The following is a 461373-nucleotide window of genomic DNA, read 5'->3' on the forward strand; positions in this document are numbered from 1 at the left end:
TTGTAACCGAATCCAACTCAGTTCGTATAGCTAACTCCAGCCCTGAGCCTATGTGATCTTGTACCTCGGACATCATAGCTTTTACAAAACCTACTGTTGAATGAGATTCATACCAAAACAACGTGATCATCCAATCGCCACTTTCCAATTTTTAACATTACTATACCTAAATAACCATATATTGTCAATAGTAATATTTTTACATTTTGTTGCACTTTCCTCCTCAGCAGGATTTTCACACAAAAAAAACGAGGAAAATGGTATCATTCACCATTTTCCTCGTCACTCTTTAAGTTAGTAGTCTTCAACTATTCCTTTGAACCAATCAACTCAGGCTCAGCCCGCTCTTCCTCTGCGCCTTCTTTCTTTTCCTCTTCCTTACTAGGTGCGCTGACAGCGAGTACAGTCAGGTCTAGATCCGTCAGCAATGTGACTTTTTCCATATTTTCAAAGACGAGATCCGAAACCCGAACGACATCACCAAAAGCCATACCATCAACATCTACATAAACATGCTCAATCAAATCAGACGGCAATGCCTCTATCTCAATTTCAGTCAGATGATCTTCCAAAACTGCACCAATTCTCTCGATGTATTCTCGGTTCTTTACCAGAATAGGGACTGGAATCTTAACAGTTTCGTTCGCTGAAAGTTCTTGGAAATCGACATGGATCAACTGATCCTTTAAACCTCTTCGCTGAAAATCCTTGAGGACTACCATAGCTGCTTTCCCATTGATTTCAACATCAAGAGTCGATCCCTTCGTATGGTACATCAGGAAACGATCCATTTGCTTTCGATCCAGTTTAATAGATCTGGTCTCTTTGTTATGACCATAAATGACTGCGGGTACATAGCCTTGGGTTCGGATATATTTGATTTTATTTTTTCCGACCTCTGTCCTAAGATTTGCTTGTATCAATTCTCTCATGATGCTACCTCCTTATATCATTATGTTCAGAAGTATACATACCCCAAAAACCCGCAATTAACTCGATTTACTCGATCCATTGAAGGATTTCTTTGACATCCGCTACTCGTCCACTTACCCTGAGTTTTTCATCAATCACAAGACCAGGCGTTTTCATGACGCCATACTTCAAAATATCTTTGAACTCAGTCACCTTGATAACCTCAGCCTCAAGGCCTTTCTCAGCCAAGGCCTTCCTGACATTCTCTTCAAGTTTGTAACAGCTGGCACACCCTGAACCCAGAACTTTTACAATCATAATTTTCCCTCCTGGTTTTAAATTAATAACGCGTCGATGGCATTAAATGTATATCCCATGATTATTATGCCGATGGTGACGATCGACACAAACACTACAAGAAGCTTTCTTTGGACCACTTGGCTCAGCATGATCATTGATGGAAGTGACAACGCCGTCACAGCCATCATGAAGGCAAGAACAGTACCTATTCCAACCCCCTTTAAAAATAACGCCTCAGCAATTGGAAGCGTCCCAAAAATATCCGCATACATCGGGATTCCAATACCTGCAGCAAGAATGACTGCAAATGGGTTTTTCTCCCCAATCACTTGCTCGACCACAGTGACAGGAATCCAGTTGTGAATCAAAGCACCTATGCCAACACCTATCAAAACATACTTCCATACCCTGTGAATGATTTCTGACACTTGCTGCTTCGCATACCGCCATCTGTCGGAATTCGTCATTTCCATGACTTCAGAATTGACGTCCGGAAGTTCCCGTACATAAGCCTCAATGTATTGCTCCATTCCCAGCTTGTCGATCAGAGTACCTCCGACAATTGCAATGATTAGACCAACTATGACATAAGCCACGGCGACTTTGACACCAAAAAAACTAACCAGAATCAGGACAGAAGCTAAATCTACCAGTGGTGAGGAGATTAGAAAGGAGAAGGTAACGCCTATGGGGAGTCTGGCTGCAGTAAATCCCATAAAAATCGGTATGCTGGAACAACTGCAAAATGGCGTCAATGTGCCCAGCAGTGCCCCGAGAATATTGCCGCGTATACCTTTGATCCCTCCTAGCAGACGTTTTGTACGTTCTGGTGGGAAATAACTTTGAATATAGGATATGGTGAATATTAAAAAGGACAACAAAATGAAGATCTTGATGGTGTCGTAAAGAAAAAATTGCACACTTCCACCAATTCTATCCGCAGTTTCAAGACCCAGTACATTTTCAACAAAGCTTTGAACCAGGTTGTTCAACCAGACCATTTTTAAAATCTGATCGTTAAACCACACACCTAGCGTCGACATTTCATCCACCTTCTATCTTATAATTTAATAAGGACTGAGCATTGATTCAGAAATTTTTCCGCCATTCCAAGTCTTTCTTGATCCCGAATGAGAATATTGTCATCAGCAGCCTCATGAGACAGAAGTTTCAGAGACTCTATCATGACATGATCTTCCCAGTTCAAGGAGTAATAGATAAACTGATCTTTTCTGTCATCTCTGACAACGCCTAAATCCTTAAGTTTTCTCAAGTGCTTTGAAATCTTGGGCTGTGCTTCTTCCAAGATACCTTGTAGTTGACAGACGCACAACTCTCGCTGTAATAAAACCATACATATTCTAAGCCTTGTTTCATCTGAGAGCGCTTTATAGCGATTGATCATTTGATCCATGACAGCCTCCTAAAGTAAGTCATATATCCACATTTGCATATCCTTTTATTAGCATATGCCACAATCGGCATATTGTCAACTTTATTTCCCGGGAAATATCCGAAAAGTGCCTTCACCTCAAATTTTGGAATAAAAAAACTGCACTTAATGTGCAGTTCAAATTTAATATTTGATATTTTAGTCCAATCTTCTTCTGCCTTCAATAGCCTTCATCAATGTCACTTCGTCTGCAAATTCAAGATCTCCGCCAACTGGTATGCCGTGGGCCAAGCGCGTTATAATGATCCCCGTACCCTTTAGGAGTTTGGAAATATACATTGCAGTCGCTTCACCTTCAATAGTAGGATTTGTGGCGATAATAATCTCGTCTACATCATGTTCTTGCAGCCTTAGAATTAATTCCTTGAGCTTGATGTCTTCTGGTCCAATGCCGTCCATTGGTGAAATCGCACCGTGAAGGACGTGATATAAGCCATGGTATTCTCTCGTCTTTTCAATGGCAATAACATCCTTGGGTGATTCAACAACACAAAGTGTCTTTTGATCTCTCTTAGCAGAAGTACAAATCGGGCATGGATCAACATCCGTCATATTAAAGCAGACTGAGCAAAAAATGATCCTCTGTTTCGCATACAAGATCGCTTCCGCTAAGGAAGCGGCTCGATTTTCTTTTTCATTGACCAGATAAAACGCCAGGCGTTGGGCAGTTTTTCTTCCGACACCAGGAAGTTTTGCCAGTTCGTCAATCAGCACGTTCAGTGGCTGCGGCAAATAGACCATGTCATTTGCCTAAAAAAGGCCGGGGATATTCATACCACCCGTTACTTTTCCCATTTCTTTTGAAACCGCTTCTTCAGCCGTTCTCAACGCCTCGTTTACACAGACCAATATCAGGTCTTGAAGCATTTCAACATCCTCCGGATCGACCACGGAAGGATCAAGTGTTATCGAAAGAATCTCTTTCTTTCCGCTTACTTTGACGACTACTGCACCACCACCGGCACTTGCTTCATAATTTGCTTTCTCAGCTTCTTCCTGTAGTCTCTGCATGTCTGCCTGCATTTTTTGCACTTGTTTCATCATTTGATTCATATTCATGCCACCCGGCATCATTGGACCTTTTCCTTTAGCCATTTTAGTTCCTCCTTTGAAATGTTATTCATTTTATTTTTAGTTAAACCAATAAAACAAATGTCCATTACTTATCCTGAATCTCAAGTAAATCTGCCATATCTCCAAGAAGGGATTTAATTCTGTCTTCAGTTGATGGCCCAGAAATCGATCCTTTGTCTGGAATAACTTCGATTAAAAACCCAACCGGATGACCGACGACACTCCTGAACGCCTCCTCGATGACTATCCGATTCGGCTCCTCACTCAACTTCTTGATATGCAGATCATGTACAGCTTTAAAACCGACGACTAGGCGGCCCTTATCCATTTTTAATGGTGTTCCGTCCACAAGAAACGCGTAAACACGACCATTATTCTTTTGTAAGTATAACAGAATCTCTGGCCACAATCTAAGGACTTTCTCAGGATCAAGTGCTGTACTCGGAGTTGAAATTTCATCCATTTTTTTCTGTTCTGCGTTTTCTGCCTGTATCACCGAATCAAATACAGACTTAGAGTCCCTCTGAATCGGCACATGTCTTGAATCATGATTATGGATCTCCGGCTTTGCAGCCAGATAGGCTGGATGTTCGTCAGCAATAGTGCTGTTTGATCCAGTTATTGATAAACCTTCTCCAGACGCCACCAGCCGCTTTAGAGCAACCAGTTCTGCCTCAAGTTTTTCAAGTCGTTCTATGGCATCAGCAGCTGCGATTGATGCAGGGGTCATTGCCTTCAATAAACCCGTTTCCAAAAAAATCAGCGGGTTTTGCGCATATTTAATCTGATTTTCGATCAATGACAACGCTTCAAGCAACTTTACAGCGCCGTTCAATCCGAACATCTTCGCCTGTGCTTTGACGCGGTCAGGCATTAACCCAGAAAATTTTAACATTTCCGGATGATCCGGCGCTGCTGCCGTCACCATGACATCGCGAAAAGCCAGTGTCATGTCTCTGCAAAATGATTGTAAATTCGCCCCGCTTACCGAAAGCTGGTTAAGGCTGTCCAGTACCAAGTTTCTTTCACGTCTTCCAATTTGATCGATCAAATCCATCATGAAATCAACACCAATCAAGCCGAGGATTCGATCCACATCCTCTGCCCGGAGCAAATCAGCCGTTGACGTGAGGCAACGGTCGAGGAGACTGAGGGCATCTCTGACTGCACCATCCGCCCTATTGATTATTTTGTCTAAAGCTTGCGTTTCATACGCCATACCCTGAGACTCACAGATCAACTGCATTCTCTCCATCAAATCTTCTTTGCCCACTCTTTTGAATTCAAATTGCTGGCATCTGGATTGAATCGTTGCCGGAATCTTATGCGGTTCCGTCGTCGCAAGTATAAAAACGGCATATTCCGGAGGCTCTTCGAGTGTTTTCAGCAAAGCGTTGAAAGCACTAGTTGACAGCATATGAACTTCATCAATTATATAGACTTTATACTTGCTCCTCGATGGCGGATACTTGACATTTTCCCTTAACTCTCGAATATCATCCACACCATTATTTGATGCAGCATCCATCTCAATAACATCCATCAATGTCTCATCTAAAATTGACAAGCAAATCTCGCATTTGTTGCAAGGATTATAATCTGTTCTTTCCGGGCAATTGATAGCCCGTGCCAATATTTTGGCAGTAGAGGTCTTCCCTGTGCCCCGAGTCCCTGAAAAAATATAAGCATGGCCGAATTTGCCGCGTTCAATCTGACTGCGTAGAGTATCTACTATGGCCTTCTGTCCAATCAGATCTTCAAAGACTTTTGGTCTCCACTTCCTGTATAGCGCAGTATAGCTCATGGCAATTCGCCCTTTCTAAAACGATTAAAAATCTGATAATGCTTTCTCTATTATAACAGAAGACTTTGTGAAGTAAAAAAAAAAGAGAGCTTCCGCTCCCATTCTCACTTTTACCTATTAAACGCGCACCCGGCTGTGAAATCAAAATCATATGAATTCCCGCAGCCGCAAATACTATCAGGCACCCTTGCGGCACATAGAACGATCTGCTTACCGCTGCTTTCTTCCGAACCTGACGGGGTTCACAGGGTGCTATTGCGCAAGACCCGACAGTACTAGCGGACTGCGGGAAAAGCATAGTCTTAATTTCTCATCCGGGTTCGGACCCTGCTTGCAGCGGATTGCAGGTTATAGGGTTCCGCCAGGCTCCCAATCCATGCGCGGTTAACGACTTAAATAAAATGGCGGAGAGGGCGGGACTCGAACCCGCGGGGCGGTTAAGCCTTACACGCTTTCCAGGCGTGCCCCTTAGCCAACTCGGACACCTCTCCATTTTATCTGTATTTTGTGCGCAGTTTTTCGAAAAATCTACTCATTATCTGAGCACATTCTTGTTCCAAAACGCCCTTTTGCAGTTGAACCTTGTGATTGATTCTCGGATCCTCAGACAAGTCATACAGCGAGCCAAATGCCCCTGCCTTCCAGTCCTGAGCGCCGTAAACCACTCTTAAAATTCTAGCTTGATAAATTGCGCCTGCACACATCAGACAGGGTTCTATTGTAACATACAACGTGCTGCCTGTCAACCTCCAAGAATTAAGATATTCTGAGGCATTTTTCAAAGCTATCATTTCGGCATGTAATTGAGCATTTTTTCCCAATTCCTTTAAATTGTGCCCTCTCGAAATGATTACACCACGTCTCACGATCACCGCGCCAATGGGAACCTCACCTTTTGCTGCTGCTAGTCGCGCCTCGTAAAGCGCTTCATGCATGTACATTTCATCATGCAGCATACTTACCTCCAGTGTCAGGTTTGTGCCGTACCAAGTTTGAAACTCAACATGGTACGGCACAGCTTTGGCGCACTCGAAAGGAGTCGAACCTTCGACCTACCGCTTAGGAGGCGGTTGCTCTATCCTACTGAGCTACGAGTGCATAATAAGAAAGTATCGGAATAATGGCTGAGCCGACAGCTACTTTACTATGTTAAAGAATTCCACACGATTTGTCAACGTCGAATCCATGAATCCTAGGTAAGTTTACGCCTGTTAGGCATTCGGCGTACAAAGTTCCAGACAAATAACCAAAATATCGATCTCTGGCTTGAATTACCTCAAGGAACCCACTATTTAAATAAGTTCTATTCTCGCTGCCATCACTTCCAAACTGCGATGCATGGCACCGAAGAGCATCCAGCTTTATATCGTAGACATTTGAAATGTCATAAGTTACAGAGACATCGGTGACATCATTGATATAATACATGAAAACCTCTTCAGGACGGTAGGCTTTTAGCCCTTCACAATCGAATTTTACAAGACCTGCAGACCAGCAAGCTTCCCGGATTAGCGAAGCACCATTTCCATGATCTGGATGACGATCATGTATGTAAGGATAAAAGAGCCGCTTAGGTCTTAGTCGTCTAATGAGTGATACAATTTGAGACACACTTTCATGGTCAGTTTTTATGCCACGGTCACTCATTTCAAGATTCAATCGCTCATTTACTCCTATAACATGAGCTGCTTTCATACTTTCATTTCTTCTGCCCTCTGGTGTGCCATTACTGGCCATTTCGCCCAGAGTTAAATCCACCATGACAATGTGCGCACCCCGTTGTGCTTCAGAGATCAGCATCCCGCCAATCCCAATTTCAATGTCATCTGGATGAACCCCAAATGCAAGAATATCGCACTCCATATGATTCCTCCAAGCTATTTAGATCTTCTAATCACAAAACATACGAATTTTTTCATTTGCCAATGTCACTTTAACCGGCGTTGTTCCGACGATATTTCCATCCACATTGAGGAGCAAACTTTTCTCCAAACTTTTTACTGAGACCTCCGAACAATTGTAATATTCTACTTCCTTAATTTTGAGATGCTCACCTTTAAAAATTGACGGAAACATGGCCATAAGCTTGAGTTTGGGAACATGATTGACAATACAAATATCCATTAATCCATCATCAATTTCAGCTTTTGGAGTGATTTTCATTCCGCCGCCAAAATATCTGCCATTTCCTATCGCAACAATTAAGGTTCTCCTTTGTATCTTCGTTTGATCTATTTGAATCTCTACTTTTCTGGCTTTGTAGGTCATCAGTGATTTTAATGTGCTTAGAAGATATGAAACAGGTCCTGGAAATACTTTCTTTATTTTTTCTGTATCAATAACAATTTGACCGTCTATGCCCATTGCGCAGACATTTACGCATTTAATACCATTGCAGTCGAAAAGATCTGCATTCTTAGTATTCCCCAGAATTATTGACTCTAAAATTATTAAAGGATCTTGTGAATTATAAAGCACTTTTGAGAAGTCATTACCTGTACCACATGGTAATATTCCCGCTTTAATATTTTGGGCACCGGACTGACAAATTCCTTGAATCATCTCAGTTAAAGTGCCGTCACCACCAATGGCAACAACCTCATTATAACCATCACGAATGGCCTGCATTGTCAGTGTAGTAATTTGTCCTTTTGACTGAGATATGATCATTTTATACTCGATCTCAGTATTTTCAAATCGTTTATGAATGGGCTCCAGTAATGTTTTCGCAGAACCCTTCCCAGCTGCAGGATTAACTATAAACATCAGCTTTCTCATTCTTCACCCCGCAATGTTTCACGTGAAACATTAATCTCCTTGTAATAAACTATACAGTCTATCAAGATCCTCATCATTGTAGAATTCAATTTCAATCTTACCCTTTAGGCGACCTCGCTTAATTTCTACCTTAGTTCCAAAATATTCTCTTAGTTGTGTCTCCATCATTTTAACCTCAAGATCAGGTTTAGTTTTTCTCTTCTTTGGTTTTACCTTTTTCTCTGGTTTTGATAAAGCATCTTCAATTTCACGCACACTCAATGCACCATCAATAATTTTCACAGCCCAGGCATGTTGGTGTTCAGGATCTTCAATGCGCAGAAGTGCTCTGCCATGTCCACCCGTGATCTGCCCAACCGCAATCATATCCTTGACACGATCATCTAGTTTTGTCAACCGCATAGTATTCGCAATATGCGACCGGCTTTTACCGACAGCTTTTGACAAATCCTCCTGAGTTAAACCATAATGTGCCATTAAATGCTCATATGCAATAGCTTCTTCGATGTCATTTAAATCTTCTCTCTGAATATTTTCAATTAACGAAAGTTGGGCAACACTTATTTCATCCACCTCACGAATAATTACAGGTACACGCTTTAATCCGGCCATACGCGCAGCACGCCAACGTCGCTCACCCGCAATAATTATATAACCTGTACCATCGTGGCGAACCAAAATTGGTTGTACAATGCCGTGAGCTTCAATCGAATCCTTTAGGGATAAAAGTGCATCCTCATCGAAATGACGGCGTGGCTGTCCTGGATTTGGCATAACTCTGTCTAATTCAACTTCAATAACCTCAGCAGATCTAAATTCACCCATTGAAGCTAATTCTGCTTCAGGAATTAATGCACCCAAACCTTTACCAAGCCCTCGTTTAAACTTTCCTGTACTCAAATTCATTTCCCCCTCACCGTTTAACGAATTCTTTTGCCAGCTTTAAATAGGCCTTGGCACCTTTCGAATGCTTATCATAGGCTACAACAGGCATTCCAAAGCTCGGTGCTTCTGCAACACGGACATTCTTTGGTATCACAGTCTTATAGACCTTGTCTTTGAAATATTTATTTACTTCTTCAACAACTTGAGAGGAAAGATTTGTTCTGCTGTCAAACATTGTTAGGAGCACACCTTCAATCTCAAGGCTTGAGTTTAGATTTTTCTTAATTCGGTGGTAGGTATCAACAAGTTGACTCACGCCCTCCAAAGCATAATATTCACATTGTATAGGAATCAAAATGCTGTCAGCCGCCACCAATGCGTTAATCGTAAGAAGCCCTAATGACGGAGGACAATCAATTAAAATATAATCATAATCGTCCTTAACTGCATGGATGACCTTTCTAAGTCTATGCTCACGCTCTGACAAATCAATCATCTCTATTTCAGCACCTGCTAAAGCAACATCTGATGGCATAATAAAAAGATTCTTGTAAATTGTCTCATGAATGCAGGCCTTGGAATCCATGTCGCCTAATAAAGCATTATAAACATTGCTGTCTACTTCATGTTTATCGATTCCAAGTCCACTTGTAGAGTTCCCCTGAGGATCATTGTCAATCACCAGAACTTTTTTCTTCATTGCAGCAAGAGCTGCACTTAAATTCACGTTGGTAGTCGTTTTCCCGACACCACCTTTTTGATTGAACACAGCGATTGCTTTACCCAAGAAAACCACTCCTCGAACGAATATTACTCTCATTATACTAGAAATAGACGCAAAAAAAATGAAAGAACACAATTAAACTGTGCTCTTTCTTAAAAATTACATTGTTTCACGTGAAACATTCACTTTTTAATGTTAATTCTCACTTCAATGCCGTCATTTGATATGATTTCCTCATAAGTTATATTGCCGCCAGCAGCACGAATAGTCTCAACGCTCTGCTTTAATGTATTTAAGTATATTTTAAAACTGGCGATTCCTCGAATCTTCTTCTTCGATGTCAATTTTTCATCCAAAGCTTCCGGTTGCTGTATCAGTTGCGCGATCAGTCTCTCCGTATCCTTTACATTCAATTGCTCTTTAACAATTCGACTGGCTACTTTTCTCAAATCCGCAGTTCTGTCTAATTTTAACAAAGCACGCGCATGTCGCTCTGTCAACTGATGATGGATCAGAACATCTCTTACAGGCTGAGGAATTGCAAGAAGTCTTATCTTATTGGAAATCGTTGATTGCTTTTTCCCTAACATTTCAGCAATTTCCTTCTGTGTCCATTGCTGGTCCTTCATCAATCTTTCAAAAGCACTGGCTTCCTCAAAGTAATTTAAATCATCTCTTTGAATATTCTCAATCAAAGCTACGGTGGCAGATTCCTGATCATTCATATTCACCAGCATAACGGGAATTTCTTTCAAACCAGCCATAGAAGCGGCTCGCAGCCTTCTTTCTCCTACAACCAATTCATAGCCGTCCTTGATAACTCTGACTGTGATCGGCTGAATCAGCCCTACGCTCTTTATTGAATCAGAGAGTTCCTTTAAGTCATCCTCCGAAAAATGTCGTCTGGGCTGATAAGGATTGGGCCGGATATATTCTATAGGAAGATGAATCAAGTGTTCGCTTCGATTCAAAGCTTAACCCTCCCTAAACAATTGGTTTCTTTGCCGGCGTACCAGCTTTTCGCGGATATAATCCTGGCGTAGACTTCACTTTTCGAATCACGACCAAATTATGAGCAAAGTCCGTGCCTGGCACACTTGTAGGTATGATCTCCGGACTGGAACCGCCAAGAACTTTGATCGCTCTTTCTGCAGCTTTAATCTCTTCAAAAGCCTCATTTGTCTTTTGTGCTATGAAATAACCACCTATCTTCACGAAGGGGAGACAATACTCAGACAAAGTACTCATATTGGCAACCGCTCTGGAAACGACTATATCATATTTCTCGCGATGAGCTGTTTGTCTCGCTGCTTCTTCAGCTCTGGCATGCAAACATGTGACGTGCTTAAAATCCAAAACTCTGCAAACCTCTGTTAAATACTGAATCCGTTTGTTCAAAGAGTCCATAAGCGTCATATCAAGTTCTGGAAGCGCAATTTTTAAAGGTACACCCGGAAACCCTGCGCCTGTGCCAAGATCCAGCACCTTCTTGCCATTAAAATCTACAGGCGCTTGAAGACAGGTTAGAGAATCTAGAAAATGTTTGTAAACAATCCCATGATCATCTGTTATTGTCGTCAGATTAATCTTCTCATTCCATTCCAACAGCAAAGCTTTATAGGTCATAAATTGCTCAAGCATCTCGTCTGGATTTTCATAACCCAGAGCCAGTAATCCCTCTTTCAATGCGCTTCTAACGTCCATTGTCGACACCTCGTCTTCTGTTTCGCTGTTCCAGATAAATCAATAATACAGAAACATCAGCCGGTGAAACCCCGGAAATTCTGGATGCTTGTCCCACTGATTCTGGCTTTATTTTTGACAGTTTCTGACGAGCTTCAAGCCGTAATCCTTCAATGTCATGATAATCGAGGTCTTCCGGAAGCCGTTTGTTTTCCAGCTGTTTGAATCGCTCAACTTGTTGCAGCTGCTTCTGTATATAACCTTGATATTTTAGCTGGATCTCACATTGAACAAAGACGTCCTCTCTCAGCGAAGGTCTATCAAAATCGATTTCCGCCAGAGATCCATAATCAACTTCAGGCCGTCTAAGCAGCTCCATCAGAGACATACCTTGTTTTATTGGTGAGCTGCCCAGTCTTTCAAGCAAACTATTGACCAGTTCAGGACGAACAATTACGCTCTCCAGACGCTTTAATTCTAACTCTATTTTATTCAGCTTATCCATCAGCTTCTCATAACGTTCTTGGGTTGCCAATCCAATGGAGTAACTTCTTTCAGTCAAACGCATATCAGCATTGTCCTGCCTCAATAGCAAACGATACTCTGCTCTTGAAGTCATCATACGGTACGGCTCGTTCGTTCCTTTTGTCACCAAATCGTCAATCAGCACCCCAATGTAAGCCTCAGAACGATCCAAAGTAAAAGGAGGCTCTCCCTTGAGCTTAAGAGCAGCATTTATGCCAGCAATGATGCCCTGAGCTGCTGCTTCCTCGTAACCTGAAGAACCATTAAATTGACCTGCAGAAAACAGATTCTCAATGGATTTCAATTCAAGCGTGTTCTTAAGTTGAGACGGATCCAAACAATCATACTCTATTGCATAAGCCGGACGCATGACCTCGACATTTTCAAGACCAGGAATTGTCCTCATAAAAGCTGTTTGAACATCCTCAGGAAGGCTCGTCGACATCCCTTGTACATACATTTCGCTCGTTTCATAACCCTCAGGTTCAACAAACAACTGATGGCGTTCTTTGTCTGCAAATCTCGTGATTTTGTCCTCAATAGACGGACAATAACGTGTTCCAGTCCCTTCAATTTGACCGCCATACATTGCTGATCTCAATATATTTTTCTGAATGACGGCATGCGTCTCGGCATTGGTATAGGTCAACCAGCAAGGTAACTCTTCAAAGGAGATGCTGTCATTCAAGAATGAAAAGGGAACGGGTTTTGGATCACCGAACTGCGCTTCCATCTTTGAATAGTCAAGCGAACGTTTATTCACGCGCGCCGGTGTGCCGGTTTTGAACCGCCAGATCTCCAACCCGTGAGATTTCAGATTCTCCGAGAGCTTTAAAGAGGGTGCCAAACCGTTTGGACCACTTTGAAAGACTGAACTTCCAATGAAAATTTTTCCGCCCAAGTAGGTTCCAGTCGCCAATATAATTGCCCTGGCTACATAGCGTGCCCCTGTACTGGTTAAGAGGCTTTTCACACGACCATCGGCAACCTCAATCTCTACGATTTCACCTTGCTTTAAATCTAAGCCAACTGTATTTTCTATGACCTTTTTCATTTCCACATGATATCTCGTCTTATCTGCCTGAGCTCGAAGCGAATGAACTGCAGGTCCTTTTCTGGTATTGAGCATTTTGCTCTGCACCATGGCTAGGTCAGTGATCAGGCCCATCTGTCCTCCCAGCGCGTCCACTTCCCGAACCAAGTGTCCTTTTCCAGTTCCGCCGATGGATGGATTACAAGGCAACATAGCCAATGAATCCAGGTTAATCGAGAACATGACGGTTTTCATGCCCAACCTGGCACTGGCCAGAGCCGCTTCACAGCCGGCATGACCGGCACCGATTACGGCAACATCATAGGTGCCGCTGTAAAATTCTTCTGGCAAGATTAACACCTCTCTATTTGCCTAAGCAAAACTGACTGAAAATCTTCGTGATCAAATCGTTTTCAACCGTTTCACCTGTTATTTCGCCGAGTGCATCGTACGCGTTCCTGACATCTACCTGTAAAAAATCGTACGGCATTCCCTTTTTACAAGAGTCGAGTGCATCGCCAAGGGATTTCGCGGACCTTCTCAATGCATCCTGATGTCTGAGATTTGTCACCACAGAACGCTCTGTGAGTGAAATTTGCCCCCCGTAAACCATTTTGGCGATTTCTTCTTCAAGTTCCTGGATGCCTTCTTCTTGAATGAGAGATGTTTTGATGACCGGGATCTCGCTGCCAAGACGATCACGCAACGTCATTTCATCAAGAACCGGGTCAAGATCGCTCTTGTTTAACAGTACAATAGCACGCCGATTCTTTAGATATTTCATAATGTCCTCATCTTCAGGGGACAGCGGTTCAGCTGCATTCAGAACGAAAACGACAAGATCTGCACGGTTAAAGAAAGCCTTGCTTCTTTCAACGCCAAGCTTTTCAACAAGATCCTCCGTCTCACGGATCCCTGCAGTGTCCACGAGCTTCACCGGTACACCACGCACGTTGAGGGTTTCCTCAATGACATCACGCGTCGTTCCCGGGATATCGGTGACAATAGCTCTGGATTCCCGCAGCAGAGTATTCAAAAGCGAGGATTTTCCAACATTTGGCTTACCTACGATAACTGTGCTGAGACCATCCCTCAAAATACGTCCTGTCTCGCTGTTTTCAAGCAGTACAGACACGGATTTCTCAGCTGCTTTAAACCGGTCTGTCATCTCCGAATAAGTCATTTCTTCAATATCCTCTTCCGGATAATCTATACAGACTTCAAGCTGGGCCATTGCAGAAAGGAGTTCTGCTCTTACAGCGTCAACCTTCCCCGACAAATGACCTTCCAACTGATTGTAAGCTACCTCAAAACCCTGTGGTGTCTTGGCCTGAATGAGGTCCATCACCGATTCGGCCTGAGCCAGGTCGAGACGTCCGTTTAAAAACGCACGCTTTGTAAACTCACCAGGTTCCGCCATGCTAGCACCATTTTCCAAAATCAATTTCACAATCTCCGTTAACGGTACCATACCGCCGTGACAATGGATTTCGACGAGATCTTCACGCGTATAAGTTGCCGGTGAAAACATGGGCACAAGCAGCACCTCATCAACAACGGAGTCATTTTTGTAAATATGTCCGTAAAGCATCCTTCGATGATCACTTACTACTAGATCTCTATTCTTTTTCTGTCTAAAAATCTTGTTGGCTATTTCAATGCTGAGCTCACCGCTCATTCTAACTATGCCGATGGCACCTTCACCTGGAGGTGTTGAAATAGCGACAATTGTATCCTCTCTGAACAATGTCTGTCCTCCTTTCGGATACAAAAAACCCAGTAGCTTGACTGGGTTTTTCAAGGTTACTTATTCAAGAAAATTACGACTTTGCGATTTGGCTCCTCGCCCTCACTTTTAGTGCTGACGTAAGGATGTCCCTGCAACGTCGCGTGTATGATTCTTCTCTCGTATGGATTCATAGGTTCAAGTACAATATCTTTGCGCATCTTCTTTGCCTTCGCGGCGAGTCTGTGCGCCAATTTCTCGAGTGTTTCCTTTCGCTTTGCGCGATAACTTTCAGTATCCAGAGTTACTCTGAGATAGTCTGCTCTTTCTTTATTGACTACCAGACTCACCAAGTATTGAAGTGCATCCAGTGTTTGGCCTCTGCGTCCAATCAGGATCGCCATATCATTGCCAAGAATGTCAAGATTCAAAGCATCTCCATCCAGTTTAGCGACAACCGTACCGTCAATGCCCATCTTATCAAGAATTTTTTCCAGGAACTCCACCGCGATTCGATCGCTTTTTTCCTTGAGCTCTACACGAACTTTTGCCTCTTTTGCGCCAAAGAGTCCAAACAAACCCTTCGAGGACTCTTCTATGACGTCTACTTTAACCTGATCTTCAGTTGCTGACAATTCAATCAGCGCTAATTTAAGCGCTTCATCTACAGTTCTCGCGGTTTTTTCGACAACATACATGAACGTGTTAAGCCTCCTTCTTTTTCAGGTGACCAGTAAGCTTTTGCTGAACAAGCTGGAACAAACTGCTTATGATCCAGTAAATCAGAACGCCGGCAGAGAGTGTTCGACCGGTAAACAAGATCACGAACGGTAAAATTTTATTCATAGTCTTCATTTGCTCATTGACCTGTTGGCCATCATACATTGAATTCATCTGCCAGTAAGTGATTGCTGCTGCAAGAATAGGCATGATGCCCGGGAGTGCTCCGATAAATCCAGTTGCCGATGGTATCAATAAGCTAAGCGTATCAGGTGCAGCAAGGTCTTTAATCCATAAAAAGCCTTTGCTTAGAGCCTCATTCGCCAGTGCAGCATCATTGTTGAATACATATTGAATAGGATCTCTAAGCGTACCGAACAACGCAAAGATAATTGGCAACTGAATCAAAAGGGGAAGACAGCCTGCCATTGGGTTGATATGATGCTGTTTATATAGATCCATTTGCTTAGCAGCAAGTGTCTCTTTATCATTCTTGTATTTTTCCTGCAGCTCTTTAAGCTTTGGCTGAATTTCATTAATAGCTTTTGAAGAACGAATTTGCTGCAAATTCAGCGGATACAGCAATAATTTGACCAAGATTGTAAAAACTATGATGGATAATGCGTAATCATTGACAAGGTTATAGATCAAACCTAATGTTTTACCAAAAATTGCATACAAAAAACTCAATTTTTTTTCCTCCCGACCAGCATTAACACAATTTTATTTTAGTGGATCATATCCCCCCGGATGTAAGGGATGGCATTTTAAAATACGTTTGATGCTAAGCCAAGAACCTTTTAAAGCACCGTACTTGGACACAGCGTCAAATGCATAATGACTGCAAGTGGGATGAAACCTGCATCTCGGACCGAGAAGCGGTGATATGTACCCTTGATAAAAGCGGATCAGCGCAAGAAGCAATTTTTTCATCTCTGACGAAGCTCCTTCAACAACCGGCGCACACTTTTTTCAATATCCTGATAAGTTGCGTCAACGATTCTGACACGCGCTATAAATACCAGATCATATCCCACTGGCACCCGGTCCGAATTTAATCTGTATGCTTCTCTGATCAAGCGTTTTGCCCGGTTTCTCACAACACTCTTCCCAACTTTTTTGCTGACTGAAAAACCAACTCGGTTCACTGTCAGACCATTGGGTTTATGATACATCACGACAAATCGTGTTGCTGTCGACTTGGAATGTTTGTATACCTCAGCAAATTGACCGCTTTTTTTAAGCCCTTCAATCTTCACAATGAACCTCCAAGGCCTATAATTGCAAAAAAAGACCACTAGTCGCGGTCTTAAGCAGTCAAACTCTTTCTTCCTTTTCTTCTACGAGCTCTCAATACGTTTCTTCCGGATTTAGTTTTCATTCTCTTTCTAAAGCCGTGTTCGACTGATCTTTGTCTCTTTTTAGGTTGATAAGTTCTTTTCACTTGAAACACCTCCTTGAAATTAGATATCTATTAAACCAATGGGTTCACAAAACAAAAAGTCTGCTATGTCATTATAATTTCTAAGACAGACCTTGTCAATACCGATTTGTGCCTTTGAATGCTTCATTCACGCACCTCATTCACGCCAATTCCAAAAGTTGTCGACTTGATAAGAGATTTTGACAAAAGGCTTCATCCACAATGTTACCCACATAGGACCAAACTCACAGGCTGTGGATATTTTCTTTATTTGAATTGAAATGGACGTCATAATTTGATATTATTATCTCACTGTTGATAAGTGAATTTTTTAATCCAAAACATTCACATTTATCCACGAATTGTGGATAACACTGTGAATATTTTTCATTTAATTGCGCAAAATCGCGTTTGAATGTGCGTCGGGCCATATTGATATGTGGATAAACCCTGCGCAGTCACATGTGGATAAACGATCAATGCGCATTTTTTTATGCACCTTTATCCACATAACGCACACAAAACTGTTGATAGCTTAAACACAGGTGGACTCAGGAAGTTATCCTATCTTACCTGTTGATGATTTGTGAATAAAGTTTTTGGAGGTAAAAAAATGAGTTTGAATGTCCGGGAGTTATGGGAAGCGACTATGGCATTAATCAAAAAAGAATTGACAGAAGTGAGCTACAATACATGGTTAAAGTCGATCTCTCCCATTGCGGTCCGAGGCAATCGATTAATTTTGGCTGTGCCTAACGATTTTAACAAGGAAATCCTAGAAAATCGTTATTTGTCTCTCATCACTAATGCTGTACATGAAGCTGCAAATAGGGAATTTTTAATTGAATTCGTCTTGATCAGCGAATCGGCAAAATATGAAAAAGAAACTCAATCTTCTTCAAGAGAAGATGACGCATTTAATGATGATATCAATCAGATCAGGCTTAATCCAAAGTACGTTTTTGACGAGTTTGTCATCGGAAACAGCAATCGTTTTGCTCATGCTGCGTCACTTGCTGTCGCCGAATCACCTGCGAAAGCTTATAATCCGTTGTTTATTTATGGCGGTGTAGGCCTTGGAAAGACACACCTTATGCACGCCATCGGCCACTATATTCTTGATCAGAATAAGAAAGCCAAAGTTGCCTATGTCACTTCAGAGAAATTTACCAATGAATTAATCAATTCCATAAAAGATGACAAAAATGCCGAATTCAGAAACAGATACAGAAATGTCGATGTTCTGTTAGTGGATGATATTCAGTTCATCGCGGGCAAAGAAAGAACTCAGGAAGAATTTTTCCATACCTTTAATGCTTTGTATGAAGCAAACAAGCAAATTATTGTCTCAAGTGACCGCCCACCAAAGGAAATTCCTACTTTGGAAGATCGCCTTCGGTCACGTTTTGAATGGGGATTGATCACGGATATCCAGGCACCGGATTTTGAGACAAGAATAGCTATTTTAAGGAAAAAAGCGGAACTCGACAGCATCATAATTCCAAATGAAGTCTTTGAATTTATCGCCCGCAAAATCAAATCGAACATCAGAGAACTTGAGGGTGCTCTCACTAGGATCATCGCTTATGCTTCTCTCGCGAACGTCGAAATTTCAGTGGACATAGCTGCGGAAGCCTTAAAAGATATAATTGCCTCCTCAAAACCAAAGCAAATCAATGTTGAACTGATAAAATCGATTGTTGCCCAACATTTCAATGTCAAAGCTGATGATTTTGATACTAAACGGCGTACACGCTCAATATCATATCCTCGTCAAATTGCCATGTATCTATGCCGTGAACTAACTGATATGTCTTTGCCCAAAATAGGTGAAGAGTTCGGTGGCAGAGATCATACCACTGTTATCCACGCCTATGATAAAATCTCAAAAGAAATTCAAGAGAGCGCTTCCTTTAAATCAAGACTCGATAAAATAACAAAGGAAATCCAAGGCGAATAAACTTTGAAGAAAATTACTCACAAAATCCTGTGAAAAACTTTAGGTGCGCCTGTGGATAAAAACGGGCGCCTGTTTTTATCTTTTTCTGTGGATAAAACAGCAGCTTTCAGGTACTTTATCCACAGTGTACAAATTTATTTAACGACCTGAAATCAACACTTTCGTGAGTTTTCAACATACTAACAGCCCCTACTACTATGACTAATAATATTACTTAGTTAATTTTAAACTCAAAATTGATCGCAAATGAGGAGGTTTTCCACATTGAAGTTCACTTGCCCGCAATCCGTACTCTCTGAAGCCATCTTAACCGTCTCAAAAGCTGTCTCTTCAAAATCGACTCATCCTGTATTGAATGGTATATTAGTTGAAGCCAGTGGTAGTGAAGTTACTCTTACTGGAAATGATCTCAGCCTGGGTATAGAGACAAAGTTCATCGCTGAAGTTGACCAAGAGGGCAGTGTCGTTCTCCCAGCTAGACTCTTTGGAGAAATTGTAAGAAAATTAGCGCCATTAAACGTTATGATTGAGTCTAGTGACAATTATGAAACCAGAATAACCTGTGACCGGTCAGATTTCAAAATTATGGGTATGTCAGATGCAGAATTCTCTGAGATTCCTGAAGTGGATGCAGCTTCAGGCGTTCAAATAGAATGCGGGCTGTTGAAGGGCATGATCCGCCAAACTTTGTTTGCTACTTCTTTGGATGAGTCACGACCTATTTTGACTGGTGCACTCTTTGAATTTGAGCCAGATCGTTTGTCAGTTGTGGCAATAGATGGTTACAGACTGGCTCTAAGACAGGCGATGCTTCATTCTGAATTGACAGGAAAGGTTGTCGTTCCGGCAAAAACACTTAACGAAGTGGCTAAGATCCTGACAGGTGTTCCTGATGCTGAGACTTTACAGGTTTTATTCACTGATCGCCATATCCTCTTTGAGTTCAATCAGATAAGGATAGTAAGCAGATTGCTTGAGGGTGAATTTATTAAATACACTCAAATTCTTCCAAAAGATAACAAAACAATCGCAAAGGTGAAAACAGATGAATTGCTGAGCGGTCTTGAGCGAGCTTCACTAATGGCAAAAGAAAGTAAAAACAGTTCAATTAAGTTATCGTTAAAACCACAAAGAATGAATATTCTTTCCAATGTCGAAATAGGCAGTGTCAATGAGGAAGTTTCAATTGACTTAAGCGGACCTGAACTTGATATTGGTTTTAATCCTAAATATCTGATTGATGCATTGAAAGTGATGGAAAGCGAATGGGTTGTCCTTGAATTTTCAACCAACGTAAGCCCTTGCATCATGAAACCTGTCGACCACGGATTCTATACTTATCTTGTCCTGCCAGTCAGAATGGCATAAAGGAGACGCTTATGCAAGTCATGATAAACACAGAATTCATTAAACTGGATCAATTGATAAAATTGTCAGGTATGGTTCAAACCGGGGGCTATGCAAAGCAAATTATTGCCGATGGTATGGTTAAGGTAAATGGTAACCATGAGTTTCAACGAGGTAAAAAAATCAGGCCTGGAGATCTCGTTGAAATTGAAATAAGAGATGAGTCGGACAAGATCGTTGAAACTCATACCATTGAGGTCGTATTTGGCCAGGAGGAATAATTTGTGTATGTTCGAAAGCTAAAGCTCGAAAATTTCAGAAATTATGATGAGCTTGAGCTCGAATTTGATCGATATTTGAATTTAATTATCGGTGATAATGGGCAGGGAAAGACAAATCTGATTGAAGCACTTTTTGTGGGTGGATTTGGAAGATCATTCAGAACATCCAGAGAAAGAGATATGGTTCGATTCAATATCAACACAGCGTATCTCGGCATTCATTTCCAACAACATGGGATTGAAAGCCATCTTGAGATGCGCTTTTTAGAGGATAAGAAAAAATCCTTAAAGTATAACGAATCCCCCATTCAAAGATTAAGCGAATGGGTCGGCAGACTTAATATTGTCGCCTTTACGCCTGAAGACCTTAAATTGGTTAAAGAGTCTCCCGTAGAAAGAAGGCGCTTCATCGACCGGGAAATCTCTCAAATGAGTACCAGATATCTTATGGCTTTCGTTCATTACAATAGAGCACTGGATCAAAGAAATGCCCTGCTTAGAGCAAAATCAACCCAATGGCCTCTTTATGAGATATGGGAAGAAAAAATGGCCCAGTACGGCGCTCAAGTGATCCTGAAACGGCTTGAATTTATAAGCAAGCTGGACAGGATCAGTCAGCGTATCCATTTTCAAATGACGAACGGTAAAGAAAAATTTAGTGTAGAATATTTGTCTTTTATCACAAATGAAATTGGCCAGGATTATGATACAATAGTGTCAGCGATTATTAGAAAACTGGAAGAATATAGGGAAAATGATATAGAAAGAGGCTTTACATGGTACGGGCCTCATCGTGATGACCTGAAACTGACTATAAATGGGCATGATGCCAGAGTATTTGGTTCACAGGGACAACAGAGAACCGCAGCATTATCTCTCAAGTTGTCAGAAATTGAAATCATTTTCGAGGAAACCGGTGAATATCCAGTTTTGATTCTGGATGATGTCATGTCAGAACTGGACCAGCACCGTCAAAACCTATTGATAAAAACTTTTGAGAATGTACAGACATTTATAACGACGACAGAGCTAAGTACTATCAAAAATGATCACCTTTCAAGAGGCAAGATCTTGAAAGTAGTTGATGGTACTGTTATTGAATTTGAAACATCAGGAGGTAACTGAGTTGATAACGCCAGTCCAGAATGAATACAATGCGGAACAGATCCAGGTCCTGGAGGGGTTGGAGCCAGTTCGGAAACGTCCTGGCATGTACATTGGAACTACGAGTCTCAGAGGGCTTCACCATTTAGTTTACGAAATTGTTGACAACAGTATAGATGAAGCACTAGCGGGGTATTGCACTCAAATTGATATAGTTATAGGTGAGGATAATACGATCATGGTATCTGACAATGGTCGTGGTATGCCTGTTGACATGCATAGCAAGTCAAATAAGCCAGCTGTAGAGATCATCCATACAGTTTTGCACGCTGGTGGTAAGTTCGGTGGCGGGGGATACAAAGTATCAGGTGGTCTTCATGGCGTTGGTGCTTCTGTTGTCAATGCGCTGTCAGAATGGATGATCGTTGAGGTCAAAAGAAATGGCAAGATCTATAAAATTGAATTTTCAAGAGGTAAAACTACATCTGAACTAAGCGTCATTGGCGAAACTGATGAAAATGGTTCAAAAACCACATTTAAACCGGATGCGCAAATATTTGACGAGACAGTTTTTGATTTTCAAACACTGGAATATAGACTTCGAGAGATGGCTTTCTTAAATAAAGGCATAAAAATTTCTCTGACTGATGAACGTAGTGAAACCACAAGAAAATCAATTTTCTTTTACGAAGGCGGAATTAAGGAATTTGTCACTTATCTGAATAAAAATAGAACATCTATACATGACAATGTCATCTACAGAGAATCTCAAGTTGAAGGCAATACAGTCGAGATCGCGGTCCAATATACAGATGGCTATACTGAAAATATTTATACTTTTGCAAATAATATCAATACTCATGAAGGCGGCACTCATTTGAGCGGCTTTAAAAGTGCGCTTACGAAAGCTATTAATGATTACGCCAGAAAGAAAGGCTTTCTGAAAGAAAAAGAAGAAAATTTGACAGGTGAAGATATCCGAGAAGGTATTACAGCTATCATTTCTGTTAAATTGCCAGAGCCGCAATTTGAAGGCCAGACAAAGACTAAGCTCGGAAACAATGATATTCGGGGCGTTGTCGAATCTGTTGCTTCTGAAATGTTCAGTGAATTCCTTGAGGAAAATCCAAACGAAGGAAAGATCATCAGCGAAAAGTGTATTCGCGCCTCAAAAGCAAGAGAAGCTGCGCGCAAAGCGCGGGAACTTACCAGAAGAAAAGGTCTTCTTGATGGGATGACATTGCCCGGGAAATTAGCCGATTGTTCCGAACGCGACCCATCAAAAACAGAAGTCTATATTGTCGAAGGAGATTCCGCGGGCGGCAGTGCAAAACAGGGAAGAGACAGAGCTACCCAAGCGATTTTACCGCTTCGCGGAAAGATACTGAACGTTGAGAAGGCAAATTTTTCTAGAATATTCAATTCAGCTGAAATCAGAGCTATGATTACAGCATTTGGCTGTGGAATTGGTGATGAATTTGATGTCGAAAAGCTCAGATATCATAAAATTATGATTATGACTGACGCGGATGTTGACGGCGCTCATATCAGGACTCTTCTTCTAACCTTCTTTTTCAGGTATATGAGACCGTTGATTGAGGAGGGCTATATTTATATTGCCCAACCGCCGCTTTATAAAATTAGCAAAGGTAAATCTATGCAGTATGCCTATTCAGATCAAGAGCTGCAAAAGATCCTTGAGGAAAGTGGAAGAAATGTCGATATTCAAAGATATAAGGGTTTGGGTGAGATGAATCCTGAGCAGCTTTGGGAGACTACCATGGATCCTGAAAACAGAATTATACTCAGAGTGGGCATTGATGATGCTGTTGAAGCGGATATGATTTTTTCAACCCTAATGGGAGAAAAAGTAGATCCAAGGAGAGAATTCATTGAGGAAAATGCCAGATATGTCACTAATCTGGATGTTTAAATTAATCTGATGATTTTTATTAAATAATGCAGAAGTAATTTCGGGAGTAATCCCGAAGAGAGGTGTGCTCAAGTGGAGAATGAGATACAAAGAGTAGTGAATATGGACATCAGCAAAGAAATGAAAAAATCGTACATTGACTATGCCATGAGTGTCATTGTCAGTCGAGCATTGCCTGATGTCAGAGACGGATTGAAACCGGTTCATAGACGAATATTATTTGATATGCACGAGTTGAGTTTTGGTCCTGATAAACCATATAGAAAATCAGCAAGAATCGTCGGTGACGTTCTGGGTAAATTTCATCCCCATGGCGATTCCTCTGTTTATAATGCAATGGTACGGATGGCTCAAGAATTTTCTATCCGTTATCAGCTGATTGATGGACATGGAAACTTTGGATCTATAGACGGAGATTCCGCGGCAGCTATGCGTTACACAGAAGCGCGTATGTCTAAAATTGCCACTGAATTGTTGAAAGACATAGATAAGGAAACAATCGATTATAGACCAAACTTTGATGAAACTCTCCAAGAGCCTGTAGTTCTGCCATCGAGATTTCCAAATCTGTTGGTCAATGGTTCAAATGGTATAGCTGTCGGTATGGCAACAGCTATACCTCCTCATAATTTATCTGAGATTATTGATGCAACCCTTGCAATGATTGACGATCCGGACATAGATATCGAGGATTTGATTGACTTGGTAAATGGTCCTGACTTTCCTACAGGTGCTCAAATCATGGGGTCTGAGGGCATAAAAAGAGGCTATAGAACAGGTCGAGGAAAAGTCATTGTCCGTGCAAAGGCTAGTATTGAAGAAATTAGAAAAGATAAAACAGCCATTTTGATCTCAGAGATTCCTTATCAAGTCAATAAGTCCAAAATGCTGGAAGACATTGCCGGACTCGTTAGGGATAAAAAAATTGACGGCATCACAGATTTGAGGGATGAGAGTAATAGGGAAGGGATCAGAGTTGTTGTTGAGCTTCGCCGCGACGCGAATGCCAATGTTGTTCTGAACCAGCTTTATAAGCATACTCAATTACAATCGACTTTTGGCATCAATATGATTGCGCTGGTAGAAGGAGAACCAAAACTTTTAAATTTAAAGCAAGTCCTTTATTATTACATCCTTCACCAAAAAGACGTCGAAACGAGACGTGTTCAATTCGATTTGAGAAAGGCCGAAGAGCGGGCACATGTACTCGAAGGTCTTATGATAGCGTTGAATAATATTGACGATATGATCGATTTAATTAAAGCAGCACCGAATCCGCCGCAAGCTAAAATAAGTTTAATAGAAAAATATGCATTGAGTGAAATTCAGGCACAAGCTATTTTGGATATGCGCCTTCAGAGACTGACCGGACTCGAGCGCGATAAAATAGAAAATGAATACAATGAAATCTTAGGCTTAATAAAATCTCTCAAAGAGATTTTATCGGATGAAGCGTTGTTATTCGACATCATTCGAACGGATCTTGTCAGAATCAAAGATAAATATGGTGATCCAAGAAGGACTGAAATCACCATTAATTATGATGAAATTGACATTGAGGATATGATCGAAGACGAGGATGTAGTCATTACTTTGACACATAGCAATTACATCAAGCGAACTCCGGTCGATACCTATGCAGCACAGAAACGTGGCGGTAGAGGAAAAACAGGTGTTACAACAAAAGAAGAAGATTTTGTAGAGAATATTTATACAACTAGAACGCATGATTATCTTTTGTTCTTTACAAACTTCGGAAAAGTTTACCGCCTTAAAGCCTATCAGATTCCTGAGAGTGGTCGTGTAGCCAGAGGTACTGCTGTAGTTAATTTAATACAGTTGGAACCTGAGGAGACTGTAACAGCTGTTATACCAATTAAATCATTTGAGTCTGGCTTCTTAATGCTCATGACGAAGAAGGGTATCGTCAAAAGAACTGCCTTGAATAAATTTGACAGCTCAAGAAAGAATGGTCTAATTGCAATCCATCTTAATCCAGATGATGAGTTGATCAGCGTTCGTGAAACTTCTGGCTTGGATGAGGCCATAGTCATCACGAGTCATGGTATGTCTGTGCGATTTAATGAGAATGATGTTCGTGAAATGGGACGTGTTGCTACAGGTGTCAGAGGTATACGTCTCAGTGACAATGATGAAGTGGTGTGTATGGAGATCCTTAGATCGGACAGCAAACTCTTGATCGTCAGCGAGAACGGCTATGGAAAGAGAACTGAGCTGGATGAATACAGAATACAAACCAGAGGCGGCAAGGGTATTAAGACTTACAATATGAATTCCAAAACAGGAAAAGTTGTAAGCGCCAGAGTGGTCAAAGATGATGAAGAAATTATGTTGATCAATAGTCAGGGCGTTTTGATCCGATTACGTGTTGATGAGATTTCAGTGCTTGGAAGGTCAACAAGCGGAGTCCGCCTTATGCGGACAGATGAAACTTGCTGTGTCGTTTCAACTGCAAGGATTATGGATAAGCCTACAGAGGAAGAAGAGTAAATAGTAAAAACTGAAAAATTGTTTTATTTTCAAATAATGGGATATTAATTGAGTAACAGCCCCCTTATATTGATTCATTTATGGAGCCGCCACTGTGTGGCTCTTTTTTTCGTCAAAAATTAAGGCATGCCATAGGAATATGATCCTATGACATGCCAGAAGAGTATCCTTTGAAATTATGACAAAAACAGATAAGGCGTATACAACATGATAAAGAAGATAAGATCAATAATATTAAAAAAGATATAGGATTTCATATAGTGGGTGCCTTTATTTCTCTTACTGAAATCCATGAAACAATAGAGCGCAATAGCGGTTAAAGCTATCCCCCATCCAAATACCTCTGCAGGTGTATCTATAAAAAATGGAAAGTTTTCAAATTTCTCTGTCTGACCAATAATTTTTGAGTTAACGAATATAAACTTTGCAATAATATGAAGCAGGATTGAAACCTTCAACAATTTATCGCCATTGCGTTCTGCCCAGTTGATATAAAACATAGAGGCAATCAACACGAGGATCAGGATTGGCATTAAAATATAGACCTCAAGAATTAATCCTAAGTAAGAAAGCGGCATAAAGGTTGTTAGCGTTGTCAGTAAAAGGTTTATAATTTCTTTGCTTTTGATATTTAAACTTTTTTCAATAAGTTCAGGATGGTTAGAACTTAAGTATAATGTTGACTGACCTTTTGAAATTTCAGAGAAAACTAAATATTGGTTTTTATTTGAAGATGGCTCAGTTCTCAATTCGAAAAAAAATGGTTTAATTGAAGGATGTATGCTGTTTGTTAGAGTATTAAAACTCATTTCGTTTACTTCACTTGTAACAAGATTTGTAAATTGTCCTCCTGAAGTCTGAATATCTACTCTTCCAATTGAAGTATTGAAAGAGAATGCAATCATAACCCGATTGTTCTTCAAGTAATAGGTTGGGAAGAGTGAATAATTTTTGGAGGTAAATTTTGTCGTATCAAACTGCTCTGATGAATCAATCGGTCCATCGAACATATGAACATAATTTGTTCCGCTTTTTTGATCTTTAAGTACAGTGGTTGAGAAATAGTGGTTTTGATGTATAAAAAGTGCTATTTCTGAAGGGATCATGGAATTGCTGCCGACATATTTCTGAAGTTCAACCTCTTTCAAGGGTTCCATGAATTCATTCATAACAACAAGTTTTTGTCGATAGGCAGTCTGATCATAATAGGTAAATGTAATATACCATCGGTTGCCTGTATGATTTGAAGTCAGGGTTTCAATATAATTTGCTTCTGAAATCTTGTAGTGCTCTCCTTCATAATATAAATATATGGCATGGTCATTGGCATAAAGCAAATGGTCTGAGCCAAGGTGAGCTCTGCGGGGATTGTTGACGATCAACACCGCATCTCTTAACGGTTCACCGGTCTTCAAAGAAAAAGACTGTTCAAAAAAAAGCTGATTTCTATCTTTATAAAAAAGATTTAGACTATCTTCATTCACAGATCTTTGCCCATTTATGTTTTGCACAGAAGCTGATGTATTTAGTTTTAAAGCATTCAACGGTTCCCCTGAAGCATCGAACTTCATTGTGGTTACAGAGGATGAATCTGCATAAGTTAAAAGAAATGAGTCAGCCTCCGGAACTATAAAGGTATTTTTGGCATAATAATCTTCATAGTCGCCAGTTATATCAAATTGAATGAGTTCGATTCCTCTACTCAATCCACTATCAGGAAGTTTCATCAAATCGATATAGAGGACCATAAAGAGTACAGAAAAAAGTAACAAAGTTGTAAGAGAAAAAATTATCTTCCAGTGGATCCTTCGTTTCAATGTAAGCGCCCCCAAAGATTTGAATCTGATTGGTGCAAAACGTTTGTTCTAACTAATTCTACTATTTCGCATCATAGACTTCAAGATATTCAAAATTGGTTTCATGTTATTAAATTAGTTAACCGTGATACACGGACAGTATTAAAATAAAAATCAAGTTGTACGTTTGTAGAAATTAGTCGTATAATAGTGGCATGCTTTTGTTGAAGGTTTAAATTTATCATCGAATTTCTAGGTTTAGTGAAGCTTTTTCGAGGGTACAATAGATTTGGCTGATTCTATTAAGGGGGGCGTACGGTGTCACTTCAGATTATAAAGCAATTTAATGAACATACAATTCAATGGGAGGTTGAACTGGTCGGTGACGCAGATATCCAAACAAGCGGAAGGCTAAAAGACGAGCTTAATGCAATGTTGGATGAAAATGAGTCAAACATGCAATTGAACTGTGAGCGTTTGACTTACATCGACAGCACCGGTTTAGGTGTCTTGATTGGCATTTTAAAAAGGGTAAAAACAAAAGAAAAGAACATTTATATTATGAATGCTCAGTCTAATATGAAGAAATTATTAAGCATCACTGGCCTCGATAAAATATTTGTCATTGTATGACATCTAGAACAGAATGAAGGTGGAGAATCAATGGTAGATAATGTAACAATTACTTTGCCAAGCAAAGCTGAATTTGTAAGTGTTGCGAGGCTCACTGCATCTGTAATTGCAAATACAATGGGATTTGATTTTGAAGAAGTGGAAGATATTAAAGTTGCGGTGGGAGAAGCTTGCAATAACGCCGTGATTCATAGTCGTTCAGACGAATATTTTGGTATTAATTTTACTGTGAGCAATGGCACTTTTGTTGCTGAAATTGAAGATAAAGGTTATGGTTTTAGCCTGGATCATTACGAAACACCTGATTTAAACAATCACAAAGAAAATGGATTGGGTCTTTTTATCATGAAGTCTTTGATGGATGATGTACAAGTTTTCACTGAAATTGGAAATGGAACCAGAATCGTATTGACAAAGTACCTAGAATAATGATTAGATAATTAAAAGTAACTATTGTTCCTAGAGATATAGAGAGAGATAGGAGCCAGATGCAAACATGAGGTTTGCATCAGCATTCTATTGAAAACAGGGGCTGATTAGATGGGCAATACGTTGGACTCGAAGGCGCTTGATTTTGAAAAAATCAAGGACCTGTCGCAAGTTGACAGCAAAGTGCTCTTCAGGCTTTACAAAGAAACGAAGGATCTTGAAATTAGAAATGAACTCATAACGCGTTATATTTACATCACGGAGATTCTTTCAAAGAAGTATATCAATAAAGGGATTGATTATGAGGATATTTATCAGGTTGCAGCGCTGGGATTGATATATGCCATTGAGCGTTTCGACATCGATCGAGGATTTGAGTTCTCTAGCTTTGCTACGCCAACAATTATTGGCGAAATTAAGAAGTATTTTAGAGATAAAGGCTGGTCGGTCAGAGTTCCTCGTCGTATCCAGGAGTTGTCAAAGAAAATTAATGTAGCAAAAGTTAAATTGCAGCAAGACCTACAGCGCGTTCCTAAAATTGAGGATTTGGCGCTCTATTTGAATTGCACTGAAGAACAGATCATTGAAGCAATGGAAGCTTCCCAGGTATATACACCAAAATCATTGGATATTAGTTTTGATTCAAATGGTGACGATAAGGATATTCAATTGATAGACATAGTTGGTGAGGACGACAAATATTTTGATCTTGTTGAAAATCGCGATTTTATTGATAAATGTATGGAAAAGCTAAATGAAGTAGAAATCAAAATAATTAAAGATCGATTTTTCGAGAATAAAACTCAAATTCAGGTAGCTAATGAATTGTGCGTTTCACAAATGACTGTTTCTCGAATGGAGAAAAAAATCCTTAGAAAATTCAAAAAAGAATATAAGAAACTGACAGAAATTTAGAAGTAAATTTAAAACATAAAACGAAAGCCCGAGAAAATTGTGAATTTTCTCGGGCTTTTATCATTCAGTTACTAAAATCTTACAAAACCTACTTTATCCTTGACCCTATCAAGGACGTGATTGGCGGTCAGATCAGCATGTTGAGCACCAGCTTTTAAAATCTCAATTATCTCTCCGGAAGATAACACTTCATGATATCGATCTTGAATTGGTTTCAATTGGTTATTTACAATTTCAACCAGATCTTTCTTGAACTGTCCATAACCTTGCCCGGCATACCTTTTCTCGATATCTTTGAGTGCAGTTCCATCAATTAACGAATAAATGGACATAAGATTGCTAATGCCAGGCTTTTGTATAAGATCATATCTCACTTCACTTTCGCTGTCAGTGGTAGCTCTCATGATTGATTTTTTGATCCGGTCAGGAGAATCCAAAATTGTGATTTTACTAAATTCATTCGGATTACTTTTACTCATCTTGGAAGACGGATCATCCAACGCCATAATTCTGGCGCCGACTTCCTGAATCATTGGCTCAGGAACTACAAAGGTGTCACCATATCTATTGTTGAATCTAATCGCGACATCTCGAGTCAATTCAATATGCTGCTTTTGGTCTTCACCAACCGGCACGTAGTGTGTATCATATAGCAATATATCAGCTGCCATCAGTGCAGGATAGGTAAATAATCCTGTGGAAAAGACCTCTTTTCCCTTGCTTTTATCTTTGAACTGCGTCATTCTGCTAAGCTCTCCCATATAAATATGGCACTGTAAAATCCATGCCAATTCAGCGTGGGCGGAAACAGTAGATTGCAGGAATAGAGTCACTTTCTTTGGATCCAGTCCAATTGCTATGTACAAAGCAGCTAAATCAACGGAATTCTTTTTTAATGTTTCAGGATCTTGAGGTACAGTTATAGAGTGCATGTCAACGACGCAGTAAAAACAATCATTGTCGTCTTGTAGTTTGACAAAATTCTTCATGGTGATATAATTTCCAAGATGTATCTGACCGGTAGGTTGTACGCCGGAAAATATTCGTTTCATTGATGTTACCTCCCTGTGGATGAATTATTCACATTATAATATACTTCATTCATTGTTTCAATTTTTTCCGATGGTTGTAGAAAGGGTGTCTCATTTGCGGCGGACATTGAAGTTCAATATAATGATAGTTTTGTTTCTGGTATGCTTTTTGGCAGTGGGATGCAATTCTTCGACCACTGAAGAGGAGTTTGATAACCCAACAGTACATCGCCCTGAAGTTGTTAAGATTGGAGTTTTCGAACCCATCTCTGGTCTTTATAAATACGCGGGTAATCTGGAACTTGAAGGGATCAAACTAGCTAATCAGCTTTATCCTGAAGTGGATGGCATTAAAATTGAATTGGTGATCATGGACAATCAATCTGATAAGTTAACATCGGCCGCAGTAGTAAGTAATTTAATTCAAAATGAAGGTGTAAGTGCTCTGATTGGAAGCTGGAGTTCTACATTATCTCTTTCCGCCGGCCCTATATTGAGCGATTTAAAAGTGCCTGCAGTCGCTCCTACCAGTACGAATCAAGATCTGACAGTTGGAAACGATTATTATTTTAGAGCATGTTTTTCAGATTCTTTTCAAGGTAATGAGTTAGCCAATTATGCCTATTATGATTTGGGTTTTCGCAAAGTAGCGTTGGTCACAGAGCAAGGCAATGATTATTCCAATGGTTTGGGCCGTTTTTTCGTCGAAAGATTTATTGAATTAAATGATTCTGATTCTGATTCTGTGATATTTAAATTAGAGTATAACCCCAATCGTTCAATTGATGTAAATGAAGTCGACAAGATCATATCACTGGATCCAGAAGCAATTTTTATTCCGGGTGGGTATGATCAGTCTGCCCAGTGGATTCAGACAGCAATAGGACGAGGCTATAATGGGATTTTTATTGGTGGGGATACTTGGGATAATGACGTCTTTATAACTTATGGAGGAAAAGCCGTCGAAGGTGTCATTTTTTCATCCTTTTATTCGAGTGAGATTGCATTGACGCAGGAATCCACAGTTTTTGCTGAAAATTATAGGAATAAATACGGAAAAGAACCTACTTCAATTGCCGCTCTCGGCTATGATGGTTATTTGATGATAAAAGATGCCATTCAAAGATCCCAGTCATCAAATCCAGAAGAAATACGAAATGCACTTGAGGAAACTTCAAATTTGGCTGGCGCAGCTGGTCTTATCACAATGAATGAGTTCGGTGAGCCCGAGCGGAATTTAATTATTAAAACCATTGAAAATGGGGTTATCAGATCCCTAAAAACTATAGACAACTAAACAATGTCCCTTTATTTCTGCATGCGTTTTGCATTGCTTATAATGAAGGGATTTTTTAATAACATTTATTATTAAAAACAACTAAAAACTGATAATTCAAACTTTATAAATTGAGGTTGACGTGGCCTATACTGCGTGTTAAGATAGGCAAGTCGTCTGTTGACAGAGAATATCTGAAACACTTTGAAATCAAGTAAATCAAAAAAAATGAAAAAGTGTTTGACAAATGATGATTAAATAGATATAATAATTAAGCACTCTGAAATTGAGAGCGACACATTCGATCCTTGAAAACTAAACAGTGTACAACCCAAAATTCTGAAATAAAAAGTCGGTTCTGCTTGGAACCGGCAAAGTGATTTCTGATTATGGAAATAACGGAAGTCAGTGTTACAACTGCAGTTTAAGGATTATGATTAAGAGTTTGATCCTGGCTCAGGATGAACGCTGGCGGCGTGCCTAACACATGCAAGTCGAGCGCGATTAGTTGGACTGGAGGCTTCGGCCAAAGGGAAGACTATGAAAGCGGCGGACGGGTGAGTAACGCGTGAGCAACCTGCCCTGTACAGGGGGATAGCCACTGGAAACGGTGATTAATACCCCATAACCCCAAAGGACCGCATGGTCCAATGGGCAAAGCCACAAGCGGTACAGGATGGGCTCGCGTCTGATTAGCTAGTTGGTGAGGTAACGGCTCACCAAGGCGACGATCAGTAGCCGACCTGAGAGGGTGAACGGCCACACTGGAACTGAGACACGGTCCAGACTCCTACGGGAGGCAGCAGTGGGGAATATTGCACAATGGGCGCAAGCCTGATGCAGCAACGCCGCGTGAGTGAAGAAGGCCTTCGGGTCGTAAAACTCTGTCCTAAGGGAAGAAGAAGTGACGGTACCTTAGGAGGAAGCCCCGGCTAACTACGTGCCAGCAGCCGCGGTAATACGTAGGGGGCAAGCGTTATCCGGAATCACTGGGCGTAAAGGGTGCGTAGGCGGCTGATCAAGCCAGGGGTGAAAGGCAATAGCTTAACTATTGTAAGCCTTTGGAACTGGTCAGCTTGAGTGCAGGAGAGGAAAGCGGAATTCCTAGTGTAGCGGTGAAATGCGTAGATATTAGGAGGAACACCCGTGGCGAAGGCGGCTTTCTGGACTGTAACTGACGCTGAGGCACGAAAGCGTGGGGAGCAAACAGGATTAGATACCCTGGTAGTCCACGCTGTAAACGATGAATACTAGGTGTCGGGGGTCAAAGCCCGGTGCCGCAGCTAACGCATTAAGTATTCCGCCTGGGGAGTACGGTCGCAAGACTGAAACTCAAAGGAATTGACGGGGACCCGCACAAGCAGCGGAGCATGTGGTTTAATTCGAAGCAACGCGAAGAACCTTACCAGGTCTTGACATCCCTCTGAATGGCGCTTAGCAGCGCAGGTCTTTCGGGACAGAGGAGACAGGTGGTGCATGGTTGTCGTCAGCTCGTGTCGTGAGATGTTGGGTTAAGTCCCGCAACGAGCGCAACCCTTGCCTTTAGTTGCCAGCACATTATGGTGGGCACTCTAGAGGGACTGCCGGTGACAAACCGGAGGAAGGTGGGGATGACGTCAAATCATCATGCCCCTTATGATCTGGGCTACACACGTGCTACAATGGCCGGTACAACGAGAAGCGAAACCGCGAGGTGAAGCAAATCTTTTAAAGCCGGTCCCAGTTCGGATTGCAGGCTGAAACTCGCCTGCATGAAGTTGGAGTTGCTAGTAATCGCGGATCAGCATGCCGTGGTGAATGCGTTCCCGGGTCTTGTACACACCGCCCGTCACACCATGGAAGTTGGGGGGACCCGAAGCCAGTGATCCAACCGTAAGGAGGAAGCTGTCGAAGGTAAAACCAATGACTGGGGTGAAGTCGTAACAAGGTAGCCGTATCGGAAGGTGCGGCTGGATCACCTCCTTTCTAAGGAGAAAATTGGGGTACACTGTTTAGTTTTGAGGGATTGATGAAAATCAATTTCTTAAAAACATCATATTGAGTTGTTGGCGTAAGGTTACTTGGTAACTTTGCATCATCAACAGAGCAAAAGTCGAAAGGAGAGCGCCGTAAGGTCGGCGATCGACTTGCGAGCTTTTGCGCCTCGCACCTTGAAAACTGCATATGGAAGAAAACGAAGAAATGTCGAGGATAAACCCATGACGAGAGATCGTCATATGATCAAGCAATAAAGAGCATAGGGTGGATGCCTTGGCACCAGACGCCGATGAAGGACGTGGTAAGCTGCGAAAAGCTGCGGGGAGTTGCAAGCAAACCTTGATCCGCAGATGTCCGAATGGGGAAACCCATCTGCCGTAGTGGGCAGATATCCGTACATGAATACATAGTGTGCGGAAGGGAGACTCGGGGAACTGAAACATCTAAGTACCCGAAGGAAGAGAAAGAAAGTATCGATTTTCTGAGTAGCGGCGAGCGAAAGGGAAACAGCCCAAACCGAGGCCTACGGGCGTCGGGGTTGCGGACGAGCCATAGAGTAAGAGGTAACCTAGTCAAAGAGTGCTGGAAAGCGCTGCCGTAGAGGGTGATAGCCCCGTAGACGAAAGGTGAAGACTGAAAGAGCTCGATCCAGAGTACCACGGGACACGTGAAATCCTGTGGGAAGCAGGGAGGACCATCTCCCAAGGCTAAATACGATCTGGTGACCGATAGCGCATAGTACCGTGAGGGAAAGGTGAAAAGAACCCCGGGAGGGGAGTGAAATAGAACCTGAAACCCTATGTTTACAAGCAGTGGAAGCGCCTGAAGATGCGCGACCACGTACTTTTTGTAGAACGGGCCAACGAGTTACGTTACGCAGCAAGGTTAAGTGCTTAAGGTACGGAGCCGAAGCGAAAGCGAGTCTGAATAGGGCGAAAGTTGTGTGACGTAGACCCGAAACCGGGTGACCTATCCATGAGCAGAGTGAAGCAAAAGTAAAATTTTGTGGAGGCTCGAACCCATGTCTGTTGAAAAAGGCTGGGATGACTTGTGGATAGCGGAGAAATTCCAATCGAACTCGGAGATAGCTGGTTCTCCCCGAAATAGCTTTAGGGCTAGCCTTAAAGAATGAGACACGGAGGTAGAGCACTGAATGGCCTAGGGGCTTTCACCGGCTACCGAAGCTTATCAAACTCCGAATGCCGTGATCTTAACTTTAGGAGTCAGACCATGTGTGATAAGATTCATGGTCGAAAGGGAAACAGCCCAGACCGTCAGCTAAGGTCCCAAAATGCAGGTTAAGTGGAAAAGGATGTGGAATTGCACAGACAACTAGGATGTTGGCTTAGAAGCAGCCATACATTTAAAGAGTGCGTAATAGCTCACTAGTCGAGTGGTTCTGCGCCGAAAATGTCCGGGGCTAAAACCTGCTACCGAAGCTACGGCTTGATGCTATGCATCAGGGGTAGGGGAGCATTGTGTAAGGGCAGAAGGTATACCGAAAGGCGTGCTGGACATTACACAAGAGAGAATGTTGGCATGAGTAGCGAGAGGCAGGTGAGAATCCTGCCCGCCGAAAATCTAAGGTTTCCTGGGGAAGGTTCGTCCGCCCAGGGTAAGTCAGGACCTAAGCTGAGGACGAAAGTCGTAGGCGATGGACAACAGGTGAAGAGTCCTGTACCGCCAAATAGCGTTTGAGAGATGGAGTGACGCAGGAGGATAGGCAGAGCGCACGGTTGGAAGAGTGCGTCCAAGGGCGAAGTCTGTACGGGGAGGCAAATCCCCCTGTATAAGGATGACGCTTGATGGGGAGTGAAACTAAGTAACGAAGCTGCTGATTTCAGACTGACAAGAAAAGCTTCTATCGAGTTATAAGGCGCCTGTACCGCAATCCGACACAGGTAGATGAGTAGAGAATACTAAGGCGAGCGAGAGAACCATTGTTAAGGAACTCGGCAAAATAACCCCGTAACTTCGGGAGAAGGGGTGCCCCAGACGGTGTCAAAGCCGACTGGGGCCGCAGAAAACAGGCCCAAGCGACTGTTTAACAAAAACACAGGTCTCTGCTAAATCGAAAGATGATGTATAGGGGCTGACGCCTGCCCGGTGCTGGAAGGTTAAGAGGAAGTGTCAGAGCGATCGAAGCACTGAATTGAAGCCCCAGTAAACGGCGGCCGTAACTATAACGGTCCTAAGGTAGCGAAATTCCTTGTCGGGTAAGTTCCGACCCGCACGAAAGGCGTAACGATTTGGGCACTGTCTCAACAATGGACTCGGTGAAATTGTAGTATGGGTAAAGATGCCCATTACCCGCAGCAGGACGGAAAGACCCCGTGGAGCTTTACTGTAGCTTGGCACTGAACATTGGTATTGGATGTACAGGATAGGTGGGAGACTAAGAGGCATGGACGCCAGTCTGTGCGGAGTCGACGTTGGGATACCACCCTTTCAATATCGCTGTTCTAACCCGAAGCCGTGATCCGGCTTGGGGACACTGCCAGGTGGGCAGTTTGACTGGGGCGGTCGCCTCCCAAAATGTAACGGAGGCGCTCAAAGGTTCCCTCAGTGCGGTTGGAAATCGCGCGAAGAGTGCAAAGGCAAAAGGGAGCTTGATTGCGAGACAGACAAGTCGAGCAAGTACGAAAGTAGGACTTAGTGATCCGGCGGTACCGAATGGAAGGGCCGTCGCTCAACGGATAAAAGCTACCCCGGGGATAACAGGCTTATCTCCCCCAAGAGTCCACATCGACGGGGAGGTTTGGCACCTCGATGTCGGCTCGTCTCATCCTGGGGCTGAAGTAGGTCCCAAGGGTTGGGCTGTTCGCCCATTAAAGAGGCACGCGAGCTGGGTTCAGAACGTCGTGAGACAGTTCGGTCCCTATCCGCTGTGGGCGCAGGAAATTTGAGAGGCGCTGTCCTTAGTACGAGAGGACCGGGATGGACGCACCGCTGGTGTATCGGTTGTTCCGCCAGGAGCACGGCCGAGTAGCTATGTGCGGCAGGGATAAGCGCTGAAGGCATCTAAGCGCGAAGCCCCCCTCAAGATGAGATTTCCCATTCGAAAGAAGTAAGACCCCTGATAGACTAACAGGTTGATAGGTCTGAGGTGTAAGAGCGGTAACGCTTTCAGCTGACAGATACTAATAGGTCGAGGGCTTGATCAAGGTTTACAAATCGATATTAGAGTAATCTTCCGTATGCGGTTTTGAAGGTGTGAAAAATACTTTCAATGTGAGACAAGAGATCAAGGAAGTTTTTTTCACCTTTGGTGAAAAACCGCTCCTCGAACGCGCAGCAGAGCTGTGCTGCCTCTCGTCGCTAACCTGGTGACTATAGAGAAAGGGCCACACCTGTTCCCATCTCGAACACAGAAGTTAAGCCTTTCATCGCTGATGGTACTTGGGGGGCAGCCCCCTGGGAGAGTAAGTCGTCGCCGGGTAACAAAAAACGGACATTTGCATTACGCAGATGTCCGTTTTTTATTGCATAACAGGACGAAACTCGGTGTCAAACACCCAGTTTCTTGTAGAGGGTAGTATGTAAAAAAAATGCGTTCACAGTCAACTAAAGTTGCTTAGGTTTCAAACAAATGTTAGAATTAAGACAAATGTACATACAATTAACGGGGGACCTTTTATGGATATATTTGATCAGAAAAAAGAGAACAAATCATTGACGACGATTATCTTTGATAGAGTCAGGGATGATATTTTGAGCGGCAAATATGTAACAGGTGAAAAAATTGTTGAGGCTAAGCTGGCTGATGAACTTGGGGTTAGCAGAACACCTGTTAGAGAGGCACTGAAACAACTGGAACTGGATGGTTTGGTAGAAAACCTTCCTAATCGAGGCGTCATTGTTAAAGGAATTACAGATCAGGATATCAGCGATATTTATACAATCAGATTGGCTATTGAAGCGATTGCTGCCAAATGGTCTATTCATCGAATGGAGAAAGCAGAATTAGATCAATTGAGAGAAATCTTTGAACTAATGGAATTTTATGCAGCTAAACAAGATGTTGATAAATTTTTCGAGTTGAATACCATTTTTCATGAAACCATTTATCATGCGACAAAAAGTAGATATTTGGAGCATTTATTAAAGGATTTTCAGCTCTTTATCAAGTCTACCAGGAATGCGTCTCTTCGAATGGAAGGTAGAATGGATAAGGCCCTTACGGAACACAGAACCATTCTTGAGGCGTTTATAAGCAGAGATGAGGAACGGGCTGTTGAATCGATTACCAAGCACATATCAAATTCTCGGGCAAATGTGGATCGAATCAGAACTATATCTGAAGATCAGAAATAATGCAATATCCTGATAATTTTTATGTTATGACCTCTGCAGCTGACTCTAGTTTAGCTGCAGATTTTTTTAGTATTGAGGAAATTTATAGCAATCAGGTACAGAGATATCCCCCTAAACCACTTAAATCACATTTGATTTATTATTAACGATTAAATAGATGAGATTATTAATGCTGTTTTTGATATAATGATCTAAGTATGCAGATGTAGTGAGGTGTTGTGATTGACAGAAGAAAGACGCAATAAAATTGCTGCCATACTTCATGAAAGTGAGGAGGCTGTCACAGGGTCTAGTCTTGCGAAGCGATTTAATGTAAGTCGACAGGTGATTGTTCAGGATATTGCAGTTCTTCGGGCTTCAGGGCTTCAAATCGTTTCGACTTCCAACGGTTATTTAATCCCAAAGCCCAGGATCAGATCCCATATAAGAACCCTGCAGTCGATCCACAGCGGCTTGGAGTCATTGGAAGAGGAATTGTCTATCATTGTGGATCTTGGAGGCAGGATTATAGATGTGATGGTAGAGCATCCTGTCTACGGAGAGATCGTTGTAACGCTGATGATCAACAGCCGTGCGGATCTTGAAGCATTTATCAGGAAGGTTCGGAATTCTGATGCCATGCCATTGGCTTCTCTGACGGACGGGAAACACTATCACACTATTGAAGTTCCGAATAGCGGTGTATTTGAAAAGATTGAAGCAAAGTTGAAAGAGCGTGGATTTATTCCTTTATAAAAACGGGAAAGTCCGCACATTTTTTTACCAAAGGGTGACAAGACACCTGATTATACAAGTAAAGGATGTGTACATAAAGTGTCATTAAACTTAATTGAAAGAATTAAGAACCTTAAAGAGGAAAAAAACGCACTGATTATGGCGCACAATTACCAAATCTCAGAGGTTCAGGAAATAGCAGATATTGTCGGCGACTCCTATATGTTGGCTAAGTATGCCCAAAGTACGGATAAGGATTGTATAATTTTTTGTGGTGTACATTTTATGGCAGAAAGTGCCAAAATTCTTAATCCTTCCAAGAAGGTGATCCTTGCCAATCCTGATGCGGGATGCCCTATGGCGGACATGGTAGAACCAGCGGCATTGAGTGAGTTTAAGAAAAAGTATCCAGGAGTCCCTGTGGTAGCTTATGTCAACACATCGGCAGAAGTAAAGGCTTTGAGCGATTTGTGCTGTACGTCTTCCAACGCCGTATCGTTGATCAAAGCAATGAAGGAAGATAAGATTATCTTCCTTCCGGACAGAAACCTGGGGCGATTTGTGGCCCAGCAGATCCCAGACAAGGAGGTAATTCTCTGGGATGGCTTCTGCATCACTCATGAGCGTGTAGAAGAGGAGGATGTGGTCAAAGCTATTGAGGCACATCCGGAATCCAAGGTGTTAATGCACCCGGAATGCAACCCCAGCGTGTGGAAGTTTGCTGACTTCATGGGGAGTACGGCGCAAATTATTGATCATGCAGTGAAGTCAGAGGACAATAGTTTTATTATTGGAACGGAGGCGGGCATTTTGCATTCCTTGAAAAAGGTTGCACCGGAAAAGACATTCCATTTGCTGTCAGGCTGCCTGGTATGCCAGAACATGAAAAAGACGACCCTGGCAGACGTGGAAAAAGCGCTTAATGGCGGCGTTCCTGAGATTGTAATGGATGAGGACTTGAGGCAGCGCGCGGAAGGTGCACTTTTAAGGATGTTGAATCCCAATGGCTAGACGGTATTTAACGGAGGTTTGTCTGAATGCAGAAACTCCATATTATGATGTAGTGATTGTTGGTGCCGGTGTCAGCGGTTTATATTTGGCTGCGGCTCTGCCGACGCATTTCAAAGCCCTGGTTCTGTCAAAGGACAGTTTATCCGTTTGCAACAGCCAATTGGCGCAGGGCGGGGTTGCTCTTACATTGAACGGGGAGTTAAACAGCCACATTGAGGATACCTTGGCAGCTGGCGCTTATATGAATGACTTGCGTGTGGTCAAAGCCATGGTCAGTGAGAGTGAAAAGGTCCTTGGCCGGTTGCTTGACTATGGCGTGGAATTTGATAAAGACGAGGGAAATAAGTTAAACATGACCATGGAGGGTGGCCATAGAAAACGTAGAATTGTGCATTCGAGGGACACAACGGGGATGGCATTAATGGAGGCGCTGATCCGTCGGGTACGAGGCTGTCCGAACATCGATGTACTGGAGTATGCCTTCGCCATAGATGTGATTTCAGATCACAATGGTACTCTTGGTGTCTCTTACAATATGAACGGCCTCAACCAATGTGTGGCTTCAAATGCTGTTGTATTAGCAACAGGAGGCATAGGCGGATGGTTTTCTAGAACGACCAACGCACCGGTTGTCACCGGAGATGGATTGGCTATGGCCTTGAGAGCGGGGATTCCGCTAAGAGACGCGGCTTACATTCAGTATCACCCGACAGCTTTTAAACTTAAAGCGGGTGGCTATTTTCTAATTTCTGAGGCCGTCAGGGGAGAAGGCGGTCACCTGATCAACAGCGCCGGCGTGAGGTTTATGAAGGAACTTCATCCTTTAATGGAACTGGCGCCTCGAGACGTGGTCTCCAAGGCGATTCATGACCAATTTAATACTGGGTCTGAAGTTTTTGTAGATGTGAGACACTTGGAACCGGCTTTCTTCCAGTCAAGATTCCCGAATATTTATAAGGTTTGTGTGGAGAATGGCATTCATCCTGAAACTATGCCAATTCCGATCGAGCCTGTCGAACACTATCATATGGGTGGTGTTATGGCGGACAGCACCGGCGCTACACCGGTCAAAGGTCTTTATGTTACCGGGGAGGCGGCTGGTACAGGCTTTCATGGGGCAAACAGATTGGCGAGCAACTCGCTTTTGGAATGCATGGCACTGAGTGAGCGTATTGTAAGAGTTTTGGAAACAAAGAAGCCGCAAATGACATTGGTCAAGGCGTACAAAGCGACCCCACAATTGGTCCTGGAATCTGACAAACCTAATATCTCTAAATATGCGCTCCGCGAGATTTTTGATACTGCACTTCCTCTGGTCAAGCATAATGATATTCTTGAAAATGCACTTGAACAAATCAAGATAGCATTTCAGGACATTGAAAACACAGAACTGACAACAACAGAGGAATTTGAAGTCTTCAATGGCCTTCAGGTCGCGAAGGCGCTGATTCTGGATGCGCTTTCAATCAAAAAATCTGTTGGGAGCTTCGTGATTGAATAATTCTGCTGGCATGAAGGGAGAGTATCCATTGATCAATCTGATTTTAAAAGACATTGTCAATCAAGGAATGAAAGAAGATCTTCATTACATTGATTTGACAACGGATTTGCTTATTTCACCAGGAGCTGTCAGCAAAGCCAGAATTGTTTTCAAAGAAGACGGTGTTCTTTGTGGGACGCCAGTAATTGAAGCCGTTTTCGAAGCGCTGGCACCTGGACAGATGCAGTACACCTATTACAAGAGTGAGGGTGAGAGGTTGTCAAAAGGTGATTTGGTTGCCGAAATCGAAGGACCAACCCACGCTCTCCTCAAGGGTGAGCGCCTTTGTTTGAACCTCATGCAACGCATGTCAGGGATTGCGACGCTATCCAGACAATATGCAGAAACGGTCAGCCATACGGGCGTAAAAATTGTTGATACGCGAAAGACGACACCTGGACTCAGAGCACTGGAGAAGTACGCCGTCAGATGCGGTGGGTGCTTCAACCACAGGTTTAACCTCTCAGAAGGGGTTCTGATCAAGGATAACCACATTCAAGCGTGTGGCGGCATCAGAGAGGCCCTTGAAGCCATCAAAGGCAAAGTTGGCCATACGGTAAAACTTGAGATCGAAGTTCAGGATTTAAATGGTATGGAAGTGGCCATCAAGGCAGGTGCAGATATTGTTATGCTGGACAACATGAGTGTCGCACAAGTACGAGAAGCGGTGGTGCTTAATGATCATCGTGTCGTACTTGAGGCTTCGGGCGGCGTGACCCTTGAAACGCTTAAAGCGCTCTCAGAGACTGGGGTGGACGTGATTTCCTCTGGTGCTTTGACACATTCTGCACGTGCACTTGACATCCACATGAAATTTATAGACTGAGGGACGAAAAATGGGGAAAAAAATTAGAGATTACTTGATCAAAACTTTAAATGGCATGGCGCTTGGTCTATTTGGTTCATTGATTATTGGACTGATTCTGAAGCAAATTGGTGATTACGGCGGTATTGCAGCACTGACGACCTTTGGCAGAGTTGCGCAGTTTATGATGGGACCTGCTATAGGTGGTGCTGTAGCATATAGTGTCGGCGCCAAGCCTTTGGGGATTTTCGCGTCGATGGTTGCGGGTGCGGTCGGCGCCGGGACTGTGGGTCAAAATGCGGCTGGAGATTTTATCGTCAAGATTGGAGAGCCCATGGGCGCTTTTGTTTCAGCTTTAGCAGCGGCGGAATTTTCCAAACTGATCAGCGGAAAAACGAAGGTTGACATTGTCCTTGTGCCTGCATCGACCATTATTGTCGGCGGTATGGTAGGACTCTTTGTGAGCCCGGTGATTGCGGCGCTTATGAAGTCCATCGGCCAGGTTATTAACCTTGCAACGGAGCTCCATCCGGTCCCAATGGGCGTTCTGGTTGCGGTTATAATGGGGATTGTTCTAACGCTACCAATCAGCAGCGCAGCCCTCGCTATTTCTCTGGGGCTGAGCGGGCTGGCGGGCGGGGCCTCACTAGTGGGCTGCTGTTCGCAAATGGTGGGCTTCGCTTTTGCGAGTTACAGGGAAAATGGATTTGGGGGACTGATCGCTCAAGGCCTCGGTACGAGTATGATTCAGATTCCAAACATCATACGAAATCCAAAGATATGGATTCCGCCCATCCTGACCAGTGCGCTATTGGGACCTGTTGCTACAGTTGTGTTCAAAATGGAAAGCAACTCAGTGGGTGCCGGCATGGGGACGAGCGGTCTGGTCGGGCAGTTTGGCACGGTGGCGGCTATGTCTGAAACAACAGTGTTCACAACTATTTTGATTAAAATGATCGTGCTGCATTTTCTGCTGCCAGCAGGATTGACCCTCATTTTTTCTGAATATATGAGAAAAAAGGGATGGATCAAGAGCGGGGATATGAAGTTGTAATTTGTTCATTGAGGAAGATTGAGCAAGGAAGCAGGTGTCAGACACCCTCATCCGAAGCCTCTGTGGCGTAATGAGAAATTAAGAACGTCGGCGCCATCGACATTTGTTTTTGGCACCGACGTTCTTATTATTTTTGTTCTCCCCTACATCTAGTGGTTGGTATCTCAAAAATTGTGTCAAGAATATGTAAATAAAAATTCCCTTTTCGTTAAATTTTCATGAATCTCATCGATATTATGACAACTACGAGGAGGTTATCAACAAGCAAACTGTTGATAAGTTGATAAGAAGTTACAAATTTTGAGTTTTAGCAGTAAAGATTGCATTTTTTTTGGCATGTATTATAATAACTGTGGACAACAATGAGGGAGGAGGGAAATTCCAATGTCATTGTCTATGCTGGACAATCGCCCCATTGGAATCTTTGATTCCGGGATGGGGGGCATTTCCGTCCTTGGTGAAGCCATCCGACAAATGCCAAATGAAAAGTTTATCTACTACGGAGACTCCGCCAATGCGCCTTATGGGGAGAAGACGACAGCGCAGATCATCGACTTATCAGATCGTGTTTGTGAGAAATTGATGGCTCACGACGTCAAAGCCATTGTGATAGCCTGTAACACAGCAACTTCAGCGGCAGCGGTCTATCTCAGGGAGAAATTCTACCAGATTCCAATCCTGGGTATGGAACCCGCATTAAAACCTGCAGTCCAAGACCACCCCCATGGTACCATTGTAGTCATGGCGACTGAGGTGACGCTGCGTGAAAAGAAATTCGCGGCGTTGATGCAAAAAACAGCTGCGCAAGCCAAAGTCATCAAACTGCCTTGCCCAAGCCTCGTACGAATGGTCGAACGCAGCGTCGTGACCAGTCCCGAAGCTGAACTTGAGATCAAAAACTGCTTTCAGGGAATGGATACAGGCAGCATAAACGCCGTAGTACTTGGGTGCACACATTTCATTTTTCTGCGCAAAGCCATGAGGATTCTGTTTGGCAACAGTTTTCAGATCTATGACGGCAATGCAGGCACAATCAATAATCTCAAGATGATTCTGGAGCAGAAGGGTATGCTGGCATACCCGGAAAATGAGGGCGGATTCACGCTTCTTAATTCAAAGAATGACGCATACAATCTTCAGATGCAGCAGCTCCTGGAGCTTTACGAGCAGGTCGTCATCTGACTATAAGTAAATAGAAATTCAGGTAAGGTAGGTTGTGAAAAATTATGAAACAATGGATTAAATGGCTTTCCAAACTGATCTGGATCCAGGAGGAACCAACACCGCCTCTTGAAAAAATGCTGATTGGCGGACACATTCATCAAACGACAATGAAATCCAAATTTCAGAGGTAGTGGCCCTTGGAGACTGAAAACAAGATGCAAACCCCTGAGGCATTGGAATCGAGAATACAAGTCTTATTGGACAGGCAGCTCTTTGATGACACGGAGTCCAATCTGATCCGCCTTCGTTATGGGATAGGGATAGAGCAGCCTCTGCCGCCTTCAGAAATTTCCAGAGTCATGAAGATCAAGGCGAAGGCGCTGGAAGCTCTGGTGGACCAAGTTGACAGAAAGATCTTCAATCATCTTAAAAATGAACTTTAAGCCTAAAGGCAATTTGGGTGGGATGTGGGGTTACCATGACCATCGGCAAAATCAGGAAGCATTAAGCTTTGAATTTTGAGTTCTGTCTTGCAGAATCTGGCGTCTTGTGCTATGATATCTGCAATCAAAGCAGTGATGGGGAATAGTAAGCAGAGCATCCGTCAAAGAGAGCCGGTGGTGGTGGAAACCGGTACGAGATGAACGCTGAATCCGCCTCGGAGCTTCCGGGTAATGCCGGACGCGTGGCACACGTTACAGTGCTGTTGAGAGGACGTCGCAAAAACAAGCGGCGTCAATCAGGGTGGCAACGCGGAGAGCAGGCTCTTCGTCCCTAGGATCGGGACGAGGGGCTTTTTTATTTGCATCATTTTTATCCCGGTCGAATCAAATCTATCATGAAAAACAAACAGTTGAGGAGGTTTTATTATGTTGGATATTCGAAGAATCAGAGAAGATTTTGAAAACGTCAAGGCCAAAGTCGCATCCAGGGGGAACGGCGACTATGAGATCGACCAGGTGATCGTGCTCGACAACGAGCGCAGAGAGATTCTGGCCAAAGTGGAGAAATTGAAAAACGAGCAAAAGACGGATTCCAAGCAGATTCCTATTCTCAAAAAGAACGGCGGCAACGTGGACGCCCTCATGGAAGAGATGAAACAGCTCGCGGACCAAATCAAAATAATGGACGAGCGGGTTTCCGTCATTGAAGCTGAATTGAAAGACAGACTTCTCAACATTCCAAATGCGCCGCACGAGAGTAACCCGGTCGGCACGAGCGACGCCGACAACGCCGTCTACAGAGTGTGGGGAGAGCCAACCGCGTTTGATTTTGAAGCCAAAGCCCATTGGGACGTCGGCATGGACCTCGGCATTCTTGATTTTGAACGTGCGACCAAAATTGCCGGCACAAGATTTACGATCTACAAAGGACTTGGCGCAAAGCTGGAGCGGGCGCTGATCAACTTCATGCTTGACCTGCACACCGAGCAGCACGGCTACACGGAAATCCTTCCGCCGTTTATGGTCAACCGCGCGGCTATGACGGGCACCGGTCAGCTGCCTAAATTTGAGGACGACATGTTCCATGTGCCGGCCAAGGACTTTTTCCTGATCCCAACAGCAGAGGTGCCAGTGACCAATATGTATCTCGATGAAATACTGGAAGAAAGCATGCTGCCGCTTTATCACACGGCTTACACGCCTTGCTTTCGCAAAGAGGCAGGCTCAGCCGGCAGAGACACCCGGGGCCTGATTCGTCAGCATCAGTTCAACAAAGTCGAGCTCGTCAAATTCGTCAAGCCTGAAACTTCTTATGATGAGCTTGAAAAGCTCCTCGGTGAAGCTCAGGAAGTCCTCAAGCTGCTCAAAATTCCTCATCGCGTCGTCCAGCTGTGCACAGGTGACCTCGGCTTCAGCTCTGCGAAAACCTACGACATTGAAGTCTGGATGCCAAGCTACGGCCGCTATGTAGAAATCAGCTCATGCTCCAACTTCGAGGATTACCAGGCACGCCGCGCCAACATCAGATATAGGGACAAGGACACCAAAAAGGTCAATTTCGTCCACACACTGAACGGCTCAGGCCTTGCCATTGGAAGAACAAACGCAGCAATTCTCGAGAATTACCAGCAGGCGGACGGCAGTGTCGTCATTCCTGAAGCGCTCCGTCCTTACATGAGAGGCGTCGAAGTTATCAAGTAGGCTTTGACCTGCTGCAAAGATTTAAAAAGCGGCCGATGGCAGCATTCGCCTGACCTCACCTCCCGCTAAAAAAAGAAGACGGTGCCAATGGACCAGTTTACACAACCTGGCCATAGGTGCCGTCTTTATGTGTTATGGGAAATTTCTCTTTGAGAGCGCTGAATGCTTGTTTCCCAAAGCTCTATTTAAGAGACGCCGCAAAAGCCGCCAGCTTCGCCATGCCTTCTCTCAAGGTTTCTTCGCTGGCAGCCGTAGACGCCCGGACGTAATTGTCCAGACCAAAGGCAATCCCGGGAACCAAAGCGAGCTGGAACTTTTCAAGCAGAAGGTCACAGACCTGGATGGACAGACTTTCCGCTTCCGGCAGTTTGGACTTAAACGTGCTGACATCAATGAACACGTAGAATGCGCCCTGCGGGCGGACAAAGTCGATGCCCTCAATCTCTGACAGAAGCCCGCTGACGAGGTCTCTTCTCTTGGCGTAGGCGTTCTTCATGACGACCATATCCTCTTTACAGCTCAGGGATTCAAGGGCCGCGTACTGTGAAATGGTCGCCGGGTGAGACACCAGGTGTCCCTGAATGGTCGCCATGGCTTTGGCAATTTCACGCGTGCTCGCAGTGTAGCCAATTCTCCAGCCAGTCATGGACGTCGACTTTGACATGCCGTTGATGGTGATGGTCATAGCCTTGATGTCGCTGGACAAAGAGGCGACGGAAGTGAATTCCTGATCAAAGACTATTTTTTCGTAAATTTCATCCGCAATGATGTAGACGCCTTTGCTGACGAGGTATTCCGCTATTGGCAGAAGCTCTTCACGGCAGTAAACAGCGCCGGTTGGGTTGGATGGATTGGTGATGAAGACGGCCTTGGTGCGGTCGGTGATACATCCGGCAAGGTCTTCCACAGTGACCTTAAAATCGTTGGATCTTTGGGTTTCCACAAAAACCGGTACGCCGCCAGTCAATTTAACCATCTCCGGATAGCTGACCCAGTAAGGTTTTGGTATGAGCACTTCATCTCCCGGATCCAGCAGCGCCATCAGCGCGTTGGTGATGGAATGCTTCGCGCCGCTGGAAACGACTATTTCATCAGCTTTGTATTCAATTTTATTTTCTTCTTTGAGTTTGAGGCAGATCGCTTCCCTGAAGTCGCGAACCCCTTCTGCCGCGTCATATTTGGTCTTGTTCATCTCAATGGCCTTGATTCCGGCAGCTTTCGCGCGGTCTGGCGTAAAGAAGTCAGGCTCCCCAATGCTGAGATTGGTGATGGCAATTCCGTTTTTCTTCATTTCATTGACCTTAGTGCTGATGCCGATGGTAAAGGAAGGCGTAATGGCAGCAAGTTTTTTAGACAGCAATATGGTTCCTCCAATCATGTTTTATGGATATGTTCATCATACCTACTCAATTTGTGATAAAATAGTACCGTTGATGAGCATTCATTATGGATGTCATTATATCAGAAAAATTCATCTGGGGGGAGTCTTCAATGTCGCCAGTTCAAATAGTCACGCTTGTCATCGTGTGCGCCATAGTTTTGAGCAGCCTGCTGGTTTTTCTGATAGATCTGTGGAAAGTGAGAAAGGCGCTGGACCGTGCTCAACCGGTTGAGCCAAAACCGCATCCGAGCAGTACATTGCGTGGACGTCCCCGTGACGGTCGAAGTCCAGGTGCAAACAGAGGCAGAAAAAAAGATCGTTTCAAGGTCATCAAATAACAGGGGGCACCATGGGCACATTCGAAAGAGAAACAGTCAGAAGAAAACCGGTGGGAACGTTGAAATTATTAATTGCCATTGGTCTGATAATGTTAGCGGTCAACGTATTGGTTCAATTATTAAACATGTTGCCATCGGGTTTAAACAGAGCAGTTTCTGTCTTAATTATCATTGTTAGTTTCGCCATCATATGGAAGATTATCGCGCATAATGGAGAATCATTTACTTACAAGATTTCTGAAGAACAAGGACTTTTCGTGATTGAGAGACTTATGGGCCGTTCGAGCGCTTCCTTTTTCAGTTTAAATCTAAGGGATGTCCTTGAAATAAGGGCTTATGATCCCGATCAAGACAGAAAGATTTCTGCCAAAAGGCGCTTTACGGTATCTCGTCATAAGTCGTCCTGGCAGGTAATCTCCTTCAAGGCAGCAGATCCTGAAAAACTTCTTTTTGAACCCTCTGAGACTTTTCTTGATAGTTTAAGTACGCATATTGCCCGGGAAAAGGTGAAGTCGTGATATGAAATTCACACAGAATTTATTTGAGAAACTTTCTGATCTGAGGCACCAAAACCAAGTCTCATTTCATGTTCCCGGACACAAGTTTGGAAGAGGTTTATCTGAACCGCTGACACAACAGGCACTCAGTCTGGAATCCCTCGATTACACTGAAATTCCCGGCACAGACAACTTACACGCGCCGGAAGGCGTTATTCTATCAGCGCAAAAAGAGGCAGCCAGAATTTTTGGCGCTTTGGAAACTCAGTTTCTGGTAGGGGGCACAACGTCAGGCCTTTTAGGGGCAATTCTCGGTACCGTTCCACGAGGTGGCAAGCTCATTTTGCCCAGAGACGCCCACAAAAGTGTCTTGTCCGCGGTACTGATGGGCGGCATTGAACCGGTGTTTGTGATGCCTGAGATTGACAGCACTGTGGGGATTTCAACTGGTATGTCCGCTGCTGAAATTCTTGGCGCTGTCAGTCACCATCCGGAAGCGGCTGCGATACTTGTGACCTATCCAAATTATGAAGGTGTGGCTTGTGATCTGAGATTCATAATTGATGTGGCACATCAGCATGGGCTGACCGTCATTGTTGATGAAGCCCACGGGTCGCATTTTGGCTTGTCCTGCGAACTTCCTGCGACGGCATTGTCGCTGGGCGCGGATCTCGCAGTTCAGAGCACTCATAAGACCCTCACCGCTTTGACCCAGAGCTCAATGCTCCACTACGGGACGGAGCAGGGGCTCCGCCTTAAACCGAGAATTTCTGCCTATCTCTCCATGCTCCAGAGCTCCAGCCCGTCCTATCCCCTGATGCTGTCCCTGGAACTCGCGGCCAGGCATTATGAGTCTAAAGGGATGGAAGAAATGCAGCGGCTGTTGATGTTGATTGACGATTTTAATAATGCCGCCGTTTCAATGGGTTATAAGTTCATACACGGCCAGATGTCCCTGCCGGTGGGCTTCTGCTTTGACCGAACGCGGCTTGTCATCAGCGGGTGTGACCTTGGCATGGATGGGTATCAGCTTTACGAGGCGCTGGAGAAGGATGGCGTGATTGGCGAATACGCCACACCTCATTACGTTGTTTTAATCCCAAGCATTGTCAGTGAGGCTTCGGATTTTGAACGGTTGACTTCAAGTCTGACCCGAATCGCAGAAAAAGCGTCTCCGACCTCTAAGGCGGTTAATTCTTTAGAATTTAACGTTCCAGTTCTGAAAGTGACCGAGCTGCCAATACGAGGTGTCTCAGCAGAGCAAGCCCTCTGGGCAGAGCAGGAGAGGATTCCGCTTTCAGAAGCCAAAGGGCGGATAGCCGCAGATTTCTTGATCCCATATCCCCCTGGCATTCCACTGCTGTTACCAGGTGAGATTGTCTCTGAGGAAGTCCTCAGAATAGTTCTGTCAGAACTGGGTATTCAACATAAAGTAAATGGATTGACTGAAGGGCGTTTTGCAGTTCTGAAAGAGCTTGGGTAAATAATGTTCGGTCAAAACTTGAGTCGGTCAATGAAGGAATGGTTAACAACGCGAAGCCGCAGAGGGCTTTGAACTTAATTTGACAGCAGTGCTGTCCTCAGGGAGAGATTCACAATGAAAAACGAAATTTTTGAATGGCTGAAGTCGTTTGCCATAGCCATAATTATTGTTCTGATCTTCAATATTTTCTTCGCGACAACAGTGGTCTACAGTACCTCCATGTACCCAACGCTCATTGAAAAGGACATCTTGCTTCTGAAACGCACACAAGCGGTTGAGAGCGGAGACATTGTCTCTTTCAGAACGGATTTGATGCTTTCGGAGAATGACATTCAGTCTCTGAATCCTATTCAAAAGCTTTTCGCGAGTGTCAATCCGAGTAAAAACCTGATCAAGCGCGTCATAGGGCTTCCGGGGGACTCGGTGGATATTGTCAATGGAGATGTTTTTATCAACGGAGAGAAGCTCCAGGAGATCTATGTCAGTTCGAATACCAATGGGGACGTCCATATTGAGTCGATCCCGGATGGAAAATATTTTTTGATGGGCGACAACAGGGCTGTAAGCCTGGACAGCAGAGACAGCCAGGTGGGGCTGATTGATGGTGAAAAAATCATCGGCAGAGCAATCTTTAGACTCTATCCGTTGACGAGATTTGGGACAATGTAGCGCTGTTATTCCAGGACCCAGACCGCAAAGTGAAAAAAAGGAGGCCGAAATCTATGAAATTAGTGATCGCGATCATTCATGACGAGGACGCCCAGGAACTCATTGGAAAACTGAATGAGTCAGGATTTGGCGTTACGAAACTGGCTTCAACAGGCGGCTTCCTGAAGGCGGGCAATACAACCGTGCTGATTGGCGTCAGCAAGGAGCATATCGATTCAGTTTTGACGCTGATTGGGGACACGTGCAAGACGCGCAAAGAGGTGACGACGACGACGTCGATCATCAGCGAGGCAGGCGGGTTTATGACGATGCCAATCGAGGTAACGGTAGGCGGGGCAACGGTTTTTGTCGTGGATGTTGAAAGCCATGTTAAGTTCTGATGAGGTGAACTATGGGGTATAATCAGATTGCAGGCCATGAAGATGTGATCGGTCTGCTGAGATTGGCCATGAACCGGCAGAGACTGGCGCATGGCTATATTTTTGAGGGCGTGCCCGGCTGCGGCAAACGGCTGGTCGCGCGGGAGCTCGCAAAGGCGCTGCTCTGTGAGACCGGACTGGATGAGGGCTGTGGGCACTGCCAGTCGTGTCTGAAATTCGAGACACAGAACCACCCGGACTATCTGGAGGTTGAACCGGACGGGAAGTCCGTCAAGGTTGAGCAGATTGAGGCACTTCAGTCTTTCGTTATGGTCAAGCCTTACAGCGGGGCTCGAAAGGTCATCGTCGTTGACGAAGCTCAGACCATGACCCCTTCTGCCCAGAACCGGCTGCTGAAGATGATTGAAGAACCGCCGTCCTATGCGACGCTTATTTTTGTGACTGCCCAGGCGGATGCACTTCTGCCCACAATTTTGTCGAGGTGCCAGATCGTCTCTTTTTCGAGGCTCAAGCCTGAGGTGATCGAGTCATGGCTTATTCAAAACCATGGTGTGGAGACGGGGATTGCCCGCATTGCGTCCAATTTTGCCGATGGTTCCATCAGCAGAGCCCTGATGCTGGCGACTTCCGAGGTTTTTACCCAGACCAGGCAGGATGCTCTCGACATCATAGGCGCCCTGATGCGGCGGGATCCCTTGGACGGTCTCCTGAAGCTTCAAAAATACGGCTCAGACAAAGTTTTGGCTACCTCTTTGATCGAATTGATGATAATATGGTATCGAGATCTTTCTGCCCTTTGGGTAGATCCGAACAGCATGAAGATCTTTAGTCAGGACAAGCGTTCAGAGCTCGTCGATCTTTTGGGTCGAACCCAGAAGTCGCCTTGGCTGGACTGCCTTGAGATCCTTGAGCAAACGGCGCGCGCATTGGACGGAAATGCGAACACGTCTCTCGCCATGCACGCCATGGCTTTAAAAATACAGGAGGTTATGCATGATAACAGTCGTAGGGGTCCGGTTTAAGAAGGCCGGCAAAATCTACTATTTTGATCCGGATGGACTTGACATAAAGCGGGGAGAAGACGTCGTCGTAGAGACAGCACGCGGTATTGAGTATGGTTCGGCTGTCCTTGGACTGCGCGAAGTCGAAGAAACCGAAATTGTTTCACCGCTGAAAAAGGTGATCCGCATTGCTACGGAAGAGGACCAGGCGATTCAAAGGGAAAACCAGGAAAAGGCCAAGGAAGCCTTTGCTGCCTGCCAGGCAAAAATTATCGAGCACGAGCTCGAAATGAAGCTGGTGGAAGTGGAATATACCTTTGACAGCAATAAAGTCATCTTTTATTTTACTGCGGACGGCAGAATTGATTTTCGCGAGTTGGTCAAGGACCTCGCGTCCGTGTTCAGAACCCGCATCGAGCTTCGCCAGATTGGCGTACGCGACGAGGCAAAGATTGTAAACGGCATTGGGCCTTGCGGTGTTGGCCTCTGCTGTGCCAACTGGCTGGGGGATTTTGCCCCTGTGTCAATCAAAATGGCGAAGGATCAGAATCTCTCTCTCAATCCAACCAAAATTTCCGGTATTTGCGGCCGCCTGATGTGCTGCCTCAAATACGAGCACGACACCTATCTTGATATTCGACGTGAGCTGCCCAACAAGGGCGAGAAGATCAAAACGCCGGATGGCATGGGGATTGTATTGGACGCGGTTATTCTGACGGAATCCGTGAAAGTACGCCATATCCTGGGTGAAAATGAAGGACGCCTTGAGCTCAGCGAAGACATTGTTACCTATAAAAAGGATCAATTGGGCGACAATCCTGTTCGTCCTAAGCAAGTCGAGGAAGAGCCTGTGGATGATATGCGCTTTGACGGGCTGGATGACTATGCCTCAGGAGACCGGGCAGCAAGGCGTGAGGCGGCTGCGACGGCGTCTCAGGATCGCGAACGCTCGGCAGATCGCAGAGATAAAGGCAAAGGCGGAGCGAAACCGCAAGGCCAAGGTCAGCCTGCAGATCGCGACCAGCGTCGGCCGCAAAAAGACCGGCCAGAGCGACAGGAACGTTCAGAGCGACCGCAAAGACAAGACCGGGGTCAGGGTAAACCCGGCGCTGGCGCCGCGAGTGCAGTACCGGGCTCGACTGCAGTTTCCGGTCCGGGGACCGGCAGCAGCGCAGGGCAGGAACGACCTTGGCGTTCGGAAAAAGGGCAGCAAACGCCGCCTCCCAAAAAGCTGGAGCCTGCGCAATCCAGTGATGAACTGCCTGAGGTCGAGGCGGAGGGTCCGGACGAAGACGGTCAAAAGCCGCGCAGACGGCGTCCAAGAAGACGTAAGAAAAAATAGTTCAACATTTAATTCAGAGTCCTAAAGCCGCCTCCGGACCAGACCTTGCTCTGGCGGGCGGCTTTTTTACAAGGCGTATTTATTGGAGGCTGTCATGGAAAGAGAAAAACTCATATTGCCGGGGGAGCGGGTCGATGACCTGCAGCTTGAGGGTCTCAGCATCATTCAGAATCCCAGCGGGTTTTGTTTTGGAGTCGATGCAGTGCTGCTCAGCGATTTTGCAAAAGCAAAGCATGGCGCGCATATCGTGGATCTCGGCACAGGCAACGGGATACTGCCGCTGCTGCTCAGCGCCAAGACCAAAGCAACCCGGATCACAGCCTTTGAAATTCAGGATGAGGTTGCGGACATGGCACGTCGAAGTGTTGTTTATAATGCGCTTGAAGATCGCATTCAAATTATTGCGGATGATCTTCGTAATGCCTTCAGTCACTTGAATAAATCCTCTGTGGATGTCGTCGTCACCAATCCGCCCTATGTATCAGGCGGAGGTGGTCTCGTGAATCCTAAAGACGCGAAAGCCATAGCCCGTCATGAGATTCATTGTACCCTCGAAGATGTTATTCGTACGGCCGCACAGCTGCTTAAGCCGGGGGGCGCTTTTTATATGGTCCACAGACCCTCCAGACTTCCGGATATGATTGAGCTGATGCGGCGCTTCAAGTTGGAGCCAAAAACTCTCAGGTTTGTACATCCAAGACGGGGACAAGCTCCCAATATCCTGCTGATCAAGGGCGTTCGGGGTGGCGGGGCTGAGATGCGTGTTGAGCCGCCGCTATATGTCTATGGGTCGGAAGGCGGTTACGATCCGGAAATCCTGGAGATTTACCGGCGGGCAGGTGTCGACCCGACGCCAAGGGACCTGGAGAAGAAGGGAGAGGACGAGTGATGTCTGGAACGTTATTTGTTTGTGGGACGCCCATCGGCAATCTCGGGGATATCTCCAGGCGGCTTGAAGAAGTCTTGGGACAGGTGGATCTTGTGGCGGCTGAAGACACGAGGCGCTCTTCTCAGCTGCTCAACCATTTGGAGATCCGAAAGCCTTTGGTCAGTTATCATGAGCACAATCTGAGGAAGTCAGGGGAGGCGCTGCTCGAGAAACTGAAAAGCGGATTCAGTGTGGCACTGGTATCCGACGCGGGCATGCCGGGGATCTCTGATCCCGGAGAGGTGCTGATTCAAAGCTGCATTCAGGAAGGGATTCGAGTGGAGCTGGTCGCGGGGCCGGTCGCTGGCATTCATGCCCTGATTCTTTCCGGGCTTCCAACGGAGCGCTTCGCGTTTGAGGGCTTTCCGGACCGAAACAAAAAGACGCGCAGGGCTCAGTTTGAGGCACTGGCCAAGGATGAGCGGACGCTGATCTTTTATGAGGCGCCCCACCGGCTGGAGGCGACACTGAAGGATTTGCTGGAATGCTTTGGGGACCGACGGATTGCAGTGGCACGGGAGCTGACCAAGCGCTACGAGGAATTTGTCAGAGGCACTATTTCGGAAGCAATCCGGCATTTTGAGGCGGAGTCCCCAAAAGGCGAGTTTGTCATTGTGTTGGCGGGTCTTGATCCAGCTGAAGCTGCGGCGGCAAGTGCTGCTTTGGCGCTGGCTGAAACACCTGATGAGGAGACGATTCTTTTGGAAATCAGAAATCGAGTGAATGAGGGCATGAGCCGGAAAGACGCTGCTGCTGAGGTCGCAGGACTGTATAAACTTTCTAAAAAAGAAGTCTACAGGCTGTCGACGTTGGTTTAGCCAGGGACTAGGCGAAGTGATATGGATATTAAGATCTATAGTGATATGGATATTAAGATCCATAGTGATAGCGGTAGTGAAACAGGGAATAAAAAGAAAGAAGGCTGAGCCAGATTACAGGCACAGCCTTCTTATTAGTTTGTAAGAAGTTTTCAAACTTACAGTTTAGAAATTTCAGAGATACAATCCGGACAGATGTTCTTGCCTTTGACGTTCTTGACGCCTTTTGCCTGACCGCAAAATACACAAGCTGGCTCGTATTTCTTAAGGATGATTGTGTCTGCCTCTGTGAAAATTTCGAGCGCGTCTTTCTCCCCGATGCTGAGCGTTCTTCTAAGTTCAATCGGAATAACTACGCGTCCGAGTTCATCTACTTTTCTTACAATTCCTGTTGATTTCATATAAAAACCTCCTTTTTATAATACAAATTTCGACAAAATTCGCTTAAGTTAAGAATACCAGCATTTACATTAATAGTCAACTGGAAAAATTATATCCAACAAAAAATAAAGTCTAAGCCGTTTTAATCTGCCCAGACTTAGATGATATATTCATTTATACCACTAATTGGATTAAAAGTAAATAAAAAAACGGATTTTTATCCGTTTTTTAGCAATTTGTAAGATGTTGGTAGATTTTATTTTTTGGGGGGATTAACCTTTCTTTTCTGAACTGTCTGAAGTCTGCTTGCCTTTTTCCTGGTGCTGTTCTGTGCCGGCCTCCGATTCAGTTTCTGTTTTAAAGATCCTGTCGTAGGAGCCTTTGACAATCCTCGCGGTATTGAAAACTGACGACACATTGGCGACGATGTCTTTATTGTCCTTGATGGTCGTAGTCACGCTTTCAGTGGTTTCAGCGACATTCTGAATAGTCCCGTGAAAGGCTTTCAGCGTGGAATTGACTTCATCAGAAATCTGATTGACATTTTTAGTAATCCCTGGTGCTTCTTCAAGGACTTTATCAATATTGGCTCTGTGATCATCAACAATTTTCATGATGTCTTTGAACGAGCGGTAGAAACGGATCAGGACCAATAAGATAAAAATAAGTATGGCGACGAGCAATGCCCAGAGTACTAGCATGCCAACGTCTTTGAGTGTGAAGACCAATTGTGAATTCAAAAAGATACCCCCTCATATTTTCTGCTGCCTAATTGTCCGTGATGAGTACTGAGAACTGATTATCTTATTTGTACCCTATTTTCATATTTTACACGAAATTGTTGCAAAGGGCTAAAATAAAAAAAGCCGCAGAAATTTGCGGCGTTTTCTCAGCTCTTTTTCGTCAAGGTGTAACGGAGATCGTTGATGGTGATGCCTTCTGCTTCAATAAACAGCGTGGCATCATCAAACTCGATGTTGAAGTTGGGGACTGAAATGGAGGATTCGAGATTATAAAATTCAATCTCTTCATCCTGATTCTGGACCACAGCGAACTCACCGAAGCCGTCGTGGAGATAAGAGACCGTTTTCATAGTGGACCGCTTGCCTGGGATGGTGGTGTCGGGTTGTCCTGGATCACTGTAAAAAAACGCGTTGACGCCTTCAAAGACAAGATCGAACCGCTTTTCCCGGTCGCCCGCTTCTGAGCCCTGGATTCGAATACATTCTTCCTTAAAATCAATGTTCATAAGATCCAGCTCGATTTGCCGGATTTGATTGAGTTGGTCATTCAAATACTTGCTCATATCTATGCACCTCTTTAATGATTCCTTACGTCTGGGTATGCTGAGAGTTCTCTATGGTTTTATCATATTACGCAAAGGGAAGCAACTTGTTTTTATGGCCAAGTTTGAACTTTGTTTAATACCGCATAGTTTGGTGACGCGGACAAAAACAAAGTTGGGGACTGTCACCAACTCAAATTTGGTGCCAGAGCTCCAAACAATTCTCGCGCAATTTCATTTGAAAGTACAAAACTTGCACCCCACTACACGTTGTGCTATAATGTGGTACAATTGATATGAAAAGGTTATGACGGGAAGAGTAACACCTTGTAATTTGCCTTCAGAGAGCCGGGATTTGGTGCGAACCGGCGGCAGGCGGAGTGTGAAGATGGCCCCTGAACCGCGCAGCTGAAACGACAAACCTATGTCGGTTAGGCAGCGCCGTCTGGCAGACGTTAGAAAGCCTGCTACAGACCTGAAAGCATCAGGCCTGCAGCGCTGAGGCGCGATTCGTCGCGTGAAGCAAGGTGGTACCGCGAACAGAACCTTCGTCCTTGAGGAATCAGGACGGAGGTTTATCTTTTTTTAGGCAGCCCGAATCAAAAATTTTGAAAGGAAGTGCGATATGACTTCAAAAGGCTCATTCTACATCACTACCCCCATCTACTACCCAAGCTCGAAACTCCACATAGGCCACACCTATACCACGGTCGCCGCAGACGTCATGGCCAGGTACAAGCGTGCCCAGGGCTTCGACGTCATGTTCCTGACTGGCACGGACGAGCACGGACAAAAGATTGAAAACGTCGCGAAGGCCCAGGGAAAAGCACCAAAGGAATTCCTCGACAAAGTCGTCGCGGAAATCAAAGACCTCTGGAAAGTCATGGAGATCTCCTACGACAAATTCATCCGTACCACGGACGACTACCATGAGCGCCGCGTGCAGATGATGTTTGAGAAGCTCTACGAAAAGGGCGATATCTACAAAGGCACTTATGAGGGCATGTACTGCACCCCTTGCGAGTCCTTCTGGACGGAATCCCAGCTCGTGGACCACAAATGCCCGGACTGCGGCCGCGACGTCACCAAGACCAGCGAAGAAGCTTACTTCTTTAAAATGTCCAAGTACCAGGACCGTCTCCTGGACCTCTTTGAAAACGTCGAAGGCTTCGCGGAGCCCAAGTCCCGCGTCAACGAAATGGTCAACAACTTCATCAAGCCAGGCCTTGAAGATCTCTGCGTCACCCGGACCTCCTTTGACTGGGGTATCCCGGTGCCGTTTGATCCCAAGCACGTCATCTACGTCTGGCTGGACGCCCTAAGCAACTACGTCACCGCCCTGGGCTACCCTGAAGAAGTGGACGGCGACTTCGCGAAATTCTGGCCGGCGGACGTTCACCTCGTCGGCAAGGAAATTGTCCGCTTCCACACCATCATCTGGCCGGCCATGTTGATGGCCCTGGACGTGCCGGTGCCTAAGAAGGTCTTCGGCCACGGCTGGATCCTCCTCGAAGGCGGCAAAATGTCAAAATCCAAGGGCAACATTGTCGACCCGGTTGTCCTGATCGACCGCTACGGCGTCGACGCCCTCAAATACTTCCTCCTGCGCGAGTACTCCTTTGGCCAGGACGGCATCTTCACCAACGAAGTCCTGCTTAACCGTCTGAACTCCGACCTGGCGAACGACCTGGGCAACCTGGTTTCCCGCACCATCGCCATGATCGAGAAATATAACGACGGTCTCATCAGAAAAAGCAGTGCGACCACGGCATTTGACGCCTCCTTGTCAGAGCTCGCTGAGGAGACCATCGGCAAAGTGGAGGAGAAGCTTGACAAGCTGGACTTCTCAAACGCCCTGGACGAGATCTGGAAGCTGGTCCGCCGTACCAACAAATACATTGACGAGACAGCGCCGTGGGTCCTCGCCAAGGACGAGCAGCAGAAGGATGTCCTCGACACGGTGCTCTACAACCTGGCGGAGGCCATCCGCATAGTGTCCGCGCTCATCCAGCCGTTCATGGTTCACACCTCCCGCAAAATCTGGGATCAGCTCGGCCTCGAAGAGGGCAGCTTGACCCATTGGGACAGCGCCCGAAGTTTTGGTCTGCTCCCAGAAGGCCTGAAAGTGCAGAAGGCGGACGCGCTCTTCCCGCGCATCGACATCCCTAAGGAGCTCGAGGCCCTGGCCGCACTGGGCGCGCCTGCAGAGGAGCCTGGCGCTACGGAGAAAAAGGAAGAGGCACCAACCAAGGAAGCTAAGGAAGCCCCTAAAGACAAGGTTTCTGCCGATGGTCACACCACCCCAGAATCCTCCGAAATCACCATTGACGAGTTCGCCAAGGTTCAGCTCAAGGTCGCGGAAATCGTGGCCTGCGAGCGTCATCCTAACGCGGACAAACTCCTGGTGCTCCAGCTCAAAGTAGGCGAAGAGTCACGCCAGGTCGTCAGCGGCATCTCCAAGTTCTTCGAACCAGAGGCGCTGGTGGGCCGTAAAGTCATCCTCGTCGCTAACCTGAAAGCAGTCAAGCTCCGCGGCGTCGAGTCCCACGGTATGATCCTGGCCGCCGCTGACGGAGAGGCGCTGGATCTCCTGACGGTGGATATGCCATCCGGCACGACTGTCTCATAACCTCATTTAAGCGAGAATAAGAACGATGTGATCCGGAGATCAAGAGACTTAGTCCCTTGATTTTCGGACACCGCGACCACACTTTACAGCGAACACGAACAAAGAAAAGAGGTAAGAAATGCTCTTTGATTCCCATACCCACTTGGATTCAAAAAAATTTGAGAACGACCGCGAGTTTGTCATCAACCGCGCGAAGAACAACGGCGTCTCGCTGATGGTCAATCCCGGCGCGAGCCTGGAGAGTTCCATGGACGCCGTCAAGCTGAGCGAGACCTATGACTTCATCTATGCAGCGGTCGGGATTCACCCCCATGACGCGAAGACCATGGACGAGGCCATGCTGACCATGATCGAAAGTTTGGCGAAAAAGGAAAAAGTCGTGGCCATCGGAGAAATTGGCCTCGATTTTCACTATAATTTCTCCGAGCCGGAGGTGCAGCGCAAGTGGTTTATCGAACAGCTCCACTTGGCGCGGCGTCTGGGCATGCCCGTCATCATCCACGACAGGGAAGCTCACGAGGAGATTTTCAAGACGCTGAAGGCTGAGAAAGCCTTTGATCACGGTGTCCTGATGCACTGCTATTCCTCCAGCGCGGAGCTGGCGAAGGAATATGTGAAGCTGGGCGCTTATATCTCCATTGCCGGACCGGTGACCTACAAGAATAATCACAAGACCATAAGTGTGGTGGAACAGGTGCCCCTGGACCGCCTGCTGATCGAAACCGACGCCCCATACCTGACGCCTGAGCCCCACCGGGGCAAGCGCAACGAGCCCATGTACGTCAGGCACACCTGCGACATGGTGGCCAAAATCAGGGGCATCACCCTGGAAGAGGCCGCAGAGGCCACTTATCAGAATGGTCTGCGCTTCTTTGGCATCCGGGACCCGAGGTCTGTCAAATGATGCGGGTCAAGGAAGTCATAGTCGTCGAGGGCCGCAGTGACGAACGGGCGGTGAAGCGCGCTGTGGACGCCCAAATCATTGTCACCAGCGGTTACGGCATCAAGGAAGCCACCTTTCGCGCCATTGAAGAGGCGGACCGCCGCTGCGGCGTCATCATCTTCACAGACCCCGACTTCATGGGTGAAAGGATCCGAGAACGCCTGAAGCTGCGGGTGCCGGGCGCGAAGCACGCCTACCTGTCACGGGCGGATGCCACTTCAGAAGGGGATATTGGCATTGAGAACGCCAATCCCCAGGCAATCCTGGCTGCTCTTGAGAAAGTCAGAACCTGGGTGGAGAATCCCGTGGATGTTTTTACGAAGTCAGATTTAATTAAGAACGGCCTGGAGGGGGGGCCCGGCGCCCTCGAGCGCAGGGATAAAATGGGGAAACTCCTCGGCATTGGCTATGGAAACGGCAAGCAATTCCTGCTCAGGCTCAACCGCTTTGGGGTTTCCCGGGAGGAGTTCGAAAAGGCGCTGAACGCAATTGATCTTGAAAATGGAGGCCCACAGACATGCTGAAGCTCACTTCACCATCCACCATACGCTATATTATGGACAAATACGGCTTCCGCTTTTCGAAAAGCCTGGGACAGAACTTTCTGATCGATGAGGGAACCGTCAACCGGATCGTCGCCAATGCGGAGGTCGGGCCGGAGGACATGGTCCTGGAAATTGGGCCTGGAATTGGCGTCATGACTCAGGTTCTGGCAGCCCATGCTGAAAAGGTCGTGGCAGTGGAGATCGACTCCAGTCTCCTGCCCGTCCTGAATGAAACGCTGGAGGGACTCGACAATGTCGAGGTCGTTCATGGGGACATTCTGGAGGTCGATGTCAAAGCGCTCTTAAAGGAGCATTTTGGAGATAGAAAGCCCAAGGTCGTCGCTAATCTGCCCTATTATGTCACAACGCCTATCCTTATGCGGTTCCTTGAAGAGCGGCTGCCGGTATCTGAAATTGTAGTTATGATTCAGAAGGAAGTGGCTGAGCGGATGACGGCATCCCCGTCCACAAAGGCTTACGGGTCGCTGTCCATAGCAGTGCAGTATTATTGCGAAGCCAGCGTAGTCCAAAAAGTGCCGCCGACGGTCTTCATGCCCCAGCCCAGTGTCGAGAGTCTGGTGATTCGCTTAAAGCTTCGCGAAAAGCCCTGTGTTGAGCTGCTCAATCCGGACTTTTTCTTCAAGGTCGTCAAAGCGGCCTTCGGCCAGCGGCGCAAGACTTTGCTCAATGCCCTCAGCGCCGGGCTGTCCATGCCAAAGGACAAGATTCTGGAGGCGCTTGAAGCGGTCGAGATCGCCCCGAACCTTCGCGGTGAGGCTCTGACCATTGAGGCCTTTGCAAGGCTCGCGAATGCGTTTGAGGAACTAAAATAAGATGACTGAACATATGAAGAGGTGCCGGACCCCCGTTTCAAAGAACTGGGGACCCGGCACCTCATTTTATTTTTGTTTTTCCTTCATCTTTTCTCTCACATAGTTATTGAGGGCCGGAAGATAGTTCAGCACCCCCATGGCAGACAGCTCAATCTTGTACTGCTCACTCATGGCGCTGTAGGGGATGGATTTGCGCGCCTTTCCATAATAGTAATGCCGCACGACCTCGTACGGTATGAGGAAGTAGGTATCGTTGAATTTGAAATGCACAATGATAAAGGTCAGCCCGCCCTGGAGGTCAATGTCCCGCATGAACTCGACCTGATGCTCGTGAATATTGTAAAGAGGCAGATTCTTCTGGTGGGTTTCCTTGGCTTCGAACGCCACACCCACCCCCTGGATCACGCCCTGAAAGTCTATGGTGGACTTCTTCTCAAAATAGGCCTTGGTGATCATGCCGCGCTCGTCCAGCTCCACCACCTTGACGGGCACGTGAATTTTGTCGATCCGCGCCAGCTGCTTGGAGCGGTAGTAGTCGTGGGTCTTCAGGAGCAGCGATTCGAGGGCATCGCCGCGCAGACCGTGGGATTTCCAGACCGTCATGGTGTCACTTCCTTTCCGTTATCAGTATACACTATCCCGTGATGCTCTTAAATACATTAGCCGATGGTCACCTAACCCACCCATCCACTAATTCTTCCAAGTTCTTGCCTTCGATTCACGTAGTGATCTGAGAATGATAATCAGGAAAGTTCACACTTTTTGTGGACAAGGTTGTGGAAAACTGTGGATAACCTGTGGATCATGTGCATAAACGAACGTATTGATCCCTGGGCATCCCAATATAACCCTGTTTTTGGGGGATACGTGAAGTTTGAAGCGAATGAAAACAAAGTATTAAAGTATAAAGTTCGCTTGTGTTTAACTTTAATCCATTCAGGGAATAAAGAAAACGAGGTCGGTTTTAATGATTCATTGCGAAGAAGAAAGCCAAAGCGGAAGCGGTGTCTGCTTAAAATTTTGTGTTGACAAAATACCCCCCCATGGTTTATTATGAAGACAACCCCCCACCCAGGGGGACTTAAGGAGGGTATATCATGGTTTTTAAAGTGACTGAAGAAGCTAAGAAAGAACTCATAAATACGCTTGAAACCCGAAAGAACACCGCTATGAACTTCCGCGTCTTTGTCCGCGGCATTGGCTGAGGTGGTCCCGTTTTCGGCATTGCTCTGGATGAGCAAAAGGAGAATGACTACACAGAAGATTTTGCTGGCGGAAAACTCATGGTCGAAAAAGACCTCAAAGACCAGTTCAAGACTTTTGAAATCGACTTCATGAAAAACTTTTTCTCAAAAGGCTTTGTGGTTCGCTCGCAATACGGCGGATCCCGCTGCTAATCTGAAATTGGAGGTATATGGCATGAGCAAAAAAGTAGTGGTTTACACGAGCTCCACCTGCAGTTACTGCCACCTTGCTAAGAATTATCTGAAGGAAAACAATGTTGAGTTCGAAGAGAAGAATGTCTCAACAGATACGGTTGCTAGAAAAGAACTGATGTCCAAGGGCTTTATGGGCGTACCGGTCATTTATGTGGATGACGAAGTGGTTCAAGGCTTTGACAAAACAAGATTGGATGAGCTTCTTAAAGCCTAGGCACTACAAGTGAATCATGATTATGCGCCCTTTTTCCGGCTTGGAGAAAGGGTTTTTTTTATGGGGAAAGGACAAGGATAGGAAACTGGGTGTCTGACACCCAGTTTCCTCACCAAAAAAAAAGCCACACCTGGGAGGGGTGTGGCTAAGGTGACCATCGGCAAAACAAAGGGTTTATAAGATTTCGAGTTCAATACCTTCCAAATCCAGGATTTCTATTGTGTGCTTGTCGAAGTCTATCAAACCCTCCTCGCGCATGTTGATCAACTCACGAGACAGTGAGGGGCGCTGAAGTGACATGAGCTCGGCCATTTCCTTCCGAGAAAAAGGGATATCAAGTTTCATTTTTTTCTGTTTTTTGTACTCCTTCAGGATAAAGTCGCAGATCTTCTGACGGATAGTTTCCAGAGCCAGAACTTTGACTTTCTTATTCATCAGAAAGAGCTTGTCTGAAAGGAGTCCCAGAAAATTTTCCAGGAGGACGGGATGGTGGGTAAGAAGAAAGACAACTTCCTTCTTTTCAATAAACATAATGGTTGAAGCGGTGGCGCTGAGGATAGTGACGGGGTATTCTGTCTGTTTTGAGAAAATCAGTGCTTCACCGAAGACTTCCCCAGGTCCGAACTGGATCAGCGTGACGACTTTGCCGGAGGGCAGGATATTCTGGAGGTCGATCTTGCCGTCCAGGACAATCCCAAGGCGGTCGCACTTGTCGCCTTCAATGGCAATGGTGGCGTCCCGCTTATAGGTGATGGTCTTGGCGCCGAGGACATTGAGCAGGTGGGCAATCTGCCCCTCGTGGAGATTGGCGAAGAGGCGGCAGCTTTTTAATATTGTTAAGTTATTGCTCATTTTTATCACCTTTTCTCATTTTGTAACGTGGGTTACATACATATTAGTTTAAGATTAATATAATCTAAGCATAAGTTCAAGGCATAAGGCCTGTTTGTAGAAACCCCTAATTTGAATGAATTACAAAGTGTTGAGAAGTTAACTGACGTGAAATTTACATAACAGACTTGGATAGAACGGAGAGATTAAGAATGAAAAGAAAAATCGTCGAAATCAACGAGGCGCTTTGCAACGGCTGTAGATTGTGCGTGGATGCCTGCCATGAAGGCGCCATTGAAATGGTGAACGGCAAGGCGAGATTGGTGAGCGACATGTACTGTGATGGTTTGGGGGACTGTCTCCCGGCTTGTCCGACAGACGCGATCAAGATCATCGAACGGGAAGCGGATGAATATTCTCAGGAAGCAGTGGACGCAAGACTCGCGGCTGCCAAGGCACCATTTGGATTTACACCTCCGCCGGCGGGCTTCCACAGTGCGCCAAAGGCAAGCGCACCAGCAAAAGCGGAAGAGGATTGCGGTTGCGACTGCGGCTGCCCGAGCTCGAAGCCAATGACCATCGAACGAAAAGCGATGGATCAGGTGATGAAACCATCGGCGCCTGCACCTGCTCAAGGGTCTTCAGAAGGGGTTAGACCTTCTGAGCTGACGACCTGGCCGGTTCAGATCAATCTGGTCAACACGCGCGCTGAGTTCCTGCAGAACGCAGACCTGCTGATCGCAGCGGACTGCACAGCCTTTGCCTACGGGGACTTCCACAAGGATTTCGTCAAGGGCAGAGTGGTGCTGATCGGTTGTCCTAAGCTGGACGACAACCAGCACTACATCAACAAGCTGGCGGAGCTGTTCACCGTGAACGATTTGAAGTCTGTCACCGTGGTGCGCATGCAGGTGCCTTGCTGCTCCGGGATCACCCACGCGGTCAAGAGCGCCATGCTTCAGTCCGGAAGAATTTTCCCTTACAATGAAGTGACCATTAAGCAAAATGGTGAGATTTTATAGATTGACCCCAAGGGTTGGCCCCCATTATAAGGGCCAACCCTTTGCTTTACGGAATCAAAGGGTGTGGGATTGGGTGACCATCGGCAAAAAAATTACAAGAGAATACCAAAGAAATTGATGATCTTATCAAGATGTGTAACATGTGTTACCGCTAAGTTGGATATAAAGGGTTATAGTGGGCTTAAGAAGTTCACATCAAACCCTTAATAACAATTTGAAAGGAGATTGATTTATGTCCATGTTTTGTTATCAGTGCCAGGAAGCTTCCAAAGGCGTAGGCTGCACCGTCCGTGGTGTCTGCGGCAAGCCGGAGGACGTCGCTAACCTTCAGGACCTTCTCGTTTTCGTGCTTAAAGGCATTTCAAAATTCGATCTGATCGCTCGTGAAAAGGGCCTCTCTCCAAAGAGAACAGACCGTTTTATTGTTGAAGGCCTCTTTACAACCATTACTAACGCTAACTTTGACAAAGCCGCTTTCGTTAAGCGCATTCAGGACGCACTTGCGCTCCGTGAGGAAATCAAAGCCGCTCTCGTAGCTAACGGCGTTGAAATTCCTGCTGATTTACATGAGTCTGCAACTTGGACAGCATCTACAGAAGCTGAGTTTGACGCGAAGGCGACAAGCGTTGGTGTCCTCGCGACGGAAAATGAAGATGTCCGCTCCCTTCGCGAGCTGATCATCTACGGCCTCAAAGGCATGGCGGCTTATGCTGAGCACGCTATGAACCTCGGCTACGAAGATTTGACGATTGCTGCTTTCGCTGAAGAAGCCCTCGTTGCAACGACGAACGACGCGCTTTCTGCAGACGAGCTCGTGGCGTTAGTCCTCAAGACCGGCGAATACGGTGTCAACGTTATGGCGCTCCTCGACAAAGCCAACACGTCCACTTACGGCAATCCGGAGATCACAAAAGTCAACATTGGTGTTGGCAAGAACCCAGGGATCCTGATTTCAGGCCACGACCTCCGCGATATGGAAGAGCTCCTCAAGCAAACAGAAGGCACTGGTGTTGACGTCTATACACACAGCGAAATGCTTCCTGCGAACTACTATCCTAAATTCAAAGCTTACAAACACTTTGTCGGCAACTACGGCAACGCTTGGTGGAAGCAAAATGAGGAGTTCGAGTCCTTCAACGGCCCAATCCTCATGACGACCAACTGTATCGTGCCTCCTAAGGACAGCTACAAGAGCAAGCTGTTCACAACAGGCGCAGCTGGCTTCCCGGGCTGCCCTCACATTGCGGATCGTCCTGAAGGCGGCGCTAAGGACTTCAGCGCAGTCATCGAAATGGCTAAAACTTGCGCAGCTCCGGTTGAGATCGAGACTGGCGAGATCGTTGGTGGCTTTGCCCACGCTCAGGTCTTTGAACTTGCAGGTGCAGTGGTTGACGCGGTTAAATCCGGCGCAATCAAGAAGTTCTTCGTCATGGCAGGCTGCGACGGCCGCATGAAAGATCGTGACTATTATACAGAATTCGCTAAGGCGCTTCCAAATGACACGGTCATTTTGACAGCCGGCTGTGCGAAATACCGTTACAACAAGCTTCCGCTCGGGGACATCGGCGGTATTCCTAGAGTCCTCGACGCTGGTCAGTGCAACGACTCTTACTCCCTCGCCGTCATAGCTCTCAAGCTTAAAGAAGTTTTCGAGCTCAATGACGTCAACGATCTTCCAATCGCTTACAACATCGCATGGTATGAGCAAAAGGCTGTCATCGTCCTTCTCGCCCTTCTGTATCTCGGCGTCAAGAACATCCACCTTGGACCAACGCTCCCTGCGTTCCTGTCTCCTAACGTTGCAAACGTACTCGTGAATACGTTCGGCATCGCAGGCATCGGCTCCGTTGAGGATGACATCAAGCTGTTCATGGCTTAGTCTGAAGCTGATACTGATATCCACGCTGATTAAAGCACTTTGAGATTTCAATACTCCAATGAAACATAAGTCACCCCGCCGGGAATCCCTCCTGGCGGGGTGATTAGTTTTTTATGGCATTCGTGCTGATAATCTATTGACAAACGAGTTGGGTAAGCGTATATTAAAACCATAGTCGCCCCCGCAGGGGTGGGGGTAAATGGAAAATCTAAACATCACAACTAACTTAAACCTAATTGGAGGGTTCAAAGTGGGAAAAAAAGTATTGATTGTCGGCGGTGTCGCCGGTGGCGCAAGTGCAGCAGCACGACTCAGACGTGTGGATGAAACAGCGGAAATTATTTTGTTTGAGAAAGGCGAGTACATTTCATTTGCGAACTGCGGCCTGCCGTATTATATCGGCGAGACTATTGAAGAGCGATCGGCACTGCTTGTACAGACACCGGAAGCTATGAAGGCGCGTTTCAAAATTGACGTCCGCGTTCAAAACGAAGTCCTCAGCATCAACCGTGAGAAGAAGTCCATTGAAGTTATCAACCTGGCCAGCGGGCAAAAGTACGAGGAGAGCTACGACGTCCTGGTCCTGTCACCAGGTTCGACGCCACTTAAGCCACCAATTCCGGGCATCAACAACCCGAACATATTCACCCTTTGGAACATTCCTGATACAGATGCGATCAAAGGCTTTGTCGACAACCTCAAGCCAAAGCGCGCGGCAGTGATCGGCGGCGGTTTTATAGGTCTCGAGATGGCGGAGAACCTTTGGGACCGCGGTATTCAGGTCAGCGTTATCGAGATGCTGGACCAGGTTATGGCACCAATCGATTTCGAGATGGCACAGCAAGTTCATGCGCACCTGAGAAATAAAGGCGTCGATCTGAGACTCGGCGACGGCGTCAAGGAATTCAACTACAACAACGGCATTACCACGGTGACATTGGCCAGCGGTGCTAAAGTGGACGCGGAAATTGTGCTCCTTTCCATTGGCGTCCGGCCTCAGACACAGCTCGCAAAGGAAGCCGGCCTCGAACTCAACGAGCGCGGCGGCATTGTGGTCGACGGCATGCTGAAGACCAGTGACCCGAACATCTACGCGATTGGCGACGCCATTGAAGTCACGGACTTCGTCCAAGGCATCAAAGCTATGGTGCCACTCGCGGGTCCTGCCAACAAACAAGGCCGAATCGCAGCCAATAACATTGCCGGCGCAAGCGAAGTCTACAAGGGCACCCAGGGTACTTCCATCGCCAAGGTCTTCGACCTCACTGTTGCCAGCACAGGCGTCAACGAGAAATCCCTGAAGCGCTCAGGCAAAGTCTACGGCGTTGACTTCTGGACCTCCATAATTCACTCAAAGTCCCATGCCGGCTACTACCCAGGTGCTCTGCCGATGGCGCTCAAGCTCATCTTCGACGTCAAGGGCAAAGTGCTGGGTTCCCAAATAGTAGGTTACGAGGGCGTCGACAAACGCATTGACGTCATTGCAACCGCCATCCGCTTTGGCGGAACTATAGAAGATCTCAAAGAGCTCGAGCTGGCTTACGCGCCGCCGTACTCTTCCGCCAAGGATCCGGTCAACATGGCTGGCTTCACCGCAGAAAATATCCTGAGAGGCGATCTCAAAGTCATCCAGTGGCATGAGCTGGATGCCCTCGATGCTGAAAAGAGTGTCATTGTCGACGTTCGCGACGCAGTAGAGCGCGAGCTCGGCTATGTAGGCGGCTCGGTCAACATTCCTGTGGATGAGCTCAGAGCGCGTCATGGCGAACTCGACAAGAGCAAAACCATCGTGGTATACTGTGCTGTAGGCCTTCGCGGCTACATTGCGGCCCGCATTTTGAAGCAGCTCGGCTTTGAGGATGTTCGCAACCTCAGCGGCGGCTATACGACTTTCCAAAATGTCTTCTGCCAAGACCCGGCCAACATCGACAAGTGCGGCGGTTCCCTCTGCGGCGGCGCGGATGGCGGCAGCTGCGGCATGCCGGCTGAGTCTGAGCTCACCGATTCCGGCGAGGTCATCTCAAAGGCTGTCAAACAAACAGGCAATGTCGTGAAGCTCAACGCCTGCGGACTTCAGTGCCCTGGCCCGATTCTTCAAGTGTACAAGCGCATGGAAGAAATGGCGCCTGGAGATGTCCTGGAAGTCACTGCAACTGATCCCGGCTTCGTCAATGATATTGCGACTTGGGCAAAGAAGACAGGCAATACGCTTCTTGCATCCGGCAAAGGCGACAAGAAAAACGTTTTCGCCAACGTCATGAAAGGCACCAGTGAGCACAAACCGGCGCACAACCTGTCTGAGATTCCTAATGACAAGACCCTCGTCGTCTTCAGCGGCGACCTGGATAAGGCCATGGCATCCCTGATCATTGCCAATGGCGCGGCGGCAATGGGCAGAAAAGTTACCATGTTCTACACCTTCTGGGGTCTCAATATCCTGAAGAAGGCGAACCCGCCATCAGTACCAAAGGGTTTCATGGCCAGAATGTTCAGCATCATGCTGCCAAAGGGCACCACTAAGCTTGGACTGTCTAAAATGCATATGTTTGGCATTGGACCTGTGATGATGAAAAACATCATGAAGAGCAAGAATGTTGACACCCTCGAAACCTTGCTCCATCAAGCGCTTGAGAATGGTGTACGCATGATCGCCTGCACCATGTCCATGGACGTGCTCGGCGTTGAAAAAGAAGAGCTGATCGACGGCATTGAATACTCCGGTGTCGCAACTTACCTTGGCGCTGCTGAAGAGGCTGACGTGAACCTCTTTATCTAAAGGAGGCAGTTTTATGGAGCTGTATAACGAAAAATCCATGGAAAAAAACCGCAAAGACATCATCAACCGACTGAGAACAGTCAAGGGCCATATTGCCGGCATCGAAAAGATGGTGGATGAAGGCAAAGGCTGTGAAGATGTCCTGACACAGATCCTCGCTATTAAGTCTTCGGTGCACAAGATTGGTCTCATGGTCATGGAAAGCCATGCCTTGGAGTGCCTTTTGGATCCGGATGAGGACGGCAAGGTCGAAGCAGAGCGGATGGAGCACATCATTCACATGATTCTGCAGTTTTCTAAATAGCAATATTAAAGGGACAGTCTGACAAACCCACAGGCGCCGCGGTTTACCTCTGCGCGCGCCGGATCATGGGGGCGCCGGTCTGTCCCTTTTTCTTTTGTTTGACTTGTGAATCAACGGATATTTATAGTGATAATTCAGTTGCTGTGCACTTTACGCGAGGAGGCGTTATAACTATGAAGAACATCTCAACTTTTTCCATTGTCGCCCGGGATCCGGTCACCCAGGAGCTGGGTGTTGCTGTCCAGTCCAAGTTTTTGGCTGTTGGTGCCGTGGTACCCTGGGCTAAAGCCAATGTGGGCGCTATTGCAACACAAGCCTACGCCAATTTGGATTACGGCGAACTTGGCCTGGCGCTTCTTAAGAAGGGCTACACTGCGGAGGAGACACTGAAGGCCTTGCTGGCGCTGGATGAAGGCAGGGGAGACCGACAGGTCGGCATAGTGGATGCTCAGGGCAATGCCGTTTCCTATACGGGGGAGCGCTGCCATCTATGGGCAGGCGGACTCTATGGTGACAATTATGCCTGCCAGGGCAATATTCTTGTCAGTGGTGACACAGTGACCGCCCTGGCAGATACCTTCGAAAGCACGGAGGGCACCCTGGCCAGACGGCTGCTGGAAGCTTTGAAGGCAGCGCAGAGCGCCGGGGGCGACAGCCGCGGCAGACAGTCTGCCGCACTGCTGATCGTCCGTGAGAACGGCAGCTACGGCGGCTATAATGACCGCGCGATCGACCTCAGGGTGGATGATGATCCGCAGCCTATAGAAAAACTCGAGCATCTGCTGACCCTTCACGAAATGTACTTTGAAGCGCCTGCCAAGAAGGACCACCTCGATGTGACACCTGAGATCGCAGGGAAGCTCCGAAAGGCCTTGGAGAAACTGGGTTATGCAGTGGACAGCCATGCTGCAGCCCCATATTTTGAAGGGCCGCTGAAAGCCGCCTATGAGGCCTTTGCCGGCAACGAAAACTATGAAGTGAGACTGCTTCAAGGGGAGGTCATTGACCGTAGAACCTATCAGCATTTGCTGATGAAGGCGGGATTGTCGGAGTAAGACATGAGGAAAAAAGGAAGACACTTGGGGTCCCAAAGAGAACCTGGGGGTCGATAGGCGCCAGCCGCAGCGGCCGACGTCTATTGACACCGAGCTTTGAAACTCAGTGTCTGACACCGAGTTTCATCTTCCGCAAAAAAGTGAGAGACGAGAGAGGGCATCAGAGTGATCCAATGCCCTCTCTCGTCTCTTATTTTTCTATGACATCCTCTACCATCTGCGACACGCTGACGCCTTTACCAATGGACTTCTGCATCACGCCCGACTTATTCAGGCTGCCCATCTGGATCCCGCCGACGTAGACGCCGTCTTCAAAGTAAAGCTTTTTATAGACGCCGCTGTGCCTGTCGTAATCCGTGATACTCCGGAGGCCTTTGGATTCAAAGGTCATGATGTCTCCGACTGAAAACACCTGCATGTTCATGCTCTTGAAAATGCTGGACGGCACGGTCATTTTCCAGGCCGCCTCTGTTCCCGCAGCACCTGTGCCAGCCACTTTGCCCATCTCCAGGGACATAGGCCACAGCCCAAAGACAAAGCCGCCCACTTCCGCAACGTCTCCGGCCGCGTAGATGCCTTCAACGCTGGTTCTCATGGCCTCATCCACAATAACCCCGCGGCTGCAGGCGATGCCGGCTGCTTCTGCCAGCTCCTTGTTGGGTTTGACGCCTGCAGAGACGAGGACCATCTGGGCGTTGATGATTTCTCCAGCGCCTTCTCCGACCAGCACGCCCTCAACGGCATCTTTGCCAATCAGCTCCTGGATTTTAACTTCCTTTCGGACTTTGATGCCGGTCTTCAAGACACCTTCCTCAAACAACCTGGAACCTTCATGGTCCAGCTGGCGAGGCAGCAGACGATCTGCAATTTCCAGGACGGTGACGTCCAGGCCCAGGTTTTTCAGTCCCCAGGCAAATTCAAGTCCGAGAAGCCCGCCGCCAATAACCACGGCTTCCTGAACGTTCTTCGCGTACGCCTTGATGTCGTCCGCGTCCTGTTTGGTCCGCACCGTAAACACCCCGGCCTTGTCGATATTGCGAATAGGCGGCACGTTATTTCTGCTGCCGTTGGCCAAGATCAACCGGTCGTAACTGTACCGAGTCCCATCCTCAGTCTTCAGGCACTTTTCGGCCGGAAGGAGCTCAGTGACCGTGGTTCCAAGACACAGGTCAATGCGGTTATCCTCGTACCATTCCCGGGGGTGGAGGTAGAAGTAGTTTGGCTTGTGGGCGTCATAGAGGTAATAACTGACCATCGGTCGAAAATAGCCGAGTTCAGGCTCGGAAGTGATCATGAGCACCGTCGCGTCGGGGCTGAGACTGCGGATGCTTTCCACAGCGCCTGTCCCGGCAGCGGCATTGCCAATAATGACAATATCATACGATTTTCTTTCCATGAGGGGTGCCTCCTTCAAGTTCTCTGATAAAAAGTGCGGTACGACGTACTATTACCCATTACTGAGGTCTAAAATCGCAATAAAGGGGTATGGCTTCGCACAAAAAAACAGATTTAAGTTTAGGCAACCTGTTTTTAGGTATAATAATAAAGCATTATGCCGCTTAGCCGATGGTCATAACTATTCTAACCATCAGAAAAAGGTTGACGGCGCAGAAATTAATATGTTAGTATAAAAATGTAATCATTACATTTTGAAAAGGAGGCTTGTTGAGATTGGATCTTAAACAAGAGGTTTTAAAAGCATTTGAGGACGCGGGCGACGCTGTCCGTCCCGGAGATATTGTCGAAAAGACAGGCGCTGACAAGAAAGATGTTGATAAGGCTATTAAACAGCTTAAAGATGAGGGCAAAATCTACTCACCAAAGCGCTGTTTTTATGAAATAGTGAAATAAAGCGAAGTTTGGGCTGCTGGAACCATCGGCAAAAACGTCTTACTTTTTTTAGATAGCAGTTCGGTTTGAAACCGGTGAAATTCCGGTTCAACAATAAAACAAACAGGGAGGATTACACATGAAATACGTTTGCACAGCTTGCGGCTATGAGTACGATCCAGCAATTGGCGACCCTGACAGTGGCGTAGCGCCGGGCACTTCCTTCGAAGACATTCCAGATGATTGGGTCTGTCCTCTTTGCGGCGTTGGCAAGGATATGTTTGAGCCGGTCTAAACCGGTCACATTTGATGTTGAAGGGCCAGTGGCAAAGCTTTAAGAGCCTTAGCCAATGGTGACCGAACCCCATTTTGAAAGGAGACTGTTTATGGAAAAATATGTTTGCACTGCATGCGGTTATGTTTATGATCCTGAGCTCGGAGATCCAGATGGCGGCGTAGCGCCAGGCACTGCTTTCGCTGATATTCCGGATGATTGGGTTTGCCCGCTTTGCGGCGTTGGCAAGGATATGTTCGAACCGGAATAGACCGTTAGTTATAAGCATCATCGAAGGGAGTCAGGGCAACATGCTCAGGAAGATCGAGAACATCAGCGAGTATTTGAAAGAAAGCGGTATCAAGCCCTCCTATCAGAGGATCCGGATTTTTGAGTATCTGATGCATACGAAGGAGCATCCTACCGTGGATACAATTTACCGCGCGCTTGTTCCCGAAATACCGACACTCTCCAAGACGACGGTCTACAACACCTTGAACCTCTTTGTTGAAAACCGGATCGCATACCTGATTTCCATTGAGGAAAATGAAGCCCGCTATGACGCGGATACTTCATTGCACGGGCACTTCAAATGTGTTTCCTGCCAGAAGGTATTCGATTTTGACGTTGAAGCGGATCAATTGCGTTACGGCGGTCCAGAGGGATCGGAAGTTCGAGAGAAGCATGTGTATTACAAAGGACTATGCTCTGGGTGCAATCAGATCCAGTAGTATGACTAGTAGGAGGGAAACAATTTGGCTAAGTATCTTGGCGTATTTAAATGTGAACTTTGCGGAAACATAGTAGAGGTCTATAACGAGGGCGGCGGCGAGCTCGTCTGCTGTGGTCAGCCTATGACGTTTATGGAAGAGAAAAAAGCGGACTCCTCTACTGAGAAGCACGTTCCGGTCATTGAAAAAGTCGAAGGCGGCTACAAGGTCACCGTCGGTTCCACACTTCACCCTATGACGGACGCTCACTACATTCAGTGGATTGAGCTTCTGACGGGCAAAGAAGTGTTGACGGCATTCCTCAAGCCAGGCGATGAGCCGGTTGCTTATTTCTGCACAAACGCTGAGACGGTTTCAGCCCGCGAGTACTGCAATCTTCACGGACACTGGAGCTCAGAAGCGTAATAGTTACTTACCGCACTTGAATAACACTAAAACACAGCGACTTTCAGAGGTAAGTCTGAAGGCAGTACAGGAGTGACGGAGCATGATTAACAAAAGAGTAGAAGAAGCTTTCAACATTCAAATCAACGCAGAGTTGTACTCAGCGTATCTGTATCTTTCCATGGCAGCGTATTTCGAAGCGCAAAACCTCCCTGGCTTCGCGAACTGGATGCGCGTTCAGTTTCAGGAAGAGCAGTTCCATGCAATGAAAATGTTTGATTTTGTCAATGAGCGCGGCGGTCGTGTCATTTTGACAAAAATTGACGGTCCAAAAGTCGAGTGGGAAAACGTCGTGGATGTGTATGAAGAAGTGCTTGCTCACGAGCAGCACGTCACCAGCCTGATCAACAACATCATGGACATCGCCATTGACGAGAGAGACCATGCGACTAAGAGCTTCCTGAACTGGTTCATTGATGAGCAGGTGGAAGAAGAGTCAAATGCAGAAGCAATTATTTCTGAACTCAAGCTTATTGACGGCAAGGGCAATGGCATTTTAATGATGGACCGCGAGTTCAGAGCGCGCGTGTTCAATCCGGCTGCTGAGTAAGGTTGCCAAGCAAAAAGAGATTTGATGGCCGGCCGGACAATTTTGTCCGGCCGGAAGAATTTACATAATCAGGAGGGACATAATGTCAGCCATTAAGGGAACACAAACAGAAAAGAACCTTTTGAAATCCTTCGCTGGTGAATCACAAGCGAGAAATCGCTACCAAATGTTCGCAAAGAAGGCTATTGAAGAGGGTTACGAGCAAATCGCCGGCCTGTTCAACGAAACGGCCGACAACGAGCGCGTTCACGCAGAAATTTTCTTCAACTTCCTGACAGCCGGTGAAGCCCTTGAAATCACCGCGGCTTACCCTGCAGGCACAGTGGGCTCAACTTATGAGAACCTTCTTGCGTCAGCGCATGGCGAAAACGAGGAGCACACCGTGCTGTATCCTATGTTCGCCAAAGTCGCTGAAGAAGAGGGCTTTAAGGATGTCGCCACGGCTTACCGCATGATCTCGAAAGTTGAGTATGAGCACGAAATGCGCTATCTCAAACTGGCAGAAAACTGCGCTAACGAGGAAGTCTTTGCCAAAAAGGAAAAGACGCGCTGGAAATGCCGCGAGTGCGGTTATGTCCACGAAGGCGAAAAAGCGCCTGGCGTTTGCCCGACTTGCAAGAAGCCTCAGGGCTATTTTGAAGTCAAGGAATCGAATTACTAATCCATTTGTGGATGTTTAAAAGTTGAGGAAAGCGGCGCGAAGGCGCCGCTTTTTGTGTGTCCGGAAACTCGATTTGAAAGAGCGGAAAGTGGTATAAAGAAGTTAGAGAGTGAGTTTGAATTAAGGAGGTTTTAACCAATGATGGTCACCAGAGATCAAGCCTGGGTGCTTCTTAAAGAGTTTGTAGAGACGGAAAGCCTTAGGAAGCATGCCCTCGCCGTTGAGGCCGCCATGCGCGGCTACGCAAAACGCCTGGGAGAGAACGTTGAAGTTTGGTCAGCGCTCGGACTGCTTCACGACCTGGATTACGAAAAATTTCCGGATAGGCATCCTTATGTCGCTGTAGACCTGCTCGAGCACAGGAATTTTCCGGATGAGTTTGTGCTGGCCGTAAAAGGCCATGCAGATTATACGGAGACGCCAAGGGAGACGCTGATGGCGAAAATGCTTTACGCCTGCGACGAGCTTGCCAGCTTTGTAGTTGCGGTGGCACTGGTGCGGCCTGACGGCTTTGAAGGCCTTGAAGCTAAATCCGTCAGGAAAAAACTGAAGGATAAAGCGTTTGCACGGGCGGTGAACCGGGAGGAAATTGAAAAAGGCGCTGAAGCGCTTGGTTTTGAGTTAATGGAACACATTCAGACGGTCGTCGACGCCCTTAAGGAAAGAGAAGCCGAGCTTCAGGCTGAGGGACTCAGCTTATTGTAGCGGCGTTTGCTGGCTGTGAGAACAACATGAAACCTAAAAAAACCGCAGTCATCTGACGGCGGTTTTGGTGTGTGGCGTATAATGAGCGCAAAGTCTACATAGGCTGGCTCTTTAATTTCATCTCATCAATACCTTGGTTGGCAAGGGCGTCAACCTTGGCATTCATTTCGAGCAGATGCTTGAAGGTGTCCTCAGAATAGGTGCGTCCATTGTAGCGCTCAATCTTTTCCTTCCACTGGCGGACTTCTGTCGTTTTTTTCAGATTGAGATGACCTTTGATTTTTAAGAATTCTATTTTGCTGAAGCTTTCGACCAAGGGCAGCAGTGCTTCCCATAGGTCTCTGTTTTCGACCGGCTGCCGGGAAGAATTGATCCAGCCGTTCAAACGCCATTTATCATACCAGCGCTCTCGAAAGCAGTTGACCAGATAGGCGCTGTCTGAATAGATTTCAACAGACAGATCCTTGGATTTAAGGACTTTAAGGGCTTCCAGCACGGCAGTCATCTCCATGCGGTTGTTGGTGGTGTCAATCTCTCCGCCGTAGAGGGTTTTGACGTTGTCGTTGTATTCGAGGAGCGCTCCCCAACCGCCAAAGTTTTGATCCGATTGATTGCCGGCGCAGCCGCCGTCTGTATGTATGGTCACGAGTTTCACGCACGGAAGCCTCCTGTCTTTCAAGTGATTTTTAAATCTCATTGCATGATTTTCAGTTAAATTTAAGGGTTTATTGACTATTATTGCACAAAAGCAAAAAAAAGGCTATAATCGTTTCAATGAGACCACAGCCAATGTGGCGCGAGTAGCCAAATGACGCGAGTAGCCGTCAGGCGCAATAGCCGCAAGGCGCGATCGGGGGAGGAAAGTAAATCATGGACGCAACAGATAAGGAAATCCTAAGAATCCTTCAGGACGACGCCAAGCTGTCCATTTCTGAATTGGGACGAACCATTGGTCTGTCAACCACGGCGACCAAGGAGCGCGTGAAAAAGCTTGAGCAGGAAGGTGTCATCAAAGGGTATACAGCTGTCTTGAATGCCTATGAGGTTGATGCCGGCTTACTGTCCTTTATAAGTATTCCACTTGGGGATGTCAGCATAGCGGAGATGGGCGAGAAGCTGGTCGCTATGCCGGAAGTCCTGGAATGCCACAAAGTCACTGGAAATACCACCTTTTTAATCAAAGTCAGAACCTCTACGACCACGGAGCTCGAGAACGTCATTGAGAGAATCAACGACTTTGCCCGAAATACCTACACTTACGTCGCACTCTCTACTTTAAAAGAGACTTCCAAACTCAAGATTGACTAAACCTCTGCGCGAGGCCGTCACCTTGGTTAATGGAAGCTCATTGAATCACAAATAATCGTACTTCAGTACAACAATCCACTAAAAAGGCTGCTCCGGCGGCATGGTGAGCATACCGTGTCCCGAAGCAGCCTTTATGCTTAAAGCCTTAGGTGGATCCCTACTCGTAGAGGGCAGTTTTGATCCCGTGCTCCGCGAGGGCGCTGCTTAAAATGGTCATGGCTTCCCGTACATTAGGCGTTCTGCCCTGATGCAGGAGTTTGCCCTCAAGTGCCATTGCCGGCATCATTTCAACTCCGGCTGCCTTGATGAGCCGGATATCAGCTATGATTTCAACCTCCAGTGAAACTTTCAATTGTCGTATGGCCTCATCCACGATGGGCGCAATTTTCGAGTACCCTCAGCACACTTGATCATAAATAATCAATTTCATGGGCGTGACTCCTTTCAAAGTTCCCGGGGGTCTATTTCTTTTCCTGAAGTAAAAGGGCTTCGAGGCTGCTGCGCCCCGGAACCGCGTTCGCGGCGTAAACCACTTTGCCATCAATGCTCATGGCCGGTGTGGTCATGACACCCGCCTTGTAGATCTCCATTAGGGATTCTACTTTTTCAACCTCGGCTTGAAGGTCGTATTCAGCCAAAATCTCAAGGACCAGTGCGTACATTTTTTCACATTTATCACAGCCGTGGCCGTAAATTTTTATGTTCACAAGTTATCCCTCCCGGATGACGCGCTTTCATGTTGTCTACATTGTACACCCGAAGGACTTTTAGAGCAAGACTGGGGGCGGATGCGCGGTGGGATGCAGCGGACTGGCGGTAAAATTATGGGGTTTTCCACAGGAAAAGCCCTAAGTCTGTGAATCCCTTGTGTAAAATCTGTGTAAAACGGTGGATAACCTGTGGACTATGTGTATAACCGAATCTGTGTTCGCATCGAAATTTGTCGAATAAACACCCTTAATACGACTTATCCACAGAAACTGTGGATGAACTGTGTAAAAGTTCAGTTTTCTTGGGGATGGGATGTGTAAAAGCCCGCTGAAGGTGGGGAAAACAAAAACCACTCATCCAGAGGGTAAACTGTGGATTTAATGGTGAATCTGAAGGCGATCCATTTAAGCCGATAGTCTTTAGAACGGAACTTATGCAAGCGGGGTTGCATTTTTTTCTGTGATCAGGTATGATAGGTCTGAAATTAACATAAATCCTTGGTGTCTACGGACTTAATTGGGAAGCCGGTTTGAAGCCGGCACAGTCCCGCTACTGTGAGCGCAGCAATTGGAAACGCGCGAGTCAGGAACCAGCCGAAGGATTTCTGGTACATCAACTCACGAGGATGAGGTTGACCGGCTACATAGGCGAACCCTATATATAATAGGGTTTCCAGCTTATCCGTATCGGTCCTCACCTAAAAAAGGGAGGATTTTTTTAATGTTCAAAAAGAAGTTTTGGTCACTGCTCTTAATGCTCACGTTGGTTTTAACACTGGCGGCATGCCAGTCCCCTGCCCCGGAGACGCCTGCCGAAGCACCTGCTGAAACGCCTGCAGAGGCACCTGCAGAAGCAGCCGTAACCGTGTATCCGCTCACAGTGACGGATGCCTCGGGTAAAACAGTTGTCATTGAACAGGAGCCTATGAAGGTCGTTTCTTTGTCACCGGCTGCGACTGAGATTGTCTATGCCATAGGCGCAGGCGAAAAATTGGTAGGCCGAACCGATTACTGCAAATATCCTGCTGAGGTGGCGGATGTCCTCTCCGTCGGCACAATCACGGAGCCCAACATTGAAACCATAGCCTCTGTCGAGCCGGACCTGATTCTCGTGTCCAACATGTTTAACGATGATGTCCGCATCAAGCTTGAATCACTGGGCTACAAGGTACTCGACCTTTCTTCCCATGACACTTTTGAAGGCGTCTACAACGCCATTTCACAGACCGGCAGTGTCCTCAACAAACAAGACCAGGCAACTATCATTGTCGAAGACATGAAGACAACTGTTGCTCAGGTCGAAGAAAAAGTAGCCGGTGTCGAACCAAAGACCGTTTATTATGTTGTAGGGTATGGCGAGAGCGGCGATTACACTGCCGGCGCAGGTACGTTTATTGACCAGATGCTGACCATGGCAGGCGGCGCTAATGTCGCCAATGACACGGAGGGCTGGAAATACAGCATTGAGAAGCTCGTGGAGAAAGATCCGGAGTTCGTGATCTGCTCACTGTACAATGACGATAAAGCAGGCATTGAAGCCACGAATGGCTACAAAGAGCTGACGGCGGTCAAAGAAGGCCGTCTTGTGGAAGTCGACAACAACCTCATTGATCTTCAGGGACCCAGACTTGCACAGGGACTGCTTGAACTCGCGAAAATAATGCATCCGGAGTTGTTCTAATTCAAAACGGATGTTTCCCGTTACTAAAAAAGGATGTGTGGCACGCATGAAAAAGCGAAATAAAAAGCTGATTCAAGGCCTTGTGGCGCTTGCTGCAGGACTCGTGCTCGCCGTTGTCGCCGCAAGCGCAATTGGCTCTGCAGATATTTCATTCATGGACAGCGCCAGGATTCTGTTATCCAGAATTCCGTTGTTTGACACCATGATTCAACTGGATGAAATAAAACCCACACACGAGGCGATTCTATTGAAGATCCGCCTGCCACGCATCTTTCTTGCCGCTTTGGTTGGCAGCGCCCTGTCTGTATCCGGGGTAGCCTATCAGGGCATCTTCAAAAATCCAATGGCAGATCCTTTCGTCCTTGGGATCTCCTCTGGCGCGGCTTTAGGCGCCACCTTAGTCATTGTGACAGGCTTCAATGCAGGTATCGCCGGACTCAGCTCTGTTTCGGTGGGCGCATTCACCGGTGCGATTATGGCAGCTTACATTGTTTACAACGTCGGCAGAGTCGGCAACAGGACGCCGGTGGTGACGCTGCTGCTTGCGGGGATCGCGGTCAACTATCTGCTGTCCTCCATGATTTCCCTGATTATGTCGCTCAACCGCGATGAAATGGAGCACATCATTTTCTGGACTATGGGAAGCTTTGCGACGGCAAACTGGATGCAGATTCTGGTGGCTGCGGTGCCAATCACCATCGGCACAGGGTACTTGCTGATGTATGCCAGGGATCTCAATGCCCTTGCCATAGGCGAGGAGAGCGCAAAGGGTGTCGGTGTGGACACTGAAAAGGTGAAGAAGAGTATTCTGGTGGTGGCCTCCATTGTCACAGCGGCGGCGGTTTCGGTCAGCGGCATCATAGGCTTTGTGGGGCTCGTCATCCCCCATGTGGTTCGGATTATTTCGGGCCCGGATCACAGGACTCTGCTGCCGTTTTCGATCTTAGGGGGCGCGACGTTCCTGGTGATTTCAGACACACTGGCCAGAACCCTGATCATGCCCGGAGAGCTGCCTATTGGCATCATAACGTCAGTTTTTGGCGCGCCGTATTTCCTGTATCTGTTGTACCGCAATAAAACGCGGTCGAGTGTGAGGTGAGTGTAATGGAATTTCCAATTCTCGTCGAAGGTCTACACTTCGCGTATTCCAAAACGCCGGTGTTGAATGGCGTGGACATGCGCATCCGTAAAGGCTCGTTCACGACTATAGTCGGACCAAACGGTTCCGGGAAGTCCACGTTTGTCAAGAACCTGACCAGGATGGTGCATTCGGGCAAAGGGATCGTCACGGTGAACGGCCGGGACCTCGCGTCTTACTCCCACAAGGAGCTCAGCAAGGTCATAGCTTCAGTGCCCCAGGTCACCGCGACTGAGTTCGACTTTTCCTCTCACGAGATGGTCATGATGGGTCGTTATCCGCATCTGAGACGATTTCAGCCGGAGTCGGACCTGGACCACAAAATTGTCGAGGACGCCATGAGGGCAACAGGTGTCTGGGAAATGCGGGATTTTCCCATCAACAGCCTCAGCGGCGGCGAACAGCAGCGCGTGATCATTGCCCGGGCCATTGCCCAAGAGCCTGAGATTCTGGTGCTGGACGAGCCCATTGCCCATCTTGATCTGCATCATCAGATCGAACTGATGCGTCTCACGCGAAAGCTAACCAAGGAGCGCGGCATCACTGTGGTGGCGATTCTCCATGACCTCAATTTTGCCATTGAGTTCAGCGACTATGTCTTCATGATGAAGGATGGCCGCGTTTACAAAGAGGGGCCGCCTGCCAATGTTATAAAAGAGGAATACATCAAGGATGTCTACGCGGTGGATGTGACACTGATTGTCAATCCGGTGACGGGCAATCCTCATGTGATTCCGAGGTGAAGTGATAAAAAAGAGAGTCTGCCGATGGTTGATAATACAAAACCATCGGCAGACTATTTTTATGCCTTATTTTTCGCCAGAGTCTTGAACCTGCGGATATCCCCCAAAATAACCTCCAGGGACTTCAGCCAGAAATCTTTTGTGGTGACGTCAATGCCCACAGAGGCACAGACCGATTCTACAGAAGCCTTTCCGGATTCGGACAGGAGCTGGTCGTACCGAGGCAGGAAGGACGTCCCTTCTTCTCTGTAGAGTTGATACAGGCCCTTGGCGAACAACAGCCCAAAGGCATAAGGGAAGTTGTAGAAATTGACTGAAGCGCTGTAATAATGACCTTTGACCAGCCACATGTAAGGGTGGCGGACATCAGGATCCATGGCATCACCATAGGCAGCTTCCTGGGCCTTCAGCATTTCTTCCTTCAGCTCATTCACCGACAGGGCGTGGTCCGTTCTAAGCTCAAAGAGGCGGGATTCAAAGAGATAGCGGGAATAAATGTCGACAATAGCCTGCCCGGCATCCTGAAGGCTGCTTTCCAGGACCGTCATGGCTTCGGTGTCGGAGAGGGTCGCAAGCGCCGCGTCGGCAATGACTGTCTCACAGAAGGTCGACGCGGTTTCTGCGAGGGTCATTGGCACTTCAATATTGAAGAGTTTTTGGGATTCCAGCCTGTAATCGTGGTAACCGTGGCCGAGCTCGTGGGCGAGGGTCAGGACATCGCCCAGACTGCCCTGGAAATTTGTCAGGATGCGGCACTGGCGAACCGGGTAGAGGCTGGAGCAGAAGGCGCCGCCGACTTTGCCTGCTCGAGGCTCAACATCGATCCACTGTTCGTCTCTGGCATGGGCCGCAAAGGCGCCCAGCTCCGGATTATACGTGCTGAAATGCCGAATGACAAAGTCCATGGCAGACTCATAAGTGTAGGCTTCGGACAGAGTTCCGACAGGCGCGAAGAGGTTGTGGAATTTAAGGCCGTTTTCATCCCCAAGCAAGGCTGCTTTTGCCTTGTAATAGCTTCTAAGCTCCGGAAGCTTTTGCTCGATGGCACTGATCAGCGCATCCAGCGTCTTCCTGGACATTCGGGCTTCTTTAAGTGTCGCTTCGAGGGGAGAGCTGTACCGGCGCTGCTCCGTCAGTGTCAGCACCTCGCCTTTGATTGAGTTCAGCGAAGCGGCTATGCTGTCTTCAATTTTTGGCAGCGCTGTGAGCTCTGCCAAATAGGCCTGGCGCCGGACTTCGGGATCAGGATCGTGGGCCAGTGCCCTGACCGCAGACAGTGGCAACTCGGTCATTTGGCCTTGAGCGTCAGGGACGGCTGCCATCAGCGTTGAAGTCAGTTTTGCATGCAGGGTCTCCCAGGCATCCGATCCCGTAATGCGGAGCTTGGCGATCAGAATTTCCTCCTCGTCGCTGAGAAGGTGATGGGCTGCTTCAGCCCGCTCCTCCAGGGCGAATTCAAGGTCTTTGAGATAGTCGGAGCCTGAGTCTTGGAGCCATTGGTCCAGGTCCTCTATGCGACCGACAGCGCGCTTGAGTCTGACGTCGAACACGGTCAGCTCTGCCTGAAGCTTGCGGAGCCTTTCTTCCAGCGCCAGCGCAGGTTCGCAGGACGTATCTGCTGACAAGGTGAGGGCGGCAAAGGCGGAAAGCTTCCAGAGTCTGAGGTAGAGTGATTCTGCGGCTCTCAGCAGTGCTTCGAGGTTTTTAGGCTCGAGTCGGCCGTCTATGAGGGTCTGGCTTTCCTGGATGAGTGTTTGGACCTCTGTCAGGCATGCCTGATAGTCAGTTTGGAGATTTGGGTCGTCAAAGCTGAGATAAAGGGCGTCGAGACTCCAGTTATGGGACATTTTATTTTCCTCCGTTCTGGATCTGTGAGGCGGTTAAGCCTGTTGGGTTTAAAGAAAACGATGTCATTCATCATACGGAAAAATTTATATGGCTTTTTTACAGCGTACCACAACCTGAGGAAAAATTAAATGGGGAAATACCAAGCCTTTTTTAATGCTATTTTAATAAATGTTGGGTAATATAGAGAGGAAGTGCACAAAAGTTTGAACCAAGAGGAGTTGACCCGCTATGAGTTTCCTAACCAGCCTGAGCCCATCTGTCATCTGGATCGCGCTCATCATCATTTTTGCAGTTCTAGAGGCAATGACCATGGGTCTTACCACCATCTGGTTTGCTGGCGCCGCGCTAATAGCACTTCTGGCGGCCATGATTGGATTGTCTGTGCCGGTTCAGATTGGCGTCTTTTTAGTATCGGCCGCAGTTCTGATCTACTTCACCAAGCCCCTGGCCAAGAATTTTCTTCACATTGGGAGCGAAAAAACCAATGTGGAAGCAGTCATTGGACAGAGCGGACCTGTGTTGAAAGACATAGAGCGCTATGCCACTGGTCAGGTCAAAATCAATGGTCAGATTTGGAGTGCCTTGTCTGAAGACGGAGAGCCCATTGAAGTTGGGGCGAGGGTCCAGGTCATTGCGGTGGAGGGTGTCAAGCTCATAGTCAAGAAAGCATGACCTGACGGCCATTCAGGCAGGTCGAAATCAGCATTTGCAACAAACTATAAGGGAGGCTTACATTTATGGACATTTTAAAGCTCATCATTCCAGCATTACTCATTCTCATGGCGATTTTGTTGATCATTACCAACATCAGAGTCGTACCACAGGCTCAGGCTTATGTCATTGAGCGCCTTGGCGCTTTTCTGACAACCTGGAGCGTGGGTCTCCATTTTAAGATTCCGTTCATTGACCGTGTAGCAAACCGCGTTTCGTTGAAGGAAAATGTCGTCGATTTTCCTCCGCAGCCGGTCATCACCAAGGACAATGTCACCATGAAGATCGACACAGTCATTTACTATTCCGTAACTGATCCAAAGCTTTACACCTATGGGGTTGCTCGCCCTATTGTCGCCCTTGAGAATCTTGCAGCAACGACGCTGAGAAACATTATTGGTCAACTGGAGCTGGACGAAACGCTGACTTCCAGAGACCTGATCAACACTCAGATGCGCGCGATTCTGGATGAAGCGACGGATCCTTGGGGCATCAAGGTCAACCGCGTTGAAGTCAAGAACATCATACCGCCTGAAGACATTCAGAATGCTATGGAAAAACAGATGCGCGCTGAGCGTGAACGACGTGAGTCCATTATTCGTGCGGAAGGTGAAAAGAATTCCAAGATTCTCGTGGCACAAGGCACAAAGGAATCTATGATTCTTGAGGCAGAAGGCGAAAAGCAGTCCTCGATTCTTCGTGCTGAAGCTAAGAAGGAAGTTCAGATTCGCGAAGCTGAAGGTGAAGCGGAAGCGATTATTAAAGTCCAGGGCGCTAAAGCCAAGGGCATTGAAATGATTCGTGAAGCGGGCGCAGACCCTGCAGTTATTGCCATCAAGAGCTTTGAGGCGCTTGAAAAAATGGCGGACGGCCAGGCGACGAAAATTATTGTGCCTTCAGATCTTCAGGGCTTTGCCGGCACGGTTGCCGCTTTGAATGAGATTATTAAGAAATAGGTTGGTTGAGTAAATCGTTTATGAGCTAAGTGGATTTTTCTTTCAACAGGCTCTAGCTGAAAGGATCGATAGCTATAAAGGTTAAACGCCGCTTAATTCGGGATTCCGAGTTCAGCGGCGTTTTTGCTTTGTATTGGGTTTTTATTGGTGTGGTTTTGTTTTCGCTTTCGTTTCGAATTAATCTGCAACAGGTCGAATGATCCAGTGCGCCCTCAGGCGCACACTTCAAAGAGAAGGGGGACGCGGCGCCGGGGTGGGTTTGTTGGTGACGCGGGCAGGGGGTTGGGTGACTGGAGAGAATGTGGTTGGGGCGGGGGAGCGTGCTGGAGTATCATTTTGAGAAGGCGAGTGTTTACAATGCTTTTGAGGTTCAGCTCTGGTACAAAAATTGAGTTGGTGACAGTCACCAACTCAAAAGCTGTCCGCGTCACCAACTCAAAACTTGTCCGCGCGGCCTGAAGCCTATTGCCCCCAACCAGGTATTTAAGATTCTTTTAATACTTGCTACCTTGCAATATAAGGTACCCTGTGATATGCTGTAACCATGAAAAAGTAGAAAAGAGGCGATCCTCTGTGAACATACAATTCAAGAAAGGTGTTCTGGAGCTGTGCGTACTATCGATTCTTAGCCACAGGGACTGCTATGGCTATGAACTGGTTCAGGAGATTTCGAAAAATATCACTATATCAGAGGGCACTATTTATCCTTTACTGCGAAGGCTGATGGATGACGGCATGTTCACGACTTATCTGAAGGAATCTTCAGAGGGGCCGCCGCGCAAATACTATACGCTGACGGAGCGGGGGCGTCTGGAGCAGGGCGCCTTGGCAGCGGAATGGCGACGGTTTGTGACGGGCGTCAACTTAATTGTGGAAGGAGAGCACGGTGAATGAACAAGCAGACTTATCTGACTCAGCTCAAAAGCGCGCTTTCCGGCATGCCGGAGGCGGAACTCAATGACATACTGTACGATTATGAGGAGCACTTTGACGCCGCCCTCGAGAGTGGTGAGACAGAAGAAGCCATCCTTGAGCAGCTGGGCAGGCCGGAGGTGGTCGCGAAACAATTCAGACTGAGCAAAGTCATCCAGCGAGCGGAGGAAAAGCCAAGCTCTGTGAATCTGTTTAGGGCGGTACTGGCATCCATAGGCCTCGGACTTTTTAATATCATCTTTATTCTTGGCCCTTACCTGGCACTGGTGGGCATTCTGATCGCGGTCTATGCAGTGGCGGTGTCGCTGATTGTAGCGGGTATTGGCCTGGTGTTCGGCGGGATAGTCGCGGCGGTGACGGGTTCGGTGGCGTTTGCGCCTGCTTTGATTCCTGCCGGGATTGTTGGAGGCACTCTGATTGTCGCCATTTTAGGCGCAGGGGTCGCCCTTGCGGCACTTGGCGGATTGATCTTCCTCGCTGCCATCAAACTGACCCAGCTGTTCTACCAAGTGACTCTGAAGTATCTGAAGCTCAACGTCAAGATCATCAAGCAAAACTGATAAGTTTTTACCTTGGAAATTCTAAAACGATAACCTACTTACAGCGATGAAATTTCGAAAGACAAGGCGAATAACGCCCTGTTCCTCCCTAAAATTATTTAAGAAAGAAGGTAATCCAAGTGAAAAAAATTACGCTTTGGTTGATTGCAGCGCTTTTGATTGGCGGCGGCATTGCCATGCTGGCACTGCGCGAGGCCGGACCGGCCCTGTTCGACAGACTGAAGGGCGAGGATTTAGCACCCCTTGCTGGGAGCCAGCGTTTTGAGCTGGATGAGACCAGGACGGTGGAGGTCAGCAGCGAGAACGCGACTGAAGGACTGGCCATAGAGACCGTGTTTGAGTCGGTGGAGGTGACCCGCGAAGCCAGGGAGGATATTGAAATCAAACTGACTGGGACTTACATTGCACCGCTGGATACAGAGATGCCCAAAATACGAATCTACAAGTTGGAGGGTGGTCGGCTTGAGATCGATATAGACCGTGGGCTGACGCTCCCGCACTCCTTTACATCCACGAACCTGAGATTAATGGTCAAAATACCAGAGTCACTGTCCGGTGATCTTGAGCTTCAAAGCGTTTCAGGGGCGGTCAAACTGCGTTCACCAGGGGCAGCACCTTTTGAGGGCAATGTCTCTGCCGGGTCGGTTTCAGGAAGAGTCTACGTGGAAGGGCTGGAGGCGCGGAACATTGAACTGGGTGCCGTCAGCGGCGACGTGGAATTCCTTGGCAGCGCTGATCAGCTTGACGTGAAGACGGTGTCCGGCGTAATGATGCTGAAGCTTAATGAACTCAGGGGAAACGGACGCTTGGAGACGACTTCGGGCAACCTTGAGGTGACTTGCGAGGCGCCCCTCAACCATGAGATTGAACTCACTTCCACCTCGGGGACCCTTGAACTCGAACGCCCTGAGGCAAATGTTAAAGTCATTGAGGACCGCCGCATTGAAGCGACGGCCGGCAGCGGCCAGTTTACACTGGAGCTGTCCACGGTCAGCGGCAATATAAGCGTTAAGTGACCCAGTAACCCAGGCGAGCATACGCAGAAAGAGAAGACTCCCTTTGGGGTGTAGACCAACAGGTCTGGGCTCCAGGGGGATTTTTGTATGATGCAATCACTTCAAAATTAGAAGAAAAATACTTAAGATCTGTCAATTGCGATACCAAACTGGGTAACTATACTCCCGAGGAGGGATCGCAAATGACCGCCAATTCAATCAACGGAAGACATGTGTATTATGCCATCTTGGCTGGAGCCAATGAGGTGATTCAAAATAAGAGCGAGCTCGACCGCATCAATGTATTTCCCGTTCCGGACGGGGACACGGGGGCCAATCTGACCTCGACCATGAAGGCGGTTATGGAGACTATCCGCCTTGAGAACGAGGTGGACCTGGTGCTTTCCAGTGCAGCGGATGGGGCGCTGATGGGCGCCAGGGGCAATTCCGGGCTCATTTTTGCCCAACTGATCTACGGCTGGTACATGGAGGTCAAGAGCAAGGAGACGCTGACCCAGGAGGAGCTGATTCACAGCCTCCAGGGGGCACTGAAGCGGCTTTATGGTGTCATGCTCAATCCTGTGGAGGGCACTATTTTAACAGTTGTCCGGGAGTGGATCCATTCTTTGGAACGGCACAAGGATAAAGCGGCCACATTGTTGGAGTACGCCGAGCGTACGCTGTCAGACAGCAGCGTTGCGTTGAAGAAGACGACGGAAATGCTGGAACATCTCCGAAAAAGCAACGTGGTGGATGCCGGAGCCAAGGGCTTTTACCACTTCCTTGAGGGCATCAAGCGCTATATTGAACATGGGGAGGCGGGGATTGAGAGAATTTCGGTCATTCCAGCTGAGGCCCATCCAAGGAGCGCTGAAGCTCATGAGACCCTCGGCGAGTTCCGCTACTGCTGTGAGACTTTGCTGACGAGCCGTGAGAAGGGGAGAGACAAAGGTAAGGGTAAAAGCCTTAGCGTTGAAGAGATCCGGGAGATCGCAGCGCGCTATGGGGATTCCCTGGTTATTGCCGGTGGGGAGGATAAGCTCAGAGTGCACCTGCACACCAACAACCCGGAGCCTATGTTTGACGCTCTCAGCCGCGTGGGCCAGCTGGACGCCATCAAAGTCGACGATATGAAGATTCAGGTGGATATCCGCAACCACAGGAAATACCCGTTTGCCATTGTGACAGATACTATTGCAGACCTGCCGCAGTCCTTCATTGACGAGCATCAGATCTCGGTGATTCCGCTGCAGCTGGAAATTGGGGGCGTGGTGCACCTGGACCGCGTGACCTTGTCCGTGGGCCACTTCTACGAGTTGAACAAGACGCTCAAGGATCAGCCTCAGAGCTCGCTGCCGGCCATCAAGAACGTCGAGAACCTCCTGATGTTTTTGAGCGATTACTACGAAGCCATTCTGGTTCTCGCGGTGTCGGACAAGCTCAGCGGCACCTATGGCATGATCAAGGGCCTTGAACCCGTGGTCGAAAAGCGCGGCCGAAAGATCGAAGTCCTGAACACCCTTAAAAATTCCGGCGGCCAGGGCCTCATGGTCAAGAAAGCGGTGGATCTGGCTAAGGAAGGCCGCAGCTTTGAAGAGGTCGTCGAGATCATGCGGGCTATGCGGGACCGGGTCAAGATCCTGGTATCTGTAGATACAGTCAAATACCTGGAGCGCAGCGGCCGGGTGAGTCGAAGCGTCGGAAAAGTAGCAAAAGTGATTGGACTCAAGCCGCTGATGACTATGGACCGGGAAGGCCATGGCAAGGCCTACGGCGGCAAGCTGACCTTCAACGCGGTTATGAAAAAGCTGGTGAAGTCTGTCAGCGAGGACATTGAGAAATATGGCCTGGAGGAATATGTCATTGTCCATGCTGCGTGCCTGGACCGGGCGATGGAACTGGCCAGAGTCTTTGAAGAACTCACCGGCAAGCCGCCAGAATTTATCGCGGAAATCTCACCGGTAGTCGGTGCAACGGCCGGCGAGGGCGCGACGGCGATTGCCTACCTACAAGAGAAAGCAGGCTGGTAATATGTCAGGGTTGTTATGGTTTTCTTGGCTCGTGATTTTTCTCTATTTCATGGGATTCTTTATTCTGGGGACCGCAGTGAAAAATAACGCCGTGGTGGACTTTGGCTGGGGCCTGGGTTTTGTGGTCGTAGGCTGGGCATCGCTGTTTTATTACGGCAACCTGGACGCGGTGTCCCTGCTGCTCGTGGCACTGGTCACTGTCTGGGGCGTCAGGCTGTTTTACCACCTGTACCGCCGTAACTGGGGCAAACCCGAGGACTTCAGATATGCCAACTGGCGCCGCGAATGGGGCAAGTGGGTCATCCCGAGGGCGTTCCTGCAGGTCTACGTCCTCCAGGCGGTCTTTATGGCGGTGGTGTCCTATGCGTATCTCTATGCGGTGACGGTGGCAGACAAGTCTGTCAATGTCTGGGTCGTTCTGGGCACGTTGGTCTGGCTCACCGGCTTTTATTTCGAGTCCGTGGGGGACAAGCAGCTGGAGGTCTTCAAGAAAGATCCCGCTAATAAGGGTCACATCATCAAGACGGGACTTTGGCAGTACACCCGTCACCCGAACTACTTCGGCGAAGCCACCATGTGGTGGGGGATCTTCCTCATTGTTATTGGAACGACTGGTTTTTGGCCGACCATCATCAGCTCTGCGGTGATCACGTATTTGTTGATGTTCGTCTCCGGGGTGCCAATGCTCGAGAAAAAATATGAAAATAATCCCGAATTTCAGGCTTACGCGGCGGTCACGAGCAAGTTCTTTCCGTGGTTTCCGAAGAAGTCCTGAGGCGCGTTGAAGGGGGAGGGTGACCATCGGCAGGGGTCTTAAGCTTTTAAAAGCTTAAAGATCATGTTGCCGATGGTCTCATTTTTTTACACCCAAAGCTGAGGGCCGACGTGGGCAGAAAACCTCAAATGTGATACACTGATAACGTCGGCGGCTCGGCTGAATAGCGCGGCGAGCATGGGGCACGGACTGCCTCTGACCGACCACGACGAACAGCGTACCGGGGGGAAGTGCCATGGGCAAGACTGAACAACCTGAACTTCAGAAGAATCAAGAGGCACTTGCCGGTAAAGGACACACTCATGAGCTGCGGGGCAGTACCGGCTCAGAGGGTCGTGAGCCGCTCAAGCTTGGCCGCAGTCTGGGCTCCAACACAAACAATGTGGATGTAGCGACTCTCGCGAACCTCGGTTTTACCCGAATTGAAGTGTGCCTTGGGCGCCACAGGCCCTACCACGACATGCTGGAGCGCATTTTTTCCGATCTGGATGCGGCAAAGGCACTGGGGATGGCGTATACCATTCACTTGCCGCTGTGTCTCTACGACTGGTTCCCCTTCGACTATCTGGACGGCTATTATCTGGATCCGGATCCCGAGAAGCGGGCACTGGCCTTTCGATTTTTGGAAGAGAACCTTCATCAGCTTACCGGCCGCTATCAGCCGGATTATTTTGTGATTCACTTTCCGGGGATTTACCGGAATGCCTATTTTGGCCTGGATTTCCAGGCGATTCTCCACGAGTCCCTGGGACGCCTTCAGTTGATCGCTGAAGCATTTGGCATCACCCTGGCCCTCGAGTACTTTGGCGCCAACCGGGACTTCAACCGTCCGGAGCAGTGGATCGAAGCCCTGTCGGGGTATTCGAGACTGGCGCCGCTGCTGGATACAGGGCACCTGTATTTTTCCTGTCTGATGAACGGGTATGATTTTGATGAGGTCTTTGAGCTGATGGCACCCCATTGTGTGGGGTTTCACGTCTGGACGGTGCAGGGCAAGGACTATTATGGCAACTCACCGTTTTACAGGCAGTATCACCATGTCGTTCCCCATCCCGGCCAGTTGAGGTCGGAAGGCTGGGCGTTTGAGCCGGGGATGGTGTACCATCGGCTTAGAGCTTTTGAGGCGCCGGTGGTGGTGGAGGCGACCAGCCTCTATGGCGGAAGCGATTACTATTTTGAAGGGCTCCGCTACGCCGCTGACTGTTATTTGGGAGGGGACTGCGAATGAGGGAGAGAAGTGAGCCCGTGACTGCGACTGCGACTGAGGCGGGGAAAGGGTCGGGGTCGGCGATGTTCAGGGACCCGGGTCTCGACGTCCAGTGGCAGGCGGCGTTTGATCAAGCCCGGGAAAAAGGTTTATTTGAGCGTCTTTCAGAGGTCTATGCCAGGGTGCCCGGGGGGCGCTGCAGCGGCTGTACCGCGTGCTGCGCCGAATCCGTCAGCACCTTTTTTGTGGAGTGGCTGCAGATCCGGTCGTTCTTGCAATCTGCCGGCCGGTGGTCTGAAGCCCTTGAGCGGGCCGAAGACTACGCCCGCTTTGAACTCGCCCGCCCCATGAAATGCCCCATGCTGGAGACGGACGGACGCTGCATGATCTATGAGGTGCGGCCACTGACCTGCCGGATCTTCGGGCATCTGAGGGCTGCAGATTACGGCAGGAATCTCAAGGCAGTGCTGAAATCCAACCGCAGGGCGGCGGAGGACATTTTCAAGCATTATGGGGTGCGGCTTCCGACTGCGGTCGTGGAGCGGTCTATACCCTTTTGCGACTCTTTTATATCTGAAGCGCCTATGACTTCTGCGGATCGGGATGCGTTGTTTGATGACTTGTTTTCGATTGATTCTCGTTTTTTGATGACGGGGCTTTTGGAGCCGGATCAGATTCAGCTGGGCTTGGTGGATTGGTTCGCCATGGTCAGGCTGGAGGGTGACGCATTGTCTGAGGAGCGACTGAAGCATGCGGCTGAGGCCGGGGAGCAAGACGGAGAAACAGAGTGATTTGAACCAAAAGTGTAACGTGAAAAGAAAAATAGAAGTTATAATAATCAAGAAAAAGAGAAGACAAAGTCAAAAGGTTAAATTTTGGTTAATTTATGTTAATAATGAGGATTCAGAGGTTAGATCAGAGGTAAAATATGCGGATCAGTTGGCAAAAGATGCATTGGGATTGCGTGTGAAAATTCGCTTAAATCCAGCAATTTGAAGCTTTTGAGGTCGATTTAGTCTTGACATAAAACTAACAGACATTTTTCGACAAAACTTAGTTGACAGATTAAATACTCGTATTGTATAATATTTGACTTTTCTCTGACTGTATGGTAATATTTATACAGTGTGATAGAGAATGGGATGGTGGTCAACTTGGCGACAAAAGCGACACTTGCAGAGATTCGAAAGTCGGTCGAAGGTCTGATTGGGGAACGCGTAATTCTCAAGACGAATAAGGGCAAGCGCAAAGCGAATGTCCGTGAGGGCATTCTCGAAGTAGCTTATCCAAGTGTTTTCACCGTACGCATCAACGCCGGCCTTGATACTGAGCGCCGTGTATCGTTCAGTTATTCAGACATTTTGACGGACACAGTAGAAGTGACGCTGTGCCAAAGGGTTAATGTTTCATAGAGACTGATTTGTTCTGTATTTATTTATGCCAGTGACTTGCCGTGATCGCGGTGGGGTCGCTGGCTTTGTTCTTTTTTGGGGGGTTAGCCGGGGGTCAGGCACTGTAACAGAGTTGGGGTCAGGCACAGTAACATATCAGTAACATTCCGACTGTGTAAGGTACACAGTTCGCTGTGAGACGTGCACCTCGCGCAGCCTCTCGCCTCGCTGTGCTCGGTGTTAGGCTGCTCGTTGGTCTACGGCGTCTCCTCAGCCGAGGGCTGCGCCCTATATTAAGCGAAGAAGCACTGCCACTCCGTGAGCAAGCTCCCGCAGGGTAGTGCTTCTTCGCTTTATGCATGTCCCTAGCTTTCGTAAGAAAACCTTAAGAATTATCCCAGGTTTTTCGACGTTTTTTTCTGTTATGATGAAGTTGCTTGAGCGAAGTTCAAATCACCATCGGCAAAAACCCATCACATCACCACAGGAGCTAACTTATGAAAATCTTAGTCTGCGATGACGATCGCGCTATAACCGATGCCATTGAAATCTATCTGAATCATGAAGGCTACCAAGTCGTCAAGGCCTACAACGGCCTCGAAGCCTTGGAAGCCCTCAAGAACCACGACATCCAGCTCATCCTCCTCGACATCATGATGCCCGAGCTGGACGGCCTGCGGGCGACTCTCCAGATCCGCGAACACTCTAACCTGCCCATCATCCTCCTGTCCGCCAAAACCGAGGATACCGACAAAATCCTGGGCCTCAACCTGGGTGCGGACGACTACATAGCTAAACCCTTTAACCCCCTGGAGCTCCTGGCGCGGGTTAAATCGCAGCTTCGCCGCTATACCAGCCTGGGCGCGTACACCGAGAAGCCGTCCACCTTCCGCAGCGGCGGACTGGTCCTCGACGACGAGACCAAAGAGGTATTTGCCGACGGTGACCCAATCAAACTCACCCGCTACGAATATCACATCGTGCGACTCCTGCTCTCTAATGCCGGCAAAGTCTTTTCCTCCGACCAGATCTACGAGCAGGTCTGGTCTGAAACGCCCATCAACTCGGAAAATACAGTCTCGGTCCACATCCGGCGGATTCGTGAAAAAATTGAAATCAACCCTAAAGACCCAAAATACTTAAAGGTGGTGTGGGGCATTGGATACAAAATCGAAAAACTGGACTAACCTCTTCAGACACTGGCTGACGAAAGTCGTTGTTATTCTATTGATCCTGGCAGCAGGCCTGGTCTTCTCAAATACCCTCTACGACGAAGCTGAGGGCACCCTGTTCGACTTTGACTACCGCAGCAGTCAGGCTTATGAGGCGCTTCAGGACCCTAACGACTGGCACGAAGCCTGGCTCGCCGACAATAGCCAGACCCTGGTCCTGCTTGCCGTCTGCGCCATGATCATGCTGACCGGTCTCATATTCCTGGCTGCGGTGTCCGGCCGCCGGCCTGACTCCGACGACGTCCACTTCCTAAAAGCAGACCGGATCTTCACCGACCTGGGCCTCGCCCTCTGGATTGGGATTCAGGTCGCGCTGGTTGGCCTCACAGGCGAACTTCTTCGCTTCGCCGACAGCCAGTGGCAGCTCCTGATGAAACCCGTCGCAGCCCTTTTTCTCGTCCTCAGCGGGTCACTCGCCCTCTACGCCTGGACTCTGACCTGGAAGCGAATTAAAACCGGCACGCTGCTTCGCCACACCTTTGTGGTCTGGTGCGCTTCAAAGTGCTTTGGCGCCGTTTCAAAGCCCGTTCGCAAGGCGCTGCGCAGACTCAGGAGCGGTCCGGTAGACCGCATGCCTCTTCTCATTGCGACAGGTTTCCTCGCTCTCAACGCCTTCACCATAATCTTCGGCGGCCTTCTGACCGCGACCATGGGCGTCTTTGGCTTTATAATCGGTGGTGTGATTTACCTTTCCGGCATTGCGCTTCTTGCACTTTATCTGATCCGTCAGGACCAGGTCCTGGCGCGGATTGAGACCAGCCTGACCGCGATTGAAGCCGGAAACTTAAGTTTGCCAATGGTCCCGGAAGGCCCCGCCCGACTCAAAAGCATCTCCTCCAAAGTCAATGGGATCGCCGTGGGCTACCAAACCGCACTGGAAACTGCCCTCAAATCCGAGCGCATGAAAACCGAGCTCATCACCAACGTCTCCCACGACCTGAAGACCCCGCTGACCTCCATCCTCAACTACATTGATCTCCTCAAACGCGTCGGCCTGAGCGCCCCCGAGGCAGCTGACTACCTGGCCGTTCTGGACCAGAAGTCCCAGCGCCTGAAGACCCTGACCGAGGACCTCTTCGAGGCCGCCAAGGCCTCCTCCGGCAATCTCAGCGTCCAGGCCGAGCCCCTCAGGCTCCAGGAATTCCTCCATCAGTCCGCCGGTGAGGTCCGCGACCGCATGACCCAGGCCAACCTTGAGCTCAAATTGACGACGCCCCTTCCGGACCAGCCCCTCACCGTCCACGCCGATGGCCGCCACCTCTGGCGCATCATGGAGAACCTGTTCCTCAACGTCCTGAAGTATGCCATGCCCGGCTCCAGAGTCTACCTCGATCTCCAGCGCAGCGAGCAAAATGCTGTCATCACCCTGAAAAACATTTCCGCCCTGCCGCTGGTTGACGTGGATGACACCCTGACCGAACGCTTTGTCCGAGGCGACGCCGCCCGCACCACCGACGGCTCTGGCCTGGGCCTTGCTATCGCCAAAAGCCTCGCTGAACTCCAAAAGGGCCACTTCAAAATCGAAACCGACGGCGACCTCTTTAAAGCCATCCTGACCTTGCCGCTTATAGAGGCTTAATTGACATTTCCAAAAGAAAGTTGTCCGCGTCACCCACCTTTAAATTACGACAAGAAAAACCGCCAAGCGTCAGCCGTGGCGGTTTTCTCCTTTTCATTCACTAAATTTTCAAATCATTTTCCTACAGCAGCCAGCCACCAAGCAGGGAATCCATCAAAGCGACGGCGGTTTCTGCAGTTTCATTCTTGTTGTCGATCAGCGGATTGACCTCGACGAACTCGGCGCTGGTCATGATGCCTGCCTGCGCGATCAGCTCGAGGGCGAGGTGGGACTCGCGGTATGAGAGGCCACCGGCGACGCGGGTACCGGTGCCTGTAGCGTAGAACGGATCCATCGCGTCCATGTCGAAGCTGACGTGAACGCCGTCGGTGCCGTCTGACGCGACGCGGATGGCTTCTTCCATGACCTTTGGCATTCCAAGGAGATCAACCTCATGCATGGTGAAGACCGTGACGCCCAGCTCCTTGAGCAGCTTGCGCTCGCCCGCGTCGAGGTCGCGGGAGCCAATCAGGACAATATTCTTGGGATTCAGCTTATTCTCAGCGCCGCCAATCCCTATGAGGCGCTCATGGCCAAGGCCGAGTGCCACCGCAACCGGCATGCCGTGAATGTTCCCGGAAGGCGAAGTCTCCGCCGTATTGATGTCGCCATGGGCGTCGAACCAGATCACACCGAGGTTCTTCTTGTGCTGCAGGACACCGGCAATAGTGCCGATGGCGATACTATGGTCACCGCCCAGAACCAGCGGAAATCTCCCTTCCGCCATAATGTCCGCAACCGAATTGCAAAGCTCTGTATTGACGCGGACAACTTCGTCCAGATACTTCAAATTGCTCTTTTCATCTCTCGCGTTTTCAGGCCGGACCACCTGGATGTCGCCGCGGTCCTCGAAATCGTAGCCAAGTCGCTCAAGGCGGCCTTTGACGCCCGCATAACGGATCGCGACAGGGCCGAGGTCGACGCCTAAGCGGTCCGCGCCGAGGTTCATAGGGACACCAACTATAGAAATGCGTTTTTCTTTAAGTGCTGTCATAAAAAAAATCTCCTCTCATGCGTGCGGGATCCAGTCTGCTGCCCAATAACAGGGCCATCCGGGATCCAAATCGTTGCCGGTTGACTGTGTGCTACCATCATACTCGATCCATGCTGAACCTGTCAATCTGTAGTCAAATCGCCTTAAAGTACCCCTAAATGGGGTAAATATCGCTTAAAAATAACTTGTGATTAATCAATATTCATGCGCGCGGAAGTGGAACAGACGCGGCGTTATGTCAACTGGAAGAGGCGTGACCATCGGCAGAGAGGTTTAGGACTTGATGGGAACATTAAAAAGCATAGACTGCCATAAGAACCAAATCCCCTCAGCTTAGGACCTGAAGCCAACTATAAAAATGCGCAAAAATTCAGAAAAATCTTTATGATCTTTTTTTAATGATTATACAGATTTTCACTGGGCACGATTTGTTCATAAAGTTCAGAGACAAGTTATAGCAAACGGTGACGCAAACGAATACCATAAAATAACAAATTATACACCCGATGAATATCCACAGTCCGACAATTTCTTCAAAAAATTTTTTATTATCCCGTAAACCTTAAAATTACTAAACTTGAATAAAATATTTCTGGAGTGGTATACTAAAATCAAAGGAGAAACGGATGAATAAATTGCCATTTAAAACCAATTATCGTAAACATAGATGTGTATTGGAGAGGTGGAGCCCATGTTGATCACACCGGCAATTAACGTTTACTCGGAAATCGGACGGCTTAAAAAGGTGCTGCTGCACAGACCCGGCAGCGAAATTGAGAACATTACACCCGAGCTCATGGACAGGCTGCTCTTTGACGACATCCCTTATTTGGATGTGGCCAGGCAGGAACATGACGCTTTCGCTGAAATCTTCAGGGGCAATGACATAGAAGTGGTCTATCTCGAGGATTTGGCGGCACAGAGCATACAAACGGAGGAAATACGGGAGCGTTTTATGGAGGAATTCATCCAGGAAGCGGGGCTTCAGGGGGATATGAAGCAGGAGGCCGTTCGGGAGTACTTCCGGTCCTTCAAAGACACCCGGGCCCTCATCGACAAAATGATGGCGGGGATTCGCAAGGAAGAGGTCTACATTGCCAACCCCAAAACCCTGTCGGACATCCTGGACAGCGACTATCCGTTCCTGATCGATCCCATGCCTAACCTCTACTTTACGCGGGATCCCTTCGCGGCGGTGGGCACGGGCGTTTCCCTCCATCACATGCGAACGATCACCCGTCAGCGGGAGACCCTCTTCAGCAAATACATCTTCCAGCATCATCTAGACTTTAAGGACGCGGGGATCAAACTGTGGTACGACCGCCAGGAGCCTTACTGCATCGAGGGCGGGGACATTCTGGTGCTGTCGGACAAGGTCATAGCCATCGGAATTTCCCAGCGGACGGACGCCTCCGCCATTGACCTCTTTGCCCGGCGGCTGTTTGACGACGGCCAGAGCTTCGAGGTTATCCTGGCTTTCGACATTCCAAAATCAAGGGCATACATGCACCTGGACACGGTGTTCACCATGGTGGACCACGCGACCTTTACCATCCACCCGGAAATCGAGGGCCCGCTGACGGTCTATTCCATCCAGCCGCCCGCCGGGAAGAGCCGCGACCTCCGGATTGAGAAGGAGACCATGGATCTGAAGCGCATTCTGGAACGGTACCTGGACCTCGACCACGTGTCCCTGATCCGCTGCGGCGGCAAGCGGGGCATTGACGCGGGCAGGGAGCAGTGGAATGACGGGTCGAACACGCTGGCCATAGCGCCGGGCGAGGTGATCGTGTACGCCAGAAACCACATCACCAACCACCTCCTTGAGGAGCAGGGCATCCGGCTTCACGTCATGCCGTCCAGCGAGCTGTCCAGGGGCCGGGGCGGGCCGCGGTGCATGTCCATGCCGCTGATCCGGGACCCTCTGTAAGACGCGCAGCTCTAAAGACAAGTGCGTTTTGCCGATGGTGACCTCAAGGGCCACACTCCTCCCCAGCTGCATCTGAGGTCGTCGAACTGAATAAATTCAAAAAAATAAGCATAAATAATCAAAAAAGTATTGATTTCTGGCGCAAATGTGAGAAAATTAAATTCAGAATCGTGAAAATCAAGGTTTGGCGCAGGAGCGGCGAAGTGGGACTGGAGGCGACCATCGGCAGGATGGAGACTGTGGGACTGAAGACTTGCCCCCCGGGCCAGCAGAATGTATAAGGGGGTTTATCCATGCCAGTCAATCTCAAAGGTAGGCACTTTCTCACACTGAAACACTTCACTCCACAGGAAATCCGTTATTTGCTCGATCTGTCCAGAGAACTTAAGTGCAAAAAGCGAGCTGGCATCCGGACCAATCTTCTGGACGGCAAAAACATTGTCCTGCTCTTCGAAAAGACCTCCACGCGCACCCGCTGCGCTTTTGAAGTCGCCGCAAATGATGAGGGCGCTCATGTAACCTTCCTCACCAACAGCCAGATGGGCAAGAAAGAATCCATTGAAGACACCGCCAAGGTCCTGGGCCGTTTCTATGACGGCATTGAGTTCAGGGGCTATGAGCAGTCCACCGTGGAAGCTCTTGCACAGCACGCCGGCGTGCCGGTCTGGAACGGCCTCACGGACATGTACCACCCAACCCAGATTTTGGCAGATTTCCTGACCATCACGGAGCACGTCGACAAGCCGCTGAACAAAATCAAATTTGTCTATGCCGGTGACGCCCGCAACAACATGTGCAACTCGTTGATGATTGGCGCGGCCAAGATGGGCATGCATTTCGTCGCCTTCGCCCCTAAGGAGCTTTGGCCGGCGGAGGACCTAGTGGCTGAGATGCAGGAGGTCGCGAAGGAGACCAGGGCGGTCCTGGAGTTCTCCGAGGATCCGGACTGCGTCAAAGGCGCGGACGTCATTTACACGGACGTCTGGGTATCTATGGGCGAGGAGCATCTCTTTGAGGAGCGCATCGCGCAGCTGTCCAAATATCAGGTCAATATGGAGCTGATCAACCGCACGGAAAATCCGGATATGATCTTTATGCACTGTCTGCCGGCGTACCACGACCTGGAAACGCAGGTGGGCAAAGAAGTTTTTGAGAAATTTGGCATCACCGCCATGGAAGTCACGGATGAGGTGTTCAGAAGCCGCCATTCTGTGGTCTTCGACGAGGCGGAGAACCGCATGCACACCATCAAGGCGATCATGGTCGCGACGATTGGGAACGTGTAGAGCGGGCGCTGAGTGAAAAATGCTGAAGCACTGGGCGATGGGGTGTGGGTTGGCTGACCAACGGCAGAAGTTTTAGGGTTTTAATTGCATAGGTATAGCATAATATGCTGCTTAGTGGGCCGGGGATCAGGTTGAGATCTCCGGTCCCTTTTTGTCTTTGGAAGGCGGTGAGGGCCTCAGATGCCCAGAGTGCCTCATTTTTCGCAATTCAAAGCCGCGGCGAACTTCCCCTTTTAAGTGCGTCTTTTTTGGATATAATAGAGAGATGACGTTTGTGATGCAACCGGACGGAAGCAGGAGGAATAACAATGACTATAACTAAGACGGACGACCTTGAAAATAGAGTTTATGATTACGACGTGCTGGTGATCGGCGGCGGTCCAAGCGGTCTCAGCGCGGCCTTTTATCTGGATCAGATGGGGATGGACTACTGCGTCATTGAACGCGGGACCCTCCTGAGGACCTGGCGTAACGAGCGCTGGGACTCCTTCACGCTGGTCACCCCGAACTGGATGACCCGCCTGCCGGGCATGGAAGGCATGGCGCCTTACGACAACCGGTTCATGACCCTTGAGGAGATCAACCAACACCTGACAGACTGGGTCAACCATTTCAAGCCCAAGGTCATGGAGGGCGTGGAGGCGACACGCCTCCGGCAGCTGACCCCGGAGGAGATCGACGCCATCCCGGTAGCGCCTTACGACCGACCGCTGAGATATCTCATCGAAACCACAGCGGGCATTTTCAGAGCCCATGATGTTGTGGTGGCGACCGGACAGTATAACCAGCCGTTCATTCCGGCGGCGTCTCAGGAAATTCCGGCAGAGGTTCAGCAGCTGCACTCGGTGACCTACAAAAATCCATGCCAATTGCCGCCCGGCGGCGTCCTCGTGGTGGGCGGCGGCCGCTCCGGCATCCAGATTGCCCTGGAGCTGCGCCGGGAAGGCCGGGACGTGTGGCTGTCCCTGGGCACCCAGCGCCCCATCCCGGACGCCTATGACAACATCAACGGCGTCTACTGGCTCAACCGCCTCTCCGGCTTCGCGAAGCTGGACCGGGGCGTGGAATATGTGCCGGATGACCTGGAGCGACTCGAAATTGTGGAGAAGCTCCGCCAGAACCTCGCCACCTGCCAACAGGAGGGCGTGACGCTGGTCGGCCGTCTCAGCGGCTTTGAGGGCGGCGCCCTGACCGTCCGGCCAAACCTGATCGAGACCCTGAAGGATGCCGAGACCTACCTTCAGCGCTTTATGGATGAGATTGAGTCCCATATTGGAAAAGAGGGACTTGGAAAGCCTAAGTCCAAGCTGGATCTGAAGCTGCCGCGGCTGAGCTGGGGTGCCCTCCAGGAGACGGAGCGTCTGGACCTGTCCGAGACCGGGATCACCAGCGTCATCTGGGCCACGGGCTTCCGTCCAAATTACCGCTGGATTGACGTTCCGGTGTTCTCTTCTGAAGGCCAATTGATCCACGAGGCAGGAAAAACTTCCGCCGATGGTCTCTATTTCACCGGAGTCGAGCTGAACCCGGGCTTCGGCGGGCCATCCCCTTATGGCATTGGTTTCTACAGTTTCGGGGAGGACGCCCGCAGGGTCGTCGACCAAATCTGTGAGGACTCCGGCTCAATGTTCTGGGCGGATTCCATAATTGAGGAGCTGGATTAATGAGTGTGCTGCATGTGGTGAAAAAGACGGCGCCCGGAGAACGGGAGCACTCTCTCGCCCTCGACCTGCTGAAAATTGTGGCCTGCGTGCTCGTGGTGGTCATCCACGTCACGGCTTCAGGCGTCACGGGTTACCTGCCGGGTTCTCTGCTGCAGCGGCTGACCGTGGGGATCAACAGCTTCAGTCAATTCGCGGTGCCAGCCTTCATCTTTGCCAGCGGCTTTGGCCTGGCGGCGCGGTTTCGCAGTGATGACCACGTGGTGGGGCTCCTCCGTTTTTGGGGCCGCCGGCTGGAAACGGTGGTCCTGCCCTACCTGATCTGGTCCTTGATTTATCTGATTCTGCAGCAGCGCTTCATGGGTATTTGCTATGGCGCTTCTGGGATGCTGAAGCTGCTGCTGACCGGCGGGGCCTTCTACCATCTCTATTTCATGGTCATCCTGATTCAGCTCTACCTGGTGTTTCCGCTGCTGCTTGTTTTCAGGCGGCGCTTTTCCAAGCTGGGTGTGGATCTTGTGGTCGTGACCATTCTCTACCTGGTTTACGCCCTGTGGCTGAAACGGTATGTGCCGCTTTCAGACCGGTTCTTTATGAGTTATCTGCCGTTCTTCTACGCTGGCATTGTGGTGTATGAGCGGCCGCCAAAGGCGACGCTGCTGACGGCGTTTGGCATTGTAGGCGCGGTTGCCTTCGCGGATTATCTGGTTTCCCGCCTCGCCGGCTTTGGGGCGATCACGCCAATCAGCATGCTCTCTCTGCCGTTTGCCTGGGAGCTGTACACGCTGTCCATAGTCATCCTGCTTCTTTCCTGGTTCAAGTTGGTCAACATTGACGAGAAGCCGGGCGACTGGGTGAGGCGTCTGTCCGGCGTGACCTTTGATGTTTATCTGGCGCATCCGCTGGTGCTCGTCATTGTTGACTGGGGGCTCCGGACAGTCGGGGTGCAGTCGCTCAGCCTGAAGATTTTGGTGGGATTCATACTGGGCGTGTCGCTGCCGGCATTGGTGCGGCTGGGGTACAATAAGGCGGAGTCTGGGTTTAAGGAAAGGCAAAGGGCGAAGAAAAGGGACGAAGTGAATGGTAAGGACAAGGAAGAATAGGCTTAAGAGGTAAGGAAAAGAAAAAGAGTTGAAGAAAGACAAGGACAACGCCTCCCCGGCCGCCAAGTGCGCGGCTGAGGAGGCGTTTTTGCCTGGTAGTAAAGGTGGCCGGCTCGGGCCGTCCCGGCTTCGCCGCCCTCTGTTTGGAAGTGTCATTGAAAATAGGGTGATGGGATGGTGTGCGGTGTGGGTTGGGGGCAATAGGCGCAGGCCGCGCGGACGGGTTTTGAATGAGTGACGCGGACGGGTTTGGTTTTGGTGACGCGGACGGTCTCAACTTTGGTGACGCGGACAAGTTTGAAACTGGGGACGGAGACTATAATACGTATTGTAATGGTTTCTTGTGCTCTGAGAAGGTCTTTACAAAAGGAACCTGTTAATTATTTTTAAATTGTTCTGATTCTTGTGCAAGATGACACTAGTATCTTGCAAGATTTTTAGGTATAATACTTTTAATGTATTTTGTATAATGTATGTAAATAGCATAATCTGGATTTTCGGTTTGGGGTGACGCCATGGAGCACAATAGAATCATAGAATTTGCTACAGCCAAAGTCAATTTGTCCTTAGACGTTCTGGGTGTACTCGATAATGGCTACCACGAAGTTGAAATGATTTTGCAGGAAATTGATCTTGCAGATGACATCATCCTGGAGCCCCTCGAGTCAGGCATTGAACTGCATTGTGATGTGGACTATCTGCCTCAGGACGCCTCCAACCTGGCTTGGCGAGCAGCAGACCTGGTATTGAAGGAAGCGGGACTCAACAAGGGCGTCAGGATCTCGATGGTCAAGCGAATTCCCGTGGCAGCCGGCCTGGCCGGCGGCAGCGCGGATGCCGCTGCTGTGATTAGGGGACTAAACCGCTTGTATGAGCTCAACCTGGATCTTGAGACTCAGCAGCGCATTGGACTGTCTCTTGGTGCGGACGTTCCGTTTTGCATTACGGGCGGCTGTGCAGTTGCAAGGGGCATTGGCGAGAAGCTTGAGCCTCTTGAGGGCTTTGGCTCGCACTGGGTGGTGCTGGCCAAACCCAATATAGGCGTTTCCACCCCAGCGGTGTACCAGCGTTATGATCAAACCGTGATTGAGCAGAGGCCGGATACGCCGGCACTGATTCAGGCCATTCGGACGGATCAGATGCGCTATGTCGCAGAGCATATGGTCAATGTCCTTGAGCCCGTCACGACGCAGATGCATCCCATTGTGGGGAAAATACGCAGTCAACTGATTCAGTACGGCTCAGACGGCGCCATGATGAGCGGCAGCGGACCAACCGTCTTTGGCTTTTTCAGACAGTATGAGCGCGCCATGAAGGCTTGCAAAAATCTTAAGAAGACCTATGCGCAGGTCTACCTCGCACGAACGACAAATAGGAGATCAGAGGAATAAACGTACATATTATGGGGCGAAGAAGGATTGAATGTACATATTATAGGAGGTTGGAGCGTTGAACAATACAAAGTTAGGAACGTTGGAAATCAGGAACTATAAACCTCTTGGGGAAGTGGTCTTTGAATATCTCAGAGAGTCGATATTGAATGGTACCCTTAAGCCGGGCGAGCGGCTCATGGAAATCGCCCTCGCAGACCAGCTAGGCGTCAGCCGCACCCCTGTGCGCGAGGCGATCAGAAAGCTCGAAAAAGAGAGCTTTGTCGAAATGATCCCCCGAAAAGGTGCTTATGTTGCAGACTTGACCGCTAAAGATATTATTGATGTTCTCGAAATCAGAATTTTGCTGGAAGGCTTCGCGTCTTCCCTGGCGGCACAGCGCATGTCAGAAGAAGAACTGATGAGCCTGCGCGAAACCCTGGAAGCATTCAATGATGCCGTCAGCCGTCAGGACCGCCAAGCCATGATAGACCTGGACAACACCTTTCATGACAAGATTTTTGATGCCACCAAGAACAATAAACTGATCGAAATTGTCAAGGACCTCCACGATCAGTTCCAGCGTTTCCGCTTGACTTATTTTACTGAGTTTGACAACTATCCGGAGATCCAGAAGTGGCACCAGAAGATTTATGATGCGATTCGCTCAAGTGATGTGAACACCGCCAAGGAAGCCGCGGAGCAGCACGTGCAGCTGATTATGGATCTGGTCATGAACTGGAAGGAAAAGCGCAACGAGTAGGGCGGGCTTGAAGAAAGGTACACAGGTGGTCTAATGACGACAAAAGGAACTGAAGTGTTTCTTCAGCTGACAACAGAAATCGAATCTGAGGGTGAAAGCGCCCAGCGCATCGAATTCGCCACAGCGGGGAAATACTATCTCAAAGATGAGACGCACTATTACATCTACTCGGAATCAGAGCTGTCCGGCATGGAAGGCGGCAAGACGACCCTGAAAATCAAAGACGATACGGTCACCATGCATCGCTATGGCGTCAATGTCGTTGAACTCGTCTTCATTGCAGGCGAAATCAGAGAGTCTATCTACGAAACACCTTATGGTGTCTTTGATGTGGAGATGAAGACCATCACCCTGGCCTCGACAATTGACGAGCGCGGCGCAGGACACATTGAAATCAGCTATGATATTGAGGTTAAAGGTTTGTCGAAGACGCGGAATCATTTGAGGATTAAGGTGTCATAGGATCCGCGTAAGGCTAACAGACGTGCATAAACAGAAGTGATCCCCCACAGAAGAGAGTCAGCTCTCTTCTGTGGGGGATCACTTCTGTTTATATAGGGCGCAGCCCTCGGCTGAGAAGACGCCGTAGACCAAAGCGCAGCCTGTCACCGAGCGCAGCGAGGCGAAAGGCGGAGCAAGGTGCACGTCTGGAAGCGAAAGTGAAGCTTGCGCTGAAAGGCGGAGCGAGGTGCACGTCTATTGGCGTGAGGTGTGACTTGCGCTTCCCCAAGAACAATGATGTTAGGGCTAGATCGCTAACCAAGTCTGAAAATCACTTCACCTGCTGACCGGATGATGCTTCTCCCTCCAGTTCCTATAATAGAGGAACCCTATCAGAAAGGCAGGACCCGCCAGAGTCAGACTCCAGGTCAAATTCATTGGAAATGGAACGCCGTTATAGATGGTAAAGCCAATGTAAGCCAAACCTGCCAGAACAAAGACGATGGCACCGACCAATTCGTGTCTCCAGGCGACGAGGGTCAGCCCGAGCAGGATCAAGGCAGGGATGTTGTGCATAAACAGCCCAATCAGGATTTCTTTAAGCGTCGCTTCCGGCGTGATGACATCCAGTGAGAACAGCATAAGAAACGCGATAAACGCGAGAGAGAGAAGCCGTGGTGTCCAGTACTCAAATTTGCTTATAGGTTGTGACATTTGAATGACCTCCTTGGGTCTTAAACTAACAATATAGCGTTAGACTCAAACCAAAAATAGGGAATGAAGACGGGTGCTTCCTGAGTGACTCGTATTTTGAACAATTGGTACACTGTATATATACCCAGAATCCACTGGGTTTTGCGTGAATTCAACGTAAAGGCGGCTTGTAGCCGTTGAAAAATGGGATCCATCTCCCGATTGTTACAGAACTATTACAAAGCTCTGGCCCCGTTTCAACTTTAGTGACAGGCACTAAGTTGAAACTCGTCCGCGTCACCTATAAAAACTCCTACACAATTTCATTAGGGGAATCCTTTAAGTTGTGCTACACTACAAAGAGAGCCTGCCGAAAATCCGGCGGCTACGCGCCGGATTTTCGGCAGGCTTCCATCCGCGCAGCGGCCATCTCTCCAACCCGCCAATAAGACGATCCTGTGACCATCGGCAGGGTCTTTGTATTTACCATTCCCCACCACCGAAAGGAGCGCGCCATGTTCAGTCTGATCGACGAAAAAAACTTCAGCATCATCCTGGATCATGTGTCTGACGGCATTCAGATCATTGACATCGAGGGGCGCCTGGTCTTCTGCAACCGGCTGGCGGCCATGCTTGACGACATTAACATCGAAAATTCCCTGGGCAAGCATCTCTTCGAAATCTATCCCTCGCTGGACGAGGAGAACAGCACCCTTTACAAGGTTCTGAGGACTGGCATCCCCATCTACAACCACGAGCAGACCTTCACCACCTATAAGGGCAAGAAGGTCGCCACCGTTAACACCACCCTGCCCGTCCGGAGAAGCGGCCACTTGGTGGGCGCCATGGAGATCTCCCACGACGTGTCCGCCGTCATGGCCCTCAGCGAAAAGGTCGTCACCCTCCAGAATAAGATGTACGGGTCCACGGACACCACCGCCTCGGACGACGCCCATTTCACCTTTGACGACATTGTCACCCGCAACGCCCGTATGCTCACCGCTAAGTCCATGGCCATGAGGGCGGCCCGCATCGATTCTCCCGTCATGATTTGGGGCGACACCGGCACCGGCAAGGAGCTCTTTGTCCAGGCCATTCACAACGCCGGCGGCAGGAAAAAGCGGCCGTTCATAGCACAAAACTGCGCCGCGCTGCCCGCCTCACTTCTGGAAGGCATCCTCTTTGGCACCACCAAGGGCGGCTTCACCGGCTCCACCGACCGCCCCGGTCTGTTCGAGACCGCGGACGGCGGCACGCTCTTTCTTGACGAAATCAACTCCATGCCCCTGGAGCTCCAGGGCAAACTCCTGCGCGTTCTCCAGGACGGCACCTTCCGCCGCGTGGGCGACACCCGCACCCGCCACGTGGACGTCAAACTTTTGACCGCCACCAACATTGAGCCCCTGGAAGCCGTCCAGCTCGGCATGCTCCGCAGCGACCTCTACTACCGCCTCAACACCATCACCCTGCACCTGCCAAAGCTTGTCGACCGCCGGGATGACATCCCCCTCCTCGTCGAGCACTTCATCAAAAAGTTCAACGACCGCCTCTACCTCAACGTCATGGGCCTCGACGAAGCCGCCTTCTCCGCCCTCATGCGCTATGACTGGCCCGGCAATGTCCGCGAGCTCGAGCACGTCATCGAGGGCGCCATGGGCATGATGGAAGGGCGAGAAATCACCCTGGACGATCTGCCCCAGTCCCTTCAGCGCGCTGCCCGGGAGAGCCACAGAAGCACACCTTCAGAGACCAAGACCAGATTGCCGATGGTCGAGGCCCTCGCCAACCTCGAAGCGGAGTACATCGCGGAGGCCCTGGCTGTGACGGGGGGAAATGTCACCCGTGCCGCGGAGCTGCTGGAACTGCCCCGTCAGACCCTGCAGTCAAAGCTGAAAAAGATGAAGGAAACCGAGGACGCCGAAAATTCGGCGCTTGGAGGCGTGAAATAGGTAAAATATCGCAGGTTAGTGGGGTAAGGTGACCATCGGCAGAAGGGTTTTTGGTCATTGGAAAAGAAATTTCAAATGAAGAAACGTTGAAAATTAAAGCTTCGAAGGGAATCCCGAGTCCTAGATTCGGGATTTCGTTATTTTTTTGGCATGCCGATTGCAATATAGAACCGCGATATACACAAACCGGGTGTTCGCACCTAATACCATAAGCGGGGGTACATAAAATGAAAACAGGCTGCAAATTTGGTACACACAGAGTCCTCGAACCGGTCGGCACACTGCCGCAGCCGGCACTCAAAATCGATAACACCATGGAGATCTACGACAACGAGATTTTGATCGACGTTCAGACCCTCAACATTGACTCTGCCAGCTTTACGCAGATCAAGGAGCAGGCGGGCGGCGACCTTGCGAAAATTGAAGAAATCATGATGGGCATTGTCGCGGCGCGCGGCAAGCACCACAACCCGGTTACCGGCAGCGGCGGCATGCTGATTGGCACCGTTAAGGAAATTGGCCCTAAGCTTGCTGGCAAGATTGACCTGAAGGTCGGCGACAAGCTGGCGACGCTGGTTTCCCTGTCCCTTACCCCGCTGAAGATCAACAAGATTAAGGAGATCCGCAAGGACATTGACCAGGTGGATATCGATGGTCAGGCGATCCTCTTCGAGAGCGGCATCTACGCGAAGCTGCCTGAAGATATGCCGCAAAACCTTGCCCTTTCTGTCCTCGACGTCGCTGGCGCCCCTGCGCAAACCGCGAAGCTCGTCAAGGAAGGCGACACGGTCCTCGTTCTGGGCGGCGCTGGCAAGTCCGGCATGCTGTGCCTCTACGAAGCGAAGAAAAAGTGCGGCCCAACCGGCAAAGTCATCTGCTATGGCCGCAGTGAGAAGTCCATGGAGCGCGTGAAGCGCGCAGGCCTTGCCGATATTCTCATCACCGGCGACGCAACCAAACCAGTCGAGATCCTCGAAAAAGTCCGCGAAGCCACTAACGGCGAAATGTGCGACGTCACCATCAACTGCGTCAACATCACTGGCACAGAGATGTCCAGCATCCTGGCAACAAAAGACACTGGCGTCATCTACTTCTTCTCCATGGCGACCAGCTTCACGGCTGCTGCTCTCGGCGCAGAGGGTGTGGGCATGGATACGACGATGATCATCGGCAACGGTTACACGAAAGGCCATGCCGAGTGCGCGCTCAACTGCATGAGGGAGAGCGAAGTGTTGAGGGAGATCTACACGGAACTGTATGCTTAATATTTTCTGCGGAGGCAGAAAATATTAAGCATGCTGGTAATAGATTTGCGGAGCGGGCTGCGCAGCGAATCTATTACAATGGTGTAAATCCCGTGAGGTGATGGAAGGGCAAGGAAGGAAAATGGTGCCAGGCACCATTTTCCTGGTGTGAGCCGCTTCTTTTAAGTACATTAGGGCGTAACTTACATCTTCTTCATTTCCGTACCTGTCACCGTTTTTGAAGTTAATGAAGTTGTTTTTGCTGAAAGCAAGTAATTTCAATCTTTTCAAGTTTGTTTAACGTCGCTGTTCCGAAAACTGTGCCAGGGAAACCTCCGAAAAAGTCATCATTTTTTGAAATAGGCAATTTTAGCAAATTTAGAACAAAGCATTTCCAACGCTTATAGCGATCTAAATTTTGCCTTTTCGATCAAAAATTTAGTTTTTCGGAGCTTTCCCAGGTATGGTTCGGAAGTTGTCGGCGACCGAAGCATTTATTTCAAATGAAATTTTGTCAAATCAGAGACTTGGGAATGCGGATGTGGGATGCAAGAAAGGAAAATGGCGCTGGGCGCCATTTTCCTTCAGCTGAATCAAGCGGAAGGCAATCAGCGCGGAGCGCCGATTGACCTCCATGGTTGTTTAGGACGGAGGTTGCCTGCTGGATGGCAAGGGTATACATGGTGTAAATGCTTCAAATTGTAATCTAGGCAAAAGTGCAACTATTATGCAGCAGCAGGGAATGTACGTGTAGGCGAAAAACCCAACCCGACCCTGCCGTGCTTTACCCGAAGCAGCACGTCTTAATCTGCTGCAGCATAATAGTGACAACCGAGAACACCGAAGCAAGCAGCACCCGTCAGGCTGTAACCGTGTTTGACATAAATGATACCCGAAGCAGAATGTTCCACCCCCCTCACCAGGCCACCTCCGAATCATACATAAGTGGCATCCGCGAATCGCAGTTCAAAGCGCTCCACCCAAGCGCTGCGAGCGATCTTACAGAAGCTTTCCCGAGCTCATTTGAACCATACCTATGTTCATACAACAGCATTTACCTTTGGGGTCTAAGTGGGCTTGAGTGACCATCGGCGACCCCTATAGTCATTTGGAGCTGTCTGAGGTGAAACCGCCAAAGGCGGGCTCTATCAAAGTGAAAACACGTCTTATCAATAGCTTTAAGCATTACCAACACTTACACGATCCCCACCCATCAGAAGGAGGCCATTCCAAGTGAAGTATTACAACGAGATCGAGCTCTGGAAAGACGTCACCGAAGAGCAATGGAACGACTGGCATTGGCAGGTCCGCAACCGGATTACGACGCTGGAGGACCTGAAGAAGGTCATCAACCTGACTCAGGAAGAGGAAGAGGGAATCACGAAATCCCTGGAGATCCTGCGCATGGGGATCACGCCTTACTACGCGTCGCTCATGGACAAGAACGATCCTGGCTGTCCGGTGCGCATGCAGGCCGTACCGACCATTCATGAGACCCACAAAAGCGCCGCGGACATGGACGACCCGCTTCACGAGGATGCGGACTCTCCGGCGCCGGGGCTGACGCACCGTTACCCGGACCGCGTGCTTTTCCTGATTACGGACATGTGCTCCATGTACTGCCGTCACTGTACGCGCCGCCGTTTCGCGGGGTCCCAGGACCAGCAGTCGCCTATGGACAATATAAATAAAGCCATCGAATACATCAGAAACACGCCGGTGATCCGCGACGTGCTCCTTTCCGGGGGCGACGCGCTGCTCGTGTCGGACGAGACGCTGGAATACATCATCAAGAAGCTTAGGGAGATCCCTCACGTTGAGATCATTCGAATTGGTTCCCGCGTGCCTGTGGTTATGCCGCAGCGCATTACGGACGATCTGGTCAACATGCTGAAGAAGTATCATCCGGTTTGGCTGAACACCCACTTCAACCACTCCAAAGAGGTGACGCCGGAGTCGAAGGAAGCCTGCCGCAAGCTGGCGGACGCCGGCGTGCCGCTGGGCAACCAGTCCGTGCTCCTTCGCGGGGTCAACGACTGCGTGCACGTCATGAGAGACCTGGTGCACAACATGGTCAAGATGCGCGTGAGACCATACTACATCTATCAATGCGACCTTTCTGTGGGCATCGAGCACTTCCGTACGCCGGTGTCCAAGGGGATTGAGATTATTGAAGGCCTGCGCGGCCATACCTCCGGCTATGCGGTTCCGACTTTTGTCGTCGACGCGCCGGGCGGTGGCGGCAAGATTCCGGTCATGCCGCAGTATCTGATCTCCATGTCGCCTGAGCGCGTGGTTCTCAGAAACTACGAGGGCGTTGTAACCACTTACACCGAGCCGTCCCCTTATCAGGAAGTCTGCCACTGCGACGTGTGCCAGGGCAAGCGCGCCCATAAGGTCACCGGCGTGGGCGGCCTCCTTCAGGGCAACCAGGTCAGCTTGGAGCTCAAGGAGCTGGACCGTTACAAGCGTACTCATCACGAGTAATCCGTTAAAAAGCGCTGGGGGGGACGATGGCAGCGGAAATCCCCCCATTCGCGGCAACTCAGATTTGATTGCCGCGGGGGACCATTGCCACTGTGGTCGGCTTCCCAGCGTTTTAATGATTTACTCTAAACAATATTGACTATAAACATACACTTTTGTGCACAGGAGGTGACACGCATGTCCATTCTGGATCTGATCCGAGGCAACTACCGCGTTGTGTCGGTGGTTGGCATGGCCAAGAATGCCGGGAAGACGTCTGCTCTCAATGATATTTTATACAGTGCGTTTGACGAAGGTGTTAGGCTGGGGCTCACGTCCATCGGCAGAGACGGGGAACGGGTGGATGTGGTCACGTGCACGGAGAAACCCATGATTTACATAGAACGGGGCACGCTGATCGCCACGGCGGAGAGTCTGTTTCACTGCTCGGAGGCGAAGCTGGAGGTCCTGGAGATGACGGATTACCAGTCGTCCCTGGGGCGGATTGTCATTGCACGGGCGGTGAGCAGCGGCAATGTCGAGATTGGCGGGCCTGTGACGAATTTAGAGATTCGGGCGGTGTCGGAGCGGATGCTGGCATTCGGCGCGGAGCTGGTGCTGGTGGACGGGGCTCTGGACCGGGTGTCCAGCGCGTCGCCGGCGATTACGGACGCGACGATTCTCTCGACCGGCGCGGTACTGAGCCGGGACATGAACAAGGTGATCGAGCAGTCGATTCACCGGGTGCACCTCCTGCAGCTGGAGACGCTTCAGGATCCGGTGGTCCGGATGCTGGCGGAGGAGTGTCTGGCAGAGCGCCAGATCGCGGTGATTGATGACGCGTTTGAAGTCAGAACCGTGGAAGCCAAGACGGCGCTGGGGGCGGGCATCAAGATTGCCGAGGTGCTGGATGAGCACGCGCGGTATATTGTGCTGCCGGGGTCCCTGGTGACGAAGACCATGCGGGATCTGCTGGCGGCCAGCAGTCATTTTAAGGGCGTGACGCTGATTGTGCGGGATGCCACTAAGATTTTTGTCGACTCGCGGGACTGGCAGCTGTTTAAGCGAGCCGGGCTCAGCGTCAAGGTCCTGGACCCCATCCGGGTGCTGGCGGTGACCATCAACCCCTACGCGCCACAGGGGTACTACTTTGATCCCAAGACCTTCAGGCGGCGCATGTCAGAGGATCTGCTGCCTATTCCGGTTTTCGATGTCATGGAAGGGGAGTCTGACCTATGAAGCCCTTCAGTCCTGAAGTGATTAAAAATTTGGATCTGGATGATATTTTTGGCCGCATTGTGGTGCATACGCCGTATGGGGAGTCGGAAAAGAAGGCTATGACGCCTTTTGGTCCGGAGGATACTACAAGGCTAATCGCAGAGCTTGATAATGTCGAACGGATCACGGAGCTTATTCGTGCCAACCGCTATGCTTTTGTGGACATGCGGGGCACGTTTTCGCGCGTCAAGGATCTGCGGGGGACTTTCCTTCGGCTGAAGGCGGGGGAAGTCCTGGTGGTGACGGAGCTCTTCGAAGTGAAGATGCTGTCGCTGGCTATGAAGAAGCTGTCGGAAACGGCGGTGCTGCTTAAGGGGCGTCTGCCTCTTGAAGCCACGGTACAGGCGCTTCCGGAAGTGGACCAGCTGCTGGATCCTGCGGGGGTTGGAACGCCGACCTTTTATATTTATGATGATTACGCTGAGGAACTGAGGGGCGTTCGGGCGCGGATGAGAGAGCTCGAGGACCAGATCATGCTGGAGCGAAAGCGCATCCGGGCGGGTCTGGAGGAGCGGCTGGGGGTCAAAGTCCGGCCGAGCGGCGAGCTGGCCGTGGGCAAGGATGACCGGGCGCTGATCGAGCGGCTGAACGCGGAGCCCGACCTGGTTTACAGCGCTGAGACTTATGTGAATATTACTTACAGGTTGAGAGGCAATGATGTCATTGACCACATGTGCTCCCTGGTGGAGGATCTGCGTGCCGAGGAGGAATCTGAGGAGTTTGAGGTTCGAAAGACTCTGTCTCAGGCACTCCGGGCGCTGCTGCCTTATCTGGAGGAGAATGTTAAGGCGATTGGGCGGCTGGATTTGCTGGCTGCCAAGGGCTATTTCGCTATAGGCTTTGACTGCGTCCGGCCGGATATTATCCCGCCAAAGACGGGGGCGGCCGAAGGGTTGGCGTCCGGGGTTCTCGAAATCACTGAAGGCCGTCACCTCAAGGTCGAGCAGCAGATCAAGAAGGCCAAGGACAGCGGTTCTGAAGGCGGAAGATACACCGCGGTGAGCCTGGGTCTGACCCCGGGTGTCACTTGTATCACCGGTGCCAACATGGGCGGCAAGACGGTGACCCTGAAGATGGTGGGCATGCTGACGGCCGTGGCCCAGTATGGACTGTTTGTGCCGGCCAAGGCCATGCGGCTGACGCCGAGGGCGTTTATTTATACCTCCATAGGAGATCTGCAGGACGTGGATCAGGGGCTCAGCACCTTTGGCGCGGAAATCCTGAAGGTATCCGAGGCGGTTAAGCTGTCTGCCGGACCGGGACTGATCCTGATTGACGAGCTGGCCCGGGGGACGAACCCCAAAGAGGGCTTTGCTATTTCCATGGCCATTGTGAATCATCTAAAGCGAGCGTCCGCCATGACGCTGATTACGACCCACTTTGACGGCCTGGCGGATGCCAGGGATGTCAGGCATCTGCAGGTGCTGGGGCTGAGCTTTGTAGATTTTAAGTCCGTGATGCTGGAGATGGAAAACGATCCCGGGAAGGGGATCGAGCTGCTCAAGCGCTCCATGGACTACCGGCTGAAGGAAATCCATTCGCCGGAAGAGGTGCCAAAGGACGCGATTCAGATCGCCGCCCTGATGGGCCTGGATGAAAGGATTTTGGCGGAAGCACGGAAGGTCCTCGTGACGCCAAGGAACTGAGTGGTGGGTTTGGTGTAAATTTACACTAAGCTCTGGCACCGAAATGAAGTTGGTGACAGGCACTAACTCAGAACTTGTCCGCGCGGCTAACGCCTATTGCCCCTAACTCAGAACTTGTCCGCACGGCTTGCGCCTATTGCGGCTTGCGCCTATTGCGGCTTGCGCCTATTGACCCCAACACCACCCAACCCCACACCCGTTCCAATCACCCATAACCCTAACGCAACCACCCGAAAAAACCAAACGGACCAAAGAGGAGTGAACATCCATGCAGAAAAACAAGCTGAACCTGGACTTTGGCCTGGTGGCAGAAGCCCGGCAGTCCGCAGCCCGAATCGCGGCGGACATCCAGCCGTTTATAGATCAGCATTCCAGCGTCACCGTCGAGCGCACCGTCGCGAGACTTCTCGGCATCGATGGCATCGATGAGCTGGAGCGCCCGCTGCCGAACGTCATGATCGAAGCCATCAAAAAGGAAGGCGGCCTCCCACTGGGCGCTGCCTACTGGATTGGCCGCGCCATGCTGGCCACCGGCAAGACCCCTCAGGAAATCGCAGAAGGCGTTGCCGCCGGTGAGATCGAGCTCGCCAAGCTCCCTGAGAAATCCCTCGAGGACATCCAGGCGGCAGTGAATAAAGTCGCTGTCAAAACCGTCGAGCGCATCCGCGCCAACCGGGCGCACCGCGAAGACTTCATCAAAAACGTCGGCGAAGGCCCTAAGCCCTACCTCTACGTCATCGTCGCTACGGGCAACATCTACGAGGATGTCCTCCAGGCCCAGGCGGCCGCCAGACAAGGCGCCGACGTCATCGCCGTCATCCGCACCACCGCTCAGTCCCTCCTGGACTACGTGCCTTACGGCCCAACCACCGAAGGCTTCGGCGGCACCTATGCCACCCAGGAAAACTTCCGCATCATGCGCCGCGCCCTGGACGAAGTGGGCAATGAAGTCGGCCGCTACATCCGCCTCTGCAACTACTGCTCGGGCCTGTGCATGCCGGAAATCGCCGCCATGGGCGCCCTCGAGCGCTTGGACGTCATGCTCAACGACGCCCTCTACGGCATCCTGTTCCGCGACATCAACATGCAGCGCACCCTGGTCGACCAGTACTTCTCCAGGATCATCAACGGCTTTGCCGGCATCATTATCAACACCGGCGAGGACAACTACCTGACCACAGCCGATGCCGTCGAAGAAGCCCACACCGTCCTGGCCAGCCAGTTCATCAACGAGCAGTTCGCCCTCCGCGCAGGACTGCCGGAAGAGCAAATGGGCCTCGGCCACGCCTTCGAGATGAATCCAAACCTCAAGGATGGCTTCCTCCTCGAACTCTCCCAGGCCCAAATGGCCCGGGACATCTTCCCTAAAGCGCCGCTGAAGTACATGCCGCCGACCAAATTCATGAACGGCAACATCTTCAAAGGCCACGTCCAGGACGCCCTCTTCAACATGGTCTCCATCATGACCAACCAGGGCATCCAGCTCCTCGGCATGCTGACCGAAGCCATCCATACCCCGCTGCTGCAGGACCGCGCCCTTTCCATCGAAAACGCCCGCTACATCTTCAACAATATGCGCAGCATCAGCGACGAAATCGAGTTCAAAGAAGGCGGCATGATCCAGAGCCGCGCTCAGGCAGTACTCGCGGACGCGGCGTCAATGCTGAAAGACATCGAGCAGGAAGGCATTATGTCTACCATTGAAAAAGGCAAGTTCGCCGGCGTCAAGCGCCCTATGAACGGCGGCAAAGGCCTGGACGGCGTCGTCGTCAAAGACGCCCTGTACTTCAATCCGTTTATTGAACTCATGCTTGGAAAGGAGGGTGAAAAATAATGTCTGCCGATGATCGTTCAACCGCATCCACCACAGCACATTCCACCATCGACCTGACTAAAATCAAGCCTTATGGCGATACCCTCAACGATGGCATGATGCAGTTCAGCTTCACGCTCCCGGTGCCTTACTCTGACGAAGCCCGCGAAGCCGCCCGCCTCTATCTCCTCAAGATGGGCGTCGATGAGCCTCAGATCAGCCACTACGAAGACCTGAGCGTGGGCTACACCTTCTTCGTCTGCTACGGCAAGGGCACCCACACCGTGGACTTCACCAAAATCGAAGTGCCAAAAGTTGACGTCGAAGTCATGGATAAGTATGGCGTCGAGGATTACATCAAGGAAAATATCAAGCGCCCGGTCGTCATTGTAGGTGCCTGCACCGGTACGGATGCCCACACCGTCGGCATTGACGCCATCATGAACATGAAAGGCTACGATGGTCACTACGGCCTCGAGCGCTATGAAGGCATTGAAGCCTACAACCTGGGCTCTCAGATGCCAAACGAGGAATTCCTGGCTAAGGCGATCGAACTGAACGCCGACGCCGTGATCGTTTCCCAGGTCGTCACCCAGAAGGACGTTCACATCCCGAACCTGACCAACCTGATCGAGCTCATCGAGGCAGAAGGCCTCAGAGACAAGCTGGTGGTCGTCGCCGGCGGTCCGCGCATCAGCCACGAGCTGGCCAAGGAAATTGGCTATGATGCCGGCTTCTCCACTGGCACTTACGCGGAGCATGTGGCAACCTTCATTGTCACACAGATGGTTCAGCGGGGTTTGGTATAATTTAAACAATATTACATTCCGCGTCCCCGACCTGAAGTTGGGGACGCGGAATGTAATGTTTTTGTAACATTGGAATGTGCGAGAAACCCGGGGTTGATAGGCGCTGGCCGCAGACACCCCGTTTACCTCAACTGAAACTCGGGGGTCGATAGACGCCAGTTGCAGACACCCAGTTTTTTTCTCACCGGCCCCCGCCCTCCACTTCCCTAAATTTTCTAAAATTCCATGAACAAAATCGAAATTACACTTTCCAATCAATGGTAAATACGGTATCATAATAAGCAAAAGAGAATAGATTAACATAACCCGCAGCGCGGTGCCCGTAACGGTCATCCAGGCCAACCCCAGGCAAAAGGCACTGAACACCCTCAACCACACCATTTGGCCCGACAGAATGTTGTCCAATCCATCAACCCAACGAGGTGATCCACCCATGCAGCAGGAAACGACGCGCCCAAGACGAGGACTGTCACTGTACATGTCCATCCTCTCCGCGTTAGCCATCGAAGTATTGACGTTTTTGGAATTTAGACACACGGCACTGTTTTTTGCGGTCTGGACAGTGGTTTTTGCCTTGCTGACAGTTTGGGAGATCACCCACGAAACCAAGCGCTCAAGAAAGCCAGAGGAAAACCGAAGCGACAGCCCGCTGACAAACGGACAGAAGCCTCTTTCCATCATAGATCTTGATAATGAGAATGAGACAGAGCGTGATCCTGAGCGGTCTGCAGAAGCGTCCGCAAAAGGCTTCCGCCTCAGAAACCGGCTCTCACACCTCGCTGAGTTGGAGGAAAGTCTCCTGGTGATCTCTTTCGGGATTATTGCCATCCTCAATCTGATCCTCATGATTGGCGTCGGAGTCTTTGGACTTTCGCTTTAGGAACGTAATTCCTTGAACCCTGAAAATGTCAACGCGCCTGATCTAACTAGACCATGCGCGGTATTAAATCAAAATAAAAGCCTGAGTGGGCTTTTTCTTTTTTTTGAGCATTCCCCCAATTTCAGATATAATGAATGGGATAGCATAACGGGGATATTATAAATCCGACCTCATAAATCCATTCAAGTCACCTCAAGTTAAAAACTCTGTGAAAGGCGGCGGGGATCCATGTACAGACCAATCAAATGCCTCATCTTCCTTCTGTTCCTAACCGCTCTCCTGATTCCTCAAGTCACACCAGCCTTCGCAGCGAATGAAGAAAAACTCGACAAAGTCGTCCTCCAACTCAGGTGGGATCCTCAATTTCAGTTTTCAGGCTACTATCAAGCCCTCTGGCAGGGCTATTACGAGGAAGAAGGCCTGGCGGTCGAGATCCGCCACGGCTTCGATGAGCGAAGACAGGTGCTGCGCCCCACGGAAGAGGTCATCAGCGGCCGCGCGGACTTTGGCATAGGTACCTCGGACATCCTGCTGGACATGGGCAACAATCAGCTTAAGATCGTCGCCTCCTTCTTCCAGAAGAGCCCGACGGAATTTTACATGCTCGAGGACACTCCCTTCAATGGCATCGAGGACTTCAATACCCTGAATGTCGCCCGCAGACTCGACGACACCCTGGACCTGGAGCTCCAGGCCATGATGATCTCCCGGGGCATTGTGCCGGACGACGCCAAGCTGCGCAGCGCTTCCATGAGCATAGCCTTTGAAGACCTCCTGACCGGCCGGTTTGACGTGATTCCCAGCTATTTGGGCACCATGGGCTACTACGCCGCCAGGGAAGGCGTCAATGTGCGCGCCATACGTCCCATCGACTACGGCATAGATTTTTACGGGGACTCCCTGTTTACCTCGACCCGTCTCGTGGTCTCCAACCCGGAGTTGGTGGAGCGTTTTCGAAGAGCCACCATCAAGGGCTGGGAATACGCCCTGAAAAATCCTGGTGAAACGTCCATAGCCATAAGCCGGGAACACCCCCGACAGGACATGGGCCAAGCGGAGCACACCCTGTACAACCGCTTTCAGGCCGAAGTCGTCCAGGACCTGATGCTGTACCCGGTCGTGGCCATAGGCAACATGAACCCTCTGCGCTGGGATCATATGCAGCAATCCCTCAAAGAACTGGGCTTCATGACGGACACGTATCCCATCGATACCATTCTGTTTGATTATAAGACCATTCTGGAAGCGAACCGGATCGCGGACACGGAAAAGCGCCAGGGCCAAATCGTTGCTTTTGTCATTCTTCTGGTGGTGCTCATGGTGCTGTTTCTCTTCGTACGCAACCGGGAGCTCAATGACGAGATCGCCGAGCGCCTCAAGGCGGAAGCGACCCTGTCCCGCTCCTACGCCCGCCACCAGTCCATCTTTGACAACGCCGTCCTGTCCATCACTATGGCGGACGTGAATGGCAAAATCCTTCAGGCCAACGGCACCTGGGCCCGGCAGATTGGCTATCCCCTGGAAGAGCTGATTGGCATGAACATTCTGGATCTGGTGGATCCTAACTCCAGGGACCAGGGCTCAGAAGAGCTTTCAGCCCTTGCCGATGGTCGTCTGAACGAAATCGAAATCGAACGCACCTACGTCCGTAAAGACGGCAGCCTGCTTCACGCACGGGTCTTCATGACGCGGATCAAGGACCCTGAAACAGACGAAATGGTCAACCTGGCCATGATCGAGGACATCACCTGGGATCTCTTTGAGGAAGAGGCAGTCCGCCGGAGCGAAGCCCGCTTTCGAGCCATAGTTGACGACATTGCTGCCGAAATTGGACCGGACGCCGCAGGCGTAGACACCATCCAGCCTTTGGATTCCCTGGGCGTCATGGATGTCCCAGGCAGAGAGCGTCTCAGCCTCAAGCTGGAGCAGATCAATCTGGAGCTCGAGCGGCTCTTCAAAAAAGAGCTGGATGAAAACCGCCAGAAAGAAGCGCTCATTGCCCATCAAGGCAGACTTGCCGCCACCGGCGAAATGGTGGCCAACATTGCCCACCAGTGGCGCCAGCCCCTGAACAATCTGTCCCTGATCCTCAGCAACCTGGAGGACGGCTTCCATTACGGGGACCTCCAGCCGGATGAGCTCACCAAAGCCATTGAGAAATCAAAGCGTCTCATCAAAAAAATGTCTGAAACCATAGATGACTTCAGGGACTTTTTAAAGCCGGACAGTACACCTGTGGTCTTCTCGCCTCAAGATGAAATTGAAACGGTCCTGGATCTGCTGGAAGAAAACCTCCGCTTCAATAAAGTGAAGGCCGGCATCCACGCCCGGGCCGCCTTCGAACTGGCGGGCTCCAGACAGGGCTTCTCCCAGGTGCTCTTCAACCTGGTCACCAATGCCATTGACGCCATGGCTATGGCGGGTACCCCAGTGGATCAAAGGTTTATCGACATTGAGCTCACCGCCCCTGAGGACTGCGGCTGTCTCAGCGGCCAAGGGGCTGCGGTCGCCTCACTTGAACTCACCGCCCCGAACCTGCCAACACCGGATGCCTGCTGCGAGATCATAGTCCGCGACTCCGGCCCCGGCGTGCCTGAAGCCCTGAAGGACGACATTTTCAATGTCTATTTCACCACCAAGACCGGCGGCAAAGGCACCGGCCTGGGTCTGTATATCGCGAAATCCATTATAGAAAATCAGTTTGGCGGCCAGCTGGTATTGCAAGAGAGTAGTTCTGCCGGCGCCAGCTTTGTCATCCGAATCCCGGCCAAGGCTGTGGTCCTGGCAAACGCAGAAAACAGCCAGGCAGCAGATCTAACTAAGTTTGAGAAAGTTGAAAGACACTGACGATTATTAAAGTGCTGAGTTTGATTATATAGATTACCGATTGTAACATAACAGTACAAAATATAATAAAGTTGATATTAAATAGATTTTGGTGTAATGTTATATTACAAAATTAATTAATTAGAGGGTGCTTATATGATCACTTTTAAAATAATTGGCGACAGAATCAAAGACAGACGTGAAGCAATTAATCTAAGCCAAAAAAACCTTGCGGAGATCTTAGAAGAAAAGGGCCTTAAAATGAGTCGTGAAACAATAAGTAAAATTGAAAACGGATCTAGGGCAACAAATGCAATTGAGATAAAAGCACTCTGCGAAGCGCTCAAAGTCTCAGCGGAAGAAATAATGAAGGAAGATGAAGAACAAGATTTGGCAAGCTTATTTAGAAGCAGAGGAATTATTTCTGTTGAAGCAATGGCTGAAATCAACGATATACAGATTTTTATAAAGGATTTAATTGCTCAAAAGAATATTAGAAGTGGTTTAATTTCATTAAGAAAAATAACGCCATCGTGGAGAAGTTAGATGAAAAAAATTGATATCCGGAATAGTGAGTCTATCTCTGAGAAAATAGAACGGATCAGAATACAAGAAATTGCTGAAGAAGTAAGGGTCAAATGGGCAAGGAAGGGAATTTCTGATGTGTTTGAAATTCTGGAAAACCAATGCATCCTCATTCGAAAACCACTTGTTACAACAGAAATATCTGCCTTTACCACATATTTTAGCGATAATTTCATTGTGTTCTTGAATTCAAGTTTCACATTGGGTCACGAACGATTTTCTGCAGCTCATGAACTCGGTCATCTTGTACTTCATGATGAACAATTGATAAAAGAAAATGTATTAAGTATGGAGGAAGTAACAGAAAGAGAAGCTACAGTATTTGCTGTTGAATTCTTAATGCCGGAAACTGGTGTTAAAGAAATATTTTATAAAATTGTTGCGATTGAGCCTGGTAAAGTTAACTATCGACATGTGATTCGCATGCACCATTATTTTAAGGTAAGTTATAAAGCAATGCTTAAACGCCTCATTTATCTTGATCTTTGTGATGCGGACCTATATGACTCACTTCTGGACTATTGTTCACTGGATAACAAAGATCTACTGTTGGAACTAACAAAAAAAGAAGGTTATGATTGTTCCTTGATTCTGCCTTCAAATGCGCAATATGTTTCCAAAGAATACGAAGAAATCATTCGAAGCAACTATGAAACAGGGAAAATTTCATATGGAAAATTGGAATCTTTATTAATGTTTATTGGTAAAGCGCCTGAAGAATTTGGATATGTGGTCTCCGAAGATGAGGATTGAGGATAAATTTGATGCTGCGATCTCTGACACTGACATTCTCATCGATTTATATAAGAGCGGTTGTATGGAATTATTCAGTTTGCTTTTTAATAGAATTTTTATAACCGAGTATATTTTCGAAAAAGAGTTGAAACGGGTAGCGGGCAAGGATTTTGCTTCAATCAATTCAATTATTTCTGATGAAAGAAGCCCATTCGAAGTCATATGGGAAAAGGATTTAGACATCGCTACTAAAAACTCAAAGAGAGCATTTAAACAATCGCGTGAGAATCTTGTAGGTCCTGGAGAGCTGGACTGTGCATGTCACGCACATGCAACGGGAATTAATTTTGTCGTTTCGAATAACCACACAGAGTTTAAATATCTCGACGACATTGCAATTATGTTATGCCATTATCACATTTTGGCAATATGTGTATTTCATAATAAGATTTCTGAAGAAAAGGCTGAACGCTATTACAATTCAATTAATAAGATTAAATCGAAGCCATCAAGTCATACTTTCTCAAAAAAGTTGAATTTATCATGGGACTATTTTAATGAAAATGGGCTTGTCGACATACTTAAGTTGACGCATTGTGTTGAATAGAGCCCCAATAAGTCCTTAAGGAGTGAGACCCCATGACCCAAGGCACCCCATCCCTGCTTTCCCACATCCGGCTTCTTTACGTGGAAGACGAGGTGGACACCCGGGAGGAGTTTTCGAAATTTCTGAAACGACGGGTCGGCAAGCTGATCACTGGCGAGAACGGCCAGGATGGCCTGAAGCGCTTTGAGGAGCAGCCGCCGGATATCATCCTGACAGATCTGCGCATGCCGGGCATGACGGGGCTTGAGATGGTACGGGCGCTGCGGGAGAAGGGCTTCAGGACGCCGGTCATCATCCTGAGCGCGTTGTCTGACAGCGACACAATTCTGGAAGCGGTAGACCTGGGCATTGTCAAATATCACGTAAAGCCGGTGGACACCACGGTCCTTGTGACGCAGCTCGAAGCCCTGGCGGAGCAGGTGCTGAAGGCCTCGGTGCGCACGACGCTGATTGCCAATCAGCTGGTGGATCTGGAACAAAAGCAGGTCCTGGAAAAATCCCTGCGCGGCGAGATCTCTGCGTTAATTAAGGAGCGCAGCGGCAAGGGCCCGAGGGACCTTCAGGCCTTTATCCATGGAAGCACCGTTGAAATCACCGCCCGGGGCACTTTGACCGCCCTCGAAAAAACCATTCTGAACAATCGCCAGAATACAAAGCTCGTCGAGTACAGCCGCCGGGTCTTTTACCTGGAGTCCAGCCACGAGCTCGAAGCTGCAGTCACCGGTATTCTGGGCGTCCCCTGCGCGCTGGAGGACATTGTGATTGACAGCGTCCATGAGGTGGATCAGCTGACATTTAAGTTTTAGGGCGTTTGGGCCGATGGTTGATTATCCGCCACCGGCTTCACCCCCCTGACTTTTCAGTCAATTCCGGCAATCGTTGTCGACGCCTTTGTGTCTTTTTCACAACGAAAAATGACGAACCCTCCTCAATAGGCCTTCAATTGTATTGACAATTTGTAGTCCCGGACGTATAATTATCCCGTAGTTCGGGGAAACGCCATGTTCACCGAAAAACATCCAACTTCAACAGCATTGCTGGATCGTGCTTGAGAATCTTTAGGTCTTAAACAAGTCAGCCAGGGTATATATACCTTGTGCTGACTTTTATTTTTGAGTCTTTCGCCGGCCGGACAGGTCGCGGGCGCTAAGCCGAGCGCCGCTGACTGAAAAGCCGCTTAAAAGAATGATGTCATGCCCCCCATGACGCACTCGCGGACGGAGCTGGGATATCACCAGTCCGTCCGGCGAAGGATTCAACTCAAACGGCTTATAAGCGGCACGCTGCTTCTAACCCGTTTCACTTACATCATTGCAGTTGATAAATTTATTCCCACGCAACTTCATTTAGAGGAGGATTTGTTCATGCTCACGATTCGCGAATACGCCCGTCCCCAAACCATGGACGAGGCCATGACACTTCTGAAATCCAACAAGAAGTCTCAGGTCCTCGGCGGTGGCATGCTGATGCTGAAGCTTGGCGACAAAACGATTGACCTCGCAGTGGACCTTGTTGACCTCGGCCTCGACTACATAAAACCTATCGAGAATGCCGTGGAAATTGGCGCTATGGCGACCTTCCACAGCATCGAAACAGATCCTTACTTAAAGAACTGCTTCACCGGCATGTGGACTGACGCAATGAAGTATATTGTCGGTGTCCAGTTCCGAAACCTCGCTACCCTGGGAGCGACTGCCTACAGCAAGTACGCGTTCTCCGACCCGAACACGGCTCTTCTCGCCCTCGACGCGGAGCTCGTGATGTACGGCGACCGCCGCATGGCTTTCGACGAATTCCTCGCGAAGCGCAAGCGCCGCTTTGATATTCTTGAAAAAATCGTCATCAAGAATCCGGAGACCACGAAGGCTGCCTTCGACTCCATCCGCCGCTCCAAGGGCGATTTCGCTGTCCTGAATGCCGCTGCCTCGGTCTGTAATAGCCAATACCGCATCTCCGTCGGCATCCGCCCGCGTGTGGCTAAGCTCGCTACTGGCGCCATGGCTTACCTAAATGAAAATGGCCTTACCGCAGAAACCGCTAAAGCCGCTGCCAAAATAGCTGCGGATGAACTCGATTTCGCCACCAACCTCCGCGCATCCGGAGAATACCGCAAAGCCGTCGCCCCAGCGCTGATCGAGCGCGTGCTGCTCAAACTGCTTTAGGCCTAAGGAGGATCCGTTCTTATGAATATAACGTTGACTGTAAACGGCAAGAAACGTACCGCTGAAATCAGCCCGGATGATTTTCTTCTCGAAACCCTCCGCAGCCTCGGCTTCAAAAGCGTCAAGCGCGGCTGCGACACCGGCTCCTGCGGCCTTTGCACCGTTCTGGTGGAAGGCAAACCTGTCCTGTCCTGCTCCTATCTAAGTGCCCGTGCCGATGGTCACGAGGTCACCACCATCGAAGGCGCCGGCGAAGAAGCGAAAAAAGTCGCCTCAGCCCTTGTAGGTGAAGGTGTCGAGCAATGCGGATTCTGCAGCCCGGGCCTCGTCCTCTCCATCCTTGGCATGAAAAAAGAACTCGGAAGTGGCGCCACAGACGACCAGATCAAAAACTATCTCAACGGCAATCTCTGCCGCTGCACAGGCTACGAAGGCCAGCTCCGCGGCATTCGCCAGTATTTGGAGGTATAGTGTATGAAGGTGATCGGTAAATCTTATGATAAAAAAGACGGTATCCGCCTCGCAATGGGCGCACCGGCTTACACAGAAGACCTCTACGATACCAAGAGTTATTTGACGGTGAAACTGCTCCGCAGCCCACATCCTTTCGCGCGGATCGTGAACATTGATACTTCTGCGGCACTGGCTCTCGAAGGGGTTGTCGCCGTTTATACACACCATGACGTACCGAAGACCCAATACACCCGGGCCGGCCAGAACTTCCCTGAGCCTTCCAACTATGACAAGCGCATGCTGGACGAATACGTCCGTTATGTAGGGGATGAAGTGGCCATCATTGCCGCGGAGACGGAGCGCATAGCTGAAGAGGCCATGAAGCTCATCAAAGTGGATTATGAAGTCTTTGAGCCGGTGATTGATGCCGAGAAGGCGATTGGCCATCCGTCTGTCATTCACCCGGAAGGTGTCGTCGAGAAGATCCCTTCAGGGGTGGATGTTGAGAACAATATTGCAGCCACTTATGTTCTTGCTTACGGCAATCTGGAAGAGGCCTTCAGCAAGTGTACCCATGTGGTGGAGCATAAGTATTACACTCAAGCTCAGGCTCACGTCATGATGGAAACCCACCGTTCCAACGCCCACCTGGACCACAATGACCGTCTGGTTGTTACAACTTCCACACAGGTGCCATTCCACGCACGCCGCATTTTGGCCCATGCCCTCGACCTTCCGGTGTCCAAGATCCGGGTCATCAAGCCACGCATAGGCGGCGGCTTTGGCGGCAAGCAGGCCCTTCATACAGAGTTTTACACGGCCTTCGTCACTCTGAAGACCGGCCGTCCATCCATGCTGACTTACACCCGCAAGGAAGCTTTCGAATCCACCTATACCCGCCATCCAATGGTCTTTACTTATAAGGTAGGCGCAGATGACGCCGGCATCATTCGCGCCATCAAAGTCAACGGCATTTCTGATACCGGCGCTTATGGCGAGCACGCCCGAACCGTCTTCAGCGCGGCGTGCCTCAAAGTCCTTTCCATGTACAACAAAATGGAAGCCTTCGACTTCGAGGGCAACGTGGTCTACACCAACCGTACACCGGGCGGCGCACTTCGCGGCTACGGCACCACACAGGGTGTCTTCGCGATTGAGTCAGCCATCAACGAGTTGGCCCATGAAATGGGCATGGATCCATGTTTGATTCGTGAACTCAACCATACCGCTGAAGGGGAAACCCATCTGGTCTATAGAGCCTTTGGCTCAGACGGCATTAAAAAGCCGCTCAAACTCATTGAAAACAACAAAATGTCCACCTGTATAGAGCATGGCAAGAAGCTCATTGGTTGGGATGAGAAATATGGCAAGACGATTGTTAACGGCAATAAAGCCAGAGGTGTCGGTATGGCGCTGTCCATGCAGGGCTCCGGCATTCCGAGCATTGACATGGGCGCGGCCATCATTAAGCTCAACGAAGACGGCAGCTTCAACCTCATGATGGGTGCGACAGATCTGGGCACAGGCTCAGACACCGTATTGGCGCAGATCGCCGCTGAGGTGCTCAGTGTCCCTCTTGAGAAGATCAGCGTTCACTCCTCGGATACAGACGTGACGCCGTTTGACGTTGGCGCTTACGCCTCCAGTACGACTTACATCACAGGTACCGCCGTCATCAATGCGGCTGAGGACATCAGATCTCAGATCCTGAATGAGGGCGCAGCTATGCTTGAAGAGGCACCAGAACAGTGTGAATACGACGGCGAGCGCGTCTTCTGCGGCGAAAAGTCCATCAATCTCGCAGATCTGGCTATGAAGCTCCTCTATGTGAAGAACCAGAAGCAGCTGGTCGGTCACGGCTCCCATGTCACGGAGAAATCTCCGCCGCCGTTTCTTGCGGGCTTTGCTGAAGTCGAAGTCGATCTCGACACCGGAGAATTTGAAATCATTGATTATGTTGCAGCTGTCGATGGCGGCGCCATCCTCAACCCTAAGCTGGCACTCATTCAGATGGAGGGCGGCCTCGTTCAAGGCATGGGCATGGCAGTCTTTGAAGACGTCAAGTTTATTGACGGCAAGCTGAAAACCAACTCACTCCTGGAGTACAAGATCCCTACCCGCAGCGATGTGCCTAAGATCACCGTAGACTTTGTTGAAAGCTACGAGCCGTCTGGACCATTTGGCGGTAAGTCTGTTGGCGAGGTCTGCATCAATACCCCGAGCCCGGCCATTGCGGATGCGATCTTCAACGCGACGGGTGTTCGGATCAGAAAACTGCCGGTGACACCTGAGAAGATTATTTTGGGTAAGCTGGGGCATGAGGTTTAGGTTAGAATTGAATCAAATTATTGTTATGAGCGGGTCGGAGCAATTGCTTCGGCCCGTTTTTACGTTCCAGACTTTTTATCGAACAAAGTATTAAATTCCTCTGAAACGTTTGCGCGGACTAGGATTAAGGGCTATAATAAAAAAGACGGACTGTGTGAGGAGGTCATAGCTATGAAGAGTACCTACCGCGTTTTGATTCTGCTTTTACTTATGTTAACCATTGTGATTCCTGATGGATTTGCTGCAGAGGCAGAACCCATTGATGCTGAGCTGCTGGAGTGGATGCGGGACTATGTCAAGGAGAACTATTACTTAGAAGTCAATGACGCCCAGTTGACCGAAGGTATGCTGAAGGGCATGCTGGAGACCCTGGATCCTTACAGTACCTACCTTACAAAGGATGAGATGACCGAGCTTTTTCAGAGTCTCAACAACAGCGTTGAAGGCGTTGGCATGTATCTGATCGAAGAAAAACCTTACATAAGAGTCCACAAAGTCATTCCCAGATCACCTGCGGAAAAGGCGGGTATCCTGGCAGATGATCTAATCGTTTCAGTTGATGATGAGAGCATTCATGGCCAGTCCTTGGAAGTGGTTGTCGCCAAGATCAAAGGTCTGGCGGGAACTCAAGTTAAACTGGGGATACAGAGACCGGGCAAGACCAGTGAACTTTCCTTTATGCTGACCCGTGAAAAAATCACTATAGAGAGTGTGTCTTCAAAAGTTATAGAAGGCTCCATAGGTTACATCAAGCTAGAGGACTTTGGCTTTGGTGTGGAAGATAAATTCAGGCAGGCTGTTTCTGGGTTTAAGAACAAGGGTATTAAAAAGATTGTCGTGGATTTAAGAGGCAATCCAGGGGGGTATCTGGATGCGGCAATAGATATTGCAGATACCTTGCTTCCACTGGGATCAAAAATCGTAACCGTAGATTACAGGCGCGAAGCAGATGATATAGAATACGCTAAACGCGCCGGTTTTGATGGTGAGATTGCTGTTTTGATTGACGGAAAATCAGCCAGCGCCTCTGAAGTTCTGACAGCGGCCTTAATAGGAAGAGAGAATATTAAAGTTTTTGGTGAGACAAGTTATGGTAAAGGTCTGGTTCAGGAAGTCAGGCGGCTCTCGACAGGGGATGGCGTCAAGCTGACCATAGCGGAGTACTATGGTCCTAGCGGTCTGAAGATCCAAGGTGTTGGGATAACGCCGGATGTTGAAGTCATAGATCAAGGTTCGGATCTTTCCGCTTTTAAAGCTTTGGCGCCATTTTATTATTCCGGTCCTTTAAAACTTGGTGAAACCTCCGTTTCAGCGCTTGCCCTGCAGCAAAGACTGAATTTATTAGGCTATGATCTGCAGCTCAGCGGCGTATTCGATCAAGAGACACAACTTGCTTTAAAAGGCTACGAGCAGAAAAATAATATCCTTATGGATGGACTTTTGGATGAAGTTGTAAAAAAATCAGTTGATAGAGCCATTTTCGAACGCTATAATCAAGTTGTGGCCGACGAGCCTCTTGAAGAAAGTCTGAAATGGTTGAAAACACAGTAATCCACATTATGCACAGAATACACAAATAAATTTATATGGAACTTGTGGGTTATCCACAAAATCCACAAACTCAATTGTTGCACAAATTTTACAACTTATTCTACACCCGTTGGCATTTGCGGCTTTGGCCGATTTGCAAGATGTAATATAACTGTAACGGTCGTTTTACTTGAACTAGGGTATAATGAATCGTGTAGAGCATTGTAACTGCTCATTTTACAGTTGTATTACAAAACATTTGGCAGGTTGCTCCACTTCCTTCCAAATGGTATAATCTGTTGCAGAAGGTGGAGTTTCAATTAGAACTCTGCACCAGATGACCTAGTCGACAGCCTCTGAGAAGGGTAAGGCTGAAGACGCAGTACAATACCCTTCACACACTCATTAAAAGGGAGGAATTTGCAGATGAAGAGAGTACTTTCTCTCGTCCTGGCACTCGTGTTAGTGCTTGGGATGATCCCAATGGGCTTTGCGGCTGATGCTACAGCTGGCCAAACGCTCAAGGGATACGGCATCATTGCAGGTGACGAAAACGGTAACCTCAATGAAGATCAAAACCTGAACCGCGCAGAAATGATGGTAGTATTAGCTAGACTGATGGGTAAAGGCGCTGAAGCTCAAGCTTTCGCACTTCCATCAACTTTCACTGATCTCGCTGGTTTCGCTTGGGCATCCCCATGGATCGCTTACGCTGAAATGAACGAGTGGACTGCAGGCGTTGGCGCTAACATGTTCAACCCAGCAGGCAACGTTACTGCTCAAGAAGCTGCAGTTTTCATGCTTAAAGCTCTCGGCTATGAAGCTGACGTAGACTTCACATGGGCAAACGCAGTTGAGTTCGCAACAGCTAAAGGTCTCTTTGCTGGCGTAGACACTGCTGCAACAAGCCCGATCCTTCGTGGTGATCTCTTCACTATGATGATCACAACTCTTAACACTGAAGTTAAGGCTGGTACTGGCAAACTTGGTATCGTTCTTGGCTACATGGAAGAGGAAGTTTTGAAAGTAACTTCTGTTAAGGCGTTGAACCTTACACAAATCGAAGTTAAGTTTAATATGGCTGTTGATTCTGACACTGCTACGGATGACGGCAACTATGTATTGACTGATGAAGATGGCGATGATCTTTTCTCCTCTGCTGAATGGGCAAGAGTATCATTTGATCTTCAAGCTGACGACAAGACAGTCATCATTTCTCTCTTTGATAAAGAAGGCGCTATTGGTGGCGTTTTAGATCAACAGACAGAAGCTATTCTCGAAATCGATGGCGTAGAAGCAGCTGATGATGAAGAAATGTTCATTGATGAATTTGTCAGCGAAATCTTCGAATTCAATGACGTCACAATTCCTAAAGCTCTCAAGGCTGAAGTAGTTGGAAACGACACAATCAAAGTAACTTTCAGTGAGCCAATTAAGAGCGAAAGTTCTGATGTTGATGGCGCATATGTTGATGTTGATTACTTTGAAGTTGATGGCGGAGATTATATTGTTAAAGAAGCAAAACTTCTTAAAAACAATACTGAAATCAACGTAGAACTTTATTCAAAACTTGATGAAGGTAAACTTACTGTTGAAGTTGGCGGCATGGACGATTTCGCTGGATTCAACGTTGTAAAAACTACATTTGAACTGAATGTCGTTGAAGACACAGAAGCTCCTACTGTAGTTGGTTACAAAGATGCTGACAGAAATGAAGTTACTCTCATTTTCAATGAAGACATTGAAGTGCTTTTCGACAATAGCGATACAACTCTTGCAGATAATGAATATTTCTATCATACAAATGCATCTAACGTTGTTAAAGCAACTGATGGTTTTGTAATCGATGGAAATGAGTTAACTCTTAATTTTGACAACGATACACTTCTTCCTGAAGGTACAGCATATGTTTATGTAGTATCTGATGCTGTTCAAGATCTTTGGGAGAATGCAAACAACAAGATCGTTACAAAAGTTGAAATTACTGTTGACAGAACTGCTCCTGCTGTCAAAGATATTGACGTTGACCTTGTTGGTAACTACGTAGAAGTTGAGATTGAATTCACTGAGAAAATCAATTCTGAGTCTGATTTTGATGATGCATTCTTGATCGTTGACAAAGACGGCGATGAAGTTGATTTCGATCTTGTCGGCGATGCTGATAATGATGAATTCATCACTCTCAAGCTTGATGGAGATACTGAAGGTGAGTTCAAATTAACAATTCAAGATCTTGAAGATATGGCTGGCAACGAAATTGTGAAAGTTACTCAAGATTTGACAATTGATGATTTAACCGCTCCAGAATTCGGTACATTTGATGCAGTTCTTTACAAAGCAGCTGCAAAAGATCAGTTACTCAAAATCAATTTTGACGAGAAAATGGCCACAACTGGTGCATATTCCGTTCTTGACCTTTCAAAGTACATGGTATACGTAGATAAGGATAAAGACGGTAATGTAGACGCGTATGTTTCACTTGAAGATCTTGACATTACTCCTACAATCAAACTTGTTGATGATGGAGAAGCTGTAGAGATCAGAATTAAATCATTAGTTGAAGATAACGATGGCGCTGACTTAGCTGTTGGCACTGGCATCGTTGTTAAAATGGGCCGTGTAGCTGACGCTGCAGGCAACAAAACTACAACTTTAGCTGGTGATGTTACACTCTTAGGCCAAGGTTTTGTCTATGTAAGTAAAGTTGAAGTCAAAGATGAAAACAAAATCGTTATCACATTTGACGACAAATTAACTACTTTCAAAGCAACAGACCTTAAGTTCTATGAAGGTTCAACAACTGCTACTGTTCTTGAATACAGCCGTATCAGCACATCAGTAAATGATGATAATGAAACTGTTGTCACTATTACGACTGTTAAAGATTTTGATTTCGATGGTACAGTTTTAACTAAAGTTGGCGACAATGTTGTTGACTCTAACGTTTTAGCATCAGTCCGTATCGCAGGTCAAGATTCCAAAAATATCTATGGCGAAACAATCGCTCTTAAAAATTCTGCAGTTTCCAAAGATGCTGTAGATAAGTATGCTCCTGCGATTGCTAAGTATCCAGCTGATGATACTTCATCTGCAAATCTTTATGACAAAGATGATCTTATGGTTGAGCGTACAACTGATAATGCCATTAAGATTACTTTCACTGAAAGATTAGAGCGTGAGTCAGTATCTAGACTTTCATTCTCAATTGAAGGTGAAACTGTAAGTTCTTATGCTTTTGAGAATTCACCGTTTGGTACAGATTCAGTTATCGTCCTCTACTTTACTCCAGATGCCGATACTAAGGATGAGCCAAAAGTAACTCAAAACTTTGAGATTGCAGACTACAATAAGAATAAGTTCAAATCAGCGACAACTCTTTACAGCATTGATATGAGATAGTAATTAGAAGTTCATGAATAGAGCCTTCTTGGATTAGACAAGAAGGCTCTATCTTTTGGTGCGCCCGGCACGGGCAGATCTACCTGAAACGGTTTTTCGCGTAAGCGGTCAATAATTGCGACCTACCCGTACCTGTCAGTGCGCCAATATAAGGGCGCGTCAAATAGTGGGTGGAAACCCCACCGAGTAAGGCTTAGCAAGACACTTTCAGTGAGTCTTGAGAGCCTGATGGCAACTGATGGTTCTAAGCGTAGACAGCTAGGTAGTAGGCGGTAATCGTAAGATGAATGGGATTGAGACTCGAAATACATATCGGGAAGGTTCATGCTGTTGATAGAGCAGAAAACAAAACTTGCTTGTTCGCTACGCGAGAACAAGCGGCTTCCCCTGGGTCGGAGACCGGCGCATGCTAGACATTGATTTGACCTACCCGTACCTGTCACCATCAGTGAAGTTGATGAAGTTGTTTACAGTCTGATCTAGGTATTGAAAGATCGATAGAGAATGACATGAGCAAATAACGGTTTTCGGTGCCAGGTATAAATAGTGAAGTTCGTGAAATTGATTTACAATTCAATCTGTTTTTACGGCAACCTCTCAACAGTTCTGTTTGATAGGTTGCTTTTCTTTTTCGTCAACTATTCCCTAAATCACTATTTATAGATCAGTTGCAGTCCATTTGGAAGTTATACATCAGTCTTAACTTTACGTGGTAAGACGCAGTACTTCTCACAATTGACTCATTCGGTTCAAGGAAACCTCCCTAACACACATAAAACCTATGTGTTGGGGAGGATTTTGTTTAAAGTATATAAGTCAATCATGTTGTTGAATTAGTGATTAAATGTATAACAGAATTATTAAATAAGGATCAAATGGGTGTTTTCAACTGTTAAACTATGGTAAACTATAGAAGTGCCTGTAAAATAGTTGGAAAAAGGCGCTGAAGTTCAAAATCAATGAGATCTTTGGAGGATAACATGCAGAATTCTGATGAACGACATGAAGTAAATCACTATGACTATGATGAAATTAGTCTCAAAGAATTGATTATGTCCATATGGAATGAGCGTAAGCTTATAGCACTTATTATGGCGGTAACAATAGTTTTAACCGGACTATATACCTTTTTTATTGCAAGTCCGCAGTATGAAACTACAAGTGCGCTGATCATCAAAAAACCAGGGGAAGTATCAACACCTTATGGGACCTATACATTTCCTTCTGAGAATATCAACGACTACATACAGTTTATTTACAGCAATGAAGTTGCTGAACGCATTATAAAAAAACATGACCTTCAAATGTCCAATAAGACTTTCAAGACTATGGTCAGTATCGCTCAGGATAAGGACGCCAACCGATTCCAAGTTGTTGTGAAGAATGAAGATCCTGCTAAGGCTTACGCAATCAATAATGATTTGATTCATCAGTACATAGACAGTCTTAGAATAACCTATAAAAAACAAGCGTTAGATAATTTCATTTTGACTTATCAAAGTGAGTTGGATGGGCTTAAAAACTCCGTGATTTATAAAGAATCAATTTTAGCAGATACGAGAACACTTTTAAGTAATATGGAGCCTGTGATAACCCTTCAGAAACTTTTGTCATCTGATCCAATAGCCGCTGCTGCCTATGCCGAAAGGCGAAATTTAAATTTGGCTAATCTGTCAAAAGAGGTTATGACAGAGGAAATTGCGAACGAAAACTACTTCCTGGTGGAAGCTCAAGTCCTTAATTCGGAAATTGAACTCATTACCTTAAAGCAAGACCTCGAGAATAAAAATCGATTGCTTAATGAATTAAAATCTGAACTTGAGAATTTCAAGACTTTAATCACTACAGAAAATGAATCACAAATATTGAATGGTAAGCTGGATGTTATGGCTCAAAATGTATTTATTACCTCTTCCCCATACCAGCCAGAAAATCCGGTCGCACCTAGAAAAGCCTTGAATATGGCCATAGGAGTGGTCTTAGGTATGATGCTGGGTGTATTTCTAGGACTGTTTAAAGCGTATTGGAAAAACAGTTAGAGCTGGTAAGTCTGTTAATCAACAAAAAGGGTTAGTTATCCTAAGTAGTATTAAGAGAAGGTGGTTCAATGAAACGCAGAATAAGAACAGCCTATTTAGTTGCGGTAGATGTTGGGCTGCTGGTTCTATCGCTTTTCCTTTCATTTCTAATACGTTTTGAAGGCAAGTTTCCTGCTGAGTATTTTGATTTAGCAGACCGTTTTCTGGTCAGTGTCATTCTAATCAAGATTGCGGTACTGTTCCTGTTTGGCCTTTACAATAGTCTATGGGAATATGCTTCCATTGAAGAGCTTCTGAAGATCTCAGCCGCTTCTATAGTGGCCAATACAGTTATGCTGTCCTTCCTATTCTTGTTTGAAACAAGGATACCACGCAGCATCTATATCATTGTCTCCATCTTGGACGTCATGTTTATAGGTGGCGTCAGATTAAGCTATAGAATGCTCAGGAGACTGAAAAATCAAGGCAGTCTCTTCAGCCGTTCCGTCAAGAAACGGGTCATGATTGTAGGTGCCGGTGATGCTGGTGCCATGGTCATTAAAGAGCTGAAACGCCATGGTGATCTCCATATGAAGCCCATAGTGGCTATGGATGATGATGCAATGAAATGGGGAAAAAGCATCCAAGGCATTACGGTAAGAGCGGGAACTAAAGAGATTTCCCGAATAGCTAAAGCAAAACGCATTGATGAAATCATCATTGCCATACCTTCGGCAACGAAAAAAGAAATTGCTTCCATTGTTCATGAATGTAAAAAAACAGACTGCAACCTCAAAATCCTACCGGGTGTCTATGAACTCATCAATGGTCAGGTCAGCATTTCTGAGATCCGCAATATTGAAATTGAAGACTTATTAGGCCGTGATGAAGTCAAATTGGATATTGGTGATTTAAAAGCACTGCTTACCAATAAGATTGTCATGGTCACCGGTGGTGCCGGTTCAATAGGCTCTGAGTTGGCGAGGCAAATAGTGAAATACAACCCTCAGAAACTCATCCTGCTAGACATAAATGAAAACGGTTTGTTCCAGATTCAGCATGAGTTAAAGCGAAGTATGGCAAAAAAGAAAGGCATTGTCCCAATAGAAGTATTGATTGCGTCCATCCGTGATCGAAAGCGGATCGAGAGAATTTTTAATGACTATCGGCCACAAGTCATCTTTCATGCTGCGGCGCATAAGCATGTGCCGCTTATGGAAGATAGTCCTTATGAAGCTATCAAGAACAATGTCTTTGGCACGCTAAACCTGGTAGAACTGTCTGACCGATACCACGTTGAAACCTTTGTTCAAATATCGACAGATAAAGCAGTCAACCCTACCAATGTCATGGGCGCGACAAAGCGAATCTGTGAAATGATCGTTCAAACCCATAATCACATCAGTCAGACAGAATACGTAGCTGTAAGGTTTGGCAATGTCCTTGGCAGCAATGGAAGCGTTATTCCTCTTTTCAAACAGCAGATAGAAGAAGGGGGACCGGTTACGGTGACCCATCCGGAAATTACCCGATACTTCATGACGATCCCCGAAGCAGCTCAACTGGTCCTTCAGGCAGGCGCCATGGCGCAAGGCGGAGAGATCTTCATACTGGATATGGGCGAGCCGGTTAAGATTTTGACTCTTGCAGAGGATTTAATCCGGCTATCTGGCTTCATTCCCTATGAAGATATGGAGATTGAAATTACAGGTCTCAGACCTGGAGAAAAACTTTATGAAGAGTTGCTTCTCAAAGAAGAGGGGATCCTCGAGACACAGCATGAGAAGATCTTTATTGGTCGGCCGCTGAATGTTGATTCAGGCTATCTGATGACCCAGTTGAATCAGCTTGAAGCCATAATAGATGAGGAAAGTGATCAGGTCTTGAAGGGCGTTTTGAAGCAGATTGTACCAACCTATCAGGAACAATCTGTAAATTAATAAAAGCTTTGAGTATTAAACTTTTCTTAATCTTGTCTTACATTTCGATATCATTTGGCAAAATGACGTAAAAATTAATCTTTTCAGGGTATAATGTAATGGTACGAGTCTTCTCTTTACACAAACATCTAATTTGAATGAACTCAAATTAAGAGGAGGAATTTTGATTATGAAAAGATTTATTGCACTTATCATGGTCGTGATGCTTTTAGTCGGGATCATGCCAGCCACCATGGCAGCAGAAAAAACCGCGGGAGAGCAGCTCCGTGATTTAGGACTGCTGAAAGGTGACGACTATGGTAACCTCATGGAAGATAAATACCTTACCCGTTCAGAAATGATGGTCATACTCGCCAGAATGCTCGGCGAATATGACGAAGCGGAAGCTTACAAATTAAAGTCATCCTTTACAGATGGCAACAATCACTGGGCTGAGCGTTATGTCGCATATGCTCAAATGCGCGGATGGACCAGCGGAATAGGCAACAATGAATTCGGCTATGAGATGAAGCACACTGCTCAGCAGGCTGCGGTGTTCATGTTGAAAACTTTGGGTTATGTTGCGGACACAGACTTTACTTGGACAAACGCCTTCCAAAAAGCTACTCAGCTTGGGTTGTTCACGGGCGTTGGCATTGAACCTGGTCAAGATATTCTGCGAGGCAGTTTATTCCAGGTTATGATGCGCACCTTGAATACAAACATGAAGGGCTCAACACAAACCTTGGGTGAAAATCTGGGCATCATGGGTTCTGTACCGCTTGCAGTATCCTCTGTAAAAGCAAATGGGCTTTTACAAGTCCTTGTCGAGTTTAACTCAGACAGCTGGACGGATGATGAAGAACTCGTCAATGCTGACAACTATATTTTTGAGGACCAGGATGGCGACGAACTCCTCGACGTTAATGATGATCCAGTAGTCATTGATGATATTTCCGTAAATGGAAAAGTCGTTACTATTACGTTTGAAGAGCCAATGGAACAACAAACGGAAGCAAACCTCACAATAACAGATGAAGTCTTGCCTTCAGAGGACGATTTTGACTTCAACTTCTTTGATACTAATCCTCCAGTCGCTACAGCAGCCACTGTCGTAGGCAAAGAAACTGTTAAAGTGAAGTTCAGTGAACCTGTTGATCCTGCTACAGTAAGCGCAAGTGACTTCACTGTTGAAGATGGGGATATGTTTATCAGAGGTGTCACACTGATGAACAACAACACAGAAGTTAACGTAGAACTTTACGCAGAACTTGAAGCGGGAACTATCAAAGTAGGTGTAGGAAGCGGCATTGAAGATTATGCAGGATTCAAAACAGTTGCGAAGACCTTTGATGTTCGAGTGGTTGTCGATACTGCGGCACCTTCTGTTGTTGGTTACAAAGATGCTTCCATGACTGGGGTAACTTTGATCTTTAACGAAGATATTGTGCTGACAGATGACTATGTCGCAAGCAAAAGTATCTATCACACTAATGGCAGCAACCTTGCAGCACCGATTTCTTCAGATGATATTGATGGCAAAGAACTCAAACTTGATTTCTCAGCCAATGAAATGCCGGAAGGCAATGCTTATGTCTATATCTTAGCTGATACCTTCATGGATCTTTGGGATAATGAAAACAGCAAACAAACTATACTAGTCAAAATTGAAGCTGATGAAGTGAGACCAACACTGACTGGCATCAGCGTAATTGATGAAGAAGAGATCGAACTGATCTTCAGTGAAGCTGTTGAAGAAGATTCTGCAGAGGACATTGAAAATTACGTCCTTCAGAACAGTGCCGGAACAGTACAGGATGACATGATTGACAGCGCAGTCAGAGGCACAGGCGATGAAACGGATACGGTCACAATTCGATTTGAAGAGCCGCTTTTAGGTGGTTATAAGCTCGTCATTGAGAACGTAGAAGATTTATCCGGCAATGAAATCGCTAAGGTTACCAGATCCTTTACTGTGACGGACATGACGGATCCTGTTGTTTCAGATTTTAGCGCGAAACTCTATAATCCAGATGCTGATACTCAAATGATTGTAGTTCGATTTGGCGAAGCAATGGCAACTTCAGGTAAGTACGCTGTCAATGATCTTGAGAAATACGTGCTTGAAGATAACAAGTTCCTTGCAGATCTGGACGATGTCACCATTACAATGATCGAAAGCAATAAGGCTGTTGAGATAAAAATTCCGGAAGACAGTCTTGACCTGAATGATGGAGAAAGCTATAAGCTTGAAATTGGAAGAGTTGCAGACGCTGCAGGCAACTACACGGTAGCAATGGTCAATGAATTGACAATTCAGGATGCTGGACTTGTCCGCGTTGAATCTGCAGAATTGGTATCTTCTACAAAAGTTGAAGTCACTTTTGAAGATCGACTTGTAACGGTCGACAATTCTGATTTTGTCATCTATGCGGATGAAAACAGCGACAACGGCTATGACGCAGATGAAAAACTCACTGTTACAAGAGTCGCATCAGCGGTTAACAGTGATGGCAATACGGTTTTGACGTTTACTTTAGCTAATAAGGTGGATACAGACGCGAAATCCTCGGATGATCGAGATGATATCGCATTTGCGATCATTGATCAGACTTCAAAGAATCAATATAACGAAGTTGTAGAAGAATATGACAATGAACTCGTTGACGCAGCATCCCCAGAAGTTAAAGAGGTCGTCTTCATAGACTCTGAAGAAATCATGGTCGTATTGACTGAAGCTCTCGAAGCCGGAACTTTTGCACCAACCGGCAAGAATGGTTTTACGACTACAAGCGGCACGCTGTCAAAGGCTGAGATCTATGCAAACCGCAATATCGTTCTCACTTCAACAGAAGGCGATTTTACGATCAATACCAATGTCTATTACAATGAAGCCGCTGGCATTGCTGATCTTGAAGGCTTTGTACTCAAGAGCTTTTCCAAGACAGATGCTTTAACTCAAAACTAATATTATACTTTAATTGGAAGGGTGGAAACTTGGAGGACATTGTTCTCCCAGATTCCACCCTTTTTTTCCGACTTTTACATACAAAACACTTCCGTTCTTGATTTAGTCTGGTAAGATATTAATGGAACATTTTTTACAGTTGAACAGCAGGAGGGAACACCCATTGAAAAAAACTCAATCCAAAAAACAAGTAAGCCCAAAAGAAAAATTTAAGAAGCCCTTGGTACCTAAGGTGACTAAAGGCATTCTCATCGCATTATTTTTGATTCTCGCTTTAATACCGATCATCGTGCGCTTAAAGGTCGTTGATCTTAGCGTCTTCGCAGAAAGTCCATGGGTCAGTGACGTGGACTATGACTTTTTCTCATATTATAAATCCCGCATCCTATTTATGGTCAGCTCTGTCATACTGGGTGCCTTCATTTGGGATCGACTATCTTTGGGTAACCCACTTGAGAAAAAACCCCTTGATCTCTCCATTCTTTTGTTTTCAAGTGCAGTCGTACTTTCAACCGTCTTATCAGAGTACATAAGCCTGTCAGTCTGGGGTTTTAGGGGAAGGTATGAAGGCGCTCTCGTCTTATTGGCATATATGTTGATACTGTTTGTGAGCTCAAAGTATACTTATGACGAAAAACAGCTGAAATTCCTCCTTAAAGGGCTCTATGTGTCCGTGGCTGTCATTGGAACCATTGGTATATTTCAGTTCTTTAAGATGGATTTATTCAAGTCTGAAATTGGAAAGAGTCTCATAGTCCCCATGCAATATCTGAAATCCGGCGCCGAGATCACCATCCGCATGGCAGAAACTCAAATTTACAGTACCCTTCAAAACTCCAACTATGTGGGGAGTTTTATCGCGCTGACGGCGCCGCTTCTTTTAACACTGGTATTTTTCGTCCACGACTTGAAGCACAAACTTCTGGTTATAGCACTCTTTGTGCTAAGCATGGCCAATCTTTTGGGATCAAGATCCAGAGCCGGTATTGTTGGCGTGTCTGTTGCAGCCATCTTAATGCTCATTCTATTCCGAAAAGAGTTAGTCAAGCGCTGGAAGGTCACCATTGTAGCACTGTTCATTACGGTTGGACTGGTCACGGCTATGAACACAGCTACAGATGGTCAAATCTTCAATAGAATTAAAGCGACCATTGCCAGCCTCGCACCGGCAGAAAATCTCTATGGCGCTCAGCAAGCGACTTCCGAAGACAATCTTCTAAAGCTCGAGCTCCAGGAGGAGCCGCTTTTCATCAAATACGAAAATGAGCAGCTCTATTTCATGGACGTTCAGGATCAGGTCATGGAAGCGGTCAAAGGCGAGGCGGATTATACTCTGAGTGATTCTCGCTTTGAGAATTTCAAGTTTGACATCACTATGGCAGAGGAGGATATGCCGATGGTCACGGTCAAATACCGCAGCTTAGTCCTCAAATATCTATTCCTCGAGGACGAAGTCAGATACGTGAACCACGCAGATGTTGCGGTAAAACTTAATCCAGTCGAAAAATGGGGCTTTGAAGGCCGAGAGCGCCTGGGTTCATCCCGCGGCTATATTTGGTCGAGAACCCTTCCAATGCTGAAGGACACACTTTTAATTGGCCATGGGCCGGACACTTATATGTTCTACTTCCCGCAGGATGACTATATTGGTAAGCAGTTGGCCTACAGCACCACAGGCATGGTCACTGACAAACCACACAACATGTACCTGCACACCGCCGTTAACACAGGTGTGGTTTCATTGTTGGCCCAACTCGTGATCTTTGGTCTTTATATCCTTCAAAGTCTCAAACTCTACTTTAGAAATCCGTTCGAGGATTTCAGGGCACAGCTTGGCGTGGGTATCTTCCTGGGTGCGGTCGGATATCTAGGCGCTGGGATGTTCAATGATGCTATTGTTTCTATTGCCCCGGTCTTTTGGGCGCTGCTCGGGATAGGGTTTAGCTTGAATCAAAGTTTGCTGCTTGAGCGAAAAGAAGCGCAGGGTTAATGTTCGACAAAGCAAAATATTGAGGCGTGGTGGCTGGAGGGGTGACCATCGGCTAAAACCTATTTGTTTTAAGGTTAACAAACGTGGTATTAATGATTATAGAAGGTAATTTCATACGACATTCAAACTAGACGCAAAAAGACGAAGCGGAACCAACCTTCTGATTTTTGCGTCTAATGTTTTGCAATGGACGTAAAACTTGTTTAGTTAAACCCAAGGAGGGTCTGATATGAAACGCCTAATGTCAATCTTATTAGCACTTATTATGGCAATCGGGATTATACCTGCCGGTTATGCTGCGGAACTGACCGCCGGCGAGACGCTGCGGTCATTGGGACTAATCGTCGGGTATGAGGACGGCGATCTCGCAGAAAACCAATACCTGACCCGCACGGAAATGATGGTCATTCTGGCGAGAATGCTCGGTGAGTATGACGAGGCTTTCCGCTGGTCGCGTCAGTCCACCTTTTCCGACCGCAATAACCACTGGGGTGAGCGGTATGTCGCGTATGCCCAGTACAGGGGCTGGACGGTCGGTATAGGGGACAACAAGTTTGGATATGAGCAAAAGCACACTGTCCAGGAAGCCAGCGTCTTTATGCTGAAAGCCTTGGGCTATACGGCACCGGCTGATTTCACCTGGGACACCGCGTTCTCCAAAGCGAAGTCCCTTGGCTTATTTGACGAGTTATCTCTGAGAGAGACCAGCAACATCTACCGTGGTGAATTGTTTCAAACTATGCTGAATACGCTTTTGACGGATATGAAAGGCCAGAATTATATGCTTGGCCAGAAACTGGACGTTTTGACGCCGGACATGATTCCATTTGAAGTGGAATCCGTCTCATCAGATAACCTCAAAGAGATTGAGGTTGTTTTCTCCAAAGAAGTGGATGAAGATACGCTTTCCAGCTCTGATTTTTCAATCTCTGGCCGCACCGCAACTCCAGAGCTTCAAAATGATGGCGAGACCGTGATTCTCACACTTTCGAATGTCTTGTCCAATGACACCAGGTACAGCCTGACCATCAGCGGCATTCGTGCGGAAGATGGCACATCGCTGGCGCGTGTAACCAAAACCTTCACGACGGATGATGACATTGATCCTGAGGTGGAAGATGTGCAGCTTTTGGGACCATCCTATGTGGAGATCACGTTCTCTGAACCAATCAAGACTGCCGGAACTGTTCAGGTTTATGACGGCAGGACGTCTTATACGGCTGCAGCTTCCTTTGCAGAGCTTGGCAGTGAAACTATTGTGGTTCGGCTCAGTAAAGCCTTATTGAATAATGACACCTATGAGTTCAGGATCAGAAACTTCAGGGACTATGCAGGGAACTACAGTGAGGATTACGATGAGGATCTCACCTTTAAGGTGTCAGCTTCTGACCCAACCGCTAAGATTTTAAAAGCCACGCAGACTTACGTCCATGTTGAATTCAGCGAACTGGTCAGCGGGATCACTAAGGAGCACTTCTATCATACTTCGACTGCTAAAGTAGCGCTTGGAGTATACTCTAATGCAGCCATGACGACTGCTGTTTCCACGACGACAAAAGTCGATGAAGTCTATGTGAAGTTTGCAGATGCATCCGGCGGAACTATAGTGGGTAATCCGCTGCCATCAGGGACTGCAACGATCTATATCAAGGAACTTGGCGCTTCGAGTGCCAAGATTGTGGATGAATACGGGAACTATTATATTGGCAGCAGTTATTCCGTCTCCGTTACGGCAGATACAACGAAGCCTGCCGTGACGAAGCTATCTGTGTCCTCATCCAGTTCGACCTCTACTAAATTGGCAATTGAATTTAGCGAGAGTGTAAAATTCAATGGCACTAACATTGAAGTCCGCAATACGGATGATTCGGTCATCACAGGGCTTTCTGTTGCGGTTACGGGATCCGGCAATGTTTATACAGCTAACTTGACAGGGGTCAACTTGACGGGCAGATCCATTAAGGTTTTGATCAAGAACGTGGAAGACCTTGCGATTGTGCCTAACGTCTTGACTTCATACAGCAAGACACTTTCTGTAGCGGATTCTACAGCGCCAACGGTGACTAAGGTGACGCAGGACACTTCTAAGCGCGAAGTCTATGTGACCTTTAGTGAGCCTGTGACCGAGGCAACAGCTGAAGTTGAGACAAATTATGCCGTTCTTGATGGCGGTACGACAGATCGACTCAGCACCAACCCGGTGTTGAATTCAGCGGGTACTGAGGTTAAATTGATTTTGACATCTACCGAATTTAACCTTTCACAAGAACCGGGTGCTGAGCTCAGAATTACTGGCATTAAGGACTATGCTGGCAATACCATGAGCACGTATACCATTGAATTTGATGATATTCAGGATTTGATGGGGCCTGCGCCACTGGTAGAAGATGTTGAAGCTGTGGATCTCAGGACGATAAGAGTCACGTTCGATCAATTTCTTGAAGTCACAGATCTTGAAGCTTTCACGATTCTGATTGGCACAACAGAGTATGACCCAACAAATCTTCAAAGGTCCACTAATAGCGCTGGCGATACTATTTTGATTCTCACCTCCCCAGTAGATTTACCGTATGATGCAACTGGGTTAAAACTCGTCATCGACACCAACTCGAGCGACCGTGTTCTTGAAAACGAAAATGGACAATCAGTTGCTGATATCACATTGAATATTGAGGACAAAATTGCACCTGCAATCGCAAAATATACTTCTGGTGACAATGACGGGAAATATAAAGTCACGATTGTTGGGAATAAAATCTCTATAGAGTTTACGGAAAGTATTCTCGGCAGTTCAGTCAGTACAACCACTTTTAATGTCTCTTCAGGGACTATTACTGAAGTCGGCACTAATGGCAGTGTTGTCAATCTGACGCTTAACAACACCCCACAGACCATTCCAACAGTCACTCAAAATTCAAATGTGTTGGACGGGAATAACAATACTTTTAAAACCACAGAAACGCTGACGCCTATTCAGGGATGATGGGTGATCGAAAATTAAAAAAGCTCCGGCGAGAGCCGGGGCTTTTCAACCTTTTTTCAAGAGTGTGCCCCACGTCACACTCTTTTCCTTTTTGTCAGAATAAGATAGTAGGAGCAAGGACGCTGAGTGAAGGTTAATCAAGATGGCGTGGTAGTCACCCGTACATTGCCGGTTAAACTCAAGCGTCCTTCACTAAAATTCTGATGGGGTGAGAGTCATGAAACGCATGAAGAAGGTAGTGCTGATGGCGGGGTTGGTCATTATTTTGTCAGTGATAGCAGGATCCAGGATAATGAAAGTGGTTTTGGCGGAGGATACCACCACTGATAAAGAAGCGAATCGGGGGATCGTCACGGAGTTGATGACGGTGAAGGCTTCGACCTTATCCAAGGATCTGTTTTTCTTGGGAACTTTGGAGAGTGAAGCAACTTCAACTCTTAGCCCCAAAATTACAGCAGCTGTGCTTTCAACCCATGTGACAGAAGGGCAGACGGTGAAACAAGGAGACCTATTGGTAACCTTGGATCAGGAAGCCCTTGCGGCCAAAAAATCCATTATGCTGGCGCAGCGGCAGACACTGTCGAATCTGATTTCCTATCTTTCAAGTGAGGTCGGATCTTTTTATTCGGACAGTCCAATGATCTATAAGCTGTCCTCACTTCAGGACAGCCATGAATTTCAAAAGCAGGAATATGAAAGCGCGCAAATCTTATATGAGGCAGGTGCTATTTCTGAACTCGCCCTGGATCAGGCCGCCCTTCAGGTTGATACCATGGCTTATCAGGCTCAGGAGCTGGAAGCTTCTATGAACAGCACTTATGATCAACTGAAAAATGAGCAGCAATCGGCCCTTGGCAAGAGAAATGAAATTGATGCGGCTATCATAGAACTGGAATTGACTTTATCCGAAGCTGAAATCAGAGCCCCATATGACGGCACGGTCAGACAGCTTCATATCGCTGCCGGAGATCTTGCCGCGCCAGGTAAGCCGGTGGTGACACTCGACAAAGGCGGCGTCAGCAAGGTGGTGCTGCAAGTCGGTGAAATGGATCTCATTCAGTTAAAATCTGGCATGAGCGCAGAACTTACGTTCTCGGGCAGTGAAGTCATTCAATATGGAATTGTGACCTCGGTCAGCCCAAGTATTCATCCGGTCACTCGAATAGGCCAGGTCGAGATCTCGGTGGACGGGATGACACTGGAAGCGCCGGTGGGCGCCAGTGTCCAGGTGCGAGTTGTTCTTGAAGAGGAAGAGAATCAGGTGATGATTCCGCTGGAGGCCGTCAAGTCATTGAACTATAAAGATGTCGTTTATGTCAGTGAAGATGGCCGGCGTGTGGTGGAGAGGGAAGTGACCATCGGCAAAAAAGAGAATGAGAGGTATCAGATTCTGGAGGGGCTGGAGCCGGGCGACGTGATTGCCGTTGACAACCTGGACGCCCTGTATGACGGCGCAGCGATTTACAATTTCAGCGGTTCGACTGATGTGGATTTGGAGGTGAGACCGTGAGTTTTGGGAGATTTTCTGTAGGGAAACGCCATGTTGTCCTGTCGCTGATGATCGGGCTTATCCTCTTTGGGATTTACAGCTATTTGACTATGAATACTCAGCTGTCGCCGGATACGAATGCGCCTACGGCCACGGTCATGACGGCGTATCCGGGGGCATCGGCGGCAGATGTCGTCACGGAGTTGGCAGAGCCCTTGGAGCAGGCATTTGCGAAGCTGGAGGGGATTACGGCCATTGAGTCCACGAGTCAGGACAATATGGCTTTGTTGCGGCTGACCTTTGACTACTCGACGGATATTGACGAGGCGACCATTGCTATTCAGAACGCGCTCAGCAGAGTGAGGGAGAGCTTGCCGGAGGGGATTAAGGAGCCTCAGGTGTTGAAATTCAGTGCGTCGGATATGCCTATCATGACGATTGGGCTCAGCAGTGAGGCCCTGGACATGGCGGCGCTGAGGCGTGTGGCGGAAGAGGCGTTGCTGTCGCGGTTTCAGCTGACGGAAGGGGTGGCATCCGCGGATCTGCTGGGTGGCTATGAGCCGCAGGTGCGTGTGTCATTGAATGAGGAACGACTTAGGGCATATAGAGTGACGGCGGGCCAGGTGGTGGAGGCGATTTCCAGGGCTTATCTGAAGGCGCCTGGTGGGAGTATCCTTCACGAGGGGGCTGAGCTGCTGGTGCGTGTGGATGCCAACGTTAGCTCGGCGGAGGCGCTGAGGCAGTTGGAGGTGCCTTTGGCGGACGGCAATGCCATTCGCCTGGGGGATGTGGCTTCGGTGTCTCTGACAGCGGGGGTGCGGGAAAGCGGTTACAGGCTGAACGGCGAGGAAATGCTGGCAGTGACTATCACCAAGAAAACCGGGGAGAATACCATTAAGGTCATTGAACGGCTCAAGGATGAGATGGCGCGGATGCAGTCGGACTATCCCAACGTTGAGCTTAGCGTTGCATATGACGATTCCGAGTTTACGGAGCAAATGGTGGACAACATGACCAGCAGTATTGCTCTGGCGATTCTGTTTACGGTCGTGGTCATTGTCTTGTTTATTGTCAATATCGCCAGGTCTCTGGTCATAGCCGTGTCTATGCCGCTGGTTTTCTTGATTACTCTGGGGATGATGCGGATTTTTGGGATGGATCTCGACCTGGTAACGCTCTCAGCTTTGATTTTGAGCATTGGCTTTGTGGTGGACGGTGCCATTGTCGTGGTGGAGAATATCAGCAGCCATGCGGCTTCCGGGAAGAGTATTGAAAGGGCGGCCATGGACGGGACAGATGAAATTGCCATGCCCAGCATTGCCGGGGCAACGACGACTTTGATTGTGCTGGTGCCCCTGCTCTTTATTGAGGGCTTTGTTGGGGAGATGTTCCGGCCTTTGTCTATGACGTTGATTTTTGCGATCAGCGCGTCGCTGTTTGTGGCGCTGGTGATGATCCCGCAGTTGTCGGTGCTGATGGCACCTTTTGAGTTTAAGGGTCTTGAGGGCTGGGTCAGGCGGATGGCAGATCCCTTCAACCGGTGGATGAACAAGCTGCTTGAGTGTTATATTCACGTGTTCAAGAAAGCCCTCTATCATAGGGGTCGCACTTATTTGATGCTGGTGGTTGGGCTGGTGCTCAGCGCCGGATTTCTTAGGCTCAACGGCATGGAGATGCTGCCTAAGTTTGACAGCGGCGTCAGCTATATCACGGTGGAAATGGAACCGGGGACGACCCTTGAGGAGACGGAGGCGACCCTTGGGCAGATTGAAGATTACCTGGCGTCAGAACCCAGCGTGGTGACGTTTGATACGCGCCTGGGTTACGAAGCGGGCAGTGCCCAAATGGGAGATTTTGGAAGGATGGGGACAGATCAGGGGATGATTACCGTCACTTTGTCCTCGCGGCTGGAGCGGGAGGAAAGCATCTGGGATTTTCAGGGGCGGCTCAGGGAGGAAATTGAGACGCTGCCTGGGATTAACCGCTATGTGGTCAAGGAAAAGGGCGGTACGGCGGTCAGCGGTGCTTCTGCGCCGGTGGCGGTGAAGCTCAGCGGGGACGACTTGGAGGTACTGTATCATTTAGCTTCTCAAATGGAAGAAAAGTTGGCTGGAGTTCCAGGCATTACGAATTTGTACAAGAGCTACAACGATGGCTACAGTCAGATGAGCGTCCGGTTTGACCAGACGAAGCTGCAAGCCCTCAGGCTGACTAGCCAGAGCGTCTCCTCACAGCTTTATCTCGCTCTGGAGGGCATGGAGGCCAATACCATGACTTTGGAAACGGGTCAGACACTTGCTGTTCAGGTGGAGAACCGGTATGCCGGGGAACAGTCCCTTGAGCAGCTGATGAATACGGAAATTATGACGCCTCTGGGAGCGAGCATCCGACTTAAGGAAATTGCGGAGGTGACCCGGGAGCCAAGGTCCAACCTCATTGAGAGTGAGAACATGAGGTATACGGTGGAAGTGCGGGGCTATATTGAGGGCCGGACCTTCAGCCACGTCATGTCGGAGGTGGAGAAGCAGATTGGTGCCTTGGTGCTGCCGATGGGGTATGACATTGAGCTTGCAGGCGAGCAGCAGACGCTGACAGAATCCATGGGGGATATGGTGTTCCTCATTTCTTTGGCCATTTTCTTCGTCTATCTGCTGCTGGTGCCGCAGTTTAAGTCCTTCCTGCACCCGCTGACCATAATGATGGCGATTCCCATGGTGGCTATTGGTGTCGCACCGGCGCTTGGGCTGACCGGACGGGTGATATCCATGCCGGTGCTGCTCGGGATTATCCTCCTCGCGGGGACGGTGGTCAACAACTCTATTTTGCTGGTGGATGCGATCAATGACCATCGGCAGAAAGGGTTTGAAATCAGGGAAGCGATTGAGCTGGCTATTCGGGCGAGGTTCAGGCCAATTATGATGACAGCGCTGTCAGACGTGGTGGGGATGCTGCCGCTGGCCATGCAGCTGGCGCTGGGGTCCGAGCGGTTCTCGCCGCTGGCGATGACGGTCATAGGGGGCATCACGGCGGCGACGGGGTTGACGATTATTGTCATACCACTCATCTATGTGACCTTGGAGAATGTGGTGATCCGGGAGGACCGGTTTATTGTGGAGATTTTGCCTGAGGCGGGGGAAGCGTAGGGGTGCAGGATTGGGAAGTGAGGGTGGGAAGTGCGGGTTGGAAGAAGGTGTGGAACAAGGTGTGGAACAAGGTGTCAGACACCTTCTTCTTTTGTGGTGAATCTGGGTGTCTGACACCGAGATTCATTAAATCTTGTTAACAAGCAAAAAAATTGAACAGCCCTTGACAGAATGCGGGTATAATATAATAGACACTTGTTCACGAATGAAGATTGAGGGTGATGGATTGAAAAAACTCATTGCAATAGCATTATGCCTGGTACTGACGCCCTTTGGAGCCTTTGCCGCAGAAGGGGAGACGCTGGAAACGCTGAAACAAAAGGCCGTCACTTCGAGTGTGGATTTGCTGGCTATGGAACAGGGTATGGAAACGCTGATGGAGAATTTGGACTCTATCCAGGACAGGGAAGAGGAAATTGTGGCAGCTTATGAAGCGTATCAGACCTACGAGAGGCTGCACAGAGCCGGCGCCGGACTGATCCCGGATCCAAATCCACTTGACCCGCTGGATCCTATGAATCCAACGCCTGAGCAAATTGCCATGAAGCAGGCTTATCTGCAGTTACAGGCCATGTTTTTAAATCTCTTTGGCATTCAGACGCCGTCCTTAAACGACGAAGAAATCTATGATAATTTCATCTATCCGGTAGAGGTTCTTCCTACCAAATTGATGGATCAATACGCCTCACTGCGAATTGACAAAGAACGCGTCACCTCTATGCTGGAAGGCGGCGTTGAAGCTCTTTGGTGGAACATGGGCTCTCTGGGCACCCAGAAAAGGCTCATTGAGGAATATGTGTCTCTGCTGCAGGTCCAGCTGGGGGCGGAGACGGCCCGTTATCAGGTGGGCAAGATCTCTGAGCTTCAGCTTGAAACCAAGCGGCTGGACCTGGACATTGCCATGAGAGATCAGGTCAGGCTGGACAGGGAAAGCGAGAACCTGGATTACAGAATGCGGTCATTGGCAGGCCTAGAGTTTAAAGAGCCGTTTTCCGCGAAGCTGCTGCCTATCACAGAGACGAGCGGTGGGCTGAAAACTTATGAGGCTTATCTGACGGAGTCCCTGAGAACCAGGGCAGACGCCATTCGCGCCCTTCGACAGGTCTATTCCATTCGCCAGGAAATTGATGTAATGGAAGATATCATTGAGGATGATGATCATCCGCGCCGCAAAGCGATTCGTATGGATCTGCTCAGGGCAGAAGAAGCCTATGACGCGGCGGTCCGCTCCGTGGACGCGGAGCTCTACGCCGCTTATGATGTGACGCTGACGAAACAGGAAGCGCTCCTGAACGCCAGAAGCAGCTATGATATCTCTGTACTGGATCTGAACCGCGTCAAGGCACTGCACAGTGTCGGTTATGTTGCCGATGTTGACCTGATCGGTGCCGAAATGGGGCAGAAGCAGGCATTGTTGGCACTGGAAAGCAGCATTTATCAATACAATCTCGCATATCAGACATTGATCCGGACGGTGCGTTACGGCTCAGGAACAGGGGGAATGGCACAATGATCAAGCGGATATTACCGCTCACTTTATTAATACTGCTGCTTTCAGTATCGGGGGCATTCGCTCTGGAGACCATGACGCTGGATCAGGTCATCGAACGCGTTCAGACGCAAAACTCCCAATTGGCCCTCCTCGAGGAAGAGCTCAGGTATACCGCATGGCTTGAGGATGAAGCCAAAGACACGGCTGAAGATCTCGAAGATCTGGTGGATTCCAATTACGGTGACGAGTGGCTGCCGCAGGCAAGACTGGTCTATGTAGAGCCGCTGAAGATGGAATTTGAGCTCAATTCTCTTGAGCGCCAGAAAGTGACTCTCAAAAAAACTTTGGAAAGTGATGCGGTCAACGCCTATCTTGGACTGATCAACGCAAAGGAAGCGCTGCTGCAAGCCAAATATGACCTGCGTGTGGCTGAAAAGGATGAATTGGCTAAGAAGCTGATGCTGGACATGGGGCGAATCGCGAAAATCGATTACGACAAGGCTTTTATTTCGCTTGAGCAGCAAAGACGTGTAGTCGCCGCCTATGAGCGGACCATTGAGCTGAACTATATCAAGCTAAACGCATTGATGGAGCGGACGGCCAGTGACCGTTACGAGGTGGTAAAACCTATTCTGAATGTGTCACTTCCTAAGATTGAAAGCTTTGACATGGCCGTCGTCAACTACAAGGAGAAATCTGACAAGATCCTGGATCAGGTGGAAGCCCTCAGAGTAGCGGAGGAAAACTACGATATTGTCGAGGAAATTGCCGACAATGACACGACTATTATTCAAGCAGAAAGGGCTATGAATCTGGAGTCCTTCCGGACTATTGCCATGCTCCGCAGTGCGGATTATGACTTCAGAATCGCTTACAACGATCTGGTGAGCAAGTACGACGCTGTGTTGACAACCTTTGGACGCCACGGGCTCTCTGTAAAGGGGTATGAGATTGCCAAGATCAAATATGAGCGCGGCATGAGTACGCCTGTGGAGTTTTTGAATGCGGCTTCTGACACCGAAAGTGCCAGAAGAGCTTGGCAGACGGCACTGAACGATTTTTATTCGGCGCGGACGGCGTTTATAGTGAATTTTTCCATTGAGGAAGCGACGGACGACGTGATTAAGCTGTAGGTTTGATCCGCTCTTTTTTGTGAGTTGAAGAACTTTGATTTCCGTTGATTTTTTGTCCGAATTTACGTCTTGACGTTATAAGCTCCCGTGCCCTTAGCGCAATCCTGATGGATGCGCAGGGGGTGACGGGAGCTTTCCGTTTGTATGTTTCACTAGTTTTACAGTTGTGTTTCATTTTGGGGATTGTTAACCATCGGCAGGGTATTTGGGGTAAAATTTCAGTGTGGGAAGGTTTGATTTTTTGAGCTTGTCCCGGCTGAAGGGAGCACTGGCTGATGAGGAAATGGATCGTTTTGCTGGTGGCCATGGCGCTGTTCGTGGGCACGGCAATTTCAGGATATACAGCCCCGCAGACCTCGGGGGAAATTTTGAAATCCTATGGGTTGGTGACGGGGGATTACAATGGCGACCTAACGGAGGGCGCTTACTTGTCGCGTGCGGAAATGATGGTACTGCTGGCCAGGATGATGGGGGAGTTTGACCAGGCGTCCGGTTATGGAGGGCGGTCCACGTTTGTCGACAGCAGCTCGGGGCACTGGGCGGAGCGCTATGTGGCCTACGCGCAGTCTCGGGACTGGACGGAAGGGATCGGCGGGAACCGGTTTGGGTATAATGAGCGTCACACCGTGCGGGAAGCCTGCGTGTTCATGCTGAAGGCGCTGGGTTACCGGGCAGGGGTGGATTTTACTTTTGAGACGGCCTATGATTTCGCCGTTCGATTGGGCTTGGTGCCCGGACAGGGCGAGGGGCAGCTGGGTCTTGGGGGTTCGTTGTCCGGCGTGGACGCAGATGCAGATATCCTTAGAGGACAGGTTTTTGACATGATGCTGCAGACGCTGAACACCAAGGTAAAGGGGCTGGATCTGGCGCTGATTCACTTTGTTTCCACCAGTACGGAGGCGCTGCATGTGGTGTCTGTGAAGCCGGTGAATGTGACATCGGTTGAGTTGATTTTCAGTGAGGCAATTACCGGTCTCGGGACTGTGACGGTGGAAGCGCCGGACGGGCCTATGGCGGTAGTGGGGCTTCGCTCCAGCGGAAGTCACAGCGTGATTGCGACTGTGGGTTCGCAAATGGGATTTGGCGCTATGTATGACATCACTGCGCGGGATTTTGTCAGCGAGGATGGCGATGTCAGCGTGTACTATTTTGGCTCGATGCTGCTTGAACCGGATGTGGCGCCTGTAGTGGCCAAGGTGCTTTCGGCATCGCATACTTCTATAGCGCTGGGATTTTCGAAGCCGGTTTTGGGACTGACGGCGGGGCATATCTTCTATGGGGAGGATGGGAATTCACCCCTCGGGATTTACAAGGACGCTGCCATGACGCAGCCGGTGGCCGCGGATGAGGCAGTGTCGGAGGTCTACGTTTGGCTGGCATATAAGTCAAATGGTGTGATGAATGGCACGCCGCTGAAAGTGGGGTCGTCTGAGGTTTTCATTGCTGAGAAAAACAGCGAAGGTTTAGCGCTGACGGATACCTGGGGTGAGGCTTATTTGGGCGGATCTCTGCAGGCGGTGGTGACGGGGGATACCTCAGCACCGAGTGTTGTGAAGCTGGAGATGAGCAGTCCGAATGTTTTCAAAGTTGAGTTCAGTGAGAATGTCAGCTTTGCTGCTTCTAATCTGGATGTGAAGTATACGACTGGGGCGCTGATTCCGAATCTGTGGGTATCGGTTTCCGGTTCGGGCAAGTCTTACACGGTTCAGTTGAACGACGCCAATCTGACGGGGAAGAGTATTCGCATAAATCTTAGGAATGTCGCGGATCAGGCGTTTATTCCCAATATCATGTCGGTGCATACGGCAACGCTTACCATTCCGGATGTGGACAGGCCCGAAGTGACTTCCGTGGTCAAGGATACGGTGTCGAAATATGTCTATGTGACTTTCAGTAAGCCCGTTGAGGTGGCCAGTGCGACGACGCGGAGCCGTTATGTGGTTAACCTGTCGAACAGTTCACTGGTAGTGTCCAAGGCGCCGGTACAAGTCAATGGCGGCAGGACCTTCCGGCTCAGCCTGACAAATACAGAATATACTCTGGCTCAATCATCCGGAGCGCAGCTGACAGTGACCGGGGTTAAAGACCTCAGCGGCAACGTGATGACAACTCAAAGCTTTGGTTTTGGGGGTATGACAGATGTGGCGCAGAATCCGCCGAAGTTGGTGAGTGTTTATGCTGTCGACAGCCGAAATGTGACGGCGGTGTTTGACCAGGCCCTCAGCCGGGTGGATGCCGGGGCATTTAAGCTGAATTACAATGGAGTGTCCAACTTGAGCTACACGGTTTCAGGGGGACAGACGATTGTGAAATTCCAGTCGTTAGCGGCGCTTCCGGGGAGTTTGGCTGGGGTTAAGCTGTTTGTGGACACCACAGGGGTGTCGAAAGTGCAGAATGTGTACGGGATTAACGTGAAGAATACCTCGCTGGCGGTGGCGGATCGGCGGTAGGGGTAGGGTGGATATAAGGAGTTCGGAAAAAATAAAAAAGCTTTGCGGATGGTGACGTGGGATTGTGTGACCATCGGCAAAGCTTTTTTCATTTTAGTAAAAAAATGGGTTGTTCGCATTTTTTCCAACGAATAAATGTTGGTTGAGTGCACTTTTTCAAACGAAAAAATGACTTAGTTTGTTAAAAGATACTTCGCCACTGGAACAAGAAGTTCATAGAATGAAAAATAAGCTTTGTGGATGAGGGTGTGGGTGATGAAGTTTTAGAGATGAATATGAGAATCTTTGTCTTAAGCTCTGGCACCGAAATTGTTTTGGGGACGCGGACAGAAATTATTTCTGTCCGCGTCCCCAAGTTCAAATTGCGGGCTGCGCCTTTTGCTTAATATTCACCTCACGCTAAAAGCCGTGCAACCTCGCGCAGTCCTGAACCACGCTGCGCGTGATTATGCACTGCTGTTAGCTATTTCGCAACATTCATAAAAAACGTAATTATTGCCGCATTCGTAAAGTTGCTGAAAAGGCCACCTATAATTGGGACTACGAAGAAGGCCAGCTTAGAGTAGGCAAACTTTTCACTAACGGTATTCATATTGGCCATGGAGACTGGGACGGCACCTAAGCCAAAGCCTATATGGCCTGCGGTAATAACGGCGGAATCGAAATTCTTGCCCATGAGTGGGAAGGTGACATAGACAGCGAAGAGGTACATGAGGACGACTTGAGCGAAGAGGAGGATCAGGAGTGGTACTGCCAAGCCAGTCAGTTCCCAAAGCTTCATAGTGTAGACGGCCATGGAGACGAAGACGCCCAGGCAGACATCTCCAATTGCATCGATTTCTTTTTCAGGGACGGTGAGTTTTTTCCAGTCCATCAGGATCCGGATGATGACGCCGCCCAGCATGCCCATAACGTGAATTGGCAGTGTGACGCCAGGCATAAGTTGTTTGAAGATGATATGTAAGACGGAGCCCAGGCCGAGGCCTATGAAAATGAGATAAAAGCTTCTGGATATGACTTTGGCGTTGAAAGGGTGAACCTCTGAGTGAGAGGGCTTCTTTGCTTCGGCTGATTTAGTAGTGGTTTTGGAAGTAGTGACATTGCCGCCTACAGCAACGTCGTACTCGACTTCTTCCTCAACTTCAACGCCCAACTCCTGCTGGACTTTTTTAGTGAACAGGCCTTTCTTGAGGATTAGACTGTTCGCGACCGGGCCGCCCATGATGGAGCCTGAGACCAGTCCAAAGGTTGCGGCGGCGACAGCGACGGTCATTGCGCCAGCGAAGCCCAGCTCTTCAGCGATTGGGGCAAAGGCGGCTGCGTTGCCATGGCCGCCGGTCATTGGAATGGAGCCGGTCATCAGAGCGATCATGGGTTCAACGTTCAGGATGCCCGCAAGGCTGATGGCAAGAACGTTTTGGAGGGCTGCCAGTACCGCGGCCAGTCCAAGGAAAATGACAATCAGCTTGCCGCCTCTTTTCAGCAAAACCATGCTGGCACCATAACCGCTGGCGGTGAAGAAGAGGTTCATGAAAAACTGCTGGAGGGAGGTGTTGAACTCAAACTCGACTATGCCTGTCTGCCTGAGCGCCAGCGCCAGGCCGGAGAAGAGAAGACCTCCAACGACTGGACCTGGAATGCAGTATTTAGTGAAAAATTTTGTCTTACTTTTGATATAGGTGCCTAATAACAAGAGCAGGACGGCAATGAACAGGGTTTGAGTCGAGTCAACAGGAATTTTTAACATGGACGTCACCTCGCAAGTTTTTTGATGGTGCACGTGAGGCAGCAAAGGGAGGAATTAATGGAATCAGGACAGTTGATCTGCGGATTCTTCAATCAGCAGTCCATTCTCCGGCCGAGCTTCCAGCTTCGCGATCATGTGTTTGAGGATTTCGACACAATCGGCGACGACTTTGTAGTGGGCGACGCTGAAAATGGGCGCTTCCGGATCGGTGTTGACGGCAATGATGGTCTTCGCGCCGCCAATGCCAGCCAGGTGCTGAATGGCGCCGGAGATGCCAAAGGTGATGAGGAGCTTCGGTGACACGGTGGAGCCGGTTTGGCCGACCTGGGTCTGATACTCGCTCCAGCCTATGTCCACGAGGGGGCGGGAGACGCCTACGACGCCGCCCATGAGCTCAGCGAGCCGCTTGACGAGCTCCATATTCTTCTGGGATCCTATGCCTTTGCCGGCGGAGATAATGATGTCCGCGTCTGCGATGGTGTTGACGTGAGCGGCAATGACCTGTTCCAGGAGCTCAACGGAGGCGGCTCTAGACGCATCTGGATCAGGATAGTCGACCCTGATGATCTCGCCGGTGTGGGTCGCGCCGCAAGGCTGAACCTGCATAATCCCAGGGCGAACGGTGGCCATTTGAGGTCGGTGGTTCGGGCAGATGATGGTGGCCATGAGGTTGCCGCCAAAGGCAGGTCGTGTCTGGTTGAGGAGGCCTTTCTCGGGATCTATTTCAAGGATGGTGCAGTCGGCGGTGAGGCCGGTTTGGCGTCTGGCCGCGATCCGTGGGGCTATGGATCGGCCAAAGCCTGTGGCGCCAAAGAGGAGGATTTCGGGTTTGCGTTCCTGGATCAGTCGGTCGAAGAGGTCTATGTAGTGTTCGTCAATTTGGGTATCCAGGAGAGGGTGCTCGCAGAGGAGGACTTCATCGGCACCATAAGCGATTAGTGATTGGGCTTCATTGGCAACGTCGTTTCCAAAGAGCAGGGCGGTCAGCTTGCAGCCTTTCTGCTTGGCCAGCTCTTGGCCCTTGCCCAGGAGCTCATAGGCAACTGGGAGGATTTTACCCTGCTGCTGCTCGGCGTAGATCCAGATGCCATGGTAGGCTGAGAGGTCCTCTTTTGGGGCCGCTTGCTTTTCAATGGAGATCGCCTTGAACGGGCAGCTGTCGAGGCACATGCCGCACAGGATGCAGGCATCGCTTACGACGGCTTTCTTATTCTGAACAGCGAGGGCGTCTGCGGCGCAGGTCTTGACGCAAAGGCCGCAGCCTACGCATTTGTCCTGATGGATTACTAAGCCAGTCATCTTAAATCACCTCGCTGTAGATGTTGAGAAGATCTTCTGCCAGTTGGCCGTCATCCCCTTCGAGGACAATGGCTTCCCGGATCCGCTGCGGGACATAGGTTCTGACGACCTGAGTCGGTGAACCGTTTAAGCCGATTCGGGCGGGATCTGCGGAAAGATCCGCGGCGGTCCTGGACTCAAAAGGGGAGTCCAGGCTGTAGAGAATGCCCGGCAGTGAGGACATGCGCGGCATGTTGAGATCCTTGACTACGGTCAGCAGGGCAGGGAGGTTGACTTTTAGCCGCTGATAGCCGTTGTCCGTGGCTTTTCGGCAGAGGACGGTCTGTTCGTCAACGGCGTCGATTGCTAAAACATCCGTGACATGGGGCAGGCCAAGCTGCTCCGCCAGTTCGGGACCTATTTGGGCGGTGTCGCCATCCACAGCCATCTTGCCGCAGAGGATGAGATCCACGCCGCCGAGCTCGCGTATGCCCAGGGACAGCGTGTAGGAGGTGGCCAGGGTATCCGCGCCGGCAAAGCTGCGGTCCGAAAGGAGCAGGGAGCGGTCGGCACCCCGGCTGGTGGCGTCCCTGAGGAGCCTCTCTGTGGCGGGAATGCCCATACTGAGGGCTATGACCTCGCCGCCGAGCTGGTCCTTGATCTGTACCGCCTGTTCAAGGGCGTAAGTGTCAAAGGGGTTGGTGACGGACTGCTTGCCGTCCCGGATGATGGTGTTGGTGACCGGGTCCATGTGGACTTCGTTGGTGGAGGGCACTTGCTTGATGCAGACTGCGATTTTCACTCTGACACCTCTCCTTTCACGGGCTCGAATAGATTGCCGGCACCCAGCAGGCCCTTCGGATCGAAGTACTGCTTCAGCCTGGCCATTTCCTCAATGGCCTCCCGGCCGTACATGACCTCCAGGTATTTTGCCTTCAGCTTGCCGACCCCGTGCTCAGCGGAAACCGCGCCGCCCAGCCGGGTCACTTCAGCTGCCCACTCGTCGTAGAGGGCTTTACCTTTCTTGTAGTCCTCGTCGTCCCGCGGTAGGATGTTGACGTGGAGATGGTTGTTGCCCACGTGGCCCCAGATGGCCGACTCCAGGTTTCGTTCCGCCAGCATGCGGTGGTACATGGCCATGATCTGCTTCAGATGCTGATCCGGCACCGACATGTCCGTCCCCAGCTTCGTGATCACAGGGTTGGTCTTCTTTCGCTGGTCAATCAGCATGTTGACGCTTTCCGGCACCGCGTGCCTGAAAAACAGAAGGCGGTCCCGGTCCGACTCGTTCCTGGCGACCCAGGTGTCCTTTGAGTCTGCCCCTGCTTTTTCAAGGAGTTGGCCGATGGTCTTTAGACCCTCCAATGCGTCGATCTCCTCCTGACAGTGGAGCTCAACGTAGATGGCGGTATTGACGTGATCCGGCAGGATTGGAAGCTTCGAGAAGCCGGGATTGTGCTTTTTCTGATATCTTAAAATATCCAGGGCGTGACCGTCGAAGTATTCCATGGACGCCAGCTGGTTCATGGTGTCTCTGGCGGAGATGACGAAATCCAGGGCTGCGGCTTCTTCACTGAAGAAGCAGGTGATGCCCCAAATGGTCTGAGGCAGGGACTGCAGCCTGAGCTCCGCTTCGGTGACGATGCCCAGGGTACCGTCTGAGCCAATGAAGAGGTCGACGGCGTCCAGCTGGTCTTCTATGTAATAGCCGGAAGCGTTTTTGGTCCTCGGCATGGTATAGGTTGGGAGGTCGACTGTGATCTGATTGCCCTGAAGGGTTGGAAAGCGGAGGGTTCTGCCGCTGGCTTTGTAATCGCCCCGCTTCAGTGCGGCGATTTGACCGTCGTGGAGGACGACTCTGAGGCCGCTGATGTGATCCCGGGTTGGGCCGTAGAGGTAGCTTCTGGCACCGGATGCGTTGCAGGCCACCATGCCGCCTATGGTCGCGGAGCTTTCTGTGGGATCAGGGCTGAAGAAGAGGGCCGGTTCGTCCTTAAAGGCTTCGAGGGATTGTTGGGACTCTGGGGTCCAGTCTGCGGTGTCGAACTTTTTCTGCTCAATCCGTTTGCGGAGCTGGGAGAGGATGGTGCCGGCTTCGACGGTGATGTGGAAGTGACCATCGGCAGACTGTCTTATGCCTTTGATTTGATCCATTTTGGAGAGGTTCAGGATATGGCCGCCCCGTGGGACGGCGCCGGCTGCGAGACCGGTCCTGGCGCCCTGGACAGTGATGGGCGTGCCTTGGGCGTACAGCGTTTTGAGAATGGATGCAACCTCGTTTTCGTTTTTAGGAAAGGAGATGCTGTCCGCCTGGCCGATGGCGCGGGACTCATCCCTGAGATAATCCGTATAATCGTCTCGCATGGGTTTGATGAGATTCAGGTCCATGATGTGCCTCCTTGTCTTTGGCGCTTTATGTGTGCAGGTGGGCCTGTACAATTCGAATTGTCAGAAAGTTTGAACTATTTCTGATAGGCTTAGTATATGCTCAAAGAAAAGCGGTTTCTATCGATATTTTGACTTATAGTTTGCGTATCTTGCTATTTGTATGCCATTATGATAGTTTATGGTATGAAGATTGTATGAGAATTGTATGAGGTGACGTGCATGAATATAGATTTTGAACTGAGACTGAATCATGACCGGGAGTGGCAGATGCATTCCCACCACTTCCATGAGGGCTATGAGATCCTGCTGTCGTTGTCGGACGCGGGTAGTATTTTTATTGAAAATACTTTGTACCCTTTGAATAGAGGGACGCTGATTTTGATACGGGACACGGCGCTGCACAGGACGATTGCCGCTGGGTGCGCCTCTTATAGCCGTTATGTGCTGCATTTTGACAGGGCAGTGTTGGAGCAGATCTCGACGCAGCAGACGGATTTTTTGTCGCGGTTTGTTCTTGAGAATAGGTGCATTCAGTTGGATTCTGCGGAGCTTGATGGGCTGCTGCCGTATTATGAGGCGTGCATGAAGGCGCAGTCGGGGGATTTTGGGGAGGATCTTGAGAGGATGATGGCTTTTGTGGGGCTGTTGATTCGGGCGCATAAGCTGTTTTTGACGAAGTCTCCTTCTGAGCATTCACGGAATACGGACTTTGGAAAGGTCGCGCCGATTATTCAATACATCCAGCGCAATTTGGGGGAGTCGCTGAAGCTGGAGGAGATCGCGGATCACTTTTTTATCAATAAGTACCACCTGTGTCATAGCTTCAAAGCGGTGACGGGGTTTTCGGTGGGAGAATACATCATTCACAACCGGGTGATGAAGGCGCGGGCCCTGCTGAGGGGCGGGCATAGTGTCCAGGCGGCGGGCGAATTGTCGGGCTTTCAGAATAATGCGCATTTCATCCGGACTTTTGGGAAGCTGTCCGGGATGTCGCCGGGGAAGTACAGGAAGGCGTTTGTGGGACGGGGGAAAGAGGCGTAGCGGCAGTAGGGGTGGTGACGCGGACGGTTTTCAACTTGGTGACGCGGACAAGTTTTGAGTTGGGGACGGGGGTGATTTTGTAATATATTAGGTTGACAGCCGTGCAACCTCGCTTCGTTCTTGCGCAATTTACTTTATTCGCTATCAGCCATGCACCAGAGCTTCGCTGTGCTACGCTCTGGTCACGGGCTGCGCCCTATATAAATAAAGATGACGCCGCACTTCAGAGAGCAAGCTCTCTTACGCACGGCGTCATCTTCATTTATGCACGTCTGTTAGCCTTCGCGGATGCACGTCTGTTAGCCTTCGCGACCATCGGCAAATCTTCTATTTTGTCTTTTGTCTTTCTTAAATTTCTGAGGCTACACTACTATATTCCTCACCTGCGGCTCCCCCGTACAGCAATTAAGCAACTCTTCCTCCGAATCCCCAGTCAGCATCAACACATCCCCCGGCCTGACCACCGTAGCGCCGCGGGGAGTGATTACCTCCTCGCCGCGCTTCACCATGACAATCAGGATGGACATGGGGATGCCCAGATCCATGATGGGCTTGTTGGCGAAGGCGCTGTCCGCGGTGATGGGCAGCTCCAGGATCTTGTTGTGGATCTCGCCGGCGTAGTCGGTGAAGGTCTTGAGGACGGAGTCGTTGGGGGCGATCAGGTCCAGTTTCACCGCCATCTGGCTCATGAAGCTGCCCTGGACGAGGACGGACAGCATGGCCACGAAGAAGACCGTATGAAAGATGAGGTAAGCCGATGGCAGCCCAAGTGACAGCGGATACGTGGCGAACACGATGGACGCCGCGCCCCTCAGACCCGCCCAGGAGACGAAGGCTTGATGCCGCAGGGAGTAGCCGAACGGCGTCAGAATGGCGGCGACGGCGATTGGACGCGCCACCAGAATCAGAAAGACCGCGACCGCGAGGCCGACCAGCGCCACCTGTGGGAACGTGGACGGGTTGACCAGCAGTCCCAGGGTGAAGAACAGGACGATTTGCATGAGCCAGGAGATGCCATCGAAGAAGCGCACCAGGCTGATTTTATGGACAATGGGGCTGTTCCCCACAATCAGGCCCATGAGGTAGACGGACAGGAAGCCATTGCCACCCGTGGATTCAGAAGCGGCGAAGGTGGCGATCACGAAGCCAAAGGTCAGGATGGGGTAGAGGCCGTCGATGTCCAGGTGGATTTTGCGCAGGGAGAGAGCGGCGAGTTTGCCTAAGACGGCGCCTATGAGAACACCATAAATGACCTGCTTTATGAGCATGGCAGCCGGAAAGCCGCTGCCGGTGGACATGATGACGCTGAGGGTCAGGAGGGTCAGCATGTAGGCGAAGGGGTCGTTGCTGCCGCTCTCGATCTCGAGCATGGGGGCCAGCCGGTCTTTGAGGTTGAGCTTTTTGGAGCGCAGGATGGAGAAGACGGAGGCCGCGTCGGTGGAAGCTATGACCGATCCCAAGAGGAAGCCCTCAATGAGGGAGAGGTTGGTGATGTAATAGACGAAGACGCCAACGAGTCCCGCGGTGATGACTACCCCGAGGGTGGAGAGGAGCAAGGCTTTGACCGCGACGGGTTTGGCGGTGCTCCAGTTGGTGTCGAAGCCACCGGTGAACATAATCATTATGAGGCCGAGGACGGATATGTTGCGGGCAAGTGTGGCGTCGTTGAATTGGATGTTCCCGGGACCATCGGCGCCAAAAAACATGCCAATGGAGAGGAAGATCAGCAGGGTTGGGATCCCGAAGCGGTAGAGGATCTTACTGGAAAAGGCGCTGGCGAGAAGGACGAAGGCGGCGAGGAGCAGGAGCTGGTTTAAATTCAGGGCTTGGAATTGGGGCAAAGGCAGGACCTCCTTTTTAGTGTGAGGTTGGTTTGGGTCTCGGACTTATGATTTGATCATCATTAAGATGTATATAAGTCAAGCGTGTAGAGTAAGGTGAATTTCTGATTACATTGTTTATACCCAATGTTTTGGGGTGTCATTAATGGAGTTTTGTGACAATCTTATTACAATTCCGAGTAAATTGGTTGGAAATGGTTTGGACTCGACGCAGAGGGGGTATCATCAAAACAGACTATTAAAGGAGGTACTGGAAATGCTGAGATATGCGCTGATTTTTCTCGTTGTCGCGCTGATCGCTGGATTCCTGGGGTTTGGTGGAATAGCCGGTACAGCCACCAGTATTGCGAAGATCTTGTTTTTTGTTTTTCTGGTGCTGTTCGTGATTTCGCTGATTACCGGGAAGAAGCGGTTTTGAGGTGGAATGCCGGAGGCGTTCATACGGTTGACTTGACAATGAAATAGAAGTGAATAGAAGTGCAAATGAGGCGCCCTGAAATTTGGGGCGCTTTTTAAGTTGTGTTGGAGATGCAATATTACAAAAACATTACCGTCCCCAACTCAGAAGTTGTCCGTGCGGCCTGAAGCCTATTGTCCCCAACCTGCAACTGACTCATAAATCTCAATTCCTCCTTGCCAAGGGCGGTTTAATTTCCTACAATTGAAGTTAGAGTAGTCCAACCATTTTCGAGGATCATTTTCAGAGGAAGGGAGCGCCTTAAAACCTATGAGTGAATCCAAAAAAGTCAGACTCTGGACCCGTCAGGACATCAAAAGCCTCGAGGAACTGAAAAAGCACGGCGTGATCCGCATCAAGCGCGACCACCTCGAGGAAAAGTTTGATGCCATTTCGGGCTATATCATCAAGCTCTATAAATGGTTTGTCAACGCCGCTGATCAGCGCAACCCCAAGCCGGCGGACGTAGAGTTCCCGGTCTGGTGCTCCATCAGCGAGGAAAATATGCTACGCCCCACTGAGGATACCGTGGTCTATGTCCTGGAGGTTGATCCTTCAGAAATCATCTATTTTGACGGGGTGAAGTGGGACCACGTCCTCAATCACCTGTACATTCCCAAGGACCAGGCGGACGAAGAGGCATACAAAAAAGAAATGGCAAGTCGCGGCCACACCAACCTGTTCGTCTTTCTGGATGAGGCGACGACCCATTTCTATCCGAGAGAGCGAAAGCAAGTCATGGACAGCTGGCCCCGCATTTTCGACATTGATGAGTGGAACATCTTCAGGGTCCAGGCGAACCTCTGGGAAATCCGGGAGGATATGATCGTCGACATCCTTTACGCAGAATAACGGCAGCAAAGCACCCAGATTACAGTCAGCACCAGGAGGTAAGTCGTGAAACCAGTTCAATTGAATCACCAAAAAATAAAAAGGGCCGCTGTGGCCCTTACCCTCACCCTGGGACTTTTTCTGCCGATGGTCACCCTTCCAGCCCTCAGTTTCAGCCAGGCAGTTTCGGCGGAAGTCTCAGAAGGCGCGTCAACAGCGACAATTCCGGCCTTTGAGCTCATCACCCGGGTGGAGGCGGACTACCTCCGTTTAGAGGATCTCGCCCGCATCCCGGGGCTGACCCTGACGTCCCATGCCAGCCGGGATCTGAAGACGCTGAGAATCGGGACTCAGCAGTTCTTCATCATGCCTTCCGCAGACGGCCGGCTCAACGTGCTGGACGCGGCCGGTCGGGAGACCTGGCACAGTGCCTTCCGGGAGAACGGCGTCGATTATGTGGAGCGGGACTTTTTGGTGACCATCGGCCAAAAAGGGCTTTTAGAAGAGGCGGCAAACGAGGCGCCGGAAACCGCGGAGCCTGCTGATACCGCAAACAGCGAACCGGAACTCGCCGCGCCGCTGCTCGTCAGTGCTGAAGGCAATTTGCCGATGGGTCCTTCAGTCAACCCAGTTGCCGGCACTAACGTCCCAGCCGAAATTACAACCGATGCGGCGCAAACCGTCACCGCACCTGCGAACATTCCGGTGCTATGCTACCATCACCTCCTCCTCGAAACGGAAATGTCACCCCTTCAGAAGCTCAACGGGGCCATTGTCTCCGTGGAGAAGTTCGAGCGCGACATGGCCTACCTGAAGTCGAAGGGCGTCACAACCCTGACCATGGCCCAGCTGCAGGCGCACCTCAAGGGCACCTGGACTGCTCCGGAAAACAGCGTGGTCATCACGTTTGACGACGGCTATCAAAGCGTCTACCGCTACGCGTACCCTATTTTGAAGAAGTATGGGTTCACGGCGTCCATGTTTGTGGTCACTGGAACGGTGGAGGCGGCGCCCGTGGCGTGGGATCCATCCAAAACGGTGAAGATTTCCTGGGCAGAGATGAACAAGGCGAAGAACGTCTTCGAGTATCACCCTCACAGCCATGCCCTCCACGGCCTGAGCAGCAGCGGGGTGCCGCTGGCCCTGGCCCTTGACGAGATCTCGCTGAAGGCAGATCTTCAAATGGCGACAGTACTGCTGACGGACAAGGGTTTCAACAAAACGAGGGTTTACGCGCATCCGTACGGCGTCCATGATGCCAGAGCAGACCAGGTGCTGAACGGCTTTGGCTATGTCATGGCCTTCGCCCTTGGCGACGCCCCGGCCAGCGCCTCAGATGTGCCTTTTGCCCTGAAGCGTTATGGAGTTTTTCCATATACGGGCGCGGGGAGTTTTGATAGGATGTTGGAGAGATAGGACGGAAAAGAGAAGAAGAGGTGAGTGACAGGTCCGAACTGAGGCGGGTACTTTCGGTGTGGCGCCTGTCACTTTTTGGAAGGAAGAAGGTGTCTGACACCTTCTTCCAACACTGTCTTACACAAAAGGGGGGAGAAACTCGTTGATCAGGAAACTACAGTTAACGAAGGCCTTCCTTGTTTTATTTTTTGCCTTTTCCATTTTTTCATCTGCTGTGATCAGCCTCACCTTTAACCAACCTTCCTACGCTGTGGAAGGGCGTGCCAATGACGTCATTCGGGTCGCAGGCGATATCAATTACCCGCCCTACGAATTTCTCGATCAGAATGGGGTCTACCGCGGGTTTAACGTGGATATGCTCAACGCCGTGTTTTTGGAGCTGGAGATGGACTACGAGCTGATCCCCATGAAGTGGGAAGAAGCCCAACAGGCCCTGCGCAGGGGCGAGGTGGACATGATCCAAGGCATGATCCGCACACCCGAGCGGGAAGGCTATTATCTGTTTGCCGAGCCGCTGGTTACCAATTCCCAGGCTATTTTTGTACGCAAGGACAATCAGTTTATCGCAGCCCTCGGGGATCTGAAGGGCAGAGCCGTCACCTTTCAATTGGGGGACGTCGCCGAAGAGATTTTAAGTTGGGAACCCGGGGTAGAAGCGCTGGGCTTCTCGGACCAGGAAAGAGCTCTCGCGGACGTCTTGGCTGGACATGCTGACGCTTTTGTGGGCAACCGGCTGACAGCAATCTATTATTTACAAAAGATGCGGCGCCTAGAGGACATGAAAATTGTGGGGGAACCCATGGCGGTGACGGACTATGGCATGGCCGTGAATCCGGATCATCCGGAGTTGCTGGAAATGCTTAATGGCGCCATCAAACGCGTTAAAACAGACGGAACCTATGACCGAATCTATAAAAAGTGGTTTGGGGAACAGTTGGTGGACTATGGGATCACCCTGGATCAGGCTAAGCGCATTTTTTATGTGCTCCTGGGGCTTATGACCCTATCCATTTTTGCCGCTTTAGTCGTGCGCCAGTGGAATGCGAAGCTGACCAAGGAGGTTCTCCTCCAGACGGAGAAAATCAGGACTCAGGAAGCTGCGATCCGCCAGTATGATAAGATGCAGACCGTCGGTAACCTGGCGGCGGGGATTGCCCATGAACTCAGAAATCCCCTGACCTCCATCAAGACGCTGTCCGAGCTCGTGCCGCTGAAGCGCGACAACGACCGTTTTATTGAGGAGTTCAAGGAAATTGTACCTTCGGAGATCGCGCGGATGGACCAGCTTATTACGGATCTGCTGGATTACGCGCGGCCAAAGGTGCCGGAACCTCGGGAGATCGACCTGGTCAGCCTGGTGGAGAACCTTGAACGGCTTGTAAGGCCGCGGAGTGAGGGTGGGCAGGTGACCATCGGCCACCGTCTTGAGGCTCTATGGGTGTACGCGGACCCCAACCAGCTCAAGCAGATTCTGCTGAACCTGATGCTGAACAGCCTGGACGCGATTATAGGCATGGGCGAGATTGCGAGCGCGGACGAGGGCGGTGAACGGCAGGGGCGGATTGACATTACCAGCGCGCTGATGGGCGAACGTGGCGTGGTGGAGCTGGTGGTTGCAGACAACGGCCCGGGCATGACCGGGGACGAGGCGGCGCGGGCGTTCGAGCCCTTTGTGACCTCCAAGCGCGGCGGGTACGGCTTAGGTCTGCCGATGGTCGAGCAGCTCATCCGCGAGAACAACGGGACCATTTCGGTGGACAGCACGCCTGGGGTTGGAACGCGCATTGTGATGGAGCTGCCGGCGTTTGAGGAGAGGGGGAGTCGGATTTGAAGCGCATATTGATCGTGGACGACGAGCGGACGATTCTGACAGCGCTCCGCTACGCGCTGGAGGATCTTTACGAGATTGACGTAGCGGACAACGCGGAAACGGCGTTTGAGATTTTGGAGGCGCACTCGGTGGATTTGGTGCTGCTGGATCAGCGGCTGGGGGACGTGGACGGGCTGGACGTGATCCGGTCGCTGCACGCCAGGAAGCCGGAGGTCATGATCATTGCTATGACGGCTTACGGCAGCATTGAGGCATCGATTAAGGCCATGCAGAGCGGGGCGTATCACTATGTGACGAAGCCCTTGGACATTCAGAGTTTGACAGTAATGATCAATAAGGCGCTGGAATTCAGGAGCGGTGGGGCTGGCGCTGGGAGTGGCGGCACGGGAAGCGGGGGTGCCGGTCAAAGAGGACTGGGCGGCCCTGGCGGGCCGGAGGACGCCCGGATGCTCATTGCGGACAGCGCGGCTATGCGGTATGTGTTTGATGTGATTGACCGGGTGAAGGATCTGGACATCAATGTCTTGATCACCGGGGAAAGCGGCACGGGCAAAGAGCTGATTGCCCAGGCGATTCATGAGCGGAGCAACCGGGCCAAGCATAGCTTTCAGGCGCTGAACTGCGCGGCGATTCCGCTGAACCTGCTGGAAAGCGAGCTCTTTGGCTATGAGAAGGGTGCTTTTACGGGGGCGCACCAGAAGGTCAAGGGCAAGTTTGAGCTGGCCCACCAGGGGTCTATTTTTCTGGATGAGATTGGAGACCTGGATTTGTCTCTGCAGGCCAAGCTTTTACGGGTCATTCAAGAGAAGAAGGTGACGCCGCTGGGCAGTGAGAAGTCCATCGATGTGAATTTTCGATTGATTACGGCCACAAACCGGAATTTGGCAGAGTCGGTGCGCAAGGGGCTGTTCAGGGAGGATCTTTTTTTCCGGCTGAACGTGGTGGCCATTGAGGTGCCGCCCCTTCGGAAACGGAAAGAGGATATTCCGCTGCTGTGCCAGCACTTTCTGGAGCTGTATTCGAAGCGGTTTGGCAAGGTGGTTTCTGGAATTTCTGCGACGGCCATTGAGGCGCTGGAAGCCTATGATTTTCCGGGAAATGTCCGGGAGCTGCAGAACATCATTGAGCGGGCCGTGGCGCTGTCCATAGATTCCATTATTCAGCTGGCGGATCTGCCGGGGGATATCACGGGGATTTCGGTGTATAAGTCCTCCCGGGAGCTGGTACCGGTGTATGTGGGCGAGCGCTTGGACGAGGTGGAGCGGCGGCTCATAGAGGCAACGCTTTTGTATTGTGAGGGGAATCGCCGCAGGACAGCGAACCTCTTGGGGCTTAGCGAGAGGCATCTCTACAACAAGATCAAGGAGTTTGGGCTTGGGGAAGGGTAGGGGGAAGACAATTTTGTGATTTGGCTTCAACGATTAGGGCATTTTTAAATTAAATTCAATACAAAAGAGCAGGGTGATTAACTCTGCTCTTTTGTATCTCTAATTGAGTAATTTACTTGAGCTCTTCAAGAAGTTTTCTTATTGAATCAATAACCAAATTGAAATTGATTCCGTTCGCGTAAGGATATTTCTTACAATATGAATTCCAAATATGTCTAAGATCTGTGTTTTCCTCAATATCATTCAAATATTTTTTCCAATTGTTCAGATATACTTCAGTGCCACGCTCTTTTGCTTTCTTCCTTATAGCATCTTGCACATCAAGCTGTTTGTAATCCTTATTTCTTAGTATTGACAGTATATAAACATCATAATAATCTCTGGCTCTTGTATTTGCGACATTTCGGGCCAATATTGATTCAATTTTTTCTGACAGAATAGTTTCGATATTATAGGCTTTAATATTTATTGAGCGATCTTCGAACATTAGTTTGAAGCCATATTCTATCTCTCTTGGAATTATTTCATCACCTGTAGTAATGTCTAACTTCATATTGACTGACATATTAAAAAAATGAGCAGTCAACAATGCTCGAAAATCTTCATATTCACCTGTGTTGCGGATATTCTTGATTTCATTTAATTGGAAACTCACATTATCATCGATGTCAATTAATAAAATTGCTTGAACAATTTTTTCTATTTTTTCTCGTGTAACTGGGAATCCTTTTATGGTTGTATCAATGTCTAACGTGCTTCTAAGATTACTCCCTACCAAAGAAGTAATCAAGAAACCACCTTTTAGAATAAAATTATCATGGTAAGGTGATAGAGATATTCGTTCAAGAAGTCTCTCCATCATGTAGTTCTGTAATATTGTATTGGATATCACATTATTTTTCTTTGAGTAATTGTTTATCCAGTCCTTTAATTGCCTTGGACTACTAAACTTCATGCTAGAACCTCCAAGTATTGTCTTACAATATCTTTTACTTTAAATAGATCCGCGTAAGTCAATAATTTAGAAAAATCATTACCAGGTTCTTTCATATATTGTTTGATTGCAGATAAAACTAGATCTGTGTCTAATTGGTCTTTCTTCTTCAATACATCACAGATCGTTCGTTCTTTATCATAGACACGGATAGGATTGCCAAACGGTGAGTTCATCCTGATTTTACCAATTTCAAAAATGTCTCTCTTTACGTAATAAAACCTGAATTTTTCCTTATCTTTAATAAGTCTTGTGTTATAACCAGATGGAATTGTCAGTTGAAGTTGAAAAGGTGTTCGATTTGTTAATTCATGAAAGTACAATGCCGTTTCATGGGAGTAAACACATTGTTTGCATCTCAATTGAGTAATATAATATACATCTTCAATATAATTTGGATCAATATATATTCCGTGTTCAATTCTTTCAAGATCTCCAGATTGATGGAGTCGCTGCAGGGTCTTGTTATTGATACCTGCTTCAGATGCTTGGCGTGCTTCAATTATGCCGTTGTTAGACCGTAATATTAAATGAATTAAATCTTTGTCATTCATGACTACACACCCTTTTGATATGTCTTTATTGTTAGCATATAAATTAATATATACTAACAATAAAGACTATACAAGGTTGTAATAGAATTAAATATCTTTAGAAGATTAGCCGTTAATCCTTTTCAAATTCAATAAATCCTCGCAGAATGTCAAGCACCTCAGCCAGAATATCATCCGGAACGCATTCAAAAAAAGTCGCGTTTCTGGCGTTCAAATCCAATGATTTCACTTGTTCACACATTATGACGCCAGTTGTTTTTGTCCGTGAATCCAGTGTTACGTGAAGTGGATAATTCCTCTGCGTATTGGTAATGGGGCAAACCATGGTGAGTTTAGTAAATTGGTTGAAGGTTTTATTGCTGACGACAAGCGCGGGACGTTTTCCCATTTGCTCGTGCCCGGCCTGAGGATCAAACTCGACAAGGACTAGATCGCCATGATCAGGAATATAAGCCATCACAACACCTCTTTGCCTTTCGGTTTTCCGGTATCCCATTCCTCAGAGGGCGCTTCTGCTTCCCCATAGGCAGCAATTCGTTCTTTTAGGGTCATATGCTTATAGAGTGGAATAATGATCAGGTTGCCGTCTTCCACTTTCAATTCGACAGGATCGTTTTCTTTCAAATTAGCTTTTTCCAGGATGGACTTAGGAATTCTAATGGCTTGGCTGTTGCCCCACTTTTGGAGGGTTGTATACATGGTCATCACCTCTAATATTAGTATATACCGCGTATCTACATTTTGCAAGATCCGCCTTTGAATGCGTTCGTCATGCGTGCGCCTAAATGAGAACGGTTATCCCAAGCTCTGGCACCAAATTTGTTTTTGTCCGCGTCACCAAAGTAAAACCTGTCCGCGTCCCCAACCTTGTAAGATAGAGATAGGTTAGATAAGCACTTGATGACCGAACGTTCCTTGAAAACTAAGTATATATTGTTCAGATGAATCAGAGGCTCAATTGTTGATGAAAGCCAGTCTACATGATGTTATAATCTCACTTGTCAGAGAGATAGACATGCTCCCCAACTGGATCCCTCATCTCGAGGCTTTATCCGCGATTAAGAGTGTCACTCCACAAGAACGATTCGATGTTTAGCTGGTTGGGCCACCTTCGTGTGTTACCCGTTTCAAACGCAAGTTTGTTAGACGTTCTTCATACAGTGGAAGCTCTGATTCATTCTGTACGAAAGGTTGTGCTAGTTTTGTCCCGATTTATTGATGATTTTGTAGTGGGCTTCGATGTCTCTTCAGAGTTTTCTTTTGTTGCCATGTTAGAGCCGTCGGGTGCTCTGATTCGAAAACCTTTTCGAATTGATCACAACCCCTCTGGATTCCAAAAACTATTAGAGATTCTCAAAAACGAAGAAGAGCGGTTACAACGAAAGCCCATCTACTTCGTAGAATCTACGGGTATCTTTCATTTACCACTCTTCTTCTTTCTGAGATCGAATGACCTCAAAGGATTTGTCCTCAACCCTTTGTCTGTACATTCTATCAAAAATCTTGACATAAGAAAAGTGAAAAACGATTCAAAAGATGCTGAAAAGATTGCAAAACTTGCGAAGTATCAAAACGTTAAGTTTTCAATTATTCCTGAGCCCCAAGTCCTCGCACTTCGTATGATGGTAAGAGAGTACTATTCACTCTCTGATACTATCACTGAAATGAAAAACCGGCTTAGCACAGATCTTTATCTACTGTTCCCTGGATATAGAAAAGTCTTCTCAGAGCCTTATGGCAAAGCCTCTTTGGCGCTTCTAAAGGACTTTTCAACCCCTATGGATATCTTATCTGCGGAGCGCTCTATACTCATAGAATTGATTGCTAAACATGGTCGTAAAGGTGCGTCTTGGGCTTCGAAGAAAGTGGATGGACTACTTGAGTATGCTTCCAATGCTGCTTCTATGCCCATGGAATTCTCAATGCTGGGGATTAAGATAAAAATCTGTGTGGATAATATCATAAGTCTTCAAAAGAATTTGGAAAGCATCGTTAACAAGATCCGTGAAATTGTTAATTCTATGGACTTTCCGGCAACAGTTAAACGTCAAATCGAGCTGATAGACCAACTCCCTGGAATAGGCTACATTTCCGCTGTAACACTGATCGCCGAGATCGGTGATTTTAGGATGTTCAAGTCCCCAAAGGCATTTGTTGCATACTTTGGCATTGATCCAAGTGTTAACGAATCAGGGAAGTTTAAAGGGGATCAAAATAAGATCTCCAAACGAGGCACTCGAATTGGGCGAAGAGTCCTGTTTACGGTTGCATTAACCGCAATAAGTACTAAGAGCAATGGCGAGGAAGTCAACCCAATCCTGAGGGACTATTATCAGAAAAAATGTGGAAGCAAGAAGAAAAAAGTTGCACTCGTTGCAGTTATGCATAAGCTATTACACTATATTTTTGCAGTATTGCGAGATGATAAGCCATTTGAAGTCAGACAGCCAGAAGAACACCAATCCTGGAGAGCGGCAAAACTACAACTTATAGCTGCCTGATTCAATGGAATTGAAAAATAGCCATTGTTCGTACTTTTCAATGGCTTAGTTTGTTGTACCCATTTTTTAAACTCAATTTTTTATCTTTCTTAAAGAAAAGAATTGACTTTCCTTAGCTGGTCTTAAAATCATGCAGTTTTTGCATGTCATGAAATTATTGCATACTTTTTGTCGAAAAATGACGAATGATCAAAACAGTAAGTCCGCCTGCTTCAATCAGAAAAAGACCCTCGGCGAGGGTCTTTTTACCTTTTCAGGGGGTGTAGTTTCAACTCTACTTAAATTATCGCAATATTTTTATTATTTCGTGAAAATCTAATTCAAAATCCTAACTTGGCATCCTTCCTGCTATATAACTAAGTGCAGCGATGGGTGACCATCGGCAAACAGCACTGGAAAAAACGAACATAGAAGCTAAGGGGGAAACAATGAACATGAAAAAAATGCTGGCATTATTAATGATCCTTCTCCTCGCAGTCACAGCCCTCGCCGGATGCTCCGGCGGCGCAAAAGAAGAAAGCACGGAACTTTACATCGCGAGCGCCAACCCTATGACGGGTGACTCCGCTCAGTTCGGCGACATGAAAGTCAAAGCCATCGAGCTGGCCCTCGAGCAAGTCAACGCGGCTGGCGGCATCGACGGCAAGCAAGTCAAGCTCCTGGTCGGCGACGACACAGGCAACCCTAAAGAAGCACCAAACGTCGCGCAGAAATTCGCGGCGGACGACAGCGTTCTTGCGGTCATAGGCCACTGGAACAGCTCTTGTACGCTGGCAGCCCGCGGCATCTATGAAGCAGCCGGCATCCCGGTCATCACAGACTCTGTCAACAAGGCCATCACAGACGGCTCCACACCGCACGTCTTCAGAATTTCCCTGACGGACACAGATCAGGCTTACAGACTCGCTGAGTACGCCTACAACCAAATGGGCAAGAAAAACGCAGCCATCATGTTCACCGCCAACGACTTTGGCGTCGGCCTGAAGGACGACTTCACGAAGCGCTTCACCGAGCTTGGTGGCACCATCACCGCAACTGAGACTTACTTCGAAGGCCAGTCCAAAGACTTCAGCCCGCAGCTCACCAACATCAAAAATACCAACCCGGACCTCCTGTTCGTCGCTGGCTACTATGTTGAAACCGCACTGATCGCTCAGCAAGCCAAGGATTCAGGCTTTGCCATCGACATGCTCGGCACGGAAGGCATCAGCTCAGAAGAGCTCGTCAAGCTTGGCGGCGACGCGGTTGAAGGCATCAAGTTCACAGGCTTCTTCCACCCGGACATCGAGTTTGCCGGTACTAAAGAATTCACAGAAGCTTTCGTCGCGAAGTACAGCAAGGAGCCTGACACCTACGCCGCTCTCGCTTATGACTCCGCACTCGTCCTTCTCGAGGCAATGCAAACCAAAGGCGCGGACCGCGAGTCCATTACGGCGTTCCTCAACGAGACACAGGAATTCCCTGGCGTCGCCGGCCCAATCACGTTCGTCGACAACGCTGTCACACGCAACATCATTATCCTCACCGTTAAAGACGGCAAGATCGTTCCTGCCGATGTTCAGCCGTAGGACTTCCGGGACCATCGGCAAAAAGATTTTTTCAGTAGTTCTGACCCGAAAGCACTGACATTTCTATGAAAGCCTCACTCTGCCACGCCCCCTGTCACAAGGGGGCCTCGCCCCTGTCAACAAGGGGAAGGGCTTCCTGTCACTAGGGGGCGTGCATTTCAAAAGGTGGTGTCTACGCATGTTTATGGAGCATCTCAGCAACGGGATCGCCCTCGGTTCGATTTACGCCCTGACAGCGATTGGCTATACCATGGTCTACGGCATAATCCGCCTGATCAACTTCGCGCACGGCGATTTGTATATGGTGGGCGCGTTTCTGACGCTGACGGCCATTACGATCCTCAACCTGCCCATTGCCGCGGCAATGCTGTTTGGCATGGCCGGCGCGGCGCTGTTCGGGATCGCGATTGCCAAGTTTGCCTACAGTCCGGTTTTTAAAGCGCCGCGGATCAGCCTCTTCCTTTCGGCGATTGGTGTCGCCATCTTTCTGGAAAACTTCGCCATGCTGGTCTGGGGTCCGGAGACGCAGTCGTTCCCGGAGGTCATGACCAACAAAATTTACAACTTCGCCGGTTTTAGAATGTCGACGATTCAAATCATTATCATTGTAGTCACTATCATTCTCGTTTCGGTCTTATCCTACATTGTCAAATATACCAAAATGGGCAAAGCCATGCGCTGCGTGTCCCAGGACATGGACACGGCAAGACTGATGGGCATCAACACGAACCGCGTGGTCTACTTTACTTTTGCCTTGGGCTCCGCCCTTGGCGCCACTGCGGGTGCTCTGGTCGGCATGTATTATAAAGCAGTTTTCCCGATGATGGGTTTCGTGCCAGGTCTCAAAGCGTTCATCTCCGCAGTTATTGGCGGTATTGGCAGCATTCCGGGCGCCATGATTGGCGGCATGCTCATGGGCGTGTCGGAGAGTCTCGGGGCAGCTTATGTCTCTTCCGGCTACCGTGACGCCATTGCGTTCATCATCCTGATCATAGTCCTGCTGTTCAAGCCTACGGGCATCCTCGGCAAGACCATGAAAGAGAAAGTGTAGGGGGGCGCGGGTAAATGACAAATCTAATGACTGTGCTCCGAAATCTCTTATTGTACTCCGCAATTTTGTTCTTAGGGATCCAGATCCTGGCCCGGTTCTTTGACTTTGCCAGCAAGAAGCTGATCAAGGTGGGCGGCGGCAAGAAGAAGGCTTTGCTTGGCGCCGTTGGTGTGTTTGCTTTGGTTTTACCGTTCCTGTTGGCGGGAGAACCTTATATCCTTCGAACAAGCGTTATGGTGCTGCTCTATATTGTGCTGGCGCTGAGCCTCAATATTGTCTTGGGCCAGGCAGGGCAGCTGTCCCTGGGCCACTCGGCGTTTTATGCCCTGGGCGCTTACACCATGGCTATTCTGACGGTGTCCTTTGGCGTGAACTTCTGGATCGCATTAGTGGCGGGCGGTGTCGTGGCCGGGATCTTTGGCTTTATTCTGGGGATTCCGACCCTACGCCTGAAGGGCGACTATCTGGCTATAGTCACCGTAGGCTTTGGTGAAATTCTCAGACTGATCCTGATCAACTGGGGCACCTTTACCCGGGGCCCTGCAGGGATTCCGGGCATTCCATCCCCGTCTTTCTTTGGCATGGCGGTCAAGGGCAACACCGGTTATTACTACATCATTTTGGTGATGGTTGTGATCACTATTATCATCAGCAAGCGTCTGGAAGACTCCAGATTGGGCCGCGGTCTCGCGGCGGTCAAGGATGACGAGATCGCGGCGGAGTCCATGGGCGTCAATCCGGCCAACATGAAGATCCTGGCCTTCGTCCTTGGCGCTGTCATTGCAGGCTTTGCAGGCGGCTTCTTCGCTTCCTTCGTCCACTACGTCAACCCGGACAACTTCACGTACATGGAGTCCGTCACCATTCTGACCATGGTGGTTCTGGGCGGTCTGGGCAGCATTCCGGGCGTCATTGTTGGCGCCGTGATCCTGGCCATCCTGCCGGAAGCCCTTCGCGACATCTCCACTTACAGATACGCCATTTACGGCATCCTGCTGGCTATGATGATGATCATTCGCCCGCAGGGCATGATCAGTCTCGACAGTTTGAAAAGGAGGGGAGCGGCCGATGAAAATCCTAGAGGCATCTGGAATTTCAAAAGTCTTCGGCGGTCTAACGGCCGTTAGCAAGGTCGATTTCCATATCGATGAGCACGAAATTGTCAGCCTGATTGGCCCCAACGGCGCCGGAAAGACGACATTCTTTAACCTGCTGACAGGCATCTACGAGCCGACGGAAGGCCGCGTGGACTTTCTGGGGGCAGAGCTTAAAAAATCCAAGCCCTATGAAATCACTAAGCTGGGCATGGCCAGAACCTTTCAAAATATTCGTCTATTTTCCAGCATGACAGTCCTTGAGAATGTCATGGTGGGCCAGCACTGCAGGACATCTTCCAGCATCTTTGACGCATTGTTGCACCTGAAGCGCCACAAGCTGGAGGAGGTCAGGATCCGTTCCGTCTGTGAAGAGATTTTGGAATTCCTGGATCTGACACAGTATAAAGACGAAATCGCCGTCAGTCTGCCATACGGCATTCAGCGACACGTGGAAATTGCGCGGGCTATGGCATCCTCGCCGCGCCTCATTCTCCTGGACGAGCCTGCAGCCGGTCTGAACACCAATGAAAAAGTGGAAATGACTACGCTGATTCGCAAGATCAGGGACAGGGGCTTCACCGTATTGTTGATCGAGCACGACATGAAACTGGTCATGGGCATCTCTGACCGGGTTGCCGTTCTCGACTATGGCAATAAGATCGCCGAGGGCAAGCCTGAGGAGATCATGAAAAACGAGCGCGTCATAGCGGCGTATCTTGGAAAGGGGGCGGAGCAGAATGCTTAAGGTTCAAGGCATTGACGTGTTTTACGGCGGTATTCACGCCCTCCGCGACCTGTCTTTTGAGATCCCTGCGGGGAAGATTGTCACTTTGATTGGCTCAAACGGCGCTGGCAAGTCCACGACATTGAAAGCCATTTCAAATCTGGTAAAGTGCAAGGGTCAGATCCTCTTTGAGGAAGAGAACCTGTTGGCGCTGCCATCGGAAAAAATCGTGGGTAAGGGCGTCATTCACGTGCCGGAGGGCCGGCGGATCTTTACGGCTCTGACCGTGGAAGAGAATCTGGATATGGGGTCTTATCTGCGTAAGGATAAGGATGGCGTGGCAAGGGATAAGGAATTTGTGTTTAAGCTTTTTCCACGCTTGAAGGAACGTTCTAAGCAAATGGGTGGAACGCTTTCCGGTGGCGAGCAGCAGATGCTGGCTATTGGCCGCGCTCTTATGTCGAAGCCCCGCCTGCTGATGCTGGACGAGCCTTCCATGGGCCTGGCGCCGATTGTCGTCCAAGAAATCTTCAGCGCCATAGCGGACCTGAACAAGACGACGGGCCTGACAGTGCTTCTGGTTGAGCAGAACGCCAATATTGCCCTCCAACTGGCAGACTACGCCTACGTCCTCGAGACCGGCAGCATCACCATTGAGGGTGAAGCGAAAGCCCTGCTGACCGATGACCGGGTGAGGAAGGCGTATTTAGGCGAAGCTTAAGAGGTGCACAAATAAAGAAAACACCATGGTTCAGAGAGCAAGCTCTCTGAACCATGGTGTTTTCTTTATTTGTATTGGGCTTGGCCCAATACCGAAGCGCAGCGCAGCGGAGCGAGGTGCACGTCTGTATGGTGAGGTGTGCTTTGCGCTGGGGCGTGGCCCTATACCGAAGTGCAGCAATCCTCCGAACGCAGTGAGGGGGATTGCGGAGCAATAGGCGCCAGCCGCGAGGTGCACGTCTGTAAGGTGAGGTGTAACTTTCTCAAAAGGGCGTGGCCCTATACCGAAGCGCAGCCCTTAATCACACGCAGCGTGGTTAGGGGCGGAGCAATAGGCGCCAGCCGCGAGGTGCATGTTTGAATCGAAAGTTGTCTGCGTCACCAACTTCGGGTTGGGGTCAGTCACCAAGTTGAAGTGAGTGCCTGTCACCGAGTTTGTTTTGGTGCTAGAGCTTGCGGGATGTATGTCCTCCAAGCCCTGCGATGACAGCGGCTCATAATGATTGCCGCGCTGGTGGTGTCATTTGGCTAACGCATTAAAAAAGGAAATTGGGGCAGCCGCACCAATTTCCTTCCATCAACTCAGTTAAGAGGAAAACAGCGCACGCGCCGTTTTCCTTTCCTTTTTATTTGTTCAACCCTTACAAAAATCCCCTACACCCATTCCCAACTTTTAATCATTAAGTCGCAATGCCTTTCCAGCGTCTCCTCATCCACATGCCCATGATCCTCTACCCCAACGGTCACATACCCCGCTGCCCGGGCCGTTTCCAGCGCGAACAGCGCGTCCTCGAAGACGACGCAGTCCTCCACACCAAGCCCTAACTGCCTTGCCGCTTCGTGATAGATGTCCGGCTTATTCTTGCCCGCCCCGACATCCGAAATTGTCAGGATCACCTCAAAATAGTCGCGGAGCCCAAAGCGCTCAAACAGCACGTCCACATAAACCCGGTCCGTCGTCGTCACCAGCGCAAGCCGCCGCCCATGAGCCCTCAGATACTGCAAATACTCCAGCGCGAAGGGTTTAAACACCACCTGCTCGTTGTAAGCCTGCTTCAACCGCCAGTCGTAATACTCGAACATCTTCTGCTCATCCAGATGCTCGTGATAAAGCTCAGCGACCGCCTCAATCACCTGATCCAGCGTGTACCCCTGCATGGCCTTGTGGACCTCCCGGGGCAGCTCAATCCCGTGGGTCCGCAGATAATCAGGCATCAGGTGCCGCCACATCGTCATCGAGTCAAACAGCGTGCCGTCCATGTCAAAAAGAAACCCTTTGAACTGGCGCGGCAGCGAGGCGAGGGTCAGTTGACTATCAGTAAATTTATTTTTTTGAGGCTCTAAACTCATTTGTTCCATCTCAAAACGCTCCTTAACCTTCAATTCGAAAAGTTGGTTTTAGCCGATGGTCAGCCACCAGCCCCATCAGCCCCTCCAACTCTATGTTCCATCGTCACTTCATTTTAGCATAATTTCCCCACAAGAAAGCACAGAAAAGAATTTGAAATCTTTTCAAAAATAATATAAAATCTCCTGGTAAGATTTCAAAAAGCACCCAATTAGAAGCTTGGGAAAAACCACATATGAAAAGGAGACATAGAAAAATGGCAAGCAAAGGGATCATCTGCACGACAAACAATGTAGAGTATCTGGCATTCAGAAAGGCGCAAATCGGTGGCGCGCGCTCACTTGAGGAGCTGAGGGCGGTCACCGGCGCCTGCGGCGCCTGCGAAGGCTGCAGCGAAAACCTGGATCACATCATGTCCATGCTGTGCGGCTGCAAAAACGTCACATTCCAGGACGTCTTGACCGCGATCTCAAACGGCGCTTTCACAGCGGATCAGGTGGCTGAAGTGACCGGCGCAGGGTCTGACTGCGGCAAGTGCAAGGCACTGGTCGCTAATGTTATTGAGCTTGGCAGATAGTCACAGTTCCGCCAAAATTGCAGCATTATCCTAAGCAGAACCTAGTGTATCGTTCTGTAAATATCAAAACTAACATTTGTTTAACCTGCTGGCAAAAACCAGGCTTAAAATCCAGTTTATTCAGCATACTTAGTTATGGAATATAATACCAGGAGGAGAGTCTCATGTACGTCTTTTCGATAGTCATGATCGTCGCGTCCAATATCCTGTACCACATCGCTCAAAAATCCACGCCGGATAAGATCAATCCTTTCGTGAGTTTAACGGTGACCTACTTGGTTGCAGCAGCACTCTCCGTGGTTGCTCTTCTCTTTTACAAGACAGACAAGGGCATCGTTGAGTCCTTGCAGTCACTCAACTGGACGGCTTTTCTCCTGGGCATTTCGATTCTGGGCCTGGAGTTCGGCTTCCTGGCCGCTTACAGGGCTGGCTGGAATATCAGCGTGGGGAGCCTGGTGGCGAATATTGCCCTGGCCATAGCGCTGATCCCGGTGGGAATCATGATCTACAAGGAAGCCTTTGAGGTCAGCAAGATCTTTGGGGCGGTGCTGTGCATTGTGGGACTGATATTGATTAACAGATAGCTGAAGAAGTGATATAATTAAGGCATAATTATGATTCGAAAAGAGGTAGAATTATGCCAATGATTTATCCGATCAAAGAGTTGAGAAACACAACTGAAATCTCTGAAATGTGCCATGAGAGTCAGGAACCAATTTACATCACCAAGAATGGTTACGGAGATCTGGTGGTTATGAGTATTGAAGCTTACGAGAAGGTTTTAGCTAAGCTTGAGTTGTATGAAAAGCTCGCTGAAGGTGAAGGGCAGCTGAGAGAACGTGAAAAAATGATTCCTGTGAAAGAAGCGTTCTCAAGGATTCGGAGCAAATATGGGGAAAAGTAGGTACATCTTACGGCTAACACCCATTGCGGAACAGGATATTCAAGAGATCAGTGATTACATTGCATATGAGTTGAAAAATGAAATGGCAGCAATCGATTTTCTTGAAAAGCTCGAGTATCAAATTCTGAGACTGGAAGAGTTTCCGTTATCGTGTGAGATCGTCAATGATAAATTATTACGACTTAAGAAATACAGGAAGCTGCTTGTTAACAATTATATTGTTTTTTACGTTGTGGACGAGCTAAAATTCGAAGTTGATATTGTACGCGTGTTATATTCTATGCGATCGTATAGAGATTTGCTCTAAAAAATGCCCCAGCCTGTATCAATAACCAGGCCGGGGCATTTTCTATATTCAATTTAGTCGTCGTCACGCTCACTGTCATCGTTGTCGTCATCATCGTTGTCGTCATCGTTAATGTGATCATCGTCAGCGTCATCATCGTCATGATCATCGTCCTCATCACGATCATCACTATCATCTAATACAGCATCATCATCATCGTTGGGTTCGTTCCTGTCATCATCATTTAAAACAGATTCGGATTCAACTTTTAAAATTTGGCCAGTGACAGCGTCAATTTCGATTTCGTATTTCAAGTTGCCGGAAAGGATTTCGACATCGTATTCCGGACGGTCATCGTCATCAGCATCAAGTGACAGCTTGATAATGTCGCCGCTGACTCTATTCAGCGCGATGATTCTGGCTCTGTCCGCTGAAATGACATTTTCAGACACTGTGACGTTGACTGAGGCTGAAGCTGAGGAAACGCTGTCTGAACTGCTGGAATCAGAATTTCGGTCGTCGTCGCGGCCGTCATCTTTCCAGTCGTCATCAAGGTTTGAATCGTCATCAGAGTCGTCATCTCGGTCGTCTTCAAGATCAGAATCTTTGTCGTCATTAAAATCGTCATTCAAATCAGAGTTATCGTCCAGATTAAAATCGTCGTCCAGATCAAAGTCGTCACCATCAAAGTCGTCATCATCCAAAACTACGTCAAATAGTGTGGATGGCTTAAGATCAAGCGCTTTCGCGACGGCTACCAGCTCTGAGACTTTCATTTCTGAGAGCTCTTCTCTCGAAAGTCGGTCGTCATCCGCCATCAACGCTTCAATGACAGCCAGCTTGCCGGAGGAAATGCCATCCTTGTTGAGCGCTTCCCGAGCCACATCCAGCCGCTTGTTGACGATCGTCGCCTCAATTTGTTTGTTCTCCAGGAACGCGGCGATCATCTTGTTCACTCGGTCCACCAGCGCCTCATTGGCCTGGTTGTCTTGAACGGTAATCATGACAAGGTTGTCCTGTCCGCCGCTGATGTACCCCGTCAGGATCATGCGGTCCACGAGGTCGTTGACCACGTCTTCAAGATCCCTGTCGCTTGGGCTGTAATCCTTCAGCAGCGCCTCGGCGTCGTCATTCAGCGGATTGATCTCAATGACATCGTCTAGTCGGTTGGTGACGAGCTCGATGCTCGGATTCACATCAAAAGTAAGGGTATTGGCAGGGGCGTTCACAAAGGCAAAGGTGAAGGCGGCAGCGACCAGCAGGCCAGGCACCGCAAGCAGGGCGATCTTTTTACGTATTGTCATTTTAAGTCACTCCTTTTTTAGCAGGTCAGGTGCGTTATATCTGATTAACGCGCCAGGCGTGACTTTTATTGCATGACTTTTAAAAGATTTTTTTAGCCGATGGTCACCAGACCACACCCTCAGTCATCCAGTTCAGTCTCTTCATCTTCGTCATCGCTGTCATCAGAAACATCTGAATCGTCCAAGTCATCATGATCGTCAAGATCTTCGACGTCAAAATCTTCAATGTCGTCTAGATCTTCTGGGTCGTCATCCACATCCAATTCGTCGCTATCTTCTGTGGCATCGTCATCCTCTGAATCATCAGCTGAGTCGACATTTGAATCCTCAGAGTCATCCTGTTCATCCGAATCCTCAGAGTCGTCAGAGTCGTCTTTGTCGTCATTTGACTCGTCGTCGAATTCGTCTCCATCGTCCTCATTGTCCTCGTCATCCTTGTCATCCTCGTCGTCATCATGGTCATCCAACGTCTTGATCCTATCCAGATCCGAACTTTGAATAATTTTATCCAGATCCAGCGTGACCTTTGAGGAGACTTTAATCAGCTGCTCCAGGGTCAATTTGGCGAGGTCCTCCATCTTAAGTTCCGGATCGAGGAGAATCATATTGCGGATCAGGGTCATTTTGCTGACGGAAATCTGGTTCGCCTCTGCATAGTTTGTAAGGGTTTGGGTTGGGTCGAGGGTCTGGGTCAAGACTATCGGCTGAATCTCTAAGCTCTGGAGGTAGGCGTGAATGGCTTGGTCAAGCTCGCTGAGCTGGCGGTCGCGCTTCTCGGGGTCCTCGTTGTAAACGGAAAGGAGAATAGCCGGTTCGCTGCTGCTGACGTAATCCCCAAGGACGAGCCGGTCCAGGAGCTCTGCCGCGACCGCTTCAAGATCTTTGCCCTTGTAGTCGAGGTCTTTGATCAGGGCCTCACTTTCCTCATCCATACCACTGAGGCGGATGACTTGGTCCTTGCGGTTGGTTTCAATTTGCAGGCTCGGATTGACGTCCAGATAAACCATGCTGTCGACCCACCGCGTATTCATCTGCCAGTTGAGGAAGGCGAAGAGGAACACGGCAGCTGCGGAAAAGAGCGCCAGCGCGGGCTTCAGACGGTTTGACCGGTGCACAAATGACTTCTTTTCAGTCTGGCTTGTAATCTCGTCATGGGCACTCATTTTTTCGTAGGGCTGTTGTTTTATTGTCTCGAGAAGATTGATCGGGGCCTGGTCCACAGCCCGTTTCAAGCAACCTTTGAGTTGGTCGTCATTCATGAGTTCAGCCCCCTTTCTTCAAGATAGCTGCGCAGCTTTTTCAGCGCGCGGTTGTATTTGGATAAAGTCGTGGAAAGCCCCAGGCTCATCAGTTCTGCGATCTCTTTATGTTTCATGCCGGTGACGGCATGGAGCAGGACGATTTGTTGTTCCTCCGTATTCAGGATGGTGAGCGCAGCTTCGAGGACCATGCGGTCTTCCGGATCCTCCACGTAAGAAAAACGCAAGTTATTTTCAATGTCAGCGGCGTCCAGAGGCGTGATCCTGCTGGATTTTCTGAGTTTTGAGAGGTGCAGATTTTTTTGGATAGTGAACATCCAGGCCAGGGGCTTGCCCATAGGTTGGTAGAGGTGCGCGGCCGATAGGACTTTGATATAGGCCTCCTGCATTAGGTCCAGTGCCTCGTCATGCTGCCGCGTCAGCGTCAGGGCATAGGTGTACATGGCGCGCTCGGTCTTCTGGTACATCTGATCAAAGGCAGCCATGTCGCCCGAGCCGATTCGCCCAAACAAGCCCTCGTCCAAACTGCCCGAACTGCCTTTGGACTGCGGTTCTATGGAATTGTCGATGACAAAGGTGAACAGGATCATAGACAGGGCTCCTTCTATTTGAGTAACGCGTGAGCGTGGTGTTTTATTGCATGATGGCTGTAAATTCTTTTCTTATTTATACCATTTGGGATGCTAAATGAATCGGTTTTAGGCTCGGGAGGTTGGGTAAAAGGTGAAGGCTGGTGTTTGGACGGGTTGTGGGTTGAAGTGACCATCGGCAGAAAAATTATTTGGAGGCTGGAAAATGAACGCATTCTGGAGCTTGTTTGGACTTTTTAACGTTGTGGTTGTGATTGGATTTTTGGTGCTGACGGTTTACCTTTACTATCTGATGTTCAAGCTGGCCCACCGGGGGATTCGGGCGCTGGACCTGTATATCAGGGAGAAGGAGCGCGGCGGGAATTCAATGTAGGCGAAGACCTGCACAGTTGGCGAAAACAATTTTATGTCAACCTGGTGGCGGCCTTGACCTCAACCCTGATCTCGACATATAATGGTTGAGGTGAGGGGGGATGCCCGCGTGAAGCGCGTATTGACGCTGCTGTTGGTAATTGTCTGGGTTGCGGTGATTTACTGGTTCTCGAGTCAGGCCATGCAGGAGACGACACAGCAGACCTATGAGGTGCTGGTCCGGCTTGGGCTGGCGACGAAAGCGGAATTGATACGGTCGACGGATCCGTCGGTTGTTTTGTTGAAATATTTGGCGCGAAAGGGCGCGCACTTGCTTCTGTTTACGGTGCTGGGCGGGTTTGTGACGGTGGCGTTTTTTACTTTGACGCGCCGCAAAGGGCTGCGGCTGGTGCTGCCGGCCTGGCTGATTGCGAGTTTGCTTGGGGTCGCGGACGAGGTGCACCAGCATTTTGTGCCGGGGCGGACCATGCAGGTATCTGACATGGCGCTGGACGCGGTTGGGGCGCTGCTGGGTGTGCTGGTTGCGTGGATGGCGATCTCGGTGATGCTGGCGGTCGGGCGGTTTATCAGGAAAGATCGAAAGAAATTGAAAGAGTTCCGTCGAGGGTAATGGCGCTGTGGAGATGGCGGCGTGACCATCGGCGGAATTTTTTTGGGAGGAGGCGGGAGTTAGGGAGACCCTTCCGCATTTAAGAGCTTTTCCGATGGTCATAAAAGGGCATTTTCTTCCTGAAGTGAAAAAGGTGTCAAAACACTTTCTTGCAGAATGCGGAAAATATTTTTTTGGCACATTTTGTGTCAAAATCAAAATTGTTTAGAAATAGATACAACATCTTGAAGTGGGTATTCTCAAACCCCTGAAAGCGGGTTTACATAAGGCTTTCGGCCGAAAAATACACCTTGACAAGGTTGTTTTATCTCATTATTCTGAAAGTAGATTACTGTGTGTTTTTTCAAAAAGCTGTAGAGGAGGATCGTTGATACGAAAAAGGCAAACCAGCTGAAAGGCTGGGACGCAAAACCATGGAGCCTAAGACCTTATTATTTGGGTTATGGCAGTCCAGTTGCCGTGTCAAGTAATCATAGATAAATAACCTACTTGACAGGGGGAAATACCATGAAACGCAATTCAAAATCATGGGCACAATCCCTTATTTTTGTGCTCATAATCACGCTCGCGGTCCCGTTTGGGATGATGGGATTTGCGGAAGATACAACAACTTATTCAGGTAATGGAACCTTCGGAACTTACACACTGGATACTTCAGTAATAGGTAAAACGTCAATCAACGTGGCGTTGATTGAGGGTTTAAGATTTGACGGTATAGATGTCTCTATTAATGGCGGAGCTGAGAGTACTTTCAATGCCACAGCGTTTGAGATCGATGCCAGCTCTGTAGAAACACTGAATGTGGTTGTTAGGGTTCGCTATGCTGCGTTTGAAGTGGTTGATTATAAGATCGACACCCAGCAAGGCAATAATTCGAACACGAAGCCAGGCAACCATTCTTTTACTTTGACAGATGGATTTACAAGTATCTCAATAGATAGAAATAACCATCTCGTCACGCCGACCGTGAACTATATGTTAGGCAGCACTGAAAAAATGGAACTTAACACCAAATACATTGGCTTGGTTAACATGATGGAGACGGTCGGTATCCAAGCTGCAGATCGCATAAACTACTTGCTAAACAAGTACCAGAATTATGACACTAATCTCCATGCGGCAATCCGTGCACTGGCTTTGGGAAACTCTTTGGACAATAATCACTACTTTTTAGAAGCAATTGATAATGGTGAAGGATATCTTCCTTTAGGTGAAAACGCGAGGCTTGGGCTCCTAATGACTGCCGGTAGTGGAAATGCAAGTATCAAGGATTTTGAAAGTATGATTTTCAGTCTACCTATCAATGGGGGACAGTCTCTGGTGACGGAGGTAAAGGACTGGGTGGATAAATCCGATAGTTTTAGTTTCGATGTGAAAACGGTAGTAACTGAGGTTGACCCAGTTGACCCAGTCGACCCAGTTGACCCAGTTGACCCAGTTGACCCAGTTGACCCAGTCGACCCAGTTGACCCAGTTGACCCAGTTGACCCAGTCGATCCAGTCGACCCAGTTGACCCAGTCGATCCAGTTGACCCAGTCGATCCAGTCGACCCAGTTGACCCAGTTGACCCAGTCGACCCAGTTGACCCAGTCGACCCAGTCGACCCAGTTGACCCAGTCGACCCAGTCGACCCAGTCGACCCAGTCGACCCAGTCGATCCAGTCGATCCAGTCGACCCAGTCGACCCAGTCGATCCAGTCGACCCAGTCGATCCAGTCGACCCAGTCGATCCAGTCGACCCAGTCGACCCAGTCGACCCAGTCGATCCAGTCGACCCAGTCGACCCAGTCGACCCAGTCGACCCAGTCGACCCAGTCGATCCAGTCGACCCAGTCGATCCAGTCGATCCAGTCGTGGAATCACCTAATGACAACAACTCAAATAATGACAATGAAACAGAACAAAAAGATAAACCAAAACAAAATGATAAACCAAAACAAAATGATGAAATAACCGAGTCGGTCGTAGTCGTTGTTGAGGCTCCGACTCCAATGGGATCATCAGCTTCGGTCGAAACGCCTGTCAATGTTCCGGTTGAGACTGAAGAATTGGAGGACCTTGAGGAAGTTACTGAACCAGAAACGCCTCGTGGAAATCCTGCTTTGGATAAACTCCCAAAAACAGGTGAAATTCCGCCATATGCCTATTACGCTGCCGGTACACTTTTGCTGGGCCTGGGAGTTGGGCTGAGAAAAAAGTTCTAAACGTTATGAAACGAACTGATTCTACAGTATTATGAAGCACACACAGCAAGGCGTCTCTGTTGATGGAGGCGCTTTTTTTTGTGCTGAATGGCGAAGTCAAAGACCGTTAAAGAAATAATTATGATCCAAAGTTTTCAGAATTCATGCTATATTATACAGAATACATAATACAAGACATTTGGATTCAAGAACTATTGATTCTGAAGGCTGGAGGTAGTTATAGATGGGACTGCATGTCATAGATGAGGCAAAACGCTGCTTAAAGTGCAAGAATCCGAGGTGCGTCAAGGGGTGTCCGGTGGGAACGGCAATTCCGGAGATGATTGGGATGCTGCTGGAGGGTCGGATTGGCGATGCCGGCAAGATGCTGTTCGATAATAATCCGTTGTCACTGGTGTGTTCACTGGTCTGCCCCCATGAAGCTCAGTGCGAAGGGCACTGTGTGCTTGCGCCCAAGGGGACTCCGGTTCACATCAGCAGTATAGAGAATTACATCTCCAATTATAGTTTGGATATGCTGCCTTTGGCTGCGGGGGTGGGGGACTGTGGGACCATCGGCATAGTGGGCTCTGGGCCGGCGGGGATCACGCTGGCGTTCATCATGGCGCTAAAAGGGTATAAGGTCACCATTTTTGACATGAACGACAAGATTGGGGGCATTCTGCACTATGGGATTCCTGAGTTCAGGCTGCCCAAGGAGATCATCGCGCGGCTGGAGCGGAAGCTGATCGAGCTGGGAGTGGTGGTGCGGCCGAACGTGCTGATTGGGCCGGTGCTGACGGTGGACGACCTGTTTCGGGACGGGTACGACGCGCTGTTCATTGGGACGGGGGTCTGGAATCCGCGGAAGCTGGGCATCAAGGGCGAGACTCTGGGGCATGTGCACTTTGGGATCGATTATCTGAGGAATCCGGGCGCCTACAGGCTTGGGGACCGGGTCGTCGTGATTGGGGCCGGCAATGTGGCCATGGATGTGGCGCGTACCATTTTGAGGCATGGTGTGCGGGATGTGACGATTATGGCGCGGTCGGGGCGGGAACGACTATCGGCGAGGAAACATGAAATTGACTACGCGGAGATCGATGGGGTCAAGTTCGAGTACTACAAGTCGCCGGTTGAGATTAACGCGGGTGGCGTGGTTTATAACGAGACAGCCCTGACGCCTGATGGGATCGTTTTAGTTGAGGGGCACCGCGGGCTGCTTGAGGCAAGTGCTGTGATCATTGCGGTGAGCCAAGGGCCGAAGTCGAATATTGTCAATTACACGGAGGGGATTCGGATTGATCACCGTGGGCTGATAGTGACGGATGAGGAAGGACGGACGACACGGCCGGGGGTTTTCGCATCCGGGGATGTGGTAACCGGGGCCCGCACGGTGGTTGAGGCGGTGAAATACACAAAGCAGGTGGCGGAGATGATGGATGCCTATGTTCAGGGGGCGAGGCGTGGCGCAGAAACTGAGGCTGAGGTATAGGCGCGCTGAAAGGTGAGTGCTGTGGTTGGTTGCGGGCTGCTGCAGTGGTTGAGAACCGTTATCGCAAGCTCTGACACCAAAACGGAGTTGGGGACGCGGACTGTAATATTTCTTTGGGGATACAATGAAACTGGGGATAGTTATAAAATTTCCATTAAAATACCATTAAACGTCTCGATTCAGGTTTATAACTCACAAATATGGGCATACTGGAAATGTGTGGCTGCGACAAGTCGCCCCATTCGAGTTCTATTCATGTCCTAGTCATAAACAGGAGGTCGCTGGATGTTTGACATTTTTGTTGTGTTAGTCGCCTGGGGGGTAATTGGGAGCACTTTTGGTGCCGCATGCAAATCAATGGCACTTCGCAGTGGCCGAGGCTTTGAGGCTGAAAGATGGTTCTGGATTGGCTTCTTTTTCGGCCTCAACGCGCTGCTTATTTTATGGATCTTGGGCTGGAATCAGCCCATCTCAAGCGGCGGCAGCGACCAGCCATCAGCAAAACAACTCAGTACCTCCAGCTTCCCGTATGATCAGTTCCGTCTATAGGGGGATCGTCAGATGAAGAAAAATTTGAAAAAAGCCATCCGGTTCCTGATGGTGTTTACTGCCGTCGAGGCAGGCACGTATCTGTTCTTGTCACGCAGAACTATGGACAGCTTCAATTTTGAATTCTTTTTCTTCGTTTGGGCGTTTCTGGCCTTGATAACGCCGCTGGTGCTGTTCTTTGGGGTTGAGAGCCGCGGCAATCTTCTTGCCATGGGGCGGGTTTATGATCATAACAACGTCAACACTATGGATCAGATGGCGCCTAAGTCGGCTCTTTCGCAGTCGGCACCGCTTTTAGTGCTTCTGGGTGCTTACGCCGCGCCGTTTGTGGTGAATCTGGTGCTTTACATTATCATCATGTCGTGAATTTACTGGAGGTGAGGTTGGTGGTTGAATGACCATCGGCAGCATCTCTGTTTTCTTTTTTTGTGCCCCTGGACGTCTGCAGAACGCCCATAGCCATTGGTGTCCAGTCCCTCAAATGTTATACTGTAAAAAAGGTTTACTGGAGGTCAACATGGAGCTGCGCGTGCTGGGGCCGGGTGAGACCGGCGACTATATCAAGTTTGTGAAGCAGCTGAATAAAATGGACCCGCTGAGAAGGGACATCATGAGCACGACCCTGGAGACGATCCTGTCCGGCAAGGGCGTCATGGCGAAGTCGGCGTTTCTTGAACCGGTGCTGGTCGTGGATGGGGGGAGGCCTGTGGCAGCTTGCGTTTTTGCCCAGGTGGACCGCATGGCCGAAGTCCTTCAGCTGGCGTGCTTTGAGGCGCTGGAGGGCCAAGAAGAGGCTGTCGCTCTGCTGGTGGCCCGCGGGCGAACACTTGCCCGGGAACGGGGCGCGGAACAGCTCTTGGTTGGGCTTAACTTTCACGTGAACTACGGTCTTGGGATTCTGGCGGATCACTTTGATGAGGTGCCGACTTTTGGCAGCGCCTATCACCCGGCTTACATAAAAGATTATTTTGAGGGGATCGCTACTGAGACAGTCTCCATGCTGACTTATGAGGTGAATCTTGAATCCTTTGAGGTGCCGGTGTCAGACCGCCTGATGCGCAGGATTTCAAAGGGTTATAAGGTTGAGCCTGCGGATTTCAGGCATCTGGAACGAACCGCGCGGATTTATACGGAAATCAATAATACGGCTTTTGGGGCGCATCGGTTTTATTACCAGCGGCGCATTGATGAGGATTTGGAGCTGTTCAGGGAGTTCAAGGCTTTTCTGAAGCCTGAGAATCTTCTGTTTTTGTATTTTGGGGAAGAGCCGGTGGGCTTTATGCTCTGGTATCCTGACTTTAATCAGCTGATGAGGCCGGGAGAGACTATTGGTCTCAAAACCTGGTTGAGGTGGAAGCTTTGGCCGGGGCGGATCAACACCATGAAGATCGTGGAGCTGGGCGTGATCCCGGAGCACCAGAGCCGGGGCGGCGTGGTCCGGCTCTTCGAGGCGTGTCGGGAGCGGGTTCGCGGCCGGTTCAAGCGGTGCGAGGCGGGCTGGATCCTGAGCGAAAACACGGCCTCCCGGGGCTTCGGCGAGCGCTGGGCAGACCGGGAGGGGCATCATTACAAGGTGTTTCTGATTGAGGTGGAGGTGGACAGTGAGGGCGGTGGGCTATGACAGGACCGGGAAAATCAAAGACCCCCAGAGCGGAAGCTGCAGCCAACCTCCCATTGATTGAGTTCCAATGCTTTGAGCGGGCATCAGAGCTGCCGGCTGCATGGGACGCCTGCCTGGCCGTCTGGCGCGCTAGTACACCCGGTGGCGGGGCGATTTATCTGGAAAAGGCATTTCTTGAGTTTCTGGAGGCTGTCAATCCCTGCGGCCAGCGCTACTGGTTTGCGGAAGACGCTGGGGTTTTGTTTGTGACTTATGCATTGAAGCTTAATCTGTTGAACTTTGCCAGGTTTGGGCGTTTGGCTGTTCCGGCGACCATAGTAGGCGTGCCACTGTCCGTGGCGGCGCCGGGTTTCGCGACTCGGGAGTCTGAGGGACGGTTGATTATGGCGCGTTGGATCCGGCGTCATTTGAAGGGTTTGACGGTGATCCTGAATGTGCCTGAAGGCGAAGGTTTTGAGCTGCCTGAGGGGCTGACCCTCTCCAGTTATGTGCTGCCGCTGAAATATAAGGATTTTGATGCTTATGTCTCTGCGCTGAGAAGCCCTTACCGGCGCCAGGTCAAACGGGCCCTTGAGGCTTTCGATGGGGTGGAGACTGTTGGTTTGGGTTTGGTGACAGGCACCGGACTTGGGTTGGTGACTGACACCAACTTCAACTCAGTGCCTGTCACCAACTTCAACTCGGTGACTGACACCGACTTGAATCCGGTGCCAGAGCTGAACGTTGTTAATCAGTCTCAATCGCAGTCGCTGCAAGCCTTTGAGCCGGAGCTCTATCCGCTCTATGTGGACGTCTTCAACCATTCCAAAGACCAGCTTGAAAAGCTGGTACCTCTCTATTTTGAACAGTTTCCGGGACGCACGTTTAAATTCACATACAACAACCGTCCCCTGGCTTTCGTTCAAATCCTGGATGAGCCTATGCCTGCGGGCATCCTCAGACACTTTGTCCTGGGCGGCTTTGACCGGTCTCAGCTCCAGAAATTTGATCTTTACCGCAATCTCCTTCTCCAGCTCATCCGAGAAGCTATTGATGATGGCTGCACGGCCATAAACCTTGGCCAGACCGCCGCGGAGAGCAAGTCGAAGACCGGAGCGGAGGAGCAGCTGAAGTACCTCTACGTCGCCCACTCCAATCCGGCCTTGCATAAGCTGCTGGGAACCTTAGTTAAACATTTTTCGTATCAGCGTTACTGGACGAAGCATCACGTTTTTAAGTGAGGCGGGCTTCATACCAGGTTTGGGGGTGTCACATGCGAATCCTACTCATAAAGTGCCATGGCAGGTCGCTGATGACGCGCCTCAGGCCCATCGTCACAGAGCCGCTGGAGCTGGAGATGATCGCGGCGGTGCTGAGCGGCTTCTCCGAAAGCGGTCTGACCTGCAGAATTTACGATCCCTGGCTCGAGGGCGGCAGCGCGAAGCGGATAATCGAAAGGGAATCCCCGGACGTCCTGATCCTCAGCGGCTATGTGACGGCGGTTGATGAGATCATTGATTTGGCAAACTATGCAAAAGCACGGAAAGAAAACTTGGCCGTCTGGGTCGGCGGTGTTCACGCAGAAGGGTGCCCGGAGGACTTTTATGTACCTGCCGTTGACGCCGTGTTTTACGCGAATGCCCTATGGGGACTGACTTCCCTTCTGAAGGCGCGTTTTGAGCAGGGGGCGGATTTCCCTTCTCTCTGCGAAACGACGCCGGGACTGGCCTTTAAGAACCTCCGTGGAGAGTGGGGGAGGACGGAACCATCGGCAGATGGAAAGGCTTTTGAGATGCCGAAGCCGGACCGCAGGTATTTCGAGGCGCACAAGCACAAGATCCGATACGTGGCGCAGCGGGAAGTCGCGCTGATAAAGACGGCGCAGTCTTGTCCGCACCAGTGCGAGTTTTGCTATTGCCGGCTGCTGAACGGTGGCGAGTACCAGGAGCGTCCCATGGAAGACGTCATTCAAGAGCTTCGCGGCATCAACGCCGACACCCTCTGGATCGTGGACGACTGCTTTCTGACGACAGCCGACCGGGCGAAAGTCTGGATCGAGGCGCTGGAAGGCTTGGCGGCGGAGGGCATCAGGAAGAAATTCATCGCCTACGCCAGGGCAGACGCAGTGGTGCGGCTCAAGCGCTACCTGCACAGGCTGAGGGCTCTGGGATTCGAGGAGTGGATCGTAGGCCTGGAGGCAGTGGAAGATTCACAGCTGAGGCAGCTGGGAAAGGGCCTTGAAGCTGAAGATAACGCCGGAGCTGTGGAGATAATCCGGGCCGCTGGGGCTAAATTGACGGCGCTCTTTTTGGTGTCACCGGATGACAGCGCTGAGGATTTCCGACGACTCGCGGCATGGATAAAAACCCATGGGGTGCGGCGCTACACGGTGTCGATCCTGACGCCGCTGAAGGGGACGACAGTTTACAATCAGTACGCGGAGCGTATGAAGGATTCGCGGCTGGCGCGGCCAGTCCGGTTTGATTTTCTGCATTTGGTCATGCTGCCGACCCGCATGCCGGTCTGGCTGTTTTATCTGAGGTTTTGGCGGTTGTCTTTGGGTGCACGGTTGAAGTGAGGAAATCTGCAATGTCTGAAATATGAAACTTGGTGTCTGACACCGAGTTTCTGACACCGAGTTTCCCGTTTGGAGGTGGCGTTCATGAGTGTGGTTTGGGATTTTTGGTCGAAGTTTTATGAGCGCCTGTGGGTTCAAAAGGTGTCGTTGGGTCCGACCCGTCGGGCGGTGGCGGCGAAGCTGGCGGGTCGGCTGAGTCCGGAGTCGAGAGTGCTGGATGTGGGGTGCGGCATTGGCGAGCTGCTTGGCGAGCTGGCGCTGGAAGCTGGAGAGGCCCAAAAGACAAGTGCTGCTGCCGATGGTCGTGAGGCCACCATCGGCCAATTCACTGGTATTGATGCCTCACCGGGCATGATCGCGAAGGCGCGGCGCCGGCACCCCGAGCTGACCTTCGAGGTCCGGGACGCGTCGGCGCTACGGGGGCTGGTGTTAAGCGGCCACGAGCGCGAAAAGTTCGATGTGGTCCTGTGCACCCATTCGCTGCCCTACTACGCGGATCCGGATCAGGTGCTGGCGGACATGGCGGCGATCATGGCGCCCGACGGCGTGCTTGTACTGGCGCAGGCGTCGGCGAACTCTTTGTACGACGCGGCGGCGCTGTCCCTGGTGAAGCTGACGACCGGGACGGCGAGCTACTATAGTGTGGATGCCCTGAAGCGGATGGCGGCGGGGCTTTTTGTCGTGGAGTCGGTGGAGAAGGTGAAGACGGCGTGGTTCATGCCGTCAATCATCTTGATGGTGCTGCGTTTGAAGGGTGGGGCAGCGGTGGAATTGGGAAATATTCCGGGAAATGCTCTGGCACCAAATCAACTTTGGGGACGCGGACAAAAACAAAACCGGGGACGCGGACAGGATCTGAACCAGGGACGCGGACGGAATAGTCATCCCCCCACACCGCTCAAAATCCTGCTGCTGCGGGTGATGCCGGATCCGGAAACCATTGGCCTCCAGCACGTTATGGTCTGTGAACCCCTGGAGCTGGAATACCTGGCCTCAAACCTGGGCGCGGACGACCACGAAACCTTAATCATAGACATGATCCTGGAGCGCCGCCCGCTGGAAGCCTTCCTGGACGAGTTCCAGCCGGAGGTCGTCCTCATGAGCGGCTACATTACCCACGTGGGCACCTTAAAGGATACCGCCAGAGCCATCAAAGCCTGGAACCCCGAGATACTAATTGGTGTTGGCGGCGTCCATGCGGAGGTTGTGCCGGAGGACTTCCAGACAGAGCGAAGTGAGACACCTGTCTTCGACCGCGTCTTCACAAAAAAGAAGAAACTGTGTGTCAGACACCCAGTTTCATCCTTAGATACCGTTCAGGAAGCGCGAGTCTGGCTGGGCGCGGCGCAGGAAACCGTGGCAAGCCAAGGGCTCCTGCCTCCGGACCGCAGCAGCACCGCCCGTTACCGGGACAGATACTACTACATGTTCCATAATCCCTGCGCCCTCATCAAAACCTCCTACGGCTGCCCCTACGACTGCAGCTTCTGCTTCTGTCGGGAGATCACCGGCGGGGTCTACAGCGAGCGTCCCATCTACGACGTGATTGAGGAACTGAAAACCATCCCGGAGGAAGAGGTCTACATTGTGGACGACGACTTCCTGGTGTCAGCGCAGCGGGTTCAAACCTTCTGCGACGCTCTGGACGCCGCCAGCCTCAACAAAAAATTCCTGATCTATGGCCGGGCGGATTTCGTCGCCCGCCATGAGCACATTATAGAGCGCTTCAAAAAATCCGGCCTGAGGGCCGTGATCATAGGCCTCGAATCCGTGCGGGCCCAGGATCTGACCACCTACAGCAAGCGCACCAGCCTCGAGGAAAACGAAAAAGCCGCTGCCATCCTGAGGCGCCACGGCATCGAGCTCTACGGCACGCTGATCCTGGGCATGGACTTCGACAAAGAGGACTTCAACACCCTGAACCGCTGGCTGAAAGCCAACCGCGTCCACTTTGTCAACCTCCAGCCCCTGACGCCCCTGCCGGGCACCGGGATCTTCGACGATTACAAGGAGCGGCTCATGATCCCACGGGAGGACTACCCTAAATGGGATCTGGCCCACTTGGTTCTAAAGCCAGAAAAACTCAGCGTCCGCGGCTTCTATTGGGAGATGCTGAAGCTCTATCATAAGCGTGTGGCCAGTCCCGCCCATGTGGTCGAGCTGATCCGGCGCTATGGTCTGAGGCCGGTGCTGAGGCTGTCCGCAGGCTCGGCGCGGGTGAGCCTTCAATATCTGAAGAAAATTCGTCAGGGCTAGAGAGTTGTAACGTTTGGCAGATCAGACGCTTAGCAGGCCTGACTGAGAATGAGCCCGAAAGGAGCATAGCCCACATGAAGAAGTGGATGGCGGATGGGGGACCATCGGCAGAATCACTGGAATCACTGGAATCACCGGAGTCACGGAAGCCGCTGCAATCACCGGAATCACCGAAAAAGAAGAAGGTTCTGCTGATCCAGTCGTCACCCTACGCGGGCAGCGGGCAACAAAAAAAGCCCATCAAGAAGGGCCGGCTCTACTTCGTGGGCCTGGGGCTGCCGCTGCTGGCGGCGCTGACGCCGCCCGACTGGGAGGTGGAGATCATCCTGGAGACGATCGAGGAGATCCCCTGGGACACGGACGCAGCGCTGGTCGGGATTGGCAGCATGGGCCACGCGGTGGTGCGGACGCTGGACATTGCGCGGGAATTCCGGGTCCGGGGCAAGACCGTGGTCCTGGGCGGCTACATGGTGAGCTTGATGCCAGAGGAGGCCGGCAGGCACGCGGACGCGGTGGTGGTGGGGGACGCGGAGGACGTGTGGCCCCAGGTCATCCGGGATTTTGAGGCGGGCGAGCTGAAGCCGCTTTACAGGGCGGCGGATCCGGGGGCCAGTTCAAAGACAGTTTTAGCCGATGGTCCCTCCACCGCCCCCCACGCCAATCCGGAGAAGGCGGGGGAAACGGGACCAACACCGCCCGACAACCTCTACCACACGCCGCTCCCGAGGTTCGACCTGATCGTGAATAAGCGCATTGGCGACTTCCTGCCGGTCCAGGCCGGACGGGGCTGCCCCAACACCTGCAGTTTCTGTTCAGTCTACTGCCTATACCGGGGGCGCTACCTCAAGCGGCCGCTGGAGGAGGTGCTCCGGGACGTGGCCCAGGTGCGGGAGCTTGGTTTTAAGAAGTTCCTGCTGCTGGACGACAACATAGGCGCGGACCGCAGGTATCTGCTGGCGCTGTGCGAGGGGCTCAGGCCCCTCGGGATGCAGTGGCTGTCTCAGTGCGACATTTCCGTGGGGCGGGATCCGGCGCTGCTGGCGGCCATGGCCGGGGCGGGGTGCATTGCCCTGAGCTTTGGGCTGGAAAGCCTCTCAGAGCTGAGCCTTCAGGGCATGGACAAGGCTTGGGCGGTGCCGGCGGATTATCCGGCGCTGCTGGCGGCGGTGCGCCGGGCGGGGATCGACCTGTCCACGGAGATGGTGGTGGGCGGCGAGGGCGACACCCTGGAGTCCATCCGGGCGACGGCGCGGTTCATTGAGGAGAACCGGATTGTGGTACCGCGGTTCTACATTTTGACGCCGATCCCAGGTACGGATTATTTTGAGGCCATGCAGCGCGAGGGCCGGATTGTGAACCCGGATATTTATGCCTATAACGGCAGCGAGGCCGTGCATCAGCCCCGGCACATGAGCCCGGAGGCGCTGACGGCGGCGTACTGGTCGCTGTATGAAGAGGTGTTTTCCCTCCGGAGCATCGTGCGGCGCTCCCTGCTGCGGCGGGAGGTGCTGGGGTCGCCGGGGGCGCTTGGCCGGGCGCTGTTTTATCTGGGTGTGAATCTGTATTACCGCCGGCAAATCCGTCAGCGGATTACGCCGAATATTATTTGATTTTCTGCCGATGGTCCCTTAAACCACCATCGGCAGAAGCACTGGGTTTTGTATTTGATTAAATAAGCCGATGAGGGAGGGACTGTGATGCGCGTTTTACTTGTGAGGCCGGCTCGGACACCGCAGTCCGTGACCCTGGGGGAGATCATGTTTTCTGAGCCCCTGGGCCTGGAGATGGTCGCGGCGGCGCTGAAAGCGTCCTATGAGATCGAGATTATGGATTTGATGGCTGTGGAAGCGGCTGGGAAAAAGGGCGCGGCGGACCGGGCGCTGGCGCAGAAGCTGGAAGGGTTTAAGCCTCATGTGGTGGGGCTGACCTCGTTATGTGTGGATGTGCCGGCCGTGCTGCGTCTGGCGGCGATGGTCAAGGCCTGGGCGCCCGAGACCGCGGTAGTCGTGGGCGGGACCCAGGCGTTTCTGAATCCGGAGGCGTTTTCGGTCCCTGAGGTGGATGCAGTTTTTCAGATTTCAACCCAGGAGCGGCTGAAGGGGCTGTTTGGAGAGATTGAGAAGGCGTTAGGCGAAGGAGATGGATTTGGAGACAGAGATAGAGATGGAGATGGAAGGTGTAAATTTACACTAAGCTCTGGCACTGAATTTAAGTTGGTGACAGGCACTAACTCCAACTTGGTGACAGGCACCAGACTTGAAACGGTGTCAGACACTGACTCCAAGTTGGGGACTGTCACCGACCTCCAAATTCCCACCAACCCCCGCACCAACGAATACTGGCTGCCCGACCGGACCGCCACCCAACCCTGGCGACACCAATACGCCTACTTTGGCTTCCGCCCCTGCGCCATTATGCAAACCTCCCAGGGCTGCTCCGCCCACTGTGATTTCTGCCTCAGATGGCGCATGGAAGGCCCCTGTGAGCGGGACTTCCCCATGGACTTTGTCATGGCAGACCTGAAGGCCATTGAAGAGCCCTCAGTCATGATCTTCGACAACGATTTTCTGAATAGTGGCGAGCGGCTGCATGAATTCTGCAAAGCCCTCGATAAAGAAGCAATAACCAAAGACTTCATTTGCTACGCCAGCGTCCACAGCATTCTTGAAAATCCGCAGGCCATTCTCAACTTCCGGGATCACGGCCTGAAAGCCGTCCTCGTCGGTTACGAGTCCTTCAGCGACGCGGAACTTGCGGCCTACAAAAAGCCCTCCCGCGCCCAGGACGCTGTCAATGCCGCCCAGTGGCTCAAAGAAGCCGGCATTGACGTCTGGGCCTCCTTCATGCTCCATCCGGACTGGACCCCCGCGGACTTCAAGGCCCTACGCGGACACATCAAAAGGCTGGCCCCCGAGATCGCGACTTTCTCACCGCTCACGCCGTTCCCGGGACTCCCCCTTTACAAGCACTATCAAAAAGAGGGCCGCCTCCTGTTCGAAAAAGAGGATTACAGCGCCTGGAGCTTTGGCCAGGTCATCGTCCGCCCGGTGAATATGTCCCTGCGGGCCTACTACTTCGAAGTCCTGAAAACTATCCTCTACCTCAATTTCATCTCCAACCACATGCGCTACATCACGAAAAAATTTGGCGCAGCCACTCTCCTCAGAATGTCGAAGGGCGCCGTTAAAGTCTTCTTCCGCTATGTAGGCCTGATGCTTGGGGCGGGAAAGCGAATATAGCCAGAATCGCAGAATGAGTGACGAAAATGACCATCGGCAGGGTTTTTTAGGCTTTAAAAGCCCTAAGACATTTGCCGATGGTCATTCAACTCCAACCCCCGCCCCAAGCGAGGCGTAGCCAGTGGACGCGTTGATAATCATTCTCGCAAGCTCTGTCCCCGTTTTGAAACCCGTCCGCGTCACTCACTTGAAACCCGTCCGCGTCCCCAAACCCAAACACGTCCGCGCGGCCTGTTGCCTATTGTCCCCACCCTTCAAACTTGCCATGTTCCCCATTTTCCTGTAAACTATTTGTACTGAGAAACGGTCTCAAATAGAACTTGAATTGCCCCCAAATCCACCTGCACAAGGAGTGATCGGTTGAGTGATTGAAAACGTCGAGAAGCGGTGGGCCATCCACCACAAAGTCATCTCTGAAGACACCAAATACAAGGTCATAGCTCTGTACGCGCTGGCGGTTCTGCTGCTCGGCTTTTTCTTCAACTCCCCCCTCGAGATCGCCGGAGGCATGTGGCAGATCCTGACCTCCTCGAGCATCTTGCTGACGGACTACATGGAGATCGCCAACATTGGCAGCGCCTTCTTCAACAGCGGCCTGATGATGCTCATCGCCATCCTGCTGGCCAGGAAGGCCCGCGCCCACATGAACGGCTACATCATTGCGGCGGTGTTTATCATCGGCGGATTTTCCATGTTTGGGAAGAATCTGTATAATGTCATCAGCATCGTCCTCGGCGTCTACTTATACGCCAGGATCCAGAAGGAAAAATTCGGGAAATTTATCCTGATCGCCCTATTCGGTACAGCCCTTGGGCCCATGGTCAGCCAAATCACCTTCGGCTTCGAGCTGCCGCTGTGGACGGGGGTCATCATAGGCAACGCGGCGGGCGTGCTCACGGGGATCATCCTGCCGCCCCTGGCCTCGAGCTTCGTCAAATTCCACCAAGGCTACAACCTATACAATATTGGATTCACCGCGGGCATCATAGGCACCATTTTCATGTCCTTGTTCAGGTCCTTTGGCCTTGAGACCCCGGATATTTATGAGGTCTCCCAAGGGAACAACCTGGTTTTCGCCATCATTATGACGGCTTTTTTCGGCTCCATGCTTCTGGTGGGCTACACCATGAACGACAAGAGCTTCAAGCACCTCAGAGAACTCATGCGCCAGCCCGGGCGCCTGGTTTCCGACTTCGTCACCACTGAGGGCTTCGGCGTCACCCTGATTAATATGGGTCTCCTCGGGTTTGTCGGTGTCGGCTACGTCTTTCTGGTCAAAGGGGAGCTCAGTGGGCCGACCATCGGCGGAATCATCACCATGATGGGATTTGGAGCCTTCGGTAAGCACCCGCGAAACGCGATTCCGGTCATGATCGGGGTCCTGCTCGCCACCCAGCTCAAGGTGTGGGACGGCAGCTCCACCGGGGCCATCATGGCGGCGCTGTTCGGAACGACTCTGGCGCCCATCTCGGGGCAGTTTGGGTGGAAGGCGGGGATTCTCGCCGGATTCCTGCATATGTCCATTGTCATGAATGTGGGGTATCTCCACGGCGGGCTAAATCTCTACAACAATGGTTTGTCCGGGGGCATTGTCGCGGCGACGCTGGTGCCAATTCTGGACGCGTTTAGGGAGGAAGATAGCTTTGAGTAAGGAACAGGCGAAAGTCATCAGAATCATGAGCGAGCTGGTGCGCGTGTTTTTCAAGCTGGGCATCACGGACATCCGGGTGGAGGTCACGAACAACGCCCTCGAATCCACGGTGGCGCTGACGGGAGATGTCAAGCTGATCCCGATTGCGAAGATCGTGCACCTCAAGGAAGCGATCCACGGCGCGCGGCAGCTGGAGTTGGAGGAGTACTGGAACCTGGCGGGGAGCAATCGGCACTCCGAGCTGGATTTGGTCGGTGCCCTGGTGGATGAGGCTGAGGTCGAGCACGTCGGGGACACTTTGCGTGTGAAGGTGACTCGGAAGGCGTAGTAGGGCTGGTAGAATGTGAAATGACCATCGGCAGGATCTTGAGGCTTTTAAAGCCCCAAAACCATGCCGATGGTCATTCTTTTTTCTCCACTCGGAAGCGTCTTATTGATAATTGTTATCGTAAGCTCTGGCACCGTTTTGAAACCTGTCCGCGTCCCCAAAATGGTTTTTGTCCGCGTCACTCACATGATTTAGCGCGCATCTCATAAATCAGCATTTCCACGGTTTCGCCGGTCAGGGTGGTATCCTCGAATGTGCCCACCAGGGTGAAGCCGGCGCGATTCAGCACTTTGACGGAGGCGGCATTTTCCGGGTGGACGGCCGCTTCAACAGCACTGAGGCCGATGGTCCCAAAACCATACGCCAGAACCGCGTTCACAGCTTCGCTCATCAGTCCCAGACCTTGGCGCGCGACACTGAGCTCATAGCCAAGCTCGGCTTTGTCGTCGGTGGGCACAAAGTTCCACAGGCAGATCGTCCCGATCAAATGGTCATAATTGAGCTCTTGGTCCTTTAAGACCTCTTGGCCCTCGTGACCTTCATGGCTTTTATCCTCTTTTGAAGTCGCCTCCGTAATCGCCCAATACAGCCAGTGGTTATCCCGGATCCCCTTGTCAATTTTTTCGATAAAGCGCAGGGCATCCTCGAGCTCAGTCGTGGGCAGTCGGTCGATGTAGCGATTGATGACGGGGTCAGTACGAAGTTCGAACAGCGCGGGCGCGTCCTCAGTTGACATGGGACGGAGGACCAGCCGCTCGGTCTTCAGAATGGGAAAGTTAGAGAAATCAAGGGTTAGCAATGCAGCGATGCCTCCTTGTGGATTGGCGATTTGAGTTTCGGCGTGCTGAGTTACTTCTTTCCGCTGAAGCTGGCGCTGGCCAAAATGTTGATGTCATGGGTGAAGGTCAGCTTGTTGCGGCGGCGCTTCTTGCGCAGGCCCAGCTCCACCAGGTCGTCCAGAAGCTCAGGGAATGGCTTGCCGGTGGCTTCCCAAAGGTAGAAGCTCAGCGAGCCCGGAATGGTGTTGAACTCGTTGACATAAATCTGCTTGCATTTGAAAGTTTCCGGGGTGCTGTTTGGATCCTCAGGCTCCAGGATGAAGTCGATCCGGGTGACGCCGGAGCAGTCCAGGGTTGCGAAGGCTCTGCGGGCGTAGTCCTCGATGGTCTCCCTGACTTCGGTTGGCAGCTCGGCAGGGATGCGGCGCTTGGCGCTCTGCATGCCGGCGTTCGAAGCGCCTGTGCTATTACTGTTGCCGGTTGCGGCGCTGGATTTGGAGCCGGAACCATCGGCAGAAGCTCCGCCTGCGTACTTGTCCTGGTAGGTCAGGAATTCGCTGGCGGTGATAGGCTCCTCGCAGACGGACAGTTTCAGCCCTTCCGCGTCGCCAAGGACACTGATGTTGATCTCTTTAAGGCCCTTGATATACCGCTCGACCAGGACGCGCTCGGAATAGCGGCGCACAGTGGAAACCGCCTGCTCAAATTCGTCGCGGTCGTGGGCAATAGAAACGCCAACGCTGCTGCCAATATCCGCCGGTTTGACGACGACGGGATAGCCAAAGCGCTGCTCGCTCTCTTTGATGTAGTCCTCATCCTTGGCAAACCAGGTCTCCGTGTGGAACCAGAAATAGTCCACGACAGGGATGCCGGCTGCGCTGAGGACCTGTTTGGTGGCGATTTTGTCCATGGTCAGGGCTGCGCTGAGGACGCTGCAGCCGGTGTAAGGCAGCTGAAGCTGCTCCAGCATGCCCTGGAGGGTACCGTCTTCGCCGTAGGAGCCGTGAAGGATGGGGAAGGCGAGGTCGATTTCCGAGATGACGTTATTTTTGAACTTGGACAGCGGCGACTTCAGGAGGGCGACCCGGCCGTTCTGACGGATGGGCGTGACCTTCTGGGCGCCCTGCATGGCGCTGCTGAGGTTCTTGTAAGTCTCGATCTGGTCCAGGGCGCCGCCGGTGTACCAGTCTCCCTCTTTGGAGATGTAAATAGGGATGACGTTATATTTGCCTGAGGACTTCAGGTGTTGAATGGCCTGCAGTGCGGTGATGATTGAGATTTCATGCTCAACCGAACGGCTGCCGAAGAGGACGCCGACTTGGATCATAGGGAGCACTTCCTTCCGTGTATAATAGGTGCCCAGTGGGCGTCAGTTGAATTACAGTTAAAGTGTAAAATTACACTAAGCTCTGGTACAAAGTTGAGATTGGTGACAGGCACCAAAAATATTTCTGTCCGCGTCACCAAGTTAAAAAAATATCAATTTATTCATTGTAGCTGTCCGGCAGGTCGTTTTCAATCAGAAGGACGTCGTTAGGACCCGCAAGCTGCTGAACCCTTTCAAAGCCTTCCTTGAGGTTTTTGACAATGTGGAGCCGCTCCTCCGGAAAACCTTGACGTCGAATGCCTTCCGCGATTGGAACGGTCCGCTTAGGGCCTACCAGAATGACCTCGTCACACGCTTGAGCGATTTTTTCACCAAAGAGGCCATTGAGCCGCTCTTGTTCCTCGCCAAGCTCAATCATCCCCGGCGTCATGATGAGCTTCTTGCCGCCCTTCATGGCCTTCAGCACCTCCAGGGCGTTGGATGCACCTGTAGGATTCGAGTTGAAGGCGTCGTCCAGGACGAGCCAGCCGCCGCCGGCTCTATAGCTCGATAAGCGGTGCTGGACAGGCTTCATATCTTTCAGCGCCCGTTGGATGTCCTTTGCCGTGACGCCTAAATCCAGAGCAATGGCAATGGCTCCAAGCATGTTGTCAATATTATGGGCGCCCAGAAGCTGGGTGGAAAAAGTTTCGATCAGCTGCCCCCTTCGGGTAGTTGCCGTTAAAGTAAACGTCGTTCCCGAACCGGTAATCTCAACATCAGACACGACGCAATCTGCCCCGGGCGCGCCATAAGTCAGATAGCGCACATCCGAGCGGCGGGGAAGTCCGGCAATCAGTGGATCTCCCAAGTTAAGCGCAATGACGCCGCCGGGCTTGACGCCCCGGAAGAGCTCGCCCTTCGTCGAAGCGACATTTTCAATGGAGCCAAAGGTCTCCAGGTGCTGAGGGCCAATGGAAGTAATGATGCCATAGTCCACCGGGACAATATCACAGATTTCCTGGATGTCGCCCATTTCCTTGGCGCCCATTTCAACAATAAACAAGTCGTGAGTCGAATTCAGCTGCTCATTGATGGTCCGGACGACGCCCAGTGTGGTGTTGAAGCTCCCCGGTGTCATCAGCACATTGAAGCGCCGGGAAGTCAGCTCCGTCAGGATATGCTTGACGCTGGTCTTGCCGTAGCTGCCCGTAATGCCCACCAGAATCCGGTCTGGCCGCTGTTTCAGACGGTCCTTGGCGCTCTGAATAAATTTGTTTCGAATATGACCCTCCACTGGCGCGTTCACAATATTCGCCGCGAGTACAAACAAAGAAGAATAAGTAATCATGAAGGCCATCAGCACCAGGGAGAAGAGCGCCTTTTGTGCCCACAGCCCAAGCCCGAAGGTTAGAAGCCCCAAAACAACGGCGCTCACAAACAGGCGCTTCACCCGGGCAGTCCAGGCCAATTTTTTCTTGGCAGGCTGATAGGTGATGCTCACAAAAAACATGTAAACGGACAGCGCCATAAAAGGCAGTCCCAGTACAAACAGCGGCCCCTTCACCCAGTGGGACAGACCCGGGAAGAAGGATGGCAGCAGTGCCGGAACAAGTCCGATCAGATACATAATATCGCTTTTTTGGATGATTCTGTTTTGGTCGTCATTCAGCCAGCGCATGTACCGATCATTTCGGTAGCTGTTCTGCTGCAGCATATGCAGGTCGTGAGGAAGCTTATATATAAAGTAGGCCGCCGTCAGCAGTGTGCTGATCAATAAATAGGGATTCATGCGTGGGTCACCTCCTGGCCAAGAAAATGCCGAATGGCTTTCAGGGTTTCAGGCGCCTTCTGCAGGAACGCATAGTGCCCGAGGCCCTCATAAACCACAAGACCGCCGCCCGGTGCTTTGGCGCCGGGGATCAAAGAGGCCATCAGCCGGCCGTGTTCCATCGGTGTCGCCGTATCCTTGTCGCCCCAAATCAGCAGCGTGGGTGCCTTAATCCCGCTCATGACCCCGGTCAGATCCTCGTTGACCACGCTGGACAAAGTCTTCCGCATAACGTCAGAGGCCTTCTTGTAATCCGAAGAGCCGTATTTCATCCGGTACTGCTCAATAAAGTCAGACAACAGCCAAGAGAAGCCCGGCACCTTGGCCAGCACACGGATGGCTTTATAGCTGTACAGTTTCAGATTATACTTGCCGGAACGCTTCGGCCGAACGCCGGCGCTCCCCATGAGGACCAGCCCGCCGATCAAATCAGGTCTTCGCGCAGCCAGGTCCAGCGCCACGCGCCCTCCAAAGGAGTGGCAGACCAGAACGGGCTTCTCAAGCTTCTCAGCCGCAATAAAGTCCTCCACAAGCTCCGAAAACCGCCGGTTGTTCCAGGGTTCAGCTGGCTCCGGACTTTCACCAAAACCAGGGAAGTCCAGTGCCGCGACCTTATGGTCTTTCGACAACTCCGCCGAAATAAATTCAAGTGTCGTGTGATCCACGCCCCAGCCATGCAGCAGGAGCAGATCCGGCCGGCTCGGCTTGTTGGTGCCGCCCGGCCCCGCGACAGTATAGGCCAGCGTGACGCCGCCATACGTTTTGGTTTGCATAAAAGTATCCCACCATCTCTATAAGTTTCGCGGCCTGTAGTCCGCAAGTTGGTTTCTTTTTCGACATAATCTGTCTCAGAATCACCCATAATCATACCATAGGTTAACCTAAAGGTAAATTAATCTCCTCCGCCGAACCGAATCGCCGAACTGAAACCTCCCCAGTGCACAAACCCCTCCATCCCCCTGAATTCTATGCTATAATCATTTCGAGAAGAAAATGCAGGAATACATTCAGGAGGAATTACCATGTCCGCTTCAGAAAACCGGATCAATCTCGACAACCCCCAAAACAAAGGAAGTGGGTGTCAGACACCGACTTCCGTTGTCGGCATCGCCCCGGTGTCCCTACATAGCAGCATCGCCCTCAGTGTCGTGGTTCCCGCTTATAACGAGGAAGCCAACATCCTGGCCCTCTACGAGCGCCTGAACCCGGTCCTTGAGTCCATCACCCCTGATCACGAAATTATTTTCGTCGACGATGGCAGCCACGACAAAACCGTGGAAAAGGTTCTGCTTCTCCGGGGACTCCCTTCAAAGACGGTTTCTGCCGATGGTCCCGGTACCCCACCCGCCGCCGGATTTGGCGACTCGCGGGTCAAACTTGTCAGCTTTTCCCGCAACTTCGGCCACGAAATGGCCAACACCGCGGGCTTCAGACACGCCTCAGGGGAAGCCGTCGTCATCATTGACGCGGACCTCCAGGATCCGCCTGAGCTGATCGCCGACATGTACCATAAGTTCAAAGAAGGCTTCGACGTGGTCTATGCCAAGCGCATCTCGAGACGTCGGGAATCCTTCCTTAAAAAGACGACCTCCAAGCTCTTCTACCGCGTGATGAACGCCCTGAGCGACCTGGAAGTTCCGCTGGACACAGGCGACTTCAGGCTTCTCAGCCGACGGGTCGTCGACGAGCTCAACAAGCTGGAGGAGCACAACCGCTACTTCAGGGGCCTGACCCACTGGGTTGGCTTCAACGTGGGCTACGTAGAGTTTCACCGGGACGAGCGCCACGCCGGCGAGACGAAATACAACTACATCAAGCTCTTCCGACTGGCCTTTGACGCCATCATTTCCTTTTCCTACAAGCCCCTCAAGATTTTCAGCCTGGTGGGCTTCATAGTCTCCGGCCTCAGCTTCCTCATGATGATCTACTGGATCCTGGATAAGCTGCTGCTGAACAACGCCATTGAAGGCTGGACCTCCCTGGCGGCCATTATGCTGTTTTCCTTCGGTATCCTGATGATCCAGATCAGCATTGTGGGCGAGTATGTGGGCAGAATTCACGACGAGGTCAAGCGCCGGCCGCTCTTTATCGTGCAGAGAAAAGAGGGGTTTGACAGTAAACCGGCCGGGCAGGGGGATGACCATGCCCGAGGTTAAAGACAAAGAGAGCCATGAGACTCAAGTGACCATTGGCAAAATACAGGAGCCACAGGACCGGCAAGAGCCTCAAGACCGTCAAGAAAAGCATGAGAAGCCTCCAAACGCCCACTTCGCCAAAGAGGTGTCCATGTACCTGGTCTTCGGGGTGTTGACCACGCTGATCAACCTGGCGACCTACTCGGTGCTGGTGATGCTGGGAATCCACTACGGGATCGCCACCACCGCAGCCTTCGTGCTGGCTGTGTTCTTCGCCTACGAGACCAACAAACGCTTCGTCTTTGACAGCCTCAAGACCACCCGCCGTGAAGAATCCCGGCAGATCGCCGCCTTTTTCAGCGCGCGAATCGCGACCTTTGGCGCGGAAACCGCGGGGTTGGTGCTGTTGATCGAGGTTTTCGGCGCGGGCGAGCAGCTCTCAAAATACCTCATGACCGCCGTGGTGGTCATCCTGAACTATGTGCTCAGCAAACACCTCGTCTTCAAAAAATAAATGGGGCTCCACCTTTTGAGAAAAGGATGCGTTCAAAGCATGATAAAACGAGTTTTAAATCACCTGAAAACTACATTTCGCAATAACCCCGCAGACCTTATTCTGCTGGCCGTGGTCCTGCCCGCGGCCTGGATGCTGCGCCAGTGGTGGATCACGACCATTCCCACGGAGCAGCTCTACGACTTTTCCACCTATTATGAGGTTGCGGTCAATATCTCCCAGGGCATGGGCTATACCTTCCTGGGGCAGCCCATTGCGTTCCAGGGCATGGGATTCTCCATCCTCCTGGGCTATTTCATGAAGTTCATGGGCGACACCTCCGAGCTGACCGCGAAACAGTTCAACGTCTTGCTTTCCATGTGGTCCATCCTCATGACCTACCTGATCGCGTGGCGCCTGAGCCCGAAACGCGTCGTCCGCTGGGGCGCTCTGCTGTTCATGGCGTTTATGCCTCAGCAAATTGCTTATACCAATGCCATCGGCACAGAAATTCTTTCTGCGGCGCTGCTTTCGACCCTGATGCTGGTTCAGTGCTCGGGGGACCTTTTAAAGGGCAGGATCCAGTGGCCGATGGTCGGGGCGCTCACCGCCGCGCTGGCACTGACAAAGCCATTCTACCTGGCCTATCCGGTGGCAGTTCTGTTTTACGAGTGGCTGAGCCGGAAGGACCTGAAGCGCGGCGTGGCGGGCATGCTCGTGGCGGCGGCGGTGATGGCGCTGATCGTGGCGCCTTGGACCTACAGGAATTACAGACACTTCGGGCGGTTCATACCAGTGTCCTACAACTCCGGCCTGGTGCTCTATCTCAACAACAACGCGGACAACACCCACGGTGGATTTATGCCTATTGACCAGATCAAGGCGACGCCGGAGCTTGAGGCAAAGATCAATGCGCATCTCGAAAACGGCGCGAAAAGCATCAAGCTGGCCAGCGACCTGGAGCTGGATCTGAAGCCGGCGGCACAGGCCTGGATCAGGGAAAATCCGCTAGAATTCGCGAAGCTGGCGATCATCCGGGTGCATTCGACGTTCTTCAACGGGTCCTGGGACATTGACGCCTGGACCATGAATAAGTACAAGACCCTCGAAACCGGGCGGACCGAGGTGGAGACGCTGAGGTATCTCGCGTATTTCAGAAGCGTCAGCGATATTGTGCTTACGCTGCTCAGCGGGACGGCGTTCCTTTATTTTCTCGTGAATCTGCCGAGATTTTTCCAGGCGCTGTTTTCACTGAAGCGCGTTATCAGCTGGCAGACCGCGCTGCTGATGCTGCCGGTGGGCTATAACGGCCTGGTAATTCTGATCTATGAAGGACAGCCCCGTTACAATTTTAATCTGTTGTTTGTCTTTGTGCTGGTGGTCATGCTGGTGGTTCAGAAACTCCTTGAGGCAGCGGGACGTGAAACCGCGTATGCCGGGGATTTGCCGGAGAAGGGGATCAAGTCCAGAACCGTCCAGCCGGGGAAAAGACGATGAGAAAAGACAATGGGCACAAAGCGGCACCTGCTGCGAAGTTCGCCATGAAGACCAAGCTGCGCCTGCTGTTCACAGAAGGTCCGCCGACCTTGCCCATGACGGGTTTGACAGCGCTGACCCTCGTGATTGGGCTGACCATTTTGGAAATTGTGCTGATGCTGCCGGTGCTGGAGCTTTCGGACAGGCTGAAGGCGTGGCCGGCGCGGGCGTCCATGGTCTATGTGGGCGGCTATTTGTTGTTTCGTCTGATTATTATGCTCAGTGTCATGGCCGGCGACCGCTATCTGCCGGAGCGGCCCGGAGCAGCGAAGGCAAAGCGGTTGCGTGAGAGCGGGATTGAGGCTGAGGGTGAAGGTCAGGCTGAAGGTCTGGTTGGGTCAGAAGTGATGTCAACAAAGCCAAAGCCCCTTTCCCGATGGTTAACCGAAGCCATCCTGGCAATCGCCATTGTCGCCGGTTTCAGATTTCTCTATGACTTGACCCTGGGGGCCTGGCTCCTTTCCATTTTTCCGGAAAATGAGGCAATGATTGAGGCGTTTGAGTTCTTGATGCAGTCGCCGCTCGCAGCGGGATTTTACGTGCTGATCCTGGCACCGGTGTTTGAGGAGTTCCTGTTCAGGGGCGTCCTGCTCAGGGGGATTCTCTTTAAGGGATTTTCCCCGGCGTACGCGGTCGTTATTTCATCAGCGCTGTTCGCGCTGGTGCATTTGAACATGCTGCAGGGTGTTCACGCTTTTTTGCTGGGTACGCTCCTGGGGGGCATCTATTTAAAAACGGGTAACTTTACCATTGTGGTGCTGGGGCACATGGCCAGCAATTTGATTGTGTGGCTGCAGGGGTGAGTTACAGAAAAACTGGGATGAAGTCAGTAAAAACAGGGATGAAATTGGTTGAAAGAATACCAATTGCATCCCTGTTTTTGTTAGTGAAACTGGGTGTCTGACACCCAGTTTCAACTTTGCAGAAGGCGGTGGAAGAAGGTGTTGATAGGCGCTAGCCGCTGACACCTTCTTCCTTCCATTTCACTTAAAAATCCAGTCTAAACACCCGCGTCCCTTCCACCAGGCCAAGATCCCTATAGCCAAGCTCAAGGTACATATTCAGGGTTCCGCGGTAATTTTTCATGGGCTCCGCCTCTGACTTGACCGGAAAGGCAAGCATGCCGCTAAAGCCGGCGTTCTTAAAACCTTCAACCGCCATGCTCAGCATTTTTCTGGCGAGCCCTTTGCCCCGGTAATCCGGGTGGATGACAAAGCATAGGGTAGCGCCAAGCTTCTCCGGATCTTCATGTTCTGGCCACAAAGACGTCATTCGCTTATAGGCGGACAAGGCGTTGGCATTGCACCAGCCCACACACTTGTCGCCGTCAAAGGCCAGATAGCCCTTCATGTCGCCGGCTTGGATGGCGGCCAGCGAATCGGTCCTGTTCATTTCGGGTGCTCTCGCAATCCAGGTGTCCATATCAAAGTCGGTGTGGTAGAAGCGGCAGAAGCAGCCCGACCAGTTAGGGCTGTGGGCGAACATGTCGCCGCTCATGAAGTCGACAAAGGTTTGGGCAAGCTCGGGCTTAAGTGGGCGAATTTCAATGGACATGATAAGACCTCCATTCTTTTGTCAGTGCTGAGTTGATGATTATCCGGATCAACAGGTCAAAGGCCGCAGAAAATATTTTCACGATTTTGACGTGTTTTTGACGCCGGCGCTTTACAGTCGTTTATAACCGGTTGGCCGCGGTCAGCCGACGGATCAGGGTCAAGGTATCACTAAAGATCCCGTAAGCCGTTTGCTGGATTTCAGGATGCCGTTCCACCATGCAGATTTCCCCCATGAGATCGGTGTGCAGGCATAAAACGGACGTCGTGGCGTCTATGGTGCTGAACAGATCTTGGCTGCTGACGAAGACAGGTTCAACACGGCCTTTTGCGATCCCATCTTCCAGAAATCCTTCGCAGATCAGCTTGAGCTTTCCGCCCTGGTCCCGCGCTGCTGAAATGTCTTCTGTTGTGATAGCCGCAATACCTGTTCTGTCAATGGTCAGAGGCGTTGAGTCGCCTTGCATCAGGACGTTGATCAGCGCGCTGGTTTTGGCGGCGGCGTCCCATCCGTCGATGTCCAGTGATGGATCAGCCTCAGCAAAGCCTTGGCGCTGAGCTTCTCGCAGGGCTTCGTCATAGTCATCTCCTGCCTCCATGCGCTCCAGTACAAAGTTGGTGGTGGAGTTCAGAATGCCTTTGAAGCCGAGAATTTTGCAGCCCGGCAGCGTTTCTTTTGCCAGGTTGAACACCGGTGCGCCGTCCATGACCGTGGTTTCGTGCAGAAATTCCAGTCCCTTTGAGTCTGCGGCTGCTTTGAGTCTTGCATAGGCCCAGGCGAGTGGACCCTTGTTGCCGGTGATGACATGCATCCCGCTGTCAAAGGCGGCCTCGATGTGGGAGATGGCCGGCTGCCCGTCTTCAATGGACAGCGTGCTGAGCTCGATCATAACCTTTGCGCCACACTGGCGGATCAGAGTTAATGGATCGACGTCTGAAAGAGCGGTTTGCCGATGGGAAAGGCGTTTGGACTCGAAACCATCGGCTAAAACTTCTTTCAAATTTAAGCCAGACGGGTCGAAGAGTGTGCCTTTAGACCGGGTCGCAATGGCAACCACCTGAAGGTCAACGCCGCAGGCAGACATTACGTGATCGCGCTGCTCAAGCAGCATACGGCAGAAGGCCTGGCCGGCACTGCCGAAACCAATCAGGCAGAGGGGAAGCATCAAAGTCGTGTCCGTGGTCGCATTTATTTGAGTCATGGGAACACCTCGCTGTAATTTTTCAGATTGCTGCCAGCCCCGGAGGAGAAGTCGGCGGATTGAAACTAAACCAGCCTGTTTGTTTTCCTTAATAATATCAGATTTGCTGAGGGATGTTTCGGGAGATTTCGAAAAGCGCGTGCTATTTTGAGGGGCTTTTGGGGTATGAATCCATAGCGGGAGAATCCGCGCAAAATAGGAAGGGGAGATGCGAACTTGGAAGAGGCGCAAAAGGTGCTGCTATTTTTGCCTAACGGCTTCGAAGCCCTTGAGGCCAGCGCGTTTACAGACGTCTTCGGATGGAACCAGGTGGTGGGTGATAAACGGACGCCGCTGATTACGGCCGGGATCAGGCCGCTGTTGCGGTGCACCTGGAATTTCACAGTTCAGCCTGAGACGCAGCTGGAAGACCTGAATTTGTCCGAATTCGCCGCGCTGGCCATGCCGGGAGGATTTCAGCGGGCCGGTTTTTATGAGGACGGTTATGACGAGCGGACGCTCTCGATGATTCGTCACTTCGCTAGCCAGGGCAAGTGGATTGCGTCTGTGTGCGTGGGTGCGCTTCCCATAGCGAAGAGCGGTGTGCTCAGCGGTTTGAAATCGACGACCTATCATTTGGAGGGCGGTCGCTGGCAGGCGCAGCTGGAAGCTATGGGGACCAAAGTTGAGCGCGATCTCAGGCTGGTGGAGGATGGCAAGGTGATTACTTCTTCTTGTCCATCAACGGCGGTTGAGGTGGCGTTTCGATTGCTTGAGCGGTTGACCTCGACAGAAAACGCCCGAAAGGTACGAGTTGAAATGGGTTATTCTGAGTTCTCTATATTTTAGTTAGTATTGTTCAAATTTTACCTATTGTTCAACGAATCTAAATTATTTTAATAAATGTAAAAATATATTTGAAAACTTTATGATCCTGTGATATATTGATAAAAACAAACAGAGTATAAGACAACCTTAGTGAATAGATCTCACAGTACAGCAATTTGTTTTGGTTTTACGCAGTGAAAGGTCAAGGATTTTAGGTCAGGTATCTACTTGGAACTCAATCTGAAAACATTTTAAGGAGGCCATCTGCAACATGAAAACAGACGTTCAAATTGCACAGGAAGCACAAATGATTCACATCAAGGAAGTTGCCGCCAAAGTCGGACTTTCTGAGAACGACCTCGAGCTCTACGGCAACTACAAAGCGAAGATCCACCTGGATGTCATGGACCGTATGGCTGACAAGCCGGACGGCAAACTGATCCTGGTCACTGCAATCAACCCGACTGCAGCAGGCGAAGGCAAAACGACAACCAACGTTGGTCTGAGCATGGGTCTTAACAAAATTGGAAAGAAGACGTTTACGGCACTCCGTGAGCCATCCCTTGGTCCATGCTTCGGCGTCAAAGGCGGCGCGGCTGGCGGCGGTTACGCTCAGGTCGTTCCTATGGAAGACATCAACCTTCACTTTACAGGTGACATTCACGCGGTGACCACAGCAAACAACCTGCTGGCGGCACTGATTGACAACCATCTCCACCAGGGCAATGCACTCAACATTGATGAGAAGCGCATCCTCTGGAGACGCGCTATCGACATGAACGACCGCGCGCTGAGAAATACAATTGTAGGCCTTGGCAACACAGGTGACGGCGTGGTCCGTCAGGACGGCTTTGACATCGCGGTTGCTTCAGAGATCATGGCGATCCTTTGCCTCTCTACGAGCATGAAAGACCTCAAAGAAAGACTCGCCAAAATGATCGTGGCTTACTCCAAAGACAATAAGCCTGTCACAGCGGCTCAGCTTGAAGCGACGGGTTCCATGGCGCTCCTTCTTAAGGATGCCCTCATGCCAAACCTGGTCCAAACCCTTGAGAACACCCCTGCGCTGATCCACGGCGGACCGTTCGCGAACATCGCACACGGCTGTAACTCAGTTGTGGCAACGAAGATGGCGCTCAAGCTCGGGGATTATGTAGTGACGGAAGCAGGCTTCGGCGCAGACCTTGGCGCAGAGAAGTTCTTCAACATCAAGTGCCGTCAGGCGGGTCTGAAGCCAGCTGCAGCAGTTATTGTTGCAACGGTGCGCGCGCTGAAGAACCACGGTGGCGTGAAGAAGGCAGACCTGAACGTTGAGAACCTTGAGGCCCTTGCAAAAGGCTTCGCGAACCTCGAGAAGCAGATCGAGAACGTCCAGAAGCACGGCGTCCCTGCCGTCGTCGCAATCAACGCGTTCCCGCTGGATACACCGGCAGAGCTGAAATTCGTCGAAGATCGCTGCAATGAGCTCGGCGTCAATGTCGTTCTGTCCGAAGTTTGGGCAAAAGGCGGAGACGGCGGCGTAGAGCTGGCGAAGAAAGTCGTCGAAGTGGCAGAGAGCGGCAAATCCGCTTATGCACCGCTGTATGACCTTGAACTGACTGCTGTTCAAAAGATCGAAAAGATCGCCAAGGAAATCTACGGGGCAGACGGTGTAGAGTTTACATCGAAAGCGCTTAAGGATATCAAGAAGTTTGAAGAGGACGGCGTTGGCCATCTCCCAATCTGTATGGCTAAAACCCAGTACTCACTGACAGATGACCCAACAAAGCTTGGAAGACCAAGCGGCTTCAAGATCACAGTGCGCGAAGTCAAGGCGTCCGTCGGCGCGGGCTTCCTGGTAGCCCTTGCGGGGGAGATCATGAGAATGCCTGGTCTGCCTAAAGTTCCATCCGCGAACCACATCGACATCCTCGAAAGCGGAGAAATTGTAGGCTTGTTCTAAATCCCGAGTGGTGAAGGCGTCTTTTGAGACTGCCCACCAAGTGAAACAACCATAGTGTTATCAACCGCTGCAGACTGGCTTCCCCTGGTTTGCGGCGGTTTTTTTAATTGTCTTACAAATAATAATTTAAATTACATATATTGACAATTTAAAACGTTCATGAGACAATGCCTCTAGATGTAAAAAATAACCAATTCTATGGAGGTCGGTTTCATGCACAAATCTCTCATCGCACTCGTCGCTGCCGCGACATTGCTGCTCACCCAGAATCCAACTCTGTCACTGGGGGCAGAGACCACAGGGGTACAAACCGTATCGCTGGAAGAAAGTGCTTCGGTGTCGACCCCATGGGCGCCATCGGTATGGCCATCCACCCATTGGTCGCTGCCTTATGTCCGTGTTCTGGTGGAGGCTCAGATTCTATCACTCTATGAAGTGGAAATGCTGAACCGCAGATTTGGACCGGATGGTATAATCAGCAGCGCCTACTTTGAAACTTATGCCTCCAGAACCTTGAAAACGATTCTTCCCGGAACAGTGCTAAGCTCCAATTCAATGACGCGGGAGCGGATGGCGGATATCTTGTACCGTATGATCACCTACAGCGGCTATGAAACCATGCCGACACCGGAACAGCTGGATCACGACCAGCTGATTTGGAAGGACGCGGAGCTCTTCAGCGGATTTGGCTATCAAGCGTCCCTTGCCCTGAGGTGGACAGGCATTGCTTCCGGAAATGACGGGTATTACCATCCCCAGCGTCTGGTCACCGCGGCAGAGGCGTTGACAACCCTGGCAAAGACGAAAAGCAATCCGCTGAGGACACCCCTTCAGCCTGCGCCTGAAGAGGCTGTCGCACAGACGACAGAATCTTGTACTGAAACGGCGACTTCCGAAAAGACGTCGTCCGGTGCCCATAAAACCTCTTCGGGCCTCTGAGGCGACGCCCTGGCTCCCGAGGTTCGGGAAGGCACCCAAAAGTCCCTCAAGGGCGGTAAAAAATAATGCAGTGTTCGAAGCCGTTTGGCAACTTTACTGAGAAACTGAACAGCCTGGCTGCGTGTGAGTCATCCCGTCGCCGGATCAAAGCGGTTCAGTCGCGACATCACCTCAAGGGAGCAGCCGCTATTTTAGGGCTGCTCTTTTTCATAATCTCCTGCCTGGGGGTCGTCCCAAGTTTTGCTGTAAGCCTCCAGGGCGGGCAGCTGCCCTATTCAATTCCCAGGAACGTCGACAACACCTGTTACGAAGGCTATGAAGCCACCTTCGAAAGCATCGCGCCCAAACTCCCCGCTGGCACGCCTGGGGTGATCAATCTGTCTTCAACCGGCGCAAGCGGCCGACTTGAACTGAATCCGGAGTTGTACAATGACCTGGGGCTCCTGGTTTATGGAAGCCCTTTTGACCTTCAGAAGAACGACTTTAAGGCGGTCGAGGGCGGGTATTACCGCCATGGCAATATCCCCGGGGAATACCGCTATCATGGCTACTCGGTGGATGGCAACGTCTTTACCAATCAGCGCTTCCCCAATGATGCCGAAAGCGGCACACCCATGAGTTTCAAAAAATGGATTCATCTGCCCTGGCAGTCTCTGTCCGGCGTCTATGCCAGCGCGCTGAATAACGCGGCGCTATCAGGTGATCCGGTGGTACAAAGCTGGTTTGACCGGGTCTTGCCATTCCCACTCCTGAACTCCTCAAATCCTGAAGCGCCCATGCGCGGCGGAAGCTATTTACCGGAAGCGCATCTCGTGGTCCTGTCGACGCCGAGCGCCGGCATGCCCGGTGAAGGCCGACTGTGGCACTATGTGGACGACCGACGCTGGTATCAGACCGTCTCCCTGCCGGATGTCGTCCAGAACCGCCAGCAGACACCGCTGACGCTCAAAGTGGAGATTCTGAATAAAGGGACCCACCGCTTTGGGCCACGGGACACAGTGTCCGTCAAAGTCAGACTGACAGCGACGCTCATGGATGCGGCAGCCATGTCAAATCTCACCGGCAAGTCGCTCTATCAAACCCGAAATGAGATCCAGTCCTGGCGCTTCAGCGAACCAGCACAAGTCCCCAGAGGCCTGATGAGTTCGCAAGTCTTTCAGACCTACAACGGTATAGACTCAGCTCAAAACGCGACTTTGACTTCTGAGACCACGCTCCAGGTGCGAAGGTCGGACCTCGACAGCCATGGCAACTTTACTTTTTCGGCTGAAACGGCCATCACATATCTCACTGGTTCGAAGTCCCCGGCTATAGTAGCGTCGGATACCTGTCAGATTGGCTCGGAAGCCGTACCCCAGGCGGCCTTGCAATCGGCTTTTTCTGTGGCGGACTTTCACGTAACTTCCAGAGCAGACTTGGACCAGGCGTCTGTAAGCTACGCCAATCAAAGCTGTGGGCCTGTGACGCGTTACCATTTCACTTTCAAAGCGCCAGAAACAGGACAAACCGACACCTTTCAACTGGATGCCATGTCAATGAAGGATCAGGCTGTTTCGGTCAGGCTGACGAACTTTGTAAAAAGCGTCATGCCGGAGGGGATCATTCTCAGGCAGATCCAAGTGACTCAGCGTGTGGTGGATGGCAGCGGAGGAAGTCACGAGATTACGAAAGCCTTCAATGCCGTCATAGGGGGTGAGTCCAGGGCGGTAGACCTAGAACTTTCTCTGCCGGAATGGTCCTTTGACATGCTGCCCTATGGGGCGGAGGATCACTCCAGTCATGACCTGACCGCCGAACTCACAGTCACTGTGGACGGACAGACGGTTGACAGCGGACACTTCTTTTCCGGTCAATTCAAATTTTCTGAGATCACGGGCCTTCTGGGAGCGGCCAATGACCACGTCAAAGTCGTAGTGGAAGCCGCTACCGCCGACGGCGTAATCAGCTTCGAAGAGCACTGGATTGAAGTGGTCAGTACCCAGCCCAAAGCACAACTCAGCTTATCCGGCCATCAAAAGGTCAACCGGAAGCTTTCAATAATCAACGACGCTCCAGCTGCCGAGGATCCCAGGCTGGCAGCGGCTTACCCCGCGACCTATACATTTTCCTATAAAGCAGTAACAGGCTCAGATACTGCCAGACGGCTCCTCGATTTATCACCCGTCGAGAAGCATTTGATGTACAAGAGTCCGGGACACCACCGGGTGAAGCTGACTGCCGTCAACAGCCTGGGACGTCAAGCCGTGCCTGCAGTCCTTGACTTGGTGATTATCCAGGATCAACGGCCTGCTGTCATTTTCAATTTTTTGAAGGGTGTCGTAATCCGCGGAGAGCCGGTGGGCGCTCTTCTTGACGTGTCTTCCACAGACGGCGATCTGGTCGGAGAACCCGTCATTAAAATCTATTATGACCCGGAAGCGGATGGCACCTATGAGGCCTTTGTGGGCCAATATACTAAGGAGACCATTGGGGATTTCGCGCCTCAGGAGCTGGGTGCTTACAGGGCGATTCTTGAGGTGGCGGAAAGCTATGGACAGCCGACTCTTGAAAGCTATATTACGCCCTCCGACACCCGGAAGATCACTGTACTCAGGGAAGTGTTGTGCCAAAATCTCAGGCCGGTTCAAACCGTTGACCTCGAGACCCCGAGAACACCTGAAAAGGTTGATGTTCTTCTGATGCTGTCGCCAAAGCTGCCGGAAGCTGAGCGTATACAAGCGGGAAAAGACCGAATCCAGCAGGCCAATACCTTGAGGCTTTCAGGGCTGGACGCGCTGGTTCACGTCTGGGACCTGGGTGAAATCACAGAGCGCATGCCGGCTTCAACCACGCAGCTCTTTGGCACCCAGTACCCGCCGCCGACCCTCCAATATACGGAAGGGGGTTACAGCGGAGTGCTTCAGCGCGTCAGTGTCCAGGACAATGGGCGTTATGTGGATTATGGCGGCTACGACACGGTTGAAACGTGTGAAACAGAGCAGGTTCTGGTGGGGCGGTACTGCCCGGCCGCAGATCCGTTTATCTGCTATGTGAATGGCGGTTATGTCGACGTCTATGAGACCCGGGAAGTGTGTACCACCAAGCAAGTCTGGGATTCGGACCTCCGCTGGCGATCCAGTTACTATGGCACCTATGAAGGCGACATTTCCAGGACTATTGAGCAGACTTTTGACCCTGAGTGGCTGCGCCTGGGCGCCAGCCGCTATGTGGTTTATTCTGCCCTGCCGGGGGAAATCCTCCCAGAGCCTGAGGCCATGGCGCTGAAGAAGACCGCAGATGCTCAGTGGCTTATGGCCGGCGGTTCTGCTCAGCTTTCAACTGGTCTGGGCTCCGAGATCCTAACAGCGGACGGTCCGGCTCAGGCCATGGCGGCAGCTATAGAACTGATCTCAGCGCGCCATGAAGTCAAGCCGTATAAGCTGATGCTTCTAAATGAGTCGCTGACCTATCATACAATCGAAGTGGAAACTGAAGGCGACGGCCTTGAAGGAGAGGTATGGGGGTTGAGGCAGGATCCTGCCTTTGACAATCCTTTGTCGTCCCAGACATTTATTTATTTGGATGAAAACGGCGTTAGTCAAGCCGCGCAGGCTGCGCCACCAAGCCAGGAAACCCCATTCTACTCCATGACACCGCCTCAGACCATGAGCTCTGTAGGTCACTTTGTCGTGCTCAGAAAGCTGAAGGATGTAACGCCGAAGCCAGACTTCGATTTGGAGTCCAATATTGCCAGCTCGGCGTTCACGGTGCATCGCAAACCCATTGCCAGTCTCACCCTCAAAGCCCGCTTTGACGTTCTGCTGAACCAGTACCGCCTCTACTGGACGGATACTTCTTACGACCCGGACCACGCGGTGAGCGACCCGAACCGCGGCATTGTCAAACATGATTTTCGAATCCGGGCGACCGGTGGAAATTGGAGCTATGGCTGGCCGGATCTCCTTCCGAGAGGCACTTATGAAGCGGATTACGTCGTTTGGGATCTCGAGGGCCAGCTCAGCGATTCGGTCCACTATCTTTTCACTGTGGACAACTCCGCGCCTGAAGTCCAGTTTGTCTCTGTTCTTCCCGACCCCGCTCTGACAGGACAGCGGCCGATGGTCACGGTCCTCCCCAAAGATCACGAAGGCAGCGCTCTATCGCTCAAAGTCACCGCTGACCACAAAGAATCCGCACATACGTTCACGCAGCACTTCGCTGGCTTGGTTTCGGGAAAAGCCTTCGAGTTTCAACTCAATGAACCCCTCAAAAACGGAACTTACACCTTGCGCGCCGAAGTAACTGACGATAAAGGAGTGTCAGAAGAAGCCCTGAGAAACTTAACCGTCAGGCCGCCGGTGATCCTGGGCGCTTCACTGCTGGGTTCCTGGAACCATTGGCGCGGGCAGATCGACCGCCAGGGCAGGCCTATGGCGCTGAATCCCAACCGGTTTTTGTCCTACGAAATGCTGAAGCTGGAGATCGAGGCTGAGGGTGAGCCACTCAGCGTCACCTGCAGGATGTCACCGGAGCTGGAAGCCATGGTGTATGAGGATCCCAATGGACGCGTGTATCGCTATGAGGAGGCCTTTGGGGAAGAGGTGGCATTTCCGCTTCCTCTCAGTGCGGCCGGGAATGGCATCTGGCGGGCGGATTACAAGCTGCCGCTGGCGCCGAGTACTTTGGGGTGGACTGACCATCGGCTAAAAGCGCCGTACTGGATTGAGTTTACGGTCACCTGGCCGGACCTCGTGCGGCAATATCGATTTGACACAATCGAGATCACAGGGAATGTTTATGATTTGATCTTTTGAGGATTGCAGTTCAGCGGGATGGGAAATTGGGCAAAAAGAAAGGAAACCGGCGCGGTGGAAGTCAAATAACGGACTTTCCGCCGCCGCCAATTTCCCTGGCAAAAGGGTTTAGCTGTTGAATTACGACTTGGAGGCGTTCTCCGCCGTGGGCTCTGACTCTCGCTCAGACCCAGGCTCAGTTTCAAGGCTGTGGCTGGCTGCCGGAACCGGATTCGCTTTCAGAATGGGCAGTTTGACCTTGAAGGTCGTCCCTGTGCCGAGCTGGCTGCGGACACTGATGGTGCCGCCGTGGGCTTCGACGATCTGCTTGCAGATGGCTAGCCCGAGCCCTGTACCCCGACTGGAGTAGGTCCGGGATTTGTCCACTTTGTAAAAGTGCTCAAAGATTCGGCTGAGGTCTTCCTGAGGAATGCCTATGCCGTCATCTTCGACGAACCATTCAAAAAAGTCCGGTGTTCTGCGGGTGTAGATGTGAATGTAAGAATTTGTAAACTTCTCCGCGTTGCTGATCAAATTGTCGAGGACCTGGTGAAGCCTTGGGGCGTCCGCTTCAATGGGAACGCTTGGGATAGGCCGGTCGACCCTTAGTTCGACTGTGCGCTCCTGGAAGTCCATTTCCTTTTCGGACAGCATAAAGTCGAACAGTTCACGGGAATCCATAGGTGTCAGCTCAATGACGAACTCGTCGAGATTCATTTTGGTAAAGGTGAAGAGGTCGTCGATCAAGTGGTTCAGTTGAGCGCTTTTGGAGCGAATGATGTCGAGATATTGTTTTTGGGTTTCCGGATCCTCCACAATGTCGTCACCGAGCAGCTCCACATAGCCTTGAATGGAGGTCAGCGGCGTTTTCAGATCGTGGGAGACGCTGGCGATCAGCTGCTGCCTGGAGTGCTCGAATTCCACCTGCTTGGCGAGGGAGTCCTTGAGCCGCAGCCGCATTCGGTCAAACTCGTTGCAGAACTTGCCAATTTCGTCGTCCTTTTTGTACTTCATCTCGTATTCCAGATCCCCGGAGGCAATCATTTCAGCGGCGTGGTTGAGTTCCTTGAGAGGATTTAGAATGCCGTCCGACAGGATTTTGGACAGGATCAGGATCATGGTGACGACTGAGATGACAAAGATGGCCATAATGGCAAACGGCAGGTAGCTGAAAAACGTATAAGCGTCCTTGATGTCGATGTCAGGCAGGAACACCAGACGTCCGTAGGTAATCCCGCCTTTGACGACGTTTCGCTCCATCATGCTCAGGCTGGTTGAATCAATGCTGACGGTGACATTACCCTCTGAATTCGTCTCAAAGAAGGAGACCTTGTCGAAGGCGACCCCGATCAGTTTACGCTCGCTGTCAAACTGGATGATGTTTTCCTGGTCGACAAACAGCAGGCGCCTGAAGTAAGTCGTGTAGTAGGGCCTGAGCAGTCCGTCCATATACGGATAATTGTCAATCCGGTCCAGATTGCCGACAAACTCTTCTGTTACCCGGTCCATGGATGAGGAGATGGACACAAATTTGTCCACTGCAGGGATGTTGAAAAAGTTGGTGGTCAGCACGAGGAATGACAGCACGACGATCATCAGTGGCACGACCAGCAGGGAAAGAAAAGAGAGAATAATTTTTGAACGAATGTTCAAAGGTTATTTTCCCCCTTTAAACTTGTACCCGATCCCCCAGACGGTCTCGATATATTTCGGATTCGAAGGGTCTTCCTCGATTTTTTCCCGGATCTTGCGGACGTGAACCGTCACGGTGTTGATGTCGCCATACTCATTGAAGCCCCACACGTGGTCGAAGATCTTCTCTCTGGCCAGCGCCTGATTGAGGTTGCTGGCGAGGTAATAGAGAATCTCGAACTCCTTGACGGAAAACGGAACGTACTCGCCGCGCACTTTAACGGTATAGGCACTTGGATCGATCTCCAGCTCGCCAATAATCAGGGCGCTGGATGACGTCTGCGTCGTTGAGAGCTCCTTGTAGCGCCTCAGCTGGGACTGTACGCGGGCCAACAGCTCTCGAGGGCTGAAAGGCTTGGTGACATAGTCATCCGCACCGAGACCCAGACCTAGAATCTTATCCATGTCTTCCTTTCGTGCGCTGAGCATCAGAATTGGCACCGGCGACTTTGTGCGGAGGGTTCTGCAGATTTCGAAGCCGTCAATTTTGGGAAGCATAATGTCGAGAATCACCAGATCCGGATTCTCTCTGTAAAAGGTGTTCAGCGCCTCTTCGCCGTCATGGGCGAGGATGACGTCATAATTTGATGCTTTCAGATAATCCCGAATCATCTGGGCGATTTCTTTTTCGTCTTCGACGACGAGAATTTTTTCGTTGGACATGAAGGTGACCCCCATAGTTTGATATGAATGGGCGATAATACTGGTTCGGCTATCGCCATCTCTCTCCATTAATATACTTTTTTAAGGTGGGCGAATCAAATTTTCGCCTTATATTTAATCCTTAATTAATGTTTTGCCGATGGTCACGGAATTTACACCCTCGATACCATATTTCATTCCTGTAAATATAATGTTGAGTTGAAACGATTCTCGTAAAAAGAACCGTGAATATTTATGAATTTTTTAACAATGGCTGAACAGGAATTAAATTTTATAAAATTGAAGATGTTCGGCTCGCAATTGCGTGAAAATTGTAACGATTTCGACTAAAAATATTAAAAGTGTTGGAAATGCTGGATTCTTAAATTATTTGTTAAATAATCTTCAATTTCTGTTATTTATTATTCACAAAACCAGAGGGTCAGTGATATAATGATTTTGTTCATTTATTCTATTAGAGTTCGAAATGTTGAAAGGAAGGTGCAATAATGGCGAAGGCATTGGCACAGATTCCAACTGTGAGTGTTAAAGATTTGCCAAAGGAATTATTCGATCAACTTGACAGTTACATCCAGACACTCGAAGACAAGAAAGGCTCTTTGATTCACGTACTTCACCGGGCGCAGCATCTCTTCGGTTATCTGCCTAAGGAAGTCATGTTGTTCGTCGCAAGGCGGCTTGACATTCCTGCGGCCAACGTCTTTGGCGTCGTCAGCTTCTACTCGTTCTTCACGACCAATCCGGTCGGGGAACACGTCGTTTCAGTTTGTATGGGAACGGCATGCTTCGTTCGCGGCGCTGACAAAATCCTCGACGAATTCAAATCCAAGCTCGGGATCACTACTGGCGAAACAACTCCGGATATGCTCTTTACCTTAAAAGACGTCCGTTGTGTCGGCGCTTGCGGTCTCGCGCCTATTGTCCTGGTCGGCGACAAGGTTTATGGCCGTGTCAAGCTTGACGAGGTCGATGGCATCATTAACGCTTACGTGGTTAAGAACTTCGGAAAGGAGCAATAACATGGCGATTAAATCTCTTGAAGATCTCAAACGCATCCGTGAGGAGTCTCAGAAAAAAGTTAACCTTCGCGAAACCGGCGAATCCACTGAAGATATCGTAGAGCTTATGGTTGGCATGGCGACTTGCGGCATCGCTGCGGGCGCACGTGAAACCCTCAGCGCGCTTTTGGATGAAACTGAAAAGCAAGAGCTCACCAATATTCGTATTGTTCAGGTCGGCTGCCTCGGCTACTGCCACAGCGAACCTACCGTACAGGTTAACCTTCCTGGTCATGAACCAATCATCTTCGGCAAAGTGGACGACAAGCGCGCCAGAGAAATCATCACGCGTTATGTCTTGCACAAAGAAATGCTCGAAGACAGCGTAGTCATCAACACATTCGTGAAAGCATAAATTAAAGGAACAGCGAAGGAGGGTAATTTGTGGCTAAGATCAGAACTCATCTCATGGTCTGCGGCGGAACGGGGTGTATTTCATCCGGAGCGGACACGCTGATCACTGAGCTTGAAAACATCCTTGTCCAAAAGGGATATGATAAAGAAGTCAAGGTTGTCAAAACCGGCTGTTTCGGTTTCTGCGGCCAGGGTCCAATCGTCAAAGTCCACCCGGATAACGTTTTCTATGTTCAGGTTCAGGCATCAGACGCGAAAGACATCATCGAGGAGCACGTCATCAAAGGTCGTCACGTTGATCGTTTGCTCTACGTCGAGCCAATCGAGAATCAAAAAATGGACCTTCACAGAGACATGCCGTTTTATAAAAAGCAGCTGCGCATAGCGCTCAGAAACTGCGGTATGATCGATCCTGAAAACATTACCGAATACATAGCGTTCAGAGGGTATGAAGCCCTTGCAAACGTCCTTGGCATGACCCGCGAAGACGCGGCGAAAGTCGTCAAGGACTCTGGTCTTCGTGGCCGTGGCGGCGGCGGCTTCTCCACAGGTATGAAGTGGGAGCTCACCATGAGATCCCCTGGTGACCAGAAATACATTATTTGTAACGCGGACGAGGGAGATCCAGGTGCCTTCATGGACCGTTCCATTCTCGAGGGCGACCCGCACTCAGTGCTGGAGGCCATGGCTATTGGCGGTTATATCATTGGCGCTACTAAGGGTATTATTTATATCCGCGCTGAGTATCCGCTGGCAATCCACCGTCTGGAAGTTGCCATTGCTCAAGCGAGAGAGTTTGGACTCCTCGGCAAAGACCTCTTTGGCAGCGGCTTTGACTTTGACATTGAGATCAAGCTCGGCGCCGGCGCATTCGTGTGCGGCGAAGAGACTGCGCTCATCCACTCTGTCGAAGGCAAGCGCGGCGAGCCTACCAAGAAGCCTCCGTTCCCATCAGAGGCAGGCTATTTGAATAAGCCAACTTGCGTGAATAACGTTGAAACTTACGCGAACATCCCGCCAATCTTCCTGAACGGCGCTGAGTGGTTCTCGAGCATTGGCACTGAGAAGTCCAAGGGTACGAAGGTCTTCGCGCTCGCGGGCAAAGTCAATAACGTTGGCCTCGTCGAAGTTCCAATGGGCACCACGCTTCGCGAAATCATCTATGAAATCGGCGGCGGCATCCAGAATGATAAAGCCTTCAAGGCAGTTCAAACCGGCGGTCCTTCCGGCGGCGTTATTACTTCCGCAGACCTCGATACACCAATCGACTATGACAGTCTCAAAGCCATCGGCTCCATGATGGGCTCTGGCGGTATGATCGTTATGGACGAAGACAACTGTATGGTCGATATCGCGAAATTCTACCTCGACTTTACAAAGGATGAGTCTTGCGGCAAGTGTACGCCATGCCGTGTCGGCACGAAGCGTATGCTGGAGATCCTCGAGAGAATCACTGAGGGTCACGGCACTGCTGAAGACCTCGACAACCTCCAGGCTCTTGCTTACATGATCAAGGACTCAGCGCTCTGCGGCCTCGGTCAGACAGCTCCGAACCCGGTTCTGAGCACCATGAAATACTTCCGTGAAGAATACGAGAACCACGTCTTCAACAAGCGCTGCGCGACAGGTTCTTGTAAAGCGCTCGCGAAATATTCGATCATCGCTGATAAGTGTATTGGCTGTACAGCTTGCGCTCGCGTTTGCCCGGTCAACTGCATCAGCGGCAAGGTCAAAGAGGTTCATGTCATTGATCAGGACAAGTGTATCGGTTGCGGCGCATGCTTCAATGCATGTAAGTTCAGCGCTGTCCTTAAGCCATAGTTTGGAGGTGGAATGTAGATGATTAAACTGACGATTAACGATACCCCAATCGCGGTGCCAAAAGGAACGACCATCCTTGAAGCCGCTCGCACTCTGGGGATTCACATACCTACGCTCTGCCATATGGACCTTCATATGGATCAGTTCGGTGTTGTCAACCAGGCGTCTTCCTGCCGTGTGTGTACGGTAGAGGTACAGGGCCGTCCTGCGCTCGTCACTGCCTGCTCTGAAAAAGTCACTGACGGTATGCATGTCTCGACACATACACCGCGCGCCATTACTGCTCGCCGTATGTCGGTGGAGCTCTTGCTCTCCAACCACCCTAAAGATTGCCTCATGTGCCCTAAAAACCTGGAGTGCGATCTCCAGAAGCTTGCTGCGGATCTTGGCGTTCGCGACATTAAATGGGGCGGCGAGCGCATCGACTTTGAAAAAGACGAGTCTTCCGGCGCAATCGTGAAGGACCCTAACAAGTGCGTCATGTGCCGCCGCTGCGAAACGATGTGCAACGAAGTTCAGACTTGCGGCATTCTGTCTGCGGTCAACCGTGGGTTCAATACTTTCGTAGGTCCTGCGTTCAACCTCGATATGAAAGAAACTTCGTGTACGTACTGCGGTCAGTGCGTCGCGGTCTGTCCGACAGCTGCGCTCACTGAAAACAACGACATCCATAAGGTGTGGCGCGAGATCAACAACCCTAACAAGCACGTCATCGTTCAGGTTGCGCCTGCGATCCGCGTTGCTGTAGGCGAGCTCTTCGATATGCCTCCAGGATCCATCTCAACCGGCAAACTTGCGACGTCCCTCAGACGTCTTGGCTTTGACGCGGTCTATGATACGGACTTCGCTGCGGACCTTACGATCCTCGAAGAGGCTTCCGAACTCGTTCACCGTATTCAGCACGGCGGCGTTCTTCCAATTCTCACAAGCTGCTGCCCGGCTTGGGTTCAATTCTTTGAGCATCAATATCCTGATATGCTGGACATTCCTTCTACATGTAAATCCCCGCAGATCATGTTTGGCGCTCTTGCAAAGACTTACTACGCTGAGAAAAAGGGCATTGACCCTAAAGACATCGTGGTCGTTTCTGTCATGCCTTGTATCGCTAAGAAAGCAGAAGCGAAGCGTACGGAGCTTTCCCACCAGGATCTCCAGAACGTCGACTATGTTCTCACAACTCGTGAGTATGGCCTCATGCTGAAAGAAGCATGCATTGACTTCGCCAACCTTCCAGAGGGTGACTTCGACCATATGCTCGGTGAATCTACCGGCGCGTCTGTCATCTTTGGTACTACCGGCGGCGTTATTGAAGCTGCTGCGCGTACGGCTTACGAGTGGCTTACCGGCGAAACCCTTGAGCAAGTGGAGCTGACCCAGCTTCGCGGCCTCGACGGCATCCGTTCCGGCAAAGTTCAAATTGGCGACCTCGAGCTCAATATCGGTATCGCTCATGGTCTCGGCAATGCCAGAAAGCTTCTTGACTGCATCAAAGCAGGCGAGTGCAACTTCCAGGCAATCGAAATTATGGCTTGCCCAGGCGGCTGTATTGGCGGCGGCGGACAGCCGTATCACCATGGTGATATGGAAATCATCCGCAAGCGTCAGATCGCGATCTACCAGGAAGACCGCAACAAGACCAAGCGTAAATCCCATGAGAATCAGGAAGTTCTTGATCTCTATGAGAAATACCTTGGCAAGCCTTACGGCGAAAAAGCGCACGAGCTGCTCCATACGCACTACGTGCCAAAAGAGAAAATCTAATTTTGCGGCCTGAGGGCTGTGTTATAGTGACCGTGCTTCGAGTGATCGAAGCACGGTTTTTTCTTTTGTAAACGCGGATAGGAAATTTGAATTGTAGTGAATTGTGTGAAGCTCTGGCACCAATCTGAATTTGGGGACGCGGACAAAAACAAACTCTGTCCGCGTCCCCTGAATTAAAATGAAAATTGATTTGAAGGGGCATGAATAAGCCGCCCTCAATTTATGCAATTTTCATTCAATTTGCAGTCGAAATTGTAAATTTTTCGTGTTTTTGAATTGAATGCGGCAATTTTACTGGATGGAACCCTTAAGTTTCACCGCAGTTGAGCAGAATAACCATATTTTATAATCTTGCACATTGATTTCGCCTGAAATTTGAACGTGAAATGGAGCTATCATGATTGAATCGTTGGATTTTGCAAGCCTTCTGGCTTTTTATACTCAGAGGACTATAATAGAGGTTATAGTATTTCTCAGGATCCCCAAGGAAAGTTCTCAGGTATTCGAATACCTGGCTTTGGGCGTCTTGAGAAATAAAGTTGAATCGGGAAAGGTGGCGCATCGAGTTGAAATCCAAAGCCATCGAAAGGACCCTGGCGAGAATTTTGGAAATCGATTACCAGGGCGTGCGGCTTGAGAAACAAAAAGAGGAACAACGCGAAGAAAAAGAACGTGACTTGAAAAAGCTTCAGCGGGACATGGAAGCAGATTACATGCATGAAGCCAGAAAAGAAGCCAAGAAGCTCTATGACGAGATCGTTGGACAAGCAGATGCAGAGGTCCACCGAATCAGAGAAGACGGTGTCCGCGAGAATCAGAGAATCAGAGCCTTGGTGGACCAAAACAGGGAAACTTTGCTTAGAAAAGCGTTTGAAATGACCATCATCAGTACCAAAGAATGACGCTAGGGGGACTGGAGCAATGAGCAATGTGCGCAAATTTGCTGCCGTCAACGCGAAGGTGCGTGCCCTTGAAGGTCAGCTTCTGAAGGATCAGGACTACTATAGGCTGCTGCTGCTGGACCACGTGGACGAGGTAGTGGACTACCTGCGGCAGGAAACCTGGTATGCCGCTATTTTGCCGGAAGCCAGGAAAGTGGACATCATCGAGCTCGAAGGCCGCTTTGAACGCAATGCTTTCGAAAAGCACGAAAAGCTGTACCACTATTTCACGGACGCCTACAGAGAGTACTTCAAAGTCCTGTTGATGCGGTATGAAATTGAGAACCTGAAATTGTTTCTCCGCATGGTGATCCGCCGCGAAAGTCTCATCAGCATCACGGATCACTTAATCATCCCGCACATTTACTCAGAATTGGACTATGGGAAAATCAGCCAGGCAACTTCTCTGGACGAACTGTCCGCTGCGCTGGCCGGGACGGAATACCAGCAGTTGATTGAGTATTATAAAGATGAAGAGCCCACCAGAATGATGTTCTATGTGGAAATGAACCTGGACCGCCTCTATTTCAAAAAACTGTCCCAACGCACTGAAAAGCTCGATGCAGCGGATCAGCAGGCCATTGGAGAAGTGCTGCAGCGGAATATTGACATGCTCAACATCCAGTGGGTATACAGAGGCAGGCGGTATTACCAGCTGCTGCCGGAGGAGATCCTGAACTACACGCTGCTAAACGGCAAATACTTTACTTACAAGCGGCTCAAAGAGCTGTGTTACCTGCCTTCCCTGGAGGATATCAGCCGGGTGCTGCGGGCATCGCCCTACGGCTTCATGTTTGAACAAACAGAGCACTTTGAATTGAACTTGGAAATCCTGATGGACCGGTATCTCTACAAGCTGTTCGACAAATTGCGCATGGAGTATCCCATGACCATTACAGAGCCTATGGTGTACCTTCACAGACTCGAGTATGAAATGCGCGACCTGTTCACTATTGTCGAATCCAAACGCTACAACATCAGCAGCGAGGCCTGCCGGAAATTCTTAATAAGGGAACTGAGGGGGTGAAGCTGAATGTCCATTGAAAAAATGAGCATGGTGAATCTGGTGGCGGATTTGGCGCTGCTTGACGACGTGCTTAAAGAGATTGCTCTGTTTGAGCGCATTCAGCTCGTCAACGCGTATCACGAGATAGAAGAAAGCAACTTCAGGCTCAGCATGGTGGATGAGAACCGCGACGAAATATTGAACATGTGCCGTATTGAGCCCTACAAAACTCAAGTGGACCCCAAAGCGCTGATGGAAAAAGCTGAAAAGCTCCTTATGATGCTGGACCTTGAGAAGAAAATTGACAGCGCCTATCTTGAAGATCCTGTGTGGGACTGGACACTGGAGCGGGTAGAGACACAGATTGATCTCTTTACTGACGAGGTCAGCGGCGCCTACAGCGTCTTATCAGCACTTCGTGAAGAACGCGTTCATCTCAAAGAATTGGAATGTCTTGGAAAACTTCAGGACACAGAGGTCGACCTCGAAGAGGTCACCACTATGGAGCATTTCTCTGCCAGACTGGGGGTGCTCTCAAAGGAAAACAGATATAAGCTGTCGCTGAACTATGAGAATATCACCGCGGTGGTCATGCATCTGGACACCATCGAACGCGGAGAGGCTGAGCTGATTATTTCGCCAAAAGAGCTTGACGCCGAAACGGATCGCATACTAAGGTCGGTCTATTTTGAGGAAATCCCCATTCCGGATGCCTATAAAGTCAAAGCACCGGAAGCAATGCGCAGGATTCGTGCGCGTCAGGAAGCAATTGAAGTGGAAATAGCCGAAAAACTCAAGGAACTGGAGGTTTTCAAACGCTCCTACGAGACGGAGATTCAAGCAAGCGTCAATGCGTTGGCTCTGGAACGGATTAAGGTAAAAATGCGGCGCAGCATTGCCACGACTCGAAATTTCTTTTATCTGGCAGGTTGGATCCCCGTACGGGATGAAGTCGATTTTGAGGAACGGGTCAAAAAGCTCGGTCCGGGTACAATAGTTTTGTTCAATGATACAAGCAACGCAATCGAGAAGCATACACCGCCAACACTGCTGAAAAACCGATGGCTGGTGAGGCCCTTCGAGATGCTGGTCAATATGTACGGCACACCCGCGTATAACGAAACGGACCCCACAGTCTTTTTTGGACTCACCTACATGACCTTATTCGGCGCCATGTTTGGCGACCTCGGTCAAGGCATAGTGCTCTTTCTGGCGGGGATGGTGCTGACAAAGAAAACGCCAGACAATTTGTACTTCCATATTTTGGCCAGACTTGGCATCAGCTCGGCCTTTTTCGGTTTCTTTTATGACAGCTTTTTCGGTTATGAACACCTGATTTCAAAATTATTTCCATTCATGCCATTCCTAAGACCGATAGAGAACATCAACACCATATTGGGTGTATCGGTAGGTGTCGGGGTCTTTTTATTGCTTATCAGTTTTGCTTACAGCATCCTCAACAAGCTGCGGCTTGGAGATGTGAAAGAAGGCTGGCTGGGCCGCAATGGCGTTGCCGGACTCATCCTGTATCTCACGCTGATTCAGGCGGTGATGAAGATCGCCCTCGATCTGCCGGGACTGCCGACGCTCATAACGGTCATCCTCGTTCTGGCCAGTGTAGGCGCCATCATTGGGCGAGAGCCCTTGTCCAATCTGATTAAGGGCGCGCGTCCGCTCTATCACGAAAAAGTTTCGGAATACTACGTGGAAAGCGGCTTTGATATCCTGGAGACTTTTCTGAGCTTCCTGTCCAACAGCATTTCCTTTATTCGTGTAGGCGCTTTCGCCCTCAACCACGTCGGATTGTTTGTCGCTTTTCACACCATGGGCGCTCTGATCGGGAACCTGGGTGGAGAAATTTTGATGTTTTTCCTGGGCAATCTTATAGTCATTTTCCTTGAGGGGCTGATCGTCATGATCCAGGGACTTCGACTAATGTATTACGAGCTGTTCAGCAAATATTATTCCGGAGATGGCGAAGCCTTTGATCCGGTGAGATTTCAAGAGGTTTAAGGCGTAGTTTCTTTTCCCTTTCGGAAAAGACCGTTTTTTTTGCTCGGCGGCTAATGCCCCGCATTCGCATAAAAAAACCAACTAGGAGGAGACTAGCATGCAAATTTTGCTTGGATTAAATGTATTACTGGTGATTGGAACGGTATTGGCAGGCGTGTATCATTATTTTGGTGAAGGCTTAAAGGAAAAGAAACAGTTGAAGCGCATTATGCGCTGGAATATAGCGATCTTTGCACCTGTCATGATGATCGCTATAGGGCTTGTAGTACCGGATATCGCCTACGCGGCAGAAACCGGTACCGCGTCCTCTGCCAGCGGCCTGGGGTTTATTGCGGCGGCGCTGTGCACGGGTCTTGCGACCATCGGCGCGGGTTATGCTGTTGGTGCGGTTGGATCCTCAGCCCTCGGCGCGGTCTCCGAAGATTCAAAAATCCTTGGCAAAACCCTGATCTTCGTCGGCCTTGCGGAGGGGATCGCCATTTACGGTCTGATCATTTCCATTCTGATCCTTGGCCGATTGTAGTCCGAACCACAGCGCCATCAGAAGGGAGCGGTTCGTATGAAGTCATTTCTGATCAGCGATGATCTGGATACACTGATGGGCCTCAGGCTGTCCGGCATTGCCGGCGAGCTCGTCCAGGACAAGGATAAGGCACTTGAGCTGCTGGAGAGAAAACTGGCAGATCCCGAAATTGGGATCGTCGTCTTGTCCAGCGGGGTGCTTCACAAGATTGAAAAGGAAGTCATGGCAATCAAGCTCAAGGAAAAGAAAAAAATGATTGTTGAAGTGCCGGCGGTAGGAGGCAAATATGACAGCGGGTACATCACGCGCTACATACGCGACTCGATCGGCATTAAACTGTAACAGAGAGTTGGTGACCAATGATTACAGTAGATGAAAAAATAGATGTGTTCACGAAAATAGTTCTCGATCGCCTAGAGGAGTCCTATAGCGAGAAGATTTCAGAGCTTGATGAGGAAACCATCGAAGCGGTCAAAGAATACGAAGAGAAACTGAAGGAAAAGTCCAGAAAGTTTATTGAGGTAAATGAAGAGAATGCCCGGGGTGACGCGAGGAAAAAGATCTCCAAAGTGCTCAGCGGCGTCAGAACACAGATGCTGAGACTGAAGCACGATATTGTCCTGGAACTTTGCGATGCCCTGAAGGCGCGGGTGAACGAGTTCAGGAAAACGCCGGAGTATCTTGAATTTCTGAAGCAGCGCATTCAAAAGTCTGTCGATGAACTGAATCAGTTTAAGAGCATTGAAATTGAAATTCTGGAGGAGGATGCTTCGCGTTTCGGGGGAATCCTAACCAGCGAAATGGAAGCGCAAGGGTTTGATCCGACTAAGGTAAAATGGGCGCCCGTTAAAAAGGGCATCATGGGGGGTCTCATTTTTTATAACGGCGAGCGGACACTGAAACTGGACGGGTCCTTTGACATCCTGCTGGAAGACGCTGAAGTCGTGATGGGGCAGCTGGTTGCAGAGCTTCTGGAGGAACGGGGTGAGGCAGATGCATGATCGAGGCCGAATTAAAATGGTCAATGGCCCGGTTGTCGGCGCCACAGACATGACGGGCTATAAAATGCGTGAGATGGTCATGGTGGGACATCTCAAGCTGATAGGGGAGATCATCGCCATAGAGGGCAATGACGCCACCATTCAGGTCTATGAGGAAACCGAAGGCTTGAAAATTGGCGAACCGGTGACATCCACCGGAAAGCCGCTGTCTCTCAAGCTTGGGCCTGGGCTGCTGGGCAATATCTTCGACGGCATAGAACGGCCGCTGCTGGAGATCGAAAAGAATAATCCGGGCTTTATCAATGAAGGAATCGGTATGATTGCTATTGATGAGACCAAACTCTGGAAAGTGGAGATGGATGTCACGCTGGGACAGCACCTCCTGCAGGGGATGTGTATGGCGAGCTTCCAGGAAACCCCGCTGGTTGAATTTCGCTGGATTGTACCGCCGGGTGTCGAGGGCGAAGTGACTTGGTGCGCACCCTCCGGGGAATATAACATCACAGAGCCTCTCGTCAAAATCAGGAACAGAGAAGGTGATGAGACGTCGCTCTGCCTTCTGCAGGAATGGCCTGTCAGATCGCCAAGGCCGGTTTCCGAGCGCCTTGCGCTGTCAAAACCTCTGCTGACGGGGCAGAGGGTGCTGGATATCTTTTTCCCTATAGCCAAGGGCGGCACCGCGGCCATACCTGGCGGATTCGGTACCGGTAAAACCATGACCCAGCACCAGCTCGCCAAGTGGAGCGATGCGGATATCATTGTTTATATTGGCTGCGGCGAGCGTGGCAATGAAATGACGGACGTTCTGGAGCAGTTTCCAAGACTGATCGACCCGGCATCCGGCCGCCCAATCATGGACCGGACAGTTCTGATCGCCAATACCTCCAATATGCCGGTCGCGGCCCGCGAGGCCAGTATTTATACAGGGATTACCATTGCGGAGTACTACAGGGACATGGGGTATGATGTCGCCATTATGGCCGACTCCACCTCCCGCTGGGCAGAGGCGCTGAGGGAGATCTCCGGCCGCCTGGAAGAAATGCCGGCGGAAGATGGCTACCCGGCTTACCTGCCGTCCAGACTTGCGGAATTTTACGAGCGGGCAGGCTACGTCCGGACCATGGAAGGCCGGGACGCCTCTGTCACAATCATAGGTGCCGTTTCCCCGGCTGGCGGAGATTTCTCTGAGCCTGTGACGGAAAACACCAAACGCTTTGTCAACGCCTTTCTGGCCCTCGACAAAAAGCTCGCCTATGCCCGCCACTACCCATCGATTCACTGGCTGAACAGCTACAGCGGCTATATCAAAATCCTCGCACCGTGGTACGCGACGCATGTCAGCGCGGACCTTATTGAGCTGCGGGCGGAAATGATCCGGCTTCTGTTTGAGGAAAACAAGTTGGCGGATATTGTTCAGCTCGTGGGTGAAGATGTCCTTCCGGATGATCAGCGCTTGATTCTGGAAGTGTCTAAAGTCCTTAAAATTGGATTTTTACAGCAGAACGCCTTTCATAAGGACGACACCTATGTGCCGATTCAGAAGCAGTACCGCATGCTGACGGTCATAGCCCACCTCTATGAGCGCGGTCTGGAAGCGGTCAGGAAAGGGATTCCTATATCAGTGGTGCGTAACGAGCCGCTCTTCGAACGGGTCATCAAAATGAAGTACGATATCCCCAATGATGACTTGAGCGGCCTGGATGATCTCGCGGAGCAGATCGATGATTACTTTGACTCGCTGATTAAAAAATATGCCTAAGGGGGGACCAGCGTGGAAATCGCAAAAGAGTATCTGAAAATAGACATGCTCGAAGGTCCGCTGATGGTCCTTTCGGGCGTTGAAAATGCTTCTTACGGTGAGATAATCAAGATTCGCGTTACGGGCGACAAGGACAGGCTGGGCAAGGTGATCCGCCTTGAGGATAAGACCGTAGTCGCTCAGGTGTTTGAAGGCACCTCTGGTCTCTCCGCCACCAATGCCTCGGTGCGCTTTACCGGCAGACCTTTTGAGCTGGTCATGTCACCGGATATTTTGGGGCGCTCCTTTGACGGCATAGGGCGGCCGATTGACGGCGGAGGTCCAATTTACGGCAATCTGCGCTACAACATCAACGGCAGACCGATCAATCCCGTAGCCAGAAAATATCCAAGAGACTACATTGAAACCGGCGTTTCCTCCATTGATACGCTGATCACGCTGATCCGCGGGCAAAAGCTGCCTATCTTTTCAGGCAACGGTCTGCCTCATAATGAACTCGCCGCCCAGATTGTCCGACAGGCTAAGCTTAGCGGCACATCGAGTGACAAGTTCGCTGTGGTGTTCACAGCCATCGGTGTCAAGCACGATGACGCGGATTACTTCAGGCGAAGCTTCGAGGACTCGGGCGCTATTGATAAGGTCGTCATGTTTGTCAACCTGGCGGATGACCCAATAGTCGAACGTGTCAGCACGCCAAGGTGTGCCTTGACGACAGCGGAATACCTGGCCTTTGAGCTGGGCTATCATGTCCTGGTCGTTATGACCGACCTGACCTCCTACTGCGAAGCCCTCCGTGAGGTGTCTTCGGCCCGGGAGGAAGTGCCTTCAAGAAAAGGCTACCCCGGCTATCTCTACTCTGACCTTGCTTCACTGTACGAGCGGGCGGGCATGCTCCACAGCCGGGAAGGCTCCATTACCTTCCTGCCTATTCTGACAATGCCAAATGATGACATCAGCCATCCTATTCCGGACCTGACGGGCTATATCACAGAAGGCCAGATTGTTCTCAGCCGTGAGCTGCACCAAGACAATGTCTATCCGCCTATCAACGTCCTGCCGAGTCTGTCGCGCCTCATGAAAGACGGCATTGGCGAGGGCTACACGACGAAAGAGCATCCGGATGTTGCCAACCAGCTGTTTTCTTGCTACTCAAAGGTACAGGACATCCGCTCACTGGCTCAGATTATAGGTGAAAGCGACCTTACGGAGACAGATCAGCGCTATATGGCCTTTGGCCGCGCCTTTGAGAGTCAGTTTGTGCGGCAGCATCTCGACGAAAGCCGCGACATCAACAAGAGCCTGGACATTGCCTGGGAAGTGCTCAGTATCCTTCCTAGGACTGAACTCGACCGCCTCAGTACAGATATTATCGACGCGTTCTACAGAGGTTAGGAGGGGTGCGGGATGTATAGCAACATAGCGCCGACCAAAGCCAATCTGATCCGAGCAAAAAGCATGCTCGCCTTTTCTATCCGGGGCTACGAGCTTTTGGACCGGAAGCGGAACGTTCTGATCCGGGATATGATGGGGATGATGAACCGGGCCAACCAGGTTCAGATTGAGATCCAGAATCGATTTGAGGAAGCTTCCGAAGCGCTTAAAATTTCTAATATGCTGCTGGGGACCCAGACCATAGAAGAGATTTCCATTTCCATTCCCAAGGATGAGGAATTTGAGCTGCTCAGCCGCAGCGTCATGGGCGTGGAGCTGCCGATGGTCCGCAACGTACCCCAGCCCATTGACCCCAGCTATGGCGTCTTCAGGACGAACTCTGCCCTGGACAACGCCGTAGAGGCTTATAACGATCTGCGCCGAAAGCTGTACGAGCTGGCGGAGATCGAAACCTCCATTTATAAGCTGGCCATGGAAATCAAGAAGACACAAAAGCGAACCAACGCTCTGGACCGCATTCAAATACCGAGGTACAGGGCCTTGGTCAAGGCTATTTCGGAGACCCTCGAAGAGAAAGAGCGGGAGGATTTTTTCCGGCTCAAGAAGGTTAAGAAAAACGCTTCGAAAAAAATGTAAATCAGCGGGCGGAGGGTAACGCATAGTTACTACCGCCCGCTTTGCATTTGTATTTCCCAAAGAGTTTTGCATTCCCTCATTTTCTTTTTGCCACTGAAAGGATATAATAGCCTTGGGTGCAAGAACAGGGTCGGGTTAACCTTTGGAGGTTATCACATGTCAAAAGCAATGATCAGAATCAGAATGAGCATGCACGACGCACATTACGGCGGCAACTTGGTTGACGGCGCAAAAATGCTCAATTTATTTGGGGATGTCGCTACCGAGCTTCTCATCCGTCAAGACGGGGACGAAGGACTTTTTGCGGGCTATGAGTCTGTAGAATTTCTGGCGCCTGTCTATGCAGGGGATTACATAGAAGCCGTCGGCGAGATCGTCAAAGTCGGCAACTCCTCCAGGAAAATGGTCTTCGAGGCCAGAAAAGTTATCATTCCAAGACCGGACATCAACGATTCTGCCTGTGACGTTCTTGAAGAACCGGTTGTGGTCTGTCGTGCGACAGGCACCTGCGTGGTTCCAAAAGACAAGCAGCGCAAATAGGAGGTGGCCTGAATGGAAAAATTGATCATTACCGCTGCGCTGACCGGTGCAGAGGTAACCAAGGAAATTCAGCCATCTCTTCCTGTGACGCCGGATGAAATCGCTGAAGCGGCCTATGAGTGCTGGAAAGTCGGCGCGTCCATAGTCCACGTGCACGCGCGGGACGCAGAGGGCAATCCGACGCAGTCCGGAGACGTTTACAAAGAAATCATAGAAAAAATCAGCGCCAAGTGTAACATTATTGTCCAGCCTTCTACAGGCGGTGCGACCTGGCATACGCCTGAACAGAGGCTGCAGCCGGTCGAGCTGGCGCCCGAAATGGCGACCCTCAGCTGCGGTACCTGCAACTTTGGGGATGAAGTATTCATGAATACCCAGGAGAATATCGAGATTTTCGCGAGACGTATGCAGGAAATGGGTGTCAAGCCTGAAATTGAAGTGTTCGAGCGCGGTATGATCGACACGGCAAAGGGCCTCGTCAAGAAAGGTCTAATCAGCGCGCCGCTGCATTTTGACTTTGTCCTGGGTGTACCGGGCGCTTGTCCGGGGAATCCGGAGGACCTTATGTACATGGTGCATCAGATCCCGTCAGATGCGACCTGGACCGTTGCAGGCATAGGCCGCTTTGAGACACCGCTCGCTGCCATGGCCATCATTATGGGCGGCCACGTCCGCGTTGGCTTTGAAGACAACGTTTACTACAGCAAGGGTGTCAAAGCGGATTCCAACGCCCAGCTCGTCGCAAGGGTCGCCAGACTGGCCGCGGAGCTTGGCAGGGAAGTCGCGACGCCGGATGAAGCCAGACGCATCCTCGGTATTGCGAAATAGTTTTCACGAAAACCAAGAAGCAGCCCGGCGCATTGACGGGCTGCTTTTATCACGACTGAAACCCTTGAGGACTATGCCCCAAGGAAAGGAGGCTTATGCCGATGGTCACCAGCATCCACTTTCATCACAATGGCAAACCTTATGAGATTGCCGTCAAGCGCGAACGCCGCAAGGATTACCGACTCAAGATCCGAAAATCAGGCGAATTGGTCGCCTCTATCCCGCAGAAAGCCTCTCTGAAGACGCTTGAGGAATTCCTTGAGCGGCGGAGAGTGGAAATCGGGCACTATCTTGACAGGGTGGTCTCCTATACGGCGCGGATGCCGAGATACCAATTTTCTGAGGGCGAGCTCATAACGTTCGCAGAATTGCCCTTTAGAGTGGAAAAGAACGCGATCAAGTCGGGGCACAATCTGAAGGCGGTCGTGGATGAGCAGAGGCTGGTAATCCGCATTTATTCAGTGCCAAATTTGAATGAAACACCATCTGCGACCTACGAACAGCAAGCCGCTAAGGCGGTGGAAGAGGCGTTGATAGCATTTTCCAGGACCTGGTTCGCGAAGCGCGTTCATCATTACGGGCAACGTATGTCCCTTTGGCCGAGTGCTGTCAAAATCAGTCGCGCCAAGACCCGTTACGGAAGCTGCAGCAGCAGGGGGAGCCTCAATTTCTGTTGGCGCATCCTTTTGGCGCCTCAATTTATCGCGGATTATATCGTCGTTCACGAGCTGGCGCATCTGGCTCATCTCAATCATTCAAAGGCGTTCTATTCAGTCGTGGAAAACGCGATGCCGGAGTACAGGGACGCGCAAACCTGGTTGAAAAAGAATTCAGCTCTTTTGGAATGGCCGGTTTAATGGAAACAAAAAGAGGAAGCAGCGCGGAAAGTCAATGTTCTGACTTTTATTGCGCTGCTTCCTCAATTATCTAATTATTTTTATTCATTTAAAGAAGTGATATTTTTATAATCTGCATAGTAGGTGGCTCGATCCAGCCAGAAATATGTTAGTGGGAGGCTTGAGGATGTGACGGCATACTCATGGCCAATATCCATCACACGCCATTCGCCGTTGATGAAAACCTCCACCCAGAGGTGTCGATGAGTCGAGCTCTCGCCGGTCGCCATTCTGGCAGGGATTCCTATAGCCCTTAAAAAGGAGGCGTAAAGAAGTCCAATCTCCTCTTCGGTGCCAATTTCATTGTCAAATACCTCTAGCGCAGATCTTTTGTATGGCTCATTTGAGTCATCCAGCTCAATGGTTTCGATGATCCAAAGGTACAAAGCCCTGGCTTTTCCGTACTGTGTGACTTCCTTATAACTCAGCAAATTGGAGACGCTTGAAATTTGCTCGTCATCAGCAGGGATTCTGACAGTAGGTACCAAATAGCGGATCTTATCACTGCTTGTGTTGATCAGGCTGAACTGCATGACATTATTGCGGTGGTAATTGATTCGCGGCTCAAAGTTGAGATCCCGTTTTGCGTCAAAAATTAATCCATTTTTATCCAGTGTCTCAATCAGAACATTGTGTTTGCCAAGACCAAACGGCAGGTAAATCCTGGTGCTGAATTTTCCGCCTTGAACAGGTACGACAAATTCGAGTTTGTCGGTTCCCCTTGATACGGTGATCAGAAATTGCTCAACCCCGTCAGGGTTAAGAAGTGTACCTTCAAAGCGCTGTGAGTTAAAAGCGAGTTGGTTTGAAAAGAGCTCGTGATCCAGTGTGATGCCGTACTCAAAGAAATTCTTGTATTCGACATAATGCTCCTCAGACTCCCGAATGGTCAGCATATCGACCTGAAAGCTTTCAGCGACATTTCGAATAATGCTTTTGGCGTAGACCGGATCAATGTAATCATTATAGGCGAAATGAAGATTATAGCCAATATTCTCCTGCAAGAAGACATAGTTGACGTTGTGAAGGATTTCGGGCCCTTGACGGACGTTATATTCAAGAGAATGTGAGTCGATCCTCGTGGTGGTCATAGTATCGATTCCTATGGTGCCCGCGAGACTCGACCGGTTTTCTTCGACATCCTCAAGGACCTTTTCCTGCCAGTCTTCAAGGCTGGCGCCCGGCCCTTGCCGTTCCGCCATGATTTCGACGCTGAACTGCTCATAACTGTCGATAAAACCAAAGCTTTGGCGCTCTGTTGTGAGGCGTTCCCAGTGAAGCGGGACCGAGATGTTGACACCGTGGGCATCTACAAAAATTTTCTTATAAAAGGAATCTTTGAAGAAGGTGAATTTGTATCCTGCCTCGCCGGACAACATAGTATAAGTGCCGGTCGACGGATCCCAGCTGTCCTGGAAGTCCAGTGCAGCGGCGATCAGACTCACAGGGAGGTACAACCGATTGTCTTCTTCAAAGACAGCCCCTTGTAAAGAGATTGGAGCGCCATTGATGTAGGCGGTCTCGCTGTCTTTGACAATTTTAATGAACAGGTTATTCTTATAGAGGACAGCATCCTGTTCGTCATGACGCTGATAATACAGCCTAAGCTCAGAGGCGAGCTCAATGACCGGCACGTAGACGATCCCACCCCGGACAACAGGCATGGTTTTAAATTCGAGTTTTCTTTCATTCAGATAGATTGAGATCTCCCTGATTGCGCTGTTTCCGAAAGAAAAGCTGCCTGCGGCTTCGGCCAGTGGCGCCAAGGCAATCACTGAAATCAACAATGCGCATAGCAGTTTTTTCATAGCTTGAATGTGCTGAATCGCAGGCACCCCCCAAGTGTTCAATTTGAAAATTCAATACAGGATAACTATATCACGCGGACTTGCATCAGGAAAGACCTTGTGCTATAATTTAATGGCTTGACAGAACGCTACCAATCTCATATTATTTATAAAGTGAACTCAGTACTAATCGGAAAGAGGTGAACGTAGGTGAAAGAGGGCATTCATCCTAACTACAATGAAGTTGAAGTGAAGTGCGCATGCGGAAACACTTTCAAGACAAAGTCGACTAACAAGGCAATCCATGTCGAAGTTTGTTCAGAGTGTCATCCTTATTATACCGGTACGCAGAAGCAAGTTGAGCGCGGCGGTAGAGCAGACAAATTCAAGCAGAAATATGGCTTATAGAATCACTTCAGTAATTGGGTTAGAGATGGAAATCTCTAACCTGTTTTACTATTCGGGAGGTTTCTAACAGAGCATGAGCAAACTGTATTTCAGATACGGCGCCATGAACTGCGGCAAGTCCACCAACTTGCTTCAGGTCGCCTACAACTACGAAGAACGTGGCATGAGGGTCATGATCCTTAAGCCAAGGACAGATATAAAAGGCGCGAATACTGTTGTGTCAAGGCTTGGATTTTCGAGAGAAGTCGATCTTTGGATCCCGCCGGAAGCTTCCGTGTTAAACGAAGTCGAAGGCTGGATGGAACATCACGGCAGAGTCGACTGCATCCTGGCGGATGAAGTTCAGTTTTTCAAAAAAGCGCAGGTGGATGATCTCTTTGAAATAGCGGTCAAAGGTGAAATTCCCGTGATCTGCTATGGCCTAAGAACCGACTTCAGAATGGAGGGGTTTGAAGGCAGCGGGCGACTGCTGCTCCTGGCTCACAGCATCGAAGAACTCAAGACCATTTGTACCTGTGGGAAAAAAGCGTTATTAAATGGAAGAAAAATTAATGGCAGATTTGTTTTCGAAGGTGAACAGGTCGCCATTGACGGCTTGGATCAAGTCGAGTATCAGTCACTTTGTCCAAAATGCTATTTTGGACTTCGGGATGCCTATGAGCATCAAAGAAGTGAGGCGTCATTATGAAAAAGAACTACACGGCAATTGGCGGCCAAGCCTTGATTGAAGGCGTTATGATGAGAGGCCGCAAAACAATTGCCATTGCTGTTCGGAGACCGGATGGCCAAATAGATGTGAAAGTTGAAGCTCTAAAAACAAGACCGTGGATGCAAAAAATTGGAAAGATACCAGTTCTAAGGGGATTTTTTGGCTTGATTTCTTCAATGGTTGTCGGCGTGAAAGCGTTGACCTATTCTGCTGAGGTTTTTTCTGAAGCGGATGAAAGCTATGAGCCGAGTAAATTTGACCGCTGGATTATGGATAAATTTGGAGACAAAGCAGACAACATCATTGTCGGGATCTCCATGATTTTCGCTTTTGTCATGGCTTTTGTTCTGTTTGCCGCCATTCCAACGCTGACGGCAAGGTTCTTGGGGGGCTTTCTTGAGAGCACCACAGTTATGACGGTTGCGGAAGGCCTCATCAAGATTGGCGTGTTTATTGCCTATCTTTCGTTGATTTCACAGATGCGCGACATCAAGCGGGTATTCCAGTACCACGGTGCGGAGCATAAATCGATCAGCTGCCTGGAAAGCGGTCAGCCACTGGACGTGGAACATGCAAGAATGTTTACGACCTTGCACCCGCGCTGCGGCACCAGTTTTCTATTTATCGTGCTCGTCGTCAGTATTATTGTCTTTTCGTTCATCAGCTGGTCGAACCTCCTCATGCGCATTGTGCTTAAGGTACTTTTACTGCCTGTCATCGCGGGGATTTCCTATGAAATTATAAAATGGGCGGGCAAGAGTGACAGCGTTCTGGTGAGGGCAGTCAGCTATCCGGGTCTTATGATGCAAAAACTGACTACCAAAGAGCCGGATGACCGTCAGCTTGAGGTCGCGCTTGCGGCACTCCACAAAGTGCTTGAAATAGAAGGAGCTGAGGCGAATGTCCTCAGTTCATAGCGTCCTTGAAAATGCAAGATCAGCACTTTCATCCGTAACAGACAATGGCATTCGGGAAGCGGAAGACCTGCTGTGTCATCTGCTGGGCTGGGATCGTTTAAAACTGTTCATGGAGAGTCAAACGACTCTTGAAGAGCCATTGTTTCGGGCGTTTGAGGCTTTGGTCGCCAGAAGAACAGCAGGTGAGCCACTTCAATATTTGCTTGGTCATGCGGGGTTTATGGGGCTCGATTTTCTGGTGAGACCTGGGGTGCTGATTCCGCGGCCGGATACAGAGCTGCTGGTTGAAACGGCGTTGTCGCATTTGAAGGGGTTGGGCCTGGCGCGACCATCGGCAGACTTCTTTAAGGTGGCGGATCTCGGAACCGGCAGTGGCGCTATAGCGCTGTCCATTGCGCATTACAATGAAGCGTCGCTAGTGACGGCGGTCGACCTTTCGCCCCAGGCACTTGCCGTGGCGGAGGAAAATGTGAGACGGCTGGGTCTTGATCAGCGCGTCAGGCTGATTGAGGCGGATATGTTTGACTTTCTTGCGGGTGAAGAGGCGGCGTCTTATGAGCTGATTGTCTCCAATCCCCCCTATATCCCGACCCAGGTCATAGAAACGCTGCAAGTGGAGGTCAGAGTCCACGAGCCGCGGCTGGCACTGGACGGCGGACCGGACGGACTCGGGCCGTATCGGCGTCTTGCGGTCACGGCGCATGGGCCCCTGGTCTGTGGTGGTCGATTGGTGATGGAGATTGGACATGACCAGGCGGCGTCGGTTAAACAATTTTTGCTTGACGCAGGGGTCTGGGAAAAGGTAGAATGCTTACGGGATTTGCAGGGGAATGACCGCGTTGTGACAGCGGTTAAGCGCCTGGAAGCCGTTTAAATCGACTTTGGATCTCTGAATTATCAGTGATCCGCGCCTTGTAAGGGGCGCCTACTCAATGAAAATATCCGGTGACATCCAATGATCCGGTATTGGAAAGTTTTACAAAGTTCATAGAAACTTTGGGAGAGGGTTTTTGAAACATGTTTGATAAACTCGAATTTTTGGAAGAAAAATATGAAGATTTGTCGGCCAAGGTGGCTGACCCGGAGGTCATCAACGATCAGAGGCTCTGGCAGCGGTACATGAAAGAGCACGCGGAGATTACACCTATCGTCGAAAAATACAGAGCTTACAAAACAGCTAAGAATAGTATGGCGGAAGCCAAAACCATCCTCATGGAAGAGAATGATGAGGATTTGAGGGAGCTCGCCAAAATGGAGATTTCAGAGCTGGAAGTTGAGCTGGGCGAGATTGAAGCCGAGATGCGAAAGCTCTTGATTCCGAAGGATCCCAATGATGAGAAGAATGTCATTCTGGAGGTGCGCGCGGGTGCAGGCGGAGATGAAGCGGGCCTTTTTGCAGCAGAGCTTTTAAGGCTGTACATTCGCTTCGCGGAGAAGAAGCGCTGGAAAGTCGAAATGATGAACACCTCTGAAAGCGGCGTTGGCGGCATTCGGGAAGCGTCTGTCATGATCAAGGGCAAAGGTGCGTACTCGCAGCTCAAATACGAAAGCGGCGTCCACAGGGTCCAGCGCGTGCCTGCGACGGAGTCCGCCGGCCGTATTCATACCTCTACGGCAACAGTTGCTGTACTGCCTGAGGTAGATGACGTCGAAGTGGATCTCAACCCGAATGACCTCAGGATTGACGTTTTCCGGTCTTCGGGCAACGGCGGCCAGAGCGTCAATACGACTGATTCGGCGGTCAGGGTGACGCATTTGCCGACCGGTATGGTCGTCTCCTGCCAGGACGGCAAGTCCCAGCTCTCCAATAAGGAAAAGGCGCTTCAGATCTTGAAGGCGCGACTTTACGAAGCGGAGCTATCCAAGCAGAACGCTGAAATTGCCGAGGAGCGCAAAAGTCAGGTTGGCACGGGTGACCGAAGCGGGAAAATCAGGACTTATAATTTCCCTCAGGGGCGGATTACGGATCATCGCATAGGCATGACCGTTTATAAAATCGACGCCTATATGGCAGGGGAAATAGAGGAAATGGTGGATGCGCTGATTACCCATTATCAGGCTGAAGCAATGAAAACTATGGAAGAATAAATTGAAACTGCGACAGCCGGGTGGTGGCGACTTAAGCAAAGCCATGACCCGCCTGTCGCATTTTTGCGGTAAGTCATGAAAGCGGGTGAAAAAATGAGAGAAATGTGGATTCCTTATGACCAGATTGAGGGTCGGGATCACGCCCTGGACCAGTGGCAGCTGATTGACGTCAGATCGCCCGGTGAGTACCGGGAAGGCACTATAGGAGAGGCCATCAACCTCCCTATTTTCGGAGACGAGCTGAGGGCTGAGGTAGGAACGGCGTACAAAAAGCAGAGTGTGCTGGAAGCCAAACGTCGCGCCATAAAAGCGGTATCTGCTCAGCTTCCGGAGCTTTACGAGCATTTTCTGTCCATTGAAGCGACTGGTCGTCCTATCGCCATGTTCTGTGCCCGGGGCGGCATGCGCTCCCAAAGTTTTGCCAGTTTGCTGAGGGCTATTGGACATAATGTCTGTGTTATTGAAGGCGGTTATAAAGCGTATCGGCAATATATGCTTCAGGCACTTCATGAACTGAGTCAAACGCGGCGGTTTATCGTGCTTCACGGAAATACAGGCGTAGGCAAGACGCTGATCCTCAACCGCCTGGAGGCCCAGGGGCTGGATGTCATTGACATAGAAGCACTCGCCCATCACAGAGGTTCGATGCTCGGCCGCGTCGGGCTGGAGCCCCAGCCGACTCAGAAGACCTTCGAAGATCGTCTGTACCGGGCTCTGAAGGGATCGAGGAGCGGTGACGTATTCGTCGAGGCAGAGAGCAAGCGTCTGGGCCGTGTCAACATAGACGACGCAGTGCTGGCCGGCATGCGCGGCGGCAGACACATCTTTGTGGATGCCCCCATGTGGTTCAGAGAGCGGGAAATTGTCAGTGAGTACACGCGCCACGAGAGTTCCAAGGCGGAGCTTCTGACGGTCATGGACAACTTCAGAAAGCACCTCGGCAATGAAGCCGTGGACCAATTTGAGGCCTTGATTCGGGCAGATGATTACGGTCCGGTAGCCAGAGTACTGATGGAGCGTTATTATGATCCCAAATATGAATACACGTCAGTTCAGTATGACTATGATCTTAAAGTCTGGGTTGAATCCGTTGAGGACGCCGTGCAGGAAATCCGCCGGTGGTATGAGCATCAGGCGGTGACGGACAAGTGAGGCAACCGGATAAAAGCGTTCAGGACCCATTGTTTGCCGATGGTACCACAACTTCCAACACTCTGATCCTGGGTTTGGAGACAGCGGTCATTTCTGACGCAGAGCTCCTTGTCGCAGCGAAGCTCCTTCAAGATGGAGAAACAGTGGCCTTTCCCACAGAAACTGTGTATGGGCTGGGAGGGAATGCGCTGCAACCATCGGCTATCCGTAAAATTTTTGAGGCGAAAGGACGACCGTCTGACAACCCTTTGATTGTTCACATTGCAGACCTTGACGCTCTGAACGGGCTGGTGGCCGAGGTGTCGCCCCTGGCGGAGACGCTGATGACAGCCTTTTGGCCGGGGCCGCTGACACTGGTGATGAAGAAGCGTCCAGAGGTGCCGTCAGAGGTTACCGGCGGACTGGACACAGTCGCGGTGCGGATGCCGGTCCACGATCTTGCGAGGCGTCTGATCCGGCTCAGCGGGGTTCCCGTGGCGGCGCCCAGTGCGAATCTGTCCGGAAAGCCAAGTCCGACTCGGTGTGAAGATGTCATCAGGGACTTGTCAGGCAGAGTGGCGTGCATCCTGTGCGGCGAGCTCAGTGAAATAGGTCTTGAGTCCACGGTGGTGGACGTCACGGGGGAAGAGCCGGTCATACTCAGGCCGGGCGGGATCACCCTTGAAATGATCCGCAGCGCTGCGGGCAGTGGAAAGTATGACGAGGCGGTAGACAGGAAAATCCTTGAGGGAGAGAGGGCGCGGTCCCCTGGCATGAAATATGCGCATTATTCACCTGACGCAGAAGTTATTCTGTTTGAGGGCGCCCCGGAAGCCGTTGCAGCGGAGATTCTGAGGCAGGCTTTAGCCTATACCCAGGCAGGCAGACGGGTTGGGATCATGACTTTTGATGAGCGCGCCGAAATCTATTCAGGCAGCGGCGAAGTCCTGTCTCTTGGCAGCCTGGACCGGCTGGATCAGGTGGCGCAGAATTTGTTTCAGACACTGAGAGCGTTTGATTCTGAAAAAATCGATGTGGTGCTCTCCGAAACCGTTGAAGACAGGGGACTTGGGAAGGCCATCATGAACAGGCTGATTAAGGCAGCAGCATATCGCGTGGTCCATGTCTAAAAGTCATAGAAAAATTGTCCTAAAATAGTGTATGATAGAATCGAAGTGTTGTCATAAAAGTGATGAAAGGCTCAGGGGAGGCAAACATGAACATAGCTGTTGGCAGTGACCATGGCGGGTTTGAATTAAAAGAGGAAATTGTGAATTACCTGAAAGAAAAAGGCGTAAACGTGACGGATTTTGGTACCCACTCCACAGAGTCGGTTGATTATCCGTTTTATGGGGAGAAGGTTGCGGAAGCGGTCGTTTCCGGTGCGGCAGATCTTGGTATAGTCGTCTGCGGAACGGGCCAGGGTATTGCCATGGCAGCCAACAAAGTCAAGGGCATTCGTGCGGCGGTGGTTGCAGACACCTACAGCGCTGAAATGACGAGACGCCACAACAACGCGAATATCCTCAGTCTTGGCGGCCGCGTCGTGGGCGCAGGCCTGGCGCTTAAGATTGTTGAGACATTTATTTCGACGCCTTTTGAAGGTGGTCGGCACGAGCGCAGAGTGGATCTGCTGACCTCTATTGAGGCGAAATATTCCAAATAAGCGGCACTGCGCTTTTAATTTGTAAATAAGGCAGCAAGTGGCTGCGTCAATGTATAGCGAAATTGCCCAATTTGAGAGGAGCGTTTTAATGAATAAGGTATTTGAACTAAACCATCCGCTGATTCAGCACAAGTTGACTTTGATCCGGGATAAAAACACAGGTGCCAAGGAGTTCAGGGAACTGGTCAAAGAAGTGTCTATGCTCATGGCTTATGAAGTCACCAGAGAGCTTCCTCTTGAAGACGTTGAGGTGGAAACCCCAATTTGTGTCATGAAAGGCAAAGCGATCGCAGGAAGAAAGCTTGCAATTGTCCCTATACTCAGAGCGGGTCTTGGCATGGTGGATGGCTTCCTGTCGCTGCTGCCTGCGGCAAAGGTAGGTCATGTCGGACTTTACAGAGATCCTGAAACTCTGAATCCGGTTGAGTATTACTGCAAACTGCCTTCAGATGTGCCGGAGCGCGATCTTCTGGTTCTGGATCCTATGCTGGCAACAGGCGGCTCCGCGCGTGCAGCCATTCGCTTCATCAAGAATCGCGGCGCGAGAAATATCAAGCTGATCTCAATTATTTCCTGCCCGGAAGGCATTGCGGCTGTTCATAGCGAGCATCCGGATGTCGATATTTATGTCGCAGCTATCGACGAAAAACTCAACGACCATGCTTACATTGTTCCAGGTCTTGGTGATGCCGGCGACCGTCTCTTCGGCACTAAATAATTAAAGCTTATTGAAAATTAGATTTTCAAGCAGGACAGTCCGTTGCATAAATCCAACTGCTGTCCTTTTTTTCCATTGCAGTCAGGCAAAGTTTGGGACCGGGAAACTCCCGAGCTGGAAATCAGCGCCCAAAATGCTTGTTCACCTGGAGATGGATTTATAGGAGGAACTCCTGATGGCGACAAGACGAGACAAGACTAATTATTATTTGGATATTGCCGAGACTGTCCTCGCCAGAGGAACGTGTCTGAGGCGAAATTACGGTGCAATTCTTGTCAAGAATGATGAGATTATTGCGACGGGTTATACAGGTGCGCCGCGAGGAAGATCCAACTGCACGGAGCTCGGGTATTGCGAACGCATCAGGCTGGGCATTCCAAGCGGACAGATGTATGAAAAATGCCGTTCTGTCCATGCGGAGGCGAATGCGATCATATCCGCGGCAAGGCGGGATATGATCGGGGCTGACCTCTACCTCGTGGGCATTGAAATGAATGGCGGCGGTTATGTGGCGAATGCGACATCCTGCAGCATGTGCAAGCGCCTGGTCATCAATGCCGGGATCGCCCGCGTCTTGATCCGTGATGACCGTGACCGGTTCAGGGTAGTGGACGTAGAGCGCGAATGGGTGGAAAAGGATGACTCCCTGGAAAGCGGCGCGTGAACAGTCGCAGATTTTAAAGCGTTCGGAAAGAGTATGGTGACTTAGTCACAATAGATTTACAAATGTAAAGGATCTCATTGCAAGTCAGTCATTTCATGTTAAAATGAGACTGAATTTGAATGCCTGCCCTGCAGCATCCTACGGCGTTCCCTTAAGAGGTGTTTTTATTGACTATGTTGTTTCTGCCATTTGTTATGTCGGTCATGATCAGTTATCTGATGACCCCTGTTGCAATCCGGGTTGCCCATGCAGTCGGGGCTATTGATGTACCCAAAGATGAACGCAGGGTGCATTCAAAGCCTATTCCCAGATTAGGCGGCCTGGCTATTTTTATTGCGTTTATGGCAACCTACCTGGCGTTCAATTCCATGTCCGGCATAAAAGAAATGGGACTGGTGGCTGGATCGCTCATAATTGTCGTGACAGGTGTGTTCGACGATATGAGGCCAATTTCTGCCAAGCTCAAACTGGCGGCCCAGATTGCAGCTGCTCTGATCCTGTTCTTCAGTGGTACGAGAATTGACTTCCTGACGAATTATTTTGGTGCGTCGGAGATGATTTATGTTGGGATGCTCAGCCTGCCAATCACGATCTTCTGGATAGTGGGTATAACCAATACGGTCAACCTGATCGACGGCCTGGATGGCCTTGCCGCAGGCATCTCAATTATTGCGGCTTCTTCACTGGCGTACGTCGCCATTGTCAACGGCCGTGTTGAGACAGCTCTGGTCACGGTGCTCATAGTCGGAAGCTGTCTTGGATTTTTGCCCTACAATTTCAATCCTGCCAAGATTTTCATGGGGGACACGGGCTCTCTGTTTCTGGGCTTTATGCTGGCGGCCACCTCTATTGACGGTTCGATCAAAGGCGCTACTTTTCTTGTCTTCGCAGCGCCAATTCTTGCGCTGGGCTTACCAATTTTTGATACGACCTTCGCAATACTCAGGAGATTTTTGAGCGGCAGGCCAATCATGGAGGCGGACAAAGGTCACTTGCACCATAGACTTCTGTCGCTCGGATACCATCAGAGGACGGTTGTCCTCGCCATGTACTTTATCAGTGTGCTGCTTGGTTTATCCGGCATCTTTCTGATTCAGGGCGCCATAGGTTCCATGACAGTAGCGCTCGCTGCGGCAGTGCTGCTCATTCTCATCCCAATCAGGCGGTCGATCAGCAGGGAAAGGCTATCTGTCGAAGAAAGCGAGGAAAATGTGTGGAAAGAATAAGAATATTATCAGTCTTTGGGACGCGTCCGGAGGCTGTCAAAATGGCACCGGTGGTCAAAGCACTGGCTCAGGATGGCGCTTTTGATGCCCGCGTCTGTGTCACAGCACAGCATCGGGAGATGCTTGATCAGGTGCTGGAATTGTTTCAGATAGTGCCGGATTATGATCTGGACATCATGCAGGCAGGCCAGGGACTGTCTGACATAACCTGTCGCGTCTTGAAGGGCCTGGAGCCTGTGATAAAGGCGTTTAACCCGGAAATGATCCTGGTGCACGGCGATACGACAACGACGTTTTCGGCGGCTTTGGCGGCGTATTATCAGGGTGTGCGCGTTGGGCACGTCGAGGCGGGGCTCCGGTCATTCGACAAATTTTCGCCTTTTCCGGAAGAAATGAACCGCTGTTTGACGGGACGTCTGGCGGATCTGCATTTCTCACCGACCGTGCAAAATGTCCAAAACCTTATAAATGAAGGGATTGACGAGAAGGCTATATTGAAAACAGGCAATACGGTGATCGATGCCTTGCTCAGCGTTATCCGACCGGATTACGCATTTGATGTCCCGGAACTTCAAGGGATTGATTATGAGAACAAAAAAGTGATTCTGTTGACCGCTCACAGACGTGAAAACCTGGGAGCGCCAATGCATGCCATTTTCAGTGCCGTCCGTCAGGTCGTGGATCGTTTCCCGGAAGTGGAACTGATTTTTCCAATGCACAAAAACCCTGCGGTAAGAGAGATTGCCGCCGAGCATTTTGAAGGCAGCAGCCGCATTCACAGAATTGAACCGTTGGATTACGAACCCTTCGCGCATCTAATGTCTAAATCCTGGCTGATCCTGACTGACTCCGGCGGCATACAAGAAGAAGCGCCTGCGCTTGGCAAGCCCGTATTGGTGCTCAGGCGAGAAACTGAAAGACCGGAAGCGGTTGAGGCTGGCACGGTTAAACTCGCAGGTGTCGAGGCGGAAGAGATCATAGCCATGTGTGAAGCACTGCTGACTCAGCCGGAGGCCTATCAGGCCATGGCGAACGCGGTCAATCCCTATGGGGACGGTCAGGCTTCCAAGCGCATTGTAAACCGAATCAAAGCGGCACTGAGACCCGAAATGAGCGGAATTTAGAAAATTTGTGAGTTATTAATATAAAAACAGGCCAAGGTGATGGTCTGTTTTTTTATTGACAATATCATTTTTAAAAATATTTAAATAATTTCATATTGGTCACAAACCTCATGGTATAATAACTGTATGCTTGTATTCGAGTACAATCGATTGACTAAATATTAAACTCGGGTTTATAAACGTGTTAAATCATTAACAAAATTTGTTGTGAAAGCATTGTAAAATATAAACGAAAATATTAATAAAAATCGGTTTTTTGTAAATAAAAAAACATTTATACGGATGGATTATGACATATATTGGTAAAAGGACAATTACTTTTCTATCCACATCCAGTGAAAAATATGGTATTCTTAGGATGGCCTTACTTGCACCTAAATGAAGATTGAGAGCGGATTTAAGATGTCAAAGCCAAGTTATAAAATGTATGAGAACCTCGCGTTGTTGTCCCAGATCGCACTCATGATGATCACACCGATCTTTGGCGGCGTCTTGTTGGGACGTTACGTGGATGACAAGGTGGGGACCAACGGTATTTTTTTGCTTGTTTTCACATTGATTGGTACAATGACGGCGTTTATGGAGCTGTTCAAGCTGGCCATGAGGAAGACAAAAGACCATCCCCCTAACAAAAGGAAGTGACGCCAGTGCAAAATCACCAGGCCTTGCTGAAAGCAGTGACACTGAGATCTTTGATGCTTTCAGCAGTGTTTGCCATCATTTTTTTGATTCTTTTTCGAAGCGGCGCTCCACCCTATCTTTTGGGACTTCTCTTCGGCACGGCGCTGGGGATACTGAACTTCAGACAACTTGGCACGACTATTGGGAAAGCCATAGCCATGGCACCTGCCAAGGCGCAGTCTTATGCCACAATTCACTATTTCATCCGTTTTTCACTGGTTGCGGTCGCCATATTGGTTTCCATCCTCTCTGAGCAGATTCAGGTTCTGGGTACGGTGGCAGGCCTTTTGACCGTAAAACTGGTCATTTATATGACTCAGTTGTTATCAGCAAGTTCAAAATCAATGAACATTTCGAAAAGAAAGGAGGAATAGAAGTGGGTACTGAAGGATTTGGACCACGGATTGTAGAATTGCCCTTTGGCATTCAAGTCACAGAAACAGTGACGGTAACCTGGTGGATCATGGCAGGAATTATTTTGTTGGCGTGGCTGGGAACCAGAAATTTACAGATGGTGCCAGGAAAACGTCAGATCGTCGTCGAAACCATTGTGAAGCTGATCAACAATCTGACCAAACAGACCATGGGGGAAAAGAACATTAAGTTCGCTCCGTATATTGGTACGCTGATGATCTTTCTGGCTGTGGCAAACTTGGCTGGATTGCTTGGACTAAGGCCGCCAACAGCGGATATCAATACCACATTGGCGCTGGCACTGATTACATTTTTCATGATCCACAGCTTCGGCATCAGGTCAAAAGGCATCGGGAAGTATGTCAAAGGATTTTTTGAACCGTTTTTCCTGTTGTTCCCAATCAACATGCTGGGTGAAATGGCAACGCCAATCTCATTGTCATTCCGTCTCTTCGGAAACATCGTCGGCGGTTTGATAATCATGAGTCTTCTCTACGGCGCATTGGGCGGTTTTTCATCTGCATTGCTCAGCCTGAACATTCCGGTTCTGGCAGTTGGCGTCCCCGCAGTGTTTCACATTTATTTTGACCTCTTCTCGGGGCTGCTGCAGTCGTTCATTTTCACCATGCTGACTATGGTTTATGTCTCCATGGCTATGGATTAAATCAATTGAACCAGTTCAAGAAATGAGGTGAAAAAGTGGAACTACCCAATCTGTTATATGATTTCATAAACTGGCTGCTGACTTTTGAGCGAGACGCACTGATCCTGAGCGCCTCGGCTATAGGTATAGGCTTTGCCATGATCGCCGGCATTGGTCCGGGGGTCGGTCAGGGCTATGCAGCGGGTAAAGCCGCAGAAGCGGTCGGGGATAACCTCAAGAACAGCAAGCAGATCACCATGATCATGCTTCTGGGTGCGGCAGTCGCTGAAACCAGTGGTATCCTCGCGCTCGTCATCGGTTTGATTATGTTGTTTGGCAATCCTTTTATTACAATGCAGGGTGACACGTTCATAATTATGGGCTCTGCCATTGGCGCCGGACTAACCATGATCGCGGGCATAGGTCCCGGTATCGGTCAGGGTATGGCAGCCGGCAAAGCGGCTGAGGCCGTCGGCAGAAGTCCGAGAAACAACCGGCACATCACCATGGTCATGCTGCTGGGTCAAGCGGTTGCGCAGACCTCCGGCATCCTGGCACTGGTCATTGCGCTGATTCTGATGTACGGCAATCCTATGGTCACTATGGAAGGCAGCATTTATGTTCTGACAGCCTCAGCCATTGGCGCAGGCATCTCCATGATCACCGGCATTGGACCTGGCATTGGACAAGGCTATGCAGCCGGCAAGGGCGCGGAAGCGGTTGGAAAACGACCAAAGCACAAAGCGCTCATCATCAGAACTATGCTGCTGGGACAAGCTGTTGCACAAACAACAGGCATCTATGCACTGATCATATCGCTTGTCCTGATGTTCGCAAATCCATTACTTGCATTAGTGTAAGACTGAGACATTATAAAATCATAATTGAGGACTAGAGGAGGAAAAAACACATGATTACAGGTAAAGAACTTATCTTGGCATGTTCTGCAATTGGTGCGGGTCTCGCAATGATCGCAGGTATCGGACCTGGTATCGGCCAGGGCTACGCAGCAGGTAAAGGCGCAGAGAGCGTCGGTCGTCAGCCGGAAGCACAGGGTGACATTACGAGAACCATGCTCCTTGGCGCAGCTGTCGCAGAGACAACAGGTATCTATGGTCTCATTATCGCTCTGATTCTTCTCTTTGCGAATCCGCTCATCAAACTGATCTAGTAAAAACAGGGCCAGTTGTGAAAATCCGCAAAAAGGAGGCAGAATAAATGAATGTGTATGTACTCGCTTCCGAATTGAGAATGGGTCTTGTCGCAATTGACTGGATGTTGGCAGTTCAGATTGCCAACACTCTGATTTTGTTCCTGGTGCTTCGCAAAATCCTCTTCAAGCCGGTAACGGCATTTATGGAGAAACGCGAAAACGAGGTCAAGAGCCAGTTTGATGCAGCAGCACTCAAAAAGAAGGAAGCAGATCAACTGATTTCGGAGTATTCTCACAAAATCAGAAATGCTGAGGATGAAGGCAAGGAAATTGTCAGATCAGCGGTTCAACGCGCTGACAAGCGTACTGCCGAGATCCTCAAGGAAGCTGAACACAAAGCTACAGAGATAAAAGAATCCACCCAGAAAGAAATCGAGCAGGAAAAGGTCAAAGCGATCAATACACTCAAGAATGATATTGCAGATATGGCGATCCTTGCCGCTTCCAGAGTCATTCACAAAGACATTGACGGCGACCAGCACAAAGTTCTGATCGATCAGTTCATTCAGGAGGTAGGGGATACAGCATGGCACAACTAGTCGCGAAAGCCTATGCGGAAGCGCTGATGGAAGCCGCGGCAGAACTTGGCCAGATGGACGAAGTCAGACGCGATCTCGGGTTGATCGCCGACACGTTGGCTGAAAACCCAGACTTCAAAGTACTGTTTGAATCGCCATCTCTTGGCGAGATGCAGAAGAAGTCTGCCATGGAGGCAGTATTCGCGGGGAACGTCTCCAAGGATGTGTTGAATTTCATCAAGGTCCTGATCGACAAGGGTCGGGAAAGTGAGCTCAAAGACATCCGTAAGCTGTTTGACACCATGGTGGATGAACGCGAAGGTCTTGTAAAAGGCCGGGTCAGAACTTCGGTCAAAATGACGCAGCAGCAGATGCAAATCCTTGAAGAGAAATTGTCTAAATTGGCCGGAATGAAAGTATCTCTGGTCAATATTGTGGATGACACTATCATCGGCGGCGTTGTCCTTGAAATTGGAGACAAAATGATTGATGGTTCCGTACGCAAAAAATTGGCTCAAATCAAGGAAGATCTGCGGCAAGTAGTCGTTTAGAGCTTTCTAAATGAGAATTGGGAGTGATAAGGAAGATGAATCTGAGACCTGAAGAAATCAGTTCTGTGATAAAATCACAGATATTAAAATATGAATCCAAACTTCAAGTCGAAGATACCGGTACCGTATTACAGGTCGGCGACGGCATCGCCAGAGTCCATGGACTTGAAAAGTGCATGGCAGGCGAGCTCCTCGAGTTCCCCGGCGACGTATACGGCATGGTATTGAACCTTGAGGAAGACAGTGTTGGTGCGGTTTTGTTCGGCTCCGACACCTTTATCCGAGAGGGCGACTTGGTAAAAAGAACTGAGCGCATTGTTGAAGTCCCAACAGGTGACAGTCTGCTTGGCCGCGTAGTCAACGCTCTCGGTCAGCCTATTGATGGCAAAGGACCAATCATTTCTGAGAAGTTCCGTCCTATCGAAAGTCCTGCACCTGGCGTTATCGCAAGAAAATCAGTCCATCAGCCGCTCCAGACGGGCATTAAGGCGATTGACTCCATGATTCCAATTGGCAGAGGCCAGCGTGAGCTGATCATCGGAGACCGTCAGACAGGCAAAACGACTATTGCTATCGATACAATCATCAACCAAAAGAAGGAAAATGTCATCTGTATCTACGTTGCCATAGGCCAGAAGAACTCCACCGTTGCACAGTTGGTTAAGACCCTCGAGGACAATGATGCCATGAAGTATACCATCATCGTCGCGGCGTCCGCGTCTGAGCCGGCACCGCTCCAGTACATCGCGCCATATGCGGGATGCGCTATGGGTGAGACGTTCATGCACGAGGGCAAAGACGTTCTGATCATTTATGATGACCTTTCCAAGCACGCGGTTGCCTACCGCGCCATGTCCCTGCTGCTCCGCAGACCGCCAGGACGCGAAGCTTACCCGGGCGACGTTTTTTACATCCACTCAAGACTTCTCGAGCGCGCAGCAAAGCTCAACGATTCTCTGGGCGGCGGCTCTTTGACAGCGCTTCCTATTATTGAAACCCAGGCAGGCGACGTTTCGGCGTATATTCCTACCAACGTTATTTCAATCACGGATGGTCAGATCTTCCTCGAGTCAGAGCTCTTCTTCTCCGGTCAGCGACCTGCGGTTAATGCCGGCATCTCGGTATCCCGCGTTGGCGGCGACGCTCAGATCAAGGCTATGAAAAAGGTCGCTTCCAAGATCAAGCTCGAACTCGCTCAGTATCGTGAACTTGCGGCGTTTGCACAGTTTGGTTCTGAGCTCGACAAAGAAACCAAGGCAACCCTGGATCACGGCGTCCGTCTCATGGAGATTCTCAAACAGAAGCAAAATGATACCATGTCCGTTGAAGACCAGATCATGATTATTTACGCCGTCACCAATAAGCACCTCATGGAGGTTCCTGTCGAGGCTGTCAAAAAGTTCGAGAAAGAATTCCTTGAGTACATGAGAGATCACCGTCCTGAAATCGGTGCGGCCATCCGCTCGACAAAAGAGCTGAAAGATGACGTCGTCGCAGGGCTCGAAGAAGCCATCAAGAACTTCAAGGCAGGATTTTCCTTCGAGGATCTCGATCAGGCTATCTGATCTGAAGACGTCACCTTAGGAGGGATCGATAGTGGCAGGAATGGGAACGCGCGACATAAAGCGCAAAATTAAAAGCGTCAACTCCACCATGCAGATCACGAAGGCCATGGAGCTGGTTTCCACTGCGAAACTCAAACGCTCCAGGGACCGGATGGATATTACGCGGCCCTACTTTGAAACCGTTCTTGAAACTGTCCAGGACCTCATGAAGACACAAAAGAAGATCAAGCATGAGTTTCTGGATTACAGAGAAGTCAAGAACAGCATCTATGTTATAGTCACAGCGGACCGCGGACTGTGCGGAGGTTACAACAACAACGCCATGAAGCTGGTATTTGAGGATATCAAAGACAAATCCAGCGCGAAAATTATCACCATCGGCAAAAAATCCAGAGACAGCTTTACAAAGCGCGACTATAATGTAGTCCGCGAGTACGTCTATATTTCAGAAAATCCGCAATATTCGGATGCCCAGGAAATGGCCAAATATCTTTTGAAGCTGTATTCCCAGGAAGAAGTCGATGAAATCAAGCTCGTCTACACGCGTTTCATCAGTACGATTTCCCAGCAAGCGACCATGCTGAAGCTTTTACCGATGGTCATGGAAGCCAAAGTTGAGGAAGAAAAGGTCGAGGAAGAGGGCGACGACGAGAGCTACATGGTCTACGAGCCATCGCCGGAAACGGTACTGAGCTATGTGATTCCAAAGTACATTGAGAGCACCATCTATGGCGCACTTGTCGAGTCAGCAGCAGCGGAACAGGCTGCGCGCCGCCTTGCAATGGAAAATGCGAATGACAACGCTGAGGATATCATCGACAGTTTGACGCTGTCGTTCAACCAGGCGCGTCAGGCATCCATCACGCAGGAAATTTCTGAAATTGTCGGTGGTGCGGAAGCGCTCAAATAGGGCTTGTCCCTTAGGAACCAACTGATTGGAAGGGTGTGAAAGCTATATGGAGGGTAAAGTGGTACAGATCATCGGCCCGGTTCTCGATATTCAATTCGAGACGGAAAATCTGCCGAAGATCTATGACGCGATTCGCGTCGAGTATAAAGATATCAAGCTGACGGCTGAGGTCGCCCAGCATATCGGTAACAACATAGCGCGCTGTGTCTCCATGTCCTCAACGGACGGATTGGTACGCGGCGTCAAAGCAGTCAACACAGGTGCGCCTATTACGGTGCCGGTTGGCAAAGTGACACTTGGACGTTTGCTGAACGTCCTCGGTGAAACGATTGACGAAAAAGGTGACATCGAAGGATCTCCTGTGCTTCCAATTCACCGTGAAGCGCCGCCGTTCGAAGAGCAAGTCACAAAGACTGAAATTCTCGAGACGGGCATCAAAGTCGTCGACCTCATCGCACCGTACGCCAAGGGCGGAAAAATCGGCCTCTTTGGTGGCGCCGGCGTCGGCAAGACGGTTCTGATTCAGGAGCTCATCAACAACATCGCTAAAGAGCACGGCGGACTTTCGGTTTTTGCCGGCGTTGGCGAGCGTACCCGTGAAGGAAATGACCTCTATCACGAGATGATCGAATCCGGCGTTATCGACAAGACGACCATGGTCTTCGGTCAGATGAACGAGCCGCCTGGAGCGCGTATGCGCGTCGGTCTTACCGGTCTGACAATGGCGGAGTACTTCCGGGATACAGAAGGTAAGGACGTTCTGCTGTTTATCGACAACATTTTCCGCTTTACACAAGCGGGTTCTGAGGTTTCTGCGCTCCTCGGCCGCATGCCGAGCGCCGTTGGTTACCAGCCAACCCTCGCAACGGACATGGGTGCCCTTCAGGAGCGCATCACGTCCACTAAAAAAGGCTCCATCACTTCGGTTCAGGCTGTCTATGTACCGGCGGACGACTTGACTGACCCGGCGCCTGCAACGACCTTTACGCACCTTGACGCAACGACGGTTCTCTCCAGAAAGATTTCTGAGCTCGGCATCTACCCTGCGGTGGATCCGCTTGACTCGGTTTCCAGAATTCTGGCGCCGGAAGTTGTCGGCGACGAGCACTATGACGTCGCGCGTCGCGTTCAGGCGATTCTTCAACGTTACAAAGAGCTTCAGGACATCATCGCCATCCTCGGTATGGATGAACTTTCTGACGAGGACAAAACGGTAGTTGCGCGCGCGCGCCGCATTCAGCGCTTCCTCTCTCAGCCGTTCCACGTCGCTGAGCAGTTTACCGGCTTCGCTGGAAAATATGTTCCGGTCAAAGAAACGGTCAGAGGCTTCAAGGAAATCCTCGACGGTTTTCACGACGGACTTCCTGAGCAAGCGTTCCTGTATGTTGGTTCGATCGATGAGGCCGTTGAGAAGGCAAAAAGCCTTAAATAACGCTAAAAATCGATCTTCAGGAGGTGAGCCCAGGTGGCAACGAAATTTTTGCTGGAAATAGTGACGCCCGACAGAACGTTTTTCAACGGAGAAGTCGATATGGTGATCCTCAGGACCACTGAAGGCGACATTGCGATTATGTACGACCATGAGCAAATGGTAGCTCCGGTCGCCATTGGTTCTATCCGCTTGCGGCTGCAAGGTGAAGAAAAGTATAGAGACGCAGCCTGCAGCGGCGGCTTTATGACGGTAACCTACGACAAAACAACGGTGGTCACGGATTCTGCTGAGTGGGCTGATGAAATTGATCTGAACAGAGCTAAAGCGGCTCAGCAGCGTGCTCAGAACCGTCTTGAAAGGCGAGACAGCGAACTCGATTACGCGAGAGCAATTGATTCGCTGTCTCGAGCGATTAACCGGATCAGAGTGGCAGAGAAAAACTAATCTGAATAGAGAGCATTCACGCACTAAGGAACGATTCGCCAAAACTGGGGTCAACCGCGTAAAAGCGCTGACCCCGGCTATGGCTCCGAGGTGCGGGGGTGCTTTTTAATTTGGCCTGATATTATATCTGTGAGACATTATAATCGTCCACTAATCTGGTATTTTGGAATATAAATAGTCCCGCGGTACTAAATAATCCCCTCGTGAACCTTTTATCTTTTTGCTTGACGATTTTTGCGTTATAATGAAAGAGGTTGAACTTTCTTTCATAATTGTATATAATGCAAGCGGTGAATTATGTCTGGGGCGACCTAATAAAAGCTTCAAGTCATGTTGCGGATATTTGGCGATCGCGAGAGGAGGCCAATTTTGGCAAATATATTAGTGAATAAAAGCGGTCCTTTGAAAGGACGCGTCAAAATAAGTGGTGCAAAAAATGCAGTGCTGCCTATCATGGCGGCTACGCTGCTGGCAGACACACCCTGTGTACTTGAGGATGTGCCGCCGCTTAAAGATGTTGAAGTTATGAGTGAGGTACTCAGAGCCTTCGGCGCTGACGTCAGCGGCATTCAGGACGGCATTTTGGAAGTGAATACACCGGTCATTACACAGACGGAGGCTCCGTTTGATTTGGTTCAGAAAATGCGGGCGTCTTTTTTTGTCATGGGACCATTACTGGCCAGATGCGGCATTGCCCGCATACCAATGCCAGGTGGCTGTGCAATTGGCGCCAGGCCCGTGGATCTCCATCTGAAAGGCTTTGCGGCTCTCGGTGCCCATGTGGAACACGGCGAAGGGTTTATTGAAGTTCGGGCGGAGAAATTGGTCGGTAATAGTGTTTATCTGGATTTTCCGAGTGTGGGAGCGACAGAAAATATCATAATGGCAGCGAGTATGGCAGAAGGTACCACAATTATTGAGAATGCTGCTGAAGAGCCTGAGATTATTGATCTGGCTAACTTTTTGAATAAAATGGGTGCAAAAGTCAAAGGTGCCGGTACGGACACTATTCGCATACAAGGCGTAGAGAGACTATCAGGGGCGCGGCATCAGGTAATTCCGGATCGCATTGAGGCGGGGACTTACATGGTCGCAGCTGCAATTACAAATGGAGATGTTATAGTTGAAAATGTCGTGCCAAGCCATCTCAAACCAATAATCGCCAAGCTGAAGGAAGCCGGCGTTGTCATTGAGGAGTTTGAAGACTCACTGAGAGTTATTGGTCAGGGTAAAATCAATTCAGTTGATGTCACGACTCTGCCATATCCTGGTTTTCCCACAGATATGCAGGCTCAGTTTATGGCATTGATGGCTGCGGCATCAGAATCCTCTGTCATTATTGAAACCGTTTTCGAAAATCGATTTATGCATGTGGCAGAGTTGAACCGAATGGGCGCGGACATCAAGATTGAAGGTCACAGCGCTGTCGTTACAGGTGTCAGAGCGCTCCACGGCACGAAAGTCATGGCAACAGATCTCAGAGCGGGTGCAGCCCTAATATTGGCCGGTTTGATCTCAGATGGAACCACCGAGATTGGAAATACTTATCATATTGACCGTGGCTACGTGGAGATTGAAAACAAACTCCGACAGCTGGGTGCCAATATTTCGCGCACAGAAAGCTGACAAACAGATTTGGATTGGATTATTCTGGCAGTCTATTGCTGCCACCCCTTGAAACGCATAAGACATTAGGAGGTCAGCTATGTTTGGATTAGGCACTGAAATTGGGATCGATCTGGGTACTGCCAGCGTTCTCGTTTTCATAAAAGGCAAAGGCATTGTACTTCAGGAGCCCTCTGTGGTCGCAATTGACCGGGATACAGGCCGCGTACTTTCCGTAGGCTCAGAAGCGAGAAAGATGCTTGGCAGAACGCCGGGCAATATCGTAGCAATTCGTCCTCTGAAGGACGGCGTCATTTCGGATTACGAAGTAACCGAAAAAATGCTGCGTCACTTTATCAACAAAACCTGTGGTCCACGCAGGTTTATCAAACCTAAGATCATAATCTGCGTGCCAAGCGGCGTTACAGAAGTCGAAAAGCGCGCTGTTATCGATGCGACTATTGAAGCAGGCGGCGGAAAAACCTTTCTGATTGAGGAGCCCATAGCGGCAGCAGTCGGCGCGGGTCTTGACATCACAAAGCCGGATGGTAATATGATTATTGATATTGGCGGAGGAACTGCGGACATAGCGGTTATTTCTCTTGGCGGAATCGTTGTCAGCAAATCCATAAAAGTTGCCGGTGACAAGTTTGATGAAGCGATTATCAAATACATGAGAAAAGCCCATAATCTGTTGATTGGAGAGCGCACTGCCGAGGAGCTTAAAATGGAAATCGGCACGGCTTCGCCGCGTCCTAAACCCGTCACTATGGATTGCCGGGGCAGAGACTTGATTACGGGTCTTCCAAAAAATATTACAGTCAGCAGTGAAGAGATGCTCGAAGCGCTTAGAGAGCCAGTCAATGCAATCAGTGATGCTGTCCACTCCGTACTTGAGAAGACACCGCCAGAACTGGCATCTGATATCAGCGCGAGAGGCATTGTCATGACGGGCGGCGGCTCATTGCTGCATGGACTAAACCGTATGCTCGAAAAGAGAACGGGTATTCCAACTTATGTTGCTGAGGATGCCATATCCTGTGTCGCCAAGGGAACCGGCATGTCTCTTGAACATATTGACGTGCTTGAGAAGAGCATGATGACGCATCGCCGGCGTTAGAGAATAACGGTCGACAATAAAAGAATGGATGACGGCGCGTTGGAAAATTTCCCACGCGCCGTATTTTTAAAGTTGAAATCAAAGCGGCTTTAGCGGGGGGCATTGATAATGAAGGTTCACGTGTATGAGATCCATGCCTTTACCGAGGGCGTAAGCGGTGGCAACGCGGCGGGGGTCGTGATTCAGCCTGGAGTTTCCTTGCTGTCAGAGACTCAGATGCTCGACATTTCAGCCCGAATGGGTTTTTCCGAAACGGCGTTTGTCATGGAGAGCGATCTGGCGGACTATAAGGTGCGCTTTTTTACCCCTACAGAAGAAGTTGAACTATGCGGACACGCGACCATAGGTACCTTTTGGCTGCTTGAGCATCTTGGACACTTAAAGGGAAGACAGACACTGGTTCAGGAAACAAAAGCAGGCTTGCTTAAAATCAAAGTTTCACCGGAAGAGATTCTGATGGAGCAGACAACACCTGTCTTTGGACCTATTCTTGAGCCAGAGGAGATCTTCTGGTCGCTGGGGTTGTCAGAGGACAATCAAGCGCCGGGCCTTCCGGTTCAAATTGTCTCCACCGGACTAAAGGATATTCTGGTGCCGGTGAACAGTATAGAAGCCTTGCGATCAATCCAGCCTGACCTGGAGGAGATCATCAAAATCAGTGAAGTTAACGGCGTCACAGGCTACCATTGCTTCGCGCTGGCATCAGGACAGGATTTGACCCAAGAGACAAGTCGTCCGGTGTTCACTGCGTGGTGCCGCAACTTCGCGCCATTGTTTGGTATTGCAGAGGAGTCGGCAACCGGAACCTCAAATGGCGCCCTGGCTGCGTATTTGAGTGCCTACGGAGCGGTTGGTAACGGTTTTGGTGTGTCCTTCGGAGCTTCCGGCGCGGATGAACCTGATGCCCATTCAGACGCTTCAAGGCCTGTTATGGAAGAGGTCATGAGCTTTGCACAGGGCATGTGGATGGATCAGCCTTCAAAAATAAACGCCAGGGTGCTTTGGAGCGAGAATACCGGCGAATTGGTGGACACAGGCCTGATTCCTGACGAGGAGAATCCACAGGGAGAAATCCCAAAACAAACATGGATTCAGTCCGTCTGGGTTGGAGGTTCAGCAAGATTGTCAGGGGAAACAACACTTGAAATTTAGCCGGATTGGATTAGGAGGGCAAACATGTTAAACAGTATTGAAATTCAAAAAATCATTCCTCACCGTTATCCGTTTTTGCTTGTGGATCGAATAGAAAATTTTGAGCCCGGAAAAAGTGCGGTGGGTATAAAATCAGTATCAGTTAATGAGCCCTTTTTTCAAGGACATTTTCCGGGCAACCCTATCATGCCGGGCGTATTGATTGTTGAAGCCCTGGCTCAGGTCGGTGCGGTCGCGTTAATGAGTTTGGAAGAAAATAAAGGAAAACTTGCTGTTTTTGCGGGTATAGATGAGGTAAGGTTTAAACGCCAGGTTGTGCCTGGAGATCAGCTCAGAATGGAAGTCGTCCTTCACGCATTCCGTCGCGGCATTGGAAAAGGTGAGGCTATTGCCTATGTAGATGGCGAAATTGCCTGCAAGGGTGTACTTATGTTTGCGGTCATCGAGAATAAAGGGCTTTAACAAGAGTTTATACTTTAATTGAGCGCGGCTGAGCAACCAAGGCAGCTGCCTTAAAATCCCAGCACTGGAGGGATAGCTTTGGCGGGTTTGGTACTTGAAGGCGGCGGCGCCAAAGGCGCCTATCATATGGGCACCTGGAAGGCGCTCAGGGAGCTAGGCATTGAAATTGACGGTGTTGCAGGCACTTCTATAGGCGCGATCAATGGTGCCTACATTATTCAGGATGACTTTGAGCTGGCATGGGAAATATGGTACAACATGAAGCCGTCACTTGTTTTTAATGGTGACGAGAAGCTCATGAACAAGATTATTCGCATGGATCTTGAAACTGAAGATTTAAATAAACTCAGAGCTTCGTTTAAGCGGTTCATCGCTGAAGGCGGGCTGGATATCACCCCCCTCAGGGGGCTTTTAAAGCGTACGGTGCGGGAGGAGGCCATTCGAAGATCCAATAAGGTCTTTGGCTTTGTGACTGTCTCTCTGTCTGATTTCAGGCCTCTGGATGTCTATCTTTCGGAAGTTCCGGACGGTATGCTCACAGAGTATTTGATGGCCTCGGCCAACCTGCCGGTTTTCAAACTGGAACGCATCGACGGTAAACTATACATAGACGGTGGCTTTTACGACAATTTGCCGGTAAGACTTCTTAAGCAGAAAGGTTTCAAAGAGATCATCTGCGTAGAGTCTCAAGGAATGGGAATTAAGCAGAAGTTTGACAGTACCGGTCTTGAGATCACGCGCCTGTATCCTTCCGGTGACTTGGGAAGAACACTTGAAGTTATTCCTGAAACCCTTCACCGCAATATGAAAATGGGGTATTATGATACGCTCAAGCATTATAAAAAATTTAAGGGCAATCAATATTACGTTGATCAATTGCGGGAAAATGCTTATTACATACAGCGATTTTCTCAGATGGATGAAACCGTCATTGCCAAACTTGCAGCGCTGCTAGGAATCAAAGATAAAAGCCCTCAGCGGCTTTTATTTGAGGATCTCATTCCTAAGCTCTGTGAATTGCTAAAGCTTGATGCAACGGCCTCCTATGCTGAGATTGCCCTGGCTTTAATGGAGTATGGCGCCGAGAAAGTCGGGATTGACCGCTTCCGGATCATCAGTGATGTTGCGTTGTCTGATGAGGTCCTTACCAGTGAACCTCTGATTCAGGTGGAGGAACGAAAAAAAATTCCGGGTTGGCTGCCTGACGTTTTGAAGAGCAACGGATTATATTTAAATACCATCAGGGACCAACTGCTCGCTGCGGTTCTTGAGGAACTGCTGAAAAAAATATGACACTTTGGAGGGGAGCATCATGGACGTTCAAAAAATGTATCAGCATTGGTTAGAGAGCCCTTATGTGGATGAGGATACTCGTCATGAACTTCTGGCTATTAAAGAAAATGCCAAGGAGATTGAAGAACGCTTTTATAAAGACCTGGAATTTGGTACAGGCGGCATGCGAGGCATCATAGGCGCAGGGACCAACCGAATGAATCGTTATGTGATTCGAAAAGCCTCCCAGGGATTTGCAAAATATATACTCGATCGGGGCGCAAGAATAGAGCCCGCTATAGTTATAGCCTATGACACGCGCAGATTTTCCAAAGTGTTTGCTTTGGAGGCTGCTTTGGTTATGGCCGCCAACGGCATTAAAGCCTATGTTTATGAAGGTGTTCGAACGACGCCTGAGCTTTCTTTTGCTGTTCGCTATCTCAACGCCTCCGCAGGCATTGTCATCACCGCGAGCCACAATCCTCCTGAGTACAATGGCTACAAAGTATACGGGGAAGATGGCTGCCAGCTCGTGCCTGAAGAGGCGGACAAAGTCATTGAGGCTGTTCTGGCGGTCAAATCCTTTGAAGATGTCTCTTACATGGATGAGGCTGCTGCCAAGTCAAAAGGACTGCTTGAAATTGTGTCGGAATCTGTTGATCAGGCTTACATCGAAGGTGTTGTAACAAAAACCTGTACGCCTTCAATGTTCAATAGCCCACCTGAGGGCTTTAAAGTGGTGTTCACACCGCTTCACGGCACTGGCGGACGGCCGGTAGTGAAAGCGCTGGAGGCACTCAATTTCAAAGGGTTGATCCCTGTCCTGGAGCAAATGGAAGAAGACAGTGATTTTACCACCATCAAGCTGCCAAATCCAGAAGAAATGGAAGCCTATGAGCGTGCTGTGGCTTATGCTGAACTGTATGGCGCTTCTGCGGCTATTGCCACGGACCCGGACTGCGACCGCGTGGGTGTTGTTGTCAGAGATGATCTGGGACGTTACATTAAACTGACGGGCAATCAGACGGGTGGGTTGCTGCTGGACTACATGATCTCTCAACTGCGGGAACTTCCAAAGAATCCGGTGGTCTTGGATACAATCGTCACCTCGGACTTTGGCGCAGCCATAGCGAAGAAAAATGGCATTGAAGTGGTCAGCACCTTGACGGGCTTCAAATTTATTGGAGAAAAAATCCGTCAGTATGAAGATGGTTCCAAAACTTTCCTCTTTGGCTATGAAGAAAGCTATGGCTATCTGATCGGAACAGATGTCAGAGATAAGGACGCCGTCATTTCTACAGTCTGGATTATTGAAATGCTGATGCACTATTATAAGCGAAAGGCAACTTTGCTGGATCGCCTCGACGCGCTCTACAGAGAGTACGGATACCACTATGAGACACTGGTCAATCTCAAGCGAGAGGGCAAGGACGGCATGGCGCAAATTGGCCAGATAATGGCAAACGCCAGAAATGACCGCATGGATGTCGTTGCGGGCCTCAAAACTGTTAAAATAACAGATTTTGAAAATGATCCTACCGGCCTTCCAAAGTCAGATGTTGTCAAGTATGAGCTCGAAGGCGGCACTTGGTTCGCCATTCGACCATCGGGCACAGAGCCAAAACTCAAAATCTATGTCTCTTCCGTGGCAGCCTCCGGTGAAGAGGCGAAAACCAGGGCAGACGCAGTTGCAAAAGAGGTACAGAGCCGGTTGGTGCCTGTTGTCTAACCGCATGAAAGGAAACGATATGGGAAAAGTAATCGAAGGGCGGTTTTCCCGCCCTTTTTCACAGCGCGCGGAGCTGATAGACGCACAGGCTACGGCGACGAGGCTGATGGGTGTTGTTGGCGTCGTCGCCCGCTGGCGGATAGACGGATCAAGAACCATGTATCAGCTTTTGCATTTGGACTATGAAGACTACGGCATTGACGCCTATGATGAGTTTGACGCCATGGAAAAAGATCGCATTGAGCAGCGTGTCCTGGAGATGACCGGCGGCCTGGGCGGTGCCTTCAAATCCATTACCTATGCCGAGTTCGCGTATCTCGTCGCTACGGCTCATGCGGTGGATCCGGAGTCGCCTAATGCCATCTATGATTTTCTGCCCCAGTACAGTTTCATCTTGCAGGACTATGAGAAGAACGGTCTGGGAAGAGAAGCTGCCTTACAGCTTTTTGACCGCCTTGGCCCGTCCCCAGCCTCAGAATGTGAGCATCTTCATTACTATCTTATGAGGCTGCATGGCCAGGATGCCGAGGGCATTCTGTACCTTGGGGATCTCGTCCTGGACGAGCGCTTGGACGGTCCAAAGTCGACGCTGCTCAAAAATATTGTCAAAGAAGGGACTGAAGCCGGGCATTTTCGCTGTGAAGCTTTGATAGAAAACGAAAATGGCTATTTTGTTCGCATCTTTGATCTTGTCTTTCACAACGATCTGCCGGATCATCCGCAGCGCTGGATTGGCAGCTGTGAACTCAAGCACCAGCTGGCAGTGTCGCCGGTAGAAGCGTCCTTCATGCTTCGCAAGTCGGAGTACATCACCCTCTACAGCATACTTGACCCTGCGTTTGTCACTGAGTTTGAGTCATCCATGCCAGAGCTTATGCCCAACAGTTATCTGGCTGGGGAGCTTTTTACAGAGTTTAATCAAGACAATGCTCATGTGTCGGAATGGATCTACTATTTGAATGGCGACGTTTTTGCCAATTATTTTGTGACGGAGTCCCACCAATTGCTGGTTGCGGCTTTTGACCAAGAAACGCTGAAAACCATTGAAAAGCGTTTTGCCGATGGTCACCTGAACCAATATTTGTCCAAAGTGGGCGACTTTTCGGCGGATCAGCCTTTATTGTACGATTTTATCAATAGCGGCCTTTCAGATTTCTTCGAATACCTGTAAATCCCCAAAATGAGAGGGGGACGGAGGCGTCACCTGATTACAGGTTTGCAGTAAGGAGCGGTGCCAATGGTACTTCAGCAAGTCTTTGTCATATTTTTGCTCATAGTGATTGGCGCACTCGTCAAGCGGCTTAAAGTCGTCACGGATGGCGTGATCCGGGAAGTGGGAAGCCTGGTGCTCAATGTCACACTGCCGGCGTTTTTGATCACTTCCATGAACATGGAATTTTCTCCCTCTGTCCTGAAGAGCAGTGCGATCTTTATTGTCATCTCACTCTCGGTTTATGTGTTTGGCATTCTCATGGTCAAACCGGCGACTTGGCTTCTGAAAGTGGACGGAAAAGCCATGGACGTCTATGAGTATATAATTTTATTTTCAAATTTTGGTTACATGGGATACCCGGTCATCAATCTGATTTATGGCGCCCAAGGCGTCTTTTACGCGGCGATCTACAATCTGCCGTTTTCTTTTCTGGTGTGGACGCATGGCGTTCACGTACTGAAGCGCCACACGGATTCGGCAGGCGTAAGCTCGAAGAAGGTTCATATCAATGCCAGTTTGGTTGCAATTGTGACAGGCTTTACCCTGTTCCTGCTTTCAGTCGAGCTGCCGGCTCCAATATTTGATGCGCTGACTTTGGTCGGCTCCATGACAACACCGCTGTCTATGATGTTTATTGGGTTTATTTTGGCGGACAGTGATTTCAAACAACTGACCATGGATTGGAAGGTTTACGCCTTTTCTATCCTGCGACTGCTGATCATGCCCATCTGCGTCTATTTGGTACTTAAGACAATGGGTTTTGGGGGGCTGCTGCTCGGTGTGCCGGTGGTCATATCGGCCATGCCCGCTGCGGCCAATTCAGCCGTCATAGCGGCCCAATACGGGAGTGACTACCAGCTCGCCAGCCGTGCCATCTTCATCTCGACACTTCTGTCAATCGCGACCATTCCGTTGTTTGTGGCACTGCTTGCAGCATAAGCTGTGCGCTTACAAAAAAATAGTGCCGTGAAATTGGTTGATTTCCAATTTCACGGCTTTGTTTTTTGGGATAAGCTATTTCTTTAATGACAGAGTCCTGAGCTGATACGTGATGCTGCCGTCCTTCAGGTTGACAGCAACTGCCTTGGCCCCTGTTTTCAGGTCAAAGGTACTGGAAGGTGTCAATGACTGAACGTCGACGACGCTGGCGTAGCGTGTCAGTCGCAGGTCAGGATCCTTGGAAGTGCCGCCGCTGAAAATCGTCGTGCGGATTCCCTTGTTGTAGAGCTGCTCGAGCTTTTCGTAAAAGAGATTTTCTTCAAGCTTATCTGAGAACTCGAGGGTGGAGTTGGTGACGATCATAAGTGACTTTTCACCGCTGCCGGCGATCATGGCGTTAGTGCGTGCCAGGAAGGACTGCCACTGCTTGGCGTTCGACTTGATGATCGACTTGTTCTTGACATTCAGAGTGACTACGGCGACTTGATCTGAAATAAATTCACTGTAGCCGGAAGCGACGACTTCAGTGCCCATGAGGTTGCCAAGCATAGCATCGACATTACCTGCAAAATAGGTCTTTGAGGATTTGTTAAGCTGTGTAGCAGCGTTGACGTAGTTGAGATAGGTGGTATCCGTCTTAGATCCGGGAGTGCCGTTCAGACGAGTACCGGCTTCAAATCCACCATAGACCAAAAGCGTGGTGCCGCCGTTTGTATTGACCTTTTGAGATTCAAGTTTAGGCAGTTTATTCACATCATCCGGAAGGTTGACCTCCAGAGCGTTCTTCTTGATTGAAACCAGTTGGTCGATGACGATGACGCCGCGGTCTTTTCTGGCCGGATTATCTTCAGCCACGTAAATGCGCTCCACTTTGACGGGCGCTTTCATGTCGTTGGGATAAACCGCTTCTACAAATTTCCATCCTTCCCAGTTGATGCTTGGTGCCAATTCAAGGTTGACCACCTTGCCGTCTGCGTCCACTAACTTAACTTTCAGCATGTGCTCATAGCCGTAGTTGCCGAAGACCCACAAGCCCAGCTTGTCAGGGACGTCAGGAAGGGTGACGCCTGTTTCGCCCAGCATGACATAAGCAGCTCTTGTCGCTTCTGTCTTCGAGAAGTCGAAGATCAGACGCCCGCCCGTGGAACCGTTCGGGCTGAACTTAAGCGGTACAAAGCTCCCTGTCACCTCTTGAGGATACCCCAGGAAAGTTGCCGATGGCTGCTCAAAGTCAAATAGAACGGTATGTGACTCGCCGACGGCTATTGGCAAATGTTTTTTAATGCCATTGTATTCAACTGTGATCACGCCCTTGCCGGGATTGACTCCCGCTGTGAAAGTACCGTCAGGATTTAATGCGATCAATTGATCCGGAATGGTCCATGTCGCGAAATCCGTAGGCAGCTCAGCCTGATGCCCGGTCGCATCGAGGGCGAACAACTTGAAGTTTCCAGTTTCGCCAAGCTTCAATTGGAGCGAAGATGGCTTGATGATCAGATCCACCGCGTCTTTATAGACCTCGATGGTCTTTGAAGCGGTCAAGCCGCCATAACTTGCAGTGATGACACCTTTGCCTGCAGAGGAAGGTACAAAGCCTTCTTCGGTAAAGCTGCCTCCAACGCCTGTCACTGACCAGCTGATCAGAGCCGGATCGATCTCAACCGGGCTGCGGTTGGCATCAATGCCTTTCAGAGACAGCTCAAGCGGTGCATTGACAAAGATTCCGGACTGAGCGGCTTCCAACAGAATCAGATCCAATGTGCCGCCTTCCGCAGTGCTGATCACGCCAATGCCGTTGTGCACCCTTCGCTCCGGGCCGTCAGAGGGGGTATTGACCACGTCGAGGTCAGTGGAGCCAACCGGCCGGACGACCATGGTAGTTGAACCGCCTCCGTCGAGGTTTATAGCATCATAGGCGCCAAGCTCAATTAGAAGCTGAGAGAGCTCAGGCTGATTCAAGCCTCTGAAATTATTGGTTCGGCCGTCAACCGTCAGCAGGATCAATTGTTGTTTGTCCTTTGTGATCCCGGCTGCCGTTCTTGGATGTTGACCGGCTATATTCAACGTGTAGGTGCTGACAGGCTTTCCGTCCTTTACCATGACGGAGCCGCCGCCTATGGTGAAGTCAATATTTTTCAGCGAGTCGCTGTAATCGATCTCCACGGTGTCGCCGACGCGGAAGTTGTCCCGCAGCTCCTTGATTTTAGTGCCTACAGCCGCGACAACAAAGGTGTTGTCAGTGAGCGGATAGGGGTTGCCATTTTCCTGGAAGCCTCTGACAACGCCATTTTCGACATACATTTCAAGAATCGCGACATTGGCTGTTTTACCGAAGGATTTTGCTGCCCATTTTGAATCGAAGACAATGGCGCGGTCGTAATTCAGATAAGGTTTGTTGATGTAATTCAATGACATTGTGTAACTGCCATTGGATAAGGTCATTTCATAGTTTGCCCAATGATCAATGAATGGAACACCGTAGTTAGTAATATTGAGTGAGGCAAATCTAGTGTCTCCATTTGGGGTCGTAATCAAAGCACCTTCGTCCACAATAGGGCCAAGGGTCGAGCTTGTCGCCGGATCAAAAAAGTCAGCGTTGACAGAGCCGATGAGATTGTCATAGGATTTTGAAATGTTTGATAAACTGGCCTTAGCTGACAAAAGGCTTGGATAGATGGGTTTGACCTTGAGATTTGGGTTTTTCAGATCAACTTTCAGGACGTTGACGTTGACCCAGCCTCCGTCCGTCAGGCGAAGCAGTTTTTCGTACTGCACACCATTTGTAATGGTTTCGGTTGTTTTATTCTGATAATAAAGCTGATAGTCAGCAAAAGCCGACGAGGTGATAAGTGACAGAGCAAGGGCGGCTGTAGCAAATTTTCGCCCAATGCGGATAAATTGTGGTTGCATAAAATCACCTTCCCAACCCAATTATACTAAATTTCCCGGAGTGGCCTATTACAGTGACCTTACGAAATGGTTACAAAGATAGGGGTTGAAAAAATAGGTTGCTATCCTATATCTCCTGTGCTATAATTTCAATGGTCAAAAACAAATAATTGAATCCTTATTGAGAGTGGTGGAGGGAATAGGCCCAATGAAACCCGGCAACCGGTACGAACGGTGAGAGGCCGCATTTTATATGCAGACCTTGAGTTTGTTCAGTAAAAAGGTGCTAAATCCTACAGTCGCTTTTTGGACGACTGAGAGATGAGGTGTGCTTAAGTAATCTGAAGTGCCTCTTCTTTTCTGAAGGGGCTTTTTTTATTTGCGCGGCACGGTTCTGGATTAGTTGTCGGAGCCGGGACCATCGGCAGGGTCTTTAAAGGGTCCTGCATGAGACACTAACACAAATTGATGAAATTCAGGAGGCATGAAAAAGTGAAAAAAAGACTCTTTACTTCTGAGAGTGTTACAGAGGGACATCCGGATAAGATCTGCGACCAGATTTCTGACGGCATTCTTGACGCCATTCTCGCCAATGACCCAAAAGCACGCGTCGCATGTGAAACTGCGGTAACAACAGGTCTCGTGCTCGTTATGGGCGAAATAACGACGAGCTGTTATGTTGACATTCCGAAGACAGTTCGGGACATAATCAAGGACATTGGTTATACACGCGCGAAATACGGTTTTGACGCGGATACTTGCGCGGTGATCACTTCTATTGACGAGCAGTCCGCGGACATAGCCATGGGCGTGGATGACGCGTTGGAACATCGCAGCGGCCAAATGACGGATGAGATCGAAGCGATTGGCGCAGGGGACCAGGGCCTGATGTTCGGTTACGCCTGCAACGAAACGCCAGAGCTGATGCCGCTGCCTATCTCGCTGGCGCATAAACTGGCGCGGCGTTTGACAGAGGTCCGTAAAAAAGGTGTTCTCGACTATCTCCGCCCGGATGGAAAAACCCAGGTGACAGTAGAGTATCATGGGGATACGCCGGTTCGAATTGATACGATTGTCATTTCGACGCAGCACAGCCCGGAGGTTACCAGAGAACAGATCGAGAAAGACCTGAAGCAGTATGTCATTGGTCATATAGTGCCTGAAGCGCTTTTGGATGAAGAAACCAAATACTACATCAATCCAACCGGACGCTTCGTCGTTGGGGGACCTCAGGGTGACTCCGGTCTGACTGGAAGAAAGATCATTGTCGACACCTATGGCGGCTATTCACGTCATGGCGGCGGCGCGTTCTCCGGCAAGGATCCTACAAAGGTGGACCGCTCCGCGACCTATGCTGCACGCTATGTTGCCAAGAACATTGTAGCGGCAGGCCTTGCGGACAAGTGTGAAATTGAGCTCGCTTATGCTATAGGCGTCGCAAGACCGGTCTCTGTACTGGTTGAGACCTTTGGAACCGGTAAAGTGTCTGAGGAGAGGATTCTTGAACTGGTCAACAAGCACTTTGACTTGCGTCCGGCGGCCATCATTCGGGACCTCGAGCTGAGACGTCCTATTTTCCGACAAGTTGCAGCCTATGGACACTTTGGCCGCACGGATCTCGATGTCCCTTGGGAGCGTACGGATAAAGCAGCCATTCTTAAAGAAGAGGCTTTCAAATAATTAAAGGTCACAGGGTCCTGAATCTCTTATGATTTAGGACTCTTTTTTTGAAAAATATCTAAATTATGCTATAATGCATTTTAGTAACTACATTAATTTTGGAGCGTGATTGATTTGGAACCAAGTGACTTATGGCAAAGTATTTTACTGATTTCGCTTTTAATGATGTCAGCATTTTTCTCAGCCTCAGAAACAGCGCTGATGTCACTCAGCAAAATCAGACTCAGACACATGGTGGAAGAAAATGTTAAGGGCGCTGAACGGGTATCCCGCCTTTTAAAATCTCCAAGCCGTCTGTTGGGTGCCATACTGGTCGGCAATAATATTGTTAATATAGCGGCCTCTGCGCTTGCAACATCTATAGCCATTGCAATGTTTGGTCCTGTTCAAGGCGTTGGTATTTCGACGGTTGCCATGACATTACTCGTACTGATCTTCGGTGAGATTACACCTAAATCTTATGCCTCTGAACATTCGGAGAAACTTGCGCTTAAAGTAGCCGCGCCAATCTCATTGATCATGGTGTTAATGACACCTGTGCTTTCAGCCGTCATGTTCATTACCGGACTTCTAATCCGTTTGTTGGGCGGAAGTCCTAACAAAGATCAGCCATTCATCACTGAGGAAGAGCTGAAGACTATGGTGACGGTCAGCCACGAGGAAGGTGTCCTCGAAGGCGATGAAAAGAAGATGATTTACAACGTATTTGAATTTGGAGACTCACAGGTTGGAGATGTCATGACACCTAGAACGGATATGGTCATGATTGAGAAAAATATGGAATTTCAGGAAATTGTGGATATTTTCAAGAGCGAAAGGTTTTCGAGAATTCCTGTATATGACGAGACGCCGGATAATATCATTGGTCTTTTAAATGTCAAGGATCTGATTTTTTATGAGCCGCTCCATAACACTTTCAATATTGAGGACTTTATAAGGGAACCTTATTTTACTTACGAATTCAAAATGACCAGCGAGCTTTTTTCGGAGATGAGATCGAAACGCGCTGCTATAGCTATAGTTTTGGATGAATACGGCGGGACTGCGGGCATGGTCACCCTTGAGGATCTTGTTGAAGAAATCGTGGGCGATATTCAAGACGAATATGATGACCACGAGGTTTCAATAGAAGTGATCCAGGAAGACGAGTATGTTGTGGACGGATCAACTAAGATTGATGTGGTCAATGAAATGCTGGGGCTTCGTATTGAAACCGAGGATTTTGACTCCATAGGCGGGTTTATCATTGGTGAATTCGGAAGATTGCCAGAAGTTGGTGAGCGAATTGAACACGGCAATGTTGAGTTTGTCGTTGAGAGTATCGAGAAAAACAGGATAGAGAAGCTCAGGATTTTGACCTGATTAATCAAATAATGCAATTGACATGAAATCGAAAGAGCGCAGCCTTATGTGATATGGCTGCGCTCTTTGACTGTTTAACTACCTACTTGCGTTGGTTTATATATCAACAGGTCTTCTTGGTTCATGATAATGACCTGACATGCTGGTGCGATAATGCCCATTTCAGCTTGAAAGTTTAATGGATCGCCGCCATGCTCAATAAATGTGCCATAATGGCATGGAATGGCGATTTTCGTTTTAAGATCACTTGCGAGACGTGCGCCCTCAGCAGCGTTTAAATTTCCGAAATTCCCGTTAATGGACAGAAATGAAAGATCTGGAGTGCTTTCAGCAAGCCAGGTTAATTTTTCGGGCCTGTAAGCTGTATCTCCTGAAAAATAAAGCACGGTTCCGTTGATCCTCATTAGTATTCCAACCGCGTCTGGCGATAATGTGCCATGATCTGCGAAGACTGCTTTAATTTTTGTGTTTTTAAAATCAATTTCTTTATCTAGACGTAAGGGTACTATACGGGCAGGCTCTAATCCGATTTCTAAAAGCTTCAAGCAGCAGGATTCGGGTCCCAGGAAGATGGCATTGCTTTGGTTGGCGACTATTGGAATGGCGTCATAGTCAAAATGATCAAAGTGCAAATGTGTCGTAATATATAAATCGGGCTTCAATTCTTCGGCGCTGACGGACTTTGGGGATTGTCTGACAAATCCTCTGATCCGTTCTCCGCAGTCAGAAAGATAAGGATCTATTGAGATAATCATGCCGTCGCTTGACTTAATTAAAAACCCTGCCTGTCCTAACCATAGTATTGCAATTTCATGATTATTCAGCTTACAATTCACTATTTTCTCATAGGACTCGCTCATGCTGATCACTCCAGTAATTTATAGATACTTCATGCTGTCTCAGAAGGAATCAGCAATACTTTTATTCTGAGATCTTTCTTTGATCTCATCATTTGTATTGCATCATTTGCCTGTTCTAATGGAAAACGGTGCGTAATCAAGGGCTGAACGTCGATTTTTCCAGCTGACAGCAATTCGATTGTAGGCTTGAAAGAGTTGCAGCTTGCCAATACGCCTATGACTTCCGCGTCTTTCGAGACAATGCTGTTTATTTCTGCCATAAATTCAGCGCTGGTATAGATGCTCAACAAGACGATTTTCCCACCGGGCTTCAAAAGTCTCAAGGATTGATTGAAAGCTTTTGTGCTGCCTGAGGTTTCGATCACGACATCAACGCCTTTAAATTGAGTTTTTTCTTGAATGACCTCAACAATGTCACCGTTTCGATAATTCAATGCAATGCTTGCCCCCATATCAATTCCCAATTTCAGTTTCTCCTCCCAACTGCCAATTAGAAAAACTTTGCTTGTGCCGGACAAAACGGCGGTCTGCACTGAGAGCAGTCCAATGGGGCCGTCTCCAATGACCAGGACGGTTTCTCCCAAACCAATTCCAGCTTTCATGACGCCGTAGGCCGCCGTTGCTGCGGGTTCAATCAGAGCGGCTTCTTCGTAACTAAGGTCATTAGGCAATGGGTAAACGTGCCTGTAAGGCAGTTTAAGATACTCTGCGAATGCGCCGTTGTAATTTCTATACGAGCCGACGACTCTTCTGTTGGGGCAAAGGTTAAATCGTCCGGTCATACACATACTGCAGTTCCCGCAGCCGATGCTGACGTCTCCTGTTACGCGGTCTCCAACCTTGAATCCTGTGACCTTGCTTCCAATTTCAACAATTTGACCTGACCATTCATGGCCAGGGATCAGCGGGTAAGTAGTCAGTCCATTTCTTATGTAAGGCATATCTCCGCTGAAAAGCTCTAAATCTGTCCCGCAGATGCCAACTGCCATAATTTTGATGAGCACTTCATCGTCTTCAATGACTGGTTTTGGTACATCCACATATTCCATAGTCTCTGGACCTGTGAATCTAATTGCCTTCATATTGATTCCTCCATTCGTCTAATAATTTTCAGGGATACCTTAGGGTGATAAATCTGTAAATATTGGATTTTCTGGAAAAATATCTGAATCCACCTCATAAAAAATGGTGCCCAGAAAGCTGAGCACCAAAAAAACCATATCTTCAAGTCTTCCCACGCGAGAAACTTCAAAGAATTTGATCTGATCGACAGGCTCTTATCTTTCCAAAAATGGGAGGCTCGTGGATTTCTCCAATAAGCCCAGGTTGCTGGCCATAGTACAAAGGGTCACCTTAGGTCATGCAACTCGAAAAAAGCTGAGGTATTCAATTCTCAAATTGACCGAGCGTTTGGAGTCTTGAAAAATGGAGAGGCAGGATTGGGGATGAGGCTTTGCAGCACTCCTTAATTGGCAATATTTTATACTGCAAAATGCATGCCAGTGATTAGGCAGCTTCGCTACTTTTTGATTGCAGTTGTGAACTTCTTTATCGAACACATGAAAAGGTTTTTATTCCCTGAGTGGATCACTTAGAAATCAGAAGTCGCATAAAAAAGACACCCCATGTTGGAAACGCTTGTCTGAGTGCTTCAAGCGCTTCCAACATGGGGTGTCTTTTTTCGAAAAATACGGGTGGAGTTATCAAACATATGTTGAGAAAAGGTATGTAAAATTTTACATTCTAAAGTAGTAATTTGTCGGTTAAATCATTCGGCTTGTAAAAACGATGCACCAACGCATCGGGCGTGTGGCGAAAATACATCAGACTACTTTAGGCGTGGAATACATCACTTAAAATCGAATCGCTGGTATTTCTGGAAGTCACTGCATGTCAGATTTAGCGTCTTGTAAATCAGTCAATTTTATAGTCGTCAGCGGCTTTGAACATTGCTTTGAGATTCTCTATTGGTACCTGATTGATGGAACCTCCGGCTGCCAGTACACAGCGATTATTGCCGCCGAAGGATTTAAGCGTTTCAATACATTTGTCATAGGTTTCCTCTGCTGTCCATTTTTGAAGATCTAATGGACTCAGTCCGCCCAACAGTGTAACTTCTCCTCTGGTCAGCTCGAGTGCATCCTGTGGTGCGATATCCGGAAGGTACTGCCAGGCAACCATGCCCGAATCAGCGATGGCTGTCGCAACGTGGCGCGCAGTTGAGTCATTGTGAAGCCATCTTTGTGTATTGGGAAACTCTTTAAATATTTGTTCGTATCTTGGTAAAATAATTTCCCTGAAGGATTGTTCATTCAGAAATGCAGAAAGGTCATCAGCGACTAGAACATGGTGAAGTTTTCCAAGAATCTTTTCCTGTGCTTTTAAGAATCTGATTTGTGTCTCAACAACGACATCAAGTATTTTGTTAACTAATTCAGGCTCTGAAATCGTATCCGCGCAAAAGTCGCTGATTCCTCTTAACATTGCACCAACAGTAAATGGTCCCATGAGCGGATGGGGATTCACTCGATAGCCTTCCGGACAGTGATCCACCATGTATTGAAGTGTTGTCAGCGCTTTGGCCATGTAATTGTCGCCATATGGATCTGCGGGTTCCAACCAATCCAAGTCACTTGCATCAAATGCCTCTGCAATTTTAGGGTTAGGATGCGCAGAAATAAAGCCCTTTTTATCAAAGAGAACTTTGCTTCCCAAACCGCTGGCTTCTGCGACAGAGCCCATGTCTGGCACCAGGTTTCCAATTCCGTCCAACAACTCCAAGGCCTCGTATTGGCACTTTAGTGTCACTTCCGGTTTGTGAAAATAGTCATCAAGATTAACGCCTGTCACGGATTGAAAGAATGGAAAAGTATAAAAATGAAAAACTGCATGACCGTCTGATTTCTTGCCCGCAATGCTTTCTTCAAGTCGTCTCAAATTTCGTTCTCTTAAAGTTGACACCGTACGACCACCTTTGCACAGAGTTATAGTTTGAATATTACAAATATTCTAACACGCATTTTTTATCAAATCTATAATCAAAAAATGCCTAGATGCATAAATATTGCTCTTTTTAATTTTTTGAATTCATATTTTAACTTGCGTGAATACGAAATCATGAAGTGTTTAGGACAACAAAAATTAAATTTCAATCAGATTTTACTTTTCTATTCATGTATCTTGCTATATAATGACGTCAAGACAATGAGGAAATCGGAGGTCTTATGGAGAAAAATATTTCAACCAAAGTATTTTCGTTTAATTCCTCTTCTTTTGCTAAAGAAAACCTTTATTATGTCGAACTGGCTGGAGAGTATTTCGGGATCAGCGATTATGAAGTCGAGCGTGACTACTTTGATAGTTTGCTGATGATGTTTATTGAAAAAGGTGAATTGAGCATTGAAGTAGGGGATAAGTCCGTTGTTGTTGGAAAAGATGAATTCATTTTAATGGACTGCAGAAGTCCTCATAGATATTATTCGAAAGAACCCATTAGTTTTAAATGGCTGCATATTCGGGGCAATTCAGTATTTTCCTATAGTGAACTACTGGCAAGGAAATTTGGAGAGCCAGTGGTAATCAAAACACCTACTCTGATAGAACAGGACTTCAAGTTGTTAATGGGTTTGATCAGAGGTGAAAACGCTTTGGAACACTCGATTTCTGCTTCTATTCATAAGTTGCTTGCCATATTGTCAGAGAGCGGTTCATACCAGACAAAATCTATAGATCTGGCAATCACTTCAGCGGAAGCCTATATAAGGCAGAACTTCAATAAACAGATTTCCGTATCTGAGGTTGCTGCGAGTGTCGGTTTAAGCGTCTATTATTTTACGCGCCAGTTTCAAAAGCATTTTGGAGTTTCACCCTATGAATATCTGACAACTCAACGAATGGTCAATGCCAAACGTTTGCTGCTAAATTCTGAGATGAATATAAAATGGATCTCCGCGGCGTGTGGCTATAACAATCCCTCGATATTTATTGCAGCTTTTAAAGTAAGAGTCGGCATGACGCCTACGCAATTCAGAGAAAATATCATTGGGCGGATGGGGTCATAGAACTAATCGGTCATGTGTATTAAAGGCAAACAAAGTTCATCTCAAAAAAAACACCTCATTGACGGGGAGGTCTATAAATGAGGTGACAACAAAAAGTGTTGTAAAATTGAAATTGCCAAAGGGAAGGGATTTGTTTCAATTAAATTAATGGCATTTGGACGGTTGCTTTGACAACGATTACATAAAGAGTGAGCAGCTAAATTTCTGCAAGTTGCGGTGCAGCGTCTTCTTATTAAACGGAGCGGGACTTGCCGAGAGCTGTAGTTTGTATTTGAGATGAATGAAGCTCAGTGATGAGTTCGGGGATTATTTCAAAAATATCTCCTACCACTGCAATATCGGCCATCTGCATCATATGAGTATTTGGATTTTTGTCAATTGCAATAATTAAGTCGCATGACTGCATGCCGACAAGATGCTGTATTTGTCCTGATATACCGCATGCGATATAGACGCTGGTTTGGACAGTCTGACCGGTCTGGCCAACTTGGTGAGAATATGGAATCCAGCCTGCATCAACGGCTGCGCGACTGGCGCCAACTGCTCCGCCTAAATACTCATTCAATTGCTTTAAGAGCTCAAAACCTTCAGCGCCTTTCATGCCTCTTCCGCCTGCAATAATAATATTTGCATCTGCCAAGTTCACTGAATACTCAACGTCCTGTACAACTTCGATAACTTGTTTGATCTTGTGCAGATCCGACGCTTGAAGCTCCTCATGGATGACCATGCCTGTTCTGCTAGAGTCGGGATCAGGGGCAGTCATGACACGAGGCCGAACGCTTGCCATTTGTGGCCGATGGTTGGAACTGCGAATAGTTGCCAGGATATTGCCTCCAAAAGCTGGGCGCGTCTGTAGCAAATCGCCATTTTCTGGATCGATGCTCAATTCTGTGCAATCTGCCGTTAAACCACAATCGGTCATAACTGAAACCCGAGGGATCAGTGCTCGACCTCTGGCGGTAGCAGCGCATAAAACAATTTCGGGTTTGTATTTGTGGATTAGTCGCGTCAGAAGGCTGGCCTCCAATTCGTCGACAAAGTTTATCAAGAGCGGATCTTCCGTTACAATCACCTTGTCCGCGCCATAAGCGAACAAAGCTGTGGACTCAGAAGACACTTCTTTACCCATGACAATAACCCACACTTCAGATTTGCGCTGATCCGCCAAGCTTCTGGCGGTTCCAATTAACTCATGAGTAACAGGTTGAACTTTTCCTGCCAACAAGTCGGCTACTACCCAGATATTAGTGAAGTTGGATTTTTCTATTTCATTAATCCTCATTCTGAGATCCTCCAATCACAATAAATTGCGAAGGCGTAATTCCTTAATAAGTGACTGTGCACACGTTTGAGGGGTACCTTCAATTAATTTTGTTTCAGTGTCTCGAGGTGCCGGGGGTTGTGTTTTGACAACTCGTGTAGGCGAGCCGTTTAAACCCAGGTGCTCGATGTCAGCACCCAAATCTGCAGGTCTCCAAATTGGAATTTCATAGCGATCAGACGCAATTCTGCCTTTTAGTGTCGGAACGCGCGGCACGTTGATGCCTTTGACAACTGATACAACCGCAGGGGTTTCAAGAAGACAGATATCATAGCCCATTTCGTTCATCCGTTTGACCTTCAGCTGATGAGCATTCAAGACATTAATTTCCATGACATAGGTTGCTTGAATCCAGTCCAGATGAGCGGCAATGCCGGGACCGACCTGGGCAGTATCACCGTCAATGGCTTGTTTTCCGCAAAGAACCAAATCAACTTCGCCTATTTTTTTGATGGCTTTCGCGAGTGCATAACTGGTAGCCCAGGTATCTGATCCGCTAAAAGCTTTATCATTTAGCAGGACTGCGTGATCCGCGCCCATTGAAATAGCTTCTCGAAGAACGCGAACCGCTTTGTCAGGCCCCATTGAAAGGACGGTGACTTCTCCGCCGTGCTTATTTCTCAAACGAATGGCTTCTTCAATAGCATAATGATCGAATGGATTTAGTATGGCTTTGATATCTTCGCGTAAAATTCGTTTAGTTTCTGGATCAATTTTGGCTTCGTTGGTCGCTGGTACCTGTTTAACGCAAACCACAATTTTCATTGGTTTTCCTCCCCGTACATCAGATCCATGTTTCGTTGAGCAGATCGAACTGAGTTTTAAAGCTTAGAAGGGAAAGATAGACACCACAGTTCGGATAAATTTTATGAAGCGTTTTTAAAGTCTCAACCGGATCAAATTCCGTTGTTTCTGGGATTTCATACCCGACAGCTTCTGAGAGAAGATGTAGTTTCTTGCTCATCCAAGCTTCAATGATAACCGGAACTGATGGATAGAGTTTCAACATTTGACCGACGATTTCATTCTTCTCAATGACAGGTTGAGTCACTATAAAGGATGCCCCCGCCTTCATTTTCCTGTCCAACTTATGAAATTCATGTTCTGGGGGTTCGTAAGGATTGAAGGCAACGCCCAGAATAAAATCATTTGGATATTCATGATGAATATAGTGCAGAAGTTCCACAGAAGTGACTGTAACAGCATTTGATAAATTCAGATCGGTTGACTGGAGTTTTGGCAGTCTGTCCGAACCATCACCACTGATGATCAACAGATACTTGATGCCTATTTTTTTACATGTGTCCAATATGGTTCTTAAGTCTTCCAATGTGTGAAATGTATTCAAATGGATCATTATTTGTTCCGAATGGACGGGCAGATTAAGTTCTTCAATGACTTCGGTGCCTTGAAAGGCCAAATTACCCATAGCGTTGTCCGTCAGGCAGATGCATGAACCTATTTCCAACGCTTTGTTGTATTTGTCCGCGAATAGAGCAAGATCTGCAGATAGTTTTTCGGTATCCTGTTTAGGCGGAAGAATTTCAACGTGATAGATTTTATTTTCAATATGATGCAGCATTTCGAATATCAGTCCTTTCGACCTAAAAAGTAAAGATCACTTGGGATAACTTGGTCGGGAAGTGTAAACGATTTTTTCATAGTCCTTGTGAAAGGCGGCTAGAACTCGAGTTCACCCTGGCGGAATTTATCAAGATAATTTAGACAATACTCATCTCTGCCGAGAAGTGCTTCAGTTGCGTAAAGATATGCCATGAGTTTTTTGTCCAGAGGGTCCAAAATAGCGCCATCCATACCGGCTGCCATAGCAGCAACCAAAAAGGTTTGATTCATTATTTTCCTAGCTGGAATACCAAAGGAAACATTGCTTAAACCACAGGCAATATGTACTTCAGGATAGGCGTTCTTCACATTTCGGATGGTTTCAATAGCAAGCATCCCATAATGAGAACCGGTTCCAATTGGTCTGACAAGTGGATCAATGTAGATATCATTCAGTGGAATGCCTTCCTTGGTCAAATTTTTAATCAAAGTTTCTGCAACCTCGAATCGTTCATGTACAGTTTCCGGCATACCTCGATCGTCCATGCACAATGCCACAACACCTGTTTTATATTCAGCTACGAGCGGCAATATGGTATTAAATCTGTCCTTTTCACCAGTGATTGAATTTATAATAGGTTTTGAATTTCGATTTGCTTTCAGACCTGATAAAATACCGTTCGCACTTGGAGAATCAATTGAAAATGGGGTGTCACAGACTTCCTGTATTGTATGAATCAGCCATTCCAGAACCTCGGATTCATTGCTGTGGAACATGCCGGCGTTAACATCAATATAGGCGGCACCTGCATCTCTTTGGCGTATGGCAAGATCCTGAATTGATGAATGGTCCCGAGCTTCCATGGCGGGGCGTATGGCTTTCAAAGTACTATTAATTTTTTCACCGATAATAATCATGTCAGATCCCCCTTGTTTTTCTAAAAGCAGTCTGTTATGTTATGGCAATGACTAAAAGTGATGACATTCTGAATGGCTGTAAACGGTATAACAGGTTAAGCCTATTTTACAGATGCACCGGCAATTCATCTTTTAAAAAGCAATAAATAATGTTAAAAATTTTCGGAATACATCAATAATTCAAAATAATGATAAACGGAACTCGCTTTAAATAGTTCGCCAGGAGGAAGACTATGGGAAGTTCGTTAGCTGCACTTAAGTGTAAACAGATCTTGACTGAGAAAACCAGACAATTTTCAATGGCGACAGGTGTTGGGTGTCGTGCGATTTTCTTGGATGAACCAGAGCAGTCAATAAATCCTGCGTGTCATCTGTGTGAGATTTTGTCTGAAATCACTCAGATTAATGTTGAATGCGGAAAGTCGCTGCTTTACAGTGGGCGGCAGTCTGAAAGGTTTGACGGCGAATATGTTTTTTACTGTCCGGTAGGATTGGTCAATTTTGCTTCACCTGTTTATAGTGAAGGAGGACTGTTCGCGGTGGCCGTCGGAGGACCGGTTTTGCTGAACAGCCATGAGGAATTTGTGTTCGAGGAATTAATTGATAAATTTCCAATAAAGAGCAAACAAATCCCATTGATAAATAATGGGATTCAACGAATTCCTCAGATTCCAGCTGAACGTGTCACAGCGCTCAGTCACATGTTGTCCGCCGTCTGCGTTTCAATTAACGGTATGGATCAGGTCCATTACGTAAAAGACGAAACCGCACTTGGCCGAGATATTTCGAAGTACTTGAAATATCTCAACACAATGGGCGGGGGAGAAGAAGCGGAAGCTTATCCTATTGAAAAAGAACGACAACTTCTCAATTTCATCTCATCGGGCAATAAAGTTCAGGCGCAGCATCTTCTGGATGAGATTCTGTTGTACATTGCGTCCTATTCAAATCATGATTTTGAAATCGCTAAAGGCCGAGTGCTTGAATTGGTAGTCTTATTATCCAGGGCGGCTTTGGAAGGCGGCGCCGGACTCGAAAAAATATTCGGTTTAAAATATAAATATCTGAGTCAAATAAATGATTTCAAGACAGTCGCCGAGTTATCTGCCTGGTTATTTCATATTATGCTTCATTTTATTGAACAAGTTTTTGAGCAGAATGATCTTAAGCACCCTCAAGTCATTCTGAAAGCAGTTGATTTTTTACAAAAGAACTTTCAAAAGAAAATCACGCTTGAAGAGGTTGCCGCCTATGTTAACCATAGTCCGTCTTACTTTTCAACTATTTTCAAATCGGAATTAAAGGTGAGTTTCAATGCTTACCTTAATCACCTGAGAATTGAGCAGGCGAAAAAACTGCTTTTGGAGAATGAATTTACTATTGTTGAAATAAGTGAGCTGGTGGGGTATGAAGATCAAAGTTATTTTTCGAGGGTGTTCAAAAAAAATACCGGGACGTCTCCCGGAAAATATCGCTTGAGGCATGGAAAAATAATATAAGCATTTAAAAACTTCAAATATTATTGTGATAAATTAAAAAATAATGCAAAACAGAATGGATGAGATTTGATACAGTGTGAACAAATAGATGAAAATTCAGACAATTTGATTAGTTGACAGCAATCAAGAAAGGGCCTTGATGAAAAGCAGTTCGGTTCAGGCTTGATCATGTCACTGAGACCAGGTGTGCTGAAATTAAAAGACTTAAAGGAGTGAAGGGCATGTTCTTGTTAGAAAATATTTCTGAAATGGTACAAAAGGGAAATGCTAAAAAGGTTCAGGAACTGGTTTCTCAAGCTATAGCTGAGAAATTAACTGCAAGTGAAATTTTGAATGATGGATTATTGGCCGGTATGAACATTATAGGCGTCAAATTTAAAAACAATGATGTCTATGTGCCTGAAGTACTTGTCGCAGCAAGAGCCATGAATGTGGGGATGAAGGTACTTGAACCATTGCTTGCGGAATCGGGTGTAAAGCCAATAGGCAAAGTGGTGGTGGGCACAGTTCAGGGGGACTTGCATGACATTGGAAAGAACCTGGTCATTATGATGATGAAAGGCGCGGGCCTGGAGGTTATCGATATTGGAATAGACGTTTCACCTGAAGTGTTTGGAGACAAAGCCGAAGAGCATGGTGCAGATGTCATTGCGATGTCAGCATTATTGACATCAACTATGGGCAATATGAAAGATGTGCTCAGCGACCTGGAAAATAGAAATTTAAGAAGCAAATACATAGTAATGGTGGGAGGTGCGCCACTTAACAATAATTTTGCCAAAGAGATTGGTGCCGATTGCTATGCGCCAGATGCTTCAACTGCCGCAGAAGCTGCGAGGAAATTGATTCTCGAAAAAATCAGTTAAAAAGTAGATTCTCCAGTAATTTGGCAATGAACATCCATGTGGCTCTTAGGATCGAAGCTGCGTGGATGTTCGCGTTTAATTTTAAGATAACGTTGTTTATCAAATATGAATACGGGATTGGATAAACGAAAAGCCTTTTCAGTCCGCAATCGGAATTAACAAAAGACGTATTTTAGTCATTATGATGCGATAATAAAAAAAGGATCGTGATCATTAAAATGATAAATTATGTAAATGACTTCAATATAGAGCTTGATCGAGAAAAAATTTTTAAATTAATGAAATGTCATGTCGGCAGCGGTGCTTATATTGAAGCCTGCAAAGTATTCAATAAACTACAAAGTGAATTCAGCGGACTAATTGACCCTAAAGGGATTTTTTCATTAACGGAACGTTCAGACCCATTTGGTTCAATAGAACCGGTAAACAGGTCGAAAAAAATAGTTTTGGCTGCAGTTACCTTGGGGGCGTCTTTAGAAGACAGGATCCAGGGTTTATTTGCTGAAGGGGAATACCTGGAAGGCATGATGCTGGATGTCATAGCGGATGAGTATTTATTCAATATGAGCAATTTGATGTATGAAGAGATCGTTCGCGTGTGTCAGCCATTTGGTTTAAAATTAAGCTGCAGAGTGACACCTGGAGACGCTGCCATGCCAATGGCGTTCCAACGAGTGATTTTTGATGCAATTAGAGCAGATTTGAACTTAGCGCTGGACATCACGAATTATTATATGCTTAAGCCTGTAAAATCAATGATGTATTTGTACGGGGCAGACGAAGAATTTTCAAATATCCAAAGAAACCAAAGCTGCGAAAACTGTGAAAATTCAGCTTGTACCTATAGAGAAGAACCAATAATAGTCATTGTGGAAGAGGGCAGCCGCTCGTTTGAAGTGGTGTATAATCCCAAAGAAAGTCTGCTGCATACTTTAGTGAAAAAAGCAGACCTTGTATCACCCTGTGGTGGACATGGAACTTGTGGAAAATGTAAAATATTACTCCTTGAGGGAGAAATAGAAATAACAGAATCTGATTATAAAAAACTTTCAGATGAAGAAATTCTTGCTGGGTACCGGCTAGCTTGCAGTGCGTTTCCAAGTCAGAATTGTAAAATCAGAATTTTGAGTGAGGCGGATCGAAAGAGTTTAATTATCACAGACTTTATTGAAAAAAGAAATGAGCTTCATCCGTGGATAGAAACCATATCCATCGTACTGCCTGAAAACCGGAGATCGGGAACCAGTGCAGTGCAATGGGTAAAGGATGTCACTAGTGAACGCAAGTTTTCTTTGAAGTCATTATGGTCTCTTTCGGAAATTCTTGAAGCCAACAATCCTCCTGAGACACTTTTCTTGTCGATGAGTGAAGAGGAAGTATTCGATATATCAGACCGATTTAAGGATAAATTTGGAATTGTTGTGGATATTGGAACCACGACCGTAGTAGTCGGTCTTGTGAACTTGCAGACTGGTGAATTGTGTGATCGGCACCCTGTATTGAACAGTCAAAAAAAATACGGTGCTGATGTCATTACCCGCATTCAATATGCTTCTCAAAAACTTCCGAATTTATTGGAACTAAATGCTGCTATTTTAAACGACATATTGGACGGAATCGAATATTTGTGTCAAACCTGTAACATTGATCCAAGCAGTATTCATGATATTGTCGTAGCAGGAAATACAACGATGCTGCATCTATTTATGGGAATCCATTGCAAAACTATTGGTGTTTCACCATTTCTGTCTGTCTCCTTATATAAACATGTATTTAATTTTGGGGAGGTTTTTAAGCGGGACCTTATTCAGTCACGGGTCAGCATTATGCCGGGGATAGCCGCTTATGTAGGTTCTGATATAGTGATGGGTGTTTTGAATTGCAACATGGATTTAAAAGACGAAATTGCTCTGCTTATTGATATTGGCACAAATGGTGAAATGGTGATCGGAAACAAGAGCAGATTGATGTGTTTGGCTACAGCTGCGGGGCCTGCATTTGAAGGGGCCAATATATCTTGCGGGACAGGATGTGTGGATGGAGCGATCAACGCCATTTATATAGAAGGGGATACATTCAAGTTCACTACGATAGGAAATAATTCGCCTGTTGGAATTTGTGGATCGGGTGTAATTGACATGGTTTATTCGTCGCTCAGCTATGGTATTATAGACGAGACTGGCCATATAGAAAACGCTGAGTTAAAGGAAGGAATCATGATTTCAGACAGCCCGGAATCGACGAAAATTTCATTCAGTCAAAAGGACTTCAGAGAAGTACAACTTGCGAAATCTGCAATTCGTACTGGTATAGACATTTTAATTTCGAGATTTGGCTGTAGTTATGGAGATATAAAGCGAGTCTATATTGCTGGTGGATTTGGCAGTAAAATGGACATTAAGAGTGCGGTAGGAATAGGTATGATCCCTCAAGCGTTGGAAGGTATAGTCGTTTCTATTGGCAATAGTGCTTTAGGTGGTGCAATAGATTATATACTTGATAAAAACAATGATGATCGTGTCAATCGAATTCTTCATATAACAGAGTATGTGGATATATCAAAAGACAAAAATTTCAATGACTTATTTATTGATAACCTTACCTTTGGCAGCAAATAAAATATAGGACTGACACCAAAAGCCTTCGGAGCATTTATTTGAGTTTAAGATTATAAAAGTCGGCTATCCCCTAGAAGTAAATTGCAAACAGTGCTTAAAAAAGGGGGCATGTGGTGTGGGATTTAAGTATCTTGCGGATTGCAGAAGTATGGTTGATGTGATCAATACATTGCTGGAAGAACATCAGCTCAATGTAAAATTTAGATTTCAGAGATCATTAGAAGATCCAAAGACTCAGACCAGCAACAATTCGAAAAAAAATACAAAAGCGACGTTCAAGAAAAAGGGTGATTTGGACAGGCTGTCTGAGTCGGAGGATTGCGTACTCGTTTCGCATAAGATCGACTCGAAGGAGAAGCTGGATATCTACAATCCAGATGGTTTTCTGATTGGAGCATTATTGATTGAGTCTGATAGTGTGATGCCGTCCGCTAATGAATTTACTCTGACAGATGAAATAATAAGGATTTTGGAATCGTCCTATGATGGATTGTGGATCACGGATGGAAAAGGTAAGGTTTTGTATACCAATTTGGCAAATGAAAGATTGACTGGAATCAAGAGAGAAGATGTTGTGGGTAAAATGACCCATGAATTAATTAATCAAAAGCTTTTTTCGGTTTCTGCGACATTAGCTGTTATGAATGAACATAAAAGAGTTACTATAATGGGCTATAATTATAAGACAAATAAGCAGGTCCTGATCACAGGAAACCCCATCTTTAACAATGATGGTGAGCTAGCCTTTATTGTAAATAACGTACGAGACATTACAGAGTTCGATAACTTACGAAAAGAATTAAATGATAAAGACAAGATTATTGATCAGCAAAAAATTGAAATTGAAAAATTGAAGAACAGTAAAAAATCAATGAATCGTGGTTATATTTTTCGCAGCGGGATTATGAGCGAAATATTTGAATTAACCCAGCGTGTTGGACGATTTGATCTTAATGTTCTGATTTTAGGCGAATCCGGATCGGGAAAAGAAGTCGTTGCGGATAGTATTGTAGATGCAAGTGATCGACGTGACAAACCGTTCATTAAAGTTAACTGTGGTGCGATTCCTGAGTCTTTACTTGAGTCTGAGCTGTTTGGTTATGAAAAGGGCGCTTTTACGGGTGCGCACCAAAAGGGAAAAATAGGGATGTTCGAACTTGCAAATGGCGGTACGATTTTATTGGATGAAGTGGCAGATATCCCTCTCAATTTACAGGTGAAATTGCTCCGGGCAATCCAAGGCAAGGAAATCATGAGGCTTGGCGGATCAAAAACGATAAAATTGGACGTTAGAATCATAGCGGCGACTAATAAAAATCTTGAGGAAATGGCTCGCGAAGGATTATTTCGAGAAGATTTATTTTACAGGCTGAATGTTGTTGGAATCACCGTACCCCCGTTACGTGAACGCAGAGAAGATATCCCTGTGCTGATTCATCACTTTTTAAAAAAATTCGCTGATAAGCATAAGGTTGAGAAATCTATTGAAACTGATTTAACGGATTTCTTGTGCAATTATTCATGGCCTGGAAATGTACGCGAGCTTGAAAATCTTATTGAGAATCTTGTTGTTTTAACACGTGAGCCGGTGATTAGAAAAATGCATCTGCCGGAGAGAATGCTTAGAAATACCAGCGAAGGATATCCGATTATTGATCTGCACGGCATCATGCCATTAAAAGAGGCCGTGGGGATCCTGGAGGATAAGCTGATTGAAATGGCAATGCATGAATACGGAACAACGCGAAAGGCAGCACAGGCACTTGGCGTTGATCAGTCCACCATTGTAAGGAAGCTGAATAAGCAGACCTAAGTTCAAGTCCGTTAAAGTGAGGAGACGAAAGCTTAGCAGTGCTTAGTCGGGGGTGAATTTTCAAATGATTTGAAACTTAAAATGTCCTCGCTGTCAGATTGATGGAAGGACATTTTTTTAAATAAAAATCGTCCTAAGTGCATTCCCCTCCGACCTTGTCAATCGATGAATCAATGAATTAATAAGTCGATAGGAAATAAAAATTCGCAAAGCGTGGTGTGGTTTATGACAATAACAATTAGGAATGCTTCCTATATCAACTTAAAATCAAATCAAGTTTTATCGACAACAAATAATGGTGCTACAATCCTCGGACTATTGACTGAATATAAGGTTGAAGAAAGTGTGATTAGAACAGTAACATTTTTGGTAAATGGGATCCCTGCCAAATATCATGACATATTGAAGGATGGAGATGAAGTTGTCGTGATCCCGGTAATTGTGGGCGGATGATGTGTTGATGCAGAACCGCATTTTTTCGATGCGCCATTACATCAATTTTTCTTATGGTTTCTTATTGATATGATAATTTTATATTTGATTCATTTAACCTTTCTGTTTTTATTTTTAGAATAACCAGAATATTGAAATATTACGCCCGGAGAGGTCGAATTGGTCTTTTTCGATTTAAATTTGCAAGATTTAATTAAGAAAATTGCATTTATTTAAACAAACTCTGCAAATATTCTCAAAATTGACTGGATTGGCACAAACCTTGCTTTTATATTCATTGAATAGATAAGGGGGTTAAACATGGTGCAGATGAACTCCAGGGACCGCGTAAAAAGAGCTTTAAATCATCTGGAGTCAGACCGTGTGCCAATCGATATCGGGGGCATATCGACGCTGACAACATTCCATCGGGATGCCTATAAAAAGCTGCAGACACATCTTGGTATGGACAATCCTATCAGCTTGACATCCATGCCATCACAGTCTGTTTTTCCTGATGAATCTATGAGACGGCGATTTAAAGCGGACTGTTATCCGCTGACGATTATGGCGCCGTACGGCTCTCAATTAAGTCCAAAGATTGAAAGCGATGGTGCGACGACCTATGTGGATGAATGGGGTGTTAAATGGAGGTCACCCAAAAATGGATTATATTATGATGCCATCGGCCACCCGCTTTTGGATTGCACACTTGACGACATTGAAAAATTCAATTGGCCAGACCCTAGAGACGGCAGCAGGATCGCTGGACTTGGGAAGCTGGCGAAAGAGCTTTACGAAGGTACGGATTATGCTCTGATCATGAATGGCCCACTTTATGGAGGTGTTTACGTTCCGTGTCAGTGGCTCATGGGCTTTGAAGAATTCTTCTTAAAAATGATTTTGGAACCTAGAGTAGTTGAGGCTCTTCTAGATAGAATTGTTGCTTATCACATAGGGCAATGGAATCTGATCTTGGATGAAGCCGGAAAGTATCTCGAAGCAGTCGTCATTTGTGATGACCTGGGCACGCAAAGCAGCCCAATTATGAAGCCTTCCATTTACAGAGAGCTGATCAAGCCAGCGCATAAGAAAATCGTTTCTTTCATCAAGTCCAAAGCGGATATCAAAGTCATCTATCATAGTGATGGTGCGATTTCCGAATTTTTGCCCGATATTGTTGATGTTGGCTTTGATGTTCTAAATCCTTTACAGATTTCTGCTGTAGGCATGAATGACACAGCGCAGCTAAAGAGAGACTTTGGAAAGAAATTATCATTTTGGGGTGCGGGATGTGAAAGTCAAAGCACCTTGACACATGGAACGGTTGCGGAAATTCGAGCGGAAGTTGAGCAGCGCGTGCGGGATTTGGCACCGGGTGGTGGTCTGATTCTTGGTTCAGTGCACAACATTCAAAGAGATGCACCTGTAGAAAATGTTGTCGCATTTTATGATGCACTATACGAATTTGGCACTAAGTTTTACAAATAATAAAAACAATCAGGGAGGAAATTTAATGAAAAAATTAGTTGCTCTACTGCTTTCGCTCGTCCTGGTATTCTCACTCGCTGCCTGCGGCAGCAACAGCGCTCCGGCTGTGGCAGAACCAGCGGCTGCTCCTGAACCTGCAACTGAAAAAGTAACCATCAAGATCGCAACTGTTATCTCCGGTGACAGCAGCCCTACGCTTCAGGCCTTGAACATGTTCAAGGAAAATATAGAAGCAAAGTCACAAGGACATATAGAAGTTCAGCTCTTCCCGGGCGGTCAGCTTGGAACAGCTATTGAGTTGATGGATCAAGCCAGAAACGGCGATATTCAGATGACAACCTCTAATCCTTTGACGGTGAATACAACCATTACCGAACTCGCGACGCTTGACCAATATTTTCTCTTTGATGATTCTGCCCATGCCTACCGTTTCTTTGACAGCGAAGGCGGTCAATATCTGCTTGACACCTATCAACAAATGGGCCTTCAGGGGTTAGGTTATTTCCCTCTTGGATTCCGCCAGATGACTAACAGCAAAAAACCGATCAATACGATGGAAGACTTTAAGGGTCTTAAAATTCGTGGCTATAACCCAGTGCAGATCGCAGTTTGGGAATCTGTAGGGTGTAACCTTAGCAGCGTGGCTTGGGGCGAGCTGTTCAGCGCGCTGCAGCAGAACCTGATCGACGGTCAGGAAGGCGCGATTACAAGCTTTTCTGAAGCAAGATTCTATGAAGTCCAGAAATATGTCACACTCACGAACCATATGTTCTCAACGGATGTCTTAGTCGCAAATCAGGAATTCATGGCCTCCTTGAGCGATGAAGACCGCGCGATGGTCGAAAGCGAATTGGCAACTGTATTCGCATGGCAGCAAGATAAAGTTGTGACTTCAACCCAGGGACTCATTGACTCTATTGCAGCTGACTATGGCGTCGAATTTAATGAGATCCCTGCAGAGACGCTCGCAAAAATGAAGGAAATTATGGCGCCGATCACAGAAGAAAATATTGTTAAGATTTCGGGACGGGAAGTCTTTGATAAGGTCATGGCTTACGTCGAAGAAGTCAGATAAGTTATTACCATACTGTCGGTGAATTCGGGCTCTGTTAAGAGTTGGAGCCCGAATTTATTATACATAGTGTTGCCGGGTAAAGTCGGCATAATGACATCTCGCAGATATTTTCGCTATAGATAATGGGGGTTCGATATGTCATCTTTAAAAAGAATACTTAAATGGCTCGATATCAATTTGGAACCGCTGTTTATCATGGTAATATTTATAGTCATGACTTGTCTGATTACTATCCAGGTTATTAAGCGTTTCATTTACGGTTCGGGTTTTGCCTGGGGAGAAGAGTTTTCGGTATTTATGTTTGTTTGGATTGTTTTCTTGGGAATTTCCTATGCGTTCCGAAATAATCGACAAATCGGTGTCGACTTCCTTCGCGATAGTCTCCCTGAAAAACTTAGAAAAATTTTAGTGGTTGCGGTTGAAATTTCAATGCTGGTTTTGATGTGCGTTTTCCTGTCCGGAGCAATAGCCAATGTGCAAGCGGTAGCAAAATTTGGAGATAAGGTTCAGTCTGTTCCGATCAGCCTCAACGTCTTATACTTTGCAGCGGTCACAGGGTATACCTTATCCCTCGTTCGGCTGATTCAATCAATTATATGGAAGATCAAGCGGTTTAACGCTTCTTATGAATTGTTTTTGAATCGAGGAGGACTGTATTCCGGGGCGAGTGATATATTTTTTATGCCACTCGAATACAAAGAAGCTATGGATTCGAAACTTATCTCAGAGCTGGTCGAAGAAGAAGCTATGGGATTGTATAAAAAGAAAAGGGGAGGTGCATCACTTTGATCGCAACCTTATTTGTCACCTTTCTGACCCTCCTCGTCCTCTCTTTTCCAATTGCGGCAGCGCAATCCATTGCATCGGTACTGCTTATTTTCAGCGATGATCCACTCTCCATAGAGAGCTATACAAAAGCAATTGTTTCCGGATTCAACTCGTTTCCATTGGTTGCCATTCCGCTGTTCACTTTCGCCGGCGACATAATGGGCAAAGGCGGTATTTCAAAACGGTTGATCAATACATCGAAAATATTTTTAGGAAATGTAACGGGTGGACTTGGCATTGTATCCGTCGTCGCCTGCATGATATTCGCAGCGATCTCCGGCACCGGTTCTGCAACAGTGGCTGCTATAGGACTGATAATGGTGCCCGAAATGGTAAAAGCCGGGTATGATCGAGCCTACAGCGCGTCCTTGGTAGCAACGGCAGGGACTATTGGAACAATTATTCCTCCGAGTATTTGTATGGTCGTTTATGCCATAGCAGCCGGAACGTCAGTTACTGCAATGTTTACAGCCGGTTTCCCGGTGGGAATTATTGTTGGAACAGCACTATGCATTTACACTTACATATCCAGCAAAAAGAATGGCTACAAGCCAGTGATCATTCGTTATACTTTTAAGGAGATCATTGGGATCTTTATAGATGCCATTCCTTCTTTTGCTGTTCCACTCATTGTACTTGGCGGAATCTATGGCGGCGTGTTTACACCAACGGAAGCGGCCGCGGCAGGATGCTTCCTGGGCGTTCTGATCAGTGTCTTAATCTATAAGGAAGTCAAGATTTCCGAGATTCCTTATCTTGCTTTTCGTTCGGTTTACATCAGTTCGCCGGTCATGTTTATCATTGGTGTCTCCACCGGATTTGGCAGACTTCTTGCTATTACGCAAATGCCTATCAAAATAGCGGATTTGATCCTGAGCATTACTTCAAGTACAATTTTGCTGATGTTATTGATTAACGTGCTGCTCCTGATCGTTGGAACCTTCATGGAAACCAATGCAGCCATCATTATTTTAACGCCGATTCTTTTGCCGATGGTTACCGCAATTGGCATCAACCCTGTTCACTTTGGCATGGTGATGATTTTAAACCTCGCGATTGGCTTTGTCACTCCTCCGGTAGGTGCGAACTTGTTCATGGCAAGCGAAATCTCGCGGGTTCGGTTTGACATACTGGCAAAAACCATTTGGCCTTGGGTATTTGTAATGGTATGTGTCTTAATGCTGATCACTTATGTACCTGAAATTTCACTCTTCTTACCAAGAATGCTGGGCATCAGAATTTAATACGACGTGATCAGGCAGTGCGTTAAATGAAAAAAGACTGGAAGTGCGACCAGTCTTTTTTTTATACAGCAGGATTTCAATGCATCTGCGATGCACCAGCAAATCAATTAGATGCAAATATGCATCAAATGAGTTGAACTATTTATAAAACAAAGCGGTATGACGGGATTTACTGAACCGGACTTCTAAATATTGGTGCAATATTGGATAAATTTTCAAATGATTGTTCGATAATGGCTGAAAATTGCAATATTTTTAGTAATTTTCATCATAATTGCGAGTTGGCATTAAAGTTGCTATTTATATAGTTAGTCAGAAAGTTGTGGTTTATCAAAAAACGAAAATTGAAAGGTGGAACTAATATGCCAGGACAAAACTCTCATTGGTGGCAATACAAAAGTTGGAACGAAATAGTTGATCATGCCAAAGAATGCGATATCGCAATTATTCCTCTAGGATCTATTGAACAACACGGGCATCACTTGCCAACCGGACATGACACACTTCAATTGTTCCCAATGCTTGAAAGAATCGCCGAGCAAACCGGTGCTATTCTGATGCCTTGCCCGTGGTATGGCGCTCATCCGCATCATCACTGGAATTTTCCTGGAACAGTACCACTTTCAAATGATACTTGTAAAGCGATGATCAAAGACATTGTCAGAGGTGCTGCTGTAGCGGGCTTCAATAAATTTATTTTATTCTTTGGACATGGCCAGGCATTTGTAACCAATTATACAGTTCAGGATCTTGGTCAGGAAGGCTTTTATGTGTTGTCAGTCATGTTTCAGAACTCTGTCAGAGATGTGCATGATGAGATTTTCGAGACGCCATTCTGGCATGCGGATGAAGCCGAAACCTCCATTGCACTTTCGCTGTTCCCGGAATACACAGATATGAGCAAAGCCGTTGTAGAATATGCGACGCCGCTTCTTAGCAGAGAATTCCTTACGGGGCCAACTCAAATGACGTCTTCAAAACCTCTTAGATTTGATGAAGGCACAGTCAGCGCTCCTGAATACAAGGATCTAAAAATTGGCGTTGTTGGGGATCCTACTCTAGCTACAAAAGAAAAAGGAGATAAATACGTCGATGCCATTGTTGAGAGAATGGTCAACCTGGTAAACAGTATTAAAAAAGACTACCCTGCTGGTGTCAAGATTGAAACCAACTAGTGTTTACAGAACGCCGGTATCACTTAGGGAAATAAGGGGTAATGTGCATGATTAGGAAAAATAAGCTAAAGCAGCTGATCAAGGATGGCGGCTTTGCCATCGGAACCTTTGTTAAGTCAAATGATCCTGCGGTTGCGGAGATTCTGGGTTTTTCCGGGCTGGATTTCATAGTTCTGGACAATGAGCACGTTGCAATGAGTCGAGACAGCATGATTAATATGATTCGCAGCGCGGATTCAACAGGCATTGTTCCAATAGTAAGAGTCAGAGAAAACAGGCCTGTAGAAATATTACAGGCCTTGGATTCCGGGGCATTGGGAGTTCAGGTTCCAAATGTGGATACAAAAGAAGAAGCCGCTGCTTTGATTGAGAGTGTCAAATATAATCCCATCGGCAAAAGAGGCTTTTCTCCAACTACTCGCGCAGCTGCCTACGGTTTGATGGACAAGAAAGAGTATGTGGCATTGTCCAATCAAGAAACGCTTGTAGTCGCGCACTGTGAAACGACAACTTGTATGGAGAACCTGGATGAAATTTTAACGCTGGACTACCTGGATGTCATCTTCATTGGTCCAATGGATTTATCTCAGTCTCTTGGTGTCATGGGTGAGGCCAACCATCCAAAAGTTATTGAAAGTATTGAGATGATCATTAAGAAAGTTCTTGGTGCGGGCAAAGCGGTGGGCATTGTTTCAAGCCCGGCACAGGCTAATGATTATATTGCAAAAGGCGTCCAATATTTACTGATCAGCACGGATCAAGGCATGATTGCTTCAGCGGCTCAAAAGATCGCGGCAGATCTCAAGAAATAATTGGATGGCGTTAAACAACGCGAAAAGGGGCGAAGCCTTTGTATAAGGTATTCCTGACAGAACCGATTCATCCGGACGGCATTGAGCTTTTGGAAACTGTAGCAGAAGTTGTCCGTGGAACGTCAGTGGAAGCGCAGACTATTGTGAAGGAAGCTCAGGACTGCGACGCCATGCTTGTACGTTCGGCTTATGTAACCAGCGAGATGATGGCGGCACTTCCAAAACTCAAAATTGTCGCAAAACACGGTATTGGTGTAGACAACATTGATGTTGAGGCGGCGACGCAAAGCGGGATTATGGTTGTGAATGCACCGGAGGCAAATATTAATGCGGTCGCAGAGCATGCCTTTGCACTGATTATGGCACTTTCAAAGAACTTATTGTTTTTAGACCGTAATTTGCGAAACGGCGACTTCAAAGCAAGAAACAAGTACCCTTGCACTGAAATCAAAGGCAAAGTTATAGGCTTGATTGGTCTGGGGCGCATATCAAAGTTGCTGGCTATGAAGATTAAATCCCTGGATGTTCGAGTGATCGCCTATGATCCGTTTGTTTCAGAAGACAGCAGAGCCTTTGCATCCTCTGAGGGGATTGATCTCGTTGAAACCTTGGATGAAATTTTAACCCTCTCAGATCTTGTTTCGATTCATGTTCCGCTGACGAATGACACCAGAGGGATGTTTGACAAAGCGGCATTGTCGAAAATGAAGTCCGAATCTTATCTGATCAATGTAGCTCGCGGTCATATAGTGGATGAGGACGCATTATATGAGGCGCTAAAGAATCAAAAGATTAAAGGTGCGGCACTGGACGTATTCGCTGAAGAGCCGCCGGCAAAAGATCACCCGTTGTTTCAGCTTGATAATATCATTGTTTCCCCGCATAACGCAGCATTGACCCACGAGGCACTCTGTGCTATGGCAACTCACTCTGCTCAAGGTATTGTTGAGTTTCTGTCAAATAGGGAACCAAGGAATATAGTAAATCGAAATGTTTTAAAAACTCCTTAATATACTTGTTGGAAAGCGAGGCTTAGTTAATGGAAAACATGATAATTCCTCCATTGAAGGATGGCAGAAAGCTATTAAGAGTTAATCTGACTACTGGTGAAGTCAAGACTGAAATGATAGCAGAAAGAATTCTCAGACGCTATTATGGCGGCGGTGCACTGGCGACTTACTTCTTGCTCAATGAACTGAAACCGGGCATCGATCCGCTGGGTGAAGAAAATCTATTGGTTATTACCTGCAGCGTTTTGACTGGAACTTTAATCCCGGGCGCATCCAGATATACTATAGCCTCCAAATCACCATTGACGAATGGGTTTGCGGAATCAGAGGCGGGCGGATTTTGGGGTCCTCAACTCGCAAAAGCCGGATACATTGGGATCATCATTTCAGGTGTTTCTGAAAAACCTGTTTACTTATGGATTCACAACGAAAAGGTCGAGATTAGAGACGCATCCCATCTGACGGGGAAATCCACAGGTGAAGTAGAAGGGCTGATTCGCGAAGAGCTGGGTGACAACAAAATTGTCATAGCCCAGACCGGCCCGGCAGGTGAAAAGCTGGTCAAATATGCTTGTGTGTTAAACAATCTAAAACATGCCAACGGAAGAACGGGCATGGGCGCAGTCTTTGGCTCAAAGAAGCTCAGAGGGATCGCGGTGCGTGGAACTTTGGATATGCCGGTCGCAAATCCTGATGCAGTGAAGGAACACGTCAAATGGTTCGGCGAAAACTGGAAAAACAACACTAGTAATGTTCGCTTGAATAAATATGGAACGGCGCATTCCATCTCGGGCCTTCAAAACACAGGGACACTCCCTAGCTATAACTGGAGAGACGGTGAATTTAAAGACGCAGAAAAGTTCTATGGTGAAACCATGACGGACACCATTTTGCTTAAAAATGAAGGCTGCTATGCTTGTCCTGTCAGATGCAAACGGGTCGTCAGCGGTACGGAATATAACGTGGACCCAATTTATGGCGGACCTGAATATGAGACGATTGGTGGATTTGGTTCAATTTGCGGCATCTCCGATCTCCCGGCAATATCAAAGGCTCATGAAATGTGCAATGCAGTCGGTTTGGATACGGTATCTACCTCGGTTGCAATTGGCTTTGCAATGGAATGCTATGAAAAGGGCATCATAACCGACAAAGATACAAATGGCGTAAAGCTCGACTGGGGCAATATAGAGTCTATGCTGAAGATGATCGACATGATCGCCAACGGCGAAGCAATAGGCAAACTTCTGGGAGAAGGCGTTGCAAAAGCTGCGAAAGTACTGGGACATGACAGTGATAAATTCGCTATGGAAGTAAAAGGACAAGAATTCGCGGCTCATGATCCGAGAGGTAAAACAGGCGTTGGTTTAGGCTTCGCCATTTCTCCAACAGGTGCGGATCATCTTGAAATCGCTCATGACGGTGGATTTGCGGACTACACGATTGCGCTCGAAAACGTTGCGCCAATTGGAATTCACGAGCCTGTAGACATGGTTGCGCTGACAAATGAGAAATTGAGGCTGTTTTACAAACTTCAACAGGTCTGCAGTCTAAATAACAGCACTGGGATGTGTAATCTTGTCATGGCACCCGCATTTACCTTCCCGTTTGATAAATTTATTGAGGTCGTCGGAGCTGTTACCGGCTGGAGAATTAGCATGTATGAGCTTATGATGCTTGGTGAAAGAGCCAACAACATGGCAAGGTGCTTCAATGTCAGAGAAGGCTTTACCGCTGCGGATGACCGACTCCCTGAACGCTGCTTTGAGCCACTTGGAAACGGTGCAAGAAAAGGACAGTTTCTTGATAAGCAAGAATTCAGAAGCTTTATTGATAACTATTACAGCATTTGTGGCTGGGACACAGAAGGTGTTCCAACACCTGCAAAACTTATCGAACTTGAACTGGAATGGATTAAGTTGTCATAATAACAGGCGGTTTTAGACTCAGACTATTTGAAAAGAGGTCGATTGTTGTGAATGAGCATACCAGCTTGCATAGGTTTAAAGGCGAGGCGCAGTATGAACGCGTTATTACTTCAGAAAACTCAAAGTTAAAATTCATGGGCTTTGACAGGGTTCTTCTCAAAGCAGGCGAAGCAATGGAACGAGACATTGTCGGTGAAGAAATCGTACTTGTTTTAATCGAAGGCGACATGACGATCTCTGTAGAGTGGAACGGCGAAACTCACATCAACAATCGGCAGGGCGTTCGTAAAAGTGTTTACAAAGAGCGGCCTTATGCGGTTTATATGCCGCCAGGAAGCAAAATGACCCTGAGTACGGAAGGGGGCGTGGAGGCCAGAATCTTCTGCGCACCATGTGAAGAAGGCAATCCTCCTTATTTCTGTACCCCTGACAATGTGGATGAAGGCACGCCGGGCGCCATGAATATGAAGAGGAAGTACCGATTTGTCTTTGGACCTCCGGGACAAAACAATGACACAGTTACCAAGAAACTGATTGTTGGAGAGTCCGTATCGGTCCCGGGCGGGTGGATTGGATTCCCAGCCCACAGACATGATTATGACACAAAGGATGAAACGGAACTTGAGGAAGTATTTTCCTTCAAAGTTTATGGTCCAAGGGGCGGTTATGTCATTCAGCATTCCTATGAGCTTGAGCCTAGATGGGATGAATTCAATGTTATTGAAGATGATCTTTGTGCAGTAGCACTGCCAAAAGGCTATCATACTTCCATGGCTGTTCCGGGATGTGTTGAATACCTGCTCTGGGGTTTGGCTGGTGACAAAGGCAAAGACTATGTGCTCAAGTTTGACCATAGACTTGAGTGGATCAGAGAAGCCGAAAACCTCTTTCCAACGTTTTAATAAGTGAGAACATCGTCAATTAGTGATTTGGAAACGATTTCGAATACAAGATGTACACTAGAAGGTCGGATTTTTCATTCCAAGTTGGAGGTCATAGTATGGTTAGAGTTGGTGTAGCAGGTTATGGTGTTATTGGACAGAGATTGGCTGACGGTATAGCGCTTCAAAAAGATATGGAGCTTGTGGGCGTTGTTGACGTTGCGCCGACCCTGTCAGTAAAGGCGTTGAAAGAGAAAGGCATGCCTTATGCCTTTTACGCAGCGACTGAGGAAAGTATTCCAAACCTTGAGAAGCACGGCATTCCTGTCTCCGGAACTATGGAGGACATGCTCAAAAAGGTAGATATCATGCTGGACGCTACTGGAGCGGGCATCGGTGCAAAGAATAAGGTTCTCTATGAAAAGTATGGCGTTAAGGCAGTATTTCAAGGCGGAGAAAGCAATAACGTCGCGGATGTCTTTTTTCACGGTTATGCGAACTATGAAGAAGGATTGGGCAAAAATTTCCTCAAACTGACTTCCTGCAATACAACTGGACTCATCAGAGCCATTGATTGTCTGGACAGAAAAGTCGGCATAGAAAAAGTGGCGATTACAATAGTCAGACGCGTCGCTGATCCTGGCGATTACCACAGAGGTCTCACCAATGCGCTGCAAGTAGATAAGGCGCCAAACCACCAGGCTATTGATTTGATGACGATCATGCCGCATATTGACGCTACCGGTCTGCTGATTCATACACCTGTAACACACGGCCATTTCATTTCAGTTGTAGCAACTCCAAAAGCTGATATGGAGATAGATGAGGTCATTGCAGCATTTTCTGAGCATGATCGCATCAGAGTCGTCAGCATTGACGAGGGTTTTCTCGGAAACGCGTCTCTTTTCAGATATGCCAGAGATCTTGGAAATCCAAGAGGTGACATGTATGAAATTGCGGTCTGGAGAGATACTGTCGTAAAATCCGGAAAAGATATAATGTTTGGCATTCATATCCCTCAAGAGTCGGTCACCATTCCTGAGACGATTGACGCTGTCAGAGCTGCGCTTGGAATGGAAACGGACAGATTGAAAGCAGTCGGTGAGACGAACAAATATCTGGGGATGGGAGCATGGAAGTAAACGATACCTTCAGAATTCAGAGCGTGGACGAATTCGATTATGATGGCAAGTTTGTACTGCTTAGAGTGGATATCAACTCGCCTATTGATCCGGTGACAAAAAAAATAGTCAGCGATAATCGAATCAAAAAGAGCATCCCGACGATTAAAAAAATTCTTTCGAAAAACGCTAAACTGGCAATTATCGCCCACCAAGGTGACACTTTGGATTATCAGAATCTAATCCCGTTAAACGAGCATGCAGAAAAGCTTTCAGCACTGCTTGGCGTAGAAGTCAAATATATTGATGATGTTGCGGGCCCGGCTGCACAAGCGGCCGTAAAAAATGTGCAGCCTGGCGAAGTGATTCTCCTTGGAAATCTCAGATATTATACAGAGGAAATTTCCACATTTGAAAACTCTGTGAAGCTAAAACCGGAAGAAATGCTCCAAACTTATCTGGTTAGAAATTTGGCGCCGTTATTTGATTTTTATGTCAATGATGCTTTCGCTGCGGCTCACAGAAATGCGCCATCTATGGTTGCCTTTCAGGAATTGCTGCCTACAGCAGGTGGGGAATTGATGGTGCAGGAAGTAAGCGCGCTTCAGAAGTTGATGGAGAAACCTGATAAGCCTTGTATTTTTGTACTTGGAGGAGCGAAAATATCGGATGCTTTTGGCATGATGAAACAAGTCTTGTCGAATGGTACGGCGGATAAAATTCTCACCTCTGGCATTACGGGTGAAATATTTCTGCTTGCTCAAGGCATTCGCCTGGGGACGGCAAAAGAAACTTTCATTCGCAAGAGAAATCTGGATGTTTTTATCGAGGACGCAAAGAGATATCTGGAGGAGTTTCCAGGGAAAATTGAAAGCCCGCGTGACTTATCCTATGAGGTGGATGGACAAAGAGTGACCGTTTCAACAGAGAATCTGCCGATTGATGATGCACTTTACATGGACATTGGTGAAGCAACGATTTCGAAATATTCCGAAATAATTGACCAAGCCGCAACCATTTTCGTTAATGGTCCTGCGGGTGTGTACGAGAACGCCATGTTCGAAACCGGCACCAAGGAGATTTGGAAGGCAATTGCGTCCTCAAAAGGGTATTCCGTCATAGGTGGCGGAGATACTGTCAGTGCCGCACAGAAATTTATTGACTTAAAGGATATTAATTATGTGTGCACAGCCGGGGGAGCCATGGTGCAGTTTCTATCCGGGGATGAACTTCCTTTAATTGAAGCAATGAAAAAAGCTTATGCGAAGAGTCAGAAAACTACGTTATGAATGGAGGCTATATCTTGAAAAAAAAGGTCGCGGTGATTCATACATTCCTATATTCAGTTGAAGACCTAAAAAAACTGTTCAAAGAAAAGCTGCCGGAAGTCGAAATGATCAATATCATTGATGACAGTTTGCTTCAAGAAGCACTTTCCAACAAGGGCATTACACCGGGGATCATTAAGAGAATTTCCAGATATGCCGTTGAAGCTGAAGCCCTGGGGGTGGACGCGATCTTGAATCAGTGTTCCTCAGTGGGTGAAGCTGCAGACATTGCTCAAAAAATGATCAATATTCCCTATGTAAAAATTGATCAGCCAATGGCCGAAGAAGCTGTTCGCCTCGGTTCGAAAGTAGCAGTCATAGCGACGGCTGTTTCTACCATTGAGCCATCATCGCGCCTAGTCGAAAGTATGGCGTTGAAAGCTGGAAAAGAAGTAAAAGTAAGCCGCTGCTTCTGCGAAGGTGCCTATGAAGCGCTGCTGATTGAAAACAACAGGGAAAAACACAATCAAATTGTCATAGAAACTATTAAAAAGGCAAGTGAAGAAAATGATGTCATCGTCTTGGCTCAAGGCAGCATGTATCATTTGCTTCCACTGCTTCAAGATATCAAAGTACCTGTTTTGACAAGCCTTGAAACTGGGGTAGAGCAACTGCGCGGCGTTTTGGGCCTGTAAAATCTGGTTTAAGTGTGAATAGAGCGGATAAGGCGGATACGGTTTGTGGTTTCACATAATTGTATCCGCTTTATTTAAAAATTTTTTTATACAACATTGTTACAAAATTAATTATCAAAATTTTAATTTGAAGGTGAGAAAGCATGGATTTTAAATCAGAAGCTGTTCGATTACATAAAGAGTGGAAAGGGAAAATCGAAGTTATAAGTACGGTTGAAGTGAAAACGAAAGAAGACCTTTCGGTTGCCTATACGCCGGGTGTTGCAGAACCTTGTTTGGAAATTCAAAAAGACGTCGATTTATCCTATGAATTGACCCGCCGTTGGAATTTGGTCGCGGTCGTCACAGACGGAACAGCTGTCCTCGGACTGGGTGATATTGGACCTGAAGCGGCTATGCCAGTCATGGAAGGCAAATGCGTCTTATTCAAAACTTTTGGAGATGTTGACGCATTTCCATTATGTATTAGGTCGAAAAGTGTTGACGATATTGTCAATACCATCCGCTTGCTCTCTGGCAGCTTTGGCGGAATTAATATTGAAGATATTAGTGCTCCGAGATGTTTTGAGATCGAAAAGAGGCTCAAGGAAGTATGTGATATACCGATATTCCACGACGATCAACATGGAACCGCAGTCGTCACAGTGGCGGGCCTGTTAAATGCGCTAAAAATTGTCGGTAAGAAAATCGAAGACATCAAGGTTGTGGTTAATGGCGCAGGTTCTGCCGGGATTGCGGTGACGAAGCTGATGATAAGCCTGGGTTTAAAACATGTGATACTTTGCGATAGGAAAGGCGCCATAAGCAGGGATCGCGCTGATCTTGACGCAACTAAGCAGGAAATTGCCAATTTAACCAACGAAGAAATGAAAAAAGGATTATTGGATGAGGTCATAGCGGGCGCAGATGTATTTGTTGGAGTATCTGCACCGGGTGTTGTTACGCAAGAGATGATCAAATCCATGGCGAAGGACGCCATTGTTTTTGCAATGTCGAATCCGGTGCCGGAGATTATGCCTAATTTAGCAATAGAGGCAGGCGCTCGTATTGTTGGGACGGGGCGATCTGACTTCCCGAATCAAATCAATAATGTGCTTGCTTTTCCGGGGATTTTCAGAGGCGCTTTGGATGTAAGAGCATCAGATATCAACGATGAGATGAAGATCGCTGCGGCTATGGCATTGGCCAATCTGGTTGATCCTGCAGACTTAAATGAAGATTATATAATTCCACTTCCATTTGATTCGCGCGTAGGAGCAGCGGTAGCTGAGGCGGTGTCTGAGGCAGCAAGAACTTCTGGCGTGGCGCGACTTTAGCTATCATAAACTATTCGGAGGATAACTATGGAAATATCTGTTGGCTATGGTAAGGGTGATCTCAAATTTACTATTGAGGACCAAAATCTATTGGCTAATTTAATTCCCAATAAAATCGAGATTGGCATAAGCGGCGAGGACGAAGTGAGACGCGCGCTCAAGGAACCTATTTCATCAAAACCGCTTAGAGAAATTGTAACGGCAGGCGATAAAATCGCAATTGTTACAAGTGATATTACACGACCCATGCCAAGTAAAATTGTGTTGCCGGTTATTATTGAGGAGTTGAATGCAGCAGGTGTTCAAGACTGCGACATTACCATTGTTTTTGCACTGGGAAGCCACAGAAAACACACACAAAATGAAATGATTTATTTGGTGGGTGAATCAGTTTATAATAGGATAAAATGCCTTGATCTTGATGTGAAAGACTGTGTCCATCTGGGCAATACGAACCACGGAACCCCTGTCAGCATATACAGACCCGTCGTTGAAGCAGATAAAAGAATTTGCCTGGGCAATATTGAATTCCACTATTTTGCGGGTTACAGCGGAGGTGCCAAGGCATTGATGCCTGGCGTTGCGACAAGAGACGCAATTCAAGTCAATCATAGTATGATGGTACTGGATGAGGCTAAAGCAGGTGCGCTGAATTCGAATCCGTTAAGACGTGACATTGACGAAGTCACCAGCTTTATTTCGATTGATTTTCTGCTCAATGTTGTTCTAAGTGAAAAAAAAGAGATTATCAAGGCTTTTGCTGGTCACCATAAGCTTGCCCATGAGGAAGGCTGCCGTTTCCTTGACCGTCTCTATAAGGTGGATATCCCAAGACAGGCGGACATTGTTGTCGTCTCAGCGGGTGGTTACCCAAAAGACATCAACGTCTATCAAGCTCAAAAGGCGCTGGATAATGCTAAACACGCCGTTAAGCCGGGTGGGATCATAATACTTGCCGCTTCTTGCAAAGAAGGATTGGGAGAAGGCGTATTTGAAAAGTGGATGATCCACTCAGAAACATCAAAGGAAATGATTTTTAGAATCCGCGAAAAATTTGAGTTGGGTGGTCATAAAGCTGCAGCAATAGCGATGATCCTGGAAAAAGCCAGAATCTTCCTGGTATCTGATCTTGAGGATGATTTTGTCAGGAGTATTTTTCTAGAGCCTTTTTCAAGTATCGATGATGCGCTCAGCGCTGCTTATGAGTCATTAGGACGAAATGTCGATATTGTCATTATGCCCTATGGCGGGTCAACTTTACCCGCCGTTTCAGAAGTGATCTAAGCGATTAGGAGAGAAGTGGAGTATGGGTAAGTATGAGGCTTCAAAAAAATGTGTTTTGAATTATTTTAGCGCACTTGAGAATGCAGATTCCAAAAGTATTAAAGACGTTCTAGGGTCGTTCATGTGTGAGGATTATAGTTGGAAAGGCGTTTATCCGTTTCGTGAGCAGCAAGGCATTTCTGACGTCGCTGAGGTGTTCTGGATTCCGCTTACTAAAGCACTGAAGCATATGCAAAGACGCCAGGATATCTTCATTGGAGGTACCAGTGAAATTGACGGTGAAGAATGGGTCATGAGCATGGGGCATTTTATGGGGTTGTTTGATTCGGAGTGGCTTGGCATAAGACCGACAGGCAAAATGATCAACCTTAGATATGCGGAGTTCAATTGTGTTGAAAACGGTTTGATTACTAAAACCGGGATTTTTGTGGACATTATTGGATTTATGCTGCAGGCCGGGATTAATCCGCTTCCGCCGCAAACCGGAAGCTACTTTGTATATCCTGGTCCAAGAAACCATGATGGTCTGCTGTTTGAAGATGCCCCAGAAGAAGAAGGAATAAAAACACTTGAACTTGTAAATCGAATGGTAGATGATTTAACAGAGCTAAATAAAAGCGGCGCTATGGGTTGCCCGCCGGAGATCCTAGAAAAAACTTGGTCAAAAAATATGATTTGGTATGGTCCTGCAGGGATTGGCGCCTCCTATACAATTCCTAGATATCAAATACAGCATCAATTGCCATTCAGAAACAATTTGAAAGATAAAACCTTTAATGGTCATGTCTGTCGATTTGCGGAAGGAAAATTTTCTTGTTTCTTTGGTTGGCCAAACTTATCCAATACACCAACAGGCGGTTTTTTGGGATTGCCTGGAGGCAATGTAAGGGCTGACATGCAAGTGGTGGATGTTTATTGCCGGGAAGGTGATAAGTTGTCGGAAAACTGGGTTCTGATTGATCTTCCTTACTGGTTGAGCCAGCAAGGTCTCGATATTATCAAGCGAACGACACAAATTTTCAATCCGGAAGTTTTTTAAATTCAAAGGCATAATCACTAGAGCAGAGTGCGGTGAGTCCAAAAAGAAAAAGACTCTGGTCGTATTCAAGGTGAACGACCAGAGTCTTATAGCTATGCATGAGATTACTGCATATTTCGTAAGTTTTCAGAAATAATTAAATCCGCTTCTGTGGCAGCAATAACCTGCTCCACTGTATACTCCGGATTGATTTCTGTTAGAACAAGCCCTTTGTCAGTCACGTTCATGACACCCATTTCTGTAACAATAACGTCAACCTCATTTGCCGCTGTTAATGGAAGTGTGCATTGCTTAAGTATTTTAGGCTTTCCTTTTGCAGTGTGTTCCATAGCGATGACAACTTTTTTTGCGCCGCAGACAAGATCCATTGCGCCGCCCATACCGGGGACGAGTTTACCGGGGATCATCCAGTTTGCCAAGTTTCCATATTGATCCACTTGAAGCGCACCTAAGACAGTAGCGTCAATATGGCCGCCGCGAATAATCGCAAATGACATGGCACTGTCAAAAAACGCAGCACCATCCAGAATCGTGGCTGGGACAGCCCCGGCATTTACGAGATCTTTTATTTCTTCACCTGGCTTTGGCTCTGGTCCCATTCTTATGTAACCATTCTCGCACTGGAAAGATATATCGATACCTTCGGGAATATAGTTTGCGACCAATATTGGAAGACCTATTCCCAGATTGACTATATCACCGTCCTTGAACTCTTTCGCAACGCGTTTTGCTATAATTGCGCGGATATCACTCATTGATTTGACCTCCGTTCACTATGTAATCTACAAATAATCCTGGCGTGACGATGTGGTTAGGATCAATTGAACCAACCTCAACAATGTGATCTGCTTCAGCGATGACTAAGTCTGCGGCAGTTGCCATAAGCGGATTCATGTTTCTAGCGCTGTTGTTATAGAGTATATTTCCCATATGATCTATTTTGTATCCCTTAATAATAGCAACGTCCGCTTTAATAGGAAGCTCGATCAGATACTCTTTATCATTGAGAAAGATTTTTTGCTTGCCGTTTTCAACAAGTGTACCAAGCCCAACGGGTGTAAGAACGCCGCCCAACCCTGCTCCGGCAGCCCGTATTTGTTCAGCGAGCGTACCTTGTGGAACCAAAACAACCTCGAGTTCTTCAGCATTCATTTGTAATCCGGACTGAGGATTTGTTCCAATGTGAGAAGTAATTACTTTTTTGACAAGTTTGTGATTAATTAACTTTCCGCCTCCGATATTGATAAAACTTGTATCATTGATTATGAGTGTCAAATCTTTGATGTCCTGACGAATGATTTCATCAATGATCGCTTCAGGTGCACCGGTTCCAAGGAATCCTCCACACATAACACTCATGCCGTCTTTGATTTTGGAGACCGCATCTTCTAATGAAATGACTTTTTTCATTTTAAACCTCCAGTGTATTTTCTAATGATTAAATACTGAATAGTGATGAACCTATCGATAATCAACGAATGCGCTTGTTACTCTATGTTAAATAATATGCAAAAATGATGCCAACAACGAATTGTTTCATACAGACATTTTCTCGAAAACGTAGCAAAAAACGATTTAAAATCAAGCAATACAGGTTGAATGTAGTGATAATAACTATCGATTGCCTGGGAAAATAGTTTTGCAGCAAAGGCTGAGGAATGAATGCCGAAAAATCGGCGAATTTTGATGGTGAATGGATCCTGAATGTCTAAACAGTTAAGCGTTACACAACCAGATCAAGGACGAGCAATAAACTGTTGGGATTTGAAATGTCCCGGACTTCTATTGCGAAATGCAATCGATAAAAAGAAGGCTCAAACACAAAATAATACATTGTCACTTTCCCTTCAATAAATTATATAATGCATTATAATAGTTAAACATTTATGAAATGGTAACTGCCGAAATTTGGGCGACGACCGCCGAAAAATCGGCCTACATTTCTAGTTTTTGCGCATAATTCAATTCCTGAAATTGAATGCTCAATTATGGAGGTGATTATATGAGGAAATATAAAAAAAGTGATATTGTCATTAAGTCACCTGGACAGCAGATCCGAGAAAAAATAATTGAAAAATACGGAAGCATAAAAAACTTTGCTGATCAAATTGGAATGTATGATTCGTCAGTGGAACAATATCTTACGACAAGAAGTCTGGGATCAACCACTTTTAAAATACGCTTAACAAATGAATTTCAAAAAAGCTTATCGGAGTTATACCTGACGGATGAGGCTCAGATTAGAATGATGACTTTATCAATCTCAGAAAATATAAGTACATATAATCAGCATAAAGATATTGAGGTGCTTGAGAAGATAAAGGATATTTGCATCAAGAGGGAGTTGCTCGAGGATTATGCAATAGTGTGCAGATCGTATGCAATCTTTTTCTATAATCAATTGAAAATAGATCGCGCGTTGGCCTATATGCAACTTGCCGTCAATTATCTGAGGGGTAAAGAATCCGGCGATCGATTTGCAATATATTTATCTGAACTGATTAAGATTGAAGCTGAAATCAGTCTGCGCTCCAGAATTAATAAGCTTACCACAGAATGTTTATTGCTGATCGATCAAACTGACAATATTGATGTCATTTGCAAGGTATTTACCAATATTGGACTTTCTATGTTTAAAATGGGTGATTATGATGATGCTGAAAGATATTTTCTGAAAGTTATTGATCTACAAGAGTCAGATCATAATGTGGCATTCGTTCTCCAGATGATAGGGGATATCAATATAATAAGGGGAAACTTTAGCAAAGCATTTAATAATTACTCCGAGGCTGAGAAGTTCTTAAGTCAGAGTGATGAATTAATGCCACCTTTAAATCACAGATTTGCGGTTTATTACAATCTCATAGAAGAATACCAGCTTGCTGAAAAATATATTGATTATGTTTTTAGTAAAACAAAGCTTAAACTCTCCGCTACTGACAATAAATATCTGGTTACAATGGCGGAAATTAAAATGCATTTTGGCAAGAATCATGAGGTTTTAATTGAAATTAAAAACCTGCTGGAAGAGTTGAAAAAAAATTCTATTTATGCGGAGCGTCATATTAAACAACTCGAAAAAATCGTTGAGCTTTACCGAACTGACTTGGTTTTTCTAAATAAGATCATTGATTTATTAATTAGTTTTTATAATGAAAGTGAACTTGAGCAGGAATTTATTGATGCCATTAAGATTGTTATTGGAAGAACCGTTTTAGAAACCTATCGTGTCAACAGCACAAAAAGAAGAATGTAAAAAGCCCGAAACTTTGAAGTTTCGGGCTTTAATATTATAGCATTGGTTCAATCAGGCCATACTTACCATCTTTTCTGAGGTAGACAACGTTGACTTCATCTGTTTCCCCATTTCGGAAAACAAAGAAGTTGTGACCCAGTAATTCCATTTGAAGGATGGCCTCCTCGGCATCCATTGGTTTAACAGGAAATCGCTTAGTTTTAACGATACCCTGCTCCACAGGAGCAGCGTAAGCGCTCTCAGGGATATATTCAAATCGAATAGTGTCATGGCTCTTATAGCGCTTTTCCAGTTTCGTCTTATGTTTGGAAATTTGCTTCTGGAGCTTCTCCACGGCCATGTCAATTGACGCATACATGTCAGGTGAAGATTCCTCAACTCGGAAGATGGCACCATTTTTAAGAGGGATCGTAATCTCGACGATCTGACGATTTTTCTGGACACTAAAGGTGGCAGTCGCCTCCACATCAGTTTTAAAATACTTTTGGAATTTGTCCAGTTTCTCCTCGACCATCTTTTTCAGGGATTCCGTAATCTCCACATTTCTACCTGCTACGATCACATTCATAACAACAACTCCTTCCGGGATTTCTTTATGTCACTTCCAGACAAATGGGTCTTAAATATGCGCTCCTCCCATCCTGATGAAGTTGTTATGATTTTACCCCTAACCTGCGCGGTCAAACAATTTTCAATTAACATGATTTTAACAATTAATAATGTTGGAAGATTCTCTTTAAAAAACGCTTTTTAGCCGATGGTTGATTATCATACACCGATGCAAATGTCATAGTCCAAACTTCCGCAGCGCCAGCCTCAAGCAACGCTCGAGAGCATACTTCGAGAGTCGATCCCGTCGTCATGATATCATCAATGAGCAAAACAGAGCGCCCGTAGATATATTCGGGTGTCCGTACCTCAAAACATCCCTTCAAAGCCTGACTTCTGGCGTCCCGATTCAATTTTTTCATCCTTGGTGTGTCCTGTGTTCGAATCAGGATGCGGTTAAGATGGCAAAGACCAGTCATTTCGCTTAAATGCTCAGCTAACAGCTCCATTTGGCAGTAACCGCGATGTCTGATCCTTTTCTTTGAAGAAGGCACGCCCACGATGCAGTCTACATCACTGATCCAGGTAGTTTTAAGGAGTTCTGCCATCATTTCGGCCATATGGTAACCAATATAGCGGTGGTCTTTGTATTTATACTTGAAGATCAGCTGTTGAGCCAGGTCGGAGTAAGCTGCAAAAGCAACATTGCCTTTAAATGAAGTCAGTTTGCCAAAGCAGGCATAACAAAGCGTGGTGGACATCTCAGGCAAAGGTCTTCCACAGCGCCTGCAGATTCTGCCGTAAATGATCCCCAAATCTTTAAGGCAGCTGGGACATAACCCATAACGTTCATCAAAAATGTCCTCGCCGCAGCCAATGCAGGTAATGCCTCTTGGAAACCAAAAATCGGCTGTTTTTCTGATCAAGTGCTTGAGGTCAAGGACCACAAAATCCCTCCGTGCGCTTCCGTCATCTCAAAAGGTGAGCGGGGTGTGCGCATGATTTTGTAAAAAAATTGGATGAGAATCAGGTTTTGAACTATTCTCCCATAATATCAATGAACTCAGCCTGCCGGACAATTTTCCAGTTCAGTGCTGTATTGCGTTGACTGACATCTGTCCGGTCCACCATCATCTTCATATATTTTTCATCCCCAACCAGCACGACAATTTTTTTGGCGCGTGTTACTGCAGTATAGAGGATATTCCTGCTCATCAACATAGGCGGAAACCAGGTAACTGGCATCACTACTATAGGATATTCCGAGCCCTGACTTTTGTGAATAGTGACGGCGTAGGCGTGTACCACCTCTTCGAGCTGGTTGTAATCGTAATGCGCAATCTTGTCATCATCAAAGCGAATGACCATTTTACGCTCTGATTCCAAGATGGATTCTATGAATCCCATATCGCCGTTGAAGACGCCATCACCTTCCATAGCGTCATCTGTCACCCATTTCATGTTGTAATTGTTTTTTATTTGCATGACTTTGTCGCCAACTTTGAAAATGCGGTCACCTATTTTCTTATGGGGCTTGTCTTCATCTCCATTGAGGGCTTGCTGTAAAAGCTCATTCAGCGCTTTCGTACCAACTCTGGAATTTTTTACTGGGGTCAGGATCTGAATATCCTTAATAGGGTCCACCCCATAATACTCAGGAAGACGCCGCTTCACAAGATCAATAACAAGGGAACAAATGTCGTCCTGGTGTCTGGCGCTCACAAGAAAAAAATCCTTGTCCCGATCATTCAGCAAAGGATACTCCCCGTGGTTGATTCTATGCGCGTTGATGGCGATCATACTGCGCTCGCTCTGTCTGAAAATTTCAGTCAGCCGAATCACCGGAACTCTGCCGGAATCGATAATATCCCGAAGCACATTCCCAGGGCCGACTGAGGGCAGCTGGTCTGCGTCACCAACAAGGATAAGTCTCGTTTCAGGCTTGATTGCCTTTGCCAAATGCTGCATCAGGATGATGTCTATCATAGAGACTTCATCAAGGATCAAGACATCCGCTTCAAGCGGTGACTCCTCATTTCTCTGAAAACTTAGAAATTCTTTATCTTCACTATAGTTATACTCAAGCAATCTGTGAATGGTCTTAGCTTCCCTTTTCGTCGCTTCCGTCATGCGCTTGGCGGCGCGACCCGTGGGAGCAGCGAGTGCTATGCTCAAGCCCGAACTCTCAAAAATCCGTATCAGACCATTGATAATTGTGGTTTTTCCGGTCCCCGGTCCACCTGTGATGACAGCGAGTTTTTCATTGACTCCGGCTTTGACTGCCTGCCTCTGAAGTTCAGAAAATGCAATGCCTAAACGCATCTCGATTTTGTCGATCTCATTGTCCAGATCGACTTTGATATTACCTACAGGGGTTCCAATCATTTCTGCAATAAAGCGGGCGACGCGGGACTCCGCCGTGTAAAGCGACGGCAAATAGACGGAGTCCTTCATCTCCTCGAGATCCTCTGAGTCGGATTCGAGATAGAGCTCCCCTTTAAGGATCATTTCTCCGAGCACTTTCAGCACCGTTTCGACAGGTACATTTAAGAGCGATGCAGCCTGTGCAGCGAGTCCTTTGCTGTGTATGAAGGTATGTCCCTGAGCCGAACTGTCAACCAATACATAATGCAGTCCGCCCCTGACTCGCTCCGGAGAACCCGGATCCAGTCCCATGCGCCTTGCCAGCGCATCTGCGTGTCTGAATCCAAAGCCGTCAACAAGCTCTGCCAATTGATAGGGGTTTCTGTGTACCAGACCGACCGCATCAGCACCAAGAATTTGATACACCTTGAGAGACATTTGCGCTGTCAGCCCCAGCTTCTGCAGCTGTAAAATCACATCTCTGGATTCAAATTGTTCCCGGTAGGACAAGATGATCTCTTCAAGTTTTTTTCGGCCAATCCCGGGTACCGCCAACAATCTGTCGGGATTATAGGACATGATGTCAAAAATTTCCTCACCAAAAGCCTCAATCAGTTTTGCTGCCATTGAGGGACCAATCCCTCTGATCATACCCGAACCTAAATAACGCAGCAAATCCGTTTCGGTCGCTGGCAGAGTTGCCTCGCATTGCTTTGCATCAAATTGCATACCGTAGGTTGGATGGTCGACAAACCTGCCAGTCAGAATGACTTGCTCGCCCTCTCTGACGTAGGGCATGATCCCCTTGGCATGCCAATAAATACCCTCACAGTCCACGACCATGACGGTAAAGCCGTTTTCATCATTTCTGTATACGATCTCTTCGACAAAACCACTCAAGGTGTTTAAATTTCGAGTATCATCATGCATTAAACTACATCCTTTGCAGATAAGAAAAATCGGATTTTGACTAAGAGAAATTCAATATTTTAACAATGCTTATTTAAAAATATGACCGGCTTTTATCAACGATTTAAGGCCGATAGTGGTCACAAGGTGTTTTATCAAAAATTTTGTTGCATCATGGCTTTGAGAATTGTATGACATAGCGCGTTGAAATCAGAGCGTTGCCTTTGAATATTCAGAAAATAAAGAAAATAATAAAAATCAACTAATGAAATTGACATAAAAAGGAAAAAGCGTTCGTTGTAACAGAAATGGTCAAGCTGTATGATTGTCGTGAGAAGAGCGTTTGTTAGTGTTGTGAACAGGAGCAAAGTTTTGAAATTACCGTAATGGAGTCGCTACTCAAATCATAAGCGTTCAGGATGATTCTGTAAAGTTGAAAAAAATTCAATTGAAAATATGGAGTGGTGAATGATGGGATATTGTATGAATAATGATTTTGCAAAGAAGTTTGATGAAAATGATGAGGATCAAACCATAACAGAGCGGGATCAAATAATCTATTGCGGAGAACCTGAGACTGTCAAACAAATTGTCAGGACAGATTATAATGACTTTTCGAAGCAGGCGAAAAAGAGTCAGAATTTGAAAAACTTCGATGAGCAATATACAGATATTGTCGATTATATTGTTAAAATCACCCATAAAATATGGGAAGAAAAGAGCATTGGACTAATTTACAACACTTATCACAATGATGTTAAGATGCATTTCGGATCACAGTCCGCATACGGTGTCCAAGCGGTTGTCTCGGGGACCTTGCAGACGCTTTATTCATTTCCGGACCGAAAATTGGTTACGCAAAACGTGATTTGGTCAGAAAATGGAAATGGCTATTTATCTTCTCACAGAATACAATCCATAGCGACGAATTTGAACGACTCAAGTTTTGGACCTGTTACTAATAAAAAAATTGAGTTCAGAACTACCGTTGAATGTGCCGTTGAGAATAATAGAATTTATGAAGAATGGCTAGTCAGAGATAATCTCTCTATTTGTGAGCAATTGGGTTTTGATCCGCATGTGATAGCTAAAAGCATGGCAGCGAATTCTCCAAATAGAGGTTTGAAAAAAGTTAAGTGCTTTGGCTTGGATGAGAATATGAACGGGCAAATGGTACCAGAGATTTATTCAGCTAAAGATGACAGTATTGGTGAATACGTTCTGGAGATGTTAAGCAAAATCTACAATTATCGTCTTTTTGATCAGGTGAAAGAATTCTATACTGAACAAGCAGTCATTCATTACATATGCGACCAGGATCTTGTGGGGTACACACAAATACAAGGCATGTTGGTCAACCTTTTTGCGTCGTTCCCAAGTGCTGATTACATTGTTGAAAGAGTTATTTGCAATGAAAATCAAGAGTCAGCCGAAACCTCGGTCGCCGTCAGATGGATATTGACTGGGCTGCACGAGGGATTGGGATATTTCGGAAAACCGAGTTTCAAACCAGTTGAAATTCATGGGATAACGCATTACACATTTTCTGGCAAGAAAATTGTTGAAGAATGGATCACCTTTGACGGGTTGGATGTTTTAAAACAAATCTATGAAGCGGACGGGTGTTGTGCGGCAGAAGAAGTGAATCAGTGAAATCGGGCAGCTGTTAAATTTGATCAAAGACAGAATGTTTTGCTAAGTTCGCGCGGCAGGCGAAATAATCTGTTTTGATATATTGAAAGTTCTGAGGCCAGTCTTATCTTCAGTTTAAACCTTAATTAAGGGGGAAAAAAAGTGATTTCAACAATTGATAGTATTATCATCATAGTTTATATTTTAAGCATGCTTGGGATTGGTTACTATGTAGGTAAAGACAACGAATCACAGGAAGATTACTTTTTAGCCAATCGGTCGATGCCATGGTTTGCAATAGCGCTTTCTGTTGCAGCAACCATGATAAGTGCGAATGCATTTATTGGCGGTCCGGGTTGGGCATATGGATCAGGTATGGCACCGTTTATGGTCAACATTACAGTTCCGTTCGCAATTTTTTTTGCCATGTATGTTACCGCACCAGTGTTTTACCAGCTCAAAGTGACCTCTGTCTATCAGTATATGGAGTACAGACTTGGACCGATCAGTCGTATGCTTACTGTCATTCAGTTTTTTGTCAATTCATTGATTCAAATCAGTTCAATGGTCTTTATACCTTCGCTGATCCTTCAAGCGATGACGGGGTGGCCATTACAGGTTATCGTACCTCTAGTCGTTTTGGCAGCAATTATTTACACAATATTAGGTGGGATCAAAGCGGTAATCTGGACAGATGTTGCACAAACCTTTGTCATATGGGGCGGTCTATTCTTCGCGATTTTTGTAGCTTTAGACAAACTGGATATGGGTTTCTTCGAAACTCTTGGCGCTGCTAAAGAAGCTGGAAAATTTGCGATGTTGGATTTCGAACTCAGCATTACAAAAACCAATGCATTTTGGGCTTCACTGTTAGGTGGCGCAGTAATGTGGACTCGCTATTTTTGTTTCGACCAAGCACAAATGCAGCGAGTGCTTACAGCTAAGTCAATGAAAGGCGTGAAGAGTTCTTACCTCAGCAGCGCGGTCATTATGAATGTCATGTATTTCCTGATGCTTGGGGTAGGACTTATCCTGTTTGTATTCTATGAAGGCAAAGAGTTTGAAACTTCCAATCAAATCATGATTGGCTTTATTCTTGAGAATCTGCCTGTCGGAATTATTGGTCTTGTTGTATCTGGTGCGTTTGCGGCCGCTATGTCCAGTGTGGATTCCCTGATCAACTCAATGACAACAGTTTTTGTTAAAGATGTCTATGAAAGATATTTCTTCAAAGGTGAGGGTGAAACATCTTTAAAGTTGACATTAAAGATTTCTGCTGCGATTGGATTACTGGTCATAGTCGTTGTACTCTTTGGATTCAGCGGAACTGTTAAATCGGTTCTTGATGTCGTAGGTAAATACATATCGTACTTCTCTGGACCTGCATTTGCCTCATTCGTTCTTGCAATGTTTACTGCTAAGGCGAACGATAAAGGTGTCGCAACAGGCTTTATAATAGGTGTTCCTGCGGTATTCTGGATTGCAAAAATTTTGGGAACAAGCTGGTTGTGGAACCCGCTCATAGGTTTCTTGATTGCCTTTGTAGTTGGTTATCTTGCGAGTTCTGTATTTAAGAGCGCTAAAAATGTCGAAGAGTATAAAGAGTTCACTGCCAAAGGTATGCGGGAGAAGATGCTGTCTAATGGCATGCCAACAAAAGAGGAGGGCGTTTCAGTTCTGCCTTTCTCGCTTGATAAATATGCTATTGCTGCGTTGGTTTTCTTCTTGGCTCAGTATATATTCATAGCGATTATTCAGTACTCTTGAATAGGTTATTATTCAATTATCAATGAAGTTTAGTGGGGCGCCTTTAAGGTGCCTCACTTTCTTGTTGGACCAATAAACGATTTCATCATATTGGTTGACATATACTGCGATGTGTATTTTACAATTACATTACAATTGAATTAAACCTCTGTAATATTAGAAATTATTCGACAATTCGCCTGAAATCAGTGATTGACGCTATTTGCAAGACTTCATTTTTTTTGTATAATGACTTTAACATGGTACTCAGAATGGGGGAATTACGCATGGAAGAAAAAGTACTTAAGTATGAAGACGTCATAAATAAATTGTCGGGCGTCATCGCTTCCAAAGTCGTACTGGATGGACAGGAAATTCGCGAAATTCACGTATTGACTAATCGGACCAGAGCCCCAAAACAGATTTCCAGAGACATCCAATCCTCACTGACGGCGTATTATGGCATGCCTATTGATCATAGAATGATCAGCATCGCACAAATAGAAGACGGATCCAGAGACAAGCGTCTTGAGCGCATCCTTTTGTCAAAGGTTACATACGAGGTTGAAGAAGATAATATTGCGACAGCTACTGTCAAGCTGAGAATGTTTGACGAAGAATTTATTGGAACTTGCAAAGGCGTGAACTCACTGCGCAATGCCATGAGACTGGTTGTAACAGCGACGCTGAACTGTGTGCTCAATATGCTGGAGTCAGACCGTCAGCTCGTAGTGGAAGACGTTGAAATCAATCTGCTGGCGAAAACCAGAGTGGCCATGGTGGCGATTTCCCTTGCTGACAGCCATGATGAGCAGTTGCTGGTCGGCGCGGCAGTGGTCAGAAAATCTGAGAACGAAGCGGTTGTCAGAGCAACGCTTGACGCAGTGAATCGCAAGATGTATCAATTGTAATACGGCACCAAATCCTCATTGGCAAAAAATTCGGTCGGTGTACTAAAGCGCAAATCAGGAATGCCCTTAGCGAAGAGTAAGACAACCTGCAGCCCATAGCGAAGCAGCAGAGTCAGCTCACAAGGGGGTTCTTTTCAATGAAAAAGAGATTATCCGTAGTTGTTATGTCGTTCCTGTCTCTTTTACTGGCTGGTGGAGCTTATATAGGCTGGAAATAGCCTAAGCCACCGATCGACCGACCGAATTTTTTATTTAGTACGAATTAATATGGGAGATCCTATATGAAACAAAACGTAGGCTTGAGAATTTTCACATCACTGATTATTTTATTTGGATTTTTTATTATTTTTGAAGCGATACAAATGATTAGCGCTGAAACAAAAGTGACTTCAGTGCTTTTTTTTGCTTTGCTTTCCTTTGTTGCAGATTCGATGATTGTTCAAGTCACTGAAAAAAAATATGTCTCATTAGGATTTGCCATTGGATTAGCAGCAATACTTTTGTTTGATCCATTTACTGCTGCGGCAATCAATTTTCTGGGTACTTTTTTCAGTGTGTTTTATTCGGATGGTAAATACCAACACATCTTTAACAGTTCTTTATACAAGAGGTTATTCAATGGCAGTGCTTATGCCATTGGTTCTTTAGTTGCCGGCAATGCCTACTTACTAAGTCATACAGTTTTGCCATCTTTGACAGTTTCCTCATTTGGTATTATCGGGATCATCGTTGCAGTAATAGTGAATATTATAGTCAACATAATAATATTTAGTATACTTTATACCTTGTTGGATCAATTAGAACCTAAAGAAGTAATGCATGAGTTTGTGTGGATTGGGCAGAACTTCATTGGAATTTCGCCAATCGGCGTCTTTATGGCGATTTTGTATAAAAATAGCGGATGGTTTATGGTGTTGTTGGTTCTCGGCCCTCTCCTCGTAGCCCGCTACAGCTTCAAACTCTACCTAGACATGAAAAACCAGTATTTTGAGACTATAAAAACCCTCTCCAATGCGCTGGACGCCAAGGACGAATACACCAACGGCCACTCACACCGCGTCGCGCTGATTTCAACTATTATTGCTAAGGAAATGAAAATACCGGTCCTGTTGATTGATGAAATCAAAACGGCCGCTATTCTCCACGACATTGGAAAGATAGGCATCAGTGATGCCATTATCAATAAGCCCGGAAGGCTTGAGGAAAACGAGATGGCTATCATCCAGAAGCATCCGGAGATTGGCGCCAATATTGTCAAAGATGTCAAATCCCTTGAGGATCTATCCAATTATATCCGGTACCACCATGAACGTTACGATGGAAAAGGCTATCCAGAGGGGATCTCCGGCGCGGATATTCCCATTGAGGCAGCTATCATTGCAGTGTCGGACTGTTTTGATGCCATGACTTCAGACAGGGTATACAGAAAAGCCATGTCCTTTGAGATCGCGCTGTCCATTATCAAGGAGGAACGGGGTAAACAATTCCATCCGGCGGTTGTAGACGCTTTTGTCCGTTGCGCAGAAAATGGACAAATTCCTAAAACCCATGAAATGATGTGAAGCCTATGCTGATAGAAACTACAATTTTAGGCCTGTTGATCGCAGTGGTCAGCAATCGGTGGCACTTTTTGGTCGAGAACATCAAGATCAAGGGTGTCTGGCTCCCTTTTTTGGCGGTTGTCATTGAAGCTGGAATCCAGTTCATTTTGAATCGAGGCACCTCAGAGATGCGAGGGATCGTCTTTGACTATGAACTGACGCTGATGGTGCTCGTCTATTCGTTATTGGTTGCCTTTTTCGCGCTCAATCTCAAGACACCCGGCGTGGCTGTTCTTCTGGTTGGCGTCGCCCTCAACATGATTGTGATTTTCTCTAACAATGGAAAAATGCCAGTGGATATTGATATGGCCATCAGCTATGGTTTCACTCAGACGGCTGAGCAGCTAAAATCAGGGCTGGTATTTGGACACTCAGCCCTTAATTCTGAAACGACAAAACTACCGTTTCTCGCGGATATACTGCATTTGAGACCGCCATACCCAATGCCCAAGAGCGTCAGTCTTGGAGATCTGGTCTTGGATTTAGGCGTTTTAATGGTCTTCATACTAAATCTGCGAGAAAATCCAAATGCATTGGAAGAGGAGGAAACCCATGTTTATTGAAGCTTTAGCCCTTGGCCTGATCGCCGGAATAGTACGCGGCGGCAGGGTCAGAAATCTGCTTGAGCTGGAGATCGCGGGTGTCAGCCTGATTTTAACAGCTGTGGTTCTGCAAATACTGCCTATAGTCCTTGAACCTTTTATTAAGTCTGAAAACTGGCTCTCTTTTCTGCCGTTCGCCGGGATCTTGGTCATGGTCTCAGCCATAATTATGAATAGAAAAAAGAAGGGCTTTTACATTATATTAATTGGCGCTATTTTGAATCTGTTGGCCATGGCTGGCGCCGGCTTCAGGATGCCGGTCACAGAAGCCGCATTGTTGAGAGCGGGGATGCAGTCCCTTCTTGAGACCATTCAGGATGGCTCGGTGATCAATTATATTCTGATCACAAGCGCAGATGGCTTAAGTTACTATCTGGGCAAAGTCATTGCGCTGCCTGAAATCTATCCGCTGTCTAAATTGTTCAGTGTGGGTGATCTTTTCATAAGTGGCGGACTCGCCTATTTCATTCAGGACTCAATGCTGACTCAGTGGTTCAGAAAAAGCGGCAGTATGATCAATTACAGATTTTAACTCGTGATAAAAGGGCTGCTGGTTAAAGGCAGTCTTTTTTAATAGTGGATTTTGCCTGTCGGATGTCTGGTTTTTTGTGTTTACATGACCCCAGATTTAATCAAACGTTAAGATAAATGTGATAAAGTCGTCTAAGTGTTGTGATATAATGTATGAGGTATCTTTTAAAGTAGGAAAGGATTGAAAAGCATGGCTTTGTTGGATAAATTGTTTGGTAACTTCAATGATAGGGAGATTAAGCGTCTCTCGAAAATGGTGGATCAAATCGAGGCGTTTGAGCCTCAAATGCAGAAGCTGAGCGACTCCCAACTGGCGGGAAAAACAGTTGAGTTTAAAGAGCGGCTGGCAGCCGGGGCAGAGCTTGCGGATCTTTTGCCGGAAGCGTTTGCTGTGGTGAGAGAGGCGAGCGTCAGAACCATCGGCCTAAGGCATTATCCTGTCCAGCTGCTTGGCGGTATTGTGCTTCATCAGGGCCGTATATCCGAGATGAAAACCGGTGAAGGCAAAACGCTGGTTGCCACGCTGCCGGTTTACCTGAACGCACTGGAAGGGAAAGGCGTTCACGTGGTCACGGTCAACGACTATCTCGCAAAGCGGGACAAGGAATGGATGAGCAAGGTTTATGGATTCCTGGGCCTCACCGTGGGCTGTATTGTGCACGGGATCGGCACCCAGGAGCGCCGCGCGGCTTATAATGCGGACATCACTTACGGCACGAACAACGAGTTCGGCTTTGATTATCTCAAAGACAACATGGTGGTTTTCAAGGAACAGATGGTGCAGCGGGAACTCAACTACGCCATTGTGGACGAAGTGGATTCTATTCTCGTGGACGAGGCGCGCACGCCGCTGATCATATCCGGGGAAGGCGCCAAGTCCACGGATCTTTACAGGGTCGCGGACATGTTCGTGTCAACTTTGAGACACGAAATCGACTACGTTGTAGACGAAAAGCAGAAATCGGTTGTATTGACGGATGACGGCGGCGTTGAAAAGGCGGAGCGTTTCTTTAGCCTGGAAAACTTAAGCGATCCTGAAAATATGGAAATTTCTCACCACATCAATCAAGCGCTGAAGGCGCGGCTGATCATGAAGAGGGATGTGGACTACGTCATCAAGGACGGCGAAATTGTCATTGTAGACGAATTCACCGGCCGTCTCATGTTTGGCCGACGCTATTCCAATGGCCTTCACCAAGCCATAGAGTCAAAAGAGAATCTGGAAGTCAGAAAAGAGTCTCAAACGCTTGCGACAATAACTCTTCAGAACTACTTCCGCATGTACAAAAAGCTGGCAGGTATGACTGGTACAGCCAAGACGGAGGAAGAGGAGTTCAAGCACATCTATAATATGGACGTACTTCAGATTCCAACGAACCGTCCTATTCAAAGAAAAGACCTTGCGGATTCGATCTATAAGACAACCAAAGGCAAATTCAATGCCGTCATAGAGGATATCATCAGTCGTCACAAAAATGGTCAGCCTGTTCTGGTGGGCACTATTTCCATCGAAACCTCTGAATATCTCAGTGAGCTGCTTCGTAAGCGCGGCGTCCGTCATGAGGTCCTGAACGCCAAGCAGCATGAGCGCGAGGCTGAAATTGTCGCCCAGGCGGGCAGAAAGAATCAGGTGACCATCGCCACGAACATGGCGGGCCGCGGTACGGACATAGTCCTTGGCGGCAATCCTGAGTTTATGTCCAAGCGTGATATGCTAAAGCACGGTTATACGGATGAGATGATTTACGAAGTGCTCAGGCCAAAGACACCGGACATCCCGGAGGTCATCGAGGCTAAGGCGTTTTATGAGCAGATTTTTGCTGAGCATAAAAAAGTGACGGATCTTGAAGCGGAGGATGTCAGAAGCGTTGGCGGCCTTCACATCATAGGCACTGAGCGTCATGAGTCGAGGCGTATTGACAACCAGCTCCGCGGCCGCGCAGGTCGCCAGGGTGACCCGGGATCCTCGCAGTTCTATCTCTCCTTTGAGGATGAGCTCATGCGCCTGTTCGTCTCCGACCGAGTCAAGGACATGGTTGAGAAACTGGGCATGGACGAGGACACGCCTCTGGAAGCCAGCGTGCTGTCAAAATCTATCGAAACCGCGCAAAAGCGCGTTGAGGGCCGCAACTTTGGCATTCGTAAGCACGTTCTTCAATATGACGACGTCATGAACCGCCAGCGTACCATCATTTATTCGGAGCGCTCCAAGGTTCTCCATGGCGAAAATATGAAGGATCACGTGCTGGGCATGATCGACGAGGTTATCAAAACGTCAGTTGAGGCGTATACCGCCGGAGCGGATTTCCCTGAAGAATGGGATTTGAAGGGACTTGAGGAGCATCTGCACCAGATTTACCTGCCAAAGGGCGCAATCGTGGAAGAGATGAACATTCCTTCTCTGACTCGTGAATCCTTGGAAGAGGCACTGACTCAAAAAGCTTTGGCGCTCTATGAAGAGAAGGAACAAGCCTTCACGCCTGAGAGGATGAGAGAGCTCGAGCGCTTCCTGGTGCTCCGCGTGGTCGACGACAAGTGGATCGATCACATTGACGCCATGGAACAGTTGAAGCAGGGGATTTCCCTGAGGGCCGTCGGAAACGAGGATCCAGTCAGAGCTTATCAGATTGAGGGCTTTGATATGTTTGGCGAGATGATCCGCAATATTCAGGAAGATACGCTTAAGTATCTCTTCCATGCGACTGTAGAGACGCGCACGGAGCGCACGAGCTCTGTCAAGGTGACGGCGGAATCAGGCGGTGGCGATACGGTGTCGGCGTCGAAACCATCGGCAAAAAAAGAGGTCAAAGTGGGACGCAACGATCCGTGTCCTTGCGGCAGCGGCAAAAAATATAAGAAGTGCTGCGGTGCCAACGAAGGGAATTAAGTTCCCGTAGACTTAAGCAGATAAATTGAGGGCGCAGTTTGAAGCCCTCCTTGAGAAGGTGATTGGATGCTGGCTATTGAACAAAGAATAAAAACGCTGCGGGAACTGTCGGAGCGTCTGAAAGAACTGAGGGGTTCACTTTGACATTGACCGTTTGAAAACGGAGCATCAGGATCTGGAAGAGAAGACGGTTCAGGAGGCATTCTGGAATGATCCGGACGCGGCTCAGAAGGTCTTGAAGCAGGCAAAGCACCTAAAAGATAAAATTGATTTATTCGATTCACTCGTGGAATCCCACCAGGATCTGGAGATGCTGGCGGAGATGGCGATGGCGGAATCGGATGACAGCGTTGAGCAGGACATTGTCACGGGTGTGGAACAGCTCGCTCAGAAAATTGAAGCGCTCGAGCTGGAGACTCTTCTCAGCGGGGAATTTGACCACAACAGCTGCATTTTGTCCATCCATGCCGGGACCGGCGGTACGGATGCTCAGGACTGGGCATCCATGCTGATGCGGATGTTTACGCGCTGGGCAGAAAACAATGGTTATTCAGTCAGAATCCTGGATTTGCTGAGAGATGATGAGGCGGGAATTAAAAGCACCGCTCTTGAAATTGAAGGCGAAAACGCCTATGGTTTCTTAAAGTCTGAAAAGGGTGTTCACCGTCTGGTTAGAATATCGCCTTTCGATTCTTCGGGTAAGCGGCACACCTCTTTTGCTTCGGTGGATGTCATGCCTGAACTGGACGAGGAGATCACCGTGGAGATTGATCCGGGGGACCTCAGAATTGACACTTATCGGGCTTCGGGCGCAGGGGGACAGCATGTCAACATGACGGACAGCGCTGTGAGGATCACTCATCTTCCAACCGGTATTGTGGTGCAGTGTCAGAACGAGCGCTCACAGCACTCCAACCGGGCAACGGCCATGCGGATGCTGACCGGGAAACTCCTCGAGCTTAAGGAGCGTGAGCACAAGGAGCGCATTGAAGACCTTGCGGGGGACTATTCCCAGATCGCCTGGGGAAGTCAGATCAGGTCCTACGTCTTCAATCCATACAACCTGGTCAAGGATCACAGAACTGGCGCTGAAGTCGGCAATGTCTATGGTGTCATGGATGGCGAACTGGATGTTTTTATACAAGCCTATTTAAAAGAAAACTCCAGAAAATCCTGATAGGCACATCAGACTAAAAACCGGTTCGAATATCGCAGCGAACCGGTTTTTCTATCTTGAGACGGCCGGTAGGCCAGGCTGAGAGGCAGCGCAGAGAAGCAACGCAGAGAAGCAACGCAGAGAAGCAACGCAGAGTAGCGACGCGGAGGATTGATGACTCGCTGACGAAGTGCTTCAGCTCTGACGTGCCATGACGACACTGATTAAAGGGGCAATGGATATGAATATATTGGAACATTTATCCAAGGAGATGGGTCTCGCGGCCCAACAAACCGAGGCTATAGTACGCTTGATTGACGAAGGCAACACCATTCCGTTTATCGCGCGCTATAGAAAGGAAATGACGGGCGGGACGGATGATGAAACCCTCCGCGCCTTTGATGAACGCTTAAAATACCTTCGCGGCCTGGAGGCGAGAAAGGAAGAGGTCATAGCCTCCATTGAGAGCCAGGGGGCGTTGACGGAAGAGTTGAAAACCGCGATCCTCGAGGCGGTTGTGCTCCAGCGCGTGGAGGATTTGTACCGGCCTTACAAGCAAAAACGAAGAACCAGAGCCACCATGGCCAAGGAGCGGGGCCTTGAACCGCTTGCAGACTGGCTGGCGGACGAAAGTAACCGAAAGTCCGACGAAGCGGCTATGATGGCGTTTGCCGAGACCTTCATAGATGAAGAAAAGGAAGTGGCTGATATTGAAAGCGCTTTGGCTGGCGCCAGAGACATTCTGGCAGAACGGCTGTCGGATAACCCGGATCTCAGGCAGGCTATCCGAGCGTTTTATCAGAAGCAGGGCAAGCTGCAGTCCAAAGCGGCTGATCCGGATAAAACCTCCGTCTATGAAACCTATTACATTTTTGAAGAGGCCATCAGAACCCTGCCGTCCCATAGAATCCTCGCCATTGACAGGGGTGAAAAGGAAGAGTTTCTGAAAGTCTGTCTTCTCATTGACGAGGACCACCTGACAAAGATGGCGGAAAAACAGTTCATCAAAAATTTATCCGAGGCTCAGCGGGTTCAGCTCACCCTGGCAGTCGAAGACGGCTTGAAGCGACTGATGCTTCCTTCCATTGAACGTGAAATTCGAAGTGAGCTTACTGAAAAAGCCCAGGAGGAAGCCATCCGCGTTTTCGCCATGAATACGAAGCCTCTGCTGATGCAGGCGCCTGTCAAGGGAAAAACCGTGCTGGCTATTGACCCCGCCTACAGAACCGGCTGCAAAGTCGCTGTACTGGATGAAACCGGACGTCTGCTCGACAAGACGACCATCTATCCAACGAAGCCCCACAACGACATCGAAGGCGCGAAAAAAGTGCTGCTGGGCATGATTAAGAAACACGGTGTGGATCTGATCTCCATCGGCAACGGCACTGGCTCCAGGGAGACGGAGCAGTTTGTCGGGGAGATGCTGAGGGAAGCGGACCGGCCGGTGCACTACACCATTGTCAGCGAGGCGGGGGCGTCAGTGTACAGCGCTTCGAAGCTGGCCAGCGAGGAATATCCGGACCTGGACGTCACGACAAGGGGGGCCATTTCAATTGGTCGCCGTCTCCAGGACCCTATGGCGGAGCTGGTCAAAATTGACCCCAAGAGCATTGGCGTCGGGCAATATCAGCACGACCTGAATCCGGCGAAGCTGGACGACTCCCTGAAGGGCGTCGTTGAAGCCTGCGTCAACGCGGTCGGCGTCGACCTCAATGTCGCCACGCCATCGCTGCTGCAATATGTGTCGGGGATTGGCGCCACACTGGCGAAGTCCATTGTATCTCACAGAGAAGAGAACGGTAAATTCCATAGCCGAAAAGAGCTCCTCAAAGTCAAGCGCCTGGGGCCTAAAGCCTACGAGCAGTGCGCGGGCTTCCTTCGCATAGCGGACGGCACGGAGCCCCTGGACGGCACTTCTGTCCACCCGGAATCCTACGCGGCCTGCAGGGCGCTGCTCAAGACCCTCAAGCTGAGTCTGGACGAAACGCGAAAAATGGACAGAACCCATTTGTTCGCTCGCATGCAGGAATCCACGGGGAAAAAGTCACCTGAGGAAGCTTTTAAGGCCTTGTCTGAGCTGACCGGCGCGGGCATCCTCACGCTGAAGGATATTGTGGAGGAGCTGCTCAAGCCGGGCCGCGACCCGCGCGAGGATATGCCGGGACCGGTCTTCAGAAGCGACGTTCTGAGCATGGAAGACCTCGAAATAGGCATGGTCATGATGGGCACGGTGCGAAACGTGGTCAACTTTGGCGCCTTTGTCGACATTGGGGTCAAGAACGACGGCCTCGTCCACGTTTCCCAGCTCTCCGACAAATTCGTCAAGGATCCTATGGACGTGGTCCGCGTCGGAGATCCGGTTGAGGTTCGGGTTATTGGAATCGACAAGGAGCGCGGCAAAATTTCCCTTTCCATGAAGAAAGCATAATGGCAAGCCTGTAAGGAGCTGATAATACTTGAACCTGATCATAAATTCTGTCGAGGCTATGCAACGCTTCGGACATTTTCTTGCAGGCTGGCTCGAGCCCGGCGCTGTCGTGGCCCTTACGGGAGACCTCGGCGCAGGCAAAACCACCCTGTCACAAAGTATTGCCGCCGGCCTGGGCGTCAAAGAGGACGTGACCAGTCCGACCTTTGCCCTGATGAACGTCTATAGCACAACGGGCGGCATGGAAGTGTATCACTTTGACGTCTACCGCATCCTCGACCCCTCAGAAATGGAGGAGATTGGCTTTGATGACTTTGTCTACGGCAAGGGCGTCAGCCTGATTGAGTGGGCAGGGATGATTGAGCCGATGGTTCCTGAGACGGCCCTCTGGATCGAAATAGGCTACGGTTTTGAAGCGGAGGAGCGGTGTCTCAGACTCTCCTCGCCGACGCCTGAAACCCGGGCAAAAATCAAAGCGCTTATTGAAGCTTACAAAGAGGAGGCGGCCCGCTCATGAGAATGCTAGCTATAGAGACTTCTTCCCTGGTGGCGTCGGTCGCGGTGGTGGAGGACGATTTGCTTCTGGCAGATTTTGTCCTGCAGCATCCCATGACCCATTCCCAGAAGCTGATGCCCATGCTCGAAAACGCGCTCACCTACCTGGGACTGACCATTCCTGACTTTGATGCGATTGCCGTCACCATCGGACCAGGGTCCTTTACGGGGCTCCGGATTGGGGTGTCAGCGGCCAAAGGCCTGGCCCAGCCCTTCGGGATTGGCATCATCCCGGTGTCGAGCCTGAGGGCAACGGCATACAACGCCTATGACGCACGGCGGATCGTTGCGGTCATGATGGATGCACGGCGAAATGAATACTATGCGGGGGCCTGGAAATTCGATGCGGATGGCCTGGCGACCGTAGTGGAAGAGGCTGCCTGGCCGGTGGACGACTTCGCTGCCAGACTTCTGGAGGCCGCTGAGCGGTCGGGGACGGAGGTGCTTCTTATGGGCGAAGGCGCGTCCAAGGCCTATGAGCGCGTCCATGCCCAATTAGGCGACCGGGTTGCTCTGGCGCCCCAGGAAATGCGCTGTCAGAGAGCGGCGTCCGTGGCCATGTGCGCCCGGTTGGAAGGCATACCGGCCGTCGATTACGACAAGGTGCCCATGAATTATCTGCGCCGGCCCGAGGCAGAAGTGACCCGCGAACAGCGGCTGAAGGGGTGAAGGGATGACAGGTTCTGATCACCAGATGCAGGCAAAGGGTATCGCCGGCAGCGTCCTCAGACCCATGGTCCTTGCTGATGTCGACCGCGTGGCGGAGCTGGAAGTGCTCTGCTTTACCACGCCCTGGCCGCGCAGTGCCATTGAGGAAGAGCTGACGTCCAATCCCCGCGCCCACTATTTTGTCTATGAGGTCGGGGGAAAACTCGTGGGCTACTGCGGGTTCTGGCTGATCCTGGACGAGGGCCACATCACCAATCTGGCCATTGATCCGGAGGAGCGGTCGAGAGGGTACGCCCAGGACATGATCGCTCAATTTGTGCGGGAGGCAGAGTCCCTTGGGGCGGCGTCCCTGACGCTGGAAGTCAGGAGCGGCAATAACTCGGCCATTCATGTTTACGAAAAAGCAGGCTTTGTCTCCATGGGCGTGCGTAAGGGCTATTACCTGGACAGCGGGGAAGATGCGCTGATCATGTGGAAGACCATTTGATGAGGTGAGCAAAGTGAAACGTAAATCTGCGCTTTGGGTGCTGCTGGTTCTGGCACTCGTGATCGCTGCCATAGGGTTTGTCATTTGGCGAGCAACCCGGATGGAGGACGGCGTTCTTGTCTACACGGAACAGGTTATTTCCAGTGAGGCTGCCGCTTATGTCTACGCCAGCGGCAAGGTCATTGCCGCCGAGGACCGGGAGGTTTATGCCGAAACGCCGGGCATGGTCAAGGAGGTCATGGTCGAACTTGGCCAACAGGTCAGGAAAGGCGATGTGCTGGCGACCCTGGACTCTGAAGCTCTTGACCAGCAGCTGGCGGCTGCGCACCTTCAGCTCAGCATTGCTCAAGAGACTCTGAAACAAGCCCAAAGTGCCGGAAAGCTTAATTATGATCTGCCGCTGAAGACTGCCTCTGCCGCCTATGAGGACGCGCTTAAGCTGGTCGCGGACCAGCAGGCGCTGTTCGACGTGGGCGCCATCAGTCAGTCCGAGCTTGATCAGGCCAAGCGCCAGCTCGAGCGCGCCGAAACGGAAAAGCTTTCCGCAGAGCGCGGCTACAGCAGTTATGGCCAGGAAAGCGCCCTGCGGATTCAGGCTCTGTCCGTCTCCTCCGCGCGCCTCTCCCTGGAACAGCTGCAGGTGCAAAAAGACAAGCTGGCGCTCAAAGCCCCTGCCGATGGTGTCGTGTACGCCATTCACGCCAAACCGGGAGAACTGGCTGCCCAAACCCTGCCTTTGTTTTCCATAGCTTCTTCGGATCGGTTGAAGGTCTCAGCGTCCATCAGCGAGTACGACATTGATTCAGTAGCGGTGGGACAGCCGGTCGTCATACGCAGTGATGGCTTTGCGGATCAGTATGAAGGTCAGGTGACTTATATTTCAGACGTGGCCGAAAGTCTCGTCAGCGGCCAGTCCTCAGAAACGGTCGTCAAAATTGAAGTCTCCTTCCTGGCACAAGAGACGAAATTTCGACCGAACTATTCTGCCGCTATTGAGATCCTGACAGCCGAGAAGCCGGCGGCGCTGATGGTGCCTTATGAGGCGGTCTATACGGACGCGGCGGGTGTCAGAAGACTCTTTGTCATTGAGGAAGGTGTTGCCAAAGAGCGTTTGGTGACACTCGGCATAGAAGGGGATCTGAACGTCGAGGTTATAGGCGAGGGGCTGGCAGAAGGGGACATCGTCATCCTCAATCCTACAGAAACCCTGAAAGATGGAGATTCGGTCAAAGTGATCGAGGTGGACTAGATGATTGACATTCAGGGACTGACTAAAATCTACGATACGGGCAGTATTCAGGTCGAAGCGCTGAGGTCAGTAGACTTTCATGTGGAGGAAGGGGATTTCGTAGCCATTATTGGGGCCTCGGGCTCGGGAAAGTCGACTTTGATGAATATTTTGGGCTGCCTCGACAGACCGACCCGGGGACGCTATGTTCTGGACGGCGTTGACGTCAGCAGCCTGAGTGATCCGCAGCTGGCGGTCATCCGGAATCAGAAGATAGGGTTCGTGTTTCAATCCTTCAATCTGCTGGCCCGCGTCAATGCCATCAAAAATGTTGAACTGCCCCTGATCTACGGCCGCGTCCATAAAGCCGAGCGCCGCCAAAGAGCTATGGAGGCTCTGGAGCGGGTAGGTCTGGCGGACCGCATCGATCATAAACCCAACGAGCTCAGCGGCGGTCAAAAGCAGCGGGTTGCCATAGCCAGGGCACTTGTGACCCGGCCGGCGATCATACTGGCAGACGAGCCTACGGGCAATCTGGACTCCCACTCAACTGAGGAAATCATGCAGATCTTCAAGCGCCTGAATGACGAGGGCGTCACGCTGATCATTGTCACCCATGAGCATGAAATTGCGGACAATGCCAAGAGAATCGTCACCTTTAAGGATGGCGCCATAGTCACGGATGACCGGAAAAAGGTCATCAATGAAAGGTATTGGCCAGAGTTGGCGGCATATGTCGCAGACTATGAGGCAGCGGGCTTATCCGCAGAAGAGGCTTCGTCGGATAAGTGTTCAGAGCCTGTAGTGCCCTCTGGGGAGGTGACACAGTGAACTTTGCAGAGAGCTTCAAAATTGCCCTGGACGCCATTTGGGTCAATAAGATGCGGTCGCTGCTCACTATGCTGGGCATTATTATTGGTATTTCCTCCGTCATTGCGGTGGTGGCGCTGGGCAGCGGCAGTGAAGCAGTCATAGGCCAGGAATTTGAATCCTTTGGCGTGAACCGCCTCTTTGTGACGACGAGTTATTCGGAAGAGATTACTTCGCGAGACCGTCTCAACCACGCGGATGTGGACGCTATTGAACGCAGCTTTTCGGAGGTCATCAAAGCTATGACCATTTCCGTATCCGGAAGCGGTCAAATTAAGGGAAGACAAAATCAGGATCCCATCTCAGTCAGTTTGAACGGCGTCAACGAACGGTATAATGGCATAGAGGATATAAAACTTCTGCACGGCAGATTCCTTGTCGAATCTGATGTCAAAGCCAAGCGTGCGGCAGCAGTCGTCGATTCCGGTCTTGCGACAGAACTCTTTGGAAGAACGGATGTCGTAGGGGAGCGCCTGACCATAGCCTCCAGGACAAGTATGTCCTATATCATCGTAGGGGTCTATGAGGCGCCTATGACCTCGTTTTCAAATATTCCCGGCTTCGAAATGCCAAAGACAGTCCATGTGCCCTATACGCTGCTCGAACGACTATACGGTATTGGAGACGGGGTGAATGGCATCGAAATCAACCTGGTTATGGACGCGGACCAAAAGGCAGTCGTCGAGGATCTTAAGGCACTGCTTGAGCGTCGCCATGATAATATTGGCCAGGAGAAATACATGGTTTTCAGCGCGGAGGAGCAGCTGGAAACTGTGAATCGAGTCTTGGGGCTTCTGACTACAGTCATAGGCGCCATAGCGGCGATCTCACTGATCGTGGGTGGAATAGGCGTCATGAACATCATGCTGGTCTCTGTCACGGAACGCACGCGTGAGATTGGGATTCGAAAGGCACTGGGCGCAAAACGCAAAGACATTTTGATGCAGTTTTTGGTCGAAGCGGTGATTGTGGCACTGATAGGCGGTGTGATTGGCACGGTGTTGGGAATCGCATTTTCCTACGGGATTGCCTGGGTCATTAAAATTCCACCATCCACAAGCCTGGGCACTATTCTTCTGGCTTGGCTGTTTTCAGCGGGTGTTGGCGTCTTTTTCGGGATCTATCCCGCGAACAAGGCCGCGAAGCTGGATCCAATTGAAGCACTGAGGTATGAATGAGGTCGACTTTGTTGACAGTCTCTGTCATTCTGTGCAATAACCCGTGCCGCTGATGCAGTGGGTTTGAAAGTCGATTGGTTTTACAAATTTGCAAAGGAGGGCGTCTATGGAACCTCGAAATCCAAATCAAGATCTATATGGGCTGGAGCCCGTTGAGCAGCAGGAAAGCACACTGTCATTTATCCAAAAAGCTGTGTCGATATTTATCAATCCCGTTCGCACCTTTGAAGCTATCCGTCAAAAACCGGATGTCTTTCTCCCCTACTGTGCCAGTATGCTGGTGGCAGCCCTGTTTTCGTTTGTCACAATGGGACTCATGCAGGACTACACCCTGGAGACCATGGCTGCTTCCTATAAGCAAATGGGTATGGAATTACCGGCAGATCAGCTCCAGAGCTTTGCCAGAGTCACCATGGTCTCCACAATTGTTGCCATGATTGCGGTCAGCGTTATTGCGCCCTTTGTCAAAGGCGCGTTTGCTCATCTGCTCAGCCTTGCATTTGATGCCAAGACAACTTTTAAACGGAGTCTGTCCGTGGTAGCCTACGCTTATCTGATCGTGATGCTTGGCACTTTGATTCGAATCCCGCTGGCGCTGACGACGAAAAATTACCTCTTCACCTTTTCGCCTGCCATGTTCTTAGGTGATGCAGCACCGACGGATCCCTTGTTCTCATTCCTTTCTGCCTTTGATCTTTTCACAATTTGGTATCTTGTGGTGTCCGTCATAGGCTTTAAAACCGTTCACAAACTCAAGACCTGGCAAGCTGCCGTCGTTGTGCTTCTGCCGTTTGTGATGTCCCTTGTTTCGGCATTAATCCCATTCTTAACTGGTACAGCGGTGTAAATCAACGCTGCAGACCGCAGACAGATCCTCTGAAGGCTGCTCCTAGCGCGGCAGGTTAGAAAGTTAAAGTAAACCTTTCAGAGGCTTCAGGAGGCATAATCATGAAATCTATTTTAACGCTGGCTATTGAAACCAGCTGCGATGAAACCTCTGCCGCCGTTGTCCGAAACGGCAGAGAGGTTTTGTCCAATGTCATCTATTCCCAAATTGATCTGCACAAGCTCTACGGGGGCGTCGTCCCGGAAATCGCGTCCCGCAATCATGTTGAAAAAATCAGCGGAATCATTGATGAAGCCCTTCGGGAAGCGGATTGTACCTTTCGGGACCTGGACCTGATCGCGACAACGTACGGCCCCGGCCTCGTTGGAGCGCTCCTCGTCGGTCTCTCCACTGCCAAAGCATTGGCGTTCTCCCTGAACAAGCCTTTAATTCCCGTCAATCACATTGAAGGTCATGTGGCAGCCAACTACATTGCTCACCCGGATCTAGAGCCGCCTTTTGCGGCGCTGATCGTCTCCGGTGGGCACACCCATCTGGTCAAAGTAGTGGATTATGGCCATTACCAAATCCTTGGGAAAACTCGGGATGACGCAGCCGGAGAAGCCTATGATAAAGTAGCCAGAGCCCTTGGGATAGGTTATCCCGGTGGTCCGCAGATCGACCGTCTCGCCAGGCTTGGCAACGGCGCAGCCATTCCCTTTACCAGAACGTATCTGGAGCAGGACAGTCTCGACTTCAGCTTCAGCGGTTTGAAATCCGCTGTACTCAGTTATCTGAACCAGATGAAGATGAAAGGTGAGCCTATTGTGGTGGAAGATGTAGCCGCCTCCTTCCAGGAAGCGGTAGTCGATGTTTTGACAGACAAAGCGGTCGCTGCAGCGCTGGCTTCAGACGTTGGGACCCTCGTACTGGCAGGCGGCGTCGCGGCAAATTCCCGGCTCAGGGAAGTCCTGGACCAAAAAACCAAAGCAAAGGGCATCCGGATGCTTTATCCGCCCATTGAACTGTGTACAGACAATGCAGCCATGATAGGCTGCGCCGGTCACTATGCCTATTTAAATGGACACATTGCGGACATGGCATTGAATGCCGTTCCTAATTTGACGCTGGATACGCCATCATTCTGAATAACACAACAATTGAAGCGCGGCACGTCTTTTGACGGCCGCGTTTTGTTGTGGAAGGAAGTCGGTGTCAGACACCCTCTTCCTCACGAAACTCGGTGTCAGACACCGACTTTCATTGTTATGTTAATGCAATATAAATAACAGAAAATTCTGAATACCACATTTTTTCTGTGGATGACTTTGTGGATAATGTGGAAAACTGTTAGAAACCCCTGTGAACATAGTCGTTTAACAAGGATAACCTGTGGATAGACTGTGTATGGTGTTGATATGAATATTGGAGCGGTGCATATACATGAATAAAGTTGCGCGCCTCTATGCACCATCAGACTTTAGTTTGCCGGAACTCTTTTTCTCTGAATAAGAGGAATTTACAGACTTTTAACACGAAGTTCATCTGATCCTTGCACTTCAGATGTAAGATCATGCTGTAGAGAAGAGTGAAAACAAAGGGCAGAACACATGACTGTGAGGAGAATCCACATGATCAATACACTTATTTTTGATTTTGACGGCACTATAATAGACACAAACCTGATTATTGCGAAAGGCCTTAATCTTTTTTCAAAAGCCTACAGAGGCAGCCGATTGTCACAGCACGAGCTGGAGCAGCTGACAGGCAAACCGCTGCACGACCAGATGGCAGCCCTCAATCCTGAGCGTGCAGATGAGATGACAGCGCGCTTCAGGAAGTGGTACACCCAGCGGCACGACGCCCTGACCAAGGCATTCCAAGGGATGGATGAGCTCTTTGACGACCTGCGTCAATGCAGCTTCAACATGGCTATAGTGACCAACAATAGCAGGGAAGGTGTCCAAATGGGACTCAGGCACCTGGGGTTGCACCATTTATTTCAAACGGTCATTACATGCGATGACGTAAAGGAAAAGAAGCCGTCACCGGAGGGTGTCCATTTAGCCTTGGAACGAATGAATGTCAGACCTGAGGAAGCCCTCTTCATTGGAGATAGTTCCGGAGATCTGATTGCGAGCCGCCGAGCGGGCGTCGCAAATGTCCTGGTTGGCTGGACCTCGGTTAGGAGAGAAACTCTGATGGCCCATCAGCCGGACTTTGTGATTGAGCATCCCCTCGAGCTGCTGCAGGTTGTCAGTCTGGCTGAGGAACAGATCGCGTAGTTTTTCGAGTTCGCAACCTACAAAGCATAAAGAAAAGCCTGGCTTTGGTGATCTGCCAGGCTTTTCTTTATGTTTTAATATAATTATCTAATGTTCTCCAGGTACTCCACAATTTGACCCACGGTTTGAAAACGCTCAGCGATATCATCCGGGATTTCAATGTCGAGCTCATCCTCAACCGCCATGATGATTTCCACTGCGTCAAGAGAATCTGCGTCCAGATCGTCTCTAAGGTTTGTGTTCAGGGTGATTCTGTCTGGATCTGAAATAGCCAGCTGATCTTCAATGATACTTTTTATCATTTCAAACATTCGGGTGCCTCCTCATACGATGGTTGGCGGTCAAACCGCCCACAGATCACTATTCTATTATAGCCCACAGCCTCAATTTGTCCAGACTGGGGATGGGTCAATTATGAATCATTTCTAAACTCATTTCTGAACTCATTTTCACACTCATGAAAATGAGAAAATCAAACTACTCTTCCAGATGCTCTGTCCAGCGCCCGTAGAGAACTTCAATCTCCGCCTTCAGCTGTTCACTGGTCTCTGTCAGATTGAGAAGCGCTTGATGATCCTGGGAAATGCTGATGTCACACATTTTCTGTTCAATCTCGTGCAGCTCGTTCTCCAGCTCGTGAAGCCTCGCTTCGAGATTTTGAAGGTCGCGTTTCTTCGAGCGTTCCTCAGAGAGCTTCTCTTTTTCCTTGCGCCGCTCTTCCTTCTGGCGCGTCTTATTGACCGTTGTCTGATCAGGCTCGTTTTCCAGCTTTTGATTGGTGGCGAGCTTTTCCTTGTAATCATCATAATTGCCCAGATACAGTGTCGTGCCGTCCGCCTTCAGCTCCACCAGTCTGTTGCAGAGCCGGTTCAGGAAGTAGCGGTCGTGGGAAATGGTGATGATGGTACCTTCGTAATTCTCCAGCGCCGACTCCAGTGCTTCCTTTGACTGGATGTCCAAGTGATTGGTAGGCTCGTCCAGAAGCAGGAGATTAGCTTCTGAGAGCATGAGCTTCAACAGAGACAATCGGCCGCGCTCCCCGCCGCTGAGCTGTGAGACGAGTTTGTAGACGTCATCCCCAAAGAAGAGGAACGCGCCCAGTAAAGTGCGAATCTCTGTCAGGTCCAGCTTGGGGTCGGCGTCAGAGATTTCTTCCAACAGACTGTTCCCCGGATTCAAATTGGACTGCTCCTGGTCATAAAGCCCGACCTCGACTTTGTGCCCCAGCTTGAAATAGCCTTCATCCGGCTCCACTTTACCACAGAGAATATTGAAAAGCGTCGTCTTGCCTATGCCGTTCGCGCCAATCAGCCCTACCCGGTCCCCGCGGTAAACAAAGAGCTCGGCGTTGTTGAAAATTCTTCTGCCGCCATAGGACTTCGCAAGCCCTTCAGCAGCCAAGACGTCTTCGCCGCTCTGAGTCCGCTGAGTCAGATTGAGCCGGGATCTGCGGTGGTCCTCAGTGGGCTTTTCAATCCGATCCACCTTTTCAAGGCGCTTTTCCCGGCTTCGCGCCCGCTTCGCCAGCTTTTCCGTGCCGTGCTGCTTAAAGCGCCGGATCATCTCCTCTTGACGCTCGATTTCGCGCTGCTGCTTTTCAAACGCCTTCATTTCGACTTCAAACCGCTTGCGCTTTTCCCGGGCATAGTCGCTGTAAAGCCCAGGATATTCCGTGAGCTTGCCGTTTTCGATCTCATAAATTTTGTTGACCAGCTGGTCGAGAAAATAGCGGTCATGGGAAATAATCATCATGGTGCCAGGGTAACTTTTGAGATAGTTCTCCAGCCACGCGCAGGCATCTATGTCCAGGTGGTTCGTCGGTTCGTCCAGCAAGAGCAGTTCAGGCTTTTTCAAAAGAAGTCTGCCGATGCTCAGCCGTGACTTCTGCCCGCCCGAAAGCTCATTCAGATCTCTTCCGAACTCCGATTCTTCAAAACCAAGGCCTCTCAAAACACCCTTGACTTCGCTCCTAAACGTATAGCCGCCGTCTTTTTCGAAAGACTCAAGCTTATGTGAATACGCCTCCAACCGTTTTTCGTTGACGCTCACGTCCCTTGGGTCGGCGTCCGCAATGTCATGCTCAAGGGCGCGCAGCTCCTCCTCGCGGTCGAGCAGCTCAGAAAATATGGACATGGCAAACTCCAGGAGGGTCTGTGAACTGGAGGAGGGCACGATCTGTTCCAGATAGCCAATCTCAGTCTCTTTAGCACGGTAGAGCGTGCCGCTGTCGCTGGTGATCTGCCCTGTCAGAATTTTAAACAGTGTCGTCTTGCCGGCGCCATTCCTGCCGATCAAGCCCACTCGATCACCCTGAGACATTGTAAAGGAGATGTCCTCGATGATTCGGTCAACGCCGTAATATTTTGTCAAACCGTTGCATGATAAAGCTATCAAACTAACCGCTCCATTCTGGTGTATCGTTCTTGAAATTCATTTTAACATATTCGACAGCAGCGTAGCTTTGAAGGATCGAAAAAAGCACAGAAAAAGATAGTGCCGCCGATGGAGAAGCGTTCATGATCAAAAAGAACATATTTAGGCAGCATACGACTTGAATTGTTATTAAATTGACATATAGAACTTTTGAATGGTATAATTTTTCATAAGAGTTAAAAGGATGTGAGGATAGAGTTATGACATCAAATCAGAACATTTCAATGGCTGTTATAAGAAGACTGCCTAAATACCACCGTTACCTAAGAGAATTGCTCGACAAAGATGTCAAGAGGATCTCTTCGAAAGAGCTTAGTGAGATCATTGGATTCACTGCATCCCAAATCCGTCAGGACCTTAATAATTTTGGCGGCTTCGGACAACAAGGTTATGGCTACAACGTTGAGGATCTTTACAGTGAGATCGGAAAGATTCTGGGTCTTACCAAAACCTATAACACCATAATCATTGGTGCCGGCAACCTTGGCCAAGCACTTGCAAACTATGCCAGTTTCGCAAGATTTGGCTTTAATCTCGTTGGGATTTTTGACGTCAATCCTAAGGTGATCGGATTAAAAATCAATGATGTTGAAGTTCGTGACATGGATGATCTTAAAGCCTTCGCCAGTGAAACGCCTATTGATATCGCCTACATATGCACCAGCCGTGCGGGTGCGCAGGATGTCGCAGACGCTTTGATGGCGTGCAAGATCAAGGCGGTTTGGAACTTTGCGCCGGTTGACCTCAGAGTGGATGACGACGTCGTCGTGGAAAACGTCCACCTCATCGACAATCTGCTGACCCTGACTTATTTTGTGAAAGAGCAGTAATTAAGACGTATAAGATAGCCCGGCGACCGCCGGGCTTTTTTATGTTGAAAAGTCCCTCTAAAGAAATGGAAACAGGTGTCTGACACCGTCTTCCATACGCGATGGCAACATTTGAGTCTTGGTTTTGTTAATTAAATAACGAATCGTTAACATTCCAACAAATAAGTGTATAATGTGATTGGGTAAACATGGGGTCGATTTACAAGGAGGATTCTTATGAAAGAAGTTGTCATTGTCAGTGCGGTACGTACACCGGTAGGGTCATTCGGGGGCTCTTTAAAAGACGTTACACCTATGGATCTGGGCGCGCTCGTCATCCGTGAAGCGATCGCCAGAGCGGGCGTAAACGTTGAAGCCGTGGACGAGGTGCTCTTTGGCTGTGTACTTCAAGCCGGTTACGGGCAGGGTGTCGCCAGACAGGCGGCTCTCAAGGCAGGTCTACCGGACAGTGTTCCTGCTTCAACGATCAATATGATTTGCGGCTCGGGGCTTAAAACCGTTTCCATGGCTGCACTCAGCATCATGGCAGGCCAAAATGACATCGTCATTGCCGGTGGAACAGAAAATATGAGTATGGCACCTTATCTGCTGCCGTCCGGACGCTGGGGGCAGCGCATGGGCGACGGCAAAACTTATGACGTCATGGTCAATGATGGACTTTGGTGTGCATTTAACGATTATCACATGGGGATCACTGCTGAAAATTTAGCATCTCAGTATGAGATTTCCAAAGAAGCACAGGATGTTTTCGCTGCAGAAAGTCAGCGGCGCGCTTTCGAAGCCCGCGAAAGCGGACGTTTTGACGAAGAAATCATTCCTGTTCCAATTCCGCAGAAAAAAGGCGATCCTGTTTTGTTCTCAAGAGATGAATACATTCGGGAAGGTGCCACCTTTGAAAGCATGTCCAAATTGCGTCCGGCATTCAAAAAAGATGGCACCGTGACAGCGGGCAACGCGTCAGGCATCAACGACGGTGCGGCAGCTTTGGTGCTGATGAGCAAAGACAAGGCGGACGAGCTTGGACTTTCACCTATGGCAGTTATCAGATCATTTGCCTCAGCGGGTGTTGATCCGTCGGTCATGGGCATAGGACCGGTCCCGGCTGTGCGCAAAGCACTTCAAAAAGCACAGCTGACAGTTGAACAGCTGGATGTGATCGAGGCAAATGAAGCCTTCGCTTCTCAGGCGCTATCTGTCATGAAAGAGCTTCAGCTGCCGGCAGATAAAACCAATGTCAATGGCGGTGCAATTGCTATTGGCCATCCAATTGGGGCCAGCGGCGCCCGAATTCTCGTCACGCTTCTTCATGAAATGAAGCGAAGAGATGCGAAATTAGGCCTTGCTACGCTTTGTATCGGCGGCGGTATGGGTGAAGCGCTGATCGTAGGGCGTTAGGACCAGGCTATGAATTCTTATAGACTCTCAATAGAGCGCATGATTGAGAAAATCATGTCCAAAGTTCTGCGCTACGACCGCATGTCATTTCCTCTGGATGACCAACAGCATAAAGTGACATTGATTGAGCTGTGGCTTTTGAAGGAGCTTCAGCGTCAGGCGCTCTCCATCCAGGAAATTGCGGAGCGATTTGATCTGAACCGCGACTTGGTCTCCAGGAGCGTGGAGCGTCTGGAAAGGCTCGGATTGGTCGACAAGGTCGTATCCCGTGAGGACAAGCGGATTCGCCGCATTTGGCTCAGCGACATTGGAATACGGGCACTTGAACGCTGGCAGAGTCATGAGAAGGAATATCTGGATTATGTTCTTGGAGAAATGACAGTGAACGAACAGAAAGCGGTTCTGAAGTTCCTCAGCCGAATGAATCAGCTGACTGTAGGGAAGTATGATCTGCACGATTAAATGAAAAAGCAGCGGGAAGAGGCAGCAATGTGGAAGTCGGAGAACGACTTCCACAGCACCAATTTCCCACTGCTTTACTTTTTTTCTTTTGCTCTGAGTCTTACTCAGGCTTTGGAGCGTCAACTGGGCAAACGTTTGCGCAAGCGCCGCAATCGATGCAAGCTGAACCGTCGATGACGTAGATGGAATCACCTGCAGTAATGCAGCTGACTGGGCACTCAGGCTCGCAAGCGCCGCAAGAAATGCAGGAATCGTTAATTACATATGCCATTGGAGATCCTCCTCAAATATGTAGTTGCCGGTTCTTTGACCGGCGATATCGAAATTATATCTAGTTCAGGAGGATCATAGCAATGAAAAAAGGCAAAAAATAAAGAAAACTAGCTAATCAAAAATGATTATCATTATATTATGGCTGATTCACATCTTATCCATTGGTAAACATAAAAATGAAGTGTTACATAAACAATGCCATGACTTTCTGATATAATGAAGATGAGATTCTGGTTCAAGCAGTGCTTTGACCAGGCAGCGCAGTTATACTGGAGCCAAGTGACGCTGGTTCTACAGGAGTGGTGAAAATGAAAGTTTATGCACTCGTTGGCAGCAGTGGAACAGGTAAAAGCCACCAGGCCATGCACGTAGCTCATGATTATGGGATTCAATATATTATCGACGACGGTCTATTGATTGGCGATTCAAAACGTCTCGCAGGAAAATCCGCCAAACGGGAGGATACCAAAATGGCGGCAGTGAAGCGGGCGATCTTTTTTCACCGCGACCATCGGCAAGAAGTCAGGGAAGCTCTTGAGCGATTGAAGCCGAGCACCTTAATGATTTTGGGAACTTCTGACAGAATGGTGGAGAATATCGCGGAAAATCTGGGCTTGCACGGGATCGACGAATGGATTCGAATTGAGGATGTATCGACACCGGACGACATTCAAATGGCGAAAAGTCAGAGGGAAAAGTTCGGGAAGCACATCATACCGCTGCCCTCAGTCGAGGTGAAGCGGGACTTCAGCGGCTATTTCCTGGATGCAGTCAAAACTATTATTCGCCGGCGGGATCATTCGACAGTTGTCGGTGAGAAGACAGTAGTCAGACCAACTTTCAGTTATTTGGGCAAATTCAGTGTGTCCAACAAAGTACTCGCGCAAATCGCTGAATATGCCTCAGAAGAGATTCCGCTGGTGCACACTGCAGATAAAACCAGAGTCATTGAACTGGGCGACGGACTCGAGATTCATGTGGAATTGGAGCTGAAACCGCCATACCGGATGATGGAGACTGCGACAGCGGTGCAGAGGCATGTCGCCGAGGCAGTGGAAGAGATGACGCGAATACAAGTCATCAAAGTCTTGGTCTATATAAAAAGTTTGAAAATTCAGACCGAAACCTTGTATTGACACTGTCTGCGGATGTGTTAAAATGGCAGTGTGAGAATGTTTAAATTATAACAATAAATGAATTTTAATAATTAATGATTCAATTTCGCTACAAAAAATCAAAATCACGTGACGATTCAACAATTTTATAATATGGTGGGAACTGCTATACTCAAACATAATCTGGGTAGTCAAGCAAGCCAGTCTTCTGAAGGCGCAAGTCCAGGGGAAGGTCAGCGCGTGTCACTAGCAAGAATCTGGCGAGCTTCACAATAACAAGATTTAAGGAGGCCAATAAAGTGGCAGAAAAAACGTTAAATCCATTTGAAATCGCCCAGCAACAAGTCAAGGCAGCATGTGAAGTCCTCGGTGCAGAACCAGCAGTTTTCGAACTCTTAAAGCAGCCGCTCAGAGTACTTGAAGTTAACTTCCCAGTTAAGATGGACGACGGCACAGTCCGTATGTTCCAGGGTTTCAGATCCCAACATAATGATGCAGTTGGTCCTGCCAAGGGCGGCATCCGTTTCCACCAAGGTGTTACTTATGATGAAGTCAAAGCGCTTTCCATGTGGATGTCCTTCAAATGCGGCGTCGTAGGCATTCCTTACGGCGGCGGCAAGGGCGGCATTACAGTTGACCCAGCTACACTTTCACAAGGCGAACTCGAGAGAATGTCCCGTGCTTATATCACGGCGATTTCTCCAATCATCGGCGAAAAGAAAGACATTCCTGCGCCGGACGTCAACACTAACGGCCAGATTATGTCTTGGATGGTTGACGAATACAGCAAGCTCAGAGGCGAAAACGTTCCAGGTGTCATCACTGGCAAGCCTGTCAACTTTGGCGGTTCCCTCGCTAGAAACGAAGCAACAGGTTACGGCGTCGCTCTCATGATGAGAGAATCCGCTAAATACCTCGGCATGAACCTGAGCGACCTTAAAGTTGCGATCCAGGGCTTCGGCAACGTTGGAAGCTTCGCAGCGCTCTTCGCTCACCAGCTAGGCATTAAAGTTGTCGCAGTTTCCGACTTCTCTTGCACGCTCTTCAAAGAAGACGGCATTGATGTTGAGGCACTCATGGAGTACTCACTCAACGCGCCTAACAGATTCATCACTGGCTTCGGACATGGCACAACTGAACTCGACAGAAACGAAGTCTTCGGCGTTCAATGTGACATCTTCGCGCCTTGTGCCCTTGAGAACTCCATCACTATGGACAATGTCGGCAAGCTCACAGCTCGCGTTGTCGTAGAAGGCGCTAACGGCCCTACTACACCTGAAGCAGACAAAGCCCTCTACGAAAGAGGCGTTCTCCTGATTCCTGACATCCTTGCAAATGCAGGCGGCGTAACGGTTTCTTACTTCGAGTGGGTTCAGAACCTCATGAACTACTACTGGTCTTTCGCAGAAGTTCAAGAGAAGCAAGAAGCACTTATGGTTAAAGCGTTCAATGACATCATCGTCATCAAAGAGAAATACAATATCGACGTCAGAAAAGCAGCTTATGTTATGTCCATCAAGCGTATTGCTGACGCAATGAAAGTTCGCGGCTGGTACTAATATTAGCAGCTTCATCTGGTAACGGATTTAAACGGTTCATGTTTTGCGCGCTGCGCAAAACATGAACCGTTTTTTTATGTCGTATATTTATAGGAAACCTATAAATGCGCCCGGATAAACGGTACGGAAATTTTGTTTTTTTGAAGAATACAGTTGGTATTATTTTTGCGCTGTTTATAAGAAAACAACAAGATCATCAGTTGTTAATGCGGTCCATTTGTGATATTCTTATTCCAAGTACATAAACGAATTTGCTTTCCATGGCAGCTGTAATTTCTTAAGAGAATATGCTGGTGATGTGAAACAATACCATAGTGTCAAAGTCGCAGGGGTGGATTAAAGTGATAGATGAAACGGGCGTTTCTATAAAAGATATCCTTAAAATGAAAGTACTTGAGAATTGCAAAATTGTCGCAGGTGAAGAAGGTGTCAATAATGTTGTGACACGCGTCAATGTCATGGCAGATCCTGACATACTCAGCTGGGTAAACGAAGGTGAATTTCTCCTCACCACAGGGTATTTCTTCAAATCCACTTCAATGGAAGACCAGCTGAATCTGATTGAGGTTTCGGCGTCCAAAAAACTCAGTGGGATCGGGATCAAAGTATATCCTTATCTGGAGAGCCTGCCTGTTGAAATCGTCGAGCTGGCGGATCGGCTTAAGTTTCCAATCGTCGAAATCCACCATGATATTCCTTTCGCGGAGATCATGTCACCTGTCTTTCAGGAAATCTTCGAACGTCAGACCAATATCCTCAGAAAAGTCGAAACCCTTCACCATGACACCATGAACGTCGTTCTCAAAGGCGGCGGCGTTAAAGATATCCTCAAAAGCCTGGTAAAATCCATTGAGAATCCAATCCTTGTAAAGGACTATCATTTTGAGGAGTTTATTCATGATGGTGAGCGGGATCCGGAGTTATGCGGACAGTTTGAAGAAAATGTAAAGCATTTTATGCGTTCCAGCACCTCAGGAACCAAGCAGACCAAGACTATGACAGACCGGGTTGTGATCAATGGCAAGGAAATGGATCGCGTCATGGTCCCGGTTATGATAAAGAATGCGGTTTATGGTCATTTGGTAGCCTTTGGCTATGAGCGTGAGCTGACGAATTTTGACGCCCTATACATGGAATCCACGGCGAATGTCGTTGCGCTGGAGTTTTTGAAAAGACTCTCTGTGCAGGAAGTGGAGAACAAGTACAAGACGGAGTTCTTTGAGGATTTGGTCTCTCTGGACGAGAAGAGAAAACTGAAAGCCCTTGAAAGATCAAATTACTATAGATTTGATAAAGATTCTTTCTACAATATCATGAACATCAGAGTAAGCAAGGGGGAGTCCAACCTTGCCTCGGATGAAGAGTACAACCAGCATCTGACCAAGGTTATGTATTTGATCGATATAATTTGCCGGAAAGAAGGCAGAACGTATCTGATCGCGAATAAAGGCAAGAAAATCAATGTCATGACCATGTGGAAGAGTCCGGAGGAATATACCAGGGAGTTCAAGAAGCTGGCAGAAGAAACAGAGGCGGTTCTCGACAGCAAAATGGGTCACATAAGCTATAAAGTGGGCATAGGAAGACTCTACAAGGGTCTGGGTGATGCGTACAGAAGCCTCTATGACGCGGATAAGGCAGTCGAAGCGTCGAAAACTTACATCAACGAACGCGTCATTGATTTTGACGCCCTTGGCATCTACAAGATTTTCTGTCAGGATCACTTGAAAAATGAACTGATCAGTTTTTATGAAACCACGCTCGAACCACTGGTAGCTTACGACAGGAAAAGAGACACCGAACTGGTCAAATCCCTGATCGTCTATTTTGAGACCAACGGCAATTTGAAGAAGATGTCAGAACTTTTATTCACCCACTATAATACAGTCCTTTACCGAATCAATCGAATCCAGGAGATCACAGGGAAAAATCTGGAGAACGAAGGCGACAGATATGGACTGCAAACGGCACTTAAAATAATGAAGATTCTTGACTTATAAGTCACGTCTTGACGTTCATACTATGATTTTTACGAAAAATAAGTCGGAATTTGTTTTAATCTCTTGAATATTCAAAATAATTTCGTTAAAAACCTACAATGAAAAACCGGACAGATCTCGATCTGTCCGGTTTAATTTTTGCATAGTTTAAGTTAAGTGGGACTATTTCGATATAGGGTTGCCTGTCGGCTCAAGATCCAGCCAGTTAGATTACTCCTCAACCAGCGCAACTGCCCTGATTGGTGAGCCTGAGCCGCCTCGAATCCTGAGAGGAAGACCGAAATAGAGGAATCTCTTGTTGACGATCTTATCGAGGTTACAGAGGTTTTCCGTGTTGGTCATGTCATACTCGCCGCAGATCAGATGACCTGAGAAGTTGATATCACTTGGATGGTCTATGGCTGGCGCGTCTACGCCAATGTTTACGACACCCCGCTCTGCAAGCCACTTTGCGGCTTCGTAGCTGAGTCCGGTGTACTCTGTCTGCCATTTATCCGTGCCAAAATTGCGGTCAAAATGTCCGGTGTACATCAAGACAATGTCGCCCTTCAGGATTTCCTGCCCTGACTTTTTGACAGCGAGTTCAAGGTCTCTTGGCTCAATGTAGCGGTCAAAGCGGATATGGGACAGGTCTATACAGATCGCGCTGCCCCAGAAGTGACTCATAGGCATGTGGTCGATTGTGGCGCCGCTTGGCTTGTACTCCCAGACTGCGTCGCAGTGCGTGCCGCCATGCTCGCTGATCAGAAGGTTTCTGGCTGAAAATCCAAGCGCTTTGCTGCCGGTTTGATTCATGTTTTCTTCATGGGTCATATTGGTCATGATGAAGGTTGGCTGATGCATTGGAAATACTGACATCCCCTGAAAAATCTCCTGGGAAAGATCAATGAGTTTCAGTTGTTTCATTCTTCTACCCCCTGATAGTTGAGAAACTTAGTGGTTTAACTGTCCCCATTATATCAAGAATCTGAACATTGAAAAAAATATTTTAGCGACAGCTGGTTTCGGGTATAACTTTAGTGCTGTGAAAAATGTAAAAACTCCATAAGGTAATTGCGGCTGACTTCTGTTATAAATGATTGTATACGAGTAACCTTTATGGACTATCAACATTACGACAGGTTTTCCATGGACGCTTTATTTTAACTGTAAAATGAAGGAGGCTACATAAGAGCTATGAAAACAGACGTTCAAATTGCACAGGAAGCACAAATGATTCACATCAAGGAAGTTGCCGCCAAAGTCGGACTTTCCGAGAACGATCTCGAACTCTACGGCAACTACAAAGCGAAGATCCACCTGGATGTCATGGACCGTATGGCTGACAAGCCGGACGGCAAACTGATCCTGGTCACTGCAATCAACCCGACTGCAGCAGGCGAAGGCAAAACGACAACCAACGTTGGCCTCAGCATGGGTCTTAACAAAATTGGCAAGAAGACGTTTACGGCACTCCGCGAGCCATCCCTCGGTCCATGCTTCGGCGTCAAGGGCGGCGCGGCTGGCGGCGGTTACGCTCAGGTCGTTCCTATGGAAGACATCAACCTTCACTTTACAGGCGACATTCACGCGGTGACCACAGCGAACAACCTGCTGGCGGCACTGATTGACAACCATCTCCACCAGGGCAATGCGCTGGGCATTGATGAGAAGCGCATCCTCTGGAGACGCGCTATCGACATGAACGACCGCGCGCTGAGAAATACAATTGTAGGCCTTGGCAACACAGGTGACGGCGTGGTCCGTCAGGACGGCTTTGACATCGCGGTTGCTTCAGAGATCATGGCGATCCTTTGCCTCTCTACGAGCATGAAAGACCTCAAAGAAAGACTCGCCAAAATGATCGTGGCTTACTCCAAAGACAATAAGCCTGTCACAGCGGCTCAGCTTGAAGCGACGGGTTCCATGGCGCTCCTTCTTAAGGATGCCCTCATGCCAAACCTGGTCCAAACCCTTGAGAACACCCCTGCGCTGATCCACGGCGGACCGTTCGCGAACATCGCACACGGCTGTAACTCAGTTGTGGCAACGAAGATGGCGCTCAAGCTCGGGGATTATGTAGTGACGGAAGCAGGCTTCGGCGCAGACCTTGGCGCAGAGAAGTTCTTCAACATCAAGTGCCGTCAGGCGGGTCTGAAGCCAGCTGCAGCAGTTATTGTTGCAACGGTGCGCGCGCTGAAGAACCACGGTGGCGTGAAGAAGGCAGACCTGAACGTTGAGAACCTTGAGGCCCTTGCAAAAGGCTTCGCGAACCTCGAGAAGCAGATCGAGAACGTCCAGAAGCACGGCGTCCCTGCCGTCGTCGCAATCAACGCGTTCCCGCTGGATACACCGGCAGAGCTGAAATTCGTCGAAGATCGCTGCAATGAGCTCGGCGTCAATGTCGTTCTGTCCGAAGTTTGGGCAAAAGGCGGAGACGGCGGCGTAGAGCTGGCGAAGAAAGTCGTCGAAGTGGCAGAGAGCGGCAAATCCGCTTATGCACCGCTGTATGACCTTGAACTGACTGCCGTTCAAAAGATCGAAAAGATCGCCAAGGAAATCTACGGGGCAGACGGTGTGGAGTTTACATCGAAAGCGCTTAAGGATATCAAGAAGTTTGAAGAAGACGGCGTAGGCCATCTCCCAATCTGTATGGCTAAAACCCAGTACTCACTGACAGATGACCCAACAAAGCTTGGAAGACCAAGCGGCTTCAAGATCACAGTGCGCGAAGTCAAGGCGTCCGTTGGCGCGGGCTTCCTGGTAGCCCTTGCGGGGGAGATCATGAGAATGCCTGGTCTGCCTAAGGTTCCATCCGCAAACCACATCGACATCCTCGAAAGCGGAGAAATTGTAGGTCTCTTCTAACAACACTTGTCCAACCATTTAAAAGGAGGCGTCAAATTAACATGAAGTATGATTTGATTGTAAAAAACGCGCTTGTTCCAGCAATGAATGGAAACGACACCCTGATGACCAATATTTTGGTCAAGAACGAAAAAATCGCAGGTTTCCTTGAGTCCGTTGAAGGTCTCGAAGCTGACCGTTATGTGGATGCAGGCGGCAAGCTTGTACTTCCGGGCTGTATCGACTCTCATACGCACTACATGGACCCGGGCTTCACACACCGTGAAACCTTCCTGACCGGCACCAGTCAGGCAGCTGCCGGCGGCCTGACGACAATCATCGATATGCCGTGCTGCTCGTTCCCTAGATCCGTTCTCGACGTGGATTCCATGAATGAAAAGCTCGACGCTATCAAGCCGCAGGCTATTGTTGACTTTGGCCTCTGGGGCGGCGCGACAGGCGACATGGTTCGCGACGGCAAGCTCGCAGACGTCCAGGCTCAGGCAGACGCAGGTGTTCTGGCGTTCAAAGTCTACATGACGCCATCCGTTCCAACGTTCAACCGCGTTACGGACCCTGAAATGCATGAAGTTTTCAAAGCGGTTGAGAAAACCGGCCTCGCAGTGGGCGTTCACGCAGAAAACTTTGCTATGTGCGACTACTACGTCAGAAAGTATCAGGCTGAAGGCCGCCTCGACGGACCGGCTTGGTCTGAAGCAAGACTCGAGCTCGCTGAAAAAGCTGCGATCCAGCTCGGCATTGCATTCTCGGAAGAAACCGGCGCGCGCTACCACGTCGTCCACATGTCCACAGGCATTGGCGCAAGACTGATTGGCGAAGCCAAGAAACGTGGACTCAAAGTCACTTCGGAGGTTTGCCCGCACTATCTTGTACTCAATGCGCCTGAAGCTATGTCCGAATACGGCGCATACGCTAAGATCGCGCCGCCGCTCAGAACAACCCAAGACAACATTGAGCTCTGGGAAGGTCTTGCAAATGGCAGCGTCGACTTCGTCGCTACAGATCATGCGCCATACAAGATTCAAGAGAACAAAGACAATGATGATGCTGCTGTTGAGAAAGACGCGCCAGGTATGAACATCTGGACGGCATTCCCGGGGATCTCAGGCTCTGAGACTATGGTCAACATCATCGTCAGCGAAGGCTACAACAAAGGCAGACTCACGCTCGAGAGACTGGTTGAGGTTTTAAGCAAGAACGCTGCGATCCACTATGGTCTCTTCCCTAAGAAGGGCTCCATGAACATTGGTTCTGATGCTGACTTGACTATTATCGACCTCGACAAAGAGTGGACTATCGACAAAAACGTTTCCTTCATGAAGAACAAGTACACACCGCTTCACGGCTTGAAACTGAAGGGCAAAGTTGCTCATACCATTCTTCGCGGCACTTCAATCTACCACGAAGAGCCAAATGAAGTTCAGGGCAAGATTCTCGTTGAGCCAGGCTTCGGACAGTTCGTCAAACGCCAGAGCATTCAAGTGCTCCCTAATAAGATTCAGTTTGACAATTACAAAGCTATTGGCGCGGACTTCTTCAACAACTATCACAGACGCAACATCAACAACGTGATCGACTAATTTAAAAATGCACACAAAAGTTTGATAAGTTGGAAAGAGCGGCGGCGCCAATTTTGGATCCGCCCCTCTCGACAACTCACATAATTTAACCACAGAAGAAAAGGAGACTGACAAAATGCCTAGACATGGTATCGTCGTTATCGACATGCTCAACGATTTCATTGGTGAAAAAGCTGCACTTCGCTGCCCAGGTGGAGACGACATTATAGCACCGCTTCAGAAACTGTTTGCCTGGGTACGTGAGCGCAACGCCCGTGGCCTTGACGACATCCAGCTCATCCACATTCAAGAAGCGCACAGAAAAAATGACGCTGACTTCCGCGTCAGACCTGTTCACGCTATTGCCGGCACATGGGGTTCAGACTTCATACCTGAGCTTTATCCGGAAGGCGAAGAGTACAGAATTCCGAAGCGCAGACACTCCGCGTTCCAGCACACTGACCTCGACCTTTATCTGAAGGAAGAAAGCCTCGATACAGTTGTCGTCACTGGCGTTTGGACGAACGTCTGTGTCCGTTCCACAGCTGCTGACGCTCTGGCGAACGCATACAAAGTCATCACCCTCAGCGACTGCGTTGCTTCAAAAACTGAAGAAATGCACCAGCATGGCCTGGTCGACCTTTCCATCTTTACAAAAGTTATGACTCTTGACGAGTACATTGCAGCTTGGGAAAAAGGCGAAGATCCATGGCTCGGCGGCGGCGACGCTGAGAACAAAGTCGAGTAATACACTTTGACTAAAAAGCTCGTCATTGGCATTACAGGAGGCAGCTGCATGATCTATGCAGTTGCCCTCCTTAAAGCTTTGGAGCAAATGGGCGTTGAAACCCATGTCGTCGTCTCGAAAATGGGCGCCTACAACCTGAAGCACGAATGTGACTTCAGTCTGGAGGAAGTAAAATCCCTCGCGGCCTATTATTATCAGAATGACGATTTGGCGGCCGCCATCGCCAGCGGTTCGTTCAAAACTGACGGGATGATCATTGTGCCTTGCTCCATGAACACTTTGGCTGCTGTGGCAAACGGCATCAGCAGCAACTTGATTCACAGAGCCGCAGACGTTACTATTAAAGAAGGGCGAAAACTGGTGCTCGTCGCACGGGAGACGCCGCTCAGCGCAGTTCATCTCGAAAATATGCTTAAGCTTGCCAGACTGGGCGTGACCATTATGCCGGCAGCTCCGGGCTTCTACCATTTGCCCGAAACTTTGGCAGACATTGTGGACATCATGGTCGGAAGAATTTTGGATCAGCTTGGGATTGATTCGAAGCTGTATGAGCGCTGGCATTAAACCTATCCCCTCACAAGGAGGTGCTGCATTTGGAAAAACAAATGCTCAGAGCGTGCCTCGGCAACCTTCGGGACCGTTACGGACTCCTGGAGTGCAATGTTGAGGCGGACCCGAAATTTGAAATTGGCGGTATTCTCGAAAAACTGGGCAATACGACGCCGGTACTTTTCAATCGTGTCAAAGGCCACAAGATGCCCATAATTGGCGGCATGTTTGGCGACCGTGAAATGTTTTACGAGTTCACGGGCACGACACGTGAGGAGCGCCTTTTCAAATACATGAACGCAGTCAACCGGACGATACCTCCAAGGCTGCTTTCCGACGGTCCGGTCAAAGAAAACATAATAACGAGAAATATTGACCTTGGCAAGATCTTCCCGCTTCCGACGTTTCACGAGCTAGACTCATCCAGTTTTATAACCGCTGGTGTTATGGTTGTTCGTGACCCGGATGATGGCAAGATCTATACGTCTATCAGGCGTTTTCAGTTTAATGGCGGCAATAATATCAGCGCTTTGGTGACGTCGCCCTTTTTAAGTGATAAAATAAAGCAAGCGCGTGCGCAGAAGAAGAACCTGGAAGTTGCAGTCGTGCTTGGCTATGATTACTATTTCTGCCTGGCTTCCCAGCTTGGCAGCGATCTTTACGGCGTTGACAAGTATGAGTATGACGGCGGGTTGAGAGGGGAACCTCTGGAAGTGGTCAAATGCCAAACCATTGATCTTGAAGTACCGGCGTATGCTGAAATCGTCATCGAAGGCGTTATCCCGTACAACGAGGAAGTCACGGAAGGGCCGTTCGGCGAACTTATGGGGTATTATGGCGCTGTCGCCAAGCACCCAGTCATCCGCGTCAGCGCGGTCATGCACCGAAATCAGCCTATTTTCCAGATTTCCGCACCTTGTAAAGAGGAGCACCTAAGCAACGGTCTGATCCGTGACATGGAGGTATTTGCCCACGTCTCAAGGATTGTCAAAGTTAAGGATGTCAACGTAACTATTGGCGCAGGCTGCAGATTTCACGCGGTGGTGTCCATCAGCAAAAAAAGCCCTGGTGACGGAAAAGCGGCAGCGATCGCGGCGCTGGGCAGCAGCAAAGATATCAAGCATGTGGTCATCGTGGATGATGACATTGACGTCTTTGACGCAGGGGACGTGGAAGGCGCTTTAGCGGCCAGGGTACAGGCGTCCAAGGACGTTTTCATAATCCCGGGCGCGAACGGAACGGGCCTCGATCCTTCCCACCTGCTTGAAATGACGTCAGACAAAGTCGGCATCGATGCGACGAAGCCACTTGGCGAGGCGGGCAAAGGCTTTGAAAAAGCCCGCATCCCTGGATATGAAGCTATCGATCTGAAGAAATTTTTCCCCAATCTATAAGCGTTGGAGGAGGCATAACATATGAAGAAAGCACTCGGATTTTTTGAAGTCCGGAGCCTGGTCGCCGCCATCTACGCTGCGGATGTCATGGTCAAAGCAGCCAACGTCGTAGTCAAAGACTTCAATATTGTGGGTTCGGGCGTCGTCGCGGTGATCATCGAGGGCGATGTCGCGGCTGTCAAGGCAGCTGTCGAAGCCGCCAGAGAAGAAGCCGGCAGCAAAGGGCAAGTCATTGGCATCAATGTAATTCCGCGGCCTGAAGAAGGCATGGACATGCTCTTCAACTGAGGTGAGGTGTTGAAATGGCAAATATTTTGACGAAACAAATCATGGACCACATAGTTCAAAAGTGTGCCAAAGACCTTGCGGAATCTTCCCCGGGCGTTAAGTCGCCTGCGAAAGCCTCAAGCGGCTCACATCTGACAGAACGCCACGCGGCTATGCTGTCTGAGCTTTTGAATAAAAAAGGAAGTGCTGCCGATGGTGGCGGTGACAGAAACGGCAGACGCACGAACCTCGAGAGTTTAACGTCTCAATCCCGGGTCGCAGCGCCATCGAAGACAGTCGAACCTGCAAGCGCAATAAACGCAAACGTCGTCCATGGTCGGGCAGTGTCGCTGGACGAGCTGCTTGGTCGTCTTAAGTAACCGAATTCGTTCCATGGAGGTGTTAATGTGAGATCCGGAGGAGCACTTGGCTTAATTGAATCTGTAGGTCTGACGCCTGCGGCGGCGGCACTCGACGCGGCGCTTAAGGCGGCGGATGTCCAGTGCGTCGGTGTCGAGAAAGTCATTGGCGTCGACAAGATCATCAGCGTGACGGTCAGTATCGCAGGCGAAGTCGCAGCGGTGCAGGCGGCAGTGGACGCAGGGGTCATGGCTGCCAGCGCGGTTGGCAAAGTCGTATCATCCCACGTTATTCCGCGTCCGCATTCTGATGTGGATAAACTGATAGAAATGTTCAGAAAAAACAAAACGGAAACGTCTCAAGAGGGTGCTCAGCAGGAACCATCGGCAGAAACTGAAGTACCTGAGGACGAAAATGCCCAGGACGCTTCATCTGAAGCATCAAACCCGCAGTTGAGCGCCCGTCGCGCTTAGGCAACTTAATAACACACATTTGAGGAGGAAAAAAACATGAGTCAGGCATTGGGATTAATCGAAACTAAAGGTCTCGTAGGCGCAATTGAAGCAGCAGACGCCATGGTTAAAGCAGCAAATGTCACGATCGTCGGTTATGAAAAGATCGGGTTTGGTCTCGTTACAGTTATGGTCAGAGGTGACGTCGGCGCTGTTAAAGCTGCTACGGACGCCGGTGCTGACGCTGCTGCACGCGTTGGCGAACTGTTCTCCGTTCACGTCATTCCTAGACCGCACTCTGAAGTTGAGCGCGTCATTCTCGGCAACGCATAGAACTAACGCAGCGGCTGACAAATCAGCCCTGATAGGGAGGTATCACATTGTCCAATAAAGAGCTTATGAAAAAAGTCTTTCAGGACATGGCGCTCCCGGTGTTTGAAGGTTCGACCGTTAAACCGATCGATCTCGAAGCTTCGGATCTGAAGGACAGAAAAATTACTGTCCTGCTCTTAGGCAGCGATATTTCAATGGACAGTGCCTTTAACAGCCTGGTCAAATTGAGAGAAAGCGGTTACCTGCTCACGGTGGTCATGTCGAAAGCGGCAGAGCATCTGGTAGGCAGGGCGCGCGTTGAGGAAACGCTTCAGCCGTATCGTCTGATCACCGGAGATTGTTACGAAGGTGTGCAGGGCCTGGTAAGAGGGACAGATGTGGTCATAGTCCCGAACCTGACGCAGAATACCTTGGCGAAAGTTGCAGTGGGCATTCAGGACGATTTTCCTTCCATGCTGCTGTGGCAGTTCCTGCTGCAGAATGTTCGGGTTATTGCCAACACAGATTCGATTCGGCATGCCTGGTTCTCCATAGATGGCAATCCAAAGATGAAGAAGGTCATGGAAAGCCATATCAAAACCCTTGCTGACTATGGCGCTGCCATGATTGAACACCACGATTACGACACTGTTCTGATGAGGGATCCGCTGATGTCCATGAGAAACAGCAGAGCCGGTGCGGAGAGGCAAAGACCAGAGCGTCAGCATCAAAATGCTGTTCGGTCTGCAGCTGTCCAAACAGCGCCAGCTTCGACGGGAAGACCCTCTGCGACCGACCGCCCGGCTTTGAACGGCCAAACGCGCGTGGTCACAGAATCCTGGCTCAGAGCGCTTCCTGCCTCAAGCCGGCAAATTGTGCTTGAAAAGGGTATGATTATCACACCTCTCGCAAAGGATCTGGCAAAGTCAATGGGTGTTGAGATCGTAGACAAAAGGTAGTACGCCAAGCGTTAGGGGAGATTACAGGTGAGAACAGCCATTGTCATAGGTACCATAGTCGCAACTCGAAAAGAGGAAGGTCTTGTCGGGAGCAAGCTTCTTCTGACTCAGCCTGTCAACATTGACAAAGAACCCGTCGGTGAACCGTTTATTGCTGTAGATACAGTAGGCGCGGGCATTGGGGAGTTTGTCATGTATTCCACAGGCACAGCTTCAAGAAATGCCGCCAATAAACCAAAGTCCTCCATTGATGCCGCAATCGTCGGAATTATTGACGGTGTGGACATCCGGACGGATTTGTTCGACCATAAAAAATAAGGTGGTGACACAGCCGACATGATGGATCCAAAGCTGATCAAACAAGCAATGGAGTACCGCCAGATGATCGACGCCCTGATGGGTGATTTCGAATTCGCTGACGTCGTCCTTCTGAACGGTAATATTGTCAACGTCATCACGAGAGAAATTTATAAATCCGACCTTGCCATCAAGGGAAAATACATTCTCGGCGTCTGTGACTCAGACAAGCTGATCGGACCCAAGACACTCGTGATAGACGTTTCCGGCCGTTATCTCGCGCCGGGATTTATTGATTCACATATGCACTTTGAGAGCTCCATGCTGACCATTTCGGAGTTTTCAAGGCTTTCAATTCCTTCCGGCACAACGACTCTGGTCGCTGACCCCCACGAGATTGGAAATGCTCTTGGCGGCGTCGGCATGAAAGCCATGGCGGATGAAGCGGGCGTCGTTCCGAACCACGTCAGCCTGGTTGTGCCATCTCTTGTACCAGATTGTCCGTCGCTGGAAACTGCGGGCGTGGACATCACGTCCAAAGATATGGCGGATCTCCTGAACTATCCTAACATCATTGGTATAGGGGAGCTTCAGGGCTTCAGCAACGCGAAGCACGTTTACAACAACACGCCTGAGATCATAACAGATCTCGTCGCTTCCACGACTTATGCCAGAAGCATTGGCAAAGTGGTGGACGGCAACGCGCCTGAGCTGTTCGGCCGTGAGCTTGCAGCCCATATAATCGCCGCTGGCGGTACGTGCTCCTGCCACGAGACGACGACCAAAGCTGAATCTGTTGAAAAGCTTCGCCAGGGTGTCTACGTCTTCATGCGCGAAGGTTCAACGCAAAAGAACATGGCGGAATGTATCCGTGCCATTACTGAAGAAAAAATGGATTCGAGACGAGCGGTGCTCGCGACGGATGACATGGTCGCGGAAGACCTCGAAAAGCTCGGCCATATGAATGAAATCGTAAAAAGAACAATCGCTCAGGGCGTGAACCCGGTGGAAGCCATCCAGATGGTCACCATCAACCCGGCGACTTACTTCAAGCTCGAAGACCGGGGCGCGCTGCTTCCTGGCAAGCTGGCGGATATCGCGGTCATCAGCGACCTTCAGAACATGGTTGTCGACGCGGTGTTTATCGATGGAAAATTGGTTGCGGCCAATGGTCAAATGCTGATCGACATTCCTAAATACACCTATCCGGAGAGCGTCAAGAACTCCGTTAAGTTCAAGACCCTGTCGGCTGCAGATCTTGAAATCAAGGCGGAAGGTTCCAAAGCGACGGTCAACGTCATTGGTCTCATTCCGGATCAGAACTTGTCAGATGCCCTTGAAGCGGAGCTTCCAGTGAAAAATGGCGTCGTTCAGGCGGATGTGAAGCAGGACGTCGTACCGCTCATTTGTGTTGAGCGCTATGGACGCAACGGAAATATAGGCAAAGGCTTTGTGAAGGGCTTTGGCATCGAGAACGGCGCCATGGCGGAATCCATTGCCCACGATACCCACAACCTCCTCGTCATGGGGACAAACTACAACGACATGGCAATCGCAGCGAACAGAGTCAAGGAAATTGGCGGCGGTATCGCGTTGGTCAGTAATGGCCGAGTGATCGATGAGCTCAGACTTCCTGTCGGCGGTCTGATCACAGACGAACTGACGGGACATGAGGTCAGTGTCAAGATCCGCGAACTCGAAGACAATGCGAGAGCGAAGCTGGGTTGCAAGGTCCACGCGCCATTTATGCACCTTTCCTTCCTGGGACTTTCCACAAGTCCGAAATGGAAGATCACAGATATGGGTATTGTCGATGTTGAGAATTTTGAAATCCTCAGCGCAGTAAAGTAAGCGGCTGGCCGAAAGGTGAATTCATCTTGAATTCACCTTGTGTTTGCCGGGTCAAGCAGTGAAGCACACGTTATAAATTCATACAGCACCGCCGCAATTCTGCTTTTTATGGTTCTTCATTTTTCACATCATACAATTCCGGAGGTAAGGAGGGTAGGCAAAGAGGACTCTTTTTTACAAATCATGGGGGGTAACGAAAAATGACCAATAATACAGGATTTTTCGAGAAGGTTTTTAAACTCTCGGAGCACGGCACCAACGCAAGAACTGAAGTTTTAGCTGGCTTCACCACATTCATGACCATGGCCTATATCTTGATTGTCAACCCGTTGATTCTGGCTGACGCAGGCATGGACTTCGGCGCTGTCTTCACAGCGACCGCGCTTTCTTCCCTTGTAGCAACGCTGATCATGGCGTTCTACGCTAACCTGCCGTTCGTACTCGCGCCAGGCATGGGCCTCAACGCCTTCTTTGCCTATACGGTCGTTTTGACCATGGGCTACTCCTGGCAGTTCGCACTCACCGCAGTATTCATCGAAGGTATTATCTTCCTGATTTTAACATTCTTCAACATACGTGAAGCCATCATTGACAGTATTCCACAAAACATTAAAAAAGCGGTTTCCGTTGGTATTGGTCTCTTCATTGCCTTTATTGGACTTTACAACTCAGGCATCGTCGTTCAAGGTCAGGGCGTTCCTCTGATGCTGGGTGACTTTGTCAGCAACGCGAATGCTCAGGTTGCGCTGGCAGGTCTTGTCATCACCGGCGTTTTGCTGGCACTCAGAGTCAAAGGCGCTATTCTTCTCGGTATCGTCATTTCTACTATTCTCGCGCTTCCGCTCGGTGTTGCGCAGCTTCCTACGTCTGTTTTCAGCACACCACCGCCAATGGCCCTCTTCGCGTTTGAGTTCGACAAGATTTTGACCGCGGACATGTGGATCGTTCTCGGTACATTCCTGTTTGTTGACATGTTTGACACCATCGGCACACTGATTGGTGTCTCAACTAAAGCCAACATGTTGGATGAAAACGGCAAACTCCCTGGGGTCAGAAAAGCACTCTTCGCGGATGCTGTAGGTACGACTTTTGGCGCTATCGTTGGTACATCAACGGTTACTACCTATGTTGAATCTGCTTCCGGCGTCGCTGAAGGCGGAAGAACCGGTATGACGGCCCTCGTCTCAGCAGGTCTCTTCTTTATTGCACTCTTTATTTCACCGCTCTTCATCATGATTCCGAGCGCTGCCACTGCGCCGGCGCTGATCATAGTTGGTCTCTTCATGATGTCGCCTATCAAGGAAATTGATCTCGAGGATTTCACTGAAGCGGTTCCTGCGTTTCTGACCATCATCATGATGCCGCTCGCTTACTCTATCGCAGAAGGTATTGTCTTTGGTATCGTGTCCTATGCGCTTATCAAAACGCTTGCAGGCAAAACCAAAGATGTGCCTGTTGTGACCTATATACTCGCTGTGCTGTTTATCCTTAAGGAAATCTTCGCATAGAGCGTGTATCCGGAAAATGCCCCCGCGCGCTGCTAGGGGGCATTTTCTTTTCTAAAAGAAAGAGGTGTCATTGCGAATGAAAGTGGAAAAAGTCATTAAGGCCTTTTCTCTGAAGGACGCGCTGGACGCGTTGAAGGCGAATGAAGGCAGGGCAGAGCTCATTGCCGGCGGTACGGACCTGCTGGTCAAAATCAGGGAGAAGCACAATAAGAAGCCAGTGATCATTGACATTTCTGATGTGCCGGAGTGCCGTGGAATCCGCTTTGAAGCGGACTACATTGCTATCGGAGCGTGTGCCAAGTACAGTGAGCTGGTAGCCTCTGACAGAGTCAGAACGCAGATGCCGGGCCTTTGGGAAGCATCGAGATCAGTGGGAGCGCCTCAAATCCGAAATCTGGGGACCGTAGGCGGCAATATTGCCAACGCTTCGCCGGCGGCTGACGCGGTACCGCCGCTTCTGGCCATGGAAGCAGTTCTGGAAATTGTATCACCGGAGGGCTGCAGGACGGTAGCACTGAAGGACTTCTTCAAAGGCAAAGGTCAGGCAGATCTCAGTGAGTCAGAAATCATCACCCAGATCGTGATCCCGCGTCCGGGGTCGGCGCAGATCAATGTTCAGTTTGAAAAGCTGGGACTGCGCAACGCACTCGCTATTTCGAGGCTCAGCGCGGCTGCCGCTTTGGAGTTGAGTGAGAGCGGTATCATTGAAAAGGCGTGTGTCGCGTCCGGATCCATAGGTCTGACGGGCATGCGGGAACCTGAACTGGAAGCCTTCCTCGAAGGCAGGACGCTGGATGAAGCCACTATTGAGGCTGCCTGCGACCTGTTCTCCGAAGTCGTGGCCAAACGACTCAGCGGAAGGGGCACTATGCCGTTCAAACGTGAGGCAGTGCGTGGCGTCTTTGGTGCCGCGCTGAGAAAAGCGCTTCGCGCGTCTCTATAAGCAACAGGGGGGTAGCATCATGATTACGCTGAATTTGAATGTGAACGGAAAAGACCACAGGCTTGAAATAGAGGATCATATGAGGCTGTTAGACGTCATCCGAGGTCCGCTGGGACTGACGGGGACGAAGGAAGGCTGCGGGGAAGGCGAATGCGGTGCCTGCACTGTCATATTGGATGGCAATGCGGTAGATTCATGTCTGGTGCTCGCGGCACAATGTGAAGGGAAAAAGATCGTCACGATTGAAGGGCTTGAGACTGCCGATGGTCTCGATCCCGTTCAACAGGCGTTTCTCGATAACGGCGCGGTTCAATGCGGTTATTGCATTCCGGGGATGGTGCTTTCGGCAAAAGCCCTCCTCGACAAGAACGTCGCGCCGGATGACAACGAAATTAAAGAGGCCATCAGCGGCAATCTCTGCCGCTGCACGGGTTACGATAAGATGGTGAAAGCCATCAAAACCGCTTCCGAGGTCATGCAGGAACGGGGTGAGCAGAAATGAGCACATTGAAATCTGTGGGCCAGCGGATTCAGCGCAAAGATGCGCGGGCGAAGCTGACGGGAACGGCGCTGTATCCTCAGGACATTGAAATGGAAAACTGCGTTTATGGGGCAACGGTCCGGTCTGAGATCCCTCACGGGTATTTTACGCTGGATCTGATGGAGGCTGAAAAAGCACCGGGCGTCATTCGGATTTTTACCGCTGCGGATGTCACCGGCCATAACGTCCATGGCGTTTTATTCAAGGACCATGAGGTGCTGTGCGCCCGTAAGGTTCGCAGAGTCGGTGATCCCATTGCGTTTGTGGTGGCGGAGACTCAGGCTCAGGCGGACGAGGCCTGTGCTTTGGTCAAGGTAACGTACGAAGCACTTCCGGCAGTCTTTGACCCAAAAGAGGCAATGAAAGAGGGCGCACCTCAGGTTCATGACGGCAAAAACAACCTGATTTATCACTATAAATGCAGACGCGGGGATGTGGCAAAGGGCTTTGCGGACTCGGCCGTGGTCATTGAGCGGGAGTACATCTCACCTTTTGTGGACCATGTCTTTTTGCAGCCGGAGAGCGGACTGGCCTATATGGAAGAGGGCAAGGTCATTGTGGTGGCTTCGACTCAGTATCCGCACTTTGATCAGATTGAAGTAGCGGAGGCCATAGGCTGGGAGCTCGATCAGGTGGTCATTCTGAATCCTGTGGTCGGCGGTGCCTTTGGCGGACGCGAGGATATCAGCATGCAGATTCACTTGGCGCTGGCGACGATTGCCCTTGGCCGTCCGGTCAAGACGACTATGGCGCGGGAGGAGTCCTTCTATGCGCACTCCAAACGCCATCCGGTCTTTATGCGCCTCAAAGTGGGCGCGGCGGCGGACGGCAAGCTGCTGGCGCTGGAAGCTGAGCTTCACGGGGATACCGGGGCTTATGCGTCCTGGGCGATCAACGTTATGCGAAAAGCCGGCGTGCATATTACCGGCCCTTATGAAATTGAAAACGTTTATGTTGACAGTTATTCGGTTTACACCAACAATCCATATGCCGGCGCTATGCGGGGCTTTGGGGCGACTCAGGTACCGGTGGCCTATGAGCAGCATATGGACATTTTGGCGGAGGCCCTTGGCATGACGCCTTATGAGATCCGTATGAAGAATCTCTTCAGAAAAGGCTCTGTGACGGCGAACGGTCAAGTGCTGACAGATTCGGTACCGCTGGAGACTTGCCTTGAGATTTTGAATCAGGCTATGAATGGTGGCAATGAAGCGGCGGACCTCGGCGCGGCGTCTTCAGGGACCACGGCGGCGACAGGCGCTGGCTCTGCAGCGGTTCAAGAAAGGGCGGTGACACAGCATGCTTAAACGCGGAAGAGGCATAGCACTCAGCTGGTATGGCACAGGCTACGGTAACGGTTTTCCGGACTACTCCGTGGCCACGATTGAGCTCGCTGAAAACGGGGAGATTTTGCTTCGCGTCGGTGCCACCGAGGTAGGACAGGGCTCAAAGACCATTATGCCCCAGGTATGTGCTGAGGTTTTAGGCATCCATTCCGACCAGGTCCATATGATCTGCGAAGATACCAGAGAATTTCTGGATTCAGGCACGGCGGCGGCCAGCCGTCAGACTTATAATACAGGCAATGCGGTGCTGAAGGCCTCAGAGTCCTTTAAAAAAGCTTTGCTGGAAGAGGCTCGGCTGTATTTGAAGCTCAACTCCACGGCCGGTCTCGAAATGGTGGATCAAAAGATCTGGCTCCCAATCTTCCCTAGCCGCCATACGACGTTCGCGGAACTCGCCTCCCATCTGAAGTCTGAGGGTCGTGTTTTGGCGGTGACGGATTCGTTTACGGCACAGACCATCGGCATGAACCCAGAGACGGGCGAAGGGGTGCCTTACTGGCCGTACACCTTCAACGCTTACGGCACAGAGGTTGAGGTGGATACCGAGACCGGCCGGGTGCAGGTGCTGCAGGCCTGGTGCGTCCAGGACGTGGGCCGTGCCATCAACCCGGATCTGGTCGAAGGCCAGATTGACGGCGGTTTCGTCATGGGCCTTGGGTATGCGCTGTACGAGGACCTGGGGGTCAAGGACGGCGTCATCAAGAACAACAAGTTTGCGAAATATATTATTCCTACGGCTATGGATATTCCGACCATTCACAAGTATATTGTGGAAGATCCGGAAAATACAGCGCCTTACGGAGCAAAGGGCATAGGCGAGCCGACCATGGTGCCGGTGGCCCCTGCCATCCTCAACGCCATTTATGATGCTATAGGGATCCGGATTTTCGAGCTGCCGGCGACGCCAGACGTGGTACTGAAGGCCATAGTGGCGGACCGGGAGGCGAAAGCGAAAGCTGCTGCAGCGGAGGGAGCTGACGCCAATGGCTAGTCCTGGCCTTGCGGTTGACCGAACGGCTTTGATAGCGAAGATCAAAAGCCGCATAGACGTGGCCAGCGGCCGTGTCAAAGCGGATCTGGTTCTGAAGAATGCCAAAATTGTCAGCGTCTTTGCAGAAGAAATTCTGGAAGGGGATGTGGCCATTGTCGGCGGCGAGATCGCCGGCATTGGCCAGTATGAAGGGCTGGAAGAGATCGATCTGGAGGGCCGCTATGTGGCGCCGGGGCTGATCGACGGCCATGTGCACATTGAGTCCTCTATGGTGACACCGGCGCAGTTCGCGAAGACGATCCTGCCCCGGGGCACCACCACGATTATTGCGGATCCCCACGAAATTGCCAACGTCTGCGGGCTTGGGGGGATTCAGTATATACTGGACAACAGCGAGGTTTTGCCGCTGGATGTTTATGTCATGCTGCCGTCCTGTGTGCCTTCCACGTCCTTTGAAAATGCCGGGGCGAAGCTGCTGGCGGCGGACCTGGAAACGCTGATCGACCATCCCCGTGTCCTGGGACTTGGGGAAGTGATGGACTATCCTGCCGTGGAGAGCGCTTCGCCTGAAGTCCTTGATAAGCTGGCTGTTGCCGATGGAAAGCTCATCGACGGCCACGGTCCTGTCATAAAGGACAAGGGTCTCAACGCCTATGTGGCGGGTGGCGTCCGAACCGAGCACGAATGCACCACGGTGGAGGAGATGATCGACCGCCTTCGCCTGGGGATGTATATCCAAATTCGGGAGGGCTCTGCGGCCCGGAACCTGGCGGAGTTAGTGGCCGGGGTCAATAAGGACAACGTGCGGCGCATTTTCTTCTGCACGGATGACCGCCACCCGGGGGACATCCTGGTGGAAGGCCATATTGACAACAACGTCAGGCTGGCGATCTCCCGAGGCCTGGCACCTATTACCGCTATTAAAATGGCATCTCTGAACGCGGCGGAGGCTTACAGGCTTTACGACCGGGGCGCTGTAGCGCCAGGTTATCAGGCGGACCTGATCGTCTTTGACGATCTCAAAGCCTTCAATGTAGAAATGGTGTTTAAAGGCGGCCGTTTGGTCGCGAAGCAGGGTAAAGCGCTGTTTGAGGTGTCAGAAATTGCCTCGGAGGCAGTCGTCAATACGGTCAACTTCAAACCTGTTGCTGCCGATGATCTAAGAATCGCCATGTCCTCTGACTTTGCCAGGGTCATCCGGCTGCTGCCGCATTCTCTGGTGACGGAGAGCGCGGTCCGCAAAGTCGTGACCGAGGAGGGCTTCTTCAAGTATGACGAGCGTCTGGACATCCTGAAGCTCCTGGTTATTGAGCGCCACCACGCCACAGGCAATATTGGCAAGGGCCTGGTGGAAGGTTTTGGCCTCAAGAATGGTGCCATTGCCACAACTATAGCCCACGACAGCCACAATCTGATTGTGATTGGGGACACCAATGAGAACTTGTTGGCAGCAATTGACGAAATTGAGCGCATAGGCGGAGGGATCGCCATGGTCAAGGGTGGCGAGGTAGTAGCCTCCATGCCGCTGCCAATTGGCGGCCTAATGTCCGACGAGCCTATTGAGCTGGTGGATGATCGTCTGAAGGCGCTCTTGGAGGTGGGCTACAGCCTGGGTGTCAAGCGGGTTTACGATCCGGTGATGACCTTGGCGTTCCTTGCCCTGCCGGTAATACCAGAGATTAAGCTGACGGATGTGGGCTTGTTTGATGTGACTAAGTTTGAGTTTGTAGGGCTAAGTGTAGAAGACTAGAAAGCAGGGCGCCTCGGCGCCCTGCTTTTTCGCGCCCCAGGGGTGCGAAACCAACAGGCTCCGCCTGTTGGCTAGTCGATACGAGGAGGCCGCGAAGCAGTCTCCGAGGGATTGTACGTAGAACGAGGGGGCGGGTTGGGCGGCGCCCTGCTTTTTCGCGCCCCAGGGGCGCGAAACCAACAGGCTCCGCCTGTTGGCTAGTCGATACGAGGAGGCCGCGCAGCAGCCTGCGAGGGATTGTACGTAGAACGAGGGGGCGGGTTGGGCGGCGCCTCAGCGCCCTGCTTTTTCGCGCCCCAGGGGGCGCGAAACCAACAGGCTCCGCCTGTTGGCTAGTCGATACGAGGAGGCCGCGAAGCAGTCTCCGAGGGATAGTACGTAGAACGAGGGGGCGGGTTGGGCGGCGCCCTGCTTTTTCGCGCCCTAAGGGCGCGATGTGGAAGGCGGTGTCAGACACCTACTTCCCAAAGAGATGGAACAAGGTGTCTGACACCGCCTTCCACCTTCACCATTTTCCTTCCATTTTTCTCTCAAAACAATTTGCAAATTCTCCCTGAAAACGTTACAATTTCTTAAGATATGTGAGGTGGAACGGATGGCAGCCTTGGAAATCGTCAAAGAAGATGCAACTACCTCTGGGGTCATCAGCCTGCCGAGTGCCTATTTCGATCTGATCAAAACCTTCGAATGCGGTCAGGCATTCCGGTGGCGAAAGCTTGACAGCGTCCTACGGTCAGACACTGAAGTTGTCTATGAAGGTGTGGCGTTGGGGCGGTTTTTGAGGCTGCGACAATCGGCGGGGGAGGTTGTTTTGGAGTCTTCGCCTGAAGTCTTCGAGAGTTTCTGGAAAAATTATTTCGATCTGGACACGGACTACGCTGCAATCGAAGAGACCTTGCTGAGGCGGGATCCCAGCGCCGCCATGGCGGAGGCGGCACGATTTGGCCGCGGGATCCGCATTCTCAGGCAGGATCCCTGGGAAATGCTCGTGACGTTCATCCTGTCTGGCAACAACAATATTCCCAGAATCAAAGGCAGTATTGAAGCTCTGTCTGAGCGATATGGGGAGACCGTGCCGCAGTCAGCCTCGAAGGCGTTCCCAACCCCTGAAGTGCTGGCTGGGCTGGGGCTGGATGACTATCGGCAGGTTGGAGCGGGTTATAGAGACCAATATTTGCTGGCAGCGGCGCAGAAGGTCGCCGGCGGGGAAGCGGACCTGGAGGCTTGGCGGGGGCTGGATGACGACCAGCTGAGAAAAGCCCTGCTGACGCTTCCGGGGGTCGGTGACAAAGTCGCGTCATGCATCATGCTGTTCGGGTATGGGCGGAGGGCGTCTTTTCCGGTGGACACCTGGATTGCGAAGATGATGCGGCGGCTGTATTTCACCCAGGAGGCCAGCGCAAAAGAAATCAAGGCCTTTGCGGAGGCCCGTTTTGGGGATCAGGCAGGGTATGCACAACAATTATTGTTTCATTGGGGCAGAAATTCAGAAATGGAGGCGTAAGCAGCATGATTTTATCAGGCACTATTGCAAATGCAGTTGCGGTATTGATTGGAGGGATTCTCGGCCTTCTGATCGGGAAGAGAATGCCGGAGAAGTTCGGGCAAGCTATCATTAAGACGTTGTCCCTGGGCGTTATCATCATAGGCGTTTCAAGCGCTTTAACGGAGTCGAACATTTTAGTGGTGCTCCTGAGCCTGGCGCTGGGCACGGCGATTGGCGAGGGCATCAACATTGAGCAGAAGCTGGAGAACATGACCCACGCGGTGGAGCGCAGGTTTATCAAAGGATCCGGCGGGTTCACGAAGGGCTTCGTCACGGCGACGCTGCTGTTTTGCGTGGGTTCCATGGCCATCATGGGTGCCCTTGAGGGCGGTCTCAGCAACAATCACCAGACCCTATACGCCAAGTCGGTCATCGACGGCATTGTGTCGGTGATTTTCGCGGCGACGCTGGGCATAGGCGTGGCGTTTTCCAGCATCAGCGTGCTGGTGTATCAGGGGCTGATCGCGCTGACTGCGGGTTCCGTGAAGGATTTGCTGAGTCCGGAGGTCATTGGGGCTATGACGTCGGCCGGCGGGATGCTGATCATGGCGCTGGGCTTCAAAATGCTGGTGGATGCGGATCTTAAAGTGGGCAACATGCTCCCGGCGGTGTTTTTGCCAGTGGCTTTGGTGCCGTTTTACAACTGGGTTGCGGGTATGATCGCGGTGCTTTAGGTTTTGTTGGAAATCCTGCCGGCTTAAGTGGCGGTTAGCGCTTGTGATAGTGTGGAAAGTTGGTGACCATCGGCATCAGCTTTCTTTTTTTGGAAGGAAAGTGATCCCTTTTGCCGATGGTCGTAAAAATGTTAAACTATTTTTACCGGACTAGGTGGGGTTGCCCTGCGGGGGAAGCGTTTCGAAAGCGGACTCACGGGGCGTCAAACCCGCTGTGGAAGGGCGCCGCCGGCCTTTTGAGCGAAAGTTGTCAAGGGTGGCTGGATATTGGCGTCGAATTTGCATGTTTATAATTGTGGGACTTCAAACCTATCAGAAGGGGTGTTTTGCAATGCTCGACCGGATCTTTTACAACGGCGTGATCCAAACCATGGATGCCGATGCAGCAATTTATGAGGCCATTGGCCTCAAAGACGGGAAAATTGCCTTTTTGGGCAGCAATCAGGAGGCTTTGGAGCTTGAGGCGCTGGCGCGCTATGACCTGAGCGGCAAGCTGATGCTGCCGGGATTTACAGACACCCACCTGCACATCCTGGAGTACGCGGCTTCCAAGATTACCGCGCCGTTTTTTGACTGCGCTTCACCAGAAGAGGTTGTGGAGCGGGGGCGGGCATTTGCCCAAGAGAAGGGACCTTACCGGGGCTGGCTGCTGGGCAGGGGCTGGAACCAGAACCATTTTGCGGGGGAACAACGGTTCATCACGCGGACTGAGCTGGATTTGGTATCAAATGAGCTTCCGGTGGTCTACACCAGGGTCTGCGGACACATTGCCGTCGCCAACAGCGTGGCTATGGAGCGGATTCTTAAGATGGAAGAGGCGAAAAAATTTGCTGCTTACATTAACGCTGAAACGGGGGTGCTGCAGGAAAGCGCGGCAGGCCTCCATCATTTGCTCATGGAGCCGCTGACAGAAGAGGCGGTAATCCAGCTGATGGCCAAGGGGCAGGCGGACCTGAACCGGGAGGGCATTACGTCGATTCACTCCACGGATTTTATGGGGATGCCAGACGGTGCGTGGCGCCAGGTGGTCGGAGCCTTTGAGGCCATGGAGAGGGCGCGGGCGTTGACGGTTCGGGTCTATGAGCAGTGTCTGTTCAATACCCCGGAGGAATTAGAGGGGTTCCTGGCGGCGGGTTATACGACGGGCGTTGGTGCAAGCGTTGGCGATGGCGATGGGTTTTTCCGAATTGGCCCTCTCAAGCTCTTTTCGGATGGCTCCTTGGGAGCTCGGACTGCGCTGTTGTCTTCAAACTATAGTGATGATCCTGGGACCACGGGCATTCAAAGCTTTGAAAGGTCGGAGCTGAAGGCGTTTATGGCCTTGGCGGAAGAGCATGACATGCAGATCGCTGTGCACGCGATTGGGGATGGGGCGATTGACTTGACAGCGGAGCTTCTTAGGGAGCTGGTGGAAGCCCGTGGTTCTGCCGATGGTCACCTCAACCCCCTGAGGCACGGCATCATACACGCCCAGCTGACGACACCGGCGCTTCTGGAAAAGATGCGGCAGGCGGAGCTGCTTGCCTATATTCAGCCGGTGTTTGTACCATCGGATATGGGGATCGTGGAGGCCAGGATTGGCCGCGAGCGCATGGACAAGGTCTACGCTTGGAAAACCATGCGGGACATGAGGATTAGAACGGCGGGCAGTTCCGACGCGCCGGTGGAGAACTTCAGTGTTGTTGAGAATATTTATGCGGCTGTTGAGCGCTGCGATCTTTCGGGGTCGCCTGCTGGCGGGTGGCTGCCGGAGGAGAAGCTCAGCGTGATGGAGGCAGTCCGACTCTTCACCTCCGACGCCGCCTATGTGTCCTTTGATGAGGGGCGCCTTGGGACTTTGGAGGTTGGAAAGCTTGCGGACTTGGTCGTTCTGGATCGCAATCTATTCGAGCTGACAGGCAGGGCGCTGCTTGAGACGAAAGTCGCTATGACCCTGGTTAACGGTCGGGTTGTTTATGAGGCGGGCGAGGTGTAGCGGATGCTCGTTGAGATGGAAGAGGAATGAAAAGGAAGCCGGAGCCCCTGGTAGTGCGGGGCTCCGGCTTTTTTTGAAGAGTGGCTGAATATTACAGAAATATGACCGTCCCCGGGTCAAAACCTGTCCGCGTCCCCAACTTGTAAGATAGAGATAGGTTAGATAAGCACTTGATGACCGAACGTTCCTTGAAAACTAAGTATATATTGTTCAGATGAATCAGAGGCTCAATTGTTGATGAAAGCCAGTCTACATGATGTTATAATCTCACTTGTCAGAGAGATAGACATGCTCCCCAACTGGATCCCTCATCTCGAGGCTTTATCCGCGATTAAGAGTGTCACTCCACAAGAACGATTCGATGTTTAGCTGGTTGGGCCACCTTCGTGTGTTACCCGTTTCAAACGCAAGTTTGTTAGACGTTCTTCATACAGTGGAAGCTCTGATTCATTCTGTACGAAAGGTTGTGCTAGTTTTGTCCCGATTTATTGATGATTTTGTAGTGGGCTTCGATGTCTCTTCAGAGTTTTCTTTTGTTGCCATGTTAGAGCCGTCGGGTGCTCTGATTCGAAAACCTTTTCGAATTGATCACAACCCCTCTGGATTCCAAAAACTATTAGAGATTCTCAAAAACGAAGAAGAGCGGTTACAACGAAAGCCCATCTACTTCGTAGAATCTACGGGTATCTTTCATTTACCACTCTTCTTCTTTCTGAGATCGAATGACCTCAAAGGATTTGTCCTCAACCCTTTGTCTGTACATTCTATCAAAAATCTTGACATAAGAAAAGTGAAAAACGATTCAAAAGATGCTGAAAAGATTGCAAAACTTGCGAAGTATCAAAACGTTAAGTTTTCAATTATTCCTGAGCCCCAAGTCCTCGCACTTCGTATGATGGTAAGAGAGTACTATTCACTCTCTGATACTATCACTGAAATGAAAAACCGGCTTAGCACAGATCTTTATCTACTGTTCCCTGGATATAGAAAAGTCTTCTCAGAGCCTTATGGCAAAGCCTCTTTGGCGCTTCTAAAGGACTTTTCAACCCCTATGGATATCTTATCTGCGGAGCGCTCTATACTCATAGAATTGATTGCTAAACATGGTCGTAAAGGTGCGTCTTGGGCTTCGAAGAAAGTGGATGGACTACTTGAGTATGCTTCCAATGCTGCTTCTATGCCCATGGAATTCTCAATGCTGGGGATTAAGATAAAAATCTGTGTGGATAATATCATAAGTCTTCAAAAGAATTTGGAAAGCATCGTTAACAAGATCCGTGAAATTGTTAATTCTATGGACTTTCCGGCAACAGTTAAACGTCAAATCGAGCTGATAGACCAACTCCCTGGAATAGGCTACATTTCCGCTGTAACACTGATCGCCGAGATCGGTGATTTTAGGATGTTCAAGTCCCCAAAGGCATTTGTTGCATACTTTGGCATTGATCCAAGTGTTAACGAATCAGGGAAGTTTAAAGGGGATCAAAATAAGATCTCCAAACGAGGCACTCGAATTGGGCGAAGAGTCCTGTTTACGGTTGCATTAACCGCAATAAGTACTAAGAGCAATGGCGAGGAAGTCAACCCAATCCTGAGGGACTATTATCAGAAAAAATGTGGAAGCAAGAAGAAAAAAGTTGCACTCGTTGCAGTTATGCATAAGCTATTACACTATATTTTTGCAGTATTGCGAGATGATAAGCCATTTGAAGTCAGACAGCCAGAAGAACACCAATCCTGGAGAGCGGCAAAACTACAACTTATAGCTGCCTGATTCAATGGAATTGAAAAATAGCCATTGTTCGTACTTTTCAATGGCTTAGTTTGTTGTACCCATTTTTTAAACTCAATTTTTTTATCTTTCTTAAAGAAAAGAATTGACTTTCCTTAGCTGGTCTCAGAAGTTGTCCGCGTCCCCGTGTTTTTATCTTGACGGGGTGGTCCCTTAGGCATATAATTTAATTGAACACATGAACAGATATGCATATGTTCAATCGAAAAGGAGACCAAATTATGAATCTCGAGGTACAAAATGAGTATAAATGCGACTGCGCCATCATCCACGAAGACGTGGTGGAAAAAGTTAAAGCGGAGCAGCATCCTGAGGAAAGCCTTATCGACCTGGCGGACTTCTTTAAAGTGCTGGGGGACTCGACGCGGATCCGTATTTTAAGCGCACTGGCCCATTCGGAGCTCTGCGTGTGCGACATCGCCCACGTCCTCAACATGACCCAGTCGTCCATCAGCCATCAGCTCCGCATTCTGAAGCAGGCGCGGCTGGTCAGAAACCGCCGGGACGGCAAGGTGATCTATTACAGGCTGGACGACGAGCACGTCGCTGCCATCATGAACGCCGGCCTGGTTCACTTGAGCCACGAGTAATATCGCAATAATAATCGACTTCATCATAAGCGCAAGTGAGCACCCCGCGCTGCCCGAATTGGCAAGCGTACTGACAGGAGAGGATCCCATGAACACAACCCAAGCTGCTACAGACAGCAAGCCCCAAAAATTTCAGTACGAACTGACCGGGCTCAACTGCGCCAGCTGCGCGGCCAAGATTGAGACGGCCGTCAACGCCCTGCCGGAGGTGGAAATAGCTACCCTGCGGTTCGCGTCCAAAAAACTGATCGTGAAGACCGCGGAAGGTGATTCATCGCCGACGCCGGAGCTTTTGGAAAATAAAATCACCGAAGTCGTTCACCGCTTCGAGCCTCACGTTGGCGTCAAGGATCTGGCTCAAACTCAGCGCCATAACCTTGATCACAGCAATGACCACGACCACGGACATACTCATGGTCACGCATCGGAAAAACGAGATAAAACAGAGCTCCTCATAGGCGCAGGTTTATACTTTGGCGCCATGCTGGGCAGTGCCCTGGGGATCCTGCCAGATCCAGTCAGAATAGGCATCTACGTGGTCGCCTACCTGCTGGCGGGCCGAGGTGTCCTCCTTGGCGCCTTCAACAACCTCAGGCAGGGCAACTGGTTTGAGGAAAAATTCCTCATGTCCATAGCCACCTTCAGCGCCTGGGTCATAGGCGAATATCCGGAGGCCGTGGCCGTCATGCTGTTTTACAGGGTCGGTGAGCTGTTCGAAGATTATGCCGTTAACAAATCCAGAAAATCCATCGCCTCCCTCATCGACATCAAGGTCGAGAAGACCCACTTAATCCTGGAGGCGAAGGTGCAGGAGGAGGGACCATCGGCTGCACGTTTGGCACAGCCTCTCAGCAAGACGTTTTTGCCGATGGTGACAGCTCAAGCCGACTCGACGCAGCTGAAGCCGCAGTCTGAGACACAAGCTGCGCCTGAAGACATCCGCGATATCGACACCGAATTCGTCAAAAGCGGCAGCCTCATCCTGGTCAAGCCCGGCGAGCGCATTCCGCTGGACGGCATAGTCGAAAGCGGCATGGCCGTCCTGGACACCTCCGCCATCACCGGCGAATCCCTTCCTTTGGAAGTCGCACCGGGGTCGACGGTCTTCGGCGGCAGCATCAACAAGACCGGCGTGCTCAGGATTCGGACGAGTGCGGATTATGAATCCTCGACCATCGGCAGAATTCTTGAGCTGATCGAATCTGCGGCGGACAAGAAAGCCAGCACGGAGCGGTTCATCACGCGCTTCGCGAAGGTTTACACACCTGCGGTTGTGCTGATCGCTGCCCTGATCGCTGCTGTGCCACCGCTGGTCACCGGGGACAGCTGGACGACGTGGCTGTACCGGGCGTCGATCTTCCTGGTAGTGTCCTGCCCATGCGCACTGGTGATTTCAGTACCGCTGGGCTTCTTTGGGGGCATTGGACGGGCGTCGTCGAGAGGTATTCTCATCAAGGGCGGCAACTACCTGGAGGCGCTGGTGGGCGCTGACACGGTCTTCCTGGACAAGACGGGCACTATCACCGAGGGCAAGTTTAAGGTGGCGCAGATCCACGGACACACCCGCGAGGCGGCACTCCTGGAAGGAGCCGCGGCGCTGGAGCATCTCTCCAATCACCCCATTGCCAAAGCGATCACCGAAGAGGCCAAAGCCCGGGGGATTGTCTTTGGAATGATTGAGGGTTACGAGGAACTGGCAGGCCGCGGCGTTCGGGCAACCTACGATGGCCGCCTCTGGCACGTGGGCAGCGCCAGGCTGCTGGAGGAGCTGGGCATTGAGCCGGGCGTCAGCGGCGGCCAGCTGACCCGGGTTCACGTGGTGGTCGACGGCGCGTGGCTTGGGGCCATTGACGTCAGCGATCAGATCAAGGCGACCTCTGCGGCGGCGGTGGCGGCAATGCGCCGGGAAGGCGTGGGCCAAGTGGTTATGCTGACCGGCGACCGAAAAGAGATCGCAGAGGCCATAGGCGCCGATGCCGGGCTGGACCTGGTTCTCAGCGAGCTGCTGCCGGACGGTAAAGTTAAAGCTATTGAGGAAGCCCGACGCCGCGGACGAAAGGTCGTCTTTGTGGGCGACGGCCTCAACGACGCGCCGGCTCTGGCCATTGCCGATGTAGGCATTGCCATGGGCGGCCTCGGAGCGGATCTCTCCATTGAGGCCGCGGACATTGTCATCATGAATGACGACCTGGATAAGGTGGCCGAAGCCATTCAGATCAGCAAGAAGACGAATACTGTGGTGCGCCAGAACATTGCTCTGGCTCTTGGGATCAAGGCGCTGGTGCTGGGTCTGGGCACCCTTGGCCTCGCGTCCATGTGGCAAGCGGTTTTTGCCGATGTAGGCGTCGCCCTCCTGGCCATTTTGAATTCGATGCGGGTGCATAAGTAGATATTTAAGGTAGTTAAGGTAGGTGACGCGGACAGCTTTTAAATTGGTGACGCGGACAGAAATGGTTTTTGTACCAGAGCATGCGAGAATTATTCTCACTCTCAATCGAACCAAGGCACTGAGTCGTATCCAAACTTCCATTTCTGCCCTTGTCCGCGTCCCCCACAAGTCACCTATCCGCGTCACCTTCGTTTGGAAGAGGCCGTGCCCAGCTCAGCTGGGCACGGCCTTTTTCAGCTTCCGTCGACCTTGCTCATCATCAGAACAGAGGGTCGAAATGTCTTAAGCGGAATGAAGTGACAAATTCTGAAGAGGGTCAAAACAGGGGATCGGGAGAATGGTATTCGGAACAAACAAAGAATAAGCGTTTTGAAAGTGACTTATTGACGGAAATAATAAATGATGGACAAATAGAATAATAAACAAAATTGAGTTTGACTATTGCACAACCATTACCGTCCGCGTCCCCAACTCAAAACTTGTCCGCGTCCCCAACCTTCAAAAACTTGTTAGCACTCCGATCAATTGAGTGCCAAAAAACTATTGATAATTATCAGAAATTATATTATGATAGTTCCAGAGCGTTAGGTTTATGGCTCTCGGCGCTCTTCTCAAGCAGGAAGTGCCGGGAGTTTTTCATCTCAATTATATGAACAGGAGGATTCAACATGAACATCAGACCTTTAGGCGAGCGCGTGGTCATCCGCAAGCTCGAAGCCGAAGAAAAAACAAAAAGCGGGATCGTGCTTCCTGGTCAGGCTCAAGAGAAGCCTCAGATCGCGGAAGTCGTCGCTGTCGGTCCGGGCGGCGTCATTGACGGAAAAGAAATCGTCATGGAAGTCAAAATTGGCGACAAAGTCATTTTCCCAAAATATGCCGGTACAGAAGTTAAGATCGACAACGAAGAGTTCACCATTATTGAGCAGTCCAAGCTTTTGGGAATCGTTGAATAAATAGAAGCGCTTTAGCAATCACCAATCACCAATCACCAATCAAAGAAAACGGCACATCAGTGCTTAAATACTGATAATCCAACATTCACTACAGGAGGTTAACCCTACATGGCTAAAGAAATCATGTATTCAGAAGAAGTGAGACGCAAGCTCGAAGCCGGCGTCAACAAACTTGCAGATACGGTCAAAGTCACCCTCGGCCCTAAAGGCCGCAACGTCATTCTCGACAAGAAGTTCGGCGCGCCGCTGATCACGAATGACGGCGTCACCATTGCCAGAGAAATCGAACTCGAAGATGCCTACGAGAACATGGGCGCCCAGCTCGTCAAAGAAGTCGCGACCAAAACCAACGACGTCGCCGGCGACGGCACCACGACCGCAACCCTCCTCGCTCAAGCGATCATCCGCGAAGGCGTGAAGAACGTCGCGGCTGGCGCGAACCCAATGATCCTCAAGCAGGGCATTGAGAAAGCAGTCAAACTTGCCGTAGAAGGCCTCAAGGACATGAGCGTCAACATCGAAACGCAGAACGATATTGCGGACGTTGCGTCAATCTCCGCAGGCGACGAAACGATTGGCGACCTCATTGCAGAAGCAATGGAAAAGGTCGGCAAGGACGGCGTCATCACGGTTGAAGAGTCCAAGACCATGAGCACTCAGCTCGAAGTGGTTGAAGGCATGCAGTTCGACCGCGGCTACATCTCCGCATACATGATCACTGATCCGGACAAGATGGAAGCGGTCCTCGAAAACCCGTACATCCTGATCACGGACAAGAAGATCTCCAATATCCAGGAAGTGCTCCCAATCCTCGAGCAAATCGTTCAGCAAGGCAGAAAGCTCCTGATCATTGCTGAAGATGTCGAAGGCGAAGCCCTCTCCACGCTGGTCGTCAATAAGCTCCGCGGCACTTTCGAGTGCGTGGCGGTCAAAGCCCCTGGCTTTGGCGACAGAAGAAAAGCTATGCTCGCAGACATCGCGGCTGTCACAGGCGGCACGGTCATTTCCGAGGAACTCGGCTACGAGCTCAAGACCGCTGACGTGTCCCTCCTTGGCCGCGCCAAGTCCGTCAAAGTCAGCAAGGACAACACGACCATCATCGATGGCGAAGGCGATCACGGCAACATCCAGGAACGCATCCGCCAGATCCGCGTCCAAATTGAAGAAACCACTTCCGACTTCGACAAAGAGAAGCTCCAGGAGCGCCTGGCGAAACTCGCCGGCGGCGTAGCGGTCATCCAGGTTGGCGCCGCGACGGAAGTCGAAATGAAAGAGAAGAAGCTCCGCCTCGAGGACGCTCTTAACGCGACTCGCGCAGCGGTTGAAGAAGGTATTGTCCCAGGCGGCGGCACAGCGCTGATTGGTGTGCTTCCTGAAATCTACAAGCTGATCGAAAGCCTCGAAGGCGACCAGAAGACAGGTGCGAAGATCATCGCCCGCGCGCTCGAAGAGCCGGTTCGCCAAATCGCCATCAATGCTGGCCAGGAAGGCTCCGTCATCGTTGAGCACGTGAAGAACGCAGACAAAGGCGTCGGCTTCAACGCACTCACCGGCGAGTACGTCAATATGCTTCAAGCGGGCATTGTTGACCCGACAAAGGTCACGCGATCCGCAGTTCAGAACGCATCTTCCATTTCCGCTATGTTCCTCACCACTGAGGCAGCAGTTGTCGACATTCCTTCCAAGGATGCGGCCCCTGCAATGGGCGGCGGCATGCCGGGCATGATGTAGGCCGGGAAACCCTTCCGTCTTGCGATGAAGTAATATCGGACCACTAGGTCTATGTTGACTGCACACAGTCACACACTGAAGTCATGCGAAAATTGAATCCGTACACTAGGGGAGCAAATGCTGAGAACGGCTTTAAGCCGTGACCCTTCGAACCTGATCCGGGTAGTGCCGGCGTAGGGAAGTGTGTTTAGAGTCTTCTGAAGATCCTGTACACGCCCTGTACAGGATCTTTTTCTCGCTTTGACATAAAAACCGAGAGGAGACTCATCCATGAATAACAAGCTCACTGTCAAAATGCTGGTCGAAGGCGGCGTCATGCTGGCCCTCGCCTATGTCCTCAGTCTGGTCGTCATCTTTCAGATGCCCAGCGGCGGCTCCATCACAGCCGTCAGCATGCTGCCCATCCTGATCTACGCGGTTCGCTATGGTGCCGGCCCCGGCCTCTTTGTCGCCATAGTGTACGGAATCCTTCAGTTCATCCTGGGACCAAAATGGTCTTTCCACCCGGTCTCGATCCTGTTTGACTACGTTCTGGGCTTTGGATTTCTGGGACTGGCAGGCTTATTCGGGAAGAAGCTGGTGAACGCGACCTTTGGCATCATTCTGGGCGTCTTTCTGCGCTATGTGTCCAGCGTCATTTCAGGCGTCGTCGTCTTTGCTTCCTATGCGCCGGAGGGCCAGAATCCGCTGATCTACTCGCTGATCTACAACGGCTCCTACATGCTGCCAGAGATGCTGCTCACCATTGCGGCATTCGCGTTTGTGTATAAGCGTCTGGTGGCGCCGGCAGGGGCTTTGGCTGCTGAAAATTGAATAGGTTGTAGAAGAGGGTGAAGTGGGTGTCTGAGGCTCCTTACGCTTATTAATCTCAGGTTCTTCAACCCTTTTCAAGCGGAAAGAAAAAACGACTATCGGCTGAGTTCTTGAGCTTTTTAAAGCTTCAAAGACTCTGCCGATAGTCGTTGTTTTTTACACATATATTAAACGATACCACGGATCGATAACAGATTTATAGCACGGTTATAACACGTGGTGCTATAGGATAAAAATCGAAATAGCACGATGTGATATGATGATGTTATCACTTGCTAAAATAAATCACTATGGCTTCCGGTTCTGGTGAGATACAAAATCAAATCGCGTTCTGTAATTTCATAAATCAGCAGCCAATCCGGAGTGATGTGACATTCTCTACAATTTGAATTATTACCGCTTAGATTGTGGTCTCTATACTTTGCAGGAAGAATTTCTCCGTTTGCCAGTGTTTTTATGACATCTGTGAGCAATGCGATATTATAGCCACGCTTAACGGCGCGTTTTAAATCCTTCTGAAACTTGGTTGAAGGTTTCACAGTATACTTCATTTTAAAAGTTCCTTCATCATTTCATCGACGTCATCATAACCCTTATAGGCTTGAGGATCAGCTTTCATCTTTTCAACTTCCTGAATAGCAGCGATGGTTTCAGCATTAGGTACATTTCTGGATATATTAAAAGGGATCCTCTGTTCTCTGACAGCTTGCCTTGTGAACGCAATAAAAGCTGTTGTCATAGTTAACCCTAAGTCGTAAAACAATTCTTCAGCCTGTTTCTTTAATTCTTCATCCATGCGAATTGTGACATTGGTGGTAGCCATTATAAAAACTCCTTTCTTTGTCGTTACTTTTACCGTTCTCTTAAATCGGTTCTATGATTCTATAACAATTATACTTCTAAAAGTGTGTTTTATCAATACAAATGCAACTTATACGTGTGCGTTGCACTTGTATTTGCGAAAGTATAACATAAGGCGCCATGGCATGCTTTTCGCCATGGCGCCTTATGCTAAAACCCCACCAACACCACTTCCCGCGGATTGAACAGCCGCGGAAACGGAACCTTGTTCCCCAGCCCCCGGCTGATCACGTGGGTCGTGTCTCCGGTGATATGGACGCCTTCCGCCAGCTTCGGAAAGAACCCCTGGTGCGGCGCCAAGAGAGGCCCAATCCAAGGCAGACGCACCTGACCGCCGTGGGCATGGCCGCTGACGACCAGGTCGAAGCCCGCCGCTGCGTAGTCCTGCGCATATTCCGGCCGGTGGCTGAGGAGAATCTGATAGCTGCCCGCATTCCGCAGCCGGTTCATAGCCAGAATGTAGCTCCGCTCAGAGGCAAACCCAATCCGGTCGTCCAGACCGCTGAGGGTCACCGTTACGCCCCCTGCTTCAAGGGCCAGGATCGCGCTTTCATTTCTCAGAACCGTAATGCCAAGCTCCTCAAGCCAGCCCAGGGCCCTGCCCCGCTCAATGTTCGCTATTTCATGATTGCCGTAGCTGTAATAGACCGGGGCAATGTCAGGCAGTGCCTCCATCAGCGCCCGGGCCTCTGGCCAATCGGCCTCCCGGCTGTCCACCATGTCCCCCGCCAGCAGAATGGCTGCGGGATCAGCTTCCCTCAGACCCTCCAGCAGCAGCGCCGCGTTCTCCTCAGTGATGTGCCCGTGCAGATCGCTGAGCACCGCAATAGTCCTGCCCTTCAAAGCCTCAGGGACATTAGCCGATGGTACCGTAACCCGCTCAATCACCAGCCGCTCACCCTGAATAGCGCCGACAATGAAAGCGCTGACCAGACCCACCAGGATCAGGATTATCAGCGCCAGCCGCCAGCCGCTTTTATATTTTATGTCAAATGCATGCATGATCATTCACCACCTGCACCTATTGTACGTCTTTTTAAGGAAATAATAGTCAAAAAATCATGACAATTCTTTTATATTTATAAAAACACGAACATTAAAAATGATATTTCGATAAAATTTCGCAAAAAGTACGAAATAATCCCTCGATGTTGTTGACATTGTCCTCAAATTTTGTTACCTTAGAGAAAATCATTAACTTAATGCGGACACTCATATATCGGCGGTAATATGGACTGCCAGTTTCTACGGGAAAACCTTAAATTTTCCTGCTATGAGTGAAATCTGAAGGCGGCTTTCGTCTTTGAAAGTCATGTCATTCATCTCGATTTCACTCAGGGAAATCGGGATTTTTTGTTGCCTTCAGTACCAGCGACTAATTCGTTGTTTACTTACTCTTCATTCTATTCACGGCAGGCGGGTCTTGGTCGGCCCGCCTTGCCACCCCCCCCTCAACTGCAGAATTTTATTTCAGATAGTCACGTTTCCTGTTCCAAAGGAACTACTGCGACTTCCGTCCATCCATCACTCCTGGGGCAAGCCGACCATCGGCAAAACAATCTCCAGGCAAATTAGCGAAAGGGGACCCACTTAAGCATGTCCACGTTTACAATTAAAGAAGGTTTGACCTATGATGACGTCCTGCTGATGCCACAGCGCTCAGAGGTACTCCCAAGCGACGTCTCCGTCAAGACACGACTCACCAACAAGATCTCGCTCAATATCCCCATCATGAGCGCCGGCATGGATACCGTCACGGAAGCCAACATGGCCATTGCCATTGCCCGGGAAGGCGGCATAGGCATCATCCACAAGAACATGACCATTGAGCAGCAAGCCCTGGAGGTCGACAAGGTCAAGCGCAGCGAGCACGGCGTCATTGTTGATCCCTTTTATCTGTCCCCATCACACCACGTCAGCGACGCCCTCATGCTCATGGAGCGCTACAGGATTTCTGGCGTACCAATAGTCGACGAAGCCCACAAGCTCGTCGGGATCATCACCAACCGGGACATCCGCTTTGAAACCGACAACTCCAAGCCTATCGATGAGGTCATGACCAAAGAAAACCTCATCACCGCAAGAGAAGGTATCTCCATGGTGGAAGCGGAGAAGATCCTGCGCAAGTGGAAGATCGAAAAGCTCCCACTGACGGACGAAGAGGGCCACCTGAAGGGTCTCATCACCATCAAGGACATCCAGAAGGTCGTCATCTTCCCGAACCGCGCTACGGACGACAAGGCGAGACTCCTTTGCGGCGCGGCCATTGGCCTGGGCAGCGACATGATGGACCGTGCGGCGGCTATGCTGAAGGCAGGCGTCGACGTCCTGACCCTGGACTCTGCACACGGTCACAGCAAGAACGTCATTGACGCCGTCGCCAAGCTCCGCGCGACTTTCCCTGAGGCGCAGATCATTGCCGGCAACGTCGCGACGGCAGAAGCCACACTTGACCTGATCAATGCAGGTGCTGACGCCATCAAGGTCGGCATAGGCCCTGGCTCCATCTGCACCACCCGCGTCGTCGCAGGCATAGGCGTGCCGCAATTCACCGCCGTCATGGACTGCGCTGAGGTCGCCCGCCGCTACAATATCCCAATTATTGCCGATGGTGGCATCAAGTACTCCGGCGACATTGTCAAGGCTATCGCAGCCGGCGCGGACACCGTCATGCTGGGCTCGCTCTTCGCAGGCACTGAGGAAAGCCCGGGCGAAATTGTCATGTACCAGGGCAGAAGCTACAAGACTTACCGCGGCATGGGCTCCGAAGGCGCCATGAACGCGGGCAGCAAGGACCGCTACTTCCAGACGGATTCGAAGAAATTCGTACCGGAAGGTGTGGAAGGCCGCGTCCCTTACCGCGGCGTCCTGAAGGATATGATCTACCAGCTCGTCGGCGGCCTCAAGTCCGGCATGGGCTACTGCGGTACCAAGGACCTTCCGACTTTACAGAAGGAAGCCAAGTTTATCCGCATCACGAACGCAGGCCTCATTGAGAGCCATCCGCACGACATTCAGATCACAAAGGAATCGTCCAACTATACGCCGAGCAGGCATGAATAGCTTTGGCGATTGAAAACCATCGGCGGCCTATGTACAAGGTCGCCGAATTTATCTAAACTGTAAGTGACAATGACAAATTTCCAAGTGGAGGAATCTGTACATGATGCAAGTCGAAAACGAAAAGATCGTCATTATAGACTTTGGCGGTCAATACAACCAGCTGATCGCGCGCCGCGTTCGTGAAGCCGGCGTCTACAGCGAGGTCGTCTCCTACAAGACACCGCTGAGCACCATCAAGGAAAAAAATCCGAGCGGCATCATCTTTACCGGCGGCCCGAACTCCGTCTACCTGGAGGGCGCACCGACTGTAGATCCTGGCATCTTCGAGCTGGGTGTCCCGGTTCTGGGCATCTGCTACGGCATGCAGCTCATGGCCCATCTCCTGGGTGGCAAGGTCAGAAAGGCAGACCAGCGCGAATATGGCAAGATCAGCCTGAATTTGGGCAGTGACAGCGCCCTGTTCGCTGGCGTCGAGTCCGGCTCCACCTGCTGGATGAGCCACTTTGACTATGTTGAGCAAGCACCGGCGGACTTCACTATCACTGCGACCACCGACAACTGCCCGGTTGGCGCAATGGAATCCGTGGAGAAAAAGCTCTACGCTGTCCAGTTCCACGCCGAAGTAGAGCACACCCCGTTTGGCCGCACCCTGATTCAGAACTTCCTTTATGAGATTTGCGGCTGCGAGGGCCGTTGGAATATGGGCTCTTTCGCGGAAGAAAAGATTGCGCAGATTAAACAGATTGCCGGCAATGATAAGGTCCTCTGCGGCCTCTCAGGCGGCGTCGATTCCTCTGTTGCTGCCCTCATGGTCCACAAGGCTATTGGCAACAACCTGACCTGCATCTTCGTCGATCATGGCCTCCTCAGAAAGAATGAAGGTGACGAGGTCGAAAAGGTCTTTATGGAAGACTTCCACATGAACTTTATCCGCGTCAATGCACAGGAGCGCTTCCTTGGCAAGCTTGCCGGCGTCTCCGACCCAGAGACCAAGCGCAAGATCATAGGCGAAGAGTTTATCCGCGTCTTTGAAGAAGAGGCCAACAAACTTCAGGGCATCAAGTGGCTGGTTCAGGGCACTGTTTACCCAGACGTTATAGAAAGCGGCACCGACACCGCTCAAGTCATTAAGAGTCACCACAATGTTGGCGGCCTTCCGGAAGATATGGATTTCGAGCTTATTGAGCCCCTCCGCGACCTCTTTAAGGATGAAGTCCGTAAGGTGGGCTTGGAGATTGGCCTGGACGAGAATATCGTCTGGCGCCAGCCGTTCCCGGGTCCGGGTCTTGCCATCCGCGTCATGGGCGAGCTGACAGAAGAGAAGCTGAAGATTGTCCGCGAGTCAGATGCAATCCTGCGCGAGGAAATTAAGAAAGCCGGCCTTCACCGAGACGTCTGGCAGTACTTCACCGTCCTCCCGAATGTCAAATCTGTTGGTGTTATGGGCGATGAAAGAACTTACAGCCATTTGGTAGGGATTCGTGCCGTCACGTCCATTGATGGTATGACCTCCGATTGGGCGAGAATACCTTATGAAGTGCTGGATAAGATCAGCTCAAGGATTGTCAATGAAGTCGATCACGTGAATAGGATTGTGTATGACATTACGTCGAAGCCACCTAGTACGATAGAGTGGGAATAAGATGAGAAAACCCTGCGAGTCTTGAAATAACAAGATTCGCAGGGTTATTTTATTGCTCGTGATACGAATATGATACGAACTTTATTTTTCAGTGGTGTCAATCGTGTTTTTCTGTGTCATTTCTTGTAATTTTAAGCGTACTTCGCCATGCTTATTTGGATAAAGATGCGAATAGGTTTGGAGTGTAGTTTCGATGTTTTCGTGTCCTAGTCTCTCAGAAATAAGCAATGGGGAGACACCCATTTCGATCAGCAGAGAAGCATGTGAATGCCGAAGATCATGTATCCGGATTCTCTTCACACCAGATTTCTTTACTATACGCACTATGTGTCCGTTCATCGTGGTTCTTGGAAATGGAAATAAACGATCTGTCGGATCGTAGTCATACAATTTTGAAGCATAGTCTCGTACTATATCCGAAAGATAGTCAGGTATGGTAATAATTCTTTTTGACTTAGGCGTCTTCGGTTCGAGGATCAGGTCGGTTTTTTGATGCCTCGCATAGTTTTTATTGATGCTCACTGAATGTTCTACTAGATCAAAATCATTTAAAGTCAAAGCCAGGCATTCGCCAATTCGAATCCCTGTCCAGAATAGAATCTGATAAATCGTTGTATACGTGGGATTATCAGAATACTTGATAAATCTATTGAATTCATCCAAGGTCCAGAAATTCATCTCGTCAGCATTCTTTTTTCCCATGGATCCGCAAATCCTTGCCGGATTAGATGGGAGTTTGTAGTACTTCATCGCGAAGTTGAAAATGGCTGATAACTGGTTGTTTATAGTCTTTAGATATGTCTGTGAATAGTTGTTCTCATGGGTTAGCAACTCGTTTTGCCACTTACGTATGGTAGATGCTTCAATTGAATTGAGAGGCATGTCTCTGAAGTACGGTAGAATCTTTGTATTCACGGCAAATTCTTTGTTTTCATATGTTGTTGGTTTTAAGCGTGATTTACAGTCTTCCATGTAGAGTTCTACGAAATGACCAAAGGCCATGTTAGGACTCGCGTTCGATTTACTAAGGAACTCGCGTTCAAAAGCCTTGGCTTCCTTTTGAGTCTTAAATCCACGCTGCATCTTTTGTTTTGTAGTACCTGTCCAATCAGTGTAGTTGAATTTGGCGTACCATGTTCCGCGCTTTTCGTCTTTGTAAGCGGGCATAATATTTTCCTTTCATTCTTATTGCCTAGAAATGCAATAGATATTATGTGATTATGAGTTGAAGATTCAAAAGTTAATAATCAATCAAATAATAATCCGATTAGTATTGAAGCAATTACAGCACATAGTGAAAAGAAATTAGCTTGTCGTGATAAACGGATAGCTTGGTCATCTTTAGTTAGCCAGTTTGTCAGGAGTATCCGCTTACACCTATCATTAAGATTACGTGATATCTCTAATGTAGCTGTATCCAATTTTGGAAATTTAATAATGTCTTCGTTATCATAAATGTCGGAATTGTTTGCCGCTATTTGAGACTTCAATGCGTTTACTAATGGTTCAATTTTGCTTTCGATCAGGTTTTCAATAAATAACATTTCCTTTTTCGTATATGTGTGTCTAAATTCTGACTGCAGATCTTCTATCCAATTCATATGATTATTAATGTAGTTTGTTATCATATTCAAAGCTTGGATATCCTGAAATTCAAACGTTCCTTCGCTCGAAAGACCCTTTGATTCATTATAAGCTTTAAGCAGATTGATCATTTTATTTGATTCAAATTGATGTTGTGAATTTACTTTTTCAACAATATAGTTTATCAATTCTTTTGTGTATTTGAAACGCTTCACACAATCACTCCTTTAGAGTTGATGCAATCTCAGTATAAAAGCCAAGTATTCAGAAATTTCTCCTCCCCGAATACAAAACTGTATGGTATAATCATACCAGAAATAGAACACGCGTTCTACAAGAGGGGATTAAATGCAGATAAAATTCGTGTCTCTTGGCGTCTCGACAATCGATCACGTAAGAATAAACGGAGTTACTTATGTTAATCTTGATTTTATACCAAAAAAATAGAAAGAGCAGCCATATTTTCAGCTGCTCGATTTATTTTGTTTTTCGAATCGTCTTCACGAGTTCAAGGACAGCTTTGATTTCATCTGCGTCCATTCCTGATTCTTTTAACTCTTTAAGAATCTGAATACTTTCAATGTCAAGATTTTTCAATTCGTTTGGAACTTCAACACCAGATAAGGTTGTGGTTTCTGTGTTATCTAAGCATAATATTTCTGCTATAGGTACATTTAGTTTATCGGCGATAATTTCTAATGTTTGGATATCAGGTGATCTGTGTCCTGTTTCATAACTACTTATTGTAGTCGGAGCCAATCCGACATAATCAGCAAAGTCTTTTTGTGTCATACCAATTTGCTCGCGTAATGATTTGATTTTACTTGCAATAAGATGCCGTCTAGTTTGAGAACTCATTTTGATCACCTTCCTTAATAATAATACTACACGCACCGTGTAATTTCAAAATAAAACAAACTTAATATACATGATGTATTGACAACCACGCGCAACGCGTGGTACTTTGTTTTTGAGGACATTATTTTAGGGGGTGAAAAAATGAATACAGCTAACATAAAATTGCGAAGAGAAAGGAAATATCAAAACGTTTCAGCTTTGGAAATGGCCAAGTGCATTGGTATAGCTGAATCTTCATACTGGTCAAAGGAAAGCGGAAATCGTCCATTTAGGCAATCTGAGATAACCGTAATTTTAAAAAAATTGAAAAAGCCTTATGAAGATGTATTTGGTGAAGATTAGTTTATTTTTTTGTCTCTTTGTACGCGAAACGCGTGTGCCTAAATAGTTCCAACTATATGGAGGTGAACAAATGCGAAACGACATTCAAATAATCGAAACTAAATTTGTAAACGCTCGCGAAGTAGCAAACGTCCTAGGCGTTTCAGAAAGTACCGGTTATCGACTTATCAGAGAAATGAACCTGGAACTTAAGAAACAAGGCAAGATCACCATCGCCGGCAAGATCAGTAGGCGCTATTTTGAAGAGAAAGTTTACCTGTAGGGGAGGTTTCATTGATGACTAAATCAGAGAGATTGAAATCGTTATACAAGCAACTTGAAAGCATGGACAACAATAATGATTTTTCACTTCAATGGGTTGATGACCGGAGAGAGTTATTGATGCAGATTGATGAGCTTGAGTGGGAAACGGAGGAATTATATGAATGAATTAATCTCAATTCAAACCAATGATCAGCTGGAACAGATCATAAGTGCCAGGGATCTTCATTCAGCACTTGGGATCTCAAAGGACTTCACAGACTGGTTCAAAATGCAAATTCACAGATTGTGTCTAAAAGACGGAATAGACTTTACCCCTTTTTGGGGGAAAACTACAGAGCGCATTGGCAGACCTAGTGTTGACTATCACATTTCTATTGATATCGCCAAGCATCTTGCAATGGTTAGTGGAGGCGAAAAAGCTCATGAGATCCGAGAGTATTTTATACAGGTCGAGCGGGCTTGGAATGAACCATCACTGGTCATGGCCAGAGGTCTAAAGATTGCAGAAAGACAAATGATCGGAATGAATGCAAGGATAAAGGAACTTGAAACTCAGGCTGAACTGGAGCGCCCAAAAGTCCTGTTTGCAGAGGCTGTCGAGGCATCTGTAGATTCAATCCTGATCCGAGATTTTTCAAAGTTGTTGGCCCAAAATGGTGTGGCCATAGGTGAAAAGAGACTCTTTGAATGGCTCAGGAAATATGGATATCTTCAGAAATATGAAAACAAACCAACCCAGAAGTCTGTCGAACTTGGCGTTCTTGAAATGAAAGAAGGTGTGAGATTCGGCAGCAACAACACCCTCAAGCCTTACTTTACAACAAAGGTAACAGGTAAAGGTCAGATCTATTTTATGAAAAAGCTGGTCATATCTCCGGAGAACAAACAGATCAGCGTGAATGCTTAGAGTTAGGTTCTTATGTAAGGGATGGATAAAAAAAGAAGTCTATTGATCCAATTATAACACGTTGCGCGTAGGATTTCACATTTCGCGTAGTTCGAAGGAGGAAAAATATGACCAGAGAACAGCTCAAAAATGACCTTATTAGATACCGATGCACTACTCCACAAGATGCTTGCGAAATGCTAGATCAGATTGACGAAGAACTTAACTGGAGACTAGAAGACGCAAGTTACAGCAGAAGAACATTCATGCTTTTGCCGCCTGGGGATTTGATTTTAGAACGTTTCCGGCAAAACGGCGAATGGAAATATGAATTAAGGAGGATGTGAAGGTGAACCACATTGAATTCATGTCAAGACTTATCAGTATTGGTTATACTCACCCGATGGCGGCGGTAAAGACTTTCAGCGATCTGACAGATAACTTTGATCGATCTGAGCATAGTACAAATGGACATTTGGAATCTCGGTTAATTCTACAAATGAAACCAAAGCAACAGGCAATCCGGATCCGGGAAGGTGGAAGAAAAGAATACAAAATTGAACCCTTGGAATGATGGAAAACAAAGCGGAAGGAGAAGATTTATGGATAGTTACGGGATGATTTTTCTGGTGGTATTTATGGTCGCATTACTATGGATGGGAAATTCGATAGGTTACAGGGAAGGTTTTAAAAGCGGCAGAGAACAAGGGATTCAGGAAGGAATAACAAAAGAGAAAAACAATATCAACAGAACACTTGCGGTTATGAGAACAAGCACCAATCGACTCAATGTCATAGACGCGTGCAGGCTTTATGACAATGAAAAAAGAGCCTAGGATGTGCAGATCCAAAGGCTCCCAAGAAAAAAACTACACAATGATTATACCACAAGAGGTGAGTTAATGCAGTATGTTGGTGACTCAGGCGTTTTGGCCTGTTACTATTCAGCCCTCACCGGTTGTCTGCCGGAGATAGCCTTCATGGCAATAGAAACAAAAAATATTCCTAAGGAAATTAGAGTAATGGTTATGAAAGATGTTCTAAAATGCCTGCCTGAAACTGAAATTTTGGAACAGGCAAGACTATGCGGATTAAGAGGATCGACATTCAGAGAATATCGAAGCAGATTTTTGAAGGAGGAAGAGCTATGAAACTCATATCAATCGAACTGATCAATTTCAAAGGTTTGAAACAAAAGAAGATAAATGCCGATGGTCATAACGTTACAATCAGGGGAGCAAATGGAGCGGGTAAAACAACTATATTTGACGCTTGGCTGTGGTTGCTCTTTGGAAAGGATTCAACAGGCAGGTCAAGTTTCGAGGTTAAAACCGTAGATTCATTTGGCAGGCCGATTCATGGCCTTGACCACATCGTTGAAGCGGTTATCGAACATGAGGAAAATCAAATAACTCTCAGGAAGGAATACCGTGAGAAGTGGACAAAGAAGCGCGGTGATTCAGAGGCCCAGCTTTCTGGACATGAGACAAACTGTTTCATCGATAGTTTGCCTGTCAAAATAAGTGACTACACAGCCAAAATCAACGAGATGATGAATGAAGAACTCTTCAAACTTCTAAGTGATCCTACCCAATTCCAGCGTCTTGATTGGAAGAAGCGTCGGGATCTAATGATGAGTCTGATTAAGTACAGCGACGACAGTCTGCTTGATGATCCTCAATTTGAGCCGGTTAGAGAACTAATTAAGAAGTTTGGATCTGAAGATGCCATGACACTTCTGAAAGATCGCAGAAAGAAACTGAATGAACAGATTAAACAAATCCCAATCAGAATTGATGAAGTATCGCGCACAACATACGAGTCACCCCAGACGACAAATTTTGAGACTGTTGAAGCGAAATTAACCGAACTGCTTCAAACTCGTAATGACGTTGAAAAACGAGCCAGAGAAGACGCCAGGAAACGCATAGATGAGCAGGCAAAGGTACTGGACGCAATCAGCCACAATAAAAATCAAATCAAGGAATTTGAAAGAATTCGAACTGATGCTGAAAAAGAAAAGAACTTGGCCAGAAGTGAACTTGAAAGAGTGAGTGCTGAAATTCAGTCAAAGAAAGATTACATCGCAAACTTCGCGGTAAGTCAGCAGTCAATCAAAAATCAAATCGTGCAGTACGAAAATGAACGCTTGCAGCTCGTTAAGGAATACAAGGCAAGTAAGGCTGAAGTACTGAATTTCAATGAAATTGATACGATGTGCCCGACTTGCGGACAGGATCTGCCGCCGAGCAAATCTGCGGAGCTGATAGAAATTGCGCGAGTAAAATTTGATAATGCAAAGCAAAAGGATCTTGCAGATATCACCCAAAGGGGCGCAACGCTTAAAACCAGAATTGAAGACCTTACTGCCGATATCGCTTCAGGAGAAGCCAAACTCGATAATGCCAGAATCAGTTTAATGGAACTTAACGTAAGAAAAGCAGAACTCGAGAAGCTTATCAATCACCCAGTTCCAGACTTTGCGGATAAGGTCAGTCAAATGACTGAGCATATCCAATCACTCAATGAGAAACTGCAGATCCGGATCGAAATTAACATGATTGATACGTCGAAACTGGATGCTGAAATTGCTTCGCTTCAAAAGATCATCGCCCAGAAAGACGCTTTTGAAACTTCGAGAGGACGGATCGGCGAGCTCGAGGCTGAAGGGAAGAAACTGGCCAATGAGCTTGTCATCGCTGAAGGACAGATTATTGCGCTTGAGAACTATATTAAAGCCAAAGTTGAGATGATCGAAACTGAGTTAAACAGTCTTTTCCGATCCGTCACCTTTAAACTCTTTGATACACAACTTAACGGAGGTCTGGCAGACACCTTTGTTACTCTGATCAATGGTGTTCCATATCAGGATGCCAATACTGCCAGTCAGATCAATGCAGGGCTTGAGATCATAGAACACCTTTCTCGGTATTATAACTTCCGAGCACCGGTATTCGTTGACCACAGGGAGTCTGTAAGCGCACTGGCTACAATCAACAGTCAGATCATCAATCTGCTCGTGGATGAGAAACACATTGATCTTAAAACAGAGAGGGAGGCAGTCTAATGTCAAACGAACTCATGCAAACGGAGAATAAGAGTCTTTCTGTATTCAGCAGTATTGAGAACTTCGAGGCGGCAAAGCAAATGGCCGTTGCACTGGCGAAGAGCACCATTGTGCCGAGAGAATATCAGAATAATCCAGCCAACTGCCTGATCGCGCTTGAGATGAGCGACAGGGTCAAGATGCCAGTTTTCATGATAATGCAGAACACTTATATCGTAAATGGTAAGCCAGGCTGGAGCAGTTCGATGATAACAGGCCTCATCAATGGATCAAGACGGTATAAAGGACCGCTCAAATTTGAAATTGGAGGCAAAGGGGATACGCTTTCCTGCTATGCCTATGCGACCGACATGGATGGAAATACGATAACAGGCCCTACGATCACCATGGCCATGGCCAAAGCGGAAGGATGGATCGACAAGAACGGTTCCAAGTGGAAGACTATGCCTGAAGTCATGATCCGTTACCGTGCAGCAAGCTTCTTCGGACGCCTCTATTGCTCAGATATTCTGTATGGTCTCTATTCGAGTGATGAACTTATCGAAATGCCTTCAGACAGTTATCAGGTAGTCGACAGCGAGAAGGAACAGGCAAACACTATATCACTAGATTTCGAAGAGTTCAGCGCGCCTGAACCAATTATAGAAGCTCATGAGGCAGAACAGATGCCAGTGATTGATGAGGATGATGACATCCCACCGGAACTGAGATGAGAATCAATGTCATCGCAAGCGGTTCAAAAGGAAACTGCTACATTTTAAGTGGAGCCAGGGACGTCCTGCTGATCGAGGCAGGCGTCCCTAAGAAACAAATTCTCGAAGGACTCAAACACAATATTACTAATGTTGCAGGAGTACTTGTAAGTCATGAACATATGGATCATGCAGTTGCTGTAGAGGATCTTCTGAAGCTCAGAATGGACATCTTTGCAAGCAGGGGAACGTTTGATGCGCTTGGGACAGATCAACAGTACAGACGCATTCTGGAGCCTAATAAACCAGTTTCTATTGGTGAGTTTAATGTGCTTCCGTTTCTGGTTCAGCACGATGCAAGTGAGCCGCTTGGTTTTCTGATTGAGTCGGTGGATCTCAGGCAAAGAATAGTCTTTGCTACTGATACTTACTTTCTCAAATACCGGTTTCGATCGATAGACTGCTTCATGATTGAAGCAAATTATGATGTAGAAATATTGGATCGCAACCTGAGGGATGGAAGGATCCATCCAAGCATAGCGAAACGGGCAAAGCATTCGCATTTTGAGATAAGTGACGTCGAAACCTTTTTGATGGCTTCCGAGCTAGGAAGAACCAGAAAGATCATGCTGCTTCATACTTCAGAGAATAATTCAGAGCCTGAAGTCTTCAGGGACAGGATCAGCAGAAGAACCGGTATTGAGACCGTAGTTGCAGAAACGGGATTACAAATGGAGTTTTAGGGGTGTGAATGGACGATGGCAGAAAAGCTGAATGGATGGATAAAAATCCATAGAAAAATGCTGGATTGGGAATGGTATGACGAGAAAAACGTCCTCATTCTGTTCATTCACATCCTTCTAAAAGCGAACTTTAAGGAAAATATTTGGAAGGGACATAAAATATGCAGGGGTGAATTTATAACATCGGTTGCTAATTTGTCCAAAGAGACAGGTCTTACCACAAAGCAAGTGAGGCTCGCACTCGATAAACTCAAATCGACAAACGAGGTGGCAATCAGAACGACAAACAAATTTACTGTCATAACCGTTGAAAAATACACATTATATCAAGGAACAGAAACAGAAGAGGGCAAACAAAACGGCAAGCAAGAGGACAATCAAAGGGCAACAACTAAAGAAGGAAAAGAATCTTTAAGAAATATATATAGCGAAAAACCAAAATCGAAGTCAAAAAATGGTTTTCATAATTTCGAACCATCAAGGAGCAATGTCGAGGACTTCGAAATGAGATTACGAGAAAAGCGAGGTAGAAATGATAAAGATCGTATTGCCGTTTATTCCACGAACCAAGAAGAATTCGATGCAGATAAGGAGAAATAGCCGGACAGGTAAACCATTTGTATCACCTTCAGAAGCCTATGCAGAGTATCTGAATAACTGCCAGGTCTTTCTGACATCATCTACCTTGCCGAAAGGAATCAACAGCCGAGTAAATGTTAAGTGCCTGTTCTATATGCCAACAAAGAGAAGGGTAGATCTTCCCAATCTCTTGAATGCGGTTGACGATGCCATGGTCTATCATGGACTGTTTGAAGATGATAACTCAGAGATTATTGCCGGGCATGATGGCAGCCGAGTTATTTATGATAAGGAATTTCCGAGGACCGAGATCGTAATTGAAATATTGACTGAATGAGAGGGTCAAACGGATGACAAAATTCACACACTTAAGCCTATTTACTGGTGTTGGTGGTATAGACATAGCTGCAGAATGGGCAGGATTTGATACCGTTGGCCAGTGCGAGTGGGCTGATTATCCAACAAAGGTGCTTGAGAAGCATTGGCCACATGTACCTAGATGGAGGGATATAAGGAGTGTTACAGCAGACGATTTCAAAGCAAAAACAGGAAGAACAACAGTTGACCTTATATCTGGAGGATTTCCCTGTCAACCGTTCAGTGTCGCCGGGAAGCGAAGCGGCAAAGATGATGACCGTTATCTCTGGCCAGAAATGCTTAGAGTTATACAAGAACTCAAGCCCGCTTGGATTATTGGTGAAAATGTGCCTGGAATCATCAATATGGCACTCGACACGGTGTTATCTGACTTGGAAGGTCAAGGTTACGAAGTCCAAGCGTTGCTTGTTCCAGCTTGCGGTGTCGACGCCCCGCACAAAAGAGAAAGATTGTTTATTTTGGCTCACTCCAAATACAATGGACGCTTTGAAGCCGAGAGAACCGGAGGCACTAATGAGACAAATGGAGAAGAACAGACCAGGAAGAACAACTCTATCAACATTGCGGGAGCAAGTAGCTTACGAAGGATTGTGGCCAACGCCAACGACGAGAGATTCACAGCCGGGAGATACAATGAATCGGCAGGGGGGGAAGTCGTTGGAAGATCCAGTTTTTTTGCCGACACCGACGGCTCAGGATGCCAAGAATTCGACGCTTCCACCGAGTCAGCGGGAACGAGATTCAATACCGGGATTTGTGTTGAGGACAATGTTTCCAACGCCAACGACAGGTGCAGGGCTATGTGGCGGAACAGGCAATTTTCAACAACTTCAGAAATTGAAAAACTTGGGCTTGATTACGGAAGAAGAGCGAAAGAGCATGAGCCAGGGCAATGGTGGGCAGTTGAACCCAGCGTGGGTAGAGTGGCTAATGGGATTTCCTCACGGGTGGACAGACTTAAATGTTTAGGAAACGCAGTGGTACCGCAACAAGTGTACCCAATTCTTAAAGCTATAGCGGACATTGAAAATGCAAATTATGAATGTAGGGAGGATTATTAGTGAATTATGTAATCTTAATAGGGCGACTCACCAAAGATCCGGAACTTCGACACATCGCAAGTACGGGCAGAGCCGTCACAAGTTTTACGCTGGCAGTTGACAAAAATTTGAGCAAAGAGAAGAAGACCGAGATGCAGCAGAAAGGCATCCCAACTGCTGACTTCATCAAAATTAATGCATGGGGTAAACTTGCTGAGACTGCCGCTCAATATCTCTCAAAAGGCAAAAGGGTAGCGATCGAAGGGTCGATCACAACCGGATCATTTAAAACTCCAGCCGGAGAGACAAGATACACGACGGAGATCACCGCGCATAATTTGGAGTTTCTTGATAAAGCAGAGAAGTCAGAAAGACAGGACAGTCTGCCAATACCTGATCAATACGAGGACGATTTTGCCGCCGCAAATTTCGGTGACGACGAGGTACCGTTTTAGTAAAAGAGAGTGAGGTATTGTTGGATGAGTAATCACTTGTCGCCAGGGCAACTCTGGTGGAGGCATAAGCAGGGATCCACACTAAATGATCTTGCTGAACAAACTGGATTCTCCAGATATCAAATTCATCGGATGATCATGGCTGAAAGATGGAGAAGCGGAGAAGTAGTCATCACTGAAAAACTGCTCAGGCGAATGATTGCTCAGGGTCTTACAGTCAGACAGATGGCAGAACGATGTTTCTGTTCTGTTGGCTGCATCAGTAAGAAGTTGAAGAAGTACAAATTGAAAACTCGCCCCGCTGGAAACCCTAAATGGGTACGGTAGGAGTGTGAACATAGTTGAAAATGCCGAGGTTGACGCTTCGGCATTAATTTTTTTTAAAAATTATTCATGACTCTGATTTTCATGATTTGGCCGTTGCAGGGCAATAATGCCTTTCAAACTATAATTTGTGTTGAAGGGAGGATGACGTAAATGGATGAAAAAAAGCGAGAAAACCCCGGGAATTTCGGAAAATATAAGCTGAAGAATGCGAAATCACTCAAAAAGAAAGTGGACGCATATTTTAATGCGCAGGACAGCCACGTCACCACCGCGCTGGTTGGAACTGGCCCGAACGCCGTTGTTCGAACCTTTCCGGATCCGCAACCGTATACATGGACTGGTCTTGCCAGAGCGATAGGTCTGAGCGGCAGGCAGGCGATCCTTAACTATATGGACCGAGATGAGTTCGCGCCTATTCTCAAAGATGCAAGGATGCGGATCGAGGAGCAGTGGGAAGCAAAACTTCACAGGCTCGGAAATAACAACGGTGTGATGTTCGCGCTGATGAATAACACCTCCCCAGAGAATGGCCAGTGGGACAACAAAGTGACTCAGAACGTTAATATGGGCGGTCAGCCGGGCAATCCTCTTGAGATTAAGCACAGCATCGATGAATTGTCGGAGGATCAGCTGAAGGCTATTGAGGCCATCCTGATGAAAAAATGAAAATACCAAGCTTAGACGATGTTCGGATGCGGCTGGCGCAGATCAGGTACTGGGAATATGTAAAGTATGTCCACAGAGGCAGATGGATCGAAGCGCCCTATCTGATTTACATCTGTGACATGGTACAAAGCTTCTTAGAAGGCAATTTGAAAAGCGAAGACGGCACAGAAATCATGATCCTTTGCATTTCCCTTCCGCCTCAGCATGGAAAATCAATGTCCATTACTGAGACTTTGCCGTCCTGGGTTCTTGGAAAATACAAGACTTGGCGAGTGATAGAAGTCAGTTATAACGAGGATTTTGCACGGAAATTCGGAAGAAGGAACAAAGAGAAAATCAATGAGTTTGGTGAGAAGATCTTTGGAGTTCGCGTTTCCAAAGTAACCAGTGCGCAGGATGAATGGGAGCTTGATAACGGCATCGGATCCATGCTGTCTAGAGGCGTAGGAGGATCTATCACTGGTAACCCTGGCGACCTGATCTTGATTGATGACCCAGTTAAAAATCGTCAGGAAGCAGAATCTGAAGTCTATAGAGAACGTGTATGGGATGAGTGGCTGAATTCCATCCGGACGCGATTGTCTGCAAAAGGGAAGACGATCATCATCATGACCAGATGGCACGAGGATGATCTTGTTGCGAGGATCCTCAAGAATGAGGGCAAGCGTGCCATGTATATCAATTTACCATGTGAGGCAGAGGAAAACGATCCACTTATGCGAGAGCCGGGTGAAGCTCTTGGTTCGGTTCTAGGCAAGGACAATGCATGGCTGGCTGAATTCAAACCGGTCTATCTCACGAAAGAGGGATCCAGGGTATGGCAGTCACTTTTTCAGGGCAGGCCTACTGCAGCAGAGGGCAATCTCTTTAAGCGTTCGTGGTTTAGGTTCTACGCGAAGAGACCTGAATACTTCGACGAGATTATTCAAAGCTGGGATTGTGCGTTCAAGGACTCTGACGGATCTGACTTCGTGTCAGGTCAAGTTTGGGGGCGTATCGGTGCAGAATACTATCTGCTGGACTGTGTAACAGAGCGATTGGACTTGCCGGATACTTGCAGTGCTATAATGCAGATGACTGCTAAATGGCCTAAGAGTTTGATAAAACTCGTAGAGGATAAGGCAAACGGGCCAGCAGTAATACAACTCCTCCAGACTCGTATACCTGGACTCATCCCTATCAATCCGGAGGGAGGCAAGATAGCGCGTGCTAACGCTGTGAGCCCTGCTTTTGAGAGTGGCAACGTCTTTCTTCCGGATGCAGACATAGCTCCATGGGTCGTCGAGTACATGGATGAATTATGCGCGTTTCCATCCGGTGCTCATGATGACCGGGTCGATAGCACAACACAGGCACTTAACCGCTTGATCTACTATACGGATCACAGAGATCCGCCTTTGCCGCCGCCAAAGGATGCAGAGGAAGCACTTGCGCGGAGGGTGGATGAACACCTTGATAGTCTAATCAGACATAAACAACGAAAAAAAGGAGGATTCCGCCAAGTATGAGTCCAGAGTTCATTGTAATAACAATCCTGTATCTTGCCCTTATGGCGATGTTTGCCTATTCGGATCTGCGCTGGCAGAAAGAAAGAGATGCTTTGCTTAAGATGGCTGAGATCGAACGACAGAGATTGCTTGATCGGATCCAAGCCAAAGATTTGCCTGAGTTTAAAGCTGTTCAGGACAATACTGCGAGACGGAAAGAACCCAGTGAACCTAAAGAAGAGTTGATTCAACTATAGGAGGTTGTTTGTATGACACCAAGAAAGAAAGCAGAAGATACCGAAAGCACTGAAGACTACACATTTGTTCCAGTGTGGGAAGGAGGATTTGGCGAGCTTAAATACCGAACAGTTGCCCGAAACGAAGCGGAGGCGCTCAACAACATTTGCGAAAAGAATCCAACACTACTGGCTATTGGCTGTTACGCTGAACGCATGGCAGATGTGGACGGATGTGAGGTTGTAGCAGTTGTGCCGCCTGATTATCAGTATGGAGACGACAGAAGAAGCAGGGTAATCGAAGGGTAGGAGGTCTCAAATGGCCAAAAGTGTGGAACATATCAAACCGGATAAGGACGCCCAAACCCAGGCGCAGATCGAGCGGTGTAAACTGGTTGATGAGCGGTCTGAGGATGGGGCACATTCTGATGAGGACCTGCAGAGCTATGTTCAACTGGCGTACTACGCGGGTCATCAGCATATTGCAATGAGCCCGACCACGAAGCAGATCGTACCTCTCCCGAAGGAAGACTGGCAGGTCCAGTATACAGCCAACCGCATCCTGCCAGCCGTGAGAAATGAGCTCTCAAAGGTTCTCAGACACAAGTTAAGTAAGGCAGTCGTTCCGGCGACGACAGAAGAAGCTGACATCCGTTCAGCCCGCATCGCGGACAAGGTCGTCGAGTGGCTGGAATATGATTTGAAACTACAAGAGATCGACGAAGAAGCTGTCATGTGGGCACTTGCAACCCGCATAGGATTCGTAAAGCCAGTATGGAATCCCGCCAAGGGTCTCACAATTGCCACTGAAGATGGTCGACCCGTTAAACAGGGCGACGTAGACATCGAGGTGCTCAATCTTTTTGAGGTCAAATGGGATCCGTCAGCCTCCAGATGGAGCGATGTGCGCTGGATCATTCACGAGCGACAACGAACCATTGAGTACATCAAGGCTGTCTATGGCAAGGACGTACCTACGGATGACTCTCTCACTGCCGCGAGCATCTATGAGGGCAAACTCAAGACACTGACATCGGGTTCCAACATCTTCGGATCAAAGTCTGTGAAGGCTAAGAACTGTGCTGTCGTCAAGGAGTACTGGGAGGCACCGAGCCATGAGTATCCAAAAGGCCGCAGGATCACTGTGGCTGGCGGGGTTGAGCTATGGTATGAAGAAGATATCGGCTTCGGCGAGAAAGATAACACAGATCGCGAGATCCCGATCTTCCCTCTGATCCATATCCCGGTTCCTGGTAAGGTCATTGGCACCAGCATCGTCGAGCAGCTGATTCCAGTTCAGCGAGAGTACAACAAATCGAGGGGCCAGATCATCGAGAACAAGAACCTTATGGCCAACCCAAAATGGGCTGCGGAGGATGGAGCGATTATAGACGACGAGATCGACTCAGCGCCAGGAACGGTCATTTGGTACCGCAAAGGCTTCAATCCACCCATCATGCTTCAGCCAGCCTCTCTGGGCGCAGATGTCTACAAAAACGTCGAGCAGTGCATAGAGGAGTTCATGTATATCAGTTCCCAGCAGGAGGTCAGCCACGGATCCACGCCGACAGGCGTCAACTCAGGCGTGGCTATTCAACTCCTTCAGGAGCAGGACGACACTAAGCTGGCTCCAACAGTGGCCAAGTATGGCCGCTTTAAGCAGAAGTACATGAGTTATCTGCTCAAGATCATCCGCTTCAAATATGATGAGGCAAGGACAGTCCAACTTGTCGGCCAGAACAAGCGCATGGAGTCGCTGGAGTTTCGTGGATCGGATCTCACCTCTACGGATATCCGCTTTGAGGACATGAGCCTCACTCAACTCTCAAACGCCGCCCGCAAACAGTACGTCCTAGAACTAATCAACATGCAGGTACTCAATCCGAAGATGGACCGCGATCTGATCATCCGTATGCTCGAGCTTGGCATCACCGATGACCTGTATGATGGTCTCGAAATTGACGTTCAGCAAGCACTCAATGAAAATGCCGCATGGGCAAAGCTGGACTTCAGTCCGATCACGAGAGACTTCTTCCATCACGAAGTACACGTCGCCCAGCACAACAAGTTCAGGAAGGGCGCAGAGTATGAGGGAATGGATCCGGAAGCGCAGTCGATCATCGACGCTCACATTCAGGAGCACATGACCTACATTATGCAGGCTATGATGCAGGCCTCACCAGCCCAAGTAGAAGCGGATGACACCGGCGATCTCGACATGGGGCGTGTGATCGGTGCATTATCATCTGAGGAGCAGGCCGCTATCAAGCAAGATCCAACTATTCTTGACGCCATCTAAATCCCCCTTTTATTGGCACCCATTGCGGGTGCCTTTTTTATGCTGTTGTATTATCAAATCAAAGACGGGCGTTAAGATCTCATGGACGCCGCATGGGAGGAACCATCATGGTAAGACCATATAAATTCAATCTTCAACTCTTTGCTGAAGAAGTCGAAACGGGCGCAGATGATACTGGTGCCGCCGACCAGCAGACTACGGAAAGCACTGAGATGTCCGACTCCACAAAGGAGAAGGATCCGGCAAAAGCCTTTGCAGCAAGACTCGGTCACGAGCGCAAGAAGATGGAGGCCGAATTCACTCCATACAAAAGTGTGATCGAACGACAAGCTAAAGCTGCTGGCATGGAACCGGGAGAGTACCTTCAGTACCTTCAGCATCAACAGGAGCAGGAGGAGCTTGAAGCCGAGGCAGAGAAGACCGGAAAGGATCCTGAAGTGATCAAAGCTGAACGCGAAGCCAAGGAAGCAAAAGCAAGACTGGCCGAAGTGGAACGAAAAGACCGTCTCACTGCCGAAGAAAAAGACCTCGTCAGCGATCCTAAGATTGGAAAGTTCGTCTCAGACAACCTTGAACAGATCAGACAGATCGCTGAGGCTACAGGAACAGATATGAAGACGGGACTAGCCATCGTTGTAACGGAGAAACTTCCAGAATTGCTGGAACAAACTAATCCCCAGCTTCATGTCATGAATTATCTGGAGTCGCTTAAGAAGGGCGGCAAACCCATTGAAATAGGTGGGGGCGCCTCTGCACCGAGTGCGACTCAACCTAAAACATTCGAGGAGGCTAGACAAGCCGCTATCGAACAACTCAAACGCTCATAATGAAAGGATGTGTAGCCCATGCCAGGAGCAACACTTAGCACATTAGACAGCATACTCAAGACCCAGTATCTTGGCCCGATCCGAGAGCAGCTCAACAACGACAATGAACTTCTGAAGCGAATCGACACGGACTTCGACTCTGTTGTCGGTAAGAACTTCACGATCCCTATGCACTATGGTCGAAACGAAGGCATCGGCGCTCGCGCTGAAGGCGCTACGTTGATGGATGCTGGTCAGCAGGCATACAAAGAGTCCATCGTCCCGATGAGATATCTTTATGGCCGCATTCAGCTTACGGGTCAGTCCATAAAGGCCGCAAAGAACGACGCAGGCGCTTTCATCAGAGCCGTCGATTCGGAGATCAAGGGTGTTACCCGAGACCTAAAGCACGCTGTCAACCGAATGCTGGCCGGTGATGGTACTGGAAGACTGACGACCTGCGGCACGACTGCAGGCTCAACTACAGTTGTCGTTGCTTCTACTGCATTCCTGAGAGCAGGCATGACCATCGATGTCCTTGTTGCTGCTGACGGTACAACCGGCACAGGTGCAGTGGGCAGAACGGTCGTTTCCATCACATCTGCAACTCAGTTCGTGATCAGCGGTGCGGCCATAACGACAGACAGTAACTATGCAGTCTATGTCGGCGGATCCAGAAACCTTGAGGTTATGGGCATACAGGGCATCGTCTCCAACGCAGACATCGCAGGTGGCTATGGGGCTCTCCAAGGTCTAGCTGTCGCGTCATACCCTTGGCACAAGGCAACGATCCTAGCCAATGGCGGAACACCGAGAGCGATCTCTGATACGCTTCTTCAGACACTGGTTGACACGGTCGAGCAGGCAGGCGCAGGCGATGTCAGTGCACTCTACACGACTTACGGTGTCAGACGTGCTTATCAGGCAGTCCTCGACGCGAAAAAGCAGATCGTCAACAAGACAGAGCTCAAGGGCGGCTACACAACGATCGCCTTCAACAACCTGCCGATCATCGTTGATAAGTTCCTCCCAACCGGCAAAGTTTTCGGCGTAGACGAAAGCATGCTGAAGATGTACAAACTCGCCGACTACGATTGGATGGATATGGACGGCGCAATCCTCTCCAGAGTCTCTGGTAAGGACGCTTACGAAGCCATCCTCTATTGCTACATGGAGCTTGGCATGTTTGCCCGTAACGCCTTCGGTAGACTGGACGACATCACTGAGGCATAAGAACAATGATTGAGGGAGGGAGCCTGAAGACTCCTTCCCTTTTTTCACTTTGAGGAGGATATTCATGCTTGATCAGAATGGCGCGAAGTGCCATCACTTAAGGAATGAACTACGCGACATCGATGAACGCTTCGATATCGCCTTCGATTACGAGAAAGAAGAGTATCACGTCACCTTCAATGGCGGCCCTTTCACCAAGGTGAAATACGGAGAAGTAGACAGGGAACTCATTGCCGACTGGCGCCACACAGTGTGGTTGAATAAACGTGGAGAGATCCTCGACTACGTTGACCGGCAGAACGAGAAGGCTGAGGCGGAAGAGGACAGAAAGCTTTCAAATATGGCCGAGGCTCTGGCGAGTGACATCCGTCGGCCGCTGATCAACAACTACCTGTACGGGGAGTGATGTAAATGCCTTGGACACTGGGCGATGCACTCAACGAATGCGCCCGCAACACCTATAATACGAAGACTATGTCCGCGGTCAGTGGAAACTACACCAGTAAGGGTCTTGAGTACGCGACGCGGTTCCTGTCAGGACTTAACTACGCAGTAAGAAAGATCGCCCGCGAGAAGCTCGGGCCGCTTTTCTCAGAGGAGATTGCGCTGGACGAGTGCGGGCGATTCAACATCACGGATCTAACATATGACTGCATCCGGATCAGGTCCGTCTTGCTCGACGGTTCGCAGTACGATTACAGAGTCAGCCACATCGAGTCTGTTGAAGTGGATGGACTTTCCAGTGTGACCGTGATCGTAGCCTATGAGTACCTGCCCGCCGAGATGGTCATCTCATCTCTGTCTACGGCGCTCCCAATTGATGAGCGCTATGTGGATCCGAGGGTTCTATGCCAGTACGCGAACTATCAATTCCTATCAGAAGAGGGAACGGAGTATGATTCTGCGAGAGCCCAGGTGTGGCTCGGTCTCTTCAATGATTCCTTCGAGAATATCAGGGCAGGAAACCGCTTGCCGCGGAGAGTGAGGTATAACGGATGATCAGACCTGTGACGCGGAGTCCGAGACAGCGGGCGCCTCTTTCAATCCGGCAGTTTCTAGGCGTAGACGTCACAGGAACACGGGACGTCCGCAGATCCCCGGACATGATGAACTGCATTCTGGACGACGAGGGTACACCTGAGATGCGTCCGGGCTACGCGAAGCTCTACGCAGACACAATAGGCACGGGTGCGGTCTATGGGATCCACAAGTACGGGTCGACCCGGATCATTCATCACGGCACAAAACTTTACACACAGAGCGGGTCCGCCGCGCCGGTGGAAGCCTACTCCAGCATGGCCGCCCATAGATCAATCAGCTTCACCCTTGGAACGAAGCTCTGCATCCTCGACGGCACGAACTTCATTGTCCACAATGGAACGACCTTTGTGACCGCGGAGTCCATCGCCTACATCCCGACCTTCCTGATCGGGACACCTCCAACAGGCGGAGGAACCCGAGTGGAGGATCTGAACCTCCTCCAGCCGCGGTTCAAACAGAAATTCTCCACCGTGGCAGGGACACTGACCTATCAGATGCACGGCGCTCCGCTGGATGATCTTGAGTACGTCTGGATCGGCGGCGTGCTGAAGACCCTGACTACGGACTACACTGTCAACCTGACGACTGGTGTGCTGACACTAGTGGCAGATCCGGGTGCCGGAACGAATAACCTTGAGGTGCAGGTCAAGAAGAACAGCTACGCCGCCGCAACGCGGATCACAAAGTGTACGGTGGCTCACACCTACGGCGGGCAGAACGACTCACGGGTCTTCGTCGCCGGCAACACAGACTACCCACACATTGACTGGTGGACGGGCCTTCCACTCTCAGGGGCGTATGACCCAACCTACTGGCCGGACACGAACTATGACCGAGTCGGAGGGGACAACGACCCCGTAGTCGGATACGCGGTGCAATACGACCGTATGATCGTCTTCAAACGGCATTCGGTTTACCTGAGAAGCTGGGCCATCGAAGAGGACGCTTTCGGGCGCACCGTGATGCGGTTCCCATCCGTGCCCCTCAGCACAGAACGCGGTGCGTACTGCGCGGCTTCAATTCGGATTCTAAACAACAACCCGGTATTCCTATCAGATGATGGCGTTTACGAGGTCTCTGGAACCAATGTCAGGGACGAGCGAAACGTTTATCCGCTCTCAAGCCTCATTGGTTTAAGCGGCGCAGGATCAGGCGAGGCCATCGACTTTGCCGGGAAGTATTATCTGTCCTTGAGCGGCAGCGCCGTCTGGGTGTGTGACTACAACAGAACAGTTCTTGATGAGAGCACGGGCAGATATCAGCCCGTCTGGTATCCGTGGAGCGGCATAGTGCCAAACTGCTGGCATGAGGACGACGGAGCACTCCTTTTTGGGTCTTCGACCACGGGGATGGTCTATCGGATGATGGTCCGCGGCACAGACGAGTACCCGTACAACGACGATGGGGCCGCCATCAACGCGCATTTCAACTGCGTGTTCACAACCTTCGACGCCGACCACATGACTAAGCTTGTCCAGAGTCTCATCATCACGATGAAGCCTTTTGGGCGGGCAGAGCTTCAGGTGGAGTACGAGACCGAGGACGGGCCAAGCGGTGTGATCCACTCCGAGGTCATGAACCTGATCAACTACGGGGACATGGACTACGGGGACTTCTCCTACGACACGACCCGCATGCAAAGGGCCTTCAAAGTCCGCATTGACGACGCGCGCAATATCCAGCTGTTTCAGGTTAAGCTGAAAAGCTCCGGAACAGTAAACGAGTTCTTTGGCATTTCCTCAATAGATATTACCTACCAAACTCTTAGCGAGGTGAGATGATGGCAATACCCACAAAGAAAATAACTGCTTTTCTGAAGACGCATCAAATGTTGTCCCAGTATCCGTCTTCAAACGAAGGCCTGAGCTACTCACAACTTCAAGCGTGGTGGGATTCTTCTCCAGAGGAGCTCAGAATAGCGCTCAACGGGCTGATCGATGGGCTAAACGCCGTCACCGACGGGGATAGCGGTGCTGACAATATCGGTGCCACAGCAATTTCAGGCCTGACCGGCGCGACGGTTCAAGCGATCCTTGAAAGCCTTAAAGCCTATGTGGACTCCGAAAATCAAAAGGACGTCCACCTGACCGGTGACCAGACTGTGGCAGGAGTCAAAACCTTCTCCTCTTCTCCTGTGGTCCCGGCGCCAATGACAGATCTACAGGCCTCAACCAAGAAGTACGTCGATGACGGTCTCGGATTGAAAGTAAGCACTACGGGCGATGAGACGATAGGCGGCCTAAAGACCTTCTCCTCCAGCCCGGTTGTCCCTACGCCAGCAGCGGACATGCAGGCCGCTACGAAGGCGTATGTCGACTCCACACTCGCCGCGGCAACACTCGGCGCGGTTCCGGATAATTCACTCGACGGAGACGCTAAATTTGTCGACGCCTATAAAAAGCAACCAGGAGGCGTCCTGCCTTACGACAAATACTACCACGCCACAGTGGCACAGCCCGCGGGTGGAACAGGCACCGCGATTGAACTAAGCAATGTTGAATACCTCGATGGCTTTACGATCAACTTCCGAGTAACTGCAAACAACGGCGGAGCCGCCACCACGATCAACGGTTACCCGTTATACAAACCGGGCACTACGGAAGCACCAAACCTGACATCAGGTAAATCGGTAACCGTCTGGTTTGATGTTACTGTACAATGTTTTTTCTTACGAGCTAGTGCCTCAGGAGACGCCGTCGCTGGCGACGTACTAGCGGGCAAGAAATTTTCCAGCGACGTTGGTACAGATCTAGACGGTAGCATGGCTGACAACGGCACGGTGAATATCATCCCGGGAACCTATGACCAAACAATCGCCGCGGGCAAGCACAGTGGATCCGGTGTAGTTTATGGCGACGCGGACCTCATCAGCTCTAACATCAAAGCGAATGCCAATATATTTGGGGTCCCCGGGGATCCTAATGTGGTTGACACGTCAGCAGGCACCGCTACTGCCGCTGACATCCTTTCCGGAAAAATTGCTTTTGTCGACGGGACGCAGGTTAATGGGAGTATGGTTGACAGAGGTACGGTGAACATCACACCTTCTACGGCTAACCAAACAATTGCCGCGGGTAAGCACAGCGGCTCAGGCGTGGTCTACGGAGATGCCGATCTGATCGCTGATAACATAAGAAAAAATATAACTATATTTGGAACAACAGGAAACAAGCTGGAGTATGGTTCCTCAGATAAAATAAATTATACTAAACTAGGGTTGACTACCCCTCCCACCGTATTTACAGTTGCGGCTATGTCATCATACACAAGTTTCGTGAGAGCTCACCCAATCGGCGGACAAGTTATTGGTTCAGACTATACTTCTAACAGAATCACAGTATTAAACGGAACTACTGGAGCAAAAATATTTGATAATTTAACTTTTGGTTATGATCCTACAGATATATTCTTTAATGGATCTGACTACTGTTATATGACAAATGGTTCAGGTAGTTTATCGTGGTTTAGAGTGGTTGGAGGCATGTCCAATGGTTCATCTGGAAGTGTAAGCGGCGCAAGAAGATTGACTTACGATGGCTCTTATTGTTTGGAAGGAGGTTCAGCAGGAGCAATTATAAGGAGAACAACGTCAGGTTCCAACTATTGGAGTACAACTTCTGGAACCGTTAACATGATTGGGGCTACTTATTTTTCTCCTGGGAATAGGGTATTTTTTGCAACAGCGGCAAACGTCATCGAAGTAAATCACACAACTGGCGCGACCATAAACGCATCGTGGAAAACGGTCGCTCAATGCGGTGGTGGATCGTTGATAGATATTGCAAAACTGAATGATTTCTTATTCACTTTTAACGGTTCTACTATATATAAGTTTGACCTATCTGGCGCACAAATATCAACCTATTCAATTTCTGGTACAGAAATGTACTCAGACGGAGTGTGCCTTCACGTTAAATCATCCACAAAAGCAACAATGTTAACTGACTCGTTTAGTGTACTGAGTAGTGTTGACGGCACTATTGACACTTACCTGAGTCCGGTTAACTTAGATTTCTGTTACACTCGTAAATTTAATGAGGGTGATATAGCTTTTAACAGAGTAAATTTCACAATAGTCTAATGGGGGGATTAAAAATGAAGTATTTAGAGTACGAAGTTGTATCAGAAAGTAAGTTTAAAGTTACCTTAATTCACTACGTTCCCGAAGATTTATGTGAAGAAGACAAACAGAAAGGCATATTAGTAGATATTGAAATACCTGAACCCGTTATACCTCCTCGCAAAAGATGTGAACTGTACTACAATCCCTTAACTAACCAACTCTACTATGAGTATTTTGACAGGGAGCTAACAGACACAGAAAAATTAAAAGACCTTGAAGAAATAGTTTATCTATTGTTGGAGGTATAATATATGACACATGAAGAAAGAAAGGCTAAGATACAAGCAGAAATCAATCGGAAAGCGACAGTTAAAGCTGAACTTAAAGCAGTGAAAGACAAGAATGCAAATCCTAAATCAATTCTTGATCTGTTCGAGAGAGTTAAGAAAATCGAAGAGTACCTGAATCTCTAAAGACCCCAATGGGGTCTTTTCTTTGTTAATACCACATTGCAGGGAGGCGCCTCGGGTTATCCTACAATGATTATGAGGTGATGATATGGCAGTGAATTATGATGTGTTGGCCAAACAAGCCGCCCTCGCTACTCCCGAACAGCTCAAGAAACAGCAGGAATGGAACGCGAAGTACGCACCGGCTGACAAGCAAATGGCTACTGTTATCAGCAGTGAACTGAACAAGAGAAACACCCGCACAGAGGCACCAGCCGAAGTCTTTCAGACTCAAGAGGCGGCACCTCTAAACCCAGTACTCAACCTCCCCGGGGTCATTGACAACTCAAAGAAGATCCAGCAGATCTACGACGCCCAGCTGGCGGCGCAGACGGCCAGCCTCAACGCGGCAAGGGATCAGGCCAACTCGGACTACAACCAGCAGATCACCGACGCCCCAGCACAGTTCCAGCCGGGCAGAGATCAGGCAGACCTCGGCGCCATTCGGAACATGCAACGGGCAAACGAGACCGCCGCGGCAAAAGGCACGACATTCACTGGCGGCGTGTCCTCTGATCAGGGCGGCATCATCGCAAACGCTGACACTCAGAAAACCGCACTTACCCAGCAGGAGATCAACATGGTCCAGAACCTGAAAAAGGCCATCGCGGACAACAACAAAGCGACCAGCTACAAACAGCTCGAACTCTCAGCACAAAACCAGGCACAGGCCGCGGGTGCACTGATCGACGAGAGTAATCGTCTTTACAACACCCAGTACCAGCAAACGATGGATCAGGCCAACTACGGTCTGAACGTGGCCGGGATCACCGGGTATCTGAATGGAAATCGCACTCTGCAAGGTCAGCAGATGGACACCGCTAACAAGCAGTATGAGCAGCAATTCCAGTACCAGCAGACACGCGACTCGGTAGGCGACAATCAGTGGAATCAACAGTTTAACTTTACTAAGGATCAGGCCGCCGTCAGCAACCAGCAATGGCAAAAGACATTTGACTATCAAAAGAATCGCGACCAGGTGGCAGATGGACAGTGGCTCAAGTCATTCCAGGCAGATCAGGCAAACGCCGCAGCGAGTCGTGCGATCTCGTGGGGCAATCTCGCTCTTGACCGAGAAAAATTTGCCTGGTCAAAAGATCCAGCTAATCCAAACAACGTTACCCAGGCAGTGGAGGGTGAATCCAAGGTATTCAAGGACATGTTCAGCCGGGCATGGGACATGATCGGGACAACCAAGAAAACGGTAGATCCAGATAGTGGTCAGATTATTGACATTCCAAGATATTCACAAAAAGACGTCAGCACCATGATCCGTCAGTCTGCGCTTTCGGACGAGGAAGCGTTCCGACTCGTGAAGATGCTGAGTATTCCAATCGACTAGCCCGATCCTAAAACCAAGGAGGCCAGCCTGTGTTAATCAGAGACGACGACAAGAGCAAGAAAAAGCAAACTGAATTTGAGCGCTTCGTCCAGTCCAGAAAGACCGACGAGTTCGAGCGCTTCAAGTCAACCCGCTACAATGAGCCCGAGGCGACAACTATTGAGAGCATCGCGCCGAAGATCGAAAGCCCACTCCAACCACAACGGCAGGGCTTTGTCACTGCGCCAAGAATTACGCCTGCCACCATTCAGGACCGGATGAAGAAGGAGCAGGAAGAACATAATATGCGACTCAGGGAGATTGAGGCCCAGCAGAAGACGATGACCTCGTCTAATCCTCTTGCCTATAAGGATCTTGCTGAACAGAAGCAGACCCTGCTGAAGCAGGCTCCGACGCCGGACACCGTGAAGAAGAAGCTTCTCGTGGAGCAAGCTAGAACCAGTATCGCGGCTAACCCTACCGACGAGGACTCTTGGCTCACACTGGCGGCCAATTCCTTGGATCCTCAGAGCCTAAAGCAATACCAGATTGATCCAGTTTTTAAGAAAGCGACTCAAGATGCTCTCTATGGCGACATCCAGCAAGAACAGGCGGTAAGCAGGGCAAGAGTTGAGATAGACGAGCGATTTCCTGTGGACGGCAAGCTAAAGGTCATCGCCCAAAGTCTCTCCGACTGGTGGCTCGGTACTAAGGCAACAGGTAACACACTAGCAGGTCTTGCCGGGCAGGACGGTTATAATGCCCGTCGGATCGAAACTGGACGATCCGCAGATTTTGTCGCCGGACGCCAGACTGCACAGAAGCAACTCAAACTTGGTGCAGATCAGTTTCAACAGGCTGGCATCAATCGCGAAGCCGTCGTGGGTGAAGATGCGATTAAGGGATTCCTTTACGACTTCACTTCCTTCGTCCCAGACATGCTGACCACCATCGTTCTGGCCATGGCCACAGGTGGTGCTGGTACCGTCGCGCAGATGAGTGCGAAAGAGATCGGTAAGAAACTCCTCACCAAAGAAACCCGCAAGCTCGCAATGGTCGAACTTGCAAAGCGCGCGGTCGTCAGTCCTGAAACCCTACCGCTGGGTGCGAAGATCTTCTCACAGAAGTACCAGAGTAACCTCGCTGAAGGTATGGATGACGGCAAGGCTTTCTTCGTAGCGTTCGTCAACGCCTATGGCCAGAGCGTCTTTGAGGGTGGAGGTGTCAACAAAGCATTCAGGGAAGGCGGTATGAGCAAGGCCACAGAGTTCTTGAAGAGCACTTTCGGTGAGGGCTTTGAAGAAGTTAAACAGAACTGGTGGGAAGCAGCAGTCGACCGCATCATCGCTGGTAAGGATATCCCGCTCTACTCAGATGGCGGAAATGGCATTTTCGACCCGACTCGTGATCTCTACTCCTTCAGCCTCGGATTGGCGGGCGGTGCAGCTGGTGGTGCGATTGCCGCACCGGGCATGATTGCCGACTACGCCAGAGAAAAGACCGCGCCTCAGGTAACCTACGACCTTGAAGGTTATACCAAGCAAGTGACTGAGTTCGAGAAGCGAAAAGGTGCGCCGGAGGAAGGCCAAAAAGCGAAGGACACGAAGTATCGTGGGGAGACATACGCCCAGACAGAACTTGTCGATGCGGCTGACCAGATCATGGACAAGATGATCAACTACCAAAAGGAGATCCTCCAGTCCGAGTCCAACGAGGTCGAGTCCATGCAGGAATGGGAAGCCTTCCAGGACGAGATCGAGAACACCACACCGGAAGCTATTAGAGAGAGCATCCTAAGAGGCTATGCTTCCCTGGACATTCTCGACATGGCCAAGGAGCAGGCTTATAGGAACCGAACGCCGAACCTTCCAGAACTCGCAAGGGTGGAGACAATAGAGCCAAAGAAGCCTGAGTTCATGCCGATCATCGACACGTCAAAGATGAACAAGACCTTACTGAAGAAAATGGAGTCGGATCTCGCCTTGGCCGTCGAGGACGGCACAGACCAGCAGATTATCGACATGGCCATGGAAGGTCTACGCCGCAAGGACATCGCCAAAGAGTTAGGCGTAGAACCACGCATGGTCCGCTCCGTCATGGCGCTGAAGGGCATTCCAGACACAGGCAATGCGGCTTTTAATCAGTGGAAAACCCTGAAGACCTTCTCCGAGTCAAGAGCCGCCGAACAGGTCAAACCTGGGCAAGCACTACCGGTCAGACTGATCGACGATGCCGAAGCTACCACAAGGATCGCCAACGTCAAAGCGCTTACTGGTGCAGAAATTGTCTCCTCCGAAGAACTTAGCATGCCTGCAATGATCGGTTTCAAGAACGCCCAGATCCTCGGCAAGCGTCTCGGGGCCGACGTTGTCTTCTATCGCGGTGGACGGGCCAACACGAGAGGGATGTTCTCCGCCCGGGAGTCTAACACAATCTTTATCAACTCCGACGAGACAAACGACGGGAAGGTCGTTCTGGATGTCCTTGGCCATGAGTTCCTGCATCACGTCAACACCAAGCACAACGACCTTTACAAGAAACTCCGCGCTGTGGTCGGGGACAGTCTGACGACAGAGAAAATCAAGACACAACTTGCAAAATACGCCCAGGACACGGAGTATCAAGAGCGGCTCGCAAACGACCGAGAACTTCTGATCGAGGAGATGCTGGCCGAGGAGGCCGGTTCCCTTTTTACTGACCGGAAGTTCTGGCAGAACATCTACGAACGTGATGCCACAACGGCGCAGAAACTCGTCCGTGTCATTAGAGATTTGATCAATAAGGTACTTAAGGGAGACAAGAAAGACTCCGGTAACCTCGGAGTCATGACTGAGATGCAGATTAAGGAGTTCCAAAAGCAGTTTGAGGATGTCGTTACCGAGATCATGGGGAGAGACTCTGTGCAGAATGCATCAGGACTTAGAGAGGCTGCTTCAGTTGATATTGAGTCTGGTTCTGCCGCCCCGATCTACAGTGTACGTACTTGGACACCTGAAGCCAAAGAGGCCGCAGTTAAAGGCATCTCAAAGAAGTTAAACATCTCAAGGGAAAAAGTGCTTGGATGGCTGGAGAGCGTCGACAATGCCATGGCCATCGTCATTAACAATATTGAACGGCTGGATTATGATCCAAATCCGAATTATACCGCGCTCAAGGACAATCAGGATTACGGCAAGAGCCTTGACTTTTCGACATTGTGCAAGAAGAGATTGATCCTGCAAGGGACAATCGAAGCAATTCAGAAGTATAAGGGATCAGCCCTGTCAGTTACGGATTATTTTGCGGTAAGAAAAGCATTGCTCGAAGCAGGAAAAGAAGTCTCCTGCGGCATCTGCTATGTTGACACCCGAAGATCCAGACAAGGACAGTATGCCAACGAATTTATCGAGAAGTACCCAGATCTTGATCCGGAACTATTTCTCAGCCAGGAAGGCTTTGACCGGCTTTACGAAGAGCATCCGGACGTCTATAAGGAGTTCAAAACCAAACTCGGGGCATCTGCCAAGATCAAGATGCAGGAGAGCCGCACAGAGTATAGTGGGGAGATCCTGAAGTCTTTCAAAAATAAAAGGGTCGTCGAGAGGTTTAATGCTGATGGCGGACTCAGATGGCAGTCGTGGTCTGACTTTGAGGTTCCACATCTTCTAGACGCGATGCAGGCCATCGCTGACATGACTTATGTTGGGCTTAAAGGCTTCGCATATACCAAGATGGAAAACTTCGTAAGAGCTATGGGTAACACAGGAATGATGATCAATACCTCTCTGATGCCGCTTGGTGAAACTGGAATGAAAAACGGCAAGCCTGTGTTTGATGGCATCGAGGGTATGGCTTACGAGACTGCAGTCGAACTCCGTCGACTCTTCAGTAATACGGTTGGCACCACGGTGGTGGGAATCAACGACGATCACATCCGTGCACTTATGGCTATGGACACCATAGACAACATCATTCCGTACCATATTTCAGGACTCAGCAGAGAGAACCGCGCTACGCAAGGGCAGGGCTTTGAGCGATGGCAGGATTACACAACCACCCAGAATGAGTCTGTCATCGACTGGGAGAAGAACCAGGCTGCTGGCGGTCAGAACCATAAAGACCGCAAGAAGCAAAAGCCGAGAAAACCTGACATCACTGAGTGGTGGGACATTAACAGAACGCCTCAGGAAAATCAGAAAGCCTACCTCGAGCTATGCAAGTCGTGGGGCCTTGAGCCAAAGTTCAAGCAGTTCTCTAACGAACACAACTACTGGAAGGTACTGACGGAGTTCAAGATGGTCAGTAACGAAGGCAAGAATATTAGCCAGGAAGTTGTGAAACCAATCTTCGACGATAAGGCCATCGCCCAGATCTTCAGTGAGTATAAAGGCGGACACAGATCTCTGCCAGTTGACGAGAAGGTCGTAAAGAGGTTTTCATATTTCAAAAGCAACACAAAGGTAGCAGAGTTAGTGTCTAACCTCAAAGTCTCTGAAGTTGAAGCCCATATGGGGGCGGCGGCACTAAACGACTTCGAGGCGAAGTTCAGCACGCTGAAGACTAAGACGATTGCTCGGGATTACACCAAGAAGTTCCTCGCAGACGGAAAGGTTGATCTTGTCGGTAAGACAGTCAAGAATACCAACGAGCTTGCTGTCATGGCACAGGTGCTAAGAGATCCGCGGTTTGAGACTATGAGGATCTTCTTTGTTGATGACACGGGAAAAATTGTCTCCCACACAGGGGTATCCTCAAGGATGCCGGGATCTTCAGCGATATTCGCCGGAAAAGATGATAAAGAAAAGAATAATTGGATCAACACACAAATTAACTTCGCCAAGAGTATGGACGCTACAGGTTTCTATCTCATGCATAACCACCCATCTGGCGTTCCTAATCCTTCTGGTCCTGACTTTGACGCGACCCGTCGCTATGAGATTATGCTGAAGGATATTGTTGAGTTTAAGGGTCACATCATCATCAACAGCAACCAGTATGCTGTGATACCGAACGGTATGAATAAGGATAATGACTTCTACATCAATGACCTTTACAACGGTGAGGATAAGCTGTTGAAGCCAGACAAACCACATGCTCTCCTAGGTCATAAGGTAGGAAGTTCAACCGATATGGTCGCTCTAGGGCAAATGCTTAAATCTTCAGAAGGTTACTCGACAATCTTCTATATGTCACCGAGGCTTACTGTTCGCGGAATTCAAGAAATACCGTCAGAGATGGCGCTTGATCCTAAGAAACTAATGGCGCATCTGAAGAAAAACGCTATTGAGTTCGGAGGCCATAGACCTGTTCTCGTCGCAGAAAATGATAACGTTTTCGAGTCTGCCAGACATCTGATCGATGACCATTACCTTTTTGAGGTAGTTGACGTTAAAGGTGAGAGAACCGCCCATGGGACGACAAACGTGCCGAGGCCGAACGTCTGGCAGGGAAGAAAAGAAGGCGTTGGTGAGAGTGCGTGGGAGAATCGGGAGAAATTCAGCGTTGCCAGAAAGGAAGACATTGAACAGGCCTTCAAGGATTCCAAGGTTCGTAACGATGATGGGTCTTTGAAGCAGGTATACCACGGGACTGGGGCAGAATTTACTGTGTTTGACGCCTCAAAAGGCGGCAAATATACCGGTTCTAGATCCGCAAAGCTAGGTTTTTTCTTTACGGATAACCCACGGATTGCTGACACCTACAGGTCTGGGAATTATGACTTGAAGCCGCTGGAAGCATTTCTCGCTGCTTCGAACGATGAAGACCTGGAATACTTCGCAGAGGCGATCGGCCACGCCAATCACAATTTGGACGGAAGTCTCGACCGGGAAGAGACCATCGGCAGCATCATGTGGGAAGCCAATGAGGTGGATAAAGTTGAAGGCATAGACGGTCTTAAAGAAATTGTCCGTAGTGTCAACAGAATTGGCAGCAGTCTTTACAGCCACAACCAAGTAGGATGGAAGTCCGTCGAAGCATCAATGCGCAAAGGATATGGTAAGAGGATGGATCTTTACCTCAACATCACAAATCCGTATGTTGTGGAAAATTCTGAGTTCTTCCAAGATGACTTCTACTCAGGGAACATCGCAAAAGCCAAAGAACTTGGGCACGACGGCGTCATATTCAAAGAAGTATCCGATGCAATCACCTCATTTGATGAAAAGGATCCGCCTGTCGGAGACGTCTATGTCACCTTCAGTTCGAACCAGATTAAGCAAGAAATCGGTGACAACCCGGTCGATACCGAAAATCCAGACATACGGTTTAGCGTACCAACCATCAATATTGAGATGGACGAAAAGAAGATCCCAAGAGATCTGAAAGGGGATCTGGCAAACCTCTATCGTCGATTTGTCGATACGAACAATCCATTAAACAAGGTGGCTGATGCAGTAAGAATAAAGGCGGCTAACTCAAAGCTCGTCTCAGGAACCATCGAAAGGATTCTAACACATGCTTTGGTTGATACAAAAGGCAGGGAATTGGGTCAATCATGGCAGACTATTACCGAACCTTTTGCGACCAACAAGGACTTCTGGCAGTATATGGCTCAACGACACAACATCGACCGAGCAAGAGAGGGCAAGCCCGTAGATCCGGGAATGACACCTGATAACTCAAAAAATTATGTAGCAAACTTAGAGTATCAGTATCCTGAGTACCGTGCATGGGGTGACAGTATCACGTTATGGATCGACCAGTTTATGAAGGCGTGGGCGGTGGACACGGGTATCATCGACGCGGAGACCTACGATGAGTGGCGCACAATTTACCCATCCTACTTCCCGACTTATCGCGAGTTCTCCGATCTCGAGGGCGGAAGCCAGCATGGCCCCGGCAGACGATTCGTGGATCTGCCAAGCCCAGTTAAGAAGGCAACTGGATCGGATCGCGATCTTACAAATCCGGTTGGCAATGTCATGATGATGGTCAATAAGGTCGTAAGAACCGCCCGATACAACGAGGTGGGGCAGACCTTACTTGAAACGGTTAGATCAAATCCGGAAGCCGCAGCAAGGTTCGCCGAGGAAATCCCGGCCAATATAGGAATGTTCCAGAGTAAAAAGCTCGATAATGTCATCGTGATCTGGGAAGGGGGCAGTCCTCAGTACCTCCAGATAAATGACGCGATGCTTTTGGAATCGCTGAATGGCTTGCCGCGGATTATCAATAACGCTCCGCTTATGAGAAAAGTGACAAGTGTTTTTAAAGGCTTGATCACCCAGTATAATCCACTTTTCGCACTGAGAAATATCTTCCGTGACATACCGACAGCTTATGTTTATGGTTCTCAGGATAATCCGCTATTCTTCCTGACAAATCTCGCGAAAGCCGGTTATGAGGTCGCCACTGATTCAGGTGGCGCGGCACTCTATAAGAACCTAGGTGGTGCGGGTTCTGGTCAGTTTTCAGCAGATGAGGCGGCGCAGTACGCGAAGCTCCTTCAACCTAGCGCGGCATCGAAATTTAAAGTCCCACTCAAGATGATTGAGTGGATCAACAATATCACAGAACAGGCACCGAGGATCTCTGAGTTCAACTATATTCTTGAACAGACTGGAAGCGTTGAGAAAGCCTTGTACGCGGCGCAGAACGTCACTGTGAACTTTGCCCGGGGTGGTGATCTCACGAAGCAGGCAGAGCCGTTTGTGCCTTACTTGAATGCTTCAGTTCAGGGTCTAGACCGGTTCTTCCAGGCATTCAATTTTAAGAAGGATCCGAAAGGCGCTCTTAAGCGCATGGCAAAAGCCGGGATAGCCATTACAGTGCCACAGATCGCTTCCTACCTCGTCAGTATGAATGATGATGAGAAAAGGTATCAGATGCTTGATCAGAGAACCAAGGACGCCTACTACGTCTTCCCGAAAGGTGATGGGACGTTTTGGAAGATCCCAAAATCTCGAGAACTTGGAGTACTGTGGGGATCACTCTTTGAAAGGGCTCTGGCAGGTTCCTACAAAGGTTTTGCTGGCACTATTGCCACAAATTTCACCCCAGTAGATCCATTCACCAGCAATATCTTCGCGCCGATTTTTTGGAACTTGCCGGTTAATAAGGACTTTGCTGGACGCGCAATAGTCTCTCAAGGCTTACAAAAATACTCTGGAAAAAATCAGTATGATGACAACACTTCTGAGATCGCAAAAGCAATTGGTCGTCTGACAAACCTCTCGCCTAAGCAGATGGATTACATTATCAGGTCATATACCGGAATAATTGGCCAGATACTGCTCCCTGCAACAACAAAGCGTGCCGGAGTGGGAAATGCGGTTGAAAGAGCTACAGTAGGTGCGTTTACAGCAGATCCTGCCTTTTCGTCTCAAGCCATGACAGACTTCTATGACAAGTTGAACGAAATGGAACGAGTCAAGAATGACAAGAATGTTGAGAATGGCATCGAGTCTAGTGTCGTAACACAGGAGGAGCGGAGGTACAATGCCATGAACAAGATCTCCTCTAATCTATCCAAAACCACAAAGTACATCAATGCCAATCTCAAAGCAAATGATCCAAAGATCCAGAAGATCCGCACTGCAATGAACAATCATCTGAAGAAAGCAGTAAAAGCTACGACGCCACAAGAACTTGTAAAAATCAACGCAGAAATGTCGGCAGAGCTTTTCAAACTAGGGGTGCGATAGCATCGCATCCCTCCTCCCGAGGAGGTGATAAAATGGAGTCAAGTAAACCGATTGGAGGTCGGCTGATGGATCCTTGTAAACAAGAAAAGTCCCTAGAACGCCTTGATGACAGGGTTACGGAACTTGAGAGGCAGTATACAAAATTATCGAATTCAGATTCTGAGACGAGGGTGTACTTGAAGCTGCTTATTAACTCCAATGAGGAGATAAAACTCAGCATCAAGGAAATGCAGGCTGAGATTAAGGATCGGGTTTCTAGCGATGAAATGCTTGCTGCAATAGAGCGAATTCAAATATCTCTGAAGGACAGCGGTTTGGCGGATAAGATCATCCCGCATTTTGTGACAGTCATGAAGTGGGGTCTGCTCTTTGCAGCAGCCTTGGCTGGAATTAAGCTGACGTTATAAGGAGGATATATGGAGATAATAAAAAATAATTTGAAATGGGCGAAGCCGCTGTCACCATACCGTCTTAATGAAATTGATGGTCTGGTTCTTCACCACATGGATCACCCGACGTGGGGCTTGGAAGAAGCCCACCTGGAACATTTGAAGAGAGGCTGGTCAGGCTTTGGGTATGGATGGCTAGTCATGAAGGATGGACGTGTAATTGAAGGAAGAGGTTTTAACTTCGGGGCACACACTGCAGATCACAACGGACATTTGTTAAGTGTCGTATTCCAAGGTGATTATGATGGCAAGGACAAAGAAATGCCTGATGTACAGTTTAACGCAGGGGTAGAAGTTATCAAATGGTTGAAGTATAAAGTCCCGACAATCCACAATTTCGATGGTCACCGACATTGGCGACCAACTGCATGCCCAGGCATGTACTTCCCACTTCAAGAAATGAAATCACTTAAGTTAAGAGGTGAGAAAATGGCCATAAGTGAATCAAAACAAAAGGCACTGGCTGACCTTCAGTACCTTCAAAAGACAGGGCGGATTAATAGCCCGGAATATTGGCACAACAACATCGTTGCAAACACGACGCCAAATCTTGAGTATCTCATTATTGGATACGCGAAGGAGGTAAGAAAAAATGAATCAGGAAACGCTTAATGTTCTCACCAGTAATGTCCTCATCCCTGTGGTTATCGCCCTGGTTCCGCTGCTCACGGCGGCCATTGCGGCCGGAGCTGCTTATCTGAGATCCATAGTCAATGACCAGAGAAAGCACAAATATCTGGAGATCGCGGAGGACGCCGTACAGACCGCGGTCATATCGACCTATCAAACACTGGTCTCGACGATCAAGGGTACAGACGGGTGGAACGATAAAACAAAACAGCTCGCATTTGAGGAGTCAAAACGCAAAGCAATAGTGATCATGGGCACTGCGACGCGCCAAACATTAGAGGAACTTTACTGCGATGTCGATGAGTGGCTTGATAATAAGATCGAATTTTATGTATCGAAAACAAATTAAAACTATAATCGCCAAATTGAAACCTTCAATTTAGTTCTTTCTTTCTATCTAACTAATTATCGCGTGAAATTCTATTTCAATTTGATTTAAAGCATATGTTTAAAACGAAGATTTTGTTGAGTGTCAATCAAAATCTTCATTTTTTTGATAAAAGAAGTGTAGCCATTATGAAAATTTGGTAATATTAAACTAAACAAATTTGATATTGAGTAATATGGATGGTGAAACAATGACAATTAATGCAATTAAAGAAGCAATAATTTCATTTAAACAACTGTATATCGACAGAGAGAAAGTTGATGTATTATTTGTTGATGAAATAACTGAAACCATCCAAGTCAGATATATTAATACAGGATTAACAACTTATGTTACTAAAAGTTCAATTAGTACGGAAGTTAGTAAAAAAAGATATATTAAAATAGATGACATTCTGATTATAAGGTGGTAAAGGAATGTATACAGTAGATATTGGAATTTTTGATGGTGATTCATGGGAAGAACTAATTCAAAGATGTTTAAAAGATAAATACGAACAAGAGCTTTATCAAAAAATGCCAGCAGTCGTGAATGGCGATGGAGGGATAGAAGGATTTACTCTTAAGACCGGGAAAGTATTTCAAGCATACTGTCCTGATAAGCAATACAATTCCAGCGATCTTTACAGTAATCAACGTGATAAGATTACCAAAGATTTGAAAAAATTGATTGATAGAAAGAAAGAAATTGTTGAGGCAATGGGTAATCAACTTATAACCGAATGGCATTTCATTACACCGGAAGTAACAAATAAGACTTTACATGCCCATTGCAGAAAAAAAGAAGAAGAATATCGAAAATTAAAAGAGGATCACATTCATCCTGATTTTAGAATTGTTGTAAAAGAATATACTGATTTCATTGAAGGGCTCACAAGGCATATGAATCTAATGAAGTTAAAAATGGATATTACAGTCAATACTCAATACGAAATTGATTGGAGTAAATGTGAGTCTAATCATATAAAAAATTTAACAAGAAAAATAAGTAGTTTAATTTCATCACAGAATTTAGATGGAAATGAGAAAGAAGAAAGCATTAAGAAAATCGTCGAAAGTTATATACTTTTTTATCAACGTGGATTGAAAGTGCTGAATAAACTTGAAGATAGATTCCCGGAACAATATGGGAAATTCAATCGGATTCAACAAGCTCAGGGTGAAGAGGTTGAAATGAAGTGCTTAATTTCACCATTATCTAAAAATGAATTATTTAGTCAAATTCAGAAGGAATTGACACAAAGGCTTATTGAAGAACTAGGTGAGTATTTTGAGACAGCTGGAATTGAACAATTGTCGAGAAAAGTGATCGCTGAGTGGTTGATGTTATGTCCTTTGGACTTTGGTGGTGAATTATGAAAATACATAGTTGTGTTGTAAATGAGCTAATTCAAGATATTTCATTTACTAATAAACCATTACATATTGGCTATAAATATCGGATAATTTATCAACTATGTAGAGTGGTTCTTATTATTGGACTAACTTCAAAACAAAAAGGGTGCTCAATTCTAAAAATCCAGTTTCTCTCATCTATATTAGATGATGAAAAAGTTTTTAAGAGAACAGAGTATCTTCTTAAACAAAACGAAATCGGATTTGTGAATAATTGGAACTACAATCCACTTGTGACCAAAGCGATTCGTTATTGTAATGAAGAGTTGGTAACATATATCACTTCAAACGGAAATATAGTTCTTACTGATAAAGGCATAAAAATCCTTGAAGAAATTGTTAAAAATGAAAGTTTACTTAAGAATGAAAAGATCCAGTTGGGCAGAATTGGCAATAAACTTTCAAATTCTAAACTAGTAAAGTTCCTTGAGAAAGGTTGGAAGTATGATTAAAATGAATGAACTGTTCATTCGGATTATTATTGAAAATGACGTGTTGCAATACCAAAGTAAATTTTCAAAAGGATTGAATGTTATAACTTCTTATCATAATACAAAGGGGAAAAGCACCATTGGAGAATCAATACTCTTTTGCTTAGGACTCGAAGAATTATTAGGTTATAAAAACGAAAAAGCTCTTAAGCCTGTGTTGCGATCAAAAGTCAAGAAAGATGACAAGGAACATAACGTACTTCAATCTGACATTTTTCTTGAAATTGAGAATAATAATGGTGAAATAATTACTATTCAACGAAGCCCAAAACACAACGGTCGTGATCCAAAGTTAGTGAGTGTATTTCAAAATAAACTCGAAGATGTTATAAAAAATATAACTAATGGTGTCGATTATTTTGTCCATGATCCTGGTGCTGCCAAAAATATAAGAGGTTTTCATAATTATTTGTCTGAATTTATTGGTATTAATTTACCTGAAGTAAATACATATGATGGTAAAACTACCTTATTATATCTTCAAACTTTGGCATCCTGTTTTTATATCGAACAAAAGAAAGGTTGGACAGAAGTTTTATTCACATTGCCCAATTACAAAATAAAAGATGCTAAAAGAAGAGTTTTGGAATTTGTCATGGGACTATCTGTCATAGAAACAGAAAAAGAGTACAATTTAAGAAAAATGAAGCTTAAAGAATCCGAAAATGAATGGACTTTACAACTGAACAAACTTCTAACAGGAAGTAAGAATCATAATGATATTAGGTTTTTGGAATTAAATCATAGTCCGCACATAATCTTGGATAATGAGAAATATCAACTTGTCAAAAGTAAAGATCAAGAGAATATGATTACTATTTCAGATTATTTGTTAACAATAGAATCAAAAATAAATGAGCTCAATAATCAAAAAGAACCAACAATTGAAAACAGAAGTAAAGAGATTAATAATGAATTAAATGAATTGAGTGAACTTATGAATGATTTTTCACTTAAGAAGCAAGAAGCACTGGAAGATTATATGTTGGAAAATGATCAATTAGAATCTATTTTGAAAAGATTGGAATATGTAAATAAAGACCTTTTGGAAAACAAAGATTTAGCAAAATTAGTTAAACTTGGATCTGTTGAAGATTTAAAAATTAGCGAATCAAAATGTCCAACTTGTGGACAAGAAGTTGATGACACATTGTTTGAGCAAAACGGTAAAATAAAATTCATGAATATTGAAGAGTCGATATTACACCTAAAAAGTGAGAAAGAAATGCTTGAGTTTTCACGAGATGCTCAGCAACTAAAGGTCAATACATTAAAGATGTTTTTAGAAAAACATGAGGAACGGGTGTCTGAGATTTCTGATAGAATACGATATGTAAAATCAGATTTAATATCAAATAATAAAGCTATCTCTCAAAGTTATATTAAAAAAATTGTTGATCTTGAAATTGAAAAGAACAGTATACATTCACTTATACAAGATTCGGATGAATATTGGGAATTACTTAGAGAAATCGGTACTAAGTGGAGCAAAGACAAGGCAGCTTTATTAGAGCTTCCAAAAGATTTTATTACAGATAGAGATCGAGATATTCTAAATGGACTGAAAAAAGAATTCAGAAAAGTACTTAAAATGATAAATTTTGAATCGACAAATATTGATAATATAAAAATTGATGACTATACTTACTTGCCTGAAGTTGAAGGATTCAATTTGCATATAGATTCTTCGGCAAGTGACACCATAAGGATCATGTGGGCATATATAAATGCAATTCAGAAAATAGCTATCAAATATGGTAATTGTTTTGGTTTTTTAGTATTAGATGAACCTGCACAACAAAGCACTGATTTAAGTAGTGCAAAATTATTTTTAAATGAATTGGTAAAATTAAGCAAGGACATTCAAGTATTTGTTTTATATAAATTGGAGAATGACACGCTGTTTGATGATCTAAATGATAATGACTATACTAGATTACATTATGATGAATATCTAATAAATTAATCAAAAATAATGATTTATATTTGCTGATTCAATAGCAAATCAAATCATTATAATGTTATCTTTTGTTTTAATTTAACTATGAGTATGATGTAAAACCCTCAAAATTGAGGGTTTTATGATTATTTCGCGGTCAGGGCATTACTGATTCGCGGTTGAGCATCACCAGCTCACGCTTGAGCATCGCCATTATATATTGACTGAATTCACAGATTAGCATCATGGAGATTAAGGTCAGTGTCTCAACGCTCTATGAGGCTATTGACCGCTGCTGAGATTCTTACGATGATGATTTTACTTCGAATTATTCAAAAAGACGTGAAATGCATAATTTGCAATTTCACGTCTTTTGTATTAAGTGTATTAACTTGCCTCGTTGGTTGAATAACTTTCGTTTTTTTTATTGCTCATCAATGTGTTGTATATTGTATTCTCAAACACATATTTAACTACATTAACATTAACAGAATTTCCAAACTGCTTATATGCTTGTTTCTCATTGGATGATATTATGAAGTCTTCTGGAAAACTTTGCAATCTAGCGCACTCATGAGGTGTTATTCTCCGGAGATATTTACCCACTATAGGTGTGTGTACCATCGCTACAAGTGCAGGTAAAAAATCTGGCTTTTTAACTCTTATGCCCGATGGTCTAAATTGAATAATACCCTCATATACACTCGTATAATTGCTCCCCATCTGCCATTCAAACTTTCGGTCTGTTGGTTTTAGATCGTTCAAATAATTATACTTATCTCTCCATGAATCAATAAATTGCTTATTGTTTCTGTAAAGAGTTTGATTTTTTTCAATAAATTGAACTTTCCATGCTGGCAATTCTGAAAGATCTAGATTTTCATTCGTAAAGAAATCAGACCAAATTGGAAATCCTATGACTTTTTCTTGAACACCTTGTATAAATTCATCCCAAACATGAATGGCATACTTTTCATACTCGGAAATATCGTATTTCTTATCGGCATGTTGATCGAGGATCGTGTATATAGAAGTTTTCTGCCTTTTTGGTATCTTAAGATCATAAGGTTGGTTTGATAAATCCTTTCTGACACATGGGATAAGTACTCTGTCGCGTGACTGAGGAATACCTAGTTCAAGGGGGGACATAATAAATGGTTTTTCAGGTACAAAGTATCCCAAATCTTCAAGTGCGTGACGTATGACTTTCCATGTGTTTCCTTGATCGTGACTAGCTAAGTTTCTTACATTTTCAAGAAAGACAAATTTTGGATGTGTTACAGAAATAATTCTGGCGATGTCAAAAAAAAGCGTTCCACGGGTATCTTGAAATCCAGCTTGCCCACCGGCTTTAGAAAATGACTGACAAGGAAAACCTGCGCATAAGACATCATATTCAGGAATATCACGAGGTTCTAATGAAGTAATATCGTTAGATGGGTCAATACCGTAGTTTTCTTTGTAAGTAGAGATAGCGAAACTATCAATTTCAGCTGCATAAACGCATGTGCCACCAAACTGAACCAATGCTTGATGAAAGCCTCCAATTCCAGCACATAGATCTATAAATTTAAAACTATTTTTATTCATTTGATTAACCTCGCTATTTCTATCAGTTTTCAATATTTGTATAAAATGTAATTATCAATATGTTTTTTTGATACTTTAAATTTTGGTTTTCTATCCTTGCCGTCTGAATTTTTTCCTTGATTGAAATCAACAAGGAGATATTCATAGTTGAATTTATTGATTTCGAGTATAAACATATTTTTGAAATTAACTGAACCTTTCATTTTTGAATGATAACTCATCAAATCCTTTTTGTTTAATAATATATTCCAATGAACAGTTGTTTTGAAGTCTAGTAGTGAATCTTTAGTCGTTTCATGTTGATAGACTATATACCATAATTTATCACAATCTGATAATGAATTCATGATATTTTCTTGATCATTTAGAATTATTTCGTTGTATTTGAGATCACTTGCTTTTAAATCCAATGAAAAATTGTATTTTTCTGACCATAGATCAAATTGCTGATTGATATTACCCGAAGTGTTGTATTGTGTATATTTCATGATATTGTCTAAATTGTTGTTATTTATAAATTCATTATATTTATATTCTATGTAAAAGCCGGGCCATTCTGGTTGAAGAGCGTAATTGAATTTGTTTTGTAACATCTCATTGTATACATCAAAACCATCTAAATGCTTATTGAAATGGAAAGATCTATTAAATATATCGATATTTTTTATGATCTCATGTTTTGAATTATTTATGAATGATTCTTTATCTTTGAGATATTCAACAAAATACTTAGCATGAACGCACGTGATTTTATTATTGTTTTTGTCAAATTTTGCATGAATCTTATTTGTAGTTGCAGTATGTAAATCTATGGAATGGATATGTGCTGCAGAATTATTGGCAGCTTTTTGGACATAATTATCAGGCTCAAAATCGACAAAGATAATATTATCTTTGTACTTATATATACCAATGAAAAGTACATTAAAGTTTCTAATGAGTATATTGAACAGTTCTGGCCAATGGTTTGATATTTGAATTCTCTTCTTGTATTTAAAGTGAGGCTTTCCTAAATAAGTAACTTGCTTTATTAAAAATGCGAAGTTTTTCCCATTCAGGTTTGCTGTGACCACTTCTCTGCCACTTATATTAATTATATTAACAGTTGCATTTGATTTAAGTAGCTGGTTAATTACAATCTGATTTTTTGATTTTTGGCTGATCACTTCATCGAAATCCTCAACAATCAATCCATTTGCTGTAATTTGTTCAACTTTGTATGGCATCATAACACCTCTCTGCTTTATTTGGATAGATTAACCATTTTAGTATAACATTAAATATTATAATTGTAAGAATTTCAAAGAAGATTATTTTAAAAGCAACAGAATTACCATTGACTTCCATTATTTGGTTCCGTAAAATCTAAGTATAATGGATAAAGGAGTGGTAATTTGAAATCGACTGGCATTGTACGCAGAATAGATCCACTAGGCCGTGTCGTAATTCCAAGTGAACTGAGATCTGTATTTGAAATTCAAGAAAAAGATGCATTGGAAATTTTTACAGAAGGAAAAACTATTATTCTTCGTAAGTATGAGCCACATTGTGTTCTATGTGGAAGCATGGATCATACAAAGAATTATCGAGGCAAATGGATATGCTCATCTTGTATTGAATTCGTTAAACATGAATTTAATGGGCTCTAAGTCAATAGTTGGGGTGGGGATTCTTCGAATCCCTGCTCCTTTAACGTTTATAGGGTATTTAATAATGTGATACGTGGATGATACACAGAATTCATAAAGCCTCGTTTTATGAAAGATAATAGTAATAATTATAATAAGAAATGTAGCAATATCAACCTATAGAAACTGCGATAATTTTATAGCAGTTGAGTGGGAGTGACCCGCAGGGCGCGCATGCGCGCCCTGCTTTTTTTATGCCCTGCGGGCATAAAAAACACCAGGCCGAAGGCCTGGTGGGGTCACTCACGAAGGATGCCGCTGAGCGGAATTTGCTGATTTGGTGTGGTGGAGGGATTATAGATTAAAACAGGTGTTGGGAAACCAAAAGTGTGAGCAAAAGCAGCATCCGAGGGATTGTAACTCTAACGAGAGGGTACTTTTGTCGATATGATAGATATGAGTTATTCAAGAGGATTTGAGCCATAATCCCGATGTATGTGAACCGTCCTTTGTGGCTCTGTTTCAGAGATTAGCTGGCTCTGATATCGCGGAATAGTTGTTCCGATGATTTAGAGCCACCATTCCGATCTCAAGAGCCATAGATTGGATATTGGGTGTTAGGATTGAATTGTAGATCAATTTCTTTATTGTACTTGGTAAGATGAATAAAGATTATGAATTTGTTTTATTAAAACAGTGTGATTACTCGCTTTTTTAGAATTGTTTAACACCAGCTTTCTGAAAATGGTGAATTGTATTGGATGTCATAAATGGAATTGTTGAGTAAGTACAAATATAATTGATTGCACTATATTATTGATGAGTTAAGGAATGATAGGTGAGTTGATATCGTTAAAGTATTAGATGACAGATATCGGATTATTTAGTGATGATTGGAGCAAACAATTTGATGCAATAAATGAAGGTAATCAACTGTTGAGTATTCGATTAGATAATTGATCAATTTAAAGGTATCCTTTGTTTGATTCGGTATCAATCAGTGGAATGGTGCTTTGTTTGTGTCAGAAAATAAAACTATGTAAATGTAGATGTGGAAAGAAGGATATATTCCCAAAATTTATGCTATACTTTTATTATTAGTAAATGGTCGAATAGTATGTGATCAGTATGACTAAACGAGTTGCTTTAGTTTGAGTAAACTAAATAGCTATCACGTGCGATGCTGTCACCTTGAATAATGTTGAAGAAGATGTTTTTTTCAGAAGAATAGCATTATCATAATTTTCAAATCAAATGAGTGTCGGCGTTCTGAAGATCGTGCCAGATACGGGATATCTCAAACCTTTAAAGCTATTTTAATGTCGGTATTCCATAAATTGTATCGGGTGTGGGTTTTGTGTAAAAAGTTAATTGTTGATAACTTGCGGTTCTTACACAGACCGTCGTATCGGAGAAAAAAATTGAGTTCTGCAATTTACAAAATTTGGACGTCGACAGTTTTTTAGAAAAATTCAGGTATAATTAAATTGTCAATCTACTTTCCTTGTTACCACGGCGGTGCTTGAGATAACTCATAAAAAGTCTTCATTTCTTGAAATAGGTAATTTTTAGAATTCTAAACATAGAATTTCCAACGCTTGTAGCGATTGAATTTATGCTATTCTCAACTAAATAGTAGCTTTTCGGAGGTTTCTTCGATACCGATCTTCTTTGAGCGATTTGTTATGAAATTGTTTAAATTTACTTAGTATTTATATATTGAAAAGACGAGGTGGAATTATGCCTAATTACCTTGACCTATTTGCTGGAGCAGGAGGCTTATCAGAGGGCTTTGTACGTGGGGGCTTTGAGTCTATTGTACACGTGGAGACGGATATAGCAGCATGCTATACTTTGAAAACAAGAGCAGCATATCATTGGTTAAAAAAAGAAAAACAGTTGGAACATTACACAAGATACCTGAATGGAACCATTTCAAGGGACGAATTTTACAGCAAGATTCCACAAAATGTATTGGACTCGGTTCTGAATTATGAAATTTCAATGGAATCCTTACCGATGATTTTTGATGATATAGATAAGCAGTTAAACGATGAAAAGCTGGATGTGATAATCGGAGGTCCACCTTGTCAGGCGTATTCGATAGCTGGAAGATCTAGGTCTGAAAACAGGATGGTCGGTGATCAGCGGAATTATCTATATAGACTCTATGCAGAGTTTCTTAAGAAGTATAAGCCGAAGTATTTTGTTTTTGAGAATGTTTTGGGCTTGCTTTCAGCCAAAGATGAAGATGGGACATTGCATTTTGAAAATATGCGTGTTCTTTTCAGAGAGTACGGCTACTCAACTGATTATCGAATTTTAAATGCATCGGATTATGGAGTCCTTCAAAATCGAAAACGGGTTATCCTCATCGGGGCCCGAAATGATTGCGATGACGGATATCCGGAAATCAACAAAGTAATAAACACATATACCGTTAATGAAGTACTGAATGATCTACCTCCTGTACAGGCAGGACAAGGGTCTGCTAGGCCTATACAAACTTTGCCGTACAGCGGTAAGTATCTTTACGAGTCTGGCATTAAAGAATTTGATGCTCAACCTATTACGTTGCATGAAGCAAGGCCACATACAGAGCGGGATCTTGAAATCTATCGATTAGTAGTTGAGGCGTGGAATCGAGACAAGACTAGAGTATCATATACAGATCTTCCAGAAAGACTACAGACACACCAGAATACAATCTCTTTCTTGGACAGATTTAAGGTTGTCGCTGGCGATTTGCCCCGATCTCAGACCATAGTTGCTCATATTGCACGTGATGGTCACTATTTCATTCATCCAGATATTGCGCAAAACCGGTCCTTGACTCCCCGCGAAGCAGCGAGAATTCAAACGTTTCCTGATAACTTCTATTTCGAGTCAATAAAAGGTGTTCCATCCCGAACACTAGCATACAAGCAAATTGGCAATGCCGTACCGGTATGTCTTGCACATTGCATTGCAAAAGCTCTGCTAAAAAAATTGACAGAGGACGAGGAAAATGGCTAAGAACTTGACACTCAACGAATTCTATCGAAATTTTCAGGAAGAAGTCCTGTTTGCTGCAGACAAGGAAACCAGCGGATGGACAACTGAAGATTTTCTTACTGCTGTAATGTTGGGTTATCTAGAGGAAGCTGGAGAGTTTATTGATCCGATTATCTGCCCTTTCAGAAGTCATGGCTTGCAAATGAATGCATATTCAATTTCGGAGGAAATGGATGCTGCTGATATTATTGTGAGTATTTATTTGGACAGCGAAATTCCAAGATCTGTATCTCAGACTGAAATTGATGCAGCAATCAAACGTGCTGTTCAATTGTATCATAAAGCGATCAATGATTTGTACACATCGTTCCAGAAGGACAACGATACGTATGAGTTTGCAATTACGTTGCATAAGAATAAAAGTTCCATTAAGACAGTTCGGATCTGCGCTATTACCAACGGTCTTGTTAAGTCCATTCCATTCAAAAATATCACCATAAATGGAGCTGAGGTCAGTTTTTCAATATGGGACATCGATCGTCTTCATCGTTGTGTGACTTCTGGCAAGATGCGTGAAACGATTGAAATTGATTTTGAAGAGAAGTTTCAAACGACGATTCCTTGCATTGAAAACATTTCAAGTAGTAAACACAGTGTTTATCTAGCGATCATAAACGGTGACCTACTGGCTTCTCTGTATCATGAATTCAGGGACCGGCTGCTGGAAAGGAATGTCCGGTCTTTTCTTCAGGTGAAAGGAGCCGTCAACAAGGGGATTCGCGATACATTGAGAGATGAACCTGATATGTTCTTGGCGTATAACAACGGCATTTCTGTAACAGCAGAGAGTGTGACGATAATTCGTGACGAAAATGGGAAACCATCAATAAGTCGGATTCGTGATATGCAGATTGTCAACGGTGGACAGACTACGGCATCCATTTTCAATTCAAAGAATGACAGAAGAAACACAGTGGATCTGTCGCAGGTTTATGTACAGATGAAGATCTCTGTAATTCATGCTTCTGAGAATATGGATGAGATTGTTCCCAGGATCTCCACATTTGCAAATACACAAAATAAGATCCAAGTAGCTGATTTCTCAGCCAATGATCCATTTCACAGACGCATTGAGGAGTTGTCCAGAACAATATGGACGCCAGCTCAAGGAGGCGAGAGACCTCGGAACTGGTTTTATGAGCGCGCCCGTGGGCAGTACGCAGATATGCTATCCAATGAGTCCACGGCTTCACGCAAAAAGAATTATAAGGATACGCACCCTCTGTTCACAAAGACTGACCTGGCCAAATATGAAAACACATGGGATCAGCTCCCTTACCATGTAAGTGAAGGTGCACAGAAGAATTTCCGCCGCTTCACAGTGCGGCTGAGCGAACGGAAATGTGTGTTGCCAAATGAGGAATACTATCGTCATCTGATTGCAAAAGCCATACTGTTTCGTCAAACAGAAAAACTGGTTCAAAAGCAGCAGTTTGGTGGATATAGGGCGAATATCGTGACATATACGATAGCTTATCTTTCATTCAAGACAGCCCAGCGGATAAATCTGGAGCAGATCTGGAGAGAGCAGGGTTTGAGTCCTGCACTTGAACAGGAGATAGTGAAGATATCAAAATTTGTACAGCTATTGATTGTGAATACACCGGGGGGCTCAAACGTTGGTGAATGGTGTAAGAAGGAAAAGTGCTGGCATGCGGTTCGAAGTCATCATTATGAAATCAGTGCTGCACTTCAGGCAGAATTGATTTCAGTGACAAGACCCACTACAGCCCCGCTACCCACTAGCAGTATCAACTCCTTGACTAATGAGGAGCGGGAACTTATTGAAAGTGTGGCTATGATTCCAGCTGAAACATGGTTTGCTTTATCCAGATGGGCAAAGGAAACCGGCAATTTCCAACCATGGCAGCGCAGCTTGCTTTTTTCTGTGGGCGGCCTCATTGGAAGAGGGGCAAAGCCAAGTATAAAACAGGCAATACAAGCAATCAAAGTATATGAATCCGCTTTCGAGAAAGGTTTCAGCATCTGAATGGATCGAGGGGGTGCTCATGTTGGAATGGAGTGAGTATATAGATCAGGTGTTATCCTGCGAAAGCAGCTTTGATGGAGTCCGTTTTTCATTTAGTGACGGAAAGAGGTCGGTCGGTGTTCCTCCAATAATCAAAGCCAGTATTTTGATGCTGGATAGAATGCAGGAATGCCAAGGAAACTGCAATATAATCGTATTCCCAGAGCGGATTCAATCCGCTTATATTTTTACTCTCACAATGTTACTGCACAACATTTCCGAAGGTAGGATTGGTAGTACTTATGACCCCGATACATTTTCTCCAGGTGAACGACTGAAATTCGGCAAGGCAATTGTTGAGTTTGTCGGTACAGAGGAAAGAGACGGCAAGAAATACATGAAAATTCGATTGGCAGAAGACTTAACAGACAGTGCCCCAATCGATTATTTTCCGCTGTTCCAAAAAATCAACACCCACCGGAAATTGAGCAAGAATTTTCATTTTGTCGAAGCTAAAAAGGAAGCCCGGCAACGGATGCAAAACATGACAATAGAGGAAAAATCACTGCAGATGCTGGCAGACTATAAGACACACATGAATAGCTCTATTGTGTATATGACTGCCATTATCAACACAAAGGAGCTCATTGCGGGTTGCAAGCTGTGCGGGCAGCAGGTCAATGACATCATTATGGTGAGTCATGCAAATTATGAAGGAAATATTCAAAATATCTGTGCCGGACAGCTGGATGGGACACCAGCGATTGTGTTAGCATCGGACTTGTACTCAATCGTCGCTTTGGCAGAGAAAAATCATCCAATTCAGTCTGTCATTATAGATGCTTCGAATACAAACACCCTCCTGTCTCAGCTTGATGCTCTCGATGCCATTAAGCGGTTGGGAGTCCCGATCACTTGTGTTGCCGATATTGCAAATTCTTTTGATTTTCAACCGTTCATCGACCGACAGTTCAGTGTCTGGAGATGGGATCAAAGCAGTATTACTGAGAGTCTATACGACGTTTCTATGCTTTCTTCGGACTGTAAAATCAAAAACTGTGCGAAACAAAAGGTTGAATACCTGACAGCAGACGGGAATGAAATATCCACTTCAATCAAAAAACTGTATTTGCACAGGAACGAGTCAAAAGGATTGTCTTCAGAAGTGATGATGCTGTCTGACAGGCTGTTCAGACTGGCTTTCACAGCACTTCGGGAAACGGTTCCATATTCAGATGAAGAATTGACAGAGAAGCACCATATTCTTGCAGATTGCAGTACGCTGCTGTCAAATGAAATGAATTACTTGGCTCCAGCAACATATGAGGATTATTCTATTGTTATTTCATGCCTGAAAATGGTCTTCGTAAAAGGCTACTCTTTCCCAAAGCATGATGTACTTGCCAACCGTTTGCATAGTGAAAAGTACCGAAGTCTGTGTATCATCGTTCCCGAGGGGTCAGATAGGAAGCGCGTTCAGGAATATTGGCAGACATGGTGTCGTACAAAGAGGATAATTACTCAGATATACGTACACTATCCAGTAGAGTATCATTCAGCGCAATGCTGTCAATTTTCTGCAGTGGTTGTCGTAGGCTGGCTAAAGAGAGCCATTATGCGAAAAATCCTGTATTGCTTCAATACACCGGAATACAATGTGTTGCTCTATGATTATGAAAAAAGGTGGAAAGGTTACGACACTTCCAAGTGGAATGCTGCAATGGACAGTGTTGAGAATAAAAGAATCATAGATCGCTCATTTTCCACTGACAAGTTACAGATTTCCACCTTCAGATTTACAAGTGAAACTCCTGAAAAAAGAGATATACCTGAGACAGACGAATTGACCGAGATCGAGGTTGTACTCCGTGAAAACAAGTATCGGCAATATTTAGTTCGAGATGAAAATCGTAATGAGAACGAAATCACGGAAGCCATTCCAGTGAACTATGCCGGTGGGTATCTTGCATTTTACCGTTCAGGGCACAAAGTCATCTCTGTCAGTAATATCATTAACAATGATGCAGACAAGATTGACAGCGTTCTGCCTGGCAATTTGAAGATAGGTGATTTTGTTGTTGTACGTGAAAGTGACCATGACTTAATAAGGGAAATGGCGGATATCATCTTGGAACGTTCCGGAAAGCCCGAGCTGCGGGGCCTTGCAACCAAATGGAAAGAGGCATTGGAGATTGAGCAGGTTTTCCATTCTGCGGAGGAAATCTACCACCGCCTTCAACAAGCAGGATGTACAAAGGGTTACGCTACTGTACGGGGGTGGCTGCAGGATGATGTGATTGCCCCTCAGAGCAAGGAGGATTTGGCTTTAATTGCTGAAGTCACTGGGAGCGATGTATTAAAAGAATTGTTGGATCAGATATATGAAGCGGCCCAAACCATAAAAAGTACTCATGTTCAGGCAGGCCGTGCATTGTCCGCACAATTGAGAGGCAGAATCGTCGAGTCACTCAAAGCGTGTGATGATATTGACCCATTCAACATTTGGGATCCGATTGAGATGTATGTTGATGGTATTGGAACAGTACGAATCTTGAAGATTATCGACATCGGTACTCCAGTGATCGTTGACATTGCAGATACCAACCGACTGATTGACGAATAGGAGATATCCCATGGCCTTAATGATACCCTCGGTAATATCCCCGGAAGTGAAATCATCCGCTGAGCGTAGAATATTTGAATGGTTCAAGTCTGCTCCGGGAACCGAAGACTGGATTGTTCTTCATTCTTTGGGGATTGCAACGCATAACAGAGTCATTTATAGTGAAGTCGATTTCTTTGTGATGGCTCCAAAACTTGGTATATTTGCGCTTGAAGTGAAGGGCGGTCGTGTAAGACGACAGGATGGCGTTTGGTACTTTACAGATAGATATGACAAGATCGACAGCAAGATCCGTGGTCCATTTGATCAGGCAAAGGAAGGTGTTTTCAGCATTGTTTCCGCAATGAAGGGCCGCCTTGACGGCATCAATCAGCATCTTTCGGATGTTCTTTTTGGGTACGGTGTCATGTTTCCAGACATCGAATACACAGCATCTGGCGTAGATGAGGAACAATGGCAGGTCTTTGACGCCAACGACGGCATAAATGTAAAAAGATATATTGAGCGCCTTGCCGTAGGGGCAAGGGATAAATGGGAAACCGCGTATGGCAAATTAGATTTGTCACGATTACCAGAGAAAGCCGATGTTTGTTGCCTTGCGTCAATCCTGAGAGGCGATTTTGACTGCGCTGTCGCCATTAGCGCCCAGTTAAGGAATGCCGATGATGCGTTGGTGACTTTGACTAAAGAACAGTATCGCTGCTTGGACCAATTGGACGATAATCCCCGATGTCTTATTCAGGGGCCTGCGGGCACAGGTAAAACGCTTATTGCGATCGAGGAAGTCAAGAAGTCAGCCGCACGCGGGGAAAAAGCAGCACTGTTTTGCTTCAATTCAAACCTTGCAGATTGGCTGGCGGGATATTTCTCTGAAATGCCTGAAGAATTACGACCTGCGTTTGTTGGCACGTTTCATAGGTTTATGACGCAGGTTTGCAGACAGGTGGGTAAAACCCCTGTCTATCCTAGCGATCGAGATGACGTTCAGCACTATTATCAGGAAATTTTGCCGGGGGCTGCTTTGGATGCTTTGGTTGATATCGGCTGCCTCTTTGAAAAGATAATTGTTGACGAGGCTCAGGATCTGATAAGCAACAACTATTTGAAAATTATGGATGCGTGCCTGCGAAGAGGCCTGACTAGGGGTCGTTGGTTCATGTTTGGAGATTTCTCTATGCAGGCGATTTTTTCAGATGGTCTTTCTGAGTCTGACCCAAAAGGAAAGTTGGAAGATATCACATCCTTTGTTCGATTCAAACTACATATCAATTGCAGAAACACCAAACCAATTTGCGAAGAGATTCAGACCGTCACGGGTTTTTCTGCGCCAAGCGATCTGTGGACCAGAATTGATGGCCCGCCAGTTCAATATATCACGTGGGCGTCAATGGAAGAGCAGCACAATAAGCTAAATGGTCTATTACGACAATTATCCGACGCGCACATCCATCCGGAACAAATAACAATCCTTTCTCCACGAAAGCGCGAATACTCAGTTGTTTCAATGATTGAAGGATATGACATCCGTGAGTTCCGGATACCGGAGACCTTGAACATGACGTTTTGCACAATACAGGCATTTAAGGGGCTTGAGAATACGGTAATCATCCTGACGGATATTGAGAATTATTCTGCAAACAAGTTGATGTATGTAGGATTGAGTAGGGCTCGTTCTGGATTGTACATTTTCGAGTCAGAGGCTGCCGCAAAAGAATACGATGACCTTTTGGTAAGGAGGTTATGCAAATGAGCGATACTAGACGAAGTCAGCTAATTGAGATGGTGGAGCGGGAATTCATTGGTCCAGATCCTATCGATTGGCCCGGCCTTATACAGGAAAACGGAGAAGAAATCCTGGTAACGGACCCGCCACGTACTCGCTACATCGCAGGAATTCTATATCCCAGAGAAACGACCGATACTGATGTGGACACGCGCGAAGGAGAATCTCAGCCCATTGGTACACCCGACGAGTACGACACAGGAGTCGGGTGTGAAAAGAAATCAGGAGGGGAGAATTCAGAATTCCTGGAATACGCAGAGGAACTGATAAATAGGTCCAATGCTTACAGACAGTCGGCAATCAGCATGACTATTGCTGTCAAGGATGGTGATTCAATCCGCGTAAAGGTTTCTGCAGGTGTATACATCTCGACAAAGGTAGTGGACTCAGAGACAGGACGAGAGCATGTTTCATATTCCAGAACAGCATTAGAGTGGGAAAACGCAGGAAATGAAATTCCACTTCCTGATTCCAAAAGTAGTCTGATGCACATCCCCGTGGACACGACAGGCATGCAATTCGATGTTACCTACCGTTATCAGCTGGGGAATAGTAAGATATATACATTCACACTGGAGAATACAAAAACAAACAAGGGCTCCTCAGTGAAGGACGATGATTGCTTCTTCCAGACGAAATTCCGGCTTTACTCGGAACTGGGTTTTTCCGCTTTGGCAGAAGGACAGAGGATTACGAAAGATGATGACTTTCGGTCCAATCAGATGTTGTATCGTGATATTCACAATTATGCGATTGGTCATGGCTGCGCTGCCGACTGGGATGATACACCCGGAAAAGTCGGCTGGATTTCTACAGCCACATTTCCAAAATATGAACTCAAACCCATCGTACCAAGCAGAATAGACGGCGTTTCACTTGAAATGCTCAAAATGAGTCCACATGGCGATTTTAGTCAAACTATGGCCGAGTTGCGTACGATGTGTGAAAAATACAGGGACTGGATCAATGGTTTAAAATCCATTAAACAGGGACTGGCCTCCGAGCACATAGAAACTGCGGACAGACATATCGCGAATTGTGAAACATGCCTTTCCAGAATGGAGAAAGGGGTCGAACTGCTTGAACAGAATGAAACCGTCAGAACTGCATTCCAATTTATGAACCTTGCCATGCTGATGCAGCAAATACACTATAATCTACCGCTGCAGCGCTGGGAAGATGATGGAAATATGGACATCCGTCTTAAAAATCCGGTTCCTATGCCGGTGGCTACGGATGAGGGCACTTGGTACGGAGATAAGAGCAAATATGGTAAATGGCGTCCGTTTCAGTTGGCATTCGTTCTGATGAATCTTCGATCCATGTATGACAGGGATTGTAGTGAACGAGGAATCGTGGAACTTATCTGGTTTCCCACTGGTGGTGGCAAGACAGAAGCTTATCTAGGTCTTTCTGCCTATACGATTTTCATCAGAAGATTGCTCAACAAAGAAGACAAGGGTACATCCATCCTGATGAGATATACACTTCGCTTGCTGACAGCACAGCAGTACGAGCGTGCGTCTGCAATGATCTGTGCATGTGATCTGATTCGGAAGGAACACGAAGATTTGTTCGGCGAGTCTCGCATCACAATTGGTTTGTGGGTTGGTGGGACAACTACACCTAATACCATGGATGGCCCCAAGGGTGCGGTGAGACGGTTTGATGAACTTGTGCGCACAGGTGGGGACAATCCATTCGTAATGTTGAAGTGCCCGTGGTGTGGTGCCCAAATGGGTCCGGTACAACGCGGCAAGGTGTGGGAGGTGGCTGGCTATAAAAAAGTCATTGGGCCTCATCGGAAGGCCAGTGTCGTATTCAGATGCCGTGCCAGTCATTGCAACTTTTCAAGTATTGACCTGCCGTTATATGTCGTTGATGAAGCTATCTATAAAGAAACACCTACTCTATTGCTCGGCACTGTCGACAAATTTGCCATGCTTCCATACCGGCCACAGGCACAAAGCTTGTTTGGCTATGAAAACAGCAGAAAAACATCCTCTCCAGATCTGATTATCCAAGACGAGCTGCATCTCATCTCAGGGCCTTTGGGCTCCATGGTTGGACATTATGAAACCATGATCAGTGAATTGTGTACAACAAGAACCCCTTCAGGAGAAATCAGACCAAAGATCATTGCTTCCACAGCAACCATCAGCCGGGCAAAGGAGCAGTGCCACGCTCTATACTGTTGTGGTAGGGACAATGTATTCCAGTTCCCGCCCTCCGGATTGGATGCAGGCGATTCATTTTTCGCGGAAGAAGATAAGGTGGCCAACGGCAGACTGTATGTTGGTGTTCTGGCAACGGGTTCTTCTTCAGATACAACTACTGCTATCCGCCTGTTCTCCGCACTGCTCTACGGCGCAAAGGCAATGCTCGTCGAAAGTGAATCGGACCGGGATCCTTATTGGACAAATATGGGGTATTTTAACAGCATCCGTGAACTTGGACAGGCCGCCACTTGGATTAGGGCAGATATCGATCAGCACCTTGATGTCATGTACAAACGGCGCCATGATCACGAACGCTATCCATCAAAGGAAGATTATCGAAATAGTCGACGTTACATCTGGCGTGACGAAGAACTTACCAGCCGAATTTCTGGAAGTGAAGTGACAGCCAGCTTGGGGAATCTAAGTATCTCTTACCCTCCCGAAACGGATACTACTGGAAAGGCCAAGGAGTTGCCGATTGATATCTGTCTTGCGACCAATATGATATCTGTAGGTCTTGATGTCACCAGACTGGGATTGATGACTGTAGCAGGGCAGCCCAAAACGACTTCCGAGTATATCCAAGCTACCAGCCGCGTTGGACGTAATGGGAAGGATGCGCCGGGCGTTGTGTTCGTACAGTACCGACCCGGACGTCCGAGGGATAAATCACACTATGAGCACTTCAAGTCTTATCATTCTCGGATATATTGCAATGTCGAACCCACCAGCGTGACGCCGTTCTCAGCACCTGTGAGGAAGCGTGCATTGCACGCGATCATGATAGGTATGATGCGTTTAATGAGAGACAGCAATTATAACCAGGATCCGCCAAAACTCCCGGACGATGAGTTGTATGACCATGTTCGGACAATCATCGAGAACAGAGTGGATGATATCGATAGCGATGAATTTGATGCCACTGTCGCCAGAATGCAGGATATCATGGATTCTTGGAAAGACTGGAATCCTCGGAAATGGGAGCCGGCGTGGAATCCTGACCTGTCATACGCGGATCCGGTACCGCTCATGTTCGCAGCAGGAAGTCACAGGAATGAAATCTGGGGAGAGCAAGGCATAGAGACACCGACATCGATGCGTAGCGTCGATGCCTCTTGCGAAGCTGAAGTGCTTGAAAATCGCTATTTTGCAAAAGGGGACTGAATAAAATGTCATATTCCAATAAACCGATGCGAAGAAGCGCCCTGATTGGGCCTTGGGGCGTAGGAGCAATCGTTCCATTTCCAAACGACGAATCTCTGATGATTGCGGGATTGGATATGTGGAGATACAAGGAACCTCAGAATTTTATTATTAAAGATGAACGGTTGCAACGAAGGCTTGGTGTTCAGGAACTGAGGTGGCCACCGGATTTCAGGGAGAACAACGCTGACCGAAAAAACAGTATGTTAAAGATTCCTGCGGTTCGGTTCCCGACATGGCATTACTGTCCGTTCTGTGGATCAATGGAAAAGACAACTTTTTACCAAAAGCCACCAGTATGCGATTGCTATCCATGGTCCAATGGACGAAAGTGCGATGCAACCAAAAGGTTTAAGCGTAGATTGATTCCGGAGCGTTTCATTGTAATTTGCCCTGATGGCCACATCGATGATTTTCCTGTTGCTGAATGGGTACATCAAGGGCGTGAACAGGCATACGATCCGAATAAATGCAAGATTAGAAGGAGTACAGGCGGAGCATCAGCAGCACTGAGCGGCGTCTTCTACGAATGCAGCTGTGGTGCAAAACGATCAATTGCAGGGGCTACAACACCTGGTGCTCTCGCTAGGATCGGATACCGTTGCAGGGGATCCAAACCTTGGCTCGGCAAAGAAACAGATGATGAGAATTCCTGTTCGAATGAGGATGTGAGGGTGGTTTTGCGAGGTGCGACAAATGTGTGGTTCGCAGATACCCGTAGCTCAATCTATATCCCCACTGACGAGAAATCTACAAGTCGCAAGGTTATCGCAATATTGGACAAGAATTTTGACAGGTTGAATACTCATCGTGTCAATGGCCAATGGAACAGAGAAATAATTGACTATCTGGCAAATAACGAGGGTGTTGATCCGAATGTTCTGTTTGATGCGTTCCTTAAACGCGAGGGAAGCATAGTGGGGATTCCTGAAGTTACGGAGGATATGTCTGAAGATGCGTATCGCCTTGCAGAGTACAAAGTGTTGATAAAGAGCAGCGGCAGTGACGCACAGGCATTCCATTCGCGTAACTATCCAATTGCTATGTATGATCCTGTCATTGGTAAATACTTCAACAGTATATCACTCGTGCATAAGCTGCAGGAAACACGTGCTTTTGTAGGCTTTTCACGGACAGAACCCAAAGAAATGCTCATTTCTGAGATGAAGAAGATGCTGAGACTTGGTAACGAGAATTGGCTTCCAGCCATCCAAGTGAATGGTGAAGGCATTTTTTTCGAGTTCAACCAAGAGGCGTTGGAGAGATGGGCAAAGCAGAATTCAGTTTTATCGAGAATGAAAAATCTGCAGGCATCATATGGGCGGTCGAAATTCGCTGCAAACTCATCGGGTGTGCTACGGCCCGAATTTGTCCTGATCCATACGTTCGCACACCTGCTTATAAATCAACTCAGTTTTGAATGTGGATACGGGAGTTCTTCGATTCGCGAACGAATCTACTGTGAAAAGACCAACAATGAACACGAAATGTATGGTGTGTTGATTTACACAGCTTCCGGGGATTCGGAGGGATCACTAGGGGGATTAGTCAGACAAGGTGATAAAGGAAGAATTGAAGACACAATCAAGTCATCAATTCAGAATGCTGTATGGTGTTCATCTGATCCGGTGTGTATACAATCAGTTGGACAAGGCCCGGAATCGTGTAATTTGGCTGCTTGTCACAACTGTGCGTTACTCCCTGAAACGTGCTGCGAAAACGGCAACAGACTATTGGATCGTGGAGTCGTTGTCGGTCAGCTGGATGATCGGGCAGTCGGTTTTTTTTCAGAACTCTGTAATCAGTGAGGAATCAGTATGTATATAGTCTTATCACAGAAGATTGACAGCGAATCCATTTATGAGGACGACCTGTTTAAAATCCATCACTTTCCTGGCAGGTATCGCAATCAATTACACGAAGGAGATATCTTCGTCTATTATCAGGGGAACAGGTTTGACCGTAACCAGCGATACTATTTTGGATATGGAACAATTTGTGGGATTGTCACCACTGATGGAGAAAACTATTATGCCAAGTTGACTGATTGTCAAGTGTTTTCAAACAAAGTGCCAATATATCTGCCGAATGGCGGATATGTTGAACATTTCAGTTATCAGACAGTACGTAAAAGGTTGAATCCACCTTGGCAAAGCTCTGTACGTCCACTTTCCAATGAAGCCTTTGACTACATACTGAAAGCCGCAGGAGTCATGATTGTACCGAATACCACAGCTGAGGTTAATGTTGATGAGTTAAAGGATAAATTGAAAACAGCAGTCAGAGAGTATTTTGTTGAAGGCGATACATCTGCGATACATCGTATCGAGAGCATTTCAGCCGAAATAGGCCGTATGACATCCTGTAATAGGGATCAAGTGGACCATATGGATTGATAGAGAGAGGAATAATTGTGGCGAATGGATATACTTCGAAGACCAGAAGCTATAATATGTCCCGAATTAGCGGGAAGAATACAATACCGGAATTGATCGTTAGGAAATACCTGTTTTCCCAAGGGTTCAGATATAGAATAAATGATCCCCGTCTTCCTGGTAAGCCAGACATTGTACTGTCAAAATATAGAACAGTGATTTTTGTGAATGGATGCTTTTGGCATGGTCACACCGGATGCCGCTATTTTGTATGGCCAAAAAATAATGAGAAGTTCTGGAAAGACAAGATTACTGGAAATGTCCAAAGAGATCAGAGAAACTGCAGACTGCTTGCCGAGCAAGGGTGGAGAGTGATAGTTATCTGGGAGTGTGAGTTGAAAAAGAGCGTGGCATCAAAGACACTCGAAGAACTGGTGCAAAAGCTTCGCATGGCAGATACCCAATGAAACACCACACCGATGAACGGTTTCAGGGGAAGCTCCGAAATACTAGGTACAAGATCGCCCGTACATGGTAAAGTCGCCCGTACCTAGAACCGGAAGTGAAGTTTCGAAAGTTGTTTGCGCAAGAATTTAGATATATCATGGCTTTCAAAGGACAATGATCAAAAAACGAGACGATATGTACTAGATACGGGCATGAGTTGTGCATACATAAAAACAGCTATAACCATTGATATTAATATGGTAATAGCTGTTTTGCTGTGTAGACCAATTTTTATATCGCTTATGTGGTAACCAATTCCGAAATTTTCGCTGCAACAGCTTCCAATGATTCTTCAATGGTACTTAATCCACTTCGTGAGCCAAGCAATGGACTTACTTCTCGCAAATCATCAAAAGTCGTATTATGAACAACAGGGATAAGTAAATCACGAGCAAGTAAAGCTGAAAGTTCCTTATCTGCTATTCCTTCGCCCTTAACTCGTTTAAGAAACGAAGGTGTTACCAGAACAATACCGATACGCGAATTTGCCAATCCTTTATCAATTTCGCGAAGTAAAGATGAACCCAGCGGAACATCATTCTCGCTAAACCATACAGTTACACCTTTTGATTTAAGATAACCGTGCAAGTCCTTAGCCGCATCTTTTCGGTCATCCCAAGCGTGACATAGAAAAACATCACGTAAATCTGGTAAAGTTGAACGCTTTTCAACATTTTCACGAACAGGAGAAAGTGTTCGAATTTCAGCAGGAGAATATAAAATAGTAGAACTAGCTGAAGACCAACTGGCTTTTGTCTTAGTTTGCCCCCCACCGCTACTACTACTACGAGTTGTAGAACTGCTTGTAAATGAAGATTTCTGTGAATAATTTGAGGAATACGGGTTGTAACCTCCATAACCACTATATCCACCACCACAAACGGGACAACTTGCCCTTCCGCTCGCTGTGCGATGACCATGAATTGGTGCTGTACATCTTGCCATAATTTTACTCCCCCTTATTTTTTATTTTTGTGTGATATTGTCTATATCTCCCAAAACGTTTTATTATATTGTATCATTTTTGAAAATATCAAACTCAAGAAAATATCGTTTGGATACTATAGTACATAGCATCAATAGCAAGGATCACCCGTACCTGGTAACACCAGTGAAGTTGTGGAAATTGTTTGCGGATCGCCCGGGATCCGTACTTGGTATAGTCAGTGAAGTTGCGGAAGTTGTTTCAGTAAGAGTCTGCATATTTCAAGGCCTTCAAAGGACAAGTATAAAAGAACGAGTCGATCTATTCAGATAAATAAGAACCACTCGACGGGGATATTTAGGAAGAATTGAACATTGAATTAATTTTCAGCAATTTCCGTTGCTATCCTATCACCACGAGTGAATTTATGAAGTTATTTTTGCTGGAATCAAGTTAATGCAAGCTTTTCAAAATTATTTTGCATTAATGTTCCGAAAAAAGTGCCAAGTACAGGCCAGCAGACAAACTGGATTCAATCGCAGCCTAGTCATATCAAGCATCTACTTGGTTTATTGGTGTGCGAAAGTTGAGTCAATTACTAATACTTTTAAAAATAAAAAGTTTATGTAACGAGAAATCAAATTGGATTGAATTGGAATTAATGATATGATTTAGATAGTTGCGTGAATCAAGTTTTATGCGGAATACTATATTAAGGATGATATTTATTATGAGAGAAGTTGACGAAAAAATAAAAGCATTAGACCTAGAAGAAGAGAAAATTTATTTTATTCATTACTCATGTCAAAATTTAAGTGATGACAATGAAGGCTATTCTCCTAGGATAACATCAATAGCTGTTCTTCACATGACTAGTGATCAAATGAATAGTTTTTCTATGCATTTAGTAGCAGAAGAAATGAATATTTCAAGAGATAAAATCCTTGAAAATTATGATACCATTGAAAAAATGATGTTGAAGCGATTTTTTGATTTTGCAAAAGAGAGGGAAGACAAATCAATTTGGATTCATTGGAATATGACAAATATCAATTTCGGCTTCGAAACATTAGAGCATAGATATAGGGTTTTATCTGGCGCAACACCTTTTCACATACCGGAAAACAATAGATATAATATATCAAAACTAGTGCGTCAGAAATATGGAGCAAATTATGCTGATGACCCTAAAATGCTGAACTTGATGATATTAAATGGTGGTCGTGATCGCAATTTTTTAACAGGAGAAGAGGAAGTCCGTGCGTATAAAGCTTTGGAGTTTATAAAATTACATAATTCAACAATGTGCAAAGTCTACTTCTTCAAATCTGTATTTTATAAGTTGGTTAATAAAAAATTGCGTACTAAAACAAATGGTTTTAAGTACAAAATCAATGAATTGTATCAACACCCAATTGTGCAGATATTATCACTAATTGGAATTGTTGGGTCCCTAATTTCTTTGTTATTAGCAATAATGTAATATACTACTTTGCATAATTTCGAATTTACGTCATTGGTTAGTTGTCGCGCCTTGTGTGGAGCAACTTTGGACGGGTCCGGAGTTTGTCAAGGTAGTTGTCGCGAATCATCTTTAGTAATATTGACCGGATTAAGCCTACCTCTCCTGGCAATGTCCGGTCTCGGGTCTTATCTGAACGTCTCTGTAGCGCCATTGTTCCAAAAACGTGCCAGATACGGGCATGTATGAAGAATACATCAATCAGGGGAAACCATGGGAAGAATTGCTTGATGTGAAGGACATTGATTCAGATCATGACATTTCAGAAGGCCCGTACCTGGTAACACCAGTGAAGTTGCGGAAGTTGTTCATACAAGAATCCTGATATATCAAGGCTTTCAAAGGAATCCTTTGAAAAAACGAGGCAATATGTACCAGGTACAGTCGAAGAAATTCTTGAAGTTGATCCACAATTAATACAACCCATTATCGTCCAATCCGATAATGGGTTATAAAAACCCCATCACTTCCAAATTTTAACACATTCGAAATCAATTGAAATTGGGTGACCATCGGCAGAAAAAGTCTTTGCACTAGTCTTTCCAACAGATAGAAAACCATACTAGCTCAGACAAGTCAGCAATTCATCTCTTAGACACCGCACACTACCATCCATATTAAAATTCACCAAATCCGTACCCCCCATCCCTACAACAACTAGCAACAATCTTCCAATTTTGGTATTCTATAAGAAAAACATCAAAAAAGGAGACGTCATGGGGATCTTCGATAAATTGAACGGACCAGTTTTTCTTAAGGAATCCAGCGACGCAGCCCACCAGCTCGAACAACTAAATCGCTTGTATCAAAATGCTGCAGGCAGCCTAAAGAAACAAATCGAACTCGATATGAAGCTGCTCTCCTATGGCATTTCAGGAGAAGAATCCGTCGCTTTCGAACTGAAAAACAGCTTCATGCCGTTGGTTGTCCTGCATGACCTCTTTCTTGAACACGAAGGCTTAAGCGCTCAAATCGATTATTTGGTCGTCACTAAGAAAAAGATTTTCATTATCGAATGCAAGAATTTATTTGGCAATTTAGAAGTCAATAGTTATGGTGATTTTATACGAACCATCGGGTTTAATGGCAAGGTAAAGAAAGAAGGCATCTACAGTCCCATTACCCAAAACCAAAGGCACATGGATCTGCTCAGGAAACTGCGGAAGGACAACAAGGGCAATTTCCTTTCGAAGATGCTCTTTGATACCTTTTCGAATCGCCCTACCTGGTAACAGCAGTGAAGTTGTGGAAGTTGTTTGTGTAAGAATCTTCATATTGCAAGTCTTTAAAAGGGAAGTAATGAAGAAACGAGTTGATCGGTACAAGGTACGGTCGAAGAAATATTTGAAGTTGATCAACAATTCAAACAACCCATTATCGTTCGACACGATAATGGGTTATAAAAAACCTGCCACTTCCAAAATTTAACACCTCATATTCCGCTGAAATAGGTTTGCTTATTAAGGATTTAATTTTTGGCTTTTAAATCATACTGCCCCACGAATAAATAGGTCTTCAGGGATTCCTAAATACCTCATCACCGTCCTGACATTATCTCTCAAGGGTTTGTTATACCCTCGGTGAACCACTTTTCCAATGGTTACTGTTGAGGTAACCACAGAGTAAAAGATCCCATGAATCGCAACAAGAGAAGGCCTGGACATCTTGACATTACCGGGGCCAATGATCGTTTTCTTCTCTGATTCCAGTTCTCTTCGCACCACGTACTCAGCTACGCTTAATATCAGCATCAAATAGCCAATGGCTTCCACGCGCTTTGGCGAATCCACATAAAGCGCATTCACAAACTGTGGCGACTTCAAGAACTGAAACTTTCTCTCAACTGCACTTTGAGTTTTGTATTCTCGAAGAATTGCTTCAGCGCTCATAGACATTTCAGTGGACACAACAACAAAGATGCATTCTTTTGTGATTGCATTTTCAATGCTTTCAATATCCTTTTGAAGATCAATGACCAGATTAAAGGTAGTCTTTGCAACGTCACTTTTCGGCGTTTTGCTTGGTCTGCCTCGACGTTTCACTGTTATTTCATCCATCGAGATGTTGATACAGTGATATTTGATCTTTGAAAAATCCTGGTTCTGAAGCTTTTCAATCTCAAGCTGTGCATCTTCGCGGCATGCGAAGGAACGCTTCTCGATGCGCTTGATGAGTTTTTCTAGGGTATCCAGTTCCTTGGCGACACATTTTTCAATGTTTGGCGCTTGGTGCTTTCGAGATTTTCCGAATAGCACACCGCCATTTTGAGCGGCGTATCGTAATAAGTGCAACTGCTTTCAGCTATTCGGTAAACTGCTGGCTTTATCGAGGTTGGGATTTCAATGCGCGTCATCGATGCTAGATTTGCGGCTGCATAGTCAATGGCCGCTTTGGTTTCTTTGATTTGATCCGGCATTCTTGTGATGACTTTGACCTCAAGTCTTTGAGCCTTTTCAAGGAATTCTTTGGTGAACGCCGCACTGTCAGCGATGTAAAAGAATTCATTTGCCGCCGACTCAAAGCGTTCCCTGAGCTCAGCTGCACGGTCCAGATTATCAATGTTGAAGCGCTTGTCATCCTGGTTGCCTGACAGCACCTGTCCATCAATACAAATGCCCTGAGTGGTTCCCATGGACAATTTAATCTGCTTTTTATCCGGTCGATTCTGCTTTGAATAGCCGAAAGAAATGTCAACAACACCCTCGATACCTTCTGGTGTCTCGTACTGACCCCACATAACCTTTGAAGTTGTATCGAAGTTGACATTGCCAAGTTTGATCCCGTAACGTTTGAATGCCCTGACTGCGATCTCGGAAAGAATTGAGCTGCAGCCAGCGTTCTGCATCAGATCAAGGAATCCACCGAAGCGGTCATCATTGATTTTAGCGGGATCCACACGCATGCCAAAAATGGCTTCAAGGTCCACATCTTCAAAGTAATCATGCATCCTGGAAAGCGGATGATGATCATCCGCAATATTGACCAGCATCATTTGGGCAAGAGTCCCATAAGGTATTTCAGGTGGCCGACCTGCTGGTTGAGTCAGCAACTGATTAAACACATCATTGACGCCTATTTGCTCGCATAGACCGGTGATTAATCCTGCTTTGCCATTACTGTATGATTTAATCTGATCAAATCGGATATCCATCAGAATCGCTCCTCGTAAAACCTTGATATTACTATTATTCGAGGTCGATTCGAAAAATCCTTTTTGTAAATATTGGAAACAGAAAATATTTTATTTGGAAATTTTAGTTAGGCGGAATATGAGTAACACATTCAAAATCGTCTGAAATTGGGTAAGCATCGGCAGAAAAAGTTTTTGCTCTGGTCTTGCCTCCAAATAGAAAGCCTTCATTAGTTCAGACAAGTTGGCAGCGTCATCTCCTTGACGCCGCTTTGCTACATATAATCAATCCTTACCTTAACCAAAAGTTGATAGAACGAATGCACCTCATCTTTTCGAAATAGCAAACTCAATCAATCCGATAAAATTGAACTTTATGTCACGCTCTGCAACATTCAAACCTGTAGTGTTTGATAACCCATACTTGGTAACAGCAGTGAAGTTGTCGAAGTTGTTTATGTAAGAATATTAATAAATCAAGGCTTTCAAAGGACAACGATCAAATAACGAGTCGATCAGTACCAGGTATTGTAGAAGCTAAACCGCCGCCAAGCGGAACTTGATAGGGGTAGGTTTTCACGAAGGCTACGCGGACTGAGATGGAAGCTAAATGTGAATAACGGACAAATAATAAGTACAAATTTGTCTGTCATGATCATTGTTTTGATTTCAAATAGAAGTTAGTATTGAGTTGTAAATTGAAACCAAATAAATGGGGGGTGCAATAAAATCTTAAATTGATTATTGAAATTTGTTGATACATATAATTATTGTCTACCGGTCCTCAACAATTTTAATGCATTGAACAACATAATTTGGAGGTGCTTTTGTGCTAGAATTCGAATTGACCAATACCTGTTTAAAAATTGTAAGAGATATGTTTGAATTAAAACCTGGACAAACAATTGCGATTACATGTGATACAAAATCTAATATGGACGTCGTAAATGCAACAGCCCAGGCTGCGGTAATTGTAGGTGCGAAACCTATTGTCATCAAGATTCCAGCGCCTCGTGGATGTGGAAAAGAAGGTGATCCAGATTTTCCAATTGATGTTCTCGTCAATGCGATTAAAAGTTGTGACGCCTGGGTTGAATACAACTACGAATGGATTTTTTATTCTACCGCTTATGATAGGATAGTAGCAGATGTGAATAATCGTCCTGCATATTTGTGTTTAGTTGGGGCGACACCTGAGTTGCTCATTAGAAATATTGGTATGGTCGACCAAGTATTGCTTCGTGAATTTATTCTTAAAATGGAAGCTTATAATAAAGCGGGAAAACATTTTCGTGTGACGACACCTGCTGGTACAGATGTTGAGTTTGACAATGCTCCTAATAGAGATTATGCTACAGCGGATGGCTATGTTCGGAAGAATGAAATTAAAATGATGCCTGGACAGATTAGTTGGGCGCCGGAGTTCTCAAGTATAAATGGTGTTATTGTAGTAGACGGAACCATTTCACCGCCACTCGGAAAGGTTAACAATCCGATTAAATTTACAATAAAAGATGGATATATCATTAATGTTGATGGCAATGGTACGGATGCAGCCGAAATGGCCGCTTGGTTAAAAAGTTTCAATGATCCTCAAATGTATCTTTGTGCTCATATTTCCTATGGATTCAATCCAGGTGCAAAATTGAGCGGAGATATTGTAGAAGATGAACGTGTATGGGGTAGTACTGAGTGGGGATTTGGAAATGTCGGTCCACAATTGGTATCAGATATGGAGGGCGGTATTCCTGCAGCGACCCATTCTGACGGAATATGTCTAAATTCATCCGTATGGTTAGACGGCGTTCAGATTCTTGATGAAGGAAAAGTAGTTGGTCCTACACCGGAAATTCTTGAGTTAGCAAGAAAGTTAGGAAAATAGGAAGTTATAAACTAAGTTACCAATTGAAAAATAGACTATTTTTAGTCCCCTAATAAAAGAGTTTCACAAAACTACCCCCAATAGTTTCGTGAAACTCTTTTGCATCAAATATTCAAGATCGTTGGGCCTTCTATTTTCAAGATTTCTAGCATTAATAAAATTCTAAGATTGGGAATGCTGGATAAATCACTATGAATTTCATGATCATTAGAATCTAAGCATTTTGATATTCTGTATTTTACAGAATTGGAATGAATACCAAGCAAGTCGGAAACGTCTTTAACATTTTTTAGTACCAAATATAATCTTAATGTATCGTAAAATGTTGAATCAATACCTATGTTCAAATTAGTGCTATTTAATTTAGCTAGATCTTCCTTGTATTTATATGGAAGAGTTTGAGCCATATAAAGCAATGGAATTTCGTCAATATGAAAAATCCCATTGAGAAACAATAAGTTGCTAAGTGTGGTTTTTAAGAGTCTAATTTGATTGTATATTTCATTTGCAGAAAATAGATAATTTGAAAATACGAATAAAGAGGGATCTGTGTCGAGAAAAATTCTATTAAATCTACAATAAATTCCTTCTGTTTTGTCTAAGTCATTCTCAATGAGTAAAATAATATAATTGTAAAATTCATTGGTTTCGTAAATTAGATACTTGGAATTTATGTAGTTTACCAATGAATAAACATCATCTTTACGTATTACAACAATATAGTAGTATGTGTTTTGCTCAATGGTTGCTTTTGAAGTCGCAAGTCGCTCTAATCCATTTCTTGAAATAAAATCCAATTCTTTCGCTACAAGTGGTGCAATTTTATGGAAGACTTCAAGTCTTGGATTTGTGATATTGTGGGTACTTATATAAGTCGCCATAATTGAATGATAACCGAAATAAACAATGGATAAATTTTCATTATTAATGTGAAGTGATATTGGCGCATTTATTCGAAATGTTTTTTTTGATTTAATGTCATACAATTTGGCGGTGGTTTCAGAAAGGATTTTATTATCTAAGCCATGCGAGTAGATATTATTTGAATGTATCACAATAGGGAGGTCAATTAGCTGACTTATTCGCTCACAAAAATGCTGAATGTTTTTTTCTGTGTGTAGTTCGCTAAAAGCGGAGAGTATATCAGCATAACTATTTTCAACAGTTGCATTTTTATGGTAATTATTTAATAGTGAATAGTCTGATATAACGTCACTCCATCTTACATTTGATGGGATATACATAATGGGGAATGAGTGACGATCAGCTAAGTCGAGAATCTCTTGATCAATTTTATCATTTAAGTTTAATCCTGGCATAATGCCAATGCCGGCAGATTTATGGTTTATGAGAGACTCAACAAGTTTTATCCTTCTTTCTTTATCATCCTTATGATTCCAAAAGGACGTAAAGGAAAATTCATTTGGCTCAAAGTATTTTTCAACTTCTGGGAAGGGGGTTTCTAAAATATCGATGCGGTTTACCTGATTAAAAATACCGCTAATACCAGCGATGATGTAACATTTGTCGAAACAGGGCAACTTTAACAAGTCAACAACTTTATTCAAACGATTAAACCTCCTAAAGAATGACTTTGTAATAGTATAACCCAAAGCTTCAATTTAGTATACTTTATCGATTTGATTGAATATCGGTATTCAACTTACTTCACCTATTATCAATATTAATTTTGATTTGTTGGGTGTTTTGGCTTATTAAGACAAAACAAAAATTCTTAATTGTCGATCACGAACATTGTGATATGGATGATATGAAGTATACTTATTCTAATAATAAATTTAGGCGCAATTCAAAATATTTAGATATTCGTTCGACGAATGTAGTTATCGTCGTATCAATCCAAAATGGGGTGAATAACAATTTATGGACAAACAAGATCTAATGCACAGTATTGAAAAAAAAAGGAGCAGGATAGCTGAAGACCTTGTAAAGATTTGCTCAATACCAGCTATTAATCCGAGTTTTGGAGGCGAAGGAGAATACCAACGTGTACAATGGTTAATGAGTTATCTGGATGATAATTCGGTTCCATATACCTTATTAGAAGTGGAAGACCATAATGTAAAAGAAAACAAGAGACTAAATTTGATGGTTCAACTTGAAGGCAAAGAAAAGACAGATAATACTTTATGGTTCATTTCCCACCTAGATACTGTTGCGCTTGGTGACTTAAATGCTTGGGAAACGGACCCTGCCAATCCGATCATTAAGGATGGTAAAGTTTTCGGAAGAGGCGTAGAAGACAATGGACAAGCAATTGTTTGCAGTCTATATACGTGTCTAACTCTAATTGAAGCCGGTATTAGAACTAAGTGCAATCTTGGTTTCTTATTCGTTAGCGACGAAGAATCCGGTAGTGAGTTCGGACTTAAAGCATTGGCAAAAACGGGTCTATTTAAAACAGGGGACGAAGCGTTTGTTCCTGATGCTGGAAATCATGATGGATCTTTTATTGAAATCGCAGAAAAATCAATATTGTGGGTTAAATTCACTATTTTCGGAAAAGAAGCCCATGCCTCTTTTCCTCACTTGGGAATAAACGCGAGTTCTATTTCTTGTCATTTTGCAGCAGAGCTTGAAGATTTGTTAAAAAATAGTTTTCCTGAAAAAGATGAATTATATGATCCGCCATATTCAACCTTTGAAATTACTCAAAAGTATGCAAATGTGGAAAGCCCAAATGTTTTACCGGGAAAAGATGTATTCGTTATGGACCTTCGGGTATTGCCTACATACAGATTAGATGAGGTTATTAAAGTTATTAATACACTGGCATCACAATATGAATATAGACATAAAGTAAGAATTAAATATGATTTCCTTCAGAGAGTTGATTCGCCGAAGCTAACAGATCCTAATTCAGAAATTGTTAGCAGTCTTAAAATGGCCCTGAATGAATATGGAATTGTGTCGAAAATTGGAGGCATTGGCGGAGGAACCTGTGCAGCTATTTTGAGAGAACTTGATATACCTGCTGTTGTTTGGTCAACGGTGGATGAGATGGCTCATCAACCAAATGAGTACGCTATCATAGACAATTTAGTAAAAGATACAAAAATATTTGTTTCTACAATTTTGAAATATGTTTAAGATCATAAAAAAATCGAAATGTCAAGTCAGTTGGATTTACCCGAGACTATTCAGTTATATATTTAAGGGAGGGAATAGTATGTATTTCAAGGCAAAGAGAATCTTAACAATGTTGGTTGTTTTCATTGTATTTAGTTTGATTTTAGCAGGCTGTACAGGTGGGAATGGATCATATAATGAATCAGAGGAGCCAAATAATGAAAGTGGAAATGTGAACACCGAAAAAATAATTAGAATTTCAGCATCCGGTACACCCAAAATTGATCCTGCTGTTGGAATGGATACTAGTAGCTCAATAGCATTGATTAATCTATATGATTCTTTGGTTTATCCAGCAGATGATGGCTCAATTGAACCAATGGTTGCAGAGAGTTGGGAGATTGATGATAGTGGTTTAAACTATACATTTAATATTAGAAAAGGTATCAAATTTCATAGTGGCAACGAACTTACTGCAAACGATGTCGTTTATAGTATGAAAAGAATCATAGCAATCGGTGAAGGCTTCGCATCATTATATGTTGATACTATTAGTGATGCAGTAGTGGTTGATGATTACACTGTAAAATTCACATTAAAGGAAAAATTCGGCCCGTTCCTTGATACTCTCGTTAGACTCTACATCTTGGATGAGAAGACAGTAACAGCTAATTATAATATGCAGGATACGAAATATGGTGAAATGGGTGACTATGGTAAAGATTGGTTGGTCACTAATGACGCTGGAAGTGGGCCATACATAGTGAAGGAATTAAGACAACAGGAATATCTATATGCGACTAAATATAATGATTATTGGAAACCTTGGGAAGCTGACGCACCAGAGTCTTTTAAAATTATTGACAACACTGAAGGTACAACAGTTCGAACATTAATGTCCAATAGAGAACTTGAAATTACTGATCCGTGGCAAACAAAAGAAAATATGGATGCTATGGGAGATATACCAGGGGTGACTATTGACGTTAGATTTTCAGGAACGAACAAAAATATTATGATCCATACTAGAAAAGCACCAACAGATGACCCGAACTTCCGCAAGGCTTTGGCCTATTGTTTCGATTATCAAGGTATAATTAATGAATTTCCAGGCTCATTCCAGTCAGTTGGACCTGTTCCACATGACTTGCCTGGATGGAATGAAAACACGACACAATACTCCACTGATCTAGAAAAAGCTAAAGAGTTTTTAGCTAAATCAAAATACGCTAATGAATTAGATAAATATCCAGTTGAAATTTATTGGATTTCAGACGTTCCGGATGATGAAAAAATAGCGCTTACCCTTCAAGCTCAGGCGCAAAAAATTGGAATAAAAGTAGAAGTCAGAAAAGCGCCTTGGATTTCATATGTAGATCTTATGTCTACCCAGGACTCCACGCCTAATGCTGCAATTATCAGTGTTTCTCCAGATTATAATGAAGCTGGAGCAATGTTAAAACTGCGGTATGGTTCAAAATCTACAGGAACTTGGCAGCAAGGTGAATGGTTATTAAGTCCGGATTTTGATGCAAAAATGGAAGATGCATTATCTACTATTGATCGAACAGAAAGGTTTGCTAAATATGCTGAAATCCAAGAAGAAATTTCAACAGAACTATGCCCTTCAATTTGGGCGTTTGATACTGCAGAAAGAAGAGCGTACCAGAGTGAATATGTGTTCTGGCCTTCAGCGGAGAAAATTAAGAATGGTGAAAGTGTAACTCCTGTACTAGGATACTATGCATATTTCAGAGACTTTAAAATATATCCAGACAAAATGAAAAAATAGTATAATCAAAATAACAAACAATTTGATTATGGATATTTACACTATCGTGCAATTACTGAAGGTAAAAGCGTGGTAAATATCCATAATCTTAACTTTTATTTGACTTCAGTTAGCGCAAATAATTATTCTCATTATAGAGATGATTCGAAAGGCGTGATAAAGTTGGTGAAATTTTTATTTAGGAGACTTATTCAAGGTGTTTTCGTATTAATTGGAATTTCGATTCTTATTTTTGTTATATCAAGGATTGTACCTGGAGATCCTGCAAGAATGGCACTTGGTCCTCGTGCCTCACAAGAAATCGTGGAACAACTTAGAGTAGAAATGCATCTGAACGAGTCAATACCTATTCAATATGTTTATTGGTTCAAAGGCGTACTCACCGGTGACTTTGGTAAATCCTTAAATACTAAGCGACCAGTTATTCAAGACGTCCTCGAGTTTTTACCTGCAACCTTGGAACTTGCTTTCTTAGCTGGGTTCATATTTATTGTGGTATCAATTATGTTAGGCATACTAGCCGCAAGACACAAGGATACTTGGATAGATGGTGCATTACGGGTAATGTCATACGCTGGAATAGCGCTGCCATCATTTGTAGTGGCTACGCTGTTGATTTTAGTTTTCGGGTATCATTGGAAAATAATACCGGTATTTGGCAGGTTAAGCAGTGAGTTTAATGTACCATATATCACTGGTATGGTAGTCTTTGATAGCCTAATTTCAGGGAATTTGGCTGCTGCTGGTGATGGATTAAAGCACTTGATATTACCTGCTTTCGCGCTATCTGTAGGCCCTTTGTTTCAAGAAGCCAGAATATTAAGATCTTCTTTGACTGATAATATGAATAAAGAATATGTATCTGTTGTAAGGGGCTATGGAATTCCTAAAAGTGTAATTATGAGGAAGCACCTTTTAAAGCCTTCTTTTATTCCTGTGGTTTCGGTGATGGGTTTAGATTTTGCATCTTTACTTGGAAATGCATTCCTTGTTGAGAAAATATTTAACTGGCCTGGTTTATCAAGATATGGTTTGAATGCTATGTTAAGCAAAGATTTAAATGCGATTTCAGCGGTGATTATTATAATTGGACTTATATTTTTGATTGTGAATATAGTTGTTGACATCATTATTGCTTCACTAGATCCTCGTATTAGATTAGGGGGGAAATAAGAATGTCTATAAAGACGAATACAATTCAGTCTAATGGTTTTAAGATAAAGAAATTTGTGCTGAAACCTTCTACTAAAGAAAATTTGCGACAATATTGGTTTAAGTTTTCGCGGAATAAACTTTCAATTATTGGGCTAATTATCGTTTTACTATCAATTTTCTTTGCGATATTCGCGACTTCGATTGTGCCATACCCTCAGCACTTGCGTGAATTCGTAGATTATAGCAGTTCAAAGATTCCTCCTAATAGCGATTATTTCTTTGGTACAGATACATATGGTAGAGATGTCTTTACGAGAATAATATTTTCTTTTAGAGGTGCCGTTTTAATGGCTGTCATTGTACTTTCTCTATCTGTACCTGTAGGTGTGATTCTTGGTTTAATGGCAGGCTATTTTAATGGGACATGGATCGATACCATTATTATGAGAATTACAGATATTTTTTTGGCGCTCCCACCACTTATTTTAGCGCTTGCCATCGCTTCAGTGCTAGAACCCAATATGACGAGTTCAATGATCGCGGTAACAGTCATGTGGTGGCCATGGTATACGAGATTAGTGTACGGCATGGCTAGGTCGTTGAGTGGAGAATATTTTGTAAAAAACGCCGAATTAATAGGCGCATCAAAAGTCCATATAATATTTAAAGAAATTCTTCCCAACTGCTTATCGCCAGTATTTACTAAAATGGCATTAGATGTAGGATGGGTCATTTTAATGGGTGCGACTTTAAGTTATGTCGGATTGGGAGAGCAACCGCCCACCCCTGCTTTTGGTCAAATGATCTCGGATGGTGCAAGATATCTCCCCGACTTGTGGTGGTTGACAATTTTTCCAGCGCTTGCGATAGCTTTTATGATTTTAGGTTTTAACTTTTTTGGAGATGGTATTAGAGATATGTTTGATACAGGGAGGTGATTTGCTTTGGTTGAAAAATTGCTTGAAATTAATAATTTAAAAGTATGGTATAAAACATATAAGGGTTATGCAAAAGTGGTAGATGGAATAAACTTTGAAATTTCCAAGTGCGAAAAAGTTGGGTTAGTTGGAGAATCAGGTTGTGGAAAGACAACTACAATGAAAACCGTTTTAAGAGTATTGGATGATAGTAATTCATATGTTCCTGAAGGAGAAATTTTGCTTAATGGAAAAGATATTCTGAAAATGAAAGCAAATGAAGTTCAGGTGATACGAAGAAATGATATTTCAATGATCTCACAAGCACCTTCCGCCGCCCTAAACCCAGTATTTACCATAAAGGAACAACTCATTGATGTTATAAGATACTCGAATACCTCCAAAGGTTTGAGCAAATCTGAAATGTATGATTTAGCCATAAATGCAGTTAACAGTGTTATGATTTCTGATCCTGCGAGAATTTTAAAATCATATCCTCATCAGCTAAGTGGGGGTATGAAACAGCGAATATGTATCGCGATGGCGCTCGTAACACCAAGAGAACTCCTAATAGCTGATGAACCTGGTACAGCCCTTGATGTTACAGTACAAGATCAAATCCACCGGTTACTTAGTGCATTAGTGGATGAAAAAGGTAGATCATTAATTATGATTACACATTCATTGGGTGTCGCGCGAGAATTAGTAGATAGAATTTATGTTATGTACGCAGGAAATATTGTCGAAGTCGCTAAGACAAAGGACCTCTTCGAAAACGCTCTACATCCTTATACAAAGGGGTTGATGGAGTGTGTGCCAAGACTATCTGGCGGTGGAGTGTCATCTGGAATATACGGTTATATTCCGGACTATATTAATCCGACACCGGGATGTAGATTTTCTCCTCGTTGCCCTCATGCCATGACGATCTGCTCAACTCAAAAGCCAAGACCGATTGAAATAAGAGAAGGTCATAAAGTCGCTTGCTTCTTGTATGACACCGTTTAACATAAAGTCTTTACTCTAATTGGGAGGAGGTGCTTATCGGGATTGTTAGATTTAATTCCGGTAAAGAATTATGGGTGAAAAAATTTTAGAGATAGATAACTTAAAGACCTATTTTCCAATAGATAAAACCAGATTTGTCAGAGCTGTTGATGGTGTAAACTTCAATATAAGCAAAGGTGAGATAATGGGCCTTGTAGGGGAATCAGGCTCAGGTAAGAGTACAATTGCCTATACCATAATGGGTATGTATAAGCAAAGCGATGGGAAAATTATTTTTGATGGAAATACGATCACGCCCAAAGATAAAAACAGAAGTATGGACTTCAAGAAAAAAGCTCAGATCGTATTTCAGGATCCAGGTTCTTCGCTCAATCCTTACAAAGACGTTCGTCAAATTTTAAGTTTACCACTCAAAGTACACAAAATTGTAAGAAAAGATAAAATTGATGAAAAGATACTAGAAATCTTGGATATGGTTGAGTTGCCTCCAGATTTTATGTACAAATCCCCAAACTCAATTGGTGGCGGGGAGAAGCAACTGGTTTCTATTGCCAGAGCTTTGTGCAGTAATCCAAGTTTCATAATTCTTGATGAGCCAACTTCATCATTGGATGTTTCCATTCAAGCGAAGATAATCAATATGTTGTTGAAATTGCAAAAGGAAAAAGATCTTACCTACTTATTTATTACGCATGATCTTAGTCTTATGAGAAATATATCTACTAAAGTTGCGGTAATGTACTTGGGTAAAATGTGTGAGATTGCACCGACTGAATCATTTTATAAATCTCCTATGCACCCATATGCACAAATGCTGTTATCCTCTATCCCTGTCATTTCAGAAGAAGAAGAACTACTGAAACCTCAAAAGGTAATATCTACTGGAGAAATACCTTCACCTGTAGATATCCCCACTGGGTGTAGTTTCCATACACGCTGCAATCGCAAGATGGAAATTTGCGGATTAACAGATCCAATTATGAGCGAAATTTCACCCAATCATTTTGTAAGGTGCCATCTTTACAAGTAGATGCCACACGAAATGGGTCCGTACCTGGGAAAGATCTGGGTACACGTACCTGGTAACACCAGTGAAGTTACGGAAGTTGTTCGCACAAGAATCCTGATATATCAAGGCTTTCAAAGGACTTCTTTGAAAGAACGAGGCAATATGTACCAGGTACAATTAAAGAAATTCTTGAAGTTAATCTACAATCAACCCAACCCATTATCGTACAATCCGATAATGGGTTATAAAAAACCTGCCACTTCCAAAATTTAACACATTCAAAATCAATTTAAGTTGGGTGACCATCGGCAGAAATAGTCTTTGCACTGGTCTTTCCTACAGATAGAAAACCTTACTAGCTCAGACTAGTTAGCAATTCATATCTTAGACACCGCAAAGCACCATCCATATTAAAATTCACCCAATCCGCACCCCCCACCCCCACAACGACTAGCAACATTCTTCCAATTTTGGTATTCTATACACTAGCGTTGCATTAAGTTAATAGAATTGATGTCAAAATGACGAATCGCCCATTAAATACCATATTGCCTGTATACAGGAAATTAATTTCAGTCTCCTGTTGAAATGACGAACACCTTAACAAGGTGACCCCATTGTACAGTGATTTTTTTCCATATTATAACAATCGTTTTACAACTTTAGTGAGGGCTTATTCGCATCATTTGCTCAACAACGTCTCGGAATGGATCAAATAGCGCTGACATTGCCGCGCTTTTAATCTTTCTTAATGAGACTCTAGGGTCAACTTTGGCCGAGATTAAACGAAACAGGCAGTAAGCGATCAAAGCTATGAAAATTTGTACAGTGACAGCCTGCTCTGAAGTCGCATAAAAGTGTTTTATCTTCAGATTTTGCTTGATCCATTTGAAAAATAGCTCTATTTGCCATCGTAATTTGTAGATGTCCCCGATCTCCTCCGGTGTCTTGTCCATCACGTTTGTGATGAAGTGAACTTGGTTTCCGTCATCATCACGAAGTTGGATGTAACGAAAAGCATTCTTGGTTTTTTTTGCTCCACACCCTACGGTCACAAGATCGTGATAAACAACCTTTGACTTTTCATCCACCTCATAACGTTTGATCACCCACGTGGCTGCGTTTTCCCTTAGGCGTGTTACAAATAAAACCCCCACATCAGAAAATTGATCAAAGGCTTGATAATCCACGTATCCGCGGTCAAAAACATTGATGGTGTCTTTACTGACGACGACTAGATCTTTCAGATAGGCAACATCGTGTTCTTTAGCCTTGGAGACAAAGACATTGTTGGGATAGGCTATTTCATCATGGTACATCAAAGACAAATGAAGTTTGATCCCTGCTTTACTTTTCCTGAACTTGGCCCATTCCATGCCTTTTAATGACTTGGTGATTGTACTTGCATCAATGAGATTCAATCCGTGAAGTGACTTTGAAATTTTCTGACGATACTTGCTGCCAAGTCGCTTCACCACTACATTGAAAACTTCTTCAATAGCAGCGATTGGAAAGCTCTGAAGCCTTCTGAAGACTTGAGTATGGCTTATCGAATCAAGTTTCAGATATCGTCTGAGTTTGCGATTGAACTCAAAGCTGGTTTGAACGGTTCGGGTTCCGGTACATTGATTTTGCTGAGCGAGAATAAGCAAAACGATGAGTTGATGCGCTTTAAGCTTCTTTGCATAACGATTGCACTTGTGCTTCTTAAAAATCTTTCGCACTTCACTAGAATTTATCACTTCAAACAATTCAAAAATGGTGGTTTTCGTAGTATAATCTATGATAAGTTCATTCCTTATATTAGATTTGTACGAGGTCACAGACAAGGCGGTGCAACGCCTGTACATTTCTATTATAAGGTTTTTTTACATTCACATAAAGTTATTTATCCCATATTTGGAATTAAATGTTCAAGATTTTAATGCAACGCTAGTGTATTCTATAAGAAAAACATCAAAAAAGGAGACGTCATGGGAATCTTCGATAAATTGAACGGACCAGTTTTTCTTAAGGAATCCAGCGACGCAGCCCACCAGCTTGAACAACTAAATCGCCTGCATCAAAATGCTGCAGGCAACCTAAAGAAACAAATCGAACTCGATATGAAGCTGCTCTCCTATGGCATTTCAGGAGAGGATACCGTCGCTTTC

The 461373-nt window shown here is 48.0% G+C and carries 405 protein-coding genes, 2 tRNA genes, 3 rRNA genes, 1 other RNA gene, 1 pseudogene, 6 riboswitches and 2 other annotated features (2 of these 420 only partly in view); of the genes and pseudogenes, 320 read left to right on the plus strand and 92 right to left on the minus strand.

Annotated features, from left to right (window positions below; translation table 11 throughout):
- From AC4PHM_RS12630 to rpmH, 25 genes are all read right to left on the minus strand, one after another.
- A protein-coding gene (locus tag AC4PHM_RS12630) for a hypothetical protein (RefSeq protein WP_492018116.1) crosses the window boundary here: on the minus strand, positions 1-121 show its 5' portion. Its footprint begins 1223 nt before the window's first position; 121 of the gene's 1344 nt are visible here — the first part of the coding sequence; it begins with the start codon at positions 119-121; the stop codon falls past the left edge of the window.
- A 187-nt stretch (positions 122-308) separates the two neighbouring features.
- Complete coding sequence (locus AC4PHM_RS12635; RefSeq protein ID WP_492018117.1) at positions 309-932, minus strand: 50S ribosomal protein L25; 624 nt, start codon at positions 930-932, stop codon at positions 309-311.
- A 67-nt stretch (positions 933-999) separates the two neighbouring features.
- On the minus strand, positions 1000-1230 hold the full coding sequence (locus tag AC4PHM_RS12640) for a thioredoxin family protein (protein ID WP_492018118.1): 231 nt from the start codon (positions 1228-1230) through the stop codon (positions 1000-1002).
- Between the two features lie 17 nt (positions 1231-1247).
- Positions 1248-2255, minus strand: coding sequence for a permease (locus AC4PHM_RS12645; protein WP_492018119.1), 1008 nt, complete (start codon positions 2253-2255; stop codon positions 1248-1250).
- Positions 2256-2272: 17 nt separating this feature from the next.
- The gene (locus AC4PHM_RS12650; RefSeq protein ID WP_492018120.1) at positions 2273-2626 is read right to left on the minus strand and encodes an ArsR/SmtB family transcription factor; all 354 of its coding nucleotides are present in this window, start codon (positions 2624-2626) and stop codon (positions 2273-2275) included.
- Between the two features lie 177 nt (positions 2627-2803).
- Complete coding sequence (gene recR / locus AC4PHM_RS12655; RefSeq protein ID WP_492018121.1) at positions 2804-3406, minus strand: recombination mediator RecR; 603 nt, start codon at positions 3404-3406, stop codon at positions 2804-2806.
- Positions 3407-3415: 9 nt separating this feature from the next.
- Entirely contained in the window at positions 3416-3760 is a 345-nt protein-coding gene (locus AC4PHM_RS12660) for a YbaB/EbfC family nucleoid-associated protein (RefSeq protein ID WP_291404502.1), read from the minus strand.
- A gap of 64 nt (positions 3761-3824) precedes the next feature.
- Positions 3825-5543, minus strand: a complete 1719-nt coding sequence (gene dnaX, locus AC4PHM_RS12665) for a DNA polymerase III subunit gamma/tau (protein WP_492018122.1) — start codon at positions 5541-5543, stop codon at positions 3825-3827.
- A gap of 122 nt (positions 5544-5665) precedes the next feature.
- Positions 5666-5926: signal recognition particle sRNA large type (ffs, locus tag AC4PHM_RS12670), an RNA gene on the minus strand.
- Between the two features lie 19 nt (positions 5927-5945).
- Positions 5946-6034: transfer RNA gene (locus AC4PHM_RS12675), tRNA-Ser, on the minus strand.
- A 3-nt stretch (positions 6035-6037) separates the two neighbouring features.
- Positions 6038-6499 (minus strand): tRNA adenosine(34) deaminase TadA, encoded by a 462-nt coding sequence (tadA, locus tag AC4PHM_RS12680; RefSeq protein WP_492018123.1) that lies wholly within the window; start codon positions 6497-6499, stop codon positions 6038-6040.
- Between the two features lie 65 nt (positions 6500-6564).
- Positions 6565-6641, minus strand: a tRNA-Arg gene (locus AC4PHM_RS12685).
- Between the two features lie 51 nt (positions 6642-6692).
- Positions 6693-7406 carry a bacillithiol biosynthesis deacetylase BshB1 gene (gene bshB1 / locus AC4PHM_RS12690; RefSeq protein ID WP_492018124.1) on the minus strand — a complete coding sequence of 238 codons (714 nt, stop codon included), beginning with the start codon at positions 7404-7406 and terminating at the stop codon, positions 6693-6695.
- 27 nt (positions 7407-7433) lie between these two features.
- Complete coding sequence (locus AC4PHM_RS12695; protein WP_492018125.1) at positions 7434-8321, minus strand: diacylglycerol/lipid kinase family protein; 888 nt, start codon at positions 8319-8321, stop codon at positions 7434-7436.
- Between the two features lie 30 nt (positions 8322-8351).
- Entirely contained in the window at positions 8352-9221 is an 870-nt protein-coding gene (locus AC4PHM_RS12700; protein ID WP_492018126.1) for a ParB/RepB/Spo0J family partition protein, read from the minus strand.
- A gap of 13 nt (positions 9222-9234) precedes the next feature.
- Positions 9235-9993 carry a ParA family protein gene (locus tag AC4PHM_RS12705; protein WP_492018127.1) on the minus strand — a complete coding sequence of 253 codons (759 nt, stop codon included), beginning with the start codon at positions 9991-9993 and terminating at the stop codon, positions 9235-9237.
- A gap of 119 nt (positions 9994-10112) precedes the next feature.
- Positions 10113-10901: a ParB/RepB/Spo0J family partition protein gene (locus AC4PHM_RS12710; protein WP_492018128.1), complete on the minus strand. Its 789-nt coding sequence runs from the start codon at positions 10899-10901 to the stop codon at positions 10113-10115.
- A gap of 13 nt (positions 10902-10914) precedes the next feature.
- Positions 10915-11634, minus strand: coding sequence for a 16S rRNA (guanine(527)-N(7))-methyltransferase RsmG (gene rsmG, locus AC4PHM_RS12715; RefSeq protein WP_492018129.1), 720 nt, complete (start codon positions 11632-11634; stop codon positions 10915-10917).
- A complete protein-coding gene (mnmG, locus tag AC4PHM_RS12720; RefSeq protein WP_492018130.1) occupies positions 11624-13522 on the minus strand; it encodes a tRNA uridine-5-carboxymethylaminomethyl(34) synthesis enzyme MnmG in 1899 nt (632 codons plus the stop codon). The genes rsmG and mnmG overlap by 11 nt, the downstream gene beginning before the upstream one ends.
- Before the next feature lie 13 nt (positions 13523-13535).
- Positions 13536-14918 (minus strand): tRNA uridine-5-carboxymethylaminomethyl(34) synthesis GTPase MnmE, encoded by a 1383-nt coding sequence (gene mnmE / locus AC4PHM_RS12725; protein ID WP_492018131.1) that lies wholly within the window; start codon positions 14916-14918, stop codon positions 13536-13538.
- A gap of 56 nt (positions 14919-14974) precedes the next feature.
- A complete protein-coding gene (gene jag, locus AC4PHM_RS12730; RefSeq protein ID WP_492018132.1) occupies positions 14975-15595 on the minus strand; it encodes an RNA-binding cell elongation regulator Jag/EloR in 621 nt (206 codons plus the stop codon).
- Positions 15596-15602: 7 nt separating this feature from the next.
- Positions 15603-16307, minus strand: coding sequence for a YidC/Oxa1 family membrane protein insertase (locus AC4PHM_RS12735; protein ID WP_291404490.1), 705 nt, complete (start codon positions 16305-16307; stop codon positions 15603-15605).
- A 33-nt stretch (positions 16308-16340) separates the two neighbouring features.
- Entirely contained in the window at positions 16341-16550 is a 210-nt protein-coding gene (yidD, locus tag AC4PHM_RS12740; protein WP_291404489.1) for a membrane protein insertion efficiency factor YidD, read from the minus strand.
- Entirely contained in the window at positions 16547-16876 is a 330-nt protein-coding gene (gene rnpA / locus AC4PHM_RS12745) for a ribonuclease P protein component (RefSeq protein WP_492018133.1), read from the minus strand. The genes yidD and rnpA overlap by 4 nt, the downstream gene beginning before the upstream one ends.
- 50 nt (positions 16877-16926) lie before the next feature.
- A complete protein-coding gene (gene rpmH / locus AC4PHM_RS12750) occupies positions 16927-17061 on the minus strand; it encodes a 50S ribosomal protein L34 (protein WP_291404487.1) in 135 nt (44 codons plus the stop codon).
- Between the two features lie 598 nt (positions 17062-17659).
- Here rpmH and dnaA point away from each other — a divergent pair.
- The 6 genes from dnaA (at position 17660) to gyrA (ending at position 26176) form a co-directional block, all read left to right on the plus strand.
- Complete coding sequence (gene dnaA / locus AC4PHM_RS12755; RefSeq protein WP_492020513.1) at positions 17660-19000, plus strand: chromosomal replication initiator protein DnaA; 1341 nt, start codon at positions 17660-17662, stop codon at positions 18998-19000.
- Between the two features lie 264 nt (positions 19001-19264).
- Positions 19265-20368: a DNA polymerase III subunit beta gene (gene dnaN, locus AC4PHM_RS12760; RefSeq protein WP_492018134.1), complete on the plus strand. Its 1104-nt coding sequence runs from the start codon at positions 19265-19267 to the stop codon at positions 20366-20368.
- A gap of 11 nt (positions 20369-20379) precedes the next feature.
- Entirely contained in the window at positions 20380-20628 is a 249-nt protein-coding gene (locus AC4PHM_RS12765) for an RNA-binding S4 domain-containing protein (RefSeq protein WP_492018135.1), read from the plus strand.
- A 3-nt stretch (positions 20629-20631) separates the two neighbouring features.
- Positions 20632-21753, plus strand: coding sequence for a DNA replication/repair protein RecF (gene recF, locus AC4PHM_RS12770; RefSeq protein ID WP_492018136.1), 1122 nt, complete (start codon positions 20632-20634; stop codon positions 21751-21753).
- 1 nt (position 21754) lies between these two features.
- Positions 21755-23665: a DNA topoisomerase (ATP-hydrolyzing) subunit B gene (gene gyrB, locus AC4PHM_RS12775; RefSeq protein WP_492018137.1), complete on the plus strand. Its 1911-nt coding sequence runs from the start codon at positions 21755-21757 to the stop codon at positions 23663-23665.
- Positions 23666-23767: 102 nt separating this feature from the next.
- On the plus strand, positions 23768-26176 hold the full coding sequence (gene gyrA / locus AC4PHM_RS12780) for a DNA gyrase subunit A (RefSeq protein ID WP_492018138.1): 2409 nt from the start codon (positions 23768-23770) through the stop codon (positions 26174-26176).
- A 176-nt stretch (positions 26177-26352) separates the two neighbouring features.
- Here gyrA and AC4PHM_RS12785 read toward each other — a convergent pair whose 3' ends face one another.
- On the minus strand, positions 26353-27993 hold the full coding sequence (locus AC4PHM_RS12785) for a hypothetical protein (RefSeq protein WP_492018139.1): 1641 nt from the start codon (positions 27991-27993) through the stop codon (positions 26353-26355).
- A gap of 297 nt (positions 27994-28290) precedes the next feature.
- Between AC4PHM_RS12785 and AC4PHM_RS12790 the strand changes: the two genes are divergently transcribed.
- From AC4PHM_RS12790 to AC4PHM_RS12800, 3 genes are all read left to right on the plus strand, one after another.
- Positions 28291-28605, plus strand: a complete 315-nt coding sequence (locus AC4PHM_RS12790; RefSeq protein WP_492018140.1) for an STAS domain-containing protein — start codon at positions 28291-28293, stop codon at positions 28603-28605.
- Between the two features lie 30 nt (positions 28606-28635).
- Positions 28636-29034: an ATP-binding protein gene (locus tag AC4PHM_RS12795; protein WP_492018141.1), complete on the plus strand. Its 399-nt coding sequence runs from the start codon at positions 28636-28638 to the stop codon at positions 29032-29034.
- A 111-nt stretch (positions 29035-29145) separates the two neighbouring features.
- The gene (locus AC4PHM_RS12800; protein ID WP_492018142.1) at positions 29146-29949 is read left to right on the plus strand and encodes a SigB/SigF/SigG family RNA polymerase sigma factor; all 804 of its coding nucleotides are present in this window, start codon (positions 29146-29148) and stop codon (positions 29947-29949) included.
- Positions 29950-30020: 71 nt separating this feature from the next.
- Here AC4PHM_RS12800 and trpS read toward each other — a convergent pair whose 3' ends face one another.
- Entirely contained in the window at positions 30021-31001 is a 981-nt protein-coding gene (gene trpS, locus AC4PHM_RS12805) for a tryptophan--tRNA ligase (protein ID WP_492018143.1), read from the minus strand.
- Positions 31002-31122: 121 nt separating this feature from the next.
- Here trpS and AC4PHM_RS12810 point away from each other — a divergent pair, with 121 nt between their 5' ends.
- The 14 genes from AC4PHM_RS12810 (at position 31123) to serS (ending at position 46979) form a co-directional block, all read left to right on the plus strand.
- Entirely contained in the window at positions 31123-32277 is a 1155-nt protein-coding gene (locus tag AC4PHM_RS12810) for an ABC transporter substrate-binding protein (RefSeq protein ID WP_492018144.1), read from the plus strand.
- A gap of 412 nt (positions 32278-32689) precedes the next feature.
- Positions 32690-34221 (plus strand): 16S ribosomal RNA (locus AC4PHM_RS12815).
- Positions 34222-34474: 253 nt separating this feature from the next.
- Positions 34475-37397, plus strand: a 23S ribosomal RNA gene (locus tag AC4PHM_RS12820).
- Positions 37398-37555: 158 nt separating this feature from the next.
- Positions 37556-37672: ribosomal RNA gene (gene rrf, locus AC4PHM_RS12825) — 5S ribosomal RNA — on the plus strand.
- Together the 16S, 23S and 5S rRNA genes form the textbook arrangement of a ribosomal RNA operon.
- Positions 37673-37869: 197 nt before the next feature.
- The gene (locus AC4PHM_RS12830) at positions 37870-38547 is read left to right on the plus strand and encodes a GntR family transcriptional regulator (protein ID WP_492018145.1); all 678 of its coding nucleotides are present in this window, start codon (positions 37870-37872) and stop codon (positions 38545-38547) included.
- A 222-nt stretch (positions 38548-38769) separates the two neighbouring features.
- Positions 38770-39282, plus strand: a complete 513-nt coding sequence (locus AC4PHM_RS12835) for a transcription repressor NadR (protein ID WP_492018146.1) — start codon at positions 38770-38772, stop codon at positions 39280-39282.
- A gap of 78 nt (positions 39283-39360) precedes the next feature.
- Positions 39361-40272 carry a quinolinate synthase NadA gene (gene nadA, locus AC4PHM_RS12840; protein ID WP_492018147.1) on the plus strand — a complete coding sequence of 304 codons (912 nt, stop codon included), beginning with the start codon at positions 39361-39363 and terminating at the stop codon, positions 40270-40272.
- Positions 40265-41773 carry an L-aspartate oxidase gene (nadB, locus tag AC4PHM_RS12845; RefSeq protein ID WP_492018148.1) on the plus strand — a complete coding sequence of 503 codons (1509 nt, stop codon included), beginning with the start codon at positions 40265-40267 and terminating at the stop codon, positions 41771-41773. The genes nadA and nadB overlap by 8 nt, the downstream gene beginning before the upstream one ends.
- Positions 41766-42638, plus strand: coding sequence for a carboxylating nicotinate-nucleotide diphosphorylase (nadC, locus tag AC4PHM_RS12850; protein WP_492018150.1), 873 nt, complete (start codon positions 41766-41768; stop codon positions 42636-42638). The genes nadB and nadC overlap by 8 nt, the downstream gene beginning before the upstream one ends.
- A gap of 10 nt (positions 42639-42648) precedes the next feature.
- Positions 42649-43671: a PTS sugar transporter subunit IIC gene (locus tag AC4PHM_RS12855; RefSeq protein ID WP_492018151.1), complete on the plus strand. Its 1023-nt coding sequence runs from the start codon at positions 42649-42651 to the stop codon at positions 43669-43671.
- A 384-nt stretch (positions 43672-44055) separates the two neighbouring features.
- On the plus strand, positions 44056-44853 hold the full coding sequence (murI, locus tag AC4PHM_RS12860) for a glutamate racemase (RefSeq protein WP_492018152.1): 798 nt from the start codon (positions 44056-44058) through the stop codon (positions 44851-44853).
- A 44-nt stretch (positions 44854-44897) separates the two neighbouring features.
- A complete protein-coding gene (locus AC4PHM_RS12865; protein ID WP_291400898.1) occupies positions 44898-45026 on the plus strand; it encodes a hypothetical protein in 129 nt (42 codons plus the stop codon).
- Between the two features lie 6 nt (positions 45027-45032).
- Complete coding sequence (locus tag AC4PHM_RS12870; protein WP_492018153.1) at positions 45033-45278, plus strand: hypothetical protein; 246 nt, start codon at positions 45033-45035, stop codon at positions 45276-45278.
- A gap of 123 nt (positions 45279-45401) precedes the next feature.
- Positions 45402-45614, plus strand: a binding site (T-box leader).
- A 90-nt stretch (positions 45615-45704) separates the two neighbouring features.
- The gene (gene serS, locus AC4PHM_RS12875; RefSeq protein ID WP_492018154.1) at positions 45705-46979 is read left to right on the plus strand and encodes a serine--tRNA ligase; all 1275 of its coding nucleotides are present in this window, start codon (positions 45705-45707) and stop codon (positions 46977-46979) included.
- A 181-nt stretch (positions 46980-47160) separates the two neighbouring features.
- Here the strand turns inward: serS and AC4PHM_RS12880 are convergent, their stop codons facing one another.
- Positions 47161-48339: a pyridoxal phosphate-dependent aminotransferase gene (locus AC4PHM_RS12880; RefSeq protein WP_492018155.1), complete on the minus strand. Its 1179-nt coding sequence runs from the start codon at positions 48337-48339 to the stop codon at positions 47161-47163.
- 86 nt (positions 48340-48425) lie between these two features.
- On the opposite strand from AC4PHM_RS12880, the gene AC4PHM_RS12885 reads away from it, so the two are divergent.
- The 9 genes and pseudogenes from AC4PHM_RS12885 (at position 48426) to rsmI (ending at position 55816) form a co-directional block, all read left to right on the plus strand.
- The gene (locus tag AC4PHM_RS12885) at positions 48426-48698 is read left to right on the plus strand and encodes a hypothetical protein (protein ID WP_492018156.1); all 273 of its coding nucleotides are present in this window, start codon (positions 48426-48428) and stop codon (positions 48696-48698) included.
- An 11-nt stretch (positions 48699-48709) separates the two neighbouring features.
- Positions 48710-49216 (plus strand): hypothetical protein, encoded by a 507-nt coding sequence (locus AC4PHM_RS12890; protein WP_492018157.1) that lies wholly within the window; start codon positions 48710-48712, stop codon positions 49214-49216.
- Position 49217: 1 nt separating this feature from the next.
- Positions 49218-50678 carry an aminotransferase class I/II-fold pyridoxal phosphate-dependent enzyme gene (locus AC4PHM_RS12895; protein WP_492018158.1) on the plus strand — a complete coding sequence of 487 codons (1461 nt, stop codon included), beginning with the start codon at positions 49218-49220 and terminating at the stop codon, positions 50676-50678.
- Between the two features lie 114 nt (positions 50679-50792).
- On the plus strand, positions 50793-51347 hold the full coding sequence (gene lepB / locus AC4PHM_RS12900) for a signal peptidase I (RefSeq protein WP_492018159.1): 555 nt from the start codon (positions 50793-50795) through the stop codon (positions 51345-51347).
- Positions 51348-51400: 53 nt separating this feature from the next.
- Positions 51401-51727, plus strand: a complete 327-nt coding sequence (locus AC4PHM_RS12905; RefSeq protein ID WP_492018160.1) for a cyclic-di-AMP receptor — start codon at positions 51401-51403, stop codon at positions 51725-51727.
- A gap of 11 nt (positions 51728-51738) precedes the next feature.
- Positions 51739-52749 (plus strand): DNA polymerase III subunit delta', encoded by a 1011-nt coding sequence (gene holB, locus AC4PHM_RS12910; protein ID WP_492018161.1) that lies wholly within the window; start codon positions 51739-51741, stop codon positions 52747-52749.
- Positions 52721-53461 (plus strand): annotated as a pseudogene (locus tag AC4PHM_RS12915) (PSP1 domain-containing protein); the annotation flags it as partial. The gene holB and the pseudogene AC4PHM_RS12915, both read left to right, overlap by 29 nt.
- A gap of 703 nt (positions 53462-54164) precedes the next feature.
- Positions 54165-54959, plus strand: a complete 795-nt coding sequence (locus AC4PHM_RS12920; RefSeq protein ID WP_492018162.1) for a tRNA1(Val) (adenine(37)-N6)-methyltransferase — start codon at positions 54165-54167, stop codon at positions 54957-54959.
- Complete coding sequence (rsmI, locus tag AC4PHM_RS12925; protein ID WP_492018163.1) at positions 54959-55816, plus strand: 16S rRNA (cytidine(1402)-2'-O)-methyltransferase; 858 nt, start codon at positions 54959-54961, stop codon at positions 55814-55816. Before AC4PHM_RS12920 ends, rsmI begins: the two co-directional genes overlap by 1 nt.
- Positions 55817-55974: 158 nt before the next feature.
- Here the strand turns inward: rsmI and AC4PHM_RS12930 are convergent, their stop codons facing one another.
- The 3 genes from AC4PHM_RS12930 to AC4PHM_RS12940 all read right to left on the minus strand — a co-directional run bounded on the left by AC4PHM_RS12930 (position 55975) and on the right by AC4PHM_RS12940 (position 57503).
- Positions 55975-56217: an AbrB/MazE/SpoVT family DNA-binding domain-containing protein gene (locus AC4PHM_RS12930; protein WP_492018164.1), complete on the minus strand. Its 243-nt coding sequence runs from the start codon at positions 56215-56217 to the stop codon at positions 55975-55977.
- Positions 56218-56469: 252 nt separating this feature from the next.
- The gene (locus AC4PHM_RS12935; protein ID WP_492018165.1) at positions 56470-56937 is read right to left on the minus strand and encodes a hypothetical protein; all 468 of its coding nucleotides are present in this window, start codon (positions 56935-56937) and stop codon (positions 56470-56472) included.
- A 149-nt stretch (positions 56938-57086) separates the two neighbouring features.
- Entirely contained in the window at positions 57087-57503 is a 417-nt protein-coding gene (locus tag AC4PHM_RS12940) for a YxiG family protein (RefSeq protein ID WP_492018166.1), read from the minus strand.
- Positions 57504-57780: 277 nt separating this feature from the next.
- Positions 57781-58041 (plus strand) — a binding site (T-box leader).
- Positions 58042-58107: 66 nt separating this feature from the next.
- Here AC4PHM_RS12940 and metG point away from each other — a divergent pair.
- The 4 genes from metG (at position 58108) to rsmA (ending at position 62432) form a co-directional block, all read left to right on the plus strand.
- Positions 58108-60111, plus strand: coding sequence for a methionine--tRNA ligase (gene metG, locus AC4PHM_RS12945; RefSeq protein WP_492018167.1), 2004 nt, complete (start codon positions 58108-58110; stop codon positions 60109-60111).
- 118 nt (positions 60112-60229) lie between these two features.
- Complete coding sequence (locus tag AC4PHM_RS12950; RefSeq protein WP_492018168.1) at positions 60230-61015, plus strand: TatD family hydrolase; 786 nt, start codon at positions 60230-60232, stop codon at positions 61013-61015.
- Positions 61012-61578: a ribonuclease M5 gene (gene rnmV, locus AC4PHM_RS12955; protein ID WP_492018169.1), complete on the plus strand. Its 567-nt coding sequence runs from the start codon at positions 61012-61014 to the stop codon at positions 61576-61578. Before AC4PHM_RS12950 ends, rnmV begins: the two co-directional genes overlap by 4 nt.
- A complete protein-coding gene (gene rsmA, locus AC4PHM_RS12960; protein ID WP_492018170.1) occupies positions 61572-62432 on the plus strand; it encodes a 16S rRNA (adenine(1518)-N(6)/adenine(1519)-N(6))-dimethyltransferase RsmA in 861 nt (286 codons plus the stop codon). Before rnmV ends, rsmA begins: the two co-directional genes overlap by 7 nt.
- Before the next feature lie 66 nt (positions 62433-62498).
- Here rsmA and AC4PHM_RS12965 read toward each other — a convergent pair whose 3' ends face one another.
- Positions 62499-63035 carry a Holliday junction resolvase RecU gene (locus AC4PHM_RS12965; protein WP_492018171.1) on the minus strand — a complete coding sequence of 179 codons (537 nt, stop codon included), beginning with the start codon at positions 63033-63035 and terminating at the stop codon, positions 62499-62501.
- 816 nt (positions 63036-63851) lie between these two features.
- Between AC4PHM_RS12965 and AC4PHM_RS12970 the strand changes: the two genes are divergently transcribed.
- Positions 63852-64085: a glutaredoxin family protein gene (locus AC4PHM_RS12970; protein WP_492018172.1), complete on the plus strand. Its 234-nt coding sequence runs from the start codon at positions 63852-63854 to the stop codon at positions 64083-64085.
- A gap of 174 nt (positions 64086-64259) precedes the next feature.
- Here AC4PHM_RS12970 and AC4PHM_RS12975 read toward each other — a convergent pair whose 3' ends face one another.
- Entirely contained in the window at positions 64260-64937 is a 678-nt protein-coding gene (locus tag AC4PHM_RS12975; RefSeq protein WP_492018173.1) for a Crp/Fnr family transcriptional regulator, read from the minus strand.
- A gap of 191 nt (positions 64938-65128) precedes the next feature.
- On the opposite strand from AC4PHM_RS12975, the gene AC4PHM_RS12980 reads away from it, so the two are divergent.
- The 5 genes from AC4PHM_RS12980 to AC4PHM_RS13000 all read left to right on the plus strand — a co-directional run bounded on the left by AC4PHM_RS12980 (position 65129) and on the right by AC4PHM_RS13000 (position 71952).
- Entirely contained in the window at positions 65129-65938 is an 810-nt protein-coding gene (locus tag AC4PHM_RS12980) for an ATP-binding protein (RefSeq protein ID WP_492018174.1), read from the plus strand.
- A 232-nt stretch (positions 65939-66170) separates the two neighbouring features.
- Positions 66171-67817: a hydroxylamine reductase gene (gene hcp, locus AC4PHM_RS12985; protein ID WP_492018175.1), complete on the plus strand. Its 1647-nt coding sequence runs from the start codon at positions 66171-66173 to the stop codon at positions 67815-67817.
- Positions 67818-68067: 250 nt separating this feature from the next.
- Complete coding sequence (locus AC4PHM_RS12990; protein ID WP_492018176.1) at positions 68068-70593, plus strand: FAD-dependent oxidoreductase; 2526 nt, start codon at positions 68068-68070, stop codon at positions 70591-70593.
- A 13-nt stretch (positions 70594-70606) separates the two neighbouring features.
- The gene (locus AC4PHM_RS12995; RefSeq protein WP_291400849.1) at positions 70607-70897 is read left to right on the plus strand and encodes a metal-sensitive transcriptional regulator; all 291 of its coding nucleotides are present in this window, start codon (positions 70607-70609) and stop codon (positions 70895-70897) included.
- Positions 70898-71070: 173 nt separating this feature from the next.
- Entirely contained in the window at positions 71071-71952 is an 882-nt protein-coding gene (locus AC4PHM_RS13000) for a DUF1028 domain-containing protein (protein WP_492018177.1), read from the plus strand.
- 190 nt (positions 71953-72142) lie between these two features.
- Here AC4PHM_RS13000 and AC4PHM_RS13005 read toward each other — a convergent pair whose 3' ends face one another.
- Positions 72143-73348: an NAD(P)/FAD-dependent oxidoreductase gene (locus AC4PHM_RS13005; protein ID WP_492018178.1), complete on the minus strand. Its 1206-nt coding sequence runs from the start codon at positions 73346-73348 to the stop codon at positions 72143-72145.
- A 275-nt stretch (positions 73349-73623) separates the two neighbouring features.
- Here AC4PHM_RS13005 and AC4PHM_RS13010 point away from each other — a divergent pair, with 275 nt between their 5' ends.
- The 8 genes from AC4PHM_RS13010 to AC4PHM_RS13045 all read left to right on the plus strand — a co-directional run bounded on the left by AC4PHM_RS13010 (position 73624) and on the right by AC4PHM_RS13045 (position 77147).
- Positions 73624-73803 (plus strand): MarR family transcriptional regulator, encoded by a 180-nt coding sequence (locus AC4PHM_RS13010; RefSeq protein ID WP_492018179.1) that lies wholly within the window; start codon positions 73624-73626, stop codon positions 73801-73803.
- Between the two features lie 118 nt (positions 73804-73921).
- Positions 73922-74077: a rubredoxin gene (rd, locus tag AC4PHM_RS13015; protein ID WP_492018180.1), complete on the plus strand. Its 156-nt coding sequence runs from the start codon at positions 73922-73924 to the stop codon at positions 74075-74077.
- Between the two features lie 91 nt (positions 74078-74168).
- Positions 74169-74327, plus strand: coding sequence for a rubredoxin (rd, locus tag AC4PHM_RS13020; RefSeq protein WP_291400839.1), 159 nt, complete (start codon positions 74169-74171; stop codon positions 74325-74327).
- 40 nt (positions 74328-74367) lie between these two features.
- On the plus strand, positions 74368-74787 hold the full coding sequence (locus AC4PHM_RS13025) for a Fur family transcriptional regulator (protein WP_492018181.1): 420 nt from the start codon (positions 74368-74370) through the stop codon (positions 74785-74787).
- A 24-nt stretch (positions 74788-74811) separates the two neighbouring features.
- The gene (locus AC4PHM_RS13030; protein ID WP_492018182.1) at positions 74812-75192 is read left to right on the plus strand and encodes a desulfoferrodoxin; all 381 of its coding nucleotides are present in this window, start codon (positions 74812-74814) and stop codon (positions 75190-75192) included.
- Between the two features lie 82 nt (positions 75193-75274).
- Entirely contained in the window at positions 75275-75781 is a 507-nt protein-coding gene (locus AC4PHM_RS13035) for a ferritin (RefSeq protein ID WP_291400833.1), read from the plus strand.
- Between the two features lie 82 nt (positions 75782-75863).
- A complete protein-coding gene (gene rbr, locus AC4PHM_RS13040; protein ID WP_492018183.1) occupies positions 75864-76442 on the plus strand; it encodes a rubrerythrin in 579 nt (192 codons plus the stop codon).
- A gap of 138 nt (positions 76443-76580) precedes the next feature.
- The gene (locus tag AC4PHM_RS13045) at positions 76581-77147 is read left to right on the plus strand and encodes an HD domain-containing protein (RefSeq protein WP_492018184.1); all 567 of its coding nucleotides are present in this window, start codon (positions 76581-76583) and stop codon (positions 77145-77147) included.
- 94 nt (positions 77148-77241) lie between these two features.
- Here AC4PHM_RS13045 and AC4PHM_RS13050 read toward each other — a convergent pair whose 3' ends face one another.
- Entirely contained in the window at positions 77242-77802 is a 561-nt protein-coding gene (locus AC4PHM_RS13050; RefSeq protein WP_492018185.1) for a ribonuclease H family protein, read from the minus strand.
- Between the two features lie 215 nt (positions 77803-78017).
- On the opposite strand from AC4PHM_RS13050, the gene AC4PHM_RS13055 reads away from it, so the two are divergent.
- Positions 78018-78455, plus strand: a complete 438-nt coding sequence (locus AC4PHM_RS13055; RefSeq protein ID WP_492018186.1) for an Lrp/AsnC family transcriptional regulator — start codon at positions 78018-78020, stop codon at positions 78453-78455.
- A 157-nt stretch (positions 78456-78612) separates the two neighbouring features.
- Here AC4PHM_RS13055 and AC4PHM_RS13060 read toward each other — a convergent pair whose 3' ends face one another.
- On the minus strand, positions 78613-78828 hold the full coding sequence (locus AC4PHM_RS13060) for a thioredoxin family protein (protein WP_492018187.1): 216 nt from the start codon (positions 78826-78828) through the stop codon (positions 78613-78615).
- Positions 78829-78916: 88 nt separating this feature from the next.
- The gene (locus AC4PHM_RS13065) at positions 78917-79162 is read right to left on the minus strand and encodes a thioredoxin family protein (protein ID WP_492018188.1); all 246 of its coding nucleotides are present in this window, start codon (positions 79160-79162) and stop codon (positions 78917-78919) included.
- A 485-nt stretch (positions 79163-79647) separates the two neighbouring features.
- Positions 79648-79779, plus strand: a riboswitch (cobalamin riboswitch).
- 107 nt (positions 79780-79886) lie between these two features.
- Between AC4PHM_RS13065 and AC4PHM_RS13070 the strand changes: the two genes are divergently transcribed.
- Genes AC4PHM_RS13070 through AC4PHM_RS13080 form a run of 3 tightly spaced genes read left to right on the plus strand, consistent with a single transcriptional unit; the run spans position 79887 to position 82727 of the window.
- Positions 79887-80846, plus strand: coding sequence for an ABC transporter substrate-binding protein (locus AC4PHM_RS13070; RefSeq protein WP_492018189.1), 960 nt, complete (start codon positions 79887-79889; stop codon positions 80844-80846).
- Between the two features lie 46 nt (positions 80847-80892).
- Positions 80893-81945, plus strand: coding sequence for a FecCD family ABC transporter permease (locus AC4PHM_RS13075; RefSeq protein WP_492018191.1), 1053 nt, complete (start codon positions 80893-80895; stop codon positions 81943-81945).
- A gap of 5 nt (positions 81946-81950) precedes the next feature.
- Positions 81951-82727: an ABC transporter ATP-binding protein gene (locus AC4PHM_RS13080; RefSeq protein WP_492018192.1), complete on the plus strand. Its 777-nt coding sequence runs from the start codon at positions 81951-81953 to the stop codon at positions 82725-82727.
- Between the two features lie 59 nt (positions 82728-82786).
- On the opposite strand, the gene AC4PHM_RS13085 is transcribed toward AC4PHM_RS13080, so the two are convergent.
- Complete coding sequence (locus tag AC4PHM_RS13085; RefSeq protein WP_492018193.1) at positions 82787-84574, minus strand: M3 family oligoendopeptidase; 1788 nt, start codon at positions 84572-84574, stop codon at positions 82787-82789.
- 229 nt (positions 84575-84803) lie between these two features.
- Between AC4PHM_RS13085 and AC4PHM_RS13090 the strand changes: the two genes are divergently transcribed.
- From AC4PHM_RS13090 to AC4PHM_RS13145, 12 genes are all read left to right on the plus strand, one after another.
- Positions 84804-85247 (plus strand): NfeD family protein, encoded by a 444-nt coding sequence (locus AC4PHM_RS13090; RefSeq protein WP_492018195.1) that lies wholly within the window; start codon positions 84804-84806, stop codon positions 85245-85247.
- 65 nt (positions 85248-85312) lie between these two features.
- Positions 85313-86242, plus strand: a complete 930-nt coding sequence (locus tag AC4PHM_RS13095) for an SPFH domain-containing protein (RefSeq protein WP_492018196.1) — start codon at positions 85313-85315, stop codon at positions 86240-86242.
- 573 nt (positions 86243-86815) lie between these two features.
- The gene (locus tag AC4PHM_RS13100; RefSeq protein ID WP_492018197.1) at positions 86816-87136 is read left to right on the plus strand and encodes a PadR family transcriptional regulator; all 321 of its coding nucleotides are present in this window, start codon (positions 86816-86818) and stop codon (positions 87134-87136) included.
- Positions 87133-87735: an HAAS signaling domain-containing protein gene (locus tag AC4PHM_RS13105; RefSeq protein WP_492018198.1), complete on the plus strand. Its 603-nt coding sequence runs from the start codon at positions 87133-87135 to the stop codon at positions 87733-87735. Before AC4PHM_RS13100 ends, AC4PHM_RS13105 begins: the two co-directional genes overlap by 4 nt.
- Before the next feature lie 119 nt (positions 87736-87854).
- On the plus strand, positions 87855-88751 hold the full coding sequence (locus tag AC4PHM_RS13110; protein WP_492018199.1) for a DUF4097 family beta strand repeat-containing protein: 897 nt from the start codon (positions 87855-87857) through the stop codon (positions 88749-88751).
- Positions 88752-88933: 182 nt separating this feature from the next.
- Entirely contained in the window at positions 88934-90760 is a 1827-nt protein-coding gene (locus AC4PHM_RS13115; protein ID WP_492018200.1) for a DegV family protein, read from the plus strand.
- Between the two features lies 1 nt (position 90761).
- Positions 90762-91535, plus strand: a complete 774-nt coding sequence (locus AC4PHM_RS13120) for a DUF1295 domain-containing protein (RefSeq protein ID WP_492018202.1) — start codon at positions 90762-90764, stop codon at positions 91533-91535.
- Positions 91536-91770: 235 nt separating this feature from the next.
- Positions 91771-92763 carry a TIM barrel protein gene (locus AC4PHM_RS13125; protein WP_492018203.1) on the plus strand — a complete coding sequence of 331 codons (993 nt, stop codon included), beginning with the start codon at positions 91771-91773 and terminating at the stop codon, positions 92761-92763.
- Entirely contained in the window at positions 92760-93533 is a 774-nt protein-coding gene (locus AC4PHM_RS13130; protein WP_492018204.1) for a YkgJ family cysteine cluster protein, read from the plus strand. Before AC4PHM_RS13125 ends, AC4PHM_RS13130 begins: the two co-directional genes overlap by 4 nt.
- A 363-nt stretch (positions 93534-93896) precedes the next feature.
- Positions 93897-94154 carry a Veg family protein gene (locus AC4PHM_RS13135; RefSeq protein ID WP_291400783.1) on the plus strand — a complete coding sequence of 86 codons (258 nt, stop codon included), beginning with the start codon at positions 93897-93899 and terminating at the stop codon, positions 94152-94154.
- 476 nt (positions 94155-94630) lie between these two features.
- A complete protein-coding gene (locus tag AC4PHM_RS13140) occupies positions 94631-95320 on the plus strand; it encodes a response regulator transcription factor (RefSeq protein WP_492018206.1) in 690 nt (229 codons plus the stop codon).
- A complete protein-coding gene (locus AC4PHM_RS13145; RefSeq protein ID WP_492018208.1) occupies positions 95292-96944 on the plus strand; it encodes a sensor histidine kinase in 1653 nt (550 codons plus the stop codon). Before AC4PHM_RS13140 ends, AC4PHM_RS13145 begins: the two co-directional genes overlap by 29 nt.
- A 121-nt stretch (positions 96945-97065) precedes the next feature.
- On the opposite strand, the gene rocF is transcribed toward AC4PHM_RS13145, so the two are convergent.
- Entirely contained in the window at positions 97066-97977 is a 912-nt protein-coding gene (gene rocF, locus AC4PHM_RS13150; protein WP_492018209.1) for an arginase, read from the minus strand.
- Between the two features lie 691 nt (positions 97978-98668).
- Between rocF and arcA the strand changes: the two genes are divergently transcribed.
- The 8 genes from arcA (at position 98669) to AC4PHM_RS13190 (ending at position 106552) form a co-directional block, all read left to right on the plus strand.
- Positions 98669-99907 carry an arginine deiminase gene (arcA, locus tag AC4PHM_RS13155; RefSeq protein WP_492018211.1) on the plus strand — a complete coding sequence of 413 codons (1239 nt, stop codon included), beginning with the start codon at positions 98669-98671 and terminating at the stop codon, positions 99905-99907.
- Positions 99908-100200: 293 nt separating this feature from the next.
- On the plus strand, positions 100201-101193 hold the full coding sequence (argF, locus tag AC4PHM_RS13160; RefSeq protein WP_492018212.1) for an ornithine carbamoyltransferase: 993 nt from the start codon (positions 100201-100203) through the stop codon (positions 101191-101193).
- A gap of 308 nt (positions 101194-101501) precedes the next feature.
- Positions 101502-102857, plus strand: coding sequence for an NAD(P)-binding domain-containing protein (locus AC4PHM_RS13165; protein WP_492018213.1), 1356 nt, complete (start codon positions 101502-101504; stop codon positions 102855-102857).
- Positions 102857-103957 (plus strand): acyltransferase, encoded by a 1101-nt coding sequence (locus AC4PHM_RS13170; protein ID WP_492018215.1) that lies wholly within the window; start codon positions 102857-102859, stop codon positions 103955-103957. The genes AC4PHM_RS13165 and AC4PHM_RS13170 overlap by 1 nt, the downstream gene beginning before the upstream one ends.
- A gap of 230 nt (positions 103958-104187) precedes the next feature.
- Positions 104188-104337: a hypothetical protein gene (locus AC4PHM_RS13175; RefSeq protein ID WP_492018216.1), complete on the plus strand. Its 150-nt coding sequence runs from the start codon at positions 104188-104190 to the stop codon at positions 104335-104337.
- Positions 104338-104472: 135 nt separating this feature from the next.
- On the plus strand, positions 104473-105348 hold the full coding sequence (gene ispE / locus AC4PHM_RS13180) for a 4-(cytidine 5'-diphospho)-2-C-methyl-D-erythritol kinase (RefSeq protein WP_492018217.1): 876 nt from the start codon (positions 104473-104475) through the stop codon (positions 105346-105348).
- 58 nt (positions 105349-105406) lie between these two features.
- A complete protein-coding gene (locus AC4PHM_RS13185) occupies positions 105407-106090 on the plus strand; it encodes a GntR family transcriptional regulator (protein ID WP_492018218.1) in 684 nt (227 codons plus the stop codon).
- A 33-nt stretch (positions 106091-106123) separates the two neighbouring features.
- The gene (locus AC4PHM_RS13190) at positions 106124-106552 is read left to right on the plus strand and encodes a YwiB family protein (RefSeq protein WP_492018219.1); all 429 of its coding nucleotides are present in this window, start codon (positions 106124-106126) and stop codon (positions 106550-106552) included.
- 315 nt (positions 106553-106867) lie between these two features.
- Here AC4PHM_RS13190 and AC4PHM_RS13195 read toward each other — a convergent pair whose 3' ends face one another.
- Positions 106868-107245: a DUF7670 domain-containing protein gene (locus AC4PHM_RS13195; RefSeq protein ID WP_492018220.1), complete on the minus strand. Its 378-nt coding sequence runs from the start codon at positions 107243-107245 to the stop codon at positions 106868-106870.
- A gap of 494 nt (positions 107246-107739) precedes the next feature.
- Here AC4PHM_RS13195 and AC4PHM_RS13200 point away from each other — a divergent pair, with 494 nt between their 5' ends.
- The 28 genes from AC4PHM_RS13200 (at position 107740) to AC4PHM_RS13335 (ending at position 155519) form a co-directional block, all read left to right on the plus strand.
- Positions 107740-109173 carry a sigma-54 interaction domain-containing protein gene (locus tag AC4PHM_RS13200; RefSeq protein WP_492018221.1) on the plus strand — a complete coding sequence of 478 codons (1434 nt, stop codon included), beginning with the start codon at positions 107740-107742 and terminating at the stop codon, positions 109171-109173.
- Between the two features lie 227 nt (positions 109174-109400).
- Positions 109401-110438 (plus strand): L-erythro-3,5-diaminohexanoate dehydrogenase, encoded by a 1038-nt coding sequence (gene kdd / locus AC4PHM_RS13205; protein WP_492018222.1) that lies wholly within the window; start codon positions 109401-109403, stop codon positions 110436-110438.
- Between the two features lie 1212 nt (positions 110439-111650).
- Positions 111651-112904, plus strand: coding sequence for a lysine 2,3-aminomutase (kamA, locus tag AC4PHM_RS13210; protein WP_492018223.1), 1254 nt, complete (start codon positions 111651-111653; stop codon positions 112902-112904).
- A gap of 177 nt (positions 112905-113081) precedes the next feature.
- On the plus strand, positions 113082-114122 hold the full coding sequence (gene kamB / locus AC4PHM_RS13215) for a lysine 5,6-aminomutase reactivase subunit KamB (RefSeq protein WP_492018224.1): 1041 nt from the start codon (positions 113082-113084) through the stop codon (positions 114120-114122).
- Positions 114119-115807, plus strand: a complete 1689-nt coding sequence (gene kamC / locus AC4PHM_RS13220) for a lysine 5,6-aminomutase reactivase ATPase KamC (RefSeq protein ID WP_492018225.1) — start codon at positions 114119-114121, stop codon at positions 115805-115807. Before kamB ends, kamC begins: the two co-directional genes overlap by 4 nt.
- Positions 115808-116075: 268 nt before the next feature.
- Positions 116076-117641, plus strand: coding sequence for a lysine 5,6-aminomutase subunit alpha (gene kamD / locus AC4PHM_RS13225; RefSeq protein ID WP_492018226.1), 1566 nt, complete (start codon positions 116076-116078; stop codon positions 117639-117641).
- Positions 117641-118429 carry a lysine 5,6-aminomutase subunit beta gene (gene kamE, locus AC4PHM_RS13230; RefSeq protein WP_492018227.1) on the plus strand — a complete coding sequence of 263 codons (789 nt, stop codon included), beginning with the start codon at positions 117641-117643 and terminating at the stop codon, positions 118427-118429. The genes kamD and kamE overlap by 1 nt, the downstream gene beginning before the upstream one ends.
- Before the next feature lie 433 nt (positions 118430-118862).
- Positions 118863-119309, plus strand: coding sequence for a hypothetical protein (locus tag AC4PHM_RS13235; RefSeq protein ID WP_492018228.1), 447 nt, complete (start codon positions 118863-118865; stop codon positions 119307-119309).
- 228 nt (positions 119310-119537) lie between these two features.
- On the plus strand, positions 119538-122156 hold the full coding sequence (locus AC4PHM_RS13240) for an ABC transporter substrate-binding protein (protein WP_492018229.1): 2619 nt from the start codon (positions 119538-119540) through the stop codon (positions 122154-122156).
- A gap of 135 nt (positions 122157-122291) precedes the next feature.
- Positions 122292-122681, plus strand: a complete 390-nt coding sequence (locus tag AC4PHM_RS13245) for a helix-turn-helix domain-containing protein (protein ID WP_492018230.1) — start codon at positions 122292-122294, stop codon at positions 122679-122681.
- Complete coding sequence (locus AC4PHM_RS13250; RefSeq protein WP_492018231.1) at positions 122682-123473, plus strand: ImmA/IrrE family metallo-endopeptidase; 792 nt, start codon at positions 122682-122684, stop codon at positions 123471-123473. It begins immediately after the preceding gene.
- Positions 123463-124062: a hypothetical protein gene (locus tag AC4PHM_RS13255; RefSeq protein ID WP_492018232.1), complete on the plus strand. Its 600-nt coding sequence runs from the start codon at positions 123463-123465 to the stop codon at positions 124060-124062. The genes AC4PHM_RS13250 and AC4PHM_RS13255 overlap by 11 nt, the downstream gene beginning before the upstream one ends.
- Before the next feature lie 32 nt (positions 124063-124094).
- Positions 124095-124868, plus strand: coding sequence for a Na-translocating system protein MpsC family protein (locus tag AC4PHM_RS13260; protein ID WP_492018233.1), 774 nt, complete (start codon positions 124095-124097; stop codon positions 124866-124868).
- A 558-nt stretch (positions 124869-125426) separates the two neighbouring features.
- Complete coding sequence (locus tag AC4PHM_RS13265) at positions 125427-126224, plus strand: FAD binding domain-containing protein (RefSeq protein WP_492018234.1); 798 nt, start codon at positions 125427-125429, stop codon at positions 126222-126224.
- A 21-nt stretch (positions 126225-126245) separates the two neighbouring features.
- A complete protein-coding gene (locus AC4PHM_RS13270) occupies positions 126246-126695 on the plus strand; it encodes a (2Fe-2S)-binding protein (RefSeq protein ID WP_492018235.1) in 450 nt (149 codons plus the stop codon).
- 3 nt (positions 126696-126698) lie between these two features.
- Entirely contained in the window at positions 126699-129005 is a 2307-nt protein-coding gene (locus tag AC4PHM_RS13275; RefSeq protein WP_492018236.1) for a xanthine dehydrogenase family protein molybdopterin-binding subunit, read from the plus strand.
- Positions 129006-129176: 171 nt separating this feature from the next.
- Positions 129177-130556, plus strand: a complete 1380-nt coding sequence (locus AC4PHM_RS13280) for a S41 family peptidase (protein WP_492018237.1) — start codon at positions 129177-129179, stop codon at positions 130554-130556.
- A 405-nt stretch (positions 130557-130961) separates the two neighbouring features.
- Positions 130962-133934 (plus strand): Ig-like domain-containing domain, encoded by a 2973-nt coding sequence (locus tag AC4PHM_RS13285; RefSeq protein ID WP_492018238.1) that lies wholly within the window; start codon positions 130962-130964, stop codon positions 133932-133934.
- A 980-nt stretch (positions 133935-134914) separates the two neighbouring features.
- Complete coding sequence (locus AC4PHM_RS13290) at positions 134915-135973, plus strand: Wzz/FepE/Etk N-terminal domain-containing protein (protein ID WP_492018239.1); 1059 nt, start codon at positions 134915-134917, stop codon at positions 135971-135973.
- Positions 135974-136041: 68 nt separating this feature from the next.
- Positions 136042-137892, plus strand: a complete 1851-nt coding sequence (locus tag AC4PHM_RS13295) for a polysaccharide biosynthesis protein (protein ID WP_492018240.1) — start codon at positions 136042-136044, stop codon at positions 137890-137892.
- Positions 137893-138061: 169 nt separating this feature from the next.
- Positions 138062-140839, plus strand: coding sequence for an Ig-like domain-containing domain (locus AC4PHM_RS13300; protein ID WP_492018241.1), 2778 nt, complete (start codon positions 138062-138064; stop codon positions 140837-140839).
- A gap of 163 nt (positions 140840-141002) precedes the next feature.
- Positions 141003-142829, plus strand: a complete 1827-nt coding sequence (locus AC4PHM_RS13305; RefSeq protein WP_492018242.1) for an O-antigen ligase family protein — start codon at positions 141003-141005, stop codon at positions 142827-142829.
- Between the two features lie 229 nt (positions 142830-143058).
- A complete protein-coding gene (locus AC4PHM_RS13310; RefSeq protein ID WP_492018243.1) occupies positions 143059-145812 on the plus strand; it encodes an Ig-like domain-containing domain in 2754 nt (917 codons plus the stop codon).
- A 217-nt stretch (positions 145813-146029) separates the two neighbouring features.
- On the plus strand, positions 146030-147322 hold the full coding sequence (locus AC4PHM_RS13315) for an efflux RND transporter periplasmic adaptor subunit (protein ID WP_492018244.1): 1293 nt from the start codon (positions 146030-146032) through the stop codon (positions 147320-147322).
- A complete protein-coding gene (locus tag AC4PHM_RS13320) occupies positions 147319-150444 on the plus strand; it encodes an efflux RND transporter permease subunit (protein ID WP_492018245.1) in 3126 nt (1041 codons plus the stop codon). Before AC4PHM_RS13315 ends, AC4PHM_RS13320 begins: the two co-directional genes overlap by 4 nt.
- A 226-nt stretch (positions 150445-150670) precedes the next feature.
- Entirely contained in the window at positions 150671-151957 is a 1287-nt protein-coding gene (locus AC4PHM_RS13325; protein ID WP_492018246.1) for a TolC family protein, read from the plus strand.
- Positions 151954-153069 carry a TolC family protein gene (locus AC4PHM_RS13330; protein WP_492018247.1) on the plus strand — a complete coding sequence of 372 codons (1116 nt, stop codon included), beginning with the start codon at positions 151954-151956 and terminating at the stop codon, positions 153067-153069. The genes AC4PHM_RS13325 and AC4PHM_RS13330 overlap by 4 nt, the downstream gene beginning before the upstream one ends.
- A 275-nt stretch (positions 153070-153344) precedes the next feature.
- Positions 153345-155519, plus strand: a complete 2175-nt coding sequence (locus tag AC4PHM_RS13335) for an Ig-like domain-containing domain (RefSeq protein ID WP_492018248.1) — start codon at positions 153345-153347, stop codon at positions 155517-155519.
- 463 nt (positions 155520-155982) lie between these two features.
- Here the strand turns inward: AC4PHM_RS13335 and AC4PHM_RS13340 are convergent, their stop codons facing one another.
- The 4 genes from AC4PHM_RS13340 to AC4PHM_RS13355 all read right to left on the minus strand — a co-directional run bounded on the left by AC4PHM_RS13340 (position 155983) and on the right by AC4PHM_RS13355 (position 160932).
- Positions 155983-157266 carry a sodium/glutamate symporter gene (locus AC4PHM_RS13340; RefSeq protein WP_492018249.1) on the minus strand — a complete coding sequence of 428 codons (1284 nt, stop codon included), beginning with the start codon at positions 157264-157266 and terminating at the stop codon, positions 155983-155985.
- Between the two features lie 63 nt (positions 157267-157329).
- Positions 157330-158565 (minus strand): FAD-binding protein, encoded by a 1236-nt coding sequence (locus AC4PHM_RS13345; RefSeq protein WP_492018250.1) that lies wholly within the window; start codon positions 158563-158565, stop codon positions 157330-157332.
- Between the two features lies 1 nt (position 158566).
- Positions 158567-159346 carry an electron transfer flavoprotein subunit beta/FixA family protein gene (locus AC4PHM_RS13350; RefSeq protein ID WP_492018251.1) on the minus strand — a complete coding sequence of 260 codons (780 nt, stop codon included), beginning with the start codon at positions 159344-159346 and terminating at the stop codon, positions 158567-158569.
- A complete protein-coding gene (locus tag AC4PHM_RS13355) occupies positions 159343-160932 on the minus strand; it encodes an FAD-binding oxidoreductase (RefSeq protein ID WP_492018252.1) in 1590 nt (529 codons plus the stop codon). Before AC4PHM_RS13355 ends, AC4PHM_RS13350 begins: the two co-directional genes overlap by 4 nt.
- A 219-nt stretch (positions 160933-161151) precedes the next feature.
- Here AC4PHM_RS13355 and AC4PHM_RS13360 point away from each other — a divergent pair, with 219 nt between their 5' ends.
- Positions 161152-161973 (plus strand): helix-turn-helix transcriptional regulator, encoded by an 822-nt coding sequence (locus tag AC4PHM_RS13360; RefSeq protein ID WP_492018253.1) that lies wholly within the window; start codon positions 161152-161154, stop codon positions 161971-161973.
- A 362-nt stretch (positions 161974-162335) separates the two neighbouring features.
- Here AC4PHM_RS13360 and AC4PHM_RS13365 read toward each other — a convergent pair whose 3' ends face one another.
- On the minus strand, positions 162336-163814 hold the full coding sequence (locus AC4PHM_RS13365; protein ID WP_492018254.1) for a potassium/proton antiporter: 1479 nt from the start codon (positions 163812-163814) through the stop codon (positions 162336-162338).
- Positions 163815-164070: 256 nt separating this feature from the next.
- Here AC4PHM_RS13365 and AC4PHM_RS13370 point away from each other — a divergent pair, with 256 nt between their 5' ends.
- From AC4PHM_RS13370 to AC4PHM_RS13390, 5 genes are all read left to right on the plus strand, one after another.
- Positions 164071-164232 carry a DUF1328 domain-containing protein gene (locus tag AC4PHM_RS13370; protein WP_291405749.1) on the plus strand — a complete coding sequence of 54 codons (162 nt, stop codon included), beginning with the start codon at positions 164071-164073 and terminating at the stop codon, positions 164230-164232.
- A gap of 309 nt (positions 164233-164541) precedes the next feature.
- The gene (locus AC4PHM_RS13375; protein WP_492018255.1) at positions 164542-165123 is read left to right on the plus strand and encodes a DUF3841 domain-containing protein; all 582 of its coding nucleotides are present in this window, start codon (positions 164542-164544) and stop codon (positions 165121-165123) included.
- Between the two features lie 45 nt (positions 165124-165168).
- Positions 165169-166518, plus strand: a complete 1350-nt coding sequence (locus tag AC4PHM_RS13380; protein WP_492018256.1) for a polysaccharide deacetylase family protein — start codon at positions 165169-165171, stop codon at positions 166516-166518.
- A 142-nt stretch (positions 166519-166660) separates the two neighbouring features.
- Positions 166661-168349, plus strand: coding sequence for a transporter substrate-binding domain-containing protein (locus AC4PHM_RS13385; protein ID WP_492018257.1), 1689 nt, complete (start codon positions 166661-166663; stop codon positions 168347-168349).
- Entirely contained in the window at positions 168346-169737 is a 1392-nt protein-coding gene (locus AC4PHM_RS13390) for a sigma-54-dependent transcriptional regulator (RefSeq protein WP_492018258.1), read from the plus strand. Before AC4PHM_RS13385 ends, AC4PHM_RS13390 begins: the two co-directional genes overlap by 4 nt.
- Positions 169738-169849: 112 nt before the next feature.
- Here AC4PHM_RS13390 and AC4PHM_RS13395 read toward each other — a convergent pair whose 3' ends face one another.
- The 4 genes from AC4PHM_RS13395 to AC4PHM_RS13410 form a co-directional block, all read right to left on the minus strand.
- Positions 169850-170692, minus strand: a complete 843-nt coding sequence (locus AC4PHM_RS13395; RefSeq protein ID WP_291405745.1) for a nucleotidyl transferase AbiEii/AbiGii toxin family protein — start codon at positions 170690-170692, stop codon at positions 169850-169852.
- The gene (locus AC4PHM_RS13400; RefSeq protein ID WP_492018259.1) at positions 170689-171285 is read right to left on the minus strand and encodes a type IV toxin-antitoxin system AbiEi family antitoxin domain-containing protein; all 597 of its coding nucleotides are present in this window, start codon (positions 171283-171285) and stop codon (positions 170689-170691) included. Before AC4PHM_RS13400 ends, AC4PHM_RS13395 begins: the two co-directional genes overlap by 4 nt.
- Positions 171286-171397: 112 nt before the next feature.
- Positions 171398-171742 carry a type II toxin-antitoxin system PemK/MazF family toxin gene (locus AC4PHM_RS13405; RefSeq protein ID WP_492018260.1) on the minus strand — a complete coding sequence of 115 codons (345 nt, stop codon included), beginning with the start codon at positions 171740-171742 and terminating at the stop codon, positions 171398-171400.
- Positions 171742-171984, minus strand: coding sequence for an AbrB/MazE/SpoVT family DNA-binding domain-containing protein (locus AC4PHM_RS13410; RefSeq protein ID WP_492018261.1), 243 nt, complete (start codon positions 171982-171984; stop codon positions 171742-171744). Before AC4PHM_RS13410 ends, AC4PHM_RS13405 begins: the two co-directional genes overlap by 1 nt.
- A 503-nt stretch (positions 171985-172487) precedes the next feature.
- On the opposite strand from AC4PHM_RS13410, the gene AC4PHM_RS13415 reads away from it, so the two are divergent.
- From AC4PHM_RS13415 to AC4PHM_RS13440, 6 genes are all read left to right on the plus strand, one after another.
- Complete coding sequence (locus AC4PHM_RS13415; RefSeq protein ID WP_492018262.1) at positions 172488-173786, plus strand: IS110 family RNA-guided transposase; 1299 nt, start codon at positions 172488-172490, stop codon at positions 173784-173786.
- 428 nt (positions 173787-174214) lie between these two features.
- On the plus strand, positions 174215-175354 hold the full coding sequence (locus AC4PHM_RS13420) for an ABC transporter substrate-binding protein (protein WP_492018263.1): 1140 nt from the start codon (positions 174215-174217) through the stop codon (positions 175352-175354).
- Between the two features lie 178 nt (positions 175355-175532).
- The gene (locus AC4PHM_RS13425; RefSeq protein WP_492018264.1) at positions 175533-176405 is read left to right on the plus strand and encodes a branched-chain amino acid ABC transporter permease; all 873 of its coding nucleotides are present in this window, start codon (positions 175533-175535) and stop codon (positions 176403-176405) included.
- Positions 176406-176419: 14 nt separating this feature from the next.
- On the plus strand, positions 176420-177532 hold the full coding sequence (locus AC4PHM_RS13430; protein WP_492018265.1) for a branched-chain amino acid ABC transporter permease: 1113 nt from the start codon (positions 176420-176422) through the stop codon (positions 177530-177532).
- A complete protein-coding gene (locus tag AC4PHM_RS13435) occupies positions 177474-178247 on the plus strand; it encodes an ABC transporter ATP-binding protein (RefSeq protein WP_492018266.1) in 774 nt (257 codons plus the stop codon). The genes AC4PHM_RS13430 and AC4PHM_RS13435 overlap by 59 nt, the downstream gene beginning before the upstream one ends.
- Positions 178240-178947 (plus strand): ABC transporter ATP-binding protein, encoded by a 708-nt coding sequence (locus AC4PHM_RS13440; RefSeq protein ID WP_492018267.1) that lies wholly within the window; start codon positions 178240-178242, stop codon positions 178945-178947. Before AC4PHM_RS13435 ends, AC4PHM_RS13440 begins: the two co-directional genes overlap by 8 nt.
- 653 nt (positions 178948-179600) lie before the next feature.
- Here AC4PHM_RS13440 and AC4PHM_RS13445 read toward each other — a convergent pair.
- Positions 179601-180305, minus strand: coding sequence for an HAD family hydrolase (locus AC4PHM_RS13445; protein ID WP_492018268.1), 705 nt, complete (start codon positions 180303-180305; stop codon positions 179601-179603).
- Between the two features lie 245 nt (positions 180306-180550).
- On the opposite strand from AC4PHM_RS13445, the gene AC4PHM_RS13450 reads away from it, so the two are divergent.
- The 4 genes from AC4PHM_RS13450 to AC4PHM_RS13465 all read left to right on the plus strand — a co-directional run bounded on the left by AC4PHM_RS13450 (position 180551) and on the right by AC4PHM_RS13465 (position 182082).
- Positions 180551-180871, plus strand: a complete 321-nt coding sequence (locus AC4PHM_RS13450) for a (2Fe-2S)-binding protein (protein ID WP_492018269.1) — start codon at positions 180551-180553, stop codon at positions 180869-180871.
- 164 nt (positions 180872-181035) lie between these two features.
- A complete protein-coding gene (locus AC4PHM_RS13455) occupies positions 181036-181455 on the plus strand; it encodes an EamA family transporter (RefSeq protein WP_492018270.1) in 420 nt (139 codons plus the stop codon).
- A 53-nt stretch (positions 181456-181508) separates the two neighbouring features.
- A complete protein-coding gene (locus tag AC4PHM_RS13460; protein WP_492018271.1) occupies positions 181509-181775 on the plus strand; it encodes a type II toxin-antitoxin system prevent-host-death family antitoxin in 267 nt (88 codons plus the stop codon).
- Positions 181762-182082, plus strand: a complete 321-nt coding sequence (locus AC4PHM_RS13465; RefSeq protein ID WP_492018272.1) for a type II toxin-antitoxin system RelE/ParE family toxin — start codon at positions 181762-181764, stop codon at positions 182080-182082. Before AC4PHM_RS13460 ends, AC4PHM_RS13465 begins: the two co-directional genes overlap by 14 nt.
- A gap of 53 nt (positions 182083-182135) precedes the next feature.
- Here AC4PHM_RS13465 and AC4PHM_RS13470 read toward each other — a convergent pair whose 3' ends face one another.
- The 3 genes from AC4PHM_RS13470 to AC4PHM_RS13480 all read right to left on the minus strand — a co-directional run bounded on the left by AC4PHM_RS13470 (position 182136) and on the right by AC4PHM_RS13480 (position 185214).
- A complete protein-coding gene (locus tag AC4PHM_RS13470) occupies positions 182136-183365 on the minus strand; it encodes a PepSY domain-containing protein (protein ID WP_492018273.1) in 1230 nt (409 codons plus the stop codon).
- Between the two features lie 119 nt (positions 183366-183484).
- Positions 183485-184624: an anti-sigma-I factor RsgI family protein gene (locus AC4PHM_RS13475; protein WP_492018274.1), complete on the minus strand. Its 1140-nt coding sequence runs from the start codon at positions 184622-184624 to the stop codon at positions 183485-183487.
- Positions 184621-185214, minus strand: a complete 594-nt coding sequence (locus AC4PHM_RS13480; protein ID WP_492018275.1) for an RNA polymerase sigma factor — start codon at positions 185212-185214, stop codon at positions 184621-184623. Before AC4PHM_RS13480 ends, AC4PHM_RS13475 begins: the two co-directional genes overlap by 4 nt.
- Positions 185215-185419: 205 nt before the next feature.
- Here AC4PHM_RS13480 and AC4PHM_RS13485 point away from each other — a divergent pair, with 205 nt between their 5' ends.
- The 14 genes from AC4PHM_RS13485 to AC4PHM_RS13550 all read left to right on the plus strand — a co-directional run bounded on the left by AC4PHM_RS13485 (position 185420) and on the right by AC4PHM_RS13550 (position 202076).
- The gene (locus tag AC4PHM_RS13485; RefSeq protein ID WP_492018276.1) at positions 185420-185587 is read left to right on the plus strand and encodes a hypothetical protein; all 168 of its coding nucleotides are present in this window, start codon (positions 185420-185422) and stop codon (positions 185585-185587) included.
- Positions 185588-185668: 81 nt separating this feature from the next.
- Positions 185669-186196, plus strand: a complete 528-nt coding sequence (locus tag AC4PHM_RS13490) for a VanZ family protein (protein ID WP_492018277.1) — start codon at positions 185669-185671, stop codon at positions 186194-186196.
- Positions 186197-186566: 370 nt separating this feature from the next.
- Positions 186567-186658, plus strand: a riboswitch (cyclic di-GMP riboswitch).
- A 45-nt stretch (positions 186659-186703) separates the two neighbouring features.
- Positions 186704-188401, plus strand: coding sequence for an LPXTG cell wall anchor domain-containing protein (locus tag AC4PHM_RS13495; RefSeq protein ID WP_492018278.1), 1698 nt, complete (start codon positions 186704-186706; stop codon positions 188399-188401).
- Between the two features lie 223 nt (positions 188402-188624).
- On the plus strand, positions 188625-189875 hold the full coding sequence (locus tag AC4PHM_RS13500) for an NAD(P)-dependent oxidoreductase (RefSeq protein WP_492018279.1): 1251 nt from the start codon (positions 188625-188627) through the stop codon (positions 189873-189875).
- Positions 189876-190160: 285 nt separating this feature from the next.
- The gene (locus tag AC4PHM_RS13505) at positions 190161-190424 is read left to right on the plus strand and encodes a hypothetical protein (RefSeq protein ID WP_492018280.1); all 264 of its coding nucleotides are present in this window, start codon (positions 190161-190163) and stop codon (positions 190422-190424) included.
- 12 nt (positions 190425-190436) lie between these two features.
- Positions 190437-190790 (plus strand): hypothetical protein, encoded by a 354-nt coding sequence (locus tag AC4PHM_RS13510; protein ID WP_492018281.1) that lies wholly within the window; start codon positions 190437-190439, stop codon positions 190788-190790.
- A gap of 151 nt (positions 190791-190941) precedes the next feature.
- Complete coding sequence (locus AC4PHM_RS13515; protein WP_492018282.1) at positions 190942-192045, plus strand: GNAT family N-acetyltransferase; 1104 nt, start codon at positions 190942-190944, stop codon at positions 192043-192045.
- The gene (locus tag AC4PHM_RS13520; protein WP_492018283.1) at positions 192042-193265 is read left to right on the plus strand and encodes a hypothetical protein; all 1224 of its coding nucleotides are present in this window, start codon (positions 192042-192044) and stop codon (positions 193263-193265) included. Before AC4PHM_RS13515 ends, AC4PHM_RS13520 begins: the two co-directional genes overlap by 4 nt.
- 32 nt (positions 193266-193297) lie before the next feature.
- On the plus strand, positions 193298-194602 hold the full coding sequence (locus AC4PHM_RS13525; RefSeq protein ID WP_492018284.1) for a B12-binding domain-containing radical SAM protein: 1305 nt from the start codon (positions 193298-193300) through the stop codon (positions 194600-194602).
- A gap of 84 nt (positions 194603-194686) precedes the next feature.
- Complete coding sequence (locus AC4PHM_RS13530) at positions 194687-196858, plus strand: methyltransferase (RefSeq protein WP_492018285.1); 2172 nt, start codon at positions 194687-194689, stop codon at positions 196856-196858.
- 74 nt (positions 196859-196932) lie between these two features.
- On the plus strand, positions 196933-198468 hold the full coding sequence (locus AC4PHM_RS13535; RefSeq protein WP_492018286.1) for a B12-binding domain-containing radical SAM protein: 1536 nt from the start codon (positions 196933-196935) through the stop codon (positions 198466-198468).
- 87 nt (positions 198469-198555) lie between these two features.
- The gene (locus AC4PHM_RS13540; protein WP_492018287.1) at positions 198556-200097 is read left to right on the plus strand and encodes a B12-binding domain-containing radical SAM protein; all 1542 of its coding nucleotides are present in this window, start codon (positions 198556-198558) and stop codon (positions 200095-200097) included.
- A 364-nt stretch (positions 200098-200461) separates the two neighbouring features.
- Entirely contained in the window at positions 200462-201748 is a 1287-nt protein-coding gene (locus AC4PHM_RS13545) for a DUF1576 domain-containing protein (protein WP_492018288.1), read from the plus strand.
- Complete coding sequence (locus AC4PHM_RS13550; RefSeq protein WP_492018289.1) at positions 201741-202076, plus strand: hypothetical protein; 336 nt, start codon at positions 201741-201743, stop codon at positions 202074-202076. Before AC4PHM_RS13545 ends, AC4PHM_RS13550 begins: the two co-directional genes overlap by 8 nt.
- Positions 202077-202254: 178 nt before the next feature.
- Here the strand turns inward: AC4PHM_RS13550 and AC4PHM_RS13555 are convergent, their stop codons facing one another.
- The 4 genes from AC4PHM_RS13555 to AC4PHM_RS13570 all read right to left on the minus strand — a co-directional run bounded on the left by AC4PHM_RS13555 (position 202255) and on the right by AC4PHM_RS13570 (position 206765).
- Positions 202255-202875 carry a GNAT family N-acetyltransferase gene (locus AC4PHM_RS13555; RefSeq protein WP_492018290.1) on the minus strand — a complete coding sequence of 207 codons (621 nt, stop codon included), beginning with the start codon at positions 202873-202875 and terminating at the stop codon, positions 202255-202257.
- Positions 202876-202925: 50 nt separating this feature from the next.
- Positions 202926-204182 carry a D-alanine--D-alanine ligase family protein gene (locus AC4PHM_RS13560; protein ID WP_492018291.1) on the minus strand — a complete coding sequence of 419 codons (1257 nt, stop codon included), beginning with the start codon at positions 204180-204182 and terminating at the stop codon, positions 202926-202928.
- A 157-nt stretch (positions 204183-204339) separates the two neighbouring features.
- Positions 204340-205953 (minus strand): UDP-N-acetylmuramoyl-tripeptide--D-alanyl-D-alanine ligase, encoded by a 1614-nt coding sequence (locus AC4PHM_RS13565; RefSeq protein WP_492018292.1) that lies wholly within the window; start codon positions 205951-205953, stop codon positions 204340-204342.
- Positions 205950-206765, minus strand: coding sequence for an alpha/beta fold hydrolase (locus tag AC4PHM_RS13570; RefSeq protein ID WP_492018293.1), 816 nt, complete (start codon positions 206763-206765; stop codon positions 205950-205952). Before AC4PHM_RS13570 ends, AC4PHM_RS13565 begins: the two co-directional genes overlap by 4 nt.
- A 249-nt stretch (positions 206766-207014) precedes the next feature.
- Here AC4PHM_RS13570 and AC4PHM_RS13575 point away from each other — a divergent pair, with 249 nt between their 5' ends.
- From AC4PHM_RS13575 to AC4PHM_RS13590, 4 genes are read left to right on the plus strand one after another with little or no spacing between them, the layout of a single operon-like run.
- The gene (locus tag AC4PHM_RS13575; RefSeq protein ID WP_492018294.1) at positions 207015-208148 is read left to right on the plus strand and encodes a glycosyltransferase family 2 protein; all 1134 of its coding nucleotides are present in this window, start codon (positions 207015-207017) and stop codon (positions 208146-208148) included.
- Entirely contained in the window at positions 208135-208641 is a 507-nt protein-coding gene (locus AC4PHM_RS13580) for a GtrA family protein (RefSeq protein ID WP_492018295.1), read from the plus strand. Before AC4PHM_RS13575 ends, AC4PHM_RS13580 begins: the two co-directional genes overlap by 14 nt.
- Positions 208642-208680: 39 nt before the next feature.
- Positions 208681-210117, plus strand: a complete 1437-nt coding sequence (locus AC4PHM_RS13585) for an ArnT family glycosyltransferase (protein ID WP_492018296.1) — start codon at positions 208681-208683, stop codon at positions 210115-210117.
- A complete protein-coding gene (locus tag AC4PHM_RS13590; RefSeq protein ID WP_492018297.1) occupies positions 210114-210959 on the plus strand; it encodes a CPBP family intramembrane glutamic endopeptidase in 846 nt (281 codons plus the stop codon). The genes AC4PHM_RS13585 and AC4PHM_RS13590 overlap by 4 nt, the downstream gene beginning before the upstream one ends.
- Positions 210960-211143: 184 nt before the next feature.
- Here AC4PHM_RS13590 and AC4PHM_RS13595 read toward each other — a convergent pair whose 3' ends face one another.
- Both AC4PHM_RS13595 and AC4PHM_RS13600 read right to left on the minus strand, forming a co-directional pair.
- The gene (locus tag AC4PHM_RS13595; protein WP_492018298.1) at positions 211144-211710 is read right to left on the minus strand and encodes a GNAT family N-acetyltransferase; all 567 of its coding nucleotides are present in this window, start codon (positions 211708-211710) and stop codon (positions 211144-211146) included.
- 121 nt (positions 211711-211831) lie between these two features.
- Entirely contained in the window at positions 211832-212911 is a 1080-nt protein-coding gene (locus tag AC4PHM_RS13600) for a hypothetical protein (RefSeq protein WP_492018299.1), read from the minus strand.
- A 216-nt stretch (positions 212912-213127) separates the two neighbouring features.
- Between AC4PHM_RS13600 and AC4PHM_RS13605 the strand changes: the two genes are divergently transcribed.
- The 4 genes from AC4PHM_RS13605 (at position 213128) to AC4PHM_RS13620 (ending at position 221392) form a co-directional block, all read left to right on the plus strand.
- Positions 213128-213739 (plus strand): DJ-1/PfpI family protein, encoded by a 612-nt coding sequence (locus tag AC4PHM_RS13605; RefSeq protein WP_492018300.1) that lies wholly within the window; start codon positions 213128-213130, stop codon positions 213737-213739.
- A 250-nt stretch (positions 213740-213989) separates the two neighbouring features.
- On the plus strand, positions 213990-215660 hold the full coding sequence (locus AC4PHM_RS13610; protein ID WP_492018301.1) for a formate--tetrahydrofolate ligase: 1671 nt from the start codon (positions 213990-213992) through the stop codon (positions 215658-215660).
- A gap of 213 nt (positions 215661-215873) precedes the next feature.
- A complete protein-coding gene (locus AC4PHM_RS13615) occupies positions 215874-216599 on the plus strand; it encodes a hypothetical protein (RefSeq protein ID WP_492018302.1) in 726 nt (241 codons plus the stop codon).
- 65 nt (positions 216600-216664) lie between these two features.
- On the plus strand, positions 216665-221392 hold the full coding sequence (locus AC4PHM_RS13620) for an Athe_2463 domain-containing protein (protein WP_492018303.1): 4728 nt from the start codon (positions 216665-216667) through the stop codon (positions 221390-221392).
- A gap of 120 nt (positions 221393-221512) precedes the next feature.
- On the opposite strand, the gene AC4PHM_RS13625 is transcribed toward AC4PHM_RS13620, so the two are convergent.
- Positions 221513-223024, minus strand: coding sequence for a sensor histidine kinase (locus AC4PHM_RS13625; protein WP_492018304.1), 1512 nt, complete (start codon positions 223022-223024; stop codon positions 221513-221515).
- A gap of 3 nt (positions 223025-223027) precedes the next feature.
- The gene (locus AC4PHM_RS13630) at positions 223028-223726 is read right to left on the minus strand and encodes a response regulator (RefSeq protein ID WP_492018305.1); all 699 of its coding nucleotides are present in this window, start codon (positions 223724-223726) and stop codon (positions 223028-223030) included.
- Between the two features lie 488 nt (positions 223727-224214).
- Between AC4PHM_RS13630 and AC4PHM_RS13635 the strand changes: the two genes are divergently transcribed.
- The 16 genes from AC4PHM_RS13635 (at position 224215) to AC4PHM_RS13710 (ending at position 240216) form a co-directional block, all read left to right on the plus strand.
- Positions 224215-224745 (plus strand): NADH-quinone oxidoreductase subunit NuoE family protein, encoded by a 531-nt coding sequence (locus AC4PHM_RS13635; protein ID WP_492018306.1) that lies wholly within the window; start codon positions 224215-224217, stop codon positions 224743-224745.
- Between the two features lies 1 nt (position 224746).
- On the plus strand, positions 224747-225139 hold the full coding sequence (locus tag AC4PHM_RS13640) for a (2Fe-2S) ferredoxin domain-containing protein (protein WP_492018307.1): 393 nt from the start codon (positions 224747-224749) through the stop codon (positions 225137-225139).
- 53 nt (positions 225140-225192) lie between these two features.
- Positions 225193-226959 carry an NADH-ubiquinone oxidoreductase-F iron-sulfur binding region domain-containing protein gene (locus AC4PHM_RS13645; protein ID WP_492020515.1) on the plus strand — a complete coding sequence of 589 codons (1767 nt, stop codon included), beginning with the start codon at positions 225193-225195 and terminating at the stop codon, positions 226957-226959.
- A gap of 18 nt (positions 226960-226977) precedes the next feature.
- Positions 226978-228720, plus strand: a complete 1743-nt coding sequence (locus AC4PHM_RS13650; RefSeq protein WP_492018308.1) for an NADH-dependent [FeFe] hydrogenase, group A6 — start codon at positions 226978-226980, stop codon at positions 228718-228720.
- Between the two features lie 566 nt (positions 228721-229286).
- Positions 229287-229622 (plus strand): hypothetical protein, encoded by a 336-nt coding sequence (locus AC4PHM_RS13655; RefSeq protein WP_492018309.1) that lies wholly within the window; start codon positions 229287-229289, stop codon positions 229620-229622.
- A 19-nt stretch (positions 229623-229641) separates the two neighbouring features.
- Entirely contained in the window at positions 229642-230688 is a 1047-nt protein-coding gene (locus AC4PHM_RS13660; protein WP_492018310.1) for a V-type ATPase subunit, read from the plus strand.
- Positions 230689-230694: 6 nt separating this feature from the next.
- Positions 230695-232680, plus strand: a complete 1986-nt coding sequence (locus AC4PHM_RS13665) for a V-type ATP synthase subunit I (RefSeq protein WP_492018311.1) — start codon at positions 230695-230697, stop codon at positions 232678-232680.
- Positions 232681-232777: 97 nt separating this feature from the next.
- Positions 232778-233203, plus strand: coding sequence for an ATP synthase subunit C (locus AC4PHM_RS13670; RefSeq protein ID WP_492018312.1), 426 nt, complete (start codon positions 232778-232780; stop codon positions 233201-233203).
- Between the two features lie 36 nt (positions 233204-233239).
- The gene (locus AC4PHM_RS13675) at positions 233240-233545 is read left to right on the plus strand and encodes a V-type ATP synthase subunit F (RefSeq protein ID WP_492018313.1); all 306 of its coding nucleotides are present in this window, start codon (positions 233240-233242) and stop codon (positions 233543-233545) included.
- 17 nt (positions 233546-233562) lie between these two features.
- A complete protein-coding gene (locus tag AC4PHM_RS13680; protein WP_492018314.1) occupies positions 233563-234204 on the plus strand; it encodes a V-type ATP synthase subunit E family protein in 642 nt (213 codons plus the stop codon).
- The gene (locus AC4PHM_RS13685; protein WP_492020516.1) at positions 234197-235963 is read left to right on the plus strand and encodes a V-type ATP synthase subunit A; all 1767 of its coding nucleotides are present in this window, start codon (positions 234197-234199) and stop codon (positions 235961-235963) included. Before AC4PHM_RS13680 ends, AC4PHM_RS13685 begins: the two co-directional genes overlap by 8 nt.
- A gap of 18 nt (positions 235964-235981) precedes the next feature.
- Positions 235982-237355, plus strand: a complete 1374-nt coding sequence (locus AC4PHM_RS13690; protein WP_492020518.1) for a V-type ATP synthase subunit B — start codon at positions 235982-235984, stop codon at positions 237353-237355.
- Between the two features lie 12 nt (positions 237356-237367).
- Entirely contained in the window at positions 237368-237991 is a 624-nt protein-coding gene (locus AC4PHM_RS13695) for a V-type ATP synthase subunit D (RefSeq protein WP_291400344.1), read from the plus strand.
- 156 nt (positions 237992-238147) lie between these two features.
- Entirely contained in the window at positions 238148-238531 is a 384-nt protein-coding gene (gene kal, locus AC4PHM_RS13700; RefSeq protein WP_492018315.1) for a 3-aminobutyryl-CoA ammonia lyase, read from the plus strand.
- A 12-nt stretch (positions 238532-238543) separates the two neighbouring features.
- Positions 238544-239359, plus strand: coding sequence for a 3-keto-5-aminohexanoate cleavage enzyme (kce, locus tag AC4PHM_RS13705; RefSeq protein WP_492018316.1), 816 nt, complete (start codon positions 238544-238546; stop codon positions 239357-239359).
- 101 nt (positions 239360-239460) lie between these two features.
- Entirely contained in the window at positions 239461-240216 is a 756-nt protein-coding gene (locus AC4PHM_RS13710; protein WP_492018317.1) for a M48 family metallopeptidase, read from the plus strand.
- Positions 240217-240296: 80 nt separating this feature from the next.
- Here AC4PHM_RS13710 and AC4PHM_RS13715 read toward each other — a convergent pair whose 3' ends face one another.
- On the minus strand, positions 240297-242063 hold the full coding sequence (locus AC4PHM_RS13715; protein WP_492018318.1) for a transglutaminase domain-containing protein: 1767 nt from the start codon (positions 242061-242063) through the stop codon (positions 240297-240299).
- 189 nt (positions 242064-242252) lie between these two features.
- On the opposite strand from AC4PHM_RS13715, the gene rpmE reads away from it, so the two are divergent.
- The 31 genes from rpmE to AC4PHM_RS13870 all read left to right on the plus strand — a co-directional run bounded on the left by rpmE (position 242253) and on the right by AC4PHM_RS13870 (position 270556).
- Positions 242253-242450, plus strand: coding sequence for a 50S ribosomal protein L31 (rpmE, locus tag AC4PHM_RS13720; protein ID WP_291400333.1), 198 nt, complete (start codon positions 242253-242255; stop codon positions 242448-242450).
- Positions 242451-242523: 73 nt separating this feature from the next.
- On the plus strand, positions 242524-243138 hold the full coding sequence (locus tag AC4PHM_RS13725) for a thymidine kinase (protein WP_492018319.1): 615 nt from the start codon (positions 242524-242526) through the stop codon (positions 243136-243138).
- Complete coding sequence (locus tag AC4PHM_RS13730) at positions 243135-244076, plus strand: DUF1385 domain-containing protein (RefSeq protein WP_492018320.1); 942 nt, start codon at positions 243135-243137, stop codon at positions 244074-244076. The genes AC4PHM_RS13725 and AC4PHM_RS13730 overlap by 4 nt, the downstream gene beginning before the upstream one ends.
- Positions 244060-244950, plus strand: a complete 891-nt coding sequence (prmC, locus tag AC4PHM_RS13735; protein WP_492018321.1) for a peptide chain release factor N(5)-glutamine methyltransferase — start codon at positions 244060-244062, stop codon at positions 244948-244950. The genes AC4PHM_RS13730 and prmC overlap by 17 nt, the downstream gene beginning before the upstream one ends.
- Before the next feature lie 143 nt (positions 244951-245093).
- Positions 245094-246164, plus strand: a complete 1071-nt coding sequence (gene prfA / locus AC4PHM_RS13740; RefSeq protein ID WP_492018322.1) for a peptide chain release factor 1 — start codon at positions 245094-245096, stop codon at positions 246162-246164.
- A gap of 93 nt (positions 246165-246257) precedes the next feature.
- Complete coding sequence (gene mnmH / locus AC4PHM_RS13745) at positions 246258-247316, plus strand: tRNA 2-selenouridine(34) synthase MnmH (protein ID WP_492018323.1); 1059 nt, start codon at positions 246258-246260, stop codon at positions 247314-247316.
- Positions 247313-248425 carry an L-threonylcarbamoyladenylate synthase gene (locus tag AC4PHM_RS13750; protein ID WP_492018324.1) on the plus strand — a complete coding sequence of 371 codons (1113 nt, stop codon included), beginning with the start codon at positions 247313-247315 and terminating at the stop codon, positions 248423-248425. Before mnmH ends, AC4PHM_RS13750 begins: the two co-directional genes overlap by 4 nt.
- Positions 248426-248511: 86 nt before the next feature.
- A complete protein-coding gene (rpiB, locus tag AC4PHM_RS13755; protein WP_492018325.1) occupies positions 248512-248961 on the plus strand; it encodes a ribose 5-phosphate isomerase B in 450 nt (149 codons plus the stop codon).
- Positions 248962-249049: 88 nt separating this feature from the next.
- Positions 249050-249679 (plus strand): uracil phosphoribosyltransferase, encoded by a 630-nt coding sequence (gene upp, locus AC4PHM_RS13760; RefSeq protein WP_492018326.1) that lies wholly within the window; start codon positions 249050-249052, stop codon positions 249677-249679.
- A 175-nt stretch (positions 249680-249854) separates the two neighbouring features.
- Positions 249855-250343, plus strand: coding sequence for a deoxycytidylate deaminase (locus AC4PHM_RS13765; protein WP_492018327.1), 489 nt, complete (start codon positions 249855-249857; stop codon positions 250341-250343).
- Between the two features lie 173 nt (positions 250344-250516).
- Positions 250517-251569, plus strand: a complete 1053-nt coding sequence (locus AC4PHM_RS13770) for a glycosyltransferase family 4 protein (protein ID WP_492020520.1) — start codon at positions 250517-250519, stop codon at positions 251567-251569.
- On the plus strand, positions 251557-252693 hold the full coding sequence (wecB, locus tag AC4PHM_RS13775; protein ID WP_492018328.1) for a non-hydrolyzing UDP-N-acetylglucosamine 2-epimerase: 1137 nt from the start codon (positions 251557-251559) through the stop codon (positions 252691-252693). The genes AC4PHM_RS13770 and wecB overlap by 13 nt, the downstream gene beginning before the upstream one ends.
- A gap of 402 nt (positions 252694-253095) precedes the next feature.
- Positions 253096-253335: an AtpZ/AtpI family protein gene (locus AC4PHM_RS13780; RefSeq protein WP_492018329.1), complete on the plus strand. Its 240-nt coding sequence runs from the start codon at positions 253096-253098 to the stop codon at positions 253333-253335.
- A gap of 5 nt (positions 253336-253340) precedes the next feature.
- Positions 253341-253748: an ATP synthase subunit I gene (locus AC4PHM_RS13785; RefSeq protein WP_492018330.1), complete on the plus strand. Its 408-nt coding sequence runs from the start codon at positions 253341-253343 to the stop codon at positions 253746-253748.
- Between the two features lie 2 nt (positions 253749-253750).
- On the plus strand, positions 253751-254452 hold the full coding sequence (gene atpB, locus AC4PHM_RS13790) for a F0F1 ATP synthase subunit A (protein WP_492018331.1): 702 nt from the start codon (positions 253751-253753) through the stop codon (positions 254450-254452).
- Between the two features lie 35 nt (positions 254453-254487).
- The gene (gene atpE, locus AC4PHM_RS13795; protein ID WP_492018332.1) at positions 254488-255291 is read left to right on the plus strand and encodes an ATP synthase F0 subunit C; all 804 of its coding nucleotides are present in this window, start codon (positions 254488-254490) and stop codon (positions 255289-255291) included.
- Between the two features lie 50 nt (positions 255292-255341).
- The gene (gene atpE / locus AC4PHM_RS13800) at positions 255342-255602 is read left to right on the plus strand and encodes an ATP synthase F0 subunit C (protein WP_291400306.1); all 261 of its coding nucleotides are present in this window, start codon (positions 255342-255344) and stop codon (positions 255600-255602) included.
- Between the two features lie 47 nt (positions 255603-255649).
- Entirely contained in the window at positions 255650-256183 is a 534-nt protein-coding gene (atpF, locus tag AC4PHM_RS13805) for a F0F1 ATP synthase subunit B (RefSeq protein ID WP_492018333.1), read from the plus strand.
- Positions 256171-256713, plus strand: coding sequence for an ATP synthase F1 subunit delta (atpH, locus tag AC4PHM_RS13810; protein ID WP_492018334.1), 543 nt, complete (start codon positions 256171-256173; stop codon positions 256711-256713). Before atpF ends, atpH begins: the two co-directional genes overlap by 13 nt.
- A 35-nt stretch (positions 256714-256748) precedes the next feature.
- Entirely contained in the window at positions 256749-258278 is a 1530-nt protein-coding gene (atpA, locus tag AC4PHM_RS13815) for a F0F1 ATP synthase subunit alpha (protein WP_492018335.1), read from the plus strand.
- 40 nt (positions 258279-258318) lie between these two features.
- The gene (atpG, locus tag AC4PHM_RS13820) at positions 258319-259188 is read left to right on the plus strand and encodes an ATP synthase F1 subunit gamma (RefSeq protein WP_492020522.1); all 870 of its coding nucleotides are present in this window, start codon (positions 258319-258321) and stop codon (positions 259186-259188) included.
- A gap of 46 nt (positions 259189-259234) precedes the next feature.
- Entirely contained in the window at positions 259235-260620 is a 1386-nt protein-coding gene (gene atpD, locus AC4PHM_RS13825; RefSeq protein ID WP_492018336.1) for a F0F1 ATP synthase subunit beta, read from the plus strand.
- Between the two features lie 33 nt (positions 260621-260653).
- On the plus strand, positions 260654-261064 hold the full coding sequence (atpC, locus tag AC4PHM_RS13830) for an ATP synthase F1 subunit epsilon (RefSeq protein ID WP_492018337.1): 411 nt from the start codon (positions 260654-260656) through the stop codon (positions 261062-261064).
- A 369-nt stretch (positions 261065-261433) separates the two neighbouring features.
- The gene (gene murA, locus AC4PHM_RS13835; RefSeq protein ID WP_492018338.1) at positions 261434-262690 is read left to right on the plus strand and encodes a UDP-N-acetylglucosamine 1-carboxyvinyltransferase; all 1257 of its coding nucleotides are present in this window, start codon (positions 261434-261436) and stop codon (positions 262688-262690) included.
- Positions 262691-262769: 79 nt separating this feature from the next.
- Positions 262770-263789, plus strand: a complete 1020-nt coding sequence (locus tag AC4PHM_RS13840; protein ID WP_291400293.1) for a rod shape-determining protein — start codon at positions 262770-262772, stop codon at positions 263787-263789.
- A gap of 108 nt (positions 263790-263897) precedes the next feature.
- The gene (locus AC4PHM_RS13845) at positions 263898-264941 is read left to right on the plus strand and encodes a PhzF family phenazine biosynthesis protein (RefSeq protein ID WP_492018339.1); all 1044 of its coding nucleotides are present in this window, start codon (positions 263898-263900) and stop codon (positions 264939-264941) included.
- Positions 264942-264965: 24 nt separating this feature from the next.
- Positions 264966-265403: a 3-hydroxyacyl-ACP dehydratase FabZ gene (gene fabZ, locus AC4PHM_RS13850; protein ID WP_492018340.1), complete on the plus strand. Its 438-nt coding sequence runs from the start codon at positions 264966-264968 to the stop codon at positions 265401-265403.
- Positions 265404-265481: 78 nt separating this feature from the next.
- The gene (locus tag AC4PHM_RS13855; RefSeq protein WP_492018341.1) at positions 265482-266696 is read left to right on the plus strand and encodes a patatin-like phospholipase family protein; all 1215 of its coding nucleotides are present in this window, start codon (positions 265482-265484) and stop codon (positions 266694-266696) included.
- A gap of 19 nt (positions 266697-266715) precedes the next feature.
- Positions 266716-268404: a phospho-sugar mutase gene (locus tag AC4PHM_RS13860; RefSeq protein WP_492018342.1), complete on the plus strand. Its 1689-nt coding sequence runs from the start codon at positions 266716-266718 to the stop codon at positions 268402-268404.
- Between the two features lie 19 nt (positions 268405-268423).
- On the plus strand, positions 268424-269575 hold the full coding sequence (locus tag AC4PHM_RS13865; protein ID WP_492018343.1) for a hypothetical protein: 1152 nt from the start codon (positions 268424-268426) through the stop codon (positions 269573-269575).
- 66 nt (positions 269576-269641) lie between these two features.
- On the plus strand, positions 269642-270556 hold the full coding sequence (locus AC4PHM_RS13870) for an AEC family transporter (protein ID WP_492018344.1): 915 nt from the start codon (positions 269642-269644) through the stop codon (positions 270554-270556).
- A 75-nt stretch (positions 270557-270631) separates the two neighbouring features.
- Here AC4PHM_RS13870 and AC4PHM_RS13875 read toward each other — a convergent pair whose 3' ends face one another.
- Positions 270632-273466 carry a phosphodiester glycosidase family protein gene (locus tag AC4PHM_RS13875; RefSeq protein WP_492018345.1) on the minus strand — a complete coding sequence of 945 codons (2835 nt, stop codon included), beginning with the start codon at positions 273464-273466 and terminating at the stop codon, positions 270632-270634.
- A 154-nt stretch (positions 273467-273620) separates the two neighbouring features.
- A riboswitch (SAM riboswitch) is annotated at positions 273621-273773 on the plus strand.
- A gap of 164 nt (positions 273774-273937) precedes the next feature.
- On the opposite strand from AC4PHM_RS13875, the gene metK reads away from it, so the two are divergent.
- Both metK and AC4PHM_RS13885 read left to right on the plus strand, forming a co-directional pair.
- Positions 273938-275125 carry a methionine adenosyltransferase gene (gene metK, locus AC4PHM_RS13880; protein ID WP_492018346.1) on the plus strand — a complete coding sequence of 396 codons (1188 nt, stop codon included), beginning with the start codon at positions 273938-273940 and terminating at the stop codon, positions 275123-275125.
- A gap of 105 nt (positions 275126-275230) precedes the next feature.
- Positions 275231-276487: an HlyC/CorC family transporter gene (locus tag AC4PHM_RS13885; RefSeq protein ID WP_492018347.1), complete on the plus strand. Its 1257-nt coding sequence runs from the start codon at positions 275231-275233 to the stop codon at positions 276485-276487.
- Between the two features lie 74 nt (positions 276488-276561).
- Here the strand turns inward: AC4PHM_RS13885 and AC4PHM_RS13890 are convergent, their stop codons facing one another.
- The 3 genes from AC4PHM_RS13890 to AC4PHM_RS13900 all read right to left on the minus strand — a co-directional run bounded on the left by AC4PHM_RS13890 (position 276562) and on the right by AC4PHM_RS13900 (position 280308).
- Positions 276562-277347, minus strand: coding sequence for an MBL fold metallo-hydrolase (locus AC4PHM_RS13890; protein ID WP_492018348.1), 786 nt, complete (start codon positions 277345-277347; stop codon positions 276562-276564).
- Between the two features lie 29 nt (positions 277348-277376).
- Positions 277377-278429: a zinc-dependent alcohol dehydrogenase gene (locus AC4PHM_RS13895; RefSeq protein WP_492018349.1), complete on the minus strand. Its 1053-nt coding sequence runs from the start codon at positions 278427-278429 to the stop codon at positions 277377-277379.
- A gap of 179 nt (positions 278430-278608) precedes the next feature.
- Positions 278609-278732, minus strand: a riboswitch (molybdenum cofactor riboswitch).
- A 529-nt stretch (positions 278733-279261) separates the two neighbouring features.
- Complete coding sequence (locus AC4PHM_RS13900; RefSeq protein WP_492018350.1) at positions 279262-280308, minus strand: uroporphyrinogen decarboxylase family protein; 1047 nt, start codon at positions 280306-280308, stop codon at positions 279262-279264.
- A 263-nt stretch (positions 280309-280571) separates the two neighbouring features.
- Between AC4PHM_RS13900 and AC4PHM_RS13905 the strand changes: the two genes are divergently transcribed.
- Positions 280572-281408, plus strand: coding sequence for a helix-turn-helix domain-containing protein (locus AC4PHM_RS13905; RefSeq protein WP_492018351.1), 837 nt, complete (start codon positions 280572-280574; stop codon positions 281406-281408).
- Positions 281409-281640: 232 nt separating this feature from the next.
- On the opposite strand, the gene AC4PHM_RS13910 is transcribed toward AC4PHM_RS13905, so the two are convergent.
- From AC4PHM_RS13910 to AC4PHM_RS13925, 4 genes are all read right to left on the minus strand, one after another.
- Positions 281641-282693 (minus strand): electron transfer flavoprotein subunit alpha/FixB family protein, encoded by a 1053-nt coding sequence (locus tag AC4PHM_RS13910; protein WP_492018352.1) that lies wholly within the window; start codon positions 282691-282693, stop codon positions 281641-281643.
- Positions 282694-282708: 15 nt separating this feature from the next.
- Positions 282709-283497, minus strand: a complete 789-nt coding sequence (locus AC4PHM_RS13915) for an electron transfer flavoprotein subunit beta/FixA family protein (RefSeq protein ID WP_492018353.1) — start codon at positions 283495-283497, stop codon at positions 282709-282711.
- Between the two features lie 19 nt (positions 283498-283516).
- Positions 283517-284314, minus strand: coding sequence for a methylenetetrahydrofolate reductase (locus tag AC4PHM_RS13920; RefSeq protein ID WP_492018354.1), 798 nt, complete (start codon positions 284312-284314; stop codon positions 283517-283519).
- Positions 284315-284412: 98 nt separating this feature from the next.
- Entirely contained in the window at positions 284413-285213 is an 801-nt protein-coding gene (locus AC4PHM_RS13925) for a dihydropteroate synthase (protein WP_492018355.1), read from the minus strand.
- Positions 285214-285446: 233 nt separating this feature from the next.
- Here AC4PHM_RS13925 and AC4PHM_RS13930 point away from each other — a divergent pair, with 233 nt between their 5' ends.
- The 20 genes from AC4PHM_RS13930 to AC4PHM_RS14025 all read left to right on the plus strand — a co-directional run bounded on the left by AC4PHM_RS13930 (position 285447) and on the right by AC4PHM_RS14025 (position 309608).
- Complete coding sequence (locus AC4PHM_RS13930) at positions 285447-286712, plus strand: helix-turn-helix domain-containing protein (protein WP_492018356.1); 1266 nt, start codon at positions 285447-285449, stop codon at positions 286710-286712.
- A 221-nt stretch (positions 286713-286933) separates the two neighbouring features.
- Entirely contained in the window at positions 286934-287578 is a 645-nt protein-coding gene (locus tag AC4PHM_RS13935; RefSeq protein ID WP_492018357.1) for a corrinoid protein, read from the plus strand.
- A gap of 218 nt (positions 287579-287796) precedes the next feature.
- Positions 287797-290196 carry an ASKHA domain-containing protein gene (locus AC4PHM_RS13940; RefSeq protein WP_492018358.1) on the plus strand — a complete coding sequence of 800 codons (2400 nt, stop codon included), beginning with the start codon at positions 287797-287799 and terminating at the stop codon, positions 290194-290196.
- Between the two features lie 115 nt (positions 290197-290311).
- On the plus strand, positions 290312-292009 hold the full coding sequence (locus AC4PHM_RS13945) for a sigma-54 interaction domain-containing protein (protein WP_291405250.1): 1698 nt from the start codon (positions 290312-290314) through the stop codon (positions 292007-292009).
- Positions 292010-292234: 225 nt separating this feature from the next.
- Positions 292235-292462 (plus strand): MoaD/ThiS family protein, encoded by a 228-nt coding sequence (locus tag AC4PHM_RS13950; RefSeq protein ID WP_291405252.1) that lies wholly within the window; start codon positions 292235-292237, stop codon positions 292460-292462.
- A 300-nt stretch (positions 292463-292762) separates the two neighbouring features.
- Entirely contained in the window at positions 292763-293932 is a 1170-nt protein-coding gene (locus AC4PHM_RS13955; RefSeq protein WP_492018359.1) for a uroporphyrinogen decarboxylase family protein, read from the plus strand.
- Positions 293933-293957: 25 nt separating this feature from the next.
- Entirely contained in the window at positions 293958-295007 is a 1050-nt protein-coding gene (locus AC4PHM_RS13960) for a TRAP transporter substrate-binding protein (protein ID WP_492018360.1), read from the plus strand.
- A gap of 135 nt (positions 295008-295142) precedes the next feature.
- A complete protein-coding gene (locus AC4PHM_RS13965; RefSeq protein WP_291405259.1) occupies positions 295143-295796 on the plus strand; it encodes a TRAP transporter small permease in 654 nt (217 codons plus the stop codon).
- A complete protein-coding gene (locus tag AC4PHM_RS13970) occupies positions 295793-297079 on the plus strand; it encodes a TRAP transporter large permease (protein WP_291405261.1) in 1287 nt (428 codons plus the stop codon). The genes AC4PHM_RS13965 and AC4PHM_RS13970 overlap by 4 nt, the downstream gene beginning before the upstream one ends.
- A 362-nt stretch (positions 297080-297441) precedes the next feature.
- A complete protein-coding gene (locus tag AC4PHM_RS13975) occupies positions 297442-298254 on the plus strand; it encodes a creatininase family protein (RefSeq protein WP_291405264.1) in 813 nt (270 codons plus the stop codon).
- 47 nt (positions 298255-298301) lie between these two features.
- Positions 298302-299066 carry an HpcH/HpaI aldolase family protein gene (locus AC4PHM_RS13980; RefSeq protein ID WP_291405266.1) on the plus strand — a complete coding sequence of 255 codons (765 nt, stop codon included), beginning with the start codon at positions 298302-298304 and terminating at the stop codon, positions 299064-299066.
- A gap of 38 nt (positions 299067-299104) precedes the next feature.
- A complete protein-coding gene (locus AC4PHM_RS13985) occupies positions 299105-300076 on the plus strand; it encodes a hydroxyacid dehydrogenase (protein ID WP_291405268.1) in 972 nt (323 codons plus the stop codon).
- A gap of 29 nt (positions 300077-300105) precedes the next feature.
- Positions 300106-302004 (plus strand): aldehyde ferredoxin oxidoreductase family protein, encoded by a 1899-nt coding sequence (locus AC4PHM_RS13990; protein WP_291405270.1) that lies wholly within the window; start codon positions 300106-300108, stop codon positions 302002-302004.
- 65 nt (positions 302005-302069) lie between these two features.
- Positions 302070-302906, plus strand: coding sequence for a 5-deoxy-glucuronate isomerase (locus AC4PHM_RS13995; protein ID WP_291405272.1), 837 nt, complete (start codon positions 302070-302072; stop codon positions 302904-302906).
- A gap of 98 nt (positions 302907-303004) precedes the next feature.
- Positions 303005-304027: a type II glyceraldehyde-3-phosphate dehydrogenase gene (locus tag AC4PHM_RS14000; RefSeq protein WP_291405275.1), complete on the plus strand. Its 1023-nt coding sequence runs from the start codon at positions 303005-303007 to the stop codon at positions 304025-304027.
- Positions 304018-305295 carry a phosphoglycerate kinase gene (locus tag AC4PHM_RS14005; RefSeq protein WP_291405277.1) on the plus strand — a complete coding sequence of 426 codons (1278 nt, stop codon included), beginning with the start codon at positions 304018-304020 and terminating at the stop codon, positions 305293-305295. Before AC4PHM_RS14000 ends, AC4PHM_RS14005 begins: the two co-directional genes overlap by 10 nt.
- Before the next feature lie 14 nt (positions 305296-305309).
- Complete coding sequence (locus AC4PHM_RS14010; RefSeq protein WP_492018361.1) at positions 305310-305969, plus strand: aspartate/glutamate racemase family protein; 660 nt, start codon at positions 305310-305312, stop codon at positions 305967-305969.
- 143 nt (positions 305970-306112) lie between these two features.
- Positions 306113-307285, plus strand: coding sequence for an NAD(P)-dependent malic enzyme (locus tag AC4PHM_RS14015; protein WP_291405281.1), 1173 nt, complete (start codon positions 306113-306115; stop codon positions 307283-307285).
- Between the two features lie 27 nt (positions 307286-307312).
- Positions 307313-308569, plus strand: a complete 1257-nt coding sequence (gene larAH6 / locus AC4PHM_RS14020; protein WP_492018362.1) for a nickel-dependent malate racemase, LarAH6 family — start codon at positions 307313-307315, stop codon at positions 308567-308569.
- Between the two features lie 22 nt (positions 308570-308591).
- Positions 308592-309608 (plus strand): nuclear transport factor 2 family protein, encoded by a 1017-nt coding sequence (locus tag AC4PHM_RS14025; RefSeq protein ID WP_492018363.1) that lies wholly within the window; start codon positions 308592-308594, stop codon positions 309606-309608.
- A 104-nt stretch (positions 309609-309712) separates the two neighbouring features.
- Here AC4PHM_RS14025 and AC4PHM_RS14030 read toward each other — a convergent pair whose 3' ends face one another.
- Together AC4PHM_RS14030 and AC4PHM_RS14035 are read right to left on the minus strand one after the other, a co-directional pair.
- Positions 309713-310363, minus strand: a complete 651-nt coding sequence (locus tag AC4PHM_RS14030; RefSeq protein ID WP_291405287.1) for a 3-oxoacid CoA-transferase subunit B — start codon at positions 310361-310363, stop codon at positions 309713-309715.
- Entirely contained in the window at positions 310356-311018 is a 663-nt protein-coding gene (locus tag AC4PHM_RS14035; RefSeq protein ID WP_492018364.1) for a CoA transferase subunit A, read from the minus strand. The genes AC4PHM_RS14030 and AC4PHM_RS14035 overlap by 8 nt, the downstream gene beginning before the upstream one ends.
- Before the next feature lie 592 nt (positions 311019-311610).
- Here AC4PHM_RS14035 and AC4PHM_RS14040 point away from each other — a divergent pair.
- Positions 311611-312864: a tetratricopeptide repeat protein gene (locus AC4PHM_RS14040; protein WP_492018365.1), complete on the plus strand. Its 1254-nt coding sequence runs from the start codon at positions 311611-311613 to the stop codon at positions 312862-312864.
- Positions 312865-312898: 34 nt separating this feature from the next.
- On the opposite strand, the gene hpf is transcribed toward AC4PHM_RS14040, so the two are convergent.
- The 3 genes from hpf to recD2 form a co-directional block, all read right to left on the minus strand.
- Positions 312899-313432, minus strand: a complete 534-nt coding sequence (gene hpf, locus AC4PHM_RS14045) for a ribosome hibernation-promoting factor, HPF/YfiA family (RefSeq protein ID WP_492018366.1) — start codon at positions 313430-313432, stop codon at positions 312899-312901.
- A 145-nt stretch (positions 313433-313577) separates the two neighbouring features.
- Complete coding sequence (locus AC4PHM_RS14050; protein WP_492018367.1) at positions 313578-314360, minus strand: ComF family protein; 783 nt, start codon at positions 314358-314360, stop codon at positions 313578-313580.
- A gap of 91 nt (positions 314361-314451) precedes the next feature.
- Positions 314452-316707, minus strand: coding sequence for an SF1B family DNA helicase RecD2 (gene recD2 / locus AC4PHM_RS14055; protein ID WP_492018368.1), 2256 nt, complete (start codon positions 316705-316707; stop codon positions 314452-314454).
- Positions 316708-317169: 462 nt separating this feature from the next.
- Between recD2 and AC4PHM_RS14060 the strand changes: the two genes are divergently transcribed.
- The 18 genes from AC4PHM_RS14060 (at position 317170) to AC4PHM_RS14145 (ending at position 338278) form a co-directional block, all read left to right on the plus strand.
- Positions 317170-318339 (plus strand): ester cyclase, encoded by a 1170-nt coding sequence (locus tag AC4PHM_RS14060; protein ID WP_492018369.1) that lies wholly within the window; start codon positions 317170-317172, stop codon positions 318337-318339.
- A 141-nt stretch (positions 318340-318480) separates the two neighbouring features.
- Positions 318481-320085, plus strand: a complete 1605-nt coding sequence (locus AC4PHM_RS14065) for a sodium:solute symporter family transporter (protein ID WP_492018370.1) — start codon at positions 318481-318483, stop codon at positions 320083-320085.
- Positions 320086-320351: 266 nt separating this feature from the next.
- Complete coding sequence (locus AC4PHM_RS14070; protein ID WP_291400263.1) at positions 320352-320975, plus strand: hypothetical protein; 624 nt, start codon at positions 320352-320354, stop codon at positions 320973-320975.
- Between the two features lie 281 nt (positions 320976-321256).
- Positions 321257-322537, plus strand: coding sequence for an HD-GYP domain-containing protein (locus AC4PHM_RS14075; RefSeq protein WP_492018371.1), 1281 nt, complete (start codon positions 321257-321259; stop codon positions 322535-322537).
- A 5-nt stretch (positions 322538-322542) separates the two neighbouring features.
- Positions 322543-323139, plus strand: a complete 597-nt coding sequence (locus tag AC4PHM_RS14080; protein WP_492018372.1) for a DUF5317 domain-containing protein — start codon at positions 322543-322545, stop codon at positions 323137-323139.
- Positions 323129-323710 carry a DUF5317 domain-containing protein gene (locus tag AC4PHM_RS14085; protein ID WP_492018373.1) on the plus strand — a complete coding sequence of 194 codons (582 nt, stop codon included), beginning with the start codon at positions 323129-323131 and terminating at the stop codon, positions 323708-323710. Before AC4PHM_RS14080 ends, AC4PHM_RS14085 begins: the two co-directional genes overlap by 11 nt.
- Before the next feature lie 189 nt (positions 323711-323899).
- The gene (gene secA, locus AC4PHM_RS14090; protein WP_492018374.1) at positions 323900-326596 is read left to right on the plus strand and encodes a preprotein translocase subunit SecA; all 2697 of its coding nucleotides are present in this window, start codon (positions 323900-323902) and stop codon (positions 326594-326596) included.
- Between the two features lie 66 nt (positions 326597-326662).
- Positions 326663-327773 (plus strand): peptide chain release factor 2 gene (gene prfB / locus AC4PHM_RS14095; RefSeq protein ID WP_492018375.1). Its coding sequence is split into 2 segments (ribosomal slippage): positions 326663-326725 and positions 326727-327773, totalling 1110 coding nucleotides; the frame shifts between segments, so codons are not numbered across the junction.
- Positions 327774-327993: 220 nt separating this feature from the next.
- Complete coding sequence (locus tag AC4PHM_RS14100) at positions 327994-330180, plus strand: Tex family protein (RefSeq protein WP_492018376.1); 2187 nt, start codon at positions 327994-327996, stop codon at positions 330178-330180.
- 28 nt (positions 330181-330208) lie between these two features.
- Positions 330209-330697, plus strand: a complete 489-nt coding sequence (gene tsaE, locus AC4PHM_RS14105; protein ID WP_492018377.1) for a tRNA (adenosine(37)-N6)-threonylcarbamoyltransferase complex ATPase subunit type 1 TsaE — start codon at positions 330209-330211, stop codon at positions 330695-330697.
- Positions 330694-331404, plus strand: a complete 711-nt coding sequence (gene tsaB, locus AC4PHM_RS14110; protein ID WP_492018378.1) for a tRNA (adenosine(37)-N6)-threonylcarbamoyltransferase complex dimerization subunit type 1 TsaB — start codon at positions 330694-330696, stop codon at positions 331402-331404. The genes tsaE and tsaB overlap by 4 nt, the downstream gene beginning before the upstream one ends.
- A gap of 4 nt (positions 331405-331408) precedes the next feature.
- Complete coding sequence (gene rimI / locus AC4PHM_RS14115; protein ID WP_492018379.1) at positions 331409-331891, plus strand: ribosomal protein S18-alanine N-acetyltransferase; 483 nt, start codon at positions 331409-331411, stop codon at positions 331889-331891.
- 13 nt (positions 331892-331904) lie between these two features.
- Complete coding sequence (locus AC4PHM_RS14120) at positions 331905-333140, plus strand: efflux RND transporter periplasmic adaptor subunit (RefSeq protein WP_492018380.1); 1236 nt, start codon at positions 331905-331907, stop codon at positions 333138-333140.
- The gene (locus AC4PHM_RS14125) at positions 333141-333950 is read left to right on the plus strand and encodes an ABC transporter ATP-binding protein (protein ID WP_492018381.1); all 810 of its coding nucleotides are present in this window, start codon (positions 333141-333143) and stop codon (positions 333948-333950) included.
- The gene (locus AC4PHM_RS14130; protein ID WP_492018382.1) at positions 333947-335167 is read left to right on the plus strand and encodes an ABC transporter permease; all 1221 of its coding nucleotides are present in this window, start codon (positions 333947-333949) and stop codon (positions 335165-335167) included. Before AC4PHM_RS14125 ends, AC4PHM_RS14130 begins: the two co-directional genes overlap by 4 nt.
- Before the next feature lie 106 nt (positions 335168-335273).
- Complete coding sequence (locus AC4PHM_RS14135) at positions 335274-336014, plus strand: Yip1 family protein (protein WP_492018383.1); 741 nt, start codon at positions 335274-335276, stop codon at positions 336012-336014.
- A gap of 101 nt (positions 336015-336115) precedes the next feature.
- Positions 336116-337141 (plus strand): tRNA (adenosine(37)-N6)-threonylcarbamoyltransferase complex transferase subunit TsaD, encoded by a 1026-nt coding sequence (gene tsaD, locus AC4PHM_RS14140; protein WP_492018384.1) that lies wholly within the window; start codon positions 336116-336118, stop codon positions 337139-337141.
- Between the two features lie 483 nt (positions 337142-337624).
- Complete coding sequence (locus AC4PHM_RS14145) at positions 337625-338278, plus strand: HAD family hydrolase (RefSeq protein ID WP_492018385.1); 654 nt, start codon at positions 337625-337627, stop codon at positions 338276-338278.
- An 83-nt stretch (positions 338279-338361) separates the two neighbouring features.
- On the opposite strand, the gene acpP is transcribed toward AC4PHM_RS14145, so the two are convergent.
- Positions 338362-338589, minus strand: a complete 228-nt coding sequence (gene acpP, locus AC4PHM_RS14150) for an acyl carrier protein (protein WP_492018386.1) — start codon at positions 338587-338589, stop codon at positions 338362-338364.
- 166 nt (positions 338590-338755) lie between these two features.
- A complete protein-coding gene (locus AC4PHM_RS14155; RefSeq protein WP_492018387.1) occupies positions 338756-340672 on the minus strand; it encodes an ABC-F family ATP-binding cassette domain-containing protein in 1917 nt (638 codons plus the stop codon).
- A 239-nt stretch (positions 340673-340911) separates the two neighbouring features.
- On the opposite strand from AC4PHM_RS14155, the gene AC4PHM_RS14160 reads away from it, so the two are divergent.
- The 3 genes from AC4PHM_RS14160 (at position 340912) to AC4PHM_RS14170 (ending at position 343398) form a co-directional block, all read left to right on the plus strand.
- Positions 340912-341541, plus strand: coding sequence for a redox-sensing transcriptional repressor Rex (locus AC4PHM_RS14160; protein WP_291400230.1), 630 nt, complete (start codon positions 340912-340914; stop codon positions 341539-341541).
- A 216-nt stretch (positions 341542-341757) separates the two neighbouring features.
- Positions 341758-342936, plus strand: coding sequence for an acetyl-CoA C-acetyltransferase (locus AC4PHM_RS14165; RefSeq protein ID WP_492018388.1), 1179 nt, complete (start codon positions 341758-341760; stop codon positions 342934-342936).
- 9 nt (positions 342937-342945) lie between these two features.
- Entirely contained in the window at positions 342946-343398 is a 453-nt protein-coding gene (locus tag AC4PHM_RS14170; RefSeq protein WP_492018389.1) for a MarR family winged helix-turn-helix transcriptional regulator, read from the plus strand.
- Positions 343399-343498: 100 nt separating this feature from the next.
- Here AC4PHM_RS14170 and fdxA read toward each other — a convergent pair whose 3' ends face one another.
- Positions 343499-343669, minus strand: coding sequence for a 4Fe-4S ferredoxin (gene fdxA / locus AC4PHM_RS14175; protein ID WP_492018390.1), 171 nt, complete (start codon positions 343667-343669; stop codon positions 343499-343501).
- A gap of 310 nt (positions 343670-343979) precedes the next feature.
- Between fdxA and AC4PHM_RS14180 the strand changes: the two genes are divergently transcribed.
- From AC4PHM_RS14180 to AC4PHM_RS14190, 3 genes are all read left to right on the plus strand, one after another.
- Positions 343980-344807: an Asp23/Gls24 family envelope stress response protein gene (locus AC4PHM_RS14180; protein ID WP_492018391.1), complete on the plus strand. Its 828-nt coding sequence runs from the start codon at positions 343980-343982 to the stop codon at positions 344805-344807.
- Positions 344808-345085: 278 nt separating this feature from the next.
- Positions 345086-346345, plus strand: a complete 1260-nt coding sequence (locus AC4PHM_RS14185; protein ID WP_492018392.1) for a Glu/Leu/Phe/Val family dehydrogenase — start codon at positions 345086-345088, stop codon at positions 346343-346345.
- Between the two features lie 341 nt (positions 346346-346686).
- Entirely contained in the window at positions 346687-348345 is a 1659-nt protein-coding gene (locus tag AC4PHM_RS14190; RefSeq protein WP_492018393.1) for a PucR family transcriptional regulator, read from the plus strand.
- Between the two features lie 210 nt (positions 348346-348555).
- On the opposite strand, the gene AC4PHM_RS14195 is transcribed toward AC4PHM_RS14190, so the two are convergent.
- The gene (locus tag AC4PHM_RS14195; protein ID WP_492018394.1) at positions 348556-349251 is read right to left on the minus strand and encodes a cyclase family protein; all 696 of its coding nucleotides are present in this window, start codon (positions 349249-349251) and stop codon (positions 348556-348558) included.
- A 270-nt stretch (positions 349252-349521) separates the two neighbouring features.
- On the opposite strand from AC4PHM_RS14195, the gene AC4PHM_RS14200 reads away from it, so the two are divergent.
- The 27 genes from AC4PHM_RS14200 (at position 349522) to thiT (ending at position 379482) form a co-directional block, all read left to right on the plus strand.
- On the plus strand, positions 349522-351192 hold the full coding sequence (locus AC4PHM_RS14200; RefSeq protein ID WP_492018395.1) for a formate--tetrahydrofolate ligase: 1671 nt from the start codon (positions 349522-349524) through the stop codon (positions 351190-351192).
- A gap of 41 nt (positions 351193-351233) precedes the next feature.
- Entirely contained in the window at positions 351234-352772 is a 1539-nt protein-coding gene (locus AC4PHM_RS14205) for a dihydroorotase (RefSeq protein ID WP_492018396.1), read from the plus strand.
- A gap of 115 nt (positions 352773-352887) precedes the next feature.
- Positions 352888-353499, plus strand: a complete 612-nt coding sequence (locus tag AC4PHM_RS14210; protein WP_492018397.1) for a cysteine hydrolase family protein — start codon at positions 352888-352890, stop codon at positions 353497-353499.
- Between the two features lie 6 nt (positions 353500-353505).
- The gene (locus AC4PHM_RS14215; RefSeq protein WP_492018398.1) at positions 353506-354063 is read left to right on the plus strand and encodes a UbiX family flavin prenyltransferase; all 558 of its coding nucleotides are present in this window, start codon (positions 353506-353508) and stop codon (positions 354061-354063) included.
- A gap of 29 nt (positions 354064-354092) precedes the next feature.
- A complete protein-coding gene (locus AC4PHM_RS14220) occupies positions 354093-355442 on the plus strand; it encodes a UbiD family decarboxylase (RefSeq protein ID WP_492018399.1) in 1350 nt (449 codons plus the stop codon).
- Positions 355443-355463: 21 nt separating this feature from the next.
- Positions 355464-355730 (plus strand): BMC domain-containing protein, encoded by a 267-nt coding sequence (locus tag AC4PHM_RS14225; protein WP_291402725.1) that lies wholly within the window; start codon positions 355464-355466, stop codon positions 355728-355730.
- 14 nt (positions 355731-355744) lie between these two features.
- Positions 355745-356089: a hypothetical protein gene (locus AC4PHM_RS14230; RefSeq protein WP_492018400.1), complete on the plus strand. Its 345-nt coding sequence runs from the start codon at positions 355745-355747 to the stop codon at positions 356087-356089.
- Positions 356090-356116: 27 nt separating this feature from the next.
- On the plus strand, positions 356117-356542 hold the full coding sequence (locus AC4PHM_RS14235) for a BMC domain-containing protein (RefSeq protein WP_492018401.1): 426 nt from the start codon (positions 356117-356119) through the stop codon (positions 356540-356542).
- Between the two features lie 36 nt (positions 356543-356578).
- Entirely contained in the window at positions 356579-356854 is a 276-nt protein-coding gene (locus AC4PHM_RS14240; RefSeq protein WP_291402721.1) for a BMC domain-containing protein, read from the plus strand.
- 47 nt (positions 356855-356901) lie between these two features.
- Complete coding sequence (locus tag AC4PHM_RS14245; protein ID WP_492018402.1) at positions 356902-357792, plus strand: flavoprotein; 891 nt, start codon at positions 356902-356904, stop codon at positions 357790-357792.
- 27 nt (positions 357793-357819) lie between these two features.
- Positions 357820-358110, plus strand: coding sequence for a EutN/CcmL family microcompartment protein (locus tag AC4PHM_RS14250; RefSeq protein ID WP_291402717.1), 291 nt, complete (start codon positions 357820-357822; stop codon positions 358108-358110).
- A gap of 18 nt (positions 358111-358128) precedes the next feature.
- The gene (ade, locus tag AC4PHM_RS14255; RefSeq protein WP_492018403.1) at positions 358129-359940 is read left to right on the plus strand and encodes an adenine deaminase; all 1812 of its coding nucleotides are present in this window, start codon (positions 358129-358131) and stop codon (positions 359938-359940) included.
- Between the two features lie 200 nt (positions 359941-360140).
- Entirely contained in the window at positions 360141-361448 is a 1308-nt protein-coding gene (locus AC4PHM_RS14260) for an NCS2 family permease (RefSeq protein ID WP_492018404.1), read from the plus strand.
- Between the two features lie 76 nt (positions 361449-361524).
- Positions 361525-362391 (plus strand): FAD binding domain-containing protein, encoded by an 867-nt coding sequence (locus tag AC4PHM_RS14265; RefSeq protein WP_492018405.1) that lies wholly within the window; start codon positions 361525-361527, stop codon positions 362389-362391.
- A gap of 19 nt (positions 362392-362410) precedes the next feature.
- Positions 362411-362893: a (2Fe-2S)-binding protein gene (locus AC4PHM_RS14270; protein ID WP_291402710.1), complete on the plus strand. Its 483-nt coding sequence runs from the start codon at positions 362411-362413 to the stop codon at positions 362891-362893.
- Positions 362890-364239 carry a xanthine dehydrogenase family protein molybdopterin-binding subunit gene (locus AC4PHM_RS14275; RefSeq protein WP_492018406.1) on the plus strand — a complete coding sequence of 450 codons (1350 nt, stop codon included), beginning with the start codon at positions 362890-362892 and terminating at the stop codon, positions 364237-364239. Before AC4PHM_RS14270 ends, AC4PHM_RS14275 begins: the two co-directional genes overlap by 4 nt.
- Entirely contained in the window at positions 364232-365269 is a 1038-nt protein-coding gene (locus AC4PHM_RS14280; RefSeq protein ID WP_492018407.1) for a xanthine dehydrogenase family protein molybdopterin-binding subunit, read from the plus strand. Before AC4PHM_RS14275 ends, AC4PHM_RS14280 begins: the two co-directional genes overlap by 8 nt.
- A complete protein-coding gene (gene ade / locus AC4PHM_RS14285; protein WP_492018408.1) occupies positions 365262-367019 on the plus strand; it encodes an adenine deaminase in 1758 nt (585 codons plus the stop codon). Before AC4PHM_RS14280 ends, ade (AC4PHM_RS14285) begins: the two co-directional genes overlap by 8 nt.
- 595 nt (positions 367020-367614) lie before the next feature.
- Positions 367615-368523, plus strand: coding sequence for a DNA-3-methyladenine glycosylase family protein (locus tag AC4PHM_RS14290; protein ID WP_492018409.1), 909 nt, complete (start codon positions 367615-367617; stop codon positions 368521-368523).
- Between the two features lie 5 nt (positions 368524-368528).
- Positions 368529-369239 carry a DUF554 domain-containing protein gene (locus AC4PHM_RS14295; RefSeq protein ID WP_492018410.1) on the plus strand — a complete coding sequence of 237 codons (711 nt, stop codon included), beginning with the start codon at positions 368529-368531 and terminating at the stop codon, positions 369237-369239.
- Between the two features lie 283 nt (positions 369240-369522).
- On the plus strand, positions 369523-371214 hold the full coding sequence (locus AC4PHM_RS14300; protein WP_492018411.1) for an amidohydrolase: 1692 nt from the start codon (positions 369523-369525) through the stop codon (positions 371212-371214).
- A 475-nt stretch (positions 371215-371689) separates the two neighbouring features.
- Positions 371690-372988, plus strand: a complete 1299-nt coding sequence (locus AC4PHM_RS14305; RefSeq protein WP_492018262.1) for an IS110 family RNA-guided transposase — start codon at positions 371690-371692, stop codon at positions 372986-372988.
- Positions 372989-373227: 239 nt separating this feature from the next.
- Positions 373228-373596 (plus strand): ArsR/SmtB family transcription factor, encoded by a 369-nt coding sequence (locus AC4PHM_RS14310; RefSeq protein WP_492018412.1) that lies wholly within the window; start codon positions 373228-373230, stop codon positions 373594-373596.
- A gap of 88 nt (positions 373597-373684) precedes the next feature.
- The gene (locus AC4PHM_RS14315) at positions 373685-375985 is read left to right on the plus strand and encodes a heavy metal translocating P-type ATPase (RefSeq protein WP_492018413.1); all 2301 of its coding nucleotides are present in this window, start codon (positions 373685-373687) and stop codon (positions 375983-375985) included.
- A 668-nt stretch (positions 375986-376653) separates the two neighbouring features.
- Complete coding sequence (locus tag AC4PHM_RS14320; protein ID WP_492018414.1) at positions 376654-376938, plus strand: co-chaperone GroES; 285 nt, start codon at positions 376654-376656, stop codon at positions 376936-376938.
- A 108-nt stretch (positions 376939-377046) separates the two neighbouring features.
- On the plus strand, positions 377047-378669 hold the full coding sequence (groL, locus tag AC4PHM_RS14325) for a chaperonin GroEL (protein WP_492018415.1): 1623 nt from the start codon (positions 377047-377049) through the stop codon (positions 378667-378669).
- 97 nt (positions 378670-378766) lie between these two features.
- Positions 378767-378866, plus strand: a riboswitch (TPP riboswitch).
- Positions 378867-378939: 73 nt separating this feature from the next.
- Complete coding sequence (thiT, locus tag AC4PHM_RS14330; RefSeq protein WP_492018416.1) at positions 378940-379482, plus strand: energy-coupled thiamine transporter ThiT; 543 nt, start codon at positions 378940-378942, stop codon at positions 379480-379482.
- 275 nt (positions 379483-379757) lie between these two features.
- On the opposite strand, the gene AC4PHM_RS14335 is transcribed toward thiT, so the two are convergent.
- From AC4PHM_RS14335 to AC4PHM_RS14345, 3 genes are all read right to left on the minus strand, one after another.
- The gene (locus AC4PHM_RS14335; RefSeq protein ID WP_492018417.1) at positions 379758-380033 is read right to left on the minus strand and encodes a type II toxin-antitoxin system YafQ family toxin; all 276 of its coding nucleotides are present in this window, start codon (positions 380031-380033) and stop codon (positions 379758-379760) included.
- Entirely contained in the window at positions 380030-380305 is a 276-nt protein-coding gene (locus tag AC4PHM_RS14340) for a type II toxin-antitoxin system RelB/DinJ family antitoxin (RefSeq protein WP_291405476.1), read from the minus strand. Before AC4PHM_RS14340 ends, AC4PHM_RS14335 begins: the two co-directional genes overlap by 4 nt.
- Positions 380306-380493: 188 nt before the next feature.
- Entirely contained in the window at positions 380494-381345 is an 852-nt protein-coding gene (locus tag AC4PHM_RS14345) for a metallophosphoesterase (protein WP_492018418.1), read from the minus strand.
- A 190-nt stretch (positions 381346-381535) separates the two neighbouring features.
- Positions 381536-381637, plus strand: a riboswitch (purine riboswitch).
- A 302-nt stretch (positions 381638-381939) separates the two neighbouring features.
- Between AC4PHM_RS14345 and guaB the strand changes: the two genes are divergently transcribed.
- Complete coding sequence (gene guaB / locus AC4PHM_RS14350) at positions 381940-383406, plus strand: IMP dehydrogenase (RefSeq protein ID WP_492018419.1); 1467 nt, start codon at positions 381940-381942, stop codon at positions 383404-383406.
- 100 nt (positions 383407-383506) lie between these two features.
- Positions 383507-385048, plus strand: coding sequence for a glutamine-hydrolyzing GMP synthase (gene guaA / locus AC4PHM_RS14355; RefSeq protein ID WP_492018420.1), 1542 nt, complete (start codon positions 383507-383509; stop codon positions 385046-385048).
- Between the two features lie 81 nt (positions 385049-385129).
- On the opposite strand, the gene AC4PHM_RS14360 is transcribed toward guaA, so the two are convergent.
- The 3 genes from AC4PHM_RS14360 to AC4PHM_RS14370 all read right to left on the minus strand — a co-directional run bounded on the left by AC4PHM_RS14360 (position 385130) and on the right by AC4PHM_RS14370 (position 387490).
- Positions 385130-386215, minus strand: coding sequence for a site-specific integrase (locus AC4PHM_RS14360; protein ID WP_492018421.1), 1086 nt, complete (start codon positions 386213-386215; stop codon positions 385130-385132).
- Positions 386216-386295: 80 nt separating this feature from the next.
- Positions 386296-386847: a hypothetical protein gene (locus AC4PHM_RS14365; RefSeq protein ID WP_492018422.1), complete on the minus strand. Its 552-nt coding sequence runs from the start codon at positions 386845-386847 to the stop codon at positions 386296-386298.
- A gap of 262 nt (positions 386848-387109) precedes the next feature.
- Positions 387110-387490: a helix-turn-helix domain-containing protein gene (locus tag AC4PHM_RS14370; RefSeq protein ID WP_291405471.1), complete on the minus strand. Its 381-nt coding sequence runs from the start codon at positions 387488-387490 to the stop codon at positions 387110-387112.
- A 141-nt stretch (positions 387491-387631) separates the two neighbouring features.
- Here AC4PHM_RS14370 and AC4PHM_RS14375 point away from each other — a divergent pair, with 141 nt between their 5' ends.
- The 37 genes from AC4PHM_RS14375 to AC4PHM_RS14555 all read left to right on the plus strand — a co-directional run bounded on the left by AC4PHM_RS14375 (position 387632) and on the right by AC4PHM_RS14555 (position 423866).
- Positions 387632-387832: a hypothetical protein gene (locus AC4PHM_RS14375; RefSeq protein ID WP_492018423.1), complete on the plus strand. Its 201-nt coding sequence runs from the start codon at positions 387632-387634 to the stop codon at positions 387830-387832.
- Between the two features lie 70 nt (positions 387833-387902).
- Positions 387903-388094 carry a helix-turn-helix domain-containing protein gene (locus AC4PHM_RS14380; RefSeq protein WP_492018424.1) on the plus strand — a complete coding sequence of 64 codons (192 nt, stop codon included), beginning with the start codon at positions 387903-387905 and terminating at the stop codon, positions 388092-388094.
- 14 nt (positions 388095-388108) lie between these two features.
- Complete coding sequence (locus AC4PHM_RS14385; RefSeq protein ID WP_291405465.1) at positions 388109-388261, plus strand: hypothetical protein; 153 nt, start codon at positions 388109-388111, stop codon at positions 388259-388261.
- The gene (locus tag AC4PHM_RS14390; protein ID WP_492018425.1) at positions 388254-389003 is read left to right on the plus strand and encodes a phage antirepressor KilAC domain-containing protein; all 750 of its coding nucleotides are present in this window, start codon (positions 388254-388256) and stop codon (positions 389001-389003) included. Before AC4PHM_RS14385 ends, AC4PHM_RS14390 begins: the two co-directional genes overlap by 8 nt.
- A gap of 107 nt (positions 389004-389110) precedes the next feature.
- Complete coding sequence (locus AC4PHM_RS14395; RefSeq protein ID WP_492018426.1) at positions 389111-389329, plus strand: hypothetical protein; 219 nt, start codon at positions 389111-389113, stop codon at positions 389327-389329.
- A gap of 2 nt (positions 389330-389331) precedes the next feature.
- Positions 389332-389556, plus strand: coding sequence for a hypothetical protein (locus AC4PHM_RS14400; protein WP_492018427.1), 225 nt, complete (start codon positions 389332-389334; stop codon positions 389554-389556).
- A gap of 28 nt (positions 389557-389584) precedes the next feature.
- Positions 389585-389818 carry a hypothetical protein gene (locus AC4PHM_RS14405; protein WP_492018428.1) on the plus strand — a complete coding sequence of 78 codons (234 nt, stop codon included), beginning with the start codon at positions 389585-389587 and terminating at the stop codon, positions 389816-389818.
- 66 nt (positions 389819-389884) lie between these two features.
- Positions 389885-390133 carry a hypothetical protein gene (locus AC4PHM_RS14410; protein ID WP_492018429.1) on the plus strand — a complete coding sequence of 83 codons (249 nt, stop codon included), beginning with the start codon at positions 389885-389887 and terminating at the stop codon, positions 390131-390133.
- Positions 390130-392049 (plus strand): ATP-binding protein, encoded by a 1920-nt coding sequence (locus tag AC4PHM_RS14415; RefSeq protein WP_492018430.1) that lies wholly within the window; start codon positions 390130-390132, stop codon positions 392047-392049. Before AC4PHM_RS14410 ends, AC4PHM_RS14415 begins: the two co-directional genes overlap by 4 nt.
- Positions 392049-392762 carry a recombinase family protein gene (locus tag AC4PHM_RS14420; RefSeq protein WP_492018431.1) on the plus strand — a complete coding sequence of 238 codons (714 nt, stop codon included), beginning with the start codon at positions 392049-392051 and terminating at the stop codon, positions 392760-392762. Before AC4PHM_RS14415 ends, AC4PHM_RS14420 begins: the two co-directional genes overlap by 1 nt.
- Entirely contained in the window at positions 392759-393484 is a 726-nt protein-coding gene (locus AC4PHM_RS14425; RefSeq protein ID WP_492018432.1) for an MBL fold metallo-hydrolase, read from the plus strand. The genes AC4PHM_RS14420 and AC4PHM_RS14425 overlap by 4 nt, the downstream gene beginning before the upstream one ends.
- A gap of 15 nt (positions 393485-393499) precedes the next feature.
- Positions 393500-394084 (plus strand): hypothetical protein, encoded by a 585-nt coding sequence (locus tag AC4PHM_RS14430; RefSeq protein WP_492018433.1) that lies wholly within the window; start codon positions 393500-393502, stop codon positions 394082-394084.
- Positions 394065-394400 carry a RusA family crossover junction endodeoxyribonuclease gene (locus tag AC4PHM_RS14435; RefSeq protein WP_492018434.1) on the plus strand — a complete coding sequence of 112 codons (336 nt, stop codon included), beginning with the start codon at positions 394065-394067 and terminating at the stop codon, positions 394398-394400. Before AC4PHM_RS14430 ends, AC4PHM_RS14435 begins: the two co-directional genes overlap by 20 nt.
- Positions 394401-394413: 13 nt before the next feature.
- Positions 394414-395502 carry a DNA cytosine methyltransferase gene (locus tag AC4PHM_RS14440; protein ID WP_492018435.1) on the plus strand — a complete coding sequence of 363 codons (1089 nt, stop codon included), beginning with the start codon at positions 394414-394416 and terminating at the stop codon, positions 395500-395502.
- The gene (locus AC4PHM_RS14445; protein ID WP_492018436.1) at positions 395502-395936 is read left to right on the plus strand and encodes a single-stranded DNA-binding protein; all 435 of its coding nucleotides are present in this window, start codon (positions 395502-395504) and stop codon (positions 395934-395936) included. Before AC4PHM_RS14440 ends, AC4PHM_RS14445 begins: the two co-directional genes overlap by 1 nt.
- Positions 395937-396413: 477 nt before the next feature.
- Positions 396414-396929: a terminase small subunit gene (locus AC4PHM_RS14450; RefSeq protein WP_291405417.1), complete on the plus strand. Its 516-nt coding sequence runs from the start codon at positions 396414-396416 to the stop codon at positions 396927-396929.
- Entirely contained in the window at positions 396926-398437 is a 1512-nt protein-coding gene (terL, locus tag AC4PHM_RS14455) for a phage terminase large subunit (protein ID WP_492018437.1), read from the plus strand. The genes AC4PHM_RS14450 and terL overlap by 4 nt, the downstream gene beginning before the upstream one ends.
- Complete coding sequence (locus AC4PHM_RS14460) at positions 398434-398673, plus strand: hypothetical protein (protein ID WP_492018438.1); 240 nt, start codon at positions 398434-398436, stop codon at positions 398671-398673. Before terL ends, AC4PHM_RS14460 begins: the two co-directional genes overlap by 4 nt.
- Before the next feature lie 12 nt (positions 398674-398685).
- Complete coding sequence (locus tag AC4PHM_RS14465; protein WP_492018439.1) at positions 398686-398961, plus strand: hypothetical protein; 276 nt, start codon at positions 398686-398688, stop codon at positions 398959-398961.
- A gap of 10 nt (positions 398962-398971) precedes the next feature.
- A complete protein-coding gene (locus AC4PHM_RS14470) occupies positions 398972-400951 on the plus strand; it encodes a portal protein (protein ID WP_492018440.1) in 1980 nt (659 codons plus the stop codon).
- Positions 400952-401058: 107 nt separating this feature from the next.
- Positions 401059-401778: a hypothetical protein gene (locus tag AC4PHM_RS14475; protein ID WP_492018441.1), complete on the plus strand. Its 720-nt coding sequence runs from the start codon at positions 401059-401061 to the stop codon at positions 401776-401778.
- 18 nt (positions 401779-401796) lie between these two features.
- Positions 401797-402990: a phage major capsid protein gene (locus AC4PHM_RS14480; protein WP_492018442.1), complete on the plus strand. Its 1194-nt coding sequence runs from the start codon at positions 401797-401799 to the stop codon at positions 402988-402990.
- A 64-nt stretch (positions 402991-403054) separates the two neighbouring features.
- Positions 403055-403396: a hypothetical protein gene (locus AC4PHM_RS14485; RefSeq protein WP_492018443.1), complete on the plus strand. Its 342-nt coding sequence runs from the start codon at positions 403055-403057 to the stop codon at positions 403394-403396.
- A 5-nt stretch (positions 403397-403401) separates the two neighbouring features.
- Positions 403402-403989 carry a hypothetical protein gene (locus AC4PHM_RS14490; protein WP_492018444.1) on the plus strand — a complete coding sequence of 196 codons (588 nt, stop codon included), beginning with the start codon at positions 403402-403404 and terminating at the stop codon, positions 403987-403989.
- The gene (locus AC4PHM_RS14495; RefSeq protein WP_492018445.1) at positions 403986-405812 is read left to right on the plus strand and encodes a hypothetical protein; all 1827 of its coding nucleotides are present in this window, start codon (positions 403986-403988) and stop codon (positions 405810-405812) included. Before AC4PHM_RS14490 ends, AC4PHM_RS14495 begins: the two co-directional genes overlap by 4 nt.
- Positions 405812-408112, plus strand: a complete 2301-nt coding sequence (locus tag AC4PHM_RS14500; protein WP_492018446.1) for an autotransporter outer membrane beta-barrel domain-containing protein — start codon at positions 405812-405814, stop codon at positions 408110-408112. The genes AC4PHM_RS14495 and AC4PHM_RS14500 overlap by 1 nt, the downstream gene beginning before the upstream one ends.
- 14 nt (positions 408113-408126) lie before the next feature.
- Entirely contained in the window at positions 408127-408402 is a 276-nt protein-coding gene (locus tag AC4PHM_RS14505; protein WP_492018447.1) for a hypothetical protein, read from the plus strand.
- A gap of 3 nt (positions 408403-408405) precedes the next feature.
- Entirely contained in the window at positions 408406-408567 is a 162-nt protein-coding gene (locus tag AC4PHM_RS14510) for a hypothetical protein (RefSeq protein ID WP_492018448.1), read from the plus strand.
- An 85-nt stretch (positions 408568-408652) separates the two neighbouring features.
- Positions 408653-409945, plus strand: coding sequence for a hypothetical protein (locus AC4PHM_RS14515; RefSeq protein WP_492018449.1), 1293 nt, complete (start codon positions 408653-408655; stop codon positions 409943-409945).
- Positions 409946-409974: 29 nt separating this feature from the next.
- Complete coding sequence (locus AC4PHM_RS14520) at positions 409975-418548, plus strand: LPD38 domain-containing protein (protein WP_492018450.1); 8574 nt, start codon at positions 409975-409977, stop codon at positions 418546-418548.
- Between the two features lie 32 nt (positions 418549-418580).
- Positions 418581-418955 (plus strand): hypothetical protein, encoded by a 375-nt coding sequence (locus tag AC4PHM_RS14525; protein WP_492018451.1) that lies wholly within the window; start codon positions 418581-418583, stop codon positions 418953-418955.
- Between the two features lie 9 nt (positions 418956-418964).
- Positions 418965-419609 (plus strand): peptidoglycan recognition protein family protein, encoded by a 645-nt coding sequence (locus AC4PHM_RS14530; RefSeq protein ID WP_492018452.1) that lies wholly within the window; start codon positions 418965-418967, stop codon positions 419607-419609.
- Complete coding sequence (locus tag AC4PHM_RS14535) at positions 419590-419976, plus strand: hypothetical protein (protein ID WP_492018453.1); 387 nt, start codon at positions 419590-419592, stop codon at positions 419974-419976. The genes AC4PHM_RS14530 and AC4PHM_RS14535 overlap by 20 nt, the downstream gene beginning before the upstream one ends.
- A 229-nt stretch (positions 419977-420205) precedes the next feature.
- A complete protein-coding gene (locus AC4PHM_RS14540; protein WP_492018454.1) occupies positions 420206-420427 on the plus strand; it encodes a hypothetical protein in 222 nt (73 codons plus the stop codon).
- Positions 420428-420431: 4 nt separating this feature from the next.
- Positions 420432-421373: a hypothetical protein gene (locus tag AC4PHM_RS14545; RefSeq protein WP_492018455.1), complete on the plus strand. Its 942-nt coding sequence runs from the start codon at positions 420432-420434 to the stop codon at positions 421371-421373.
- Positions 421370-421861 carry a hypothetical protein gene (locus AC4PHM_RS14550; RefSeq protein ID WP_492018456.1) on the plus strand — a complete coding sequence of 164 codons (492 nt, stop codon included), beginning with the start codon at positions 421370-421372 and terminating at the stop codon, positions 421859-421861. Before AC4PHM_RS14545 ends, AC4PHM_RS14550 begins: the two co-directional genes overlap by 4 nt.
- A complete protein-coding gene (locus AC4PHM_RS14555) occupies positions 421854-423866 on the plus strand; it encodes a hypothetical protein (protein ID WP_492018457.1) in 2013 nt (670 codons plus the stop codon). Before AC4PHM_RS14550 ends, AC4PHM_RS14555 begins: the two co-directional genes overlap by 8 nt.
- Positions 423867-424226: 360 nt before the next feature.
- On the opposite strand, the gene AC4PHM_RS14560 is transcribed toward AC4PHM_RS14555, so the two are convergent.
- Complete coding sequence (locus AC4PHM_RS14560; protein WP_492018458.1) at positions 424227-425429, minus strand: DNA cytosine methyltransferase; 1203 nt, start codon at positions 425427-425429, stop codon at positions 424227-424229.
- Positions 425430-425458: 29 nt separating this feature from the next.
- On the minus strand, positions 425459-426658 hold the full coding sequence (locus AC4PHM_RS14565) for a hypothetical protein (RefSeq protein ID WP_492018459.1): 1200 nt from the start codon (positions 426656-426658) through the stop codon (positions 425459-425461).
- Between the two features lie 165 nt (positions 426659-426823).
- Here AC4PHM_RS14565 and AC4PHM_RS14570 point away from each other — a divergent pair, with 165 nt between their 5' ends.
- The 9 genes from AC4PHM_RS14570 (at position 426824) to AC4PHM_RS14610 (ending at position 442750) form a co-directional block, all read left to right on the plus strand.
- On the plus strand, positions 426824-427078 hold the full coding sequence (locus AC4PHM_RS14570; protein ID WP_492018460.1) for an AbrB/MazE/SpoVT family DNA-binding domain-containing protein: 255 nt from the start codon (positions 426824-426826) through the stop codon (positions 427076-427078).
- 1719 nt (positions 427079-428797) lie between these two features.
- On the plus strand, positions 428798-430072 hold the full coding sequence (locus tag AC4PHM_RS14575) for a DNA cytosine methyltransferase (protein ID WP_492018461.1): 1275 nt from the start codon (positions 428798-428800) through the stop codon (positions 430070-430072).
- Positions 430065-432101, plus strand: a complete 2037-nt coding sequence (locus tag AC4PHM_RS14580; protein WP_492018462.1) for an AIPR family protein — start codon at positions 430065-430067, stop codon at positions 432099-432101. Before AC4PHM_RS14575 ends, AC4PHM_RS14580 begins: the two co-directional genes overlap by 8 nt.
- Before the next feature lie 19 nt (positions 432102-432120).
- Positions 432121-434703 carry a DrmE family protein gene (locus AC4PHM_RS14585; RefSeq protein WP_492018463.1) on the plus strand — a complete coding sequence of 861 codons (2583 nt, stop codon included), beginning with the start codon at positions 432121-432123 and terminating at the stop codon, positions 434701-434703.
- A gap of 10 nt (positions 434704-434713) precedes the next feature.
- Positions 434714-436453 (plus strand): DEAD/DEAH box helicase, encoded by a 1740-nt coding sequence (locus AC4PHM_RS14590; RefSeq protein WP_492018464.1) that lies wholly within the window; start codon positions 434714-434716, stop codon positions 436451-436453.
- Positions 436450-439869 (plus strand): helicase-related protein, encoded by a 3420-nt coding sequence (locus AC4PHM_RS14595; RefSeq protein WP_492018465.1) that lies wholly within the window; start codon positions 436450-436452, stop codon positions 439867-439869. The genes AC4PHM_RS14590 and AC4PHM_RS14595 overlap by 4 nt, the downstream gene beginning before the upstream one ends.
- 5 nt (positions 439870-439874) lie before the next feature.
- Positions 439875-441716 (plus strand): DrmB family protein, encoded by a 1842-nt coding sequence (gene drmB / locus AC4PHM_RS14600; protein ID WP_492018466.1) that lies wholly within the window; start codon positions 439875-439877, stop codon positions 441714-441716.
- A 9-nt stretch (positions 441717-441725) separates the two neighbouring features.
- Complete coding sequence (locus AC4PHM_RS14605; RefSeq protein ID WP_492018467.1) at positions 441726-442304, plus strand: hypothetical protein; 579 nt, start codon at positions 441726-441728, stop codon at positions 442302-442304.
- 17 nt (positions 442305-442321) lie between these two features.
- Positions 442322-442750 carry a very short patch repair endonuclease gene (locus AC4PHM_RS14610; protein ID WP_492018468.1) on the plus strand — a complete coding sequence of 143 codons (429 nt, stop codon included), beginning with the start codon at positions 442322-442324 and terminating at the stop codon, positions 442748-442750.
- Positions 442751-443030: 280 nt separating this feature from the next.
- Here AC4PHM_RS14610 and AC4PHM_RS14615 read toward each other — a convergent pair whose 3' ends face one another.
- Entirely contained in the window at positions 443031-443735 is a 705-nt protein-coding gene (locus AC4PHM_RS14615) for a toll/interleukin-1 receptor domain-containing protein (RefSeq protein WP_492018469.1), read from the minus strand.
- Between the two features lie 710 nt (positions 443736-444445).
- Between AC4PHM_RS14615 and AC4PHM_RS14620 the strand changes: the two genes are divergently transcribed.
- Both AC4PHM_RS14620 and AC4PHM_RS14625 read left to right on the plus strand, forming a co-directional pair.
- Positions 444446-445198, plus strand: a complete 753-nt coding sequence (locus AC4PHM_RS14620) for a hypothetical protein (protein ID WP_492018470.1) — start codon at positions 444446-444448, stop codon at positions 445196-445198.
- Between the two features lie 755 nt (positions 445199-445953).
- Positions 445954-446469 (plus strand): nuclease-related domain-containing protein, encoded by a 516-nt coding sequence (locus tag AC4PHM_RS14625; protein WP_492018471.1) that lies wholly within the window; start codon positions 445954-445956, stop codon positions 446467-446469.
- Between the two features lie 255 nt (positions 446470-446724).
- On the opposite strand, the gene AC4PHM_RS14630 is transcribed toward AC4PHM_RS14625, so the two are convergent.
- Both AC4PHM_RS14630 and AC4PHM_RS14635 read right to left on the minus strand, forming a co-directional pair.
- Positions 446725-447492, minus strand: coding sequence for a hypothetical protein (locus AC4PHM_RS14630; RefSeq protein WP_492018472.1), 768 nt, complete (start codon positions 447490-447492; stop codon positions 446725-446727).
- Positions 447417-448388 carry an IS1634 family transposase gene (locus tag AC4PHM_RS14635; protein ID WP_492018473.1) on the minus strand — a complete coding sequence of 324 codons (972 nt, stop codon included), beginning with the start codon at positions 448386-448388 and terminating at the stop codon, positions 447417-447419. The genes AC4PHM_RS14630 and AC4PHM_RS14635 overlap by 76 nt, the downstream gene beginning before the upstream one ends.
- An 808-nt stretch (positions 448389-449196) precedes the next feature.
- On the opposite strand from AC4PHM_RS14635, the gene AC4PHM_RS14640 reads away from it, so the two are divergent.
- Entirely contained in the window at positions 449197-450249 is a 1053-nt protein-coding gene (locus AC4PHM_RS14640) for a 2,5-dihydroxypyridine 5,6-dioxygenase NicX family protein (RefSeq protein ID WP_492018474.1), read from the plus strand.
- Between the two features lie 104 nt (positions 450250-450353).
- Here AC4PHM_RS14640 and AC4PHM_RS14645 read toward each other — a convergent pair whose 3' ends face one another.
- Positions 450354-451817: a PucR family transcriptional regulator ligand-binding domain-containing protein gene (locus AC4PHM_RS14645; RefSeq protein WP_492018475.1), complete on the minus strand. Its 1464-nt coding sequence runs from the start codon at positions 451815-451817 to the stop codon at positions 450354-450356.
- 316 nt (positions 451818-452133) lie between these two features.
- On the opposite strand from AC4PHM_RS14645, the gene AC4PHM_RS14650 reads away from it, so the two are divergent.
- From AC4PHM_RS14650 to AC4PHM_RS14675, 6 genes are all read left to right on the plus strand, one after another.
- Positions 452134-453360: a M20 family metallo-hydrolase gene (locus AC4PHM_RS14650; RefSeq protein WP_492018476.1), complete on the plus strand. Its 1227-nt coding sequence runs from the start codon at positions 452134-452136 to the stop codon at positions 453358-453360.
- Positions 453361-453439: 79 nt separating this feature from the next.
- A complete protein-coding gene (locus tag AC4PHM_RS14655; RefSeq protein ID WP_492018477.1) occupies positions 453440-455131 on the plus strand; it encodes an ABC transporter substrate-binding protein in 1692 nt (563 codons plus the stop codon).
- Between the two features lie 69 nt (positions 455132-455200).
- A complete protein-coding gene (locus AC4PHM_RS14660; RefSeq protein WP_492018478.1) occupies positions 455201-456304 on the plus strand; it encodes an ABC transporter permease in 1104 nt (367 codons plus the stop codon).
- 2 nt (positions 456305-456306) lie between these two features.
- Positions 456307-457224 carry an ABC transporter permease gene (locus tag AC4PHM_RS14665; protein WP_492018479.1) on the plus strand — a complete coding sequence of 306 codons (918 nt, stop codon included), beginning with the start codon at positions 456307-456309 and terminating at the stop codon, positions 457222-457224.
- Between the two features lie 6 nt (positions 457225-457230).
- Positions 457231-458211: an ABC transporter ATP-binding protein gene (locus AC4PHM_RS14670; RefSeq protein ID WP_492018480.1), complete on the plus strand. Its 981-nt coding sequence runs from the start codon at positions 457231-457233 to the stop codon at positions 458209-458211.
- Positions 458212-458281: 70 nt separating this feature from the next.
- A complete protein-coding gene (locus AC4PHM_RS14675; protein ID WP_492018481.1) occupies positions 458282-459241 on the plus strand; it encodes an oligopeptide/dipeptide ABC transporter ATP-binding protein in 960 nt (319 codons plus the stop codon).
- A 641-nt stretch (positions 459242-459882) separates the two neighbouring features.
- On the opposite strand, the gene AC4PHM_RS14680 is transcribed toward AC4PHM_RS14675, so the two are convergent.
- Positions 459883-460962, minus strand: coding sequence for an IS4 family transposase (locus AC4PHM_RS14680; RefSeq protein ID WP_492018482.1), 1080 nt, complete (start codon positions 460960-460962; stop codon positions 459883-459885).
- Between the two features lie 231 nt (positions 460963-461193).
- On the opposite strand from AC4PHM_RS14680, the gene AC4PHM_RS14685 reads away from it, so the two are divergent.
- Positions 461194-461373: the start of an HRDC domain-containing protein gene (locus tag AC4PHM_RS14685; RefSeq protein ID WP_492018483.1), read on the plus strand. It continues 870 nt past the right edge of the window; only the first 180 of its 1050 coding nucleotides appear in the window; its start codon is at positions 461194-461196; the stop codon falls past the right edge of the window.

This window comes from Acidaminobacter sp. QWL-03 (assembly GCF_058683855.1).

What these genes read in the sequence shown, in the direction of transcription:
- AC4PHM_RS12635 (WP_492018117.1), bottom strand. Translation starts at nt 932, where the DNA reads ATGAGAGAATTGATACAAGCAAATCTTAGGACAGAGGTCGGAAAAAAT.
- AC4PHM_RS12640 (WP_492018118.1), bottom strand. Translation starts at nt 1,230, where the DNA reads ATGATTGTAAAAGTTCTGGGTTCAGGGTGTGCCAGCTGTTACAAACTT.
- AC4PHM_RS12645 (WP_492018119.1), bottom strand. Translation starts at nt 2,255, where the DNA reads ATGTCGACGCTAGGTGTGTGGTTTAACGATCAGATTTTAAAAATGGTC.
- AC4PHM_RS12650 (WP_492018120.1), bottom strand. Translation starts at nt 2,626, where the DNA reads ATGGATCAAATGATCAATCGCTATAAAGCGCTCTCAGATGAAACAAGG.
- recR (WP_492018121.1), bottom strand. Translation starts at nt 3,406, where the DNA reads ATGGTCTATTTGCCGCAGCCACTGAACGTGCTGATTGACGAACTGGCA.
- AC4PHM_RS12660 (WP_291404502.1), bottom strand. Translation starts at nt 3,760, where the DNA reads ATGGCTAAAGGAAAAGGTCCAATGATGCCGGGTGGCATGAATATGAAT.
- dnaX (WP_492018122.1), bottom strand. Translation starts at nt 5,543, where the DNA reads ATGAGCTATACTGCGCTATACAGGAAGTGGAGACCAAAAGTCTTTGAA.
- tadA (WP_492018123.1), bottom strand. Translation starts at nt 6,499, where the DNA reads ATGCTGCATGATGAAATGTACATGCATGAAGCGCTTTACGAGGCGCGA.
- bshB1 (WP_492018124.1), bottom strand. Translation starts at nt 7,406, where the DNA reads ATGGAGTGCGATATTCTTGCATTTGGGGTTCATCCAGATGACATTGAA.
- AC4PHM_RS12695 (WP_492018125.1), bottom strand. Translation starts at nt 8,321, where the DNA reads ATGAGAAAGCTGATGTTTATAGTTAATCCTGCAGCTGGGAAGGGTTCT.
- rsmG (WP_492018129.1), bottom strand. Translation starts at nt 11,634, where the DNA reads ATGGACGTTAGAAGCGCATTGAAAGAGGGATTACTGGCTCTGGGTTAT.
- jag (WP_492018132.1), bottom strand. Translation starts at nt 15,595, where the DNA reads ATGTATGTTGTCGAAAAAACCGCGAGAACTGTAGATGAAGCGCTTAAA.
- yidD (WP_291404489.1), bottom strand. Translation starts at nt 16,550, where the DNA reads ATGAAAAAATTGCTTCTTGCGCTGATCCGCTTTTATCAAGGGTACATA.
- AC4PHM_RS12765 (WP_492018135.1), top strand. Translation starts at nt 20,380, where the DNA reads ATGCAAGTCATGATAAACACAGAATTCATTAAACTGGATCAATTGATA.
- gyrA (WP_492018138.1), top strand. Translation starts at nt 23,768, where the DNA reads ATGGACATCAGCAAAGAAATGAAAAAATCGTACATTGACTATGCCATG.
- AC4PHM_RS12795 (WP_492018141.1), top strand. Translation starts at nt 28,636, where the DNA reads ATGGTAGATAATGTAACAATTACTTTGCCAAGCAAAGCTGAATTTGTA.
- AC4PHM_RS12800 (WP_492018142.1), top strand. Translation starts at nt 29,146, where the DNA reads ATGGGCAATACGTTGGACTCGAAGGCGCTTGATTTTGAAAAAATCAAG.
- trpS (WP_492018143.1), bottom strand. Translation starts at nt 31,001, where the DNA reads ATGAAACGAATATTTTCCGGCGTACAACCTACCGGTCAGATACATCTT.
- AC4PHM_RS12810 (WP_492018144.1), top strand. Translation starts at nt 31,123, where the DNA reads ATGATAGTTTTGTTTCTGGTATGCTTTTTGGCAGTGGGATGCAATTCT.
- AC4PHM_RS12830 (WP_492018145.1), top strand. Translation starts at nt 37,870, where the DNA reads ATGGATATATTTGATCAGAAAAAAGAGAACAAATCATTGACGACGATT.
- nadB (WP_492018148.1), top strand. Translation starts at nt 40,265, where the DNA reads ATGGCTAGACGGTATTTAACGGAGGTTTGTCTGAATGCAGAAACTCCA.
- AC4PHM_RS12855 (WP_492018151.1), top strand. Translation starts at nt 42,649, where the DNA reads ATGGGGAAAAAAATTAGAGATTACTTGATCAAAACTTTAAATGGCATG.
- murI (WP_492018152.1), top strand. Translation starts at nt 44,056, where the DNA reads ATGTCATTGTCTATGCTGGACAATCGCCCCATTGGAATCTTTGATTCC.
- AC4PHM_RS12865 (WP_291400898.1), top strand. Translation starts at nt 44,898, where the DNA reads ATGAAACAATGGATTAAATGGCTTTCCAAACTGATCTGGATCCAGGAG.
- serS (WP_492018154.1), top strand. Translation starts at nt 45,705, where the DNA reads ATGTTGGATATTCGAAGAATCAGAGAAGATTTTGAAAACGTCAAGGCC.
- AC4PHM_RS12885 (WP_492018156.1), top strand. Translation starts at nt 48,426, where the DNA reads ATGGATGTCATTATATCAGAAAAATTCATCTGGGGGGAGTCTTCAATG.
- AC4PHM_RS12890 (WP_492018157.1), top strand. Translation starts at nt 48,710, where the DNA reads ATGGGCACATTCGAAAGAGAAACAGTCAGAAGAAAACCGGTGGGAACG.
- AC4PHM_RS12895 (WP_492018158.1), top strand. Translation starts at nt 49,218, where the DNA reads ATGAAATTCACACAGAATTTATTTGAGAAACTTTCTGATCTGAGGCAC.
- lepB (WP_492018159.1), top strand. Translation starts at nt 50,793, where the DNA reads ATGAAAAACGAAATTTTTGAATGGCTGAAGTCGTTTGCCATAGCCATA.
- AC4PHM_RS12905 (WP_492018160.1), top strand. Translation starts at nt 51,401, where the DNA reads ATGAAATTAGTGATCGCGATCATTCATGACGAGGACGCCCAGGAACTC.
- holB (WP_492018161.1), top strand. Translation starts at nt 51,739, where the DNA reads ATGGGGTATAATCAGATTGCAGGCCATGAAGATGTGATCGGTCTGCTG.
- AC4PHM_RS12920 (WP_492018162.1), top strand. Translation starts at nt 54,165, where the DNA reads ATGGAAAGAGAAAAACTCATATTGCCGGGGGAGCGGGTCGATGACCTG.
- rsmI (WP_492018163.1), top strand. Translation starts at nt 54,959, where the DNA reads ATGTCTGGAACGTTATTTGTTTGTGGGACGCCCATCGGCAATCTCGGG.
- AC4PHM_RS12930 (WP_492018164.1), bottom strand. Translation starts at nt 56,217, where the DNA reads ATGAAATCAACAGGAATTGTAAGAAAAGTAGATGAACTCGGACGCGTA.
- AC4PHM_RS12940 (WP_492018166.1), bottom strand. Translation starts at nt 57,503, where the DNA reads ATGAGCAAGTATTTGAATGACCAACTCAATCAAATCCGGCAAATCGAG.
- metG (WP_492018167.1), top strand. Translation starts at nt 58,108, where the DNA reads ATGACTTCAAAAGGCTCATTCTACATCACTACCCCCATCTACTACCCA.
- AC4PHM_RS12950 (WP_492018168.1), top strand. Translation starts at nt 60,230, where the DNA reads ATGCTCTTTGATTCCCATACCCACTTGGATTCAAAAAAATTTGAGAAC.
- rnmV (WP_492018169.1), top strand. Translation starts at nt 61,012, where the DNA reads ATGATGCGGGTCAAGGAAGTCATAGTCGTCGAGGGCCGCAGTGACGAA.
- rsmA (WP_492018170.1), top strand. Translation starts at nt 61,572, where the DNA reads ATGCTGAAGCTCACTTCACCATCCACCATACGCTATATTATGGACAAA.
- AC4PHM_RS12965 (WP_492018171.1), bottom strand. Translation starts at nt 63,035, where the DNA reads ATGACGGTCTGGAAATCCCACGGTCTGCGCGGCGATGCCCTCGAATCG.
- AC4PHM_RS12970 (WP_492018172.1), top strand. Translation starts at nt 63,852, where the DNA reads ATGAGCAAAAAAGTAGTGGTTTACACGAGCTCCACCTGCAGTTACTGC.
- AC4PHM_RS12975 (WP_492018173.1), bottom strand. Translation starts at nt 64,937, where the DNA reads ATGAGCAATAACTTAACAATATTAAAAAGCTGCCGCCTCTTCGCCAAT.
- AC4PHM_RS12980 (WP_492018174.1), top strand. Translation starts at nt 65,129, where the DNA reads ATGAAAAGAAAAATCGTCGAAATCAACGAGGCGCTTTGCAACGGCTGT.
- hcp (WP_492018175.1), top strand. Translation starts at nt 66,171, where the DNA reads ATGTCCATGTTTTGTTATCAGTGCCAGGAAGCTTCCAAAGGCGTAGGC.
- AC4PHM_RS12995 (WP_291400849.1), top strand. Translation starts at nt 70,607, where the DNA reads ATGGAGCTGTATAACGAAAAATCCATGGAAAAAAACCGCAAAGACATC.
- AC4PHM_RS13000 (WP_492018177.1), top strand. Translation starts at nt 71,071, where the DNA reads ATGAAGAACATCTCAACTTTTTCCATTGTCGCCCGGGATCCGGTCACC.
- AC4PHM_RS13005 (WP_492018178.1), bottom strand. Translation starts at nt 73,348, where the DNA reads ATGGAAAGAAAATCGTATGATATTGTCATTATTGGCAATGCCGCTGCC.
- rd (WP_492018180.1), top strand. Translation starts at nt 73,922, where the DNA reads ATGAAATACGTTTGCACAGCTTGCGGCTATGAGTACGATCCAGCAATT.
- rd (WP_291400839.1), top strand. Translation starts at nt 74,169, where the DNA reads ATGGAAAAATATGTTTGCACTGCATGCGGTTATGTTTATGATCCTGAG.
- AC4PHM_RS13025 (WP_492018181.1), top strand. Translation starts at nt 74,368, where the DNA reads ATGCTCAGGAAGATCGAGAACATCAGCGAGTATTTGAAAGAAAGCGGT.
- AC4PHM_RS13035 (WP_291400833.1), top strand. Translation starts at nt 75,275, where the DNA reads ATGATTAACAAAAGAGTAGAAGAAGCTTTCAACATTCAAATCAACGCA.
- rbr (WP_492018183.1), top strand. Translation starts at nt 75,864, where the DNA reads ATGTCAGCCATTAAGGGAACACAAACAGAAAAGAACCTTTTGAAATCC.
- AC4PHM_RS13045 (WP_492018184.1), top strand. Translation starts at nt 76,581, where the DNA reads ATGATGGTCACCAGAGATCAAGCCTGGGTGCTTCTTAAAGAGTTTGTA.
- AC4PHM_RS13055 (WP_492018186.1), top strand. Translation starts at nt 78,018, where the DNA reads ATGGACGCAACAGATAAGGAAATCCTAAGAATCCTTCAGGACGACGCC.
- AC4PHM_RS13070 (WP_492018189.1), top strand. Translation starts at nt 79,887, where the DNA reads ATGTTCAAAAAGAAGTTTTGGTCACTGCTCTTAATGCTCACGTTGGTT.
- AC4PHM_RS13075 (WP_492018191.1), top strand. Translation starts at nt 80,893, where the DNA reads ATGAAAAAGCGAAATAAAAAGCTGATTCAAGGCCTTGTGGCGCTTGCT.
- AC4PHM_RS13080 (WP_492018192.1), top strand. Translation starts at nt 81,951, where the DNA reads ATGGAATTTCCAATTCTCGTCGAAGGTCTACACTTCGCGTATTCCAAA.
- AC4PHM_RS13085 (WP_492018193.1), bottom strand. Translation starts at nt 84,574, where the DNA reads ATGTCCCATAACTGGAGTCTCGACGCCCTTTATCTCAGCTTTGACGAC.
- AC4PHM_RS13090 (WP_492018195.1), top strand. Translation starts at nt 84,804, where the DNA reads ATGAGTTTCCTAACCAGCCTGAGCCCATCTGTCATCTGGATCGCGCTC.
- AC4PHM_RS13095 (WP_492018196.1), top strand. Translation starts at nt 85,313, where the DNA reads ATGGACATTTTAAAGCTCATCATTCCAGCATTACTCATTCTCATGGCG.
- AC4PHM_RS13105 (WP_492018198.1), top strand. Translation starts at nt 87,133, where the DNA reads ATGAACAAGCAGACTTATCTGACTCAGCTCAAAAGCGCGCTTTCCGGC.
- AC4PHM_RS13115 (WP_492018200.1), top strand. Translation starts at nt 88,934, where the DNA reads ATGACCGCCAATTCAATCAACGGAAGACATGTGTATTATGCCATCTTG.
- AC4PHM_RS13120 (WP_492018202.1), top strand. Translation starts at nt 90,762, where the DNA reads ATGTCAGGGTTGTTATGGTTTTCTTGGCTCGTGATTTTTCTCTATTTC.
- AC4PHM_RS13125 (WP_492018203.1), top strand. Translation starts at nt 91,771, where the DNA reads ATGGGCAAGACTGAACAACCTGAACTTCAGAAGAATCAAGAGGCACTT.
- AC4PHM_RS13130 (WP_492018204.1), top strand. Translation starts at nt 92,760, where the DNA reads ATGAGGGAGAGAAGTGAGCCCGTGACTGCGACTGCGACTGAGGCGGGG.
- AC4PHM_RS13140 (WP_492018206.1), top strand. Translation starts at nt 94,631, where the DNA reads ATGAAAATCTTAGTCTGCGATGACGATCGCGCTATAACCGATGCCATT.
- rocF (WP_492018209.1), bottom strand. Translation starts at nt 97,977, where the DNA reads ATGACAGCACTTAAAGAAAAACGCATTTCTATAGTTGGTGTCCCTATG.
- arcA (WP_492018211.1), top strand. Translation starts at nt 98,669, where the DNA reads ATGTTGATCACACCGGCAATTAACGTTTACTCGGAAATCGGACGGCTT.
- argF (WP_492018212.1), top strand. Translation starts at nt 100,201, where the DNA reads ATGCCAGTCAATCTCAAAGGTAGGCACTTTCTCACACTGAAACACTTC.
- AC4PHM_RS13165 (WP_492018213.1), top strand. Translation starts at nt 101,502, where the DNA reads ATGACTATAACTAAGACGGACGACCTTGAAAATAGAGTTTATGATTAC.
- AC4PHM_RS13170 (WP_492018215.1), top strand. Translation starts at nt 102,857, where the DNA reads ATGAGTGTGCTGCATGTGGTGAAAAAGACGGCGCCCGGAGAACGGGAG.
- AC4PHM_RS13175 (WP_492018216.1), top strand. Translation starts at nt 104,188, where the DNA reads ATGAGTGACGCGGACGGGTTTGGTTTTGGTGACGCGGACGGTCTCAAC.
- ispE (WP_492018217.1), top strand. Translation starts at nt 104,473, where the DNA reads ATGGAGCACAATAGAATCATAGAATTTGCTACAGCCAAAGTCAATTTG.
- AC4PHM_RS13190 (WP_492018219.1), top strand. Translation starts at nt 106,124, where the DNA reads ATGACGACAAAAGGAACTGAAGTGTTTCTTCAGCTGACAACAGAAATC.
- AC4PHM_RS13195 (WP_492018220.1), bottom strand. Translation starts at nt 107,245, where the DNA reads ATGTCACAACCTATAAGCAAATTTGAGTACTGGACACCACGGCTTCTC.
- AC4PHM_RS13200 (WP_492018221.1), top strand. Translation starts at nt 107,740, where the DNA reads ATGTTCAGTCTGATCGACGAAAAAAACTTCAGCATCATCCTGGATCAT.
- kdd (WP_492018222.1), top strand. Translation starts at nt 109,401, where the DNA reads ATGAAAACAGGCTGCAAATTTGGTACACACAGAGTCCTCGAACCGGTC.
- kamB (WP_492018224.1), top strand. Translation starts at nt 113,082, where the DNA reads ATGTCCATTCTGGATCTGATCCGAGGCAACTACCGCGTTGTGTCGGTG.
- kamC (WP_492018225.1), top strand. Translation starts at nt 114,119, where the DNA reads ATGAAGCCCTTCAGTCCTGAAGTGATTAAAAATTTGGATCTGGATGAT.
- kamD (WP_492018226.1), top strand. Translation starts at nt 116,076, where the DNA reads ATGCAGAAAAACAAGCTGAACCTGGACTTTGGCCTGGTGGCAGAAGCC.
- kamE (WP_492018227.1), top strand. Translation starts at nt 117,641, where the DNA reads ATGTCTGCCGATGATCGTTCAACCGCATCCACCACAGCACATTCCACC.
- AC4PHM_RS13235 (WP_492018228.1), top strand. Translation starts at nt 118,863, where the DNA reads ATGCAGCAGGAAACGACGCGCCCAAGACGAGGACTGTCACTGTACATG.
- AC4PHM_RS13240 (WP_492018229.1), top strand. Translation starts at nt 119,538, where the DNA reads ATGTACAGACCAATCAAATGCCTCATCTTCCTTCTGTTCCTAACCGCT.
- AC4PHM_RS13245 (WP_492018230.1), top strand. Translation starts at nt 122,292, where the DNA reads ATGATCACTTTTAAAATAATTGGCGACAGAATCAAAGACAGACGTGAA.
- AC4PHM_RS13250 (WP_492018231.1), top strand. Translation starts at nt 122,682, where the DNA reads ATGAAAAAAATTGATATCCGGAATAGTGAGTCTATCTCTGAGAAAATA.
- AC4PHM_RS13255 (WP_492018232.1), top strand. Translation starts at nt 123,463, where the DNA reads ATGAGGATTGAGGATAAATTTGATGCTGCGATCTCTGACACTGACATT.
- AC4PHM_RS13260 (WP_492018233.1), top strand. Translation starts at nt 124,095, where the DNA reads ATGACCCAAGGCACCCCATCCCTGCTTTCCCACATCCGGCTTCTTTAC.
- AC4PHM_RS13265 (WP_492018234.1), top strand. Translation starts at nt 125,427, where the DNA reads ATGCTCACGATTCGCGAATACGCCCGTCCCCAAACCATGGACGAGGCC.
- AC4PHM_RS13270 (WP_492018235.1), top strand. Translation starts at nt 126,246, where the DNA reads ATGAATATAACGTTGACTGTAAACGGCAAGAAACGTACCGCTGAAATC.
- AC4PHM_RS13275 (WP_492018236.1), top strand. Translation starts at nt 126,699, where the DNA reads ATGAAGGTGATCGGTAAATCTTATGATAAAAAAGACGGTATCCGCCTC.
- AC4PHM_RS13280 (WP_492018237.1), top strand. Translation starts at nt 129,177, where the DNA reads ATGAAGAGTACCTACCGCGTTTTGATTCTGCTTTTACTTATGTTAACC.
- AC4PHM_RS13285 (WP_492018238.1), top strand. Translation starts at nt 130,962, where the DNA reads ATGAAGAGAGTACTTTCTCTCGTCCTGGCACTCGTGTTAGTGCTTGGG.
- AC4PHM_RS13290 (WP_492018239.1), top strand. Translation starts at nt 134,915, where the DNA reads ATGCAGAATTCTGATGAACGACATGAAGTAAATCACTATGACTATGAT.
- AC4PHM_RS13295 (WP_492018240.1), top strand. Translation starts at nt 136,042, where the DNA reads ATGAAACGCAGAATAAGAACAGCCTATTTAGTTGCGGTAGATGTTGGG.
- AC4PHM_RS13300 (WP_492018241.1), top strand. Translation starts at nt 138,062, where the DNA reads ATGAAAAGATTTATTGCACTTATCATGGTCGTGATGCTTTTAGTCGGG.
- AC4PHM_RS13310 (WP_492018243.1), top strand. Translation starts at nt 143,059, where the DNA reads ATGAAACGCCTAATGTCAATCTTATTAGCACTTATTATGGCAATCGGG.
- AC4PHM_RS13315 (WP_492018244.1), top strand. Translation starts at nt 146,030, where the DNA reads ATGAAACGCATGAAGAAGGTAGTGCTGATGGCGGGGTTGGTCATTATT.
- AC4PHM_RS13330 (WP_492018247.1), top strand. Translation starts at nt 151,954, where the DNA reads ATGATCAAGCGGATATTACCGCTCACTTTATTAATACTGCTGCTTTCA.
- AC4PHM_RS13335 (WP_492018248.1), top strand. Translation starts at nt 153,345, where the DNA reads ATGAGGAAATGGATCGTTTTGCTGGTGGCCATGGCGCTGTTCGTGGGC.
- AC4PHM_RS13340 (WP_492018249.1), bottom strand. Translation starts at nt 157,266, where the DNA reads ATGTTAAAAATTCCTGTTGACTCGACTCAAACCCTGTTCATTGCCGTC.
- AC4PHM_RS13345 (WP_492018250.1), bottom strand. Translation starts at nt 158,565, where the DNA reads ATGACTGGCTTAGTAATCCATCAGGACAAATGCGTAGGCTGCGGCCTT.
- AC4PHM_RS13355 (WP_492018252.1), bottom strand. Translation starts at nt 160,932, where the DNA reads ATGGACCTGAATCTCATCAAACCCATGCGAGACGATTATACGGATTAT.
- AC4PHM_RS13360 (WP_492018253.1), top strand. Translation starts at nt 161,152, where the DNA reads ATGAATATAGATTTTGAACTGAGACTGAATCATGACCGGGAGTGGCAG.
- AC4PHM_RS13370 (WP_291405749.1), top strand. Translation starts at nt 164,071, where the DNA reads ATGCTGAGATATGCGCTGATTTTTCTCGTTGTCGCGCTGATCGCTGGA.
- AC4PHM_RS13375 (WP_492018255.1), top strand. Translation starts at nt 164,542, where the DNA reads ATGAGTGAATCCAAAAAAGTCAGACTCTGGACCCGTCAGGACATCAAA.
- AC4PHM_RS13395 (WP_291405745.1), bottom strand. Translation starts at nt 170,692, where the DNA reads ATGAAGTTTAGTAGTCCAAGGCAATTAAAGGACTGGATAAACAATTAC.
- AC4PHM_RS13400 (WP_492018259.1), bottom strand. Translation starts at nt 171,285, where the DNA reads ATGAATGACAAAGATTTAATTCATTTAATATTACGGTCTAACAACGGC.
- AC4PHM_RS13405 (WP_492018260.1), bottom strand. Translation starts at nt 171,742, where the DNA reads ATGGCTTATATTCCTGATCATGGCGATCTAGTCCTTGTCGAGTTTGAT.
- AC4PHM_RS13410 (WP_492018261.1), bottom strand. Translation starts at nt 171,984, where the DNA reads ATGTATACAACCCTCCAAAAGTGGGGCAACAGCCAAGCCATTAGAATT.
- AC4PHM_RS13420 (WP_492018263.1), top strand. Translation starts at nt 174,215, where the DNA reads ATGAACATGAAAAAAATGCTGGCATTATTAATGATCCTTCTCCTCGCA.
- AC4PHM_RS13425 (WP_492018264.1), top strand. Translation starts at nt 175,533, where the DNA reads ATGTTTATGGAGCATCTCAGCAACGGGATCGCCCTCGGTTCGATTTAC.
- AC4PHM_RS13430 (WP_492018265.1), top strand. Translation starts at nt 176,420, where the DNA reads ATGACAAATCTAATGACTGTGCTCCGAAATCTCTTATTGTACTCCGCA.
- AC4PHM_RS13435 (WP_492018266.1), top strand. Translation starts at nt 177,474, where the DNA reads ATGAAAATCCTAGAGGCATCTGGAATTTCAAAAGTCTTCGGCGGTCTA.
- AC4PHM_RS13440 (WP_492018267.1), top strand. Translation starts at nt 178,240, where the DNA reads ATGCTTAAGGTTCAAGGCATTGACGTGTTTTACGGCGGTATTCACGCC.
- AC4PHM_RS13445 (WP_492018268.1), bottom strand. Translation starts at nt 180,305, where the DNA reads ATGGAACAAATGAGTTTAGAGCCTCAAAAAAATAAATTTACTGATAGT.
- AC4PHM_RS13450 (WP_492018269.1), top strand. Translation starts at nt 180,551, where the DNA reads ATGGCAAGCAAAGGGATCATCTGCACGACAAACAATGTAGAGTATCTG.
- AC4PHM_RS13455 (WP_492018270.1), top strand. Translation starts at nt 181,036, where the DNA reads ATGTACGTCTTTTCGATAGTCATGATCGTCGCGTCCAATATCCTGTAC.
- AC4PHM_RS13460 (WP_492018271.1), top strand. Translation starts at nt 181,509, where the DNA reads ATGCCAATGATTTATCCGATCAAAGAGTTGAGAAACACAACTGAAATC.
- AC4PHM_RS13465 (WP_492018272.1), top strand. Translation starts at nt 181,762, where the DNA reads ATGGGGAAAAGTAGGTACATCTTACGGCTAACACCCATTGCGGAACAG.
- AC4PHM_RS13470 (WP_492018273.1), bottom strand. Translation starts at nt 183,365, where the DNA reads ATGACAATACGTAAAAAGATCGCCCTGCTTGCGGTGCCTGGCCTGCTG.
- AC4PHM_RS13475 (WP_492018274.1), bottom strand. Translation starts at nt 184,624, where the DNA reads ATGAATGACGACCAACTCAAAGGTTGCTTGAAACGGGCTGTGGACCAG.
- AC4PHM_RS13480 (WP_492018275.1), bottom strand. Translation starts at nt 185,214, where the DNA reads ATGATCCTGTTCACCTTTGTCATCGACAATTCCATAGAACCGCAGTCC.
- AC4PHM_RS13485 (WP_492018276.1), top strand. Translation starts at nt 185,420, where the DNA reads ATGAACGCATTCTGGAGCTTGTTTGGACTTTTTAACGTTGTGGTTGTG.
- AC4PHM_RS13490 (WP_492018277.1), top strand. Translation starts at nt 185,669, where the DNA reads ATGGTTGAGGTGAGGGGGGATGCCCGCGTGAAGCGCGTATTGACGCTG.
- AC4PHM_RS13495 (WP_492018278.1), top strand. Translation starts at nt 186,704, where the DNA reads ATGAAACGCAATTCAAAATCATGGGCACAATCCCTTATTTTTGTGCTC.
- AC4PHM_RS13500 (WP_492018279.1), top strand. Translation starts at nt 188,625, where the DNA reads ATGGGACTGCATGTCATAGATGAGGCAAAACGCTGCTTAAAGTGCAAG.
- AC4PHM_RS13505 (WP_492018280.1), top strand. Translation starts at nt 190,161, where the DNA reads ATGTTTGACATTTTTGTTGTGTTAGTCGCCTGGGGGGTAATTGGGAGC.
- AC4PHM_RS13510 (WP_492018281.1), top strand. Translation starts at nt 190,437, where the DNA reads ATGAAGAAAAATTTGAAAAAAGCCATCCGGTTCCTGATGGTGTTTACT.
- AC4PHM_RS13515 (WP_492018282.1), top strand. Translation starts at nt 190,942, where the DNA reads ATGGAGCTGCGCGTGCTGGGGCCGGGTGAGACCGGCGACTATATCAAG.
- AC4PHM_RS13520 (WP_492018283.1), top strand. Translation starts at nt 192,042, where the DNA reads ATGACAGGACCGGGAAAATCAAAGACCCCCAGAGCGGAAGCTGCAGCC.
- AC4PHM_RS13525 (WP_492018284.1), top strand. Translation starts at nt 193,298, where the DNA reads ATGCGAATCCTACTCATAAAGTGCCATGGCAGGTCGCTGATGACGCGC.
- AC4PHM_RS13530 (WP_492018285.1), top strand. Translation starts at nt 194,687, where the DNA reads ATGAGTGTGGTTTGGGATTTTTGGTCGAAGTTTTATGAGCGCCTGTGG.
- AC4PHM_RS13535 (WP_492018286.1), top strand. Translation starts at nt 196,933, where the DNA reads ATGAAGAAGTGGATGGCGGATGGGGGACCATCGGCAGAATCACTGGAA.
- AC4PHM_RS13540 (WP_492018287.1), top strand. Translation starts at nt 198,556, where the DNA reads ATGCGCGTTTTACTTGTGAGGCCGGCTCGGACACCGCAGTCCGTGACC.
- AC4PHM_RS13560 (WP_492018291.1), bottom strand. Translation starts at nt 204,182, where the DNA reads ATGATCCAAGTCGGCGTCCTCTTCGGCAGCCGTTCGGTTGAGCATGAA.
- AC4PHM_RS13565 (WP_492018292.1), bottom strand. Translation starts at nt 205,953, where the DNA reads ATGAATCCCTATTTATTGATCAGCACACTGCTGACGGCGGCCTACTTT.
- AC4PHM_RS13570 (WP_492018293.1), bottom strand. Translation starts at nt 206,765, where the DNA reads ATGCAAACCAAAACGTATGGCGGCGTCACGCTGGCCTATACTGTCGCG.
- AC4PHM_RS13575 (WP_492018294.1), top strand. Translation starts at nt 207,015, where the DNA reads ATGTCCGCTTCAGAAAACCGGATCAATCTCGACAACCCCCAAAACAAA.
- AC4PHM_RS13580 (WP_492018295.1), top strand. Translation starts at nt 208,135, where the DNA reads ATGCCCGAGGTTAAAGACAAAGAGAGCCATGAGACTCAAGTGACCATT.
- AC4PHM_RS13585 (WP_492018296.1), top strand. Translation starts at nt 208,681, where the DNA reads ATGATAAAACGAGTTTTAAATCACCTGAAAACTACATTTCGCAATAAC.
- AC4PHM_RS13590 (WP_492018297.1), top strand. Translation starts at nt 210,114, where the DNA reads ATGAGAAAAGACAATGGGCACAAAGCGGCACCTGCTGCGAAGTTCGCC.
- AC4PHM_RS13595 (WP_492018298.1), bottom strand. Translation starts at nt 211,710, where the DNA reads ATGTCCATTGAAATTCGCCCACTTAAGCCCGAGCTTGCCCAAACCTTT.
- AC4PHM_RS13600 (WP_492018299.1), bottom strand. Translation starts at nt 212,911, where the DNA reads ATGACTCAAATAAATGCGACCACGGACACGACTTTGATGCTTCCCCTC.
- AC4PHM_RS13610 (WP_492018301.1), top strand. Translation starts at nt 213,990, where the DNA reads ATGAAAACAGACGTTCAAATTGCACAGGAAGCACAAATGATTCACATC.
- AC4PHM_RS13615 (WP_492018302.1), top strand. Translation starts at nt 215,874, where the DNA reads ATGCACAAATCTCTCATCGCACTCGTCGCTGCCGCGACATTGCTGCTC.
- AC4PHM_RS13620 (WP_492018303.1), top strand. Translation starts at nt 216,665, where the DNA reads ATGCAGTGTTCGAAGCCGTTTGGCAACTTTACTGAGAAACTGAACAGC.
- AC4PHM_RS13630 (WP_492018305.1), bottom strand. Translation starts at nt 223,726, where the DNA reads ATGTCCAACGAAAAAATTCTCGTCGTCGAAGACGAAAAAGAAATCGCC.
- AC4PHM_RS13635 (WP_492018306.1), top strand. Translation starts at nt 224,215, where the DNA reads ATGGCGAAGGCATTGGCACAGATTCCAACTGTGAGTGTTAAAGATTTG.
- AC4PHM_RS13640 (WP_492018307.1), top strand. Translation starts at nt 224,747, where the DNA reads ATGGCGATTAAATCTCTTGAAGATCTCAAACGCATCCGTGAGGAGTCT.
- AC4PHM_RS13645 (WP_492020515.1), top strand. Translation starts at nt 225,193, where the DNA reads ATGGTCTGCGGCGGAACGGGGTGTATTTCATCCGGAGCGGACACGCTG.
- AC4PHM_RS13650 (WP_492018308.1), top strand. Translation starts at nt 226,978, where the DNA reads ATGATTAAACTGACGATTAACGATACCCCAATCGCGGTGCCAAAAGGA.
- AC4PHM_RS13660 (WP_492018310.1), top strand. Translation starts at nt 229,642, where the DNA reads ATGAGCAATGTGCGCAAATTTGCTGCCGTCAACGCGAAGGTGCGTGCC.
- AC4PHM_RS13665 (WP_492018311.1), top strand. Translation starts at nt 230,695, where the DNA reads ATGTCCATTGAAAAAATGAGCATGGTGAATCTGGTGGCGGATTTGGCG.
- AC4PHM_RS13670 (WP_492018312.1), top strand. Translation starts at nt 232,778, where the DNA reads ATGCAAATTTTGCTTGGATTAAATGTATTACTGGTGATTGGAACGGTA.
- AC4PHM_RS13675 (WP_492018313.1), top strand. Translation starts at nt 233,240, where the DNA reads ATGAAGTCATTTCTGATCAGCGATGATCTGGATACACTGATGGGCCTC.
- AC4PHM_RS13680 (WP_492018314.1), top strand. Translation starts at nt 233,563, where the DNA reads ATGATTACAGTAGATGAAAAAATAGATGTGTTCACGAAAATAGTTCTC.
- AC4PHM_RS13685 (WP_492020516.1), top strand. Translation starts at nt 234,197, where the DNA reads ATGCATGATCGAGGCCGAATTAAAATGGTCAATGGCCCGGTTGTCGGC.
- AC4PHM_RS13695 (WP_291400344.1), top strand. Translation starts at nt 237,368, where the DNA reads ATGTATAGCAACATAGCGCCGACCAAAGCCAATCTGATCCGAGCAAAA.
- kal (WP_492018315.1), top strand. Translation starts at nt 238,148, where the DNA reads ATGTCAAAAGCAATGATCAGAATCAGAATGAGCATGCACGACGCACAT.
- kce (WP_492018316.1), top strand. Translation starts at nt 238,544, where the DNA reads ATGGAAAAATTGATCATTACCGCTGCGCTGACCGGTGCAGAGGTAACC.
- AC4PHM_RS13710 (WP_492018317.1), top strand. Translation starts at nt 239,461, where the DNA reads ATGGTCACCAGCATCCACTTTCATCACAATGGCAAACCTTATGAGATT.
- AC4PHM_RS13715 (WP_492018318.1), bottom strand. Translation starts at nt 242,063, where the DNA reads ATGAAAAAACTGCTATGCGCATTGTTGATTTCAGTGATTGCCTTGGCG.
- AC4PHM_RS13725 (WP_492018319.1), top strand. Translation starts at nt 242,524, where the DNA reads ATGAGCAAACTGTATTTCAGATACGGCGCCATGAACTGCGGCAAGTCC.
- AC4PHM_RS13730 (WP_492018320.1), top strand. Translation starts at nt 243,135, where the DNA reads ATGAAAAAGAACTACACGGCAATTGGCGGCCAAGCCTTGATTGAAGGC.
- prmC (WP_492018321.1), top strand. Translation starts at nt 244,060, where the DNA reads ATGTCCTCAGTTCATAGCGTCCTTGAAAATGCAAGATCAGCACTTTCA.
- prfA (WP_492018322.1), top strand. Translation starts at nt 245,094, where the DNA reads ATGTTTGATAAACTCGAATTTTTGGAAGAAAAATATGAAGATTTGTCG.
- mnmH (WP_492018323.1), top strand. Translation starts at nt 246,258, where the DNA reads ATGAGAGAAATGTGGATTCCTTATGACCAGATTGAGGGTCGGGATCAC.
- rpiB (WP_492018325.1), top strand. Translation starts at nt 248,512, where the DNA reads ATGAACATAGCTGTTGGCAGTGACCATGGCGGGTTTGAATTAAAAGAG.
- upp (WP_492018326.1), top strand. Translation starts at nt 249,050, where the DNA reads ATGAATAAGGTATTTGAACTAAACCATCCGCTGATTCAGCACAAGTTG.
- AC4PHM_RS13765 (WP_492018327.1), top strand. Translation starts at nt 249,855, where the DNA reads ATGGCGACAAGACGAGACAAGACTAATTATTATTTGGATATTGCCGAG.
- AC4PHM_RS13770 (WP_492020520.1), top strand. Translation starts at nt 250,517, where the DNA reads ATGTTGTTTCTGCCATTTGTTATGTCGGTCATGATCAGTTATCTGATG.
- AC4PHM_RS13780 (WP_492018329.1), top strand. Translation starts at nt 253,096, where the DNA reads ATGTCAAAGCCAAGTTATAAAATGTATGAGAACCTCGCGTTGTTGTCC.
- atpE (WP_291400306.1), top strand. Translation starts at nt 255,342, where the DNA reads ATGATTACAGGTAAAGAACTTATCTTGGCATGTTCTGCAATTGGTGCG.
- atpF (WP_492018333.1), top strand. Translation starts at nt 255,650, where the DNA reads ATGAATGTGTATGTACTCGCTTCCGAATTGAGAATGGGTCTTGTCGCA.
- atpH (WP_492018334.1), top strand. Translation starts at nt 256,171, where the DNA reads ATGGCACAACTAGTCGCGAAAGCCTATGCGGAAGCGCTGATGGAAGCC.
- atpA (WP_492018335.1), top strand. Translation starts at nt 256,749, where the DNA reads ATGAATCTGAGACCTGAAGAAATCAGTTCTGTGATAAAATCACAGATA.
- atpG (WP_492020522.1), top strand. Translation starts at nt 258,319, where the DNA reads ATGGGAACGCGCGACATAAAGCGCAAAATTAAAAGCGTCAACTCCACC.
- atpD (WP_492018336.1), top strand. Translation starts at nt 259,235, where the DNA reads ATGGAGGGTAAAGTGGTACAGATCATCGGCCCGGTTCTCGATATTCAA.
- AC4PHM_RS13840 (WP_291400293.1), top strand. Translation starts at nt 262,770, where the DNA reads ATGTTTGGATTAGGCACTGAAATTGGGATCGATCTGGGTACTGCCAGC.
- AC4PHM_RS13845 (WP_492018339.1), top strand. Translation starts at nt 263,898, where the DNA reads ATGAAGGTTCACGTGTATGAGATCCATGCCTTTACCGAGGGCGTAAGC.
- fabZ (WP_492018340.1), top strand. Translation starts at nt 264,966, where the DNA reads ATGTTAAACAGTATTGAAATTCAAAAAATCATTCCTCACCGTTATCCG.
- AC4PHM_RS13860 (WP_492018342.1), top strand. Translation starts at nt 266,716, where the DNA reads ATGGACGTTCAAAAAATGTATCAGCATTGGTTAGAGAGCCCTTATGTG.
- AC4PHM_RS13865 (WP_492018343.1), top strand. Translation starts at nt 268,424, where the DNA reads ATGGGAAAAGTAATCGAAGGGCGGTTTTCCCGCCCTTTTTCACAGCGC.
- AC4PHM_RS13870 (WP_492018344.1), top strand. Translation starts at nt 269,642, where the DNA reads ATGGTACTTCAGCAAGTCTTTGTCATATTTTTGCTCATAGTGATTGGC.
- AC4PHM_RS13875 (WP_492018345.1), bottom strand. Translation starts at nt 273,466, where the DNA reads ATGCAACCACAATTTATCCGCATTGGGCGAAAATTTGCTACAGCCGCC.
- AC4PHM_RS13890 (WP_492018348.1), bottom strand. Translation starts at nt 277,347, where the DNA reads ATGAGCGAGTCCTATGAGAAAATAGTGAATTGTAAGCTGAATAATCAT.
- AC4PHM_RS13895 (WP_492018349.1), bottom strand. Translation starts at nt 278,429, where the DNA reads ATGAAGGCAATTAGATTCACAGGTCCAGAGACTATGGAATATGTGGAT.
- AC4PHM_RS13905 (WP_492018351.1), top strand. Translation starts at nt 280,572, where the DNA reads ATGGAGAAAAATATTTCAACCAAAGTATTTTCGTTTAATTCCTCTTCT.
- AC4PHM_RS13910 (WP_492018352.1), bottom strand. Translation starts at nt 282,693, where the DNA reads ATGAGGATTAATGAAATAGAAAAATCCAACTTCACTAATATCTGGGTA.
- AC4PHM_RS13915 (WP_492018353.1), bottom strand. Translation starts at nt 283,497, where the DNA reads ATGAAAATTGTGGTTTGCGTTAAACAGGTACCAGCGACCAACGAAGCC.
- AC4PHM_RS13920 (WP_492018354.1), bottom strand. Translation starts at nt 284,314, where the DNA reads ATGCTGCATCATATTGAAAATAAAATCTATCACGTTGAAATTCTTCCG.
- AC4PHM_RS13925 (WP_492018355.1), bottom strand. Translation starts at nt 285,213, where the DNA reads ATGATTATTATCGGTGAAAAAATTAATAGTACTTTGAAAGCCATACGC.
- AC4PHM_RS13930 (WP_492018356.1), top strand. Translation starts at nt 285,447, where the DNA reads ATGGGAAGTTCGTTAGCTGCACTTAAGTGTAAACAGATCTTGACTGAG.
- AC4PHM_RS13935 (WP_492018357.1), top strand. Translation starts at nt 286,934, where the DNA reads ATGTTCTTGTTAGAAAATATTTCTGAAATGGTACAAAAGGGAAATGCT.
- AC4PHM_RS13940 (WP_492018358.1), top strand. Translation starts at nt 287,797, where the DNA reads ATGATAAATTATGTAAATGACTTCAATATAGAGCTTGATCGAGAAAAA.
- AC4PHM_RS13950 (WP_291405252.1), top strand. Translation starts at nt 292,235, where the DNA reads ATGACAATAACAATTAGGAATGCTTCCTATATCAACTTAAAATCAAAT.
- AC4PHM_RS13955 (WP_492018359.1), top strand. Translation starts at nt 292,763, where the DNA reads ATGGTGCAGATGAACTCCAGGGACCGCGTAAAAAGAGCTTTAAATCAT.
- AC4PHM_RS13960 (WP_492018360.1), top strand. Translation starts at nt 293,958, where the DNA reads ATGAAAAAATTAGTTGCTCTACTGCTTTCGCTCGTCCTGGTATTCTCA.
- AC4PHM_RS13965 (WP_291405259.1), top strand. Translation starts at nt 295,143, where the DNA reads ATGTCATCTTTAAAAAGAATACTTAAATGGCTCGATATCAATTTGGAA.
- AC4PHM_RS13975 (WP_291405264.1), top strand. Translation starts at nt 297,442, where the DNA reads ATGCCAGGACAAAACTCTCATTGGTGGCAATACAAAAGTTGGAACGAA.
- AC4PHM_RS13980 (WP_291405266.1), top strand. Translation starts at nt 298,302, where the DNA reads ATGATTAGGAAAAATAAGCTAAAGCAGCTGATCAAGGATGGCGGCTTT.
- AC4PHM_RS13990 (WP_291405270.1), top strand. Translation starts at nt 300,106, where the DNA reads ATGGAAAACATGATAATTCCTCCATTGAAGGATGGCAGAAAGCTATTA.
- AC4PHM_RS14000 (WP_291405275.1), top strand. Translation starts at nt 303,005, where the DNA reads ATGGTTAGAGTTGGTGTAGCAGGTTATGGTGTTATTGGACAGAGATTG.
- AC4PHM_RS14005 (WP_291405277.1), top strand. Translation starts at nt 304,018, where the DNA reads ATGGAAGTAAACGATACCTTCAGAATTCAGAGCGTGGACGAATTCGAT.
- AC4PHM_RS14015 (WP_291405281.1), top strand. Translation starts at nt 306,113, where the DNA reads ATGGATTTTAAATCAGAAGCTGTTCGATTACATAAAGAGTGGAAAGGG.
- larAH6 (WP_492018362.1), top strand. Translation starts at nt 307,313, where the DNA reads ATGGAAATATCTGTTGGCTATGGTAAGGGTGATCTCAAATTTACTATT.
- AC4PHM_RS14025 (WP_492018363.1), top strand. Translation starts at nt 308,592, where the DNA reads ATGGGTAAGTATGAGGCTTCAAAAAAATGTGTTTTGAATTATTTTAGC.
- AC4PHM_RS14030 (WP_291405287.1), bottom strand. Translation starts at nt 310,363, where the DNA reads ATGAGTGATATCCGCGCAATTATAGCAAAACGCGTTGCGAAAGAGTTC.
- AC4PHM_RS14035 (WP_492018364.1), bottom strand. Translation starts at nt 311,018, where the DNA reads ATGAAAAAAGTCATTTCATTAGAAGATGCGGTCTCCAAAATCAAAGAC.
- AC4PHM_RS14040 (WP_492018365.1), top strand. Translation starts at nt 311,611, where the DNA reads ATGAGGAAATATAAAAAAAGTGATATTGTCATTAAGTCACCTGGACAG.
- hpf (WP_492018366.1), bottom strand. Translation starts at nt 313,432, where the DNA reads ATGAATGTGATCGTAGCAGGTAGAAATGTGGAGATTACGGAATCCCTG.
- recD2 (WP_492018368.1), bottom strand. Translation starts at nt 316,707, where the DNA reads ATGCATGATGATACTCGAAATTTAAACACCTTGAGTGGTTTTGTCGAA.
- AC4PHM_RS14060 (WP_492018369.1), top strand. Translation starts at nt 317,170, where the DNA reads ATGAATAATGATTTTGCAAAGAAGTTTGATGAAAATGATGAGGATCAA.
- AC4PHM_RS14070 (WP_291400263.1), top strand. Translation starts at nt 320,352, where the DNA reads ATGGAAGAAAAAGTACTTAAGTATGAAGACGTCATAAATAAATTGTCG.
- AC4PHM_RS14075 (WP_492018371.1), top strand. Translation starts at nt 321,257, where the DNA reads ATGAAACAAAACGTAGGCTTGAGAATTTTCACATCACTGATTATTTTA.
- AC4PHM_RS14080 (WP_492018372.1), top strand. Translation starts at nt 322,543, where the DNA reads ATGCTGATAGAAACTACAATTTTAGGCCTGTTGATCGCAGTGGTCAGC.
- AC4PHM_RS14085 (WP_492018373.1), top strand. Translation starts at nt 323,129, where the DNA reads ATGTTTATTGAAGCTTTAGCCCTTGGCCTGATCGCCGGAATAGTACGC.
- secA (WP_492018374.1), top strand. Translation starts at nt 323,900, where the DNA reads ATGGCTTTGTTGGATAAATTGTTTGGTAACTTCAATGATAGGGAGATT.
- AC4PHM_RS14100 (WP_492018376.1), top strand. Translation starts at nt 327,994, where the DNA reads ATGAATATATTGGAACATTTATCCAAGGAGATGGGTCTCGCGGCCCAA.
- tsaB (WP_492018378.1), top strand. Translation starts at nt 330,694, where the DNA reads ATGAGAATGCTAGCTATAGAGACTTCTTCCCTGGTGGCGTCGGTCGCG.
- rimI (WP_492018379.1), top strand. Translation starts at nt 331,409, where the DNA reads ATGACAGGTTCTGATCACCAGATGCAGGCAAAGGGTATCGCCGGCAGC.
- AC4PHM_RS14125 (WP_492018381.1), top strand. Translation starts at nt 333,141, where the DNA reads ATGATTGACATTCAGGGACTGACTAAAATCTACGATACGGGCAGTATT.
- AC4PHM_RS14135 (WP_492018383.1), top strand. Translation starts at nt 335,274, where the DNA reads ATGGAACCTCGAAATCCAAATCAAGATCTATATGGGCTGGAGCCCGTT.
- tsaD (WP_492018384.1), top strand. Translation starts at nt 336,116, where the DNA reads ATGAAATCTATTTTAACGCTGGCTATTGAAACCAGCTGCGATGAAACC.
- AC4PHM_RS14145 (WP_492018385.1), top strand. Translation starts at nt 337,625, where the DNA reads ATGATCAATACACTTATTTTTGATTTTGACGGCACTATAATAGACACA.
- acpP (WP_492018386.1), bottom strand. Translation starts at nt 338,589, where the DNA reads ATGTTTGAAATGATAAAAAGTATCATTGAAGATCAGCTGGCTATTTCA.
- AC4PHM_RS14160 (WP_291400230.1), top strand. Translation starts at nt 340,912, where the DNA reads ATGACATCAAATCAGAACATTTCAATGGCTGTTATAAGAAGACTGCCT.
- AC4PHM_RS14165 (WP_492018388.1), top strand. Translation starts at nt 341,758, where the DNA reads ATGAAAGAAGTTGTCATTGTCAGTGCGGTACGTACACCGGTAGGGTCA.
- AC4PHM_RS14170 (WP_492018389.1), top strand. Translation starts at nt 342,946, where the DNA reads ATGAATTCTTATAGACTCTCAATAGAGCGCATGATTGAGAAAATCATG.
- fdxA (WP_492018390.1), bottom strand. Translation starts at nt 343,669, where the DNA reads ATGGCATATGTAATTAACGATTCCTGCATTTCTTGCGGCGCTTGCGAG.
- AC4PHM_RS14180 (WP_492018391.1), top strand. Translation starts at nt 343,980, where the DNA reads ATGAAAGTTTATGCACTCGTTGGCAGCAGTGGAACAGGTAAAAGCCAC.
- AC4PHM_RS14195 (WP_492018394.1), bottom strand. Translation starts at nt 349,251, where the DNA reads ATGAAACAACTGAAACTCATTGATCTTTCCCAGGAGATTTTTCAGGGG.
- AC4PHM_RS14200 (WP_492018395.1), top strand. Translation starts at nt 349,522, where the DNA reads ATGAAAACAGACGTTCAAATTGCACAGGAAGCACAAATGATTCACATC.
- AC4PHM_RS14205 (WP_492018396.1), top strand. Translation starts at nt 351,234, where the DNA reads ATGAAGTATGATTTGATTGTAAAAAACGCGCTTGTTCCAGCAATGAAT.
- AC4PHM_RS14210 (WP_492018397.1), top strand. Translation starts at nt 352,888, where the DNA reads ATGCCTAGACATGGTATCGTCGTTATCGACATGCTCAACGATTTCATT.
- AC4PHM_RS14225 (WP_291402725.1), top strand. Translation starts at nt 355,464, where the DNA reads ATGAAGAAAGCACTCGGATTTTTTGAAGTCCGGAGCCTGGTCGCCGCC.
- AC4PHM_RS14230 (WP_492018400.1), top strand. Translation starts at nt 355,745, where the DNA reads ATGGCAAATATTTTGACGAAACAAATCATGGACCACATAGTTCAAAAG.
- AC4PHM_RS14240 (WP_291402721.1), top strand. Translation starts at nt 356,579, where the DNA reads ATGAGTCAGGCATTGGGATTAATCGAAACTAAAGGTCTCGTAGGCGCA.
- ade (WP_492018403.1), top strand. Translation starts at nt 358,129, where the DNA reads ATGATGGATCCAAAGCTGATCAAACAAGCAATGGAGTACCGCCAGATG.
- AC4PHM_RS14260 (WP_492018404.1), top strand. Translation starts at nt 360,141, where the DNA reads ATGACCAATAATACAGGATTTTTCGAGAAGGTTTTTAAACTCTCGGAG.
- AC4PHM_RS14265 (WP_492018405.1), top strand. Translation starts at nt 361,525, where the DNA reads ATGAAAGTGGAAAAAGTCATTAAGGCCTTTTCTCTGAAGGACGCGCTG.
- AC4PHM_RS14270 (WP_291402710.1), top strand. Translation starts at nt 362,411, where the DNA reads ATGATTACGCTGAATTTGAATGTGAACGGAAAAGACCACAGGCTTGAA.
- AC4PHM_RS14275 (WP_492018406.1), top strand. Translation starts at nt 362,890, where the DNA reads ATGAGCACATTGAAATCTGTGGGCCAGCGGATTCAGCGCAAAGATGCG.
- AC4PHM_RS14280 (WP_492018407.1), top strand. Translation starts at nt 364,232, where the DNA reads ATGCTTAAACGCGGAAGAGGCATAGCACTCAGCTGGTATGGCACAGGC.
- ade (WP_492018408.1), top strand. Translation starts at nt 365,262, where the DNA reads ATGGCTAGTCCTGGCCTTGCGGTTGACCGAACGGCTTTGATAGCGAAG.
- AC4PHM_RS14290 (WP_492018409.1), top strand. Translation starts at nt 367,615, where the DNA reads ATGGCAGCCTTGGAAATCGTCAAAGAAGATGCAACTACCTCTGGGGTC.
- AC4PHM_RS14295 (WP_492018410.1), top strand. Translation starts at nt 368,529, where the DNA reads ATGATTTTATCAGGCACTATTGCAAATGCAGTTGCGGTATTGATTGGA.
- AC4PHM_RS14300 (WP_492018411.1), top strand. Translation starts at nt 369,523, where the DNA reads ATGTTTATAATTGTGGGACTTCAAACCTATCAGAAGGGGTGTTTTGCA.
- AC4PHM_RS14310 (WP_492018412.1), top strand. Translation starts at nt 373,228, where the DNA reads ATGAATCTCGAGGTACAAAATGAGTATAAATGCGACTGCGCCATCATC.
- AC4PHM_RS14315 (WP_492018413.1), top strand. Translation starts at nt 373,685, where the DNA reads ATGAACACAACCCAAGCTGCTACAGACAGCAAGCCCCAAAAATTTCAG.
- AC4PHM_RS14320 (WP_492018414.1), top strand. Translation starts at nt 376,654, where the DNA reads ATGAACATCAGACCTTTAGGCGAGCGCGTGGTCATCCGCAAGCTCGAA.
- groL (WP_492018415.1), top strand. Translation starts at nt 377,047, where the DNA reads ATGGCTAAAGAAATCATGTATTCAGAAGAAGTGAGACGCAAGCTCGAA.
- thiT (WP_492018416.1), top strand. Translation starts at nt 378,940, where the DNA reads ATGAATAACAAGCTCACTGTCAAAATGCTGGTCGAAGGCGGCGTCATG.
- AC4PHM_RS14335 (WP_492018417.1), bottom strand. Translation starts at nt 380,033, where the DNA reads ATGAAGTATACTGTGAAACCTTCAACCAAGTTTCAGAAGGATTTAAAA.
- AC4PHM_RS14340 (WP_291405476.1), bottom strand. Translation starts at nt 380,305, where the DNA reads ATGGCTACCACCAATGTCACAATTCGCATGGATGAAGAATTAAAGAAA.
- AC4PHM_RS14345 (WP_492018418.1), bottom strand. Translation starts at nt 381,345, where the DNA reads ATGCATGCATTTGACATAAAATATAAAAGCGGCTGGCGGCTGGCGCTG.
- guaB (WP_492018419.1), top strand. Translation starts at nt 381,940, where the DNA reads ATGTCCACGTTTACAATTAAAGAAGGTTTGACCTATGATGACGTCCTG.
- guaA (WP_492018420.1), top strand. Translation starts at nt 383,507, where the DNA reads ATGATGCAAGTCGAAAACGAAAAGATCGTCATTATAGACTTTGGCGGT.
- AC4PHM_RS14360 (WP_492018421.1), bottom strand. Translation starts at nt 386,215, where the DNA reads ATGCCCGCTTACAAAGACGAAAAGCGCGGAACATGGTACGCCAAATTC.
- AC4PHM_RS14370 (WP_291405471.1), bottom strand. Translation starts at nt 387,490, where the DNA reads ATGAGTTCTCAAACTAGACGGCATCTTATTGCAAGTAAAATCAAATCA.
- AC4PHM_RS14375 (WP_492018423.1), top strand. Translation starts at nt 387,632, where the DNA reads ATGAATACAGCTAACATAAAATTGCGAAGAGAAAGGAAATATCAAAAC.
- AC4PHM_RS14380 (WP_492018424.1), top strand. Translation starts at nt 387,903, where the DNA reads ATGCGAAACGACATTCAAATAATCGAAACTAAATTTGTAAACGCTCGC.
- AC4PHM_RS14385 (WP_291405465.1), top strand. Translation starts at nt 388,109, where the DNA reads ATGACTAAATCAGAGAGATTGAAATCGTTATACAAGCAACTTGAAAGC.
- AC4PHM_RS14390 (WP_492018425.1), top strand. Translation starts at nt 388,254, where the DNA reads ATGAATGAATTAATCTCAATTCAAACCAATGATCAGCTGGAACAGATC.
- AC4PHM_RS14395 (WP_492018426.1), top strand. Translation starts at nt 389,111, where the DNA reads ATGACCAGAGAACAGCTCAAAAATGACCTTATTAGATACCGATGCACT.
- AC4PHM_RS14405 (WP_492018428.1), top strand. Translation starts at nt 389,585, where the DNA reads ATGGATAGTTACGGGATGATTTTTCTGGTGGTATTTATGGTCGCATTA.
- AC4PHM_RS14410 (WP_492018429.1), top strand. Translation starts at nt 389,885, where the DNA reads ATGCAGTATGTTGGTGACTCAGGCGTTTTGGCCTGTTACTATTCAGCC.
- AC4PHM_RS14415 (WP_492018430.1), top strand. Translation starts at nt 390,130, where the DNA reads ATGAAACTCATATCAATCGAACTGATCAATTTCAAAGGTTTGAAACAA.
- AC4PHM_RS14420 (WP_492018431.1), top strand. Translation starts at nt 392,049, where the DNA reads ATGTCAAACGAACTCATGCAAACGGAGAATAAGAGTCTTTCTGTATTC.
- AC4PHM_RS14425 (WP_492018432.1), top strand. Translation starts at nt 392,759, where the DNA reads ATGAGAATCAATGTCATCGCAAGCGGTTCAAAAGGAAACTGCTACATT.
- AC4PHM_RS14430 (WP_492018433.1), top strand. Translation starts at nt 393,500, where the DNA reads ATGGCAGAAAAGCTGAATGGATGGATAAAAATCCATAGAAAAATGCTG.
- AC4PHM_RS14435 (WP_492018434.1), top strand. Translation starts at nt 394,065, where the DNA reads ATGCAGATAAGGAGAAATAGCCGGACAGGTAAACCATTTGTATCACCT.
- AC4PHM_RS14440 (WP_492018435.1), top strand. Translation starts at nt 394,414, where the DNA reads ATGACAAAATTCACACACTTAAGCCTATTTACTGGTGTTGGTGGTATA.
- AC4PHM_RS14450 (WP_291405417.1), top strand. Translation starts at nt 396,414, where the DNA reads ATGGATGAAAAAAAGCGAGAAAACCCCGGGAATTTCGGAAAATATAAG.
- terL (WP_492018437.1), top strand. Translation starts at nt 396,926, where the DNA reads ATGAAAATACCAAGCTTAGACGATGTTCGGATGCGGCTGGCGCAGATC.
- AC4PHM_RS14460 (WP_492018438.1), top strand. Translation starts at nt 398,434, where the DNA reads ATGAGTCCAGAGTTCATTGTAATAACAATCCTGTATCTTGCCCTTATG.
- AC4PHM_RS14465 (WP_492018439.1), top strand. Translation starts at nt 398,686, where the DNA reads ATGACACCAAGAAAGAAAGCAGAAGATACCGAAAGCACTGAAGACTAC.
- AC4PHM_RS14470 (WP_492018440.1), top strand. Translation starts at nt 398,972, where the DNA reads ATGGCCAAAAGTGTGGAACATATCAAACCGGATAAGGACGCCCAAACC.
- AC4PHM_RS14475 (WP_492018441.1), top strand. Translation starts at nt 401,059, where the DNA reads ATGGTAAGACCATATAAATTCAATCTTCAACTCTTTGCTGAAGAAGTC.
- AC4PHM_RS14480 (WP_492018442.1), top strand. Translation starts at nt 401,797, where the DNA reads ATGCCAGGAGCAACACTTAGCACATTAGACAGCATACTCAAGACCCAG.
- AC4PHM_RS14485 (WP_492018443.1), top strand. Translation starts at nt 403,055, where the DNA reads ATGCTTGATCAGAATGGCGCGAAGTGCCATCACTTAAGGAATGAACTA.
- AC4PHM_RS14490 (WP_492018444.1), top strand. Translation starts at nt 403,402, where the DNA reads ATGCCTTGGACACTGGGCGATGCACTCAACGAATGCGCCCGCAACACC.
- AC4PHM_RS14495 (WP_492018445.1), top strand. Translation starts at nt 403,986, where the DNA reads ATGATCAGACCTGTGACGCGGAGTCCGAGACAGCGGGCGCCTCTTTCA.
- AC4PHM_RS14500 (WP_492018446.1), top strand. Translation starts at nt 405,812, where the DNA reads ATGGCAATACCCACAAAGAAAATAACTGCTTTTCTGAAGACGCATCAA.
- AC4PHM_RS14505 (WP_492018447.1), top strand. Translation starts at nt 408,127, where the DNA reads ATGAAGTATTTAGAGTACGAAGTTGTATCAGAAAGTAAGTTTAAAGTT.
- AC4PHM_RS14510 (WP_492018448.1), top strand. Translation starts at nt 408,406, where the DNA reads ATGACACATGAAGAAAGAAAGGCTAAGATACAAGCAGAAATCAATCGG.
- AC4PHM_RS14515 (WP_492018449.1), top strand. Translation starts at nt 408,653, where the DNA reads ATGGCAGTGAATTATGATGTGTTGGCCAAACAAGCCGCCCTCGCTACT.
- AC4PHM_RS14525 (WP_492018451.1), top strand. Translation starts at nt 418,581, where the DNA reads ATGGAGTCAAGTAAACCGATTGGAGGTCGGCTGATGGATCCTTGTAAA.
- AC4PHM_RS14530 (WP_492018452.1), top strand. Translation starts at nt 418,965, where the DNA reads ATGGAGATAATAAAAAATAATTTGAAATGGGCGAAGCCGCTGTCACCA.
- AC4PHM_RS14535 (WP_492018453.1), top strand. Translation starts at nt 419,590, where the DNA reads ATGAATCAGGAAACGCTTAATGTTCTCACCAGTAATGTCCTCATCCCT.
- AC4PHM_RS14540 (WP_492018454.1), top strand. Translation starts at nt 420,206, where the DNA reads ATGACAATTAATGCAATTAAAGAAGCAATAATTTCATTTAAACAACTG.
- AC4PHM_RS14545 (WP_492018455.1), top strand. Translation starts at nt 420,432, where the DNA reads ATGTATACAGTAGATATTGGAATTTTTGATGGTGATTCATGGGAAGAA.
- AC4PHM_RS14550 (WP_492018456.1), top strand. Translation starts at nt 421,370, where the DNA reads ATGAAAATACATAGTTGTGTTGTAAATGAGCTAATTCAAGATATTTCA.
- AC4PHM_RS14555 (WP_492018457.1), top strand. Translation starts at nt 421,854, where the DNA reads ATGATTAAAATGAATGAACTGTTCATTCGGATTATTATTGAAAATGAC.
- AC4PHM_RS14560 (WP_492018458.1), bottom strand. Translation starts at nt 425,429, where the DNA reads ATGAATAAAAATAGTTTTAAATTTATAGATCTATGTGCTGGAATTGGA.
- AC4PHM_RS14565 (WP_492018459.1), bottom strand. Translation starts at nt 426,658, where the DNA reads ATGATGCCATACAAAGTTGAACAAATTACAGCAAATGGATTGATTGTT.
- AC4PHM_RS14575 (WP_492018461.1), top strand. Translation starts at nt 428,798, where the DNA reads ATGCCTAATTACCTTGACCTATTTGCTGGAGCAGGAGGCTTATCAGAG.
- AC4PHM_RS14580 (WP_492018462.1), top strand. Translation starts at nt 430,065, where the DNA reads ATGGCTAAGAACTTGACACTCAACGAATTCTATCGAAATTTTCAGGAA.
- AC4PHM_RS14585 (WP_492018463.1), top strand. Translation starts at nt 432,121, where the DNA reads ATGTTGGAATGGAGTGAGTATATAGATCAGGTGTTATCCTGCGAAAGC.
- AC4PHM_RS14590 (WP_492018464.1), top strand. Translation starts at nt 434,714, where the DNA reads ATGGCCTTAATGATACCCTCGGTAATATCCCCGGAAGTGAAATCATCC.
- AC4PHM_RS14595 (WP_492018465.1), top strand. Translation starts at nt 436,450, where the DNA reads ATGAGCGATACTAGACGAAGTCAGCTAATTGAGATGGTGGAGCGGGAA.
- drmB (WP_492018466.1), top strand. Translation starts at nt 439,875, where the DNA reads ATGTCATATTCCAATAAACCGATGCGAAGAAGCGCCCTGATTGGGCCT.
- AC4PHM_RS14605 (WP_492018467.1), top strand. Translation starts at nt 441,726, where the DNA reads ATGTATATAGTCTTATCACAGAAGATTGACAGCGAATCCATTTATGAG.
- AC4PHM_RS14615 (WP_492018469.1), bottom strand. Translation starts at nt 443,735, where the DNA reads ATGGCAAGATGTACAGCACCAATTCATGGTCATCGCACAGCGAGCGGA.
- AC4PHM_RS14620 (WP_492018470.1), top strand. Translation starts at nt 444,446, where the DNA reads ATGAGAGAAGTTGACGAAAAAATAAAAGCATTAGACCTAGAAGAAGAG.
- AC4PHM_RS14625 (WP_492018471.1), top strand. Translation starts at nt 445,954, where the DNA reads ATGGGGATCTTCGATAAATTGAACGGACCAGTTTTTCTTAAGGAATCC.
- AC4PHM_RS14635 (WP_492018473.1), bottom strand. Translation starts at nt 448,388, where the DNA reads ATGGATATCCGATTTGATCAGATTAAATCATACAGTAATGGCAAAGCA.
- AC4PHM_RS14650 (WP_492018476.1), top strand. Translation starts at nt 452,134, where the DNA reads ATGGACAAACAAGATCTAATGCACAGTATTGAAAAAAAAAGGAGCAGG.
- AC4PHM_RS14655 (WP_492018477.1), top strand. Translation starts at nt 453,440, where the DNA reads ATGTATTTCAAGGCAAAGAGAATCTTAACAATGTTGGTTGTTTTCATT.
- AC4PHM_RS14665 (WP_492018479.1), top strand. Translation starts at nt 456,307, where the DNA reads ATGTCTATAAAGACGAATACAATTCAGTCTAATGGTTTTAAGATAAAG.
- AC4PHM_RS14675 (WP_492018481.1), top strand. Translation starts at nt 458,282, where the DNA reads ATGGGTGAAAAAATTTTAGAGATAGATAACTTAAAGACCTATTTTCCA.